At 64.9% G+C, this 453,752-nt stretch carries 408 protein-coding genes, 4 tRNA genes, 1 other RNA gene, 3 pseudogenes and 1 riboswitch (2 of these 417 running past the window's edge); of the genes and pseudogenes, 191 read left to right on the top strand and 225 right to left on the bottom strand.

The annotated features are described in order from the left end of the window. Window positions 1-1,001, bottom strand: partial view of a Na(+)-translocating NADH-quinone reductase subunit A gene (locus tag AC0WR5_RS11185; RefSeq protein ID WP_475863158.1) — the 5' portion only. It extends 238 nt beyond the left edge of the window; 1,001 of the gene's 1,239 nt are visible here — the first part of the coding sequence; the start codon lies at window positions 999-1,001; its stop codon lies off the left edge, out of view. Window positions 1,002-1,165: 164 nt separating this feature from the next. Here AC0WR5_RS11185 and AC0WR5_RS11180 point away from each other — a divergent pair, with 164 nt between their 5' ends. Then, a complete protein-coding gene (locus AC0WR5_RS11180; RefSeq protein WP_475863157.1) occupies window positions 1,166-2,347 on the top strand; it encodes a cytochrome c3 family protein in 1,182 nt (393 codons plus the stop codon). A gap of 142 nt (window positions 2,348-2,489) precedes the next feature. Here AC0WR5_RS11180 and AC0WR5_RS11175 read toward each other — a convergent pair whose 3' ends face one another. Beyond that, window positions 2,490-3,581: an ADP-ribosylglycohydrolase family protein gene (locus tag AC0WR5_RS11175; RefSeq protein WP_475863155.1), complete on the bottom strand. Its 1,092-nt coding sequence runs from the start codon at window positions 3,579-3,581 to the stop codon at window positions 2,490-2,492. Window positions 3,582-4,293: 712 nt separating this feature from the next. On the opposite strand from AC0WR5_RS11175, the gene AC0WR5_RS11170 reads away from it, so the two are divergent. Next, window positions 4,294-5,496 carry a Hint domain-containing protein gene (locus tag AC0WR5_RS11170; protein ID WP_475863153.1) on the top strand — a complete coding sequence of 401 codons (1,203 nt, stop codon included), beginning with the start codon at window positions 4,294-4,296 and terminating at the stop codon, window positions 5,494-5,496. Between the two features lie 622 nt (window positions 5,497-6,118). Further along, window positions 6,119-7,828: a Hint domain-containing protein gene (locus AC0WR5_RS11165; RefSeq protein ID WP_475863151.1), complete on the top strand. Its 1,710-nt coding sequence runs from the start codon at window positions 6,119-6,121 to the stop codon at window positions 7,826-7,828. Here AC0WR5_RS11165 and AC0WR5_RS11160 read toward each other — a convergent pair. The 11 genes from AC0WR5_RS11160 to tyrS all read right to left on the bottom strand — a co-directional run bounded on the left by AC0WR5_RS11160 (window position 7,767) and on the right by tyrS (window position 17,426). After that, window positions 7,767-8,375 (bottom strand): nucleotidyltransferase family protein, encoded by a 609-nt coding sequence (locus AC0WR5_RS11160; RefSeq protein WP_475863149.1) that lies wholly within the window; start codon window positions 8,373-8,375, stop codon window positions 7,767-7,769. The two genes, AC0WR5_RS11165 and AC0WR5_RS11160, sit on opposite strands and share 62 nt — an antisense overlap. After that, window positions 8,372-8,602, bottom strand: coding sequence for a ribbon-helix-helix domain-containing protein (locus tag AC0WR5_RS11155; protein ID WP_475863147.1), 231 nt, complete (start codon window positions 8,600-8,602; stop codon window positions 8,372-8,374). Before AC0WR5_RS11155 ends, AC0WR5_RS11160 begins: the two co-directional genes overlap by 4 nt. Then, complete coding sequence (locus AC0WR5_RS11150) at window positions 8,599-8,796, bottom strand: DUF4169 family protein (protein ID WP_475863145.1); 198 nt, start codon at window positions 8,794-8,796, stop codon at window positions 8,599-8,601. Before AC0WR5_RS11150 ends, AC0WR5_RS11155 begins: the two co-directional genes overlap by 4 nt. A 21-nt stretch (window positions 8,797-8,817) precedes the next feature. Next, the gene (locus tag AC0WR5_RS11145) at window positions 8,818-9,789 is read right to left on the bottom strand and encodes a serine hydrolase domain-containing protein (RefSeq protein ID WP_475863143.1); all 972 of its coding nucleotides are present in this window, start codon (window positions 9,787-9,789) and stop codon (window positions 8,818-8,820) included. A gap of 133 nt (window positions 9,790-9,922) precedes the next feature. Beyond that, window positions 9,923-11,317: a class II fumarate hydratase gene (fumC, locus tag AC0WR5_RS11140; RefSeq protein ID WP_475863141.1), complete on the bottom strand. Its 1,395-nt coding sequence runs from the start codon at window positions 11,315-11,317 to the stop codon at window positions 9,923-9,925. A 362-nt stretch (window positions 11,318-11,679) separates the two neighbouring features. After that, entirely contained in the window at window positions 11,680-12,195 is a 516-nt protein-coding gene (locus AC0WR5_RS11135; protein WP_475863140.1) for an SspB family protein, read from the bottom strand. Between the two features lie 123 nt (window positions 12,196-12,318). Then, entirely contained in the window at window positions 12,319-13,572 is a 1,254-nt protein-coding gene (chrA, locus tag AC0WR5_RS11130; protein WP_475868977.1) for a chromate efflux transporter, read from the bottom strand. Between the two features lie 283 nt (window positions 13,573-13,855). Then, window positions 13,856-14,974, bottom strand: a complete 1,119-nt coding sequence (locus AC0WR5_RS11125; protein WP_475863139.1) for a THUMP domain-containing class I SAM-dependent RNA methyltransferase — start codon at window positions 14,972-14,974, stop codon at window positions 13,856-13,858. 193 nt (window positions 14,975-15,167) lie between these two features. Further along, window positions 15,168-15,519: a transfer-messenger RNA gene (ssrA, locus tag AC0WR5_RS11120) on the bottom strand. Between the two features lie 170 nt (window positions 15,520-15,689). Next, complete coding sequence (locus tag AC0WR5_RS11115; protein ID WP_475863137.1) at window positions 15,690-16,061, bottom strand: SpoIIAA family protein; 372 nt, start codon at window positions 16,059-16,061, stop codon at window positions 15,690-15,692. A gap of 111 nt (window positions 16,062-16,172) precedes the next feature. Then, window positions 16,173-17,426, bottom strand: a complete 1,254-nt coding sequence (gene tyrS, locus AC0WR5_RS11110; protein WP_475863135.1) for a tyrosine--tRNA ligase — start codon at window positions 17,424-17,426, stop codon at window positions 16,173-16,175. Between the two features lie 64 nt (window positions 17,427-17,490). On the opposite strand from tyrS, the gene AC0WR5_RS11105 reads away from it, so the two are divergent. The 4 genes from AC0WR5_RS11105 to pgi all read left to right on the top strand — a co-directional run bounded on the left by AC0WR5_RS11105 (window position 17,491) and on the right by pgi (window position 22,690). Next, on the top strand, window positions 17,491-18,645 hold the full coding sequence (locus tag AC0WR5_RS11105) for an anhydro-N-acetylmuramic acid kinase (protein WP_475863132.1): 1,155 nt from the start codon (window positions 17,491-17,493) through the stop codon (window positions 18,643-18,645). Window positions 18,646-18,911: 266 nt separating this feature from the next. Beyond that, a complete protein-coding gene (zwf, locus tag AC0WR5_RS11100) occupies window positions 18,912-20,369 on the top strand; it encodes a glucose-6-phosphate dehydrogenase (RefSeq protein WP_475863131.1) in 1,458 nt (485 codons plus the stop codon). Further along, entirely contained in the window at window positions 20,366-21,037 is a 672-nt protein-coding gene (gene pgl, locus AC0WR5_RS11095; RefSeq protein ID WP_475863129.1) for a 6-phosphogluconolactonase, read from the top strand. Before zwf ends, pgl begins: the two co-directional genes overlap by 4 nt. A gap of 42 nt (window positions 21,038-21,079) precedes the next feature. Continuing rightward, a complete protein-coding gene (pgi, locus tag AC0WR5_RS11090) occupies window positions 21,080-22,690 on the top strand; it encodes a glucose-6-phosphate isomerase (protein ID WP_475868975.1) in 1,611 nt (536 codons plus the stop codon). 1,160 nt (window positions 22,691-23,850) lie between these two features. Here the strand turns inward: pgi and AC0WR5_RS11085 are convergent. Further along, the gene (locus AC0WR5_RS11085; RefSeq protein ID WP_475868973.1) at window positions 23,851-24,273 is read right to left on the bottom strand and encodes a cupin domain-containing protein; all 423 of its coding nucleotides are present in this window, start codon (window positions 24,271-24,273) and stop codon (window positions 23,851-23,853) included. Between the two features lie 437 nt (window positions 24,274-24,710). Between AC0WR5_RS11085 and AC0WR5_RS11080 the strand changes: the two genes are divergently transcribed. Beyond that, complete coding sequence (locus tag AC0WR5_RS11080; RefSeq protein WP_475863127.1) at window positions 24,711-24,956, top strand: DUF2798 domain-containing protein; 246 nt, start codon at window positions 24,711-24,713, stop codon at window positions 24,954-24,956. Between the two features lie 239 nt (window positions 24,957-25,195). Here AC0WR5_RS11080 and eno read toward each other — a convergent pair whose 3' ends face one another. The 4 genes from eno to guaA form a co-directional block, all read right to left on the bottom strand. Then, window positions 25,196-26,470, bottom strand: coding sequence for a phosphopyruvate hydratase (gene eno / locus AC0WR5_RS11075; protein ID WP_475863125.1), 1,275 nt, complete (start codon window positions 26,468-26,470; stop codon window positions 25,196-25,198). 196 nt (window positions 26,471-26,666) lie between these two features. Next, entirely contained in the window at window positions 26,667-27,086 is a 420-nt protein-coding gene (locus AC0WR5_RS11070; RefSeq protein ID WP_475863124.1) for a Fur family transcriptional regulator, read from the bottom strand. Window positions 27,087-27,191: 105 nt separating this feature from the next. After that, the gene (locus AC0WR5_RS11065) at window positions 27,192-27,977 is read right to left on the bottom strand and encodes a class I SAM-dependent methyltransferase (protein WP_475863123.1); all 786 of its coding nucleotides are present in this window, start codon (window positions 27,975-27,977) and stop codon (window positions 27,192-27,194) included. A gap of 328 nt (window positions 27,978-28,305) precedes the next feature. After that, window positions 28,306-29,871 (bottom strand): glutamine-hydrolyzing GMP synthase, encoded by a 1,566-nt coding sequence (guaA, locus tag AC0WR5_RS11060; RefSeq protein ID WP_475863121.1) that lies wholly within the window; start codon window positions 29,869-29,871, stop codon window positions 28,306-28,308. Between the two features lie 190 nt (window positions 29,872-30,061). Between guaA and AC0WR5_RS11055 the strand changes: the two genes are divergently transcribed. Further along, entirely contained in the window at window positions 30,062-30,886 is an 825-nt protein-coding gene (locus AC0WR5_RS11055) for a universal stress protein (RefSeq protein ID WP_475863120.1), read from the top strand. Between the two features lie 199 nt (window positions 30,887-31,085). Then, window positions 31,086-32,630, top strand: coding sequence for a trimethylamine methyltransferase family protein (locus AC0WR5_RS11050; protein WP_475863118.1), 1,545 nt, complete (start codon window positions 31,086-31,088; stop codon window positions 32,628-32,630). 79 nt (window positions 32,631-32,709) lie between these two features. Here the strand turns inward: AC0WR5_RS11050 and AC0WR5_RS11045 are convergent, their stop codons facing one another. Then, window positions 32,710-33,003, bottom strand: coding sequence for a DUF6477 family protein (locus AC0WR5_RS11045; RefSeq protein WP_475863116.1), 294 nt, complete (start codon window positions 33,001-33,003; stop codon window positions 32,710-32,712). 230 nt (window positions 33,004-33,233) lie between these two features. On the opposite strand from AC0WR5_RS11045, the gene AC0WR5_RS11040 reads away from it, so the two are divergent. Next, window positions 33,234-34,385 carry a DUF6456 domain-containing protein gene (locus tag AC0WR5_RS11040; RefSeq protein WP_475863115.1) on the top strand — a complete coding sequence of 384 codons (1,152 nt, stop codon included), beginning with the start codon at window positions 33,234-33,236 and terminating at the stop codon, window positions 34,383-34,385. A gap of 142 nt (window positions 34,386-34,527) precedes the next feature. Here the strand turns inward: AC0WR5_RS11040 and AC0WR5_RS11035 are convergent, their stop codons facing one another. Beyond that, on the bottom strand, window positions 34,528-35,253 hold the full coding sequence (locus AC0WR5_RS11035; RefSeq protein WP_475863114.1) for a VIT1/CCC1 transporter family protein: 726 nt from the start codon (window positions 35,251-35,253) through the stop codon (window positions 34,528-34,530). A gap of 143 nt (window positions 35,254-35,396) precedes the next feature. Between AC0WR5_RS11035 and AC0WR5_RS11030 the strand changes: the two genes are divergently transcribed. Further along, complete coding sequence (locus tag AC0WR5_RS11030) at window positions 35,397-36,314, top strand: LysR substrate-binding domain-containing protein (protein WP_475863112.1); 918 nt, start codon at window positions 35,397-35,399, stop codon at window positions 36,312-36,314. A 287-nt stretch (window positions 36,315-36,601) separates the two neighbouring features. On the opposite strand, the gene AC0WR5_RS11025 is transcribed toward AC0WR5_RS11030, so the two are convergent. Beyond that, window positions 36,602-37,150 (bottom strand): redoxin family protein, encoded by a 549-nt coding sequence (locus AC0WR5_RS11025; RefSeq protein ID WP_475863111.1) that lies wholly within the window; start codon window positions 37,148-37,150, stop codon window positions 36,602-36,604. 308 nt (window positions 37,151-37,458) lie between these two features. Between AC0WR5_RS11025 and lipA the strand changes: the two genes are divergently transcribed. Further along, on the top strand, window positions 37,459-38,409 hold the full coding sequence (gene lipA / locus AC0WR5_RS11020) for a lipoyl synthase (protein WP_475863109.1): 951 nt from the start codon (window positions 37,459-37,461) through the stop codon (window positions 38,407-38,409). A 72-nt stretch (window positions 38,410-38,481) separates the two neighbouring features. Then, a complete protein-coding gene (locus AC0WR5_RS11015) occupies window positions 38,482-39,297 on the top strand; it encodes a hypothetical protein (RefSeq protein WP_475863107.1) in 816 nt (271 codons plus the stop codon). Here AC0WR5_RS11015 and AC0WR5_RS11010 read toward each other — a convergent pair. The 3 genes from AC0WR5_RS11010 to hpt all read right to left on the bottom strand — a co-directional run bounded on the left by AC0WR5_RS11010 (window position 39,294) and on the right by hpt (window position 41,053). Next, window positions 39,294-40,187, bottom strand: coding sequence for a c-type cytochrome (locus AC0WR5_RS11010; RefSeq protein ID WP_475863104.1), 894 nt, complete (start codon window positions 40,185-40,187; stop codon window positions 39,294-39,296). The two genes, AC0WR5_RS11015 and AC0WR5_RS11010, sit on opposite strands and share 4 nt — an antisense overlap. A gap of 146 nt (window positions 40,188-40,333) precedes the next feature. Beyond that, complete coding sequence (locus AC0WR5_RS11005; protein WP_475863103.1) at window positions 40,334-40,507, bottom strand: hypothetical protein; 174 nt, start codon at window positions 40,505-40,507, stop codon at window positions 40,334-40,336. A gap of 3 nt (window positions 40,508-40,510) precedes the next feature. After that, window positions 40,511-41,053 (bottom strand): hypoxanthine phosphoribosyltransferase, encoded by a 543-nt coding sequence (gene hpt, locus AC0WR5_RS11000; protein WP_475863100.1) that lies wholly within the window; start codon window positions 41,051-41,053, stop codon window positions 40,511-40,513. A gap of 82 nt (window positions 41,054-41,135) precedes the next feature. Here hpt and AC0WR5_RS10995 point away from each other — a divergent pair, with 82 nt between their 5' ends. Continuing rightward, window positions 41,136-41,579 carry a type II toxin-antitoxin system RatA family toxin gene (locus AC0WR5_RS10995; protein WP_475863099.1) on the top strand — a complete coding sequence of 148 codons (444 nt, stop codon included), beginning with the start codon at window positions 41,136-41,138 and terminating at the stop codon, window positions 41,577-41,579. A gap of 17 nt (window positions 41,580-41,596) precedes the next feature. Here AC0WR5_RS10995 and AC0WR5_RS10990 read toward each other — a convergent pair whose 3' ends face one another. From AC0WR5_RS10990 to AC0WR5_RS10980, 3 genes are read right to left on the bottom strand one after another with little or no spacing between them, the layout of a single operon-like run. Further along, window positions 41,597-42,094, bottom strand: coding sequence for a CinA family protein (locus tag AC0WR5_RS10990; RefSeq protein WP_475863097.1), 498 nt, complete (start codon window positions 42,092-42,094; stop codon window positions 41,597-41,599). Between the two features lie 25 nt (window positions 42,095-42,119). Next, window positions 42,120-42,650 carry a phosphatidylglycerophosphatase A family protein gene (locus AC0WR5_RS10985; RefSeq protein WP_475863096.1) on the bottom strand — a complete coding sequence of 177 codons (531 nt, stop codon included), beginning with the start codon at window positions 42,648-42,650 and terminating at the stop codon, window positions 42,120-42,122. After that, a complete protein-coding gene (locus AC0WR5_RS10980; protein WP_475863094.1) occupies window positions 42,647-43,786 on the bottom strand; it encodes a bifunctional 2-C-methyl-D-erythritol 4-phosphate cytidylyltransferase/2-C-methyl-D-erythritol 2,4-cyclodiphosphate synthase in 1,140 nt (379 codons plus the stop codon). The genes AC0WR5_RS10985 and AC0WR5_RS10980 overlap by 4 nt, the downstream gene beginning before the upstream one ends. 185 nt (window positions 43,787-43,971) lie before the next feature. Between AC0WR5_RS10980 and dusB the strand changes: the two genes are divergently transcribed. The 5 genes from dusB to ntrX all read left to right on the top strand — a co-directional run bounded on the left by dusB (window position 43,972) and on the right by ntrX (window position 51,283). Further along, a complete protein-coding gene (dusB, locus tag AC0WR5_RS10975) occupies window positions 43,972-44,976 on the top strand; it encodes a tRNA dihydrouridine synthase DusB (RefSeq protein WP_475863092.1) in 1,005 nt (334 codons plus the stop codon). Further along, the gene (locus tag AC0WR5_RS10970; protein ID WP_475863090.1) at window positions 44,973-46,109 is read left to right on the top strand and encodes a two-component system sensor histidine kinase NtrB; all 1,137 of its coding nucleotides are present in this window, start codon (window positions 44,973-44,975) and stop codon (window positions 46,107-46,109) included. The genes dusB and AC0WR5_RS10970 overlap by 4 nt, the downstream gene beginning before the upstream one ends. Next, window positions 46,109-47,482: a response regulator gene (locus AC0WR5_RS10965; RefSeq protein ID WP_475863088.1), complete on the top strand. Its 1,374-nt coding sequence runs from the start codon at window positions 46,109-46,111 to the stop codon at window positions 47,480-47,482. The genes AC0WR5_RS10970 and AC0WR5_RS10965 overlap by 1 nt, the downstream gene beginning before the upstream one ends. Window positions 47,483-47,636: 154 nt before the next feature. Next, on the top strand, window positions 47,637-49,835 hold the full coding sequence (locus tag AC0WR5_RS10960; protein WP_475863086.1) for a sensor histidine kinase NtrY-like: 2,199 nt from the start codon (window positions 47,637-47,639) through the stop codon (window positions 49,833-49,835). Between the two features lie 11 nt (window positions 49,836-49,846). Then, window positions 49,847-51,283: a nitrogen assimilation response regulator NtrX gene (gene ntrX, locus AC0WR5_RS10955; protein ID WP_475863084.1), complete on the top strand. Its 1,437-nt coding sequence runs from the start codon at window positions 49,847-49,849 to the stop codon at window positions 51,281-51,283. A 24-nt stretch (window positions 51,284-51,307) separates the two neighbouring features. On the opposite strand, the gene AC0WR5_RS10950 is transcribed toward ntrX, so the two are convergent. The 4 genes from AC0WR5_RS10950 to AC0WR5_RS10935 form a co-directional block, all read right to left on the bottom strand. Further along, on the bottom strand, window positions 51,308-51,889 hold the full coding sequence (locus tag AC0WR5_RS10950; protein WP_475863082.1) for a retropepsin-like aspartic protease family protein: 582 nt from the start codon (window positions 51,887-51,889) through the stop codon (window positions 51,308-51,310). A 69-nt stretch (window positions 51,890-51,958) separates the two neighbouring features. Further along, window positions 51,959-52,606: a MarC family protein gene (locus AC0WR5_RS10945; RefSeq protein ID WP_475868971.1), complete on the bottom strand. Its 648-nt coding sequence runs from the start codon at window positions 52,604-52,606 to the stop codon at window positions 51,959-51,961. Between the two features lie 111 nt (window positions 52,607-52,717). Continuing rightward, window positions 52,718-53,533: a DODA-type extradiol aromatic ring-opening family dioxygenase gene (locus AC0WR5_RS10940; protein ID WP_475863081.1), complete on the bottom strand. Its 816-nt coding sequence runs from the start codon at window positions 53,531-53,533 to the stop codon at window positions 52,718-52,720. Between the two features lie 111 nt (window positions 53,534-53,644). Further along, on the bottom strand, window positions 53,645-55,495 hold the full coding sequence (locus AC0WR5_RS10935; RefSeq protein WP_475863079.1) for an ABC-F family ATP-binding cassette domain-containing protein: 1,851 nt from the start codon (window positions 55,493-55,495) through the stop codon (window positions 53,645-53,647). 404 nt (window positions 55,496-55,899) lie between these two features. Between AC0WR5_RS10935 and ndk the strand changes: the two genes are divergently transcribed. After that, on the top strand, window positions 55,900-56,322 hold the full coding sequence (gene ndk / locus AC0WR5_RS10930; RefSeq protein ID WP_475863077.1) for a nucleoside-diphosphate kinase: 423 nt from the start codon (window positions 55,900-55,902) through the stop codon (window positions 56,320-56,322). Window positions 56,323-56,498: 176 nt separating this feature from the next. Here the strand turns inward: ndk and AC0WR5_RS10925 are convergent, their stop codons facing one another. Together AC0WR5_RS10925 and AC0WR5_RS10920 are read right to left on the bottom strand one after the other, a co-directional pair. Continuing rightward, window positions 56,499-56,690 (bottom strand): YqaE/Pmp3 family membrane protein, encoded by a 192-nt coding sequence (locus tag AC0WR5_RS10925; protein ID WP_475863075.1) that lies wholly within the window; start codon window positions 56,688-56,690, stop codon window positions 56,499-56,501. Between the two features lie 83 nt (window positions 56,691-56,773). Then, window positions 56,774-57,118, bottom strand: a complete 345-nt coding sequence (locus tag AC0WR5_RS10920) for a TfoX/Sxy family DNA transformation protein (protein WP_475863073.1) — start codon at window positions 57,116-57,118, stop codon at window positions 56,774-56,776. A 189-nt stretch (window positions 57,119-57,307) separates the two neighbouring features. Between AC0WR5_RS10920 and hydA the strand changes: the two genes are divergently transcribed. Together hydA and AC0WR5_RS10910 are read left to right on the top strand one after the other, a co-directional pair. Then, window positions 57,308-58,762, top strand: a complete 1,455-nt coding sequence (gene hydA / locus AC0WR5_RS10915; RefSeq protein WP_475863071.1) for a dihydropyrimidinase — start codon at window positions 57,308-57,310, stop codon at window positions 58,760-58,762. After that, window positions 58,759-59,397: an aspartate/glutamate racemase family protein gene (locus AC0WR5_RS10910; RefSeq protein WP_475863069.1), complete on the top strand. Its 639-nt coding sequence runs from the start codon at window positions 58,759-58,761 to the stop codon at window positions 59,395-59,397. Before hydA ends, AC0WR5_RS10910 begins: the two co-directional genes overlap by 4 nt. A 3-nt stretch (window positions 59,398-59,400) precedes the next feature. Here the strand turns inward: AC0WR5_RS10910 and AC0WR5_RS10905 are convergent, their stop codons facing one another. The 4 genes from AC0WR5_RS10905 to AC0WR5_RS10890 all read right to left on the bottom strand — a co-directional run bounded on the left by AC0WR5_RS10905 (window position 59,401) and on the right by AC0WR5_RS10890 (window position 62,138). Continuing rightward, entirely contained in the window at window positions 59,401-59,982 is a 582-nt protein-coding gene (locus AC0WR5_RS10905; protein ID WP_475863067.1) for a hypothetical protein, read from the bottom strand. A gap of 160 nt (window positions 59,983-60,142) precedes the next feature. Then, window positions 60,143-60,610 (bottom strand): RidA family protein, encoded by a 468-nt coding sequence (locus tag AC0WR5_RS10900; RefSeq protein WP_475863065.1) that lies wholly within the window; start codon window positions 60,608-60,610, stop codon window positions 60,143-60,145. A 10-nt stretch (window positions 60,611-60,620) separates the two neighbouring features. After that, window positions 60,621-61,241 carry an NIPSNAP family protein gene (locus AC0WR5_RS10895; RefSeq protein WP_475863063.1) on the bottom strand — a complete coding sequence of 207 codons (621 nt, stop codon included), beginning with the start codon at window positions 61,239-61,241 and terminating at the stop codon, window positions 60,621-60,623. A 207-nt stretch (window positions 61,242-61,448) separates the two neighbouring features. Next, window positions 61,449-62,138 carry a GntR family transcriptional regulator gene (locus tag AC0WR5_RS10890; RefSeq protein ID WP_475863062.1) on the bottom strand — a complete coding sequence of 230 codons (690 nt, stop codon included), beginning with the start codon at window positions 62,136-62,138 and terminating at the stop codon, window positions 61,449-61,451. A gap of 259 nt (window positions 62,139-62,397) precedes the next feature. On the opposite strand from AC0WR5_RS10890, the gene AC0WR5_RS10885 reads away from it, so the two are divergent. Genes AC0WR5_RS10885 through AC0WR5_RS10875 form a run of 3 tightly spaced genes read left to right on the top strand, consistent with a single transcriptional unit; the run spans window position 62,398 to window position 65,834 of the window. Continuing rightward, entirely contained in the window at window positions 62,398-63,465 is a 1,068-nt protein-coding gene (locus AC0WR5_RS10885) for a nitrilase-related carbon-nitrogen hydrolase (RefSeq protein ID WP_475863061.1), read from the top strand. Window positions 63,466-63,474: 9 nt separating this feature from the next. Continuing rightward, window positions 63,475-64,809, top strand: a complete 1,335-nt coding sequence (locus tag AC0WR5_RS10880; RefSeq protein WP_475863060.1) for a Rieske 2Fe-2S domain-containing protein — start codon at window positions 63,475-63,477, stop codon at window positions 64,807-64,809. Next, window positions 64,806-65,834, top strand: coding sequence for a PDR/VanB family oxidoreductase (locus AC0WR5_RS10875; protein WP_475863059.1), 1,029 nt, complete (start codon window positions 64,806-64,808; stop codon window positions 65,832-65,834). Before AC0WR5_RS10880 ends, AC0WR5_RS10875 begins: the two co-directional genes overlap by 4 nt. Window positions 65,835-66,024: 190 nt before the next feature. On the opposite strand, the gene AC0WR5_RS10870 is transcribed toward AC0WR5_RS10875, so the two are convergent. The 5 genes from AC0WR5_RS10870 to AC0WR5_RS10850 form a co-directional block, all read right to left on the bottom strand. After that, window positions 66,025-66,843, bottom strand: coding sequence for an ABC transporter permease (locus AC0WR5_RS10870; RefSeq protein ID WP_475863058.1), 819 nt, complete (start codon window positions 66,841-66,843; stop codon window positions 66,025-66,027). 2 nt (window positions 66,844-66,845) lie between these two features. Further along, on the bottom strand, window positions 66,846-67,703 hold the full coding sequence (locus AC0WR5_RS10865) for an ABC transporter ATP-binding protein (RefSeq protein ID WP_475863057.1): 858 nt from the start codon (window positions 67,701-67,703) through the stop codon (window positions 66,846-66,848). Between the two features lie 85 nt (window positions 67,704-67,788). Continuing rightward, window positions 67,789-68,577: an SDR family oxidoreductase gene (locus tag AC0WR5_RS10860; RefSeq protein WP_475863056.1), complete on the bottom strand. Its 789-nt coding sequence runs from the start codon at window positions 68,575-68,577 to the stop codon at window positions 67,789-67,791. Window positions 68,578-68,660: 83 nt separating this feature from the next. Further along, window positions 68,661-69,680, bottom strand: a complete 1,020-nt coding sequence (locus AC0WR5_RS10855) for an ABC transporter substrate-binding protein (protein ID WP_475863055.1) — start codon at window positions 69,678-69,680, stop codon at window positions 68,661-68,663. A gap of 269 nt (window positions 69,681-69,949) precedes the next feature. After that, entirely contained in the window at window positions 69,950-70,975 is a 1,026-nt protein-coding gene (locus AC0WR5_RS10850; RefSeq protein WP_475863054.1) for a nitrilase-related carbon-nitrogen hydrolase, read from the bottom strand. A gap of 269 nt (window positions 70,976-71,244) precedes the next feature. Between AC0WR5_RS10850 and AC0WR5_RS10845 the strand changes: the two genes are divergently transcribed. Together AC0WR5_RS10845 and AC0WR5_RS10840 are read left to right on the top strand one after the other, a co-directional pair. Beyond that, window positions 71,245-71,949, top strand: coding sequence for a GntR family transcriptional regulator (locus tag AC0WR5_RS10845; RefSeq protein WP_475863053.1), 705 nt, complete (start codon window positions 71,245-71,247; stop codon window positions 71,947-71,949). Between the two features lie 23 nt (window positions 71,950-71,972). Next, entirely contained in the window at window positions 71,973-73,418 is a 1,446-nt protein-coding gene (locus AC0WR5_RS10840) for an MFS transporter (protein ID WP_475863052.1), read from the top strand. A 2-nt stretch (window positions 73,419-73,420) separates the two neighbouring features. Here AC0WR5_RS10840 and AC0WR5_RS10835 read toward each other — a convergent pair whose 3' ends face one another. Then, window positions 73,421-74,347, bottom strand: a complete 927-nt coding sequence (locus AC0WR5_RS10835) for a dihydrodipicolinate synthase family protein (protein ID WP_475863051.1) — start codon at window positions 74,345-74,347, stop codon at window positions 73,421-73,423. Between the two features lie 77 nt (window positions 74,348-74,424). Continuing rightward, on the bottom strand, window positions 74,425-75,426 hold the full coding sequence (locus AC0WR5_RS10830; protein ID WP_475863050.1) for an ABC transporter substrate-binding protein: 1,002 nt from the start codon (window positions 75,424-75,426) through the stop codon (window positions 74,425-74,427). A 136-nt stretch (window positions 75,427-75,562) separates the two neighbouring features. Here AC0WR5_RS10830 and AC0WR5_RS10825 point away from each other — a divergent pair, with 136 nt between their 5' ends. Next, window positions 75,563-76,768 carry a M20 aminoacylase family protein gene (locus tag AC0WR5_RS10825; RefSeq protein WP_475863049.1) on the top strand — a complete coding sequence of 402 codons (1,206 nt, stop codon included), beginning with the start codon at window positions 75,563-75,565 and terminating at the stop codon, window positions 76,766-76,768. 56 nt (window positions 76,769-76,824) lie between these two features. Here the strand turns inward: AC0WR5_RS10825 and AC0WR5_RS10820 are convergent, their stop codons facing one another. The 3 genes from AC0WR5_RS10820 to AC0WR5_RS10810 form a co-directional block, all read right to left on the bottom strand. Then, the gene (locus AC0WR5_RS10820) at window positions 76,825-77,937 is read right to left on the bottom strand and encodes a hypothetical protein (RefSeq protein ID WP_475863048.1); all 1,113 of its coding nucleotides are present in this window, start codon (window positions 77,935-77,937) and stop codon (window positions 76,825-76,827) included. A gap of 130 nt (window positions 77,938-78,067) precedes the next feature. Further along, window positions 78,068-78,835, bottom strand: coding sequence for an ABC transporter permease (locus tag AC0WR5_RS10815; RefSeq protein WP_475863047.1), 768 nt, complete (start codon window positions 78,833-78,835; stop codon window positions 78,068-78,070). Beyond that, on the bottom strand, window positions 78,832-79,677 hold the full coding sequence (locus AC0WR5_RS10810) for an ABC transporter ATP-binding protein (protein ID WP_475863046.1): 846 nt from the start codon (window positions 79,675-79,677) through the stop codon (window positions 78,832-78,834). Before AC0WR5_RS10810 ends, AC0WR5_RS10815 begins: the two co-directional genes overlap by 4 nt. A gap of 260 nt (window positions 79,678-79,937) precedes the next feature. Here AC0WR5_RS10810 and AC0WR5_RS10805 point away from each other — a divergent pair, with 260 nt between their 5' ends. Together AC0WR5_RS10805 and AC0WR5_RS10800 are read left to right on the top strand one after the other, a co-directional pair. Beyond that, window positions 79,938-80,612, top strand: coding sequence for an SDR family oxidoreductase (locus AC0WR5_RS10805; RefSeq protein WP_475863045.1), 675 nt, complete (start codon window positions 79,938-79,940; stop codon window positions 80,610-80,612). A 21-nt stretch (window positions 80,613-80,633) separates the two neighbouring features. Beyond that, window positions 80,634-81,314, top strand: coding sequence for an SDR family NAD(P)-dependent oxidoreductase (locus tag AC0WR5_RS10800; protein ID WP_475863044.1), 681 nt, complete (start codon window positions 80,634-80,636; stop codon window positions 81,312-81,314). A 36-nt stretch (window positions 81,315-81,350) separates the two neighbouring features. On the opposite strand, the gene AC0WR5_RS10795 is transcribed toward AC0WR5_RS10800, so the two are convergent. Then, a complete protein-coding gene (locus AC0WR5_RS10795) occupies window positions 81,351-81,998 on the bottom strand; it encodes a phosphoribosyltransferase (RefSeq protein WP_475863043.1) in 648 nt (215 codons plus the stop codon). A gap of 91 nt (window positions 81,999-82,089) precedes the next feature. On the opposite strand from AC0WR5_RS10795, the gene AC0WR5_RS10790 reads away from it, so the two are divergent. After that, window positions 82,090-83,259, top strand: coding sequence for an amidohydrolase (locus AC0WR5_RS10790; protein ID WP_475863042.1), 1,170 nt, complete (start codon window positions 82,090-82,092; stop codon window positions 83,257-83,259). Window positions 83,260-83,291: 32 nt separating this feature from the next. On the opposite strand, the gene AC0WR5_RS10785 is transcribed toward AC0WR5_RS10790, so the two are convergent. The 7 genes from AC0WR5_RS10785 to AC0WR5_RS10755 all read right to left on the bottom strand — a co-directional run bounded on the left by AC0WR5_RS10785 (window position 83,292) and on the right by AC0WR5_RS10755 (window position 90,814). Continuing rightward, window positions 83,292-84,662, bottom strand: a complete 1,371-nt coding sequence (locus tag AC0WR5_RS10785) for a M20/M25/M40 family metallo-hydrolase (protein WP_475863041.1) — start codon at window positions 84,660-84,662, stop codon at window positions 83,292-83,294. A gap of 11 nt (window positions 84,663-84,673) precedes the next feature. Further along, window positions 84,674-86,017: an amidohydrolase family protein gene (locus AC0WR5_RS10780; RefSeq protein WP_475863040.1), complete on the bottom strand. Its 1,344-nt coding sequence runs from the start codon at window positions 86,015-86,017 to the stop codon at window positions 84,674-84,676. Beyond that, entirely contained in the window at window positions 86,014-87,072 is a 1,059-nt protein-coding gene (locus AC0WR5_RS10775; RefSeq protein WP_475863039.1) for an ABC transporter ATP-binding protein, read from the bottom strand. The genes AC0WR5_RS10780 and AC0WR5_RS10775 overlap by 4 nt, the downstream gene beginning before the upstream one ends. A gap of 12 nt (window positions 87,073-87,084) precedes the next feature. Continuing rightward, window positions 87,085-87,873, bottom strand: a complete 789-nt coding sequence (locus AC0WR5_RS10770; protein ID WP_475863038.1) for an ABC transporter permease — start codon at window positions 87,871-87,873, stop codon at window positions 87,085-87,087. Between the two features lie 4 nt (window positions 87,874-87,877). Continuing rightward, window positions 87,878-88,657 (bottom strand): ABC transporter permease, encoded by a 780-nt coding sequence (locus tag AC0WR5_RS10765; protein WP_475863037.1) that lies wholly within the window; start codon window positions 88,655-88,657, stop codon window positions 87,878-87,880. 135 nt (window positions 88,658-88,792) lie between these two features. Then, a complete protein-coding gene (locus AC0WR5_RS10760; RefSeq protein ID WP_475863036.1) occupies window positions 88,793-89,809 on the bottom strand; it encodes an ABC transporter substrate-binding protein in 1,017 nt (338 codons plus the stop codon). Window positions 89,810-90,175: 366 nt separating this feature from the next. After that, window positions 90,176-90,814, bottom strand: coding sequence for a riboflavin synthase subunit alpha (locus tag AC0WR5_RS10755; RefSeq protein ID WP_475863035.1), 639 nt, complete (start codon window positions 90,812-90,814; stop codon window positions 90,176-90,178). A 146-nt stretch (window positions 90,815-90,960) separates the two neighbouring features. After that, window positions 90,961-91,130, bottom strand: a riboswitch (FMN riboswitch). 229 nt (window positions 91,131-91,359) lie between these two features. On the opposite strand from AC0WR5_RS10755, the gene AC0WR5_RS10750 reads away from it, so the two are divergent. Then, on the top strand, window positions 91,360-92,004 hold the full coding sequence (locus AC0WR5_RS10750) for a pyridoxine/pyridoxamine 5'-phosphate oxidase (RefSeq protein ID WP_475863034.1): 645 nt from the start codon (window positions 91,360-91,362) through the stop codon (window positions 92,002-92,004). Window positions 92,005-92,063: 59 nt separating this feature from the next. Here AC0WR5_RS10750 and AC0WR5_RS10745 read toward each other — a convergent pair whose 3' ends face one another. The 7 genes from AC0WR5_RS10745 to AC0WR5_RS10715 form a co-directional block, all read right to left on the bottom strand. Then, window positions 92,064-92,813, bottom strand: coding sequence for an ABC transporter permease (locus tag AC0WR5_RS10745; RefSeq protein ID WP_475863033.1), 750 nt, complete (start codon window positions 92,811-92,813; stop codon window positions 92,064-92,066). Next, window positions 92,810-93,640 (bottom strand): ABC transporter ATP-binding protein, encoded by an 831-nt coding sequence (locus AC0WR5_RS10740; protein ID WP_475863032.1) that lies wholly within the window; start codon window positions 93,638-93,640, stop codon window positions 92,810-92,812. Before AC0WR5_RS10740 ends, AC0WR5_RS10745 begins: the two co-directional genes overlap by 4 nt. Next, window positions 93,625-94,686 carry a zinc-binding dehydrogenase gene (locus AC0WR5_RS10735; protein ID WP_475863031.1) on the bottom strand — a complete coding sequence of 354 codons (1,062 nt, stop codon included), beginning with the start codon at window positions 94,684-94,686 and terminating at the stop codon, window positions 93,625-93,627. Before AC0WR5_RS10735 ends, AC0WR5_RS10740 begins: the two co-directional genes overlap by 16 nt. Further along, window positions 94,683-95,753: an ABC transporter substrate-binding protein gene (locus AC0WR5_RS10730; protein WP_475863030.1), complete on the bottom strand. Its 1,071-nt coding sequence runs from the start codon at window positions 95,751-95,753 to the stop codon at window positions 94,683-94,685. Before AC0WR5_RS10730 ends, AC0WR5_RS10735 begins: the two co-directional genes overlap by 4 nt. A gap of 263 nt (window positions 95,754-96,016) precedes the next feature. Then, window positions 96,017-97,510, bottom strand: coding sequence for an FGGY-family carbohydrate kinase (locus tag AC0WR5_RS10725; protein WP_475863029.1), 1,494 nt, complete (start codon window positions 97,508-97,510; stop codon window positions 96,017-96,019). A gap of 22 nt (window positions 97,511-97,532) precedes the next feature. Beyond that, window positions 97,533-98,333, bottom strand: coding sequence for a BtpA/SgcQ family protein (locus tag AC0WR5_RS10720; protein WP_475863028.1), 801 nt, complete (start codon window positions 98,331-98,333; stop codon window positions 97,533-97,535). A gap of 20 nt (window positions 98,334-98,353) precedes the next feature. Continuing rightward, complete coding sequence (locus tag AC0WR5_RS10715; RefSeq protein WP_475863027.1) at window positions 98,354-99,193, bottom strand: DeoR/GlpR family DNA-binding transcription regulator; 840 nt, start codon at window positions 99,191-99,193, stop codon at window positions 98,354-98,356. Window positions 99,194-99,305: 112 nt separating this feature from the next. Between AC0WR5_RS10715 and AC0WR5_RS10710 the strand changes: the two genes are divergently transcribed. Then, window positions 99,306-100,118, top strand: coding sequence for an SDR family NAD(P)-dependent oxidoreductase (locus AC0WR5_RS10710; RefSeq protein WP_475863026.1), 813 nt, complete (start codon window positions 99,306-99,308; stop codon window positions 100,116-100,118). A gap of 2 nt (window positions 100,119-100,120) precedes the next feature. Here AC0WR5_RS10710 and AC0WR5_RS10705 read toward each other — a convergent pair whose 3' ends face one another. The 4 genes from AC0WR5_RS10705 to AC0WR5_RS10690 are packed head-to-tail and all read right to left on the bottom strand — an operon-like array spanning window position 100,121 to window position 105,041. Further along, window positions 100,121-101,347 (bottom strand): amidohydrolase family protein, encoded by a 1,227-nt coding sequence (locus AC0WR5_RS10705; RefSeq protein WP_475863025.1) that lies wholly within the window; start codon window positions 101,345-101,347, stop codon window positions 100,121-100,123. Between the two features lie 13 nt (window positions 101,348-101,360). Further along, complete coding sequence (locus tag AC0WR5_RS10700; protein ID WP_475863024.1) at window positions 101,361-102,554, bottom strand: amidohydrolase; 1,194 nt, start codon at window positions 102,552-102,554, stop codon at window positions 101,361-101,363. 16 nt (window positions 102,555-102,570) lie between these two features. Beyond that, entirely contained in the window at window positions 102,571-103,602 is a 1,032-nt protein-coding gene (locus AC0WR5_RS10695) for a questin oxidase family protein (RefSeq protein WP_475863023.1), read from the bottom strand. Window positions 103,603-103,613: 11 nt separating this feature from the next. Beyond that, window positions 103,614-105,041 (bottom strand): NAD(P)-binding domain-containing protein, encoded by a 1,428-nt coding sequence (locus AC0WR5_RS10690; protein WP_475863022.1) that lies wholly within the window; start codon window positions 105,039-105,041, stop codon window positions 103,614-103,616. A gap of 628 nt (window positions 105,042-105,669) precedes the next feature. Between AC0WR5_RS10690 and AC0WR5_RS10685 the strand changes: the two genes are divergently transcribed. Next, on the top strand, window positions 105,670-107,010 hold the full coding sequence (locus AC0WR5_RS10685; RefSeq protein WP_475863021.1) for a carboxylesterase family protein: 1,341 nt from the start codon (window positions 105,670-105,672) through the stop codon (window positions 107,008-107,010). 3 nt (window positions 107,011-107,013) lie between these two features. Here AC0WR5_RS10685 and AC0WR5_RS10680 read toward each other — a convergent pair whose 3' ends face one another. Further along, on the bottom strand, window positions 107,014-107,499 hold the full coding sequence (locus AC0WR5_RS10680; protein ID WP_475863020.1) for a nucleoside deaminase: 486 nt from the start codon (window positions 107,497-107,499) through the stop codon (window positions 107,014-107,016). Window positions 107,500-107,630: 131 nt separating this feature from the next. On the opposite strand from AC0WR5_RS10680, the gene AC0WR5_RS10675 reads away from it, so the two are divergent. The 10 genes from AC0WR5_RS10675 (at window position 107,631) to cueR (ending at window position 118,505) form a co-directional block, all read left to right on the top strand. Next, window positions 107,631-108,569 carry a LysR family transcriptional regulator gene (locus AC0WR5_RS10675; protein ID WP_475863019.1) on the top strand — a complete coding sequence of 313 codons (939 nt, stop codon included), beginning with the start codon at window positions 107,631-107,633 and terminating at the stop codon, window positions 108,567-108,569. Window positions 108,570-108,669: 100 nt separating this feature from the next. After that, window positions 108,670-109,689, top strand: a complete 1,020-nt coding sequence (gene add, locus AC0WR5_RS10670) for an adenosine deaminase (RefSeq protein WP_475863018.1) — start codon at window positions 108,670-108,672, stop codon at window positions 109,687-109,689. Further along, window positions 109,683-110,336, top strand: coding sequence for a hypothetical protein (locus AC0WR5_RS10665; protein WP_475863017.1), 654 nt, complete (start codon window positions 109,683-109,685; stop codon window positions 110,334-110,336). The genes add and AC0WR5_RS10665 overlap by 7 nt, the downstream gene beginning before the upstream one ends. Window positions 110,337-110,375: 39 nt before the next feature. Next, entirely contained in the window at window positions 110,376-111,359 is a 984-nt protein-coding gene (locus AC0WR5_RS10660) for a BMP family protein (protein ID WP_475863016.1), read from the top strand. Window positions 111,360-111,364: 5 nt separating this feature from the next. Then, window positions 111,365-112,906 carry an ATP-binding cassette domain-containing protein gene (locus tag AC0WR5_RS10655; RefSeq protein WP_475863015.1) on the top strand — a complete coding sequence of 514 codons (1,542 nt, stop codon included), beginning with the start codon at window positions 111,365-111,367 and terminating at the stop codon, window positions 112,904-112,906. A 1-nt stretch (window position 112,907) separates the two neighbouring features. Beyond that, the gene (locus AC0WR5_RS10650) at window positions 112,908-114,791 is read left to right on the top strand and encodes an adenine deaminase (RefSeq protein WP_475863014.1); all 1,884 of its coding nucleotides are present in this window, start codon (window positions 112,908-112,910) and stop codon (window positions 114,789-114,791) included. 26 nt (window positions 114,792-114,817) lie between these two features. Then, window positions 114,818-116,056, top strand: a complete 1,239-nt coding sequence (locus tag AC0WR5_RS10645) for an acyl-CoA dehydrogenase family protein (protein ID WP_475863013.1) — start codon at window positions 114,818-114,820, stop codon at window positions 116,054-116,056. Further along, window positions 116,053-117,126: an ABC transporter permease gene (locus tag AC0WR5_RS10640; RefSeq protein ID WP_475863012.1), complete on the top strand. Its 1,074-nt coding sequence runs from the start codon at window positions 116,053-116,055 to the stop codon at window positions 117,124-117,126. The genes AC0WR5_RS10645 and AC0WR5_RS10640 overlap by 4 nt, the downstream gene beginning before the upstream one ends. After that, on the top strand, window positions 117,123-118,037 hold the full coding sequence (locus AC0WR5_RS10635) for an ABC transporter permease (protein ID WP_475863011.1): 915 nt from the start codon (window positions 117,123-117,125) through the stop codon (window positions 118,035-118,037). Before AC0WR5_RS10640 ends, AC0WR5_RS10635 begins: the two co-directional genes overlap by 4 nt. 57 nt (window positions 118,038-118,094) lie before the next feature. Further along, entirely contained in the window at window positions 118,095-118,505 is a 411-nt protein-coding gene (gene cueR / locus AC0WR5_RS10630) for a Cu(I)-responsive transcriptional regulator (RefSeq protein WP_475863010.1), read from the top strand. Window positions 118,506-118,543: 38 nt separating this feature from the next. Here cueR and AC0WR5_RS10625 read toward each other — a convergent pair whose 3' ends face one another. The 5 genes from AC0WR5_RS10625 to AC0WR5_RS10605 all read right to left on the bottom strand — a co-directional run bounded on the left by AC0WR5_RS10625 (window position 118,544) and on the right by AC0WR5_RS10605 (window position 124,423). After that, window positions 118,544-120,430 carry a bifunctional sugar phosphate isomerase/epimerase/4-hydroxyphenylpyruvate dioxygenase family protein gene (locus AC0WR5_RS10625; protein ID WP_475863009.1) on the bottom strand — a complete coding sequence of 629 codons (1,887 nt, stop codon included), beginning with the start codon at window positions 120,428-120,430 and terminating at the stop codon, window positions 118,544-118,546. A 139-nt stretch (window positions 120,431-120,569) separates the two neighbouring features. After that, window positions 120,570-121,844 (bottom strand): TRAP transporter large permease, encoded by a 1,275-nt coding sequence (locus AC0WR5_RS10620; RefSeq protein WP_475863008.1) that lies wholly within the window; start codon window positions 121,842-121,844, stop codon window positions 120,570-120,572. A 1-nt stretch (window position 121,845) separates the two neighbouring features. After that, on the bottom strand, window positions 121,846-122,373 hold the full coding sequence (locus AC0WR5_RS10615; protein ID WP_475863007.1) for a TRAP transporter small permease: 528 nt from the start codon (window positions 122,371-122,373) through the stop codon (window positions 121,846-121,848). A 100-nt stretch (window positions 122,374-122,473) separates the two neighbouring features. After that, window positions 122,474-123,487, bottom strand: a complete 1,014-nt coding sequence (gene dctP, locus AC0WR5_RS10610; protein ID WP_475863006.1) for a TRAP transporter substrate-binding protein DctP — start codon at window positions 123,485-123,487, stop codon at window positions 122,474-122,476. Window positions 123,488-123,511: 24 nt separating this feature from the next. Beyond that, window positions 123,512-124,423: a shikimate dehydrogenase gene (locus AC0WR5_RS10605; RefSeq protein ID WP_475863005.1), complete on the bottom strand. Its 912-nt coding sequence runs from the start codon at window positions 124,421-124,423 to the stop codon at window positions 123,512-123,514. Between the two features lie 131 nt (window positions 124,424-124,554). Between AC0WR5_RS10605 and AC0WR5_RS10600 the strand changes: the two genes are divergently transcribed. Both AC0WR5_RS10600 and AC0WR5_RS10595 read left to right on the top strand, forming a co-directional pair. Further along, a complete protein-coding gene (locus tag AC0WR5_RS10600; protein ID WP_475863004.1) occupies window positions 124,555-125,208 on the top strand; it encodes a TetR/AcrR family transcriptional regulator in 654 nt (217 codons plus the stop codon). A gap of 67 nt (window positions 125,209-125,275) precedes the next feature. Further along, window positions 125,276-126,178: an alpha/beta hydrolase fold domain-containing protein gene (locus tag AC0WR5_RS10595; RefSeq protein WP_475863003.1), complete on the top strand. Its 903-nt coding sequence runs from the start codon at window positions 125,276-125,278 to the stop codon at window positions 126,176-126,178. Window positions 126,179-126,193: 15 nt separating this feature from the next. On the opposite strand, the gene AC0WR5_RS10590 is transcribed toward AC0WR5_RS10595, so the two are convergent. Beyond that, a complete protein-coding gene (locus AC0WR5_RS10590) occupies window positions 126,194-127,129 on the bottom strand; it encodes a GlxA family transcriptional regulator (protein WP_475863002.1) in 936 nt (311 codons plus the stop codon). Between the two features lie 363 nt (window positions 127,130-127,492). Between AC0WR5_RS10590 and bcoG the strand changes: the two genes are divergently transcribed. The 6 genes from bcoG to AC0WR5_RS10560 all read left to right on the top strand — a co-directional run bounded on the left by bcoG (window position 127,493) and on the right by AC0WR5_RS10560 (window position 135,085). Beyond that, entirely contained in the window at window positions 127,493-128,416 is a 924-nt protein-coding gene (bcoG, locus tag AC0WR5_RS10585; protein ID WP_475863001.1) for a 3-dehydrocarnitine:acetyl-CoA trimethylamine transferase BcoG, read from the top strand. Beyond that, window positions 128,413-129,858, top strand: coding sequence for a carnitine 3-dehydrogenase (locus tag AC0WR5_RS10580; RefSeq protein WP_475863000.1), 1,446 nt, complete (start codon window positions 128,413-128,415; stop codon window positions 129,856-129,858). Before bcoG ends, AC0WR5_RS10580 begins: the two co-directional genes overlap by 4 nt. 201 nt (window positions 129,859-130,059) lie before the next feature. Continuing rightward, window positions 130,060-131,649 carry an ABC transporter substrate-binding protein gene (locus AC0WR5_RS10575; RefSeq protein WP_475862999.1) on the top strand — a complete coding sequence of 530 codons (1,590 nt, stop codon included), beginning with the start codon at window positions 130,060-130,062 and terminating at the stop codon, window positions 131,647-131,649. Between the two features lie 7 nt (window positions 131,650-131,656). Continuing rightward, complete coding sequence (locus tag AC0WR5_RS10570; protein ID WP_475862998.1) at window positions 131,657-132,616, top strand: ABC transporter permease; 960 nt, start codon at window positions 131,657-131,659, stop codon at window positions 132,614-132,616. A 10-nt stretch (window positions 132,617-132,626) separates the two neighbouring features. Continuing rightward, window positions 132,627-133,439 carry an ABC transporter permease gene (locus tag AC0WR5_RS10565; protein WP_475862997.1) on the top strand — a complete coding sequence of 271 codons (813 nt, stop codon included), beginning with the start codon at window positions 132,627-132,629 and terminating at the stop codon, window positions 133,437-133,439. Next, window positions 133,439-135,085, top strand: coding sequence for an ABC transporter ATP-binding protein (locus tag AC0WR5_RS10560; RefSeq protein ID WP_475862996.1), 1,647 nt, complete (start codon window positions 133,439-133,441; stop codon window positions 135,083-135,085). Before AC0WR5_RS10565 ends, AC0WR5_RS10560 begins: the two co-directional genes overlap by 1 nt. A 186-nt stretch (window positions 135,086-135,271) precedes the next feature. Here AC0WR5_RS10560 and AC0WR5_RS10555 read toward each other — a convergent pair whose 3' ends face one another. Genes AC0WR5_RS10555 through AC0WR5_RS10530 form a run of 6 tightly spaced genes read right to left on the bottom strand, consistent with a single transcriptional unit; the run spans window position 135,272 to window position 141,604 of the window. Next, on the bottom strand, window positions 135,272-136,195 hold the full coding sequence (locus AC0WR5_RS10555) for an N-carbamoyl-D-amino-acid hydrolase (RefSeq protein WP_475862995.1): 924 nt from the start codon (window positions 136,193-136,195) through the stop codon (window positions 135,272-135,274). 10 nt (window positions 136,196-136,205) lie between these two features. Continuing rightward, a complete protein-coding gene (locus AC0WR5_RS10550; RefSeq protein WP_475862994.1) occupies window positions 136,206-136,988 on the bottom strand; it encodes a TatD family hydrolase in 783 nt (260 codons plus the stop codon). A 14-nt stretch (window positions 136,989-137,002) separates the two neighbouring features. Then, window positions 137,003-137,956 (bottom strand): ABC transporter permease, encoded by a 954-nt coding sequence (locus AC0WR5_RS10545; protein ID WP_475862993.1) that lies wholly within the window; start codon window positions 137,954-137,956, stop codon window positions 137,003-137,005. A 1-nt stretch (window position 137,957) separates the two neighbouring features. Continuing rightward, on the bottom strand, window positions 137,958-139,049 hold the full coding sequence (locus tag AC0WR5_RS10540) for an ABC transporter permease (RefSeq protein ID WP_475862992.1): 1,092 nt from the start codon (window positions 139,047-139,049) through the stop codon (window positions 137,958-137,960). Then, window positions 139,046-140,593, bottom strand: coding sequence for an ABC transporter ATP-binding protein (locus tag AC0WR5_RS10535; protein ID WP_475862991.1), 1,548 nt, complete (start codon window positions 140,591-140,593; stop codon window positions 139,046-139,048). Before AC0WR5_RS10535 ends, AC0WR5_RS10540 begins: the two co-directional genes overlap by 4 nt. A gap of 9 nt (window positions 140,594-140,602) precedes the next feature. Continuing rightward, window positions 140,603-141,604, bottom strand: a complete 1,002-nt coding sequence (locus AC0WR5_RS10530; RefSeq protein WP_475862990.1) for a BMP family protein — start codon at window positions 141,602-141,604, stop codon at window positions 140,603-140,605. A gap of 253 nt (window positions 141,605-141,857) precedes the next feature. On the opposite strand from AC0WR5_RS10530, the gene AC0WR5_RS10525 reads away from it, so the two are divergent. Then, window positions 141,858-142,490, top strand: coding sequence for a helix-turn-helix domain-containing protein (locus AC0WR5_RS10525; protein ID WP_475862989.1), 633 nt, complete (start codon window positions 141,858-141,860; stop codon window positions 142,488-142,490). Window positions 142,491-142,532: 42 nt separating this feature from the next. Here AC0WR5_RS10525 and AC0WR5_RS10520 read toward each other — a convergent pair whose 3' ends face one another. Continuing rightward, window positions 142,533-143,615 carry an FAD-binding oxidoreductase gene (locus tag AC0WR5_RS10520; RefSeq protein ID WP_475862988.1) on the bottom strand — a complete coding sequence of 361 codons (1,083 nt, stop codon included), beginning with the start codon at window positions 143,613-143,615 and terminating at the stop codon, window positions 142,533-142,535. Continuing rightward, window positions 143,612-144,847 carry an aromatic ring-hydroxylating oxygenase subunit alpha gene (locus AC0WR5_RS10515; protein WP_475862987.1) on the bottom strand — a complete coding sequence of 412 codons (1,236 nt, stop codon included), beginning with the start codon at window positions 144,845-144,847 and terminating at the stop codon, window positions 143,612-143,614. Before AC0WR5_RS10515 ends, AC0WR5_RS10520 begins: the two co-directional genes overlap by 4 nt. A gap of 646 nt (window positions 144,848-145,493) precedes the next feature. Between AC0WR5_RS10515 and AC0WR5_RS10510 the strand changes: the two genes are divergently transcribed. From AC0WR5_RS10510 to AC0WR5_RS10450, 13 genes and pseudogenes are all read left to right on the top strand, one after another. Further along, window positions 145,494-146,531: an NAD(P)-dependent alcohol dehydrogenase gene (locus tag AC0WR5_RS10510; RefSeq protein ID WP_475862986.1), complete on the top strand. Its 1,038-nt coding sequence runs from the start codon at window positions 145,494-145,496 to the stop codon at window positions 146,529-146,531. Between the two features lie 6 nt (window positions 146,532-146,537). Continuing rightward, window positions 146,538-147,989, top strand: coding sequence for a xylulokinase (xylB, locus tag AC0WR5_RS10505; protein WP_475862985.1), 1,452 nt, complete (start codon window positions 146,538-146,540; stop codon window positions 147,987-147,989). Between the two features lie 244 nt (window positions 147,990-148,233). After that, a complete protein-coding gene (locus AC0WR5_RS10500; protein ID WP_475862984.1) occupies window positions 148,234-149,118 on the top strand; it encodes an AraC family transcriptional regulator in 885 nt (294 codons plus the stop codon). Window positions 149,119-149,216: 98 nt separating this feature from the next. Then, the gene (locus tag AC0WR5_RS10495; protein WP_475862983.1) at window positions 149,217-150,131 is read left to right on the top strand and encodes an ABC transporter substrate-binding protein; all 915 of its coding nucleotides are present in this window, start codon (window positions 149,217-149,219) and stop codon (window positions 150,129-150,131) included. 76 nt (window positions 150,132-150,207) lie between these two features. Then, on the top strand, window positions 150,208-151,710 hold the full coding sequence (locus AC0WR5_RS10490; protein WP_475862982.1) for a sugar ABC transporter ATP-binding protein: 1,503 nt from the start codon (window positions 150,208-150,210) through the stop codon (window positions 151,708-151,710). Then, the gene (locus tag AC0WR5_RS10485) at window positions 151,700-152,686 is read left to right on the top strand and encodes an ABC transporter permease (protein WP_475862981.1); all 987 of its coding nucleotides are present in this window, start codon (window positions 151,700-151,702) and stop codon (window positions 152,684-152,686) included. Before AC0WR5_RS10490 ends, AC0WR5_RS10485 begins: the two co-directional genes overlap by 11 nt. 125 nt (window positions 152,687-152,811) lie before the next feature. After that, the gene (locus AC0WR5_RS10480; RefSeq protein ID WP_475862980.1) at window positions 152,812-153,543 is read left to right on the top strand and encodes an SDR family oxidoreductase; all 732 of its coding nucleotides are present in this window, start codon (window positions 152,812-152,814) and stop codon (window positions 153,541-153,543) included. A 57-nt stretch (window positions 153,544-153,600) separates the two neighbouring features. Continuing rightward, entirely contained in the window at window positions 153,601-155,223 is a 1,623-nt protein-coding gene (locus AC0WR5_RS10475; protein ID WP_475862979.1) for an FGGY-family carbohydrate kinase, read from the top strand. Continuing rightward, window positions 155,220-157,241: pseudogene (gene tkt / locus AC0WR5_RS10470) on the top strand (transketolase). Before AC0WR5_RS10475 ends, tkt begins: the two are co-directional and overlap by 4 nt. 58 nt (window positions 157,242-157,299) lie before the next feature. Then, window positions 157,300-158,025 carry an SDR family oxidoreductase gene (locus AC0WR5_RS10465; protein WP_475862978.1) on the top strand — a complete coding sequence of 242 codons (726 nt, stop codon included), beginning with the start codon at window positions 157,300-157,302 and terminating at the stop codon, window positions 158,023-158,025. A gap of 30 nt (window positions 158,026-158,055) precedes the next feature. After that, window positions 158,056-158,709 (top strand): fructose-6-phosphate aldolase, encoded by a 654-nt coding sequence (fsa, locus tag AC0WR5_RS10460; protein ID WP_475862977.1) that lies wholly within the window; start codon window positions 158,056-158,058, stop codon window positions 158,707-158,709. 61 nt (window positions 158,710-158,770) lie between these two features. After that, window positions 158,771-159,448, top strand: a complete 678-nt coding sequence (locus AC0WR5_RS10455; RefSeq protein WP_475862976.1) for an HAD family hydrolase — start codon at window positions 158,771-158,773, stop codon at window positions 159,446-159,448. A 141-nt stretch (window positions 159,449-159,589) separates the two neighbouring features. Further along, window positions 159,590-160,105 (top strand): Dps family protein, encoded by a 516-nt coding sequence (locus AC0WR5_RS10450; protein WP_475862975.1) that lies wholly within the window; start codon window positions 159,590-159,592, stop codon window positions 160,103-160,105. A 347-nt stretch (window positions 160,106-160,452) separates the two neighbouring features. Here the strand turns inward: AC0WR5_RS10450 and AC0WR5_RS10445 are convergent, their stop codons facing one another. Together AC0WR5_RS10445 and AC0WR5_RS10440 are read right to left on the bottom strand one after the other, a co-directional pair. Then, on the bottom strand, window positions 160,453-161,085 hold the full coding sequence (locus AC0WR5_RS10445; protein WP_475862974.1) for a helix-turn-helix domain-containing protein: 633 nt from the start codon (window positions 161,083-161,085) through the stop codon (window positions 160,453-160,455). A 127-nt stretch (window positions 161,086-161,212) separates the two neighbouring features. Continuing rightward, entirely contained in the window at window positions 161,213-162,601 is a 1,389-nt protein-coding gene (locus tag AC0WR5_RS10440; RefSeq protein WP_475862973.1) for an SLC13 family permease, read from the bottom strand. A 97-nt stretch (window positions 162,602-162,698) separates the two neighbouring features. Here AC0WR5_RS10440 and AC0WR5_RS10435 point away from each other — a divergent pair, with 97 nt between their 5' ends. Both AC0WR5_RS10435 and AC0WR5_RS10430 read left to right on the top strand, forming a co-directional pair. Continuing rightward, a complete protein-coding gene (locus AC0WR5_RS10435; protein WP_475862972.1) occupies window positions 162,699-163,598 on the top strand; it encodes an AraC family transcriptional regulator in 900 nt (299 codons plus the stop codon). Beyond that, complete coding sequence (locus AC0WR5_RS10430; protein ID WP_475862971.1) at window positions 163,582-164,751, top strand: amidohydrolase; 1,170 nt, start codon at window positions 163,582-163,584, stop codon at window positions 164,749-164,751. Before AC0WR5_RS10435 ends, AC0WR5_RS10430 begins: the two co-directional genes overlap by 17 nt. Window positions 164,752-165,180: 429 nt before the next feature. Here AC0WR5_RS10430 and AC0WR5_RS10425 read toward each other — a convergent pair whose 3' ends face one another. From AC0WR5_RS10425 to AC0WR5_RS10400, 6 genes are all read right to left on the bottom strand, one after another. After that, window positions 165,181-166,485 carry a TRAP transporter large permease gene (locus tag AC0WR5_RS10425; RefSeq protein WP_475862970.1) on the bottom strand — a complete coding sequence of 435 codons (1,305 nt, stop codon included), beginning with the start codon at window positions 166,483-166,485 and terminating at the stop codon, window positions 165,181-165,183. Between the two features lie 22 nt (window positions 166,486-166,507). Beyond that, window positions 166,508-167,026 (bottom strand): TRAP transporter small permease, encoded by a 519-nt coding sequence (locus AC0WR5_RS10420; RefSeq protein WP_475862969.1) that lies wholly within the window; start codon window positions 167,024-167,026, stop codon window positions 166,508-166,510. Window positions 167,027-167,143: 117 nt separating this feature from the next. Beyond that, a complete protein-coding gene (gene dctP / locus AC0WR5_RS10415) occupies window positions 167,144-168,244 on the bottom strand; it encodes a TRAP transporter substrate-binding protein DctP (protein WP_475862968.1) in 1,101 nt (366 codons plus the stop codon). Window positions 168,245-168,278: 34 nt separating this feature from the next. Beyond that, window positions 168,279-169,154, bottom strand: a complete 876-nt coding sequence (locus tag AC0WR5_RS10410; protein ID WP_475862967.1) for an amidohydrolase family protein — start codon at window positions 169,152-169,154, stop codon at window positions 168,279-168,281. After that, window positions 169,151-169,660 (bottom strand): MarR family winged helix-turn-helix transcriptional regulator, encoded by a 510-nt coding sequence (locus tag AC0WR5_RS10405; protein WP_475862966.1) that lies wholly within the window; start codon window positions 169,658-169,660, stop codon window positions 169,151-169,153. The genes AC0WR5_RS10410 and AC0WR5_RS10405 overlap by 4 nt, the downstream gene beginning before the upstream one ends. Continuing rightward, window positions 169,660-170,454 carry a crotonase/enoyl-CoA hydratase family protein gene (locus AC0WR5_RS10400; protein ID WP_475862965.1) on the bottom strand — a complete coding sequence of 265 codons (795 nt, stop codon included), beginning with the start codon at window positions 170,452-170,454 and terminating at the stop codon, window positions 169,660-169,662. The genes AC0WR5_RS10405 and AC0WR5_RS10400 overlap by 1 nt, the downstream gene beginning before the upstream one ends. Before the next feature lie 106 nt (window positions 170,455-170,560). On the opposite strand from AC0WR5_RS10400, the gene AC0WR5_RS10395 reads away from it, so the two are divergent. From AC0WR5_RS10395 to AC0WR5_RS10385, 3 genes are read left to right on the top strand one after another with little or no spacing between them, the layout of a single operon-like run. Continuing rightward, window positions 170,561-172,429, top strand: coding sequence for a feruloyl-CoA synthase (locus AC0WR5_RS10395; protein WP_475862964.1), 1,869 nt, complete (start codon window positions 170,561-170,563; stop codon window positions 172,427-172,429). Next, window positions 172,430-173,188: an SDR family NAD(P)-dependent oxidoreductase gene (locus tag AC0WR5_RS10390; protein WP_475862963.1), complete on the top strand. Its 759-nt coding sequence runs from the start codon at window positions 172,430-172,432 to the stop codon at window positions 173,186-173,188. It begins immediately after the preceding gene. 14 nt (window positions 173,189-173,202) lie between these two features. Continuing rightward, complete coding sequence (locus tag AC0WR5_RS10385) at window positions 173,203-174,804, top strand: acyl-CoA dehydrogenase family protein (RefSeq protein WP_475862962.1); 1,602 nt, start codon at window positions 173,203-173,205, stop codon at window positions 174,802-174,804. A gap of 80 nt (window positions 174,805-174,884) precedes the next feature. Here AC0WR5_RS10385 and AC0WR5_RS10380 read toward each other — a convergent pair whose 3' ends face one another. The 3 genes from AC0WR5_RS10380 to AC0WR5_RS10370 are packed head-to-tail and all read right to left on the bottom strand — an operon-like array spanning window position 174,885 to window position 177,108. Further along, window positions 174,885-175,220, bottom strand: coding sequence for a YciI family protein (locus AC0WR5_RS10380; RefSeq protein WP_475862961.1), 336 nt, complete (start codon window positions 175,218-175,220; stop codon window positions 174,885-174,887). Continuing rightward, complete coding sequence (locus tag AC0WR5_RS10375; RefSeq protein WP_475862960.1) at window positions 175,220-176,059, bottom strand: class III extradiol dioxygenase family protein; 840 nt, start codon at window positions 176,057-176,059, stop codon at window positions 175,220-175,222. The genes AC0WR5_RS10380 and AC0WR5_RS10375 overlap by 1 nt, the downstream gene beginning before the upstream one ends. Then, window positions 176,059-177,108, bottom strand: a complete 1,050-nt coding sequence (locus tag AC0WR5_RS10370; protein ID WP_475862959.1) for an alpha/beta fold hydrolase — start codon at window positions 177,106-177,108, stop codon at window positions 176,059-176,061. The genes AC0WR5_RS10375 and AC0WR5_RS10370 overlap by 1 nt, the downstream gene beginning before the upstream one ends. A 191-nt stretch (window positions 177,109-177,299) precedes the next feature. On the opposite strand from AC0WR5_RS10370, the gene AC0WR5_RS10365 reads away from it, so the two are divergent. The 12 genes from AC0WR5_RS10365 (at window position 177,300) to AC0WR5_RS10310 (ending at window position 192,262) form a co-directional block, all read left to right on the top strand. Beyond that, window positions 177,300-178,055 carry a GntR family transcriptional regulator gene (locus tag AC0WR5_RS10365; RefSeq protein WP_475862958.1) on the top strand — a complete coding sequence of 252 codons (756 nt, stop codon included), beginning with the start codon at window positions 177,300-177,302 and terminating at the stop codon, window positions 178,053-178,055. Window positions 178,056-178,194: 139 nt separating this feature from the next. Beyond that, window positions 178,195-179,610, top strand: coding sequence for a vanillate/3-O-methylgallate O-demethylase (ligM, locus tag AC0WR5_RS10360; RefSeq protein WP_475862957.1), 1,416 nt, complete (start codon window positions 178,195-178,197; stop codon window positions 179,608-179,610). Between the two features lie 142 nt (window positions 179,611-179,752). After that, the gene (locus tag AC0WR5_RS10355; protein WP_475862956.1) at window positions 179,753-180,745 is read left to right on the top strand and encodes a TRAP transporter substrate-binding protein; all 993 of its coding nucleotides are present in this window, start codon (window positions 179,753-179,755) and stop codon (window positions 180,743-180,745) included. Between the two features lie 9 nt (window positions 180,746-180,754). Continuing rightward, window positions 180,755-181,267: a TRAP transporter small permease gene (locus AC0WR5_RS10350; RefSeq protein ID WP_475862955.1), complete on the top strand. Its 513-nt coding sequence runs from the start codon at window positions 180,755-180,757 to the stop codon at window positions 181,265-181,267. Further along, window positions 181,264-182,568, top strand: coding sequence for a TRAP transporter large permease (locus AC0WR5_RS10345; protein WP_475862954.1), 1,305 nt, complete (start codon window positions 181,264-181,266; stop codon window positions 182,566-182,568). Before AC0WR5_RS10350 ends, AC0WR5_RS10345 begins: the two co-directional genes overlap by 4 nt. Before the next feature lie 75 nt (window positions 182,569-182,643). After that, on the top strand, window positions 182,644-183,561 hold the full coding sequence (locus AC0WR5_RS10340) for a methylenetetrahydrofolate reductase (protein ID WP_475868969.1): 918 nt from the start codon (window positions 182,644-182,646) through the stop codon (window positions 183,559-183,561). Between the two features lie 268 nt (window positions 183,562-183,829). Further along, window positions 183,830-186,100, top strand: coding sequence for a DUF3141 domain-containing protein (locus AC0WR5_RS10335; RefSeq protein ID WP_475862953.1), 2,271 nt, complete (start codon window positions 183,830-183,832; stop codon window positions 186,098-186,100). Between the two features lie 205 nt (window positions 186,101-186,305). Continuing rightward, on the top strand, window positions 186,306-187,742 hold the full coding sequence (cls, locus tag AC0WR5_RS10330; RefSeq protein ID WP_475868850.1) for a cardiolipin synthase: 1,437 nt from the start codon (window positions 186,306-186,308) through the stop codon (window positions 187,740-187,742). A gap of 452 nt (window positions 187,743-188,194) precedes the next feature. Then, window positions 188,195-189,223, top strand: coding sequence for a cytochrome c oxidase subunit II (locus tag AC0WR5_RS10325; protein ID WP_475868848.1), 1,029 nt, complete (start codon window positions 188,195-188,197; stop codon window positions 189,221-189,223). Continuing rightward, a complete protein-coding gene (locus AC0WR5_RS10320; RefSeq protein ID WP_475868846.1) occupies window positions 189,220-191,289 on the top strand; it encodes a cbb3-type cytochrome c oxidase subunit I in 2,070 nt (689 codons plus the stop codon). The genes AC0WR5_RS10325 and AC0WR5_RS10320 overlap by 4 nt, the downstream gene beginning before the upstream one ends. After that, on the top strand, window positions 191,286-191,930 hold the full coding sequence (locus AC0WR5_RS10315; protein WP_475868844.1) for a cytochrome c oxidase subunit 3: 645 nt from the start codon (window positions 191,286-191,288) through the stop codon (window positions 191,928-191,930). Before AC0WR5_RS10320 ends, AC0WR5_RS10315 begins: the two co-directional genes overlap by 4 nt. After that, window positions 191,927-192,262, top strand: a complete 336-nt coding sequence (locus AC0WR5_RS10310) for a cytochrome o ubiquinol oxidase subunit IV (protein WP_475868842.1) — start codon at window positions 191,927-191,929, stop codon at window positions 192,260-192,262. Before AC0WR5_RS10315 ends, AC0WR5_RS10310 begins: the two co-directional genes overlap by 4 nt. Before the next feature lie 276 nt (window positions 192,263-192,538). Here AC0WR5_RS10310 and AC0WR5_RS10305 read toward each other — a convergent pair whose 3' ends face one another. Genes AC0WR5_RS10305 through AC0WR5_RS10295 form a run of 3 tightly spaced genes read right to left on the bottom strand, consistent with a single transcriptional unit; the run spans window position 192,539 to window position 195,565 of the window. Next, the gene (locus AC0WR5_RS10305) at window positions 192,539-193,231 is read right to left on the bottom strand and encodes a GntR family transcriptional regulator (RefSeq protein WP_475868840.1); all 693 of its coding nucleotides are present in this window, start codon (window positions 193,229-193,231) and stop codon (window positions 192,539-192,541) included. Beyond that, window positions 193,218-194,381, bottom strand: coding sequence for an acetylornithine deacetylase (gene argE, locus AC0WR5_RS10300; RefSeq protein ID WP_475868839.1), 1,164 nt, complete (start codon window positions 194,379-194,381; stop codon window positions 193,218-193,220). Before argE ends, AC0WR5_RS10305 begins: the two co-directional genes overlap by 14 nt. After that, complete coding sequence (locus AC0WR5_RS10295) at window positions 194,381-195,565, bottom strand: M24 family metallopeptidase (RefSeq protein WP_475868837.1); 1,185 nt, start codon at window positions 195,563-195,565, stop codon at window positions 194,381-194,383. Before AC0WR5_RS10295 ends, argE begins: the two co-directional genes overlap by 1 nt. A 181-nt stretch (window positions 195,566-195,746) precedes the next feature. Between AC0WR5_RS10295 and eutB the strand changes: the two genes are divergently transcribed. The 3 genes from eutB to AC0WR5_RS10280 all read left to right on the top strand — a co-directional run bounded on the left by eutB (window position 195,747) and on the right by AC0WR5_RS10280 (window position 199,307). Beyond that, window positions 195,747-196,778 carry a hydroxyectoine utilization dehydratase EutB gene (gene eutB / locus AC0WR5_RS10290; RefSeq protein WP_475868835.1) on the top strand — a complete coding sequence of 344 codons (1,032 nt, stop codon included), beginning with the start codon at window positions 195,747-195,749 and terminating at the stop codon, window positions 196,776-196,778. Beyond that, complete coding sequence (locus AC0WR5_RS10285; protein WP_475868833.1) at window positions 196,768-197,748, top strand: cyclodeaminase; 981 nt, start codon at window positions 196,768-196,770, stop codon at window positions 197,746-197,748. Before eutB ends, AC0WR5_RS10285 begins: the two co-directional genes overlap by 11 nt. Window positions 197,749-197,936: 188 nt before the next feature. Then, window positions 197,937-199,307 (top strand): aminotransferase class III-fold pyridoxal phosphate-dependent enzyme, encoded by a 1,371-nt coding sequence (locus AC0WR5_RS10280; protein ID WP_475868832.1) that lies wholly within the window; start codon window positions 197,937-197,939, stop codon window positions 199,305-199,307. 136 nt (window positions 199,308-199,443) lie between these two features. Here the strand turns inward: AC0WR5_RS10280 and mepK are convergent, their stop codons facing one another. After that, a complete protein-coding gene (gene mepK, locus AC0WR5_RS10275; protein WP_475868830.1) occupies window positions 199,444-200,013 on the bottom strand; it encodes a peptidoglycan L,D-endopeptidase MepK in 570 nt (189 codons plus the stop codon). A 402-nt stretch (window positions 200,014-200,415) separates the two neighbouring features. On the opposite strand from mepK, the gene AC0WR5_RS10270 reads away from it, so the two are divergent. The 4 genes from AC0WR5_RS10270 to AC0WR5_RS10255 are packed head-to-tail and all read left to right on the top strand — an operon-like array spanning window position 200,416 to window position 204,670. After that, window positions 200,416-202,038 (top strand): L,D-transpeptidase family protein, encoded by a 1,623-nt coding sequence (locus tag AC0WR5_RS10270; RefSeq protein WP_475868828.1) that lies wholly within the window; start codon window positions 200,416-200,418, stop codon window positions 202,036-202,038. 37 nt (window positions 202,039-202,075) lie between these two features. Further along, on the top strand, window positions 202,076-203,167 hold the full coding sequence (locus AC0WR5_RS10265) for a UDP-3-O-(3-hydroxymyristoyl)glucosamine N-acyltransferase (RefSeq protein WP_475868826.1): 1,092 nt from the start codon (window positions 202,076-202,078) through the stop codon (window positions 203,165-203,167). A gap of 34 nt (window positions 203,168-203,201) precedes the next feature. Further along, complete coding sequence (locus tag AC0WR5_RS10260; protein ID WP_475868825.1) at window positions 203,202-203,465, top strand: acyl carrier protein; 264 nt, start codon at window positions 203,202-203,204, stop codon at window positions 203,463-203,465. Next, window positions 203,462-204,670, top strand: a complete 1,209-nt coding sequence (locus tag AC0WR5_RS10255) for a beta-ketoacyl-[acyl-carrier-protein] synthase family protein (protein WP_475868823.1) — start codon at window positions 203,462-203,464, stop codon at window positions 204,668-204,670. The genes AC0WR5_RS10260 and AC0WR5_RS10255 overlap by 4 nt, the downstream gene beginning before the upstream one ends. A gap of 93 nt (window positions 204,671-204,763) precedes the next feature. On the opposite strand, the gene AC0WR5_RS10250 is transcribed toward AC0WR5_RS10255, so the two are convergent. Continuing rightward, window positions 204,764-205,369 carry an invasion associated locus B family protein gene (locus AC0WR5_RS10250; protein WP_475868821.1) on the bottom strand — a complete coding sequence of 202 codons (606 nt, stop codon included), beginning with the start codon at window positions 205,367-205,369 and terminating at the stop codon, window positions 204,764-204,766. A 342-nt stretch (window positions 205,370-205,711) separates the two neighbouring features. On the opposite strand from AC0WR5_RS10250, the gene AC0WR5_RS10245 reads away from it, so the two are divergent. Next, complete coding sequence (locus AC0WR5_RS10245) at window positions 205,712-206,029, top strand: hypothetical protein (protein ID WP_475868819.1); 318 nt, start codon at window positions 205,712-205,714, stop codon at window positions 206,027-206,029. Window positions 206,030-206,311: 282 nt separating this feature from the next. Beyond that, window positions 206,312-207,451 carry a PQQ-dependent sugar dehydrogenase gene (locus AC0WR5_RS10240; RefSeq protein ID WP_475868817.1) on the top strand — a complete coding sequence of 380 codons (1,140 nt, stop codon included), beginning with the start codon at window positions 206,312-206,314 and terminating at the stop codon, window positions 207,449-207,451. A gap of 48 nt (window positions 207,452-207,499) precedes the next feature. Here the strand turns inward: AC0WR5_RS10240 and AC0WR5_RS10235 are convergent, their stop codons facing one another. Next, window positions 207,500-208,507 (bottom strand): GlxA family transcriptional regulator, encoded by a 1,008-nt coding sequence (locus tag AC0WR5_RS10235; protein WP_475868815.1) that lies wholly within the window; start codon window positions 208,505-208,507, stop codon window positions 207,500-207,502. A gap of 170 nt (window positions 208,508-208,677) precedes the next feature. On the opposite strand from AC0WR5_RS10235, the gene AC0WR5_RS10230 reads away from it, so the two are divergent. Beyond that, window positions 208,678-210,045: a class II 3-deoxy-7-phosphoheptulonate synthase gene (locus AC0WR5_RS10230; protein ID WP_475868813.1), complete on the top strand. Its 1,368-nt coding sequence runs from the start codon at window positions 208,678-208,680 to the stop codon at window positions 210,043-210,045. Window positions 210,046-210,147: 102 nt separating this feature from the next. On the opposite strand, the gene AC0WR5_RS10225 is transcribed toward AC0WR5_RS10230, so the two are convergent. After that, window positions 210,148-210,897 (bottom strand): PAS domain-containing protein, encoded by a 750-nt coding sequence (locus AC0WR5_RS10225; protein WP_475868811.1) that lies wholly within the window; start codon window positions 210,895-210,897, stop codon window positions 210,148-210,150. Between the two features lie 279 nt (window positions 210,898-211,176). Between AC0WR5_RS10225 and AC0WR5_RS10220 the strand changes: the two genes are divergently transcribed. The 10 genes from AC0WR5_RS10220 (at window position 211,177) to phoB (ending at window position 220,863) form a co-directional block, all read left to right on the top strand. Continuing rightward, window positions 211,177-212,067 carry a YicC/YloC family endoribonuclease gene (locus AC0WR5_RS10220; protein WP_475868809.1) on the top strand — a complete coding sequence of 297 codons (891 nt, stop codon included), beginning with the start codon at window positions 211,177-211,179 and terminating at the stop codon, window positions 212,065-212,067. A gap of 85 nt (window positions 212,068-212,152) precedes the next feature. Further along, window positions 212,153-212,794 (top strand): guanylate kinase, encoded by a 642-nt coding sequence (gene gmk / locus AC0WR5_RS10215; RefSeq protein ID WP_475868807.1) that lies wholly within the window; start codon window positions 212,153-212,155, stop codon window positions 212,792-212,794. Further along, complete coding sequence (locus AC0WR5_RS10210) at window positions 212,791-213,318, top strand: gamma carbonic anhydrase family protein (protein ID WP_475868805.1); 528 nt, start codon at window positions 212,791-212,793, stop codon at window positions 213,316-213,318. Before gmk ends, AC0WR5_RS10210 begins: the two co-directional genes overlap by 4 nt. 13 nt (window positions 213,319-213,331) lie before the next feature. After that, entirely contained in the window at window positions 213,332-214,372 is a 1,041-nt protein-coding gene (locus AC0WR5_RS10205; RefSeq protein ID WP_475868803.1) for an ATP-binding protein, read from the top strand. Between the two features lie 223 nt (window positions 214,373-214,595). Further along, window positions 214,596-215,639, top strand: a complete 1,044-nt coding sequence (locus AC0WR5_RS10200) for a substrate-binding domain-containing protein (RefSeq protein WP_475868801.1) — start codon at window positions 214,596-214,598, stop codon at window positions 215,637-215,639. A gap of 140 nt (window positions 215,640-215,779) precedes the next feature. Beyond that, complete coding sequence (gene pstC, locus AC0WR5_RS10195; RefSeq protein ID WP_475868799.1) at window positions 215,780-217,243, top strand: phosphate ABC transporter permease subunit PstC; 1,464 nt, start codon at window positions 215,780-215,782, stop codon at window positions 217,241-217,243. After that, complete coding sequence (pstA, locus tag AC0WR5_RS10190; protein WP_475868797.1) at window positions 217,240-218,592, top strand: phosphate ABC transporter permease PstA; 1,353 nt, start codon at window positions 217,240-217,242, stop codon at window positions 218,590-218,592. The genes pstC and pstA overlap by 4 nt, the downstream gene beginning before the upstream one ends. Window positions 218,593-218,607: 15 nt before the next feature. Then, entirely contained in the window at window positions 218,608-219,405 is a 798-nt protein-coding gene (pstB, locus tag AC0WR5_RS10185; RefSeq protein ID WP_475868795.1) for a phosphate ABC transporter ATP-binding protein PstB, read from the top strand. Between the two features lie 32 nt (window positions 219,406-219,437). Beyond that, complete coding sequence (gene phoU / locus AC0WR5_RS10180; RefSeq protein ID WP_475868793.1) at window positions 219,438-220,172, top strand: phosphate signaling complex protein PhoU; 735 nt, start codon at window positions 219,438-219,440, stop codon at window positions 220,170-220,172. 1 nt (window position 220,173) lies between these two features. Beyond that, window positions 220,174-220,863, top strand: a complete 690-nt coding sequence (gene phoB / locus AC0WR5_RS10175; protein ID WP_475868792.1) for a phosphate regulon transcriptional regulator PhoB — start codon at window positions 220,174-220,176, stop codon at window positions 220,861-220,863. A 178-nt stretch (window positions 220,864-221,041) separates the two neighbouring features. Here phoB and AC0WR5_RS10170 read toward each other — a convergent pair whose 3' ends face one another. The 4 genes from AC0WR5_RS10170 to AC0WR5_RS10155 all read right to left on the bottom strand — a co-directional run bounded on the left by AC0WR5_RS10170 (window position 221,042) and on the right by AC0WR5_RS10155 (window position 226,504). Next, window positions 221,042-221,575 carry a chemotaxis protein CheD gene (locus AC0WR5_RS10170; RefSeq protein ID WP_475868790.1) on the bottom strand — a complete coding sequence of 178 codons (534 nt, stop codon included), beginning with the start codon at window positions 221,573-221,575 and terminating at the stop codon, window positions 221,042-221,044. A gap of 11 nt (window positions 221,576-221,586) precedes the next feature. Beyond that, window positions 221,587-222,669, bottom strand: coding sequence for a protein-glutamate methylesterase/protein-glutamine glutaminase (locus AC0WR5_RS10165; RefSeq protein WP_475868788.1), 1,083 nt, complete (start codon window positions 222,667-222,669; stop codon window positions 221,587-221,589). Then, window positions 222,669-225,731 carry a methyl-accepting chemotaxis protein gene (locus AC0WR5_RS10160; protein ID WP_475868786.1) on the bottom strand — a complete coding sequence of 1,021 codons (3,063 nt, stop codon included), beginning with the start codon at window positions 225,729-225,731 and terminating at the stop codon, window positions 222,669-222,671. The genes AC0WR5_RS10165 and AC0WR5_RS10160 overlap by 1 nt, the downstream gene beginning before the upstream one ends. Before the next feature lie 185 nt (window positions 225,732-225,916). After that, entirely contained in the window at window positions 225,917-226,504 is a 588-nt protein-coding gene (locus AC0WR5_RS10155) for a response regulator transcription factor (protein WP_475868784.1), read from the bottom strand. Between the two features lie 169 nt (window positions 226,505-226,673). Between AC0WR5_RS10155 and AC0WR5_RS10150 the strand changes: the two genes are divergently transcribed. Both AC0WR5_RS10150 and AC0WR5_RS10145 read left to right on the top strand, forming a co-directional pair. Beyond that, window positions 226,674-227,156 (top strand): putative pterin-binding protein, encoded by a 483-nt coding sequence (locus AC0WR5_RS10150; protein WP_475868782.1) that lies wholly within the window; start codon window positions 226,674-226,676, stop codon window positions 227,154-227,156. Between the two features lie 49 nt (window positions 227,157-227,205). Further along, window positions 227,206-229,827, top strand: coding sequence for an ATP-binding protein (locus tag AC0WR5_RS10145; protein ID WP_475868780.1), 2,622 nt, complete (start codon window positions 227,206-227,208; stop codon window positions 229,825-229,827). A gap of 44 nt (window positions 229,828-229,871) precedes the next feature. Here the strand turns inward: AC0WR5_RS10145 and AC0WR5_RS10140 are convergent. The 11 genes from AC0WR5_RS10140 to AC0WR5_RS10090 all read right to left on the bottom strand — a co-directional run bounded on the left by AC0WR5_RS10140 (window position 229,872) and on the right by AC0WR5_RS10090 (window position 242,397). Next, a tRNA-Ser gene (locus tag AC0WR5_RS10140) sits at window positions 229,872-229,961 on the bottom strand. Window positions 229,962-230,071: 110 nt separating this feature from the next. Beyond that, window positions 230,072-232,642, bottom strand: a complete 2,571-nt coding sequence (locus tag AC0WR5_RS10135) for a DUF3772 domain-containing protein (protein ID WP_475868778.1) — start codon at window positions 232,640-232,642, stop codon at window positions 230,072-230,074. A gap of 2 nt (window positions 232,643-232,644) precedes the next feature. Beyond that, window positions 232,645-233,676, bottom strand: coding sequence for a cysteine synthase A (locus tag AC0WR5_RS10130; protein ID WP_475868777.1), 1,032 nt, complete (start codon window positions 233,674-233,676; stop codon window positions 232,645-232,647). Between the two features lie 57 nt (window positions 233,677-233,733). Further along, the gene (locus tag AC0WR5_RS10125; protein ID WP_475868776.1) at window positions 233,734-234,900 is read right to left on the bottom strand and encodes an NUDIX domain-containing protein; all 1,167 of its coding nucleotides are present in this window, start codon (window positions 234,898-234,900) and stop codon (window positions 233,734-233,736) included. A gap of 19 nt (window positions 234,901-234,919) precedes the next feature. Beyond that, complete coding sequence (locus AC0WR5_RS10120) at window positions 234,920-236,140, bottom strand: class I SAM-dependent methyltransferase (RefSeq protein ID WP_475868775.1); 1,221 nt, start codon at window positions 236,138-236,140, stop codon at window positions 234,920-234,922. Between the two features lie 67 nt (window positions 236,141-236,207). Next, window positions 236,208-237,629 carry a cryptochrome/photolyase family protein gene (locus tag AC0WR5_RS10115; RefSeq protein ID WP_475868774.1) on the bottom strand — a complete coding sequence of 474 codons (1,422 nt, stop codon included), beginning with the start codon at window positions 237,627-237,629 and terminating at the stop codon, window positions 236,208-236,210. Between the two features lie 121 nt (window positions 237,630-237,750). Further along, a complete protein-coding gene (locus tag AC0WR5_RS10110) occupies window positions 237,751-239,394 on the bottom strand; it encodes a BCCT family transporter (protein ID WP_475868773.1) in 1,644 nt (547 codons plus the stop codon). Between the two features lie 70 nt (window positions 239,395-239,464). Continuing rightward, the gene (locus AC0WR5_RS10105; RefSeq protein ID WP_475868772.1) at window positions 239,465-239,887 is read right to left on the bottom strand and encodes a universal stress protein; all 423 of its coding nucleotides are present in this window, start codon (window positions 239,885-239,887) and stop codon (window positions 239,465-239,467) included. Between the two features lie 266 nt (window positions 239,888-240,153). Next, entirely contained in the window at window positions 240,154-240,669 is a 516-nt protein-coding gene (locus AC0WR5_RS10100; RefSeq protein ID WP_475868771.1) for a DinB family protein, read from the bottom strand. 64 nt (window positions 240,670-240,733) lie between these two features. Then, the gene (gene aroB, locus AC0WR5_RS10095; RefSeq protein WP_475868769.1) at window positions 240,734-241,855 is read right to left on the bottom strand and encodes a 3-dehydroquinate synthase; all 1,122 of its coding nucleotides are present in this window, start codon (window positions 241,853-241,855) and stop codon (window positions 240,734-240,736) included. After that, entirely contained in the window at window positions 241,852-242,397 is a 546-nt protein-coding gene (locus AC0WR5_RS10090) for a shikimate kinase (RefSeq protein ID WP_475868768.1), read from the bottom strand. The genes aroB and AC0WR5_RS10090 overlap by 4 nt, the downstream gene beginning before the upstream one ends. Window positions 242,398-242,519: 122 nt before the next feature. On the opposite strand from AC0WR5_RS10090, the gene AC0WR5_RS10085 reads away from it, so the two are divergent. The 4 genes from AC0WR5_RS10085 (at window position 242,520) to AC0WR5_RS10070 (ending at window position 246,848) form a co-directional block, all read left to right on the top strand. Further along, window positions 242,520-242,669: a hypothetical protein gene (locus AC0WR5_RS10085; protein WP_475868766.1), complete on the top strand. Its 150-nt coding sequence runs from the start codon at window positions 242,520-242,522 to the stop codon at window positions 242,667-242,669. Window positions 242,670-242,676: 7 nt separating this feature from the next. Beyond that, window positions 242,677-244,368 (top strand): hypothetical protein, encoded by a 1,692-nt coding sequence (locus tag AC0WR5_RS10080; protein ID WP_475868765.1) that lies wholly within the window; start codon window positions 242,677-242,679, stop codon window positions 244,366-244,368. Between the two features lies 1 nt (window position 244,369). Beyond that, a complete protein-coding gene (locus AC0WR5_RS10075; protein ID WP_475868763.1) occupies window positions 244,370-245,338 on the top strand; it encodes a site-specific tyrosine recombinase XerD in 969 nt (322 codons plus the stop codon). A 190-nt stretch (window positions 245,339-245,528) separates the two neighbouring features. Further along, window positions 245,529-246,848, top strand: a complete 1,320-nt coding sequence (locus tag AC0WR5_RS10070; protein ID WP_475868760.1) for an HlyC/CorC family transporter — start codon at window positions 245,529-245,531, stop codon at window positions 246,846-246,848. Window positions 246,849-246,993: 145 nt separating this feature from the next. Here the strand turns inward: AC0WR5_RS10070 and AC0WR5_RS10065 are convergent, their stop codons facing one another. After that, entirely contained in the window at window positions 246,994-248,187 is a 1,194-nt protein-coding gene (locus tag AC0WR5_RS10065) for a DUF2254 domain-containing protein (protein WP_475868758.1), read from the bottom strand. Window positions 248,188-248,359: 172 nt separating this feature from the next. On the opposite strand from AC0WR5_RS10065, the gene AC0WR5_RS10060 reads away from it, so the two are divergent. Further along, window positions 248,360-250,753 (top strand): GcvT family protein, encoded by a 2,394-nt coding sequence (locus AC0WR5_RS10060; protein WP_475868756.1) that lies wholly within the window; start codon window positions 248,360-248,362, stop codon window positions 250,751-250,753. A gap of 51 nt (window positions 250,754-250,804) precedes the next feature. Here AC0WR5_RS10060 and AC0WR5_RS10055 read toward each other — a convergent pair whose 3' ends face one another. The 3 genes from AC0WR5_RS10055 to AC0WR5_RS10045 all read right to left on the bottom strand — a co-directional run bounded on the left by AC0WR5_RS10055 (window position 250,805) and on the right by AC0WR5_RS10045 (window position 254,399). Next, entirely contained in the window at window positions 250,805-252,193 is a 1,389-nt protein-coding gene (locus AC0WR5_RS10055; protein WP_475868755.1) for a cytochrome P450, read from the bottom strand. A gap of 10 nt (window positions 252,194-252,203) precedes the next feature. Then, window positions 252,204-253,466 carry a hypothetical protein gene (locus AC0WR5_RS10050; RefSeq protein ID WP_475868967.1) on the bottom strand — a complete coding sequence of 421 codons (1,263 nt, stop codon included), beginning with the start codon at window positions 253,464-253,466 and terminating at the stop codon, window positions 252,204-252,206. 183 nt (window positions 253,467-253,649) lie between these two features. Then, window positions 253,650-254,399: a cytochrome c biogenesis CcdA family protein gene (locus AC0WR5_RS10045; RefSeq protein WP_475868753.1), complete on the bottom strand. Its 750-nt coding sequence runs from the start codon at window positions 254,397-254,399 to the stop codon at window positions 253,650-253,652. A 298-nt stretch (window positions 254,400-254,697) separates the two neighbouring features. Between AC0WR5_RS10045 and AC0WR5_RS10040 the strand changes: the two genes are divergently transcribed. Next, the gene (locus tag AC0WR5_RS10040) at window positions 254,698-254,973 is read left to right on the top strand and encodes a sulfurtransferase TusA family protein (protein ID WP_475868751.1); all 276 of its coding nucleotides are present in this window, start codon (window positions 254,698-254,700) and stop codon (window positions 254,971-254,973) included. Between the two features lie 96 nt (window positions 254,974-255,069). Here AC0WR5_RS10040 and AC0WR5_RS10035 read toward each other — a convergent pair whose 3' ends face one another. The 8 genes from AC0WR5_RS10035 to purC form a co-directional block, all read right to left on the bottom strand. After that, the gene (locus AC0WR5_RS10035; RefSeq protein WP_475868749.1) at window positions 255,070-257,910 is read right to left on the bottom strand and encodes an Rne/Rng family ribonuclease; all 2,841 of its coding nucleotides are present in this window, start codon (window positions 257,908-257,910) and stop codon (window positions 255,070-255,072) included. Window positions 257,911-258,852: 942 nt separating this feature from the next. Continuing rightward, window positions 258,853-260,190 carry a sigma-54-dependent transcriptional regulator gene (locus tag AC0WR5_RS10030; protein WP_475868747.1) on the bottom strand — a complete coding sequence of 446 codons (1,338 nt, stop codon included), beginning with the start codon at window positions 260,188-260,190 and terminating at the stop codon, window positions 258,853-258,855. Window positions 260,191-260,208: 18 nt separating this feature from the next. Continuing rightward, on the bottom strand, window positions 260,209-261,924 hold the full coding sequence (locus AC0WR5_RS10025) for a sensor histidine kinase (RefSeq protein WP_475868746.1): 1,716 nt from the start codon (window positions 261,922-261,924) through the stop codon (window positions 260,209-260,211). 192 nt (window positions 261,925-262,116) lie between these two features. Continuing rightward, complete coding sequence (locus AC0WR5_RS10020) at window positions 262,117-263,199, bottom strand: hypothetical protein (protein WP_475868745.1); 1,083 nt, start codon at window positions 263,197-263,199, stop codon at window positions 262,117-262,119. Between the two features lie 301 nt (window positions 263,200-263,500). Next, the gene (gene purQ / locus AC0WR5_RS10015) at window positions 263,501-264,169 is read right to left on the bottom strand and encodes a phosphoribosylformylglycinamidine synthase subunit PurQ (RefSeq protein WP_475868743.1); all 669 of its coding nucleotides are present in this window, start codon (window positions 264,167-264,169) and stop codon (window positions 263,501-263,503) included. A 248-nt stretch (window positions 264,170-264,417) separates the two neighbouring features. Continuing rightward, complete coding sequence (locus tag AC0WR5_RS10010) at window positions 264,418-264,882, bottom strand: DUF1203 domain-containing protein (protein WP_475868741.1); 465 nt, start codon at window positions 264,880-264,882, stop codon at window positions 264,418-264,420. 299 nt (window positions 264,883-265,181) lie between these two features. Continuing rightward, window positions 265,182-265,412: a phosphoribosylformylglycinamidine synthase subunit PurS gene (purS, locus tag AC0WR5_RS10005; RefSeq protein WP_475868739.1), complete on the bottom strand. Its 231-nt coding sequence runs from the start codon at window positions 265,410-265,412 to the stop codon at window positions 265,182-265,184. Between the two features lie 13 nt (window positions 265,413-265,425). After that, a complete protein-coding gene (purC, locus tag AC0WR5_RS10000; RefSeq protein ID WP_475868737.1) occupies window positions 265,426-266,184 on the bottom strand; it encodes a phosphoribosylaminoimidazolesuccinocarboxamide synthase in 759 nt (252 codons plus the stop codon). A 211-nt stretch (window positions 266,185-266,395) separates the two neighbouring features. Here purC and AC0WR5_RS09995 point away from each other — a divergent pair, with 211 nt between their 5' ends. From AC0WR5_RS09995 to bmt, 3 genes are all read left to right on the top strand, one after another. Continuing rightward, window positions 266,396-266,713, top strand: a complete 318-nt coding sequence (locus tag AC0WR5_RS09995; protein ID WP_475868735.1) for an ATPase inhibitor subunit zeta — start codon at window positions 266,396-266,398, stop codon at window positions 266,711-266,713. Window positions 266,714-266,885: 172 nt separating this feature from the next. Then, window positions 266,886-268,787 (top strand): phosphatidylglycerol lysyltransferase domain-containing protein, encoded by a 1,902-nt coding sequence (locus AC0WR5_RS09990; protein WP_475868733.1) that lies wholly within the window; start codon window positions 266,886-266,888, stop codon window positions 268,785-268,787. 35 nt (window positions 268,788-268,822) lie between these two features. Next, window positions 268,823-269,839, top strand: coding sequence for a betaine--homocysteine S-methyltransferase (bmt, locus tag AC0WR5_RS09985; RefSeq protein ID WP_475868731.1), 1,017 nt, complete (start codon window positions 268,823-268,825; stop codon window positions 269,837-269,839). A 68-nt stretch (window positions 269,840-269,907) separates the two neighbouring features. Here the strand turns inward: bmt and AC0WR5_RS09980 are convergent, their stop codons facing one another. Further along, window positions 269,908-270,975, bottom strand: coding sequence for a PA0069 family radical SAM protein (locus tag AC0WR5_RS09980; protein ID WP_475868729.1), 1,068 nt, complete (start codon window positions 270,973-270,975; stop codon window positions 269,908-269,910). 200 nt (window positions 270,976-271,175) lie between these two features. Here AC0WR5_RS09980 and AC0WR5_RS09975 point away from each other — a divergent pair, with 200 nt between their 5' ends. From AC0WR5_RS09975 to AC0WR5_RS09965, 3 genes are read left to right on the top strand one after another with little or no spacing between them, the layout of a single operon-like run. Further along, window positions 271,176-271,877, top strand: coding sequence for a corrinoid protein (locus tag AC0WR5_RS09975; protein ID WP_475868728.1), 702 nt, complete (start codon window positions 271,176-271,178; stop codon window positions 271,875-271,877). Window positions 271,878-271,935: 58 nt separating this feature from the next. Then, a complete protein-coding gene (locus tag AC0WR5_RS09970; protein ID WP_475868726.1) occupies window positions 271,936-272,610 on the top strand; it encodes a DUF1638 domain-containing protein in 675 nt (224 codons plus the stop codon). Continuing rightward, a complete protein-coding gene (locus AC0WR5_RS09965; RefSeq protein WP_475868725.1) occupies window positions 272,591-273,088 on the top strand; it encodes a hypothetical protein in 498 nt (165 codons plus the stop codon). The genes AC0WR5_RS09970 and AC0WR5_RS09965 overlap by 20 nt, the downstream gene beginning before the upstream one ends. Window positions 273,089-273,092: 4 nt before the next feature. Here the strand turns inward: AC0WR5_RS09965 and AC0WR5_RS09960 are convergent, their stop codons facing one another. Continuing rightward, window positions 273,093-273,497, bottom strand: a complete 405-nt coding sequence (locus AC0WR5_RS09960; protein WP_475868723.1) for a SufE family protein — start codon at window positions 273,495-273,497, stop codon at window positions 273,093-273,095. Window positions 273,498-273,635: 138 nt separating this feature from the next. On the opposite strand from AC0WR5_RS09960, the gene AC0WR5_RS09955 reads away from it, so the two are divergent. Beyond that, window positions 273,636-274,091, top strand: coding sequence for a hypothetical protein (locus AC0WR5_RS09955; RefSeq protein WP_475868721.1), 456 nt, complete (start codon window positions 273,636-273,638; stop codon window positions 274,089-274,091). A gap of 65 nt (window positions 274,092-274,156) precedes the next feature. Here the strand turns inward: AC0WR5_RS09955 and rnd are convergent, their stop codons facing one another. After that, a complete protein-coding gene (gene rnd, locus AC0WR5_RS09950) occupies window positions 274,157-275,317 on the bottom strand; it encodes a ribonuclease D (RefSeq protein ID WP_475868719.1) in 1,161 nt (386 codons plus the stop codon). A 142-nt stretch (window positions 275,318-275,459) separates the two neighbouring features. Continuing rightward, on the bottom strand, window positions 275,460-276,569 hold the full coding sequence (locus AC0WR5_RS09945) for an NADH:flavin oxidoreductase (protein ID WP_475868717.1): 1,110 nt from the start codon (window positions 276,567-276,569) through the stop codon (window positions 275,460-275,462). Window positions 276,570-276,667: 98 nt separating this feature from the next. On the opposite strand from AC0WR5_RS09945, the gene AC0WR5_RS09940 reads away from it, so the two are divergent. After that, window positions 276,668-277,063 (top strand): winged helix-turn-helix transcriptional regulator, encoded by a 396-nt coding sequence (locus AC0WR5_RS09940; protein WP_475868715.1) that lies wholly within the window; start codon window positions 276,668-276,670, stop codon window positions 277,061-277,063. 286 nt (window positions 277,064-277,349) lie between these two features. Here the strand turns inward: AC0WR5_RS09940 and purN are convergent, their stop codons facing one another. Continuing rightward, window positions 277,350-277,919 (bottom strand): phosphoribosylglycinamide formyltransferase, encoded by a 570-nt coding sequence (gene purN, locus AC0WR5_RS09935; RefSeq protein ID WP_475868713.1) that lies wholly within the window; start codon window positions 277,917-277,919, stop codon window positions 277,350-277,352. 10 nt (window positions 277,920-277,929) lie between these two features. Further along, complete coding sequence (purM, locus tag AC0WR5_RS09930) at window positions 277,930-278,973, bottom strand: phosphoribosylformylglycinamidine cyclo-ligase (RefSeq protein ID WP_475868711.1); 1,044 nt, start codon at window positions 278,971-278,973, stop codon at window positions 277,930-277,932. Between the two features lie 175 nt (window positions 278,974-279,148). Between purM and AC0WR5_RS09925 the strand changes: the two genes are divergently transcribed. Then, a tRNA-Ile gene (locus AC0WR5_RS09925) sits at window positions 279,149-279,224 on the top strand. Window positions 279,225-279,673: 449 nt separating this feature from the next. After that, window positions 279,674-281,284, top strand: coding sequence for an alpha-D-glucose phosphate-specific phosphoglucomutase (locus tag AC0WR5_RS09920; RefSeq protein WP_475868710.1), 1,611 nt, complete (start codon window positions 279,674-279,676; stop codon window positions 281,282-281,284). Window positions 281,285-281,399: 115 nt separating this feature from the next. Here AC0WR5_RS09920 and AC0WR5_RS09915 read toward each other — a convergent pair whose 3' ends face one another. Further along, complete coding sequence (locus AC0WR5_RS09915; RefSeq protein ID WP_475868708.1) at window positions 281,400-282,239, bottom strand: inositol monophosphatase family protein; 840 nt, start codon at window positions 282,237-282,239, stop codon at window positions 281,400-281,402. Window positions 282,240-282,263: 24 nt separating this feature from the next. Next, window positions 282,264-283,559 (bottom strand): ATP-binding protein, encoded by a 1,296-nt coding sequence (locus AC0WR5_RS09910; RefSeq protein ID WP_475868706.1) that lies wholly within the window; start codon window positions 283,557-283,559, stop codon window positions 282,264-282,266. Between the two features lie 39 nt (window positions 283,560-283,598). On the opposite strand from AC0WR5_RS09910, the gene AC0WR5_RS09905 reads away from it, so the two are divergent. The 4 genes from AC0WR5_RS09905 to AC0WR5_RS09890 all read left to right on the top strand — a co-directional run bounded on the left by AC0WR5_RS09905 (window position 283,599) and on the right by AC0WR5_RS09890 (window position 285,802). Beyond that, window positions 283,599-284,510: an MBL fold metallo-hydrolase gene (locus AC0WR5_RS09905; RefSeq protein WP_475868704.1), complete on the top strand. Its 912-nt coding sequence runs from the start codon at window positions 283,599-283,601 to the stop codon at window positions 284,508-284,510. Between the two features lie 112 nt (window positions 284,511-284,622). Continuing rightward, window positions 284,623-284,697: transfer RNA gene (locus AC0WR5_RS09900), tRNA-Asn, on the top strand. Window positions 284,698-284,821: 124 nt separating this feature from the next. Then, window positions 284,822-285,238 carry a DUF6538 domain-containing protein gene (locus AC0WR5_RS09895; protein ID WP_475868703.1) on the top strand — a complete coding sequence of 139 codons (417 nt, stop codon included), beginning with the start codon at window positions 284,822-284,824 and terminating at the stop codon, window positions 285,236-285,238. A gap of 30 nt (window positions 285,239-285,268) precedes the next feature. After that, the gene (locus AC0WR5_RS09890; RefSeq protein ID WP_475868701.1) at window positions 285,269-285,802 is read left to right on the top strand and encodes a hypothetical protein; all 534 of its coding nucleotides are present in this window, start codon (window positions 285,269-285,271) and stop codon (window positions 285,800-285,802) included. A gap of 102 nt (window positions 285,803-285,904) precedes the next feature. On the opposite strand, the gene AC0WR5_RS09885 is transcribed toward AC0WR5_RS09890, so the two are convergent. Continuing rightward, window positions 285,905-286,087, bottom strand: coding sequence for a hypothetical protein (locus AC0WR5_RS09885; protein WP_475868699.1), 183 nt, complete (start codon window positions 286,085-286,087; stop codon window positions 285,905-285,907). Between the two features lie 146 nt (window positions 286,088-286,233). Between AC0WR5_RS09885 and AC0WR5_RS09880 the strand changes: the two genes are divergently transcribed. The 3 genes and pseudogenes from AC0WR5_RS09880 (at window position 286,234) to AC0WR5_RS09870 (ending at window position 289,068) form a co-directional block, all read left to right on the top strand. After that, a complete protein-coding gene (locus tag AC0WR5_RS09880; protein ID WP_475868697.1) occupies window positions 286,234-286,728 on the top strand; it encodes a site-specific integrase in 495 nt (164 codons plus the stop codon). A 132-nt stretch (window positions 286,729-286,860) separates the two neighbouring features. After that, window positions 286,861-287,595: pseudogene (locus AC0WR5_RS09875) on the top strand (IS5 family transposase). 264 nt (window positions 287,596-287,859) lie between these two features. Then, window positions 287,860-289,068: an MFS transporter gene (locus AC0WR5_RS09870; protein ID WP_475868696.1), complete on the top strand. Its 1,209-nt coding sequence runs from the start codon at window positions 287,860-287,862 to the stop codon at window positions 289,066-289,068. A gap of 15 nt (window positions 289,069-289,083) precedes the next feature. Here AC0WR5_RS09870 and AC0WR5_RS09865 read toward each other — a convergent pair whose 3' ends face one another. After that, window positions 289,084-289,974 carry a LysR family transcriptional regulator gene (locus AC0WR5_RS09865; protein WP_475868694.1) on the bottom strand — a complete coding sequence of 297 codons (891 nt, stop codon included), beginning with the start codon at window positions 289,972-289,974 and terminating at the stop codon, window positions 289,084-289,086. 121 nt (window positions 289,975-290,095) lie between these two features. Between AC0WR5_RS09865 and AC0WR5_RS09860 the strand changes: the two genes are divergently transcribed. From AC0WR5_RS09860 to AC0WR5_RS09840, 5 genes are all read left to right on the top strand, one after another. Further along, window positions 290,096-290,293, top strand: a complete 198-nt coding sequence (locus tag AC0WR5_RS09860; RefSeq protein ID WP_475868692.1) for a hypothetical protein — start codon at window positions 290,096-290,098, stop codon at window positions 290,291-290,293. Window positions 290,294-290,481: 188 nt separating this feature from the next. Further along, on the top strand, window positions 290,482-290,805 hold the full coding sequence (locus AC0WR5_RS09855) for a thioredoxin family protein (protein ID WP_475868690.1): 324 nt from the start codon (window positions 290,482-290,484) through the stop codon (window positions 290,803-290,805). 21 nt (window positions 290,806-290,826) lie between these two features. Further along, entirely contained in the window at window positions 290,827-291,255 is a 429-nt protein-coding gene (locus AC0WR5_RS09850) for an OsmC family protein (RefSeq protein WP_475868688.1), read from the top strand. A 62-nt stretch (window positions 291,256-291,317) separates the two neighbouring features. Beyond that, a complete protein-coding gene (gene grxC / locus AC0WR5_RS09845) occupies window positions 291,318-291,575 on the top strand; it encodes a glutaredoxin 3 (RefSeq protein ID WP_475868686.1) in 258 nt (85 codons plus the stop codon). 90 nt (window positions 291,576-291,665) lie between these two features. Beyond that, window positions 291,666-292,151 carry a DUF2938 family protein gene (locus AC0WR5_RS09840; RefSeq protein WP_475868684.1) on the top strand — a complete coding sequence of 162 codons (486 nt, stop codon included), beginning with the start codon at window positions 291,666-291,668 and terminating at the stop codon, window positions 292,149-292,151. Between the two features lie 277 nt (window positions 292,152-292,428). Here AC0WR5_RS09840 and AC0WR5_RS09835 read toward each other — a convergent pair whose 3' ends face one another. Beyond that, the gene (locus AC0WR5_RS09835; protein ID WP_475868682.1) at window positions 292,429-293,109 is read right to left on the bottom strand and encodes a type 1 glutamine amidotransferase domain-containing protein; all 681 of its coding nucleotides are present in this window, start codon (window positions 293,107-293,109) and stop codon (window positions 292,429-292,431) included. 132 nt (window positions 293,110-293,241) lie between these two features. Here AC0WR5_RS09835 and AC0WR5_RS09830 point away from each other — a divergent pair, with 132 nt between their 5' ends. Further along, on the top strand, window positions 293,242-294,159 hold the full coding sequence (locus tag AC0WR5_RS09830; protein WP_475868680.1) for a LysR family transcriptional regulator: 918 nt from the start codon (window positions 293,242-293,244) through the stop codon (window positions 294,157-294,159). A 369-nt stretch (window positions 294,160-294,528) separates the two neighbouring features. Here AC0WR5_RS09830 and AC0WR5_RS09825 read toward each other — a convergent pair whose 3' ends face one another. Genes AC0WR5_RS09825 through AC0WR5_RS09815 form a run of 3 tightly spaced genes read right to left on the bottom strand, consistent with a single transcriptional unit; the run spans window position 294,529 to window position 297,366 of the window. Further along, window positions 294,529-295,527, bottom strand: coding sequence for a TRAP transporter substrate-binding protein (locus AC0WR5_RS09825; protein WP_475868678.1), 999 nt, complete (start codon window positions 295,525-295,527; stop codon window positions 294,529-294,531). Between the two features lie 3 nt (window positions 295,528-295,530). Then, the gene (locus tag AC0WR5_RS09820; protein ID WP_475868676.1) at window positions 295,531-296,070 is read right to left on the bottom strand and encodes a TRAP transporter small permease; all 540 of its coding nucleotides are present in this window, start codon (window positions 296,068-296,070) and stop codon (window positions 295,531-295,533) included. Between the two features lie 9 nt (window positions 296,071-296,079). Further along, on the bottom strand, window positions 296,080-297,366 hold the full coding sequence (locus AC0WR5_RS09815) for a TRAP transporter large permease (protein WP_475868674.1): 1,287 nt from the start codon (window positions 297,364-297,366) through the stop codon (window positions 296,080-296,082). 197 nt (window positions 297,367-297,563) lie between these two features. On the opposite strand from AC0WR5_RS09815, the gene AC0WR5_RS09810 reads away from it, so the two are divergent. The 14 genes from AC0WR5_RS09810 (at window position 297,564) to AC0WR5_RS09745 (ending at window position 313,406) form a co-directional block, all read left to right on the top strand. Continuing rightward, window positions 297,564-298,301: a TetR/AcrR family transcriptional regulator gene (locus AC0WR5_RS09810; protein ID WP_475868672.1), complete on the top strand. Its 738-nt coding sequence runs from the start codon at window positions 297,564-297,566 to the stop codon at window positions 298,299-298,301. A 67-nt stretch (window positions 298,302-298,368) separates the two neighbouring features. After that, entirely contained in the window at window positions 298,369-299,604 is a 1,236-nt protein-coding gene (locus AC0WR5_RS09805) for an NAD(P)/FAD-dependent oxidoreductase (protein WP_475868670.1), read from the top strand. Window positions 299,605-299,624: 20 nt separating this feature from the next. Next, window positions 299,625-300,887: an aspartate aminotransferase family protein gene (locus tag AC0WR5_RS09800; protein WP_475868668.1), complete on the top strand. Its 1,263-nt coding sequence runs from the start codon at window positions 299,625-299,627 to the stop codon at window positions 300,885-300,887. Between the two features lie 35 nt (window positions 300,888-300,922). Beyond that, window positions 300,923-302,383 (top strand): amidohydrolase family protein, encoded by a 1,461-nt coding sequence (locus tag AC0WR5_RS09795; protein ID WP_475868666.1) that lies wholly within the window; start codon window positions 300,923-300,925, stop codon window positions 302,381-302,383. Then, window positions 302,380-303,288, top strand: coding sequence for a CobW family GTP-binding protein (locus AC0WR5_RS09790; protein WP_475868664.1), 909 nt, complete (start codon window positions 302,380-302,382; stop codon window positions 303,286-303,288). Before AC0WR5_RS09795 ends, AC0WR5_RS09790 begins: the two co-directional genes overlap by 4 nt. Window positions 303,289-303,303: 15 nt before the next feature. Next, a complete protein-coding gene (locus AC0WR5_RS09785) occupies window positions 303,304-304,356 on the top strand; it encodes a phosphotriesterase family protein (protein ID WP_475868662.1) in 1,053 nt (350 codons plus the stop codon). A gap of 18 nt (window positions 304,357-304,374) precedes the next feature. After that, window positions 304,375-305,196 (top strand): sulfite exporter TauE/SafE family protein, encoded by an 822-nt coding sequence (locus tag AC0WR5_RS09780; RefSeq protein WP_475868660.1) that lies wholly within the window; start codon window positions 304,375-304,377, stop codon window positions 305,194-305,196. A 13-nt stretch (window positions 305,197-305,209) separates the two neighbouring features. Further along, window positions 305,210-306,715 carry an amidase gene (locus tag AC0WR5_RS09775; RefSeq protein ID WP_475868658.1) on the top strand — a complete coding sequence of 502 codons (1,506 nt, stop codon included), beginning with the start codon at window positions 305,210-305,212 and terminating at the stop codon, window positions 306,713-306,715. A 131-nt stretch (window positions 306,716-306,846) separates the two neighbouring features. Then, window positions 306,847-307,587 carry a TetR/AcrR family transcriptional regulator gene (locus AC0WR5_RS09770; protein ID WP_475868656.1) on the top strand — a complete coding sequence of 247 codons (741 nt, stop codon included), beginning with the start codon at window positions 306,847-306,849 and terminating at the stop codon, window positions 307,585-307,587. A gap of 28 nt (window positions 307,588-307,615) precedes the next feature. Continuing rightward, on the top strand, window positions 307,616-307,948 hold the full coding sequence (locus AC0WR5_RS09765; protein ID WP_475868654.1) for a RidA family protein: 333 nt from the start codon (window positions 307,616-307,618) through the stop codon (window positions 307,946-307,948). Between the two features lie 65 nt (window positions 307,949-308,013). Then, entirely contained in the window at window positions 308,014-308,619 is a 606-nt protein-coding gene (locus tag AC0WR5_RS09760; RefSeq protein WP_475868652.1) for a YitT family protein, read from the top strand. 1,670 nt (window positions 308,620-310,289) lie between these two features. Beyond that, complete coding sequence (locus AC0WR5_RS09755; protein WP_475868650.1) at window positions 310,290-311,570, top strand: ABC transporter substrate-binding protein; 1,281 nt, start codon at window positions 310,290-310,292, stop codon at window positions 311,568-311,570. 73 nt (window positions 311,571-311,643) lie between these two features. Next, the gene (locus AC0WR5_RS09750; RefSeq protein WP_475868648.1) at window positions 311,644-312,588 is read left to right on the top strand and encodes a carbohydrate ABC transporter permease; all 945 of its coding nucleotides are present in this window, start codon (window positions 311,644-311,646) and stop codon (window positions 312,586-312,588) included. Continuing rightward, entirely contained in the window at window positions 312,585-313,406 is an 822-nt protein-coding gene (locus AC0WR5_RS09745) for a carbohydrate ABC transporter permease (protein ID WP_475868646.1), read from the top strand. The genes AC0WR5_RS09750 and AC0WR5_RS09745 overlap by 4 nt, the downstream gene beginning before the upstream one ends. A 73-nt stretch (window positions 313,407-313,479) precedes the next feature. Here AC0WR5_RS09745 and AC0WR5_RS09740 read toward each other — a convergent pair whose 3' ends face one another. Then, on the bottom strand, window positions 313,480-314,595 hold the full coding sequence (locus AC0WR5_RS09740; protein WP_475868644.1) for an ABC transporter ATP-binding protein: 1,116 nt from the start codon (window positions 314,593-314,595) through the stop codon (window positions 313,480-313,482). Between the two features lie 282 nt (window positions 314,596-314,877). Between AC0WR5_RS09740 and AC0WR5_RS09735 the strand changes: the two genes are divergently transcribed. From AC0WR5_RS09735 to AC0WR5_RS09720, 4 genes are all read left to right on the top strand, one after another. Next, on the top strand, window positions 314,878-315,576 hold the full coding sequence (locus AC0WR5_RS09735; protein ID WP_475868642.1) for a cysteine hydrolase family protein: 699 nt from the start codon (window positions 314,878-314,880) through the stop codon (window positions 315,574-315,576). After that, window positions 315,573-316,265 carry a cysteine hydrolase family protein gene (locus tag AC0WR5_RS09730; protein WP_475868640.1) on the top strand — a complete coding sequence of 231 codons (693 nt, stop codon included), beginning with the start codon at window positions 315,573-315,575 and terminating at the stop codon, window positions 316,263-316,265. The genes AC0WR5_RS09735 and AC0WR5_RS09730 overlap by 4 nt, the downstream gene beginning before the upstream one ends. Before the next feature lie 144 nt (window positions 316,266-316,409). Then, complete coding sequence (locus AC0WR5_RS09725; protein ID WP_475868638.1) at window positions 316,410-318,071, top strand: alpha/beta hydrolase; 1,662 nt, start codon at window positions 316,410-316,412, stop codon at window positions 318,069-318,071. Then, window positions 318,059-318,910, top strand: coding sequence for a dienelactone hydrolase family protein (locus tag AC0WR5_RS09720; RefSeq protein WP_475868636.1), 852 nt, complete (start codon window positions 318,059-318,061; stop codon window positions 318,908-318,910). The genes AC0WR5_RS09725 and AC0WR5_RS09720 overlap by 13 nt, the downstream gene beginning before the upstream one ends. Window positions 318,911-318,914: 4 nt before the next feature. Here the strand turns inward: AC0WR5_RS09720 and AC0WR5_RS09715 are convergent, their stop codons facing one another. The 8 genes from AC0WR5_RS09715 to AC0WR5_RS09680 form a co-directional block, all read right to left on the bottom strand. After that, window positions 318,915-320,027, bottom strand: coding sequence for an ABC transporter permease (locus tag AC0WR5_RS09715; protein ID WP_475868635.1), 1,113 nt, complete (start codon window positions 320,025-320,027; stop codon window positions 318,915-318,917). 2 nt (window positions 320,028-320,029) lie between these two features. Beyond that, window positions 320,030-322,765, bottom strand: a complete 2,736-nt coding sequence (gene rbbA, locus AC0WR5_RS09710; RefSeq protein WP_475868633.1) for a ribosome-associated ATPase/putative transporter RbbA — start codon at window positions 322,763-322,765, stop codon at window positions 320,030-320,032. Window positions 322,766-322,773: 8 nt separating this feature from the next. Continuing rightward, window positions 322,774-323,892 (bottom strand): HlyD family secretion protein, encoded by a 1,119-nt coding sequence (locus AC0WR5_RS09705; protein ID WP_475868632.1) that lies wholly within the window; start codon window positions 323,890-323,892, stop codon window positions 322,774-322,776. A gap of 271 nt (window positions 323,893-324,163) precedes the next feature. After that, window positions 324,164-325,585, bottom strand: coding sequence for a carnitine 3-dehydrogenase (locus AC0WR5_RS09700; RefSeq protein ID WP_475868630.1), 1,422 nt, complete (start codon window positions 325,583-325,585; stop codon window positions 324,164-324,166). Then, entirely contained in the window at window positions 325,582-326,505 is a 924-nt protein-coding gene (locus tag AC0WR5_RS09695) for a beta-keto acid cleavage family enzyme (RefSeq protein ID WP_475868628.1), read from the bottom strand. Before AC0WR5_RS09695 ends, AC0WR5_RS09700 begins: the two co-directional genes overlap by 4 nt. A gap of 19 nt (window positions 326,506-326,524) precedes the next feature. Next, window positions 326,525-327,307, bottom strand: a complete 783-nt coding sequence (locus tag AC0WR5_RS09690) for a carnitinyl-CoA dehydratase (protein ID WP_475868626.1) — start codon at window positions 327,305-327,307, stop codon at window positions 326,525-326,527. Next, a complete protein-coding gene (locus AC0WR5_RS09685) occupies window positions 327,304-329,370 on the bottom strand; it encodes an acetate--CoA ligase family protein (RefSeq protein WP_475868624.1) in 2,067 nt (688 codons plus the stop codon). The genes AC0WR5_RS09690 and AC0WR5_RS09685 overlap by 4 nt, the downstream gene beginning before the upstream one ends. Window positions 329,371-329,373: 3 nt before the next feature. Further along, a complete protein-coding gene (locus tag AC0WR5_RS09680; protein WP_475868622.1) occupies window positions 329,374-330,534 on the bottom strand; it encodes an acyl-CoA dehydrogenase family protein in 1,161 nt (386 codons plus the stop codon). A 120-nt stretch (window positions 330,535-330,654) separates the two neighbouring features. On the opposite strand from AC0WR5_RS09680, the gene AC0WR5_RS09675 reads away from it, so the two are divergent. Continuing rightward, the gene (locus AC0WR5_RS09675) at window positions 330,655-331,575 is read left to right on the top strand and encodes a GlxA family transcriptional regulator (RefSeq protein ID WP_475868620.1); all 921 of its coding nucleotides are present in this window, start codon (window positions 330,655-330,657) and stop codon (window positions 331,573-331,575) included. Here AC0WR5_RS09675 and AC0WR5_RS09670 read toward each other — a convergent pair whose 3' ends face one another. From AC0WR5_RS09670 to AC0WR5_RS09660, 3 genes are all read right to left on the bottom strand, one after another. Next, window positions 331,576-332,460: a LysR substrate-binding domain-containing protein gene (locus AC0WR5_RS09670; protein ID WP_475868965.1), complete on the bottom strand. Its 885-nt coding sequence runs from the start codon at window positions 332,458-332,460 to the stop codon at window positions 331,576-331,578. 64 nt (window positions 332,461-332,524) lie between these two features. Continuing rightward, the gene (locus tag AC0WR5_RS09665) at window positions 332,525-333,259 is read right to left on the bottom strand and encodes a class II aldolase/adducin family protein (protein ID WP_475868618.1); all 735 of its coding nucleotides are present in this window, start codon (window positions 333,257-333,259) and stop codon (window positions 332,525-332,527) included. Beyond that, window positions 333,256-334,407, bottom strand: a complete 1,152-nt coding sequence (locus tag AC0WR5_RS09660; RefSeq protein ID WP_475868616.1) for a TauD/TfdA family dioxygenase — start codon at window positions 334,405-334,407, stop codon at window positions 333,256-333,258. The genes AC0WR5_RS09665 and AC0WR5_RS09660 overlap by 4 nt, the downstream gene beginning before the upstream one ends. A 119-nt stretch (window positions 334,408-334,526) precedes the next feature. Between AC0WR5_RS09660 and AC0WR5_RS09655 the strand changes: the two genes are divergently transcribed. After that, window positions 334,527-335,462, top strand: coding sequence for a LysR substrate-binding domain-containing protein (locus AC0WR5_RS09655; RefSeq protein ID WP_475868614.1), 936 nt, complete (start codon window positions 334,527-334,529; stop codon window positions 335,460-335,462). Here AC0WR5_RS09655 and AC0WR5_RS09650 read toward each other — a convergent pair. From AC0WR5_RS09650 to AC0WR5_RS09610, 9 genes are all read right to left on the bottom strand, one after another. Beyond that, window positions 335,446-337,062: a GMC family oxidoreductase gene (locus AC0WR5_RS09650; protein ID WP_475868612.1), complete on the bottom strand. Its 1,617-nt coding sequence runs from the start codon at window positions 337,060-337,062 to the stop codon at window positions 335,446-335,448. The two genes, AC0WR5_RS09655 and AC0WR5_RS09650, sit on opposite strands and share 17 nt — an antisense overlap. Window positions 337,063-337,158: 96 nt before the next feature. Then, window positions 337,159-338,586 (bottom strand): aldehyde dehydrogenase family protein, encoded by a 1,428-nt coding sequence (locus tag AC0WR5_RS09645; RefSeq protein ID WP_475868610.1) that lies wholly within the window; start codon window positions 338,584-338,586, stop codon window positions 337,159-337,161. A gap of 85 nt (window positions 338,587-338,671) precedes the next feature. After that, window positions 338,672-339,598, bottom strand: coding sequence for a helix-turn-helix domain-containing protein (locus AC0WR5_RS09640; RefSeq protein WP_475868608.1), 927 nt, complete (start codon window positions 339,596-339,598; stop codon window positions 338,672-338,674). A 183-nt stretch (window positions 339,599-339,781) separates the two neighbouring features. Continuing rightward, window positions 339,782-341,272, bottom strand: coding sequence for a tripartite tricarboxylate transporter permease (locus AC0WR5_RS09635; RefSeq protein ID WP_475868606.1), 1,491 nt, complete (start codon window positions 341,270-341,272; stop codon window positions 339,782-339,784). 10 nt (window positions 341,273-341,282) lie between these two features. Further along, window positions 341,283-341,909, bottom strand: a complete 627-nt coding sequence (locus AC0WR5_RS09630; protein WP_475868604.1) for a tripartite tricarboxylate transporter TctB family protein — start codon at window positions 341,907-341,909, stop codon at window positions 341,283-341,285. Continuing rightward, window positions 341,902-342,795, bottom strand: coding sequence for a tripartite tricarboxylate transporter substrate binding protein (locus AC0WR5_RS09625; protein ID WP_475868963.1), 894 nt, complete (start codon window positions 342,793-342,795; stop codon window positions 341,902-341,904). The genes AC0WR5_RS09630 and AC0WR5_RS09625 overlap by 8 nt, the downstream gene beginning before the upstream one ends. Window positions 342,796-342,909: 114 nt before the next feature. Beyond that, a complete protein-coding gene (locus AC0WR5_RS09620; RefSeq protein ID WP_475868602.1) occupies window positions 342,910-343,428 on the bottom strand; it encodes a hypothetical protein in 519 nt (172 codons plus the stop codon). A 3-nt stretch (window positions 343,429-343,431) separates the two neighbouring features. Then, window positions 343,432-345,414, bottom strand: a complete 1,983-nt coding sequence (locus tag AC0WR5_RS09615) for a primary-amine oxidase (protein WP_475868600.1) — start codon at window positions 345,412-345,414, stop codon at window positions 343,432-343,434. A gap of 289 nt (window positions 345,415-345,703) precedes the next feature. Beyond that, window positions 345,704-346,756, bottom strand: coding sequence for an AraC family transcriptional regulator (locus AC0WR5_RS09610; protein ID WP_475868598.1), 1,053 nt, complete (start codon window positions 346,754-346,756; stop codon window positions 345,704-345,706). A 251-nt stretch (window positions 346,757-347,007) separates the two neighbouring features. Here AC0WR5_RS09610 and AC0WR5_RS09605 point away from each other — a divergent pair, with 251 nt between their 5' ends. Continuing rightward, window positions 347,008-347,547 (top strand): NADPH-dependent FMN reductase, encoded by a 540-nt coding sequence (locus AC0WR5_RS09605; protein ID WP_475868596.1) that lies wholly within the window; start codon window positions 347,008-347,010, stop codon window positions 347,545-347,547. A gap of 43 nt (window positions 347,548-347,590) precedes the next feature. On the opposite strand, the gene AC0WR5_RS09600 is transcribed toward AC0WR5_RS09605, so the two are convergent. Both AC0WR5_RS09600 and AC0WR5_RS09595 read right to left on the bottom strand, forming a co-directional pair. Further along, window positions 347,591-348,196: an alpha/beta hydrolase gene (locus AC0WR5_RS09600; RefSeq protein ID WP_475868594.1), complete on the bottom strand. Its 606-nt coding sequence runs from the start codon at window positions 348,194-348,196 to the stop codon at window positions 347,591-347,593. 10 nt (window positions 348,197-348,206) lie between these two features. Next, window positions 348,207-349,139, bottom strand: coding sequence for a VOC family protein (locus tag AC0WR5_RS09595; RefSeq protein WP_475868592.1), 933 nt, complete (start codon window positions 349,137-349,139; stop codon window positions 348,207-348,209). Between the two features lie 151 nt (window positions 349,140-349,290). Here AC0WR5_RS09595 and AC0WR5_RS09590 point away from each other — a divergent pair, with 151 nt between their 5' ends. Beyond that, window positions 349,291-350,211, top strand: a complete 921-nt coding sequence (locus tag AC0WR5_RS09590; RefSeq protein ID WP_475868590.1) for a LysR family transcriptional regulator — start codon at window positions 349,291-349,293, stop codon at window positions 350,209-350,211. Window positions 350,212-350,300: 89 nt separating this feature from the next. On the opposite strand, the gene AC0WR5_RS09585 is transcribed toward AC0WR5_RS09590, so the two are convergent. Beyond that, window positions 350,301-351,488, bottom strand: a complete 1,188-nt coding sequence (locus tag AC0WR5_RS09585; RefSeq protein ID WP_475868588.1) for an MFS transporter — start codon at window positions 351,486-351,488, stop codon at window positions 350,301-350,303. A gap of 124 nt (window positions 351,489-351,612) precedes the next feature. On the opposite strand from AC0WR5_RS09585, the gene AC0WR5_RS09580 reads away from it, so the two are divergent. Further along, window positions 351,613-352,506: a LysR family transcriptional regulator gene (locus AC0WR5_RS09580; RefSeq protein ID WP_475868586.1), complete on the top strand. Its 894-nt coding sequence runs from the start codon at window positions 351,613-351,615 to the stop codon at window positions 352,504-352,506. Between the two features lie 212 nt (window positions 352,507-352,718). Here the strand turns inward: AC0WR5_RS09580 and AC0WR5_RS09575 are convergent, their stop codons facing one another. Genes AC0WR5_RS09575 through AC0WR5_RS09565 form a run of 3 tightly spaced genes read right to left on the bottom strand, consistent with a single transcriptional unit; the run spans window position 352,719 to window position 355,945 of the window. Beyond that, window positions 352,719-353,360 carry a glutathione S-transferase family protein gene (locus AC0WR5_RS09575; protein ID WP_475868583.1) on the bottom strand — a complete coding sequence of 214 codons (642 nt, stop codon included), beginning with the start codon at window positions 353,358-353,360 and terminating at the stop codon, window positions 352,719-352,721. Between the two features lie 3 nt (window positions 353,361-353,363). Further along, complete coding sequence (locus AC0WR5_RS09570) at window positions 353,364-355,061, bottom strand: PDR/VanB family oxidoreductase (RefSeq protein WP_475868581.1); 1,698 nt, start codon at window positions 355,059-355,061, stop codon at window positions 353,364-353,366. 20 nt (window positions 355,062-355,081) lie between these two features. Further along, a complete protein-coding gene (locus AC0WR5_RS09565) occupies window positions 355,082-355,945 on the bottom strand; it encodes an aromatic ring-hydroxylating dioxygenase subunit alpha (protein ID WP_475868579.1) in 864 nt (287 codons plus the stop codon). A gap of 288 nt (window positions 355,946-356,233) precedes the next feature. Here AC0WR5_RS09565 and AC0WR5_RS09560 point away from each other — a divergent pair, with 288 nt between their 5' ends. Genes AC0WR5_RS09560 through AC0WR5_RS09540 form a run of 5 tightly spaced genes read left to right on the top strand, consistent with a single transcriptional unit; the run spans window position 356,234 to window position 361,622 of the window. Continuing rightward, window positions 356,234-356,932, top strand: a complete 699-nt coding sequence (locus AC0WR5_RS09560; protein ID WP_475868577.1) for a GntR family transcriptional regulator — start codon at window positions 356,234-356,236, stop codon at window positions 356,930-356,932. A gap of 38 nt (window positions 356,933-356,970) precedes the next feature. After that, a complete protein-coding gene (locus tag AC0WR5_RS09555) occupies window positions 356,971-358,053 on the top strand; it encodes a BMP family ABC transporter substrate-binding protein (protein ID WP_475868575.1) in 1,083 nt (360 codons plus the stop codon). A 42-nt stretch (window positions 358,054-358,095) separates the two neighbouring features. After that, window positions 358,096-359,616 carry an ABC transporter ATP-binding protein gene (locus AC0WR5_RS09550; protein ID WP_475868573.1) on the top strand — a complete coding sequence of 507 codons (1,521 nt, stop codon included), beginning with the start codon at window positions 358,096-358,098 and terminating at the stop codon, window positions 359,614-359,616. Window positions 359,617-359,634: 18 nt separating this feature from the next. Then, window positions 359,635-360,702 (top strand): ABC transporter permease, encoded by a 1,068-nt coding sequence (locus AC0WR5_RS09545; protein WP_475868572.1) that lies wholly within the window; start codon window positions 359,635-359,637, stop codon window positions 360,700-360,702. Then, window positions 360,699-361,622 (top strand): ABC transporter permease, encoded by a 924-nt coding sequence (locus AC0WR5_RS09540; RefSeq protein WP_475868570.1) that lies wholly within the window; start codon window positions 360,699-360,701, stop codon window positions 361,620-361,622. The genes AC0WR5_RS09545 and AC0WR5_RS09540 overlap by 4 nt, the downstream gene beginning before the upstream one ends. Window positions 361,623-361,648: 26 nt before the next feature. On the opposite strand, the gene AC0WR5_RS09535 is transcribed toward AC0WR5_RS09540, so the two are convergent. The 8 genes from AC0WR5_RS09535 to AC0WR5_RS09500 form a co-directional block, all read right to left on the bottom strand. Further along, entirely contained in the window at window positions 361,649-361,837 is a 189-nt protein-coding gene (locus tag AC0WR5_RS09535; RefSeq protein ID WP_475868568.1) for a hypothetical protein, read from the bottom strand. Window positions 361,838-361,961: 124 nt separating this feature from the next. Then, window positions 361,962-362,210, bottom strand: a complete 249-nt coding sequence (locus AC0WR5_RS09530) for a hypothetical protein (protein WP_475868566.1) — start codon at window positions 362,208-362,210, stop codon at window positions 361,962-361,964. Between the two features lie 431 nt (window positions 362,211-362,641). Then, the gene (locus tag AC0WR5_RS09525; protein WP_475868564.1) at window positions 362,642-363,472 is read right to left on the bottom strand and encodes an amino acid ABC transporter ATP-binding protein; all 831 of its coding nucleotides are present in this window, start codon (window positions 363,470-363,472) and stop codon (window positions 362,642-362,644) included. A gap of 14 nt (window positions 363,473-363,486) precedes the next feature. Further along, entirely contained in the window at window positions 363,487-364,146 is a 660-nt protein-coding gene (locus AC0WR5_RS09520; protein WP_475868562.1) for an amino acid ABC transporter permease, read from the bottom strand. A 72-nt stretch (window positions 364,147-364,218) separates the two neighbouring features. Next, window positions 364,219-365,010: a substrate-binding periplasmic protein gene (locus AC0WR5_RS09515; RefSeq protein WP_475868560.1), complete on the bottom strand. Its 792-nt coding sequence runs from the start codon at window positions 365,008-365,010 to the stop codon at window positions 364,219-364,221. A gap of 441 nt (window positions 365,011-365,451) precedes the next feature. After that, window positions 365,452-366,489, bottom strand: a complete 1,038-nt coding sequence (locus tag AC0WR5_RS09510; RefSeq protein ID WP_475868558.1) for an oxidoreductase — start codon at window positions 366,487-366,489, stop codon at window positions 365,452-365,454. Then, window positions 366,486-367,556 carry an LLM class flavin-dependent oxidoreductase gene (locus AC0WR5_RS09505; protein WP_475868556.1) on the bottom strand — a complete coding sequence of 357 codons (1,071 nt, stop codon included), beginning with the start codon at window positions 367,554-367,556 and terminating at the stop codon, window positions 366,486-366,488. Before AC0WR5_RS09505 ends, AC0WR5_RS09510 begins: the two co-directional genes overlap by 4 nt. 35 nt (window positions 367,557-367,591) lie before the next feature. Then, on the bottom strand, window positions 367,592-369,202 hold the full coding sequence (locus AC0WR5_RS09500) for an amidohydrolase (RefSeq protein ID WP_475868554.1): 1,611 nt from the start codon (window positions 369,200-369,202) through the stop codon (window positions 367,592-367,594). A gap of 194 nt (window positions 369,203-369,396) precedes the next feature. Between AC0WR5_RS09500 and AC0WR5_RS09495 the strand changes: the two genes are divergently transcribed. Continuing rightward, on the top strand, window positions 369,397-370,173 hold the full coding sequence (locus AC0WR5_RS09495) for an IclR family transcriptional regulator (RefSeq protein WP_475868552.1): 777 nt from the start codon (window positions 369,397-369,399) through the stop codon (window positions 370,171-370,173). Here AC0WR5_RS09495 and AC0WR5_RS09490 read toward each other — a convergent pair. Beyond that, a complete protein-coding gene (locus AC0WR5_RS09490; RefSeq protein ID WP_475868550.1) occupies window positions 370,143-370,895 on the bottom strand; it encodes an IclR family transcriptional regulator in 753 nt (250 codons plus the stop codon). The genes AC0WR5_RS09495 and AC0WR5_RS09490 overlap by 31 nt on opposite strands. Window positions 370,896-371,171: 276 nt before the next feature. Here AC0WR5_RS09490 and AC0WR5_RS09485 point away from each other — a divergent pair, with 276 nt between their 5' ends. From AC0WR5_RS09485 to AC0WR5_RS09455, 7 genes and pseudogenes are all read left to right on the top strand, one after another. Next, window positions 371,172-373,214, top strand: a complete 2,043-nt coding sequence (locus tag AC0WR5_RS09485; RefSeq protein WP_475868548.1) for a hydantoinase/oxoprolinase family protein — start codon at window positions 371,172-371,174, stop codon at window positions 373,212-373,214. 10 nt (window positions 373,215-373,224) lie between these two features. Next, on the top strand, window positions 373,225-375,213 hold the full coding sequence (locus tag AC0WR5_RS09480) for a hydantoinase B/oxoprolinase family protein (RefSeq protein ID WP_475868546.1): 1,989 nt from the start codon (window positions 373,225-373,227) through the stop codon (window positions 375,211-375,213). Next, a complete protein-coding gene (locus AC0WR5_RS09475; protein ID WP_475868544.1) occupies window positions 375,210-375,998 on the top strand; it encodes an alpha/beta fold hydrolase in 789 nt (262 codons plus the stop codon). Before AC0WR5_RS09480 ends, AC0WR5_RS09475 begins: the two co-directional genes overlap by 4 nt. A 29-nt stretch (window positions 375,999-376,027) precedes the next feature. Continuing rightward, on the top strand, window positions 376,028-377,797 hold the full coding sequence (locus AC0WR5_RS09470) for a flavin-containing monooxygenase (RefSeq protein WP_475868542.1): 1,770 nt from the start codon (window positions 376,028-376,030) through the stop codon (window positions 377,795-377,797). 1,035 nt (window positions 377,798-378,832) lie between these two features. Beyond that, a pseudogene (locus AC0WR5_RS09465) lies at window positions 378,833-379,201 on the top strand (transposase family protein); the annotation flags it as partial. 179 nt (window positions 379,202-379,380) lie between these two features. After that, window positions 379,381-381,363 carry an AAA family ATPase gene (locus AC0WR5_RS09460; RefSeq protein ID WP_475868540.1) on the top strand — a complete coding sequence of 661 codons (1,983 nt, stop codon included), beginning with the start codon at window positions 379,381-379,383 and terminating at the stop codon, window positions 381,361-381,363. A 132-nt stretch (window positions 381,364-381,495) separates the two neighbouring features. Then, window positions 381,496-381,702, top strand: coding sequence for a hypothetical protein (locus tag AC0WR5_RS09455; RefSeq protein ID WP_475868538.1), 207 nt, complete (start codon window positions 381,496-381,498; stop codon window positions 381,700-381,702). Between the two features lie 213 nt (window positions 381,703-381,915). Here AC0WR5_RS09455 and AC0WR5_RS09450 read toward each other — a convergent pair whose 3' ends face one another. The 23 genes from AC0WR5_RS09450 to AC0WR5_RS09340 form a co-directional block, all read right to left on the bottom strand. After that, window positions 381,916-382,242, bottom strand: a complete 327-nt coding sequence (locus AC0WR5_RS09450; protein ID WP_475868536.1) for a hypothetical protein — start codon at window positions 382,240-382,242, stop codon at window positions 381,916-381,918. Next, window positions 382,226-382,489: a hypothetical protein gene (locus AC0WR5_RS09445; protein WP_475868534.1), complete on the bottom strand. Its 264-nt coding sequence runs from the start codon at window positions 382,487-382,489 to the stop codon at window positions 382,226-382,228. Before AC0WR5_RS09445 ends, AC0WR5_RS09450 begins: the two co-directional genes overlap by 17 nt. After that, complete coding sequence (locus AC0WR5_RS09440) at window positions 382,489-383,082, bottom strand: holin-associated N-acetylmuramidase (RefSeq protein WP_475868532.1); 594 nt, start codon at window positions 383,080-383,082, stop codon at window positions 382,489-382,491. Before AC0WR5_RS09440 ends, AC0WR5_RS09445 begins: the two co-directional genes overlap by 1 nt. A gap of 68 nt (window positions 383,083-383,150) precedes the next feature. Continuing rightward, window positions 383,151-383,828 (bottom strand): hypothetical protein, encoded by a 678-nt coding sequence (locus AC0WR5_RS09435; RefSeq protein WP_475868530.1) that lies wholly within the window; start codon window positions 383,826-383,828, stop codon window positions 383,151-383,153. 2 nt (window positions 383,829-383,830) lie between these two features. Further along, window positions 383,831-385,804 (bottom strand): hypothetical protein, encoded by a 1,974-nt coding sequence (locus AC0WR5_RS09430; RefSeq protein WP_475868528.1) that lies wholly within the window; start codon window positions 385,802-385,804, stop codon window positions 383,831-383,833. Window positions 385,805-385,825: 21 nt separating this feature from the next. Further along, window positions 385,826-388,015, bottom strand: coding sequence for a phage tail protein (locus tag AC0WR5_RS09425; RefSeq protein WP_475868526.1), 2,190 nt, complete (start codon window positions 388,013-388,015; stop codon window positions 385,826-385,828). Then, window positions 388,003-388,392 (bottom strand): DUF6950 family protein, encoded by a 390-nt coding sequence (locus tag AC0WR5_RS09420; protein WP_475868524.1) that lies wholly within the window; start codon window positions 388,390-388,392, stop codon window positions 388,003-388,005. Before AC0WR5_RS09420 ends, AC0WR5_RS09425 begins: the two co-directional genes overlap by 13 nt. 29 nt (window positions 388,393-388,421) lie before the next feature. Next, window positions 388,422-389,033: a hypothetical protein gene (locus AC0WR5_RS09415; protein WP_475868522.1), complete on the bottom strand. Its 612-nt coding sequence runs from the start codon at window positions 389,031-389,033 to the stop codon at window positions 388,422-388,424. Beyond that, entirely contained in the window at window positions 389,024-389,767 is a 744-nt protein-coding gene (locus AC0WR5_RS09410; protein WP_475868520.1) for a hypothetical protein, read from the bottom strand. Before AC0WR5_RS09410 ends, AC0WR5_RS09415 begins: the two co-directional genes overlap by 10 nt. Beyond that, window positions 389,764-392,088 carry a phage tail tape measure protein gene (locus AC0WR5_RS09405; protein ID WP_475868518.1) on the bottom strand — a complete coding sequence of 775 codons (2,325 nt, stop codon included), beginning with the start codon at window positions 392,086-392,088 and terminating at the stop codon, window positions 389,764-389,766. Before AC0WR5_RS09405 ends, AC0WR5_RS09410 begins: the two co-directional genes overlap by 4 nt. After that, complete coding sequence (locus tag AC0WR5_RS09400; RefSeq protein WP_475868516.1) at window positions 392,073-392,270, bottom strand: hypothetical protein; 198 nt, start codon at window positions 392,268-392,270, stop codon at window positions 392,073-392,075. The genes AC0WR5_RS09405 and AC0WR5_RS09400 overlap by 16 nt, the downstream gene beginning before the upstream one ends. A gap of 113 nt (window positions 392,271-392,383) precedes the next feature. Continuing rightward, entirely contained in the window at window positions 392,384-392,755 is a 372-nt protein-coding gene (locus AC0WR5_RS09395; protein WP_475868514.1) for a hypothetical protein, read from the bottom strand. Between the two features lie 3 nt (window positions 392,756-392,758). Then, window positions 392,759-393,214: a phage tail tube protein gene (locus tag AC0WR5_RS09390; protein ID WP_475868512.1), complete on the bottom strand. Its 456-nt coding sequence runs from the start codon at window positions 393,212-393,214 to the stop codon at window positions 392,759-392,761. A gap of 21 nt (window positions 393,215-393,235) precedes the next feature. Further along, a complete protein-coding gene (locus tag AC0WR5_RS09385; protein ID WP_475868510.1) occupies window positions 393,236-393,643 on the bottom strand; it encodes a hypothetical protein in 408 nt (135 codons plus the stop codon). After that, on the bottom strand, window positions 393,643-393,975 hold the full coding sequence (locus AC0WR5_RS09380; protein ID WP_475868507.1) for a head-tail joining protein: 333 nt from the start codon (window positions 393,973-393,975) through the stop codon (window positions 393,643-393,645). The genes AC0WR5_RS09385 and AC0WR5_RS09380 overlap by 1 nt, the downstream gene beginning before the upstream one ends. Beyond that, entirely contained in the window at window positions 393,975-394,328 is a 354-nt protein-coding gene (locus AC0WR5_RS09375; RefSeq protein ID WP_475868505.1) for a DUF2190 family protein, read from the bottom strand. Before AC0WR5_RS09375 ends, AC0WR5_RS09380 begins: the two co-directional genes overlap by 1 nt. 93 nt (window positions 394,329-394,421) lie before the next feature. Beyond that, on the bottom strand, window positions 394,422-396,536 hold the full coding sequence (locus tag AC0WR5_RS09370; protein ID WP_475868503.1) for a head maturation protease, ClpP-related: 2,115 nt from the start codon (window positions 396,534-396,536) through the stop codon (window positions 394,422-394,424). 1 nt (window position 396,537) lies between these two features. Next, window positions 396,538-397,956, bottom strand: a complete 1,419-nt coding sequence (locus AC0WR5_RS09365; RefSeq protein ID WP_475868501.1) for a phage portal protein — start codon at window positions 397,954-397,956, stop codon at window positions 396,538-396,540. Beyond that, complete coding sequence (locus tag AC0WR5_RS09360) at window positions 397,956-398,159, bottom strand: phage head-tail joining protein (protein ID WP_475868499.1); 204 nt, start codon at window positions 398,157-398,159, stop codon at window positions 397,956-397,958. Before AC0WR5_RS09360 ends, AC0WR5_RS09365 begins: the two co-directional genes overlap by 1 nt. A gap of 2 nt (window positions 398,160-398,161) precedes the next feature. Then, window positions 398,162-400,318: a terminase gpA endonuclease subunit gene (locus tag AC0WR5_RS09355; protein WP_475868497.1), complete on the bottom strand. Its 2,157-nt coding sequence runs from the start codon at window positions 400,316-400,318 to the stop codon at window positions 398,162-398,164. After that, window positions 400,318-400,950 carry a hypothetical protein gene (locus AC0WR5_RS09350; protein WP_475868495.1) on the bottom strand — a complete coding sequence of 211 codons (633 nt, stop codon included), beginning with the start codon at window positions 400,948-400,950 and terminating at the stop codon, window positions 400,318-400,320. The genes AC0WR5_RS09355 and AC0WR5_RS09350 overlap by 1 nt, the downstream gene beginning before the upstream one ends. A gap of 211 nt (window positions 400,951-401,161) precedes the next feature. After that, window positions 401,162-401,635, bottom strand: coding sequence for a hypothetical protein (locus tag AC0WR5_RS09345; protein WP_475868493.1), 474 nt, complete (start codon window positions 401,633-401,635; stop codon window positions 401,162-401,164). 262 nt (window positions 401,636-401,897) lie between these two features. Continuing rightward, window positions 401,898-402,623, bottom strand: a complete 726-nt coding sequence (locus AC0WR5_RS09340) for a hypothetical protein (RefSeq protein WP_475868491.1) — start codon at window positions 402,621-402,623, stop codon at window positions 401,898-401,900. A 572-nt stretch (window positions 402,624-403,195) separates the two neighbouring features. On the opposite strand from AC0WR5_RS09340, the gene AC0WR5_RS09335 reads away from it, so the two are divergent. The 3 genes from AC0WR5_RS09335 (at window position 403,196) to AC0WR5_RS09325 (ending at window position 410,381) form a co-directional block, all read left to right on the top strand. Continuing rightward, complete coding sequence (locus AC0WR5_RS09335; RefSeq protein ID WP_475868489.1) at window positions 403,196-406,678, top strand: SIR2 family protein; 3,483 nt, start codon at window positions 403,196-403,198, stop codon at window positions 406,676-406,678. A gap of 414 nt (window positions 406,679-407,092) precedes the next feature. Next, window positions 407,093-408,382, top strand: coding sequence for an SIR2 family protein (locus tag AC0WR5_RS09330; RefSeq protein WP_475868487.1), 1,290 nt, complete (start codon window positions 407,093-407,095; stop codon window positions 408,380-408,382). Then, window positions 408,369-410,381: an ATP-binding protein gene (locus tag AC0WR5_RS09325; protein ID WP_475868485.1), complete on the top strand. Its 2,013-nt coding sequence runs from the start codon at window positions 408,369-408,371 to the stop codon at window positions 410,379-410,381. Before AC0WR5_RS09330 ends, AC0WR5_RS09325 begins: the two co-directional genes overlap by 14 nt. Window positions 410,382-410,463: 82 nt before the next feature. Here AC0WR5_RS09325 and AC0WR5_RS09320 read toward each other — a convergent pair whose 3' ends face one another. From AC0WR5_RS09320 to AC0WR5_RS09295, 6 genes are all read right to left on the bottom strand, one after another. Beyond that, the gene (locus AC0WR5_RS09320; protein ID WP_475868483.1) at window positions 410,464-410,841 is read right to left on the bottom strand and encodes a hypothetical protein; all 378 of its coding nucleotides are present in this window, start codon (window positions 410,839-410,841) and stop codon (window positions 410,464-410,466) included. 125 nt (window positions 410,842-410,966) lie between these two features. After that, window positions 410,967-411,800: a hypothetical protein gene (locus AC0WR5_RS09315; protein ID WP_475868481.1), complete on the bottom strand. Its 834-nt coding sequence runs from the start codon at window positions 411,798-411,800 to the stop codon at window positions 410,967-410,969. Then, entirely contained in the window at window positions 411,797-412,417 is a 621-nt protein-coding gene (locus AC0WR5_RS09310) for a hypothetical protein (protein ID WP_475868479.1), read from the bottom strand. The genes AC0WR5_RS09315 and AC0WR5_RS09310 overlap by 4 nt, the downstream gene beginning before the upstream one ends. After that, window positions 412,414-413,160, bottom strand: a complete 747-nt coding sequence (locus tag AC0WR5_RS09305) for a helix-turn-helix domain-containing protein (RefSeq protein WP_475868477.1) — start codon at window positions 413,158-413,160, stop codon at window positions 412,414-412,416. The genes AC0WR5_RS09310 and AC0WR5_RS09305 overlap by 4 nt, the downstream gene beginning before the upstream one ends. Window positions 413,161-413,176: 16 nt before the next feature. Then, the gene (locus AC0WR5_RS09300) at window positions 413,177-413,635 is read right to left on the bottom strand and encodes a hypothetical protein (RefSeq protein WP_475868475.1); all 459 of its coding nucleotides are present in this window, start codon (window positions 413,633-413,635) and stop codon (window positions 413,177-413,179) included. A 44-nt stretch (window positions 413,636-413,679) separates the two neighbouring features. Beyond that, the gene (locus tag AC0WR5_RS09295; RefSeq protein ID WP_475868473.1) at window positions 413,680-414,138 is read right to left on the bottom strand and encodes a hypothetical protein; all 459 of its coding nucleotides are present in this window, start codon (window positions 414,136-414,138) and stop codon (window positions 413,680-413,682) included. A gap of 266 nt (window positions 414,139-414,404) precedes the next feature. On the opposite strand from AC0WR5_RS09295, the gene AC0WR5_RS09290 reads away from it, so the two are divergent. The 6 genes from AC0WR5_RS09290 to AC0WR5_RS09265 all read left to right on the top strand — a co-directional run bounded on the left by AC0WR5_RS09290 (window position 414,405) and on the right by AC0WR5_RS09265 (window position 417,493). Beyond that, on the top strand, window positions 414,405-414,818 hold the full coding sequence (locus tag AC0WR5_RS09290) for a helix-turn-helix domain-containing protein (RefSeq protein ID WP_475868471.1): 414 nt from the start codon (window positions 414,405-414,407) through the stop codon (window positions 414,816-414,818). A gap of 481 nt (window positions 414,819-415,299) precedes the next feature. Beyond that, window positions 415,300-415,473, top strand: coding sequence for a hypothetical protein (locus AC0WR5_RS09285; protein ID WP_475868469.1), 174 nt, complete (start codon window positions 415,300-415,302; stop codon window positions 415,471-415,473). Continuing rightward, window positions 415,470-415,697 carry a hypothetical protein gene (locus tag AC0WR5_RS09280; RefSeq protein ID WP_475868467.1) on the top strand — a complete coding sequence of 76 codons (228 nt, stop codon included), beginning with the start codon at window positions 415,470-415,472 and terminating at the stop codon, window positions 415,695-415,697. The genes AC0WR5_RS09285 and AC0WR5_RS09280 overlap by 4 nt, the downstream gene beginning before the upstream one ends. Before the next feature lie 5 nt (window positions 415,698-415,702). Next, complete coding sequence (locus tag AC0WR5_RS09275; protein ID WP_475868465.1) at window positions 415,703-415,918, top strand: hypothetical protein; 216 nt, start codon at window positions 415,703-415,705, stop codon at window positions 415,916-415,918. Next, the gene (locus AC0WR5_RS09270; RefSeq protein ID WP_475868463.1) at window positions 415,915-416,175 is read left to right on the top strand and encodes a hypothetical protein; all 261 of its coding nucleotides are present in this window, start codon (window positions 415,915-415,917) and stop codon (window positions 416,173-416,175) included. The genes AC0WR5_RS09275 and AC0WR5_RS09270 overlap by 4 nt, the downstream gene beginning before the upstream one ends. A 193-nt stretch (window positions 416,176-416,368) precedes the next feature. After that, window positions 416,369-417,493, top strand: a complete 1,125-nt coding sequence (locus AC0WR5_RS09265) for a tyrosine-type recombinase/integrase (protein WP_475868461.1) — start codon at window positions 416,369-416,371, stop codon at window positions 417,491-417,493. Between the two features lie 65 nt (window positions 417,494-417,558). Here the strand turns inward: AC0WR5_RS09265 and AC0WR5_RS09260 are convergent. Then, a tRNA-Arg gene (locus tag AC0WR5_RS09260) sits at window positions 417,559-417,635 on the bottom strand. Between the two features lie 108 nt (window positions 417,636-417,743). After that, window positions 417,744-418,754 (bottom strand): class I SAM-dependent methyltransferase, encoded by a 1,011-nt coding sequence (locus tag AC0WR5_RS09255; RefSeq protein WP_475868459.1) that lies wholly within the window; start codon window positions 418,752-418,754, stop codon window positions 417,744-417,746. A 195-nt stretch (window positions 418,755-418,949) separates the two neighbouring features. On the opposite strand from AC0WR5_RS09255, the gene AC0WR5_RS09250 reads away from it, so the two are divergent. Further along, window positions 418,950-419,450, top strand: coding sequence for an N-acetyltransferase family protein (locus AC0WR5_RS09250; protein ID WP_475868457.1), 501 nt, complete (start codon window positions 418,950-418,952; stop codon window positions 419,448-419,450). A gap of 74 nt (window positions 419,451-419,524) precedes the next feature. On the opposite strand, the gene AC0WR5_RS09245 is transcribed toward AC0WR5_RS09250, so the two are convergent. From AC0WR5_RS09245 to iscR, 9 genes are all read right to left on the bottom strand, one after another. Beyond that, a complete protein-coding gene (locus tag AC0WR5_RS09245; RefSeq protein WP_475868456.1) occupies window positions 419,525-420,745 on the bottom strand; it encodes a cysteine desulfurase in 1,221 nt (406 codons plus the stop codon). 91 nt (window positions 420,746-420,836) lie between these two features. After that, entirely contained in the window at window positions 420,837-421,412 is a 576-nt protein-coding gene (locus AC0WR5_RS09240; protein ID WP_475868454.1) for a Yip1 family protein, read from the bottom strand. Then, window positions 421,409-421,909 carry a YIP1 family protein gene (locus AC0WR5_RS09235; protein WP_475868452.1) on the bottom strand — a complete coding sequence of 167 codons (501 nt, stop codon included), beginning with the start codon at window positions 421,907-421,909 and terminating at the stop codon, window positions 421,409-421,411. Before AC0WR5_RS09235 ends, AC0WR5_RS09240 begins: the two co-directional genes overlap by 4 nt. Window positions 421,910-421,924: 15 nt before the next feature. Further along, complete coding sequence (gene sufD / locus AC0WR5_RS09230; RefSeq protein ID WP_475868450.1) at window positions 421,925-423,226, bottom strand: Fe-S cluster assembly protein SufD; 1,302 nt, start codon at window positions 423,224-423,226, stop codon at window positions 421,925-421,927. Then, entirely contained in the window at window positions 423,226-423,981 is a 756-nt protein-coding gene (gene sufC / locus AC0WR5_RS09225) for a Fe-S cluster assembly ATPase SufC (RefSeq protein ID WP_475868961.1), read from the bottom strand. Before sufC ends, sufD begins: the two co-directional genes overlap by 1 nt. Before the next feature lie 47 nt (window positions 423,982-424,028). After that, the gene (locus AC0WR5_RS09220; RefSeq protein WP_475868448.1) at window positions 424,029-425,846 is read right to left on the bottom strand and encodes a glycosyltransferase family 2 protein; all 1,818 of its coding nucleotides are present in this window, start codon (window positions 425,844-425,846) and stop codon (window positions 424,029-424,031) included. 183 nt (window positions 425,847-426,029) lie between these two features. Continuing rightward, entirely contained in the window at window positions 426,030-427,577 is a 1,548-nt protein-coding gene (gene sufB, locus AC0WR5_RS09215; protein ID WP_475868446.1) for a Fe-S cluster assembly protein SufB, read from the bottom strand. Window positions 427,578-427,599: 22 nt separating this feature from the next. Further along, a complete protein-coding gene (locus AC0WR5_RS09210) occupies window positions 427,600-428,643 on the bottom strand; it encodes a cysteine desulfurase family protein (protein WP_475868444.1) in 1,044 nt (347 codons plus the stop codon). Window positions 428,644-428,774: 131 nt separating this feature from the next. Beyond that, the gene (iscR, locus tag AC0WR5_RS09205) at window positions 428,775-429,236 is read right to left on the bottom strand and encodes a Fe-S cluster assembly transcriptional regulator IscR (protein ID WP_475868442.1); all 462 of its coding nucleotides are present in this window, start codon (window positions 429,234-429,236) and stop codon (window positions 428,775-428,777) included. Between the two features lie 162 nt (window positions 429,237-429,398). Between iscR and AC0WR5_RS09200 the strand changes: the two genes are divergently transcribed. Then, window positions 429,399-430,055: an alpha/beta hydrolase gene (locus AC0WR5_RS09200; RefSeq protein ID WP_475868440.1), complete on the top strand. Its 657-nt coding sequence runs from the start codon at window positions 429,399-429,401 to the stop codon at window positions 430,053-430,055. Between the two features lie 101 nt (window positions 430,056-430,156). Here AC0WR5_RS09200 and AC0WR5_RS09195 read toward each other — a convergent pair whose 3' ends face one another. Next, window positions 430,157-431,866: a purine-cytosine permease family protein gene (locus tag AC0WR5_RS09195; protein WP_475868438.1), complete on the bottom strand. Its 1,710-nt coding sequence runs from the start codon at window positions 431,864-431,866 to the stop codon at window positions 430,157-430,159. 423 nt (window positions 431,867-432,289) lie between these two features. Here AC0WR5_RS09195 and AC0WR5_RS09190 point away from each other — a divergent pair, with 423 nt between their 5' ends. The 3 genes from AC0WR5_RS09190 to AC0WR5_RS09180 all read left to right on the top strand — a co-directional run bounded on the left by AC0WR5_RS09190 (window position 432,290) and on the right by AC0WR5_RS09180 (window position 436,282). Then, the gene (locus tag AC0WR5_RS09190; RefSeq protein ID WP_475868436.1) at window positions 432,290-433,429 is read left to right on the top strand and encodes an HD domain-containing protein; all 1,140 of its coding nucleotides are present in this window, start codon (window positions 432,290-432,292) and stop codon (window positions 433,427-433,429) included. 213 nt (window positions 433,430-433,642) lie between these two features. After that, window positions 433,643-435,349 (top strand): hypothetical protein, encoded by a 1,707-nt coding sequence (locus AC0WR5_RS09185; RefSeq protein WP_475868434.1) that lies wholly within the window; start codon window positions 433,643-433,645, stop codon window positions 435,347-435,349. A gap of 54 nt (window positions 435,350-435,403) precedes the next feature. After that, window positions 435,404-436,282, top strand: coding sequence for a bifunctional helix-turn-helix transcriptional regulator/GNAT family N-acetyltransferase (locus AC0WR5_RS09180; protein ID WP_475868432.1), 879 nt, complete (start codon window positions 435,404-435,406; stop codon window positions 436,280-436,282). 247 nt (window positions 436,283-436,529) lie between these two features. On the opposite strand, the gene mfd is transcribed toward AC0WR5_RS09180, so the two are convergent. Together mfd and AC0WR5_RS09170 are read right to left on the bottom strand one after the other, a co-directional pair. Continuing rightward, complete coding sequence (gene mfd, locus AC0WR5_RS09175) at window positions 436,530-440,006, bottom strand: transcription-repair coupling factor (protein WP_475868430.1); 3,477 nt, start codon at window positions 440,004-440,006, stop codon at window positions 436,530-436,532. Between the two features lie 3 nt (window positions 440,007-440,009). Then, window positions 440,010-440,537 (bottom strand): component of SufBCD complex, encoded by a 528-nt coding sequence (locus AC0WR5_RS09170; protein WP_475868428.1) that lies wholly within the window; start codon window positions 440,535-440,537, stop codon window positions 440,010-440,012. A gap of 335 nt (window positions 440,538-440,872) precedes the next feature. Here AC0WR5_RS09170 and hemB point away from each other — a divergent pair, with 335 nt between their 5' ends. Both hemB and AC0WR5_RS09160 read left to right on the top strand, forming a co-directional pair. Beyond that, entirely contained in the window at window positions 440,873-441,868 is a 996-nt protein-coding gene (gene hemB, locus AC0WR5_RS09165) for a porphobilinogen synthase (RefSeq protein WP_475868426.1), read from the top strand. Window positions 441,869-442,043: 175 nt separating this feature from the next. After that, window positions 442,044-442,604, top strand: coding sequence for a lipid-binding SYLF domain-containing protein (locus AC0WR5_RS09160; protein WP_475868424.1), 561 nt, complete (start codon window positions 442,044-442,046; stop codon window positions 442,602-442,604). A 129-nt stretch (window positions 442,605-442,733) separates the two neighbouring features. Here AC0WR5_RS09160 and AC0WR5_RS09155 read toward each other — a convergent pair whose 3' ends face one another. Next, window positions 442,734-443,003: an usg protein gene (locus AC0WR5_RS09155; protein WP_475868422.1), complete on the bottom strand. Its 270-nt coding sequence runs from the start codon at window positions 443,001-443,003 to the stop codon at window positions 442,734-442,736. 190 nt (window positions 443,004-443,193) lie between these two features. Between AC0WR5_RS09155 and gyrA the strand changes: the two genes are divergently transcribed. The 3 genes from gyrA to AC0WR5_RS09140 all read left to right on the top strand — a co-directional run bounded on the left by gyrA (window position 443,194) and on the right by AC0WR5_RS09140 (window position 448,039). Next, window positions 443,194-445,947, top strand: a complete 2,754-nt coding sequence (gene gyrA, locus AC0WR5_RS09150) for a DNA gyrase subunit A (protein WP_475868420.1) — start codon at window positions 443,194-443,196, stop codon at window positions 445,945-445,947. 34 nt (window positions 445,948-445,981) lie between these two features. Next, on the top strand, window positions 445,982-446,821 hold the full coding sequence (locus tag AC0WR5_RS09145) for a LysR family transcriptional regulator (protein WP_475868418.1): 840 nt from the start codon (window positions 445,982-445,984) through the stop codon (window positions 446,819-446,821). Window positions 446,822-447,316: 495 nt separating this feature from the next. Then, complete coding sequence (locus tag AC0WR5_RS09140; RefSeq protein WP_475868416.1) at window positions 447,317-448,039, top strand: hypothetical protein; 723 nt, start codon at window positions 447,317-447,319, stop codon at window positions 448,037-448,039. 95 nt (window positions 448,040-448,134) lie between these two features. Here the strand turns inward: AC0WR5_RS09140 and AC0WR5_RS09135 are convergent, their stop codons facing one another. The 3 genes from AC0WR5_RS09135 to AC0WR5_RS09125 form a co-directional block, all read right to left on the bottom strand. After that, the gene (locus AC0WR5_RS09135) at window positions 448,135-449,610 is read right to left on the bottom strand and encodes a carboxypeptidase M32 (protein WP_475868414.1); all 1,476 of its coding nucleotides are present in this window, start codon (window positions 449,608-449,610) and stop codon (window positions 448,135-448,137) included. A 1-nt stretch (window position 449,611) separates the two neighbouring features. Beyond that, window positions 449,612-450,745 (bottom strand): heme A synthase, encoded by a 1,134-nt coding sequence (gene ctaA / locus AC0WR5_RS09130; protein WP_475868412.1) that lies wholly within the window; start codon window positions 450,743-450,745, stop codon window positions 449,612-449,614. Window positions 450,746-450,806: 61 nt separating this feature from the next. Then, window positions 450,807-451,553 (bottom strand): RNA methyltransferase, encoded by a 747-nt coding sequence (locus AC0WR5_RS09125; RefSeq protein WP_475868959.1) that lies wholly within the window; start codon window positions 451,551-451,553, stop codon window positions 450,807-450,809. A gap of 218 nt (window positions 451,554-451,771) precedes the next feature. On the opposite strand from AC0WR5_RS09125, the gene AC0WR5_RS09120 reads away from it, so the two are divergent. Further along, window positions 451,772-452,395 carry a thiamine phosphate synthase gene (locus AC0WR5_RS09120; RefSeq protein WP_475868409.1) on the top strand — a complete coding sequence of 208 codons (624 nt, stop codon included), beginning with the start codon at window positions 451,772-451,774 and terminating at the stop codon, window positions 452,393-452,395. Here the strand turns inward: AC0WR5_RS09120 and olsA are convergent. Both olsA and olsB read right to left on the bottom strand, forming a co-directional pair. Next, complete coding sequence (olsA, locus tag AC0WR5_RS09115; RefSeq protein WP_475868407.1) at window positions 452,385-453,221, bottom strand: lyso-ornithine lipid O-acyltransferase; 837 nt, start codon at window positions 453,219-453,221, stop codon at window positions 452,385-452,387. The genes AC0WR5_RS09120 and olsA overlap by 11 nt on opposite strands. A gap of 10 nt (window positions 453,222-453,231) precedes the next feature. Continuing rightward, window positions 453,232-453,752, bottom strand: the 3' portion of a protein-coding gene (olsB, locus tag AC0WR5_RS09110; protein ID WP_475868405.1) for an L-ornithine N(alpha)-acyltransferase. It continues 253 nt past the right edge of the window; 521 of the gene's 774 nt are visible here — the last part of the coding sequence; the start codon falls outside the window, past its right edge — the gene reads right to left on this strand; the stop codon is at window positions 453,232-453,234.

Here is a 453,752-nt window from a genome sequence, read left to right as displayed (position 1 = left end):
CGGGAGGCGCGCCGAAGGGCCGACAGGAACCAATGCCCGCGATCCGCATGATGCGCGGCGGTCATCACGGTGACCTGGCGGTCATTGTCGCGCAGCCAGCGCCCAGGGCGACCGTCAAGCCGCGATCCGGACAGGATCGCGTTCTGTCCCGGTTGCACATGTCCCTGGCAGAGGCCGCGCATGTCCGCCCATGGCTGCGTCCGCAGCAGCAGGGACTCGCGCATCCCGCTGCCCGTCACGGAAACAAGCCGGGTTTCCGGCAGCAGCCCGGTCATCAGGACGGCGCCGAAGGCCGCGACATCCTCAGCCGCGATGTCCCAGACCGGCGCCTCGAGGGTTGCCGGGCAGGCCCGGTGCGCCTGCAGGCCGGCCAGGCCCCATGGATGGACCGGGCGAGATGTCTCGATGCGGATCCGCGCCCCTGCATCCGGCGTCGCCATGGCCGGCCCCATGTCCTGGCAGAGGAAGACGTGTTCGCCGGCGATCCGGGACAGGGCCGACAGTCCGCGCGCAAAGGCCTCCTCCTGTCCCTTGATCGCCTGTCGCGGATCGGGCGCGCCGGGCCGGGTATCCATGCCCATGACAAAGATCGCGCGAGGCGTCGCTTCCGGCGCGGGGATGTGGCCGAAAGGGCGCGACCGGATCGTCCGCCACAGCCCGGTGGCCATCAGCCTTTCGCGCAGGGCCGCCGGATCGCTGCTGTGGAGGGGACCGAAATCGTGCCGGTCGCCATCCGGATCGTGAAAGATCGTCAGGCTGCGTAGCCGCTTGGCGGAATCGATCTGCAGCTCGGCAATGCGGCCGGACATCGGCGCGGTGACGGCCAGCCCGGGTGCGCGGCGGTGATGCATAAGGGGCTGTCCCTGGGCGACGATGTCGCCCTCGGCCACCCGTGCATCGACACGCAGGTCCCTGTCGCCCGAAACGATCAGGCTGGCCTCTGCCGTGATCTGGGTGGTGGGGGCGGCCGACGGCGCGGGCGCCGTAACGGCAATGTTCAATCCCCTTGTCCACAATTGCGACATTCTGTGCCCCCGTATTTCCTTCATACTGGTCCGAAAAGGGGCCCGCAGAAAAGAGGTGTTTGAAATGCAACTTGTAAGGATTGGGACGAGGTGCAACGATCTTGCCATTCGGCCAAGTTTTTAGACAAGAGGTTCCTGGAATGCCAAATCGCTATTTCCATCAGCTCATCATGGCCATTGCCCTCGTAATGGCTGCCGGGATTTTCGGCTTCCTGCTGTCCCCGGCGCCGGCCCATGCACAGGACAATGACGTTCAGGTCGAAACGGTAAATACATTTGTCATGCCGCGCACCGGTCCGTTTTCTCCGAACCTTGTCGAAATTCCGAATGCGCGGGCGATTTCCGCCTGGATCCGCTCCGGCCATGCCGATGCCTCGGGCGAGGCATTCAGCCACTGGGACGAAGACGGCAGCATCCCTCCCGTCTGTTCCACCTGTCACTCCGGTCCCGGTTTCCGCAGCACCCTCGGCCTCGATGGCTCCGAACCCGGCCTGCCGGCCGAGCCGGTGCCCACCGGCAGTGTCGTCGATTGCGGCACCTGCCATGATCCGAACCTGGCCTCGGTGACAGAGATCACTCTGCCATCCGGCGTCGTGCACCCGGTGACCGTTGCCGATGCCGCCTGCACCACCTGCCACCAGGGCCGCGCCTCCGGCGCCTCTGTCGAACAGGCCGTGGCCGGCAAGGATGATGACGCCGCGAATGCGGATCTTTCCTTCGTCAATCCGCATTACGCGCTTGCGGCCGTGACCAACCTCGGCGGCTACGGCAAGGGCGGGTACCAATATCCGGACAAGAGCTATACCGGGCGTTTCCTGCACGCCAAGCCGGTCGGCACCTGCCTGTCCTGTCACGATCCGCACAGCCTGGAGGTCGAGGGCGACACCTGCCTGATGTGCCACCAGACCGGAAATTTCCAGCAGATCCGGATTTCGCGGCAGAGCTATGACGGCAGCGGCGACATGACCAAGGGCATCTATTCCGACGTGCGCACCATGTCCGATCAGCTTTTGAAACTGATTCAGGCCTATGCCTCCGATGTCGTCGGCACGGGTATTGTCTATGATGGTGCACATTACCCTTATTTCTTTGCCGATGCGAATGGCGATGGCCTGGCGGATCAGGCCGACGGCAAGCTCGTCGCCTACAAGAGCTGGAGCCCGCGTTTGCTCAAGGCAGCCTACAATTGGAAATTCGTGAATTCCGACAAGGGGATATATGTGCACAATCCGCATTACGCGATCGAGTTGCTCTATGATTCCTCAGAGGATCTGTCCTCTCCGCTCGGTTTCGATTTCGCCGGTCTCGGCTACGAGCGCTGATCCTGAGCACTTCGGGGGCATTCCGTTCCGCAATGGCGTCTTGAAATGCTCGAATGAAAACAGCCGTCGGATTTCTCGACGGCTGTTTCTCTATTTTTGAATGTGATCAAATACGCAGGCCAGAGAGCCAGGCCGATCTTTCTCAGGCCATGGTCTCCGATAGCCTGCCGAGCGCCTCGGCCTTGCCCACCAGCGCCTCGCTTTCGCTCAGCCCGGCGACAAGGTGCAGGGGCAGTCCGCTCAGCCCGACCTGGGCGCCGGCCAGGGCGCCCGTCAGCACCGCGCGGGCCTGGTTCTGGCCGCCGCCGTTGATCGCATTCAGGACGGCAGCCTCGAAATCATCCGCGAAACGGGCAGCCAGGTAGTAGGCCGCCGGTACCTGGCAATAGATTGCGCAGGGCAGGCCATAGACCTGTGCCGCCTTCCAGGCCGGCTCTATCCTGACCCCTGGATCGCGCGCCGACCGGATCGGCGCCGCCAGGCCCAGCAAGGCATCGGGAGAGGGGAAGTTGCGCCCGAGGGACGCCTCCGTCGATCCCGGCTCCGGCGGTTGCAGCCCCTTCGACGTGACATGGTGAAAGGGCAGGGTGCCATCCCGCACCTGCGCCATCAGCGTGCCGGTGATTCCGTCGTCGAGCGGCTCGCCCCGCACCAGCGCCGACAGAACGCTGGCATAGGCCGTCGTCATGGCCACCACCGTGGTGTCGTTCTGGAACAGCAGCGTGTTGTCGCGACAGGCTTCGGCCGCAGGGCCGGGCCGCGCCGCCAGCAGTGCAGCCAGCACGAAGATCCGCTCCGCCCCTTCGGTGGTATCTGCGATACCCGCGACCTGGCCCCAGGGCAGCCCGCCCTCGACCCGCAAACGCCAGGCTTCGCGCATGGACTGGTTGGTATAGCCGCCGGGGCCGCAAGTGGCCGATCCGTCAAGCAGCGGAAACAGCCGTGTGTCGACTGCGCGGGTAAAGGCGGCCTCGTCATAGCTTCCTTCCTCCAGGATGCTGTCCAGCAGCAGCTCGGCGATGAACCCGATCTGCGAGCGCTCGCCGGCCTTCAGCCCCTCATGATAGCGCCCGGGTTTCGGGGCCACGTATCCGCTTATCCAGGGCCCGTGGTCCGCGTGCATCTGGTCGAGGTCATAGTACCAGTGCGGTCCGACGCCGAGCGCCTCACCGATCAGGCCGCCGAGGACCGCACCGGCGGCGCGGTCGGCAAGGGAAAGAGGTGCGGCGGGCATGGCAGGTCCTTTCAGGAGGGCGATCGGTGATATCATATCAGTTTGGGTAATGTTCCCACTTATGGGAGGGGCTGCAATGGCACCTGGCCCGTCGCGCGGTCCGGCGGCAGGGCCCGCAGACCCGATGCCTGTAATGATCGCAGTCTCCGCCGGCCCACATGGCACACTGGGGACAACCGGACGTTTCTCCGGGGCATATGATTCGTCTCATAGGATAAATTCTCCCCTCTGGCGTGTCCGGGCATCCGGCCTGGGCCGTGGCGTGGTTAACGCCCTCGGCGACGGACAGAAAAATGACCACATGGTTAATACCCGCTGGTCAACTTGCAGGCCCCGCGGGTCATTTTCCAAGGCGTGGGCAAGTGGCTGATACGGCGTTACCTTTTGTGAACCTTTGCCCGAGAAAGCCGCGTGTTCTTGGGGGAGGGAAGAGCCGCAAAGTGCCGGTTCCGACATGTCTTCTGGTGCTTTGGCACTTCAAGGTTGTGGTTACCGGCCGAGAGGACTTCCCGCGTTAATTCTTGCGGACTATCAGCGCAGGTGGCCGCAGCCTCTCCCCGTTCCGGGCACGAAAAATGGGGCGCGCCGTTTTACGCGATTGTCCATTGGTGACCGCCGGGTGCGTCTCCTCGCGAGGGCGGGCACGCCGGACTGGACCAGTGGAACCTGCCGCGACGGGAACACCCGCGCGGCCTCCACAAGGGGTAGAAGCATGACCAGCACGTCCTGCGGCGATGGCCACGACGATCACGATGGTGGCGGGCAGGGCCCGGCGACGCAGCTTGACGGCATTGTCGCCGGCACCGATCAGGCCGACCTGATCGATACCGGCTATCTGGGCGATCCCGAGGGAGACCGCATCGACAACGGCGATGCGGTCCTGAAGGGAGAGGCGCCGGAGGATGATATCGTCACGGCCGGCGCGGGCGATGATACCATCTTCTCCGGCCTGGGGCGGGACGAGATCTACGGCGGCAGCGGTGACGACCTGATCGACAGTGGCGAGGGCAACGACCTCGTCTTCGGCGGCTCCGGCGCCGATGTCATCGCCGGCGGCTCCGGAAGCGACTGGCTCTTCGGTGGCGCGGATCCGGATACCTTCACCGGCATCTCGCCGGGCGATGTGATCTTCGGCGGCTCCACTGGGATCGATCAGGATACACTGAACCTTGCGGGCTCGATCCCGCCGGGCGGCGCCATCCGCATCATCTACGGCCTGAATCCCGAGGACGGGATTATCGAGTTCTACGATTGCAACGGTCACCGCATCGGTTCGGCCTACTTCCACGACATCGAGAAGATCGTGCCCTGCTTCACGCCGGGCACCCTGATCGCCACCCCGCGCGGAGAGGTGCCGGTAGAGGAGCTTCAGGTCGGCGACCGGGTCATCACTCGCGACAACGGGCTGCAGCAGATCCGCTGGATCGGGCACAAGACGCTGACCCGCGGCGCGCTCATGGCGGCGCCGCACATGGCACCGGTGCGGGTGGCGGCCGGGGCGCTCGGGTACGGCCTTCCGGTCAGTGACCTCGTGGTCAGCCCGAACCACCGCATCCTCGTCACCCAGGACCGCGCCGCGCTCTATTTCGATGATCGCGAGGTGCTGGTGATGGCAAAGCACCTGATGGGGCTTCCCGGCGTCTCGCGCGAGACGGCCGAAGAGGCGACCTATATCCATTTCATGTTCGATCAGCACGAGATCGTCCTGTCGAACGGCGCCTGGACCGAGAGCTTTCAGCCGGGCCGTCAGGCAATGGACAGTCTCGATCGGGACACCCGAAATGAATTGCTGGAACTTTTCCCCGAATTGTCCGCAATCGAATTTGTCGAGCGGTTTCCTGCGGCCCGCCGCAGCCTGAAACGGCACGAAGCTGCGGTTCTGATGGGCGCACAGGCGCAGGCTTCCCCCACGTAAGAATTTGTTCGATTTCCGAGCCGGGGTGTGCGTTTGGCGCAGGCCGAGACCCGGAAACGGTATTGGAACCCTATTGCGCGTTTCGGCCCGGGCCAATGGCCAGCCACTGCCGTCATTCCCTGGAAAGCCAAGACGACCAATGGCCTGTCAGGCGGAACACCGCGGGCATGTTTCAGGGTAAGATTAGAACGATGGTTCGCAATTCCGGTTTCGGGCGGTATGGTTTTCGAATCAATCGCTCCGCTCGTCGCGACAGATTCTTGCGCTTGCGGATGGCCCGGCATGTCGTGTGTCGCGAAAAAACGGTCACGCAGTGATATTTCTTACGTCTCGTTTTATGAAAATTGGGGCGTTTGTTTGCGAATTTGTCGGTCGCGCGACACTCCCGCACACTTCTTGTTTACCGCAATTGAAAAAATCTCCGGATTGCGCTTAATAACCCTCAATGGGACACTTGCTGTCCGTGGGTCTGGGACACTCTCGGTCAGCTTTCATTAACTCTGGGCATGGGATCAGCCGAAATATAACGGCGGGCCATGACCCATAAAGGGAAGAAAATGGGTAGAATTTCGACGTACGGTTGCAAGCCGTCCGCCCTGTGGAGCTTTGAAGGAGAGATCCGGTGAGCTCTGGGGATACAATCAATGGTTCAGACAAAAATGACAGCATCGTCGGCACGAACGGCGACGATGTTCTTTACGGTGGCAACAACGGCAACGACACGCTCATCGGCCTGGGCGGCAACGACTCGCTTTACGGCGGCAATGGCAACGACTCGCTGAACGGTGGATCCGGTGACGACAGCCTTGACGGTGGGCAGGGCAGTGACGTGCTCGACGCCGAAGCCGGCGATGATCAACTCTACGGCGGCGACAGCAACGATACGCTCTATGGCGGCTCGGGTGACGACACGCTTGATGGCGGTCAGAGCAATGACAAGCTGTTCGGCGGTGCCGGCAATGACGACCTGACCGGCGGCGATGGTGACGACACCCTGCAGGGCGACGCCGGCAACGACCGGCTGGATGGCGGCAACAGCCGCGATGTCCTCTACGGCGGAAGCGGCGACGATTCCATCTATGGCGGTGAGGGCAACGACACCATCGCGGCGCACAGCGGCAACGACGAGATCTATGGTGGCCGGAGCGGTGACAGTATTTCCGCAGGCAGCGGCGATGACCTCATAGACAGTGGTTCCGGCGACGATTCCGTCGTGGGGGGGCAGGGCGACGACACGATCTATGGCGGCCTGGGCAACGACACGCTGATCGGCGACAGCGGCGACGACGTGATCTATACCGGCGATACCGCCAGCAACAAGAACACCGATACCGTCTATGGTGGCGCCGGCAACGATACCATCTACTCCGGTGGCAATCAGGACCAGCTCTACGGTGGTGAGGGCGACGACCGTTTCGTCATTCAGGCGGACGGGTCGAACTTCAACAACATCACCGTTTACGGCGGCATCAACTCGCACGACAACGACGTGCTCGATCTGTCGGAATACTACGCGATGTATCCCGGCCTTCAGGTGATCTACGAGAGCGGCAGCGAGACCTCGTCGAGCGGCCGGATCCTGCTCAAGACGGCCGATGGCCAGGAACTCGGGCGGATCACCTACTACAATATCGAGAGCATCTCGGCCACGCCGGACCCGCACAATATCCCGATATGCTTTGCCCCCGGCACACTGATCGCGACGATCCGCGGCGAAGTTCCGGTCGAGGAGCTGAAGGCGGGTGACCGGATCATCACCCGCGACAACGGCATGCAGGAGCTGCGCTGGATCGGTCGGCGGACGCTCAGCACCGAAGAGCTGAAGCGGATGCCCCAGATGCAGCCGGTCCGCATTCGCGCCGGTGCCCTGGGCCACGGTCTGCCCCATATCGATCTGGTCATCAGTCCGAACCATCGGATGCTGATCCGCTCGGATCGGGCTGCGGTTCTCTACGAGGAGAGCGAAGTGCTGGTCGCGGCCAAGCACCTTGTGGGCATGCCCGGCGTCGAGCGCGTGAACGACGGTCAGGCAGTGACCTACCTGCACCTGCTCTTCGACCAACACGAGGTGATCCTCGCCAACGGCGCCTGGAGCGAGAGTTTCCAGCCCGGCGATTATTCCCTGCGCGGACTGCACAACGAACAGCGGGCAGAGGTCTTCTTCCTGTTCCCCGAGCTGCAGAACGCCTCGAACCTCAACAGCTATTCTGCGGCTCGGCGCAGCCTGAAGCGCCACGAGGTTCAGGTGCTTGCGGCCGGCGGAAACTTCCTCAACGAGGAGCAGGACGAGAGCGCCACGCGCGCCATGCCTCAGGTGTATCGAGGTCGGTAACCGCGTGGCGCCCGGGCAGGGCGACAAGGCGCATTCGATCCTTGTGAGCGGCGATCACGGCATGGGCCCCGTGGTCGCCGTTCAGCTTTTTCAGCTCGGCGTGGAAGGCGGCCGGAAAGATCACCGGATGCCCCGGGCGCCCCTCGCTGGCGCCGCGCAGGATCGTCTGCATGTCATCCGCCCGCGCGGCAGCGGCCATCGTCCGCAGGTCCGGGGTGGTCAGCTCGGGCATGTCCGTGGGCAGGATCATCACCGCGTCGCAACCGTCGGGCAGGGCCGTCACGCCTGCCCGGATCGAGGCCGCCATCCCCTCCGCGGCATCTTCCACCGGCACGATCTCAACCGTAAGACCCTTCAGCACGCGCTCCCGCTCGCGGCGCCGTGCACCCGTTCCGGGCAACGTCACCAGGACCGGTCCGCACTGCGCGTCCAGGGCGCGTTCCGCCTGCAGCCGAAGCAGCGGAATTCCCTCGATCTCCTCCAGCAGCTTGTCGCGTCCCTCCATTCGGCTGGACCTGCCCGCCGCCAGCAGCAAGCAGGCGATCACGGCTGGCTCACCCGCGCCTGCAGGTCCGCCAGCACATAAAGCCGTATGGCCGACGCCAGGCCGGTCTCAAGTTCGCGCGATGCATCAATTTCGGCTGCCAATGCATTGATTGGTTTGTTTTTTCGGTCTGCTATCTTGCGAAATTCGGCCCAGAAGGCATCCTCCAGGGACACGCTCGTGCGATGCCCTTTCAGGGTCAGCGATCGCTTGACCGGTCGGCCGCTCATGTGTCCGGCGTCTCGTCGTCCGGGCTTCGTCTGTGGCCATCCAGCTCGCGCCGGGCCTTTTCCGCGCGCAGCGCTTCTGCCTCGCGCTCGGCCTTGCTGCGGCCGAACCTGGCGGCATTGGCATCGCCCTTGGCGCGCTTCTCGCTGCGCGCCTTCTGCTTGCGGAACTGGTTCAGGTTGGTGACGTTGCTCATGCGGCAACTGTGCCACCGGCCTCACGCAAGGGCAAGGATCGGCCCGTCGAGCAATGCTTCAATATCGCCGAAATACCCCTGGGATCGTGCCGGCCGCATCGGATCCGAGGTGATCGCCACCGCCAGGCCGGCTTCGGGATGGGCCGCGATGACCTGCCCGCCATAGCCCCGCGCCAGCGCATAGCCCGAAGGCGTCAGGAACCAGCCATAGCCGTAATCGAAGCCCGAGAAGGGCGAGCGGGTCCGGGGCCGCATCGAGGCCCGCATCCAGTCCTCCGGGATCACCTGCCGCCCGTCCCAGCGACCGCCGTCGCGGATCATCTGCGCGATCCGCAACATGGCGCGCGGCGTCAGTGCCATCTCGTTTCCGCCAAGGTAATAGCCCTGCGGGTCGCGGGTCCACGGCGGGATCTCGATGCCAAGTGGGCCGCCCAGGTGGCGCCGGACCTGCGCCAGAAGGCTCTCGCCCGTGGCCTCGGTCAGCGCCGCGCCAAGGACATGGGTCGAGCCGGTGGAATAGAGCATCCGCCCGCCGGGCTCGGCCTCCATGGGCCGCGACAGCGCGTTCGAGACCCAGTTGCCAGAGGCCGCCCAGCCGCTGTAATTCGCGCCCGATGTCCGCTCCAGGCCAGCGCGCAGCGTCACCAGGTCTTCCATGCTGATGCCCGCCACCGCCGGGTCGGCCGCCGCCGGGATCAGCCCCGGCGCCACGGCATCCAGCCGCGCGTCGACATCCGCTATGGCCCCCTCTGCAATGGCACAGCCCAGCATCAGCGCCACGATGCTCTTGGAGCAGCTCTTGATATTGCTCAGCCCGTCGAGGCCCGGCCCGCGATAGGCCCGCGCAAACACGAGCGTGTCCCCGCGCATCACCTGCACGGAGTGCAGCTGGTCGAACTGCCCGGCCTCGTCGAGGTCGGAAACCCCCGCGGCCGCGGGCCGGACAAGGGGCAGGGCCAGCGCTCCGGCACAGAGGATACGTCTTGTCAGCATGGCTCCATCCTGCCGCGGGCAGGCCGACCGGGCAAATGTCGCCCGCTCACGTTCCCGTCAGATGCGAAAGGGGCGGCTCCTCGCGGAACCGCCCCTTCATCTTTCCATAAATACTCGAATGATCCGCGCGGGATCAGTCCTTCGGGCCGATCATCTGCTCGGGGCGCACGACGGCGTCAAAGGTTGCCTCGTCGACGAAGCCGAGCGCGATGGCCTCTTCCTTCAGCGTGGTACCGTTCTTGTGCGCAGTCTTGGCGACCTTGGTGGCGTTGTCATAGCCGATGGTCGGCGCCAGCGCGGTCACCAGCATCAGGCTCTCGTGCAGCAGCTTCTCGATGCGCGGCTCGTTGGCCTGGATGCCGGCAACCATGTTGTCGGTGAAGGCTCCGGCGCTGTCGCCCAGCAGCTGCATGGACTGCAGCACGTTGTAGGACATCATCGGGTTGTAGACGTTCAGCTCGAAGTGGCCCTGCGAGCCGGCAAAGCCGATGGCGGCATCGTTGCCCATCACATGGGCGCAGACCATGGTCAGCGCTTCGGCCTGCGTCGGGTTCACCTTGCCCGGCATGATCGAGGAACCCGGCTCGTTTTCCGGCAGGATCAGCTCGCCCAGGCCGCAGCGCGGGCCCGAGCCCAGCAGGCGGATGTCGTTGGCGATCTTGAAGAGCGAGGCCGCAACCGTCTTCAGCGTGCCCGAGAACTGCACCATGGCGTCATGGGCAGCCAGCGCCTCGAACTTGTTCGGCGCGGTGACGAAGGGCAGGTTGGTGATCTCGGCCATGTTGCCGGCGACCATCTCGGCCCAGCCCTTCTTTGTGTTCAGCCCGGTACCCACGGCGGTACCACCCTGTGCCAGCTCGTAGATGTCGTGCAGGCTGGTCTCGACGCGCTCGATGGCCTTGGTCACCTGGTGCGCATAGCCCGAGAATTCCTGGCCCAGCGTCAGCGGCGTTGCATCCTGGGTATGGGTGCGGCCGATCTTGATGATGTCCTTGAATTCTTCCGACTTGGCGGCCAGCGCCGCCTGCAGCTTCTTCAAGCCCGGCAGCAGAACGTCACGCGCCTGCATGGCGATGCCCACGTGCATCGCGGTGGGGAAGGTGTCGTTCGACGACTGGCCCATGTTGCAGTGGTCGTTGGGGTGCACGGGCTTCTTGCTGCCCATCTCGCCGCCCAGCATCTCGATGGCGCGGTTCGAGATCACTTCGTTGGCGTTCATGTTCGACTGGGTGCCCGAACCGGTCTGCCAGACGACGAGGGGGAAGTTGTCGTCGAACTTGCCGTCGATCACTTCGGTCGCGGCCGCGATGATCGCGTCGGCGATCTCGGCGTCCATGTTGCCCAGTTCCTTGTTGGCCATGGCACAGGCCTTCTTGATCACGCCGAGCGCGCGAATGATCGGGACCGGCTGCTTTTCCCACCCGATGGGGAAGTTCATGATCGACCGCTGGGTCTGTGCGCCCCAATACTTGTCGGAAGGGACTTCCAGCGGGCCAAAGCTGTCGGTTTCGGTACGGGTATCAGTCATGTCTGCTCTCCACGTGGATGCTCGGCTCGGGTTTAACGCTTCGCAGGGGCATTTCAATGCTTTTGCCGCTAACATTCTCGGAACTCAGCGCTTTCCGGCTGTTTGTGATCACAAGAAACCGCCGCAACGCCCGAGAGGCGGATGTCTCTTGATTCGCGGGCCCGAATTTCGGGCAACTTCCACAGGGGCGATGTCATGGCGGCGCGCCACGCAGCGGGGCACGGCGCGCGGCTCCGCGTCGCGACCGCTGGCAAGGCGCCACGAGGAGGGTTTCGAACCAAACGTGATCACATGAAAAAGCCGCCCCAAGGGCGGCTCTCTCGTTGTCTCTGAAACACGCGCGGGGAAACACGCGCGGGCGCCTACTTGCGGAAGCTGTCGAGCCGGACGACCTCGGCATCCTTGGCCGGGCGCTCCTCGTTCCCGCTCTCGCCGCTGTCCTTCTTGCTGCGGTCGCGCAGCGGGCGAGGGGGCTCGGGCGGGGTGGGATCTTCATCCTCGTCCTCGTCGTCCTCCAGGTCGCTCACCTGGGTCTCGAAGCGCAGGCCGAATTCCACCGAGGGGTCGACGAAGGTCTGGATCGCATCAAAGGGAATGAACATCCGTTCCGGTGCGTCGCCAAAGTTCAGGGTTACGCCGAACCCCTCGTCCGAGACCTCCAGGTCATCGAACCAGTGCTGCATAACCACCGTCATCTCCTCCGGATAGCGTTCCTTCAGCCAGTCGGCCAGTTCCGCATCGGGGTGGGTGGTGTCGAAGGTGATGAAGAAGTGGTGGGCACCGGGCAGGCCGTTCTCGGCCACATCCGTCAGAACCTCCTGGATGAGGCTGCGCATGGCGCGGTGCATGAGATTGCCGTAGTCGATGGTGCGTGGCATGGGCTCTTCCGTGTCTTTCGGCTGAGCATAGGGGATTCGATCCAAAACGGAAGGTCACCTGCGCAAATTCTGGCGCAAGGGTGATGCGGCCTTTCCTGCAAGGGCGTGCGCGCCGTGATGGCTTCAGCGCAGCACCATTCCGCTCAACAGGCCAAGCGCCGCCATCACCGCAATGGCGGGCAACAGGCCCATCTTCAGCCGGAAAACCAACCCCAGCGCCACCAGCACCAGGCCCGTCGCCAGCGGCTGGAAGCTCTGCAGATGCGGCACCGGCAGGGGGCCCGCCATGGTCACCACGTCGAAAAGGACATGCAGCGTGAACCAGATGGCCAGGCTGGCAATCACCCCCACGACTGCAGCGGTGATTGCAGAGAGCGCGGCGGACAGGCGCGGCTGCCGCAGCAGGTGCTCGACATGCGGGGCAAGGGCGAAGATGAACAGGAAGCAGGGCACGAAGGTGACCCAGAGCACCAGACCGCCTGCTGCCAGCCCATAGACCGGCCCGCCGCGCAGCGCCGCCGCCACCGTGCCCACGAATTGCGTCACCAGGATCAGCGGCCCCGGCGTCGTTTCGGCCAGGCCGAGCGCATCCATCATTTGCTGCGCGGTCAGCCAGCCATGCACCTGCACCACCGTCTGGGTCATCCAGGCCAGCAGGGCATAGGCGCCGCCAAAGCTGATCACCGCCAGCCGGGCAAAGAACAGTGACAGCTCGGTCAGGAACCGGTCGCCCATCAGCCAGACGCCTGCCACCGGCAACAGCCACAGCAGCAGCCAGCCCGCGATCACGGCGAGCGTGCGCCTCACCGGCGGCGCGGGCCTCGTTGCCGGTCGGTCCGCAGGGATGCGGCCATGGCCGCGCCAGCCGCCCCAGAGCGCCGCCGCCGCGATGATCAGAGGAAAGGGCACCCCCAGAAGGAAGATCGCCGCAAAGGAGGCCAGCGCCAGCAGATGCGCCTCGCGCGTGTCCAGCGCCCGGCCCGACAGCCGGATCATCGCCTGGATCACCACCGCGATCACCATTGCCTGGATGCCCAGGAAGGCCGCCTGCACCAGGGGCACCGCGCCCCATTCGACATAGAGCAGCGCCAGCGCCGCGATCACCAGCGCCCCCGGCAGCACGAAGAGCAGCCCGGCCAGAAGCCCGCCGGCCGTGCCGCGTTTGAGCCAGCCGGAATAGGTCGCCAGCTGCATCGCCTCGGGCCCCGGCAGCAGCATGCAGAAGCTCAGCGCGCCCAGGAAGCTCTGCTCGCTCAGCCAGCGCCGCCGCTCCACCAGCTCCTCGTGCATCACCGAGATCTGCGCGGCCGGTCCGCCAAAGCTGATCAGGCCGATCCGCCCGAAGGCGCTCAGCATCTCGCGCCAGCGTGGCGGCATCTCGATATGGTCGTCGCCCTGCATGCCTTGTCCCGGCACGTCAGTCTCGGCGGGCGGGACGGGGAGGGTCATGGGGGCCTCGGCTCGCTGCTCGCGGTCACCTGATCCGCTCGCGCCTGCGTGGTCAAGCCCCGATGCCGCCGTATCCCCCGAGCCGCGCCCGGGGGCGAAGGAAGCAGCGGTCTTCCGCCAGCAGGCTGTGCGCCGGCGGCGCAAGGACAGGGCCTCGCGGCCGCGGCGGCTGCAAGCCTCTTTCCACCGGCCACCCGTCCCGCGCCTGGCCTCAGGGCAGCGGATCGGTCCGGTAGAGCGTGATGCGCAGCCCGCCATGGGCGACCGGCGCGGCGGTCGGCAGAAACGGCAGCTTCGTTGCCCGCGCCAGCTGCGCATCCGAGGTCACGATGCCCACGCGCCAGCCCTGGAACCGCTCGCTCAGCACCCGGCCCAGCGTGCCGTAGAGGCTGAAGAGCTGCCGCTTGTCGCCGATCCGCGCGCCATAGGGCGGGTTCACGATCACCAGGCCCGGCGGGCCGTCAGGGCGCTGCAGCTCGGCCACGCCGTGATGCCCGATCGTGATCGCGGCGCCCAGGCCCGCGGCCTCTGCATTGCGCCGCGCGGCCTCCACGGCGCCGGCATCGCGGTCCGATCCGTAGAGCCCGGGCTGGGGGCTGACAGGGGCCGGCGCCTCGCCGCGGATGCGGGCATAAACCTCGGGGTTGAAGGTCGAAAGGCTCTCGAAGGCAAAATGCCGGTCGCGCCCGGGCCAGAGCCCCGCCGCGATCTCTCCCGCCTCGAGCAGGAAGGTGCCGGAGCCGCACATCGGGTCCACCACGGGCTCCACACCCGTATAGCCGCATTGGCGCAGGAACAGCGCGGCAAGGGTCTCGCGCATCGGCGCCTTGCCGACCGCGGCCTTGTGGCCGCGCTTGTGCAGGCTCTCGCCACTGGTGTCGACGCTGAACTGCACGCGGTTGTTGGCCTCGATCCGGACCTTCAGCGCCACCTCGGCCTCGGGGTCGATGCGGGCGCCGAAGCTTTCGCTCAGCGCGGTCTCGATCCGTTGCTGGGCAGCGCCGGCGTGATAGATCTTTGCCTTGCGCGCGGCGATCACCTCGACCCGTACCGGCACATCGGCACGCAGCACCGCGCCCCAGTGGAAAGCCCGCGCCTTCTTGTCCAGCTGCGACAGGTGCACGGCGGAAAAGCCGCCGATCCGCGCCAGCACGCGGCCCGCGCCGCGCAGCATCAGGTTGGCCCGCCAGACGGTCGTCCAGTGGCCCAGGAACTGCACGCCGCCCGGCAGGGCCTCCGCATGGGAGAACCCGGCCGCCACGGCCTCGTCCCGCAGGGCCTCTTCAAGCCCCGGGGCGGATTGCAGGAATATCTCGAAAGGTGCGCTCATCGGGCAGCAGATACAGCGAAACCACCGCCGCGGCGAGAGGCATCTCGCGCTTTCCCGTCTCATTTTCCTGTCGGAAATATCCCGGGGGATGAACGGGCCCCGGTACCTGTCAAAGGAGAGGCGAACGCCCCATGCCACGTCAAAGGCCGTCGCCGCCAGTCGGCGTCGCGCATCAGATCGGGCAGGAATGGGAAGTGCAGGTTTCTGTTGCCAGGTACCTGCGAACCCCGCCTTACACTGCTAGGCGCAAGGACTTAGATTTCGATAGATCGAACCGCTTACGCGGCCAGAGCCATCGGAGCACGATTGTTGTTGGCAATTGTACTTTTTTCGCCGGTAACGGTGGCAGACAGCCGAGACAAAGCAAAACCCCTTTAGACGTTCGTCGATCCTATTTCGGCCCCATGATCCCCCAACAAGGGATGTTTGGTGGAGCCGCCGGGTACCGCCCCCGGGTCCGAGCCGCTTATTACGAGCGCGTTTATGTCCATAGTCCCCGAAGGGACAGGGCAGATATAGTCCGGACGGCGGGGCATTTAAAGGGGGGAAATGTCATCGATCCGACCGGTTTCGCGGGCAGGGGCCTGCCTGCCGGTTCCGGAACGGCCGGTGGCCTGGCCGCGCGCCTGCGGCGGGCGGGGCAAGGGGGCGCTGCCCCCTCCCGGCCTGCGGCCGGTTCACCCCCGGCCGTATTTTCGGAAAGGCGAAAGCGCAGTCAGCTCTCTTCCAGCACCCAGGCGGTGGCCTCGGCCAGCGTCGCGGTGGCAAAGACCTCTACCGGCATCGGCAGCAGCCAGGACAACCCGTGGATCATCCCGCCCAGCGTGGTGCTGTCGGTGACCACGGCCACGCGGCTGATGTCACGCATGTGGGTCAGGCCCAGCTTGGCGTCGCGCCACATGGCCCCGGTGGAAAATCCGGTGAAGGCAGGCCCCAGCACGTAGAGCATCTTCACCGGGCCGCCTGCCTCGGCCAGCGCGGCGTCGAGCGCGGGCATCAGGGTTGCCGCATAGTCCTTGCCTGTGACATCGCCGCTGGCCGTGGCGGTCAGCAGCCGGGTGGTGGGGTCGAAATCGGTGGTGATCATGGCACTCTCCCGCGCTCTCGGGGATCATCCTGACACGATCCGCCGGCGGCACAACGAAAAAGGGCAGCGCGCGGCGCTGCCCTGTCGTCATTCGGTGCCCGGAGCGTCGTATCAGTCGGCCAGTTTCACCAGCGCATGGCGCTTCTTGCCGGCCGAGAGCTTGACCGGCGAGGCGAGCGCCGCGGCATCCAGCATCAGGCCGGCATCCGTCAGCGGTGCATCGTCGATGCGCGCGCCGTTGTCCGAGATCAGCCGCTTGGCCTCCTTGCCGGTCTTGGCAAGCCCCGAGCGCACGATCAGCTGCACGATCGAGATCCCGTCGCCCAGCTCCTCGGCGCTCAGCTCCAGCGTGGGCAGGTCGTCGCCCATGCCGCCCTTCTCGAAGACCTCGCGCGCGGTCGCCTCGGCGGCGGCGGCGGCCTCGGCGCCGTGCAGCAGCCCCGTCACCTCGTTGGCCAGGATCACCTTGGCGGCGTTGATCTCGGAGCCGCCGAGGGCGCCCAGGCGGTCGCATTCCTCCACCGGCAGCTCGGTATAGAGCTTCAGGAAACGGCCCACGTCGGCGTCGGTGGTGTTGCGCCAGAACTGCCAGAACTCGTAGGAGGACAGCATCTCGCCGTTCAGCCAGGTCGCGCCATTGGCCGACTTGCCCATCTTGCGGCCGTCGCTGGTGGTCAGCAGCGGCGTGGTCAGGCCATAGATTTCCTTGTCGATCACCCGGCGGGTCAGGTCGATGCCGTTGACGATATTGCCCCACTGGTCCGACCCGCCCATCTGCACCAGGCAGCCGTAGCGGCGGTTCAGCTCCAGAAAGTCATAGGCCTGAAGGATCATGTAGTTGAACTCGAGGAACGAGAGCGACTGCTCGCGGTCCAGTCGCGATTTCACCGATTCAAACGACAGCATGCGGTTCACGCTGAAATGCCGGCCGATGTCGCGCAGGAATTCCAGGTAGTTCAGCCCGTCCAGCCATTCCGCGTTGTTCAGCATCAGCGCGCCGGTGTCGCTCTCGCCGTAGTCGAGGTAGCGGGCAAAGACGCGGCCCATGCCGTCGATGTTGGCGTCGATGGCCTCGGCGCTCAGCAGGGGGCGCTCGTCGCTGCGGAAGGAGGGATCGCCAACCTTGGTGGTGCCGCCGCCCATCAGCGTGATCGGCTTGCCGCCCAGCTTCTGGAACCAGCGCAGCAGCATGATGTTCATCAGGTGGCCGACGTGCAGCGAGGCCGCCGTGGCATCATAACCGATATAGCCGGGCACAACCCCCTTCAGCAGCGCCTCGTCGAGGCCCTGATAATCCGTGCAGTCGGCGACAAAGCCGCGTGCCTGGACGGTCGCGAGAAATTCCGACTTGGGGGTATATGTCATGGCTCTTGTCCCTGAGTAGGTTGCGCGGCACTCTATAGACGTGAGCAGAACAAAGGAAAAGACCATGTCTGACAGGCCGGCCATGTCCGCCTCCGCCCCCGGGCCCCTCAGGGCGCTCGGTGCCATGTCGGGCACCTCGCTCGACGGTGTCGATGTGGCCCTGATCGAGACCGACGGAGAGGATATCACCGCCTTCGGGCCGGGGCGCTACCGCGAATATACCGGCGCCGAACGGGCCGCGCTGGCCGCCGTGCTGGGGCTCTGGCCCGGGCAGGGGGCGGGGGCGCTCGATCATGCCGCAGAGGTGCTGATCGCCACCCATGCCGAGGTCATGGCGGGCTTCGAACGCGTCGACGTGGCAGGCTTTCATGGTCAGACCCTGGCCCATGATCCGCGCGGGCGCGGCACCCATCAGCTGGGCGATGGCGCCGCGCTGGCCGCGCGTCTCGACACGCCCGTGGTCTGGGATTTCCGCACCGAGGACGTGGCCCAGGGGGGCGAGGGCGCGCCGCTTGCGCCCTTCTTCCACCACGCCTGCGCCCGCTGGATCGGGGCCGAGGCCCCTGTGGCCTTTCTCAACCTCGGCGGCGTCGGCAACATCACCTGGGCCGATCCGCGCATCGCGGCCCCCGAGACCCCGGGCGCGATCGTCTCCTTCGACACCGGGCCGGCCAATGCGCCGCTCAACGACCTGATGCAGGCGCGCCTCGGTCAGCCCTTTGACCGCGACGGCGCGCTGGCGGCCGAGGGCCATGCCGACACCGCCGTGGTGGCCGAGTTCCTCACCCATGAATATTTTTCGCGGCCCGCACCCAAGTCTCTGGACCGCAACGATTTCACCGATATCCAGGACCGTGTCGCGACGCTCGGCGATGCCGATGCGGCCGCCACCTTGCTGGCCATGTCCGCCGGGGCCGTTGCCGTCGGCATGGCGCTCCTGCCCGAGGCGCCCGAGCGCCTCCTCGTCACCGGGGGCGGACGCTCGAACCCGGTGCTGATGGACATGCTCGCCCGTCTGCTGCCCTGTCCGGTGGCTCCGGTCGAGGCGGTTGGCCTCGATGGCGACATGCTCGAGGCCCAGGCCTTTGCCTACCTAGCGGTGCGGGTGCTGCGTGGCCTGCCCACCTCCTGCGCCGGCACCACAGGTGCCGCGCATCCGGTCTGCGGCGGGCGCATCAGCCGGCCCGGCGCCATGGGCGATCAGCGCCAGAGCGCCTGAGGCGTGTCGGACCAGGAGCAGGAGCAGGGGCAGGGCGACTCGCCGCGCCGGTCCGTCCGCGGCGCTTCCGCCCCGGTTTCGTGGCGTAAACGGCGGCGCCCTGCATGAAATCGGGCAAAGTGGCGCTTCGTTACCGCTAACAGGCCCCATTGTGATGCGCGGGCCATCTGATATGGTGCATCCGAAGCCGCCGCGCTGCAGAAAGGGGCCGGTCCCGCACCGGCCCGAACGGCCTTGGGAAAAGGTCAATACGAAGAGGAGTTTAGATGGTCTCTCGCGTCATTCCCGTCGATACCTTTGATCTGGTGATTTTCGGCGGTACCGGGGATCTTGCCCGGCGCAAGATCCTGCCCGCCCTGTTCCGCCGCTTCTGCGCCGGTCAGATGGAGGCCGAGGCCCGTATCATCGGTGCCGCGCGCTCCGAACACAGCACCGAGGAGTTCCGCGATTTCGTTGCCGAGGCCATCGAGGAGTTCAATCCCGAGGGCCGCGGAGAACCGGGCATCCTCGATGCCTTCCTCGACCGCATCCGCTATGTTCGCATTGATGCCCTGGGCACCGATGGCTGGTCCGAGCTGGCCTCGATGGTGCGCAAGGATTGCGTGCGCGCCTTCTACTTCTCCGTCGCGCCCAGCCTCTTCGGCGCGCTGGCCGAACGGCTGCAGACCCATGGCATGGGCGCCAGCGACACCCGCATCGTGGTCGAGAAACCCTTTGGCCGCGATCTCGCCTCTGCACGGGCGCTGAACGACTCTCTCGCCCAGCATTTCGACGAGAGCCAGATCTACCGCATCGACCATTACCTGGGCAAGGAAACGGTGCAGAACCTCATGGCGGTCCGCTTCGGCAACATGCTGTTCGAGCCGCTGTGGAACGCGCAGTACATCGACCACATCCAGATCACCGTGGCCGAGACCGTCGGCGTGGGTGGCCGTGGCGAATACTACGACAAGTCCGGCGCCATGCGCGACATGGTGCAGAACCACCTGATGCAGCTGCTCTGCCTGATCGCGATGGAGCCGCCCGCGCAATATGATCCCGATGCCATGCGCGACGAGAAGCTGAAGGTGATCCGCGCCCTCGATCCGGTGCCCCAGGACGACATCGTGCGCGGCCAGTACCTGGCCGACGAGCGCGGCGGCAATTCCTACCTCGAGGACGTCGGTGACGACGGCAGCCGTACCGAGAGCTATATCGCCATGAAGGTGAAGATCTCGAACTGGCGGTGGGCCGGCACGCCGATCTACCTGCGCACCGGCAAGCGTCTCAAGGCCCGCACCTCCGAGATTGCCGTGGTCTTCAAGGAGACCCCGCATTCGATCTTCGGCCCCGAGAGCGGCTCTCACCGCAACATCCTCACCATCCGGCTGCAGCCGAACGAGGGGATGGACCTGGGCGTGACGATCAAGGAACCGGGGCCGGGCGGCATGCGCCTGATCGACGTGCCCCTCGACATGACCTTTGCCGATGCCCTCGGGCCCGACGCAGAGGATGTGCCGGATGCCTACGAGCGCCTGATCATGGACGTGATCCGCGGCAACCAGACGCTCTTCATGCGCGGGGACGAGGTCGAGGCCGCCTGGGCCTGGGCCGATCCGATCATCGAGGGCTGGGAGCGCCGCGGCGACCGCCCGATGCCCTACGAGAGCGGCTCCACCGGCCCCGAAGAGGCGCTGATGCTGATGCATCGCGACGGCCGCCGCTGGCGGGAGATCCGCACATGAAGTTCGTCGAATACCCCGATCGCGACATGCTTGCCATGAACCTCGCCAACACGCTCGCCTCCGAACTGGGGGCGGCGCTGCGCCACGAGGATCGCGTCACCTTCTCGGTGCCGGGCGGCACAACCCCGGGGCCGATCTTCGATGCGCTGACCGCGGTCAACCTCGACTGGGACCGCGTCGACGTGGTGCTGAACGATGAACGCTGGGTGCCGGAGAGCTCGCCGCGCTCGAACACCGCGCTGTTGCGCGCGCGCCTGCTTCAGGGTCATGCCGCCGCTGCCACGCTGCTGCCGCTGCACGCCGATGTCGAGACGCCCGAGGAGGCCCTCGGCGATCTTTCCGAGGCGCTCGCTCCGCACATGCCGATCAACGTGCTGGTCCTCGGCATGGGGCCCGACATGCACACCGCCTCGCTCTTTCCCGGTGCCGACAAGCTCTCCGAGGCGCTGGCCACGGATGCCCCGATCCTGCTGCCCATGCGCGCCGATGGTGCCGGCGAGCCGCGCATCACGATCACCGCGCCCTACCTCAAGGGCGCCATGTCGATCCACATCGTCATCATGGGCGAGGAAAAGCGCGAGGTGCTGGAAAAGGCCCGCAAGCTGCCCCCCGAAGAGGCCCCCGTGGCCGCCGTCCTCGGCGATGCGACCGTCCATTGGGCGCCTTGATCCGATACATCGAGTTCGACATTCAAACTATTGAAAACAGGTATTTTATCCATGTGGGAAAAGCTCAAGCTTCTGGCCGCTCAGGTTGCCGACCGTCCCATCCTGTCGCTCTTCGAGGACGCGGACCGCTTCGGCGCCTTCTCCGCGCGCCATGACGGGCTGCTCTTCGATTATTCCAAGACCAACATCGACGCCACGGTGATGGAGGCACTGCTGGAGCTGGCCGAGGAGGCCGATGTGCCCGGCCGCCGCACCGCCATGTTCAGCGGCGAGAAGATCAACGAGACCGAGGGCCGCGCCGTGCTCCACACTGCGCTGCGCAACCTCACGGCCACGCCGGTGCTCGTCGATGGCAAGGACGTCATGCCCGAGGTGCTCGAAACCCTCGACCGCATGGAGATCTTTGCCACAGCCCTGCGCAACGGCAGCTTCACCGGCCAGGGCGGGGCCATCACCGATGTGGTCAACATCGGCATCGGCGGCTCCGATCTCGGCCCGGTCATGGCCTCGATCGCGCTCTCGCCCTATGCCGACGGGCCGAATGTGCACTTCGTGTCGAATGTCGACGGCGCCCATGTCCACGACGTGCTCAAGGGGCTCGATCCCGCCACCACGCTGGTGATCGTGGCGTCGAAGACCTTCACCACCATCGAGACGATGACCAACGCCGAGACCGCGCGCAAGTGGATGGCCGAGAAGGTCACCGACACCGGCGCCCAGTTCGCCGCGCTCAGCTCGAACAAGGAAAAGACCGCCGACTGGGGCATCGATCCCTCGCGCGTTTTCGGCTTCGAGGATTGGGTCGGCGGGCGTTACTCCATGTGGGGGCCCATCGGCCTCTCGGTCATGGTCGCCATCGGCCCCGACAACTTCCGCCAGTTCCTCGCCGGTGCCCATGCCATGGATGCGCACTTCCAGGCCGCGCCCCTGGCCGACAACCTGCCCGTGCTGCTCGCCCTCGTCGGGATCTGGCACAACCAGGGCCTCGGCCATGCCACCCGGGCCGTGCTGCCTTATGAGCAGCGCCTGCTGCGCCTGCCGGCCTATCTCCAGCAGCTCGAGATGGAGAGCAACGGCAAGCGCGTCTCGATGGATGGCGCCGCGTTGCCGGTCAATTCCGGGCCCGTCGTCTGGGGAGAGCCGGGCACCAACGGCCAGCACGCCTTCTACCAGCTCATCCACCAGGGCACCCGGGTGATCCCCTGCGAGTTCATGATGGGGGTCGAGGGGCAGGAGCCCGATCTGGCCCATCAGCACGACCTGCTGCTGGCCAATTGCCTTGCCCAATCCGAGGCGCTGCTGCTCGGCCGCTCCTTCGAAGAGGCGCTGGCGATCACCACCGCGAAAGGCTTCGAGGGCGCCGAGGCCGAGCGCCAGGCCGCGCACCGCGTCTTCCCGGGCAACCGCCCGTCGACGACGCTGCTGTACCCGAAGCTCACGCCCTATGTCCTGGGCCAGATCGTGGCGCTCTACGAGCATCGCGTCTTCGTCGAAGGGGTGATCCTGGGCATCAACTCCTTCGACCAATGGGGTGTCGAACTCGGCAAGGAGCTGGCGGTGAAACTCTCGCCCATGCTGGCCGGAGACGAACCGACCACGGGCAAGGACGGTTCCACCGCCGGGCTGATCGCCGAGATCCAGTCCGCGCGCTGAGCCACCGCGAGCGCAAGCAGGCTCGAAGGGCCGCCCCCGCATGCCGCCGGGGGCGGCCCTTTTACTGCCGGTCGTGCCGGTCGGGGGCGGGGGCGCCGGACCCGTGCTCGGGTCACCTGTCGCTCGGCGCCGTCAAGGGGCGTCGCGCCCGGCCCGGTTTGATCAGGTCCCGCCTCCTTCCGACGGAACCTCCTGTCGCTCGGCATGGTCCGATCGCGCGCTGTCCTTCATGGCGGGTGGGCCCCCGGCGCAACTTGGGGCATTCCCTCCGTCCGGCCGGGCGTGATTTCGCGGCGCCGGACGGGGCAGATCGCGTTCCGCTGCCCTATGTCAAACGGGCTCAGTGCCGCCTGCTGTCGGCCGTTCCGCGGCGCGGGACTGTCTGATCAGATCCCCCGGTCGTGTCGGATGGTGGCCCGGTTCCTCTGCGGGAAACGCCCTCTGCGGGCCAGCTTCCGACCGGCATGCTTCGCGCCCCTCCCTGTGAGGTCCTTCCCGCGGGCCGCGCTTTCCAGCCATCAAGGGACTCCTGCCGATCAGCTCCGATCCCCTGCCGCCCGCCACGTCTGATCTTTACCCGTTTCCGGCAGGTGAAGGCCTTCCGCCCGCTCCGCCCCGTGCTCCATCAGCCCGGCTCGCCCCATTTTGGCAGCCCGGCCGGGTGCTATCGAACGCGGCCGCGATGGACGTTGACCGGTTGCAAGCCCGCGCGGGCGTCCCGGCGCGCAGCGGAGATGTTTCATGGCTCTTTCGTGGGGCCGCCAGATGCCCGGCCGTGCCGGCATATGCCCTGCCACGGCCGGCGACCTGACTGTGGTGCGCCTGGTGCCCGGTCTGACAGGGGCGCGCATGTTGCCCGGTCATGTGCCACGGGATCGCCATGGCCACCACACCGCTTGCCTTTGCGCGGCTATCAGGGCCGCCGTCACAAGAGGAAGGCGACCAGTCCCGCCGCAAGGGCCTCGCGGGGCCATGGCCCTCGGTGCGCGCTTTCGCAGGCACTTTGCTGCGAGCTGCAAAGTGCAAATGGGCAGTTTGCATAGTCGCGGCGCACCCGCTGTGCTTTGCAAACTGGTGCTTTGCAGTTTGCTAAAACCCGCAAACAATTCTTACAAATCAATCGGATAGGTGGGCGGGATGCGCGGGGGCGGGCGACGGGATCAGCCGGGAATATCGAACCCTGGCGCGGCCAGGACGAAGCCTGCAAAGTCGAAGGCCGGAGAGACTGTACAGCCCACGAGGCTCCAATTCCCGGTGGTCGCGGCCGCCTGCCACCAGCGCAGCGGCACGATCCCCTGGGGCCGCTGGCCCGCGGCAAGGTCGGGGCCAAGCAGGATATGGCTGGCCGGCCCCTGATCCGTCTCGGAAACCCTCAGGTGCACCGGGGCGCCGGCGTAATGGTGCCAGATCTCGGTGCTGTCCACATGGTGCCAGTGGCTGTCGCCGCCCGCCTTCAACAGAAAGTAGATGCAGGTTCCGGCGGGGCGACCGTCGCTGCCGGTCTCGATCCAGGTCTGGCGGAAATATCCTCCTTCGGGATGCGGCTCCAGGGCCAGCAACTCGATGATCTCGTCGGCGGTCATGTTCTGCATGTCGGGGCTGGGCTGTTGCATCGTCTTCTCTCTCTGTCGTCGTCCGCGCTGTCCCACGCGGCCGCTCCGCGCGCCCCACCGGGTCTAGCGCCAATTGCGGGCACGGGACAGGGGCGCGTGGCAGGACCTGTGCGGCAAAGGCACCGGTGCCGGCGTCGGGGCGCGCGCTGCCCGTTCCCTGCGCGGCACGCCCGGTTGTGCATCCGTTGCGTCGCCCCTGTGCGGCAGCCGCGATTGACCCGGCACCGCCCTCCGCCTATATCAATAGCAGCCGAAAAACGCTCGGCCGGTTGGTTATGCCGGTCACGGTGCGCGGGATGTACCGCCGCTGAATGTTGTCGATTTTCGATCCCACGGCACCCGCAACAAGGGTGCCCCGTGGAAGACGCTCCCGTCTCCGCCGCACCAGTCGAACGAACGGAGATATCATGTCTGCCCCCTCCAGCGCCAAGCGCACCGTCCTGCTGGCCCAGGTCTTCATCTCGCTGATGATGGCCCTGTCCATGACCTTCATCTTCACCGCCCTGCCGATGCATTTCGAAGCCGGCTGGCTTCGGGCCTGGCTGCTGCGCTTCGTCAGCGCCTGGCCGGTGGCCTTCGTGCTCTCGCAGGGGGTGGGGCCGGTGGCCTTCTTCCTCGCGCAGCGTCTGGGCGATGTCTTCAGCCGTCCCTGACCGGGCGATCGCCACAGCTACCGCGCGCTCGGTTAACCCGTCGTTCCGGCCGGTTTCGCACCGACGCGATACCGACGTAATACCGACGTGATACCGACGTTGAAGAAAAGCCTCCAACTTCCTGATTAACCAAAGATTCGCGCCCCGGGGCCGGGATTCGGCCTCGGAGCGCGTTGCCTCTTGTCCGACGCGTTTACAGGGGCCGTCGGCGGGGCGCAGCCTGCGCCCCGTTGCGACGCCTACTTCAGGATCGAACGGCCGGCGTATTCGGCGGTCTCGCCCAGCATCTCCTCGATGCGGATCAGCTGGTTGTACTTGGCGAGCCGGTCGGACCGGGCCAGCGAGCCGGTCTTGATCTGGCCACAGTTGGTGGCCACGGCCAGGTCGGCGATGGTGGCATCCTCGGTCTCGCCCGAGCGGTGCGACATCACGTTGGTGTAGCGCGCGCGGTGGGCCATATCGACGGCCTTCAGCGTCTCGGTCAGCGAGCCGATCTGGTTCACCTTGACCAGCATGGAGTTCGCCACGCCTTGCTCGATGCCCATGGCCAGGCGCTCTGGGTTGGTCACGAAAAGGTCGTCGCCCACCAGCTGCACCTTGTCGCCGAGCGCCTCGGTCAGCAGCTTCCAGCCTTCCCAATCGTCCTCGGCCATGCCGTCCTCGATCGAGATGATCGGGTAGGTCTCGACCAGCTTCTTCAGGTAGTCGACGTTCTCGGCGGAGGTCAGCGAGAGGCCTTCGCCCTTCATCTCGTACTTGCCGTCCTTGAAGTATTCCGTCGAGGCGCAATCGAGGGCGATATAGATATCCTCGCCGGGCTTGTAGCCGGCCTTCTCGATGGATTTCAGAATGAAATCAAGCGCATCCGTGGTCGAGCCCAGCTCGGGCGCAAAGCCTCCCTCGTCGCCCAGGCCGGTCGACATGCCGGCAGCCGAGAGCTCCTTCTTCAGGGTGTGGAACACTTCCGAGCCCATACGCACGGCCTCGCGGATGTTCTCCGCGGCCACGGGCATGATCATGAATTCCTGGATGTCGATCGGGTTGTCGGCGTGCTCGCCGCCGTTGATGATGTTCATCATCGGCACCGGCAGCACGCGGGCCGAGGTGCCGCCAACGTAGCGATAGAGCGGCTGCGAGGTGAAATCGGCGGCGGCCTTGGCCACGGCCAGCGAGACGCCGAGGATGGCGTTGGCGCCCAGGCGGCCCTTGTTCGGCGTGCCGTCCAGCTCGATCATGGCCAGGTCGATGCCCACCTGGTCGGTGGCGTCAAAGCCCACGATGGCCTCGGCGATCTCGCCGTTCACGGCGGCCACGGCCTCCAGCACGCCCTTGCCCATGTAACGCGCCTTGTCGCCATCGCGGCGCTCCACGGCCTCGTGGACGCCGGTCGAGGCGCCCGAGGGCACGGCGGCGCGGCCCAGGGTGCCGTCTTCGAGGATCACGTCCACCTCGACGGTGGGGTTGCCACGGCTGTCGAGAATCTCGCGGGCAAGGATGTCGATAATGGTGCTCATCGGGGGTCTGTCCCTTTGCTGAAAAAGCCTTTGGCCGAGTCTTAGGGGGTCGTCGGGCCGGTGGGAAGGGGCAGGGCGCAACTGTTTGCGTTAAACTGCGAAATCGCCTCGGAAGCAGGGCGGATATGCAGTTTCGCCGGCGCAATACTGCAGTTTTTGCACCCCTGCGCGGGCGCCCTCTGTCGCTGCAGGCGCCTTACTCTTCCTTGACCGGCACACCGTAGAGCTCGAGCTTGTGACCCTTCAGCCGATAGCCCAGCCGCGCCGCGATACGCTCCTGCAGGGCCTCGATTTCCGGGTCGACGAACTCGATCACCTGCCCAGTGGTCACGTCGATCAGGTGATCGTGATGCGCCCTCTCGGCATCCTCGTAGCGCGCCCGGCCATCGCCGAAATCCACTTTTTCCAGGATCCCGGCCTCCTCGAACAGCTTCACCGTGCGATAGACCGTGGCAAGCGATATCCGCGGATCCGCAGCATTGGCCCGCGCATGAAGTTCCTCGACGTCCGGATGGTCGTGGGCGGCTTCCAGCACGCCGGCAATCACCCGGCGCGGGGCCGTCATGCGCAGCTTCCGGGTCTCGCAGCGTTGCAGGATGGTCTCGCGTGTCGCCATGCTGTGCAGGTCTCGTCTGTTCGTGGACCTACCTTTTCGCAGACCTCTTCCTTGGCTGGCAAGCGGTTTGGAAACAAAAGTCCGAACCGGACGGTGCCTTGCCGGCTAGAGAAAGCTCAGGTTGCTGCCGCGCCGGCCGCGTTCGACCTGCAATGCGCCCAGCAATTGCGGCGGCAGATCGACATAGGCCAGGCCGCTCTCGCGGGCGGCCCGGGCCACTTGCGCTTCACGCGCACTGCCGCAACGGCAGAAGAGCACATCCGTCCAGTCGGTGTTGGTCAGCAGCAGCGGCACAAGGTCGAGCAGCTTGCAGCCCTTCACCACGGCCTCCAGCACGCCCAGGTTCTGCCGCACACCCTCCTCGGAATGACAGCAGTCGTTCAGCTGCAACAGCCCGTCCTCCGCCAGCAGCGGGACGTAGAGCATCAGATCGTCCAGAACGGTCTCGTATTGGTGGCTTGCGTCCAGGTAGAGGTAATCGAGCCGTTGGCCGGCGAGCGCCTCTTGCAGAAGCGGCTGACCTTGCCGGCTGTCGGCCTGCAGGATCGTGACCTCCTCCTGCCCGGCAAAGGTGGCGCGCACCTGCTTCAGCAGCCGGTCAAAGGTCTCCTGCCGGTCCATCGGGCCACCGAAGTAATCGGCAAAGCCTTCGATCCCCGCGACCCAGTCCCGGTGGGCATTGGCACTGCGGTAATCGGCAAAGGCCCCGGGCGACCAGGCATCCAGCAGGTACATCCGCGACGGTTTCAGGATCTCGTGCAGCAGGGCGGCATTGGCGCCCTTCAGTACACCTACCTCGCAGATCAGCGGCCCATGGCCTGATGCATCACCGGACAGCACCGCCTGCACGATCTCGTAGATCGCCCTGCGCCCTGCCATCATGACCTTCATCGGCGGGCGTTCGCCGGCTGGAGGCCGCAGGCAGGTCGGGCAGGGACGGGAAACTGGACCAAGAACGTACCTCGCAAGGGATCCCTGTCGGGACAGGCCTTGCAATCTTAGGGCGAGTTTTGGCGAAGTTCAACGCCGTTGCTGCAGCAGCGGCAAGGCGCACTTCTTTCGTCGCTCTGGGCAGGGTGATCCCTGGCCCAGGCGGCCCGCCCGATCAGATTTGCGGGGCGGGGGGCAGCGGATGTCGTGGAAATCTTCTGGAATGGCGACAGTCACGGGCAGAGGCGCAAGCCATTGTAGATTCGAAATCAATGGCTTGCGCGCAGGATCATTCCCACTCGATGGTCCCCGGAGGTTTCGAGGTGATGTCGTAGGTGCAGCGGTTGATGCCCTTGACCTCGTTGATGATCCGCGTCGCGGTCTCGCCCAGGAACTCGTGGCTGAAGGGATAGTAATCCGCCGTCATGCCGTCCACGCTGGTCACCGCACGCAGCGCACAGGCGTAGTCATAGGTCCGGCCGTCGCCCATGACACCGACGGTGCGCACCGGCAGGATCGCCACGAAAGCCTGCCAGATCTCGTCATAGAGCCCGTGCTTGCGGATCTGGTCGATATAGACGGCGTCCGCCTTGCGCAGAATCTCCAGCTTTTCGCGGGTGATCTCTCCGGGGCAGCGGATGGCAAGACCCGGCCCCGGGAAGGGGTGGCGGCCAATGAAACTTGCCGGCAGGCCCAGCTCGCGGCCCAGTTCCCGGACCTCGTCCTTGAACAGCTCGCGCAGCGGCTCGACCAGCTTCAGGCCCATCTTCTCGGGCAGGCCACCCACGTTATGGTGCGACTTGATCGTCACCGAGGGGCCACCGGAGAAGCTGACGCTCTCGATGACGTCCGGATACAGCGTGCCCTGGGCCAGGAACTGCGCGCCATCGATCTGATCGGCGTATTTCTGGAACACGTCGATGAACAGCTTGCCGATGATCTTGCGTTTGGTTTCCGGATCGGAAACACCGTCCAGCTCGCCGAGGAAGAGCTCCTGCTCCTGGGCGTGGATGACGCTCAGGTTCATGTGGTCGCGGAACATGCCCACGACTTCCTCGGCCTCGTTCAGGCGCAGCAGGCCGTGATCGACGAAGACGCAGGTCAGGTTTTCGCCGATGGCCTCGTGGATCAGTGCCGCGGCAACCGAGCTGTCGACACCGCCGGAGAGGGCGCAGATGACCTTCGCATCGCCGACCTGGTCCTTGATCTTCTGAACCATTTCCTCGCGATAGGCGGCCATGGTCCAGTCGCCGGCAAAGCCGGCCAGCTTGACGAAGTTCTCGTAGAGCTTGGCACCGTTGGGAGTGTGGTGCACTTCCGGGTGGAACTGCACGGCATAGAAGTTGCGCGCCTGATCGGCGGTGATGGCAAAGGGCGCGCCCGGCGAGGTGCCCAGCACCTCGAAGCCCGGGGCGATTTCCGCCACGTGGTCGCCATGGGACATCCAGACCTGTTCGCGCTCTTCCAGGAACCAGCCGGAGAGCATCGGGTCGCGGGTCGTGGTGGGCGTGACATAGGCGCGGCCGAACTCGGCCGTGGCATGTTCGCCGGCTTCCACGCGGCCGCCCAGGTCGTGCATCATGACCTGCTGGCCATAGCAGATGCCCAGGATCGGCACGCCCATCTCGTAGGCGGCCTTGGGCGGACGCGGAGAGCCCTCGCGCATCACCGAATCCGGGCCCCCGGAAAAGATGATGGCCTTGGGGGCAAAATTCTTCAGGAAGGCATCGGTGACCTTCTGATAGGGGTGGATCTCGCAATAGACATTCAGCTCTCTCAGGCGGCGCGCGATCAGCTGCGTCACCTGGCTGCCGAAGTCGATGATCAGGAGGCGGTCATGGGATGTCTGGCTCATAAAACCCGCATTAGTGCGGCGCGGCGAAAGGCGCAAGAGAAAGCAGGTCGCTCCGGACTATCGCTGTGCGGGAAAAGTGCTAAAGTTCCCTCCAAGGGACTGGGGCACCACCGCTTTTCACCGGCACTTCTCCGGCTGGAGGCGGGGCGGCCGTGCTGCCGGACCCGGCACTGCAAGGGAGAAGTCATTCATGTTTAGTAATATCGTCGTCGCCTCCGACCTGTCGAACCGGTCCGAGCGCGCCCTGCGTCGCGGCATGGCTCTGGCCGCCAAGCACGGGGCCAGGCTGACGGTTGCCTATGTCGTCGACGGCGACATGCCATTCTCGATGATCAGCCAGGTGTCCGAGGGCGCCAGGGCCGACCTGACCAAGCTCTGTGCCTCGGTCTCCGATGCCGAGGTCGACCTGCGGGTGGTGACCGGCGAGACGGTCCAGGAGCTCGTCGCGATCACCGAGGAGGTGAGTGCCGACCTGCTCTGTCTCGGGGTGCACCGCAAACGCGCCTTCTGGGACCTGTTCAGTGGCACCACCATGGAACGCATCGTGCGCGCCGTGCGCTGTCCTGTGCTGCTGGTCAAGGATCCGGTGGACCACGATTATGCGTCGATTCTCTGCGGCATCGACCTCTCGGCGGCCTCCGCTGCGGCGCTCAACACCAGCGCCGCGCTTGCCCCCGAGGCCGCGATCACAACCTTCCACGCCTTCCACGTGCCCTATCGCGGCATGCTGGCCCTGCACGACAGCGCCAGCCAGATCGCCCCCTTCCTGCACGAGGCCGAGCAACACCTCGACGCCTGGTGGAGCGAGAACACGCTGCCCGAGCGCGCCGAAAAGCCCGTCCCGGAGGCCAATAGCCGCAATGAGGTGATGGCCACGAAATTTGAACAGGCCAAGCCCGACCTGCTGGCCATCGGCGCCCATGGCCGGCCCTCGCTGGCGCCGACGATCCTTGGTGGTTTCACCGAGCAGCTGCTGCGCGAACCGCCCTGCGACATCCTCGTTGCCCGGTCGTGATGCCGTCCTGATGCGCTTCTGATCTGGCCTTGACCGGGGGCCTGGTCAGGGCCACGAGCATGACCTGCGGGCGGCCTCTCTGCGTCGCCCGCAGGTCCCGCGGTGTCGCTTTTGCGACGCCGATGCCGCTTGCGCACCGCGCGCCGCCTCTTGCGCACGTTAGAAGAAAAGAAACGACTTAGGCGGAGACTCTCGGGCCATGACAGAAGCACCAGCGCGCAAACGGGCACGGGGCGGCGGCGGAGCGGCAAGGCGCGCAGCGCGCTCTGCGGTCAGCTTCGACACGGCTCCCACCATCACCCGCAACATCCCCAACCTCGAGATGCTCTCCGAGGAGGCCCTGCAGGTGATCGAAACCAATGCCGAAACGGTGTTGGAAGAGATCGGGGTCAACTTCGTCAACAATCCCGGGGCCCTGGCCCGCTGGAAAGAGGCCGGCGCCGATATCCAGGGCGAGCGGGTGCACATTCCCCGCGGCCTGGCGCGCCAGCTCTGCGCCACCGCGCCCGCCACCTTCACGCAATACGCCCGCAATCCCGATCGCAACGTCGAGATCGGCGGCCGGAACCTCGTGCTGGCGCCGGTCTACGGCCCGCCCTTCGTGCGCGACCTCGACGGCGGTCGCCGCTATGCCACGATGGAGGATTTCCGCAATTTCGTGAAGCTCGGCTACATGTCGAAATGGCTGCACCATTCCGGCGGCACCGTCTGCGAGCCCACCGACATCCCGGTGAATAAGCGTCACCTCGACATGCTGCATGCCCACATGGTCTATTCGGACAAGCCCTTCATGGGCTCCGTCACCGAACCCAGCCGTGCCCAGGACAGCGTCGACATGTGCAAGATCCTCTTCGGAGAGGAATTTGCCACCAACAACCCGGTGATGACCTCGCTCATCAACATCAACTCGCCGCTCACCTTCGACGACGTGATGATGGGCGCGCTCGAGGTTTATGCCGCCAACATGCAGGCCACGATCATCTCGCCCTTCATCGTCGGCGGGGCGATGGCGCCGGTCTCCGTGGTCGGCACGCTGACGCAGGTCCTGGCCGAGGTCCTGGCCGGCGTCGCCTATTCCCAGCTGGTGCGCCCGGGCGCGCCGGTGATCTTCGGTGCCTTCGTCACCTCGATCGACATGAATTCCGGCGCGCCCACCTTCGGCACACCCGAGGCGTCGCAGATTCTCTATGGGGCAGGCCAGCTGGCCCGCCGCCTCGGTCTGCCGTTCCGCTCGGGCGGCGCGCTCTGCGGCTCCAAGCTGCCCGATGCCCAGGCCGCCTATGAAACCGCGAACACGCTCAACGCCGCACTGCTCGGCGGCGTCAACTTCATGCTCCATGCCTGTGGCTGGCTCGAAGGCGGGCTGGTGTCCTCCTTCGAGAAATTCGTGATGGATGCAGATCAGCTCGGCGTGCTGCACCGGATCGCCGCCGGCGTCCCTCATGACGAGGAGGCCCAGGCCATGGATGCGATCCGCGAGGTGGGGCCGGGCGGGCATTATCTCGGCTGCGGCCACACCCAGCGGCATTTCCAGACCGCCTTCTGGCGCTCCGAGGTGCTCGACAACAAGCCCTTCGAGACCTGGTCGGAGGAGGGTGCCCGCGACACCCAGCAGCTGGCTGCCGCCCGTGTCACCCGCATGCTCGACAGCTATCAGCAGCCCCAGATGGACCCGGCCGTGGCCGAGGCGCTTGCCGCCTACGTGGCCCGTCGCAAGGCCGAGATGCCCGACGCCTTCTCCTGATCCTCCGGCGCCTGCAAACCTGGTCAATGTCCTGCGCGTCCGCCCTTCCGGTGGGCGCGTTTTCATATGTTCCGCGTTGTTACAGCGGCGCGACGACCGGCTGCATCAGCCGCGATTCCGCGATGATGACCGAGAGTACCTGGACATGACGCGAAGGCGAATAGGTGGCAGCCTTTTCGCGGCGCAGCCGGTCCAGCTCGGCCTCCCGTTCCATCAGTCTCAGCACCGCCGCCCCGTGGCGCGGCAGCACGCTGGTGCCCAGCAGATGGGCCAGTTGCACCTCGCGGCGATAGTGGTCTGCGGCCAGGCGTGCGGCTTTCACCAGCAATCCCGGACGGCGCATTTGGGCGAGCATCGAGTGGATGTCCTGCATCGGTTATGTCCTTCATTTCCCCAGGTGGCTCTTTCCGGCGCGTTTCTTGCGCCAGGGGGCCGATGCTACAGGCCATTGGGACGCCGTTGCGTGACGGCATGAGTCGCCGCACGGTCTGTCAAGGATAGTTTATCGAATGGAAACAATGATGGCCTCAGAGGTTAACTGTTAACCTTTGCGAAACCTTAACGCCGTTTTCTGAGCGTAAGACTGGGGATAACTCATAAACGATGGTTTGCCATACCGTGATCGACCTTCCGACAGGAGAGAACGCGCATCTGTTGCACGACAGCCCCTTGCCGGGCTGGGTGCCGCTGCCGGTATTGCATTACATCGCCCATACAGAGGCCGGCGTTTCCATTCGCCAGCTGGCGCGCGAGGCGGGCTGCCATGCCTCCACCATCCTGCGCCAGGTCCGGCGGTACGAAACCCTGCGCGACGATCCCCTGGTGGACGACGCGCTCGACCGCCTGGGATGCCATTGTGGCGCTGCCCCCCGGAGCGGTGATCAGAAGGATCTGCACCTGATGAAACCTATTCCCGACCAAGATTTTCAGCCGCCCGTTTCCGATGCCGTCCTGCGCGAGCGCGGGCTCGTGGTGCTGCGTCATCTGGCGCGGCCCGGCACGGTGCTGGCCGTCGCTGCCGACATGGACAAGGGGGTCGTGGTGCGTGACCGCATCGACGGCACGCCCGAGCGCCTGGAGATCGTCACGCGCGAGTTGGCCGAGGCCATGGTGCTGAAGGAATGGATCGCCTGCGCGGGCGAGGGGCGGGTGTCGCGCTACACCATCACTTCGCTGGGGCGCACTGCGCTCAACCAATTGATTGCCAAGCGTGAAAACGCGGCCCGCGGCTTTGCCGAAGGCATGGCGACCTTCGACATGAAGGGCGCGCGCGCCCTGAGCGAGGAAGAGGTCGAGGCCGAGGAGAACGCGCGCCTGCGCGGCGTTGCAGCCGATACGCCGGTGGCGGCACTGGCGCGGCGGCGCGACCGTGACGGGACGCCCTTCCTGCGCCCCGAGCTGGTGCGGGCGGGAGAGCGCCTGCGCGAGGATTTCGAGCTGGCGCAGATGGGCCCGCGGGTGGCCCAGGACTGGGACCGTTTCCTTACCGCCGGGGTCTCCTCGGGGACGCGCAGCGGCGAACGGGCGCGGGGCCCCGAGGCCGCGCGCCAACGGGTCGATGCCGCCCTGAGAGAGCTCGGCCCCGGTCTCGGCGACGTGGCGCTGCGGTGCTGCTGCCACCTCGAGGGGCTCGAGACCGCCGAGCGCAAGATGGGCTGGTCGGCGCGCTCCGCCAAGATCGTGCTGCGCATCGCGCTCGAGCGTCTTCATCGTCATTACGTGACCCTCCCGGGCGACAGCGGGCTGATCGGCTAGGCCATCAAACCCGCGCGGATCCGCCCCTGATTCCGATGCCAGAGAGCCCGGCCGCACCTAGGTGCGCCGGGCTTTTTCGTTACCATATTGAACACAATCTTACCTAAATGCGTCTTGCCCGTACGGTGGGGTTAACAGCGCATTAACCACCCACGATCCAACCCACGGCAAAGGCTACCACCGCGCAGGTCACACCCACCGCGAGCGTTTCGGCGAGGGTCCGGCCCAGCCTCTCGCCGGTGGCCTGCCAGCGCAGCAGCCCCAGCGCCGTCAGCGATGTGACCGTTGCCAGCACCGAGGCACCAAAGATGCGCGGGCTCGGTTCGAAAAGGAAATAGGGCAGCAGCGGCACGAACCCGAAGCAGACGAAGGCGCCAAAGGTCACCAGCCCGTTCACTGCCGGCGTCGTGCCCGCAGGCGCCTGCAGCCCGTCCTCTTCCCGCATCATCAGCTCGACCATCAGCCCCGGGTGGCGCGCCAGCAGCGCCGTCGTCGCCTCGGCCTCCTCTGCCGCCATGCCCCGTGCCTGCAACAGACAGCCAAGGCGCGCGCGTGCCGGCGCCGCATCGGCCACCAGCCCCGCCACCTCCTGTGCATGGCGCCGGCGATAGAGGTCCTGCTGCGCCCGTCCCGACAGGAATTCACCCAGGCCCATCGAGACCGCGTCGGAAAACAGGTTGGCCAGCCCGAAGACCATCACCGCAAGCCCGCCGATCTGCGCCACCCCCTCCGAGGAGGCGCCGGCAAAACCTGCCACGATGGCAAAGGTGGTCACTATGCCGTCGTTGCCGCCGTAGACGATCTGCTTGACGAATTCCTGAAGCTTTCCAATCCGGTGTGCCTTGCCAACCTGCTGGCTCCAGACCATGGCTTGTCCTCTCTCCACGTCGCTCGGGGCAGGCTAACCCGGCGGCGGCGCCCGGCAAATGACCTGCGGCCGGATGGGGCAAAAAACACGGGCAGATCATAGCTCAATATTGTCATCAGGGTTGCAAGTGATAAGTTTGCCCTATGAACATCACCTTGCGACAGCTCTCCTATTTCAAATCCCTTGCCCAGCATCGCAACTTTGGCCGCGCGGCCGAGGCGGTGCATGTCTCGCAGCCCGCGCTCTCGGTGCAGATCAAGGAGATGGAGGCCACTCTCGGCGCGCCGCTTGTCGAGCGTCAGGCGCGGGACGTGGTGCTCACTCCCTTCGGGCGGCTGGTGCTGGAACAGGGCGAAAAGGTGCTGGCCGAGATGCGCGTGCTCGACGAGATCGCGCGTTGGAACAAGGGCCTCTCCGGCGAGCTGCGCCTGGGCCTGATTCCCACCATCGCGCCCTACCTGCTGCCGGCTGCGCTCGCCGGGATCCGTCAGCGCGACATCGGCCTCTCGGTTCAGGTGCAAGAGGGCATGACCCACAGGTTGCTGTCCGATCTGCGCGCCGGCACCCTCGATGCCGCCGTGGTGGCGCTTCCGATCGACGAGACGGAGGGCTTCGTGGTCGAACCCCTGTTCGAGGACCGGTTCCTGCTGGCGGGCTCGGCCACGCGCATCGCGACGCTGGGCGACTGGCGCGAGAATTTCCGCCCCTCCGAGATCGGTCCGGCCGAGCTGATGCTGCTCGAGGATGGTCATTGCCTGACCGACCAGGCGCTCGAGGTTTGCGGCCGGGGCAGGGGCCACGCCCAGATCAACATGGGCGCCTCCTCCCTGGCCACGCTCACGCGCCTCGTCGCCGCCGGGTTCGGCCTGACGCTTCTGCCGGAACTGGCGCTGGCCTCGGAAGGGGCAGGGCTGACGCTCCGCCGGTTCGCGGCGCCCGAACCTTTCCGCACCGTCGCCCTGGTGCGCCGCCGCACCAGCCCCGACGACGACTGGTTCCGCGCCCTGGCCGAGATCCTCTCGCAGGTGGGCGAAGGCCTGGTGGCAGAGACGCGCGGCTGAAAGGACATTCATTCCTGCTGGTACGGGTGCATTCACGTGAAATGTGATCTATCGCCCGCTCTGCGCTCCGTCCCGCTGCGTAGGCATCTTTCAACCAAATGAAACAGCGCACGAAACTGCCGCAATCGCGATTTTCGCACCGACGCAATACCGACGCGATACCGACGTAATACCGACATTCAATTTTGCTATAGCGATGTTCCGTGGCAGGGTCGTGAAAAAGGCCCGGAACATGCTGCTCCGGGCCCTCTTGATCGTCATGATACCGCCCCTTGCGGGGCCGCGCCTCAGGCGGCGGCTTCGGCCTTCTTGGCTTCCAGGTACTTGATCAGGTTCTCGGGCGAGGATTCGCCATAGGGGTCTTCGCCGTGGTTGTCGCAGATGCCGGGCTCTTCGAACCATGCCTCGACGACACCGTCGTTGATGACGGCGGCATAGCGCCAGGAGCGCATGCCGAAGCCCAGGTTGTCCTTGTGGACCAGCATGCCGACGCGGCGGGTGAATTCACCGGAGCCGTCGGGGATGACCTTCACGTTCTCGATGCCTTGCGCCTTGGCCCACTGGTTCATCACGAAGCTGTCGTTGACCGACATGCAGTAGATGGAATCGATGCCCAGGTCCTTGAAGGTTTCGAAGTTGTTTTCGAAGCCGGGCAGCTGGTAGGTCGAGCAGGTGGGGGTGAAGGCACCGGGCAGCGAGAACAGGATCACGCGCTTGCCGGCAAAGTAATCTTCGGTGGTCTTGTCTTCCCACTTGAAGGGGTTCGGGCCGCCGATGCTTTCATCGCGGACGCGGGTGTGGAAGGTGACGGAGGGGAGCTTGGAACCGGGTTGCATTGGACTTTCCTCGATTGTGCAGAAAAATACTCGGCAATTTCCTAGAATGATTCAAAAATGGGTGCAAGGATCATTCCGCACTGCGGCGAGAGCTGGCCTGCGCCATGCTGTGGGCGCTGAAAAAAAGGCCACCAGATGCTGCGTTTCCTCTGCCCTCCATGCTGCACCCGCGAAGGTTGCGAGAATGCGTCGTACTTTCCCTGCCTGGCTGTCATGCGTGGCTGGCCCTTGCCCCTGCGTCCCGCTATGATAGCCCGTGTTCGATATCTGCCCCGTTGCAGTGACTGGCCAGGAAAGACCGAAGAGACATGCGTGATCTGAAGATCCCCGAACAGCGTCACCCCGAGAAGGCGCATCGCCCGGACAACGCCCAGCCGAAGAAGCCCTCCTGGATTCGGGTCAAGGCGCCCACCTCCAAGGAATACATGGAGACGAAGAAGATCATGCGGGAAAACCGCCTGGTCACCGTCTGCGAGGAGGCGGGCTGTCCCAATGCCGGTGAATGCTGGAGCCAGGGTCACGCCACCATGATGATCATGGGCGACATCTGTACGCGGGGCTGCACCTTCTGCAACATCGCCACCGGGCGCCCCGACACGCTCGATGCCTTCGAGCCCGGCCGCGTCGCCCATGCCGTTGAAAAGCTTGGGCTCAATCACGTCGTGATCACCTCGGTCGATCGTGATGACCTCGAGGATGGCGGCGCCGAGCACTTTGCCCAGACGATCCGCGCCGTGCGTCACCGCTCGCCCTCCACCACGATCGAGATCCTCACGCCGGATTTCCTGAAATGCGCGCCCTCCGCGCTGGAAACCGTGGTCGAGGCGAAACCGGATGTCTTCAACCACAACCTCGAGACCGTGCCCGGCCTCTACCACGAGGTGCGTCCCGGCGCGCGCTACTTCCACTCGCTGCGCCTGCTGCAGCGCGTGAAGGAGCTCGATCCGACGATCTTCACCAAGTCCGGCATCATGGTCGGCCTGGGCGAGGAACGCCCCCAGGTGCTTCAGGTCATGGACGACATGCGCTCGGCCGACATCGATTTCATGACAATTGGACAATATCTGCAGCCGACGCCGAAACACCATGCCGTGGCCCGTTTCGTGACGCCCGAGGAATTCGCCAGCTACGAGAAATCGGCGTTTAACAAGGGCTTCCTCATGGTTTCGGCCACGCCGCTGACGCGGTCGTCCTATCACGCCGGCGACGATTTCGCCCGCCTGCGCGATGCCCGGCTGAAGAAGCTCGGCCGCGCCTGATCCACGGCACGTCAGTCGCCGTTAAGACTTCTGGCCCATGATACACCCGGTGCCTTTCGCAGCGGTGGTGTCATGGGCTTTTCCGTTTCTTCTTCCCCGGCGTTTGGCGCCACGATTTCCAGCTTTCAGGCGGGGCGGGTCCGCGATGTGATCGCCGTGGGGTTCTCCCGCGGGCCTCAGGTCAAGGCGCCGCAGATCGTCTCGACGCTCGCCCACGCCCATGCGCCCGGGCAGATCAAGAAGACCGGCAGCGATGTCGACTGGACTGCCACGCTGGCCGATCTCCTGGGCAAGGAGCTCGACAAGACCTATGCGCTGCTCTCCGATGCCCTCGGCGGGCAGGAGGTGGTCGAGGGCTACCTTGCGGGCGATCTGCCCGAGGACATGCCGCCGCTGCACCGCATCGCCATCGAGACCTACAAGCTGGGCCAGGAGAGCCTGGCGCAGCTCCGCAGCCCGGAGGAGGCGATCCCCCTCGACGCGGAGACCCGCGCGGTGGTCGTCGATGCCGCCATCGTGGCTCAGGTCGACGCGCGGCTGGAGGCCGAGGCCGTGATGCAGGAGATCGAACTGCAGGCGCGCCTCTCGGTCGTGACGCTCTTCGCACCCAATAACGCCGAGCTATTCGAGAGGGGCCTGCGCCTCGGTCAGCAGGCCGAACGCAACACCCGCCGCAAATCCATGATCCAGGATCTCCGGCAGGAGGTTCAGCGCGGCACGATCGCCGTCACGATTTCAACGGCGACGATCAACGCCTCGGCGACCACCAGCGTGATGCCCGCAGACGGGCAGGCGGTAACGACCTTCAGCGCCGAACGCTACGAGATCAGCATGGCGGTCACCGGCTTTGCCGTCATCGGCAGCAGCACCGTCGACCGGATGCGTTAGTTCTCGACCGGTGGCACGGCCTTGACATAGGCCGCAATCGCGGCGCGATCCTCGTCGCTCAGCTGCGAGGTATTGGCCACGACGTCGGCCATCTCGCCGCCGACCACGTCGAAATCCGGGGTAAAGCCGGAAGACAGGTACTCGGCAATCTCGTCCGCCGACCAGTCGAGCCCGCCCGAGGTGATATTCGGGATCCGACCATCGCCCGACGGGTTCGGTGCGCCCCCCAGCCAGCGGCTGGTGTCGGGCCCGCCAAGGGCATTGCGCGGTGTATGGCACTCACCACAATGTGCAAGGGATTCAACGAGGTAACGGCCTCTCTTCAGTTGCTCTTCCTCCAGGTCGGGCATCACCCAGTCGTCGTCGAGATAGAGCATCTTCCAACCACCGAGGCTGCGCCGGATATTGAACGGAAAGCCCACGTCATGGGGCTTGCTCGGAGTCGCATCGGCCGGCAGTGTCTGCAGGAAGGCATGCAGGTCGGCGATGTCCTGAAGGGTGGCGCGGGTGTAGGTCGTGTAGGGAAACGCCGGGTAGAAATGTTCTCCATCGGGCGAGACACCCTGTTTCATCGCATTGGCAAGATCAAGCGCGGTCCAGTTGCCAATGCCGGCGTCCGGATCGCTCGAGATGTTGGGAGCGTAGAAGGTGCCGAAATCCGAGGCGAGCGGCAGGCCGCCGGCCAACACCAGCTTGGCCTCGCCCTCGGCGCCTGGCGCCGCGTGGCAGGAGGCACAGCCCCCGGCATAGAAAACCTCTTCGCCGTGAACGGGATCGCCCGTCAGGTCGTTCATTGCGGTGTCGGGCAGGGGCTGCGGGCGTGTCACCCACCAGGCCACGCCGAGGCCGATGACGATGAGAACGGAAAGAAAAACGATGAATCTGCGCATGAAAATTGCCTTTTGCCGGGGCTGCGGGGCGGGCACACGTTCAGGTGGTCCCGCCCTCCGTCGCGGTATAAGGCAAAGCCTAGCAGACAAGTTCTGCGCGATCTCTCACAAATTGATCAGGGATGCTCCCGGCGGTCACTGGCTGCTCAAAAGCGGCCGGGGCCGCGCATCTTGTTGGGGGTAAGCCATTCCGGAAATCCCCAGAGCTGTTCGGCGCCCCAGATCGCCAGGCCGGCCACCACGATGGCCACGACCATGATCACCATGCGCGTCGACGGTGGGTTGCGCACCCATCGGCTCATCCTGAGGAACCAGTGCATGGTTTACTCCGTGAAGCGCACCTTGCCGATGTAGGGCAGGTTGCGGTTGCGCTGCGCATAGTCGATGCCATAGCCCACGACGAACTCGTCGGGGATCTCGAAACCTATGTAATCTGCGGTGATGTCGATTTCGCGGCGCGACGGCTTGTCGAGCAGGGCGATGGTCTTCATCCGCTTGGGTTGACGCGATTTCAGCAGCGAAATCACGTGGCTGAGCGTATAGCCGGTGTCGACGATATCCTCGACGACGAGCACGTTTCGGCCCTCGATCTCGCCACGCAGGTCCTTCAGGATCCGCACTTCGCGGCTGCTCTCGGTGGAGTTGCCATAGGACGAGGCCTCGAGGAAATCGACCTCGACGTCGCGGTCGGCAAGTTCCCGCGCCAGGTCGGCGATAAAGACGAAGGAGCCGCGCAGCAGGCCCACGACGACCAGCCGTTCATCGGCCGGAAAGGTCTGGCGGATTTCCCTGCACAGCGCCTCGATCCGGGCGGCGATCTCCTTTGCAGAGATCATTTCGTCGATGACATATGGACGCGAAGCCATGGTTTCCCCTTGAATATACCGGGCCAGTGTAAGACATCAGGCCCGCAAGCAAAACGATTACTCACAGCAGAACCGGGGCGATATGCCGACCCATAGCGAGACCAGAAAACTGCCCTACACGGCGCAACAGATGTACGACCTGGTGGCCGATGTCGCGAGCTACCCCAAGTTTCTGCCCTGGTGCGCTGCGGCTCGTATCCGAAAGGTCACCCCGATGGAAGACCACTCGGTGATGGATGCCGATCTGGTGATCTCCTTCAAGGTCTTCCGGGAGAAGTTCGGCAGCCGCGTCGTGCTCTGGCCGGAAAAGCAGCAGATCGACACCGAGTATCTCGACGGGCCGTTCCGCTACATGAAGTCGAACTGGGCCTTCCGCGATGTGGAAGGGGGCTGCGAGGTCGATTTCTTCGTTGATTTCGAGTTCAAGAATGCCGTTCTGCAGGGCATTATCGGCGTGGTCTTCAACGAGGCGATGCAGCGCATCGTCCGCGCCTTCGAGCGCCGCGCCGCCGAACTCTACAGCTGAGACCCCGCCCGGGGCGCCTAGTGCGTCTCGACCACGGCCAGCACCATCATCAGCGCATGTTCAACGCTCTTGGCGCGCACGTTGGCGCGGCCGAGCGCGCCGAATTCCACCGTTTCCGCCCGGGTGTCCCGTGCCGTGGCGATGCCGAAGCAGACGCGGCCCTCGGGCTTGAACTCCGATCCGCCGGGGCCGGCGATCCCGGTGGTGGATACTGCGATATCGGCGCCGGTGGCGCTGCGGGCCCCCTCTGCCATCTGTCGCGCGACCTCTTCGGATACCGCGCCATGGGCCGCCAGCGTCGCCTCCTCTACCCCCAGCAGGGCCATCTTGACCCCATTGGAGTAGGACACGACGCCGCCCAGAACCACGTCGGAAGAGCCCGCAATATCCGTCAGCGCTGCGGCCACCAGGCCTCCGGTGCAACTTTCTGCGGTGGCCAGCGTCATCCCGGCCGCGCGACAGGCGGCGAGGGTGGCTTCTGCCAGTCCGGGGTCGGCTTCGGGGCGGTCGGTCATGTCGGCCTCCGTGGCTTGGGCTGGGTCAGGTCAGGAACATGATCGCGTGGCCGATGGCCGCGGCGATCACCACGACCACGGCCGCCAGGGCCCCGGCAACCAGGTCATCTGCCATCACGCCTGTCGCGCCCTTGCGGCGGTCCATACGGCCCACCCACCAGGGCTTGCGGATGTCGAAGAAGCGGAAGGCGAGGAAGGCCACGATCCAGCCGGGATAGAGGCGGAGCACGTCGGCCCCCATCATGTCGGCGCCCAGGATCACCGGCAGCAGGGCGATCCACTGGCCGGCCAGTTCATCCACCACGATCTCGCCAGGGTCCTTCTCGGCCTGTCCGGCGATCTCCTGCTTGGTGGCCCACCAGCCGAGCAGGGTGATCACGACGAGCAGCACGATGAAGAGCCAGGCGCCGCCGATCAGGTTGACCAGCCAGGCCAGTGGCAGCGCCACGAGCGATCCCCAGGTGCCGGGCGCGGGCTTCAGGTGGCCGACGCCGCCCACGGTGGCGATCATGTGTGTCAGGGCGGTGCCGCTCTTCGGAGTGTTTTCTGCGGTCATGCGCTCACCAGCGTCGCGGTCGCAATCGCCGCGATCCCTTCTTCTCTGCCCGTGAAGCCCAGCTTCTCGGAGGTTGTGGCCTTGATCGACACGCGGTCCGCGGGCAGGCCCATGATCTCTCCCATGCGGGCCTGCATGGCGGCGGCATGGGGGCCGACCTTTGGGCGCTCGCAGATCAGCGTGCAGTCGATGTTGGAGATACGGTAGCCCTTCGACCGGGCGAGTTCCACCGCGTGACGCAGAAAGATATGGCTCTCGGCGCCTTTCCACTGCGGATCGGACGGCGGGAAATGCCGTCCGATGTCGCCCTCGGCCAGGGCGCCATAGATCGCGTCGGTGACGGCATGCATGCCGACATCGGCATCGGAATGGCCCTTAAGTGCCTTGTCGTGCGGTACCTTGATGCCGCAGAGCCAGCAGCCGTCGCCTGGCTCGAAGGCGTGCACGTCATAGCCATTGCCCAGTCTTACATCCATGTGATCTTTCCGGTTCTTCAGGATCTGCTCTGCCCGGGCAAAATCGCCGGGCAGGGTGATTTTCAGGTTGTCTTCGCTTCCGGGCGTGATGGCAACCGTGATCCCGGCGGTGCGGGCCACTTCCACGTCGTCGGCGGCCCCGCCGGGGTGGGCGGCATGGGCGGCAATCAGTGGCTGCAGGCGAAAGCCCTGCGGCGTCTGGGCCCGGAACAGGCCCTCGCGCGGCTGTACGCCCGCGACGGTGCCGTTCTCGCCGCGCCACAGCGCGTCCGTTACCGCCAGGCCGGGTGCGGCGGCCTGCGCACCCGCCTGGAGGGCGGCGCGCACGGCGGCGATCACATCCGCAGGCACACAGGGGCGGGCGACATCGTGGATCAGCACGTTCTCGACCTGCGCCGGATCGAGCGCGGCAAGGCCCGCGCGCACCGAGGCATCGCGGGTGGCACCGCCGGCCACACGGATGACGTCTTGGGGCAGGCCCGGGGTCTCCATGTCATCGGGATGCAGCACCAGCACGACGGGCGAGAGGCCCGCGGCGCGGATCGCCGCGAGCGTCCAGTCGGCCACCCGCCGCCCGGCCAGCGGCTGCCATTGTTTCGGCTGGTCCCCTCCGGCCCGTGTGCCGCGCCCCGCGGCGACGATGATGGCGGCGTCGCTCATTTCGCACTTCCTTCTGCTGCACGGCCTGCAATAGGGTGTCTGCAAGGTCAGGGCAATCTGCCGCGCTCCGCGTGTGTGCCTAAAAAACGGGCGACGGGAACTCTTCGCCCCCCTGATTTCGACCAGATTTGTTGTTTCCACTCCAGCTTCGGTCTATCCGATAGGCTGATGCTCAAGGATTAGGCATGTTCCTTTCGACTCTGTTTGATAAAGCTGCACCGTCGGTCTGCCTTGCACCCCTTGCGGGAATTACCGACAGGCCCTTCCGGGATCTGGTGACGCGTTTCGGCGCGGATCTGGTTGTCAGCGAGATGGTTGCGAGCCAGGAGATGGTACAGGCCAAGCCCGGCGTGCGCGAAAAGGCAGAGCTCGGCTTTGGCGCCGACAGGACTTCGGTGCAACTGGCCGGGCGCGATGCCTACTGGATCGCCGAAGCGGCGCGCCAGGTCGAAGGGCAGGGCGCCGCCGTCATCGACATCAACATGGGCTGCCCTGCCAAGAAGGTCGTGGGCGGGCTCTCCGGCTCGGCGCTGATGCGCGATCTCGATCATGCGCTGACGCTGATCGAGGCGGTGGCAGATGCGGTCGAGGTGCCGGTCACCCTGAAGACGCGCCTGGGTTGGGACGACAGCACGCTGAACGCACCGGAGCTGGCCAGGCGGGCCGAGGGGGCCGGGGTACAGATGCTGGTCATCCATGGCCGCACGCGCTGTCAGTTCTACAAGGGCAATGCCGACTGGGCCGCGATCGGCGCGGTGAAGCAGGCGGTCTCGATCCCCGTGGTCGCCAACGGCGACATCACCGATGCCGGGAGCGCGGCCGAGGCGCTGCGCTTGTCCGGGGCGGATGGCGTGATGATCGGGCGTGGCGCGCAGGGGCGGCCCTGGCTGCTGGCACAGGTTTCGGCGGCGCTGGCCGGACGCAGGGTGCCGGAGGCGCCTGATGCCGGCGAGTTCGTCGCCATGGTGGAGGATCACTACGAACGCATGCTCGGCTTTTACGGGCGTGACCTGGGGCTGCGCGTGTCGCGCAAGCACCTGGGCTGGTACATGGATACGGCGGCAACCGGTGGCGCCCTGCGCGGGCGCATCCTGCGGGCCACGGATCCCGAGGAGGTACAGGCCCTGCTGCCGGAGGCTCTGGCGGCGGGACCCGGCAATGACAAGCAACCGGAGGCGGCAGCTGCATGAACACGCAGGTCATAGATTTGGAATCCGAAGAGGCACAGGCGGCCATCGCGGAACTGGAGGAGAGCCAGGTCTGGGCCTCGCTGCCGGTGCCTGCGCTGATGCTCGACCCGACGGATTCCATCGTCTCGATCAACTCGGCCGCAGAGGGGTTCCTGAATACCTCGGCCAAGTCGATCCGGGGCCAGAAGGTCTGGGAGCGGGTGATGATCGACAGCCCGCTGGAAGAGGCCTTCCAGCGGGCACGGGAAACCGCGTCGCCGCTCTTCGTAAATGATGTCGACGTGGGCACCGGCGAGCGGGCCCCGCTGCACTGCAACCTGCAGATCGCGCCGCTGAACGACCGGCCCGGCTACATGATCTTCCTGATCTCGCCACGGGAGCTGGCCGGGCGGATGACCCAGGACCACAGCGTGAAATCGGCGGCGAAATCGGCCATCGGCATGGCCGAGATGCTGGCCCACGAGATCAAGAACCCGCTGGCCGGGATCACCGGGGCCGCCCAGCTGCTGTCGATGAACCTGAACGCCGAAGACCGGGAGCTGACCGACCTGATCGTGGCCGAGAGCCGGCGGATCGTGAAGCTGCTGGAGCAGGTCGAGCAATTCGGCAACCTGACGATGCCCGACCTGAAGCCGGTGAACCTGCACGACGTGCTGGACCGCGCACGGCGTTCGGCGCTGCTGGGCTTTGGCGCCAGCATGAAGATCGTCGAGGATTACGATCCCTCGCTGCCGCTGGCCCACGGCGACCCGGACCAGCTGCTGCAGGTGATCCTGAACCTGCTGAAGAACGCGGCCCAGGCAGCAGGCCCCGGCGGCGGGCGGATCCGCCTGCACACCTATTTCGAGCACAGCTTCCGGCTGCGCCGCGCGGACGGCAAGGGGCGCTCCCTGCCGCTGCAGATCGAGATCGAGGATGATGGCCCGGGCCTGCCCGAGGACATCGCCGCAGATATCTTCGACCCCTTCGTGTCGGGTCGGGAAAACGGCACTGGGCTTGGCCTGGCGCTGGTGAGCAAGATCATCTCGGATCACGAGGGATGGATTTCCGTCACTTCGGTTCCGGGCAAGACCGTGTTCCGCATTTCACTGCCGCGGGCGCCCAAGGAAATACTCGAAGAGGAGACTGACTGATGGACGGCACTGTCCTCGTCGCTGACGACGATCGCACTATCCGCACGGTTCTGACCCAGGCGCTGACCCGCGCCGGCTGCAAGGTGCATGCCACCTCCTCGCTGACGACGCTGATGCGTTGGGTGGGCGAGGGCAAGGGTGACGTGGTCATCTCCGACGTCATGATGCCCGACGGCAATGGCCTCGAGATGCTGCCGAAGATCAGCCAGGACCGGCCCGGCCTGCCTGTCATCGTGATCTCGGCGCAGAACACGATCATGACCGCCATTCAGGCGGCCGAGGCCGAGGCCTATGATTACCTGCCAAAGCCCTTCGACCTGCCGGACCTGATGAAGCGCACGGCGCGGGCCCTGGAACAGCGCCAGCGCGCGCCCTCCAAGGAAAACAAGGTCGAGGAAAAGGAACGCCCCGACGAGCTGCCCCTGGTGGGCCGCACGCCGGCGATGCAGGCGCTCTATCGGCTGGTTGCGCGGGTGATGAACACCGATCTGCCGGTACTGATCGCAGGCGAGAGCGGGACCGGCAAGAGCCTGATTGCCAAGGCGATCCACGATTTCAGCGATCGCCGCAACCTGCCGTTCGTGGCCGTTTCGGCCAGCGACCTGCAGGACCTGGAAGGCCCGGCGCGGGTTCTGGCCCGGGCCAAGGGCGGCACGGTGCTCTTTGACGAGATCGCCGATATCGACCAGGAGGTGCAGGCCCGCATCGTGCGCATGATGGACGGTCCCACCGACATGCTGCCGCGCTTCATGGCCACGTCGCAGACCGATCTGAACCGCGCCATGGAAGACGGCGACCTGCGCCAGGACCTGTTCTATCGGCTGACCGGTGCCACGATCAACGTTCCGGCCCTGCGCGAGCGCGTCGACGACATCCCGCTGCTGGTGGACCACTTCCTGCAGCGCGCCGAGCGCGAGGGTGCGATGCGCCGCTACCTGGCCGAGGATGCGCTCGAGATGATGCGCACCTACAGCTGGCCCGGCAACGTCCGGCAGCTGGAAAACGCCATCCGGCGCCTGGTTCTGACGGCGCGTACCGACGAGATCAGCCGCGCCGAGGTCGAGGCCGTTCTGGGCAACCAGCCCGAGACCGAGCCGCTGCTGGGCGGGCAGGGCGACACCGAGAAGCTCTCGGGTTCCGTTGCGCGTCACCTGCGCCGCTATTTCGACCTGCACGGGAACATGCTTCCGCCGCCGGGCCTCTATGCCCGCATCCTGAAGGAAGTGGAGCTGCCCCTGATCGAGATCGCCCTGGAGGCGACGGGCGGAAATCAGGCAAAATGTGCCGATCTGCTCGGGATCAACCGCAATACTTTGCGCAAGAAGATCACCGATCTGGATATTCGCGTGACACGGCGCCGCAAGTTGATGTAAAAACGCCACATAACCGTGGCCGATGGGGGACAGCCCCATGACGAGCCACATGATATGGCGGATGGCCTCGCAAGGGGCCACATCAAGGCGGGGGAAGCCTGTGGCGACCCGGGCACGACAACGAAGCTGGGACCGCGTTCTGCGGCTCCGGCGCATGCGCAAGTTGCAGAACGTGGCTACGCTGGGTCTTGTGATCCTGGGGCCCGTTCTGGTTCTTGCGACCTTTCTGGTCATGGGGCCGCTGGATCAGGGGGCGTCGTCGCTGTCGCTGCGGCTCGTCCTGCTGGCGGACCTTGTCTATATCCTCGCCGTTGCGGCCCTTGTGCTGCAGCGCGTGGCCCGCATGGTGGCCGCGCGGCGTGCCCAGTCGGCAGGATCGCGGCTGCACCTGCGGCTGACCGGCGTTTTCACCCTGATGGCACTGATCCCGACGATCTCTGTCGCCGTCTTTGCCGCGCTGACCATCAATATCGGTCTGGAGGGCTGGTTCTCGGACCGGGTGCGGCAGGTCGTGGGCACTTCGCTCGCCGCGGCCACTGCCTACGAGGACGAGCACCGCGACGACCTGACCGAGGACGCCATGGCGCTCGGCAAGCTGCTGGATGCCAGCCGCGACGCGGCTTTCTACGTGGGCGATGGCGAGTTGCGGCAGGTGTTGACCACCGGCCAGTCGCAGATCCAGCGCGGCTTGCGCGAGGCCTACGTGATTGACGGTGCCGGTGAGATACGTGCCCGTGGCGACCGCTCCTATCTGTTCAATTACGAGGAACCGACCCGCGACCAGATGGACGAGGCCCGGGAAAAGGGCATCTCGATCATCGAGGATTGGGACAACGACGAGTTTCGCGCCTTGGTGGCACTCGACCGGTTCCCGGACCGCTATCTCTATGTCAGCCGGTCGGTGGATGGCGGCATCCTGAACCTTCTCGACGATACCCAGCAGACGGTGCGCCTCTATCAGCAGCTCGAGAACGAGCGGGGCCGGGTGCTCTTCGAGTTCGCTCTGCTCTACCTGGGCTTCGCGGTGATCCTGATCCTTGCGGCGATCTGGCTTGGCCTGTGGTTTGCCGAGCGGCTGTCGAAGCCCGTGGGCCGGCTGACCAGCGCGGCCCAACAGGTGGGCTCAGGCAACCTCGATACCCGCGTCTACGAGGAAGCGGGCAACGACGAATTCGCCGAACTCAGCCGCTATTTCAACGCGATGACGCGCGAGCTGAAGCATCAGCGCGAGATGCAGCAGGAGATCACCGACCAGATCGAACAGCGGCGCAGGCTGTTCGATTCCGTGCTCTCCTCTGTCACCTCGGGCGTGGTGGGCCTCGACGCGGAAGGGCGGGTGACCTTCGTCAACCGTTCCGGCGAGCGGCTGCTGGGCTGGAGCGAGGACAAGGAAGAGATGCCGATCAGCGTGGCCGTGCCCGAGTTCGGCCCGCTCTTCACGCATCTGCTGCACAGTCGCGGCGAGGTGGTGCAGGAGGAGATCAAGGTGATGCGCTCCGGCCTGCTGGAAAACCTGCTGGTGCGGATGTCGACACGGCGCAACGAGGAAGGCGAACGCGAAGGCTACGTGGTGGCCTTTGACGATGTGACCGACCTCGTGACCGCACAGCGCATGGCCGCCTGGGGCGACGTGGCGCGGCGCATTGCCCATGAAATCAAGAACCCTCTGACGCCGATCAAGCTGTCGGCCGAGCGGATCCGGCGCAAGTTCGGCCGCCAGCTGGCCGAGGACCAGGCCGGTGATCTGGAGAACCTGACCGACATGATCGTGCGGCAGACCGACGACCTGCGCCGCATTGTCGACGAGTTCTCGAAATTCGCGCGGATGCCCGAGCCGAAAAGGCGCCAGGAGAACCTGACCGGGCTGGTGCGCGATGCGGTGCTGCTGCAGGAGAGCGGGCAGCCCGAGGTAAGCTTTGGCGTCGATCTGCCGGATGAGGTTCTGCCGGCGGACCTGGATGCGACGATGATCCACCAGGCGCTGACGAACCTGATCAAGAATGCCGGCGAGGCCACCGAGACGCTGCGGGAACGTGGCGCCCCCGAGGGCTACAGGCCGGAAATCCGCATCGCGCTTGCGGTGGACCGCGAGGGCGCAGTGCCCGAGGCGGTGATCCGCATCGCGGACAACGGGGTGGGCCTTCCGGCGGATCGGACGCGCCTGTTCGAACCCTATGTGACGACACGGGAAAAAGGCACCGGGCTGGGCCTGCCGATCGTCAAGAAGATCATCGAGGAGCATGGTGGGACACTTGCTCTGGAAGATGCGCCGGCCTTTGACGGCAGCGAGAGGGTCGGGGCCATGGCCGTGATCCGGCTGCCGCTGAAACCGTGCACCAACGACAAGAACTGACGAGGGCAGACATGAGCGATATTCTGATTGTTGATGACGAGCGAGATATCCGCGAGTTGATCTCCGACATCCTGATCGACGAGGGGTTCAGCACGCGGCTGGCCGGAAACTCCGACGAATGCATGGGGCAGATCGCCTCGGATGCGCCGGCGCTGATGATCCTGGATATCTGGTTGAAGGACAGCCAGATGGACGGGATCGACATTCTGAAGACCGTGAAGCGCGACAACCCCGATATTCCGATCATCATCATTTCGGGGCATGGCAACATCGAGATCGCCGTGGCGGCGATCAAGCAGGGCGCCTATGACTTTATCGAAAAGCCCTTCAATATCGACCAGTTGCTGGTGGTCATCCGGCGCGCGATGGAGACGAGCCGCCTGCGCCGCGAGAACAGCCAGCTGAAGAAACGCGATGGCCAGGTGGCCGAGATGATCGGGCAGTCCGCCAGCTATCGCGCGATGATCTCGCAGCTGGACAAGATCACCAAGTCGAACGGCCGGGTCATGTTTACCGGCCCCTCGGGTAGCGGCAAGGAGAGCGCGGCGCGCTATGTCCATGCCAATTCGCTGCGCGCAGACGAACCCTTCGTGGTGGTCAGCTGTGCCCAGATCGAGGCGGACCGGATGGAAGAGGTGCTCTTTGGCCGGGAAAGCGGCGAGCGCGGGATCGAGCCGGGGCTTCTGGAACAGGCCCACGGCGGGGTGATCTATTTCGACGAGGTGGCCGACATGCCCCTCGGCACGCAATCCAAGATCCTGCGGGTGCTGGTGGATCAGCAGTTCCTGCGCGTTGGCGGCAGCGACAAGGTCAAGGTCGACCTGCGGGTGCTGTCCTCGACCAGCCGCAACCTGGAGGACGAGATCGCCGCGGGCCGGTTCCGCGAGGAGCTCTATCACCGGCTGAACGTGGTGCCGGTGGCGGTGCCCTCGCTGGCCGAACGGCGCGAGGACATCCCGCTGCTGGCCGAGCATTTCACCGATGTGCTGCACAGCTCTCAGGGGCTGCCGAAACGGGCCCTTTCGGAAGAGGCCGCGGCGCTGCTTCAGACCATGTCCTGGCCCGGCAACGTGCGCCAGCTGCGCAACATGATCGAGCGGATCCTGATCCTGGGCGATGGCACCGAGGAGATCACGGTGCGCGAAGTGCCCAGCGAGGAAGACCGCGCCGCCGATGGCGAGGGACGGGTGGTGCTCTCCGGTTCGCTGGCGATGCTGCCGCTGCGCGAGGCCCGCGAGGCCTTCGAACGGGAATACCTGCTGACCCAGATCAACCGTTTCGGTGGCAATATCTCGAAGACGGCGCAGTTCGTGGGCATGGAGCGCTCGGCGCTGCACCGCAAGCTGAAGTCGCTGAACGTGGTGACGACGAACCGCGCCGGCGGCCGGATTGCCCGCATCGAGGACGAGGACATGGAAGACGAGCATGTGACCACCGCGGCGGAATAACCCCTTGGTGTCGGGCGGTTGGCCCTAGCGCGTCAGGCGCAGGGCGCCGTCCTCGATCTCGATCTTGGAGAACCGGCTGAGGTAGGACATGCCCAGCAGTGGCATGAAGAGATCACCGTCGTTGACCGAGGCGCGCACGTTGCGGTCGACCACCGGGCCGAGGGCCACGGTATCGAGAACCACCGGCGCGGTACGGACCTTGCCGTTGGCGGTGCCCGCCGAGCCGGAATAGACGAGGCTGTCGAGGTCGATGCCGATGTTTTCGGCGGCCTTCTGGGTCAGCACCATGTCCGAGGCGCCGGTGTCGACCAGGAAGGGCTGCTTGTGCCCGTTGATTTCAAGCACTGCATAGTAGTGCCCGTCGCGACCCCGGGGCAGGTCGACGGCGGTGCCGTCGGCGCTGATGGTCTGGGCGGGCGCGATCGTCTGGCGGACGTCGTCCCACATGCCGAAGGCTGCGATGACGCCGACGAAGATCAGCGCCCAGAGCACGGCGTGGCGCGCCATCCGCCCGAAATGGGCGCGGTTGGCAACGATGAAATACCCCCCGATGCCGACGAGCATCAGGATCAGGTAGAGGCCTTGTCCGAGGTCAGATCCGTTCATGAGACAGATATAAGCACAGGGCAGAGCGCTGTCACCCGGAAGGCGTGGAACGCTTGCGTGAGCGTCACGTCAGCCCGCAACTGCCTGAGAGGCAAAGCCGAATGCCTTGAGGCCGTCGAGGACGAACTGCACCGAGAGCGCGGCGAGCAGCATGCCGAGCAGCCGGGTGACCACGTTGATGCCGGTGCGGCCCAGGAGCCGCTCGAGCGGGCCGGCAGTGAGCAGGAAGACGAAGACGACACCGAGCACCAGGGCGGTGACGCCGATTGCCAGGGCGATGCCCGCAAATCCCGGCTGTTGGCCCGCGAGGAGGATCACCGTGGCGATTGCGCCCGGGCCGGCAATGAGCGGGATGGCCATGGGAAAGACAGAAGGGTCATGCCCCTCGTCGTATTCCGCCTCGGCCCCTTCGGACTGGTTCTCGCGCCGTTTCGTGCGGCGTTCGAAGAGCATGTCGAGCGCGGTGAGGAACAGCAGGAGCCCGCCCGCGATGCGGAAGGCGGGCATGGAAATGCCGACGAAGCCCAGCACCTGTTCACCGAAGAAGGTGAAGACGAGCAGGATCAGGAAGGCGATCAGGCAGGCCCGGATCGCGATGACACGGCGTTGTTTCGCCGTTTGCCCCTGTGTGAGAGCGGCAAAGAGCGGTGTCAGCCCGACCGGATCGATGATCACGAAGAGCGTGACGAATGCGGTGATGATAAAGCCCTGTTCCATAAACATGCGTTAACACGCCGCCCGCTACCGGGCGAGGGTTTTGGAACCTGTGGATGCAACGTCAGGGGCAATGCCCTGACGTTGCCTTTTTCAGGGCCTGGGCGGGCGGTCTCAGGCGGCTTCGGGGAGGGCGCCGAAGCGGTAGCTCGAGGCCATAACGCCGCCGAAGATGTTGCTGTCGTGGTAGGTGCGCACGGCCTCGTCCTGTTCCGCCGCGCCGAGGGCGACGAAGAGCGGTACGAGGTGATCCTCGTGGGCGTGACAGACCCGGGCGTAGGGCGCGCTCTCCCAGTCGAGGAGGGCGGCGGTGCGCTTGTCACCGGGCTGGGCCATTGTGTCGGCCAGCCAGGCGTCGAAGGCCTCGGAGGGCTGCTTGGCGGGCGGGCCGAAGAGGCGCAGGTTGTGGAACGACAGGCCCGAGCCGATGATCACCACGCCTTCCTCGCGCAGCGACGCCAGGGCGCGGCCGACGGCGAAGTGCTCCTCGGGGCTGTAGCCATGGCGCAGGGACAACTGATAGATCGGCATGTCGGCATCGGGGTACATGATCCGGGCCGGCACGAAGGTGCCGTGGTCGAACCCCTGTTTGTCGTCGAGGCGCGTTGGCAGGCCGGCGGCCTCCAGCAGCTCTTTCGTGCGCAGGGCAAGGTCCGGGGCGCCGGGGGCGGGGTACTGGATCTTGTAGGTTTCAGGCGGGAAACCGTAGTAGTCATAGACCATCGGCGGCTTGGGCGCGGACATCACCGTATAGCTCTCCGTCTCCCAGTGGCCGGAGACCATGAGGATGGCGCGGGGCTTGTGACCGAGTTCCTTGCCCATCTCGACGAGCGAGGCTTCGAGGTTGACGAAGGCCGCGCGCATGTCGGGGATCCAGGGCCAGGGGCCGCCACCGTGCGAAATGAAGTAAGTGGGCATGAGGCCGGACATTTTTTCCTCCTGTATCGGGGTTAACAGGAAGATAGGCGCTGTCTTGCCAATGGCATAGCCCCCCGTTTCGCACAGGGGGCTACGCAAAAAGGCGCAGGGGGGATCAGGCCGTCAGGCCTCGGCCTTTTCCAGCTTCACGAGGGCGCTTTCCCAGAGCGTTTCGGCCTTGGACATGGCCTCCCGCAGTTCGGCGTACTTGCGGTTCCAGACCTCGAGTTCGCCCACCTTGTCGCTCTCGTAGAGGGCGGGGTCGGCGAGCTTGGAGGAGAGCTTGTCACTCATCTGGTTCAGCTTCTCGACCCGCTCCTCGCATTTGCGGACCTCGGCGCGCAGGGCCAGGATCTCGTCGCGCGAGGCCCGCTTGGGCTTGGGCGCGGGTTTTTCCTTGGCCTGGGACGGCTTTTCCGGCGTCAGCAGCATCTGCCGATAGGCTTCGAGGTCACCCTCGTAGGGGTTCACCCGACCATCCTTGACCAGCCAGAGCCGGTCGGCCACCAGGCTGAGCAGGTGCATGTCGTGGCTGACGAGGATCACCGCGCCGGAATAGGCGGTCAGTGCCTCCACGAGGGCCTCGCGGCTCTCGATGTCGAGGTGGTTGGTCGGTTCGTCGAGGATCAGCATGTGCGGTGCATCGAGCGTGGCCAGAAGCAGCGAGAGCCGCGCCTTCTGACCGCCGGAGAGGCGGCCCACCTCGGTCTCGGCCTGATCGGCGCCGAGGCCGAAGCCCGCGAGCCGCGCGCGCAGCTTCGACTGGTGCTCGCCGGGGCGGGCGCTCTGAAGGTGCTGCAGGGGGGTCTCGTCGACGAAGAGTTCATCGACCTGGTGCTGGGCAAAGAAACCGATGCGGAGCTTGGAGCTGCGCACCATCTTGCCGTCGATCAGGGGCAGCCGGTCCGAGAGCATCTTGGACAGGGTCGACTTGCCCTCGCCATTGCGGCCGAGCAGCGCGATGCGGTCGTCCTGGTCGATGCGCAGGTTCATGCCGCGCAGGATCACCGTCTCGCCATAGCCGGTGCTGGCGCCCTCGACCGAGATGATCGGTGGCGAAAGCTCCTCGGGCTCCGGGAAGGTGAAGACCGTGCGGGCCTCGTCCTCGGGCGCGGTGATCTTCTCCATCTTTTCCAGCATCTTGACGCGCGATTGCGCCTGCTTGGCCTTGCTCGCCTTGGCCTTGAAACGATCGACGAAGGCCTGCAGGTGCTCGCGCTTGGCGCTCTGCTTCTTGGCTGCTGCGGCCTGCAGGGCCCGTTTCTCGGCGCGCTGGCGGGCGAACTGGTCGTAGGGGCCGGTGTAGAGCGTCAGCTTCTTCTGATCGAGATGCAGGATGTGATCGACGGCGCGGTTCAGAAGCCCGCGATCGTGGGAAATGATCAGTACGGTGTGGGGATAGCGCGTGAGATAGCTCTCGAGCCAGAGCGCTCCTTCGAGGTCGAGGTAGTTGGTCGGTTCGTCGAGCAGCAGCAGGTCGGGCTGGGCAAAGAGCACCGCGGCCAGGGCCACGCGCATCCGCCAGCCGCCGGAGAAGGCGGAGCAGGGCATGCGCTGCTCCTCGTCGGTAAAGCCCAGGCCCTTGAGGATCGAGCTGGCGCGGCCCTCGGCGGACCAGGCGTCGATATCGGCCAGGCGGGTCTGGATATCGGCAATGCGGGCGGCATCCTGAGCGGTCTCGGCCTCGGCCAGCAGCTCTGCGCGCTCGATGTCGGCGGCCAGAACGGTGTCGATCAGCGAGACCTCGTTGCCCGGCACCTCCTGAGCGACGCCGCCGATGCGGGCCTTGGACGGTAGCGAGACGGTGCCGCCCTCCAGCGGCAGCTCGCCGCGCAGGATCTTGAACAGCGTCGATTTGCCGGCGCCGTTGCGCCCCACGATCCCAACCTTGTGGCCTTCGGGAATGGTGGCGGAGGCGCCCTCGATGAGGGTGCGGCCGGCGATGGAATAGGTGATATCTTGGATGCGCAACATGGCTGCTCTCTGCCCGAAGCCGGAGGGGCCGTCAATCAGTGTTACCGGGTGCTGACCGGGTGCGCACGCCGTTGCCCGCCGAATCGGCGCGAAAACCCAAGGTTAACAGGGTAAAGCGCCCGAAAATGCCACGTCGGTATCACGTCGGTATCACGTCGGTATCGCGACGGTGCGGATCAGGGAAACTCCCCCCTTTAACGGAGCGCGCGCCCCTCCCGTTCATCTTTCCCGAAAATACGTCGGGGGAGGCCGCAGGCCGGGGGCGGAGCCCCCCGCACCCAAGCCGCCCGCGCACCACCCGCGCTCCAATTGACGGCTTTTCAAACGCCCCCCCTCATGGTACCCGAACGCCGATCACACATGCGGCCCCTCGGGGCTGCCCTGAGACATAGAGAGACCGAGACATGGCCATCGAACGCACCCTTTCGATCATCAAGCCCGACGCAACCCGCCGCAACCTGACCGGCAAGATCAACGCCAAGTTCGAAGATGCCGGCCTGCGCATTGTCGCACAGAAGCGCATCCAGCTGACCATCGCGCAAGCCGGCGAGTTCTACTCGGTGCACAAGGAACGCCCCTTCTTCGGCGAACTGACCGAATTCATGGCCTCCGCTCCGGTCGTCGTGCAGGTTCTGGAAGGCGAAGGCGCCATCGCGAAGAACCGCGAAGTCATGGGTGCAACCAACCCCGCAGACGCTGCCGCCGGCACCATCCGTGCCGAGTTCGCTGAATCCGTGGGTGAAAACTCCGTGCACGGCTCCGATGCTCCGGAAACCGCGGCCGAGGAAATCGCCTACTTCTTCTCGGGCCTCGAACTGGTCGGCTGAGCCGTCCTTTCATTCGACGCGACGTGAGACATGAAAACCGCCGGAGAGCAGTCTCCGGCGGTTTTTCGTTGCGGATGCGGGGTGGGGGCTGATGCGGGGTGGGGCTCTGCCCCCGCGCCTGCGGCGCTCCCCCGGGATATTTTGGGCCAGATGAGGGAGCCGGGCGCCTCCTTCCGTCAGTCGCGCAGGATGACCCAGAGAGCGTGGATGATGCCGGGGATATAGCCCAGGATCGTCAGGATCAGGTTGATCCAGAAGTGCTTGCCGAAGCCCACCTGCAGCAGCACGCCGACGGGCGGCAGAAGGATGGCGATGAGGACGCGCAGGAGGTCTGCGCCGATGGGATCGCGGGTGCGTGTCTGGTCCATGATATGGTCCTTTCCGTATCTGCGGTTGCAGACCCAACGGGAAGGGGGCTGCACGGGTTCCGTGCAAGATTGGCTGCGGGGGCTCACTCTGGCGCCGGGTGAATCCCCATCCGGTGCAGGAAGGCGGCAAGATCAGGGGGCAGCTCGCCCTCGGCGGGCGGGCCCTTGGCGGCGGAGCAGATCGCGTCGAAGCGGGCGCGCAGCGCCTCTTTCTCGGCGCCCCGGCAATCGTTCCAGGGGCGGCCCTGAAGCCCCATGACCATGGCGTAATAGGTGATGAAATGCGGCCTCTGGCCGGATTTCAGCAGGCGCGCATAGACCTCGTCAGGCGGGAGCGCCCGCAGTGCCTCGGCGGTGGGGATGCCGGCGCGGGTCAGCGCCTTTTCCATGGCGGGGCCGAGATTGCGGATGGTGGTGAGGGCGCTCATGGGGGCGAGGTTTCGGCCGGCGCGCGCCGACGGTCAAGCGTGATCTGCCCGATGTGCGGGCCTTTCAGCGGGTGCAGGGGCGGGGTTTCGGCTGCGATCTGCGCCATGGGCGCCGGGGCACCTTGCATCCCGGCGGAGCGCATGGTTTCGTAACGGTATACCAATGGCGTACTTTACCGGGGGCGGGACATGCACTTCGACACGGTCATTCATGGCGGACAGATCGCCACGGCGGATTTCCTCTTTGACGGGGATATCGGGATCCGCGACGGGCGGATCGTGGCGGTGGCCGAAAAGCTGGACGGGGGAGACCGCCGCGTCGATGCGGGCGGGCGCATCGTGATGCCGGGCGGCATCGAGGCCCATGCCCATATCGCGCAGGAAAGCGCCACCGGGCTGATGACGGCGGATGATTACCTCTCGGGCTCGATCAGCGCGGCCTTTGGCGGCAATTCGAGCTTCATCCCCTTTGCGGCCCAGCACCGGGGCCAGAGCATCGACAACGTCATCGAGACCTATGACCAGCGCGGCGCGCGGTCGGTCATCGACTATTCCTATCACCTGATCGTTTCGGACCCGTCGGAAGAGGTGTTGTCCGACCAGCTGCCGCGGGCGTTTCAGCGCGGCATCACCAGCTTCAAGGTGTTCACCACATATGACGCACTGGTGCTGCCCGATGCGCAGATGCTGGATATCCTGAGCGTGGCACGCGAGCACGGCGCCATCACCATGGTACATTCCGAGAATGACGGCATGGTGAAATGGATGAACCGGCAGCTGGCGCGCGAGGGGCTGACGGCGCCGAAATACCACGCGATCAGCCGGCCCGAACTGGCCGAGGAAGAGGCGATCCACCGGATGATCCAGCTGGCGAAGCTGGCCGATGCGCCGCTGTTCATCGTCCATGTCAGCACGGCGGGTGGCGCCGAGATCGTGCGGCGGGAGAAGCAGGCGGGGGTGAAGCTCTTTGCAGAGACCTGTCCTCAGTACCTGGCGCTGACGCGTGCGGACCTGGACCGCGAGGGCATGGAGGGGGCCAAGTACATCTGTTCGCCGCCGGTGCGCGACCGCGCGACGCAGGATGCGCTCTGGCATCACGTGGCGATGGGAACATTCGAGAGCGTATCCTCGGACCATGCGCCCTATCGCTTTGACGAGACGGGCAAGTTCGCCAATGGGCGCGACGTGGCCTATCCGAAGATCGCCAATGGCATGCCGGGGATCGCGGCCCGGCTGCCGTATCTCTTTTCCGAAGGCGTGATGACGGGGCGGATCACGCTGGAGCAGTTCGTGGCGCTGTCCTCGACCAATGCGGCCAAGACATTCGGCGTGACGCGCAAGGGGCGGATCGCGCCGGGGATGGACGCGGATATCGCGATCTGGAACCCGGAGGTGACGCGGCAGGTGACGCTGGCCGATCAGCACGACAACATGGATTTCAGCCCCTTCGAGGGCATGGAGCTGACCGGCGCGCCGGAGCTGGTGATGACGCGCGGCGCGGTGATCGTGGAGGATGGCGCGCTGAAGGCCCGCGAGGGGCAGGGGAGGTTCATCGCCCGGGCGCCCGTCGATCTGCGCGGCAAGCCGGGATACACCGCCAAGGAGCTGGACCCGGCGCAGAACTTCGGCGCGGTGCTGAGGTGAAGGAGATCCTGATCCTGAACCCGAATTCCACCGTCGCGGTGACCGAGGGGATTGCCGAGGTGGTGGCGCCACTGGCCGGTGCGGGAGTGCTGTTTGTCTGCGAGGAGCTCTCGGACGGGCCGGCGACCATTGCCAGCGATGCGGACGTGGCGCGGGCCGGCCTCGGCTTTGCGGCGCGGGTGGCGGCGCGGCGGGCGGATGCCTATGTGAGTGCCTGTTTCTCCGATCCTGGTGTGGAGATTGCGCGGGGCGCGCAGGGGGCGCCGGTGATCGGCATTCAGGAGGCCAGCCTGCTGACCGCCATGGCGCGGGCGGACCGCTTCGGGATCATCGCGCTTGCGCCCGGGGTGCTGGAGCGGCACCGGCGCCGGATCCGCGCCATGGGGGTGGAGAGCCGCTTTGCCGGGGAGCTGGCACTCCCCGGCGTTTCGGCGCTGGCCTCGGGGCGGGACCCGGAGGTCTTTGCGCGCTGTGTCGACCTCGGCCGCCGGCTGAGGGGCATGGGCGCGGGGGCGGTGGTGCTGGGCTGTGCCGGGATGGCGCCGATACGCGCCCGTCTGGAAGCCGAGATCGGCGTGCCGGTGATCGACCCGGTGATGGCCGGCGCCGTGATGGCGCTCGGCGCTGTTCTGTGAGCCTCAGAAGGTCTTGATCGCGGCGCCGAAGTAGAAGGCATCGGCATCGAAGCGATAGCCTGCGCGCAGGGTGGTGGGCCCATCGCCGAGGCGCTGCGAGACGCCGAGGGTCTGTTCATCGTAATTGTCGCTGCCTTCGGCAGAGGCCTCGACCGCGAAGCCGGAGCGCCCGAAACCCGTTTGCAGCCCGGTGAACCAGGTGTTGTCGACGGTGTCGTAGCTGGCATCCAGGCCGAGCCGGCCGAAGGAGGTGACCTGGCCGCGTTCGAAGGCGAGGCGGCCGCCGAGCTCGAGGTCTTCGTCGGGGCCGTGATCGTTATAGGATTTGCCGAGGCTCGGGCCAATGCGGAACGTGCCGAGATCGTCGAAGGTGACGCCATAGGCGACATAGGCGCTAAGGGCGGAGCCGCCCTGGTATTCGAGATAGGTTGCGCCGAAGGTGAGCGGGCCGCCGCTGCCCGAGATCACCGCCCGGGAGCCGGCGCTGCCGCCGTCGAACTGGAAAAGATTGCCATCGGCCAGGGCGAGGCCCGGAATGGCAAGAAGCAGGGCGGCGGGCAGGGCTGCGCGCAAGGGAAACGGCATGGGAGGGGCCTTCTGAGCTGGGAAATCCTGAGGGACGATTCACTGCCATCTGCAACATGGCAAATCACGGATTGCGGCGCGGCTGAGAAGAGCGGAAATCCGCGCTCACGTATCATGAGAGCGCGGAAGGAAACAGTGAAAACGACCGTGCTGCAGGCTCTTACACCGGATCCGGCGCCTTGAGGGCGATCACCGCCTCGACTTCGCAGGTGATATTGCCGGGCAGGGAGGCGACGCCCACGGAGGTGCGGGCGTGGCGCCCCGCCTCGGGGCCGAAGGCCTCGATGAAGACTTCGGAACAGCCGTCGATCACGCCGGGATGTCCGGTGAAATCGGCCGGCGCGTTGACGAAGCCGAGCAGCTTGACCACGTGGTCGACCCGGTCGAGATCTCCGATCTCGCGCTGGAGGTTGGCGAGCAGGGCAAGGCCCACGCGACGGGCCCTGGCGCGGGCCTCCTCGGGCGAGACATCAGCGCCGACCTTGCCGGTCATCGGCTGACCGGCGTCGTCGAGCGGCGCAAGGCCCGAGAGATAGACCTGCCCGCGCGTGGTGCGCGCGGGCAGGAACATGGCAACCGGTGCGGGCGGCGGCGGCAGCTGGGCGATGATGGCGAGATTGACCGTCATGCCGGGCGGCTCACTTGAGATCGGAGCAGGCGGCGGCCATGGCCAGCTCGGACTGCAGCGAGGTGAGGTGGACGGAGCCACCCGCCGGCGGCCAGATGCCGCGCTTCGAGCCCTCGACCCGGGCCTCGGCACGGGCATCGAGCGAGGCATAGGGCCAGATGTGCATCATTTTCATGGGCGCGCCCTCGACCGAGCCCATGATCGACAGAAGCGGCGAAAGCTCCTCGCGGGCGGGAATGCCACGGGCCCAGGCCTCCTCGGTTTCCGCGAGGCCGCCGGGGGCGAGCGTGTAGGTGCGGAACTCGTAGAAGGGGCCGTAGCTGCCGGGGGTGATCGGGCGGGCAAAGCCGAAGGGCTTGAAGGCGGTGCGCTCGACACCGCCCAGATGCTCGCCGATGCCATAGGGATCGGCCGCCTCCATGCAGCGGGCACGTTCTGCGGTGAGGGCTTCTGTGTTTTCGTATTCGGTGAGGAAATGGAAGCGGTTCAGCACGCCGAATTCCACCGAGAAGACGCCGAGCGGCGTGCCGGTAGAGGAGAAATTGCCGTAGATTTCGGCAAGTTTCGGCATCACCGCCCCGATCCGGTTGGGCAGGAGGGCAAGCGTGGTGAGATCGTAGAGCATGGTCATCTTTCCGGTTCTGACAGGCTGGCGCACTAAAGGTGCGCCAATGGTATACCGTTTAGAAGCCACAGGAGCCACAGCTTTGCAAGTTGCCTGCGCGCCAATTGCGGTTGATTTGCCAGGGCTTGCACGGGGAGGGTGGCAGGCAGGAAAAAGGGCGCCGCAAAATGAGGCGCCCTGCCGAGACGTTTCAGTGCGCTGACGTATGGCGCCCTAACGCGAGATGCCGGTGAGACGGTTGATGATCGCAACCTTCACGTTGGTGATGTGCTGTTCCATCGCATCATGTGCACGGGCGGTGTCGCCACTCTCGACCGCGTCGAGAAGCTTGGTGTTCTCGGCGAGATCGAAGCTCGATTCGTGCGGGTTGCGGTAGGCGTTGAGCACATGGGTGCGCCGGCGCAGGTCGCGGATCATGCCGGCGAGCAGATGGTTTCCGGAGGCATCGGCGATCTCGCCATGCAGCATGTCGTCGACCAGCCAGATGTCGGCGAGGGTGGCATCTTCCTTCTCCGCGAGGTCGTTCATGGCGGTGCGGATCCGGTCGATCGTGGCCTTTGGCAGGCGCCCGGCGGCCAGGCGCGCGGCCTCTGCCTCGAGCAGCTGACGGACGTTGAGGATCTCGATCAGGGCTTCGGTGGAGAAGGGCGAGACGGTGACGCCACGGTTTGCCTGCTTGTAGACGAGACGCTCGGCCTCGAGCCGGCCTAGGGCCTCGCGGATGGGCGTGCGGGAGGCATTGAGACGCTCGGCCATGCGACGCTCGACGATGACGTCGCCCGGGCGGAGCTCTCCGGAGATGAGGATCTGGATGAGCTGCTGGTAGACTTGCTCGGTGAGATTCTGCTTGGTCTCCGGGGTGGAGGCCGCGCTCGGGGCAGTCATCGGGGCAGCAGCCGTCATTCTCGTCTCCATTCGCGTCGCGTGTCTGTCTGTCTATACCTATCGGCGTACACTTGGAAGGCCCGAGGTATAGGGATTGTATTCCAAGTGTTTTTAGCGCGGGCGGTTTGCCGAAAATCTCGCCCCGCGAGAAATCCCCAGTCTGAAATTCAGGATTTCCCGCAGAGAAGGCTTGAAATCCGAAAAGGCTTCATGGAGTGTCAATGGTATACCAATGGCGTGCAATTTGCGCGCCAGCCGGATGAACAGGGAGCTAGCGATGAGCCCATGGCGCGCCACATGCATCCAGATGCGTAGCGAAAGAGCCTGCGAGGCGGCTGATGACATTGCCGCGCAGGAGGTGATCGGGCGTAACCGGGCGCGGCTGATCGGCATGATCGAGGCGGCCTGTGCCAGCGGTGATAAGCCCGACCTGGTGGTCTTTCCCGAGTTCGGCCTGCAGGGGCCGCCGCTGGGCATGCCGGTGGCCGACTGGATCCGCCGGGCGTGCTTTACGCTGCCGGGGCCGGTGACGGCGCCGCTGCAGGCGCTTGCCAGGCGGGAAGGGATCTATATCTGCGGCAATGCCTTCGAGGCGCCGGAGGAATGGCCGGGGCGCTATTTCAACACCTCCTTCATCATCGGGCCCGATGGCGACGTGATCCTGCGCTATCGGCGGGTGAACACCGCCGCCTTTCCCAGCGTGCATGATTTCCGCAGCGATTACCTGAAGGTGACGCCGCAGGAGGAGGTGATGCCGGTGGTGGATACGCCGCTGGGCCGGCTCTGCGTGATCGCCTGTGGCGAGATCACCGTGCCCGAGGTGGCACGCTGCATGATGATGCAGGGGGCCGAGGTGATCCTGCATCCGACGAATTCGCGGTTCAGCGCCGCGCAGGAGGCCGCCAAGCTCTGCCGGGTGAGCGAGAACATGTGCGCCATGGTCTCGGGCAACGTGGCGGGCGCCATCGGGTTTTCGCCCGACGGCACCTTTACCGGCGGGCGCAGTCATATCCTCGATCACGTGGGCAATACCCTGGCCTTCCAGGAGGACGCCGGGGAGAGCATCGGCGTGTCCGCGCTGATCGACATCGAGGCCCTGCGCCGGGATCGGCGCGCCGACACCGGGCTGAGCAATCCGCACCTGCGGGCGCGCTACGAGATGTACGTGCCCTATTACGAGGCCGCCCGGTTCTACCCGGCGGATTTCTTTCTCGAGGCCCCGATGGTGGACGTGCGCGAGACGACCGCCGCCATTGCCCGGGCCCGCGCCAATCTGGAACGCGCAGGCGTTCTGACCCCCTTGCCGGCCGGAGCAACCGAGCCGCTCTCAACTGTTGAACACTAGGAGATCAAGATGATTACAGCAGAGGAAAACGTGGATCTGTGCGCCGTGGGGCGCGGAACGCTGATGGGGGAATTCTTTCGCCAGTTCTGGACCCCGGTCTGCCTCAGCTCCGAGCTGGTGGCGGATGGCGATCCGGTGCGGCTGATGATCCTGGGCGAGAAGCTGATCGGCTTCCGCGACACGGAAGGCCGGGTGGGGGTGATGGATCACCGCTGTCCGCACCGCTGCGCTTCGCTGTTCTTTGGCCGCAACGAACATGGCGGCATCCGCTGTGCCTACCACGGCTGGAAGTTCGACGTGAACGGCAAGTGCCTGGACCAGCCGAACCTGGAGGACAAGTCGAAGTACCCGGCCGGCACGCCCTCCTATGCCTACAAGACCTGCGAGAGCGGGGGCATCGTCTTTGCCTATTTCGGTGAGCGTCAGGACAACCCGCCGCCGCTGCCCGAGATCGAGGCGATCATGGGCGAGGGCGACGACCGCAACATCGCGCTGACCCACCGCGACTGCAACTACATGCAGGCGCTGGAAGGGGATATCGATACCTCGCACCTGGGCTTTCTGCACATGGGCGGGATCGACGGTGACAACCTGGATATGTCCGACCCCGAGACCTACACGGTGACCGAGAAGGCGCCCAAGATCAACGTTTCGGTCATGCCCTTCGGCACGATGTATTCGGCGCAGCGCGATGCCATGGAAGGCCATGAGCACCAGCGCTATGCCTCCTATCTCTTCCCGTTCTGGGTCACCTACCCGGGCGGTGGCGAACTGGGCGAGGCCAAGACCGCCAATGCCTGGGTGCCGATCGACGACGACAGCTGCATGATCTTCAACATCGACCTGAGCCGCGCGGCCGGCGGCGGCAAGAAGCGGCTGAAGTACAAGGACGGCGAACCGGTGAAGGGCCTGGAGCGGCCGCTGGAATACCTGCCGACCACCACCGACTGGAAGGGCCGCTGGCGCCCGGTCAAGGACCACAGCAACGACTATGGCATCGACCGCGAATGGCAGCGCTCGGGGGACAGCTATACCGGCATCGTCGGCGTGCCGCTGCAGGACCAGGCGATCCAGGAGAGCATGGGCCACATCGTCGACCGGACCATGGAGCACCTGGCGGCCTCTGACCGGATGGTGATCCTGACCCGCCGGGTGATGCTCGATGCCGCGCTGGCCTGGCGCGACAACAAGGAATTGCCAGATTTCGTGGATCATCCCGAATACGCCCGGCAGGCCCATGGCGGCGACATTGTGGTGCCCAAGGGCACCGACTGGCTGGACGGCTACGAGGAGCACATGGCCAAGATGAAGGGCTATACCCCGCCGCCGGAGGCCGCAGAATGACGGCCCATTTTGCAAAGGAGGCCGGCGCCGGAGAGGCGCCGGTTTCGGCGCCTGAGACAACGGTCGAGACGTTGGGCGAGACCATGGACCTGAGAGTGCAGGCGATCCGCTGGGAGGCGGAGACCGTGCGTTCCATCGAGCTGCGTGCCCCTGACGGCCGGGCCCTGCCGGGCATCGAGGCCGGCGCCCACGTGGACCTGGCGCTGCCCGGTGACATGATGCGGAGCTATTCGCTGACCAACGGGCCGGAGCGCCGCGATGCCTACGTGGTGGGCGTGAACCGCGACGCCGAGAGCAAGGGCGGCTCGGCCTATCTCTGCGAGGCGCTGCGGGTGGGTGACATGGTGCGGGTCACGCCGACCCGCAACAATTTCCCGCTGGCCGCCGAGGCGCGGGAGAGCGTGTTTTTTGCCGGCGGAATCGGCATCACGCCGGTGCTGTCGATGATCCGGCACCTGGAGGCGCAGGGCGCCGAATGGGCACTGATCTACGCGGTGCGCAACCGCGCCTCTGCGGCCTTTCTGGCCGAGCTGGAGATGCTGGACGCGGGCCGGGGGCGGCTGACGCTGCACGAGGATGATCGTGCGGGCGCGGTGCTGGACCTGGCGCATCACCTGAAGGCCGCAGGCGAGGGCGCCCATCTGTACTGCTGTGGCCCGGCGCCGATGATCGACGCCTTCGAGGCGCTCTGCGAAGGTCGTCCCGAGAGCCACGTGCATGTGGAGCGTTTCGAGGGTGTCGAAGCTGCAGGCGCCGAACGCGGCTTTACCGTGGTGCTGAAGCGCAAGGGCATCGAGCTGGAGGTGCCGGCCGGCAAGACCATCATGGAAGTGCTGCAGGAGGCCGGCGTGCGCGTGGCTTATTCCTGCCAGTCCGGGGTTTGCGGCACCTGCGAGACGCGCGTGATCGAGGGCGAGCCGGACCACCGCGATAACGTGCTGTCGGAGCGTGAGCGCCAGCGGGGCGGCGTGATGATGATCTGCTGCTCGCTGGCCCGGAGCGAACGCCTGGTGCTGGATATCTGAGCTTTTCCCAGCTGACGTCCCCGTCAGGACCTTACCCCGCCGGGCGCCGCCCGCGCGGGGTCTTTTCATGCTTCCGAGCGGAAGTCGGAAGGGTCCGGGCGGCTGGCCATTCAGGTTAGATCAAGAAAAAGACGCCCCGGCGGGATGACCGGGGCGCTTCTGCGAGGGAGGGGGAAGGCGGACTTCCTGGCTAGCCCTCGCCGGTGACATCCACTGTGGGTCTCCAGGGGATGGTCACCTTCTCGAGCCTGGACATGCCGGCAAAGAACAGCATCCCGATGACCGAGATCAGGATGATCGCGGCGAACTGACGGGCGATGTCGAAGTTGGCCCCGGCAATGAGGATAAGGTAGCCCAGCCCCTTGTCGGCCCCGATGAACTCGGCGACGATGGCGCCGATGACCGAGAGCACGGTGGCCAGCTTGAGCCCGGCGAAGATGTTGGGCAGGGCGCGGGGCAGGCGGAACTTCCAGAAGATCTGCCAGCCGGAGGCGCCCATGGAGCGCGCCAGGTGCATCATGTCCTGGGTCGTGGCGTTCAGGCCCATCACCGTGTTGATCACGATGGGGAAGAAGGACAGCAGGATCACGATGACGATCTTGGGCGCAATGCCATAGCCGAACCAGGTGAGCAGCAGCGGCGCGATGGCGACCTTTGGGATGGTCTGGCTCATCACGATGAGCGGGTAGACCGAGCGCTGGATGAAACCGGAATAGACCACGGCGACGGCCAGCGGGATACCGATGAGGACGGCGCAGAGATAGCCGAAGAGTACCTCTCCGGCGGTGACCAGAGCATTGGGCCAGAGGCGGCCCCAGTAGGAGATCATCTCGGCCATGATCGCGGTGGGCGAGGGCAGGATGTACTCGGGGATGTCGCGAACCTGTACGATGAACTGCCAGAAGAGGATCACGCAGATCAGCGTCCAGAGCGCGGGCGGGATGGCATCGAAGGTGCGCCGCAGGATATTGGCGCGGGGTTCGAAGCTGCTGTCGGTGACGGAGGCCATGATCAGTATTCCTCTCTGAAGACGCCGAGAGATTTGAAGATACCCGTCAGCTCGTGGACATAGCCGATGAACTTCGGATCCTCGCGCATGGCGAGGCGGCGGGGGCGGGGCAGGTCGATGTCGATCACGCGCTCGATCTGACCGGGGCGGGGCGTCATGACCACGACGCGGTCCGACAGGAAGATCGCCTCGGAGATCGAATGGGTGATGAAGAAGACGGTCATGTCGCGCTCGGCACAGATGCGCATCAGGTCGATCTGAAGCTGGTCGCGGGTCATGGCGTCGAGGGCGCCGAAGGGTTCGTCCATCAGCAGCAGATGGGGTTCGTGCAGCAGGGCGCGGCAGATCGAGACCCGCTGGCGCATGCCGCCCGAGAGCTCGTTCGGGTAGGCATCCTCGAAGTCCTGCAGCGAGACCATGCGCATCAGGGCGCGGGCCTTCTGGCGCGCCTCGGTCTTGTCGGTCTTGCGCAGCTCGGCCTGGATCAGGATGTTGTCGATGGCGGTGCGCCATTCCAACAGAACATCCTGCTGGAACACGATGCCGAGGTCGGAATTGGGCGCGTCGATCACCTTGTCACCGACGGTGATCGTGCCGTCGGTGGACGACAGCAACCCGGAGAGCAGCATCAGCAGTGTGGATTTGCCACAGCCCGACGGCCCCAGCACGGAAACGAACTCGCCCCGGGCGATATCGAGGTCGACGGCACGCAGCGCTTCGACCTTGCCCTTGCGGCTGTTGAAGATCTTGGTGACGCCGGACATCGATACGTGACCGTCCCCGGTGTTCCGGATGGGCGCGCGAGTCTCGATGGGGTCTTCCGCGACCGGGTCCTGCAGGGCGGTCGTGGTGGGGGTCATGACTTGCATATCACTCCTGCCGGGCGGGCCGGCTCCCTGTTGGTTGTCGTGGGCCGCGGGCGGGGATCGCCCGCAGCAGGCGGGCTCAGACCGCGCGGATGGCACCGCCGTCGACGCGGATGATCGAACCGGTGACGTAGCTGGCCTGGGTACTTGCGAGGAAGGCTCCGACGGCGCCGAACTCCTCGGGCGTGCCATAGCGGCCGGCGGGGATGCTGGCGGCGGAGGCTGCGGCGACCTCCTCGACGCTCTTGCCGCTGCGGGAGGCGGCGGCGGCATCGAGGGAGGCGGTGCGTGCGGTGCCGATGCGGCCCGGCGCCATGATGTTGACGGTCACGCCGTCGCCCGCCACTTCGCCGGCGAGGGACTTCATGAAGCCCACCAGGGTGGAGCGCAGGGCGTTCGACATCGGCAGGTGCGGGATCGGCTGGACCACGCCGGAGGAGGTGACGGTGATGATCCGGCCCCAGCCGCGTGCGCGCATGCCGGGAAGCAGGGCGAGGGTGGTGCGGATCACCGGGTCGACCATGGCGCCGTATTGCGCCTGCATCACATCGGGGTCGATGCCGGAGGGCGTGCCCGGGGGCGGGCCGCCGGTGTTGTTCACGAGAATGTCGACCTGGCCCGTGCGGCGGCTGGCAGCGGCGACGAGGGTCGTCGAGACCTCAGGATCGGTGAGGTCGGCTGCGACGAAATCGCAGCGTTCGGCCAGCTCCGGCGGCATGCCTTCGATGGCGGCGGCAAGGCGCTCTTCGGAGCGGCCGGAGAGGGTGACGCTTGCGCCCTCGGCCAGCAGGGCGCTGGCAATGGCGAGACCGAGGCCGGAGCTGGCACCGGTGATGAGGGCATGTTTGTTGGTTAGTCCGAAATCCATGAGTCCTGATCTTTCCGTGGGGCAATTGCCCGGTGGACGGGGCCGCGGAAGGGAAGGCGGCCCCGTCGGTGCGTGGTCCGCCGTCAGTTGCTGGCGGCGGGCTGTGCCGGGTAGTAATCGGCGGTGTAGATGTCATCGACGGTCAGGCCAGGCTCCATGCCGGAGTATTTCTCCAGCAGGTCGATGGTGAGCTGAACGTCCTCGGGGGCGACGGCGCCATAGGGCATGCCCTCGCTGGCGGCGGTGTGCTCGTACTTCTGCATCACCTTGATCTCGTTCAGGATCCCCTCGGGATCGACGTCCGGGCGGTATTCCATCATGATGTCGCGCGCGGCGACCGGATCGGCGGCGACGTCGGCCTTGGCCTTGATGATGGCCTCGAGGAAACCGGTCACCTCGTCACCGTGCTCGGCCAGGAAATCCTTGCGGACGATGACCGAGGATCCGAGCAGGTTGACCCCGTAATCGGCGAAGAGCATCGGCTCTTCGATGGGCTTGATGGCGCTGACCTTGTCGCCATCAGGGTTGGCCCAGCCGTTGATGAAGTCGACATCGCCCTTGAGCAGGGCCACGCGGTCGGCACCGCCGTTGACGATGATGATCTTGACTGTGTCCATGTCGACGCCGTTGGCCTCGGCGAAGGCCTTGATCATGCCGTCCTCGAGGTTTCCGGCGTCGGTTCCGAGGCGCTTGCCCTCGATATCCTTGGGTGTGGTGATGCCGGAGCCCTCGAGGCTGATGATCGAGGTGGGGTCCTTCTGCAGGAGACCTGCAACGGCGATGATGTTGTCGGCTCCGGCGGCCTGCTGGGCCTGGGCGAGAGCGCCGAGCCCGGCGATTCCGATGTCGAAATCTCCGTTGCCGATGGCCTGGATCGTGCCGGTGGAGCCATTGCCGTCGACGATGTCGACGTCTAGGCCGGCATCGGCGAAATAGCCCTTTTCAGCGGCCATGAAGAAGGGGGCATCAACCCCGCCGGCAATCCATGCAAGGCGCAGTTTCACGTCTTCTAGCTCTTGTGCCTGGGCGGCGGAAAGGCAGGTCGTGCCCAGAAACGCAGCGGCGGCAAGGGCGCTGGTGGCCCTGAGAAAATGGTGTGTCATCTTGGGTCCTGTTGGCTGAGAGGCATGTTTGTTCTTTTTGGTATTTAAATGGTATGCCACTGGCATCTTGCCGGTCAAACGTCGGTATGGCAAATCGTCCGGCTGTCGGGAAAAGCGCGCGGAAATTGGCCTGCCTGCCTGCAAAACCGGCGTTTGCGGTGAATCTTCGGTATCAGCCGCCGTGGGCGCCACGCCTGAGGCAAACCCGCATATGAAAACGGCCGCCCGATGGGGGCGGCCGTCTTTGATGCTATGTGGCGGAGAGGGGATCAGGCCTCGCGGGTGATCCCGGCGGCCTCTAGATTGGCCAGCGCCTTTTTCTGGACCGGAGCGAAATCATCGTTGGTCTCGACCGCCCGGGCGGCAAGGCCGTTGGCGGGATAGATGTCGGCGGTGCCGTAGTATTCACGGTACATCTCGAGGCGGGTGCGCAGGATCGAGTTGCCCATGCCGAGATCCTGGCGCGCCGTGCGGAGCGCGGCGACGTCAATCATGGCGGAGCAGGCAATGCTCTCCTCGGCGCTTTCCTCGAAGGCGATGCGGTTGCCGCGGAAATCGACGATCATCGAATGGCCGCCGGTCAGCGTGTCGGAGAAGCCCGCGGTGCCAGCCAGGTTGGTCGAGATGACGTAAACCATGTTTTCGTGGGCGCGGCACTGCTTGGCCATGTCGGCAATTGGGGTCAGGGGCTCGTTGTTCGGGTGCAGGATGACCTCGGCGCCGCGCAGCATGAAGACGCGGGTGATCTCGGGCACGTTGACCTCGCCACAGGGATAGATCGCCAGGCGGCCGAGCTCGGTATCGACGACGGGGAAGATACCATCTTCGCCGTATTCGGCACGGTATTCATCGAGGATGTCGTGGGGGGAGGTCCAGCTGCCGGTGTTGATGCGGCGATAGCGCAGGATCACCTCGCCATTGGGGTCAAGCAGGAAGGAGGAGTTGAAGTAGCGGTCGGGCCATTTGGGATCGACCTCGAAATGGTTGCCGGCGATGTAGATGTCGAATTCACGGCAGAGATCCGCCAGCGTCTCGGTGATGGCGCCGGGGATCGTGGTGCAGGCATTCTCGATCCAGGTGCTGGCAGGCACATGACGCTGCGGGCCGGTAAAGACGAATTCCGGTAGCACGACGAGCTTGGGCGGGGTGGGACCCTCGCAGGCCTCGCGAATCTTGGCCATGGCGTTGGCGAGGTTGCCGTTGATGATCTCCCATACCGCGTCTTTCGACGTGGCATTACAGGCGATCTTGCTTTCGATCTGGATACATGTGGCGCGCCAAGGTGCAATGGCCATCTGCGACTCCCTGTCAGTCTTGAATGTCTGTTGTATAGTTTTGTGTGCAGGTGGTATACCAATGGGACGCAAAAGGTGTCAATGAGTGGTATTAATGGGTTCGCGCCACTGTAGAGAGCCCTTTCCCGCACGAAGAGAGTGCAGGGGTGCCAGGCTTTCCTCTCCGGGAGAGTTGCGGTATGGCTTTGGTCGACCAAGGGGATGCAACTCGGCCGGCGCCCGGCAGCACCTGTCCCGAAACATGAAAACAGTACGATGGGAGTGGGCCAGTGGACCGCATCGCATTTTCCAGAGACCTGATCGATAGCGACCCGTCGGTGGCTGTCGGCGGGAATGCCGAGAAGAGCTTGTCGGAGATCGCCTATGCGCGGATCCTGGACATGCTGCTGTCGGGCGAGGTGAAGCCGGGCGAGGCCCTGCACGAGCGGCGTCTGGCACAGATGATGGAGATCAGCCGCACGCCGGTGCGCGAGGCGCTGTTTCGACTGGAGGCCGAGGCGCTGATCCTGCGGGGGCCGGGGCGCAACCTGATCGTGGCCGACATCAGCGTCGAGAGCTATGTGCGGCTGCTGGATCTGAGGCGGATCATGGAGGTGGAAGCCGCGGGCCGGGCCACGGGGCGGATCGGCGAGGAGAAGCTGAGGGAAGTCGAGGCGCAGCTGGATCACCTGGTGCAGCTGAACGAGGTGACCTCGGCGCAGCACTGGGCGGTCGATGACCTGGTGCACCATTCGGTGGCCGAGGCCGCGGGCAACCCGATGCTGACCCAGGCCATCCGCGACCTGCGCCGGCGTACGCATATCTTCAACACCTCGCGGATCTCGCACCGGCTGCGGCCGGGGGCGGATGAACACCGGGCATTGATCCGCGCCGTGGCCGGCAATGACCCGGAGCTGAGCCGTCAGCTGATGGGCGAGCATATCGACCACGTGCGCGACGCCATCGTGGACTACATCCTCGGCATTCGCCGGTGAGCGCGGAGGGAAGCGACAGCGCGGTGAGCCCTGGCGACAACAGCCTGCAGCGCGGCCGTTTGCGCCTTGGTGTTCCGGCGCGGGGCACGCCACGGTTGCTGGCGGCCTCGATGTTGGCGCTGTTCATCGCGGCGCTGGACCAGACCATCGTCGGGCCGATCCTGGCCGATGTCATGGTGGAGTTCGAGGGCGGCGCCTGGCTGGCATGGGTGCCTACGGGGTTCCTGATGGCGGCCATGGTCTCGGCGCCGCTCTATGGCGCCATCGCCGACATACGGGGGCGGAGGTTCGCGCTCCTGCTGTCGAACGTGCTGTTCCTGGCGGGTTCGGTTGCCTGTGCCTTGGCGCCGTCGCTGCCGCTGCTGGTGGCAGCACGGATCTTGCAGGGCGCAGGGGCCGGGGGCCTGGTCTCGATACCCTTCGTGGTGGTGGCGGACCGGGTGCCAATGAGCCACAGGCCGCTCTACAGCGCGTTCATCTCGACCGTCTACGCGGTGGCGGGGCTGCTGGGGCCGCTGGCGGGCGGAAGCCTTGCGGAATTCCTGAGCTGGCGGGCGGTGTTCTGGATCAACGTCATTCCCTGCCTGCTGGTTTGGTACGGGGTGAAGACAGCGTTGACCCCACGCGCAGCGACGCGGGGGCGGTCGATCGACTGGCTCGGGGCACTGCTGTTGCTGCTGGCCACGGTACCACTGTTGCTGATCTTTTCGAACTCGGAAACGCCGGACGTGGCCGGGTCGGTGCTGCCCGCCGAAGCGCTGGCAGCGATCAGCGCGGTCTTCTGGGCGGGCTTTGCCCTGCGCATGGTTCGGGGACGTGACCCGCTGATCCCGATCGCGGTGCTGACCAACCGCACGATTCTGCTGACCTGCCTGGGGCTGGCCACGACGGTGGCCTGCAACCTCGGCCTTGCGGTCTATCTGCCACTCTATCTTCAGAGGGTCTTTGGCCTGAACGCCAGCCAGGCAGGCCTGAGCCTGCTGGTCATGGTGATGGGCGGCATGGTGGGGGCCTATATCCCGCCGCAGATCCTGAAGCGCCACCCGGCCTACAAGCCGCTGGTGGGGATCTTCTCGCTGCTGTCGAGCATCTGCGCCATTGCGATGACGCTGGTGATGGCAGGTGATCCGGGGCTGCGGGGGGTGCTGTTGCCCGCCTTCTGCCTCGGGACCGGGATCGGCATGCTCTTCCCGATCTATCCCTTGATCGTCCAGAACGCTGCGGTGAGTGCGCAGATGGGCGCGGCCATGGGCGTGATGGCCTTCATGCGCTCGATGGGCGGGCTGCTGGGGGTATCGCTGATGGGGATGATGGCGGTGCGTTCGGGGCTGGCGACAGAGGCCGGCGGGACCGCGACACTGCCGGTCTGGACGCTGGGCGCGACAGCCGCGGGGATCATGGTGCTGAACCTGGTCTGCCTGTCGCTGCTGCCGAACCGCCGTCTTGAGGGGTTCGGCAGAAAGGGTTGACCTCAGCCGAGTTCGGCCAGGCGGTGATCGAGCCGCGAGAGCATGGCCTCAACTTCGGCCACGGCCGGGGCGGGCAGGGCGGCGCCGGGTTTGCGCATGGCGGCAGAGGCAATGGCGCCGCGTTTGGCCAGCACGTACTTGCGCACGGCGAGGCCCAGGCCCGGCTGCTGCTCGTATCGCACCAGCGGCAGGTAGGCGTCGAAGAGGTCGCGGGCGCGGCCCATGTCGCCCTTGAAGGACAGCGCCACCACGTCGCGCATCATCTCGGGGAAACCGAAGCCCGTCATGGCGCCATCGGCGCCACGGCCCATCTCCTCTGGCAGGAACATGCCACCGTTGCCGCAGAGGATCGAGACGCGGCGCGCGCCTTCTGCCTCGGCCTTGCGCAGGGCGGAGACCTTGGCCAGGCCGGGCCAGTCCTCGTGCTTGAGCACGGCGATGGAGGGGTGATCGGCGTAGATCCTCAGCATCGTGCCGGTGGAGATATGGACGCCAGTGGAGAGCGGAAAATCCTGCAGGACCAGAGGGATATCCGTGCCAATGGCCTCGACCACCTGGGCATAATAGGCCTCGATCTGTTCTCCGGTCTTGAGCGAGCCGGGCGGCGCCACCATGACGCCCCCGGCGCCGGCATCCATGACCGCTGCAGAGAGATCGCGGATGGCAGCCAGGCCGGGCGCGGAGACGCCGACGACTACCGGCTTGCCACCCATGCGCGCCAGTGTGGCGCGGGTGATCATCAGGGCCTCGTCCGGCGTCAGCTTGGGAGCCTCGCCCATCATTCCGAGGATCGTCAGACCGTCGGCGCCCTTTTCGAGGTAGAAATCCGTCACGCTGTCGATCGAGCTGCGGTCGATCTCGCCCGTTTCGGTGAAGGGGGTGACGGCGATCACGAAGACGCCCTTGCTGGAAGAGGTGATGAGGGTCATGAGGCGGACTTTCTGAGGGGCAAGACGCCGCCCGGAGCGAACCGGACGGCGACGTATGTTCCGAAGGCGGGCAGGGGTTACTGACCGACGACGTAGATGATGTCCTCGGCCGAGGGCTTGTTGGTCAGCGGGGTGACCTGATCGACGATGTCGATGTTGTGGGCGACCCGGTCGAGATCGAAGGCATAGCCGTTCGCCTCGAAGGTATCGTTGTCGAAGGCGAAGCTGAGCGAGTTCGGCACCATGGCCTCCTGGCTGTCGCGCATCATGCCGTCTACATCGGCGACAATGGCATCGATGGCGGCCTCGGGGTCGGCGCGGGCGGCGTCATAGGTGCATTGCACGGCCTTGGCGAAACGGTCGATCAGGTCCGGGTTGCTCTCGATCAGCGCGTCGGAGGTGAAGACGGAGGCATTGTAGATGTCGAGGGCGTCGCCGTAGTAGACCGGCCGCACGGATTTGCCGGCATTCCGGGCAACCGCATTGATGCCGACGACGGAGGTCACGTAGCTTGCAAGGGAGTCGATCTTGCCCTGCAGAAGAAGGCCGTTCAGAGCCGAACCCTCGGCCGTCACTTCCTCGACCTTGGAGTAGTCTCCGCCCTCGAGCTGCATGCCGAGCGGCAGAAATGTCATGGCCGCATTCCCGACGGAGGAGCCCACCGTATGACCCTCGAGGTCCTTCAACTCCTTGATCGGGCTGTCATCGAGAACGGCGATGGCCATGGGAGATTCCTGGACGATGGGCACGATGGCCTTCACCGGTGCGCCGGTTTCGGAGACGATTCCGATGATGGTGCCGAGGTCGGTGACGGAGAAGTCGGCCACGCCCGTGGCGACCTTGGTGACGGCATCGGAGGCGCCGTAGCCGCGCGAGATGGTCACGTCGATCCCCTGATCGGTGAAACAGCCGTTGTCCTTGCCCAGGTAGTAGGCGGCGGAAATGCCACCCGGGGTCCAGTCGAGCTGAAAGTCGACCTGGTCATTGGCCAGGGCAGGGGCAGCGACGGAAACGGCGAGTGCGGACACGACGGCGGTGGCAGGCGTGAGGCGCGGGCGGCACGTCCGATTCTTGATCATGGGGAACTCCTGTTGGTATGTGGTTTGTTATTGGCATACCATTAGAATACCGATAGCATGGCGTCCAGAAAATATATGTGGGCGATGCAGGCTTCCCGGCCCCGCCCCGCGAGAAAGCAAGCAGAGAGGAAAAAACATGCAAATGGATCGGGTCTTCGAGGTGCTGACTGGGCGTCAGGACGAGATGGTGGCACTGCGCCGCGACATCCACATGCATCCCGAGACCAGCTATGAAGAGCATCGCACCTCGGCACTGGTGATGGAAAAGCTGGCCGAGTGGGGCATCGAGGCGCACCAGGGCCTTGCTGGTACGGGCGTGGTGGCGGTGATCAAGGGCAGCAAGCCCGGCAACCGTTCGATCGGATTGCGCGCGGACATGGACGCCCTGAACATGACCGAGACGAACACCTTCGGGCACAAATCGACCATCCCGGGCAAGTTCCATGGCTGCGGCCATGACGGGCATACGACGATGCTGCTGAATGCGGCGCGGTACCTGAGCGAGAACCCCGATTTCGGCGGCACGGTGCATTGCATCTTTCAGCCCGCCGAAGAGGGAGGCGCAGGCGGGCAGAGAATGATCGAGGAGGGGCTCTTTGATCAATTCCCCTGCGATTCCGTCTATTCGCTCCACAACAAGCCGGGGCTTGCGGTCGGCAAGTTCATCACGCGCGTGGGCGGACAGCTGGCCTGTGCCGACCAGTGGCAAGTGACGTTCCATGGCACCGGAGGCCATGCGGGCGCGCCGGAGAAGTCGGTCGACTTGATGACCGCGCTGGCGCATTTCATCCTCGGTATCCAGGGGATCGTGGCGCGCAACATCGTGGCACAGGAGAGCGCGGTTCTGACCATCGGCATGATCGAGGCCGGTACCAGCCACAACGTGATGCCTTCCAAGATCGTGGTGACCGGCACCGCGCGCTGCCACAATTTCGACATCCGCGCCCTGTTGCAGAAACGCCTGCGCGAGGTTGCCGACAGCGCGGCCTCGATGTGCCTCGGCACAGCGACGGTTGTCTATGAAGAGGGCTACCCGCCGCTGGTCAACTCCGCGGAGGAAACCGCCAAGGCGGTCTCGGCGGCCTCGGCGCTGGCGGGTGCGGAAAATGTCGATCCGAACAGCCCGCCGATCAACGCCGCAGACGATTTCGCCTACATGGCCATCGCGCGGCCTGGGTGCAACGTGATGATGGGCAACGGCGACGGCCCCGAGTGGAAGAACAACCACATGCCGGATTACGATTTCAACGACGAGATAATCCCCTGGGGCTCGGCCTACTGGATCTCGGTTGTGAACCAGGAGCTTGGCGAGGGCCAGGTGGCGCAGGACGCAGCGGCCTGATCAGTGTCAGGGTGGGAATAGAAGGGAAAGGCCGGCGGAACCGCCGGCCTTTTGCATCAAATCAGCAGATCGAGTGTTCCGGCCTCGTGCCGGATGACCGGCGCATCGCTGCCCCATTGCAAAACGCCGATGCCTGCCGCGCCGGTAGCCCCCTCGATCCTGATCGAGCCGCCACCACTGCGGAGAACAAGGGCGTCGCCGTTCCATTCCGAAGTCCATTCATCGCCAGCGTCGAACTGAATGGCGAGCGTGGCGCTGGCTGCGACGGTGACGACGTCGTTGCCAGCGCCTTGCGAGTAATGGAGCGCCACGGTGCCGCCGCCGATTGCGATCAGGTCATCGCCTGTGCCGGCCCGCACCGAAATTTCCTCTTCGAGGGAGACGGAGAGGCTGTCGTTGCCGGCACCCAGATCAATGTCGGGTGCATTTGTCTGGACCGAAGCCAAGCGGTCGCTCAGTCCGGCATCGGCTGCGGGCGCGGCAATGCCCCTGGCCCAGTCGTACATTGACGAAGCACCGAGAACCGCGCTGACCGTGACACTGTCGTTTCCTGCTCCGGCGTAGACGCCAGTGACCGCTCCAGCGCTGATTGCGATGCTGTCTGCGCCATCACCGGAGTAGACCGACCTGAGTATCTCTGCCCGCAACGCGAGGGCATCGCTCCCGGCCCCGGTATAGATGCATTCGATCATCTCGGCGCTGAGCGCGAGGGCGTCATTGTCCGAAGCAGAGGCGCGGCCCATTCCTGGCCCGCGGGACTGTCCGGTGCAGATGTTCGAAATGGTATCCGCCTCGATGGCGAGGGCCTCGCTGCCGCCACCGGTCGTCACGTCATCGACGGCCTCGGCCCGCAGGGTGACTGAAGCATCCCCATTGCCGATGCGAAGTGACCGGGTGCCGGATGAATTCGCAGCGATAAGTGTGCCCCCGATACCGCCGTTGCGCAGGCGGTTGAGCGCGCGGTGCATGTCGTTGAAACTGCCTTGCCGGTGGGCTCGGGCCCGGGCGCTCATCCCTCGTCGACGCCCGCGCCTGGATGCGCGCACCTCGGTCACCCTTTCTTCTGTCGTGGCAATCTCCCGAAGCCTTTCCCGCAGGGAAGCGGCATCCGGGAGAGCGGAGCCAAAGGCCGTGACGGTTGCCTGTGCGCCAATCAGGGGCAGTGACATGCTCGCACTGTACGCTGACATCTGGACGCTCTTTCGTTGGCGAACAGACACTGGCACAGGGCGGCTCCGAAATGTCAAGCCGGGGCCACGAAACGCCCCGGCTTTGTCGAAATTGCGGTCGGCTGCTGGTTCACTCGCCCACGTCGGACTTGATCGACCAGCCGAAGAAGCCGCGGTGGATCCAGTTCACCGCCTCGTAGAGGACCACCGAAACGATGGCGAGCATCACTACGCAGGCGGTGGCAGTCGGAATGGCGAACTGGGCCGTGGAAGAGGTGACGAGAAAGCCCAGCCCCTTGTTTGCATTGACGAACTCGGCCACCACCGCCCCGACGACAGCGACTGTCACGCCGATGCGCAGGCCGCTGAAGATGAAGGAGACGGCATGAGGCAGGCGGACCGTCAGGATCTCCTGCATGGTCGAGGCGCCGGCGACTCGCGCCAGATCGAGCATCTCGGCGGGCGTGTCCATCATGCCAGCGGCGGTGGCCACCATGATCGGGAAGAAGCAGGTGAGCGTGACGATGATCAATCGCGTGGTCATGTCGGTGCCGAAGATCACCACGAGGATCGGCGCGATTGCAATGATCGGGATGGCGTTGAGGAAGACGATCAGCGGATAGATGGCTTCGGAGACGGTGCGGTTGACGGAGACCACGATGCCCAGCGGAATGCCCACGCAGCAGGCGCAGAGAAAACCGATGAGGATGGTCTTTACCGTCTCGCCGGTATTGGTGAGCATGGTCATCCCGAGCCTTTGCCCGCCCTCGAAGATATCCAGCGGAGACGGTAGCAGGTAGACGGGGATATCCATCATATCACTGGCCAGCTGCCAGATGCCGAGGAAGGCCAGGAAGGTTATCACGGGAAGGAGTATCTTGCGCAGGGTGGGGTTCATTTGCGGCGCTCCGATGCGATGCGGGGGCCGAAGATGTCGTCCCGGATGCGTTGCGAGTAGCTGTGGAATTGTGACAGCGCGGTGGTTTCCGGGCCGCGGGGGCGGGGCAGGTCGATGTCGATCAGGTCCTGAAGCCGGCCGGGACGGGCGGACATGACGGCGACCCGGTCAGACAGCAGCACGGCCTCAGAGATCGAGTGGGTGACCAGGAGGATGGTCTTTTTCGTGCGGGCGTGGATGTCGAGCAGGTCGAGCTGAAGATCCTCGCGGGTGAGGGCATCGAGCGCGCCGAAGGGTTCGTCCATCAGAAGGATCTTCGGATCGAGGATCAGGCTGCGGGCGATGGAGGCGCGCTGTTGCATGCCGCCGGAGAGCTCGTGCGGCATGCGCGCGGACATTTCCTCGAGTCCCACAAGCTCGAGCAGTTCCATGGCGCGCTCACGGTCGGCCTTGTCGGCGCGGCCCTTGAGCACGCGAGCCGGGTAGAGCACGTTGTCGAGAACGGTCTTCCAGGGCAGCAGCGTGGGACGCTGAAAGACGATGGCCACTTCGGAGAAGCCCTGACGTGTCCTGCCGCCTCCGATCCAGAAATCGCCCGACGTGGGCTTTTGAAGCCCCGCGAGGATGCGCAGCACGGTGGACTTGCCGCAGCCTGAGGGCCCCACGAGAGAGATGATTTCCTCCCGGTAGATAGTGAGGTTGAGATCCTCGACCGCGACGAGCTGGCCGCCCTTGCGGCTCTCGAAGGTCACGCCGGCATGCGCCAGTTCGATGATCGCCTCGGGGCGCTCGCTGCGTGGCGCTTCGGCCTGAAGGGCGAGGTCGGGCGGGGCATGATACATTGAGGGAGCTCCCTGTCTTCTTGGTGCCTGCCGTCAGGAGAGCCGCGGCGGGCGGAGTGTTTTCACTACGGCATACCAAAGGTGCACCAATTGCCAGCGCGAAACTGATCTGGGTGAAAAAGGTATTGTCACCTGCCTGAAATATGGGCGGACGAGTGATGTTTTGAGCGCCGCCGATGCGCCGTTCGGGGCAACATCTTGCCAGGTGGTGGCTAGATGGTATGCCAAATGAGTACCAAAATAAACGAGAGGAGCGAGGAATGCCGACAATGCTGATTTCCGGCGCCAACCGGGGAATCGGGCTGGAGCTTGCAAGGCAGTTCAGCACCGCTGGCTGGGACGTGATCGGGACGGCCCGGCGCCCGGAGGAGGCCACTGACCTGGCGGCCCTGGGCGCGCGCGTGCTGCCGCTCGAGGTGACCGTTCAGGCTTCGATCGACGCGCTGGCGGCCAGGTTGAAGAACATGCCGATCGACGTGCTGGTTGCCAACGCCGGGATTGCCATCAACCTGACGGCAGGCCCGGCAGAGGTGCAGCGCGATGAGTTTCGCAAGGTTGTGCGGACGAACACCTGGGCGCCTCTGGCGCTGGCTGTGGCAGTGAAGGAGAACCTGATGGCGGGCGAGCGAAAGATCTGTTGCGCCATGTCGAGCCTGATGTCCTCGGTCTCGGCCAATGACTGGGGTACGCAGTATTCCTATCGCGCATCGAAGACGGGATTGAACGCTGTCTGGAACGCGCTGTCGGAGGAATGGAAACCCGACGAGATTACCTGCACCCTATTGCGTCCGGGGATGGTCGCCACGGACATGACAAAGGGCAAGGGCATCGACGTCCGCGATTCCGTCGCCGGGATGAAAGCCGTGGTCGAAGGTCTGTCAATGGCCGATGCAGGCCGGATCATCGGCTATGACGGCCTTGATGTGCCGTGGTAATTTCTGAAAGGGGTCAATGACATGCCAACCGTTCTTATCACAGGTGCCAACAGCGGGATCGGCCTGGAATTTGCCAGGCAATATGCGGCGAAAGGCTGGGCGGTGATCGCACTCAATCGGACTTCCTTCAAACCGGCCGACTATGCGATGCTGGGCTACGACGTCACCGAGCTGCGCTATGACGCCGAACGGGACGAGACCGCCGCAGACGTGGCGCTGCGCCTGAAGGGCCGTCCGATCGACGTGGTGATCCTGAACGCCGGGATCAGCGAGGAGACCGAAGCGGCGCCCGAGGCGGTGACGCAGGAGAGCTTCGAGCGGACGATTATGGTGAACACCTATGCACCGCTTCACCTGGCTGCATTGTTGGAGGGGAACCTGAAGCTCGGCAGCGAGAAAACGCTGGTGGGGATCTCCAGCTATGCGGCGGCGACCGGAGAATATGCCGTGCCGCGACAGTTCGCCTATCGCGCCTCGAAGGCGGCCATGAACCAGATGTGGCGCAACCTGGCGGTGGAATGGAGGGACTGGGGCTGTACGGCAATCGCCTTGCGGCCGGGCCGCGTCAAGACGCGTATGACCGGATATCAGGGCGATCTGAGTGTCGAAGAGGCCGTTTCCGGGATGATCCGGGTGATCGACAGGGCGGGACCAGAGGCAAGCGGCAGCTTCATCTGGCACATGGAGGCCGAACCGGCCTGACCGCCCCCCCCCCCGAGCGGTTTCGGGCGGCCCCGGTCAGCGGGGCTGCCATCCCTTTGCTGTCTTGCGCAGGAGCGGTGTGCGGAAGGCCGCCTCGACGGGACAGTCGCCTGTACCTCCCTGCCATTTCTCGCCTTGCAGCATCGCGGCGCCGATCACGGTGGGGGTGAGCCCGGCCAGGGCCAACAGTTCCAGTACGGCGCGCATGGAGGTGCCGGTGGACAGTACGTCGTCGACCACCGCGACACGGCCCTGCAACAGCGGGGCCATGCGCGGATCGAGGTAGATGCGTTTGCCGGCCACCGGCGAGGTGATCGATGACATCGGCACCGAGAGACGATCCTCGTACCAGAACTTGCGGGATGTCCCGAGCGGAACCAGGCGGGAATGCCCGAGGCGGCGCGCCACGGCCTCGGCCAGCGGCAGGCCAAGGGTGGGCACGGCCACGATCACTTCGGGATCATAGGGGCGCAGGCGGTCCGCGACCTGGTCTGAAATGGCATCGAGCACCTCGAAACTGGCCTGGTTCAGGATCATCGAGGCAACGCCGCTTTCGCCATCGGCAAGGGTGCGGATGGGCAGCAGCAGCGTCTGATCACCGAGCGACGCGGCAAATGTTTCCTGGTCGGGCTGGACCCCGGGCGTGAGGTCATCGTGCAGCACCTGCCAGACATCGGTTCGCATGTGGGGTATCCTTTCTTCAGGCGCTGTTTCGGCTCTTGTATTCGGGCGCATGGTCCGTAGCTTGCGCAGCAATAGACGAGGACTGACGATCATGAAAGACACCGCCCTGATGGATCCCGAAACCCTGGCCGATCTGACGGCGCTGCGGCGCGACCTGCATGCGCACCCGGAGCTGGGGTTCGAGGAGATGCGCACCTCCGACATCGTGGCGGCGCGCCTGGAAGCGGCGAGTCTGGAGGTCACCAGGGGTCTGGGCGGGACTGGCGTTGTCGGAACATTGCGCAAGGGGGACGGCAACCGTGCGATCCTGCTGCGGGCGGACATGGATGCCCTGGCGATGGGCGAGGCGACGGGCCTCGATTATGCCTCGACCGTACCCGGCAAGATGCACGCCTGTGGCCATGACGGGCACACGACGATGCTGCTGGGCGCGGCAGAGGCGATGGCCGGACGGGAATTCTCTGGCACGGTGCATTTCGTGTTCCAGCCCGCCGAAGAGGGCCGGGGCGGTGGCGCGAAGATGGTCGAGGACGGATTTTTCGAGCAGTTTCCCGTTGATGCAGCCTATGGGCTGCACAACATGCCGGGGCTTGACCTGGGCGTGGTGGCAGCGGTCGAGGGGCCGCAGCTGGCCAGTTCGGATCACTGGCACGTGACTTTTCACGGGGTGGGCAGCCACGGGGCGAAGCCGCACCAGGGCCGAGACGCGGTGACGGCGGCGGCGTTGTTCCTTGGCCAGGTGCACGCCGTGGTGGCGCGCGAAGTGGATCCGCTGGAGGCGGCCGTTGTCTCAGCCTGTGCGCTCGAGGCCGGGGATTTCAACGCATTGAACGTGATCCCGGAGCAAGTGAGGATCGGTGGTACGGCGCGCGCCTATTCGCAGGCGGTGCGCGATCAGCTTGAAGAGGCGATCGGGCGACACGCGCGTGGCGTGGCGGCGGGCTTTGGCATCGAGGTGGACTATGCCTTCACCCGCCGCATCCCGCCGGTGGTGAACGCGGGCACGCCGACCGAGGTTGCGCAACGTGCGGCGGCAAGGGTGCTGGGCGAGGAGAGGATGCGCACGACCTTTCCGCCTTCGACCGCAGGGGACGATTTCGCGGAGTTCGGCTCGCGGGTGCCTGGCTGCTATGTCTGGCTCGGCATGGGGGAGATGCGGAAAAACGGCCAGCATCACAACACTAACTATGATTTCAACGATGCCTGCATTCCCCACGGCGTGGCCTTCTGGTGTGCGGTGGTGGAAGAGGAACTGACGTAGCAAGAAGGGGCGCCAACCGGCGCCCCTTTCGCTTACTTGCCTTGCTTGGCCAGGCCATCGATGATCCGCGCCCAGCTGCGCATGCCGCCCTGGAAGGAAGACAGATCGTATTTCTCGTTCGGGCTGTGGATGCGGTTGTCGAAGCGCCCGAAACCGACCAGCAGGGCATCGACGCCCAGCGTGTCCTTGAGCGCGCCGATGATCGGGATGGAACCGCCGGTGCCGCAGGTGGTGGACTGGCCCCATTCGTCCTTGAGCGCCGCGAGTGTGGGGGCGAGGAAGGCGTTGGTTTCGTCCATGGCCCAGGCGGAGGCAAGGCCGTGATCGGCGAATTCCACAGTGCAATCTGCGGGCAGGCGCGCGCGGATGTGTTCCTGGAAACTGGCGCGGATCGCTTCCGGGTCCTGACCCGCGACGAGGCGGAAGGATACCTTGGCATGGGCCTTGCAGGGGATCACGGTCTTGAAGCCCTCGGACATGTAGCCGCCCCAGATGCCATGGATCTCGCAGGAGGGACGCGCCCAGACCTGTTCCAGCACGGAGTAGCCCTCTTCGCCGGCCGGCACCGAAAGGCCGACGTTGGTGAGAAAGCCTTCCTGGTCAAAGGGCAGCGAGGTCCAGTCGGCATCGAGCGGGGTGATGCCGTCGTAGAAGCCGGGCACGGCCACGCCGCCGGTCTCGGTGCGGAGCGAGGCGAGCACGTCGGCCATGACCGTCAGCGCATTGGCGGCGGCATTGCCGAACATCCCGGAATGCAGGTCGCGGTCACCGGCGGTCACGGTCAGTTCCTGGCCGACGAAGCCACGGAACATCGTGGTCACGGCGGGAGTGTCGCGGTCCCACATGTCGGTGTCGCAGACGAGAACGACGTCGCAGGCAAGCTCGGACGCGGCCGTTTCGAGGAAGCCGGGCAGCGAACGCGAGCCGCTTTCTTCCTCGCCCTCGAAAAGGAAACTGACGCGGATCGGCAGGGTACCGTTGACTTCGATCCAGGCGCGGCAGGCTTCGACGAAGGTCATCAGCGCGCCCTTGTCGTCCGACGCGCCGCGCCCGGTGATTTCCTTGTCGTGGCCGACGTCCTTCAGGAAGGGTTCGAAAGGATCGGAGTTCCAAAGCTCCAGCGGATCCGCCGGCTGGACGTCGTAGTGACCGTAGAAGAGGACGTGCGGTGCATCCTCGGGGCCGGGCAGGTGGCCGACGACCATCGGGTGGCCGATGGTCTCATGCACCTTTGCCTCGGCGCCCATGTCTCGGAGTGTTTCGGCGAGCCATGCGGCACAGCGGGCCACCTCTGGCGCATAGGCCGGGTCGGTGGAGACGGAGGGGATGCGGATCAGATCGAAGAGACGCGCCAGCCGCGCGTCCATGGTGGCGTCGATGTGATCGAGAATGGCTTGGGTCATGGTCTTCCCCGTTAGGTAGTCTGAAGGTGGGCGCGATCGATCTCGACGATGCGCGCCTTGAAGGTGCGGGCGACCTGCAGGGCATCGGCCAGCGCCTTGTCGGCGTCTACCGTGGTGCAGGCGCGGTCCTGCATCAGCCATTGCCCTGCGACCATCGTGCCCCGGACATCCGTGGGCATGGTGGCGAAGGTGAGCATCGAATAGATGTCGTAGATCGGGTGGAGCCGCGGATCGGCAAGAGAGATCCGGATCAGGTCTGCCTGCTTGCCCGGTTCAAGCGAGCCGATGCGGTCGGCCATGCCGAGCGTCGCGGCCCCTTCGATGGTGGCCATGCGTATCACGTCGGTGCAGGACATGGCGGCGCGGGTGCCGGCGGCAATCTTCTGGAACATGGCGCCGGGGCCGAACTGGCTGAAGAGATCCAGGGTATTGCCGGACATCGGCCCGTCGGTGGCAAAACCCACGTTCATGCCGCGCGAGCGCAGGGCGTTCACCGGAGCGATGCCGCGCCCGGCCTTGCCGTTGGACCGCGCGTTATAGGCCACGTTCACGCCACGCTCGGCCATCAGGTCCATGTCAGCCTCGGTGGGGTACATGCAATGCGCGGCCACGAGTGCGGGCGAGAGCAGGCCGGCACGGTCGCTGACTTCGACCGTGGTGCAGCCGTGGGTATCTGCGGCCCATTTCAGCTCGGGTTTCGTCTCGGCCAGGTGCATCTGGACCGGCAGGCCAGGATGCGCGGCGGACCATTCGGCAACGCGGGCCATTACTTCGAGCCCGGTGGAATAGGGCGCGTGCGGCGCGGCGGAAGCCGTGACGAGAGGATGGTGGCGATAGAGGTCGGCAAGGGCATCGAGCCGGGCAAAGCCCTCGTCCATCGTGTCGTGGTCGGGGGCGTCGAAATCGGCCAGTGTCTGGCCCACGATGCCACGCATGCCGCTCTCTTCGATGACGGCACCGATGCGATCCTCGAAGTAGTACATGTCAGCGACAGTGGTGACGCCGCCGCGGATCATTTCGAGTGCGGAGAGACGGGCGCCCACTTCGACCACTTCTGCGGTCACGAGCGCACGTTCAAGCGGCAGAATGTAGCGGAAGAGACGGTCGTCCACGTCCTCTCCAAGACCGCGGAAGAGCGACATGGACATGTGGCAGTGCGGGTTGACCATGCCGGGCATGATCAGGTCGCCGGCCATGTCCTGAACCGGGCCGAGATCGGCGGGGGCCTCGCCCTCGCCAAGGCTGACGATGCGGTCTCCGTCAAGGGCGACCCAGCCGCATTCGATCTCGGTCAGGCCCGCATCCATGGTCAGGATACGGGCGTTGCCCAGGACAATCCTTGTGGCGGTGCTCATGCTTCGGCCGGCAGCAGGCAGCACTGCTCGGGCCGGGGGATGAGGTTGACGTTCAGCCCGGCGTCGTAGGGAGCAGAGAGAGGACCGTTGGCCTTTACTTCGCCGGCGGGCGTCGTGCACTGATACTGGTAAGCACGGCCGAGGTAGGTACGCAGGCCCAGCGTGGCCGGAATGCCCCATTCAGAGGTCGAGACCTCGAGCCCCTCGGGACGCGTGGCAAGGATGAAGTTCTTCGCCGGCACGGTGAACTGCGATTTCGGAAAATCGAGCGTGGCGCCGCCGGCCATTTCGGCGCGTACGGCATCACCGGCTTCGGAGATGACCGTCATCGGGATCATGTTCTCGAAGCCCACGAAATCGGCCACGAAGGCGTTTGCCGGACGGGAATAGAGAACCTCCGGCGCATCGAGCTGCATGATGCGGCCGGCGTTCATGATCGCCACGCGGTCGGAGATGCTGAATGCTTCTTCCTGATCGTGGGTGACGTAGAGCGCGGTGGTGCCGTTGGCCTGTTGCAGGCGGCGGATCTCGACGCGCATGTCCACGCGCAGCTTGGCGTCCAGGTTCGAGAGCGGTTCATCGAACATCAGCAGCGGGGGTTCGATCACAAGCGCCCGAGCCAGGGCCACGCGCTGGCGCTGCCCGCCGGAGAGGTTGGCTGGATAGCGTTCGGCGAGATGCGCGAGGCCCACGCGCTCGATCATGTCGTCGGCGCGCCGGTTGCGTTCGGACTTGCCGATGCCGCGCTGTTTCAGCCCGAAGGCGACGTTGTCGCGTACGCTCAGGTGCGGAAAGAGGGCATAGGTCTGGAACACAAGGCCGATGTCGCGGCTGTGGGCGGGCAGGCGGGTCAGGTCCCGCTCACCCAGTTTGATCGCGCCGGAGGTCGGCTCGAGAAAGCCGGCCACGAGGCGCAGGGTGGTCGTCTTGCCGCAGCCCGAGGAGCCCAGCAGCGAGACAAGCTCGCCCTCGGCAATATGCAGCGACAGATCCTCTAGGACCTTGGTGTCGCCGTAATGGGCGGTGACGTTTTCGATAGAGAGAGAGACGGTCATGATTTCAGCCCATCATTTTGTCAGGAAGGTCAGGCCAAGGGTGCGTTCGATGATGGCCATAACGCCAACGGTCACGAACATCAGCAGCACGGAAACGGCAGCGATGGTCGGGTCAAAGAACTGCTCCATATGGGCCAGAAGCTGGATCGGGAGGGTGGAGATGCCGGGGCCGGTCAGGAAGATCGACACCGAAACATCGTTGAGCGAGGTGATGAAGGCCAGGATGAAACCGGCGATGATGCCGGGCTTCACGTTGGGCAGCACGACGGTAAAGAAGCTCTTCCAGCGCGGGCTGCCGAGAGAGACGGCCGCATCCTCGACCGAGAAGTCGAAGGCGTTGAGCGAGGCGCCCACCACGCGGACGCAGTAGGGCAGCACAATGAGTGCGTGCCCCACCAGAAGCGCCGGCATGATCGGCATTCCGAAACCCGTGGCGAGCGACTTCATCAGCGAGAAGCCAAGCACGATTTCAGGGATAAGGATCGGCAGCACGAAGATGTTGCCTAGGAAGCGCGGCAGCTCGACCCGGTAGCGTGCCATGGCATAGGCGGCTGGAATCCCGATCAGCATCGAGATCGCCGTGCCGCCCACCGCCAGGATCAGCGAAGTCACGAAGGTGCGGCGGAAAGCCGAGATGTCGAAGGCGTTCTGATACCAGTGCAGGGTCAGCCCCTGGGGCGGGAAGGTCAGGTAGCTGGTGTCCGAGAGCGAGGCGCCGATGATGATCACCAGTGGCCCGATCAGGAAGAAGAATGTGAGGACCGCAAAGGCGATCAGAAGGGGATGTGTCTTGCGTTGCATGGTCTTACCCCGCCACCGGGTTGAGTTTGCGCGCCAGTTTCGACATCAGCAGGACGGTCGTCAGCGTGACGATCACCATGATGACGGCGATGGTCGAAGCCGCGACCCAGTCGAAGCGGACCATGGCGTTTTGATAGAGGAAGGTACCCATCGTCATCTGCTGCTCGCCGCCGAGGAGTTGTGGCGTGGCATAGGATGTGAACGAGCCGGTGAAGACCAGCACGGCCCCCACGATCAGGCCGGGCACTGCCATTGGCAGCACGACCTGGCGGAAGGTGGCGGCAGGTGTGGCGCCCAGGGATGAGGCGGCATAGGTCAGATCCTGTGGGATACCCTCCAGGACGCCGACGAGCGTGAGGATCATCAGGGGCACGAAAAGATAGATCATTGCGACGATCACTGAGCCCTCGGTGTAGAGCATCGACAGGGGTTCGGAGATGACGCCTATGTTCAGCAGGAAAGTGTTCAGGATGCCGTTCTTGCCCAGGATAACCAGCCAGGCGAAGGAGCGCACGACAACACCGGTCAGCAGCGGAAAGACAGCGGCGATGATCAGGACGCTCTTCATGCGGCTGGGGGCCTTAGCAACGACCCAAGCGGTAACGAAGCCTACGGCGACCGACACGATGGTGGTGATCAGCGCGATCTGCATCGTCCGCCAAAGGACGGTCATCCGGAACTTGGAATTGAAGAACTTGGCATAGGGAACGAAAGGGCCCTTGGGGTCGCCGAATGTGGTCGCAAAGGTCGACAGAACCGGCAACCCGAGGAAGAGAAAGACCATTAACAGGGCCGGTGTGGCGATAAGCCAGGCACGCAGACGGGGAGACATGGCTGTGTCCTTGCGAGTTTGTAGTCTGGGAAAAGGAAATCCGGGGCGGCCTTTCGAGCCGCCCCGGATGGTGTCAGTGCCGGCAGATCACATGCCGAAGATTTCGTTCCAGCGGTCGATCCAGTCGGACTTGTGCTCGTTGAGCTTTGCATAGTCCATCCGGTTCAGTGCAGCGATCGCCTCGGGGCCGTAGGTCCAGAGGGAGGCCTGTTCCGGCGTCAGCTCGACCTTGGTGTTGACGGGGGCGTCGACGCCCTGTTCGGCTTCCACCTGCTGGATGTCCTGCGACAGCAGGAAGTTGATGAACTTGTACGCCAGCTCGGGGTTTGCGGCGCCAGTGGGGATGTTCACGGTGTTCAGCGTCGCGATGTCGCCATCGCTCAGATCGGCCCAGACCATCGAGGGCACGGCGTCCTGCATGGACTTCAGGGTGAAGTCCTGTGCCACGGTCACGTTGGCCTCGCCGGTGGAGATGAGGTTTACCATCTCGGAGCCGGTGTTGTAGTTCTTGACCACGTTGGGCTTGATGGCTTCGATTGCATCGAACGCGCCATCCTCGTCCTCGTAGGCGTCAACACCGGCGTGCTTGCCGGCCTGCATGACGACCATCGGGCCGGCGGTGGTGGTGATGCCGGGCAGGCTGACCGAACCAGCCAAATCTTCACGCCACAGGTCGTTCCACGAGGTGATCGGCTCGACGGCTTCGCTGTCGTAGACGATACCGACGCGGCCCACGGTGTAGGCAGGGCCATAGCCACCCTGAGGGTCCTGCGCGATGTCATAGAGGTCTTCGACATTGGGGATCTTGGAGCGGTCGATCTTCTGGAAGAGACCGGATTCGATGCCCAGCTGCGAGTAGCCGTCGGTCAGGAAGATGACATCGACGCCCTTGCCGCCGCGTGCCTGCAGCTTTCCGAGGCGGTCTGCGTTGTTGCCGGTTTCGAAGATGACTTCGCAATCGCAGATCTTTTCGAAGGGCTCGATGATGTTCGCCTGCAGCTTGTCGCCGTTGTACCCCCACCAGGAGATGGTGAAGGTTTCCGCTTGTGCGGTTGCAGCCGAGGCCATCAGGGCCAGGGCGGACACAGATACCAGTTTTTTCATTGCGGGTTCCCTGTTGAAGAAAAGGCCAGTCTACCCGGAATCGGGCGAACTGAGTCAGATAAGTGACAAGTCACGCATAGTCCGCACAACCGAAAAGCCAAGCCGCCCCCCGGCGCGTGCCGGCGCTTCTCTGACCATTTGCATACAAATTAGTCAAGCCGACAGTTCAATTCAGAAACTCTGAATTGGTTAACGAATTATTCTTGCGGGGAAACTATGCTCGTTTGCCGATTCTGACCTTCTGTCCATCTTGCTGGATGTGCGTTCGAGGCAGAACTTGGTCAAAGATGGCGGCAGCAGCCGCGACACATATCCTGATGGCCGAAGAAAAACCCACCGGTCCAGAGGACACGGTGGGTTTGACAATCACGCGGCCCGCTGGCCAGAAAGTTGCTGAGGCAAGAGCCTTTCCAGCGTACGTTCCATCACGTCGACAGTGATCATCGTCTGGTGATCGACCTCGATGTTGATGTGGTCGCCCACCTTGTAGTTGCCAAAGGTCGTCTGGCGCAGGGTTTCCGGGATCAGGTAAATGGTGAAGATATCGCCATCGGCCTCAGCCACAGTAAGGCTGCAACCGTTCACAGCCAGAAAACCACGGGGAAAGACGTACTTGGCCCATTGCTCCGGCACGCGGAAGCGTATCTTGGCATCCTTTTCGCCGGTCGTAATCTCGACCAGCTCGGCGGTGCAGGAGACGTGGCCGGCAACCACATGGCCGCCATTCTCGTCGTTCATCTTTGCCGAACGCTCGATGTTGACGTGATCGCCCACATCGAAATGGCCGATGTTGGTGCGCTCCAGTGTCGCATCCATCGCGTCGAAGCTGACGGTGGTGCCGTTGATGGCAGTCGCGCTCATGCAGACGCCTTCGATGGCGACACTGCCGCCGATCTTCAGATCGGTGACAAGGTCCGGCGGGAACTCGATTTCGAGGGCAAGATGCCCCGGATTGCGGGTTGCCTTGGTGATTGGCACATGGGCTTGAACGATACCGGTGTACATTATGCGCCCTCTCCGAACCGTGTGGCCCGAGCGGGCAGGCGGGTGGTGCCGCTTGCAGTATTCGTAGTCATTTGGACGCTCCTTTCATACGTCAAAAGGGCGCTCCAGGGAACCACGGGCCCGCCCGGTCGGAGACTGGGCAGGGTCCGCGTCTTCTTTCATCCGGACTATGACCGTCGGTTCTGGATTCTGACCAGATCAGCTCGACCCTGAATCTTTCGACCCAGGCGCTCGCGGACTTGCAGCCGTGACCATGACGTGATCGGCCATGCTGCCTACCGCCGGTGGGGAATTCCACCCCGCCCCGAAGACATGTGAAACATATCCATCAAATCGGCAGAGGCAATGGGCCGCATGGCAGAAAGACAGGCCATCCGCGCACAGTTCATGTGAAGGGATGAAGAATGAGGCGCCGGCCGCACGGGTACAGCTTTTGCGTTAAATCAAACAAATATGAACCTTAACGAACATAATCGATCATGGTAAGGCGAGGTGACGACCGCCGGCCCGGTGGCGCGGATGACAGATGCAGAGGAGCAATGAAGATGACAAGTCTGAGAACCACGAACGTCTTTCCCGCGTTGGCGGCTGGTGCGGAGCCGCTCGACATGGCAACGGCGCCGGCGAACCCGCTGAGACTGCTGGAAAGATGGGTGGACCACATCCTGAAGATCGAGGCGGTCGAGCCAATGTTCGTGACCCTTGCGACCTCGGATCTGAAAGGGCATGTCTCCAGCCGAACGGTGCAGCTGCTGGCGGTGGAACAGGATACGACGCTCTTCACCACCAATTTCGGCAGCCGCAAGGGCATGGAAATGCTGGAAACCGGTCGTGCAGCGGTCTCGCTCTACTGGCGCGAAACCGCCCAGTCGGTGAATTTCTCTGGGTCCATCGAGATCGCAGCCGACGAGGAGAACGATCGCCGTTTCAACGAGGACACACGTGGCGTTCAGGCGGCGCGGACGGTTTCCTTTCATGGCAAGCCAATGCCGGACGAAGCCGCCCATCTTGCTGCGTTTCGTGAGCTGGCGGAAGGGGATGCCCCGATCCCGCGCCCTGACTACTGGAAATGGTACCGGATCCGCCCCGACGAGATGACATTCTGGGAAGGCCATCCAGAGGCGATGAACAGACGCATTCACTATCGTATGGAAGACGGACACTGGAGCCATGGAATGATCCAGGCTTAAGGAAAGCGGGCCGTTTAGGCGGCCCGTTCAGATTGCGGCGAGGGGCGGTTGCAAGTAACCTACCACCGGATCAACAGCCTTTCGCAGAGCGAAACCAGGCCGATCAGCACCAAAGACGAGATCGCCGAAACGAAGATCGCGACCCACATCTGATTGAGGTTCAGATAGGTGGTAGCCATGACAATCGTGGCGCCAATCCCCTTGGAAGTGCCCATGAATTCCGAGACGATCGAGCCGACCATGGCGGCGGTGATCGCGAGTTTTGCACCGGAGAAAAGGTAAGGTAGGCTGCCGGGCAAGCGCAGGCGATAGAAGATCTCGGTGCGCGAGGCGGACATGGCATTGAAGACGTCGAGGGTTTCCCTGTCGACTTTGCTGAGGCCGGCCATCGAGTTGATCAGCATCGGGAAGAAGGCGGCAAGGCCCGCGACGATGATATGCGGTACGGCATTGAAGCCGAACGCCACGATCAGTGCCGGAGAGATGGCGACGATCGGCGTGACATTCAGCAGGAGCGCCACGGGAATGATCCCGGCGCGCAGGAAGTCGAAGTAGATCATCAAGATCGACAGGAAAATCGCAATCACGCAACCGAATGCAAAGCCGATCAATGCCGCCTGGATGGTGATCCAGAGGTTGGAGAAGTAGAACTCCGGTCGCCCGGCGAACTCAAGTATGATGTCGCCAAACGGCGGCAGGATGCTCTTGAAGTTAAGCGCGATCCATTGCCAGCCGAGGAATAGTGCCCCGAACATCACGACAGGTGCGATCAGGCGCAGGATGTTCTGTCGCGTCACAACGCGGCTCATTCGTCGTGCTCCCAACCATCGCGCAGCACCTGCTTGACCTCCCGGACCTTGTCCTCGAAGGCACGGCTCTCGAGCACGTCGCGGGTGCGCGGGCGGGGCAGATCGATGTCGACGATGCTATGAATGCGGCCGGGCCTCGGGGTCATGACGACGACACGGTCGGAGAGCATCACCGCCTCGAAGGCCGAGTGGGTCACGAAAACCACAGTCTTGCGGTGCTTTTCCCAGACTTGCAGCAGGCGCAAGCGGATTGAATCCCGCGTAAGTTCGTCGAGGGCAGAGAAGGGTTCGTCCATCAGCATCAGGGGTGCCCCCTGCACGAAACCGCGGGCGATCGCCGCGCGTTGGCGCATGCCGCCGGAGAGTTGGGCGGGCCGGGCATCGGCAAAGTCACCCAGGCCGAGCTCGGCCAGCACCGTGTCTGGGTCTTCGCACTTGCGCTTGCTGCCGGGGTTTCGGTCTGCACGCCGATTGACGAATTCGGACAGAAGGACGTTGCGCCGGATGGACAGCCAGGGCAGTAGCGCAGAGCTCTGCGGGACCCATGCGATGTTCTTCAGGCGCGAGGCGTGAACCGGGCTGTCGCCGAAGAGGGAAATCTCGCCTTCGGTTTGCTTCTCGAGGCCCGCGATGATGCGCAGCAGGGTCGTCTTGCCACAGCCCGATGGCCCGAAGAGCGTGATGAACTCACCTTCGCGGAATGTCGTGTTCACGTCGACCAGCGCACGCACTTCGGTCTCGCCGCGCGTGAAGGTCTTCGAGATGTTGTGCATCACGATCATGGAGGATTGCTGCGGTTTCGCCTTTGGGGTCAGTCGGTCAAGCATACGAGGACCTTCCCGAAAAAGTCTCCGGATTCCAGTCGGGCCTCTGCCTTCAGGACATCGTCGAAACTCCACCGGCTGTCCAGCACAAGGTTCAGCTCGCCGCGCGCGTAAGTGTCGATGGTGTCAGCCATTTCCTCTCTGGAATAGCCGCCATGACCGATGATGCTCTTGCCCCAGTGAAACAGCGAGGTGTTCGTTATGGTCGAACTGTTGCCTGCCGTGGTGCCGGACATGATGACCCGCCCGCCGATGCGGAGTGCGTCGATGGCCTGTTGCAGGAAGGGGCCACCGACGTGATCCCACACCATGTCTGCGCCCGCGCCGCGCGTATGTGCGCGCACGGCCGCGACCCAGTCCTCTGCCTTGCGGTCGATCACGAGATCGGCCCTTTGCGCCTGCGGCAGGGCCCGGGCCTTCTCGGCCTTTTCGGCGCCGGCCACGAGGGTGATCACGTTGCAGCCCCGACTCTTGGCGATCTGGATCCCGGCCGCGCCGAGGCCCGAGCCTGCACCCGGCACGACGATGGTTTCACCTGCCTTGATCTGACCTGCGCCGAGCAATCCGTGCCAGGCGGTCACCGAAGCGACGGGAACACAGGCGAGCTCTTCGAGAGGGATCGCACAGTCGTTGACCACGTGGCAATTGCGGGCCGGCACCGCCACGTATTCTGCCAGCCCACCCTCTCGGCTGGAGCCGATGGTGCGCAGATCGCGACAAAACATCGGCATGTTCGCCTTGCAGAAATCACACGTCTGGCAGGTCACCACAGGGTCGAGCACCACAGGCTTGCCAATAAGGGCCTGGCCCGCGGCACCGCCCGCGTCGATGACCGTGCCTGCAACATCCATGCCGCCGATGTGGGGCAGGTGGAATGTTCCCACGACTGCTTCGTGACGTTGCAGGATATCGAGACGGTTCAGCGCAACGGCTGCTACCTTTACCAGAACCTCATCTTCCCCCGGCACGGGGGTCGGAATTTCGCGAAGATGGCGGACCTCAGGCCCGCCAAATGCTTCCTGTACCCAGGCTTTCATCGTGTCGCTCACTCACCCGGCCAAATCAGGTTGCCACTGTCGTCGTAAATGGCGTCGATATAGGCGGTGCTCATGGCGGTGTTGACGTCGGGCTCGGATTTCACCAGACCGTAACGCACCAGCATGTCGGCTTCCGGCTGCCATTGTTCGGCGCTCTGCATGCCGAAACCCATGCCCTCGGGCTGACTGCCGTCGATCAGGGACACTTCGGTCTGCCAGCGGGCCTTGCTGGACGGAATGTCATAGCCGGCGGTCGAGAGTTCGGCTGCCCAGCCGAGCGCCTGGTCAAGATTTGCCTCGTCCTCGTTCATCCAGTTCATGGCCTTGAAGGAGGCGCGCAGGAAATCCTCGATCGCGGTCGGATGGGCCTCTGCGAACTCGGTGTTTGCAATCTGGGTGTTGAAGGCAGACTTGATGCCGTAATCATTCGGGTCCCATTCGACGACATCATAGCCCTGGGCCTCGAGCGCGCGGGGCTCGTTCGACTTGTAGGCGCCCAGGCCTTCGACCTGGCCGTTGGGCAGGATCGTCGGGTCATAGCCAACGGAAACCCAGTTGATCGATTGCGGATCCACGCCGTTGTCCTGGAACATGGCTGAAAATTGCGGCGCTACCGCGCCCTTGTAGCCGACGGTCTTGCCGGAGAAATCCGCGAGGCTCTCGATGCCGCTGTCTGCCATGGTGATCAGTTCGATGGCGCCGACGTTGCCATATGTCGCAATGCCCACGATTTCGGCTCCGTTGTCGATGGCCACCATGGTGTCGGAGGGGCCACCGATGCCGGCGAGCTGGGCCGTGCCGGCCGAAACCAGCTGGGTATTGGTGCCACCGGGCTGGATCGTGACATCGAGGCATAGCTCGTCGAAGAGGCCAAGTTTGTCTGCAGCCAGGACATCGAGAATGCCGTGCGACGCGGCATAGGCGAAGGACGTCAGAAAGGTGATTTCGCCGGCATCCTTGTTGGCCTGGCAGCGTTCGTCGCTGATTGCCTGGGCCGAGGCCGGAACGGCGGTGAGTGGCAGCACGCCGGCAAGGGCGAGCGCAAGTCCGGTACGGGAGGCGGAAATTCGGGCGGTCATGAGGGCGGTCTCCTATTAACCCTGTTGAACTTTGTTATTCACCTGTCTGGCACGGTGTTTCTTGGTACCATGCGAAGGCGTCATGGGGGGTGGCCGGTCAGCTTCATAGGCCCAGTCAGGACCCCAGCAGAGTACCATCCGACTCGCCATCCGCAACATTTTCGAACGTAAATTGTGCGCGAACCTACCATTTTCAAACATTGCGTGTTTGGAATGCGGTTATGGATGTTCCTTTGCGTAAAAAGTAGCATCGGGGCTACACCTCAAGCGGCGTGGAAGTCCCTCAGCCGCAGATAGAGGTCCCGAAAGCGCGCATAGGCGCGATCATAGGTTTCGGCCTTCGCGGGATCGGGGTGCAGCGTACCGGATTCAGCGGCAAAGGCCTCGATACCGTCCCAATCCGCATGCCCTGTACCGACCGCCGAGGTCCAGGCCGCGCCGAGACAGGATCCCGGGTTGTGGCCCAGCCGCCGGACCGGCGCCTGCAACACATCGGCCATTATCTGCATCCAGACATCGCTGACCGCGCCGCCATCCGAGGCGGTGTACCGGCTGACCGGATGGCCCATGTCCCGCAGCACGTCGACATGGTGGCGGAGGGCGAAGGCGTAGGCCTCCAGGACGGCACGCCAGAGATGGCCGAGGGTGTGACTGAGCGTCAGCCCCTCGATGACGCCTCGAGCAGCAGGATCGTGGATCGGTGTCTTTTCCCCCAGGAAATAGGGCAGGACAAGGAGATCTCCGCTGCCTGCGGGGACCTGTTCGGCAAGCCCGTCGAGCCAGGCATGCAGGTTGCCATCCGGCGCCTCTACAGCACGCCCCGCCGCGAAGGTCCGAATGAACCAGTTCAACATGGACCCGCCCGTGGACATGCAGCCATTGGGCATGAACAGGCCTGGGATCAGGTGGTAATCGAGGTAGAGCCGTTCGTCCGGCGCGACACGATCCGTTACAGTCAGCACGTCGACAGCGCCGCCGAACTTGAGCAGGACATCGCCAGGCTCCCGAATGCCTGCAGTAAAGGCGGAGGCGATCATGTCTGCAGCGCCGCCGATGACAGGCGTGCCTGCGGCCAGCCCGGTCGCGTAAGCCGCTTCTTCGGTGACGGTGCCCAGGATCTGTTCGGAGGCAATCTTGGTTGGCACGGCCTGTTCGGGCACGCCGGTCATGCGCGCCAGCTCTGGATCGAGAACACCGCGCGTGACATCGACCAGCCCCGCCTCGAGGGCCCAGTTCTGTTCTATGGCCTTCTTGCCCGTCAGGCGCCAGTTGATGAAGTCGTACGACCCAAACACGGTGTGGATCCGCGCATGTGCCTCGGGTTCGTGTGCAGCAAGCCAGCGCAGCTTGGCGCCCACAAGCTGCTGGTTTACACCGTTGCCGGCGCGGGCAAGGAACGCCGCTTCATCGATTTCGCGCCGCATTTGCTCGACCTGGCGGCCACAACGGCCATCGCTCTGCTGGATCGACCTGCGGATCAGCCGGTCATCCTGGTCGAGGAGAACCACGGCAGGCAGCATGCCGGTCACGCCGACACCTCTTATCTCCGCGGACTGGCAGCCGGAGGCCCTGAGCAGTTCGGGCACGATGGCGCAGGTATTGCGCCACCATTCCTCTGGATCCTCCTCGGCCCAGCCGGGATGGTCGGAATGCAGGGTGACCGGGCGGCTGGCTGTGGCAAGGATCTGATCCGGAAGCCGGATCAGGATGCCGATAGTCGAAGTCGTGCCGATGTCGAGGCCGAGGAAGACGGTCATCTTGTCGCTCCTGTCGGCGGGATCAGCGCAGGCTGCCGACCTTATCCATGAAGCGCTTGACACGATCCGCGTCAACTGCGTTCCAGGTATCGCCATCAACCTTGAAATGGGTGCCGATCACGCAGCCGCTGGCGACGGACATGACATCCGTGACGTTGTCAATATTGACGCCGGTATTGGCAAAGACGGGGACATCCGTGATCGTCTCGCAGACCTTGCGCAGGTCGGACTGATCTGCCGGTTGGCCGGTAATCGGTCCCGAGACGAGGATTGCATCCGCGACCGAGGAGAATACCGCGGATTTGGCGCGCAGCTCGATCGGTCGGCGGTCGAGCGAATGTGCGAATTCTGCGTTGATGTTGAAGAGCATCTTCATGTCCTTGCGGCCGAGGTTGGCGCGCAGGCGGGCGGCCCCGGCACAATCGGGCTCCCAGACGCCCATGTCGGAAGCAAAGACGCCGGTGAAGATCTCGCGCACGAAACTTGCGCCGGTGGCAACGCCGAGCGCGATCGTGCCAACCGGGTCCCACAGGTAGTTCACGCCGAAAGGCACCTTGAGCAGCGGCTTGACAGCGGTGACGACGGCGGTCATGGCGGCCAGACTCTCGGGGGTGGACTTGAGCAGGTAGGGACGGTCGTTCTCGTTGCCGAACATGATGGCGTCGACGCCGCCAACTTGCAGGGCCTCGATATCCTTTATGACGTCTTCGATCAGCCCATCCATGCCGCGGTCCGGGTCGTAGAGCGGAGCGCCAGGCAGGGCACCGATATGGGCCATGGCGATGACCGCCTTGGATTTTTCGCCGAAGAAGTCGAAGGGCATAGGTATCTCCTGGGGGTAGGTCAGCCGGCGGTGCCGGCGATGCGGACGTCGACGCGCGCCGCCGCAAGCGCCTGGGCAATGTCGGGCGGCGGCGGGGCGTCGGTAATCACCATCGAGATGTCCTTGAGCTCGGAAAAGCAGATCAGGGACATCCGGCGGAACTTGGAAGCGTCGCATAGCACGATCTTGACGGCGGACCGTTCGACATAGATGCGCTTCAGCTCTCCTTCCTCCATCGAGTAGTCGTAGAAGCCATCAGCCGTCAGGCCCGATGCGCCGAGCAGTGCGACATCAAAATATAGGTTCGAGAATTGCTCGACAGCGATGGGGCCAATGATCGACATTTCGTCGGGACGGATGCGGCCACCGGGCACGTAGACCTCGTTCGCACTTCGCGAAAGCGCGTCGGCGATGCGCAGGCTGTTCGTGAATATCCGCTTGCGGCTCAGGCCTTCGAGGTATTGCGCGGCCTGAAGGGTGGTGGTGCCGACGTCCATCGCAATTGTGCGATAACGTGAGACCACGCGGGCGGCTTCCTGTGCGATGGATTCCTTGCTCGTTCGGTTGTGTTCGGTGCGCTCACCGAAGTCCGGTTCGACGTCGTCCATCAGGGTTAATGGCCCGCCCGCGAGGGGGACGGCGCCACCGTGGACCCGTTCCAGCAGTCCCTCGTTTTCAAGCTCCGCCAGGTCCCGCCGGACAGTCATGTCGGAAACATTGAAATCACGGGCAATATCCGCGACGGTCACAGAGCCGCCTGTGTGCAGCCTGTCGAGGATCGCGGCAAGTCTTGCCTGGGCTGGTATCCTGCTTCGCCCGCCACGTGCCGTGTTTTCCGTCTCTGCCGTATTTTCCGTCATGGTTTCCAGCCCTGTTCAGTTTGAAGCCCTATCGACATAATTGACGCAAAGCAAACAAATTCGTTGCGAAACGTGTTTGAATTTGTTTGTTTGATGAAAAGAGGAGTTCGCTATGTCACCGCATGATCTCGCCATTCAGACATATCCCGGCCTGGCGGGAAAGACTGCATTCGTCACCGGCGCGGCCGGTGGGATAGGTCTGGCCATTGCGCGGGCGCTTGCAGCACAGGGAATCGTCGTCACGATCGCCGATTTGAACGAGGGGGCGGCCGATTTAGCGGCCGCAGCACTCAGCGAGGAATTCGGAGGGGCGCATTTCGGTGTCGGCGTGGATGTGCGCGAGCGTGAGTCGGTCGAGGCGGCCTTCGCCGCAGCATTGGAACGGATGGGGTCCGTCGAAGTTCTGGTGGCGAATGCCGGCGTATCGACAATGCGCCCGGCGCTGGAGTTGACGGATGAGGATTGGGCCTTCAACATGGACGTCAACGCGCGTGGCGTCTTCCTTACAGACCAGATCGTGGCACGGCATTTCGTCAAGCAGGGCAAGGGTGTGATCGTCAATACGGCCTCTCTGGCTGCCAAGGTCGGCGCGCCGCTTCTGGCGCATTACTCTGCCTCGAAGTTTGCCGTTGTCGGCTGGACGCAGGCACTGGCCAAGGAGATGGCGCCGCACGGCATCCGCGTGAATGCGGTCTGCCCCGGTTTCGTTCGTACCTCGATGCAGGAGCGCGAGATCGCATGGGAAGCGGAGTTGCGCAAGATGACGCCCGAGGAAGTTGAACAGGACTACATTGCACAGACGCCACTCGGCCGGATCGAGACCGCCGAAGATGTCGCGGGCGTGGTGGTCTTTCTCTGTTCCGATGGGGCCCGCTTCATGACCGGTCAGGCGCTGAACGTGACCGGTGGCGTCTATATGACTTGAGATCAGAAAACGGTGGGCAGGGGGCGCTCAAAGCTCTTTCGGCCTGCCTTGAAGCCGGTCCGCGCCTGAGCCACGGTGGCAACGGCGGCGGTCTCGCTCTCGGATTCGAAAATGACGATATCCGCGGGATTGCCCACGGCGATCCCGTAGTCCGACATGTTGCTCAGCCGTGCGGCCTTGTCTGTGATCATCGAGAAAACTTCGGACAATTCGTCCGGTGTGCCGGCCTGTGCGATATTGGCATAGAGGTTCGCCATGCGCATGAGCGAACTGTCTCCGAATGGGGTGAAGGGGTTCAGCACGTTGTTTGTTGAAAGGGTGGCAAGCAAACCGGTTTTGGCCAAACGGTGCGCCGCCAGCATCCCGCGCGGCTCGAGTCGGTCCGTGTCGCGACCGAGCAGGAAGAGATCGGTGGCCGGCAGCACGGTGAGGGCGATCCCGGCGTCTGCCAGCCGGCGCGCCTGTTCGCTGCGTTCGGCGGGAGGGAGGGCCGAGAGCTTGGTCACATGGCCGATGGAGGTGCGACCGCCCCAGCCGCGTACTTCGGTCTCGCGGATGACATGGTGCAGGTTCGACCCCTCGGGGCTCAGGTCGAAATCGATGTGAAAATCGACCGCAACGTCGTATTTCAGCGCGAGATCAAAGATCTGCGCAACATGCGCTCGCGGGTCGGGGTCGGTGTAGGGACATCCGCCGACGAGATCGGCGCCCCGGGCGAGCGCCGCATCGAGCATCGGCAGCGTTTCGGGATCGTTGGTCAGGCCTTCCTGCGCAAAGGCGCAAAGTTCCAGTGTGATGAGGTGCGCATAATCTGCCTTGAGGCGGAGCAGTGCGTCGAAACTGCGAAACCCGGCGCGCGGGTCGATCTCGACGAACGAGCGGATGCGGGTCGTGCCATGGCTGATCGCTTGTCGCAGAACCGTCTCGGCGCGCAGATAAACGTCTTCTTCGGTAAATCCCGCCTTTGCCCTGGCGGTTTCGCTGACCGCCTCGGCGAGGGTGCCTTCACACATGGCGCACCGATGGATGATACCGGCCTTGTCGAGGTGGATATGCGTTTCGATCAGTCCTGCACAGGCAAGGCGGCCCGCAGCGTCGTGGATTTCGGTGTCGTGCGGAACGGTGATGCTCGGCCCGATCTCGGCAATTCGTCCTCCCTGAACAGCGATGTCGGTAGGGCGCGATGCACCGGGCAGCACGGCGTTTCGTATCAGCAGATCGGGGTGCATGAGGGAGGTCCTTTCAGGCGAGGGCGCCGCTGCGCGCGGTCACGCGGCCCGCCTTGATCGTGATCCGGTCGAGCGGACGCGTGGCCACGGCTTCTGCGCGGCTGGTGGCCGGCAAGAGGAGCAGGTCCGCTGGGCTCCCCTTGAGCAGCGTGACGGGCGCGCGGCCCAGGATTTCGGCCGGGTGGATGGAGACCAGATCCAGCGCCTGCGAGAGATCCTCGTCGGAGCGGAAGTCCTGACGATCACAGAGGATTCCGGCGCGTTCGATCAGGTCGCCGTTGCCGAAGGGAGACCAGGCATCCCGGATATTGTCGTTGGCGGCAAAGACGCGGACGCCCGCGGCCACCAGAGGCTTGACCGGTGGCATCGGCACCGCCCCCGGGGCCGAGGTCATGATCGAGACGCCGGCCTCTGCCAGGGCATCGGCCGTGCGGCCAAAGGTGGCGGCATCCAGGGCGCCCAGGCAGAAGGCGTGGCTGACGTTGACACTGCCCTGAAGGCCGGCGGCCCGGGTGCGCAGGGCGATCTGCTGAAGTTCGTGCGCGCCGAGTTCTCCGGCGTCATGGAGGTGGATATCCAGGCCAATGCCGTATTTCTCGGCCACGGCAAAAATCGCGTTGAGGTGCCCGCTGACGTCGCCATCGATTCCGGCGGGGTCCAGCCCCCCGATCAGGTCGACGCCCGCCTCGGCAGCGGCATCGAGCAGCTCGGCTGTGCCGGGCTCTGTCACTACCCCTGACTGTGGAAAGGCCACGGTCTGGATGTCGACGAGGTGACCATGGCTCTCGCGCAGCGACAAGACAGCTTCGAGACCGGCGAGGCCGATCTCGGGATCAATGTCCACGTGGCTGCGGACGGCCACCGTGCCGAGGGTGGCCAGCCGTTCGAGCAGGGCGCCGCCTCTCAGTTCCACCGGGCTGTTCAGCTCGCGGCGCAACTTCCGCTCTGCAGCGATGCGCTCGGCCACGCTGGCCCCGGGAATATGCGGAATGAACGGAAGGCCCATCAACGTCTTGTCGAGGTGGATGTGACCATCGACAAGCGCGGGCAACAGCAGGCGACCGGTTGCGTCGATGATTTCGGCGCCCTGCGGGGCAGAGAGGGCGCTACCGACTTCGGCGATTGTTCCGGCCTGGATGAGAACGTCTGTCTGGCCGAGGTCCGGATGGGTGACATTGCGGATCAGCAGATCGGGCGTGGCGCGCATGCGGGGGCTTCCTGTTCTAGTTGATCAGGCCGACCCGGCGTGCGGCAACGACACGATAGAGCGGATCGGGCCAGATCTGGTTTTCCTGGTGGGCCGAGAATGTCAGGCTGATGTCATGTTCATCGGAAGAGGCGCAGGCTTTGGCGAAAATTTCGGGCCAATCGGGAGCTGGAACCTGGCGCATGGCGTCCAATGCCTCCTTTGTCGGCAATTCGGGGAAACCGATCTTGGGGATCAGAGCGGCGATGATCGCCCAGAGGACCGGGTAGAGGGCGTCCGGATCGTCGAGATGCGGCCGCATCAGGCGGAGCCAGTGAAAGCCGGTGACCGCGTGCAGCGCGCAGAAATCCATCGTGCCGGCGAAGAGTGCGAGCGACAGAGCCGCCATGCGACAGGGCGTTTCCGAGGTCATTTCAAGCCGCCCGGCGAGCGCTGGAAAGCCCTCGGCCTGGGTGACGGCGCGGATGTGATGCCAGAGCAGATCGATCTCGACCTCATAGCTCTTAACACCGGGAAGGGAAGGAATTTCAGAAACGATATCAATTGGATCTGACGTCTTCTTCGTGTCACTGTCGCACATGGGAACGGGCAGGGCGCAGGCCGCCCAATAGCCCAGGGCGTGGCCGACATCTTCGACGTCCTCGTCGATTAGGGCATATGCGATGCGCATGAGAGGGTGAATGGCACTTGCGGCCATGTAGGGCGCGAGTTGCGGAACATAGGTGCGCAGGGCGCCGTCGATCCCGAGGCGGTTTGCCTCGGCGACGAAGAAAGTTCGGGCATCGCGCTCGCGGCTGCGATCTCCCAGGATGTTCTGCCATGTTTCGACGGACAGCGGGGCAATGGCCGGCGGTTGCGGGGGCAGCGGGTGCGCGTGGTTGTAGGTTTGATACCATTCCTCGATGCGCGCGGCACTGGCGCCCATCTGACGCATTGCCACCAGCACCATTGGGGCGTGGTTGGCTAGAAACTGAGGGAATTCAACGGAATCCGCCTTGGCGCGGGCCCTGACGGCCCGGTAGAGCTCACTGTCGTCACGAGGGTGCATCTTGCCTCCTCTCAGGCATTTTCGCGATCCGCATAGCCTAGCGGATCAAAGTGCTTTTCGTCGTAATTGTCTAGATTCTCGAAGAAAATTTCGGCGTTGTCGCAGAAGAGATGGCCGACGAGGGCGTCGACGAGGCGGGGGACGCCGTATTTCAGGCCGGTGATCCCGTTGCAGACCGGGCCCAGGCTGGGCACCGCGGCGGCGTTGAAGACATGCACGCGCGACACCCAGCCATCGTCCGGGCCCCGCGGTGTGAGCTCGAACCCGTGGTCGAGATAGGGATGTGCGGCGAGAGCCGCGTCCTGCTCCTCCTCGCCGGGGGTGTAGGTTTCGCCCCAGGTCGCGGCGTGAGAGAGCAGCGGGTGGATTTCCTTCCTGATTTCAGGGCAATGGCTGTAGCCGGTGCCGAGCAGAAGGTGATCGGCATGGAAGGTGCCACAGGCAGTGTCGATGCGCACGCGCCCGTCTTCCACCGAATATTTGTTCGATTTTGTGCCGGTGACGAAACGATAGTTGGGATAGCTGTGCGCCAGGTTGTACTGGTCCTGCGTCGGCGGCACCTTGAAGTCGTAGTAACGGCGGATGAAGCGCCAGCGCGTGGCATCGGGCAGATCGGCGAAATGCCCCAGGAAGCCGGGGAAGTTCGTCCAGGCGAGAACCTCGGTACGCGGCAGCGCGGCGCCCCGGGCGAGCTGTGTGACATGGGCCGCACCATGCTCGAGCGCGGTCACGGACCAGTCGAAGCTCGAGGTGGCGCCACCGATCACCACGATCTCCTTGCCGCGCAGCTGATCGTCATCGGCGATGTCGGCGGAATGCGTATAGAGATCGGCTGGCAAAGCCTTGATTTCAGGTGGAATATAGGGGCCGCCGCCGCCGTCGATCCCGGTGGCGAGCACCAGGCGGTCGCTGTGCGTCTGCCGCGTGCCCTGCGGGGTTTCGAGCGTCAGGCGCAGGCCGCGGCCGCCCTCGGCGGGGCTTACGTTGGACAGCCGGGTGAGGTTCTGCACCGGCACGCCCGTGACCTTTCGGAACCAGCCGAGATAGGCCATCCAGTCCTCCTTGGACGGCTTGTCGAGGGCCTCCCAGGCCGCGGCGCCATGGAGCGCCTCGTACCAAGACCGCATGGTCAGGCTGGGCACGCCGAGATCGACGGAGGCGAGGGTTTTCGGCGAGCGGAGGGTCTTCATCCGGGCGGAGGTGACCCATGGGCCCTCCTGGCCCTCGGGTCGGGCGTCGATGACGAGAATATCGCGGATGCCGCGCCGCATCAGCCCGAATGCAATGCCCAGGCCAGAGAGGCCGGCGCCGCAGATCGTGACCGTAACACCATCTCCGGAAAAGGGCGGAAGCCATTGATCCGGAAGCGCTTCTATGCGCTCCAGTTCATCTTTCACACGGGTTTCAAGCGCGGTCAGGGCGGCGTCAGGGGCTGACATGAGGGCCTCTTGTCTGAATGCTCGACCGGGCACGGCAGCCGGGCCCGCGGGCGGGCTGTGGCCATGGTCGGGAACCAGCCTGCGCCGAGCCGCCCCGAGGTGTCAAGTTTGAAAATGTTTGAAACTGTGCGAGTTTGCGCGGGGTCATGCAGGTCCAGAATTTGGCCGGATCGAGATTTGGACGGGAAAACAATGAATTGCGGCATTGCGCTTATCCTGCAGGTTTCGGACTGCCCGGGCGAAAGGCGTATGTTAAGCACATTTTAACGGGGCAAAGATGTTCACTTCGCCAGGAGTGCCCGGAAAAACAGCGTGCCTGGACCGGGAGCGCGAGGCGTTTCCGAAGAAGGGACAGGCCGCCCGTAGGCCCCGGAAACGGGACGGAAACCGACGTCGGTATTCCGTAAGTTGAATGTGATTAACCCCCTGAAAACGCCGGATTCCAACGTCGGTATTACGTCGGTATCGCGTCGGTATTGCGACGGTGCGAAATTGCCCCGTGGAGGTGGTTAATGAAGGGCGGAAATGGCGGAGAGCCGGCCCGGGGCCGCGCCGGACCGACCGGTGGGGTTTCGTCCGCTGCCGTGGCGCGATAGGCCTCGGGTCCGGATGAAGAAGGAGAGGACGGATGGCACGGGTGCGGATCGGAGCGGCGGAGATCACCGGCGTCACGCGCGGCGCGGCACAGGCGTTTCTCGGGGTGCCCTTTGCGCGGGCGGCGCGGTTCGGCGCGGCAGGGGTGCTGCACCCGGCGGGCGCGATCGATGCGCGGGCGCATGGGCGCATGGCGCCACAGATCGAATGGCCGGTGGCAGACTGGAACGGGGCGCGGCCGGCGCAGGGGCAGGCCGAGGATTGCCTGAACCTGGACATCTATACGCCGGCGGCGGATGGCGGGCAGCGCCCGGTGGTGGTGCATGTCTTTGGCGGCGGCTTCGAGACCGGCAATTCCCTCTCGGCGCCGATCGACGGGGCGGGATTTGCCGCCGCCGGCGACGTGGTGCTGGTGCGGCCCAACCTGCGGACAGGGGTGCTGGGCTATCTGCACCTGGGCGATCATTTCCCGGAGCTGGCCGGGGCGAACCGCGGGCTGCTCGACCTGGTGGCGGCGCTGACATGGGTGCAGCGGTACATCGGTGCCTTCGGCGGCGACGCGGACAACGTGACGGTGGTGGGCATGTCCTCCGGGGCCTTTACCACCACGGCGCTGCTGGCGGTGCCGCAGGCGGCGGGGCTGTTTCGCCGCGCCTGGATGATGAGCGGCAATGCCAGCCGCTGGATTTCCCGCGACCGGGCGGCGGAGATCTGTGACGATTTCCTGGCGCGCACCGGCGTGGCGGCGGGGGATACGGCGGCGCTTCTGGCGCTGCCGGTGGATATGATCCTGAGGGCGCAGAAGCGGATGTTCCCGGCGCACCTGGCCGAGCGGAACTGCCCGCAGGGCAAGCGCCTGGGCATCGTGGTGGAGGGCGAGACGATGGCGCGCCCGCCGATGGAGGCGATCCGGGCGGGGGCGGCGACCGACAAGCGGCTGATGTTCACCACGACACGCGACGAGACGCGGTTCTGGTACGCGCTCGGGGCGATGCCGGCGGTGGATGCGGCGCGGCTGAGGGAGACGGTGCGGCTCTACGAGGGGGCGCGGGCGGATGAGGTGCTGGCGGCCTGGTACCCGGAGGAGAGCCTGGCGCGGCGCGAGGAGCTGTTCCTGAGCGACCGGATCTATCAGCGGCCGGCGCATGAGACGGCAGAGGCGCAGCGCGCGGCGGGCGGCTGGGCGGGCGAGAGTCGGTTTGACTGGGTGCCGCCCGCGCCCCACGCGCAGTTTGGCGCCGCGCATGGGTTTGACGAGGCGTTCCGCTTCGGGCTGCACGACCCGGCGCTGTTCCCGATGGCGGCGGGCGATCCGGTGGCGCCGGCGCTGGCGTGCCGGCTGGAGGCGGAGCTGTTGGAGTTCGTGCGCGGCTGAGGCTCAGCGCGCCCAGAAGTCGCGGTGCGCCTGGGCGGCTTCCTCGGCGAGGAGCGGGCCGACGACCTCGATCTCGCGCTGACCGGCGGCAAAGACATCGCGACAGGGCAGGTCGAGCGTGGGGTTTTCCGGGTGCGAGCCCGTGATTTCAAGCAGCTGACGCTCGGACATGCCATAGACCACGCGGCCGAGGCCGACCCAGTAGGCGGCGCCCGCGCACATGGCGCAGGGTTCGGCCGAGGTGTACATGGTGCAGGATTTCAGCTTTTCCGGGCCATAGGCGATGCCGGCGCGGGTCATCAGGACGCGCTCGGCGTGGCCGGTCATGTCGCTGTCGGGATCGAAGGCATTTCCCTGTTCCATCAGGATGTTGCCATCGGCATCGGCCAGCAGCGCGCCGAAGGGGTGGCTGCCCTCGGCCATGGCGTCGAGGGCGATCTGGAAGGTGCGGCGCAGCAGCGCCTCGTCCTGCTCGGGGGAAATCGTCACGTCTGGGTCCTCTTCTGTGCGCGTGCTGTTGCGGCGCGATATTTTGTCATGGACCTTGCCGGCGCAAGCATCCATTTTCGCGCGTATCGTGCGATATTTTGCAACGGTCGGATATATTTTCGGAGGTTTCGATGCAACTGCTCTCTCAATCGGCGCAATTGCTGGACGTGGTGGCGCGGGCAGGCTCGTTCCGGCAGGCGGCAGAGCAGCTGAACCGCTCGGCCTCGGCGATCAACCGGCAGATCCTGAAGCTGGAGGAAGAGGCGGGGCTGCCGCTGTTCGAACGGCTGCCGCGCGGCGTGCGGCCCACCGCGGCGGGGGAACGGGTGCTGGCCGACATCCGGCGCTGGAGCCGCGAACAGCGCCAGATCGAGGGCCAGCTGCGCGACCTGCAGGGCCAGCGGCGCGGCGCCGTGACCGTGGGGGCGATGGAGTGTTTCGCGACCGCGCTGCTGCCCCAGGCGATCAAGGAGATGAGTGACCGCAATCCGCTGGTGGAGATCGATGTGCAGATCTCCATGGCGCAGGGTATTTACGCGAAGATCGTGGAGAAGGACGTTGATTTTGCGCTGTTTTTCAACCCTCCGGAACGGGTTGCGGGCGAGGCGCTGCATGTCTGGCGGGCACGGCCCGGCCTCGTGATGGCGCCGAACCACCCGTTGGCCGGGGCCGAGAGCCTGCGGCTGTCGGAATGCCTGCAGTACCAGTTCGTGCGGCCCTCGGCCTCGCTCGGGATCCGGCGCGTGATCGACCGTGCCTTCGAGGAGATGGGGGTGGGCATTCCGGGAATGATTTCAACGGATTCCACGGCATTGATGAAGTCGATGCTGAAGCTGGGGCACCAGCTGGCGATCCTGTCGGTCTTTGACGTGCAGGCCGAGCTGATGCGCGGCGACCTGGCCTTCGTGCCTGTGGCCGACCGGGATTTCGGCGAGGAGGTGCTGTGCATCGCGACGCCGGCGAACCGCCATCTGAGCCCCGCGGCGCGGGATTTCATCGACATCATCCGGGGCGGGTTCGATCACCTGATGGCGCGCGGGCTGGTTGAAGGGGGCGCCGGTCAGGGCTGAGCGTTGCTATTTCTCGCACGCTCCATGCGGATTTCTATGCTTGTGAGAGGGGCCGCAAGACGTAGGATATGCGCGTATTGTGAATATCGTGAGGCCCCACTTGCCCGACACCCTGACCGCCGTGCCGACCCGTGACCGACTGCTGAGCCTGCCGAAGGCGGAGGTGCATATCCACCTGGAGGGCTGTTTCGGGGCCGATACCATCGTCGACCTGGCCGCCCAGACGGGCACGCCGCTGCCGCGCCCCAAGGAGCGGCTGCTGGAGTTCACCGGCCTGTCCGATTTTCTCGAGTTCCTCGATTTCATCTGCTCGCTGGCGCGCACGCCCGAGCAGCTGGCCCAGGCCGCGCGCGCCTTTGCCGAGCGCATGGCGGCGGCGGGCACCGGCTATGCCGACGTGATCGTGAACCCGACGCACTGGGCGAAACACTGGCAGGGCAACCTCAAGGGCTTCATCGACGGGCTGGACGCGGGCTTTCGCGAGGCCGAGGCGGCGGGGCTGCCGAAATCCGGCCTCTGCATCTCGCTGCTGCGGCAGCAATCGAGCGCCGAGGCGCTCGAGCTGGTGCAGGAGCTGCTGAAGATCAATCATCCGCGCGTGGTGGCGCTCTCTGTCGATGGCAACGAGGCTGCGGCGGGGCGGACCGGCACGAAATTTGCCGAGGCCTTCCAGCTGGCCGGCAAGGGTGGGCTGAAGCGCACGGTGCATGCGGGCGAGAGCAGCGGGCCGGAGGGCGTCTGGGATGCCATCGACCTGCTGGGCGCCGACCGGATCGACCACGGCGTGCGTGCGATCGAGGATCCGAAGCTGATCGAGGCGCTGGTCGAGCGCGACATCGCCCTGGGTGTCTGCCCGAGCTCGAACCTGACGCTGGGCCTGTACAAGACCATGGGCGAGCACCCCATCGAGGCGCTGCGCAGGCAGGGCGTGAAGGTCTCGGTGAATACCGACGATCCGGCGCTGCTGGAAGTGGACCTGGCCCAGGAATACGCCAAATGCGTCGCGGCCTTTGGCTGGGACGAGGCAGTGGTGCGCGACCTGGCGGCGACCTCGATCGAGGCCTCCTTTGCCGATGACGACGTGAAGGCCGGGCTGAAGGCGGCGCTGGCTGCATGGTGAGAGCCGCCGCTCTGCTGCTGCTGGTCCTGCCGGTGACGGCGGGCGCGGAAGAGGTGAACCTTGCGGATTGGGCGGCGGGGCTGCCCGAGCAATACACCGTGCAGGGCGTCAAGAACGAACCGACCTACCTGGCGGCGACCGACGTGATCCGCGAGGGCGACCTGATCAGCATCAAGGGCGGTGCGCCGGCCTGGACGAAACGGTCGATGGAGGCGCTGCGGGTCTTTCCCGACGGCCAGGTGGCGCAGGTGATCTGCCCGCCGGGCATGATGTGCACCGAGCAGATGCGCTCGGCCGCCGATGGCACCATGCCGGCAGGGTTCCTGAGCACGGCGGGGCTGATCTCGGCCCAGCGGCAGGGGCGGCTGACGGGCCGGGCGGAGACGCGGCCCTTTGGCAAGGTGCAGGTGATCTGCCTACCCGGGGAAGTGGTGGGGATCGCCGATCCGATCCTGGATCCCTGCTTCGAGACCAGGACCGGCGCGGCGATTGCCCAACGGCATCGCGATACCGGCGAGTTCGACGGGCCGACGCTCGACCCGGCGGACCTGACGATCACGCTGGGTGCGCTGCCTGCCGGGAGGCAGGACGTTGCCCCCGATGCGGGTTCCGATACGGGCGCCAATGGTGCGCCGGACGACAAGTGAAACGATAACAACAGACTGATCCAACAAGGAAATCCTCTCATGTCAAAATCCCTGTTCCTGACCACCCTTGCCGTTGGCGCCCTGGCCGCCGGCGGTGCCTTTGCCGATCCGCTGAAGGTGGCGCTGCTGCTGCCGGGCCTGAGCAACGACGGCTCCTTCAACCAGGTGGCTGCCGATGCGGCGAAAGAGCTGCAGGACGAGGGCAAGATCACCCTGGAGCTGCGCGAGGAGATGGCCGACCCGTCGAAATCCGAGCCGGTGATCCAGCAATATGCCGCCATGGGCTATGACCTGATCATCGGCCATGGCATCGAGCTGTCCGAGCCGATCCTGAAGGTCGCCGCCAGCTTCCCGGACACGCATTTCGCGGCCTCGGGCGGCCCCGACCTTGCCGCGGCGCTGATCGACAACGTCGACGGCTGGACCTATGATTTCGGCCAGCAGGGCTACCTTGGCGGGCTGATCGCCGGCGAGATCCAGGGCGTCGACCTCTATGGCATGGTGGGCGGCCCCGAGCTGGGCTTCGTGAAGGCCGCGCACAACGGCTTCAAGGCGGGCCTGGCCGAGGTGAACCCCGACGCCAAGGTGACCGAGACCTACACTGGCAGCTTTGACGACGCGCAGCGCGCAGCCGAAGTGACCCGCGGCATGATTGCACAGGGCGCCAAGGTGGTCTGGACCTCGGGCGACGGCATCGGCAACGGCGTGGCGGCGGCAGCAGCCCAGGAGGGCGGCATGACCATCGGCGTGACCGGCGATGCGGGCGGCAACGCGGCCAAGGTCAACGTGGCCTCGGTGGTGCTCGACATGTACCCGACCTTCTCGCAGTACGTGAACGACATCGACGCGGGCACCTTCGGCGGTGATTTCATCGTCTCGGGCATCGCCAACGGCGGCCTGGTGATGACGCCGATCAATGCCGAGGCCGGTGCGGTCCTGCCCGAGGACTTCGACGCGCGGATCCAGGCGATCATCGACCAGCTGGCCGATGGCACCCTGGAACTGCCGAACTTCTTCGAGTGAGTGCGATGCCGGCCCCGAAGATCACCCGGAATGTGGCCCCGATCCTGACCGCGAGCGGCATCGACAAGCGTTATGGCAAGGTCCAGGCGCTGAGCGATGCGCGCTTTGCGCTCGTGCCCGGACAGGTGGCGGCCATCGTGGGCGAGAACGGGGCCGGCAAGTCGACGCTGGCCAAGATCATCACGGGGCTGGAGCCCCGCGATGCCGGGGAGCTGGTGGTTGATGGCAGCCCGGTTGCGGGCTGGACGCGGCGGCAGGCGGTGGCGGCGGGCATCGGCTTCGTGCCGCAGTCGCTGTCGCTGGTGCCGACGCTGACGATCACGGAAAACCACGTGCTGAGCCGGGGCGGGATGCGCCGCAACACCGCCGCGGCACGCCGCGCGCTGCTGGAGGCCGCCGAGGAGATCGGCGCGGTGCTGAACCTGGACCTGCCGAGCGAGGCGCTGAGCCTGGCGGAGCGGCAGCTGGGCGAGATCGTCTCTGCCGTGGCGGCGGGGGCGCGGGTGCTGCTTCTGGATGAGCCGACCTCTTCGCTGGGGCCGGTGGAGGTGGAGATGCTGATCGGCACGGTGCGGCGGCTGGCCGGCATGGGCCGGGCCGTGGGCATGGTGACCCACCGGATCAGCGAGGTGCTGGAAGGCGCCGACCACATCACGGTGCTGAACCACGGGCGCGTGGTGATGGACCGCGCGACGGCGGGCCTGGACGGTGAGGCGGTGGCGCGGCTGATGGTGGGCGAACGGAACCGCTCGGGCCCGGTGCTGCAGCCGGTGACATCGACCTGGAAGCGCCTGCAGGTCGAGGGGCTGACGATCCGCGGCGAGGCGGCACCGATCCTGGATGGCGTGACGCTGAACGTGCGCGAGGGCGAGGTTCTGGCGGTGGCGGGGGTGTCGGGGGCGATGCAGCCGGCGCTGGCCGATGCGATTGCCGGGCTGAGAAAGCCCGACGCGGGCCGGGTGCTGATCGACGGCACCGAGGTGACGGGCCAGCCGGCGAAGGCCACCCGCGAGGGGCTGGGCTATGTGGCCGAGGACCGGGGCGAGGGCCTTGCGCCGGGGCTGAGCAATGCCGAGAACGCGAGCCTGTTCCACCTGGACCGGCCGGAGTTTCGCCGCCTGGGCCTGAGGAACAGGGCGGCCGAGATGGCGCTTGGCCGCGAGGTGATTGCCGATTTCGACGTGCGCCCGGCGGATCCGGCGATTGCCTCCGGCGGGCTGTCGGGGGGCAACCAGCAGAAGCTGCTGGTGGGGCGCGAGCTGCGCCGCGATCCCGGCGTGCTGGTGGTGCACGGGCCGACGCAGGGCCTCGACCTTGCCGCGGCCGCCGCCATCCGGGCCGATATCACGCGGGCCGCCGCCAATGGCGCCGCGGTGCTGGTGATCTCGGCCGACCTGGAAGAACTGATGAGCATGGCGCATCGGATGATCGTGCTGGCCGCGGGCCGGATCAGCGCGGAATTCGATCTGTCAAAGCCCGTGGATACGGGCGAGCTGGGCCGGGCGATGACCGCGAGCGGCGCGCACCAGCCGGAACTGGAGAGCTGAGATGTCTGAGACCTGCAACCACGACCATCCGCCGATCGAATTTCCCGCGACGGGCGCCGACTACGCGCCGACGCCGGACGAGATCATGAAGCTGCGCCGGGTGGCGCGGGGCCTGGACAAGCCGGACATGATCATCCGGGGCGGCAAGGTCCTTGCGCTGCATATCGGCGACATCCTGGAGCGGGACGTGGTGATCAGCGGGCGGCACATCGCCGCCGTGACGCCGGTGGGCCATTTCGAGTGCGACACCGTGATCGACGCGACGGGCTATCACGTGGCGCCGACCTTCATCGACGTGCACATCCACATCGAATACACCAAGCTGGTGCCGGGCGAGCTGGCGCGGCTGTCGGTGCCCAAGGGCACGACGACGATGCTGGCCGATGCCAACTGCATCGCCAACGTCCTTGGCGAGCCGGGCATGGACTACATGGGCCAGACCGGCACGCCGCTGAAGATCTTTGCCCAGACCAGCCACAAGGTGCCGCAGGCGCCCGAGCTGGAACTGGGCGGCGCGCATGTGAGCACCGAGGCGCTCTCGGCCCGGGTGCAGCGGCCGCAGACCGCGACGCTTGGCGAGAGCAACCCGTTCAACATGGACCTGGCCTCGGCCCAGAAGCAGGCGAGCGCGCTGGCCGCGGGCAAGCGGATTACCGGGCATACGGCGCTGCTGGAGAACGAACCGCTCTGGGGTTACCTGGCGGGCGGCATCAGCGACGACCACAATGCGCACAAGACCGAGGACGTGGTGGAGCGCCTGCGCCTGGGCGCGATGCTGACGGTCATGGCGGGATCCATGAACGACAACGTGCCCCATGTCTTTGCGGATATTCCCGAGCTGAAGGACGGCATGTTCCACATGGCCTTCTGTGCCGATGACAAGCTGGTCGAGGACCTGGACGCCCAGGGCCATATCGACCACCACGTGCGCAAGGCCATCGAATGCGGCGTGCCGCCGCTGCGCGCCTATCGCATGGCGACGCTGAACGCGGCGAGCTACTATCGGCTGGATCACATCCTGGGCTCGATCACGCCCTGCAAGATCGCCGATCTGCAGCTGATCGAGGACCTGGCCGAGGCCCGCCCGCACATGGTGATCGTGGACGGGCAGGTGGCCGCGGTGGACGGGGCGCCGGTGTTCGAGAACACCGACGAGGTGCCCGATTTCACCCGCAACACCATGCACCTGTCGCCGAAGATCAACGCCGAGAGCTTTGCCACCAGGGCCGAGGGCGAGAGCGCCTGGGTGCAGGCCATGGAGATGTACGACGGCTACTTCAAGCGGGCGTTCCACTGTGAACTGCCGGTGGTCGACGGCAAGGTGCAATGCGACCTGGACCTGGACGTGCTGAAGGTGGCCGTGGTGGACCGTCACCATGCGACGGAAACCATCGGCTGTGGCTTCGTGAAGGGGTTCACCCTGAAGAAGGGCGCCATTGCGGCGACGACCAACTGCGAGAACCAGAACCTGGTGATCGTGGGCACCTCCGACGAGGAGATGGCCTTTGCCGCGCGGGCGGTCGAGGAGATCGGCGGCGGCCTGGTGACCGTGGCGGATGGCAAGGTGATCTCGACCGTGCCGCTGCCCGTTGCCGGCTGCATGTCGGATCAGCCCTGGGAGATCGTGCGGGATCAGTCGCTGGCCAATGACAAGGGCGCCGAGAGCATCGGCTGCACCATGCATGCGCCCTTCCTGATCATGTCCTTCATCGGGCTGGTGGGCGTGCCCGACCTTGGCCTGACGGAACGCGGGCTGGTCGAGACGGCGAGCCAGAGCTTTACCGACCTGGTGCTGGGCATGCAGGCCGAGATGGTGTGCTGTCGCTGCCCGAGCCATGCCCACGACATTCACAAGATGACAGATCCGTCGAGCTACATCGGCTGAGCGGACAAGAGGTAGAAAGAAGAAAAATGACCAAGACACTGAAGCCGCTTCTGGGTTCGGCCTTCCCGCCGCTGACCATGCCCGAGGCATACCTTGACGATCTGATCGCCCTGCAGGAGGTGATCGACACGACGATCGCGCCGCTGGCAAAGGAACACGACGCCGAGGGCCGCTATCCCACCAAGGCGATTGCCGCGATCAAGGAGAGCGGTTTCCTGAAGACCGTGGCCGATGGCGGGGTCAACCTGCCCAGCCGCGTGTCGATGGAAGCGCAGCTGCGCATCGCCGTGGCGGACAGCGCCGTGGCGCAGATCTTCAAGGTGCACGACGAGATCGTGCGCGAGATCTTCACCTATTGCCCCGAAGAGATGAAGCCGCGGCTGACCAGGGCCATCGAGGAGGATGACGCGATCATCGGCCTGGCCGTGGCCGAGGCCGGCAAGACCGTTGTCGAGCCGATGAAGACCACCGCGATGAAACAGGCCGATGGCGGGTTCATCGTGCATGGGCAGAAGATCTATACCACCGCCGCCGCCGAGGCCGATTACATCGCCACCTGGGCCTTCAACCCGGAAGCGCCGGGCGTGGCCGAGAACCCGATCGCCGGCATGCAGCTGAACCTGATCAAGCGCGACACGCCCGGCGTGACGGTGCACCGCGACTGGGACGTGATGGGGCAGCGGGCGACGGATTCCGGCTCGATCACCTTTGACAACGTCAAGACCGATCCGGAGTGGAACGCGACGATCCCGGGCAAGTTCTCGCCCGATCATGCCTCGCTGCGCTATCAGGTGGGGTTCTGCGCGATCATGACCGGCATCGGTATCGGTGCCCTGCGCGAGGCCGCGGATTTCGTGCCGAACAAGAGCCGCCCCTGGTGGTCGGCGGGCGTGGACAGCGCCGCGGACGACAAGCTGGTGCGGCGGCAGATGGGCGAGCTGACGGCGGCGCTGGTGGCCTCCTACAACGCGATGCTGCAGGCGGCCGACATGCTCGACCTCTACGAGGCGGGCAAGGTGAGCCGGACCGATCTGGCCATGGCGGTCTATTCCGCCAAGATCGTCAGCCACAAGGCGGCGCTCGATGCCTGCACGCAGGTCTTCGACCTGATGGGCACGCGTTCGGTCAGCACCAAGAACGGCTTTGACCGCTACTGGCGCAACGCGCGGGTGCTGAGCCTGCACGACCCGGTGAACTGGAAGATGGAAGAGCTGGGCCGTCACGTGCTGACGGGCTGGGAACCGGAACCGGGGCTCTATCAGTGACACTGCCTGCGGGGATGACACGGATCGCGATCACCGTGGCGGTGGTGCTGGCCATTCTGGCCGGCCTCATCGCCATGGCGGGCGCCGCACCGGGCGAGGCACTGGCCGCGCTCTGGCGCGGGGCCTTCGGCGCGCGCTACATGACGGCGGAAACGCTGGTGACGATGGTGCCGCTGGCGCTTGTGGGCCTGGGCATCCTGCCGGCCTTGCGGGCGGGGGTCTTTCCCATAGGCGCGCAGGGGCAGCTGATCGCGGGGGCGGCGCTGACCACCGCCGCGGTGCAGGCGGCGCCTGACCTGCCGGCCCCGGCGCTGATCGTGCTGGGCGGCCTTGCGGGGGCCCTGGGTGGTGCGCTGTTCGCGCTGATCCCGGCGCTGCTGCGGGCGTATCGCGGCGTGAACGAGATCCTGTCGACCCTGCTGATGAACTACATCGCGCTCTACGGGCTGCTCTGGGCGCTGAAGGGGCCGCTGGCGGCGGACAAGGTGACGGCGACGCCGCGCAGCGATCCGCTGCCCGATGCGGCGCTGCTGCCGAACATCCTGACCGGCACGCGGCTGCACGCCGGGCTGTTGGTGGTGCTGATCCTGGGCCTCGGGATTGCCTACTGGATGCGCGGGCGCTCCGGCCTGACCTATCAGCTCTTTGCCGAGCGCAAGGGCCTTGCCGCCCGCATGGGCCTGTCGGAGCCGAAGGCCATCGTCACCACGATGCTGTTTTCCGGCGCGATCTGCGGGCTGGCCGGCTGGGTGCAGGTGGCGGGCGTGGCGCATACGCTCTATCCGAGCGTCGATGGCGGCATCGGGTTTTCCGGCATCCTCGTGGCGGTTCTGGGCGGGCTGGCGCCCCTCGGCACCGTGCTCGCCGCCTTCCTCTTTGCCGTGCTGACCACCGGCGCGCAGGGCATGCAGATCGGCACCGACGTGCCCGCGGCCATTGCCGTGGTGACGCAGGGCCTCGTGCTGCTGGGTGCGGCGGTGGCGCTGCGCCGCACGCAGGTGGCCCGGGCGCCGGCCGCCACTGCCGCTCCGCCCGCCGAGGGCGCAACCAAGGACAACGTGACCCCATGACCCCCTCCGACCTGATCTTCTGGGAAATCGTGCTGGGCGGGATGCTGCGGCTGGCGACGCCGATCTTCCTGGCCGCCCTCGGCGAGGTGCTCTCGGAGCGCGTCGGCACGCTGAACCTCGGCATCGACGGCATCCTGACGGCCGGCGCCTTCTCGGCGCTGGTCGGGGCGGCGCAATGGGGCTGGGGCGCGGGCATCGTCGCGGCGCTGATCACCGGTGCGCTCTACGGCCTTGTCATGGCGCTGGCCATCGTGCGCGGCGGCGCCAACCAGATCATCACCGGCATCGCGATCTCCCTGATCGGCGCCGGGCTGACGAGCTACCTGTTCCAGCTCTGGCAACCCTCGGGGCAATCGGCGGTCTTCGTGTCGCTGGCGCCCAAGGTCGAGATCCCGCTGCTCGCCGATATCCCGGTGCTGGGGCCGATCCTGTTCCAGCAGAACATCGTGACCTACCTGTCGATCGTCCTGCTGATCGTGGTGGGCGCCGTGCTGCGCTACACCCGCCTCGGCCTGACCATGCGGGCGGCGGGCGATGCCTCGGCCGCGGCGGCGCTGCGCGGCGTGAACGTGACGCGGCTGCGCTATTTCGGGATCATCGCGGGGGCCTGCCTGATGGCGCTGGCCGGCGCCTCGATCACCATCGGTTTCCTGGGATCCTTCAACGAGGGGATCAGCGGCGGGCGCGGCTACGTGGCGCTGGCCGTGGTGATCATCGGGCGCTGGACGCCGCTGGGGGCCTTCCTCGGCGCCTTCCTGTTCGCCTTCTTCGACAGTTTCTCGCTGAGGGTGCAGGGCGACATGTTCAGCCTGCCCACCGAGGTCTACTCGATGCTGCCCTATGCGATGACGCTGCTGGTGCTGGTCTTTGCGGCCAATTCCAAGGCGGCGCCGCGCGAGCTGGGCAAGTAGCCTCGGCCTTGCCGGCCGGGGCGGCGGGCGCCATATAAAGGGGCGAAGGAGCTGCCCATGAATATCGGTGACACATCGAAGGAAACCGGCCTGCCGGTGAAGACCATCCGTTATTACGAGGATATCGGGCTGGTGACGCCGGCACGCGCCGAGAACGGCTATCGCGAGTTCCGCCCCGAGGAAGTGGACCGGCTGCGGCTGTTGTCGCAGGCGCGGCACCTTGGGTTCTCGCTCGAGGAATGCCGCAAGCTGGTGGGCTTTTACGCCGACGAGCACCGCACCAGCCGCGAGGTGCGCGAGGTGGCGATGGGCCACCTTGAGCAGGTGCGCCGCAAGATCGAGGAACTGCGGGCGCTGGAGGTCACGCTGGAGGGCATGGTGAATGCCTGCCGGGGCGATGACGACCCGCGTTGCGCGATCCTGGAAGGGCTGCAGGAGCTGCCGGCGTGCCACGCCGGAAAGCATTGATCCGTTACGTCAACAACGCCCCGTAAGGCACTGAAAAATCATCCGTTCGGGATTCCCTTGCCCCGCGCGGCCCGCTTTTGCGCGGCAATGCGGAAGGGCGCGTTGGGGGCGCCGAAACCGGCATAATCGCCGCGCCGCTGAACGATCTCGAAGAAGACCCCGCCGGGGAAGACACGGGAATAGAACTGGAAGAACTCACCGTTCTCGTCGGCATCGTAGAGGATGTTGGTGGCCTTGAGCCGGGCCAGCATCTCGGGCCAGAGATCGAAGCGGGCGGCGAGATCGTCGTAATAGTTCGCCGGGATCTGCAGCATGTCGAAGCCGAGACCCTTGAGCGCCTCTGCGGTGGCGAAGATGTCGCTCGACTGCAGGGCGATGTGCTGGACCGAGGCGCCGAAGGTATCGGCGAGGAACTGACCGGCGAGGGTGCGGTGGGTCTCGGCGCCGTTGAGGGTGATGCGAAGCTGGCCGTCGGGCGCCTCGATCACCTGCGAGCGCACCAGGCCGTCGGGATCGACCACGTCGATCATCGGCGATTTGGTCATGCCGAAGATCGAGGTGTAGAACAGCGTCCAGGAGAGCATGTCCTCGTAGCTCATGGTCTGGGCCAGGTGGTCGATGCGGGTGAGGCCGGTCTTCGGCGCCTCGCCAGGCAGGGGCTCGAACTCGGTTTCCCAGACCTTTTCAAGCGTTTCCGTGTTGTCGATGAAATGCAGCACCGAGCCGGAGAGGCCCCTGATCGCGGGGATGTCGACCTCTCCGGGGCCGAGGGGCTGACCGAAGGGCGCGGCGCCGAGGGCCTCGGCGCGTTTCACGGTATCCTTTGCCGAGCTGACCGAGAGGCCGATATCGCAGACCGACGTGCCGCGGGCATTCCAGGCGCTGCCGGCATGGCCGGTGGCCTCGGAATTGAGAACGATGCGGATATCGCCCTGTTGCCAGAGGCTTATGTCCTTGTTGCGGTGGCGGCCAGACTTGTGGAAGCCGAGCGTGGAGAGCTGCTGGCCGAGCATCTCGGCCTCCTTGCCGCGGGTGGCGAACTCGATGAAGGAGACGCCCTTGGTTTCGACGCGGGCCGGGAAATCGGGCAGGTCGACGGTGCTCTCGGGCTCGATGCGGCGGACGTCGTCCATCAGGGCAACGAGCGAGCGGTAGCCATCCTGAGAGACGGTATTGGGGTTCGAGCCGCGGAACTGATCGTTGAAGATCTCGAGCGAGATCGGGCCGGTATAGCCGGCGGCGGTGACGGCACGCATGAAGGAGACGACGTCGAGGTCGCCTTCGCCCGGCATGTTGCGGAAGTGACGCGACCAGTAGAGCAGGTCCATCTCGATCAGGGGCGCATCGGCGAGCTGCACGAAGAAGATCTTGTCGCCCGGGATCGAGCGGATGCTCTCGGGCGAGAGCTTGCGTCCGAGGGTGTGGAAACTGTCGAGGATCAGGCCGATGTTGGGGTGATCGGCGCGGCGGACGACCTCCCAGGCATCGCGGTGATCGTTGATGTGGCGGCCCCAGGCGAGGGCCTCGTAGCCGACGCGCAGGTTGCGCTTGGCAGCGCGCTCGCCAAGCTCGGCAAAGTCGTCGGCAGCGCGTTGGATACCGCCGAGGGAGGCCGGGTGGCAGGAGGAGCAGAACAGCACCAGGTCGGTGCCCAGCTCCTGCATGACGTCGAACTTGCGCTCGGCGCGGTCAAAGGCCTTGGTGCGCAAGGGTTTGGGAAGACACTCGAAATCCCGGAAGGGCTGGAACAGCGTGATCTCGAGGCCATGGTCGCGGATCATCTGGCCAACCTCGCGGGGCGAGCCGTCGTAGGCCAGGAAATCCTGTTCGAAGATCTCGATCCCGTCGAAGCCCGCCGCGGCGATCGCCTCGAGTTTCTCGAGCAGATTTCCGGAGATGGAGACTGTGGCGATCGAGGTTTTCATGGCCTTGGAATCCTTGAAAAGTGCATCGGTATGACGTCGGTTCTGCGTCGGTATCGCGGCGGTGCGACCCCGCCTTGCGATCTTGGGGCGTCTCCGGGCCCAGGATGGAGGAATGGGCCCGGAGACGCCGGCGCGGGGCTTAGTAGCCCAACACCGTTGGCAGCCACGTGACCGTGGCAGGCACGAAGGTGAGGATCAGAAGGACCAGCACCTCGACCAGGAAGAAGGGCAGGATGGCGCGGGTGAGCTTTGCCATGCCCACCTGGGCTATGCCCTCGGCCACGAAGAGACAGAGGCCGAGCGGCGGGGTGATAAGACCGATCATCAGGTTGAAGATCACCAGGATGCCGAAGTGGATCGGATCCACGCCCATGCCGACGGCGATGGGGTGCAGGATCGGCACCAGGACAAGCATGGCGGCGATGCCTTCGAGGAAGAGGCCGATCACCAGGAAGAGGATGATGACGGCGATCAGGAAGGCGGTCTGGGAGTTGACGTTGGACAGCACCCAGTCGGTCAGCATGTTCGGCACGCGGTTGTAGGTCAGCAGCCAGTTGCCGGCACTGACCGCGCCGATGATGATCAGGATGACCGAGCTGTCGCGCATGGCATCGGTGAAGATGCGCGGCAGGGCCGAGATCTTGATCTTGCGATAGACGAAGAGCCCGAGGACGAGCGCATAGGCCACGGCGAAGGAGGCGGCCTCGGTCGGGGTGACGATGCCGATCAGGATCGAACCCACGACGAAGACCGGCATCAGCAGGGGCAGCACGCCGCCGAGCAGCGCCTGCAGCGGCGGTTGCGCCTCGGCGATGGTCTCGGGGTGCGGGTCGTCCACCTTGACCGTCAGCATGACGTAGGCCGAGAGGAAGATCGCCAGCAGGATGCCGGGGATGACGCCGGCCATGAAGAGGGCGGGCACCGAGACGCCGGAGACGATCAGCGCGTAGATGATCACCGGGATCGACGGCGGGATGATCGGGCCGATCACCGAGGAGGCCGCGGTGAGGGCGGCGGCAAAGTCGCGCTTGTAGCCGTGCTTTTCCATCTCGGGGATGAAGACGCGGCCGATGGCGGAGGTATCGGCGACGGCCGAGCCCGACAGGCCGGCAAAGATCACCGAGGCCCAGATGTTGACCAGCGCCAGGCCGGCGCGCATGCGGCCCACCAGGACGTTGGCAAAGGCGATGATGCGGCCGGTGATGCCGCTTTCGTTCATCAGCTCGCCGGCGAGGATGAAGAGCGGGATGGCCAGCAGCGGGAAGGAGTTGAGGCCCTTGTACAGCTCGGTCGCGACGATGCGGATGGTGTAGGGCGGTTCGCCCACGGCCATGAAGAAGAGCAGGGCAGCGAGGATGGCGACGGCGATCGGAACGCCGATCAGCAGCCCGCCGATGAGGATCACATAGGCCATGTCACGCTTTCCTGATTTCTTGCAGACGTTCGAGGAATCTCAGCAGGGCGGCGACGGCGAGCATGGCGCCGCCGATGGCGGTGGCGTATTGCCAGGTGCCGACCTTGCCCGTCCAGACGAGCCAGTCCCAGCCGATCATCTCGGAGAGATATTGCGCGGTGCCCTTGAGGCCCGAGGCGTCGACGCTGCCGCGGCGCATGGCGAAGGTATGGCCGGCATATGCCAGGGCCGCGCCAGAGGCGAGGGTGATCAGGTCGACCAGCAGGTAGAGCCGCTGACGGGTGCCATGGCTGAGCATCTCGGTGAGGATGGTGAAACGGATGTGCCTGTCCTGCATGTAGGCCAGCGCGAGGCCGAACATCACCCCGTAGATCGTGAGGTAGATCGGCAGCTCCTCGCCCCAGGGCACGGAGCGCCCGATGGCATAGCGGCGGAGCGAATTGAGAAAGATGATGGCAAAGACCAGCGTCATCGACAGCCCGGCCCCGAAGGCGAACAGGCGTTGCGCGGCCCGGTTGAGTGCGGTCACTGGGCAATCCCCGGAATTGCGCCGGACCGGCCGCAGCCGGCCCGGCAGTGTTTAGGGTGAGGCCCGGGCGGGCGTTACGCCCGGGTCAGGGGTGGCGCGGTCAGTTCGACGCGGTGGCGTCGGACACGGCGCTCTGCAGCTTCTCGATCCAGACGGCATCGTCGCCCAGTTCGCCCTGCAAGTAGTCGATCACGGCCGGCTGTGCCTTTTCGGCAAAGGCCTGCAGTTCCTCGGCGGTGGGGGCATAGACCTCCATGCCTTCGTCCTGGACCTTCTTGACGCCTTCGGCCGAGTTCCATTCCTGGATGGAGCGGCCCATGTTGCCGGCGATGATGGCGGCCTTCTGCACGACTTCCTGTTCAGCCGGGGTGAGCGACTGGAAGAAATCGTCGGAGATGACGATGAAGTCGGCGGCATAGACGTGACCGTCGAGGGTCATGTACTTCTGCAGCTTGTGCAGGCCGTTGTTGTAGATCACGCCGACCGGGTTTTCCTGGCCGTCGACGACGCCGGTGGAGAGGGCGTTCGGCAGTTCGGTCCATGCGATCGGGGTGGGTTCACCGCCGAGGCCCTTGACCATCTCGATGTAGAGCGGGATCGGCTGGACGCGGAACTTCAGGCCTTCCATGTCCTCGGGCTTGGTGATCGGGCGGGTGTTGTTGGTGAAGTTGCGGAAGCCGGTTTCACCATAGGCCAGCGTGCGCAGGCCGGTTTCCTCGAGGCAGTGCTCTGCCAGCTCGTCGCCGAAGGGGCCGTCGAGCACTTCCCAGGCGACGGTCGCCGAGGAGAAGGTGTAGGGGATGTCGAGCACGGAAGCTGCGGGGCAGACCTTGGACATGGCGCCGGAGACCAGGGCCACCTGGGTCAGGCCGTCCATGGCCTGCGACACCAGTTCGTCCTCGTTGCCGAGCGAGCCGGCGGGGAAGATCTCGACCTCGAGGTCGGTCTCGCCTTCGACGATGTTCTTGAAGATCTGGGCGGCGGCGCCCTTTTTCGAAGCGGTCCAGTCATCGGGGTCGACGTGGGCGACGCGGATGGTCTGGGCCTGGGCCGAAGCGGCCATGCCGAGCGCCAGCGCGGTGGCGGTGGCCATGGTGGTCAGCTTGAAGTTCATCTGGTTTCCTCCCTAAGTAAACTCTCAGCGTCCTGAAGCAGTGCTTTCTGCCACAGGGGGGGCATCGAAGGCGTCGAAGGTTGCCTTCATGCGGGTTGGGTCGGCGGGCCGACCGGTGAAGAGCTCGAAGGCACGGACCGCCTGGAAGACGGCCATCCCCGAACCCGGAAGCACCTGGCAGCCGCGCGCGCGAGCGGCGCGCAGAAGCTCGGTTTCCAACGGAAAATAAACGATATCCGCAACCCACATGGAAGGGTCAAGCAGTTCAACCGGAAAGGATGTTCCGGGCAGCTTGGCCATACCCATGGGGGTGGCGTTGACGATGCCGTCGGGCCGGTTCGCGGCAACGAGCGCGGCCAGGTCGGTGACGGCCTGGGTGGTGACGCCGGGGCGGTTGGCGGCAACCTGTTCGGCAAGCGCCGCGGCACGGGCCGGATCGACATCGTTGATCGACAGGTGTTTCACGCCGACATCGGCCAGCGCATGGGCCACGGCGACACCGGCGCCACCGGCGCCGATCAGCAGCGCGTGGTCGCGGGTGGCATCGGGCAGGCCGCGCTTGAAGCCTTCGGCAAAGCCCCAGAGGTCGGTGTTGTGGCCATAGCGCTTGCCGTCGCAGAAGACGACTGTGTTCACGGCACCGACCGATCGGGCGTTGTCGGAGAGCTCGTCGAGCAGGCCGATCACCTCGATCTTGAAGGGATAGGTGATGTTGAGCCCGTCGAAGCCCGCGGTCTCGGCCGCGGTCAGGTATTCGGGCAGGCTGTAGGGCGCGACGGAGGCATCGGGATCGAGCAGGCGATAGACCGCCCGCATGCCCTGGGCCTCGGCCTCGGCCATGTGCATGCCGGGGGTGCGCGAGAGGCCGATGCCCTTGCCGACGAGACCAGCCAGCAGCATGTCGCCGCGGCCGCTGAGGCTGCTTGCACCAGTCATGACGATGGAATCCTCCCAGATCCTCCGATTCGATGACTGGAGAATGAACCCGGTGGTTAATTTCGTCAAGCCAATTGAACCGTGCGGTTAAAAGTGCCATTCTGAGGCTGGAGATGACGAGGGGGAGAGCGATGGCGGAGAGCGAACGCAAGCGGCGCGATGCACGGTCCTGGAAGCAGGATCCGGAGGCGGTAAAGGCAGACATCCTGCGCGCGGCGCGCAGCGAATTTGCCGACCGGGGCCTGTCCGGGGCGCGGGTTCAGGATATCGCTGACCGCATAAGCACCTCGAAACGAATGATTTTCTACTACTTTGGCGACAAGGAGGGCCTGTACCGCGCGGTCATGGCCCAGGCCTATGCCAGCGTGCGCCAACAGGAAGCGGAGCTGAACCTGGAGGGGCTGTCGCCCGACGAGGCCCTGCGCAGGCTGGTGGAATTCACCTTCTGGCACCACCGCGAGAACCCCGAGTTCATCCGCCTCGTGATGGTCGAGAACATCCACAACGGGCGCCACATGAAAGGCGATCAGTCGCTGTTCACGGCCAATACGGCGGCCATTGCGCAGCTGGAGAGAATCTGTCGCGCGGGGCTCGAGGCGGGGCTGTTCCGGGAGGATGTCTCGCCGCTGGCACTGCACTGGCAGATCAGCGCCGCGAGCTTTTTCAACATGTCGAACCGGGCGACCTTTTCGGTGAACTTCGGCGAGACGCTGTTCGAGGAAGAGGCGCAGAAGGCGCTCTGTGAACAGGTGACGCGCAGCATTCTCTGCGGTGTGCTGAAGTGACGTGGTGCAGGGCTTGCATCGCGGGCCCCGACACGTTCAGTTGGCGGCGAGAGCCGAGGAGACAGACATGAACACCACCGCCGCGCCGCGCACCGACTATTCCAAGCTGCTGGACGACGAGGTACAGGCCTTCGTCGCGGAGACGCTCTCCTTCTACCCCGACGACCTCGATCCCCATGACTGGGACGCGCAGCGGCGCGTCTACAACGCCATGGCGGCGCATTTTCACCACGGAAGGCCAGCGGGCCTGCCGGTGGAGGACCGCGAGATCGCCGGCGTGCCGGTGCGTGTCTATGGTACGCCCACGGATGTCACGGTGCTCTTTGCCCATGGCGGGGGATTTGTGCTCGGCGGTCTGAACAGCCACGACGATATCTGTGCCGAGATCGCGGCCGCCACGGGCAAGCAGCTGATTTCGGTCGATTTTCGCCTGGCTCCGGAGTATCTGCACCCGGCCGCCTATGACGATTTCGCCGCGGTGGCCGACAGCCTGCGGGCGGACGGGCCGGTGGTCCTGCTGGGAGACAGTGCCGGGGGCGCGCTTTGCTCCTCCTACTGCGGCACCCGGGGCGGGCCCGACCTGCGCGGTCAGGTGCTGGTCTATCCGAGCTGCGGCTATCCGCTCCACGGTGGCAGCTATGACATGCATGCCAATGCGCCGCTGCTGAGCCGGGACGACATGGATGGATATCTCGAGGCCCTCGGGGTGGAGCGGGGCGACGCACGGATGAATGCCTCGAAGGGCGATCTGCGGCGGGTGCCGCCGACCCGCGCCTTTGCCGCGGAATGCGATCCGCTGGCCGATGATTGCTCGCACTATGTGGCCGACCTGCGCAAGGCGGGGGTTGATGCGGCTTGGGTGCTGGACCGGGGGCTTGTGCACGGCTGGCTGCGGGCGCGTCACCAGAGTGCCCGTGCCGCCGAGGCCTATCGTGGAATTGTCGAAGCGGTGAAAGAGTTTACGCGCTGAAGCTTATGTGCCGCGTCAAGTGACGGCAGGGCGTACCTTGCCGATCGGATAGCCATAGGCCTGACGGAAGGCCTTGGAGAGCGCGGGTGCATCGGAATAGCCGCAGCGCAGGGCAATCTCGCGCAGCCCGAAGCGCGTTGAACTGGCCAGATCGCGGGCATGCGACAGGCGCATCGTCTGATAGTAGCGGCCGGGGGCCATGCCGAGCTGGGCCTGGAAGAGCCGGTCGAGGGTGCGGGGCGCGAGGCCGCAGCGCGCGGCAATCTGGGTGAGCGGCAGCGGCGTCTCGATGCTCTCTGCCATCAGGTTGACCACCTGCCGCAGCTGTGCGGAGCCGCGCGCGGAGAGGCGCCCGGGGGCCTGGTCGGGCAGCTGGTCACGCTTGGCGTCATGCAGGAACATGGTCGAGGCCATGAAGGCCTGGGCCTGTCCGAAGCGGTTGCCGATATATTCCAGGATCAGGTCGAGCGAGGTCGAGGCGCCGCCGCTGGTCCAGATGCGGCCCTGCGAGACAAAGCGCTGATCACTGAAATCGACGCGGGGGAAGGCCTCGGCAAAGTCGCGCTGGACGGCCCAGTGCACGGTGGCGGGCTGTTCGTCGAGCAGGCCCGCGGCGGCCAGCAGCCAGGCGCCGGTATCCGCCCCCACGATGACATCGTGCCGCCGGGTGAGGCCGCGCAGGGTGCGCAGCACCTGCGGCGTGTCGGCGTGCTGGCGAAAGCGGTAGCCGGCGACCACCACCAGCAGGTCGCCATCGGGGGCATCGGAGGCCGCGAAATCGGCGGCGATGGACAGCCCCGAAGAGGAGCGCGCCGGCCGGCTGTCGGGGGTGACCACGCACCATTCCACGTCTTCCTGTGCCTGGTCGCGGACGGCCCGCAGGGGCTCCAGCAGGCAGGACAGGACCATGTTCGAGAAACCGTCGAGCAGGAGAAAGGTGACATTGGTCATGCAGGGCCGGCCGTAAAGGTTAAATTTGACGGATATGGATCGGTTTGCGGCAGGATAGGACAAGATCGGGGGCGCGTACCACCCTAGACTGTCGTTTATGGACAATGTCCCCGTGCCCGGCAGGTGGCCCCGTGCCCGATGCCCCGTGTGCGCGGCGGACAGGATCCGGGACGTGACGGCGCCTGCGGGGTGCCGGTGGCCGGCGGGCCTCCGTTCCCGGAAGGAGACAGGCCCGGTGGCGCCATGCGGATACCCGTGCGGCAGAGCCAGTTTTGCCCGGGCAGACAATCAGGAACCCTCCCGCGGTGCGTCGGTGCCGAGGCGCCTCGTGACTGCGGGTCAGACTTACTTCAGGAGCACCCCATGCCTTTGACCATGAACCGCGAGGTCTTCATCACCGCGGCCCTGACCGGATCGGGCGCGACCCAGGACCGGTCGCACCATGTGCCGCGCAGCCCCAAGCAGATCGCCGAGGCCGCCATCGACGCCGCCCACGCGGGCGCCGCGGTGGTGCATTGCCACGTGCGCGATCCCGAAACCGGCGTGCCGTCGCGCGATCCCGCGCTCTACCGCGAGGTGACGGAGCGGATCCGCGAGAGCGAGGTGGACGTGGTGCTGAACCTCACCGCCGGCATGGGCGGCGACATGGTCTTTGGCCCGACGGAACGGCCGCTGCCGCTGAGCGAGGCGGGCACCGACATGGTGGGCGCCAGCGAGCGCATGGTGCATATCGCCGAATGCCTGCCCGAGATCTGCACGCTGGACTGCGGCACGATGAACTTTGCCGAAGCCGATTACGTGATGACCAACACGCCCGGCATGCTGCGCGCCATGGGCGGGATGATGACGGAACTGGGCGTGAAGCCCGAGATCGAGGCCTTTGACACCGGGCACCTGTGGTTTGCGAAGGAACTGGTGAAGGAAGGCGTGCTGAGGGGGCCGGCGCTGGTGCAGCTGTGCATGGGCGTGCCCTGGGGGGCGCCGAACGACATGAACACCTTCATGGCGATGGTGAACAACATTCCCGAGGATTGGACCTGGTCGGCCTTCAGCCTGGGCCGTGACCAGATGCCCTATGTGGCGGCGGCGGTTCTGGCGGGCGGCAACGTGCGCGTGGGCCTGGAGGACAACCTGATGCTGGATCGCGGGGTGCTGGCCACCAATGCGCAGCTGGTGGAGCGGGCGGCGACCATCGCCAGCAACATGGGCGCAAAGGTGATCGGCCCGGAGGCCGTGCGAGAGAAACTCGGCCTGGTGAAGCGCGCGCCCAAGGCGGTGGCAGCATGAAGGCCGCGATCATCGGTGGTGGCGTCATCGGCGGTGGCTGGGCGGCGCGGTTCCTGCTGAACGGCTGGGACGTGGCGGTTTTCGACCCCGATCCTGAGGCCGGGCGCAAGATCGGCGAGGTGATCGCCAATGCCCGCCGGGCGCTGCCGGCGCTCTATGACAAGGCGCTGCCCGTCGAGGGAAAACTGAGCTTTGCCAGCAGCATGGAAGCCGCAGTTGATGCCGCTGACTGGGTGCAGGAGAGTGTGCCGGAACAGCTGGAGATCAAGCACAAGGTGCTGGGGCTGCTGAGCGAGGCGGCGCCCGAGAGCGCGGTGATCGGCAGCTCCACCTCGGGCTTCAAGCCGTCTGAGCTGAACGAAAAGGGCGCGCGCGCGGTCGTGGCGCACCCGTTCAACCCGGTCTATCTGCTGCCGCTGGTGGAGCTGGTGGGGACGCCGGAGCGCTGTGAACGCGCGGCCGAGGTGCTGAAGGGCATCGGCATGTTCCCCCTGACGGTGCGCAAGGAAATCGACGCGCATATCGCGGACCGGCTGCTGGAGGCGGTCTGGCGCGAGAGTCTCTGGCTTGTGAAGGACGGTGTGGCCACGACGGAGGAGATCGACGAGGCGATCCGCATGGCCTTCGGTATCCGATGGGCGCAGATGGGCCTCTTCGAGACCTACCGGATTGCCGGCGGCGAGGCGGGCATGAAGCACTTCATGGCGCAGTTCGGCCCGGCGCTCAGCTGGCCCTGGACCAAGCTGATGGACGTGCCCGAATTCACGCCCGAGCTGGTGGACCTGATCGCCGGACAGTCGGATGCGCAATCCGGGCACATGTCCATCCGCGCGCTGGAACGGCTGCGCGACGACAACCTGGTGGGCATGATGCGGGCGCTGCGGCGCACCGGCAGCGGCGCCGGCGGCGTGCTGACCGGGCACGAGGCGGCGCTGAACCCGGGGGGCGAGCAGGACGGGCTGCCGGTGACGGTGGAACGTCAGGTGCCTGTCACATGGACCGACTACAACGGTCACATGAACGAGACCCATTACCTTGAGGCGGCCAGCCAGGCGACGGATGCCTTCATGGGGCTGATCGGCGCCGATGCGGCCTATATCGCCTCGGGCAAGAGCTATTTTACCGTCGAGAGTCACATCCGCTATATCGACGAGGTTCTGGCCGGCGAGCGCATCCGGATCACCACGCAGGTGCTGCAGGGCGCGGGAAAGAAGATGCATCTGATGCACCGTATTTGGCGCGGCGATGGTCGCATTGCGGCCACGGTGGAGACGCTTCTGCTGCATACTGACCTTGAGACCAGGCGCAGTTCCGCGCCCGAGGGAGCGGTGGCCGAGGCGCTTGCGCGCTATGCCGAGGCCCATGCCGGGATGCCGGCAGAGGAGGCCGGGCGCCACGTGGGCCAGAAACCCGCCGCCCAGCCGGCCCCTGCAGAAGGTTGACGAAGGCCCCCGCGCCGATGTGTGCTTGGTGCGGGACCATTACGTTGCCGGGCGGGAGGGGAGAGTGCGCCGCTTCTGCCCGGAACCGCGCCGTTTACGACGGGCGCCCGCGCTGCTGTCGGGCGGAACGGATCGGTTGGTTTGACGGAAATGTAAATTAACTTACAAAAAGTAAAGAATCAAACAACAGGGACGCAAAAGATGAGCAAAGAAATCGAAAAACTGGCCGCCAGGGCCGCAAGCGGGCGCCTGTCGCGCCGGAGCTTCATGCAGAGTGCGGCTGCCGTGGGCCTGAGCGCCACGGCCGCGAGCACCATGCTGGGCCGTGCCGCGCAGGCCCAGGAAACGCCCAAGGCAGGCGGTACCCTGCGGATGGGCCTGGGGGGCGGACAGAGCACCACGACGCTCGATCCGGCGCTGGCCGCAGACCGCGTGGCCTTCCAGAACCTGCGCGCCTTCGGTGAGCAGCTGATCGAGGTGAACGCCGACGGCAGTCTGAACATGCGCCTGGCCACCGAGATCGAACCCTCGGCCGACGCCACGACCTGGGCCTTTACGATCCGCGACGGTGTGGAGTTCCACAACGGCAAGACGCTGACGCCCGATGACGTGCTGGCGACGCTGCAACGCCATTCCGACGAGGATTCCCAGTCGGGGGCGCTGGGGATCATGAAGGGCATCGCCGGCATGAAGGTGGATGGCAACAAGGTGATCCTGGAGCTGGAACACGCCAACGCCGACCTGCCGTACCTGATGGGCGACTATCACCTGGTGATCCAGCCCGACGGTGGCCGTGAGGACCCGGCGGCAGGCATCGGAACAAATGCCTACAAGGTGGTCGAGAACGAGCCGGGCGTGCGCCAGGTCTTCGAGAAGAACCCGAACTACTGGGATGACAGCCGCGGCCATTTCGACAGCATCGAGATGCTGGTGATCAACGACAGCACGGCGCGCAACTCGGCGCTGCAGTCGGGCCAGGTCGACCTGATCAGCCAGGTGGCACCCCGCGTCGCGGCGCTGCTCGACCGGGCGCCGGGCCTGTCGGTCAAGAATGTCTCGGGACCCGCGCATTACGTCTTCATCATGCATTGCGACACCGCGCCGTTTGACAACAACGACCTGCGCATGGCCCTGAAGCTTGCCATCAACCGCGAGGAGATGGTTGACAAGGTGTTGCGCGGCTATGGCTCCATCGGCAACGACATCCCGATCAACAGCAGCTATCCGCTCTTCGACGAGAGCATCCCGCAGCGGACCTACGACCCTGAAAAGGCCGCGGAATTCTACAAGAAGTCCGGCCATGACGGTTCGCCGATCATCCTGCGGGTGGCCGAGGCAGCCTTCCCGGGCGCGATCGACGCGGCCCAGCTCTACCAGCAGAGCGCCCAGGCTGCCGGCATCCCGCTGCAGATCGAGCGTGAGCCCGACGACGGCTACTGGTCGGATGTCTGGAACAAGGAACCCTTCTGTGCCTCCTACTGGGGCGGTCGCCCGGTGCAGGACCAGATGTATTCCACCGCCTACCTGTCGAGCGCCGACTGGAACGACACCCGTTTCAACAACCCGCGTTTCGACGAGCTGCTGATGGCGGCCCGCGGCGAGCTGGACGAAAGCAAGCGCAAGGCGATGTACAGCGAAATGGCGATGATCCTGCGCGACGAGGGCGGTCTGATCACGCCGATGTTCAACGACTGGGTCGAGGGCGTCAGCGACAAGGTGCAGGGCTGGGAGGCCAATGGCGTGGGCGAGCTGATGAACGGGCTTGCCATCACCAAGTGCTGGTTCAGCTGATCCCGCGATGAGTGTCTTCATCTGGAAACTGGTAGCCCAGCGTATCTTGCTGGGCTTCCTTCTGCTGTTTTTGGTGTCTGTGCTGATTTTCGTTGGGACGCAGCTGCTTCCCGGGGATGTTGCGCAGGCGATCCTGGGTCAGCAGGCGACGCCGCAGGCGCTGGAGAATCTGCGGGCCTCTCTGGGGCTCGATCAGCCTGCGCATGTGCGGTATTTCCAATGGCTGTCGGGGTTGCTGCATGGCGATCTGGGCACCTCTCTGGCGAATGGCCAGGACATCGGGGCGGCGATCAGCGTGCGCCTCGGCAACTCGCTCTTCCTGGCCTTCTGGGCGGCGATCATCTCGGTGCCGCTGGCGATCATCCTGGGCCTGGTCTCGGTGCTCTACCGCAACCGCTGGCCGGACAAGGTGATCTCGGCGGTGACGCTGGCGTCGATTTCGGTGCCGGAGTTCATGCTCAGCTACATCCTGATGTTCTACTTCGCGGTGCAGCTTGGCTGGGCGCCGGCGGTGTCGATGATCAATCCGGGCATGAGCCTGGGCGAGAAGCTGCATGCGATCACGCTGCCGGTGGCGGTGCTGGTGATGGTGGTGCTGGCGCACATGATGCGGATGACGCGGGCGGCGCTGCTGAACGTGATGCAGAGCGCCTATATCGAGACGGCGGAGCTGAAGGGGCTGGGCCGGGCCAAGGTGATCTGGCGCCATGCCTTCCCGAACGCGATCGCGCCGATCGTGAACGTGGTGATGCTGAACATGGCCTACCTGGTGGTGGGTGTCGTGGTGGTGGAGGTTGTCTTCGTCTACCCGGGCATGGGGCAGTACCTGGTGGATCACGTGGCCAAGCGCGACGTGCCGGTGGTGCAGGCCTGCGGGCTGATCTTTGCGGCGATCTACATCGCGCTGAACATCGTGGCCGACATCGTGGCGATCCTTGCGAACCCGCGCCTGCGGCACCCGAAATGAGGCACCCGACATGAGAAAGATACCTCTTCCGGCCCTCCTCGGGCTGATCATCACGGCCGCCTTCTTCCTGATGGCGATCTTTGCCGCGCAGCTGGCGCCCTATGGCTTCAGCGAGGTCGTGGGCGACGTCTGGGAGCCGCCCTCGGCGCAGTTCTGGTTCGGCACCGACAACATCGGCCGCGACCTGCTGAGCCGGCTGATCTACGGCGGGCGCACGACGATCTTCATCGCCACGGCGGCCACCATCCTGAGCTTTGTCACCGGCTCGGTGCTGGGGCTCTTCGCGGCCGTCACCGGCGGCTGGGTGGACCAGCTGCTGTCGCGCTTCGTCGACCTGCTGATGTCGATCCCGACGCTGATCTTCGCGCTTGTGGTGCTCTCGGTGGTGCCGGTGACGGTGCCTGTGCTGATCCTGGTCATGGGGCTTCTGGACAGCACGCGGGTCTACCGTCTGAGCCGGGCCGTTGCGGTGGACATCGAGGTGATGGACTACGTCGAGGCGGCAACGCTGCGGGGCGAGGGGACGGCCTGGATCATCTTCCGGGAAATCCTGCCCAATGCGCTGTCGCCGCTGGTGGCGGAGATGGGCATGCGCTTCATCTTCATGGTGCTCTTCATCTCGACGCTGTCGTTCCTGGGCCTCGGCGTGCAACCGCCGCAGGCGGACTGGGGCGGTATCGTCAAGGAGAACAAGGACGGCATCGTCTACGGCATCCCGGCGGCGCTGCTGCCGGCGGCCTTCACCGCGGCGCTGGCGATCTCGGTCAACCTCGTGGCGGACTGGGTGCTGGACCGCACGTCCTCGCTGAAAGGAGGCCGCTGATGGCTGAACCGCTTCTGAAGATCGAGAACCTGAAGATCGAGGCGACGAGCTATCCGCCGGGCGAGAAGCCGCGCCGGATCACCATCGTTGACGGTGTTTCGCTGAACCTGGACAAGGGTAAGGTGCTTGGCCTGATCGGGGAATCCGGGGCCGGCAAGTCGACCATCGGCCTGTCGTCGATGGGCTATGGCCGCGGCGGCGTCGAGCTGACGGGCGGGCATGTCCTGCTGAACGGGCAGGAGATGCGCGGCGCCTCGGTGAAGCGGTTGCGGCAGCTGCGCGGCGCCGATGTGACCTATGTGGCGCAATCGGCGGCGGCGGCCTTCAACCCGGCGAAGAAGCTGATGGAGCAGGTGATCGAATCCACCCTGCGGCACGGCCGGGCGAGCAAGGCCGAGGCCGAGGCGCGGGCGGTGGATCTGTTCCGCGCGCTCGGCCTGCCCAACCCCGAGAGCTTCGGCAACCGCTATCCGCACCAGGTCTCGGGCGGGCAGCTGCAGCGGGCGATGACCGCCATGGCGCTCTGCCCCAAGCCCGACCTGGTGGTCTTCGACGAGCCCACCACGGCGCTCGACGTGACCACGCAGCTGGGGGTTCTGGCGGCGATCAAGCATGCCATCCGCGAGTTCGGTGTGGCGGCGCTCTACATCACCCACGACCTTGCGGTGGTGGCGCAGATCGCCGACGAGATCATGGTGCTGCGCCACGGGAGGGAGGTGGAGACCGGCCCGACCGACCAGGTGATCAACGCCCCGCGCGAGGACTATACCCGGGCGCTGGTCTCGGTGACCTCGAAGAGCCACGCCGACCGCAATCCCGAGGTGGAGCCGGTGCTGAAGATCGAGGGCATCGCGGCGCGCTATCGCGGCATGAGCCGCGACCTGCTGAAGAACATCGACCTCGAGCTGAAACCGGGCACGACGCTGGCCATCGTGGGCGAGAGCGGCTCTGGCAAGTCGACGCTGGCGCGGGTGATGACGGGGCTGCTGCCGCCGAGCGAGGGACAGATCAGCTTTGCCGGCCGGGTGCTCTCTCCGGCGCTGAAGGGGCGCTCTCGCGAGGATCTGCAGGAGCTGCAGATGATCTACCAGATGGCGGATGTGGCGATGAACCCGCGTCAGACGGTGGGCACGATCATCGGCCGTCCGCTGCAGTTCTACTTTGGCCTGAAGGGCAAGGCGCAGAAGCAGAAGGTGCTGGAGCTGCTCGAGGACATCGAGCTCGATCCGGGCTTCTACGACCGCTATCCCTCCGAGCTCTCGGGCGGGCAGAAGCAGCGGGTCTGCATCGCGCGGGCCCTGGCGGCAAAGCCGAAGCTGATCATCTGCGACGAGGTGACCTCGGCGCTGGACCCGCTGGTGGCCGAGGGGATCCTGGAGCTGCTGGCGCGGATCCAGGCGAAGGAGGACGTGGCCTATGTCTTCATCACCCACGACATCGCGACGGTGCGCGCGATCGCCGACCAGGTGGCGGTGATGCACAAGGGCAAGGTGGTGCGCTATGGCCCCAAGGCCGAGGCCCTGGCGCCGCCCTTCGACGATTACACCGAGCTGCTGCTGAAGTCGGTGCCGGAGATGCGCATCGGCTGGATGGAAGAGGCCCTCGCCGAAGCCGCCGCCGCCGCCCAGGCCGCCGACGGCGACTGAAGGGGCCGGGGCGGGGTGCGCCTGACGAGACCGGGCGCCCCTTGCCGGCGTGGCGCCATCCGTATTTGCAGAAAGATGAAAAGGGCCGCCAGGGAAACCGGGCGGCCCTTTGCCATGGGGGGGGCGCGCTAAAAAAAGCCGCCCGGAAAGGGAGCCGGGCGGCGCAGTCGGGGTAGATGGGGGGGATCACTCGGTCGGGAGCGGGCCTTTCTGCTCGGCGATGATCCGGTATTCCTGGGGCTCGCGGTGACGCGAGAAATCGAAGATCGTCTGGCGGTAGAGCCTAGCCATGTCGAGATCGCAACTGGCGGATATCACCTCGTCACCGGTGGTGACGGCCTGGGCGACGATCTGGCCCGAAGGCGCCACGATCATCGAGTCTCCAATCATGCTTGAGCCTTCCTCGAGCCCGGCCTTGGCGGTGGCCACGACCCATGTGGAGTTCTGGTAGGCACCGGCGGTTACCGAGAGCTGATGGTGGAAGCTGGTCAGGTTGTCGAAGTCGAAATTGCCGGTGTGATCGTTGGGCGTGTTGTAGCCCAGCAGGATGATCTCGGCCCCCTTGAGGGCCATGACACGATAGGTCTCGGCCCAGCGGCGATCGTTGCAGATGGCCATGCCGATGGTGGAGCCCATGGCGCGGAAGACGGGAAAGCCGAGGTTCCCCGGCTTGAAATAGTATTTCTCCAGATGCTGGGCCTGAAGGTGCGGCTGCGGGGCATCCCAGCCGGGAAGGTGGATCTTGCGATACTTGCCGATGATCTTGCCATCGGGGCCCACGAGAACACAGGCATTGTAACGCTGTGTACCGTCAAGTTCGGCGTAGCCCAGATAGAAGCCGATGCCGAGCTCTTCGGCGAGCTCGAAGAGAGGACGGGTTTCGGGGCCGGGCATCTCCCGCTCGAAGAAGGCGTTGATCTCTTCGGGATCGGTCAGGTGCCAGCGCGGGAAGAAGGTGGTGAGGGTCAGCTCGGGAAAGACCACGAGCCGCGCGCCGCGGGCATGGGCCTCTCGCAGCAGCTCCATCAGGCGGGCAACGACCACGGGGCGGCTGTCGGCCCGGGCGATAGGGCCCATCTGGGCCGAGGCGATTGTGATCTTTCGGGTCATGGGCGGCTCCTCAGGGGCGGGGGATCTTGGGGTAGGCGTCGTAGAAGTTGGCGGTGGTGATCCGGCCGATCTCCTCGGCCGTGGTGCCCCGAAGGCTGGCCAGAAGCGCGGCGATATGCGCGATATTGGCTGGCTCGTTGCGCGCCTCGGGGTCGAGCGGCAGGGGAGCCAGGGAGGGCGCGTCTGTCTCGAGCAAGAGGCGGTCGGCGGGCAGGGTTGCTGCAACCTCGCGGATATGGCCGTTGTCGGGGTAGCTGAGCAGGCCCGAGAAGGAGAAATGCGCGCCGAGCGCCACGCAGGTTTCGGCCAGGGGCTGATGGCCGGAGAAGCCGTGCATGAGGATGCGGAACGGGCCTTTCTCGTATTCCTCGGTGAGCATGCGGCCCATGGCCTCGTCCTGTTTCACCGAGTGGATGATCAGGGGCAGGCCGGTGTCGCGCGCCGCGGCGATATGGGCGCGGAAGACCTTGACCTGATTGTCCCAGGTGGCATTGCCAAGGAAGGTATCGAGGCCGCACTCCCCGATGCCCACGACCTTGGGATCCCGGGCCAGTGCCACGAGCTCCTCTGTCGTGACGTCGGCCTCTTCGTCGGCGTGATGCGGCAGGGTGCCGACGGTGCACCATACGTTGGGGTATGCACGGGCGGTGGACAGCACCCGGTCGAAATCGCGCACCCGGATTCCGATGGTGACGAAGGCACCGACGCCGGCATTCGCGGCGCGCGCGAGAACCTGATCGCGGTCCTTGGCAAATTCGTCGAAATCGAGATGAAGATGGCTGTCGATATACATGGAAGGCTCCGAAATCAGGCGGCGCGGGCGCGGCGGAAGGGCAGTCCGAGGGCTGCCGGATCGCGGACCCGGCCCGCGACGCCGATGAGAATGACGATTGTCAGCAGGTAGGGCAACATCAGCAGCACCTGGTAGGGCACGCCGAGGCCGAAATTCTGACCGCGCAGCTGAAGGGCATCGGCGCCGCCGAAGACCATGGCGGCCAGCATCACGCCCAGTGGCGTGCGACGGCCGAGCACGAGGATTGCCAGCGCGATGTAGCCACGGCCGGCCGTCATGTTGTCGAGGAAGAGGCCCGTGGCGGAAAGCGACAGGAAGGCGCCGCCCAGGCCCGCGAGCGCGCCGGACCAGATCACGCAGGTGATGCGGGTGCGGGCGACCGAAATGCCCAGGGTCTCGGCGGCCTGAGGGTGCTCGCCCACGGCGGTGATCGCCGTGCCGGGCGCGGTGCGGGACAGGAAGATCCAGGAGAGCGGCACGAGCGCCAGCGCGAGGTAGACCAGGACCGTCTGATGGAAGAAGAGCGGGCCGATGACGGGAAGGCCGGAGAGGCCCGTAATGTCGAGCGGCGCGAAGGGGGTGATGCGCGGCTGTGTCGTGCCGTTGCCGAAGGCGGCGCGGAAGGCGAAGCTTGTTGCGCCGACGGTGAGCAGGTTGATGGCCACGCCGGTAACCACCTGGTTGGCCGAGAGCACGACCGTGTAGAAGGCGAGAACGAGGCCCAGCACGGCACCCGAAGCCAGGCCCGCGGCCACACCCCACCAGAGGTTGCCCGTCAGGAAGGCCGCGAGAAAGCCGCAGAAGGCGCCGGCAAGCATCATTCCCTCCATGCCGATGTTCATCACGCCTGAGCGTTCGGCATAGATCCCGCCGAGGGCGGCCAGCATGATCGGCACCGAGAGCCGCATTGCGGCCTCGAAGAAGCCGTCGGCGAGCGGGCTGGTGAGCAAGGTGAGAAGGGTGTCCATGTCAGCTCTCCTGTAGCAGGGACTTGCGGCGGGCCTGCCGGTAGAGGTGCATCGTCCATGCCCCGGCGCCACGTCCGATCAGGAAGAGCACGATGATCCCCTGGATGATGGTGGTGACCATGCCGGGCACGCCGGCGCTGCTCTCCATCGTGGTGGCACCGACCTGAAGCGCGGCAAAGAGGATGGCGGCGGCCAGGACGCCGAGGGGGCTGGTGCGGCCCAGCAGCGCGACGATGATGCCGGTATAGCCGTAGCCGGGCGAGAAGTTCTCGATCATCCGGTGCTGGATGCCGACCATCTCGATCATGCCGCCGACGCCGGCGAGGGCGCCGCTGATCAGGAAGGCGGACATGGAAATGGCGGTGACATTCATGCCGGCGTTGAGGGCGGCGCGTGCGTTGAGGCCGGTGACGCGGAGCCGGAAGCCCCAGGTGGTATGCCAGAGCGCCAGGTGCGCCCCGAGCACGGCGATGAGCGCAAGCACGAAGCCCCAGTGCAGGCGCGTGCGGGGGATCAGATCGGGGAACCGGGCTTCGCGACCGAGGCGGTCGGTCTGGGCCATGTAGCCCGAGGCCTCCTGCAAGGCGCCGTGAAGCAGCCAGGAGACGAGGTAGATTGCGATGTAGTTGAGCATGATCGTGGTGATCAGCTCGTTGGCACCAAACCGCAGCTTCATCGCGCCGGCGAGGCCGGACCAGAAGGCGCCGGCGATGGCGGCGGCAAAGAGCATTGCGGGCAGGACGATCCAGGTCTCGCTGCCCTTGAGGGCAAGGCCGGTGGCCGCGGCGGCGGTGGCGCCGAGAAAGAGCTGCCCCTCGGCGCCGAGGTTGAAGGCGCCGCCGCGAAAGGCCAGCGCGACGGCAAGGCCGGCGAAGGTGAGCGGGATCGCCCGCAGGAGCGTTTCGGCAATGGAATTCCAGCTGCCGAAGGCGCCGTCGAGCAGCGCGGCATAGGCGGCCACGGGGCTGGCGCCATAGGCCAGGATGAGAACCGCACCCACGGCCAGAGCGGCGAGGATTGCGGCGGCAATGGTGCCGATACCCTGGCTGGCCAGGAGCGGCGGGGCGGAGGTGTCTGTATCCTCGGAACTCATGCGGGATCTGCCAGTTTCTGGCCCGTCATCAGGGCCCCTAGTCGTTCGGTGGTGAGCTGATCGCGGGTCAGCGTGCCGGCCAGGTGACCGCCGAACATCACGATCACGCGGTCGGCCAGGGCAAAGATCTCGTCGAGCTCGGTCGAGACGAGGATCACGGCGGCGCCGCGCTTGCGCTGTGCCAGAAGCTCGGAATGGACGAAGGCGGTGGCGCCGACATCGAGGCCACGGGTGGGCTGAACGGCAACGATCAGCGAGGGATCGCGCGAGAGCGCACGGCCGAGCACGACCTTCTGCTGGTTCCCGCCGGAGAGCGTCGTGGCCGTCTGGTCCGGGCCGGTGCAGCGCACGTCGTAAGTGCGGATGAGATCGGCGGTGAAGTTGTCTATGGCGGCGCGGTCGATCCAGCCATGACGGGAGAAGGGCGGCTGCGAGATGGTTTCCATCGCGGCATTGTCGGCAATGGGCAGGTCGACGAGGGCGGTGCGCAGGCGATCCTCGGGGATATGCGAGAGGCCGAGGGCGATGCGGGCGCCGGGGCTGGCGCGCGAAATGTCGTGTCCCGTCAGCTCGATGGCGCCGGCGGTGGGGCTGCGCAGGCCGACGAGCGCCGCGGCCAGTTCCTGTTGGCCATTGCCGTCGACACCGGCGACGCCGATGATCTCGCCGGCGCGGGCAGTGAAGCTGACGTCCTTTACCCGGGCGACGCCCTGGTCATCGCTGATGGCGAGGTGCGAGACCCTGAGGGCGAGGGGCGCATCGGCGGGCACCGGCTCGGCCGAGGTGGGCAGGGTCAGCTCTCCGCCGATCATCAGGCGGGCAAGTTCTGCGGCGTCAGTGTCAGCAATGTCGCGGGTGGCGACCATCTTGCCGCGACGCAAAACCGAGACGCGGTCGCTGATCGTGGTGACCTCGTCGAGCTTGTGGGAAATGAAGATCACGGAGGTGCCGGCGGCGCGTAGCATGCGTAGAACGTCGAAGAGACCTTCGACCTCCGACGGGGCCAGCACGGCGGTGGGCTCATCCAGCACCAGGATGCGAGCGCCGCGATAGAGCGCCTTGACGATCTCGACCCGCTGCTGTCCGGCAACGGAGAGATCACCGACCATCGCATGGGGATCGACGGCGAGGCGATATTTCCGGGAGATCTCGGTGATCTCCCGCGATACCTTGCGCATGTCGGGCAGGAAGCGCCCGGCGCGGGGGAGCCCGAGGCAGGCGTTCTGGGCCACGGTCAGGGTGGGGATCAGCATGAAGTGCTGATGCACCATGCCGATGCCCTGGGCAGCGGCGTCCAGCGGTGAGGAGAGATGCACGCGTCGGCCCTCTACCCGGATCTCGCCATGCTGCGGCGTCAGCAGGCCCGACACGACGTTCATCAGGGTGGACTTTCCGGCGCCGTTCTCGCCCAGAAGGGCGTGGATCTCGCCCCGGCCGATGGTCAGGTCGATGGCATCATTGGCGGTGAAATTGCCGAAACGGACGGTGACGCCGCTCAGATCGAGCGCCGCCACCTGTTTGGTCTGTGTCTGTTGCTGAGACATTCGGTTCGGTTACTTCACCATCGAGGTGTCATGGGGGACCGTGAAATCACCGTCCTTGATCTCTTGCACGCGGGTCTGCACGGCCTGGAGAACGGCCGGGTCGACATTGCTGTCGAGACCGTGGAAATCGGCGAGCTTGATCGAGCCCTCCTTGATCCCGTAGGTCCAGTTCCGGCTCTGCCAGGTGCCGTCCTGAACCGATTTGGCGACGTCGACATAGACGGGGCCCAGGTCCCAGAGAACGGAGGTCAGCACGGCATCGGGGCCGAGGTGGTTCTGGTCGGAGACCGCGCCAATGGCGAGCACGCCCTTTTCGTTGGCGGCGTCGATCACGCCGACGGCCTGAGCCGAGAGCACGTCCGCGCCCTGTTCGACCTGCGCGATGGCCGCTTCCTTGGTCTTGGGCGGGTCGAACCACGAACCGATCCAGGTCAGCAGCACGGTGATATCGGGGTCGACCTCCTTCGCGCCTTCTTCCCAGGCGTGGTAGTTGGCCAGCATGTTGGGTGCGGGGTTACCGCCGACCCAGCCGATGACGCCGGATTTCGACGCGCCGGCCGCGAGCATCCCGGTAAGATAGGCACCCTGGTAATCGGGGTTGTCGTAGGTGCCGACGTTCGGGGCGAGTTCCTGCGCCGTGCCGGCCAGGAACATGACATCGGGGTAATCCTCTGCGGCGGCGAGGGTGGCATCGCCGTAGGAGAAGGAATGCGCGATGATCAGGTCATAGCCGCGCTGAGCATAGTCGCGGATCACGCGTTCGGCGTCTGCGTCGGTGACGTTCTCGGAATAGGCGACGTCGAGGCCGAGCTGGTCCTTGACCTGCATCAGGCCGTTGTAGCCACCGGCATTCCAGTCGTTGTCGGTGATCGGGCCAGGCAGGATCAGCGCGACCTTGACCGCGTCATCTTCCTGCGCCCGGAGCGCGCCGGGCAGGAGGGTCGTGGCGACAACAAGTGCCGTCAGCGCCATCCGGGCCAGAGCCGCGAGGGTTCTGCGGGGGGTGGGCATCGTGGTTGGATCCTCTGTTGGTGGTGACCCGTCCCGCGGGTGTACGCCCGGGAATTCAGCGATGCGTACGGTATGCAGGCGGGTCTGTGCGCCACAGGTTGCAGTGTTTTTTCCGAACGTCTAGAATTTTTCAGTATTGAAAACTTTTGTTCCGACTATCGGCAGGCAGAAGCGCGCAGAACCGGGCAGACTGTCTGTTTTGCGCGCAGCTTTGGCAGGTCCTCGCGATCTGCGGCAGCACGCGGGGGCGTTTATGACCAGGCAAGAGGATCAGGAGGCGACTGGCGCCCCGGGGCAGGGCGACTCGGGTGCGACGGGCGCGGGGCGAAGCCTGGCGGCGATGCGCCGGCTGAATGGTTGGACGCTGAGCGAGGTGTCGAGGCGGACGGGCGTGTCGATTTCGACCCTGTCCAAGATCGAGAACAACCAGACCCAGCCGGCCTACAGCGTGCTGGTGCGGTTGGCCGAGGGGTTGCAGATCGATTTCGGTGCCCTGATTGGCGGTGCCCCGGTGCGGCCGCCCAGCGGGGCGCGCGCGGTGACAAGGGCGGGCAAGGGCCGGTTCTACGGGACCGAAATGGGCACCTACGAGGCACTGGCCACGGAGCTTGCCGACAAGGTCTTTGAGCCGATGATCGTTGAAATCCCCGTTGATGGCCGGGTGCCGGGCGCGGTGCGCAGCGCCCATAGGGGCGAGGAATTCTTCTATGTGCTGGAGGGAGCGGTGACCTTTGACATGGACCCCTATGCGCCGCTCGATCTGGAGCGCGGGGACTCGGTCTATTTCGACGGCTCGGCGAGCCATGGATTTACCGCCCGCAACGATGCGCCGGCGCGGATCCTGTCGATTTGCCGGATGCCAGGGGGAACCGGCGCGAACAGATAGGGGCGGCGCGATGGCCGCCCCATACATGGGAGCCCGTGGGGATCAGACCTCGACTTCGACCGTGCCGATGGGATGCGAGCAGCAGGCCAGCACGTAGCCTTCCTCGATATCCTCGTCGGTGATGCCGCCGTTGTGCACCATGTGCACCTGGCCGGACTTCTTCTTGATCTTGCAGGTGCCGCAGACCCCGAAGGTACAGCCCGAGGGAATGTTGAGGCCGGCGCTGCGTGCCGCCCCCAGGATCGTGTCGGTCTCTGCGCAGGTCGCGGTGACGCCCGACTCGGCAAAGATGACTTCGGCCCTGGTTTCCTCGTCGGGGATGACGTCGCCCTCGGCCGGATCCTCGGCATGGTCTGCCGTGGGCGCCTGGAAGCTCTCCTGGTGGTAATGCTCCATGTCGAAGCCGAGCCCCTGCAGCGCTTCGCGCACGGCCTGCATGAAGGGTTCGGGACCACAGCAGAAGACCTCGCGCTCGAGGTAGTCGGGCGCGATCAGGCCCAGCATCAGCTGGTTGAACATGCCTTCGTAGCCGGCCCAGGGGCGGAAACGGTCGCTTTCCTCGACCACCCATTTCAGTTTCAGCTTGTCTGTGCGCGAGGCCATGTGCTCGAGCGTTTCGCGGAAGATGATCTCGGACGGGCGCCTGGCGCAGTTGACGAAGACGATGTCGGAGGGGCGGCCGGTGTCGTAGAACCAGGTGGTCATCGACTTCATCGGCGTGATGCCGGACCCGGCAGAAATGAAGAGGTACTTCTCGGCCCGGTGATGGTGGCTGGTGAAGGTGCCGCCGGGGGCGGTGCTCTTCAGCTTCATGCCGGGTTTCAGGTTGTCCAGCATCCAGCGCGTTCCGATGGAATTTGCCTGAGCCTTGACGGTGATCGTCAGGCAGAGCGGGCGCGAGGGTGTGGAGGAGATGGTATAGGTGCGATAGAACGGGCCGCCCGGCACCGGCAGTTCGAGGGTGACGAACTGACCGGGCAGGTAGGAGAACAGCGACTTGTCCTCGGCCGCGAAGCTGAAGGTCACGACGTCGGGGGCCTCGGGCAGGACCGCGACGCATTCCAGCGGCGCGGTCCCGTCCCAGGTGCTGATCGGTTGGGCGAGAGCGGAATTCGGCGACTTCATTCGGCTGCGATCCGGACGGGGCTGATGCGCTTGGTCAGGGTGTTGCAGTACCAGTCGACGAATTGCAGGACGCCGTCCTCATGGCTGGCCGAATAGGGTCCGGGCTCGTAGGCGGGCGAATTGATGCCCTGCTGGTTGTCCTCGACGACCTGGCGGTCTTCGTCGTTGGTGTGGATCCAGACCTCGGTCAGGCGATCAAGATCATAGTCGACGCCTTCGACGGCATCCTTGTGCACCAGCCAAGTGGTCTGAACCTGGGTTTCGGTGGGGCTGATAGGGGTCACGCGGAAGGTGATCGAATGATCCGACAGGAAGTGGTTCCAGGTCGTAGGGTAATGGAATTTCAGCAGCGTGCCGGCGTCGAGGAAGGGCACGCGACCGAGGCGTTTCTGCACTGCGATCTTGCCGTTCATCGTATAGCTCTCGGCGCCGTCGAGCAGCGGCATGCGGGCCAGGCGGTACTGGCCATCGGTGGCCATGGTGAAGCGCGAGGGCGCGCCGCCGCCCTCGAGACGCTGGAAATGGGCCTCGACCTTGGGGGGGAAGGTGCCGTCCTGAGAGACGCCAGTGATCGTGGGGTCCTCGGGGTAGGTGCGGCAGAGGGAAGGATGGTTGCCCGCGCAGTGGTAGCACTCGCGGTTGTTTTCCCAGACCAGTTTCCAGTTGCCGTTTTCGACAATGGTCGATTGATGCGCGACCTTGGCCTCGCTCAGGTCGTGCACGCCGAGGTAGGGGGCGGCGGTTTCGGCGAAGGCGTCGAAGTCAGGCGCGTTCTCGGCCAGGCAGATGTAGACGAGGCCCGAAAGCTCGCGGCAATGCACCGGCTTCAGACCGTGTTTCGAGGCGTCGAAATCCGGGCCCATGTCGCGCGCCCAGAGCAGGCGGCCGTCGAGCTCGTAGGTCCACTGGTGATAGGGGCAAACCAGCTTGGGTACGTGGCCGGCGGCGGATTTGCAGATGATCGAACCCCGGTGGCGGCAGGTGTTGTGGAAGGCACGGATGACATCGTCCTGACCGCGCACGATCGCCACGCTGTAGGCTCCCACGCGGTGGGTGACATAGCTGCCCTTTTTCGGCAGGGCGCATGCGGCGGTGACAAACAGCCAGTCGGTGTAGAAGAACTGCTGCATGTCGAGATCGAAGATGTCGGGATCGGTATAGAAGGGCTGCTCGAGGGAATGCCCCGGTTTGCGCCTGCTGAGGAGGTCTTGCGCTTTGGCCGCTGCGTCCATGGCCGTTCTCCGTATACGGGGCTTTGCCCGTTGGCTGACAGGGGCGGCGGTGTTGCGGAACGTCAGGCCGGTGGAGACCGGAAGCTTGCCTGCGCCCGCGCCAAGCGCCGCGGTGGGGTCGGTGACCGGGAGAACTTCGAGAGAAGAACAGCATTTTCAATGCGTTGCCCTACCTGTCGGATCGTTTTCCGACATGGGCATTTCCGCAAGACCTGCGCGTTCCATCCCTGAAGTGCCGCAGCGGATGGGAGACCCGCGCGACGTGTCACGGCCCGGGGGCCACACCCGACACTTGAACTCATTCTAGAGACGGCGGCGAGAATCAGAATTCTGTTTGCGACATGACGCCACGCGAAACAGACCTATCGCCCCGGGGGCGGAAAGCGACCCGAGGGTCGAGGATGACAAAGGGGCGGATGCGCCGCGAATCGTGGGGGCGCGGCGGTGCGGCGATTTGCGGCCCGGCCCGGTTGCGATGTGCATCCGGACTCATGGGGCCGATACTAATTTTCTGATCGGCCATGATTTTTCGGGTGGGTAGCCGGTTTTCGTTTACTTCCACGGTGGCGCAGGCCAGCACAAGATGTAGCGGCAGGTCCCGTGCGGGGAGGCCGAGAGACGATTTCGATCTTGGGAGGAACAGAGGATGAAGGCGCTGGTTCTGGAGGAAAAGGGCAAGCTGTCGCTGCGGGACTTCGACATTGCGGCGACGCTGGGCCCCAAGGATGTGCGCATCCGGATCCATACCGTGGGGATCTGCGGTTCCGACGTGCATTATTATACCCATGGAAAGATCGGCCACTTCGTCGTCAACGAGCCGATGGTTCTGGGGCATGAGGCGGCCGGCGTGGTGATCGAATGCGGCGCCGAAGTGACCCAGTTGGCACCTGGTGACCGGGTCTGCATGGAGCCGGGCATTCCCGATCCCACCTCGCGGGCCTCCAAGTTGGGGATCTACAACGTGGATCCTGCGGTGCGTTTCTGGGCGACGCCGCCGGTGCATGGGTGCCTGATGCCCGAAGTGATCCACCCGGCTGCCTTTACCTACAAGTTGCCGGACAGCGTTAGCTTTGCCGAAGGCGCGATGGTCGAACCCTTTGCCATCGGCATGCAGGCGGCCCTGCGGGCACGCATCCAGCCAGGAGACATCGCCGTGGTCAGCGGCGCCGGGCCGATCGGCATGATGGTGGCGCTTGCCGCGCTTGCAGGCGGATGTGCGAAGGTGATCGTCACCGACCTGGCGCAACCGAAACTGGATATCATCGGGGCCTATGATGGCATCGAGACGGTCAACATTCGCGAAACACCAGCCGCCGGTGCGATAGCTGCGGCGACCGATGGCTGGGGCGCCGATGTCGTTTTCGAATGTTCCGGCGCGGCGCCGGCAATCCTGGGCATGGCCGACCTGGCCCGTCCCGGGGGGACCATCGTGCTTGTCGGCATGCCGGTCGATCCGGTGCCGGTCGATATCGTTGGCCTGCAGGCCAAGGAGCTGCGTGTGGAGACGGTCTTCCGCTATGCGAACGTCTATGACCGCGCGATTGCGCTCATGGGGTCCGGCAAGGTTGATCTGAAGCCGCTGATTTCAGATACAATCCCCTTCGAGGAGAGTATCGCCGGGTTCGATCGCGCTGTCGAGGCGCGCGACACCGACGTGAAACTGCAGATCAGGATGCCGGAGTAAGCGCGCATGTATCTCGGAATTGACCTGGGGACCTCCGGCATCAAGGCGATGCTGGTGGACGAAAACTTTGCGACCGTTGCCGTGGCCCATGCCGGGCTGACGGTGCAGCGGCCGCAGGCCGGCTGGTCGGAACAGGCACCGCGGGACTGGATCGCGGCCACCGGCAAGGTGCTGGACCAGCTGAAGGCCAGCCACGGTGCGGCCCTGTCGCGCCTTCAGGCGATCGGCCTGTCAGGGCACATGCATGGTGCCACGCTGCTCGATGCCACCGACCAGGTGCTGCGCCCCTGCATCCTGTGGAACGACGGTCGTTCGGGGGCACAATGCGAGACGCTGACGGGCAGGGCGGATTTTCACGGCATCGCCGGCAACCTCGTCATGGCCGGTTTCACGGCGCCCAAGCTGCTCTGGGTGCAGGAGAACGAGCCCGAGATCTTCGACAGGACGGCAAAGGTGCTGCTGCCGAAGGATTACCTGCGTCTGTGGCTGACGGGGGAGCATGTCAGCGAGATGTCGGATGCGGCGGGAACGCTCTGGCTCGATGTCGGAAAGCGTGACTGGTCGGATGAACTGCTGGCCGCGACGGGCCTCGAGCGCAGCCAGATGCCTGCCCTGGTCGAAGGGTCGGACGTATCGGGCCGGTTGCGGGCCGACCTGGCCGAACGCTGGGGGCTGCCACGGGTGCCGGTGGCAGGCGGGGGTGGCGACAATGCTGCCACTGCCTGTGGCATGGGCGTGATGACGCCCGGCACGGGGTTCCTTTCGCTCGGAACGTCCGGCGTGCTGTTTGCCGCCAGCGACAGCTATCAGCCGAATACCGGTGACGCGGTCCATACCTTTTGCCATGCGGTGCCCGATACCTGGCACCAGATGGGCGTGATCCTCTCGGCCACGGATTCGATGAGCTGGCTTTCGGAGATAACCCGGATGCCGGTGCCCGAGCTGGCGGCACTGTTGCCGGATGATGTTGCGGCCGCCTCGCCGGTGACCTTCCTGCCGTACCTGTCGGGCGAGCGCACGCCGCTGAACGACCCGGGCGCATCGGCTGCCTTCGTGAACCTGCGCCGGGATGCCGGCCTGCCCGACATGGTTCAGGCGGTGATGGAGGGGGTGGCCATGGCCTTTGCCGATTGCGTGCGGGTGCTGCGCAAGGCCGGAACGGAGCTCGAGGCGGCCTATGCCGTTGGCGGCGGCGCGCGGTCGCGGGCCTGGCTGAACATCCTAGCATCCGCGACGGGGCTGACCCTTCTGGTGCCGGAAGACGGCGATTTCGGCGCAGCCTTCGGGGCCGCGAAGCTGGCTGCGGCCTGTGCGACTGGCGATACCTCCGAGAGGATCTTTGCCAAGCCGCGGGTGAGGGAGGAAATCAGGCCCCTGCGAAACCTGGCAGAGGCCTATGCGAAAAAGTATGAGACCCACTTGTCAGCTTACCCCGCACTGAGATCAATCACCTCTTGACCATGCAAATAAGTTGGCTGGTCAAGGGTTAGGTAAAAAAGGGCCGTGCCGCTGCACTGCGGCATGGCCCTTTCATCTTGTGATGATGTCGTTTGCGCTAACTGGGCATTGGACCGCAAGCGGGCTGCAAAAAAGTATCACCAATTTTCCGCTGCTGAGGTAGAGCCGGGAGGGCACAGGGCGTAACGTCACTGTTACGCCGAGGTCGTGGAGGACGATCGGCGGAAGACCCGGAGGAGAAGAAATGCAACCCGACCTGGAGCTTGTCCATATCCGGAAAGGCGAGAGCTTCGCCGCCTGGATGCATGGGTATCCGTTCCGGACGGTTCGGTGGCATTACCATCCGGAATACGAAATTCACCTGGTCGTCGAGACCTCGGGCAAGTTCTATGTCGGGGATTTCATCGGCGATTTCGGGCCCGGACAGCTGATCATGACGGGGCCAAACCTGCCGCAGAACTGGATCTCGGACGTTGCGCCCGGCGAGACCGTGCCGGCGCGGTCCCTAGTGGTGCAATTCCCGGAAGACTTCATCGAGAATGCTGCGGCGGCGATGCCCGAAATGGAGGTGATCCGCCCCTTGCTGGACCGCAGTCACCGGGGATTGCTGTTCGATGACAGGACAAGCGCCATGGTGTGTCCGCTGATCCGGGAACTGATCGAGGCGCAGGGGCTGCGCCGGCTGTCGCTGTTCTGGGAGATCCTCGACATGCTGGCCCGTGCGCCCGAGCCCGAGGTCCTGGCGAGCCTGAGCTATGAGCTCGACCTTGAAAGGCTGAATGCCGGTGGCGTGAACCGGGCGATTGCCCATCTGCGCGAACACCTGACCGACAGCGTGGACGAAAAGGAGCTGGCCGACCTCGTGGGCCAGAGCCAATCGGCCTTCTCGCGCGCCTTCAAGCGTCACACCGGCACGACGCTGGTACGCTACAAGAACCAGCTTCGGGTCGATCTTGCCTGCCAGCTGCTGTTGACCAGGCCCGACGTGAAGGTGGCAGAGATCTGCTATGACGTCGGGTTTTCGAACCTGTCCAATTTCAATCGTCATTTCCTGAAACTGAAAGGAATGTCGCCCTCGCAATTCCGTGCGACCTTCGCCGCCAACGGTGCATTCGCCGCAGCCGAGTAGGCCATCGCAGACCACTGACCGCAAGAATTCGGATGACATGGTGTCATCCGGAACCGGACATCTCTTGTCCGTGACTATCCACCGGGAGGAAAACCGCAATGAACAAGACCCTTGGAACCGTATCCGCCGCCACAATGGCCCTGGCCCTGGCCGCACCGGCTATGGCGCAGGACGCGCCCCTGAAGATCGGCATGACCTTTCAGGAGATGAACAACCCCTATTTCGTCTCGATGAAGGAGGCCCTGGAGGAGGCCGCCGCGAGCCTGGGCGCAGAGGTCGTTGTGACCGACGCCGGCCATGACGTGGCCAAGCAGATCTCCGACGTCGAGGACATGCTGCAGCAGGACATCGACATCCTGTTGCTGAACCCGACGGATTCGGCCGGTATCGAAAGCGCGGTGCACCTGGCCAAGGCGCAGGACGTGATCGTCGTGGCCGTGGATGCCAACGCCAATGGTCCGGTCGACACCTTCGTGGGCTCCAAGAACCGCGACGCCGGCTATCAGTCCTGCAAGTACCTTGCGGAGAACCTGGGCGGCGAGGGCGAGGTTGCCATCCTCGACGGCATCCCGGTCGTGCCGATCCTGCAGCGCGTGGAGGGCTGCAAGGCGGCCTTTGACGAATACGACGGGATCAGCCTGGTCGACACCCAGAACGGCCGCCAGGACCGGTCCGTGGCGCTCGGCGTGGTCGAGAACATGATCCAGTCTCACCCGGATCTGAAGGGCATCTTCTCGGTCAACGATGGTGGCGCGATGGGGGCCATGGCCGCGATCCAGGGATCGGGGCGCGACATCAAGCTGACCTCGGTCGACGGGGCGCCGGAGGCCGTGGAGGCCATCGCGAAGGGCACCCCCTTCATCGAAACCACCGCCCAGTTCCCGCGCGACCAGGTGCGTGTCGGCCTGGCCATGGCACTGGCGCAGAAGTGGGGCGCGCAGGTGGTGCCGAAGGAAGTGCCGATCGACGTGATGGTGGTCGACCAGGCCAATGCCGAGGAATTCAGCTGGTAAGTCGGCTGCTCCCTGCCGCTTCCGCGTCCTCTCTCGCGGGGGCGGCCCCTCTTTCACGAAAGACCAGGAGCACGAGATGCTTGAATTGAAGGGGATCAAGAAGAGCTTTGGAAAGATCGAAGTTCTTCATGGCGTGAACCTGAACGTGGGCCCCGGCGAAGTGCATGCGCTGCTGGGCGAGAACGGCGCCGGCAAATCGACCCTGATGAAGATCCTCTGCGGGATCCTGCAGCCGACCGAGGGCGAGATCGTCATCGAGGGCGAGACGCGAAGGTTCGCCGACTACGACGAGGCCATCGACGCGGGGATCGGGATCGTCTTCCAGGAGTTCAGCCTGATCCCGTATCTTACCGCGGTCGAGAACATGTTCCTGGCGCGCGAGATCAAGACGGGGCTGGGCCTGCTGAACCGCAAGGCGATGCGCCGTCGTGCCCATGAGATCCTGCAGCGGCTGGACGTCGATCTGCCGCTGGACGTGCCCGTCAATCGCCTGTCGGTCGCCGAGCAGCAGTTCGTCGAGATCGCAAAGGCACTGTCTCTGGAGGCGCGGATCCTGGTGCTCGACGAGCCCACAGCGACGCTGACGCCATCGGAAGTGGAACATCTTTTCAAGGTGATGCGCGAGCTGCGCAAGCAAGGCGTCGCAATCGTCTTCATCTCGCATCACCTCGAGGAAATCTTCGAGATCTGCGACACGATCACAGTGCTGCGTGACGGCGAGTTCATCGGCGACTGCACCGTGGCCGAGACAGATAACGACCGCCTGGTCGAGATGATGGTGGGGCGGCGGATCGAGAACAGCTTTCCACCGAAACCCGCGATTGCCGCTGACGCGCCCGTGGTGCTCGAATGCGAGGAGGTCCAGCTTCGCAAGGGCGGGCCGGTGTCCTCGTTCCAGCTGCGCAAGGGCGAGATCCTGGGCTTTGCGGGCCTTGTGGGGTCTGGGCGGACCGAAACGGCGCTTGCCATGCTGGGCGCCTATCCGGCGACCCGGTGCAAGGTGCTGGTGGACGGCGAGGAGACGCGGTTTCGCGAGCCTGCCGAGGGCCTCGCCCATGGCATCGGCCTGCTGCCCGAGAGCCGCAAGGAGCAGGGGCTGATCACCAGCTTCTCGATCCTGCAGAACATCTCGATCAACAATTACGGCAAGTACCGCAAGAACCACTGGTTCATCGACATGAAGAAGGAGCTGGAGGCCAGCACCGAGGTGATGCGCAAGGTGCGGGTCAAGGCGCAGGGGCCGCTGGCCCGCGTCGACACGCTCTCTGGAGGCAACCAGCAGAAGGTGGTCATCGCCCGCTGGCTGAACCACCAGATGAAGGTGCTGATCTTCGACGAGCCGACGCGGGGCATCGATGTGGGTGCCAAGGCCGAGATCTACTCGCTCATGCGCGAATTCACTGCGCAGGGCTATTCCATCATCATGATTTCCTCGGAACTGCCGGAAGTGATCGGCATGTCCGACCGGGTCTGCGTGTTCCGCTCTGGCGGGATCGTCGCGACGGTCGAGGGCGAGAGCATCAACTCGGAAGAGATCATGACCCATGCTACCACCGGGAGAGTTCAGAATGTCGCATGATGCAAATACGGGCGGCGCCCCGGCGTCGGAAAAGCGCGCGGGCATCAGCCTTGGCTGGATCGTGCATTCGCCGCTCGCATTGCCGCTGATCGGGCTGATCGTCGTGTCCATCCTGATGGGCTTTGCCAGCGAGAACTTCTTTTCTGTGTCCAACATCATGAACGTGCTGCGGCAGGTGTCCATCGTCGGGATCCTGGCGGTCGGCATGACCTTTGTCATCCTGACGGGCGGCATCGACCTGTCGGTGGGGGCCGTCATGGCCCTGGCCGGCACGATAGCCGCGGGGCTGATGGTGAACGTCGGGCTGCCCGGATGGGTGGGGCTGCTGGCCGGGATCGGCGTGGGCATCGGCCTGGGCCTCTTCAACGGGGCGCTGGTGGCCTGGGGCCGGATGCCGGCGATCATCGTCACGCTTGCCACCATGGGCATCGCGCGGGGGCTGGGCCTGATCTATTCCGGCGGCTACCCGATTTCCGGTCTCCCGTCCTGGATCAGCTGGTTCGGAATCGGGCGGATCGGCATCGTGCCGGTGCCGGTGATCGCTATGGTGATCATCTATGCCCTGGCCTGGGTCCTGCTGCAGCGCACGCCTTTCGGTCGCCATGTCTATGCCATCGGCGGCAATGAGCTAGCCGCAAAGCTCTCAGGCGTGAAGACGCAGTACGTCAAGCTGGCAGTCTATGGCATCTCGGGGCTGACGGCCTCGCTTGCGGCGATCATCCTGACCGGGCGCCTGATGTCCGGCCAACCCAACGCCGGTGTGGGCTTCGAACTTGATGCCATTGCGGCGGTGGTTCTGGGGGGTACGGCGATTGCCGGCGGCCGCGGGCTGATCCTGGGCACGCTGATCGGGGCGGTCCTGCTGGGCATCCTGAACAACGGCCTGAACCTGATGGGGATCAACCCCTACATGCAGGACGTCATCAAGGGCTTCATCATCCTGCTGGCCATCTACATCGGGCGCGAGTGGCGCTGAGATCCTGACCGGCCCGGCGCACCGCCGGGCCCCGAATTCCCAAGATTTCCATTTCACGAGTTTTCCGAGGCTTCGAGATCCTCCTCCCTTGGAATCCGTCTGAAATCCCTGACAAGGAGAAAGAAATGTCTGAGACGCTGGACGGCAAGATCGCCGTCGTGACGGGCGCCGCCTCCGGTATTGGCCTCGCCAACGTAAAGATGCTGCTGGCCAATGGCGCCACAGTGGTGATGGCCGACTGGAACGAAGAGGCGCTGACGGCGCTGGTGGCCGAACTGGGCGACAGGTCCATTGCGCAGGTCACCAACCTGCTCGATGCCGAGAGCTGCATGGCGATGGTGCCCGAGGTCCTGGAAAAGGTCGATCACATCGACATCCTCTATTGCAACGCGGGCACCTACATTGGCGGCGATCTCTGGGAGACCGACCCCGAGACCATCGACCGCATGCTGAACCTGAACGTCAACGCAGCCATCAAGAACATCCACGCGGTGATCCCCCACATGATGGAGCGCAAGACCGGCGACATCGTGGTGACCTGTTCGATTTCCGGCCATTTCCCTGCCGAATGGGAACCGGTCTATTCCGCCTCGAAATGGGCGATGACCAGCTTTGTGCAGGGCGTGCGGCGGCAGATGATCCCCCATGGAGTGCGCGTCGCGCAGGTGTCGCCGGGGCCGGTGATCTCGGCGCTGTTGGCCGATTGGCCAGAGGAGAACCTGCGAAAGGCCAAGGAAGAGGGCGCGCTGATGGATGCCGAGGAGGTCGCCGAGGCGGTGGAGTTCATGCTGACCCGCCGCCGTGGCGTGACCGTGCGCGACGTGATCATCCTGCCCACGGCCTTTGGCCGGATGTAGGCAGGCAGGCGCCCGGTGCGGTCCGGGCGCCATTGATGACTAGGAAGCGAGGCGAGGATGTCCGACAAGTTCATCGGCGTGGATGTGGGAACCGGCTCGGCGCGGGCGGGGGTGTTCGATGCCGTTGGCGGCCTGCTGGCCACGGCTAAGCGCCCCATCGACACGTACCGCGACGATGCCGGCCACGTCGAACAGTCGAGCGCGCAGGTCTGGCAGGCAATCTGTGCCGCGGTCCGCGAGGCGGTGGTGATGGCGGGGATCGATCCGGCAGAGATCAGGGGCCTCGGGTTCGATGCCACCTGTTCGCTGGTGGTGCAGGGGACGCGGGGCGCGCTGCCGGTGGGTGATCCCGACCATCCCGAGAGGGACATCATCGTCTGGATGGATCACCGTGCGCTGGACCAGGCGCGTCGGATCAACGCGGGAGAGCACGCCGTGCTGCGCTATGTCGGGGGCATCATCTCTCCCGAGATGCAGACGCCCAAGCTGCTCTGGCTGAAGGAGCACCGCCCCGACGTCTACGGCGCCGCCGCGCATTTCTTCGACCTGACGGATTTCCTGACGTGGAAGGCCACCGGTGCGCTGGACCGGTCGAGCTGTACCGTGACCTGCAAATGGACCTACCTTGCCCATGAGGACCGGTGGGATCCGCAGTATTTCCGGGCCATCGGCCTCGGCGATCTTGCCGAGGGGAACTTTGCGCGCATCGGGCAGAGCGTGGTGCATCCGGGCACAGCGCTTGGCGAGGGGCTGACCGCCACGGCCGCCGGAGAGCTCGGCCTGACACCCGGGATCGCGGTGGCGGCGGGGCTGATCGACGCCCATGCCGGCGGTGTGGGCACCGTTGCGGCCTCGGGGGGCGCAGGAGATGCCACGCGATGCCTCGGCTATGTCTTCGGCACCTCGTCCTGCACCATGACGACAACCGAGGCGCCAGCCTTCGTCCCCGGCGTCTGGGGCCCCTATTACTCGGCCATGGTGCCGGGCATGTGGCTGAACGAGGGCGGGCAGAGTGCCGCGGGCGCGGCCATCGCCCAGCTGGTCGACCTGCATCCGGCCACCGCCACCGCGACAGAGGCGGCGGGTGACAGGGGCCTGGTGCCCTTCCTGGCGGATCGCGCAGAGGCGCTCGCCGGTGATCTCTCGCAGGCGGTGCGGCTGGCCGACAACCTGCACGTGGTGCCCGAATTCCTGGGCAATCGAGCGCCCTTTGCCGACCCAGAGGCCCGCGCCGTGATCGCCGGGCAGGGCATGGAGCAGGGCCTGGACAGCCTGGTTGCGCTCTATGTCGCGGGGGTATGCGGGCTTGGCTATGGGCTGCGCCAGATCATCGAGACACAGGCCGCCAATGGCGCAGCGGTCGAGACGATCTCGATCTCCGGCGGCGCCGGTGCGCACCCGCTGACCCGGCAGATCCTGGCCGATGCCACCGGCCTGACCGTCGAGGTGACGGCATGCGAGGAGCCGGTGCTGCTCGGCTCGGCCATGTTGGGCGCGGTGGCCGCCGGGGCCTTTGACGACCTGCAGGGCGCCATGCCGGCGATGTCGCGCATCGCCACACGCTGCACCCCGGCCACCGGGCTGACCGCACGGCTGCATGACGCCCGCTATCAGGCCTTCCTGACACTGCAGAAGGCTACACGCGATATCCGACACGCCACCGAGGAACTGATGCCATGAACGGCCTGAGCCCGAGTATCTCTGCCGCGTCGACCAGTGCCCGGGCGGATCCGCACAGTTTTGCGCTGGCCAATCGCATCCGCGGGCTGGCCATCGACGGGGTGGAGGCCGCCAATTCCGGCCATCCCGGTGCGCCCATGGGCATGGCCGAGGCGGCGATGGCGCTCTGGATGCGGCACATGAAGTTCGATGCCGCCCATCCCGACTGGCCCGATCGCGACCGCTTCGTGCTGTCGAACTGCCATGGCTCGATGCTTCTCTATGCGCTGCTGCACCTGACCGGGTTCGAGGACATGACGCTCGACCAACTGCGAAATTGCCAGTGGGGCGCCATCACCGCCGGGCACCCGGAATTCGGCCACGCCAAAGGAGTGGAGGTGACCACCGGACCGCTGGGCCGGGGGCTGGCCTCGGCGGTGGGCATGGCCATGGCCGAACGCAGGCTGAACGCCGAATTCGGCCATGATCTGGTCGACCACCGGACCTGGGTCTTCTTTGGTGACGGCTGCCTGATGGAGGGGATCGGCCAGGAGGCGAACTCGCTTGCTGGTCACCTGAAGCTCGACCGGCTGACCCTGTTCTGTGACGACAACGGGATCTCGATCGACGGCTCGACCGACAAGGCCTTTACCGAGGATGTGACTGGCCGGTTCGAGGCGGCCGGCTGGAGCGTACCGAGCTGTGTTTGCCATTCGGTGCCGGCGATCGATGCGGTGATCACCGAAGCGAAGATGATCGCGAAGCCGGTTCTGATCCGGATGAAGACGGTGATCGGTCCTGGTGCGCCGACCAAGGCGGGCACCCATGGCATCCACGGGGAGCCGCTGGGGAGCGAAGAGCGTGCGGCGGCGCGCGAGGCCCTGGGGCTTGGCCCCGAGGATTTCAGCCTGCCCGGCGGGCTGCGGGCCGAATGGCGCGCGGCCGGGCAGCGTGGCGCGGCGGAGCGCGCGGCCTGGAAAGCACGGCTGACAGAAGCGGCGCCCGAGCTTCGCGCGGAGTTCACCCGCCGAATGGCCGGAGAAATTCCGGCGACGCTCGAAACGGTCGTGACCGAGGCCAAGAAGGCTCTTCTTGCCGCGCCGAAAGAGGTGGCCTTGCGCAAGGCCAGCCAGATGGCGCTGGAGCCGCTGAGCGAGGTGATGCCAGAGCTTTTTGCCGGCTCTGCCGATCTGACCGGGTCGAACCTCACCCGCGTCGCAGCCGTCGACAGCGACTTTCGGCCCGGGCATTACGACGGACGCTATGGTTCCTATGGCGTGCGCGGGTTCGGCATGGCGACGGCGATGAACGGCATCGCCTGCCATGGCGGGCTGATCCCCTATGGCGGCACGTTCATGGTTTTCTCGGACTATCCCCGCAACGCGATCCGCCTGTCGACGTTGATGAAGGTGGGGACGATCCACGTGATGAGCCACGAGAGCATCGGGCGTGGCGAGGACGGGCCGACGCACCAGCCGGTGGAGTACCTGGCGAGCCTGCGGGCGATGCCGAACCTGAACGTCTTGCGCCCCGCGGATGCGGTCGAAACGCTGGAATGCTGGGAGATCGCAGTGAAATCACGGCGAACCCCGACGTTCCTGGCGCTGTCGCGGCAGGGCGTGCCACAATTGCGCAAGTCCGGGACAGAGAACCTCTGGGCCAAGGGGGGGCTACGTGATCCGGGACATGCAGGGCGCGCGGGATGACACCATCCTTGCCACCGGAACGGAGGTGTCGCTGGCGGTCGAGGCGGCAGAGAGCCTCTCCGGCGAGGGTGTCGGGCCGCGGTCGTCTCGATGCCCTGCTGGGAGTTCTTCGAGGCGCAGCCGCAGGCCTATCGCCAGCAGGTCCTGGGCAGCGCGCCGCGTGCCGCCGTGGAAGCCGCAGGCAAGTTCGGCTGGACACGATACGTGGACAGCGAGGACGAGGTCATCGGGCCGACCGATTTCGGAGCCTCGGCGCCGGCGCGGCTGCTTTACGAGACATTCGGGATCACGGCCGCGGCCGTGGTTTCGCGCGCGAAACAACTCATGGTTTAACCTCGCGGTTTGCCAATGACTTGCCGGCCCAAGTTCCGGCACAACATCAGGAGATCACATGCATTTTTCCGGCAAGACAGTCATCATCACCGGCGCCGGCAAGGGGATCGGGCGCGCCTGTGCCCGGGTCATGGCGGCCCGCGGCGCCAAGGTGATTGCCATGACCCGCACCCGATCCGACCTGGACAGCCTGCGCGCGGAGATCGGCGGACGCTCCATCCAGGTGGACCTGCAGGACCCTTCCGCGACCCGTGCCGCCATGGCGGAGGCCGGGACGGCGGACTTCCTGATCAACAGCGCCGGCATCAACGTGCTGGAGAGCAGTTTCGACATGACGGAGGCAGGTTATGAGGCCGTGCTCGGAATAAACCTGAGGGCGGCTCTGATCACCTGCCAGGCGTTCGGCCGTGCCCGGGTGGCCGCCGGTGGCGGCGGGGCGATCGTCAACATCACCTCGATTGCCGGGCACCGCGGGTTCACCGAGCACCTGTGCTATGCCGCCTCGAAGGCCGGACTGGAAGGCGCAAGTCGCGTTCTGGCAAAGGAATTCGGCCCTCATGGCATCCGCGTGAACTGCGTGGCCCCAACGATCACAATGACCGAACTGGCCGTCGAGGCCTGGAGTGATCCGGTGAAAAGCGAACCGATGATGGTACGCCACCCGATGAACCGCTTTGCCGAGGCAGACGAGGTGGCCGAGACAATCGCGATGATGCTCTCGGCGGATGCGGCGATGGTGACGGGCGCGGTGCTGCCGGTTGATGGCGGCTTTCTCTCGGTCTGAACTAATTGATTTCATTGAGGAGATTGCAAGATGAAGTTCTTTGTCGATACCGCCATCGTGGAGGAGATCCGCGAGCTGAACGACTATGGCCTGCTCGATGGGGTCACCACCAACCCGACGCTGATCGCGAAATCCGGCCGGGACTTCAAGGAGGTGATCGCCGAGATCTGTGCGCTGGTTGACGGGCCCGTGTCGGCCGAGGTGGCGGCGATGGATGCGGCGGGGATGATCGCCGAAGGCGAGGAACTGGCACGGATCGCGGAGAACGTGGTGATCAAGCTGCCGCTGACCCTGGACGGGCTGAAGGCCTGCCGTCACTTCAGCGAAAAGGGCATCAAGACCAACGTAACCCTCTGTTTTTCCGCCAATCAGGCCTTGCTGGCGGCCAAGGCGGGGGCGACCTATATCAGCCCGTTCATCGGTCGGCTGGACGATCTGAACCTCGACGGGATGGAGCTGATCGCGGACATCAGGACAATCTATGACAATTACGGGTTCGAAACCGAGATCCTCGCCGCCTCGATCCGGTCGGCGAACCACGTGAAGGACGCGGCGCTGGTGGGGGCCGACGTGGCGACGATCCCGGCCGGGGTCATCAAGGGGCTGGCGCGCCACGTCATGACCGACAAGGGGCTCGACCAGTTCGCCAATGACTGGGCAGCGACCGGCCAGTCGATCCTGTAGTACTTGAACTTTCCGTGCCAAACGATTGTATTGGCGTGGAAATAGATTGAAGGATCCGGCTATGACCGATGCGCGTGCAGTGATTTTCGACCTGGACGGGTGCCTTGTGGACAGCGAGGTGCTGTCGCTGACGACCATCGCCGACATGATCGGCGAGATGGGCCTGACGGCCGACTGGCGCGATCTGAGGGGCCGACACCTTGGACGTAGCCTGCCGGATATCAGCCAGGATATCGGCGTGGCCCTGGGCCGGCCGTGCCCGCCGGATTTTGCCGAACAGTTTGAAAAGAGGCTGTTTTCAGCCTACGAGAGCGCGCTGAAGCCGGTGCCCGGGGCTGATGCGCTGCTGCGGGGGCTGCAGGATGCGGGCGTGGCGCAGGCGATTGCCTCGGGCGGGTCGGTGCGGCGGATCGAACTGTCACTGAAGCTGGTGGGGCTGGAGGAGTATTTCGGCGCGATGACCTTTAGCGCGGAGCAGGTCGAGAATGGCAAGCCGGCACCGGATCTCTTTCTTTTCGCGGCGAAAAATCTCGGGGTGGCGGCAAGGGACTGTGTCGTCCTGGAGGATTCTCCGCATGGCGTGAAAGGCGCCGTGGCCGCCGGCATGCGGGCGGTGGGCTTTGTCGGTGGCGGCCACCTCGAGGGAATGCGCGACAGCCATGCAGAGGTGCTGAAGGCGGCGGGCGCGGAGACGGTGATCCGCAATCTGGCGGAGCTGGAGGGACTGGTGATCGGCTGAAACTGGCCGCCGGACGACGGATTTTCCGGTGGAGTTCATGGAACCGAATGGCGCCCGGAACGTTCTCTCTTCAACGGACGCCGGGACGGGGGTTACCCGCCGCGCAACGTCCAGAGCATTGAAGAGACAGGAGATATTACCATGGACGGTAGTGCCGCACTGAAGATCAACGCAGCCCTGAACACCCCGCATGACCTGAGCGAGAAGACCCGCGACGCGGTCACGCCGGTGGCCAATGCCGTGCTGGCCGACATCTATGCGCTGTTCCTGAAAACCAAGAACTTTCACTGGCACATGTCGGGGCCGAACTTTCGCGATTACCACCTGATGCTGGACGAACATTCGGATCAGCTGATGGGGATGACCGACGTGCTTGCCGAGCGCGTGCGAAAGCTGGGCGGCACCACTCTGCGGTCGATCGGCGACATCTCGCGCCACCAGCGTATCGAGGACAATGACGAAGATTTCGTAGAACCCCTTGATATGATTGACGAGTTGCGCAAGGATAATACTGCACTGACGGCCAGCCTGCGGGAGCTGCACAGCATTGCCGACGAGAACGGCGATGTCGGTACGGCGAGCGTTGTCGAGGATTGGATCGACCAGACGGAAGAACGCGCCTGGTTCCTGTTCGAAATCGTCAGCCACAGGAATTGAGCAGTAAAACAAAGGTTTGGAGGGTGATCCTGCGGTAACCGCAAAAGCCCGCCGGCGCATATTCTCAGTCTGCGTCCAAGCGCCCCGGCCTCCCTCGGCGGGGCGCTTTTTTGTGGGCCGGGCGGTGCCGAAAGGCCCGGGAAGGCCCCCGAAAACCCCGGCGAAATGCCCGAATCTCCGCGGCCTGAAACCGCCGAAAACAGGCCCTGAAATTCCGGAAATTGAATATCTTCAAGCCATTGAAAAGGCCGGATTCCAACGTCGGTATTACGTCGGTATCGCGTCGGTATTGCGTCGGTGCGAAAATCCCCCCGGAGACCCGGTTCGCGGCGCGCCCGGAAGGCGCCTCAGGCGGGTTTCGAGATGACGGTGAGGAAGACCGCGCGGGACGAGCGGACCTCGACCGGGCCATGGGGCACGTTGGCCTCGAAGCTGAGGGTGTCGCCGGGGGCGAGCTCGAATGTGCTCTCTCCGACGCGGTAGGTCATCGCGCCCTCGAGGAAGTGCATCAGCTCGATCCCGCCATGCTGGAAGATCGGCGTGCCGGTGACGGGCGCCTCGAGGGTGATCAGGTAGCTCTCGAACTGCTGCGCCGAGGTGTCGACGCGGCCGAGCTGTCGGTAGCTGTGCCCATAGGTGGAGCCGGCGCGGCGGACGGTGATGCCCTGGCCGGCCCGCACGAAGGAGACCTCGCCAAGCTCGACCGTCTGGGCGAAGAAGTTGATGATCGGCACGCCCACGGCGGCGGCGATGGCATTGAGCGTGGCGAGCGAGGCGGAAACCTGGCCGCGCTCGATCTTGGAGATCATGGCGGTGGAGACGCCGGAGCGCTGCGAAAGCTCGGCCAGGGTCATGCCGGAGGCGGCGCGCTCGGATTTGACCGCGAGGCCGACCAGCAGGTCGAGCTCGGCCTTGCCGGGGCGCGGGCCCTCTGTCGCGGGGCCGGGCCGGGCGGCGTCGGGGGCGGTCTCTTCGGGCATGGGCGTCTCGCTCTGGATCGGTCCGTGGATCTGTCCCCTGGTCTGACCCGATCCGGGCCACGATTGCAAGGCAGAGCGCGGCGGCAGGCAGGCGCGGGGCGTGCGGGCGCCCGGAACGGGGGCGGGATCAGATGACGCCGAGCAGTTTCCACCAGAGGAAGTCGAGCGGCACCAGCGCGACGAGGGTGATCAACGCGAGCGAGAGGGTCATGCGGATGAGCGGGCGGGTGCTCTCTCCGGCGAGGCCCATGGAGACGATGAGCGGGCCGATCTGATAGGGAAAGAGCGGCGTGGCAAAGCCGATCACCTGGGTCATCATCACCGCCTCGGGCGAAAAGCCGGTGGCATCGGAGAGTTCGCCCGCCAGCGGGGTGAGCACGGCGGGCACGCCGGTGATCGTGGTGAAGATGCCGGTGACGATGCCCAGCACCGAGAGCGAGACGAAATTGAGGAAGTCGCGGCCCTGCGCCAGCGGCAGCGAGGCGGTGACATGGCTGGCGATGACCCCTCCCAGGCCGGAGGTTGCGACGACCCCGCCGAGGGCCAGCACGCCGGCGATGAAGATCAGCACGCCGACATCGGCCGATTGCCGGAAGACCGGCGGCGGCACGAAGCCGAATTGCGGCACCAGAAGGATGAGCGCGGTGGTGATGCCGATCCAGGCCGGGTTGATGCCGTGGATCTGATCGGTGGACCAGAAGGCCAGGGTGATCAGCAGGATGATCAGCAGCGCGACCTGGCGGCGGGCGGAATGGGCGGGCGGCGTGGCGCCGGATGCGGCGGGGGCCGTGCGGCCTGTGTCGATGCGGATCGGGAAGAAGACCAGCACCAGGCCGACGATCACCGCGGATTTCACCACGCCCAGCACCGGGTAGTGCAGCAGAAGGTAATCGGCATAGCTGAAATGCATGCCCCAGACCCGTTCCGCCATGCCCGAGAGGATCACGTTGGGGATGTTGGAGGGCAGGATGGCGAAGCTGGGCATGTTGGTGCCGAGGGCGATGACGGTGGCCACCCCGATGCGGCCGGTGGAGCCCTTGCCGAGGCCGAGGCTGTCGGCGAGGGCCATGCCCACCGGGATCATCACCGCCGCGCGGCCCATGGAGGAGGGCATGAGGAAACCCAGGATCATCGACATCGCCATGAGGCCCGAGATCAGCAGCGGGTAGGAATGTGCCAGGTGACGCTCGGCCACGGCGCCCAGGCGCCGGCCAAGCCCGGTGTGGGTGATGGCGGCGCCGATGACGAAGCCCGAGATCACCAGCCACATGGCGGCAGAGGTGAAGCCCGAGAAGACGATATCCGGCGCGGCCAGCCCGGTGAGCAGCAGCGCCGCGAAGAAGAACATCGAGGCGACATAGCCGGGCACCACGCCGGTGGCCCAGAGCGAGAGCGTGACGAGGACCACCGCGAGGGTGGCGGCCTGATCGGGCAGCAGCCCGGGCGGCACGGTGACGGCGATGGCGACGCCCAGCAGGGCGATCAGGGCGACGAGGGCTTCCTTGATGTAGCGCATGGGGGCCTCTTTCCGGTCACGGGCGCGCCCTGGCGGGGGAAGCCGTGGCGCTGTCATGGTGCTAGCCCGCGGCGCAGGCTTGTGCCAGAACGATAACATGACAGAACATGTCGAATATCTGACAGCGGGCCCCGGAGGCCGCCCCCATGCGCCGCGGCAGATGGGGTTCGACGATGCGCCCGACAGGCCGCTGACCGCCTGGACGGGCAAGCTGGGCGCGGGGTTTTCCGTGCTGCCCCATGCCCACCCGAGGGCGCAGCTGACGCTGTGCTACGAGGGGATGATGCGCATGGAGGCGGGGGCCGACACCTGGTTCATCCCGGCCCGGCACGGCGTCTGGATCCCGCCGGGGGTGGAGCACCAGCTGAGCGCCCAGGCGGCGGTGGAGGTGCATCACCTCTACGTGCATCCGAAGTTCGCCGGGCGCACCGGGCTGCCGGATCGGCCGGTGGTGGTGCGGGCCTCGCCGCTGCTGCGCGGGGTGGCGAGCCGGCTGGCGCCGGTGACGCGGCTGGATGCGGCGGGGGCGCCGATGCCGCCGCGGCCGCGCGACGTTCTGCCCGATGCGGCGCAGGCGCGTCGGCTGGCCTGGGTGGCGATCGACGAGATGACGCGGCTGGAGACCCCGGACCTGCGGCTGCCGGGGGCGCGGGATCCGCGGCTGACGGCGGCGATGCATCACCTGATCGCCGATCCGGGCGATGCCTATGGCCAGGCCGGGGCGGCGCGGGCGGCGGGCACCAGCGAAAGGACACTGGCACGGCTGTTCGGGGCGCAAACCGGGCTGAGTTTTCGCGACTGGCGGGCCAGGATGCGGTTTCTGCTGGCGCTGGAGGGGCTTGAGATGGGACAGACGAGCACGGAGCTTGCCGCGCGGCTGGGCTATTCCAGCGCCAGCGCCTTCAGCGCGGCGTTTCACCGGCATTTCGGCGCGGCGCCCTCGGCGTTTCGCAAGGCACGGCAGGGGACGGGAGGACGCGATGAGCGGAGGGGCTGAGGCGCTGAGGCACGAGGACCTGGAGGCGCGGATGCGCGCGTGGCGGCGCGACCTGCACCGGCACCCGGAGTTCGGCTTCGAGGAGCGGCGGACGGCGGGGATCGTGGCGCAGGTGCTGCGGGACCTGGGCGCGGAGGTTGCCGAGGGCGTGGGCGGCACCGGGGTGGTGGGCACGCTGAGGCGCGGCACCGGCAACCGGGCGATCGCGCTGCGCGCCGACATGGACGCGCTGAGGATCACCGAGACGGGCGGCGCGCCCTGGGCCTCGGCGCGCGAGGGGCTGATGCATGCCTGCGGGCACGACGGCCATACCGCGATGCTGCTGGGCGCGGCGGAGATCCTGGCGCGGGAGGGCGGCTTTGACGGCACGGTGCGGCTGATCTTCCAGCCGGCGGAGGAATGGGGGCAGGGAGCGCGCGCCATGCTCGACGACGGGCTGCTGGAGCGGTTTCCCTTCGAGGAGATCTATGGGCTGCACAACATGCCGGGGCTGCCGGTGGGGCAGCTGGAGACAAGGCCCGGGGCGATCATGTCGGCCGAGGACATCTTCGAGATCACGCTCAGGGGCGAGGGCGGCCATGCCTCGCGGCCCGACTGGGGGCGCGAGGTGATGGTGCCGGCCTGCACGCTGGTGCTGGAGCTGCAGGGCATCGTGGCGCGGCGGCTGAACCCGGCGGAGGTGGCGGTGGTCTCGGTCACGGAATTGTCAACGGACGGCACCCGAAACGCCCTGCCGGGACTGGCTCGCATCCGGGGGGATTGCCGCAGCTTCGCGCCCGAGGTCTCGGCCCGCATCGAGGCGGAAATGCGCCGGATCGCCGCCGGGGTGGCGGCGGGGCACGGGGTGGAGGCCGAGGTGCGCTATGACCGGGAGTTCGTGCCGACGGTGAACGATCCCGCGCTGGCCGAGGCGGTCCTGAGGGCCGCGGCGCCGGTCAGCACGCAGGCCCATATCCGTGCGGAACCGATGACGGGATCAGAGGACTTTGCCCGGTTCCTGGATCATGTGCCCGGGGTTTTTTCGTTTATTGGCAACGGCTTGGAGAGCGCCCCCTTGCACAATCCGGCCTATGACTTCGACGACGGTGCGCTGTTGCACGGGGCGCGGGTGCATGTGGGTATCGTGCGGGCGCGCCTGTGCCCGCCGGACTGACGCCCTTGCCGGCACGGGCGCCGGCGACCCTCGCAAAAAGGGGCCAGACACCGCCCTGGGGCAGGTCTGGCCCGAACACACTTGGGTTGGGACACTCGGTGTTCATTCAAGGTGTCAGGTTTGGGAAACCCGCCGGCAAAGGCGGGCTGGGTAGAAAGAAACCTGATGATTTTTAGGTGAAGAGGAAGGGCTTGCATGTCAAGGGCATCGCGCTGATGCGCCGGGCGGGACCGGACGCGAAGATGGCCACGAAAGCGGTTTTGCGGGGGCATACCCCCTCACGAAAGCCGGATTTTGTCACCAAACCGAACATCCTCACCCCACGGGCGGGAATCCACCGTGAGGCGAGGTGCCGCAGCATGGGGCCGGCCTGACTGACCCGGCGGGCACCGGGGCAGAATCGGGTGTCCAACAAGGTTTACGCGCGCGTCACCCCATGAGGTCCGGCAGGAACATGACGATGGAAGGCACGGCAATCACCAGGGCGATGATGACCAGATCCATCAGGATGAAGGGCATCACCCCGGCAAAGACCTGGGCGATGGTGACGTATTTTCCGGCCACGTTCTTGATGACGAAGACGTTCATGCCCACGGGTGGCGTGATCATCCCGATCTCGAGCAGCTTGACCACCAGCACCCCGAACCACACGAGGCTGATCGCCTCCTGCCGCAGGATGGGCAGGAAGATGGGCAGGGTGATCAACATGGCGCCGAAGGGCTCCATGAAGGTGCCGAGGGCGAGGTAGATCAGCACGATGATCAGCATCAGCGAGACATAGGAGAGATCCGCGCCCGCCACGAAGGAGGAGATGAAGCCGGAGAGGCCGGAGATGCCGAGAAAGCGCGTGAACATGGCCGCGCCGACACCGATGATGAAGAGCGAGCCCGTCGAGGTGACGGTTTCCATCAGCGAGCGGTAGAAGGCGGGCCAGGTCATCCTGCCGGTGGCGAGTGCGAGTACGATGGTGCCCGCCGCGCCCACGGCGCCGGCCTCTGTCGCGGTAAAGAAGCCCGAGAAGAGCCCGCCGAAGATCAGCAGCACGAGCGCGGTGACCGGCAGCACCTTGAGCACCGCGGACCAGTCGGCGGGGCCGTCATCGGCGCCCGCGCGCGGCGGGATCAGGTCTGGGCGGATCCAGCAGATCAGCAGCACCGCGATGCAGTAGCCGATGGCGGTGAGCACGCCGATGCCGATGCCGCCGATGAAGACCTGTGTCACCGAGGTTTCGGCGAAGACGCCGTAGATGATCATCAGGATCGAGGGCGGGATCAGCGCGCCGATGGTGCCGCCCGCGGCGATGGATCCGGCGGCGATGGAGGGGCGATAGCCCGCCGCGACCATCTCGGGGATGGCGATGCGGCCCATGGCGGCGGCGCAGGCCAGCGAGGAGCCGGAAACGGCCGCAAAGCCCGAGCAGGCGAAGATCGAGGAGATGGCAAGCCCGCCCGGCAGGCGGCGCATGACCACCTTTGCGGCCTCGAAGAGCCCGCCGGTGAGGCCGGTGTGGAAGGCCACGAAGCCCATCAGCAGGAACATGGGCACGGCGCTCATCGTCCAGGAGGCCACGAAGGAATAGGGGGTGTTAGAGAGCACGCCCAGCGCCGGCACCGGGCCGATCAGCGCGGTGATGCCTCCGAAGGAGACGAGGATCAGCGCCATGGCCACGGGCAGGCGCAGGATCAGCAGGATCGTCAGGGCGATGATGCCGTAGAAGCCGACTTCGACGTTCATTTCAGGGGGTCCTTCGGGCCGGTCATATCAGGTGATCCTCGGTGCCGGTAATCGTGCCCGGGCGGGCATAGTCGAGGGCGAGCACGGCGCAGGCGAGCGCGGCGACGGCAAAGCCCAGCGGTGGCAGGAAGTAGCTCTGCCAGACCGGCATCTTGAAGGTGACCAGCTCGACGTAGGTGCCGGAGTTCCAGTTCGAGACGGCCGAGCCCCAGCTGACCCAGGCCAGAACGGCGTAGATCGCGCCCGAGATCAGGCAGACCGCGACATCGGATATCTTCAGCAGCAGCGGCGGCATGGCAAAGTCGATCAGTTCGACCGAGACCATGTCGCGGCGCATTTCCAGCCACCCGAGCGGCAGGAAGGCGACGGAGACCATGTAGAAACGGGCGACCATTTCGGTGGTGACATGGATCGAGACACTGAACAGGTTGCGTGCCAGGACGTCGATGCAGATGTGAACCATCATCAGCAGGACGCCCAGCGCGCCGATCAGGGCAAGCACGCGCGTGAGCGCGGTGGCCAGCCGGACGAGGCGGGTCATGAGAGGCTCCGGGGGCAGTTGTGCGAGGCTCCGGCCGGAGGCAGTGACCGGCCAGGAGGGTCGTGCGAGTGCAGGCGTGGGCGCCCCCGGCGGACCGGAGGCGCGGGGCATGGGGCGTTACATGCCGTAGGTGGAGAGGTCGATCTTGTCCCAGACCTCGGTCTTCATGCGGTCCGACAGCGCATCGGGATCGTCGCCGATCTCCTCGGCGATGGCGGTCCATTTCTCGACCAGCGCGGCAAAGACCTCGGCCTGTTCGCCGGACATGGCGATGCGCGCCTCGGTATCCTTGGCGATGAAATCCTCGGAGGCCTGCAGGAAGGCGGGATCGGGGGTGATCACCTCGATCTGGGTGTCCTCGAGGGCGGTCATCGCGGCCTCGGGCAGCTGGAAGGCCCAGCGGTCGGTCAGGTCGAAGTTGGCCCGGGCGGCGGCCATGGCCAGCGCGGTGCGCTCCTCCTCGGACATCGACTTCCAGGTATTGAGGCCGACGGTGAAGTTGGAGGTGACGTGATAGGTGCCGATGGGCACCTCGGTGACGTATTTCGCCACGTCGAGCAGCCGGTAGGACAGCAGGTCGACCGTCGAGGCCATGGTGCCGTCGATGGTGCCCTGGGACATGGCCTCGAACTGATCGCCGACGCCCATGGTGACCGGGGTGGCCCCGAAATTCTCGGCCCAGCGCGAATAGGGCGCGCCGCCGGTGCGCAGGCGCAGGCCCTTCATGTCCTGGGCGCTGCGCACGGGCTTGGTGGTGAGCAGGCTGTAGACGTTGGAGGAGCCGGCACCGAGGAAGACCATGCCGAGGTTCTTGAACTCTTCCTGGCAGGGTTCGCAGGTGAGGCCGAACTCGGTCATCGCCATGGCCATGGCGTGCGGGTTGCGGCCCAGCAGCGCCAGGTCGCCCGCGATGCCGGTCACCGGCATGTCGGCGGGGAAGTAGAGCGGCAGGGTGTTGCCCACCTCGGCCAGGCCGGTCTGCAGCGCGTCCTTCATCTGCGGCAGCGAGACGACCTCTGGGCCCATGATGGTGCCGGTGATCGTGCCGCCGGAGGTCTCGGCGAGATACTCCTTCAGGTGTTCGTACATGTAGTTGGCCGGATGCGCCGGCGGGGCCGCGGGGGCCAGGCGCAGGTCTCGGGCCTGGACCTGGGACACGGCGGTGGCCGTCATCAGGCCGGTTATCGCCAGTGTGGCGAGGGTCCTCTTGAAAGTCATGAACGTTCCTCCTCCCTGAGTGTTGTTCATCGTGTCAAAGTGCCAGCAGCTTCCTCGCGTTTTCCTTGAGCAGAAGAGGGCGGACATCCTCCCTGATGTCGATCTTCTCGAAGTCTGCCAGCCATCTGTCCGGCGTGATCGCCGGCCAGTCGGAGCCGAAGAGCAGTTTGTTCTTCAGCAGCGAATTCGCGTATTTGACCAGGATCGGCGGGAAGTACTTGGGGCTCCAGCCGGAGAGGTCGATGTAGACGTTGGGCTTGTGCTGGGCGACGGCCAGCGCCTCCTCCTGCCAGGGGAAGGAGGGATGGGCGGCGATGATCTTCATGTCGGGGAAATCCACCGCCACGTCATCGAGGTGCATCGGATTGGAATATTTCAGCCGCATCCCCATGCCGCCGCGCATCCCCGATCCGACGCCGGTCTGCCCGGTGTGGAAGAGCGCGATGCCGCCTTCCTCCTCGATCGCCTCGTAGAGGCCATAGGCCATGCGGTCGTTCGGGAAGAAGCCCTGGAAGGTGGGGTGGAACTTGAACCCCCTGACGCCGTAGTCGCGCATCAGGCGGCGCGCCTCGCGCACGCCCATCTTGCCCTTGGCCGGGTCGATCGAGGCGAAGGGGATCATGATGTCGGAATTCTGCGCGGCGATCTCGGCCACTTCCTCGTTGGAATAGCGCCGGAAGCCGGTTTCGCGCTCGGCATCCACGGGGAAGATCACGCAGCCGATCCTGCGCTCGCGGAAGTAATCCGCCGTCTGCTGGACCGTGGGCAGCATGCCTTCGACCCCGGCGGGGTTCCTGAAGTACTTTGCCATGCCGGCCTGGAACTCGTTGTAGCCGTCATCGCGGGTGGTGCAGCAGGGCTCCTCTGCGTGCACGTGGATGTCGATGGCGACGAGATCGTCGATATTCATTTGTCCTCCCGGGGGTCTTCCTGTTGCGCACCGCCGGTTTCGGGCAGCCCGCAGTAGCGCTGCAGCAGGCTCGCCAGGGTGGCGGCCTCCTCCTGCGACAGCGTGTGGGTGTTGTAGGCCGTGTCGCCGAAGAAATTGTGCCGGTTGGCATCGACGAAGGCCTCGCCGGTTTCGGTGAGCGAAAGCAGCACCGAGCGGCGGTCGTTGTCGGGGATCTCGCGCGCGACGAGGTTCTGGTCCTCGAAGCGGCGGATCGTCTTGGTCATGTGGGCGGGCTTGATCGCCAGGGTCTGGGCCAGCACGCCCTGCTTGATGCCCGGGTTCATGTGGATGACCCAGAGCACCGAGAATTCGCCCGGCCGCAGGTCCTCGTCTGCGAAACGGTCGTAGAACTGGTCGTAGACCCGCACCTGGCAGACCCGCAGCAGGAAGCCCAGCGACCGGCCCAGCTCTCCCAGTTCGACCTGGGCGCGCTGATCGGTCTCGAAGCGCGGGTCCTGGCCCATCAGGCGCCCCCGGGAATGGCGACCTTGGCCGCGCGTTTTTCCAGGAAGGCGGTCAGCCGGGCCTCGGCCTCGGGCGAGGTGGCGGTGAAGGAGGAAATGAAGCTCTCGACGAAGAGACCGTCGTCGCGGCTCATCTCCATGATCCGGGGCAGGGCGTTGATGACCGAGTAGTTCGAGAGCTCGGCATTGCTGGCGGCCTTTTCGGCCAGCAAAAGCGCCCTTTCGACGGCGGTGCCGGCGGGCACGACGTATTGCGCCAGGTTCCAGGCCTCTCCCTGTTTCGCATCCACCGAGCGGCCGGTGAGCATCATGTCGGTCATCCGGGCCACGCCCATCAGGCGCGCCGCGCGCACCGATCCGCCGCCGCCCACGAAGATGCCGCGCTGCCCCTCGGGCAGGGCAAAGAAGGTGCTCTCGTCGGCGACGCGCACCTGGGTGGAGGAGGCCAGCTCTAGCCCGCCGCCCACCACGGCGCCATGCAGCGCCGAGAACCAGGGGATCGGGCCGAATTCGATCCGGCCGAAGACCTCGTGCCAGCGGCGCGAGCCATGCACCCCCTCGAAGGGCGTCTTCTTCACGTGTTCGGCAAGGTCGAGCCCGGCGCAGAAATGCTTGCCATGGCCGAAGAGCACTGCGGCCTTGGCCTCGATCCGGGCGCGTTCGACGGCGAGGGCGATCTGCTCGACGAAACGGTCACTGATGGCGTTGCGCTTTTCCGGGCGGTTCAGCCCGACAAGCGCCACGTCGCCGCGCATCTCGAAGGTCACGAAATCGGTGCTGTCCTGGCTGTTCACTTAAGGCTCCATTCTTCTTGCAGTTGTACCTATACGAGAAAACATTTTCCGTGTAAACAATCTTCGAGCGAACAACTTTGACGTGATTTCGCTTCAGGGAGGTATCATGAACGCCAAGGAGAAGATGCGCCCCGCGCGCGTCTGGGAGCCGCGTATCCTGATAGAGGAACGCAAGGACGGAACGATGCTGATCCGGCAGGAGGAGCCGCTGGGGGAGTTCCCCGAGAGGTTGTCGGACAGGATCCTGCACTGGGCGGAGACCGCGCCGACCCGTGTCTGGATGGCCGAGCGCCGCGCAGATGGCACCTGGGAGGAGGTGACCTATGCCGAGCTGGCCGATCTGATGCGGCGGGTGGGCACGTTTCTGCTGAGCCACGAGATGTCGGCGGAACGGCCGCTGATGATCCTGTCGGAAAACTCGCTGGAACATGCGATTGCCGCGCTGGCGGCGCAATACGTGGGCGTGCCCTCGGCCGCCGTGGCGCCGGCCTATTCGCTGATCGGCGAGGGGCACGGCAAGCTGCGCGACATTGCCGAGCAGGTGACGCCGGGCGCGGTTTTTGCCAAGAACGCCAATCGTTTCGCCGAGGCCATCGCCGATGTCTTCGGCCCCGAGATGCCGCTGATCCTTGCGGGGGGCGACATTCCCGGCCACCGGACCTATCGCTGGGAGGAGGTGGTGGCGACCGAGGCCGGCCCGGAGGCCGATGCGGCCAATGCCGCCACCGGCCCCGACACGATCGCCAAGTTCCTGTTCACCTCCGGCACCACCGGCAGCCCCAAGGCGGTGATCCAGACCCAGCGGATGATCTGTGCCAACATGGAACAGGCGCTGGATTGCTATCGGTTCCTCGAGGACGAGCCGCCGGTTCTGGTGGATTGGGCACCCTGGAACCACGTGGCGAGCGGCAACAAGGTGTTCAACATCGCGCTCTACAATGGTGGCACGTTTTACATCGACGCGGGCAAGCCGACGCCCGCCGGCATGGCCGAGAGCATCCGCAACCTGCGCGAGGTCTCGCCCACCTGGTATTTCAACGTGCCGGTGGGCTACGAGATGCTCTGCGAGGCGATGGAGGCGGACCCGGCGCTGGCCGAGAGCTTCTTTCGAAACCTGAAGCTGATGGTCTATGCCGGGGCCGGCATGGCGAGCCGCACCTGGCATCACCTGAACGAGCTGTCAGAGCGCACGGTGGGCGCGCGCACGCTGATGGGCTCGGGCCTCGGCTCAACCGAGACGGCGCCCTTTGCCATGTTCTGCACCGAGCCGCAGGAGGAGCCCGGCAACGTTGGCATCCCGGCGCGCGACGTGGTGATGAAGCTGGTGCCCACGGGCGGCAAGATGGAGGTGCATTTCAAGGGCCCGAACGTGACGCCGGGCTACTGGCGGCGGCCGGACCTGAGCGCAAAGGCCTTTGACGAGGAGGGCTTTTACAACATGGGCGACGCGCTGCGCCCGGCGGTGCCCGGCGATCCGGCGCGCGGCTTCCTCTTCGACGGGCGCACGGCCGAGAACTTCAAGCTGCAGACCGGCACCTGGGTGGCGGTGGGGGCGATGCGCGCCAAGCTGGTCGATGCGCTCGACGGGCTGGCGCGGGATGCTGTGATCACCGGCGAGAACCAGTTCGAGCTGGGGGCGCTGTTGCTGCCGTTCCGGCCCGCCATCGAGCGGTTGGTGCCCGGCGGCGAGGCGATGCCGGACGAGGCGCTCTTTGCCCATCCGGTGCTGCGGGCGCGACTGGAGGAGCTGCTGGGTGCCTTTGCCGGCCATGCCACCGGATCATCGAACCGGATCTGCCGGGCGATGCTGATGGTGGAGCCGCTGCAGCTGAGCCGGGGCGAGGTGACCGACAAGGGCTCGGTCAACCAGCGCGCGGTGCTGGCCCATCGCGCGGACCTGGTCGAGGCGCTCTATGCCGGGGGGCCGGAGGTGATCCTGGCCACGCGGCGCAGGCAAACGGAAAAGGTGAGCTGAATGCAGGTCGAGGGAGTGAGCGCGCTGGTCACGGGCGGCGGCTCGGGGCTGGGCGAGGCGGCGGCACGGGCGCTGGCGGCACGCGGCGCGAAGGTGGCGGTGCTCGACCGAAACGAGGAGGCCGCGGCGGGCGTGGCGGCGGAGATTGGCGGCATGGCGGTGCTGAGCGACGTGGCCTCGCCGCTGGCGGTGGAGACGGCGCTCGACCAGGTGGAGGCGGCACAGGGCGTGCCGCGGATCCTGGTGAACTGTGCCGGGATCGGCACGGCGGGCCGCGTGGTGGGCCGCGAGGGGGCGATGCCGCTGGAGGATTTCGACAGGGTGATCCGGGTGAACCTCTCGGGCACCTTCAACGTGCTGCGGCTGGTGACGGCCCGGATGGCCAAGCTGGAACCCATGGGCGAGGGGCGCGGCTGCGTGGTGAACACGGCCTCGGTTGCGGCCTTCGACGGGCAGATCGGGCAGGCGGCCTATGCGGCCTCGAAGGGGGGCATCGTGTCGATGGCGCTGCCCATCGCGCGGGAACTGGCACGCTTTGGCATCCGGGTGAACACGGTGGCGCCGGGGATCTTCCTGACGCCGCTGCTCTACACGCTACCGGAACCGGCGCAGCAGGCGCTGGCGCAGGGCATCCCGTACCCGTCGCGGTTGGGCGATCCGGCGGAATTCGCCCATGCGGTGCTCTTCTGCATCGAGAACGAGTACCTGAACGGCGAGGTGATCCGCCTTGACGGCGCCAACCGGTTGCCGCCGAAATGAAGGATCTGGGCGTGATGACGAGCCATGACCAGCAGCGCCGGACCCTGGCGCTGCTGCAGGCGACACCGGGCTGGGCGCGGCTCTGCGCGCTGCGGCCCGACCTGGACATCGAGACGGCGGCAGCGGTGCTGGAGGCGGCGGGCACGCTGACCGACGAGGTGCTGTTTCCGCTGGACGCGGTGGCCGACCGCGAGGGCTGCCGGATGGAGGGTGGCCGGGTGAAGGTGCCGGGCGCCTATCACGCGGCCTTCCGCAGCTTTGCCGAGGGCGGCTGGATCGGCCTCGACCTGCCCGAGCGGTTTGGCGGCTCGGGCCTGCCGGTGGTGCTGCAGGCGGCGGCGGGGCAGATCTTCGACCGGGGCTGCCCGGCCTTCAACATGGCGACGGGCGCGAGCCGCTCGGGCGCGGTGCTGCTCTCGGAGGCCGCGCCGCCGGAGGTGGCGGCGGACTGGGTGCCGGCGCTGATCGCGGGCGAGCGCAGCACCACCATCTGCATCAGCGAGCCGGGCGCGGGCTCCGACGTGGGGCGTATCCGCACGCGGGCTGTTCAGGACGGTGACAGCTGGCGGGTGACCGGGCAGAAGATCTGGATCAGCTTCGGCGATCATGACCTGACGCCGGTGATCGGGCATTGCCTGCTGGCGCGGAGCTCGGAGGCGCCGGGCACGCGGGGGCTGAGCCTGTTCCTGGTGCCTTCGGTCAGGGCCGACGGCAGGCCAAATGGCGTGAGCCCGGTGCGGATCGAGGAGAAGATGGGCCTGCACGGCTCGCCCACCTGCGTGATGGAATTCATCGAGGCCGAAGCCGTGCTGCTGGGCGAGGCCGAGCGCGGGTTGCCGCAGCTTTTCACCATGATCGAGCTGATGCGGCTGCAGACCGGGTGCCAGGGTCTCGGCACCGCCAGCCGGGCCTGCGACGTGGCGGCGCATTATGCCGGGGAGCGCCTGCAGGGCGGGCCGGCGGAGGGCGCACCGGTGGCGATTGCGGCGCATCCGGACGTGCAGCGGCAGCTGGGCCACATGCGGGCCCGTACGGAGAGCCTGCGCGCGGCGGTGCTGGAGCTGGCCTGCACCATGGACATCGCACGGGTGGCAAGCGGGGCAGAGGCGAGAGAGGCCGCGGCATTTGCGGCCTTCCTGCTGCCACTGATCAAGAACTTTGGCGCCGAGACCGGCTTTGACGTGGCCAATGCCGGGGTGCAGGTGCTGGGCGGGGCCGGCTATACCGCCGAGTGGCCGCTGGAACGCTCGGTACGCGATGCCCGGGTGCTGTCGATCTACGAGGGCACCACGGGCATGCAGGCGCTGGATTTCCTCGAGCGGCGGCTGATCCGGGACCGAAGCGGGTTCGATCTGTTCCTGGCCCGGACGATGGAGATGCGCGGCGCACCGGCCGAGGCCATGGCGCTCTTCGGCGCGCTGGCCGAGGCGCTGATCGGCCTTGCCGATCCGGTGCGGCGGCAATGGGCGGCGGATGCCTGGCTGCGGGCCGGCTGGCTGGCCGTCACGCTCTGGCTCTCGCCTCGGCTGGAGGCGACGGAGGCCGCGCGCGTGCAGGGGCAGGCGGTGGAGCGGATGGCCCTGCTGGCGGCCGAAATCCGCGACGCGATTGCCTGAGATCCTGCCCCGCGAAAAAGGCGCCGCGCCCGTCCGGGGCGGCGCCTTTCCCTGGTTTACGTGGCCGGATCGGCGGGCGATCAGGTAACGGGCAGGTCGAGGCGCGGGCTCATCGGATCGGTGATGCGGTGGGCCTGGAAGCGGTTTGGCAGGGGCGTCAGCGCGATCTCGCGGACGATGCCCGACAGGGCGAAGGGATCGCCCTCGGCAAAGTGGCGGGCGGCCTCGGCGCCGGGGGCCTCAAGGATGCCGAAATGGCCGATCGAGCCGGTGCCATCGGTGAGCGCGGCGCCGATCAGCACCGAGACGAGGCCGTCACCGCCCGTGCGCACCCAGGCGCGATGGGCGGCCCGGGCGCCATCGCGGGCAGCGTCCTGCCCGGGGTGATGCAGGCAGCGCATGAGGAAGAAGGCCATCAGGCATTCTCCAGCACGACCATGCCGGTGCCGGTCATCGAGGCGGGAGCGAAGTAATGCTTGTGCTTCAGCTCGACCGTCGGGTTCATGGCGGACCGCATGACCAGCCACATGATCAGCTCGGCGCCCTCGGAGCCGAATTGCTCGACGTAATCCTCGCGGCTCATGTCGCGGTACTTCTCGAAGTCGTTGGCGATACCGTCGAGCCAGGCGAGATCGGCCTCGCGATTGATGAAACCGGCACGGCTGCCCTGAAGCTGATGCGAGAGGCCGCCGGTGCCCATGATCACCACGCGGTCGTCGCCGGGGAAGCTCTCGATGGCCTCGCGCAGCACCCGGCCCATTTCCCAGCAGCGCTGCGGCGTGGGGATCGGGTACTGGATCGTGTTCACCCAGATCGGCACCACCTTGACGGGCCAGTGCTCGGGGCGACCGAAGAAGAGCTCCATCGGCACCTGCAGGCCGTGATCGACCTCGATCTCCCGGCAGACCATCGGGTCGAAGTGGTTTTCCACCAGCCGGTCGACGAAATGCCACGACAGCTCGGACGCGCCCAAGAAATCGGGCACGGCGCGGGGGCCCCAGCCCTCGTCCACGGGCTTGTAGCTGTCGGCGACGCCCACCGCAAAGGTGGGCACGCGGTCAAGGAAGAAGGTGTTGCCGTGATCGTTGAAGATGACGACGGCAATGTCGGGTTTCGCCTCGGCCATCCAGGCCTTGCCGGGGATGTAGCCGTCGAAGAGCGGCTTCCAGTCGGGGCTGTCGGCCAGCCCCTTGTCGATGGCCGCGCCGATGGAAGGTACGTGGCTGGTGCCCACGCCGCCGATGATATGGGCCATCAGAGTTTCCCCAGCCGCTGTTTCAGAAAGATGTCGTGATCCATCTGCGCCTGCGCGGCGCCGATCCGGGTCATCGGGGTGGGGTCGATGGCGGAAATCTTCAGGATGAAGAAGAGGTTGCCGCCGAGCGCCACCATGCGATGCCAGTCGCGCGACATGACGGCGGCTTTCTCCTCTTCCGAGAGGCCATAGCTGTCGAGAAAGGCCTCCTCGTCGGCCTTGAAGGCCTCCCTGTTGGCGGGGATGCCCAGCGACATCGCCATCTTGTTCATCCGGTAGCCGCGCTTCGATCCCTCCCGGTCGAAAAGCGGCGTCTCGGCAATTTTCCGTTCTGTGACGGCAGGTTGCATATCGAACTCCTCCTTGTTCGCATCGAGCCAGCCGAGAATGGCGGCGCGGGTTTCCGCGGGGCGCTCGACGGGCAGGAAATGGCCGGCACCCTCGATCACCCGCACCTCGGCACGGGGCAGGAGGGCGGCGATCTCGCGGTGCTGCTTCTCGGGGGACCAGCCATCCCGGGCACCTGTGATCAGCAGCACCGGGCAGGTGATGGCGGGCAGGCAGGTCTTGGCATCGGGGCGGTCGAGCAGGGCGCGGATCTGACGCTCGTGCACCTGCGGGCCGGCGGCCAGGACCATCTCGGTGAGGTCCGCCACAAGCGCGGTATCGGTGACGCGCGCGGGATCGAGCATGGGCGGCAGCCAGCTGGCCGCGAGGGCCGCCATGTCCTGATGCCCGAGGGTAATCTTGGCCAGGCGCTTTGGCTCTTCGTCGGGCTTGCGGCTGTCGTGGCCGGTGTTGGCAAGCACGAGGCCGCGGATGCGCCCGGGCGCCTGGCGGGCCATTTCCATGGCGACACGGCCACCCATCGAATGGCCGACGGGGATCAGGGGCCCGGGATGTTCGGCCAGCAGCCGGGCGGCCATGGCCGGGATCGTGGTATCGCGCATGACATCGGCATCGGCCACGGGCAGCGGCGCATGACGGGCCAGGTCGCGCCAGACGCGGGCATCGGAAACCAGTCCTGGGATGAGAAGCAATGTCGTCATGAGGGCCCTCCCAAACCGTCTCGTGAATACATTTGAGGGGAGGTTAGGGCTGATTTTGGCCAAAAACAAGAAAAACGTTGCCGAAATGAATACACAGAGGGCAAAGTTGCCGCCATGCACAGGTATTTCCGCGATGGCTGGGCGGCGGAGCGCCGCCCGTGTATACATGAGGGAAAGCAACGGAGGACCCGATGGCCACGACGAGCGCTGCCAAGACCCATGCGATGCGTGCCCTGATCGAGCTGCGCAAGAGGATCATCGACGGGGATTTCCCCGGCGGCATGCGGCTGTTCGAGGTGGCGCTGGCCGAGGAGATGGAGATCAGCCGGACCCCGGTGCGCGAGGCGATGTCGCGGCTGGCCGAGGAGGGGCTGCTCGAGCGGGCACCCAACGGCGGCTTCATGGTGCGCAGCTTTGCCTATTCCGACGTGATCGACACCATCGAACTGCGCGGGGTGCTGGAGGGCACGGCGGCGCGGCTGGCGGCGGAGCGCGGAGTGGAGGAGGCCAGGCTGCAGGAGATCGGCGAGGTGGTGCGGCGGCTTGACGGCTGTTTCGGGGATCTGCCGGACGAGGTTGATTTCGAAGGCTATTCCGAGCTGAACGGGGTGTTTCACGACCTGCTTGCGGCGCTGCCCGGCAGTGCCACCTTCGAACGGGAGCTGGACCGGGTGAAGAAGCTGCCCTTTGCCTCGCCCTCGGCCTTTCTGCCGGATCGCAGCCAGCTCTCGGCCTTCCGCCGGTCGCTGGCGGTGGGGCAGGAACAACATCGTGAACTGGTGGCGGCGATCGCCGCGCGGGAGGGGGCCCGGGCAGAGGCGCTGGCCCGCGAGCACTCGCTCGCTGCACGCAGGAACCTCGAGTACATCTTCTCGAAGGAACACAGCGTCGTCAGCACCGTTCCGGGCCTGGCGCTGGTGGCGCCGGATGCCGACGCGGCAGAGTGAACAGCGCGCCGATTCCCTGATTCGACATATACCGGACAAGCGAAATTCTTGACCTGCGGGGATTCTTTCCGCTTGCTTTTTGCGGCCTGCTGACCATTCTCATGTATACATTGACCGATTGGAGAGGGAGGAGTCCAATATGTCCGCTCAAAGCCTTAGTACGATTCTCAAGGGGGTTTCGAACCCCGTAGAGCTGTTGCGCAATTCCCGCGCCGGTATCTATGTATACCCAGTTGTCGCGCCCGAGTTCTCGAACTGGCGCAGTGAACAGCAGGCCTGGCGCGATACCGCCGTGCTGTTCGATCAGACCCATCACATGGACGAGCTGATTGTCGAAGGCCCCGATGCCGCCGCCTTCCTGTCGCATGTGGGCATCAACGGCTTTGCCAATTTCGACCTGAACCGGGCCAAGCACTTCGTGCCGGTCACGCCCAAGGGCCACGTGATCGGCGACATGATCATCTTCCGCGAGCGCGAGGACAAGTTCGTGCTGGTGGGCCGTCAGCCGACCGCCAACTGGACCAAGTTCCAGGCCGCAATCGGCAAGTGGAACGTGCGCCTGCTGCATGACCCGCGCTCTGACTCGCGGCCCGAGGGCGAACGGGTGCTGCGCACCCATTACCGGTTCCAGATCCAGGGCCCCGATGCCAACAAGATCTTTGACAAGATCAACGGCGGCCCGGTGCCGGACATCAAGTTCTTCCATGTCGACTGGATCAACGTCGGCTCGAAGAAGGTGCAGGCGCTGCGCCACGGCATGGCCGGCGCGCCGGGGCTGGAAATCTGGGGCCCCTACAAGGACAAGGATTACATCCTGTCGACGATCCTGGAGGCCGCGCAGGAGGTGGGTGTCGACCTGCGCCGGGTGGGCAGCCGGGCCTATTCCACCAACACGCTGGAATCGGGCTGGATCCCCTCGCCGCTGCCGGGGATCTATTCCGGCGATGGCATGATGGAGGAATACCGCGACTGGCTGGGGGCCGATGCCTACGAGGCCGTGGGCGCCATCGGCGGCAGCTTCGTCTCGGACAACATCGAGGATTACTACGTCAATCCCTTCGAGCTGGGCTATGGCTTCTACATCGGCTGGAAGAAGGAGAGCTTTATCGGCAAGGAGGCGCTGCTGAAGCTGAAGGATGCCGACAACCGCAAGAAGGTCACCTTCGAGTGGAACCCGGAAGACGTGATGAAGGTCATCGCCTCGAACTTCGAGGACGGCGTGCCCTACAAGTGGATCGACTTTCCGCAGCCGAACTATGCTTCGTCCTCGGCCGACATGATCATGGACGGCGACAAGATGGTCGGCATGTCGATGTTCAACGGCTATTCCTACAACGAGCGCCGGTTGCTGTCGCTGGGCGTGGTGAACTCTGACGTGATGGTGGGCGACGTGCTGACCCTGAAATGGGGCGAGCCGGACGACACCCAGAAGACCTCGGCCGAGAAGCACCGCCAGACGGAAATCCGGGTGCGGGTGTCGGAGACGCCCTATGCCCGCGAGGCGCGGGAGAACTATGCGGACAGCTGGCGGACCAAGCAGGTCGCGGCCGAGTGATCCGCCGGGGCGGCGCGCGCGTCGCCGCCCAGAAACGCGGCCATGGTCCCCGGGGAGGAGGGGGCCATGGCATCGTATCCGGAGGGCAGGGAGAGCCCGTCCGGCATTCCGCGGGAAGCGGACAAAAACGGGAGGAGAAACCATGTACATGAAGACACTGGGAAAAACCCTGGGTGGAGCGGCTGCGGCCCTGACGCTTGCCGCCGGTGCGGCGCAGGCAGAGGAGCTGTCGTTCGCGCATTTCGCGGCGCCGACCCATACGCTGACCGGCGCGGTGATCGAGCCGCTGGCCGATGGCGTGGCAGCCGATACGGACGGGGCGCTGACGGTGCGTGCCTATCCGGGCGGCGAACTGGGCAAGGGCCCGCTGGAGCAATACGTGCGCGTCGTGCAGGGCGTGGCGGATATCGTCTGGGGCCTGCCGGGCTATACCTCGACGCAGTTTCCCAAGACCATGATCGCCGAGATGCCGGGCGTGATCGCGGAAGGCCAGCCGGGCTATCCGGCGATCTGGGCCGCGATGGACCAGATCAAGAGCGAGTTCCCGGCGACGAAGCCGCTGGCGCTCTGGACCTCGGAACCGAACATCTTCATCATGAAGGACCATGACATCACCACGCCCGAGGACCTGGCGGGGCTGAAGGTGCGGGTGGCGGGGGCGACCTCTGCCGCCATGGTCGAGGCGCTCGGTGCGACGCCGGTGCAGATGCCTGCGGGCGACATCTACAACGCGCTGCAGACCGGGCTGATCGATGGCGTGATCACCGGCGCCAGCGCCGTGCGCGACTTCAAGCTGGACGAAGTGGCCAATTCCTACACCATCGGGGCGCCCATGGGGCGGCTGACCTTCTACGTGGTGATGAACCAGGACAAGTTCGACAGCCTGCCCGCCGACCAGCAGGCGGCGATCGACAAATATGCCGGCGAGCCTCTCTCGAAGGGCGCGGAGGAAGCCTGGAACCGGGTGGCCGCGGAAACCATCGCCGATCTGCGCGCTGACAGCGGTAACAAGGTGATCGACCTGACGGCCGAACAGGCGGCGGCCTTCGGTGCACTGACCGAGCCGGTGACGGAGCAGGTGGTGGCCGGAATCGACGGCGGGCCCGAGGTTCTTGCCACCATGCGCGGCGACTGAGCCCGCGACATGCATGGCACCCTGAGAAAGGTGGCGGACGGGCTGATCAGCCTGTCCGCCTTCCTCGGGACGATCGGGCTGATCTTTGTCACCCTGACCGTCATCGTGGACGTGGTGGGGCGCAGCTTTGGCCATCCGCTGCGCGGCGCCCAGGATTATTCCCAGATGGGGATGGTCATCATCGTCTTCGGCGGCATGGCGCTCTGCGACAAGCTGGGCGGGCATGTGTCGGTCGATATCTTCGAGAGCAACTTCCCGCCCCGGATGAACCACATGCTGGACATTGCCGCGGCGCTGCTGGGGATGGCGATCTTCGGTGCCATGGCCTGGGCCGTCTACGACAGCTCGAAACTGTCGCAGATGCTGAAGCTGGCCACGAACATCGTGAACCTGCCGAAGTGGTACTTTCAATGGGCGCTGAGCGCCATGGCGCTGATCACAGCCTTCGGGATGCTGGTGCGGGCGCTGGAACTGTCGCTGTCGGGGCCCGAGGCCCGCGCGGCGAAGGAGATCCGCGAATGAGCCCTGAAATGATTGGCCTCGTGGGGATCGTGATCCTCTTTGCGCTGCTGGTGCTGCGCTTTCCGGTGGCCTTTGCCATGTTCGCCGTGGGCTTTGGCGGCATCTGGGTGCTGAAGGACCTGAATTCGGCCATGAGCCTGCTGGCCTCGGAGAGCTTCACGCTCGCAAGCTCCTCGGAGCTGGTGGTGGTGCCGCTGTTCATCCTGATGGGCAACGTGGCCTCCGTCACCGGCATGAGCGCACGGCTCTATGATGCGGCCTATGCCATCATCGGGCAATTCCGCGGCGGGCTGGCCAGTGCGACGGTGCTGGGCTGCGCGGGCTTTGCCGCGCTCTCGGGCTCCTCCGTCGCCTCGGCGCTGACCATGGGCAAGGTCTCGATGGCGCAGATGGACCGCTTCGAATACGACAACCGCCTGTCCACCGGCGTGGTGGCGGCGGGCGGCACCCTGGGCATCCTGATCCCGCCCTCGACCGGGTTCGTGATCTACGCGATCCTGACGCAGCAGAGCATCGGGCGGCTGTTCCTGGCGGGCGTGCTGCCGGGGCTGCTGCTGCTGGCGATGTTCATCGCGACGATTGCGGTGCTGTGCTGGATCCGGCCCGCTTTCGGCCCCAAGGGGCCGAAGAGCACCATGGGCGAGAAGGGCCAGAAACTGGTCGCGGCGCTGCCGGTGCTGCTGGTGGTGCTGCTGACCATCGGCGGGATCTACAGCGGGATCTTCTCTCCGGTCGAGGCCTCGGCCGTGGGCGCGGGCCTGGTGATCATCGTGGGCGTGATCCAGCGACAGCTCGATTTCGCACGCTTCTGGGCGGCGGCCAAGGATTCCGTGGTGACCACGGCGACGGTCATGTTGATCCTGATCGCGGCACATCTGATCAACCCGTTTCTGGCGCTGACGCATATCCCGGAGGCCGTGGGCGGTTTTCTGGAGGGGCTGAGCATGGGGCCGATGGGGGTACTGGCGTTGATCCTGCTGAGTTACCTGGTGCTGGGATGCTTCCTGGAAGGCTTTGCCATGCTGGTGCTGACCATGCCGATCTACTTCCCGGTGATCATGGACCTGGGCCTCGATCCGATCTGGTTTGGCGTGCTCTGCGTGCTGACGCTGGAGATGGGGCTGATCTCGCCGCCGGTGGGGGTGAACGTGTTCATCGTGAAGTCGGTGGCGCGCGATGTGCCGCTGGGCCGGATCTTTGCCGGGGTGACACCCTTCTGGGTGGCGATGCTGCTGACTCTGGCCGTGCTGATGGCCTTTCCGCAGATCTCGCTGATCCTGCCCAACACGATGATCAACTAGACGAACGAGAGGCCGGTTCGCGCCGCGGGGCGCGGACCGGAGAGAGACATGGATATCTGGAGGAGGATGCGTGACATGATCAGTTTCATCGGCAGGAAGGGCCGCGGCGGAGAGGCGACCGGCGCCGGGCTGCAGGACATCGTGCAGGGTTATTCGATCGAGGTGATGCCGCGCACCGCCGCCAAGATCGAGGATTTCCGGGCGCTGCTGCCCGAGGGTACGCGGGTCTACATCGCGCATATCGAGGGCACGCCCATCGACGAGATGGTGGCCACGGCGCGGCGACTGACCGACGAGGGCTTTCCGGTGATGCCCCATTTCCCGGCCCGGATCATACGGGATGCGACAATGTTGGAGGAGTGGATCCGGCGTTACCGCGAGGAGGCCGGCGTGGTGCAGGCGCTGCTTCTGGCGGGAGGCGTGGAGCAACCGCAGGGCAGTTTCGACAGCTCGATGCAGATGATGGAGACGGGGCTGTTCGACCGGCACGGGTTCGAGCGGCTGCACGTGGCGGGCCACCCGGAGGGCAATACCGACATCGACCCGGCGGGGGGCACCGCCAATGTCGAGGCGGCGCTGAAATGGAAGCAGGCGTTCGCGGAGCGGACCGAGGCCGAGATGGCCATCGTGACCCAGTTCGCCTTTGACGCCGCGCCGGTGATGGACTGGATTGGCGGGCTGCGCGAGGCGGGCATCGACCTGCCGGTGCACGTGGGCGTGGCGGGGCCGGCCAAGCTGCAGACGCTGATCAAGTTCGCGGTGGCCTGTGGCGTGGGCCCGTCCTTCCAGGTGCTGAAGAAGCGGGCCATGGACGTGACCAAGCTGATGCTGCCCTACGAGCCGACGGAGGTGGTGAGCGAGTTTGCCCGCCAGATGGCGGTGACCGACCGGCCCGGGCCGGCGCAGCTGCATTTCTTTCCGCTGGGCGGCATCAAGAGCTGTGCGGAATGGACCCAGAAGCACGGGGCGCAGCCGATGCGGGCGGCGGGCTGAGCCCGGCAAACCACCCCCCCTGCCGCAGGGCGGAAGGGAGAGGAACACGCAGGAACAGGCCGGGCGCCCGCGGGAGCCCGGCTTTTTCTTTGCCTTGCGGCACGAAGGCGTCAGAATGCAGGCTGAATCTTCGTTTGACAGGTGCGACGCCGGAGCGTGTTGACCGGCAAGACAATCGCTTCCAGGCTCATCCGCATCCGGGTGACACCTGGCTGCGTGATCCCCCTTGCCGCCGGGCTGCTCCCGCCGGCCAACGCGTGAGGACAGTATGAGCGACAGACAGACCGGAATGCCCGCCGCCCTGAATGCCTTTTGGACATGGCCGATGACGCTGGCCGGAATCCAGACCGGAATCCAGACCGGGATCCGGGCGGAGGAAGACGGCGGCGCCGCGCCCGGCCTTGGCAATCCCTGGACGGATTACCTCGTGGACGGGTGGCAGCGCTCGGTGCTGTTCATGGATCTGATGCGACTGCGCGGCAACGAGCAGAAGGAGATGACATCGCGGCCCATGGCCACGGTGCTGACCTTTGATCACGAGGTGATCATGAGCGGCAGCACCCTGGCGAAGCCGATCAATTATTCCCTGACCCGGATCGTGCCGCCGGAGGGCGTGGTGACCGACCCCGCGAAGCGGCCCGTCGTGGTCGTGGATCCGCGGGCCGGGCAGGGGCCGGGGATCGGCGGTTTCAAGACCTCGAGCGAGATCGGAGATGCGCTGCGGAACGGCCATGCGGTCTACTTCATTGCCTTTTCGGCGGAACCCGAGCCGGGCCAGACCTTTCTCGACGTGGTCGAGGGGCAGGTGCATTTCCTGGAGAAGATCGCCGAGATGCACCCGGAGGCCTCGAAGCCCTTTGCCATCGGCAATTGCCAGGCGGGATATCAGACGCTGATGGTGGCGATCCTGCGGCCCGACCTCTTCGGGCCGGTCATGGTGGCCGGCTCGCCGATCTCCTACTGGCAGGGGGTGCATGGCGAGAACCCGATGCGCTATTCCGGCGGGCTGCTGGGGGGCTCCTGGCTGACTGCGCTGACCAGCGACATGGGGCAGGGCAAGTTCGACGGCACCTGGCTGATCCTGAATTTCGACAACCTGAACCCGGCCAACTGGATCTGGGGCAAGCAGTACGATCTCTATTCCAACATCGACACCGAGGCGGAACGCTACCTCGGCTTCGAGAAATGGTGGGGGGATTTCATCACCCTGAACGGGCCCGAGATCCAGTACCTGGTGGACGAGCTGTTCATCGGCGACAAGCTGACGCGCAACGAGCTGCATTCAAGCAGCGGCCGCGCCTTTGACCTGCGCGACGTGACATCGCCGATCGTGGTCTTTACCTCGCTGGGCGACAACATCAGCCCGCCGCCGCAGACCCTGGGCTGGGTGCTCGACCTCTACAAGGACGTCAACGACCTGCGCGCCCATGGCCGCACGGTGATCTATTGCCTGAACCGCAAGGTGGGGCACCTGGCGATCTTCGTCTCGTCCAAGGTGGGGGCCAAGGAAGACGCCGAGATGGTGCGGCTGATGGACATGATGGACTGCCTGCCGCCGGGACTGTTCGAGCTGGTGATCGAGGAGGCGGAGGAGGGATCGGCGCAACCCTGGCACTCGCGCTTCGAGACGCGGGATTTCGACGACATCCGCGCCTTTGGCCGCAACAGCGAGGAGGACGACCGGGCCTTTGCCACGGTGAAGAAGGTGAGCGAGGTCAACCATTCGCTCTACAACACCTTCCTGCAGCCGCTGGTGCGTGCCACTGCCAACCCGCAGACGGCCCGGGCCATGTTCAACGCCAACCCGCTGCGGCTGAGCTATACGCTCTTTGCCGACAGCAATCCCTTCATGAAGGGGTTCGGGCAGCTTGCCGAGCAGGTGCGGGAGACGCGGCGGCCGGTGGGGCCAGAGAACCCCTTTGTGAAGATGCAGAACGTCTTCTCGGACCACGTGAACGACAGCCTGGAAATGTTCCGGCAGCTGCGCGACGACGCGGTGGAGGCGATGTTCTTCGGGATCTACGGCAACAGCTTGTTGCAGGGGCTGATGGGGGTGAACGACGGCGCGCCGGTGCGCGAACTGCCGGCGGTGACCCACCGAGAGATCGCCATGCGCGATCACCTGATCGGACACCTGAAGGAGGCCGTGGGCGAGGGCGGGTTCAACGAGGCGCTGATGCGGGCGATGCTCTATATCGTTGCCGCGGGCAACGTGCTGGACGACAGCTACCTCGAGGCCCTGGGCGAGGCGCGCAAGTCGCTGATGAAACTGTCGCTCGATGATTTCAAGCTGGTGGTGCGTACGCAGTTCTACATCCTGTTGCTGGATGCGCACAGCGGGCAGGCGCTCGATGCGATCCGCACCATGGTGCCCGACCGGGAGGAGCGGGCGGAATGCCTTGCGCTGGCGGTGGAGCTGACCTCTCGGAACGGCGGGATCACGCGGGGCATGGCCGACCGGATCCGCGAACTGTCGACGCATATGCAGGTGGAAGAGCCGAGCGGGATGGTGCACCAGCTCCCCGCGCGCCAGGCCTGAGGCGGGCGGGGCGCGCCGTGGTTGATGCAGCCCGGGGTGATGCAGAATGACATCCATCGCGGCAGGCAATCCGCGACAGAGATCTTTCTGACGGCGAAGTCATTGATCTTGAGCCGCGGTCCGTTGACCGTGAGCCATATACAGCAAATAGTCGCACAACCTTGCCGGGGGCGCAGGGCGGGGCAGAACGAACAGGGACCATTCAGTGCTGACATACATTCTACTTCTGGCGAACGTCATGCTGCAGGCGGGGTTTATCATCCGTGCCCTGCTGAGGCCGCACCGTGAGCCGTCGTCGCGGCTGGCCTGGGTCGTGGTGATCCTGGCAATCCCGGCCGTGGGAGTCATCGCCTATGTCCTGTTCGGTGAAACCAATATCGGCCGGCGGCGCGCACGGCGCTATCGCGAGACGATCGAGCTGATCATGCAGGCGCAGCCGCCCTATACGGTCAATCCCGACGGCCGCGTGCCCTCGGCACGGGCCCATCTCTTCGATACCGGCCGCTCGATCAGCTACATGTGGCCGGTCGAGGGCAACGAGGCCGAGCTGTTGGCGGATTCCGACACGGCGATCGACGCCATGGTGGCCGACATGGATGCGGCCGAGAAGACCGTGCACCTGCTGTTCTACATCTGGCTGAACGACGTCAACGGCACCAAGATCGTCGATGCCGCGATCCGTGCGGCCAAGCGCGGCGTCAAGGTGCGCGCCATGGCCGACGACATCGGATCGCGTGTGATGGTGAAGTCGAAGGCCTGGACGGAGATGGAGCGGGCCGGGGTGCACGTGGTGCGCGCGCTGCCGGTGAGCAACCCGATCCTGCACCCGATCCGGGGCCGCGTCGACCTGAGAAACCACCGCAAGATCGTGGTGATCGACAGCAAGATCACCTATTGCGGCAGCCAGAACTGCTCGGATCCGGCATTCGAGGTAAAGGCGAAATTCGCGCCCTGGGTCGACCTGATGGTGCGGTTCGTGGGCCCGATCGCGCAACAGAACGAGCTGCTCTTCATTTCCGACTGGATGACCCATGTGGACGAGGATCTGCGCGACCTGGCCAGGGGCGGGCACATCCCGCACCAGGAAACCGGTGGTGTGCTTGCCCAGGTGATCGGGACCGGGCCCACGGTGCGGCCGACGGCGATGCCGGAAATGTTCGAAGCCATGTTCCATGCGGCGCGCGAGGAACTGGTGATCACCACGCCCTATTTCGTGCCGACGGAATCCATGCAATCCGCCCTTTGCGCCACGGCGCGGCGCGGCGTGAAGACGATCATCGTCTTTCCGAAACGCAATGACAGCTGGATCGTCGAGGCGGCCAGCCACAGCTACTACGAGGAACTGGTTGCATCGGGGGTGCAGGTCTACGAATACCCGCTCGGGCTGCTGCATTCCAAGTCGCTGACACTGGACGGAGAGATGAGCCTGATCGGCTCGGCCAACCTTGACCGGCGAAGCTTCGAGCTGAACTACGAGAACAACATGCTGATCGAGGACGGGCCGCTGACGGCGGCGCTGCGGGCCCGCCAGCAGGAGTATATCGATGCCTCGGAGCCGCTTGATACCATCGGCGTGATGAACCGCTCGATCTTCCAGAGGCTGAAGTACAACGTGATCGCGATGATGGGGCCGGTCCTCTGAAAACATGGGATAATCGGCGAATTCCGCCGATCCCGGGCACAGATTTCGCGTGGCCCTTGAACCCGGGGCCGCGCGGTCACAAATCTGATCGCGGAGGGGCGCGCAGCCTCTTGGCGGCGCCTCAGAATCATGTTGATTCGGCGCTCACCCATAGCGCGAGTGTTGCATTTCCTTCACATTCTGACGGTGCGCGTCGCCGGCCGCTCCCTGAGGGATAACGTGGCATCACGGCTTCGTGAGTATTTTTTCTTGCCCCCAGGGTCACTTGTTCACGAACGTTTTAACAGCTCGAAAATCGAGGGTTTCCCGTTGCTTTTAAGGGCTTCGGATGCCGCGCTGCGGCAATCCGGCGCAGGGGTGCGACAAACTGTCAAACCCGCTATCCCGTTGAAATTCGTATCTGAGAGGAATCTACGTCTGGCTGGCCCATAAACCAGCAAAGGATTTCTCGCGTGCAAGCGCCACTCGATAGATCAAGACACAAACTCTTCGCCAGTGGAGGCCGAGCGCTGCTCGCCGCTTCCGCGGCCCTCATCGCCACGATTCCAACAGCCGGCAGCGCTGCGGAGAGCTTCCTCTCTCCGGCCGGGCCGGTTGCCAAGGAAATCGGGTTCCAGTTTTACTTCATCGTCGGCGTCATGATCCTCGTGATCCTGCCGATCTTCATCTCGTTGCCGTTCATTCTGTATCGGTTCCGGCTGAAGGACGATGGAGACGGTACCGCGCGTGGCTCCTATAAACGCAACTGGGACCACAACACGCTCCTCGAGGTCCTGGTTTGGGGCGGGGCAGGCCTGGCCATCATCGCGATGGGTACCATGGTTTGGATCTCTACCCACCAGCTCGATCCCTACAAGCCGCTCGATGACGACCCGTTCGATGTCGAACTGGTGACGTACGACTGGGGCTTCATGTTCATCTACCCCGAAGAGAACGTGGCCACGGTGAACGAGCTGATCATCCCGACCAACGAACCCGTCCGGATCAAGCTGACCAGTGACTCTGTCATGCAGTCGGTCTTCATCCCGAAACTCGCCGGGCAGATCTATGCCATGGCGGGCATGCAGACGATGCTGAACTTCGTCTCGCACGAAGACGGAACCTTCGAAGGCCGGAACACCCAGTACAACGGCGAAGGCTTTGCGGATCAGACCTTTGAGGTCCAATCCCTGAACGCCGACGATTTCGCCGCGAAGATGGCCGACCTCCAGACCGCGCCCGACGAGCTGACCCACGAGAGCTTCGACGCGGTTGTCGCGGGCTCCGGTGTCACGAGCTTCGGCTCGGTCGAGGACGGCTTCTTCGTTGATCTGATGGCAAGCTTTGGCGGCCATGACATGATGGGGCACGTGATGAAGCTGGATGAGGAGGCGGATCAGGCAGATCACGCGGCCGGCACCCATGCTTCCACGGACCCTGCTGACGAAAGCACGGAAACCTCCGACATGAACCAAAAACAAGAAGTGGAGGGGCAGGAATGAGCGGACTATTCGGCAACCTGACCTGGAACGACTTCGCGCTTATCCCGCTGTTCCAGGACCCCAACCTCAATAACATCATCGCCGGCGGCGCCACCGCCGCCGTTATCCTCGGCGGTCTCGCCGTGGTGGTGCTCCTGACCGTCATGCGCTGGTGGGGCCCCCTGTGGCGCGACTGGCTGACCACCATGGACCACAAGCGCATCGGTATCATGTATATCGTTGTCGCACTGGTGATGTTCGCTCGCGCCCTGGCCGAGGCCATCGTGATGCGGATGCAGCAGATGATGGCCGTCGGCAGCGACGGCTTCCTGAGCTCCGAGCACTTCGGTGAGCTCTTCACGACCCACGGCACGATCATGATCTTCTTCGTGGCCATGCCGATCCTGGCCGGCCTGATGAACTACGTCATGCCGCTGCAACTCGGCGCCCGCGACGTCAGCTTCCCGATGATGAACGCCGTGTCGCTGATGTTCACCGTTGCCGGTGCCGCGCTGACCATGGTGTCGCTTGTCCTCGGCAAGTTCGGGACCGGTGGCTGGACCATGTATCCGCCCTATGCCGAAATCCAGTTCTCTCCGGGTGTCGGTGTCGACTACTGGATCTGGGCTGTGACCCTTGCGGGTATCGGTACCACGCTGACGGGTGTGAACTTCATCGTCACGATCCTGCGCATGCGCGCGCCGGGCATGAAGCTGATGCACATGCCGCTGTTCAGCTGGTCGACCTTCTGCACCGCGATCCTGATGGTCTTCGCGATGCCGCCGCTGACGGTTGCTGCCCTCATGCTGGCCCTCGACCGCTACTTCGGGTTCCACTTCTTCACCAATGACGCCGGTGGCGACATGATGAACTATGCGAACCTGTTCTGGCTGTTCGGCCACCCGGAAGTCTACATCCTGGTTCTGCCGGCCTTCGGCGTCTACTCGGAAGTCTTCCAAACCTTCTCGGGCAAGCGCATCTACGGCTACACTTCGCTGGTCTGGGCCACCATGGCCATCGGCGTGCTGTCGTTCACCGTGTGGCTGCACCACTTCTTCACCATGGGCTCCTCGGCCAACGTCAACGCGGCCTTCGGTATCGCGACGATGCTGATCGGTGTGCCGACGGGCGTGAAGATCTATGACTGGCTGCTGACGATGGTCTATGGCCGGGTCCGCATCCGCACTCCCATGCTCTTCTCGACCTACTTCCTGCTGACCTTCGTGATCGGTGGTGCAACGGGCATTCTGCTGGCTAACCCGCCGGTCGACTTCTCGACGCACAACACGCTGTTCCTGGTCGCCCACTTCCACAACGTGATCATCCCCGGCGTGCTCTTTGCATCCTTCGCCGCGATCCAGCTGTGGTTCCCGAAAGCCTTCGGCTATCGCCTGGACGAGAAGTGGGGCCGGATTTCCTTCTGGCTCTGGGCCCCGGGCTTCCTGCTCGCCTTCATGCCGCTCTACGTGATCGGTCTTGGTGGTGCGCCGCGTCGTTCGATGTCCCTCGACAACCCCGACTTCCAGCCCTGGGTGATCGTTGCCTTCATCGGTGCGCTGCTTCTGGGCCTGGGTCTTCTGGCCACGATCATCCAGTACGGTGTCTCCTTCATCAAGCGCAAGGAACTTGCCGTGCCGCTTGGCGATCCCTGGGACGCCCGCACGCTGGAATGGTTCTCGCCTTCGCCGCCCTTCGAATGGAACTTCTCGGTCAACCCCGTCGTTACCGAGCGTGACCAGTTCGCGGCGATGAAGGAAGCCGGCACGGCCTACGCCTCGCCGACGCACTACGAAGACGTTCACATGCCCAAGAACAGCGCAGCCGCGCCGATCATCGGGCTCTTCGCAACCATCTTCGGTTTCGCCTTCGTGTGGAGCATCTGGTGGGCGGTGATCCTCGGCTTCGTCGGCGGCTTCGCGGTGCTGATCTTCCGCAGCTTCGTGCGCGATACCGGCAAGATCATCCCGGCATCCGAAATCAAGGCCGCAAACGAAGCCTGGCTTGCAGCCGTCAATGCTGCTCCGGCCATCCCGCGTCGCCTTGAAGTGACCTCGCAAAACCTCGGGAAAGCAGAGGTGGTGAAATGAGCCAAGCTAACGTGACACTCAACGGTCAGGCCGGGGATCCGGGCGCGCACGAACACGAGCACGTGCACGACATTGAAGGCGACACCATGTTCGGCTTCTGGATCTTCATGATGAGCGACCTTCTGCTCTTCTCGCTCCTGTTCGCCACCTACGGCTCCATGTCGGTCCACGGGATCGCACAGGGCCCGGCGGCCCGCGAGATCTACGAGATCGGCGGCGTCTTCTGGCAGACCATGTGCCTGCTGGGGTCGTCGGCCACGATCGGCCTCTCGCTCATTGCGATGAAATATCGCAAGTCGAACAAGGAGATGCTGATCTGGCTCGCCGTGACCTTCGTGCTGGGCCTGGGCTTCCTGGGCCTCGAGATCCGCGACTGGTACATCATGTGGGTTCACCACGGTGCCACGCCGATGGTCTCGGGCTACCTGTCGATCTTCTACCTGCTGACGGCCACGCACTTCGTGCACGTCTCGGCCGGCATGATCTGGATGATCGTGATGGTGTTCCAGTTCATGGTCTTCGGCAAGGACGACATGATGGTTCGCCTGCGCTTCGAGCGCCTGTCGATCTTCTGGCACCTGCTGGACGTCGTCTGGATCGGCATCTTTTCCTTCGTCTTCCTTTATGGAGTTGCCTCATGAGCGCGCATCAGAACGACCTGCACAGCTCTCCTGAAGAGCAGGAAAAACATGATCTGACCATGATCTACCTGGGCACCTTCGTGTCGCTGCTGCTGACGGTGATCCCCTTCGGGATGATCACCTTCGGCATCGCGACCGGCATGGCCGCCCTGGCCTGGCTGACGGTCTTCGCAGTCCTTCAGCTCGTGGCACAGTTCTACTACTTCCTGCACTTCGACTTCAGCGAGAAGAACCGGGACAACCTCTATCTCCTGGCCTTCACGCTGGTGATGATGTTCCTGATGGTCGGCGGCACGCTCTGGCTGCTCTACGACCAGCACGCACGGATGTAAGCGGGACCAACCCGTTGATGACATCGAAACGCCCCGGCAGATTTTGCCGGGGCGTTTTTTTTTGTTTCGGCGCCGGACAGAGATATCTGCCGGTGGGATGTCGGTCATGCGACGGTGCGATCCGGCGATGTTCCGGACCTCGGCAAGCGAGGTCCGGAGCCTCCGGCGGGGATACTTGAGGCCAGATGAACGAGCGCCACCTCTCCCCGTCAGCTGGCCATAAATATCCCGGGGGAGGCGGCCGGAGGCCGGCGGGGGCAGAGCCCCTGCGCCGGTTCAGCCGGCTTTGCGGCGGGCCTGCATGCGGCGCCAGGACATCGAGACATGCGCCCGGTGGATCAGCGCGGCGGCTTCGAGGTCACCTTCCTCCAGCGCCGCCACCACGTCCTCGACCTCTCGTGCAAAGAGATCAAGTTCCTGCGCAAGGTCGAGCTGGGTGGACATCAGCGAATGTACCCAGATGCGCGCGGTCTGGAAGTAGAGGTGGCGTGTCGTGTCCATGAGCGGCGCATTGGCCGAGAGCTCGGACTGTGCCAGGATGAAGTCCATGATCAGCTGTGCGAAGGGCCGCGGCACGTCCGGGTCGGGCGTGAGGGCGCGGGCGCGAACCGCGAGCCGGCGAAAGCGGGACAGGAGGTCGGCCGAGGGGGACACCGGATCGAGCTGTCCGGCGAGGGAGGCGAGCTCGAGACGCAGCCGGTAAATCTGGTCGAGTTCCTCGTCTCGCAGGTCGGTGACGAAGGTGCCGACCCCATGCACAGAGGAGACCAGCCCGGCAGCCTCGAGACGGGCCAGTACGCGTCGCAGCGGCGTGCGGGAGATGCCGAATTCGGCGGCCAGTTCTGCCTCGGAGAGCTTCATGCCCGGCGGATAGTCGAGCAGGCATATCCGGTCGCGGAGCTCTTCCTCGAGCTGTTCGGCCCGTTCCAGGGCCGAAAGCGAGGTTTCCTCGGCCTCAACCGGCGGCATGGGCAGCCCCGAGCTTGGCCAGCATGTCGAGGCATTGAGCCAGCTGGTCCAGGGTGACGAATTCGTCGGGCTTGTGCGCCTGTTCGATCGAGCCCGGGCCGCAGAGCACCGCCTGGATGCCCAGTTGCTGGAACAGCCCGGCCTCGGTGCCGAAGGGAACGCAATGGGCCCCGTTGTTGCCGGTCAAGTGCTGACAGAGGTCGCGCGCGTCGTTCGCGGCCATGGGCAGCAGGCCCACGACCTCGCCGATCACCTCGGTCTCGATCCCGGCGCCGGAAAATGTGGCCTGCATCGCCGGAAGCAGCTCTTCCTCGCAATAGCGGGCCACCGAGGTTTTCACGAAGGCCATGTCCTCGTCGTTGATCGGGCGCATTTCCCATTCCAGCGTTGCGGCCCCCGGGATCACGTTATGGGCGATGCCGCCGTGCAAGGCGCCGATGTTGATCGTGGTCTCAGGCGGTGTGAAGGGGCTGTCTTGCGGGGCGCGAGCCTTCAGCTCCGCGCGCAGGGCGGTGAGATGGGTGATCAATCGGGCGGCGTATTCGACGGCGTTGACACCAGCCTCGGGCGAGGAGCCATGCCCCTCGGAGCCGGTGAAACGGGTGGTATATTCGCAGACGCCCTTGTGCCCCTCGACCACCTGCATCTGGGTCGGTTCGCCGATGATCGCCAGTGCCGGCCGGGTGGGCCGGGATTTCAGCACCTCGACCAGGTCGAGGGCGCCCAAGCAGCCGACCTCCTCGTCATGGGTGAAGGCAAAATGGATGGGCCGCGTCCGGCAATGCTGCGCAAGTGCGGGCGCCATGGCCAGGCAGGCGGCGATGAACCCCTTCATGTCGCAGGCGCCGCGCCCGAAGAGCGCGCCGTCGCGTTCGGCCATGTCGAAGGGGTCATGGGTCCAGGGTTGATCGGCCACCGGCACCACGTCGACATGGCCCGAGAGCACCAGCCCGCCATCGACATCAGGGCCGAGGGTGGCCCAGATGTTGGCCTTGGTGCCGGCGGCATTGCGCAGCACCTCGACCCGGGCGCCGGCGGCGCGCAGCTGTTCGGCGATATAGCCGACAGCATCGAGGTTGCTGTCGGCGGAAATGGTGGGAAAGGCGATCAGCTGTCGCAGGATCGCCTTGGTCGTTGCGAGATCGGTCATCAGTCTTTCACGAAAAGCTGGCGCGGCACGTTACAGAGCGTCTCGGCCGGTCCATCCTCTCGTATCAGGATCGTCTCGGTGGTTTCCATCCCCCAGCTGTCCATCCAGAGGCCGGGCATGAAGTGGAAGGTCATCCCAGGCTCCAGGACGGTCTCGTCCATGGCGCGGATCGATGCGGTGTGTTCGCCCCAGTCGGGCGGGTAGGATAGCCCCACGGCATAGCCCGCGCGGTTGGGCCGCTCGATCCCCACCTTCAGCAGCTCGACATCGAGCGCCCGGGCGATGTCGCAGGCGCGGTTGCCGGGGCGGGCGACCTCGATGCCGGCGTTCAACCCCTCGGTGAGGGCCTTGGAGGCATCGACCATGAATTCCGGCGGCTTGCCGAAGAAGATCGTACGGCAGAGCGGCGCGTGGTAGCGACGGTAGCAGCCGGATTGCTCGATGAAGGTGGCCTCGCCCTTTTTCAGCGCCTCGCCGTTCCAGGTGAGATGGGGGGCGGAGGCATCCTCGCCCGAGGGCAGCAGCGGCACGATGGCCGGGTAATCGCCCCAGCTGTCATCCTCGCCCTGCACCGAGGTCTTGTAGAGCTCGCCCACGAGGTCGTGCTTGCGCATCCCGGGCTCGGCCAGCTCGATGGCGCGTTCGATCACCAGTTCGGAGATCCGAGCGGCGCGGCGCATGAAGGCCAGCTCTTCCTGGCTCTTGATCAGGCGCTGCCAGTTCACCAGCGTCGAGGCATCGAGGATCGTGGCCTCGGGCAGCCCGTCGAGCAGCACGGCGTGGGCGCGGGCGGTGTAGAAATAGGTCTCCATTTCCACGCCGATGCGCGCATTGCCGTAACCCATGATGCGCAGGTGGCTGGCGAGGTCCTCCATCGGGTGGATGTCGGGGGCTTGGATATAGCGATCGGCGTAGAACAGGATGTGGTCGTGCTCCATCCAGACGGTGCGCTTGGCGCCGTTGGCGTCCTGCAGGCGGCCCCACCAGTAGGGCTCGCCCTCCAGTGGCAGGATTACGCCCTGGTGGACGTAGAAGGACCAGCCGTCATAACCTGTGAGGTAATTCTGGTTCGAGGGGTTGGTGACGAAGAGCACGTCGATCCCGGCCTCGGCCATGGCCTGACGGGTGATAGCGAGGCGCCGCTGATATTCGGCGGCCGAGAAGGGGGCTTTGCTGGCGGGCATCTGTTGCGTCCTATTTGTGCACATCTTGAACAGACACATCCCCTCGATGCTGCATGTACCGCCAAATTTGTCTGGATTCGCGCCAAAGCCTCTGGCAGTCAGATAGCGACTCGGGTGGTGTTGTGCACATCATCTGATTTATCACCCCGAAGATCGTCAATGCAGAAGGATCATCACCCTGATGGAAACCCGTGCAACAGCCCTGGCCACCAAAGGCGGCGCCCGCGAATTGGGCGTGACGCTCGGCGATGTGCAGGCCGCTGCCATGGTAATCCGGGGGCAGGCGGATGGCACGCCTATGGTGCCCTCGGGGATGATGGAGGGGCTGTGGCTGAAGCTGGAGAGCTGTCAGCCCATGGGCGCCTTCAAGCTGCGGGGCGTATTGAACGCTCTGGCGGGGATCGAGGCGCCGGGGGTGACCTGCTGTTCCACCGGGAACCACGGGCGGGCGCTGGCCTGGGCCGCGAGGGCGTCGGACAGGCTGGCGGTGATATGCATGTCGGAGCTGGTGCCGGAGGTGAAGGTCGCTGGGATCCGTGCGCTTGGGGCCGAGGTGGTGATCCATGGCCGGAGCCAGGATGCGGCGCAGCTGGAGAGCAGTCGGATCGCCCGGGATGACGGGCTGGTGGAAGTGCCGCCGTTCGACGACCCGGCGGTGATCGCCGGCCAGGGCACGATGGCGCTGGAAATGCTCTCCGCGCGACCGGATCTTGAATGCCTGCTGGTGCCGCTTTCGGGCGGAGGGCTGGCGGCTGGCGTGGCGCTGGCCGCGAAGGCGGTCAAACCCGGCATCCGGGTGATAGGCGTGAGCATGGCGCGTGGCGCGGCCATGGCGGCCTCGCTGAAGGCGGGCCGTCCGGTGGAGGTGACCGAGGTGGCGAGCCTGGCGGATTCGCTGGGCGGTGGCATCGGTCTGCAGAACCGCTGGAGCTTTGAACTCTGCCGGGCGCTCCTCGACGATGTCGTTCTCTTGAGCGAGGCGGAGATCGCGCGGGGCATGCAGGCGCTCTATTTCGAGGACAGGCTGGTGGCGGAGGGCGCAGGCGCCGTGGGCGTGGCTGCGCTTCTGGCCGGCAAGGTGGAGAGGCGCGGGCCGGTCGCAACCATCGTGACGGGGCGTAACGTGGACATGGGCCAGTTCACCCGGGTGGTGACGGGCAAGGATGTGACGCTGGGCGACGTGAAGGTGCGGGGGGTGACCTATGGCGCATGACATCCGGATCCTGACGGAGGCGGAGCTGCGGGGGGCCGTGGGACTGGACGAGGCCGCGGTTGACGCCGTAGAGGCGGGGTTCGCGGCGCTGGCCCGCGGCGGTGTCGTGATGCCGCCGGTGCTGTCGATGACCCTGGAGGAAGCCCATGGCGAGGTCGACGTGAAGACAGCCTATGTGCCCGGGCTGGAGGGGTTTGCGCTCAAGGTGAGCCCCGGCTTCTTCGACAATCCCAAGGTGGGGCTGCCGAGTCTGATCGGCCTGATGATCCTGCTCTCGGCGCGCACCGGCCTGGTTCAGGCGGTGTTTCTAGACAACGGGTACCTGACGGACCTGCGCACGGCGGCGGCCGGCGCGGTGGCCGCGCGGCACCTGGCCGGAGAGGTGGAGACCTGCGGGATCATTGGCACCGGTGTGCAGGCACGTTTGCAGGCCAAGGCGGCGCACCTGGTGCGCCCCTTCGAAACCTGCCTTGTCTGGGGCCGCGATCAAGGACGGGCCGAAGCCTGTGCAGCAGATATTGCAAAGAGCACCGGTGCGATTTGCAAAGCGGTGGCGGCGCGGGAACACCTCTGTGCCCGAAGCCAGCTGATCGTCACCACGACGCCCGCCACGCAGCCCCTGATACGGGCCGGCTGGTTCAAACCCGGCACGCATGTGACCGCGATGGGATCGGACCAGGCGGGCAAGAACGAGATTGCGGCTGAGGTGCTGGCGGAGGTGGACGTCCTGGTGTGTGACCGGGTGAGCCAATGCGACCGGATGGGGGAACTGGCCACGGCCCGGCGTGCGGGGTTCTGGCTGCAGGATCCGCCGGAGGTGGGGCAGATCGTCACCGGAGAGAAGAGCGGCCGGACCGGTTCGGAACAGATCACCCTCTGCGATCTGACGGGAACCGGCGTGCAGGATACTGCCATTGCTGCCTTTGCCATGGGACGGATCGGCGATGCCGGAACAATGATCCGGGCCTGATACGGTGCCTTTGGGCGCCGCCGTGCGGTGTGCGGGGAACAGCCACCGCGCGGGATCAGGCCAACCGATGCCGCAGCGGCCTTCCGGGACGAAGGCCGTGGCGTGCCGGAAAACATGAATTTCGGCCCGCAAAGGGTTGATGAACCTATCAGAATGCCGGGTATGATCCGGCGCCGAAAGGAGCTGACATGCTGACGAACGATCAACTGTCGAAATGGGACCGCGAGTCCTTCTTCCATCCGTCGACCCACCTTGCGCAGCACGCCCGGGGCGAGACGCCGAGCCGGATCATCAAGACCGCCAAGGGGGTCTATATCGAGGACCGCGACGGAAAGGTGCTGCTTGATGCCTTTGCCGGCCTTTACTGCGTGAACGTGGGCTATGGTCGGATGGAGATAGCCGAGGCCATTGCCGACCAGGCGCGTGAGCTGGCCTATTACCACGCCTATGTGGGCCACGGCACCGAAGCGAGCGTGACGCTGGCGCACATGGTGATGGAGCGCGCACCGAAGGGCATGAGCAAGGTCTACTTCGGGCAGAGCGGGTCGGATGCGAACGAGACCAATATCAAGCTGATATGGTACTACAACAATATCCGGCAAAAGCCCGAAAAGAAGAAGATCATCTCTCGCTGGCGAGGCTATCACGGCTCCGGCGTGATGACCGGATCACTGACTGGCCTGGCGGGCTTTCACAACAAGTTCGACCTGCCGCGGGCACCCATCCTGCACACCGAGGCGCCCTATTACTTCCGCCGTCCGGCGGGGATCGAGAGCGAGGAGGCCTTTACCGCCCATTGCGTTGCCGAGCTTGAAGCGCTGATCGAGCGCGAAGGGGCCGACACGATCGCGGCCTTCATCGGCGAGCCGGTGCTGGGTACCGGGGGCATCGTGCCGCCACCCGCCGGCTACTGGGAGGCCATCCAGAAGGTGCTGGAAAAGCACGATATCCTGCTGGTGGTCGATGAGGTGGTCACCGGTTTTGGGCGTCTTGGCACGATGTTCGGAAGTGATCACTATGGGCTGAAGCCCGACTTGATCACCATCGCCAAGGGGCTGACCAGTGCCTATGCGCCGCTTTCGGGATCGATTGTCGGCGAGAAGATGTGGAAGGTGCTGGAGCAGGGTACCGACGAGAATGGCCCGATCGGCCATGGCTGGACCTATTCTGCGCACCCGATCGGGGCCGCAGCCGGGGTGGCGAACCTCAAGCTGATCGACGAGCTGGGGCTCGTCGCGAACGCCGGGCGCACGGGCGCCTATCTGAACGCGGCGATGAAGGATGCCCTTGGTGGTCACGCCAACGTCGGTGACATCAGGGGCGAGGGCATGATGTGCGCGTTGGAGTTCGTTGAAGACCGCGAGAAGCGCAGCTTCTTCGATGCCGACAGGAAGGTCGGCCCACAGATCGCCACGGCACTGGCCGCCGAGGGCGTGATCGGGCGGGCCATGCCTCAGGGAGATATCCTGGGCTTTGCGCCGCCGCTCTGCCTGACCGAGGGGGAGGCTGACCAAGTGGTGGCCGCCACGGTGAAGGCCGTGAAGAGCGTGCTGGGCTGACACGATCGGTCGACATAACGGGGCCCGGACACTTGTTCGGGCCCTTTCAACGGCTTGCGTGAAAGTTGCAAAAAAGAAGAGGCCGTCCGGAACCCGGGCGGCCTCTTGTGCGTTGAGAGAGTAGGACCCTGCGGCCTTATGCCCCCCAAGTGCGGACAGGGCCGCAATCCATATGGACGAAGTTCGACCTCGAGTATCGGCCGACGCCCCCGGCGTGGCAGGAGAGCGCAGCCTTGGCGATCTGGTTCACGCTGCGCGAGGCAAGCTGGAGATCGGCCGCCTGGGCCTTCATGTGGAGGGAATTCTTGGCGACACCGCTGGAGCGGGCACGCAGCATCGCGTTGGTTTGCGGCGACCGGTAGCCGGAGAGGAGCAGGTATGGCTCGCTCGTGTCCAGCAGGCTGTGCGACGCCGCGATGATGTCGATGGTGCGGGTGTCGACCGGCTTCTGGGTGCCCGTGCGCCAGTCGCGCATGAAGCTGGTGATCTCGTTGACGGCGTCCCGGATATATTCCCCTTCGACCCAGTAGATCATCTCGATCTTTTCACCAGTCCTGGAGGAATGCATGTGCACCCGTCGGATGTCACCTGCGTTTCGGAGGAAGCCCGCGGCCTTGGAATAGGTCGGTGCCGCAGTGAATGCCGTCGCTGCGAAGGCGCCCAAAAGGGCGCGTCGCGAAAATTTCGCGGAGCTCTGCTCTGTCATTTAGCGCTGTCCCGTCGCTTACCTGTTTTGTGCGGCCCGCGGTTTTAGTGCCACGGCGCCTTGCTGCCATCTCATCCCCAGATGCGAGGTTTTTATGACACGCAGACGGAGTTTCTCAAACCCCCATGGATAAAAACTGAAACAAACGGTCTGAAATCGGCGGTATCTTGCCAAAAAATGACGGTGGCTGAGCATCTGTCAGCGCATCGGAGCGCCGGGCGTTTCGCAAATGCATCGGTTGACAAAAGCTTTGCCGGATTAACTGTTTCGTGAGTGGACAGGGGCAAGCTGTTGTCTTCCTTGTGTTTCCGTGACGTATTGCGGCGTGTTTCGTGAAAGGATTTCCCGGTTATGCTGAAACTGTTGTCGTCTGTATCCTCCCGCGCGTGCGGGGTGGGCTCCATGCAACTCTGCGGGGCTTTGCGGGCCGGGGCCCTCGGCCTTGCGCTGCTCTCTGCGGCGCTGCCGGTGGCCGGACAGGCACAGGATCAGTCCGGAAGCTTTCTGCCGGTGACAGCCTTCAAGCAGGCCGTCGCCGAGAACCTGGACGGCAGCAAGCAGATCGCGGCCTATTACCGTGCCCATGATTTTGCACCGATCTGGACGGGTAGCGACGCGGCCTCGGCCGAACGACGTTCGGCACTGATCGCGGCGCTTCAAATGGCGCCGCAGCACGGGCTGCCCGCCGCCAAGTACGATGTGGATGCGCTGATTGCAAAGATGCGGGCCGCGCACACCAACCGCGAGCTGGGCGCTCTGGACGTTGCGATGAGCAAGCAGTTCATCGACGTGGCGACCGACCTGCAGACCGGCATCCTGACGCCGAGCAAGGTGGATGCGGAGATCCTTCGGGAAGTGCCGCTGCGCGACTATTCTCAGTACCTGGACGGGATCCAGGGCGATGATCCCATGGCGTTCGTCCGCAGCCTGCCGCCGCAGAACGGCGAATACAACCGGCTGCTGAAGGCCAAGATGAACCTGGAACGCCAGATCTCTGCCGGGGGCTATGGCCCGGAAGTGCAGGCGAGCGTGCTGAAGCCCGGCGCGACCGGCCGCGACGTGATTGCGTTGCGCAACCGGCTGAGCACCATGGGGTATCTGCATAACTCCCTGACCAGCGCCTATGATGACGAGATCATTGCCGCAGTGAAGGCATTCCAGGCAGATCACGGCCTGACCGTCGACGGCGTGGCGGGGCCCACCACCATGGGCGAGCTGAACGTGCCGATGGAAGACCGGCTGAAGTCGGTGATCGTGGCGATGGAGCGCGAACGCTGGCTGAACCGGCCGCGCGGCGACCGCCATGTCCTGGTGAACCTGGCGGATTTCTCGGCCAAGATCGTGGATTTCGACGAAGTCACCTTCGAGACGCGTTCGGTGATCGGCAAGAATGCCAAGGGGCGCCGCAGCCCGGAATTCTCGGATGTGATGGAGCACATGATCATCAATCCGACATGGAACGTGCCGCGGTCGATCGTGGTCAAGGAATACCTGCCGCAGCTACAGCAGAACCCCTATGCCGCCGGTCAGCTGAACCTGATCGATGCCCGGGGGCGGGTGGTGCCGCGGGATGCGGTGGATTTCACCCAGTTCACGCCGCAGAACTTTCCCTTCGACATGAAGGAGCCGCCGAGCCAGGGCAATGCGCTCGGCCTGGTGAAGTTCATGTTCCCGAATGCCAACAACATCTATCTGCACGATACGCCATCGAAGAGCCTGTTTGCCCGCGAGACCCGTGCCTATTCGCACGGCTGCATCCGGCTTCAGGATCCTTTCGATTTCGCCTATGCGCTGCTGGCGCCTCAGACGGACGATCCGGAAGGGCTGTTCCAGTCGAAGCTGCGCACCGGGCGTGAGAGCCAGATCAACCTGGAGACACCGATCCAGGTGCATCTGATCTACCGAACCGCGTTTACCGATGCTCGTGGCGACCTGCAGTTCCGCCGCGACGTCTATGGGCGGGATGCGGAGATCTGGGACGCGCTGGCGGCACAGGGGGTGGCAACGGCGCCTGTTCGCGGCTAAAGCAGTCCCTGAATATGTAACAGGGGGCACTGGCCATATGGCCCATGCAATCAAAGAGATCGCCGAAGCCCTGGGCTGTGAGGCCGCGGGCGCTGTGAACCTGATCGTCGATGGCGTGGCCGAGCCCGACTCGGCCAAACCCGGTCAACTGGCCCTGGCGATGAGCCCGAAATACGCGGAGGGTCTGGCCGCAGGCGGTGCCGAGGCCGCAATGCTCTGGGAAGGTGCCGACTGGCAGGCCCTCGGACTGAAGGCGGCGATCTTTGCGCCGCGGCCGCGCATGGCGATGGCGGGGCTGACGGCGCTGGTCGACCAGGGGCATGGCTACCCGCAGGGTATTCACCCGAGCGCAGTTATCGGCGAGGGCGCCGAGCTGGGCGAGGGGGTGTCGGTCGGGGCGTTCACAATGATCGCCCCCGGTGCGCGCATCGGGGCGGGCACCGTGATCGGGCCGCAGTGCTATATCGGTCCAGACAGCGTGATAGGCGCCGAAGGCCTGCTGCATGCCGGTGTGAAAATCGGACCGCGCGTGCATATCGGCAATCGCTTCATCGGACATTTCGGCCTGGTCGTGGGCGGTGACGGCTTCAGCTTTGTCACGCCCGAGGTCAACATGGTGGAACGCGCCCGTCATTCGCTGAGCGGCGAGGACGAGGGCACCGCCCAGAGCTGGGTGCGGATCCACTCGCTGGGTGCGGTCGTCGTGGGCGATGATTGCGAGTTCGGCTGCAACAGCACGATCGACGCGGGCACCGTGCGTGCCACGCGCATCGGCCATGGCACCAAGATCGACAATCTGAGCCACATCGCGCACAATTGCGTGGTGGGAAATGATTGCCTTTTCGCGGCCGGCGCCGGCGTGGCAGGATCGACCACGATCGGCAACAACGTCGTCTTTGGCGGCCAGGTCGGCGTGTCGGACAACCTGAGCATTGGCGACCGGGTAATGGTGGCCGGCAATGGCAAGATCCGCTCGAACGTGCCCGAGGGCCGCGTGATGATGGGCGATCCAGCGACGAAGATGGATATGCAGATCGACCTCTACAAGGCCTACCGACGGCTGCCACGGCTGTTCAAGCAGGTCGCGGAATTGCAGAAAGCAGTTTTCAAGGGAGGCGATAATGACTAAATCGGCGCAGAGCGCTCGAGAGGGGGACCCGTCCATGGCGGACATCAGGGAAAAGGTGATCGGAATCATTGCCGAACAGGCAGTTCTGGAGCCTTCGGACGTATCGCTGGACAGCACGCTGGAAGACCTGGGCATTGACTCGCTCGGTCTGGTCGAGAGCATTTTCGCCATCGAGGAAGCCTTTGACATCGAGGTGCCGTTCAACGCGAACGAGCCCGAGGCGAGCGATTTCGACATTTCGGACGTCCGCTCGATCATCGCCGGTGTCGAGAAGCTGGTGGCGGAACAGCACGCGTGAAGAGAGTCGTCATTACCGGCGCGGGCACGATCAATGCCCTGGGGCACGATGTGGCCGAAACGCTGGAGGCGTTCCGGGAAGGCCGTTGCGGTATCGGAGAGCTCGACGTGCGGGATTCCGCGCGGCTGAGCGTGACCATCGGGGCGCAGGTCAAGAACTTCAGCAGCGAGGGCCTGTTCAACCGCCAGCAGATGGCGCTCTATGACCGGTTCACGCAGTTTGCCCTGGTGGCCGCCCGAGAGGCGATTGCCCAGTCGGGGCTGACCTTTGCCGGCGAACTGGCACACAAGACGGGCGCGATACTGGGTAATTCCGGCGGTGGGATGACCACGATCGACGAGAATTACCGCAGCGTCTACGAAGAGGGGAAGAACCGGGTTCATCCCTTTGTAGTGCCGAAGCTGATGAACAACGCGGCCGCGAGCCACGTGAGCATGGAATTCAACCTGAAAGGCCCGACCTTTACCGTCAGCTCGGCCTGTGCCAGCTCGAACCACGCGATGGCTCAGGCGTTTCAGATGGTGCGGACCGGCATGAGCCCGGTGATGATCACCGGAGGCAGCGAGAGCATGCTGTGCTTTGGTGGCGTGAAGGCCTGGGAGGGCATGCGAGTCATGTCGAAGAGCGCCTGCCGCCCCTTCAGCGCCAACCGCAACGGCATGGTGCAGGGCGAGGGCGCGGGCATCTTCGTCTTCGAGGAATACGAGCACGCCAAGGCCCGCGGGGCCGAGATCCTGGCCGAGTTGGTGGGCTTTGCCATGTCCTCGGATGCCAGCGATATCGTGATGCCGTCGAAGCAGGGTGCAGCGCGGGCGATCGCGGGGGCTCTTGCCGATGCGCGGCTGAACCCCGAGGACGTAGGCTACATCAACGCCCATGGCACCGGCACGGCCGCCAACGACAAGACCGAGAGCGCGGCGGTGGCAGATGTGTTCGGTCGGCACGCGGACACCGTGATGATCAGCTCGACCAAATCGATGCATGGTCACCTGATCGGCGGAACCGGTGCGGTCGAACTGCTGGCCTGTATCATGGCGGTGCGGGACGGGGTGATCGCGCCGACGATCAATTATGAAGAACCCGATCCGGAATGTGCGCTCGACGTCGTACCGAACGAGGCGCGCGAGGCCAGGGTGGACGTGGCACTGTCGAATGCCTTTGCCTTTGGCGGGCTGAACGCCGTTCTGGCCCTGCGCAAGGTCTGAGCCGGAGACGGTTTCGGCGGGCATCGTGCCGGACATCAAAAAAAGCCGCCTGGCAGGTGCCGGCGGCTTTTTCGTTGTCCGAGAGACTGCGGGTTACTGACCCGGCAGTGCGGTCGTCTTGTCGAAGCCCGAGGTGAAGCCGATCAGGGAGATGGGCAGTTTCACCGTGACGTCAGGCGCCGTGTAGGGCCGGATGGTCAGGTTGGCCTGCTTGCCGTTTTTCATCGCGTCGATCTCGGGCTGGGTGAAGCCGACCTGGGCGACGCAGCCGACGCGGGTGCAGACGGAGAAGGGATACTTCTTGTCCGGGCTGCCATCGACGTTCAGCAGGATGCCGGAGGGCAGCAGCGTCTCGAGCGGGGCCACCACGTTGGCGCCGGCGACGGCCTGGCCACCATTGTCGACCTTGAAGATGGTGATCTCGGCAACCGGGTTGTCATTCTCGTCCTTCAGCAGCTGGTACAGCTGGCAGGGCTCATTGGTGCCGTCTTCGGTCTTGACGCATTGCAGCGTCCAGTCACCCGAAGTTTCCTTGGGATAGGTCTGGCCGACGCCGGGTGCGGCATTGGGATCCTCGCCCATGGAAAGGCCGGTCAGAGGCGCTTCGCCTTTGGACTGATCGTCCTGGGCAAGCGCCGGCACGCCGGCAAGGCAGCCGACGAGGGCCAGGGCGGTTGTGACTTTGGTAAAAACAGGCATGTCGTCCCCGATATGAAATTGTTTGGAGCCCGATTAACACGGCGGTTAAGCAGTGTCAGTCCCCAAGGCCGTTGCGGTGCCGTCAAATTTGCGGGAGTTTGCCGGATTGGCAAGGGCTTGCCGGTTTTCACCGGCTGCATGCCGTTGCCCTACAGGTGTTTGGCCAGCCTATCCCCTCGGGGCTGAGGTGCGAAAAGCGCGCGATGCAGCCTCTCGCGCAGGCCCAGATGCGTCACCAGGTCACGTGCGCGACTGTTCCGGGCGCGATGAGGGAAGGGGGAATTCGCGTCGGATCGAAAGAGGGCGGAAAGAACCGTTCCGGCGAAAGAAAAAGGAGCCCGGATGGACCCCTTTTCCCTTTTTTCTCTCCCCGTCGGACTGGCCGACTTGTGTTTGATTGAGACGCTAGGATGTTTGAATGGTGTCGTCAACAGGGAAAAAACGTCGCAACTGGACATCCTATTGGGGGAACGTAACATGCCCATGAAAGAGGCATTCCGATTGAAAGATTTTTCCCTTGTTCGACCGGGCTGCGAGAAAAAATCGGATTTTCCGTCGCTTCACAGCCTTTGGCGGTATGCCGGGGATTGCCTGTTATTTAAGCTGTTCCGGGATTTTGATTGCCGCGCGGCGGGCACCGGGCGGCCAGCGTGGATGTGAAAAAAAGGCCGCGCCATGAAAGGCGCGGCCAGTCTGACAGGGAGGAAGTCTGTCCCGGAGAGCAAGGAAGCAAGCCGGAACACCTCGAACCTGACACAAAGTGGTTAATGATTGCTTTTCGTTCTAGGCTGAGGCCGCAAACTGCGTGAGCAGAAACGCCATGGCAGCCTCTGCGAAAAGCTTGCGACTGGTAGAAATTTATCAATCATACGGCTTGTTAGCGCTGCAGGGTGCGCTAGGGTCTTTACCAACATTCTGTACGTCAAATGTGGAGCCAACGCGATGTTCACCACGGACAGCTGTCTCGCCCCGATGAGACTGGCCGCGATCGCGGCGGTGACGCTCGGGCTGACGCTTGGTCCGGTCAGGGCTGAGGCCGGCGAGGTTATGACCAAGTCCGGCCCCATGGTGATCCAGATGGCGGTCATGGGGCTCGACATGCCCTGGGCCTTTGACTTCCTGCCGGTTGAAGGGCTGCTGGTGGCGGAAAAGTCCGGCAAGCTGCTGCGCGTGGACAGCCATGGCGCGGTTTCGCTCGGCAATGTGCCGGAGGTCGCGGACTTGGGACAGGGGGGCTTGCTGGATGTGCTGGTGCCTCGAGACTATGAGACCAGCCACGAGATATTCCTGTCCTACTCGGTTCAGCAGGGGGATGGCGAGGGCACCGCTCTGGCACGGGCCGTCCTGAAGGACAATGCCGCCTCACTGGAACAGGTGGAAGAAATCTTCGAGATGGCGCCGGGAACCGAGGGCCGGCAACATTTCGGATCGCGTCTGGCCGAAGGCCCCGACGGCACGATCTACATGACCATCGGGGACCGAGGCGACAGTGCCCTTGCCCAGGATCTGAGCCAGCATGCGGGCAAGATCATTCGCGTCAATCGCGACGGTAGTGTGCCCGAGGACAACCCTTTCGTTGACATGCCCGGCGCCCAGCCGGAGATCTGGTGCTATGGGCACCGCAATCCGCTCGGCGCCGCGTTCGATCCGCAGGGGCGCTTCTGGATCACCGAACAGGGACCACGAGGCGGCGACGAAGTTAATCTGGTCGAGCCGGGGCATAACTATGGTTGGCCTCTGGTGACCTATGGGGTGGCCGTTTCGCCCGACAAGGCGCGGGTGATCAAGACGCTGCCCGGTATCGAACAGCCGGTCCTCCACTGGGATCCCTCGGTCATGCCGTCCGGGATCGCCTTTTATACCGGTGACCTGGTCAAGAGCTGGCAGGGCGATGCCTTTGTCGGGTCGCTGACGATGGATTACATCGCGCACCTCGACAAGGAGACGATGGCCGTGACCGAAACCATCCAGTCCCAGGAGACCAAGCGGGTACGGGACGTGGCGCTCGGGCCGGATGGGGCTCTTTGGTTCCTTTCGGAAGCCAACGGCGCATTGTACCGCATCGTGCCCGACACCTGGTAAGACCGGCGGCGCAAGACAAGCCGCGCCACTGGTCTGTTGTTCCGGGATTCAGATCGAGAGCCGCGCTGCCTGGCTGCCGCGCTCGCGGTAGGGGGTGGTGCTATACTGGGCGCGGTAGCATTTCGAGAAATGCGAGGGCGAGGCAAAGCCGCAGGACAGAGCCACATTGATCACCGACATATCCGTCTGCATCAGCAGGTTGCGCGCCTTTTGCAGCCGTAATTCCATGTAATAGCGTTTCGGCGAGCGGTTCAGATAACGACGGAAGAGCCTCTCGAGCTGTCGGGTCGACATGCCGACGTCCTTGGCAAGAATTGCGGGGCTGATCGGCTCCTCGATATTGGCTTCCATCATCTGGATGACCTGCGAGAGCTTCGGGTGCCGCACTCCGATCCGCGTCGGCACCGAGAGACGCTGGGTGTCCTGGTCGGTGCGGATCGAGGAATAGATCAGCTGGTCGGCCACGGCGTTGGCAAGCTCCTCGCCATGCTGATCCGCAATCAGCTTGAGCATAAGGTCGATGGAAGAGGTGCCCCCGGCAGTGGTCAGGCGATTTCCGTCGGCCACGAAGACGGATTTCGTCAGGAGGACTTCTTCGAAGGCCTCCTGGAAACTGTCCTGGTTCTCCCAGTGAATCGTGGCCCGACGACCGTCGAGAAGGCCGGCGCGGGCCAGTACGTAGGCGGCGGTGCAAAGTCCACCGATCGTCAGGCCCTTGCGCGACTCGCGACGCAGCCAGTTCAGAAGCTTGCGGCTGGTTTCGTCCTGCACCGCGATCCCCGCACAAACGAGCACTGTATCCTCGCGTGACAGCTCACCAAGCGGCCCGTCACATTGAAAGGCTGCTCCGCCGGAGCAGGAGACCATGTCGCCGTCCTCGCTCTGCATCTCCCAAGTATAGAGAGCCTGGCCGGACATGCGGTTTGCGATCCGCAGGCATTCCATGGCCGAGGCGAAGGAGAGCAGGGAAAAATTGTTGAGAAGTACGAAGATGAACCGACGCGTGCGGGCCGGGGGGACGGAAACTTTTTGAACCGAGGAGTCGAGCTCGGGCATGGCTGGACCTGCGAGTGCTGAGTGCCACGGGCAGGCAGGGCCCGCGGCGAATTATCGGGGCATCTGGGCAGAGCGCGGCAGCGACGTCAAGAGTCGCAAATCTATTGTGGCTCTTTGAAGCCGATCTCGGTATAGGCTTGACGCTCTAAACATCGAACCCGGAGGAAAAGATGGGTACCTGGCAGAAATCCGATTGGCGCAACAAGCCGCGGGTGCAGATGCCTGACTATCAGGATCAGGAAGCGCTGGCGGCCGTAGAGGCACAGCTTTCGAAATATCCGCCTCTGGTCTTTGCGGGTGAAGCCCGGACGCTGAAAGAGCAACTGGGCGCAGCCGGCCGCGGCGAGGCCTTCCTTTTGCAGGGGGGAGACTGCGCGGAGAGCTTTGCCGAATTCGGGGCCGACCAGATCCGCGACACCTTCAAGGTGCTGCTTCAGATGGCGATGGTCCTGACCTTTGGCGCCAAGGTGCCTGTGGTCAAGGTCGGCCGCATGGCCGGGCAGTTCGCCAAGCCGCGTTCGGCGCCCATGGAGACCGTTGGCGGCGTCGAGCTGCCCAGCTATCGCGGCGACATCATCAACGGCTTCGACTTCGATGCCGCCTCTCGGATCCCCGATCCGAACCGGATGCTGCAGGCCTATACCCAGGCTGCGGCGTCGTTGAACCTGCTGCGGGCCTTCTCGAAGGGGGGCTATGCCGACATTCATCGCGTTCACAGCTGGACGCTGGGCTTTACCGAAACCGAGGAAGCCGAACGCTATCGCGACATGGCCAACCGCATCCAGGACTCCCTGGACTTCATGCGGGCTGCCGGCCTGACCGCGGAGAGCGCACACGAGTTGAAGACGGTCGACTTCTACACCAGCCACGAAGCCCTGCTGCTGGAATACGAAGAGGCGCTTTGCCGTGTCGACTCGACCACCGGCAAATGGGTTGCGGGTTCCGGTCACATGATCTGGATCGGCGACCGCACGCGCCAACCCGATGGTGCGCACGTGGAATTTGCCCGTGGCGTCCAGAACCCGATCGGCCTGAAATGTGGCCCCTCGACGACGGCCGATGACCTCAAGGTCCTGATGGAGAAGCTGAACCCTGCCAACGAGATGGGGCGCCTGACGCTCATCGCGCGCTTTGGGGCCGGGAAGGCGGGCGATCACCTGCCGCGCCTTATCAAGGCCGTTCAGGAAGAAGGCGCGAATGTCGTTTGGTCCTGCGACCCGATGCACGGCAATACAGTCAAGGCCAACTCTGGCTTCAAGACACGCTTCTTCAACGCGATCCTGCAGGAAGTGCAGGAGTTCTTTGCGATCCACCGCGCCGAAGGCACCATTCCCGGCGGCGTGCATTTCGAGATGACAGGCAAGGACGTGACCGAATGCACCGGCGGCGTTCAGGAGATCACCGACGGTGACCTGTCGAGCCGTTACCACACTGCTTGCGATCCGCGGCTAAACGCAAGCCAGGCACTGGAACTGGCGTTCCTCGTGGCCGAAGAGCTGACGACACTGCGCGAAGAAAAGCTGGTGGCTGCGGGCTGAGGCCTGTCCGACAGCCATGAATCGGAAGGGCCGCCCGATCGGGTGGCCCTTTTCCGTGTGGCGGTGCGACGCACCTTCTAGCGTTTTGCCCCGTTGCGACGGCTATTCGCTGCCGGTGTCGACAACTTTCAGGTAGGGGCGCGGGCCCGGTTTAAGGCGGGTCTGACTGCCGCCGATGGTGTGAGCCTCGTAATCGGCGCGACCTTCGCGCAGGCCGGAAGCTGCGGGGGCCGGCGTTTCATGGCGCAGGGCCGGGCGCTCCGGTGTGGCGGAGGTGTCCTTTTCCTCGGTGGTCTTGAGGAAATCGCCAAGCAGCGGGGTGACTCGGTGGCCGGTGATGTCGAAGCGGCGTGGGCTGCGGCCGACCTCTCCGGAGGTGGCAATGCAACCAAGCGCGCGGGTGATGTCACCCAGGTCGCTCTTCATCGGCAGAACCAGCAGCTTTGCATCGAGCGAAGGCTTTCCGATGCCACGATCCGAATGCAGGTCGATCACCGCCTTGGCCGGGCTGTCGAAAACCTGTTCCAGGATTTCGCCCATGTCATTTCGGCTCGAGGCGGACACGAAGGCGGAGAGCGGCATGCCCCGCACTTCCATGCCCATCAACTCGGACAGGTGAGACCCGGCAATGCGCAGACGCGCGATGCCCGGCGCGATGCGTTCGAGGATGAAGGCGTATTCCAGTGCGCGTTCTATTCCGCGCGGATCGATATCGGACCGGCGCGGCACCAGGCGCCCGGCTCGAATCGCTTCCCAATAGGCTTCAACTTCGCTGACAGCGTTGAACCGCATCGCGTTCATGAAGCCGGACATGCTGATGACGGACTCGCCGTCGTCTGAATCCTTTGGCATTTTGACACTCCCGAATTTGTCATGCTGCCTCCGGTGAACGCCAAAAACAGAAACCGTGGGGTCCGGGGGGCCCCACAATGGTTAAGGTACGTTCACAGAGGTTACGTGAAGATTAACATGGCACATTTTCAGACAGTTTTCTGTTAAATTTCATCCAATGGTTAACCCTGCCTGACGCGGCGCCACGCACCGGTGCGGCAGATATTGCTCTTGCGACAGCGGTATATCCGGTATCTCATTGGAACTGCGAACGAAGAAAAGGGCAGGCAGAGAGCGCACATGGCCAAATCTATGACGGCCTTTGCATCGGCAAAGGGAAGCGACGCCGGATATGTCTGGAGCTGGGAGCTTCGGTCGGTGAATGCCAAGGGGCTGGACCTGCGTTTGAGGGTGCCCGACTGGGTGCCGGGGCTGGAGGCGCGGCTGCGCGGCGAGCTCGGCAAGGCGCTTGCCCGGGGTAGCGTGACGTTGAACCTGCGGCTGAACCGGGAGGAAAGTACCGGCGGACTTGTGGTCAATCATGGGCAGCTGGCTGCGGTGCTTGCCGCGCTGCGGAAGGTCGAGGTGGCCGCCGAAGACAAGGGCCTGACGCTGCAGGATTCCCGTGCCACGGACATCCTGGCCCTGCGCGGTGTCCTGGAAACTGCTGCCCCCGAGGAGGATGCCAAGGACCTGCCTGATAAGTTGCTGAGCGAATTTGCCCCGCTCCTGAAGGATTTCGTGGATATGCGGACCAGAGAGGGTGCGGCGATTGCCCTCGTCCTTTCTGCCCAGATCGATCAGATCGAAATCCTGGTTACACGTGCGGCAGAGGTCGTGACCGCCCGCCAGCCGCGCATGGAAGAAACCCTGAAGGCCGCGCTGGCCCGGGTGCTGGACAATGTTGCGGCGCAGGATCCGCAACGTGTGGCGCAAGAGCTCGCGCTGCTTGCGATCAAGGCGGATGTGACCGAGGAGTTGGATCGGTTGAAGGCGCATGTCGGCGCCGCGCGAGACCTGCTGACGCAGGATGGCGCGATCGGACGGCGGCTCGATTTTCTGAGCCAGGAGTTCAATCGCGAAGCCAACACGCTGTGTTCCAAGGCGCAGGACATGGAACTGACGGCCGTTGGCCTGGAGCTGAAGGCCGTGATCGACCAGATGCGGGAGCAGGTTCAGAACATAGAGTAGCCGGGCAGGGCGTGCGCTGTCATTGCCCTGTCACGGAAAACCTGCAACACCCGGCGCAACGCAAATACATCCGGATTCCTGACTGATGACGAAACGCCGTGGCCTTCTGATTATCCTTTCCTCTCCGTCCGGCGCGGGGAAATCGACCCTTTCGAAACGCCTTCTGGCCTGGGACCCGGATATCCGGTTCTCGGTCTCGGCCACCACGCGGGCCCCGCGTCCGGGCGAAGATCACGGTGTGCACTACTATTTCCACCATCGCGAGGATTTCGACCGGATGGTGGCAGAAGGTGACATGCTGGAGCATGCGACCGTCTTCGGCAATTCCTACGGCAGCCCCCGCAAGCCGGTGGAAGAGGCAATCAATGCCGGTCATGACCTGCTCTTCGACATCGACTGGCAGGGCGGCCAGCAGATCCGCAATTCGGCGCTGAAGGACCACGTGCTGTCGATCTTCATCCTGCCGCCCTCGATCCGCGAGCTCGAACGGCGGCTGGTCAGCCGGGCGCAGGACAGCGAGGAGGTGATCGCAGGGCGCATGGCCAAGAGCATGGACGAGATCAGCCATTGGGCCGAATATCACTACGTCCTGGTCAACGACGACCTGGATGAAACGGAGGAGCGGCTGCGCACGATCATCAGCGCCGAGCGCATGAGATTGTCACAACAGCCGGGTATGGTGGATTTCGTGCGCGCCCTGAGCACGGAATACGAGGAGGACCGATGACGCTATACAGCCTTGGTGGAGTTGAACCGCAACTGCCCGACGACGGTGATTTCTGGGTGGCCCCCGATGCCAATCTGATCGGCAAGGTGGTGCTGGAGACCGGCACCTCGGTGTGGTTCGGCTGCACGCTGCGCGGCGACAACGAGGTGATCCGGATTGGCGCCGGCAGCAACGTGCAGGAAAACACCGTGATGCATACCGACATGGGCTTTCCACTGACTCTGGGGCGCAATTGCACCATCGGACACAAGGCGATGCTGCATGGCTGCACAGTGGGCGACAATTCCCTGATCGGCATGGGGGCAACAGTTCTGAATGGCGCGGTCATCGGTCGGAATTGCCTGATTGGCGCCGGGGCCATCGTGACCGAAGGCAAGCAGATCCCCGACAATTCCATGGTGTTGGGCGCCCCGGGACGCGTGGTCAAGGAGCTGGGAGCGGACTGGGAACAGAGGCTTGCGGCTTCTGCGCGTCACTATCAGCAGAACATGCGGCGGTTCCGCGACGGGCTGAGGCCGGTCTGAACGAGGCACAGCGATGACTGACAGTTCCATCACTGCGCTGCTGAGCGCCATCCCACTACCTGCGCTGCTGGTGGGGCGCGGGGAGCGGATCATCGCCTCGAACACGCTGACAGCGTCTCTGTTCGGGGGCTCGATCAACGGGCGACATTTCATCACCGTGATCAGGCAGCCGGCGGTTCTCGATGCCGTCGAGGCCTGCCTGCGAGACCGGCAGGTTCATCGCACCCGCTACCTTGCGTCTCGCGGCGGTACGGAGACGAATTTCGAGGTCACCTGCTCCTATGTCGACAGTCCGCTGGGGCAGGGTGCCGTCGTCTGCTTCCAGGATATCACCCAGCTGGAGAAGGCCGAACTGATGCGCCGCGATTTCGTCGCGAACGTCAGCCACGAACTGCGCACGCCGCTGACCGCATTGATCGGGTTCATCGAGACCCTGCGCGGGCCCGCCAAGGATGATATGGTCGCGCGGGAGCGCTTTCTGGGGATCATGGCGAACGAAGCCGGACGCATGGAGCGGCTGGTCAAGGACCTGCTGTCACTGAGTCAGGTGGAAGGCGAGGCGAGGATCCGCCCGACGGAGCGGGTCGAGCTGCATGGATTGATGGATTCGGTGCGCAATGCCCTGCAGCCCCTGGCGACGAGTGCGAAGGTGGATCTGCAGGTGAAATCCGAGCGCGACGAAGTCTTCATTCACGGTGATCCGGATCAGCTGCGGCAAGTTCTGACAAACCTGGTGGAAAACGCCATCAAGTACGGCGGATCGGGCGGCGAGGTGACGATGGCGCTCTCGGCCTGCCGCGAGATGCCGGAATTGCGCGGCCCGGGAGTGGCGCTGACGGTCAGTGACAAGGGGCAGGGAATCGACGAGGTCCATCTGCCCCGGCTGACCGAGCGCTTTTATCGTGTGGACAGTCACAGAAGCAGGGAAATGGGCGGAACGGGCCTGGGACTGGCGATCGTGAAGCATATCGTGAATCGCCATCGCGGCCGAATGCGGGTGGAATCGAAACTGGGTGAAGGCACCACGATCCGTATCGTCCTGCCTGCGGACTGACGTTCTAAGTCATTGTTTTTAATCAGTATTATGATCATTCCCCATATTTTTAAGGGGCTTCGTGCCGGTCGTGCTCCCGGAACTTATCGGCACGAGACGCAGGAAAATCGGGCTGTGTCATGAAACTGTTACGTCAATGTCACAAAAGCATTGCGCCAACCCCCTAGCAGGGGCGGTGAGGCTGCCGGGGATGGTGGCCAGACCATGACAACAGGAGCATTCCATGTCCTTCATGAAACTGACCGCATCTGCCATCGCGGTTGCTGCCGTTTCCGCCACTGCCGCCGCGGCTCGCGATCAGATCCAGATTGCCGGCTCTTCGACCGTTCTGCCCTACGCTTCGATCGTGGCAGAGGCCTTCGGCGAAAACTTCGATTTCCCGACACCGGTCGTCGAGTCCGGCGGTTCGTCGTCGGGACTGAAGCGCTTCTGCGAAGGTGTGGGTGAAAACACCATCGACATCGCAAACGCGTCGCGTTCGATCAAGGACTCCGAAATCCAGACCTGCGCCGAAAACGGCGTGACCGACATCATGGAAGTCCGCATCGGCTATGATGGCATCGTCTTTGCCAGCCAGCTGAACGGCCCGGCCTATGACGCCTTCGAGCCCGCCGATCTCTACAATGCCCTGGCCGCCAAGGTTCTGGTCGACGGCAAGCTCGTCGACAACAGCTATACCCAGTGGTCCGAGTTCAACGGCGATCTGCCGGCCACCGATATCCTTGCCTTCATCCCGGGCACCAAGCACGGCACCCGCGAAGTTTTCGAGGAGAAGGTGATCGTGGCGGGCTGTGAAGCCACCGGCGCCTATGACGCCTATGTCGAAGCCAACGGCGGCGACGAGAAGGCGGCGGCGAAGTCCTGCATGGAGCTGCGCACCGATGGCAAGTCGGTCGATATCGACGGTGACTACACCGAGACCCTGGCCCGGATCGAATCCAACCCGAACGGCATCGGCGTCTTCGGCCTGTCGTTCTACGAAAACAATACCGACAAGCTGAAGGTCGCGACCATGTCCGGCATCGAACCTTCGACCGAAACCATCGCAACCGGCGAATACCCCGTGTCGCGTCCGCTGTTCTTCTACGTCAAGAAGGCGCATCTGAACGTCATTCCGGGCCTGAAGGACTATGCGGAGTTCTTCGTCTCTGATGACATCGCGGGCCCCGATGGCCCTCTGGCCGCCTATGGCCTGGTGTCCGACCCCGAGCTGGCCGACACCCAGAGCGCCGTCGCCGACGAACAAACCATGGGTTCGGCCAGCTGACAGGCTGACTTTCCCGTCTCTGGCGGCAGTGCCCCTGGGCCTGCCGCCAGACCTCCTTCCGGTCTCCGAAATGCACCGATGCAGGTCCGCACCTATCGCGGACAGGACCGGACCTGACGCCTTTCTCCAGCGAGTATTCGATGCAGGCATCCTGGATATTTCTGATCGTTCTGGCACTGGCCGCCATTGGCTACGTGTTGGGACGTGGTCGCGCCCTGGCTTCCGTGGGCGGAGATGGACGCAAGCTCCACTCGCTGCCGTCCTACTACGGGATGAACGCCGCGCTTTTCGTGCTTGTACCTTCGTTGCTGGTGCTTGCCGTCTGGCTGCTGGTGCAGCCGATGATCATCGAACATCAGGTCAAGGGGCTGATCCCCGCCGACAGTTACCAGAACCCCGGCCAGCTGAGCCTGCTGATGTCGCAAGTCCGCGACGTCGCGCATGGTCTCGAGGACGCTGTTCGCCAGGGCAGTTTGACCCATCAGGAAGTTCTGACGCTGGATACCGAGCTGACCGATGTGCGCGGAGTTCTGGCCCAGATTGGTGTGCCGCTGGGCAGCGATGTCGATGCCGCCACGCTGAAGGCCTCGCTGACCTACATGCAGATGAGCGAGACCGGGGACCTGATCCGCAATACCCTCGTTCTGTTGCTGGCCGTCGGGGGCTTCGTGCTGGCCGTGATGCGCAGCAACGGCGCCTATCGTGCGCGGAATGCGGTAGAACGCGTGATCCTGATCATGCTGATCGCCGCGGCCTCGATCGCCATTCTGACCACTATCGGCATCGTCCTCTCGCTGGTCTTCAATACCGTCGAATTCTTCAAGCTGTACCCGGCGCGAGACTTCTTCTTCGGCACCACCTGGAGCCCGTCCTTTGGTGGCGGATCCGAGTTGGGCATCCTGCCGCTGCTCTGGGGCACGCTCTACATCTCGGTGATCGCGTTGATCGTGGCCGTGCCGATCGGGCTCTTCGCGGCGATCTACCTGTCGGAATATGCCTCGCCGCGCATGCGCGCCTTTGCCAAGCCGATGATCGAGGTTCTGGCCGGCATACCGACCATCGTCTATGGCCTCTTCGCCCTGATGACCGTCGGGCCGATGCTGATGAGCGTTTTCGGCCCGGACAGCCTTGGCTGGATGAAAGGCGGTACCTCGGTGATGACCGCCGGCCTGGTGATGGGTATCATGCTGATCCCCTTCGTCAGTTCCCTGTCCGATGACATCATCAATGCCGTGCCACAGGCGATGCGCGATGGCTCGCTTGGCTTGGGCGCCACTCATTCGGAAACCATTCGCCAGGTGGTCATGCCGGCGGCATTGCCGGGAATAGTCGGCGCGATCCTTCTGGCCGCCAGTCGCGCCATCGGCGAGACCATGATCGTGGTCATGGGGGCAGGGGCCGCGGCCCGGCTCTCGCTAAACCCCTTCGAGGCGATGACGACCGTGACGGCCAAGATCGTCAGCCAGCTGACCGGCGACGCGGACTTTGCCTCGCCCGAAGCACTCGTCGCCTTTGCCCTGGGCATGACGCTCTTTGTCATCACCCTGTGCCTGAACATCTTCGCGCTCTGGATCGTGCGCAAATACCGGGAGCAATACGAATGACCGACGCAACCGCCTCCGGTCCCGCGCAATCGAAGAAGGGCTCGCTGCTGGCCCATGACGCGCGCACCCGTCGCCGCAACGCTGCAGAGAAGCGCTTTCGCGCCTATGGCATGGCTGCGGTCGGAATCGGCGTGATCTTCCTGATGGTGCTGCTTTTCACAATCGTGCGCAACGGCCTCCCCGCCTTTACCCAGACCGTGATCGAACTGCCTGTGATGCTGCCGGCCGAAAAGCTGGACAAGAACGGCAATCGTAATCCCGAAGAAATCGCCAAGGTTTCGACGTTTGGCTACAACGGCATCATCGACGCGGCGATGGCCCAGCTGCTCGCGGAAAATGGCGTCGACTCTCCCTTCGACAAGGACAGCGAGCTGCGAAAGATGGTCTCTGCCTCTGCACCGGCCCAAATCCGTGACTATGTCCTTGCCAATCCGCAAGTTATTGGAACTACGGTCGATTTTCGCGTCCTCGCGTCATCCCGCGTCGACGGCTATGAGAAGGGCCGGGTTACCCGGGACGCCTTGGCACGGGACAAGAACCTTGATGCCGAGCATCTGGATATCACCGACGCACTGCGCGATGCAGGTGTCATCCGGACCGAGTTCAACTGGCAGTTCATCTTTGGGGCCGATGCCTCGGACAGCCGCCCTGAACAGGCCGGCATGGGGGTGGCCATGGTGGGCTCGTTCTTCATGATGCTTGTCGTGCTCTTCCTTTCGTTGCCCATCGGCGTCGCTGCATCGATCTACCTCGAGGAATTCGCACCGCAGAACCGATGGACTGACCTGATCGAGGTGAATATCTCCAATCTCGCCGCCGTGCCCTCGATCGTCTTCGGCATTCTGGGCCTGGCCGTCTTCATCCAGTTCATGGAACTGCCGCAATCCGCGCCGCTCGTTGGCGGCCTGGTCCTAACACTGATGACACTGCCGACGATCATCATTTCGACCCGTGCTGCACTGAAGGCCGTTCCGCCGTCGATCCGCGATGCGGCGCTCGGGGTAGGGGCTTCCAAGATGCAGTCGGTCTTTCACCACGTCCTGCCGCTCGCCATGCCCGGCATCCTGACCGGCACCATCATCGGCCTGGCACAGGCGCTTGGCGAGACCGCGCCGCTGCTGCTGATCGGTATGGTGGGCTATATCGCGACGAACTATCCGCACAGCATCGCCGAAGGCTTCATGGATCCCAATTCGGCCATGCCGGCGCAGATCTACGAATGGGCCAAGCGGGCTGATCCGGCCTATTATGAACGCGCCTGGGGGGGTATCATCATCCTGCTGGTCTTCCTCCTGACCATGAACATCATTGCGATCATCCTGCGCCGTCGCTTCGAGCGCCGCTGGTAAGCAAGGGGGAAGAAAATGTACGACTCGCCCGCCCTGGAGACTAAATTGGACAGCAAGAGCATCAAGATCGCCGCGCAGAACGTGCAGGTTTATTACGGCGACACCCACGCGATCAAGGACGTCAATGTCCAGATCCAGGACAAGACCGTTACCGCCTTCATCGGCCCGTCGGGCTGTGGCAAATCGACATTCCTGCGTTGCCTGAACCGGATGAACGACACGATCGACATCTGCCGGGTGGAAGGGGATATCCTTCTCGATGGCGAAGATATCTATGATCCGCGCGTCGACCCGGTGCAACTGCGCGCCAAGGTGGGCATGGTGTTCCAGAAGCCGAACCCATTTCCAAAGTCGATCTACGACAACATCGCCTATGGCCCGCGCATTCACGGGCTGGCCAAGAACAAGGCCGATCTCGACGATATCGTCGAACGGGCACTGCGGCGCGGCGCCATCTGGAACGAGGTCAAGGATCGCCTGAACGCACCGGGCACGGGCCTGTCGGGCGGCCAACAACAGCGTCTTTGCATCGCGCGCGCCGTGGCAACTGAACCCGAGGTCCTGCTGATGGACGAACCCTGTTCGGCGCTCGACCCGATCGCAACCGGCCAGGTCGAGGAACTGATCGATGAGCTGCGCGAAAGCTATTCGGTGGTCATCGTGACGCACTCCATGCAGCAAGCCGCGCGCGTCAGCCAAAAGACCGCCTTTTTCCACCTGGGCAACCTCGTGGAGTTCGGCGAGACAGGCCAGATCTTCACCAATCCGCAGGATCCGCGGACCGAGAGCTACATTACCGGCCGCATCGGCTGATCCATATCGCTGGGGTGAGGAGCCCGAGAACCATGTCACAACATATCGCGAGTGCCTACGACCGCGACCTCGAAGCCGTGCAAGCCCAGATCATGAAGATGGGAGGGTTGGTCGAACAGGCGATCTTCGATGCCAGCCAGGCGCTGGAAAACCGCGACGAGGAACTGGCCGAGAAGGTCCGGCAAGGTGATATCGCCATCGACGAGCTGGAAGAGCTGATCCAGGAAGAAGCGGCTCGGATCATCGCGTTGCGTGCGCCTACCGCCGGGGATCTGCGCATTGTCCTGTCGATCATGAAAATCGCAGGGAACCTGGAACGTATTGGGGATTATGCAAAAAACATTTCCAAGCGGACCTCGGTTTTGATGCAGATGTCGCCAATCCAGGGCGCTCATTCGGCTCTTCGCCGCATGGCTCGCGAGGTCGAGGCCATGTTGAGGGACGCCCTTGATGCCTACATCCAGCGTGACCTTGCCTTGGCCGAGGATGTCATCAATCGCGACCGCGACGTCGATCAGATGTACAATGCCCTGTTCCGTGAATTCCTGACTTTCATGATGGAAGATCCGCGTAACATCACCGCCTGCATGCACCTTCATTTCATGGCGAAAAATACCGAACGTATGGGGGATCACGTGACCTCGATCGCGGAACAGGTGGTCTATCTCGTGACTGGTGACACGCCCGAAGAGGCGCGCCCCAAGCATGACAAGACATCGACTGATCCCAGCGTGGCACCGCCCGCGCCGATGAACGGAGACCTGTAAGATGGCAGACCAACAGCCCACGGTGCTGGTTGTTGAAGATGAACCGGCCCAGCGTGAAGTTCTGGCCTATAATCTCGAAGCGGAGGGCTTTCGGGTTTCGCGCGCGGAAAATGGCGAAGAGGCCATGTTGCTGGTGGATGAGGTCGCGCCGGATATCATCGTTCTCGACTGGATGCTGCCAAACCTGTCGGGCATCGAGGTGTGCCGTCAGCTCAAGATGCGGACTGAAACCCGTGGCGTACCGATCATCATGCTTTCTGCGCGTTCCGAGGAAGTCGATCGCGTCAGGGGGCTGGAAACCGGCGCCGACGATTATGTCGTAAAGCCATACTCGGTGATTGAACTCATGGCGCGCGTCCGTGCGCAGCTTCGCCGAACGCGTCCGGCCTCCATGGGAGAGAGGCTTGAGTACCAGGACATAGTTCTGGACGCCGAAACCCACCGCGTCATGCGGGACGGACAGGAGTTGAAACTGGGCCCGACGGAGTTCAGGCTCTTGTCCACGTTCATGGAGAAGCCGGGGCGTGTCTGGTCGCGCGAGCAGCTCCTTGATCGGGTTTGGGGGCGCGACATCTATGTGGATACGCGAACCGTGGACGTTCACATTGGACGGCTGCGAAAGGCATTGTGCACGCATGGGGGGCTCGACCCGCTGCGAACGGTGCGCGGAGCTGGATACGCCTTAGGTTGAGATTTTCAGCTCGGCCACCGGGAAAGGTGGAATTATTACATAATACTGATTATATCACATGCAGGCAAACCGCTTTTTACATGCCCTAACCGCCCTGCAGTCCAAATTGCGATGTATTCCTGTTGTAAAACCTACGTTTGGGCCCAGAGCGCTCTGGATCCAAACGAGAAATATTCCCTCAAAAGAGCTCGACACCGTTTCGCGTATCCGGTTCGGGTGCTCGGACCGGCGCGACTACCTCTGGTGCGGCCGCGACAGTGCGCTGCATCGCTCGGCCGTCGGCAGTGAAGAAGCGGATCTGACGCGCAGAATTGCCCCCAAGGCTCTTACCGATACAAGGAATGCCTTCGCGCTCAAGGTACTCTAGGACGAAACTCGTGTTGGCACTGCCGATATCCGACAGGCCGTTGATCATGCTCGCGCCGCCGAAAACCTTGGCTTGCAACCTCGTGCGATCCGCTCCCAAGCGCACCAGGCCATTGATCAGAAGTTCCATCGCATTGACGCCGGCGTAGTCATTGATGCCCAGAGAAGTCTGCGAGCGCGCGACGAGAATATGGTTCATGCCGCCGATCTTTGACGAGGCATCCCAGATGCAGCAGGCAACGCACGACCCGAGAATGGTCGTGATGATACCTTCCGGATAGTCCGAAACAGCATATTCGCCCTGGGTAATGTTGATGTTTGGGCCCCTGCCCGCAGCTTTTTTCACTTTGAACTCCGTCAGTTCTTGCGCGCTTCGCAGGATCGGCAAATGGCCTGCGCAATTTCGTTGAGCGGCAGCTGTTCGTCGAGCGCGCCCATCTCTGCGGCCGCTCGCGGCATTCCGTAGACGACGCAGGTCGCCTCATTCTGGCCGATGCAATAGGCGCCGGCTTGCCTGAGCATTTGCATGCCTTCTGCGCCGTCCTTTCCGATGCCCGTCAGAATAACCGCCGTCACGTTCTCTGCCATATCCAAGGCAGACATGAACAATTCGTCCACCGAAGGGATATGGCCATTTCGTTTCGGCTTCGGAATTGCGGCAGTTTCCCCTTGACGCCCACGTCTGCGAACGCCCGTATGGGCTTCTCCACCTGGTGAGAGGTAAATATGTCCTTGAGATAATTGCATACCATCAAGCGCAAGCGACACATTCTGGGGCAGGATGTCATTTAGCCGAGCCGCGAAACTCTTCAGGAAGCTTTCGGGCATGTGCTGGCTTATGACGATCGGAGGGCAATCTACGGGCATTCGGCGAAGAACGGCCTCAACGGCAGCCACCCCCCCTGTGGATGCGCCGATAAGAACGACTTTTCCATTCCATCTCGCCATCTTGGCGAGCGATGTGGTGGTAAGTACTCCTTCACGCTCCTCAATTGGTTCACTCCGCCTTTGTCGCGCTGCTGATTTCACTCTTGTGCAGAGCTTATCAAGGATGTCCGGCGTAAGTCCCGTAGTCGGCTTGGGAAGCACATCGACTGCTCCGAGTGAAAGCGCCCTCACAGCGTGTTCGCTGCCCTGTTGCGTCAAGGATGAAAACATGATCACCGGCATGGGGCGCAAGCGCATGATCCTCTCCAGAAAATCCAGGCCGCTCATCCGAGGCATCTCGATATCCAGTGTCAGGACATCCGGATCAAGTTTCTTTATCATCTCCCGGGCCATATAGGCGTCGTTTGCTACGCCTACGACTTCAATACGGCTGTCCTTGCTCAAGCCTAGTCGGATCAAGTTCTGGACCGTGGGCTGATCATCCACGATCAACACGCGGGTCTTTCGGTTGGGATCATGGAACTCCGTATGTGTCTCCATGGAGAAGCTCATCAGAAATCTTCCCAATCATGTGCTTCAGGATTACTTTTCGGCGCCAGAGCCAGATTACCTTTTGTTGCTACCGTTGATTTGGCTGCTCTTTTTTCCTTGACCGATGCAGGAACAGGTCTGCGCGGCTCTCTGCGTTCATCACGCCCACCGATCTGGAAATGCCCGATGGTGTCCGCAAGGCTATTCGCCCGCTGTGCCAAGGCATGGCTTGCCGATGTAGTTTCCTCAAACATGGCTGCGTTCTGTTGGGTCACGTGGTCAATCTGATTTACAGCGGAGTTGACCTGCGCCAGACCGATGGATTGTTCTTTTCCGGCCTGTGCAATCTCCGCGATGTAGTCGGAAATATCGGAAATGGAACTTACGATCTTCTTGAGCGTCTCGCCGGTTACCCCGACAAGTTCGACACCTCGGTTCACGTGCTGACCGGAGATCGTGATCAACTGGTTGATTTCCGCGGCGGCATTCGCACAGCGCTGCGCCAGGGCGCGAACTTCCGTCGCCACGACCGCAAAGCCCCTGCCCGCTTCGCCTGCCCGCGCAGCTTCGACACCTGCGTTCAAGGCCAGCAGGTTCGTCTGGAAGGATATGTCGTCGATGACGCTGATAACCTTGACGATTTCTTTTGAAGAGGCCGCGATTTCGGCCATGGCATTTTCAGCTTCGTCCACGACCGTTCCGCTTTGTTCGGCGCTTGCCCGGGCCTCAATCACCACTTCGTTCGCGCGGGCCGCGCCATTTGCGGTCTGCGTGATGTTCGTGGTCAACTCGTCGAGGCTCGATGCAGTTTCCTGAAGTGTCATGGCCTGGCGTTCAGTCCGGACAGACATTTCATCTGCCGCCTTTACGATTTCCGAAGTTTCGGAGTGCATCGCCCCGGTTTCGCTGGCGATATCGACCATCGCACGCGTCAGGTTTTCCAAGGCATCGTTGAAATCCGTGCGAAGTTGCTCGTATTCAGCCGCGAATGGCGTATCGAGCCGCGTCCTGAGGTCGCCATTCGAAATGTCGCGCATGCCAACCCGAAGAGCTTCCACAACGGCACGTTGAGCCTCTTGCATGGCTTTCTGGCGGGCCTCCGCATCCCGAAGCTCGAGCTGCGCATCCGTCACATCGGAGCCGATCAAAGTGACCCCGATGGTCTCTTTCCTCCGGTCGATCACTGGATAGAAACCACCTTCGACGATGGCATTTTCCTGCCCGTCGCGGTGGAGCAGAAAGCGACCCTGGACGGGGGTGCCGTTGCAGAGCACGTCAAGAATGCCACGCTGTGTCATGGTTTCGCCTTCAAGCTCGACACGCTGGCCGAAATCCGTTCCGACCATCTCCTCGGATCGCTTGCCGATCAGATTCAGGAAATTCTCGTTCATCCGGACAAAGCGGCCTGTCATGTCGCATTCGGCAAGGATCTGACCGCTCTCGATGGCGCCGAGCACCGAAGTCTTGCGACGTTCTTCGGTCACATCAACCCATTCAACGACCAGCCCGCTGAAGACGTTGTCTTCGCTCCACACCGCGTTCAGCTCGATCTGAACACGGGCATTGCCCACACGAATGTCGGTACGGAACGGAAGATGTTCCGGATTGTCGATCAGCTGTCGGATCTGTTCCGGTTTGGCATGGAAGACGTCCATGTTAGTGCCGATCAGGTTGTCCGGATCGAAGGTGGAAAGAACCTTGCGGAATTCATCTGCTTGGGAACGCATCATCACCTTAACCGCTTCGTTCATGTAGGTGATGGTGAAATCGTTGTCCGTCATCATGAGCGCAGCCGAGGTGGACTCGAGCGCGGCGCTCTTGAATGCCATGTCAGTTGTCATTTCCTTCGTGCCGAGGAGCCGGACGCGTAGTTCCTCCAGGGCGGTGGCGATACTGCCGATTTCGTCGCGCCGCGAAACGTGAGGCACATCGCTGTCATAGTCCTCTTCGCTGACGGATTGGATCGATTTGGCAATGTCGCGCAGGGGCACTGTTACGGTCATGGCAATCCAGAGGCCGACCGCCGCCGCGAGCACGAGGATCACGCCCCCGACGATCAGGGTCTGGCTCATGAAATTGCTGACTGGCGCCAGGATCTCGTCGATATCCTTGCTGGCCAGAACAATCCAAGGCTGGCCAAAGACTGTTGTGGGCGCAAAGGCCACCATCTGGTTCTGGAGATAGCTTTGCGGGATTTGTTCCGACGTCACGCCAGGTTCCTGCCGCAAGGCTGCCTGCAGCGGCGAGTCGGCAGAAATGGCCCCGTTGTTCCACCCCTTGACTTCGGTCCGATTTACCCCGTCCGAGCCGATGGCAAAGCTTTGACCGGTCTGTCCCAGGCCTGCGGTCTCGCCGAGATTGTCGACGATGGTCAGGTCACTGATGCGGTAGGCAACCGCGCCGATCAGCCCGCCCATCTCTCCATAGACCGGAGCGATGACAAAAGCGGAAGGATCAAAGGAACTGCCATAATCAAAGAAATCGACGAACTTCACAGACTCGGGCTGTTCCTGCGCGAGCATGTCCGAGACTGCCGAATAGAAGGCATCCCCTGGCACGTCTCCAATGTTGCTGGCGAAATCGTCCTGTTTCGCGACGGAATAGACGATGTCGCCCTTGTCGTTGATCAGGTAGATATCGCGATAGCTACCGCGACGCAGGAGGGACAGGAAATGGTCATGAAACCGCGCGTGAGCCCGCGAGTAGACCGAGCCATCACCGGCATCCGTGAAGGCGAACCGTTCGAAGGCGGGATAGGTATTCTGCGTTATGTACAATTCCCGCAACTGCTCACCTGCATCCGGCCCCAGGACACTCCAGGCAGCGCCATAGGTGCGCAGGACGTTTACGAGAAATGGGCTTCGTGCCTGCATCTCGATATCCGTCCCCACGGAATTCGACCAATGTTCCAGTGCCTTGGCGCGTGCCTCGGCGACATCCAACAATTCAGCCTGCCCGGTCAGGATGAGCGTATCCTTCGCTGAGCGATAGGAGAACACGCCAAGCACCGCCAGTGATACGGCGACGAGAAGAAGGAAGGCGGCGGGCAGTCTTACGGCAATGCGAATCCTGGAAAGACCCATGTGTATCCCCTGCAATTCAGCTACGGCGCCCGAAAGGGATCGCCTCATACTCACGGCAGGTATGTCGCTCCATGGGTGAAGATAGCTTTAATCGCGGCAGAGGTGCCGACGCCCTCTGACGGCTTTTTGAGAAGAATTGGGAAGAACCCGTAAACCAAGGCTTCAGATCTGCCCGGCGGCAGCCCTCAGATCAGGCCTAGATCGCGGCCCAGCATGGCTGCATGGGTCCGGTTTCGCGCGCCGAGCTTGCGCGCCAGCGATCCAACATGAAGCTTCACTGTAACTTCCTGAACACCTAGATCCCGGGCAATTTCCTTGTTGGACCCACCACGCGCAAGCCCTTGCAAAACCAGCATTTCTCGTGCCGTCAGCCCGTTCTCGCCGGCAGGCAGGGAGTCGAAGGCCGTGCCTCCGTCAAGCATTTCGGCCACGGCCGACAAGACCTGGTCCGGCGACAGCGACTTGGAAAGAAATCCCGCGGCACCGATGGATCTCGCTGCCGCGGCACTGATGTCGTCCGGACTGCCCGTGATCACCGCGACCGGTACCTCCGGAGCGAGTTCTCGCATGCGCCGCAGTCCGCTCAGTCCCTCCATTCCCGGCATTCGCAGATCGAGCAGTACGAGATCGAAATCCCGACTGTCGAGGACCTGGTCAAGCGCCTCGTCAAGCGTTCCCACGCCGCTCACGTCGACGGTGCCGTGCTGCGACAGGTAGGCGGCCAGGGTTTCCCGAACCAGTTCGTGGTCATCGGCGATCAGGATATGGGGCATGCATTTTAGCCATTCGAAGGTGCGAGCCGCTCGGAGCTACAGGGAACATTAAGAGATTTTCTATAGCGAAGCCCTTAACGGGACGTGTTCGCTGGTCTGAACAGGCCTTCGAACCGCCCTCCTCGCACCATGCGACCCCGCAGTCGGGTCCAAGAGAAAGGAATTTGGCATGAAGACGTTCCTCCAGATCTTCACTCTCCTCATCGGCATCTCGATCGTGTTCTGCGCAGGACCGGCCCGGGCGGGCGGTGATCCGCTCCTGACCGTGACCGTCGGTGACAAGGTCACGGAGATGGATCTGTCCGCGCTCGAGGCGCTGCCGCAGTCGAGCTTTGATACCTCCACGATCTGGACCGAGGGGCCGCAACACTTCGAGGGCGTGCGCATGGTCGACCTTCTTGCGCAACTCGGGATCAGCGAGGGTACCCTGCAGCTGACGGCGGCGAACGACTATTCCATCACCATTCCGGTCGCCGACTTCAGGCCCGACGGAGCCATGCTTGCATACAAACGCAATGGTGCGCCCATGAGCCTGCGCAGCAAGGGGCCGCTCTGGCTTGTTTACCCATATGACGCTTCCCCCGATTTCCAGACGGAGGTGATCTATTCCAACTCGATCTGGCAGCTGGATCGCATCGCGCTCGTCGAGTGAAACGGCGCGCGCCGGCCCCCTCAGACGGGCCGGCACGCCGGAGAGAGCCATGGCGCAGCCCCGGGGCAAAAGAACCAGTCTGGAAACGGGCGTCATCCGGCTTGCGATCCTGGGTACGATCACGGGCCTCTGCCTGATCGTCATTGTCTACCTGCTGACCGACGTCCGGCAGAAGCTGTCGGAACTGTCCCGCTCGCCTGCCGACAATATTCAGTGGACCCTTTCTCAGCTGGAGGTCGAATACCTCGAATTTCACGGTGCCCTCGGACATGCCGCCTATGCTTTTGCCGAGGATCCAGAGAACCGCGAGAGCTTGAAATCCTCCCTTGCCGAGCTGAGAAAGCGGTACGACATTCTCTACAGCCGTCTGGTCACCCTGTCCCAGGCCGAGCTCTATGGCCGCGCCCTCAAGGACCCGACGCTCGACGGCGCCTTCGCGAAGATCAGGGAAGCGATCTTCGGCATGGCCGATATCATCGATTCCTCAGATGAAACGCTGCTCGCCTCGCTGATCGAGTTGGATCGCCAACTGGACAGTATGCGCCAGGAAATCCGCAGGATCCTGTCTGAAAGCAATATCATCTTTGTCCAGCTTTCAGACGATACACGGCTCAGCGTCGCAAGTGTGCTCATGCGCATGGCGGTCGCCAGCCTCGTTCTCCTCGCGGCGCTCAGCGCCATGGTCATCCTGTTCCGGTCGCTGGCACAGGTGTCGAAACGACGCCTGATACAGATGGAGATCACGACGGCCCGGCTGGAAACCATATTCAGCACGTCCCGAGACGCGATCCTTGTGGTCGATGCCAAGGGGCGCCTTCGCACGATGAACCGCGCTGCGCTGGAGATGTTCGACATCGCCGAGGCGAATGTGCGCGGGCTGCCTGCCGGTCGCTTCCTGCGCCGCGAAGGGGCCGAAGGCCTCGTGCCGGTCCCGGGCAAACAGCTGGTCAATGCCTGCCGGGACGGACCGCAGACCGGCTATCGCCTCATCGGGCAGTCCGAGGGCGGCAAGACCTTTCCGATCGAACTTTCGATGGATGTCAGCGACCGCGAAGGCGTCTCTGTCCTCGTCTGCGTCGTACGCGATATCTCCCATCAGGTGGCAAGCGAGGTCGAGCTCAAGGCATCCCGCGATCAGGCCCTCTCCGGCGAGCGGGCCAAGGCCCGTTTCCTGGGTGTCATCAGCCATGAAATGCGCACACCGCTGAACGGCATCCTGGGCACGATCGACCTGATCGAGGAAAACGACGATCAAGCCGATGGAGCGATGATGCTCCAGGTGGTCAGAAATTCCGCCCAGACCCTCCTGCAACTCGTCAATGACGTCCTCGACATCACCCAGATCGAAGGGGGTGACGTCGTCCTTCACCCCGCCCCCTTCGATCTCGACATGCTGATCGAAGACATCCTGGCAAGCGAGCGACCTCGCGCGAAAAAGCAGGGCAACCAATTGAAAAGGAGTGGAAATCCTCGGGGGGGTTGGGTGATCGGCGATGCCACCCGCCTGCGTCAGATCCTTCTGAACCTCGTTTCCAACGCGGTGAAGTTCACCGAGAACGGTACCGTGAGTGTCACGGTTGAACGGCAGGGCGACGACCTGCTCTTCGTGGTGAAGGACACCGGGATGGGAATGAGCACCGAAGAGCAATTGCGGATCTTCGACGATTTCGTACGGCTCGATTCCGCTCTTCACCGGCAGATACAAGGCACTGGTCTTGGGCTCGGCATCGCCCGGCAGTTGAGCCAGGCGATGGGGGGCGACATCGCGGTTGAAAGCGTGCCCTCGGTGGGCAGCACCTTCACACTGCGCGTCCCCCTGCCCGCCACCGCGGCGGTTGTCACGAACCGCCGCAAAGGCTCCGAAGAGGTTCCTCGCGCCCAGCCGATGCAGATTCTCCTGGTCGAGGACAATCCGACAAACCGCTTCGTGGCCCGACGCATGCTGGAACGCGACGGCCACACGGTGATCGAGGCCGAGGATGGCGCGCGCGGTGTCGAGGCCGCGCTCGAAACCCGCTACGACATCATCCTGATGGACGTCTCGATGCCGGTGATGGGCGGAGTCGAGGCCACTGGCGAAATCCGCGGTCAGCCGGGCCCCAACCGGCACACGCCGATCATTGCCCTCACCGCGCACGCCGGTGTCGAGATCACGGAAACCCTGCGCGGAGCGGGCATGGATGATGTCATCGCCAAACCGATCAGGGCCGTGGTTCTGCGCCGCCTGCTGCTCGAGATCGAAGCCGGCAGCAGCGAACGGCCCGGTCGCGATCATCGCCGGGGTAGCACCGCCCATCTTGCTGCCCTGCCCTTGCTCGACACGGCTGTTCTTGCAGATCTTGCCACGGGAATCGACGCAGATCGCCTTGTGAGCCTTCTCGACGGCGTCTTGGCCGAGGGAGATCGGCTCTGCCTGGAACAGGCAGTGACGCCATCCGCAGATCAGTTGCACCACTTCAGCGGTTCGGCCGCGACATTTGGCGCCCAACGTCTTGCAGTCCTTGCGGATGCGGCCATGAAGCAAGCCGAACTCCCCGAGTTTGCCCGGGATCCCGCGGTTTTCGACGCCATGACGGAGTGCTGGCTGGAAAGCAGAAGCGCCCTGTCTCGGTGGCGCAATACCCTGCGCCCCCGGCCAGAGGATCCACGGCAACAGGCAACTGGCGCCTGATCTACAAGATCCGCCACGCAAAAAGAGCGTTGGAATTGGGGTAATGGCGGAGAGACAGGGATTCGAACCCTGGAGACGGTTTCCCGCCTACACACTTTCCAGGCGTGCGCCTTCGACCACTCGGCCACCTCTCCGTGGAGGTCTCTTTAGCGTTGGAACCACCCGGACTTCAAGAGCTTTTCGCCATTTTTCGACGCTTCTTTTTCTGCCCCTGTTTTTGGCCCGCAGAGGCCTTGCCGAAGCCTCAGCGAGATCCGTCCGCGTCCCCGCCATCCATGCCGTCGGCATCAACGTCCGGCATCTTCCGTGGCGCCTCGTCCGCCTCCGTCAATCGCAGGGAAGGCGCAGGCTTTGCAGCTTTTTCCGTACTCTGAACCGGTGCGGCCGGAGGGGCCGAAGGCTGGCCGCCGCCCGCTCCCGCAGGCACCAGGGCCTCGGCATTGCGCACCCAGAGATCGCGTTGCGGGAAGGGAATCTCGATACCTTCGCGGGCAAAGCACTCCGCGATCTGGTGATTCACCTCGGATTGCACCACCAGCATCTGCGTCACATCGCGCAGAATCATGCGGACCTCGAAATTCAGAGAGCTGTCGCCGAACCCCATGAAGAAGACGCTCGGCGGCGGATTGAGCAGCACGATGGGCTGCGCTTCCGCGACTTCCTGCAACAGCTCCTGCACGCGCCGGGTATCGCTGCCGTAGGCAACGCCAACGGTCACGATCAGCCGGCCGATCAGGTTGCCACGTGTCCAATTGGTGACCATGCCCGAAATCAGATCGCCGTTCGGTACGATTACATCCGTCCGGTCAAAGGTCTCGATCCGGGTGGCCCGCACAGAGATTCGTCGGACAAAGCCCATCTGTCCGTTCACCTCGATCCAGTCGCCCTCGGAAATCGGCCGCTCCACCAGCAGGATGATGCCCGAGACGAAGTTCTGCACGATGGTCTGAAGCCCGAAACCAACACCGACCGACAGGGCACCGGCCACGATCGCAAGGGAACTCAGGTTGATGCCCGCGAGGGTTATTGCGATCAGCGCCGCCAGGAAGACACCGATGTAGCCAAGCCCGGAAACAATGGCTGTCTGACCGCCCTTGTCCATCTTGGTCTTCGGCAGGATCGTCGTGCGCATCGCCGTCTGGAACAGCCGTGTCAGACCGTATCCGATGGCGAAGATGACAATGAAGGAGATGAAGTCGGACGGCGAGATATGCGCGTCACCGAGGTAGAACCCCTCCATGAACCGCGACCACATTTCCGTCAGGTCGGTGTAGCGCGCGCCCCAGATCAGGGCGAAGAGCGGAAGCGAGAAGATGATCAGCGCAAAGCCCGTTATCACCGGGAAGAGCGCCTCGCGCGCGCCGGACCTGTTGCGCGTCAACAGAATGTAGACTTCGACGAACAGGCGCTGAATGATCAGCAGGATGCCGATCAGCAGAAGCGTCAGGCAGCTGCGGAAAACCAGGGTGCTGCCGAACTGGAAATAGCCGATGGCTGCCAGGACCGGGCCCGCGATGGCCACGAAACTGACAAGACGGCCGAGCGCCGCGGTCAGCTGGCGCAGGAATGTCCGGTCCTCTCCCTCGGCCGTGCCCACTTGGGTATAGATCACCAGGAACTTTGCCAGCCGGTGCAGCAGGATCCCCCCGGCCAGCACCAGCGGGAAGAACAGGACCGTCGTCGTGGTGTCGGGCCAGTCCATGTTGTTTGCAACGGTGCGCAGGATCACTACCAGGAACAGGACGGTCCCCAGGAACGCGGCATAGATCCGCCCTGCCCGTCTCTGCTGCTCCGACAGCGTCAGGAAGACGTCGTCCTTGTCCGCGATGGGAAAGATCTGGCCTGCCACCCAACGCGGCATGAAAAGGATCATCCCGGCGACCGGCAGGATCTGGACCACCGAATTGGCGCCCGCCCCCAGAAGGTTGGTACTTCGCACCGCCGCCGACAGCAGGCCCAGTCCGATCACCGGCAAGGCCACCTGCCCCAGCGAAACGAAGAAGGCGATCAGCCATGCCGAGCTGAACCGGTCGTTGTTGCCGAGCTTCATGCCCATGCGTTCGATCCAGTCGCGGCCGCGCAGGATCAGCACGGAGGCCCCGACCAGCAGCATCAGAATGACCGGCAGGTTCTGCTTGAAAATGGCCCGACGCGTCGGGTTGTGCCAGGCGTCGATCACCTCGTCGATGGCCTGGGTCGCGGCGCCAATCAGGTCGGCATAGGCCCCGGGCCAGTTGGTGGCATTCAGCGGCGAGGGCCCGAGCCGCAGCAGGGCTTCGGTCTGACGGGCGCGCATGATCTCGTCGATCGACTGGATCAGGGCATCGGCCTGGCTGAAGGCAACCTGTGCCTGGCGCGACGGCTCCTGCAGCTCGGCAAGTCGTGCCTCGAGCTCGGCGCGCTGCGACGCCACCGCATCGGGTTCGCTCTCGCCTTCTGCCGGCGCCGGCCCGAGCGCGTCGAGCTGGGCCTGAACCGCTCGGATCGAGGCGGAGTTGCTGTTGTCGGCAGACCGGAAACGGTCGCGCCAGGTCACCAGGTCCTCGCGCAGGGAGACAAACTCGGCATCGGTCGTCTCGTCGGAATCGATCATCTGCTCGGCCTGCGCCGCCAGCTGGTTCCATTCCTCGTATTCTTCCGGCGTGATCGCGGTCGAGGTGCTGCTGGCCTCGTCCGCCTGCGCCCCGCTGCCCTCAGACTGCGAGGCGCTCTCCGAAGATCCGTCCGAGGTACTGTCCTGAGCGTGGAGCGGCGTGGTGACGGCCACGCAGAGGATCAGGGTGAAGAGGCGGAGGATCTTCAGGAAATGGTGCATGGTTACTCGGTAAAGACTCCGGGGATGGACCGGGGAGACTCGGTGAGCCAGCCCGGCGTCGGAAGCCCTTTCTCCTTCAGGAAGGCAGGGTTGAACAGCTTTGACTGGTATCTGGTGCCATAATCACAAAGCACAGTCACGATGGTGTGACCCGGCCCCATTTCGCGCGCCATGCGCACCGCGCCGGCCACGTTGATGGCCGAGGATCCACCCAGGCAGAGCCCTTCTTCGGACAGCAGGTCAAAGACATAGGGCAGCGCCTCACTGTCCGGAATCTGATAGTTGAAGTCCGGCGTGAAGCCTTCGAGGTTGGCGGTGATCCGCCCCTGGCCGATCCCCTCGGTGATCGAGCTTCCCTCGGCCTTGAACTCGCCGGTGGTGTAATAGCTGTAAAGCGCCGCACCCATCGGATCGGCCAGCGCCACTTTCACGCCTTTCGGCTGCAGCGCCATGGCCACGCCGGCCAGCGTCCCGCCCGACCCCACGGCCGAGACGAAACCATCGACCTTGCCATCGAGCTGCTGCCAGATTTCGGGCCCGGTGGTCTCGATGTGCGCCTGGCGGTTCGCGACGTTGTCGAACTGGTTGGCCCAGATCACCCCATGCTTTTCCGTCTTCGCCAGTTTCTCGGCCAGACGCTGCGAATAGCGGACATAGTTGTTGGGGTTCTTGTAGGGCGCCGCCGGCACCTGCACCAGGTCCGCCCCCGCCAGGCGGATCATGTCCTTCTTCTCCTGGCTCTGGGTTTCCGGGATCACGATCACCGTCTTGAAGCCCATCGAGGCCCCCACCAGCGCAAGCCCGATTCCGGTGTTGCCGGCCGTGCCTTCCACGATGGTGCCGCCGGGCGTCAATTCGCCACGCGCCACGGCATCCTTGATGATGTAGAGCGCGGCGCGGTCCTTGACCGACTGGCCGGGGTTCAGGAACTCGGCCTTGCCGAGGATGGTGCAGCCGGTCTCTTCGCTGACTCGGCGCAGCTTGATCAGAGGGGTGTTGCCAACCGCGCTCGCCAGATCCTGGGCAATATGCATCGAGGTCTTCCTTCCAACATTCGTTCGCTCATCATGTATCCGCCACACCCGGCTAACTCAAGCAGCGCCCCGCAATAGGGACCGCTGACCTGCCAGCCAGAAGAGCGCTAGGATGAGCGGGGCATTGCGGGCCTCCCCCGAGGACACAAGTTCCATCGCGGCGTCGAAAGACAGGACATGAGTCCGGATGTCCTCTGCCTCTTCCTCGAGGCCGAAGGTGCCCCGCACCCCGTCCGGCAGGTCGCAGATGCCCACATAGCAATGAATGCATTCCGTCATGCAGCCCGGGCTGGGATAGCAGGAGGAGACATGGTGCATCTTTCGCAGGGTCAGGCCGGCCTCTTCCTCGGCTTCGCGCCGCGCGCAGGTTTCGGGGTCTTCGCCGGGATCCACGCGGCCGGCCACGGGCTCCAGCATCCAAGGCAGCCTCTCGCCTCGGGCAAAGGGCCCCATGCGGAACTGCTCGACCATCAGAACCCGGTCGCGCACCGGGTCATAAGGCAGCACGATGGCCGCATCCGGTGTCAGGAACACCTCCCGGCGCACAGTCTCGGACATCTCACCGGCAAAGGTCGCATAGGTCATATTGTAGGTTCGCGTAAAGAAATATCCAGCGTGATCATCGTGTTGCGAGGCGACGCTGAAGTCCGGCACCTTTGGCCCGATCTGGACATGCTCGGGTTCAGGCTCGCTCTCGGCCCGCAGCCGCGACCAGGCCCGCGCCTCGATCTGGTTCACCCTCAGCTGCAGATCGCGGCCTTCGAAGCGCCCCCACAGGCGCATGATCTCGACCGCGGCGAAGCAATCCGCCCTCGCCTGCGGGCTTGCCGCCCATTTCGCCAGGTCCCATTGCCCCGGCGAGACCATCGTCGGATCTGCAGGCACGAAAACGTCCGCCTCCACCATTTCGCCATCGACCTCCACCATGCAGCTCGACAGCTGCATGCCAAAGGCACCCTCGTAATGGGCCAGGCGATCACGCATGTCTGGCAGGATGTCGCGGATCAGCAGGCCGCGCGCCACGGCCCCGGGCTCCTGCACCAGGGCCGGCCAGTCGCCGTGCCCCGAGGGGGCGATACGAAATCCCTCTCGCCTCGCGGGATGCAGCACGGGCAATGTACCGGCCACGATTTCCAGAAGAGGAAGATGCCGCAAGGTACCGAAAAGAAATAGATTTACTGCCAAAGTGCCTCCGGCGGCCGGGCGTTGAACCGGGGCCGTCACGACCGGCCCCGCTCTGCCCTCAGGCCTGCTTCGAAATGGTGATCTGTGTCACGTCACAGTTACCCCCGGCAAAAGTGCCGGCGCAAGCCGTGAGGTAGAAATTCCACATCCGCTTGAAGCGTTCGTCGAAACCGAGCGCCGCGACCTCGTCCCAGCGGGCGTTGAAGGTCTCGTGCCAGCGCCGAAGGGTCTGGCTATAGCTTTCGCCGAACTCGAAGGATCCCTTGACCGACAGCCCCGCCTTGGCAACCTCTGCCCGCAGCGCGGCCGGGCTTGGAAGCATTCCGCCCGGAAAGATGTGTTTCTGAATGAAATCAACGCCCTTGCGATAGGTCTCCCAGCGCTTGTCCTGCACCGTGATGATCTGCAGTACCGCGTCGCGCCCGGGCTTCAGACAGCGCTTCACCGTTTCGAAATAGACCGGCCAGTATTTCTCGCCCACCGCCTCGAACATCTCGATGCTGGCGATCCCGTCATAGCTTCCGGTCTCGTCACGGTAATCCTGCAGCTTCAGATCAACAAGGTCGGAAAGCCCCGCTTTTTCAATCCGTTCACGGGCGTAGTTCAACTGTTCCACGCTGATGGTCAGGCCGGTCACACGCAGCCCGCGCTCCTTCGCCGCATATTCGGCAAAGCCACCCCAGCCACAGCCGATTTCCAGCACGTGATCGCCCGGCTGAACCCCCATCCGGTCCACCATCGAGGCATATTTTGCCCGCTGCGCGGCCTCCAGGCTCATCTGCGGATCCTCGAAGAGCGCCGAGGAATAGGTCATGCTGTCATCCAGCCAGAGCCCGTAGAAGTCATTCCCCAGATCGTAGTGATAGGAGATGTTCTTGCGGGCCTGCGTCTTGGAATTGCGGCGCAGCCAGTGGCGCAGGTTCTCGAAGGCCCGCACCAGCCCCATGCCCGGAAACCCGTCGTAGATCTCGTCGTTGTCGGCATGCACCATATCCAGAAAGGCCTGAAGGTCGGGGCTGCTCCACCACCCCTCCAGGTAGGCATCGCAGAACCCGAGGTCGCCTTCCCGGATCAGCCGCGCAAAGAGGTCATCGTTGTGGATATGCAGCTCGGCCATCGGCCCGGGGTTGCGCCCCTCGGCCCGAAACACCCGCCCGTCCTTCAGGTGAAAGTCCAGCCGCCCCTTGTTCAGGCCCGTCGCGAGGGCATAGACCTGCGAAAAATAGCGCGGCAGATCCTTCTGCCCCTTGGTTTCCGTCAGGATCTGATCGGCGGTCATTCTGTCTTCCTTCTGATGATCGTCCGAACCTATCAGCCCCGGCCCGGTGATCAATTGCAATCGCCGTTCAATCGCCGGCCTTCAACGCCTGGTAGGCATCGAGAGCCCGGGCTCTGCCTGCCTTCAGGTCGGTATCCGGCCGGGGATAGGCCTGATCCGGGGACAGGCCCCAGCTTTCCGGCACGGCCTCGAAAAAGCTCAGCGCGGTTTCCGGCGGGGTCTTCTGGACTTCCGCGATCCAGCGCCGTCGATAGCTGCCATCCTTGTCGAACTTCTCGGCCTGGGTCTCGGGGTTGAAGATGCGGAAATAGGGCGCGGCGTCCGGGCCGCAGCCCGCCGTCCATTGCCATCCCATCGCATTCGATGCCGGGTCCCAATCGACAAGGCAGTCCTCGAACCAGCGCATGCCGATCTGCCAGTCCGTCAGCAGGTTCTTGGTCAGATAGCTTGCCACAATCATCCGCGCCCGGTTGTGCATTCGCCCGGTGACATAGAGCTCGCGCATGGCGGCATCGACGAAGGGCACCCCCGTGCGCCCCTGTTTCCAGGCCAGCACCTCGGGGGCATTATCGTCCCTGTTCCAGGGGAAATCGTCCCATTCCTCGCGCCAGTTGCCGCTCAGGATCCGCGGCGTGTGGTACATCAGGTGATAGGCAAACTCGCGCCAGACCAGCTCCTTGAGATAGGTTTCGGCCCCCGCCTTGCCGGCCTCCCGTGCCCGCAGCCCCGCGTGCCAGCATTGCCGCGGAGAGATCTCGCCTACCGTCAGATACTGCGACATGTCCGAGGTCGCGGGTTCTGCCGGGTAGTCCCGCCGCTCCTGGTAGGCCGCGATCCGGTGCTGCGCAAAGGTGGCCAGCGCCTGCTGCGCTGCCTTTTCGCCCGCCTCGACATGGGCCGAAACCACCGGGGCACCCCGCCGCATCGCCCCGGACAGCGCCCAGTCGGCGAGCGCTTCGCCCTCCAGCCAGGCCGCAGGCGCCGGCAGATCCGTCGGCGCGCTCACGGGCTCCGGCACCTCGCGGTCCTTCACTGCTTTCCACATCGGCGTGAAAACCTTGTAGAAGCCGCCCTGCCCGGTCTCGACCTCCCAGGGTTCGAACAGCAGGTGCCCGGCAAAGCTCCGCGCGTCCACGCCCCGCTCCTTCAGGCCCTGCTTGATGCGGCTGTCGCGCTCGATTGCCTGCGGGTCATAGAGTCGGCTCCAGAACACCGCGCCGGCGCCGGTCTCGGCGATCAGCTCTTCCAGCACCTCGCGCGCCGGGCCCCGCCGCAGGATCAGGCGGCTGCCCCGCGCCGCGAGCTCCTCTGACAGCGCCCTGATCGACATTTCCAGCCGCAGTTTCGGCGCCGCGCCGAGCGACGCCACGCTGTCGTCGTGGATCACCACCGGGATCACCGGCCCGCCGCGGTCCACGGCCGCTGTCAGCGCGGGATGGTCGGTCAGGCGCAGGTCGCGCCGCAGCCAGAGCAAAGTCGGGTCTTGCATGGTCTCTCCGGGGATCGTTCTGCCAGAGATAGCGCATCGCGACCGGCTTCAAGAGCCCGCCGCGCATGAAAAGGCCCCGCCCGCGATCTGCGGACGGGGCCAAAACCGGCCTGTGGCGCGATCAGGTGTTCTGCCGCTCGGCCTGGAGGCCGCGGAAGATTGCCCAGCACATCACCAGCAGAACGATGGTAAAGGGCAGCCCGGTCGAGATGACCATGGATTGCAGGCTGCCAAGCCCCCCGGCCGAGAGCAGCAGCACGATGGCCACGGCACCCTCGAAGATGCACCAGAAGACCCGCTGCGGCACCGGCGCATCGACCTTGCCGCCCGCGGTGATCGTGTCGATCACCAGCGAGCCCGAGTCCGACGAGGTGACGAAGAACACGATAACAAGGACGATCCCGATCAGCGAGGTAATCCCCGAGAGCGGCAGATCGGCCAGCATCTTGAACAGCTGGATCGGCAGCTCGGCGTCCTGTGCGGCGGTATAGCCGTCCTGCACTACCTGCTGGATCGCCACGCCGCCAAAGACCGACATCCAGAGCACGCAGACCAGCGAGGGGATCAGCAGCACGCAGGTAATGAACTCGCGCACCGTGCGGCCGCGGCTGACCCGGGCGATGAACATTCCGACAAAGGGCGACCAGCTGATCCACCAGGCCCAGTAGAACGCCGTCCAGCCCTGCATGAAGTTGGTGTCGTCACGGCCGAAGGGGTTCGACAGCGCCGGCAGTTCCCGCACGTAGGACATCAGGTAATCCGCGAAACCGGTCATGATCGCGATGGTCGGCCCGGCAAAGAGCACGAAGAGCAGCAGCGCCAGCGCCAGGCCCATGTTGATCTCCGACAGCACCTTGACCCCGCCGTCCAGGCCCCGGATCACCGAGATCAGCGCGATCGCGGTGATACCGGTGATCAGAATGACTTCGACGGTATCGCTCACCGGGATGCCGAACAGCTCGTTCAGGCCGGCATTTGCCTGCGTGGCCCCGAAGCCCAGCGAGGTCGCAAGGCCGAAGAGCGTGGCAAAGACCGCCAGGATGTCGATCACATGGCCCCACCAGCCCCAGACGCGCTCGCCCAGGATCGGATAGAAGGCCGAGCGGATCGTCAGCGGCAGGCCCTTGTTGTAGCTGAAGAGCGCCAGCGACAGTGCCACGATGGCATAGATCGCCCAGGGGTGCAGACCCCAGTGGAAGATCGTCGCCGCCATGCCAAGGCGGATGGCTGCCTCGGTGTCGCCATCGGCCCCGCCCAGCGGCGCCCAGTCGGTGCGCACCCCGTTCTCGACGGTGGTGCCGCCCAGCGAAGTGGTGAAATGCGTCAGCGGTTCCGAGACGCCGTAGAACATCAGCCCGATGCCCATGCCGGCTGCAAAGAGCATCGCGAACCACCCGACATAGCCGTAATCCGGCGTCGCATCCGCCCCGCCCAGGCGCACCTTGCCAAGGGGCGTGACGATCAGGAACAGGCAGAAAACGACAAAGATGTCGCCTGCCGCCAGAAAGAACCAGTCGAATTTCTTTGTGACCGTGTCGAACAGCCAGTTGAAGAGGGCCCCGGCCTGGTCCGGCAGGGCCAGCGTGTAGAAAACAAAGGCCACGATGGTCAGGCCCGAGATCAGGAAGACGGGGTTGTGGATGTCAAATCCGAACGGCCCCAGCTCGCCTTCTATGTTGTCCTGGCCGATCTCGTAATCGGTGTCGATGATATCTGCCGCACCCTCCGGCGCAGGGATACCCTGGTCTTCGGTTGTGTCTGTCATCTGTCCTTCCAGTTCTTGTTATATTTTCAGCACGTTGGTCCGCACTCCTTATGCGGTTGTCTTGAATTTCCTATTCGGCTTCGCGCACGATCATGACCGAGATCTTGGCGTGCGTTGCCACCCGGCCGCCATTCGAGGGCCAGATGTAATCGCTCAGATGCGGGATATGGCTGGCCATCACCACCAGGTCGGCCCCGACCTCGGGAATGGCCTTCAGCAGCTCGTGGTCGATCTCGACCGCCACGTCATGACAGATCATCGCGTGGCTGTCGGTCTTGATGCCATGGGCGGTGGCCTGTTCGGCGGCAAAACCCGCCAGCTTCTTGCGGTACTCGTCCGGCGTATGGGCCACGGAGCCGGGCAACCCCGAGGTGACCCCGACGTAGACCAGCGGCGCGTCAAAGGTCTTCGACAGTTCCGCGGCACAGCTCAGTGCCCGCGTCAGCCTGTCCGCGTGGCTCAGGTCCACGGCAACCATGATCTTGGTAAACATTCCGTCCCTCCTGCAGTTTCCGGCCCTTCGGGCTCTGGGATGCGCGGAGAGAGGAGCTCATGGGCCCGCGGCCCGTTCGCCCCTTGGGGCAGCAGGCCGCCGGCACCCGGCCCCGACGCCGCGCGCTTCTCCTGAAAGGCTAATGCTATATTCGTAAAGACAAGGGTCAAAGCCGATGACTTTACGCATAAAAGCGACGGCGCGATGCCGTTTTACGTGTGGGAACGTAGCTCTTTGCCCCCGATCGGCCCGGATTGCGGCCCGGACTACAACCAGGGACCCTCGCCGGGCATAAGGAACAGGTCGGTGTCGGCGGTCTTTGCGCCGGCTGCCGTCAGCATGGCATGGATCTGTCCGCGGTGGTGCGTCTGATGGTTGAACATATGCGTCAACACCAGCCCCAAGGGCGCCGTCACCTCGCCGCCCTTGGCCCCCGAGGTCCAGCGCAGATCGCCCTGCAGGTCCAGCGCCTTCACCTTCTCGGCCCAGAGCAGCAGCTTGCCATCCATCCGGAACCGCTCTGCCGACCAGGCCGCGAGTGTCGGAAACATCTTCGGGCTGTCGGGATTGCTGCAGGTTGGGCCGGCCATGTCGGTCAGACGCGACATCCAGCGCATGTCGGCCCAGACCAGGTGGTTCGCCGTGCCCAGGATCGACCCGAAGAAGGCGCCGCGATCCTCCGTCAGCGCCTCCGGCGACAGCGTCTCCATGGCCTGCCGCATGCAGCGGTTCTGCCAGGCGTTGTAACGGGCCATCATCAGGCAATAGGCAGGCGTAATCATCGTGTCTCTCTCCGGGCTTGTCCGGAGATAACAGCCGCTTGCACGTATAAAATCAAGTCTCGCGTCAGCGCGCCGCGAGGGCATCCTGCAGCAGTTTCCGCACCGCCTCGCCCGGCACGTCCGCCGTCACGAAGGCCTCGCCGATGCCGCGCGCCAGGATGAAGCGCAGCTTGCCGTCCACCACCTTCTTGTCCTGCGCCATCAGCGCCATCAGGCCCTCGGCGTCGGGCAACTCGCCCTCGATGTCCTTCAGGTCCACCTTCATGCCCATGTCGCGCAGGTGCGCGCGCACCCGGCTCGGGTCTTCCTGGCTGCACAGGCCCAGGCGCGAGGACAGCTCGAAGGCCAGGGCACAGCCGATGGCCACGCCCTCGCCGTGCAGCAGCCGGTCGGAATAGCCTGTCGCGGATTCCAGGGCGTGGCCAAAGGTATGGCCGAGGTTCAGCAGTGCCCGGTCGCCCTGCTCGGTCTCGTCGCGTGCCACGATCTCGGCCTTCATCTCGCAGGAGCGCTTCACCGCCGCGACCCGCGCCGCCATGTCGCCCGAGGCCAGTGCCGGCCCCATCCTTTCCAGCCAGTCGAAGAAGGCCGCATCCCCCAGCAGCCCGTATTTCACCACCTCGCCGTAGCCGGCGATGAAATCCCGCGGCTGCAGCGTGCCCAGCACCGCCGTATCGGCCAGCACCAGGCTCGGCTGGTGGAAGGCGCCCACCAGGTTCTTGCCCTGGGGCGCGTTGATGCCGGTCTTGCCGCCGACGCTGCTGTCGACCTGCGCCAGCAGGCTCGTCGGGATCTGCACGAAGCGCACGCCCCGCCGCAGCACCGCCGCGGCAAAGCCCGCAAGGTCTCCGATCACGCCGCCGCCGAGCGCCACGACAACGTCGCTGCGCTCCACCTTCTGCTCCAACAGCCATTCCACCGCCCGGGTGAACTGCGGCCAGCTCTTGGTGGCCTCGCCCGCCGGCAGCGTCAGCGCCACCATCTCGATGCCCGCCGCCGCAAGCCCCTCGCGCAGCGCGTCAAGGTGCAGCGCCGCGACATTCTCGTCGGTCAGCACCGCCACCCGCTTGCGCCGCAACAGCGGCGCCACATGCGCCCCCGCCTGCGTCAGAAGCCCCGGCCCGATCAGGATGTCATAGGCCCGTTCGCCAAGCTCGACCCGCAGGGTTTCCAGCATTTCGCTCATTTCGCCTCCAGAACGTCCGGCCGTGTCTTCAGGGCCTTCACCACCTCGCGCGCCATGTCCTGAACCGAGTAGGAGGGTTCGGACTTCACGCTCAGGTCGGCCAATGCGTAGATGGGCACGCGCCTGTCGTAAAGCGCGGCAAGTGTCGCGCGCGGATCCGCGGTACGCAGCAGCGGCCGGGTGTCGCGATGGCGCACCCGCTGCCACAGCAGGTCCAGGTCGGCATTCAACCAGACCGAAACGCCGCGCTCGCTGATCATCTGACGGTTGGCCTCGGCCATGAAGGCGCCGCCACCGGTCGACAGGATGCAGGGGCTCTCGTCGAGCAGCCGGCCGATCACCTGATGCTCCTTGCCCCGGAAAAAGGGTTCGCCGTCGCGGGCAAAGATCTCGGCGACGGTCATGTTGGCCGCCAGCTCGATCTCGGCATCGGAATCGCGCAGGGGCACGCCAAGCATGGCCGCAACGGCCTTGCCCACAGCGCTCTTTCCTGCCCCCATCATGCCCACCAGCACGACTGTTTTCTTCAGTTTCCAGCTCATTGCGAATGCGCGCTTCGGCGCTGCCCTGCCTTTTCAAGAATTTCCGGCCTGAATGACGTGATCTTGCCGAAAAGGCCAGTTATAAGTTCCCCAAAACAACAACGAAATGGGGCAAAGAATTCATGCTGCGCATTATCAAGTGGCTGGTATACCTTGCGATCCTTTGCGGAATCGCGCTTGTGGCCTACGCCTATGTCGGGCCCTGGCTCGGCGCCGATTTCGCCCCGCCGGTGAGCGAGACGACAACCCCTCTGGTGCTGGATGTGCAGTAGACGGATCTTGCGCAACGGCCCCCCGGGTCATGTGGCGGGCCAAGCAAAGGCCGCGCGGGTTTTGCCCGCCGGTCTCGCCCTGCTGCTGTCTTGCCTGATCACCGCGGCCCCCGCCGCGGCACAAGAGGCCACGCTGCGCAACTCCGCGCTCGGCCTTTCCACCAACACGCCCCTCGGCCGACAGCCAACAGCGCCGGTGACGGGGCCGAAATCGGCCATCGACTGGCTCAACAGCCTGTCCAATGCCGGCGTCACCATGCCGGTTCCGGGCGCCGGCTCCGGCCGCTCGGCCGCGGAACCGCCGGTCAGTTCCGGCGCGGGGATTCCCCAGGTCAGCAGCCGCCCCCTTGGCGACGTGCAGACCGGCGCCGTGGGGCTCCTGCCCGCCTCGGTCACGGGCCTGCCCGACACTCTGTGGGAAAAATCCTCCGCCAGCCAGCTCGCCCGTCAGCTCTCCGCGCTCGACGTGGCCCAGCAGCCGGCGATGCAATCCCTGCTCTACACCCTTCTGCTGGCCGAGGTCGAACCGCCCGAGGGCGAGGACGGCTCGGCCGGTTTCCTGCTCGCGCGCATCGACACGCTGATCGCGCTTGGCGCCGTGGATCCGGCGCTGGCGCTGATCGAACGGGCCGGGCCCACCCGCAGCCGCGATCTGATGTCGCGCTGGTTCGACCTGTCGTTGCTGGCCGGTGACGAAACCGGGGCCTGCCGCGCCATGATCGCCCAGCCCGCGCTGGCGCCCGGCTATGGTGCGCGGATCTTCTGCCTCGCGCGCGAACAGGACTGGGACACCGCCGCGCTGCTGCTCGACACGGCCACCGCCGTGGGGGCCATCTCCGGCTACGAGGACATGCTGCTCACGCGCTTCCTGCACGACAACCTCGATGACGGTGCGGTGCCGATGGCGCCGCCCGCCAATGTCACGCCCCTGCTCTTCCGCCTCTCCGAGGCGATCGGAGAGCCGCTGCCCACCGCCTCGCTGCCCCGTGCCTTTGCCGCCTCCGACCTGCGCGGGCTGACCGGCTGGAAGGCCGCGCTCGAGGCCGCCGAGCGCCTGACCCGCACCGGCGCGCTCTCCGAGAACAGCCTGATCGGCATCTACACCCAGGCCCGCCCCTCCGCCTCCGGGGGCATCTGGGACCGCGTCCGCGCCCTGCAGACCTTCGATCAGGCTATGACCTCGCAGGATCGCAATGCCGTGCTCGCCGCCCTGCCCGCCGCCTGGACCGCCATGGCCACCGCCGAGCTCGAGGTGCCCTTTGCCCGGCTCTACGGCGATCAGCTCGCCGATTTTGCCGATGCCCCGGGCGAGGCCGGACATATCGCCTTCCGCGTCGCCCTGCTCGCACCCGGCTACGAGGCCGCGGCCGCCCGGATGCAGGCCCGCGACGGCACCGAGAGCTTCCTGCTGGCCCTCGCCCGTGGCCGCCCCGCAGAGGCCACGCCCTACGACACGGCCTCGCGCATCGTGACCGCCGGCTTTGCCGACACGCCGGAGCTGCCGCAGCGAATCCAGGATCAGCTCGACCATGGCCGCCTGGGAGAGGCGCTGCTCGGCGCCATGCGCCTCTACGGCAGCGCCACGACGGGCGAGCTGCGCGATGCCGAGGAGGCCCTGGCCACATTCCGGGCCGTCCGCCTAGAGGACACCGCCCGCAGCGCCGCGCTTCAGTTCCTCATCCTCGACCGGCGGGGCTGAGATGAGCGAGGCGCTCCCTCCCGACATTCCCGATGCCCGCTGGATCCCGGCCTTTCTCGACGCCCAGGCGGCCGAGGCCGGCGCCGCGCGCAACACCCTGCTGGCCTATGGCCGCGACCTGAAGGACGTGCAGGGCTGGCTGGCGGGTCGCAATCTCGGCTGGGCCGAGGCCACCCGTTCCGATGTCGAGGCCTACCTGGTGCATTGCGATGCCCAGGGGTTCTCGCGCGCCACCCGTGCGCGGCGTCTGTCGGCCATCAAGCAGATCTACCGCTTCGCCTTCGAGGAAGGCTGGCGCGAGGACAATCCCGCGATCCAGATCCGCGGCCCGGGCCGTGCCCGCACCCTGCCCAAGACGCTCAGCCCTGCCGAGGTCGAGGCCCTGCTCGACGCCGCCCGCCAGCATGGCCGTGGCCCGGCCGACCGGCTGCGCAACACCTGCCTGATGGAGCTGCTCTATGCCACCGGCATGCGGGTGACCGAGCTTGTCAGCCTGCCCGCCGCGGCCGCCCGGGGCCGCCCCGAGATGCTGCTCATCCGCGGCAAGGGCGGCAAGGAACGCCTGGTGCCGCTGTCGCCGCCGGCAGAGGTGGCGCTGGCCGAATGGCTCGCTCACCGCGACGCCGAGGAAGAGGTCGCGCGGCTGAACGGCGTGCCCCCCTCGCGCTTTCTCTTCCCCTCGCGCAGCAAGGAAGGCCACCTGACCCGGCACCGGTTCTACCTCCTGATTAAGGAGATTGCGGTCGAGGCGGGCATATCGCCCGACAAGGTCACACCGCACCGGCTGCGCCATGCCTTTGCCACCCATCTGCTGGAAAACGGCGCCGACCTGCGTTCGATCCAGACGCTCTTGGGCCATGCCGACCTCGCCACCACCGAGATCTATACGCACGTGCTCGAGGAACGGCTGAAGGAGCTGGTGGAGGATCACCACCCGCTGAACCGTCCCCAGCAAGCACGAGAGGACTGAGCAGAGCGCCCCTGGCCTGCCGGTACGGGGGGCTCTGCCCCCGTCAGCTTTGCTGACTCCCCCGGGATATTTTTGGCCAGATGACAGGGAGCGGACGGCGCATGGGGACGGCAGGCACGCGCCTGCGGCCATCGGGTCTTGCGCCGGCGCCGCCGGGTGCCCATAACCCACGACATACAGGGGGGTTTTCATGGACGAAACTTCGGTCGCACAGGATATGACGTATTACCTTACCGCAGGGGGCATTCTGCTCCTCCTGGTCTTCTCGGCCTTTTTCTCCGGTTCCGAAACCGCCCTCACCGCCGCTTCGCGCGGAAAACTGCGTTCGCTCGCCGACAAGGGCGACAAGGGTGCGGAAAAGGCGCTGGCCATCACCGAAGACAACGAGCGGCTGATCGGGTCGGTCCTGCTCGGCAACAACCTGGTCAACATCCTGGCAACGTCGCTCACCACATCGCTCTTCACCGTGCTCTTCGGCGACAGCGGCGTGGCCATGGCCACCATCGTCATGACGCTGCTCGTCCTGATCTTCGCCGAGGTTCTGCCCAAGACCTACGCGATCACGAATGCAGAGGCCGCGGCCTCACTGGTGGCAAAGCCCATCGCGGTGATCATTGCCGTCGCCTCGCCCATCGTCTCGGCAGTGCGCCTCCTGGTGCGCGGCGTGCTGCGCATCTTCGGCGTGAAAACCGATCCCGACAGCCAGATCCTCGCCGTGCGCGAAGAGATCGCCGGCGCGCTGCAGCTCGGTCATTCCGAGGGCGTGGTGCAGAAGGAGGACCGCGACCGGATCCTCGGCGCCCTGGACCTCGGCGATCGCGTGGTCGAGGAGATCATGCTCCACCGCTCGCAGATCGAGGTGATCGATGCCGCCGACAGTCCGGAGAACATCCTGGCCCAGTGCATCGAGTCGAACCACACCCGCCTGCCCGTCTACCGCGACGACCCCGAGAACATCATCGGCATCCTGCACGTCAAGGACCTGCTCCGCGCCATCTACCGTCTCGGCAGCGACGGCCAGGGCGGCGCCGAGGCGCTCGCCCGCTTCCAGGTCACCGACGTGATGATGAAGCCCTACTTCGTGCCCGAAACCACCACGCTTGACGAGCAGATGCGCCAGTTCCTGCACATGCGCACCCATTTCGCCCTGGTGGTCGACGAATACGGCTCCCTGCAGGGCCTGCTGACGCTGGAGGACATCCTCGAGGAAATCGTCGGCGAGATTTCCGACGAATTCGACCCCGATGCCGCCGATCAGGTCGTGCGCCGAACCGAGGATGGCCAGTACATCGTCGACGGCGCCATGACGATCCGCGACCTCAACCGCGCCATGGAATGGTCGCTCCCCGATGACGAGGCCAATACCATCGCGGGCCTGGTGATCCACGAGGCCCAGATGATCCCGACCGTGGGTCAGGTCTTCTCCTTCCACGGCTTCCGCTTCGAGGTTTCGGCCCGCAAGGACAACCGCATCACCCGGCTCAAGATCCGCCCGCTTACCCCTGTCTGAGGCGCCGCCCGGCTCTTTCATCTGGCCCCAAATATCCCCGCCGGAGGCTCCGCACGCGACCGCGCAGCCGCCGTGCGACGGGATCGAAGGGCGCCCCCTCATGCCGGGCCCTTGCCGTTTCACCACGCAGCCCGGTCTGTCTGCGTCAGTGCCCGTCGGTTTCGGCAAGGGCATCGGCCTTCAGGCGCCGCGCCACCCGGGCAATCTCGGGATCCGCATGCAGCGACAGGGCCGTCAGCGTCTCGCGCATCGGCCGGATCAGGTCCGGCCGCGCACCCCAGTCGTGCAGGATCGGCCCCACGCTGTTCTCCACCAGCGCCGCGCGGTCCAGCGGCGGCAGGAACACCCGGTCGAGGGTGATATCCTCCGCGTCGACGGTGATCGGCTCCCGCCGGGCCATCAGGATCCGGGTGATCCGGTGCAGGATGTCACTGGCGGTGCCCGGATCGTTCACGCCGGGCGACAGCGCCCGCACTGCGATCTCGCCCAGGCAGGTCAGCCCGAAATCCGGATCCTGGTCGAAATTGCGCAGCGTGCCGATGGCCACGTTGGCACAGATCTTGTCGCGCAGGGTTTCGTCGTCGCTGTCCGCCCGCGCCAGCGCCTGCCCTTGATAGACGAAAGCCCCCACCGGATGCAGCACCCAGACCCGCGCCTCCGTCGCCTCGGCCGCCTCCTGCAGCAGGTCCTGGTAGATCTGCTGCACATAGCCCGTCTGCGGCGCGGCGATCACCACGGCCTCCTCCGGGATCGCCGCCGCGTCAAGCCGCCCGGCTCCCAGCGTCGGATACTCCGCACGCATGTCGAAGGCCTGCTGGGTCTTGTCCTCGATCCGCTGCGCCGTCTCGATCAGGCTGCCCAGCATCTCCATGTGCGAGATCCAGCGGATGATCGCCACCACGATCATCGCCACCACCACCAGCGTCGTGCCGAAGAGCACCACCAGAGACTGGTCGCGGAACACCTCCATGTCGCGCAGGATGATCGCCGCCAGCGCATAGAGATAGGCCCCCACGAAGGTCGCCAGCACCGTATGCGTCGTGGTGTCCTCCAGCAGGATCTGATGCGCCCGTGGCGTCCATTGCGAGCTGACGTTGCGATGCGCCGCGGCCATCACCGTCAGCGAGAAGGTCGTAACCGCCAGCATGGAATTGGCGATGATCGACAGGATGTTGTCCACCGCATCGGCGCCGACCATCCCGTCCAGGTCGGCTGGAATGACCCCCGAGACCAGCTTGCTCAGCACCAGCGCCAGCAGCGCCAGCGCCGCGATCAGCAGCACCCGCACGATCAGGCGGCGCGAAAAGTCATGCGCCTTGCGCAGCAGTGATGGCAGCATCGGTGTCCCCTTCGGTCTTTCGCCTAAGCTAAGCCGAAATTCGCGCCGGGCCAGATGGAAAGACACTGCCCGCTCTCCCATCATGCGGCCATAGCGACACGCCATGTCGCAAACGGACATGCCCGTGCCCTGATGCCCTCCCAGTCTCGACCCATACAGCACCGGAGGCCCCATGCAGACCACCACCCGTGTCGCGGTAATCGGAGGCGGCGTCGTCGGCTGCTCCGTGCTCTATCACCTGACAAAGCTCGGCTGGACCGACGTCATGCTGCTCGAACGCTCCGAGCTCACCTCGGGCTCGACCTGGCATGCGGCCGGCGGTTTTCACACCCTGAACGGCGATACCAACATGGCCGCGCTGCAGGGCTATACCATCCGCCTCTACCGCGAGCTGGAGGAGATCACCGGCATGTCCTGCGGGCTGCACCACGTCGGCGGCGTCACCCTGGCCGATACGCAGGATCGCTTTGACATGCTGGTGGCCGAACGCGCCAAGCACCGGCACATGGGCCTCGACACCCGCATCGTCACGCCTGAGGAAATCCGCGAGATCGCCCCCGTCACCAATACCGAGGGCATCATCGGTGCCCTCTATGATCCGCTCGATGGCCACCTCGATCCCTCCGGCACCACCCATGCCTATGCCCGCGCCGCGCGCATGGCCGGCGCCACGATCAAGACCCACTGCATGGTGCGCGAAACCAATCCCCGCCCCGACGGCACCTGGGACGTGGTCACCGACAAGGGCACGGTGCACGCCGAACATGTCGTCAACGCCGGCGGCCTCTGGGCCCGGGAGGTCGCCGCCATGGCGGGGGTCTACCTGCCGCTCCACCCGATGGAGCACCACTATCTCGTCACCGACGACATCCCCGAGATCTACACCCGCGACAGCGAACACCCCCATGTCATGGACCCGGCCGGCGAAAGCTACCTGCGCCAGGAGGGCCGCGGCCTCTGCATCGGTTTCTACGAACAGCGGGCGAAACCCTGGGCCGTCGACGGCACGCCCTGGAACTTCGGCCACGAACTCCTGCCCGACGATCTCGACAAGATCGGCGACAGCATCGAGTTCGCCTACCGCCGCTTCCCGGTGCTGGAACGCGCCGGCATCAAGACGGTGATCCACGGCCCCTTCACCTTTGCGCCCGATGGCAACCCGCTGGTCGGCCCCGTGCCCGGCCTGCGCAACTACTGGTCCGCCTGCGCCGTGATGGCGGGATTCTCCCAGGGCGGCGGCGTCGGGCTGATGCTGGCGCAATGGATGATCGAGGGCGAATGCGAGCGCGACGTCTCCGCCCTCGATGTTGCCCGTTTCGGCTCCTGGATCACCCCCGGCTACACCCGCCCGAAAGTCATTGAAAACTATCAGAAACGCTTCTCCGTCTCCTACCCGAACGAAGAGCTCCCCGCCGCGCGCCCCTTCCGCACCACGCCGATGTACGACACCTTGGATGCCATGGGCGCGGTCTGGGGTCAGCAATACGGCCTCGAGGTGCCGAATTACTTCGCGCAGGGCTCCGAGCCGCGCTTCGAAACCCCGTCCTTCCGCCGTTCCAACGCCTTTGCCGCCATCGCCCGAGAGGTGAAGAACGTCCGCGAAGCCGTTGGAATAAATGAACTTCAGAACTTCGGAAAATATGCCGTCACCGGCCCCGCTGCCCGCGCCTGGCTCGATCACCTCATGGCCGGCCGGGTGCCGAAACCGGGCCGGATCTCGCTTTCGCCCATGCTCTCGCGGGCCGGCAGGATCATCGGCGATTTCACCATTTCCTGCCTGTCGCGGGACAGCTTCCGCCTCACCGCCTCCTACTCGGCCCAGGCCTTCCACATGCGCTGGTTCGATCAGCACATGAGAGACGGCGCGCAAGTCACTAACATCTCTGACCTTTCTACCGGGTTCCAGATCGCCGGCCCTCGCGCCCGGGATCTTCTTCAGGCCTGTACCCGCAGCGATGTCTCCGGCATGCGCTTCCTTGATGTCGCCCCCATGACCCTCGGCATGGCCGATTGCCTGGTCCAGCGGGTCTCCTACACCGGCGACCTCGGCTACGAGATCTACACCGATCCCATGGCACAGCGCGCGCTCTGGACCACCCTCTGGCAGGCAGGAGAGCCGCTGGGCCTCGCCCCCTTCGGCATGCGCGCCATGATGTCCCTGCGCCTCGATCGCGGCTTCGGCTCCTGGCTCTCGGAATATTCCCCCGATTACACCGCCCGCGAAACAGGCCTCGACCGCTTCATCGACTGGGACAAGGACTTCATCGGCAAGGCCGCAGCACAGGCCGATCAGCCTGCACGCCACCTCTGCACCTTCGAGGTCACCACGACCGAGGCCGACGTGAACGCCTACGAGCCGATCTGGCTCGGCGACAGCGTCGCGGGCTTCTGCACCTCCGGCGGCTATTCCCACCACCTGGGCCGCAGCATCGCCTTCGGCTTCCTGCCCGTCGAGGCTGCCGTTCCGGGCACCGAGGTGCATATCGAGATCCTGGGTCGGAAATGCCCCGCCCGCGTCATTGCCGACACCGGCTTCGATCCCACGGGCCAGCGCCTGCGCGGCTGACCAATGCAGCCCGCCCGGCTCCCTCATCTGGCCCCAAATATCCCGGGGGAGTCAGGCCTCGCCTGACGGGGGCAGCGCCCCCTCCGACCTCTCCTCCAGGCGCAGCCAGATGCCGTTCCCGCTGCGCACCGTCAGATGTGCCACGGGCCGTGGTATCCGGCCCTCCACCGGGGTCACGCGGAACCGCCGCAGGATCTCGGCCAGCAGCAGCGGCCCCTCGACCATGGCAAATCCCGCCCCGGTGCACACCCGGGCGCCCGCGGAAAACGGGATGAAGGCCTCGCGCAGGCAGTGGCGGCCGTTCTCCGTCTGCCAGCGGCCGGGGTCGAAATCGTCCGGCGCCTCCCAGAGCTTGCGATGGCGGTGCAGGTGCCAGGGGCTCAGCACGATCTGGCTGCCCTTCGGTACCTCGCGATTGCGGAAATGCTCCGGACATTGCGCCTCGCGCACCATCATCGGCACCGGCGGGTACAGCCGCAGCGCCTCGCGGAACACGTCCCGCGTCACCCGCAGCCGGCTGACCGCCGCGAAATCCAGCTCCCCTGCCGCAGCCACCACTTCGGCCACCTCTTCGGCCACCTTCTCCTGCCAGTCGGGATGCGTCGCCAGCAGGTAGAGCGTCCAGGCCAGCGCCGAGGCGCTGGTCTCGTGCCCGGCCAGGAAGAAGATGGCCACCTGGTCGATCATCTCCTCGGTGTCGAACCCGGCACCGGTCTCGGGGTCGCGCATGGTCATGATCTTGGTGGCCAGGTCGTCGGGCGCTTTGCCTGCGGCGATCCCCGCCATCCGCTCCGCCGTCAGCTGGCCGATCAGCGCCCGGATCTCCTTCGCCGCCTCGCGCGTCGAGCGACGGAAGAACCGCGGCAGGATCCGCGGCAGCGGCACCAGCGCCGCCAGGTTCAGGATCGGCTGGCTGCGCTGATAGTCGCGGAAGCGGTGAAACACCCGGCTCGCCACCTCATGCTCGATGGGGATGGAGAAGAGCGTGCGAAAGATCACGTCCGCTGCCGCGTGGCTGGTCTCTTCCTCGATCTCGGTGACACCCGGCGAGAGCCGCGCCACGCAGGCCTCGGCGGCGGCCTTCATCGCCGGAAAGGTATCCTTCAGCCGCCCGCCTTCAAAGGCCGGGTCGATGATCCGCCGCTGCCGTTCCCAGGTCTCGCCATTGGTCAGGAACACCGAATTGCCCAGCAGCGGCCGCAGCCCCTCGCCCACCCGGTCGCTCTTGGGGAAATCCCGGGGCCGCTCCTTCAGCACCAGCTGCACCAGATCCGGCTGGTTCACCAGGAACGACCGGAAAAACGGCGTGCGGAACTCTGCCATCCGCGCATCATAGAGACGGTCGGGCTGGGCCGAGAGGATGTCCTGCCGGAAGAGCCGCGCATAGCGCCAGAGAGAGATCCTGCCCGCGGGCCGCGACGGCGGCTTCGGCGGCGTCATGCGCCCGCGCTCATGTCGGCACCGAGGTATGGCGGTTCACCGGCTTCTCGACCCGCCCCGGGCTGGGCGCGCGGTCCGCATAGCGCGCGCGCAGTGTCTTGGGGCCGGCGGTGATGCGGAAATAATCGTAATCCCGCGGCCGGTCGAAGGCGCAGAGATACTGGAAATGCAGCCGGAAGAAGCGCCAGCGCAGCTCGGCCCAGCGATCGGGGCTGAGCGTCTGGCTGAAGGCGGCCGAGATCACCAGCGGCCAGCGCTTGCCCTCCGGTGCCACGCCCGAGACGCTCACCGGATCGCAGAGCGCAAAGGCACATCCGTCGCCCGGCGCCGTCACATCGAGCCAGAACACCCGCTCCTGCGCCGCCATATAGGCCAGGTCGCCGCGCAGCCGTTCCGCATCCGGCAGGAAGGAGACCATCGGCACCACCTGCCCCAGGCTGAGGAAATTCAGCGCGGGCCCACCCTCCGGCACCCGGGCCCCACGCAGCAGGTCCGCCAGCACCGACACCGCCAGATGCGCGCCCGAGGAATGGCCCACCACAAGAACCTCGTCGACATCGTCGCGCAGCGCCTCGGCGATGCGGTCGGCAAACTCCGCCATCCGCGCCTCGAGCGCGGGCGGATTGGCGCCCCGGTAGCGCGCCGAGAAGGAATAATCATGCATCAGGTAATAGGCGAAAAAGCGGTTGTCGTGGCGCTTGAACCAGGCCAGCACGAAGGGCGCCGTGCCCAGCATCACCAGGATCCCGATCCAGGGCGTCAGCCCCTCTGCCCGGGCGCCATCAGCCGCCCAGTTGAAGAGCGACCCCACCGCAAAGCCCACCAGCAGCGCCACGACAAGCTGCAACAGCAGGAACCCCACCGGGTAGAGCGCCGCGATCACCGGCCCCTTGCGCAGGCGCATCAGGCGAAAGAGCGCGCCGCTGGCGATATAGGCCCAGGCGGTGCGGCCCAGCTGCAGATAGGTGGCGGCGATGGAATGGCCCATGCTGTCGCGCACGATGTCGGACCAGATCAGCGTCTCGATGTCGGCCTCGGTCTCGCCGCCCTCGATCCGCCCTTCGACGTGCCAGCCGTAGTGGTGCCGGCCCCGCCGGGGCGTCAGCCCGATCTCGTAGCCCGAGATGGCCGCCTGCACCGCGCCTTCCTTGCGATAGAGCTCGCGATAGCGGCGCGGGTGGATCGGATCGTAGCCGGGAATATAGAAGACCCGGCGCCGCGCCACGCCCTCCTCTGCCGTATCGGCGCGACCGGCAGAGGTGCCATCAGGCATGGCATCCCCCGGTGTCACGCCGGGCTGCGCCGCAGCCTGCGATGGCGCCGGCTCGGGGGCGTCAGGCTCTGCCGTGGGGGTGGCCCCGTCGGGATTATGGTCCGTGGTATGGCTCATGACCCTCCTCTTTCCGGCACGATAGGACGCTCCGTTCGGGAAGTTAAGGGGATATGGGAAAAGGATTTATCCCAATTGTGCGAGACCCGGGAAGGTCTCCAGCAACCAGTAGGAGAAGCGCGAGAAGCCGCCCGTCAGCATCATCAGCCCGATGGTCCAGAGCAGCAGGCCCATGAAACGTTCGATCTGCTCCATGTGGCGCTTGACCCATCCCATCAGCCCCGTCAGCCGCGGCAGGAAGGCCGCCACCAGCAGGAAGGGAATGCCAAGGCCCGCCGCATAGCAGGCCAGCAGGATCGTGCCGCGGGCGAGCGAGCTCTCCTGTGCGGCCAGCGTCAGGATGGCGCCCAGTTGCGGACCGATGCAGGGGGTCCAGCCAAAGGCAAAGGCCAGGCCCAGGATATAGGCACCAAAGGCGCTGCCGCCGCGGTCGCCCGCATCCAGCCGCGCCTCGCGGTCGAGAAAGCCGATCCGGTAGACGCCCACGAAATGTGCGCCGAGGATCATCACCACGATGCCCGCGATGGTGTTGAACCAGCCCTGCCAGGCCAGGAAGAGCGTGCCGATGGCCGAGGCGGTGAAGCCCAGGATCAGGAAGATCGTCGACAGGCCCAGCACGAAGAAGACCGCCGGCACCAGTGCCTTCCAGCGGTTGCCGGCCTGCCCCATGTCGTTCAGCGAGACACCGGACATATAGGCGAGATAGGGCGGCACGATGGGCAGCACGCAGGGGCTGAGGAAGGAGACCAGCCCCGCCATCAGCGCCACGATCATTGCCGGCAACAGGGCCGCATCCATGATTTCGATTCCGAACATGCCCAATGCCATAGCCTGCCCGCGCGGGCAGGTCACCACCCGGAATCGCACCTCGCAGTTGCGTGATCGACAGGCGGCAAGCGGCGCGCCCGATGGGGGCTCTGCCCCCGTCCTGCGGACTCCCCCGGAGTATTTCGGGAAAGATGATACCGCAGTCGCACCGGAGGCCCAGATGGAGGCCCGGATGGAGGCGCGTCTGGACCGGGCGCAGCGGCTGGTCTATGCCGGAAGAGGCCTTTGTGAAGGCCATTTAGGCCATCTTTCCGGCAATCTTTTCGGCGGCATTTCGGGAGACAGCATGACGGATCTGGCACTGGACCGGGAATATGATGCGCGGGGCATGCTCTGCCCCCTGCCCGTGCTGCGCGCGCGGCGCCTGCTGGCCGGCATGGCGCCTGGCGCGCTCCTGGGCCTGCGGGCCGACGATCCCATGGCGCGCATCGACATGCCGCATTTCTGCTCCCAGGCCGGCCACGATCTGATCTCTGCCGAGGAGCAGGACGGCGCGCTGCTCTTCGTCATCCGACGCGGCGCCCGGACCGCACCGGCAGAGGACCACCCCGCAGAGGCCTGATTCCAGGGGAATGCCCCGCAAATCAACGTCCCCGAAAGGCAAACCGCCGCCCGGATCTCTCCGGACGGCGGTCTGTCATCTGTCAGTTTGGCGGGCTCAGCCGCGCGACCACCAGCCGCGTTTCTTCGGCTTGGTCGGCTCGTCCGCGGCATTGGCCGCCCCTTCCGTCACCGGCTCGGGCTGGCGTTCCGCTTCGGCCTCCTGCGGGGCCTCCTCGGCCTCGGCCTCGGTCTCGGCTGCCGGCTCTTCGGCGGTCGCCTCCGCTTGCACTTCGGCCTCGGATTCGGCGGCTTGCGCTTCGGCCTCAGGGGCTTCGGTCACCTCTTCCGCCACCGCTTCGACCTCTGCCGGGGCTTCCGGAGCGGCGGGCGCCTCTGCGGCAACCGGAGCTTCGGCCGGAGCTTCGGCCGCAGTTTCCGCCGGGGCTTCAACCGGCGTCTCGACTGCGGTTTCGACAACCGCCGGGCCGTTCCCTGCTACAGTCTCCTCTGCGGGCGTCTCCTCGGTGGGCTTGGCGCCCTCTTCGGAGGCCGCTTCCGCCTCGGTCACCTTCGGCTTGCGGGACCGGCTGCGCTTGCGCCGGGGCTTCGGCGCATCGCCGTCTCCCTCGCTCGCCGCTTCGCCGGTCGCGGCGTTGTTTTCGACGGCGCTCTCCGCACTGTCCTCTGCGGGCGCTTCGGCCGCCTCGGAGGCCGCCCCTGCGCCGGCTTCGGCGCCGCTGTCGCCGCCCTGACCGTTGGTCTCGCCGTTCTCGCCGGCCATGGCGTCGTCACCAGAGCCGTTCTGATCCTCGCCGTTGCCGGATTTCTTCTTCCGCCGACGGCGCCGACGGCGTTTGGGCTTCGGCTGTTCCTCGGTGGTCTCGGCGCCGGCCGCGGGGGCTTCGGTCTCGTCCGACTCCTCCTCGACCTGATCCTCGATCTCCTCCGCCTCGTCCAGGCCTTCCATGAGCGAGCCGTCGGCCGAGATCACATGGGTCACCTCGGCGACCTTGCGGGTGGCGGTCTTGAACTTCTCCATCTCGAAGTCGGGGCTGACCAGGTGTGGCTCGCCCTCGATGCGCACGGCCATGCCATAGCGCGCTTCGATCTGCGCGACATGCTCGCGCTTCTGGTTCATCAGGTAGTTGGCGATGCCCACCGGCACCTTGACCAGCACTTCGCGGGTGCGGCGGCGGGTGCCCTCTTCCTCGATCTGGCGCAGGATGTTCAGCGCCATGTTGTCGTCGGAGCGGATCAACCCGGTGCCGTGGCAATGCGCGCAAGGCTGGGTCGTGGCCTCGATCATGCCGGGGCGCAGACGCTGACGCGACATTTCCATCAGCCCGAAGCCCGAGATCCGGCCCACCTGGATGCGGGCGCGGTCGGTCTTCAGCTTGTCCTTCATCCGCTTCTCGACGGCGAGGTTGTTCTTGCGCTCGTCCATGTCGATGAAGTCGATGACGATCAGGCCCGCAAGGTCGCGCAGACGCAGCTGGCGCGCGACCTCCTCGGCCGCCTCCAGGTTGGTCTTGGTCGCGGTCTCCTCGATCGAGCCTTCCTTGGTGGCGCGGCCGGAGTTGACGTCGATGGCCACCAGGGCCTCGGTCACGCCGATCACGATGTAGCCGCCGGATTTCAGCTGCACCACCGGGTTGAACATGCCCGACAGGTAGCTTTCCACCTGGTAGCGCGCAAACAGCGGCAGCGCCTCGGTATAGTTCTTCACGTTCTTGGCGTGGGACGGCATGATCATCTTCATGAAGTCCTTGGCATTGCGGTAGCCCCGCTCGCCTTCTACCAGAACCTCGTCGATCTCGCGCGAGTAGAGGTCGCGGATCGAGCGCTTGATCAGGTCGCCTTCCTCATAGATCTTCGCCGGCGCGATCGACTGCAGCGTCAGCTCGCGGATCTGTTCCCACATCCGCTGCAGGTATTCATAGTCGCGCTTGATCTCGGATTTCGTCCGCTTGGCACCGGCGGTGCGCACGATCAGGCCCGCGCCCGAGGGCACGTCGATCTCGGCGGCGATCTCCTTCAGCTTCTTGCGGTCCACCGCATTGGTGATCTTGCGGGAAATGCCGCCGCCACGGGCGGTGTTCGGCATCAGCACGCAGTAGCGGCCGGCCAGCGACAGGTAGGTCGTCAGCGCGGCACCCTTGTTGCCGCGTTCTTCCTTGACCACCTGCACCAGCAGGATCTGACGCACCTTGATCACTTCCTGGATCTTGTAGCGCTTGGGGCGCGGCTTGCGGACGCGACGGATGTCCTCGTGGTCGTCCTCTTCGGCGACGCTCTCGATCTCGCTGTCCTTCTGACCCGCATCCTTGCGGCGACGCGACCGGCCACGACCGGACTGATCGTCCTCGTCGTCATCCTCGTCGCCATCGTCATCGGACAGGTCATCCTCGGCGCCATCCTCGTCATCCGAGGCCGCCTCTTCCGGTTCCTCGACCGGGGTGTCCTTGACCGTCTCCATGGGCGAGCTGCCCTCGTCCACGGTCTCAGATGCGCCGTCTTCGCCCTCGTCGAGGTCGATGGTCTCCATCCCCTCGATGTCCTGGCTCACCTTGGCGTCGTCGCTGGTGGCATCCTCGGCCTTTGCCTTGGATCGCGAGCGCCGTTTCTTCGGCTTCTCGTCTTCCTCGTCACGCGCCCTCATCGCCTCGGCATAGGCACGCTCTTCCTCCATCAACGCCTCGCGGTCGGCGACGGGGATCTGGTAGTAATCGGGATGAATTTCCGAAAAGGCCAGGAAGCCATGGCGGTTGCCGCCATAGTCGATGAAGGCGGCCTGCAGCGAGGGTTCGACCCGCGTGACCTTTGCCAGGTAAATGTTGCCAGCTAGCTGGCGTTTGTTCTCGGATTCAAAGTCGAATTCCTCGACCTTGTTGCCGTCCACGACCACGACACGCGTTTCTTCGGCGTGTGTGGCATCGATAAGCATCTTCTTTGCCATTGGTTCCATATGCACAGCCTGCGCCCCCGCCACCCGGAGGTGCGAGGGTTCGGAAGCTGCGACTGTCAGGGGCAATCAAGGCGGCGGCGACGACATGGACTGAGGTACCGCATGCGGCCCCCCATCTTCCTGTCTCGATCCTCACACGCCTCATTGCGTTTCTTCTCCAGCGGCGCTCCCCGCGCGTGCCACTCCTCGTCGGGAAGGCCGTTCGCAGAGGGCACGCCGCCCATTCTTTACCGGGCAGGCCCTCGGGCCCTCCGGCGATGCGCAAACCCCTTTCGGGGTTCAATCGGTCTGACTCGGGGGCGGGCTTTGCGTCCTGCGCGCCCCTCGTCAGCGAAACTCTCTCGGTCCGGGAATGCCCTAAGACCGTTTCATGAACATAAGGTGCAGAGGTGCCTGTTGACAATGAGGAAAATCACACAACCGTGACGCGAGGCGCGTTTTCCTGCCGTCACGGCACCCCGGCCCGGCAATATCCCGCACCCTTGGCACCCCGCGTCTTCCCCGCCACAGCCCATGCGGGACGGCCTCCAAACAGCCCAGGCGCGTCTTTCCGCGCCCTGCCCGCGCGCCACCGGCCACTTCCTGCCACCCCGTCCGTGCAGGGGCACGAGGGCGCAAAAAAATGCGGCACATTCCCGCTCTCGCGCGCGCAAACCGCGTCGGGACCGCCCGGTGCGCCTCCCCGGCGGCCGGCCGCGGATGACGCCAGGATCCGCGATACGAAAAAAGGGCGCCGTCACCGTGGCGCCCTTTTCTCGACTGTCGGCCCAGGCCCGGGCCTCGGGAGCCTCCGGCGGGGATATTTATGGCCAGATGATGAAGAGCGTGACGCTCCCCCGTCATCTGGCCCCCGTCATCTGGCCCCCGTCATCTGGCCCGAAATATCCCGGGGGAGACGCGCGGCACGCGCGGCGGGGGCAGAGCCCCCTTACCTCACTGCAGGTAATCGGCCCGCTGCAGCCCGTATTTCGCCATCTTCTCGTTCAGGGTCCGGCGCGGCAGGCACAGCTCCTCCATCACGCTGGCGATCGAGCCCTTGTGGCGGCGCATGGTGTTGTCGATCAGCATGCGCTCGAAGGCTTCCACGTATTCCTTCAGAGGCTTGCCCTCGGTGGTCATCACCGGCTGCATTTCCTCGTGGTCGCTCATCAGCAGGCTGGCGATGGTGCCCGAGCCGCGGCGCGACTGCAGCACCGCCCGTTCGGCCACATTGATCAGCTGGCGCACGTTCCCGGGCCAGGGCGCCTGCAGCAGCTGCGCCGCCTCCTGGGCCGAGACTTCGGGAGTCTCGCAGCCATATTCATCGGCAAACTGCTCCGACAGGCGGGTGAACAGCGCCAGGATGTCCTCGCCGCGCTGGCGCAGCGGCGGCACGGTGATGCGCAGCGCCGCCAGCCGATAGAACAGGTCGGGGCGCAGCACGTCCTCGCAGGTGCGGTCCTGCTCCTGCAGGTTCGAGATCGCCACGATCCGCGTCTCGCCCGGCATGCCCTGCTCGTTGATGACCGAGAGCAGCCGCGCCTGCAGGCTGTCCGAAAGCGCCTCGATGTCTTCCAGCACCAGGGTGCCGCCGCGGGCCTCCTCTATTGCGGGCAGCTGGCTGTCCTCGGGCATCATCGGGCCGAAGAGCCGCTTCGACAGCTGGTCCTCCTCCAGCGCCGCGCAGCTGACCAGCACGAATTTCTTGCCGGCGCGCGCGCCGACCGCATGCAGCGCATGGGCCACCAGCGTCTTGCCGGTGCCGGTCTCGCCGTCGATCAGCACATGCCCGTCGGCCTGGCCGAGGTCGAGGATATCCTCCTTCAGCCGCTCCATCGCCGGCGAGGTGCCGATCAGCTTCTTCATGATCTGGCCGCCGTCCGAGAGCTCCTTGCGCAGCTGGCGGTTGTCCATGGTCAGGCGGCGGGCATTGGCGGCCTTCTTGGCCAGCGCCGTCATCTTGTCGGGGTTGAAGGGCTTTTCGAGGAAATCGAAGGCCCCCAGCCGCATCGCCTCGACCGCCATCGGCACGTCGCCGTGCCCGGTGATCATGATCACCGGCAGAGAGCTGTCGCTGCCCATCAGCTTCTTCAGGAAGGCCATGCCGTCCATGCCGGGCATCTTGATGTCGCTGATCACGATACCGGGGTAATCCGGCCCCAGCTTCTTCAGCGCCTCCTCGGCGCTCGGGAAGGTCTCGGTGTCATAGCCCGACAGGGCCAGCCACTGGCTGATCGACTGACGCATGTCCTGTTCGTCATCGACGATCGCGATCTTCATGGCTTTTTGCATAATCTACTCCGCTCCGGATTATTCTGCGGCTTCTATTTCTTCAGACAAGATAGGAAGCTGTACTTCAAAAACAGCCCCACCCCCTTCGGCGTTCCGCGCCGTGAGGCGTCCGCCGAGGTCGTTGACGATGCCCGAGGAGATGGCAAGGCCCAGTCCGACCCCCTCTCCGGGCTGCTTGGTGGTGTAGAAAGGCTCGAACAGCGCATCCAGATCCTGGATGCCATAGCCGTTGTCGCGCACGGTCAGCGTGGCGGTTTCCCCCGCCGACAGCAGGATGTCCACCTGGGCATCCTCCACGCTCGCCGTGGCGTCGAGCGCATTGCGCAGCAGGTTGATCATCACCTGTTCGAGGCGCACCCGGTCGGCCATGACCATCACCGGTTTCTCCGGCAGGGCGCGGGTGATGCGCACCTTGCGCTGGCGCAGCTGCGGCTCCATCATCGACAGGGCCGAGGCCAGCGCATCCCCAACGTTTACAGGGCCAAAGCTGTCTCCGCCCTTGCTGGCATAGCTCTTCAGCTGCCGCGTGATGGACCCCATCCGCCCGATCAGGTCGTCGATGCGCGAGAAGCTCGAGAGCGCCTCGTCGGGCCGGTTGCGGCGCAGCAGCAGCATGGCGCCCGCCAGGTAGGTCTTCATTGCCGCCAGCGGCTGGTTCAGCTCGTGGCTCACCGCCGCCGACATCTCGCCGAGCGCCGCCAGCTTCTGGCTCTGGGCCAGGGTCTGTTCCGCCACCTCGAGCGATTTCTCCATCCGTTCGCGCTCGGCGATCTCCCGCTGCAGTCGCTCGTTGAGTGCGCGAAGATCCGCCGACTCGCGCTGGAACAGCGCCATCCGCAGCATCGTCTTGCGGCTCAGCGCATAGAAGGCCAGCGCCAGCAGGATGGCGAATCCCATGATCTCGAGCGCGATCACCCCGTTCACCTTCTCGCGGACGGACTGATAGGTGGTATAGCTCGCCACCTGCCAGCCGCGGAACGGGATGCGCGAGGTCACCCGCATCACCGCCTCGCCCTGCAGGTAGCCATCCGCATCGCTGGCCCAGTCGGTCGTGGCCAGCAGCGCGCGCTCGATGGCGCTGTTGGGGGTCTCGCGCGCCACCGCCTGCTGCTCCGTCAGCCCGCGCCAGAGCGGCTCGGTCGACAGGATGATGTTGCCCTGGCTGTCCATCACCAGCAGCGCGTCGGAAATCCCCGCCCAGGCGCGCTCGAACTTCTGCAGGTCCACCTCCACGACGATCACGCCGATGGGCTGGTTGTTCTGCTCGATCCGCCGGGAGTAGGTGAAGAGGTAGCCGCCGGAATCCCGCGGCTCGACCGCAAAGACCGTATCGTTCGATCTCAGCGCCTCGACATAGACGCTGTCGTTGCGGTGGTTCTCGCCCAGGCGGTTGCGATCCGTCGCCGCCACCGTGCGCCCGTCCTGATCCAGCAGCATCAGGCTGGCAGCGCCGATCTCGTCGACAAAGCTGATCAGCCGCTGGGTCGAGCGCGAGTAATCGCCGGAATTCAGCGCCCCGATCAGCTCGGGGTCGCGCGCCAGCAGCTGCGGCACGATCGAGTTGCGGCGCAGCTCGCTCACCAGGTTGGCGCCAAAGAGCGCCAGCCGCAGTTCCGCGCGGTTGCGCGTGGTCTCGGTGAAACGGTTCATCAGCATGGCGTTGGTCACCAGGACCACCGTGACGACAAGCACCAGGAACACGCCGAGGGCCAGCCTCGCGCGCCAGGATATCATGCGTCCGGGACGCCCCGCTTTTCTCTCTCTGCCTGCCATTGCGGCAGATTACGCCGGGGCGCGCCTCCGCTCAAGGTCGCCTGACGTCAAGGTGAACGTCCGCCGTGCCGCCATGGGCGAGGCGCCGCCTATGCCGCCTGCACCGCCATGACCGGCCCGGCGCGCTCCCCCGGGGCGCGTCCCCGGCTCCGGTCAGCCCAGCCAGAGCCGCCGCTTGCGGCGGAAGCGCCGCAGGGTGCGCGCGGTGCCCCGCAGGTTTTGCGCGAGCGCCGGGTCCTGGCGCTCGCGCGTCAGCCGCAGGCGCAGCGCGGCAAGCCGTTGCGCCGCGCTCAACGGCCGGCGGCCGGCGCCCCCGATCTGCGCCACCAGCGGATCGCGCAGATCCGGGCTGGCATTTGAAAAGAGCCGGACCAGCACCTGCGGATTGCGCCGCAGGGCCTCCGCCAGCTGGGAAAACCCCGAGACCACGCCGGTGACCTTGTCGTCACCACCGCCGCTGACCGACCCGAAGTAGAGCCTCCTGCCCCCGGCCAGCGCCATCAGATCCGCCAGCATCTCCAGGTTCCGCCCCCAGACGTCGCCGCCCTCCAGCTCGTGCAGCGGCGTCCCGCCGGTGTCGGGCACATCCGCCAGGGTCACCACCTCGGCACAGCCTGTCAGCAGCCCGCGTGCGACCTGCTGCACCTCGTGGCTGTCGGTGCACAGCAACAGCCGTCGCCCCTGCACCGCCGGTGCGATCCAGGCCAGGAACCCTTCGAAATCACTGCGATAATCACTGTGCCGCACATGCACCGCATCGTAATCCGCCCCCAGCGACAGCAGCCGCCGCGCCAGGGCATCCGCCGCCGGGCGGGTCAGCGCCAGGTGCTGCAGCGCCAGCAGGCTCTCGATCCCGCCGCGGCATTGTTCCTGCACCAGCAGCGTCTCGGGGTGGTCGCGCCCATGGTCAAAGGACATCAGCGTGCCGCTCTCCACCAGGCGATAGTTGCCCTCGGAAAACCTCGTCTCGTAGCTGTCGAGGCGATGGGCCACCGCCGCCGGCTGCACGTCATCGAGCGCGTTCAGCTCCGCAAGCAGGTCCTCCGTCAGCTCGAGGAAGGGCACGTCGAAGCCGTCCAGCGGCGTGAAATACCGCGACAGCGGATCGTGCAGCCCGCTCTGGGTGGTGTCGACGATCAGCGCCCGGTGATGGCGCGCGGCATAGTCCCGGCAGAGCGCGATCTGCACCATGCAATCATTGAATCCGCCCCTTGGCCGACACAGCAGATAGCGCATGGCAATCCGTCCTTGTTTTCTCGGCCCGCCTGCGCGGACCCTCAGTTTGCAAACTACCCTGTTGCGTTTTGCAATCTGGGCTCGAAAATCTGCAAAGACCTCATGCGGGATTTGCAAAGTTTTCGCAAATTCAATTGCGATCAAGAACTTGCTTTTGTCCCGCTCGCCCGTGTCTTCAGCTCTGCCAGGAGGCGGAAATGCAAAACGCGGCACCTCTCGGGGCACCGCGCATCTTGGCTTGGACGAGCTGCCACTCTGGCCCCTTCAGGCCCAATCACCTCTTCAGCCCCGGTCAGCCGCGTCAGGCAGAGACCAGCGCCTCCATGATCCCGGAGAACAGCGGCAGGCCGTCAGTGCCGCCATGGGCCTCGTCGGCGGCCCGTTCGGGATGGGGCATCATGCCCAGCACCCGGCGGTTCGCGCTCAGCACGCCGGCGATGTCGCCGGCCGAGCCGTTGGGGTTCTCGTCATAGGTAAAGGCGATCCGGTCCTCGGCCTCCAGCTGGGCGCGCAGCTCGGCATCGGCCTGGTAGTTGCCGTCGTGGTGCGCGATCGGGATCGAGATCTGCGCCCCGGCGTTGTAGCCGCGGGTAAAGATGCTGTCCGAGGTGCGCACCGTCAGCGGCACATGGCGACAGATGTACTTCAGCCCGGCATTGCGCAGCAGCGCCCCCGGCAGGATCCGGGTTTCCGTCAGGATCTGGAAGCCGTTGCAGACGCCGAGGGCATAGCCGCCCCGCTCCACGTGCCGCTTCAGCGAGCCGCAGATCGGCGAATTCGCCGCGATGGCCCCGCAGCGCAGGTAGTCACCATAGGAAAAGCCGCCCGGCACGCCGACGATATCCACGCCCTCGGGCAGATCGGCCTCCTTGTGCCAGACCATCGTCACATCGGCCCCCGCACGCGTCAGGGCGACCTGCAGGTCACGGTCGCAGTTGGACCCGGGAAAGACGAGGACGGCGGCTTTCATGGCGGCACTCCGATGCTGGTACGGCGCTGAAGAATATGAGGCGCTCTTACCCCGCAAGCGCCCGCGCGATCAACCCCGAAGCGCCCCGGGGGCGGCGGAGATCGCCGGGGGCCCTGAACGGCCTCCATGGGGGCTCTGCCCCCGGCAGGCGCGGCCTGCCTCCCCCGGGATATTTCCGGCCAGATGAAAGAGCCGCCCGGTTCTGCCCAGCTCCGGATCGGTTCCGGCCCGGTCATGACCGGCCCCGCTCAGGTCCGGGTGACCCGGGCCTGCCAGCAGTTGTTGCGCGCCGAGCGGATGTCGACGAAGGCCACCTCTCGCCGCGCCAGCAGCGCATCGACATAGCCCGCGATCGCCGGCACCGGCGTCACCTGTCCGGTGCCGTAGATGATGCGCTCGTCCGCGCCATAGGCCTTGACCAGGTAGTCCGGCGCGGTGGTCAGCTCGTCGGACAAATGCTGCGCCGTCCCGGGGGCGCAGTCCGCCGCGCAGAGAAAGGCCGGCCCGGTCTCGGCATAGGGGTGCAGCCCGCGGAAGGGGCGCAGGCCGAAGACCAGCATCTCTGCCCCCTGCGGGATCTGCCGCAGGCAGTGGCGGCACGGCGCAGCGCTCCAGGGATTGGCGATCCGCTCCGCCGGCTGGCCGTTGTCATCGGGGGCGCCGGCCCGCAGGGCGCGGGCATGCTCGGATGAAATTCCGCGATAGGTTGTCATGTCTCTCTCCGTCGGTTTCCAGACCGCAAGGATGCCACCGGTTCCCGCCCCGGGCCGACCCGGATCCTGCGCATTCGGCCGGGCTGCGTGCGCTGTGTTAACCGGCCCGGCGCCCGAAACCGCACCGACGCGATACCGCCAAAATACCGACGTAATACCGACGTTGGAATGCGCCGATTTCAATGCGTTAACACGAATCACGAAAAGACCCCGCCGGCCGGTTTGCCGCGGGGTCTTCCCAAGACGTGGATCTGTCGATTTCGGGTCGCTTCGCCCCGAGGATAGCCCCCGGGGTTGCCTCAGGCCAGCTCGACCGTGTAGCTCTCGATCACGGTGTTGGCGAGCAGCTTCTCGCACATGTCCTTCACCGTTTCCTCGCTGGTGCCCTCGGCCAGGTCCAGCTCGATCACCTTGCCCTGGCGGACCCCTTCGACGCCGTCGAACCCAAGGGCTCCGAGGGCATGGCGCACGGCCTCACCCTGGGGGTCGAGAACGCCGTTTTTCAGCATGACATGAACGCGGGCCTTCATCGGCAGGGCTCCTTCAGTTGATCAGCGTGGGCTTGGACGGCCCGGTATTCTTCGGCATCACGCCCAGGCGGCGGGCCACTTCTGCATAGGCGTCCGTCAGGCTGCCCAGGTCGCGGCGGAACACGTCCTTGTCGAGGTGCGCACCGGATTCCACATCCCAGAGGCGGCAGCTGTCGGGACTGATTTCATCAGCAACGACAAGGCGTTGGAAGTCGCCTTCGTAAACGCGGCCGATCTCGATCTTGAAGTCGACCAGCTTGATGCCGACCGCCATCATGATGCCCGACATGAAGTCGTTGACCCTGAGCGCGAGGTGCACGATATCGTCCATGTCCTGCTGGCTGGCCCAGCCGAAGGCGGCGATATGTTCCTCGGTGACCAGCGGGTCGCCAAGTTCGTCATTCTTGAAGCAGTATTCCACGATCGGGCGCGGCAGCGGCGTGCCTTCCTCGATCCCCAGGCGCTTGGAGAGCGAGCCGGCGGCAAAGTTGCGCACGATCACTTCCAGCGGAATGATCTCGCAGCTGCGGCACAATTGCTCGCGCATGTTCAGCCTGCGAATGAAGTGCGTCGGCACGCCGATGTTGTTGAGGCCCGTCATGAAAAATTCGGAGAGGCGATTGTTCAGAACCCCCTTGCCCTCGATCACGTCCTTTTTCTGGGCGTTGAAGGCAGTGGCATCATCCTTGAAATACTGGACAATCGTTCCCGGTTCCGGGCCTTCGTAGAGGATCTTTGCCTTGCCTTCGTAGATTTTCTTGCGTCGCGCCATGGGCTTGCGGCCTCTTCTCTGGGGGCGAGAGAGTCTCGCCTTTTCGCCCTCTTAGATCATGGGGCGCATCGGGGCAAGCGAGCCCTTGCGGATGCCTTGCTTTCAAGGCGCAGTGCGGCACCGGAAAGGCTGGGCCGCCGTGAATTTTCGCGTTAGGATTGCGGCGCGCTGCCCGCCAACCCGTCATGTATCCATCAAGGGAGACGACCATATGACGACCTTCGACGACCGCGAGAAAGCCTTTGAAGCCAAGTATGTACACGACGAGGAAATCCGCTTCCGCGCCCGCGCGCGCCGCAACCGTGCCATGGGCCTCTGGGCGGCCGGGTTGCTTGGAAAGACCGGTGAAGAGGCCGGGCTCTACCTCGCCGACCTTCAGGCCCTCGCCTTTGGTGCCGATGGCGAAGCGGTTCTGAAGGCGCGTCTGGCGCAGGATCTCGAGGGCCTGGCCGATGCACCCTCGATCGAGGCCCGGATGATCGCGGAACTGTCGATGGCGCAACAATCCGTGGCTTACGATCCAGATTAACGTCACCATGCACGACATTGATTGTAAATAACATTCACCAATTCAAGGCGCGCGCCTCCAGCGCATATCGGCTTGGCTTTGTCCAATTCGACGGGTTTCGCTGGCCTTGAATTAAGCTGTCGGCAATAAACGCTGCGTACCCCTGTCCCTTGAGTGTGGAAGGGGAAACGTCATGAGCTTGGCTATCGGCGCGCGTCTGCGGGCCCGACGGGGATGGGTGCGCACGGTGGTGCCCCTTGCAATCGGGATTGGCTGCCTCTGGTTGCTCGCTCAGCGCCTGCATTCCCTCGATCCGGTGCTCATGTGGCAATCATTCCGCGCAGTTACCCCTGTGGAATGGATGTCCGCCGGCCTTGCCACAACGGTCAGTTTCTGGGCCCTCGGGCGGTATGATGCCCTCATCCATCGCCACCTCCGCACCGGCGTGTCGGAACGCGAGGCCCAGCTTTCAGGCATGTCCTCCATTGCGCTGGCCCAGGTGCTGGGCCTCGGCGTGCTGACCGGCACCTTGGCGCGCTGGCGGTTGCTGCCGGGTCTCGGGCCCGTCCGCGCCGCACAGGTCACCGCCGCCGTCGCCGCCTCCTTCCTGATGGCTTGGGCCGTGATCGCGGCCCTTGCCTGCCTGGCTTTCGCGCCCAGCTTCCTGCCCGGCTGGATGGCCCTTTCGGCGCTTGCCCTCGGCTTTCTCCTGCCCGGTGTCAGCCTCCTCGTCCCCGAGATGCGGTTTTCCCGCTGGCGCCTGCGCCTGCCATCGATCCAGGCGATGAGCGGCATCACCTTCTTTGCCCTGGTCGACACCGTGGCGGCCGCGCTCGCCCTGCATATCCTGCTGCCGGACGGCATCGCCTTCACACAGCTGCTGCCCGCCTTCCTGCTTGCCCTCGGCGCCGGTCTCTTTGCCGGCACGCCCGGTGGCGTCGGCCCCTTCGAGCTGACGATGCTGGCGCTGCTGCCCATGCTTCCCGAAAGCGAGATGATGGCCGGCATCCTGGCCTTCCGCTTGATCTACTATGCAATTCCCGCGCTCCTGGCCGCTGGCCACGTGCTGCGCACCCGCAACGCGGCCGAGCCGCAGGAGCGCCATCGCGTTCCCCGCACCGTGCCGGAACTGCTCCTCGACCACGCGCCGCGTTCGGAATGCGGCATTGCCCGCCAGAACGGCGCCCGACTTCTGGGCTGCGCGCAATCCGGCGGCATCGTCGTCGCGACACCGCAGAGCCTGACCCTCCTCTTCGATCCGCTCGCGGGCAACCTTGCCCCGCTTCTGCCACGGCTCGCCGCCGCCGCCCGCAGCAGCAACCGCATGCCCATAGTCTACAAAAGTTCTGCACGTCAGACACTTCAGGCCCGTTCCTCAGGCTGGAAGGTCGCCCGCGTTGCCGACGAGGCCATCGTCGACACGGCAGGGTTTTCCCTCGACGGACCGCGCCACCGTCAGCTGCGCCGCAAGTTGCGTCATGCGGAAAAGGCCGGCGTCACCATTACCTCTCCGGAGGATCTGCCCCTGGCCTGCATGGCGCGTCTCGACACCGCCTGGAAGGAGGCGCACGGCCTTGCGCGCGGGCTGTCCACCGGTCGCTTTGCCCCGTCCTACGTGGCGCGACAGCGCGTCTATTGCGCCTGGGCCGAGGATGAACTGATCGCCTATGTCACCTTCCACGCCAACCACAACGAGATGTGCCTGGACCTCATGCGCCATGGCCCGGGCCTGCCAGATGGTACCATGCACCTGCTGATTACCGCCGCCATCAAGGATGCCGCCGAGGCCGGCCAGCCGCTCTCGCTTGCAGCCATTCCGGCAAGGGATGTGCCCGGTGAGCCGCCAATGCTCGCGCGGCTGCGCGATCTCATTGCCCGGAAATCCGGTGGCGACGGCTTGACCCGCTTCAAGGAGAGCTTTGCCCCGCGCCGTGCCCCGCTCTACATGGCCGCACCATCGCATCTGTCGCTTATTCTGGGCGCGATCGACCTCGCCCTGGCCATGCGCAGGCCCGCGGAAACCGCTGATCCCCTTTCAACCAGCGACGATGACGCGTATGACGGACGCGGGATTGCCCCGGCTGCCCCCATGTGAGAAGCGCAGCCGAGAGAAACCGCAAGGAGTCCGTTATGACGAATGCCCTCTCCCGCCTGCTGGAGACCCGGGACTGGCTGATGGCCGATGGCGCCACCGGCACCAACCTCTTCAACATGGGGCTCAGCTCGGGCGACGCACCCGAAATGTGGAACGAGGAGCACCCGGACCGCATCAAGAAGCTGTACCAGATGGCCGTTGATGCGGGGTCCGACATCTTTCTGACCAATTCCTTCGGGGGCAATGCCTCGCGCCTGAAACTGCACGGCGCCGAGAAGCGCGCCGGCGAGCTGTCGCGCATATCCGCAGAATTGGGCCGCGAGGTGGCCGACAAGGCCGGCCGGCCGGTCGTCGTGGCCGGCTCCGTCGGCCCCACCGGCGAGATCATGGCCCCCATGGGCCCGCTGACTCACGAGGTCGCGGTCGAGATCTTCCACCAGCAGGCGGAAGGCCTGAAGGAGGGCGGAGCCGATGTGCTCTGGCTCGAAACCATTTCTGCCCCCGAGGAATACCGCGCGGCCGCCGAGGCCTTCAAGCTGGCCGACATGCCCTGGTGCGGCACCATGAGCTTTGATACCGCCGGGCGCACGATGATGGGCGTGACTTCCGAAGCCATGGTCAAGATGGTGGAAAAACTGGAAAATCCGCCGATCGCCTATGGCGCCAACTGTGGTGTCGGCGCGTCCGACCTGCTCCGCACCGTGCTCGGCTTCTCGGCCATGGGCGTCGAGCGGCCAATCATCGCCAAGGGCAATGCCGGCATCCCGAAATACGAGGACGGCCATATCCACTATGACGGCACGCCCGAGCTGATGGGCGAATACGCCGTGATGGCCCGAGACTGTGGCGCCACGATCATTGGCGGCTGCTGCGGGACGATGCCCCAGCACCTCGAGAAGATGCACGAAGCACTCTCGATGCGTCCCCGCGGCCCGCGTCCCACGCTGGACGAGATCGCGGCCAAGCTTGGCGGCTTCTCTTCGGCAACAGACGGAACCGGCGATCAGTCCGACGCCCCGGCCCGGCGCGCCACCCGTCGCCGTCGCGGCTGAATTCTAAATATACCTTCAAAAGCGCCCCTTACGGGGCGTTTTTCATTTCTGATGCAGAGCGCCCTCGCTCAGAACAGGCTCAGCTGCTCCCCGGGCTTCACCGGCACGCGAAACAGGTCGCACCGCAGCTCCGGCTGCGCACGATCAAGGCCAAGCCGGCGGGCGGCAGCACGAAACCGCTGATTGATCATTGCGGCATAGGCGCCTTCTCCACGCATCCTCCGATGCCATTCCGCGTCATACTCCTTGCCGCCGTGCATTTCCTTCAGCCGGGTCATCACGCGCTTGGCCCGATCCGGGTAGTGCTCTGCGAGCCAGTCCTGAAACAGTGGAGATACCTCACGTGGCAGGCGCAGCATGATCCAGCTCGCCGACGTCGCCCCCGCCCTGGCACAGGCCTCCAGGATCTCCTCCACCTCGGCGTCGGTCAGTCCGGGAACCACGGGAGAAACCATCGCGCGCACCGGGATACCCGCACGCGCCAGCTTGCGGATCACCTCGAGCCGCTTTTCCGGGGCGGGCACCCTCGGCTCCATCTTGCGGGAGATATCGCGGTCCAGGGTCGTGACCGATATCCCGACCCGCACGAGGCCCAGCTTCGCCATCTTGCGCAGGATATCGACGTCGCGAAGGATCCCAGTGCCCTTGCTGACGATGGCGACCGGGTGCCGGTACTCCAGCAGAACCTCCAGACACTCGCGCATGATACCACGCGCCTTTTCAACGGGTTGATATGGATCTGTATTCGTGCCGATTGCGATTGGGGCCACGCTATAGCTGCGCCGCCCCAACTCGCGCGAGAGCACCTCTGCCGCATTCGGCCGCGCAACAAGGCGCGTCTCGAAATCCAGCCCGGCAGAGAGCCCGAGGTAGGCATGCGTCGGGCGCGCGAAGCAATAGATGCAGCCGTGTTCGCAGCCGCGATAGGGGTTGATCGACCGGTCAAAGGGCAGGTCCGGCGAGCGGTTGTACGTGATCATGCTGCGGGCGATCTCTTCGGTCACCTCGGTGCGCAGCACGCGGTCATCATCCTCTATGACTTCCCAATCAAAATTATCGGGCACACGCTCAAATCGTTCGTATCTGCCGGTGGCATTGCTGCCCGCGGCGCGCCCCTTGCGTCGTTTCGCTTCCATCGGATGAGACTCGGTTGAGAACATAAGGCGAACATACTACCGCCGCCCCATGATCTCCATGAATTTTTTTCAATATTTCTTTCCGTCTGAGCCTGTATAAGTCGGCAGTATCGCGCGATCTGTCGGTTTCCGGAAAGTCGATCCTCTGGTTTCAGACAAGGCTGACAGCAAAGGCGCGCAACCAAGACACAGGAAATCACATGTCCGACGAAGAAGACGATATCATCCTGTCCGAGCTGGATGACGACGAACTGACCCAGCAGATGATGGACGACCTCTACGACGGTCTGAAAGAAGAGATCGAGGAGGCCACACGCATCCTGCTCGACCGCGGCTGGACACCCTACGACATCCTCACCAAGGCCCTGGTTGCAGGCATGACCATCGTGGGCAACGATTTCCGCGACGGGATCCTCTTCGTGCCCGAGGTACTCCTTGCGGCGAACGCGATGAAGGGCGGCATGTCGATCCTGAAGCCGCTCCTGGTCGAGACGGGCGCCCCCACGATTGGCAAGATGGTCATCGGTACGGTCAAGGGCGACATCCACGACATCGGCAAGAACCTCGTCGCCATGATGATGGAAGGCGCCGGATTCGAGATCGTCGACCTCGGCATCAACAACGCGGTCGAGAATTATCTGGATGCCGCAGCGAAAGAGAACGCCGACATCATCGGCATGTCCGCGCTGTTGACCACCACGATGCCCTATATGAAGGTCGTCATCGACACGATGAAGGAACAGGGCATTCGCGAGGATTACATCGTCCTGGTGGGCGGTGCGCCGCTGAACGAGGAGTTCGGTGCGGCCATCGGTGCCGACGCCTATTGCCGCGACGCCGCCGTGGCGGTCGAGACCGCCAAGACCTGGATGGCGCGCAAGCACAATGTAAAAGTCGGCTGACAGACCGCCTTCGGCCAGCGCCGCCAATGCGGCCCTGGCCACTCAGAAAGGCTTCACCATGCCTTCCAATCTCCCACTGCCCGCTGATGAAGACCTGACCCTTGCTGGTGCCGACCTGCGCAGCAGCGCGCCGGAGAACGACAGGCTGTTGCTGATCGCCTGCGGGGCGCTTGCGCGCGAGGTTCTGGCCCTCAAGCAGATCAATGGTTGGGATCACATGGAGCTGATCTGCCTGCCGGCGATCCTGCACAATGCTCCCGAAAAGATCCCCGAAGCGGTCCGCGACAGCTTCAACAGGCATCGCGCGGACTATGACCGGATCTTCGTGCTCTACGCCGATTGCGGCACCGGTGGCCTGCTTCAGGCCATGTGTGACGAGCTGGGCGTGCAGATGTTGCCCGGCCCCCATTGCTATGCCTTCTTCGACGGGATCGAGACCTTCGAGGCGCGGGGTGAGGTCACGGCTTTCTACCTGACGGATTTCCTGGCCCGACAGTTCGACGCCTTCGTCTGGCAGCCTCTGGGCCTCGACCGCCACCCCCAGCTTCGCGACATGTACTTTGGCAACTACGATCGTCTGGTCTATCTGGCCCAGACCGAGGATCCCGGCCTGACCGTCCAGGCGGAAGAAGCCGCCGCACGTCTGGGCCTTGCCTTCGAAAGGCGCTACACGGGCTATGGCGATCTTGCCACGGCACTATCCGGAACCAGTAATGGACCTACTACAGACTGATTGCAGCCAATGCGCGGCGCTCTGCTGCATCGCCCTCGCTTTTGACAAGGGGCGCGACTTCGCCTTCCACAAGAACCCGGGGCAGCCCTGCCCGAACCTCGATCGCCACAGCTGCACCATCCACGACAGCCTCGAAAGCAAGGGCTTTGCCGGCTGCGTCAAATACGATTGCCTTGGTGCCGGAAACCGTGTCGTGCAGGAGGTCTTCAACGGCCGGTCCTGGCAAAAGGATCCAATGCTGACCCGCCCGATGATCGAGGCCTTTGCCGGGATGCGGGAGGTTCACAAACGGATCGACCTCCTCCGCGCTGCCGAGGCCCTGCCTCTCGACACGCCCGATGATCAGACCCGGCGTGAATACCTTGCCCAGATGGAGGAGATCCACTGGTCCGGCCAACGCCTGAACGATTTCGAGGTCGGAATGGCGCTCGAAATTGACATCTTCGTGCACGGGCTGCGCCGGTACGTCCCGCGCTGAGCCCTCAGTTCGGTGCCTGCTCCTGGATCCGCTTGATCATCGCCCGTAGCCCATTCGACCGCTGGGCCGACAGGTGCTCCTCGAGGCTTATCCGGGACAGCTCGGCCTGGGCATCGACCCCGGAGAGCTCCTCCATGGGAACCCCGTTGTACAGCGCGCGAAGCACCGCGATCAGGCCCCGCACGATCATCGCATCGCTCTCGCCGTCAAAGTAGAACTTGCCGTTCTCGGGGCGTGGATGCAGCCAGACTTGGCTCGCGCAGCCATCAACCTTGGTAGCCGGCACCTTGAGCGCATCCGGGAGCGGATCCATCGCCTTTCCGAGATCGATCACATGGCGATAGCGGTCCTCCCAATCCTCGAGAAACTCGAAATCCTCGACGATGTCCTCGAATGCCTGCTGCGCCATGACCGTCTCCTTTTTCGTGCTGTTTTCACGTAAGACCACATGCCGCGAAGGTCCAGCCCCCGCCGAGTGCAAGCGCCATCTTTTCAATGGCGCTCTCGTGGGTTAGACGGGGTTGCACCATTCCGGAGGCTTCGACCGATGCGCAAGAGTGTTCCCCTCGTCCTGATCGCCGCCATTGGCCTGTCCGGCTGTGGCATGTTTGGCGGTTCCCGGTCGAGCCAACCGGCCGTGACGGTCAGCGATAACGCGCTCCTGCCGGAAAAGGCACGGGTTAAACCGCTCGATACCCGCACCCCGATTGCTCATGTCGACAAGGTCGAAGTGGCCCGGCTGCCCGGTGGAATCATCGTGACGGCGACCGGCACCGCTGCGGCTCAGGGCGCCTACGACGTGGCTCTCATCCCGAATGCCGCGGGCCCGATCGATGGCGTCTGGCAATATACTCTCGTCGCGAACCAACCCGCCGGTCAGCCCGTCGGCACCACGGCGTCGCGCCAGGTCATCGCCGCCACGCGATTCTCCGACGCCGAGCTTGCCGGCGCGCGCTCGATGCAGATCCAGGGCGCAACCAACGCCCTGACAGTACGCCGCTGACGAAAACGGCGCCTCTCTCGGGCGCCGTCTTTTGATCCATTTCCAAAGGCTTCAGGTCCGGCGCCCTACTTCAGCTCGTAGGTGATGACCTTCTGCCCCTTGGCAGCCAGGCCAATTTCGCCGTCGCAGAGCCTCAGGGCCTCCTCCCCAAAGACATCGCGCCGCCAGCCATGCAGGGACGGCACATCGCGCTCGCCGGCGGCCAGCGCGTCCAGCTCGGAGGTGGCTGCAATAAGCTTGGCCGCGACGCCGGCATTTTCCGATTTCGCCTTGAGAAGAACCCGCAGGAGATCAGCGAGCGCCGGATTCACCTGCAGCTTTTCCTTGCTCTTGTCGGGCCGTGGCAGCTCGTTCTCGGGGCATTCCATACCGGCCTTCACGGCGGCCAGGATGCCATCCGCTATCTCACCCTTGCGCGCCTCGCGCAGCAACAGGCGCGAGCGTGACAGGTCCTGCGCCGATTGCGGCTTGGTCGAGGCCAGCTCGACCAGAGCGTCATCCTTGTAGACCCGATTGCGCGGGACGTTCTTGGACTGCGCATAGGACTCGCGGAAACGTGCCAGTTCGCGCAGAACCCCGAGGAACCGACCGGAATTGGTGCGGGTCTTGACCCGCTCCCAGGCATTCTCCGGGCGCACGATATAGGTCTCCGGATTGGTCAGAACGCCAAGCTCCTCGGCAACCCATTGTTCGCGCCCGGCCTTCTTCAGCTCGGCTGCAAGGTATTCATAGATGTTGCGAAGGTGCGTCACGTCGGCGAGCGCGTATTTCTTCTGGGCTTCCGTCAGAGGGCGACGGGACCAGTCCGTAAAGCGCGAGGATTTGTCCAGTTGCTGACGGGCGATCTTTCGGACCAGGGTTTCATATCCCACCTGTTCGCCGAACCCACAGACCATGGCGGCCACCTGGGTGTCGAACAGTGGCTCGGGAATCAGACCGGCATCGACGTAAAAGATCTCGAGATCCTGCCGTGCGGCGTGGAACACCTTGACCACGTTGGTGTCGCGGAACAGCTCGTACAATGGTTCGAGAGAGATGCCCTGGACAAGCGGATCTACCAGGACGGCATCCTGGTCATCGTTGCCGGGCACAGCCAGCTGGATCAGACAGAGTTGAGAGTAGTAGGTGCGCTCACGCAGAAACTCGGTATCAACTGTCACATAGGGATGGGCCTTGGCCCGCTCGCAGAAGGCCGCCAGACCTTCGGTCGTCGTAATCGTCTGCATCTCGCACTTTCATCAGGTCACGGGGTCATCCCGCGTTTTTCTTTCTCTTAATGCGACGATCATGCAATGGAAAGGGCGGCAATGCCGCCCTTTCCCGCTTTACATAGGGCTTGCGCCCTCGCGTTCTCGGCTTTGCTCTGTTTCAGACCAGTTCGGCCAGATCGGCAGCGTCAAAGCCGCGCAACTCATCCGCAGCGCCCCGATGGACCTTCTCGACCCATTCCGGATCACTCAACAGGGCGCGCCCGACGGCGATCATGTCGAATTCTTCCCGCTCCATGCGAGCAAGCAGCTTGTCCAGCGGCGTGACCTCGGAGCTTGCACCTCCGAAGGCTGCAAGGAACTCGCCAGAGAGGCCCACGGACCCCACCGAAATCGTCGGCACGCCTGTGATCTTCTTCGCCCAACCGGCAAAGTTCAGACCGTACTCGCCATCGATTTCGGCAAACTCCGGTTCCCAGAAGCGGCGTTGCGAGCAGTGCAGGATATCGACACCGGCATCGACCAGCGGCTGCAGCCAGCGTTCCATCTCCTCCGGCGTCGTGGCCAGCTTGGCCTTGTAATCCTGTTGCTTCCACTGACTTACACGCAGAATGATCGGAAACTCCGGACCAACCGCTGCGCGGACCGCCTTGATCACCTCGACGGCAAAGCGCGAACGTGCCTCGATGGTGTCACCACCCCAGGAATCCGTGCGCAGGTTCGTGCCCGCCCAGAAGAACTGATCGATCAGGTAACCATGTGCTCCATGAAGCTCGGCCACGTCAAAGCCCAGGCGCTTGGCGTCTGCCGCCGCGCTGGCAAAGGCTGCAATGGTTGCCTCGATGTCCGCTTCGGTCATGGTGACGCCACGCGGGTCATCCGGGCCGACCAGGCCAGAAGGGCTCTCAACCGGAGCTTCCGGTTCCCATTTGCCGCCACGAGTTGACCCCGTATGCCAGATCTGCGGTCCCATCTTGCCGCCTGCGGCGTGGACCGCGTCGATCACGTCCTTCCAGCCTTCCAATGCCTTGCCGTGGAAGAAGGGAATGCCTGGCAGGTTGCGCGAGGCCGGGCGATCGATCACCGTCCCTTCGGACAGGATCAAGCCCACGTCGTGCTGTGCACGACGCGCATAGTAATCGACCTGTGGCTGACCGGGCAGCCCCTCGGGCGCCATGCCCCGGGTCATCGGCGCCATGACGATACGGTTCTTCAGCTCCAGCCCCTTGTAGCTGAACGGGCGAAACAGGGTGTCGATGGAATTTGTCATCGGGCGTTCCTTTTCAAAACATCGGCGAGAAGGTATATTTGGGAAACTTGGTGTCAATGACGCACCTCAAACTCACCACGTCACCTCGAGGTAACCTGATGGAAGATCTGGATCACAGCCATGCCTGGCAGAAATGCGGGCCTCAGGCGTTTTCCGCCGATTGCCCCACCCGCGAGTTGTTTGACCAGATTGCAGACAAGTGGTCGATGATGATCCTGACGGTGCTGGATCGCGGTCCCGCCCGTTTCAATCAGATCAAGGCTCGGCTGGAGGGGATTTCCCAGAAGTCGCTTGCCCAGACCCTGCGCAAGCTCGAGCGCAATGGCCTGATCAAACGGGACGTGCTGGCAACCTCTCCCGTCGCGGTGCAGTACACGCTCACCGACCTGGGTGCGACGATCCTGCCACCCTTCCGTGCCCTATACGGATGGACAAAAACCCATCTACCCCAAGTCATGGAAGCGCGCGCCAGCTATGACACTCAACATAAATAGATCATTTTTCGTGATACTTCAGGCCATAAACATTCGTTTTCGTTACATCCAAATCTGAGCTATTTCCACTGCACTCCACGTCTGCAGAGGATCAGTTTAAATGTTCAATTCGGCCGCACTTCCCCAGGATACTTCGCGCTCGCATTGGCCGATCTCCGCCCTCGTTGCCATGGCCTTTGTTGCCATACTGCTTCTGGGCAGCGCTTTCGTACCGGCAGCAGATATGCCCCGCGACATGATATGGCGCGGCAATTCAGCTAGCCTTCCTGCCTACAGATAGGTTTGATCAGCCCCGCGCCGCGAACGCGCGCAGCATCTCGGGGTAAAGCCTGTGCTCTTCCGTCAGCACCCGCGCCGCGAGGCTATCGGCCGTATCGTCCGGCAGAATGGGCACCCTCGCCTGCCCCAGGATCGGGCCGCCATCCAGCTCTGCGGTAACTTCATGCACAGTGCACCCTGCTTCTGCATCGCCGGCTTCGATGGCGCGCGCGTGGGTGTGCAATCCCTTGTACTTGGGCAATAGAGACGGGTGGATGTTCAGCATCCGACCCTCGAAATGCCGGATAAAATCCGGCGCTAGGATGCGCATAAAGCCAGCCAGGCAGATGATGTCCGGCGACACTGCATCAAGATGTTCGATCAGCTTGGCCTCGAAGGCCGCCCGGTCCTTGCCAAACGGCCTGTGATCCACAGCCACAACGGGCACGCCCATTTCAACGGCTCTTTTCAGCCCACCGGCTTGAGGGTCATTCGACAGGACCAGTACGGGCCGGGCAGGATGATCGCCGGTCATGCTTTCGACCAGGCGGACCATGTTTGATCCGCTCCCGGAGATCAGGATAGCAACGCGTTTCACCCGGTCAGCCTCACGCCGCGCCGTTGAAATAGGTGATCCCGCTGTCCTCGGTGACCGCACCCAAAACCGAAACCGTTTCGCCCGCCCCTTCAAGCAGCGCTTTCAGGGCATCCGCCCTCTCAGGTGACACGATCAGGACCATGCCGATGCCGTAGTTGAAGGTCTTCAGCATCTCGTGCTCCTCGATCCCGCCAACCTCCCGCAGCCAGCCAAAGACGCCTGGCTTTGCCCAGGCTTCAAGGTCGATACGCGCGCCCTTGCCCTCGAGCACGCGGGGCAGGTTTTCCGTCAAACCGCCGCCGGTGATATGCGCGAGGGCGTGCACGCCCCCTGCCCGCACGGCCTCAAGGCACTGCCGCACATAAAGGCGCGTAGGCGTCAGAAGAACTTCTCCCAGCGTGCCCTCTCTCCAAGGACAGTCTGCGTCCCAGCCAAGCCCTGAAATCTCGACGATTTTCCGTACCAGCGAATAGCCGTTCGAATGCACCCCGTCAGAGGCCAGGCCCAGCAGGACGTCGCCCGCAGCCACGCCGGACGGCAGATCACTGTCCCGTTCCATCGCCCCTACGGCAAATCCCGCAAGATCAAAGTCGCCCTTGCCGTACATCCCCGGCATTTCCGCCGTTTCGCCACCGATCAGGGCACAGCCCGACAGTTCACAGCCCTTCGCGATTCCCTCGATAATGGCGGTGGCCTCATCGAGCTCGAGCTTGCCGGTCGCGAAATAGTCGAGAAAAAAGAGCGGCTCGGCGCCCTGGCAGACCAGGTCATTCACGCACATGGCAACGAGATCGATGCCGATGGTGTCCACATGCCCGGTATCTATGGCAATCCGCAGCTTGGTGCCCACACCATCCGTTGCGGCAACAAGGATCGGATCCTCGTAGCCGGCCCCCTTCAGATCGAAGAGCGCCCCGAAGCCCCCAAGGCCGGACATCGTGCCGGGGCGGTTCGTGCGCTTGGCCGCGGGCTTGATCCTGTCCACGAGGGCATTGCCCGCATCGATATCCACACCCGCGTCTGCGTAGGTGATGCCGTTCTTGCCTTGGGTCATGTCTGGCTCCTTGAGGACGATCGCGATCCGGTTAGCGGATCGTCCCGTTTCACGCAATGCGAAAGCCCGACCGGACACCGATGCATCGTGAGTCCTCCCGCCTTTCAGCCCCCTTCGTGCAAGCGCTCGGGCTTGACGCTGTCGCGACGCGTCACTACCACTGCCCAGCAAGGTAGGGCCTGTAGCTCAACGGTTAGAGCAGAGCGCTCATAACGCTTTGGTTGCGGGTTCGAATCCTGCCGGGCCTACCAGAACTTCCCTGTTTCTCATCTGCCGAATGAAAATTTTCGTGCGTACTGGCCAGCTAGCGCTGCTCCGGCACGACTACGGCAGAGCGATGCGTCACGGCTAAACGGGCCCAGGCTGAAAGCGGAAAGTACGAAGTCGGCCACCCAGCCCGCGTTTTCAAAGCGTTTGGAGCGCCTGACCAAGTATACATACTCTCTCATCACCAATCGCGATTCACCGGGCGGCCATGAAACGTCGAGCATCAAGGCGAGCAGATGAAGCGCCCGTCGAGCGATGCAAATTATGGGCGAGCATTGGAGACATGCCCTGTGGCGAGGCGTTCTTTTGTGACGTTGGCGCGAATTTGCACCCGCATCCTTTTGAAGTCATACAAACGCGATAGGTTAGCCTTCGACCGGACCGCAAAACATCCCCGCGGCCCGCCCCCGGACAAAAAAGGACGACAGGATTGATGGACGCGACGACCAAATCGGTAACCCCTTTCGAAGGCCAGAAGCCAGGCACATCGGGCCTGAGAAAAAAGACACGTGTCTTCATGGAACCCGCCTATGTCGAGGCCTTTGTCCAGTCGATTTTCAACGCCATCGGCGGATGCGACGGCAAGATCTTTGTCGTGGGCGGTGACGGGCGCTACTTCAATGCCGAGGCGATTCAGACGATCCTTCGCATGGCAGCGGCCAATGGCGCGGCGCGCTGCATCGTAGGCCAAGGCGGTCTTCTCTCAACGCCGGCAGCCTCGAATCTGATCCGTAAGCGCGGCGCCGACGGTGGGCTGATCCTGTCGGCCAGCCACAATCCCGGCGGCATCGACGAGGATTTCGGCCTCAAGTACAACATCTCGAACGGCGGCCCGGCCCCCGAGAGCGTTACCTCCGCCATTTATGAGCAGACGAAGACCCTGCGCTCATACAAGACACTGGTAACCAAAGATCTCGACCTTTCCGTTCTTGGCGAAACCACGCTCGGAGGCATGACCGTCGAGATCATCGACCCGGTGACAGACTATGCCGCGCTGATGGAAACCCTATTTGACTTCGATGCGATCCGAGGCCTCCTGACCGGAGGCTTCTCGATGAAGTTCGACGCGATGCATGCCGTCACCGGACCATATGCCAAGGCGATCCTTGAAGGCACACTCGGCGCGCCCGAGGGCACGGTTCTGAACGGCACCCCCTCGGTCGATTTCGGCGGTGGCCATCCCGATCCGAACCCGATCTGGGCCAAGCCGCTGGTTGACCTGGTCATGGGGTCGGACGCCCCCGATTTTGCCGCCGCCTCGGACGGCGACGGTGATCGCAACATGATCCTGGGCAAGGGCATCTACGTGACCCCCTCGGACAGTCTCGCCGTGCTCGCCGCAAATGCGCATCTCGCGCCGGGGTATGCACGTGGCCTCGCCGGTGTCGCGCGCTCCATGCCGACCTCGCGGGCTGCTGACCGCGTGGCCGAGAAGCTGGGCATCGGCGCTTATGAAACGCCGACCGGCTGGAAGTTCTTCGGCAACCTCCTGGACGCCGGCCGGGCGACGCTTTGCGGCGAGGAAAGCGCAGGCACGGGATCAGACCACGTGCGCGAGAAGGATGGTCTCTGGGCCGTGCTGCTATGGCTCAACATCCTCGCAGCACGCAAGATGTCCGTCGCCGAGATCCTGATGGACCATTGGCAGACCTACGGAAGGGACTATTACTCCCGCCATGACTACGAAGCCGTCGATGCCGGCGTCGCCAACGCCATCATGGACGACCTGAAGGCGATCAAGACCCTGCCGGCGGGGATCGAGAAGATCGACAGTTTCTCCTACAAAGATCCGGTCGACGGTTCCGTCTCCGAGAACCAGGGGATGCGTGTTTACTTCGAGGGCGGTGCGCGCGCGGTTATGCGCCTCTCGGGCACCGGCACCGAAGGTGCGACGATCCGCCTCTACCTGGAGCAATACACCCCGGCCGACGGTAATCTTCGGATCGAAACCCAGGCCGCGCTCGCCCCCCTGGTCTCGGCCATGGAGGATCTGACGGGCCTGAAGAGCCGCTCCGGGCGCTCAGCTCCGGACGTGATGACCTGAGCCGTATTCGAAAGACGGCAAAGCCCAATCCATGAGAGCACTCCGCGGTACGTGATCGATAAGACATACCGCGGAGCCGCAAAGTGTTGAGGGCAATCATGGCAGGACAATCCCTTCAGGGCGCCTCGTGCCCACCAAACATGCTCGCCGTCGCCTCGCAGATCCCTGCTTCAAGCCCGGGCGCCCCAGCGCAAACCGGAAAGGCCTGTTGGGGCGCCCCGATATCCATCCCGTCATGAAACCAGCCTCCGGCCTCGGTGATGATCACCCGTGCCGCGGCAATGTCCCAGGCATGAATGCTGGCCTCGAAATACCCCTGAAACCTCCCCGCGGCGACATAGCAGAGCGCCAGCGCCCCCGCCCCGGGCAGCCGCGGCCGATACCCTTTCTCCATCAGCGCGGCAAGCGGCCCGAATGTGTGTTCCGGCGGCCAGCGACGCGTCAGGCCAAAGGCAAGACGGCGATGACCCGCATCCGTGTCATCCTTCCGCAATTTCAGGGTTCTTCCATCTAGGAACGCCCCGATCCCCAGCGCTGCCGAGAACTCCTCGTTCCGGTTGGGATCGAGAACGACACCCAGAACCGAACGTCCCCGGTGCAGCAATCCCAGGGACACGCACCAAAAGGGAATGTTGCCAGCGTAATTCTCGGTGCCATCAATGGGATCGATGACCCAGGTCCAATCTCCGATTTGCCCGCCTTCCTCCTCGCCCAGAATATCGTGCAGGGGAAAGTGCGCGGCGACCTCTTTTCTCAGAAAGGCCTCTACCTTGCGATCATAGGCGGTGACCAGATCCTTGCCGTTCTTGTATTCGACACCGCGATTCCCGCCATCATGATATCCTTCCATCGCGATCTCGCCCGCCCGTCGAGCAAGGGCACGCGCAATGACAAGCCATTGCGCCAATTGCCTTTTGTCGGCACCCTGCGACATATCGATTTGATCCGATGCCATGTCGGCCCCTCTCAATTTCCTCTATCAGCGACCGATCACGATATCTGCGCGCAGTCCACCCAGCTTCTCGCTCTTGTCCAGACGGAGTGTGCCCCCGTGGGCACGGGCGATATCGAAAGCAATGGACAATCCGAGCCCCACACCGGACCCCTTGTTCTGATTTCGGCTGGGTTCAAGGCGTGCGAAAGGCCGCAGCGCCGTCTCCCGCTGATCCTCCGGAATGCCTGGGCCATCATCTTCGACCCGAATCCGAAGCGCCTTGGGTGTCAAATCCACGCTGACCTCAGTGTGATCCGCATAGCGACCGGCATTCCCGATCAGGTTCTCGAGCGCCCGGCGGATCGCAACCGGTCGCAGCGCCATCTCCCCCTCGCCCTCGGCATGGACAAGCGTGACTTCCATTCCTCCGCGAGAGGCATCCGAGACGACGGCCCGAACCAACGATATCGGATCAACGCTCTGTTCCACCTCCTCGGCCGTTCCCCGAGCGAAGGAAAGGAACTCATCCAGCATCTTCTGCATATCGTTGATATCCGCCTCGAGCGGCTCGCGGTCCTCCGGATCGAGCATCGACACAGCCAGCTTCATCCGGGTCAACGGCGTTCGCAGGTCATGACTGACGCCTGACAACATCAATGTGCGCTGCTCGATATGCCGTTCAATCCGGGCCCGCATCTCGACAAAGGCATTGCCGGCTGCACGCACTTCCACCGCGCCCGACGGGCGGTAAGGCATGTGCTGTCCCCTGCCAAAGGCCTCGGCGGCCTTTGCCAACCTTGTGATCGGGCGCAGCTGATTGCGGAGGTAGATAAACGAAATCAGCGTCATCAAGAGACTGAAAAACACCATATTTACAAGGAGTTGGTGAGGGTTTGAGGCAGACACCCGGGAACGCGCAAAACTGACTTCGATGATATCCCCGTCGTCGGTCAGAAAGACTTCGACCCTGTGATCATCCGGCAGCCGCACCGCGACGATCCCTGGAACATCAGTCCTTAAGCCCCGCACCACGACCCGGCCGGACAGGTCGAACCACCGTACGCTGTCCTCGTCCGGAACGGTATCCGGATCGACCGGCCGAATGTCGACGGCCAGCGCCTGCGAAAATTTCGGCCCCTCATCCGCCTTGCGTTCGTTCAACAGGAAATTGACATCGCGACTGACGCTCTGCGTCATCTGCTCCGTTACCCCCTCGAAATGCCGCTGGATGAAGATCACCGAGACAACAAGCTGAAGCGTGACCACCGGCAGCACCAATATCAGTGCTGCCCTTCCATAGATGCCGCGAGGCACATATCGTTTGAGCCAGGAAAAGAACATGTGCCACCCTAAGCCGCGTGGAATGAGGAGAAAAGCCGAATGGATGCGTTGCAGAGCTTTGCCGCAGAACCGGGCATTCCGGACAAGGTCACGCCCCTGATACGGCGTATCCTTGCTCCGAATCCATCCCCATTCACCGGGCCAGGAACCAACACCTATCTTGTCGGCCACAGACAGCTCGCCGTCATCGACCCTGGTCCCGAAAGCGACGATCACCTTACAGCCATCCTCGCCGCCCTGGGTCCCGAACAAACCGTCAGTCACATCCTTGTAACGCACGCCCATGTCGACCACTCGCCCCTGGCCAGGCGCCTGTCGGCCATCACGGGGGCCCCCGTCTTGGCCTACGGCGACGCGGTTGCCGGGCGCTCGGACATCATGAGTGAGCTCGCCGAGACCTGCGAAATCGGAGGAGGTGAAGGCCGCGACATGGAGTTCCGGCCCGATATCGAGCTCGCAAATGGTGCCAGTGTCGACGGCGACGGCTGGCGGATTGAAGCGATCTGGACCCCCGGCCACTTCGGCAACCACCTCTGCTTCGATCTCGACGGCGTGGTGTTCACCGGAGACCTGGTGATGGGCTGGGCTACCTCCCTCGTGTCGCCTCCCGACGGGGACCTGACCGATTTCATGACGTCCTGCCGCGTTCTTGGGACACGTCCGTCTCGCGTCTTTCTGCCCGGTCACGGACCCGAAATTGAAAGCCCCGCCGCAAGGCTCGAGTGGCTTATTGCCCATCGCATGGCTCGGGAGGCCTCGATTCTGCGCGCCCTGAAAGATGGTCCCGGAACGCCCAAACAGCTCACATACCGAGTATACACGGACATCGAGCCATATCTGCTTCCCGCGGCCCAGAGGAACCTCTTGGCGCACCTCATCGACCTCACCCGCCGCGGGCTGGTCACCCCCGAGGAAACCTTGTCGGCAGAGGCCGTTTTTCAGTTAAAATGACAGTTTTTCATATTTATTTTCAGTCACTTACACTAACACTTTAAAAAAAGGCAACGAAAACCAGAATAGCTCTTGCAGCCCCAGAATCCCATCGCTATACACCGCCCCATGTTCCGGCGTAGCTCAGCGGTAGAGCAGTTGACTGTTAATCAATTGGTCGTAGGTTCGATCCCTACCGCCGGAGCCAATTCACCCACTAAGCCCTTGATAATCAAGGCATAGGCTGAATTTGGCAAGTACAGTGTTACACAGCACTGTAGCACAAGTTCCTGAAATGCGGGTCGCTCGTCTCCAATCTTGGAGGCCGCATCTTGGCGACCACCCCTTACCTCCTGCAGCGCGGCTCCACTTGGAGCCGGCGGCGGCGCTTACCGGCGTTATCCACAAAAACCCGACATTGGCAGCTGTCTCTGCGCACCACGGACCGGTCGATCGCATGTATCATCGCACGCAGATTGAACTACGAGTGCGACCGGATGCTGGATGCAATCACTGATGGAAAACTGCCCCCCGGCCAGGCCAAGGCTTGGCTGACCTCGGTTGTGCGCAGCGAGCTTGACCGCATCGAGCGTCAGCGCATGATTAGCCGGATGGACCCGGTGGGCTCATCCGAAGAAGACCAGCGTCTCGATTGGGCGACGGCGCGCGCTTGGTCTCACCTCGCGAGTAAGGGACTGCATCCGGATCTCTCCGCTCACGACCGACGCACCGTACTCAACAAAGGTTAGAGTGAGACAGGCATCGCGTCGCTGGAGACGATGCTTGGCATCCTGTCGCGCGACCTACTGTCCGAGGCGGGCGTCAACAAGATGCTTCGCGCCGCGCGGGACTGCGTTCAGACGGCTACAGGCGAGACCTTGACCCCTGCGGCCGAGACGATTCTCTCTCTGCGGCAACTGCTGCTGGCGGAAAAAGCCGCGGCCTGGTCCGCATCAGAAGGTCGGGAAGATCCGAGCCTTGAACAAGCGCGCGCCCTTGCTCGGGAAATCCTCGACGGCGCGGCTGCCGAGATGATCGATACCCGAGAGCCTCTTCACATCTCCGAGGAAGCCACCCTGATCGAGGCACCTGCCCCAATTCGAATCTCGGCCCAGAGGCCAGAGTTCAGTTTCGATCCGGACATTGTCGCAGTCGTCGAGCGTATCAACGCCGAGAGGGATCGCGATCACTTCAAGGAAGACACCAGGAAGCAGCTTGCCGCCCAGGCACGCCTGTTCATCAAGGCAACCGGCATCACCAACGTTCGGGATATCACGCAGGGCCATCTCAAGTTCTACAAGTCGGTCCTGTAACGCCTTCCGACGAGCTACGGGAAAAGCGCAAAGGATGCAGACGGGACTATCGATGAGCTTCTGGAACGCGCCGAGGATCTTCCCGAAAAGAAGGTCGGCCTCTCACCTCGAACGATCAACGGCCACCTGGACCGTTTCAAGCTCATCTTCCAGTTCGCCAAAAGCGAAAGCATCCCGATTTCGGACTCGATCGAACTCGGCCTGTTCCGCGTGCGGGAAGAAAAGCGCAACCGCGACAAGCGCGAAGCCTTCACCCTGCCGGAACTCCAGCAGGTCTTCCGGCATCCGATCTGGACGGTGTGCAGATCAACGTCGCGGCGTCATGAGCGCGGCAACATCGTGAAGGCGGACGGGCTCTACTGGGGCCGATCCTGGCTGGCTACAGCGGCGCCCGGCGGGAGGAGGTTCTCGGGCTGGAACCCCGTGATGTCGTGTCCGTCGACGGCATTCCCTGCTACCACATCCGCGACAACATGCACCGCGGGGTCAAGACCTTCAGTTCGGAGCGCCTGGTTCCCATCCACGAGCACCTGATCGAGCTGGGCTTTTTCAGACATGTTGAAGAGATGCGTCAGCGAGGCGCCTCGGCCCTCTTCCCCGAGTTGATCGCGACAAACGATAGCCAGTCCTTCGGAGACAAGATCTATTACAACTGGGCGAAGGCGCTGGTGCTGCAGTTGTACGGTAACCCGAGGGAGCTCTGCTTCCACTCGTTCCGCCATTATGCCATCGCCCACCTGAAGGAATTGCCCGAGGTCAGCGAGAAGCAACGCCGTGACCTGGTCGGGTACAGCGACGGTGACGTGCATGATGAGCAATATGATGTCGCGACGTCGATGCCCTTGATGAGCAGCGTGGTTGCGAAGCTGCCGCCATTGTTCCGACACGCTGACGAAATCAATGCCTGGCGCGCCTACCGAACATGATGACGAATGGCGCGGATGGTCACATCAGATTCAGAAAATCATTTTCGACATATCGGATGCTTCGGCTCGTGATTGCCCGCCCGAGGGCCCTCTCCCCTTACGCTCCGGACCCATCAATTTCAGGCTTTTCGCATGTTTCAGGCTCCGCAAGGAGACCTGATCGATGAGCATCTATATTGGCCGACCGACGCCCAGATGGAGCGTCTGAAGCCGTTCCCTCCCAAAAGCCATGGGAAGCCCCGCGTTGATGATCGCTGCGCCCTTGGCGGCATAGTCTTCATCAGTCGCAATGGGTTGCGCTGATGTGACTCCCCGAAGGAATACGACCCAGCCAAGACGGTCATGATCGACGCGACCTATCTCAAGGCACACCGCTCGACATCAAGCCTTGGGGTGAAACAGGGGGGGCGCGGCCGCCTGATCCACTGCCCCTCGGGGCATTGCGAAGGAATGTCCCGAGAGGGGCGCACCACAGGTGGGATGAACACCACGCTGCACACCGTTGCCGATGCGAAGGGCCGCCTAATCGGGTTCTTCATGTCTGCCGGGCCGGTCAGTTACACCGGAGCGGCGGCTCTTCCGAGTAGCCTGCCACAGGCGCGTTCGCTTCTGGCCGATCGGGGCTGTGATGCCGATTGGTTCAGAGAAACGTTGAAAGACAAGGCGGCAAAGGTCTGCATTCCGGGCCGGAAGTCGCGGAAGACGGCGGAGAAATACGACAAGAGGCGCTACAAACGGCGCAACCGCATCGAGATCATGTTCGGGCGGTTGAAGGATTGGCGGCGCGTTGCACCCCGTTATGACAGCTGCCCGGAAACCGTCTTCTCGGCGATCATGCTCGCCGCAACCGTCGTGTTCTCGCTGTGAAAGTCTAAGGGTCTGGAGCCTTGGTGGCAATGTAGCGGCGGAACACCCGGTGCTGATCTGACATTCGACATCAGCGCGGCACATGACCGGAACCCCGCAAGAGGTCACGACTGCGAGAAATGCCCTCCGGCACAATCATCGTTTCTCTCTAGCGCATCAAAACCTATTCAAGATTGGAAATTAAAGTCTCCCTCAGCTCTCCTTAGATCCGTGAGCATATCGCCCGCGCCACTCAGCGGGCCCTTCAAGTTATCGGAGATCCTCATGCCTATCGGAGTCTGGGCCTTGACGGCTGCCGCGCTCGCCATCGGAATGGCCGAGTTCGTGATCGTCGGCATCCTGCCCCAAATCGCCCGTGATACCCAGGTGAGCCTCGCCACTGCGGGCCTCACCGTCAGCATCTACGCGCTGGCCGTTGCCATAGCCGCACCTCTGCTGACCGCACTTACGGGACGGTTTGACCGAAAGAAGCTGGTGCTGGGCCTCATGGTCCTGTTTGTCATCGCCAACACCCTCTCGGCGCTTGCGCCGACCTTCGGCACGCTCCTTGTCGGCCGTATTTTGTCGGGCGTCGTACAGGGCGTCTTCTACTCGGTTGCCACGGTCGTCGCGGCGCAGATGGTGCCCAAGGAGAAGGCCGGTCAGGCCATCGCCACCATGTTCACCGGCATCACCCTGTCGCTGATCTCGGGCGTGCCGGTAGGCACCTTCATCGCCAACTACTTCAGCTGGCGTGCCACCTTCATCGCAGTCACCGGTATCGGGGCGCTGTCCTTCGTCGCACTGGCCTGGCTGCTGCCGCGCAACATCGCGCGCCCCGCGCCGTCGTCCTTTGCCGAGCAGATGTCCGTGGTGCTGAAGCCGCGCCTTGCGCTGCTCTTCGCGATCACGCTTGTCGGCTATGGTGGCTCTTTCGTGACCTTTACCTACCTTTCGCCGATCCTCGAACAGTTCACCGGCATGACCCCGAACGGCATCGGCACGCTGCTCTTCTTCTACGGTGTCGCGGTGGCAATCGGGAATCTAGTCTGTGCGCGTATCGCGGACCGAGTGGGCGCAATGCCCGTGCTTCTGGGGATCTATGGCGTGATGGCCCTGGCACTCCTGCTGCTGATCCCCTTCGCAGGAAACCTGATGACGGTCGTGCCATTGGTGATCATCTGGGGCATTGTGGCCTTCGGGTCGGTGTCGATCCTTCAGCTCTACGCCGTAAACCAGGCAGCGCTGATTGCACCCCGGCTGGTGAACGCGACCTCGAGCATGAACATCTCGGCCTTCAACCTCGGCATCGCGTTTGGCGCTGGCGGCGGCGGCTGGGTGGTCGATCACCTCGGCCTCGGCATGACAGGGCCAGTGGCGGGTGTCGTCGTGATGGCCGGATTGGCTCTGGCCGTGGTCAGCGCCAGTATCGACCGCAAGCACTGCGCTGCGCTGCGGGCAGGCAACGACGGCGAGTGCCCTGAGGCTGCATGACCGCAGAAGGGGCCGTCAGGCTGCGGCCCCTTCCAACGCCAGGTCGCGCAGCGTGCCGAGAAGCGGCGACGGATCGTCCTTTCGCCAGGCCAGCGCGACGGTGAGAGAGGGCGCCGGATCTTCCAGTTCCACGATCCGCATGTCGCCACTGGCTGCACAATCGATGCGGTTGGTGACGAAGCTCACGCCCATTCCGGCCTCGACCAGACAGAGGCAGCTTTGCCCCTCGGTACAATCCTTCACCTTCGGCCTGAAGCCGGAGACGGCGCAGGCGCGGATGATTTCGTCATGCACGCCGGGGTTCTGCGCGCGGGCCGGGATGATGAAGGTCTCCCCCGCAAAGGCCGAGAGCGGCAGCGGCGCACTACCAAGCGCCTTCAGGTGCGGATGCGTCACCGGCACGGCAAGACGCATCTGCTCTGAGTGGATCTCCCGCACCTCCAGCGCCGGGTCTTCAGCAGGCATCAGCAGGAAGGCTGCGTCGATTTCGGCGGCTACCAGATCCTTCACCTGGGCGTCGGTGGGCAGCTCGTGGATGGAAACTTCGATCTCAGGATGCGCCTCGCGAAAGCCGCGGATAACGCCCGGAAAGACCGTCTGCATTGCCAAGGGAGTGACCCCGATGGCAAACCGCCCGCTTTCTTCAGCAATCGCATGCCGCACCGCCCGCTGAACCTGGTCAAGGTGGGCCAGCAACCCGTCGGCCTCGCGCCGAAGTACAACGCCCGCGGGCGTCAACGACACGCGCCGGGTCGTTCGCTCGAACAGCTTTACCCCCAGCTTGTGCTCGAGCTGGGCGATGGTCTTGGTCACCACCGGCTGGCTCATGTTCAGCATCTCGGCAGCGCGGTTGAAGTTCAGCGTTTCTGCCACGCGGGTGAAGCACCTTAATTCCTTGATTTCCATGATCGCCCAATTGATCCGATTATTGAATTTATCTCTATACCGATTACGAATTTAAACTTCGCCTTTCGACGCATATATCTCCATCGAGATGATAAAGGCAAGCGAAGGAGCACGAAAGACGATGGAGCGCAAACTGAGCATCCTCGGCTCAGGCCCTTCGGACCGGACGGCGGCGATCCACGCCACCCGCGACGAAACGCTGTGGAGCCTCGCGACCGATGGTGTTTTCATTGCCATAGTCCATAGCCTGCCAACCGAGATCTTTGCCAAACAGCTGACGCTGAAAGCTGGCGCCACCGTCCAGCCGAGCCTGAGATAACCGACACCAGAATCCCCGGCGTCTTTGCTGCGGGCGCCGTGGCGGTCGACCAGTTCCGGCAAGCCGTCACTGCCGCCGGCCAGGGCTTCATGGCCACGCTGGAGACGGGGCGCTACTGCGCCGGGCTGCCCCTCGCCGTCCCGGCCGCCCCCCCCCCGACGACGACACATCACCCCAAAGGAAAAGACATGAAGAAAGACGTTACCACGCTGGATGCCAGCAACTTCGACAGCTTCATCAACGGGCAGGGCCGCGTGAAGGTCCTGCGTTTCTGGGCCACCTGGTGCCGCCCCTGCATCGCGCTGGAGCCCACCTATAACGAGGTCGCCTCGGAACTGGCCGACACCGCCGCCTTCGGCGAGGTCGACATCGACAAGGCGCCAGAGATTGCCGGCGCATTCGGCATCCGCTCCGTTCCCACCGTGGTGGTGATGAAGGACGGGCAGCCGGTCGACGTGGTCGTCGGCCTGAACCCCAAGGCGCAATACGTGCAGGCCGTGAAGGCGGCCTGAGGCTAAAGAAGGAGAAGACCAATGGCTGATATCAAGATGATCTCCACCTGGGACGGTGGCTTCAAGGGCGAAGGTAAGATCACCGGCGAAGGCTGGGACGTAGCCATCGGCATCCCTGCCGAGCTCGGCGGCTCAGGAGCTGGGGCCGATCCCAAGTCGCTCTTCACCTCTGCCACGCTGGCGTGTTTCACCGCGACCCTGCGCGCCATTACTGCGAACAAGAAGGTCCCAGTAGAGACCCTATCCGTAGAAACGCAAGCGACTGCGACGGATGACGACTTCGCTATCCGCCACACCGCGAAACTGGTGCTGAGCGCAGGCGCCACTGATGCCGAGCGCGCGTCCGCCGAGAGCGCCATCGCGACGGCCGACAAGGTCTGCGTGGTCGGCAACCTCGCAAAGAAGGCCGGCGTGACCATCATAGTGACCCCCGAGATTACCCTAGGCTGATCCTGGGAACAGAAACCGAGGGGCGCGCCTTTGGGCGCGCCCTGCATGACAAGGACAACGACATGGCTAAGATCGACATCTACACCACGCCCTTTTGTGGCTTCTGCTCCCTCGCGAAATCCCTGCTGTCGAGGAAGGGCGCTGCCTTCAACGAGATCGACGTGATGAACGGCGAGGCCCGCCGGGCCATGATGGCCCGCGCCGGCGGTGCCCATACTGTTCCGCAGATCTTCATCGGTGAAATCCACGTCGGCGGCTGCTCGGAGCTCATGGCGATGGAGCGCGCAGGGCAACTCGACCAGCTCCTGGCCCCCGATTGATGCGATTTCACGATCAATCGCCGTGCAGGAAAGAATTTATCGCTTAGCTTCGGTGGCGCTACGCCTGCGACAACATCGGAGGAGTTGCTCATGACCGAAGACATCATCACCTTCATCCTGGTCGTCGGGATCGGGTCCACCATCGCGCTTGATCTCTGGGGCGTCTTCACTGCCAGGATTGGCTGGATGCCCGGCACGCATTGGCCCTCCGTCGGCCGCTGGCTGCTGAGGATCCCGACGGGTCGCCTTGTCCTCGACAGCACCGACACCCGCCCGCACACCGGGGCCGAGGCCGCCACCGGCTGGATTTTCCACTACCTGATCGGCCTCGCCTACGCGGTGATGTTTCCGCTGATCTGGGGGACGGGCTTCATCGAGGCGCCCACTGTCTTCCCCTTCATCCTGATCGGCGTCGTGATCAGTACGCTGGCGGGCCTGATCATCCTGATGCCCGGCATGGGCGGAGGCCTCTTCGCCCGCAAACTGCCGAACGCCGGTGGGATGATCACCTATGTGCTGGTGGCCCACGTAGTGTTCGCCCTGGCGCAGTATCTAATGGCGCTGGCAGTGACGTGAACTTCGCAGGCTCCTTGAAATTGACACCTTGGTCGGGGCTGACCTGTCTTGCGAAGACTTATCCTCGGTTCGATTGACCGAAAGTGAACACATCGGCCATCCGTACAAACTGCAGAGAGCTCCTGCTTCCCGCTATATAAATAGCCGGGGAATACAAGACAGGGAGGTTCGCTCCCTGCGCATCAAATTCGCTCGGGTCAAATCTCGGCTCGCGCCGTTCCGCACGGCAGTCCAAGTGCCAAGGCGCCGCCCGTCGGCGGGCGGCGCTGCTACGTACTTAAAGCAGCTCGAGAACCTTTTGTGCCGCAGCCTCCGACGAAGCCGGGTTCTGTCCGGTGACCAGTCGGCCATCCGCCACGGCGTGGGGGTGCCAGTCATCCACACCCTCGAAGTCGGCGCCAAGCTCACGCAGGGTCGCTTCCAGCAGGAACGGCACGGCCTCCGTCAGGCCGGCGGCTTCTTCCTCACTGTCCGTGAAGGCGGTAACCTTGCGGCCCTTCACAATGGGAACGCCGTTCGAATCCACGACGTTCTTGAAGGCGGCCGGGCCGTGGCAGACGGATGCGACGATCTTGCCGCTGTCCCAGGCGGTGCCGATGACCTTGGCGGCAAGCGGGCTTTCCGCGAGGTCGAACATCGCGCCGTGGCCGCCCGGAATGTAGAGTGCATCATAGGCGCCCACGTCCTCATCTTCCAGGCGCCCGGGGGCCTCCAGAAGCGCCGTAGCCGCGCCATCTGCGCGGAACCGAGTGACCGAAGCCGGCGTGTCTTCACCCGTCACGTCGGAATTTGGATCAATGGGAACCGGCCGGCCACCGAGCGTGACCAGCGTGACCTCGTGGCCCGCATCGAGGAACGCGTAATAGGGGCTGGCCAGCTCTTCATACCAGACGCCCGTCGGTTTGCCGGTGTCACCCAGGACATCGGCGGCGGTGGATAGGATCAGAATACGTGCCATTTTCAAGGCCTCCTTGGTTTGGGCAGAACGTCGCGTCGGGGCTTGCCCGGGACGTCTACAGCTCGATATGGGCCATGACTGAGGAATCGAGAAATTGATGTCATCCATATCAGAAATCGATATTCTGGAGACATGACCGCCGATATATCTCTACTCCGCGTTTTCCATGCCGTGATGGAGGAACGCAATGTCACCGCCGCGGCTCAGCGCCTGGGCCAATCGCAAAGCACCGTCAGCGCGGCCCTCGCGCGGCTGCGGATCGCCCTGGGGGATGAGCTTTTCCTGCGTGCCAGGTACGGCGTCGAGCCAACCGAAAAGGCGTTGCAGATCGCGCCGGACATCGCGGCCGGGCTGGAAAGGCTGGAACAGGCCTTCCGGGCCGCCGAGCCCTTCGATCCAGCACAGAGCACGCGCCGCTTCCGGCTATTGCTGGGCCCCTATGCTGAAGTGGTGCTGGCCCCGCTGCTGGCAGAGGCGTTCGCTCGTCAAGCCCCCGAGGCCCAGCTTGAGATCGCGCCAATTGGGCCCGACCTGGATCCCCGGTCGCTTGCCGGGCACACTTTCGATCTTGCCATCGGGCGGTTCCATCCGCCGCCACAGGACCTTGTGGTCTCGGACCTGTTCAACGACGGGTTCCGCTGCATCGTGGCACCCGAGATCCTGGCGGGAGGCGCCGTTCTGGACCGCGACCTCTATGAGAGTCTGCCGCATGTGGTGGTGGCGCCGCCTGGCAAATGGCGCACCGGTCTGCACAAGTTGACTGCCGACGCAGGGCTGCGGCGCAATACCGCCATTATAGTCTCGCACTTCCTGACGGCCGCGATGACGGTTGCCCGCATCGGCGGCATCGCCACCGTCCCAGCACGTGTCGCCGCCATGGTCTCGGGGCCATACGGTCTCCGGGATGTGGCGGTCCCGCTAAGCCTCGGCACCTTTCCAACCCAGATCGCGTGGCACCCACACAACAGGCGTGATCCGCGCAACATCTGGCTCCGCGACATGCTGAAGGCCCTTGCCTCCGGAGAAGCGCGCGGTGGGCCCGACGCCTAAGACAACATTCATGGCGGCTTGATGCGCCAAACTGTCCTGCGCACCTGGCTTATGAACAGGAGGGGTGACGCCCCTTTCTCGGCTGAAAGTCCATACACTCCAGTTCGATAAGGGCCCTGCCCACTTGCTGCGGCCTTCAGAATGCCCGCGGCATTTGGGGTTTCCGATCAAGCATCTGAAAAGAAGCGTTCGGCCCGAAGCTGTTCGATCAACATGAAGAAGGACTCATCCCTGGTGTCTTGGCCAGTGAAACCCGGCCTGCAGCTCTTGCCCCTGGAATGGTTGATGAGCTTGCCATGCCCGGAAAACCCGAGACACCCCCACACCAGATGCGGGGGTGTCGTCTTTCACAAGGCGAGGATCATGCCGTCACTCGGACGGATAGCTGGCCGCTTCGTCACGCAGTTCCGTAATGCGGTCCTGGGAAACGTCTTCCAACAGGTCGGCCATGTCGGCCGTAGCTTTCTTGAAAGTTGACAGCTCCGCATCGGTCGGCTCGTACACAGCGATACCTGCGGCATTGAGGTCGGCACGGTGCTGGGCTTCGGACTCGTCGACGAAATCGAAGACCTCGGCCAGTGCCTTGTGGGAGGCCTCGTTCACCTGGGCCTTCTCTTCATCCGACAAGCCATCCCACCATGCTGTGGAGGCAAGTGCCAGGCGGGCGGACATGATCACCTTGGCGTCGGTGAAGTTGGTGAAAAGATCCGCCTGACCGAAGGCCAGAGGCACGATGGAGGCGTTGACGTAACCGTCGGCGATACCAGTCTGGATGGCGTTCGGCACTTCGGAGAACGGGATGACCACGCCGGAGGCGCCCATCATCTCGAACATCTTCAGCTGGTTCGGGTCCAGAGCACGCATGCGCAGTCCTGCCATGTCGGCCGCGGACTTCACTTCGTGCTTGTTGTTGAAGATGCCCAGCTGGCCGCCCGAGGGAACCACGGCAAGAATGTGCATGCCTTCGGATTCCAGCTTCTCGTTCACCTCGTCGAGATAGCCGGACTGGGTGAAGAAGTTGAACACCTGCCGAGAGGAGGCAAACGTATAGGGCAGCTGCATCACGCGCATCTCGGGGACGAACTGGTTCGCCACCGCGTAGTTCGACATCGAGACGTCGAGGATGCCGGCGCGGATCTGATCCAGGCGCTCGTCTTCTCCGCCGATGGAATCCCGCGGGAATTCCTCGGTTTCCCAGCCCATTTCCTTGAGCTCGCCCAGCAGGTTGTCGACGTAGCGGTAGGTCGCCTGCTTGTTGCGATCGGGCGTCGCATCAAGCGCAACGCCGATGGATTGTGCCTGGGCCGCGCCGGTCACCGCAGCGGACAGGGCCATGGCGGCTGCCGTGGCGAGGATGAAATGTTTCATGGGTCACTCCGTCATGTTGGATTCGAATTCTTCGGCGTAAGCCGTTTCCTTGGCGAGGACGTTGGGCGAGAACAGCGCCCCCAGTCCCGCAAGTCCGTGCAGCAGGATCAGCCCGACCGCAACCGGAAGCGCCGAGGCCATCCAGGCGGTCGAGATTTCCAGCCCTTCCGAGGTCCGCCCGATCTGGCGTTCGACAAAAGGCAGCGCGTAGTAGAGCACCGGGGCGAAGAACACCCAGGAGCCGATGAAGCGGGCCACGACCTGCACCTTCTGCCGCCAGATCACCTCGGCGGGGGGATGCACCATTGCCGGGTCGGCGTGGGTGTGGAAGGCGCAGGAAGCCCCCAGAAGCCCCCCCCAGACCATCAGCCAGCGCGCCAGCTCTTCGGTCCAGAAGGGCGGCGAGGCAAAGGCATAGCGGGCCACGACCTGCAGCATCATCACTGCCAGCATCGCGAGGAAACAGAACGCCGCGATCTTCTTGGCCACGGTATTGAGGATTTCGGACAGGGCGTAGAGCATGTCGGCGAATTTGATCATCATTCCGCTCCCTTACTTGATGAAGCCGCTGATGCGCGGCAGGAACAGGCTGATGTCGGGCACGAAGGTCAACACCAGCAGGACGACCAGCTGAACCAGCAGGAAGGGGGCTGCCGCCCGGGCGATGGACCAGTAGGGCGTGCCCGAGACGGTAGAGACGACGAGCAGCGCCGCACCGAAGGGCGGTGTCACGATTCCCAGCGTCAGGTTCACGACGATCACGATACCCAGGTGCACAGGGTCCGCGCCCATGGCAACGCCGGTAGGCACCAGCAGCGGCACCAGCAGCGCCAGCGCCACCGGCACTTCGAGGAACATTCCGGCGACCAGGAAGACCGCGTTCAGCAGCAGAAGGTATTTCCAGCCCTCGAACCCCAGGCCGATCAGCATCTCTGCCAACTTGGATGGGATCTGTTCGAGTCCGGCAAGGTAGCCGAAGATCGCCACGGCGGAGAGCAGGATGAAGATGGAGCCCGACAGGATGGCCGTACGCTCCAGGCTGGCGAAGAGCTTGGCAAAGGTCATCTCACCGTAAATAATGCCCGCCAGGATGGCACAGCAGACGGCAACGCCCGCGGCCTCGGTAGGCGTCATGACGCCGAAGACGATGCCGGCAAGGATGATGACAGGAATGACCGTGGCCGGCAGCGCGTAGATGAAACGGCGGCCCAGTTCGCGGGCCGGGACGCGTTCGCCGCTGGGGTGGTCATGGCGGTGCGCCATCCAGGCGTTCGCGGCGAAGAGCGCCAGCGCCATGAAGAGGCCCGGCAGGATGCCCGCAACGAAAAGTGCCGCGACCGAGGTGTTCATCAGGGCACCGTAGAAAATCATGACGATCGACGGCGGGATGATCGGCCCGATCACCGAAGAGGCGGCCGTAATCGCCCCCGCATAGGACCCGCTGTAGCCCGCCTTGCGCATCGCCGGGACCAGCGTATTCGACACCGAGGCCGCATCTGCCATGGCAGAGCCCGAGATGCCCGCGAAGAAGACCGATGTCAGGATGTTCACATGGCCAAGCCCCCCCTTCAGGCGCGCCATCATGCCCATCGACAGGCTGAGCAGCGCCCGTGTCACGCCGGCGCGGTTCATGATTTCGCCCGCGAGAATGAAGAGCGGCATCGACATGATCGAGAACAGGTCGACATGGGCGATGATCCGCTGCGGCGCCGCAGCGAGAAAACGCACGCGATCTGCGGCGAAGAAGGACAGGACGGACGCGGCGCCGATCAGATGCGCCAGCACGGCCCCGCCCAGGAGCAGGAATGTAGAGAAGATGAGGATCGCGATGGCCGCCATGGTGGCTCCAATTTCAGCAGGTGGTCGTCAAAGGGCCGTGGGGAGCGGCCGGAAAGCTTGATCACTGTTGCACTTCCTATTGAACGGTGATCAATAATTTATTGAACGGTGATCAATAGTATGGTGACCATTCTGCACAAACCGTGACTTAAGCTGAATTTTCGCACATATTTTAGTCACACGTTCTGGAGTCGAGCTTGGCAAGCGATCAAAAAGAAGGCAGCAAACCGCGTGGCCGCGCCGCCGCAATCGGATTGACCAAGGACGGAATCGTTGCCGCTGCAGTCCGCCAGATAGATGAAAAAGGCCTGGCCGCCTTTTCGATCCGCGACCTTGCGCGCACGCTCGGTGTGTCGGCCGGCAATATCTACTGGCACGTCGGCGGCGCGAAGGAGGATCTATTCGCCGAAATTTCGGCCTCGATCACCGGCTCCGTGTCCGAGAACCTCTTGCCGGGCATGGACTGGCAGAGCCGTCTGCGCTCGGTCTTCCTCTCCTACCGCGATCACGTCCGCGAACATGCCAATGTTGCGCCCCTTCTGGGTGCGCAGCTGAAGTCCAACGGGGTCGCCAACCTCGCCTGGGTCGAGGTCGTTCTGGGCGCGCTGAAGGAAGCGGGCTACGACGGAGAGATGCTGCGCGATGCCTTCAATGCGCTGATCGGCGGGCTGGCAGGCTTTGTCACCATGGAATTCGCCCCCGGCCCCGCCGACAGCAGCGGGGACTGGGAGGCGATCTTCGCCAAACGGCTGGAGGCGATCGACCCTGCGCACTTTCCTCTGACACACGCGGTGCTGCCGCAGATTTCCAACCGGATCTTCGTCCTGCGCTGGCAGAACGGCGCCACCATCCCCTACACCAGTAGCTTCGAGCTGCTCCTGGATCTGCTGATCGACGGGCTTGCGGCCCGCGCACCGGCAGGGAGCGAGGCCTGATGCCCGCACCCTATCCAATTAGTCCGGCCCGGCCCCCTGCCCGGCCATATCTTTGAAAGGCGGACCGATGTCCGAAATCCTCGTTCTCGGCGCCGGCATGGTCGGCGTCTCCACCGCGCTGGCGCTTCAGGAGCGCGGCCATGAGGTGACCCTGGCAGACCGGCGCGAACCGGGCCGGGAAACCAGCTACGGAAATGCCGGGATCATCCAGGTCGAAGCGGCCGAACCCTATGCGATACCCCGCGACCTGAAGACCCTGCTGAGCTTTGGCCTTGGGCGCAGCAACGACGTGACCTATTCCCTTTCGGGCATCGGCAGCATGGCGCCCGCGCTGATGCGGTACTTTGCCAATTCATCACCCAAGGGACATGCCAAGGCGGCCGCGAGCTACAGCCAGCTGACCCGCCGGGCGAGCGAGGATCACCAGCCGCTGATCCTGGCGTCCGGCTCCGACAACATGATAACCCGAGAGGGGCTGGTGATCCTGCTTCGCGAGGCGCGGGCCTTTGACCAGGCCGCAGCGGAAGCGGAACGCATCAAGGCGGCATATGGCGTGCAATCCCGCATCGTTTCGGGGCAGGACTGGCGGCGCGAGGAACCCGCTCTGAGGCTGACCCCTGCGGGCGTGGTGCATTACACCGACAGCTGGTCGGTATCCGATCCCGGAGCGCTGACGCAAGCATATGCAAGGCTGTTCGAAAAGCGCGGTGGGCGCATTCTGATTGCCGATGCCGAGACTTTGGCGCGCAGCGGCAAGGGCTGGCAGATCTCAACTGCCGACGGCCCGGTGAGGGTGGAGCAGGCCGTGATCTGCCTTGGCCCCTGGTCCGGGGCCTACCTCAAGCGGTTCGGCGTCAATGTGCCCATGGTCCTGAAGCGCGGCTACCACGCCCATTACGATGCGCCCAGGCGCCCGCGCCGGCCCTTCCTTGATGCGGCCAACGGCGTCGTGCTGTCGAACATGCGCCTTGGCATGAGGATGACCAGCGGTGCGCAGCTTGTCCGCCAGGACGCCCCGGCACATCCGCGCCAGCTGCGCCGCGCCGAAACCGCCGTCGATCCGCTGATCGAGTTGGGCCCGCGCCTGGAAGAACCCCAGTGGTATGGCTCCCGCCCCTGCCTGCCCGGCATGCTGCCGATGCTCGGGGCGCTGCCCAACACCCCCGGCCTCTGGACGAACTTCGGCCACGGCCACCAGGGCTTCACACTTGGCCCCACCACCGGCGCCCTGCTGGCCGAGGCGATGGAGGGAGCGCATTCCCCCCTGATTGATGCCCTCAGCCCGGCCACCCAACTCGCGTAAGACCCCCAAGGAGCACCGAAATGACCCCCTCGCAGATCGACGCCCTGCATTCCGCCGCACTGGAGCGCTATGTTGCGCGCAACCCCGGCAGCCAGGCCGCGCTGGAGCGCGCGCGCAAGGTCCTGCCCGGTGGCAACACCCGCAGCTCTCTTTGGAACGGGCCCTTCCCGCTGTGCGTCGAGGGCGGCGAGGGCTGTCGGATCCGGGACGTCGACGGGCACGTCTATGTCGACATGCTGGGCGAATTCACCGCCGGGATCTTTGGCCATTCCTCGCCGCTGCTGGCGCAAGCGCTGGCCGAGGCCCACGCCCGCGGCATCAACTTGTCGTCGCACACCCCCTATGAGGTCGAGCTGGCCGAACGCCTCTGTGCGCGTTTTCCCTCGCTTGACCTGGTGCGCTTCGCCAACTCCGGAACCGAGGCCAACCTGATGGCGCTGACCGCCGCGCGGCTGGTCACCGGGCGTCCGCGCGTCGTTGTCTTCCAGGGCGGCTATCATGGCGGCGTGCTGACCTTCGGCCACGGCCTGTCGCCGATAAACGTGCCCTTCGACTACGCCTGCCTTGCCTATAACGACCTTGCGGCGGCCGAGGCCGAGCTAGCCGCCAACGGCAGCCGGATCGCCGCCGTGCTGATCGAGCCGATGCAGGGGGCGGGCGGCTGCCGCCCCGCCGACCCCGCCTACCTGGCCGCCCTGCGCGAGCTGACCCGCGAGTCGGGCGCGATCCTGATCTTTGACGAGGTGCAGACCGCGCGCATGTCTACCGGCGGCGCACAGGCCCGTCTGGGGATCACGCCCGACATGACGACCATGGGCAAGTTCTTTGGCGGCGGCCTTGCCTTCGGAGCCTTCGGCGGCAGCCGCGAGATCATGGAGCGGTTCGATCCGGCCCGCCCCGCTGCACTGCCCCATGCGGGCACCTTCAACAACAACTCGCTCACCATGGCCGCGGGTGTCTGCGCCCTCGACAACTACCTCGGCGCCGAGGCGCTGGAGGCGCTCTATGTCCGCGGAGAGGCGTTGCAGCAGGGAATCACCACGGCTCTGGAAGAAACGGGCCTGCCCTTCTACGTGACAGGCATGGGCTCCATCATGAACATACATCCCCACAGCGGGCATGGGGCCGAGGCCGATGGCAAGCTGCTGCAACTGCTGCACCTGACCTTGCAGGAACGCGGCTATTACATCGCCGCGCGGGGTCTCATGGCGCTGTCGCTTGCCGTGGGCGAGGCCGAGATCGCGGGCTTCCTGGACGCCCTGCGCGAGGGCTTCGGCGCATGACCCGGCCCGACCTTATCCTCAGGGGGGGCCGTGTCATGGACCCGGAGACCGGGTTCGATATGGTGACCAATGTCGCCATCACCGACGGCAGGATCAGCGCCATCGGCCCGGGCCTGCCAGCGGCCGCGCAGGAGATGGATGCGACCGGCTGCATCGTCGCCCCGGGGTTCGTCGACATCCACGCCCACGGTCAGACCCTGGCCGCCGACCGAATGCAGGCCTTTGACGGCGTGACGACCGCACTGGAGCTGGAGGTCGGCGCCCTGCCCGTCGCCGAATGGTACGAGACACAGGCGGCACGCCCCCGTGCGTTGAACTACGGCACGTCGGCCGCCTGGCTCTTTGCCCGGCAGAAGGTAATGTCGGGCATCACGCCCTCGGGTGCGCAGCCCTCGATGCAGGCCATGGGCCAGGGGGCCGCGGACCGGCGCTGGTCCACCGATCCTGCCACCGACTCCCAGGCCGCAGAGATCACCGCCATGGTGGCCGAAGCGCTGGACCAGGGTGGCATCGGCATCGGCATCCCCAACGGCTATGCCGCCGGCACCGGCATCCGCGAGCTGACCCGGATCTGCGACCTGGCCGCAGCACACGACAGCGTGACCTATACTCACATCGCCAACATCTCGAACATCGACCCCAAGTCGTCGCTGGAGAGCTACCTGCAGATCATCGGCCTGGCGGGGGCTACGGGCGCGCACATGCACGTCTGCCACCTGAACTCCACCTCACTTACTGATGTTGCGCGCTCAGTCCAGGTGCTCGGCAAGGCCCAGGCACAAGGGCTTCCGATCACGGTCGAGGCCTATCCCTACGGCGCCGGCTCCACCGTAGTCAGCTGGGATTTCCTGACCAGCGAGGGCTTCGAGGCGCGCACCGGAGCCGAGTATAGCCAGATCCAGCTGGTGCGTACGGGCGAGCGGTTCACCGATGCCGACCACATCCGGCAGGCAGCCGCCGAGCACCCCGCCGACCTGATCATGTGGCACTTCCTCGACACCGAGCAGAACCCCGAGCACGAAGGCCTGCTGGACCTGTCGGTGACCTACCCCGGCGGCGCCGTCGCGTCGGACGCCCTGCCCTGGACGATGCCGGACGGAAGCTTCTATGACGGCGACGCCTGGCCGCTGCCGGACGAGGCCTCCTCGCACCCGCGCTCTTCGGGAACCTTCACGCGTTTCCTGTCGCGCTACGTGCGCGACCGGGGCGTGGTGCCGCTGATGGAGGGGATCGCGAAATGCACGCTGATCCCCGCCCGCGTGGTGGAAACCGCCGCGCCGCAGATGCGCCGCAAGGGGCGGCTGCAGCTGGGCATGGATGCGGATCTCTGCGTTTTCGATCTGAACCGGCTAACCGATCGCGCGACTTTCGAACAGATGAATCGCCCGGCCGAAGGCGTGCGCCACCTGCTGGTGGGCGGCACCCCGGTGATCGCCGGAGGCGTGCTGGACACATCCGCCGCGCCCGGCCGCCCGGTGCGGGGTGTCGTCGCATGACCGTCCCCGTCCTTCTCGTTACCGGCTTTCTCGGAGCGGGAAAGACCACGCTGATCAACAGCCTGCTGGAAAGCGGCATCCGCCGCATCGCCGCCATCGTCAACGATTTCGGCGCGATCAACATCGACGCCGAGATCCTCGAAGGCAAGGCGGATGCCATGATCGGACTGGGCAACGGCTGCATCTGCTGTTCGCTTCAGGGCGACCTTCTGCGCAGCCTGAAACAGGTGCTGACGCGCGCCCCCGAAGCGGTAGTGATCGAGGCGTCGGGCGTTTCGGACCCACGCGGCATCCTGCAGACGCTGTCCGACCCGGTTCTGTGGAACGCCGTGCGCCTGGATACGATCCTTTGCGTCATCGACGCGCAGGCGCTGACCGAAGATCCCTCGCGCGCCGACGACCCCCTCTGGCAGGCGCAGGTGCGTGCCTCGGACTATGTGATGCTGTCGAAGACGGACACGGCCAACCCAGAGCGGCTGGCCGCGCTGCGCGCTCGGATAAGCGCGGCATACCGGCTGAAGATGTTCGACGCGAACCGCGACGGCCTGCCTCTGGACCTGCTGTTTATCGACAAGGCCGTTACCCGTGCGCCGCTGGCATCGGGTCGGCTGGAAGGGGCGGACCGCTTCGCCTCGCTCGAGTGGACCCACCCGGGCCGCCTGCCCTTCACCGGTTTCCAGCGCCTGATCGAGGAGCTGGGTCCGGTGCTGTTGCGCGCCAAGGGTATCGTGGTGCTCGCCGAACGCGATGGCGCGCTGCTCTTCCAGATGGTTGGACGCCGTGCCGGCTTCGAGCCGGCGAGGGACACCGCGCCGGGCTGCCGGCTGGTGATGATCGGCGAAGGCGCGGCCTTTGATCCAGAACAGATCCGCGCCCGCCTTGATGCCCTGGCGCTTGCCCCATGACGAAAGGATCCGCCCATGACCCCCGATGACCTGAAGGGAAAGGTGCAAACCGTGACCGGGCTGGTGGACCCTGCCACGTTGGGGCCAACCCTGATGCACGAGCACCTCTTCATCGACCTGAATCCGCCGGCCTTCCGCGGCACCAGCCTGCCCGAGGGTGTCAGCAATGCCGCCATCGACCTGTGCAACTGCTTCCGCGCCGCCTACGGCCAGGGCCATTACACCGACAATTACCGAATCGACGATTTCACCGTGGTAAAGGCCGAGATCGAGGAGATGCACCGTGCCGGCGGCCGCACCGTGGTTGACCTGACCGTGGGCGGGCTCGGGCCGCGCCCTCTGCTGCTGCGCCGCATGGCGGAAGAGACCGAGGTGGCCTTGGTCATGGGGTGCGGCCACTACGTGGAAGAATACCAGCTGGCCGAGACCGCGGAGATGACCGTGGACCAGCTCGCTGCCCAGATGACCGGCCAGATCCTGGACGGGGCCTGGGGCACCGACGTGCGCGCCGGCATCATCGGCGAGATTGGCTGCCAGTCACCCTGGACCGAGCGCGAGAAACGAGTGATGGACGGCGCGATCGAGGCGATGAAGGCCACCGGTGCCGCGCTGAACGTGCACCCCGGCCGCGAGGCCGCCCAACCGCAGGAGGTGGCCGAATATGTTCGCGCCCGCGGCGGTCGCATGGGGCGGCTGATCCTGAGCCACATCGATCGGACGATCTTTGACGAGGACACGCTGTTCCGCCTCGCCGATACCGGCTGCATGATCGAATACGACCTCTTCGGCTGGGAAACGAGCTACTACTGGCCGAATCCCGACATTGACCTGCCCAATGACGCGATGCGGGTGAAATGGCTGCGCAAGCTGGTCGAGCGCGGCCACCTGAACCAGATCCTGATCAGCCACGACGTCTGCACCAAGGGCCGGCTGGAGCGCTTCGGCGGCCACGGCTTCCAGCACATCTTCGCAAACGTGGTGCCGCTGCTCTTGCGTCGGGATTTCGACCAGGCAGACGTTGACCGCATCCTTGTGGCCAATCCTGCCCGCCTGCTGACCTTCGACTGACTTCGGACGGATCCTCTCATGACTCTCGACCCTTCCCTTCTTCTCGCACTGGTGATCCTGCTGGTCACGGGCGCCTTTGCCGGCGTCCTGTCAGGCCTCCTCGGCATCGGTGGCGGTATCTTCCTGGTGCCGGTCCTGCTGGCGATCTTCCATGCCTTCGACGTGCCCGAAGCCGTGATCATGCAGCTCTGCGTCGGCACCTCGACGGCGACGATCGTGGCCACCTCGCTCCGCTCCGTCTGGTCGCACTACAAGCGAGGCGCGGTCGAGGTCGCCATCCTGCGCGCCTGGGCGCCCTGGATGGCGACCGGCGCGGTGCTGGGCGTGCTGACGGCAACCGGCCTGAAATCCGACACTCTGATGCTGATCTTCGGTACGCTGGCCGCCCTCATGGGGGTCTACATGGCCGCCGGAAACCCGAACTGGCGCCTGGGAGACAGCCATCCGGGCGTGCGAATCCACGGCCCCTACGCCGCGATCATGGGCTTTGTCTGTGCCATGATGGGCATCGGAGGCGGCACATTCGGGGTGCCGATGCTGACCGCCTACGGCACGCCCGTCAACCGCGCGATCGCCACTTCGGCAGGCTTCGGGCTGCTGATATCGCTGCCGGCGTCGGTCACCTACCTGCTGGCACGCCCCGACACCACCGGGCTGCCCCCGCTCACGCTTGGCATGGTCAGCCTGCCGGCCTTTGCCTGCATCGTGGCGATGACCTTTCTCACCGTTCCCATCGGCGCGCGCCTCACCCATGTGCTGCCCGCCGGCCGCCTGCGCCGGATCTTTGCCCTGTTTATCATTCTCGCAGCCCTCAACATGCTGCGCAAAGCCCTGTTCTGAAGGAGACGCTTCCATGGCTACCCACCTGTCCACCGATCCGGCCGACCTGGGCGCGCTCGACGCGCGCCGCCTGATTGCCCGCAAGGCCCTGTCTGCCGAGGAGCTGGCACAGGCCTGCATCACCCGGGTCGAGGCAGTCGACCATGCCGTGAACGCGCTGGTTGCGCGGGATTTCGACGGCCTGCTGGACGGCGCCCGTGCCGCCGATGCCAGGACAGCCGAGGGCGAGGCCCTGGGCCCGCTGCACGGCCTGCCCTTCGGCGTCAAGGACATGATCGACGTGAAGGGCCTGCCGACCACCTTCGGCTCCGAGCTCTTCCGCGACAACATCGCCACCAAGGATGACGCAATGGTCACCGCCATGCGCGCCGCCGGCGCCATCCCCATGGGCAAGACCAACAATCCAGAGTGGAGCGCGGGCGGCAATACCCGCAACCGCGTCTATGGCGCCACCGCCAACCCCCATGACCTGACGCGCACCTGTGCGGGCTCGTCCGGCGGGTCGGCCGCAGGGCTCGCAGCGGGCTACTTCCCGCTCGCCACCGGGTCGGACACAGGCGGCAGCCTGCGCAACCCGGCCGCCTTCTGCGGCGTCGTGGGCTACCGTCCCTCGCCGGGTGTCGTGCCGGGCAACACCCGGGGCATCGGCTACTTTCCCATGTCGACCTCGGGCCCGATGGCGCGCAATGTCGCCGATGCGGCGCTGATGCTGTCGGTGCTGGCGCGACCGGACATGAACGACCCCTATACGGCCGTCGTGGGAGGCAGGACCGCATGGGATCCAGCCAGTTTTGCGACCTTGCCGCGACGCGACCTGTCCTCCCTCAGAGTGGCCTTCACCGAGGATTACGGCTTTGCCCCGACCGAGGGCATCATCCGCGACCACTTCCGCAAGGTCGTACCGCAGATCGCGCCCTTCTTCGGCCAGGCAGGCGAAGGCACGCCGGATTGCACCGATGCCGACCGCATCTTTTCCGTCCTGCGCGGCATCCTCTTCGTCTCGGCGCATGGCAAGCGGCTCGACGCCCATCCCGAGCAGGTCGGCCCCAACGTGACCGAGAACATCATCGAAGGCCGCAGCTTTACGCCCGATGACGTTGCCGAGGCCCTGACCATGCAGGGCAGTTACCACTTCCGCTGGCAGAAATGGTTCGAAACCCATGACTTCGTGATCTCTCCGGCCGTCACCATCAGCCCGCGCGACTGGCACGAACTGTTCCCGGCCGAGATCGACGGCAAGGCCACCAAGAGCTACTATCATTGGCTGGCCATGGCCTATGCCTCGACCATCGCCGGGCATCCCTCGATCACCATTCCCTGCGGTACGGACGTCAACGGCATGCCCTTTGGCCTGCAAATCGTCGGCAAGCGCTATGACGACCTGGGCGTTCTGGCCGTCGCCGCCGAACTGGAGGCGATCATCGCGGGCATGTCGGACCTGGCGCCGCGCGCGCCCGATCTGGACGTGCTCAAGGCAGCCGGTCCCTTGAGTGCGGTGCCGGGCTTCCTCAGCCTCTGATCCCATTTTCCTGCCTTGATGCCGGGCACCCAAGTGGTGTCCGGCATTTTCATGGCCTGAGGTCAGCGAAACCGGTTGCGGGTTTATAGTACACCGTTCTATATCGGCCAAAACAACCCGACCGAGACCCGATGCCCATGCCTCCGTCCCCGAAATCTCCGCGCGGTCGCGCCGCAGCCATCGGCCTCGACAAGGCGCAGGTGGTCGCGGCGGCCCTGGCACAGATCGACGAGAAGGGTCTGGCCGCGTTCTCGCTGCGCGAGCTCGCGCGCACGCTCGGCGTTTCCCCCGCGGTGATCTACTGGCATGTGGGCGGCGCGAAGGAAGATCTCTTTGCCGAGATCTCGGCCTCAATCACCGGGACCTTTTCCGTCATCGACGGTCCCGATGTCGCCTGGCCCGACCGCCTGCGCCACATCTTCCGCAGCTACCGCACGCTGGTGCACAGGCACCCAAACATAGCGCCGCTGCTGGGCGCCCAGATGAAATCCAACGGCGTCGCCAATATCGCGATGGTAGAGGCCGTGCTGGCCATCCTCCATGACGGCGGCTTTCGCGGACCCGCGCTGCGGCCTGCGTTCAATGCGCTGATCGGCGGCCTGGCGGGTTTCGTCACGATGGAGCTTGCGCCCGCACCGGCGAAAGCCCCCGACACCGACTGGCAGCGCATCGTTGCGGAACGCCTCGGGGCGATCGACCCGGACCAATTCCCGATGACCCATGCGGCACTGCCAGAGATCACCAACCGCATCTTCGTCCTGCGCTGGCAGAACGGCGTGGATGTGCCCTATGGAGAGAGCTTCGACTTCCTCCTCGACCTGCTGATCGAGGGGCTGAAGGCGAAGGCTCCTCTCCCTTCAACACCCACCTGAAACGACCCAAGACCAAAAGGATCCAGAGATGAACCTTCCCTTCTCCAAGACCCGCCGCATCGGCAACACCGTCTACCTCTCGGGCGAGATCGGCTTTGGCGCCGATGGCACCGTGCCCGCAGGCATCGAGGCCCAGACCCGCAACTGCCTGGATCGGATCAAGGCCACGCTGGAAGCCGAGGGCCTGACCATGGCGAGCGTCGTCTCGGCGACCTGCTACCTGACCGACACCAGCGATTTCGCGGCCTTCAATGCCGTCTACGCCGAGTATTTCGCAGACCCCAAACCGGTCCGCACGACTGTCCAGAGCGGCCTGATGATCGACGCCTGCGTCGAGATCACCGTAATCGCCGAAGCCTGATCACACCAAAATGGCGCCCCATTCGGGGCGCTATCCCCCGCCCATCGACCCGCCAGGAGCCTCCGATGAATGTCAGATCCCCGATTTCCTTTTACGACGTGCAAGGCATCGCTTTTGGTATCCTGATGACCTCGCTTGGGGTGAGTTTCCTGAAAGCGGCAAGCCTGATCACGGGCCAGACCGCCGGCCTTGCAGTGCTGCTGTCCTATGTCGTCCCGCTCGGGTTCGGGACCCTTTTCCTGCTGATCAGCCTGCCCTTCTTCGTTCTGTCCTGGATCAAGCGCGGCCCCGACTTCACCTTCCGCACAATGGCAGCCGTCGTGGGTATCGCGGTCGTTACGCCCTACCTCGGGCGGATGCTCGCCTTCGAAGCCCTGCCGCCGCTGCTGGCGGCCATTCTCGCCGGGGCCTGTTGCGGGATCGGGCTGATCGCGCTTTTCCGGCACGGGGCCTCGGCCGGTGGTCTTGGCATCCTGGGGCTGATCATCGAGCAAAAGACCGGGTTCCGGACCGGCTGGTTCCAGATGAGCTTCGACGCCGTGATCTTTGCGCTTTCGCTTCTGGTACTTCCATTCGACGCGATCATCATTTCCTTTGTCGGTGCCGTGGTGCTCAATGCCATCATCGCCTGGAACTTCAAGGTCTCACAGACCGGCGCCCCGGCCTCCTAGATCCGCTGTCACAGCGTGACCCGGCCGGATCAAGAGCCGCTATTGCTGCATTCACCCCTTGCCGCTTGCGTCAGATTAACGGGCTTCCGGACTGCGAAAAGGCTCACGTGAAACGCAACATCCATCGGGCTTTGTGTCCATATGAACACTGTACCGGTCCGTGCCCCGCCGTCTTCGCGGTGCCGGTCACCCGCTGAGACGATCTGCCACTTCAGCATCTTGCGCGGCCCCTTCACCGCCCCCCTCGAGTGCTTGAGTGATGCTTGACTGAAGGCTGTGCGCCAGATCGCGGCAGCTCACCCTGACAAATTCGCCCGCGGCGGAGGCGGTCCAGAGCTGTGCCACCGGGACACCAGAAGCCCAGGACCCACCGCGCCCCACGCGGCTATTCCCAGCGCTGCCAGTTCGGACAGATCAAACATATCGCAAACGGACCTTGCAGGGTGCCTCGTCAGACCTTGTCATGTCGGAAGGGAAGCTGAAGGCACGGCGGACCGTCGGTGCCGGATGCCGGGATGCGATCCGGAGGGCAACCCAAACTGACGGATCTGTCAGCGCGGCTGCGGGCACAGGCAAAAGGGTTGCCCCGGTGAAAACGCCGTCTGGCCACGTCCGGTGCAGCTGCTGCGACGAAAGCCGGGCCTCAGCGGCAAGCGATGCCTGCGCGATCTGCGCCCTGCCGCACTGCAAGTCGTGAAGATTGGCCTCTCAAGGGATCTTGAGGGCTCGACTGCGGCCGACGCATGCGGCAACGGCAAAGTGCTTTGAAGATGCCATGGCGATAACGCCCAGCCTCCTCATCATCTAAGAAATCGACACCTGAGGGTCGCGCTTTCGCGACGATCAGCACGGGATGAGCGACCGCCTCCAAGTTCTGAAAGGCCTTCTCCCGGGAAACGACGGACAGACGCACGCGCCCGGAGTGATCCTCATCGGCGCCAGCAGTCAGATCATCAGGCCGGACAGAGACTTTCCTTGACCCCAGCTCACCGCCAGGAACAGCTTGCCTGACCGACACACCCCGATACCCCGTCGCCGAATGCCAACCAAAGCACGCGATTGTAGCGCAGGCAGCACCTCCCCTGTGCAGAGCACTTGTCAGCCCTGGTCCCTGAGGCCGTCGCGTGACAGGCCGCCCGGCAAGACCAGGTGCTCGACCCAATCAATATCAAACATTTCAATGTTCGGATTGCACGACGTTTACCTGCGTGGCCTGCCGCGCCCCCCGCGGGAATTCCGCCGAAAGGTTCAAGTTCCCCGATACCTGCGCACCTGTTGCAGGCCGAATACGGAAACCCGTCACGCCACTGACACTCATGCGCCACCCCGGAGCGCTTGCTCCACGTCCACGGGCAGAGAGGTCTCGATTCCTCCAGTAGGGGCATTTGACGCATTATCAATCATTTGTTTCGGCATTCTCGGCGGGACCAAGCGCCGGCGGCCTACCGTGATCTGCTGAAAATCTAGGCCTCCCGACCTGGCAACCGCTCCAAAGCGTCCCACCGAGGCTTTTCCCCTGACAGGCAGGCAAAGATGTCTTTGTGGTGATCATTCAATGTGTTCTTTTGTTCACATTGCGGCCTGCCAGAGAAAAACAAACATGCAACGCAGGTAAAACAGAAGGAACTGCTTCGAACGGAAGAAGCAGGCACAGCTGACAGGGAAACCCAATGAAGATGAGAACCTTCACTTTACGCACAGTGATCGCGGCCAGCGTATCCACTCTTGCCCTCTCCGCCCCGGCTTTCGCCGATGGCCCGCTGGATGGCATCACCCTGACCCTCGCCTCGCAGAACGACCAGTTCGCGGCCGTGCTCGCGGAGCTCGCGCCCAAGTTCAAGGAGGACACCGGCGGTGAGCTTGTCGTCGACATTCTCGACTATGGCTCGCTGCTCACCAAGACCACCGCCGACTTCATTGGCGACACGGGGTCCTATGATCTCAACACCATGGATATCGTCTGGGCCGGCCAATATGCCGACAACGACTACTCCGTCGATCTGACGGACTGGATCGCGCGCGATGCCGACGAAATCGACGTGGACGACATCTATCCCGTCCTTATGACAGCTCTGGGCAACTACGAGGGCAAGCAGGTCGCCTTCCCCTTCGCCGGCTATGCCAACGTGCTGGCCTATCGCAAGGACCTGCTGGAGAAGGCAGGCCTCGACGTGCCGACCACCCCCGAGGAGTTCACCGCGGCCGCCGAGGCCATGACCGATCCCGACAGCGGCATCTACGGTTTCGTGGCCAACGGCCAGCGCGGAGCCGCCGGCGCCCAGGACTGGATGCAGTACAACAGCCAGATGGGCGGTTCGATCATGGGCCCGGATGGCAAACCCACGCTCAATTCGCCGGAAAACGTGGCCTCGCTCAAGGTCTACAAGGAGCTCTTCGACAAGGCGGCACCTCCGGGTGCGGCCAACTATGACTGGGGCGGCCGCGAGGAAAGCTTCCGCCAGGGCGTAGCCGCGATGATGCAGACCTGGTCCGTGGGCGCCCCCGCCTACTATGACCCGGAGGTCTCCAAGGTTGTCGACACCGTCGGCATCGCCCTCGCTCCCGCAGAGGCCGGTTCGCCCTCCTATGGCGTCGGCGGCTGGGGCATGGCGATCAACGCCGACATCTCCGAGGAACAGAAGGAAGCCGCCTGGGAGTTCATCAAGTGGCTCACCAGCCCGGAAATCCACAAGGAATTCATCATGATGGGCGCCGGCTCCTTCCTTCGCAAGTCCGAGATGACCGATCCCGACCTGGCAGAGGCCTATCCCTTCCTGCCCGTGATCAAGGAGACCTTCGAGAACGGCAACGGTGAATACCGTCCCCGGATCCCGGAATACCCCGAGATCCAGGATCTGCTGGGCACCGCCGTCAACGCGGTCCTGGTGGGTGATGCCGATCCGCAGGAAGCCCTCGACGAGGCCCAGGAACAGGCCGCCGACCTGTTCTGATCCCGGCATTGCAACTGGCAGGGGGCGACCGCCGCCCTCTGCCGCACTTTCAAGGACCTGAAGGGGCTGCACCGTGACGCAGATCACCGCGACAAGCACCGCCGCCAATACCCTGCCGCGCCGCGGCTGGAGCTTTCACCAGAGGCGACGCTACTTTCTCGTCGCGATGGCGGCACCTGCCCTCGCCTACATCCTCGTGGTCGCCGTCTGGCCGATCCTACAGGGCATGTACTTCAGTCTGTTCGACTACAACCTGCTGAAACCAAACCGCACAAAGTTCGTCGGCTTAGGCAACTACCTGGACATCTTCCACAAGTCCGCGAACCGTGCGGCCCTGGTCAACACCGTCATCTTCACCTTCTCCGCCGTCACGATAGAGCTCGTCCTCGGCTTCTGCGTGGCCCTGTCGCTCTGGCGTGACAGCTGGTTCAACCGGATGGCCCTGGCGCTGGTACTGGTGCCGGTCACGATCACGCCGCTGGTCGTGGGCCTCATCTTTCGCGCCCTGCTTGCGCCCGACTTCGGGATGATCGGCTATTGGCTGGCGGAATGGGGCATCACCGACCCGCGCGGCCTGCTTGCCGATCCCGACATGGCGCTTGCGACACTGGTGATGATCGACGTCTGGGAATGGACGCCGATGATGGCCCTGATCCTTCTCGCAGGCCTCAAGTCGCTACCCTCCGACATCCTCGAAGCGGCACAGACAGACGGTGCCTCGGCCTGGCAGAGGATCCACATGATCGTTTTGCCGCTGATGCTGCCCGCGGTTCTGCTGGCGCTGATGATCCGCTCGGTCGACGCCTTCCGCGTCTTCGACAGCGTCTTCGTCACCACCGGCGGCGGCCCGGGCAATTCCACCAACACCATGATGCTCCAGGCGGTCAAGGAAGGCCTCGAGTACTTCGACATCGGCGAGGCCTCCACCCTGGGCAATGTCATGCTGTTCTGCATCGCCGTCATCGCGGCCACGATGATCTTCTTCCTGCGCCGCGCCGATCGGAGGGCCAACGGATGATTGCCGCTCAACGCAAGACCCTGATCCTGGAACGCACGATTGCCTCCACGGCTGTCGTCGTCGCCCTGGCGCCCTTCCTGTGGCTGGCCATGACGGCCTACAAGCCGGCGCGAGACATCTTTTCGATGCCGCCGAAATTCGCCTTTACGCCCACCTGGGCCAACTTCGAGAAGGTCTTCACCCTCTTCGACGTTCCCGCGCTCCTGGCCTCAAGCCTCAAGATAGCACTGGCCTCGGCCGTCCTGTCGCTGTTGCTGGGCGTTCCGGCGGGCTATGCGCTCGCACGCTCGCGCAGCCGCTATGCCATGGGCCTGGCCTATTTCTTCATGGCCATCCGCATGGTGCCCGCCGCCGCCACGCTCATTCCCTTCTACCTGATGATGCGTGATATCGGCTTGCTCGGCCACTGGTTCAGCGTGTCCCTGATCAACACCACCCTGAACGCGGCCTTTGTCACCTGGATGATGTTCTCCTATTTCCGCTCCCTCCCGATCGAGCTCGAAGAGGCCGCAATGACCGACGGATGTTCGCAGTTCGGAGCCTTTTTCAAGGTCGCCCTGCCCGCCGTCAGGCCCGGGATCATCGCGGCAACGATGTTCTGCGTTCTCTTCTCCTGGAATGACTTCCTCTTCGGCATGTTCCTGACCCGCCTCGACGACAAGCCGATTTCCGTCGCGCTTCTCTCGGCCTATGGCACAAAGGATATCACCTGGGGCACGCTGGGCGCCCTGGCGCATTTCTCCACGATCCCGATCGTGCTGATCGTCGTCTTCCTCAACCGCTACTTCATTCAGGGCATGACCAAGGGCATCCACTGAATCCTGTCCCGGACCCGCGCATGAAACCGGCCCGGAGTCTCTCTGGGCCGCTGCCCTGGAAACGCCCGGACCTTCACATGCCTTGGAGACGCTTTCCCGTAGCCGGATCAAACATGTGAACCCGCGCCGGATCGAGCTTCAGCGCAATCCGCTCCCCGGCCTTCAGCCGATGGGTCGCATCCACCGTCACCCGCAGCTTCAGACCGGCAATTTCCGTATCTCCCTCGGCGATATCCGCACTGCCATGGATAAGCTCCACGCCGGCCAGGTCGACATGCACCAGTAGCGATGCCCCGAGGTCCTCGATGAATCCGATGGTACCTTCCAGGTCCGACGGCCCTTCGGCCAGTGCCATCGCCTCCGGCCGGACCCCGAGAATGACGCCTTCCGCCCTCGGATCCGCCGGAATATCGATCCGTCCCTGGCCAACATCCAGCGCACCACCGACGCAGGCCGCCTTCATGAAGTTCATCGGCGGCGAGCCGATGAAGCTCGCCACGAAGAGATCTGCGGGGTGATCGTAGAGCATCCGCGGCGTATCGAGCTGCAGCAGCTCGCCCGCGTTCATCACCGCCACCCTGTCGCCCATGGTCATGGCCTCGACCTGGTCGTGCGTCACGTAGACCGTCGTGATCCCCGAAACCTTCTGAAGCCGGGCCACATCTGCGCGCATCTGCGCCCGCAGCCGGGCGTCCAGGTTCGAGAGCGGCTCGTCCATCAGGAATGCCTGCGGATCGCGCACAAGGGCCCGCCCCATGGCCACCCGCTGCCGCTGACCGCCAGAGAGCTGGCCCGGCTTGCGCTTCAGGTGCGCCTCCAGCTCGAGAAGCTTTGCCGTGTCCCAGACCTTGGTCCGGATCTCCGACGGGCTCAGCCCCCGCACCCGCAGTCCGAACCCGATGTTGCCCTCCACCGTCAGATGCGGATAGAGCGCATAGCTCTGGAAGACCATTGCGATGTCCCGGTCCTTCGGCGCAAGGTCGTTGGCCCTTGTGCCCCCGATCAGCAGGTCCCCGTCGGAGATATCCTCCAGCCCGGCAATCATGCGCAGCGCTGTCGACTTGCCACAGCCCGATGGGCCGACAAGCACCAGGAATTCACCGTCACGGATCGTCAGGTCGAGGCCCTTGATCGCCATGTAGCCATCAGCATAGCTTTTCTTCACCTGGCGAAACTCGATTGCTGACATGGTTCATTCCCGGTCTTCTATTGCGGTAAGCACTGACCCCGCCGACGAAATCCGCCTCGGGATCCCTGAAACGTTAGAAAGCGGCCCATTCCGCGGCAAGCTGATTTTTGTGCGAAAATGTTTTGCAGTGATAGATTTTGTTCGGTTGTGCCTTCAGACTCGCCTCACGATCAAAAAGTTACCGCTTCCGGTTTTCATGGCCGGCCCGAACCTTGAGGATCGTGCCTCAGGCAGGCGGGCACCTCCCCGTTCGGCCCGTCTCCAGGAAGGAGTGACCGCTCAATGACCAAAGTTCCGGCCTCTCACGTCCACGGCCTCTACCCCTGGCCCCACGACGGGCAGCTGTCGCCAGGCAACACCGCCGTGATCGTGCTCGGCATGCAGCGGGATTACGCGGACCCGCGGGGCTGGATGGCCTGCCGTGGCGATGACCTCGGCATGATCCGGGCGATCGTGCCCGGACTGGCCCATCTGCTTTCGGTCATGCACCGCGCCGGCCTTCCGGTCGTCCATGTCCGCGAAGCGCATCAGCCCACGCTCAGCGATCTGCCGGCCAACAAGCGCTGGCGCTCCGCCCGCGCCGGTGCCGAAATCGGCACTCCCGGTCCCCTTGGCCGCCACCTCGTGGCCGGTCAGGACGGCACTCGGATCCTCAGCGACCTCGCCGTTCATCCCGGCGACGACGTCATCGACACGCCCGGCAAGAGCGGCTTCTTTGCCTCGCCCCTGGACCAGTGCCTGCGCAGCCGCGGGCTGCGAAACCTCGTGCTTTGCGGCGCCACAACCGACGGCCTGGTGCAGGCAACCCTGCGCGATGCCAATGATCGCGGCTACGAATGCCTTGTTCTCTCCGATCTCTGCGCCACCACCGATGCAGGCCTGCACGAAGAGCAGATCCGCATGTTCTCCCTCGCCGGCGGCCTCTGGGGGTCGGTCGCCACGTCCGCCGATCTTCTTGCCGCACTGGAGCCCCTTGAATGAACCCGCAGGTCGCCGCCCGCCCCTATCCCTGGCCCTTCGATGGCGGCTTCAGTGCCGCCGACACCGCGCTGATCATCATCGACATGCAGATCGATTTCTGCGGCGTCGGCGGGTTTGCCGATCAGGCTGGTTCCGACATCGGCTTGCTGAACGCCACGATTCCCCCCACGCGTCTCGTTCTCGATGCCATGCGCGCGCAGGGTTTCCTCGTCATTCACACCCGCGAAGGCCACCGCGCTGATCTGACCGACCTGATGGAGACCAAGCGCTGGCGATCCGCCAGGGAGGGCGCCGAAATCGGCACCGAGGGGCCCTGTGGCCGCATGCTCACCCGCGGCGCCCCCGGCTGGGACATCGTTCCCGAGCTGACGCCCCTTGCTGGCGAACCTGTGATCGACAAGCCGGGCAAGGGTGCCTTTCATGCCACCGATCTCGATCACATCCTGCGCCGCAACCAGACCCGCAACCTGGTCTTTGCCGGTGTCACCTCCGATTGCTGTGTCCACACGACCATGCGCGAGGCCAACGACCGGGGCTATGAATGCCTGCTGCTGGAGGATTGCTCGGCCTCGGTCTTTACCGCGCACCATGCCTCGATCCTGAAATTCACGATGCGCGATCACGGGCTCTTCGGCACGATCGCCTCTTCGTCGGACCTTCTTGCAGCGCTCGCCGGAACGTCCTGCTGACGCGCGATGCCGCCTGCCCGGTCTCCGGGTGTCCCGCGCGCGCCGCAGTGCGGCGGCAAAAGGGGCAAAGGCCTCGCAAACTCCTTGCACGGCATCCGCAAAGTCCCGAAGCATTCTCTCAACACTGACAATACGGGCCGTCAAATGAAAGTTTCCCTGTTCAAGGGCGTAGGTCTCTACCTGCTCCCGCTGGCTTTCGGGCTGTTCCTGTTTGCCCTGTCGCTGACGCCTTCGCTCTCGCCGCGCGATCCACAGTTCCAGGGCCTTCTGGGCGGCGTGGTGATGGCCATAGGCTATCTGATCGGGCGCGTCTTCCAGCTGATCTGGACGGCACTGGGCATTCCGAACCTGCGCGGTCGCGCGGCCCGCATCACCGGGCTGGTCGTCTTTCTTGCCGCTCTGGCAGTGCTGGTGTTTTGCGTCGCGTCCAGCGTGCGCTGGCAGAATTCCATCCGCGAACGCGTCGAGATGCCTCCACTCGACGATCTGCAATGGCTGCCTATGCTGCTCGTGGCCCTCGTCGTCTTTGCCGCCCTCTTCGTGATCGGGCTGCTGATCCAGAAGCTGGTCAACCTGCTGCGGAACTGGCTCGATCGTTACATGCCACGCCGCGCGGCCAACACTCTCGGGGTCGTCATCGCCGTTCTCCTGCTGGTCTTCCTCACCCGCGACGGCCTCGTGCCTGCGGTGGTCCGTTCCCTCGATGCCTCCTACGCCGAGGCGCAATGGCTCTTCGACGATGCTCCCGAACCGCCCACCGACAACCGCATTCCCGGCAGCGCCGAGTCCTTCGTCGGCTGGGGATCGATGGGCCAGCCGGGCCGAAACTTCGTGACCCAGGGCCCCACGGCCGCCGATATCGAGGCAATCACCGGCCGCCCCGCCAAGGAGCCCATCCGCGTCTATGTCGGTCGGGCACAGGCGGATACGCCAAAGGAACGGGCCGAGATCGCGCTGGAGGAGCTCAAACGCCTCGGCGCCTTCGATCGCGAGGTGCTCGTCGTCAACTCTCCCACCGGCACCGGCTGGCTCGATCCGAACAGCCAGGATCCGCTCGACTACATTCATGACGGCGACGTCGCCCAGGTGGCGGTACAATATTCCTACATGCAGTCCCCCTTTGCCCTGATCTTCGAGACCCGCACAGGTCTCGATCAGGCCTCCGCGACCTTCGATGCCATCTACCACTACTGGACCACCCTGCCCGAAGACAGCCGCCCGCGACTCTACATGCACGGGCTCAGCCTCGGCGCCTGGTCATCGATGTACGCGCTCGACATGCTCGAGGTCTTCCAGGATCCGATCCAGGGGGCCTTCTGGACCGGCTCGCCCTTCGTGTCTGAACGCTGGATCCGCGCCACCAACAGCCGCAACCCCGGTTCGCCCTATGTCTCGCCGGTGCTGAACGATGGCTCCGTCATCCGCTTCTTCACCCATTTCGGCGGGCTCGACCGCGCCACCGCCGACTGGTCGCCGATGCGCATCGTCTTCCTTCAGCACGCCTCCGACGCCATCACCTTCTACGAACCGGCCTCGCTCTGGCGCAAACCCGAATGGATGAAGGAACCGCCGGCTCCCGATGTCACGCCGCTGATGCGCTTCCTGCCCATCGTCACCCAGTTCCAGCTGGCGCTCGACATGATGCTGGCCGAGGGGATGTCGCTCGGCTTCGGCCACAATTACGCCCCACCCGAATACCTCAAGGGCTGGGTCGCCATGACCGATCCCGCCGACTGGACCGAACAAGACACCGAGGCTCTGCTGAAACAATGTCAGGAAAACGGAAAGCGTGGATGCGCACCCTGAGCATCACCGGAGCGGTCCTGCTCTTTCTCGTGATCGGTCTCGGCCTCAACACCATGCGGCAGGCCGGGCACCTCGACGTGGTGCGCGAGACACCGCAGCAACGCGAGGCCCAGCTGGCGCCCTACTGGCAGTTTCAGCGCCCCGCCTCGCCCGGGCCCCATCCGCTCGCCATCCTGCTCTCGGGCTGCGATGGCGTGCGCGACAACATGACCTTCTGGGCCGATCACTTCAACGGCCTGGGCTATGCCACGCTGATCGTCGACAGCCATTCCCCACGCAACCTCGACGGCCACGAGCTCTGGCGGCTGGTCTGTGCCGGCCAGGCCCTCGGCGGCAGCGAACGCGCCGGTGACGCCGCGGTGGCGCTGGCCGCCATGGACCGGCTCGACGGCCTGACCGGCGACGTGCTGCTCTTCGGCGCCTCGCATGGCGGCTGGAGCGCGCTCGAGCTGGTGAACCTGGCCAATGCAGGCACCGTGCCGCCGGGCCTCACGCAATGGCCCCTGCCGCCCGAAACCATCCTCGATCAGATCTCCAGGATGGTCCTGCTCTATCCCTATTGCGGCATCCTCAACGCCACGGCCTCCGTGCCCTGGCACAAGGCACCGGAGGGGCTGGTGATCCTGGCCCAGAACGACAGCGTGATCAGCACCCCGGACTGCCTGTCAAAGCTCGGCAAGCTGCAGGCGCGCGGTGACGACGTCGATGTGGTGGTCATCGCCGATGCCGATCACGCCTTTGACCAGCAGAACCGCTCGGCGCTCTCGAAGAAGACCTTCAACGCGGACCAGCGGCAGCAGGCGGTGACCCTGGTCGATGCCTTCCTGGCGGCCCCCTGAGGCCTCAGCGCAGGAACTTGCGGAACTGGATCATCGCCAGCCAGAACAGCGCCGCACCGATCACCGCCAGCGCCACCAGCTGCGGCCATACCGTGCCGAGGCCTGCCCCGCGGAACAGGATCGCCTGCGACAGGATGACGAAATGCGTGGTCGGGGCGGCCTGCATGATGAACTGGATCGCCTCGGGCATGTTCTCGCGCGGGGTCATGCCCCCCGACAGCATCTGCAGCGGCAAGAGCACCAGCATCAGCAGCAGGCCGAACTGCGGCATGGATCCGGCCACAGTCGCCAGGAAGATCCCCAGCGACGTGGTGGCAAAGAGCATCAGCGTCGCCCCGAAGAAGAACAGCAGCAGCGATCCCCGCAACGGCACGCCCAGCATCATGTGCGTCACCACGATCAGCGCAAAGAGCGACGCGACGAGCACCACCGCTCCCATCGACCAGACCTTCGACAGCATGATCTCGACCGCCGTCACCGGCATCACCAGCAGGTGCTCGACGGTGCCATGTTCCTTTTCCCGGATCAGCGCCGCACCGGTCAGGATGATCGAAAGCATCGTGATCGAGTTGATCACCTGGTTCACCGTGCCGAACCACGAGGGATCGAGAGACGGGTTGAACCGGCTGCGCAGCACCAACTCGGGCGAGGTGGCGCTGTCCGAGCGATAGCGGCTCAGGTATTCCGCGATCTCGGCCGAGACGATCTGCTGGATATAGCCCGACCCGTTGAAGGCCTGCGTCATCCGCGTAGCATCGACATTCAGCTGCAGCTCCGGGGTGCGCCCGGCCAGCAGGTCGCGCTCGAACGAGGGCGGGATGTTCAGCGCAAAGGTATCCATCCCCGCATCCATCCGCGCGTCCATTTCCGAGCTGTTGATCAGCTCCGGCGGGATGAAGAAGGGCTCGTAGAAAGACTGTGCAAGCCGGCTCGACAGCTGCGAGCGGTCCTCGTCGACGATGCTGATCGTGGCCTTGTTCAGCGACATCGAGAAGGCCGCGGCAGAGATGTAGACCGCCACCGAGAAGAGAAAGACGATCAGGATCATCATCGCGGTATCCTGCCGCAGCCCGCGCAGTTCCTTGATCCCCAGCAACCAGACGTGACGAAGCTGCATGGTCATTTCTCCTGCTTGCTCAGCAGTGCCGTTCCCAGGAACAGCAGCACCGGCACGGCGATGACCAGGGCGATCATGTCGGCGGTCAGGTCGCCCATGCCCAACCCCTTCGAATAGGTCCCCCGGGCGATGGTGATGAAATGCGATGTCGGGATCACCTCACCGATCACCCGCGCGCCCCCCTCCAGCGAGGACACCGGATCAACCAACCCCGAAAAGAGCGTCGCCGGGATCATCGTCAGCACCGTCGTGGCAAAGATCGCCGCGATCTGGCTCGACAGGAAGGAGGAGATCACCAGCCCGATACCGGTGGTGGCGATGACATAGAGGATCGCGGCGATCGTGATGGCCAGAAGGCTGCCGGTAAAGGGCACCCCGAAGACCAGCACCGTCATCGCCAGCAGCAGGAAGAAGTTGAAGATCGCCAGGATCACATAGGGCGCCTGCTTGCCCAGCAGGAACTCGAGCCGTGTCACCGGCGTGACATAGAAATTGATGATCGAACCGAGTTCCTTTTCCCGCACCACGGCCAGCGCCGTCAGCATCGCCGGGATCATGATCAGCAGCATCGGGATCACCCCCGGCGCCATGGCGATTAGGCTCTCGATGTTCGGATTGTAGCGGAACCGCGTCTCGAGCGAGAAATCCCCGGTGACCGCCGCATCACCATATTGCACCCGCGCCCTGTCGCTCAGCCACGCGCCATAGACGCCCTGGACATAGCCCTGCACGGTCTCGGCCTGCGAGGGGTTGGATCCGTCGATCCACCCGGCAATCTGCACGTCGTCGCCGCGATCCATGTCCCGCGCGAACCCGGGCGGGATCTCTATCGCAAGGTCCAGGTCACCGCTTTCCATGCGGGCGTCCATGTCCGCATGGCTTTCCAGCGGATCCTGCTCGCGGAAGTAGCTCGAGCCGGAAATCTCCTGCACCAGGCTGCGGCTCAGGGTGGTCTGATCGCGGTCCAGCACCGCAAAGGACAGGTCCTTCACGTCCGTGCTCATGCCGTAGGCGATCACCACCAGCAGCACCAGCGTTCCCACCAGCGCCATGGTCGCGCGGATCGGGTCCCGCATCAGCTGCAGCGTCTCCAGCAGGGCATAGCTGACCATGCGGGTCATGCTGAAACCGCCCTGGTGGACCTCGGCGGCGGCCTCGCTGCCCACCGCACCGGCAATGTCGCCATTATCCGCCGCCGCGCCGGTCTCCCCGATCGCCTCCTCGAGGTAGGCGATAAAGGCCTCCTCAAGGGTCTCGGTGCCCTTCTCCGCGCGCAGCGCCTCGGCACTCGCACTCACCAGGACCCGCCCGGCGTGCATGAGAGAGATCCTGTCGCAGAGCTCGGCCTCGTTCATGAAATGCGTCGAGACGAAGATCGTCACCCCGTCCTGGCGCGACAGCTCGCCCAGCAGCTGCCAGAAGCCGTCGCGCGCCACCGGGTCCACGCCCGATGTCGGCTCGTCCAGGATCAGGATCTCCGGCCCGTGGATCACCGCAACCGCCAGCGACAGCCGCTGGCGCATCCCCAACGGCAGCGATTCCGGCAGCGCATTCAGGTGTTCGGACAGGTCGAACCGATCGACCATCGCCGTCACCCGGGCCGGGATCGCCGCGTCTTCCAGCCCGAAAAGCCGCGCGTGCAGCACCAGGTTCTGCTCCACCGTCAGCTCGGAATAGAGCGAGAAGGCCTGCGTCATGAAGCCGACGCGCCGCCGCACGCTCATGTCGTTGGCATCGAGCGGCTGTCCAAAGAGGGCCGCCGTGCCGCTCGTGGGCTCAAGGAGCCCCGTCAGCATCTTCATCGTGGTGGTCTTGCCACAGCCGTTCGAGCCCAGGAAACCGAAGATCTCGCCGCGGTGGATGGTAAAGCTCACATTGTCGACGGCGGTGAAATCACCGAACCGCCGCGTCAGGTTCTCGGCCTGGATCGCCACCTCCGCGCCCGAGCCATCCCGGCGGGCGATGTCCACGCCCCCACTGGTCTCGCCGCCGGCGCCATGCATCCGGAGCAGCGCCACGAAGGCCTCGTCCAGGTTCGCGGTGCCGGTCTGTTCCAGGAATTCCGCCGGCGTACCCGTCGACAGCACCTGCCCCGCGTTCATCGCCACGAGCCAGTCATAGCGCGCCGCCTCCTCCATGTAGGCCGTCGACACCAGCACGCTCATCGAGGGACGGGTGGCGCGGATCCGGTCGATCAGGTCCCAGAACTGCCGCCGTGACAGCGGATCGACGCCCGTGGTCGGCTCGTCCAGGATCAGCAGGTCGGGATCATGGATCAGCGCACAGCAGAGGCCCAGCTTCTGCTTCATCCCGCCAGAGAGCTTGCCCGCCGGCCGGTCCTCGAAGGCCGACATGCCCGTGGCAGCCAGGAGCGACCTGATCCTGCGGTCCCGCTCGGCCCTGTCGTGGCCGAACAGGCGGCCGAAGAATTCAAGGTTCTCGCGCACCGACAGCGTCGGATAGAGGTTCCTGCCAAGGCCCTGCGGCATGAACGCGATCTGCGGCCCAAGAGCACGGCGCACCTCCGCCTTCGCGAAATCCCCGCCCATGACCTCCAGCGTGCCCGCCTGCAGGCGGCGCGCGCCCGAGACCAGCGACATGAGGCTCGACTTGCCCACGCCGTCCGGCCCGATCAGCCCCACCATGCGGCCCGCGGGAATGTCGATGGTCAGGTCGTCCAGGGCAAGCGTCTTGCCATAGCGCAACGTCAGGGCGTTGGCGCGTATAACGCTCTGCATCGCGCCGCTCACTCGCTCTCGGACGTGGCAGGCTCCGCCTGAAGCTGCGCCGGGGGCGGCGGATCCGCCGAGGATACCGCCACGCTCGGCCAGTCCGCATCGGGATCAAGCCGCAGGTAGGCCATGCCCGGCAGCCCGGTCTTCACGTAGGCCGAATATTGCTCCAGCAGCTCCGGCACGATCCGCGCCCGCACCCGGAACATGAGTTTCACCCGCTCGTCGGCGGTCTCCACGCTCTTCGGGCTGAACTGCGCCACATCGGCGACAAAGGTCACCTTGGCCGGAATGGCGTAGGCCGGCGCCGCATCCAGCACGATGCGCACGTCGTCGCCCATCTGCACCCGGCCCGCCTCGGGCGTCGGCAGGAAGAAGGTCATGTAGACATCGGTCAGCGACACCATGTTCAGGATCCGGCTGCCGGAACCGACCACTTCGCCCTCCTGTGCCACCAGGTATTGCACCCGGCCGCTCACGGGCGCGCTCAGCACGCTGTCCTTCAGCGACACATCCAGCGCGTCGATCTGCGCCTGCGCCGCATCCACCGCCGCCTCCGCATCGACCACCGCGGCCCTGGCCGCGCCCACGCCCGCCTCGGCCGCCGCCTGCTGGGCCTGCGCCGCCGCAACGCCCGCCGCCGCCTGGCTCGCGGCCGAGACCGCGTCGTCCAGCGTCTGCTGCGAGACGGTGGAACCGGCCGCAAGCTGCTGGTTGCGTTCCAGCCGCTGATCCGCCGCCTTCTGCTCGGCCAGGCTCTTTTCCACCCCGGCCTGAGCGCTGCGCACCTCGGCCTCGGCCTGCACCACCTGCGCCCTGGCGGTATCCACGCCGATCTCGGCGCGGCGCTTGCTGGCCTCGGCCTGGCGCAGCTCCGCTTCGAGCTGGTCCGTGTCCATCCGCACCAGCTCCTCGCCGGCCTCCACGAATTGCCCCTCGTGCACCAGGATCCTGTCGATCCTTCCCGCGGACAGCGAAGAGATGTTGATCTCCGTGGCCTCGATCCGGCCATTGGCACCGACGATCCCGTCGGGCAGGCCACCGGCATTCCGGCCGATCCAGGCCAGGATCACGACAACGACAAGCAGACCGCCAGCGATCAGCCAGAGAGTGTTCTTCTTGGGCAGCTTCATTGTCTCGAAATTCTCTTTTACGAATGCGTAGAGGGATGATTCAACCCTAGGGTCTACCCTTCAAACGTGTCAATCACGCGCCGCCCTACGCCAGATGACGTGGAGGCTGCCGTAACGTCGCTGCCCTTACGTGATCTTCAGGTTGCCGCAGCCCCGACGTCGGCCCCGGAACAAGGCACGGCAAAAGGCACGGCCTTCCAGAGAAAAAGGCCACGCCCCCGGGGGGACGTGGCCAATCGTCTTCGTCTTTTCGCCAGTTTCCGCCGGCCGCTCAGGCGCGGGTGCCCACGGCCCCGCCATAGCCGGCTGCCTCGCGGCCCTCATGGGCCCGCGCCAGCGCCTCGAGCGCCTCGGCGACCGCCGGCTCGGGCTCACAGCTGCGCCGCGTCTTCAGGTCGGTATGCAGCAGCAGCGTCTCGATCGTGGCAGCCAGCGTGCCGCAGGGCTTCATCACCCGGTGGAACAGGTGCATCTTCTTGCCCTCGCCACGCATCACCTGCGTCGTCACCGTCAGCAGCGCGCCGCGATGCACCTCGTCGAGGTAGCGGATGCGCGTGTCCACGGTGAAAAAGCTCTTGCCCGCCGCGATATAGGCCTCGTCCGCCCCGACGCGCTTCATCAGCCCGTCCGTGGCCCAGCTGCCCAGTTCCAGATAGGCCGCCTCGTTCATGTGGCCGTTGTAGTCGGTCCAGGTCACCGGCACCGCCCGCCGCGCGGTCACCGGCAGCCCGTCCAGCTCGCCCAGATCCGGCAGCGTCGCCTCATGATCCAGGATCACCTTGCCGGCCCCTGCCGCGCCATGGCGCAGGCTGCGCAGGATCCCCACCAGGTTGTCGTCGCGCTCGCGCTCCATCTCGAGCACGCTACGCCCCGCCGCCTGGTCATCCGACTGCGCCGCGATCAGGCCCACCAGCTCGTCATCCAGCTCCGGCACATCCGTCAGCTTCGACAGCGGCCAGCTCAGCGTCGGCCCGAATTGCGACAGGTAGGACGCCATGCCGGCCTCGCCGCCTGCCACCCGGTAGATCTCGAACAGGCCCATCTGCGCCCATCTCAGGCCGAACCCCATGCGGATCGCCTCGTCGATCTGGCCGGTGGTGGCAACCCGGTCCTTCAGCATCCAGAGCGCCTCGCGCCAGACCGCCTCCTGGAAGCGGTTGCCGATGAAGCCGTCGATCTCGGTCTCCAGCTGCAGCGGATACATCCCCAGCGACCGCACCACCCTCTCGGCCCGCAGCCGCAGATCCTCCGGGCCCGACAGCTCGATCAGCGGCAACAGGTAGACCGGGTTGAACGGATGCACCACGACCACCGGCGCGCCTGCGGCACCCAGGTCCTCGGCCTTCAGGCTCGAGGTCGAAGAGGCGATGAACCCGCCCTCCGGCAGCGACGCCATGATCTCGGCATAGACCGCGTGTTTCAGGGGCAGCCGCTCCGACACGCTCTCCTGCACCCAGTCGGCGCCCGCAACCGCCTCGGCCACCGAGCTGCAGAAGCTCAGCGCGCCCTCGGCCGGCAGCGCCCGGTCATAGAGCGCCGGAAGCGAAGCCCGTGCATTGGCCAGCACCGCCGCGATCTTGCGCTCGGCCTCCGGATCGGGGTCGAACACCGCCACGTCCCAGCCGTTCAGCAGGAACCGTGCCGCCCAGCCGCCGCCGATGACTCCGCCGCCGATGATCGCCGCACGGCTCATGCGGCACCGCCCGCAGGCGCGCGCTTCACCAGGCCGAGCTGATCGCGCACTTCCTGCGGGCCCATCAGGCTCACGCCCAGCCCGTCGAGGATGCCCGCGGCCTTCTCCACCAGCTGCGCATTGGTCGCCAGAACGCCGCGCTCGAGATACAGGTTGTCCTCGAGGCCCACGCGCACGTTGCCGCCGGCCAGCGCGGCCGCGGCGACAAAGGGCATCTGGTCCCTGCCCAGGCTGAAGGCCGACCAGGTCCAGCCTGCCGGCACGTTGTGCACCATCGACAGGAAGGTCAGCAGGTCGTTGGGCGCCCCCCAGGGGATCCCCATGCAGAGCTGCACCAGCGCCGGATCCTCCAGCACCCCTTCCTCGACCAGCTGCTTGGCGAACCAAAGGTGCCCGGTGTCAAAGGCCTCGATCTCGGGCTTCACACCCAGCTCGGTCATCTCGCGCCCCATGGCACGCAGCATGTTGGTGGTATTGGTCATGACGTAATCGCCATCGCCAAAGTTCATCGACCCGCAGTCCAGGGTGCAGATCTCCGGCAGGCAGGCCCGGATATGCGCCATCCGTTCGGACGCGGAGGCCATGTCGGTGCCGGCGGCGTCGAGCGCCATCGGCGTTTCCGGATCGCCCAGCGTCAGGTCGCCGCCCACGCCCGCAGTCAGGTTCAGCACCACGTCGACGTCGGCCGAGCGGATGCGGTCGGTCACTTCGCGGTAATACTCCACCTTGCGCAACGGCGCACCGGTCTCGGGGTCGCGCACGTGGCAGTGCACGATGGCGGCACCCGCCCGCGCGGCATCGATCGCCGCATCGGCGATTTCCTTCGGCGAGCGCGGCACCAGGCGGCTCTTGTCCTGGGTGGCACCGGCCCCGGTGATCGCGGCGGTAAGAAAGAGTTTGCGGTTCATCGCAAGAGGCATGTCGTCTCCTTTGGTCTGCTTACCGGCCCTTCCAGACCGGATCGCGCTTTTCGGCAAAGGCGCGGGCGCCTTCCTTCTGGTCTTCCGAACGGTAGAGCCGCTCGACCGTCTCGAACTGGCTGCGGGTGATGCGGTTCATGCCGTCCTGGAACTTCATGTTCTCCGCCTCGCGCACGATCTCCTTGATCGCCGCAAAGACGAGCGGCGGACCCGCCGCCAGGTCATCGGCCAGCGCGCGCGCCCGGTCCATCAGCTCGGCCGCCGGCACGATGCGGTTGATCAGGCCCCAGCCCTGCGCCTCGGTCACGTCAAACCACCGCCCCGTCAGCAGCAGCTCCATGGCGATGTGATAGGGAATGCGCTTCGGCAGCTTCAGCGTCGCCGCATCCGCCACCGTGCCCGAACGGATCTCCGGCAGGGCAAAGCTCGCGTGATCGGCGGCCAGGATGATGTCCGCGCTCAACGCCAGCTCCAGCCCGCCGCCGCAGCAGATCCCGTTCACCGCCGCGATCACCGGCTTGTTCAGCCCGCGCAGCTCCTGCAGCCCGCCGAACCCGCCGACGCCGTAATCGGCATCGGGATCCTCGCCATCGGCTGCCGCCTTCAGGTCCCATCCCGGGCAGAAGAACTTCTCGCCCGCCCCGGTCACCAGCGCCACGCGCAGCTCGGGATCGTCGCGGAACTCGGTAAAGACCCGGCCCATTTCCTGGCTCGTGGCCATGTCGATGGCATTGGCCTTGGGCCGGTTCAGGGTCACTTCCAGAACCGCACCGCGGCGCTCGACAATCAGGTTTTCGGTCATCTTGGCTCTCCCATGCGGATCAGCGCATCCGCTGCCACCGCCCCGTCGGGCAGGCACATCAGCGGGTTGATTTCAATTTCCTGCAGGGCCGCCGCATGGCCCCGCACAAAGTCCTGGATGGCCTCGACCGTATCCAGAACCGCTTCGATATCCGCCGCCGGCCGGCCACGATAGCCCGTCAGCAGCGCCCCTGTCTTCAGCGAGGCAAGCGCCTCGCGCAGCGCCTCGCGCTCCGCCGGGATCAACAGCGAGACACTGTCGGCGATCAGCTCGGTCAGCACCCCGCCCAGGCCCAGCGTCAGCACGAAACCATGCGCCGGGTCGCGCGTCACCCCGATCAGAAGCTCGGCCACGCAGCCCGTGATCATCTCCTCGACCAGGAAGCTTTCGCAGGGCATGGCCTCTGCCGCCGACCGCACCTCTTCGGCCGACATCAGCCCGAGCGCAACCGCCCCGGCCTCGGTCTTGTGGGCGATCCCCTCGCCCTTCAGCACGACGGGAAAGCCGATTTCGCCCGCGATGTCCGCCGCGGCCTCCGCACCTGTCGCGCGCGCGGCGCCGGGCACCCGCACGCCGGCCGCCGAGAGCATCGCCTTGGCCTCCGCCTCCGCCAGCACCCGGCCGCTCTCGCCCGGGCCCGAGACCAGAACCGGCGCAGGCCCCGCCGCCCGGTCATCCCGCGTCAGGCGCGCGCGGGCCTGGCCCACGTCCGCGGCCACCCGGATCGCCCGGATCGCCTCGCCCATGCCACAGAGCGGCACGATGCCATCGGCCAGCAACCTCTCGCAAAAGACCTCCGACAGCCCTTCCGCCATCAGCGCAACCACCGCGATCACCTTGCCGGTCCCGGCCCGCACCGCCTTCAGCGCAGAGAGCACCTGCTCATAGTCCGCCGCCTGGAATCTGTCGCTTCGCGGCATGTCCAGCACCACGCAGGTCACCGCCTGGGCACCCAGGGCAAGCGCCCCGAAACACCCCGCGAGCGCATCCTCGTCGCCCCAGATATAAGTGTTGTAATCCAGCGGGTTGGCCAGGGCCACCTTGGGCCCCAGCACAGCCCGCAACGCCGCGCGCTGCTCCGCGCCGAGCGGCGGAAACACCACGCCGCCGCGCTCTCCGATATCGGCCATCAGAGAGGCCTCGCCGCCCGAGCAGGAGGCCGAGGCCACCTCGGCCGAGGGCAGCCCGCCTGTCACGTGCAACAGCTTCAGCGTCTCGATCAGCTCCGAGGCCGTGTCGACCTGCCCGATGCCCAGCCGCGCCAGCAGCGCCCGCCCGCCGGCGTCACTGCCCACCAGCGAGGCGGTATGTGACACGACGGCCTCGCGGGCCTGCTGCGAGCTGCCGACCTTCAGGGCCACGATGGGCTTGCCCAGCTCGGCCGCGCGCCGCGCCAGCCCCTCGAAGGCCGTCAGGTCGGTGATCCCCTCGATATGCAGCCCGAGCGCGGTGATCCGGGGATCCTCCAGCAGCGCAATGCCCAGCTCCGCCATCGAGGTCTGCGCCTGGTTACCCGCGGCCAGAACTGCCGCAAGCGGCAGCCCGCGCTGCTGCATGGTCAGGTTGATCAGCACGTTCGAGGACTGCCCGATGATGCCCACGCCGCGCTCGATCTTGCGCATCCCGTGCCGGTCGGGCCAGAGCGCCACCCCGTCCAGCATGTTGACGATGCCATAGCAATTGGGCCCCAGCACGCGCATCTCGCCCGCGGCCGCAACCAGCTGCGCCTGCAGCTCGGCCCCGTCGGCCAGCTCCGCCGTGGCCTCGCTGAAGCCCGCGGCGAAACAGACCGCCCCGGCGCATCCCATGGCCGAGAGCTCGGCCACGACCTCCACCGTCAGGTGCCGGTTGACACCGATGAAGGCCGCATCGGGGCGGCCCGGCAGCGATGCCAGGTCCGGATAGGCGGGCACGCCGCCAATCTCGCTCTTCTTCGGATGGACGGGCCAGATCGGCCCCTCGAACCCGCTGTCCCGGCACTGCCGGACAACGGCCTCGCACCATGTCCCACCGCCCACCACGGTGATCGCGGCGGGGGTCAGGAACCGCGACAGCGGCGCCATGGATCAGGCTCCCAGCGGCCGGAAGATCTCCCGGCTGATGATGTGTCGCTGGATTTCCGAGGTGCCGTCCCAGATCCGTTCGACCCGGGCATCACGCCAGAAGCGCTCGATGGGCAGCTCGTCCATCAGGCCCATGCCGCCGTGGATCTGCAGCGCCGCATCCGTCACGCGGGCCAGCATTTCCGAGGCATAGACCTTGGCCGAGGCGATCTCGCGGTTCGCGGGCAGCCCCTCGTCCAGCCGCCAGGCCGAGGCCAGCGTCAGGTAATCCGCCGCGTCGATCTCGGTGATCATGTCGGCAATCTGAAAGCTCACGCCCTGGAACTTGGCGATCGGCTGGCCGAACTGGCTGCGCCCGGCGGCATAGTCCACCGCGTGGTCGAAGACCCGCCGCGCCCGGCCCACCGACATCGTCGCCACGGTGATCCGCGTGGCATAGAGCCATTCGTTCATCACCGCGAATCCGCCGTCGACCTCGCCCAGCACCTGCGCATCCGACAGCCGGCAGTTGTCGAAGTAGAGGATGCAGTTCTTGTAGCCCCGGTGCGACACCGAGTTGTAGCCCTTTGCCACCTCGAACCCGGGCGTGCCGCGATCGACCAGGAAGCAGGTGATCCGCTTCTTGGGGCCGCGCGGCGTCTCGTCCACGCCGGTCGCCACGAAGACGATGAAGAAATCCGCGTGATCCGCGCCCGAGATGAAATGCTTGGAGCCGTTCAGCACCCAGTCACCGCCGTCGCGCGTGGCGGTGCATTTCATGCCCCGCACGTCGGACCCGGCATCGGGCTCGGTCATGGCCAGCGCATCCATGCGCTCACCGCGCACGGCCGGCATCAGGTATTTCTCCACCTGTTCGCCCTCGCAGGCCATCAGGATGTTCTGCGGCCGGCCAAAGAAATGCGTCAGCGCCATCGAGCCGCGCCCCAGTTCGCGCTCGACCAGCGCGAAATCCAGGTGCGACAGGCCCGGCCCGCCCACGCTTTCCGGGAAATTCGAGGCATAGAAGCCAAGGTCGATGACCTTCTGCTTGATGTCCTGCGCGATCTCCTCGGGCACTTCGCCCGTCTTCTCCACGATGGCCTCGTGGGGATAGATCTCCTTCTCGACAAAGCTGCGGACGGTGGAGACGATCATCTCCTGTTCTTCGGTCAAACCAAAACGCATTGCGGCCCTCTTGTATGGATGGCCACTTGGTGAAAGAAATCCGGCATTGGGATCATGCAGAGTTGGCCGGAAATCATGCATAGTGGGATAAAATCTACACCGCCCGTGCTGGATGTCAGCGTGCTGCTCTTTCCTGCCTTCTCCAACTACTGCCTGGCCAATGCCGTCGAACCCCTGCGCGCCGTCAACAACCTCTCGGGACGCAGTTGTTATCGCTGGCATTTCCTCAGCCTGACCGGAGAGGACGTGGCCTCCTCCAGCGGCATGACCGTGCGGGTCGAGGGGCGGCTGGAGGACAGCCCCGGCGGCGCCTATCTTTTCGTCATGCCGAGCTATGACGTGCGCACCCACGACACGCCCGCCTGCCGCCAGGCGCTGCGCCGCGCGGCGCGCCGGCACGACCATGTCGCGGGCCTCGACACCGGCAGCTGGCTCCTGGCCAGCGCCGGACTGCTCTCGGGCCGCCGCGCCACCATCCACCGCGAGGAACAGGTGGCGCTCGCCGAAGGCTTTCCCGATGTCGAGGTGCTCTCCGACCGCGTCGTCGACGATGGCGCGCTGCTGACCTGCGGTGGCGCGCTCACCACCTTCGAGCTGACGCTCAACCTGATCGAGCGCCACCAGGGCAGCGTCATGCGCCTCGAGGTGGCCGCGCTCTTTCTCGATGGCGACACCGTGCAGGCCGGCGACGGCGCCCGTCTGCGTCCCGGCCGCACCGCCGAGGCCGCCATGGCGCTGATGCTGAAACAGATCGAGGCACCGGTGCCGGTGGGCCGCATCGCCGAACAGCTCGGCGTCTCGCGCAAGCGGCTGGAACAGCTCTGCCGCGCCCGCTACGGCTTCGGGCCTCAGCGCCTCTACCAGGCCGTCCGCCTGCGCGAGGCCCGGCGCCTGGTCGAGGACACGCGCCTCTCGGTGGCCGAGGTCGCCGTGCGCTGCGGCTATGGCGATGCCAGCGCCATGACCCGCGCCTTCCGCCGCGAGTTCGGCCAGCCGCCCCGCAGCCTGCGCGCCCGCAAGGATCGCGGCCCGGCCGGCTGATCAGCCTTCGCCCGCGTCCTCGCTCACCTCATCGGCCCCGAAGGCACCGCGCAGCCAGTCGTGAAAGGCCATGACCAGCGGATTGGCCAGGTTCGCCTCCGGCGCACAGAGGTAATATCCCGTCTCGGTGTGCAGCGTGGTCCGGAAGGGCTGCATCAGCTGCCCGCGCTCCAGCGCCTGCCGCCAGATCACCGTGTCGCCGACGGCGATGCCCTCGCCCGCCAGAACCGCCGTGTAGACCACGTTCATGTCGGAATAGACGATGCCGCGCCGGGCCATCTCGGGCGGCAGCCCGGCCTGCTCCATCCAGGCCTCCCAGTCGCCGAAATCCCCGATGTGCAGCAGCCGCGCGCCCGCAAGCGCCTCGGGCCGTTCCAGGCCGCCGAGCCGGGCATGAAAGGCCGGGCTGCAGAGCGGCGTGAAGGCCACCGAGACCAGCGGCTCGGCCCACAGATGCGCCCGCGGCTCGTGCCCGAAGGTGATGAAACTGTCGATCTCGGGGTTGCTGGTGTCGGTCAGGTTCCGCGCGCCGACGATCGTGGGCACCACCTCCGGATAGCGCTCCAGGAACGCCCCGATGTTCAGGCAGAGCCAGCCCGAGGCGAAGCCCGGCGGGCAGCTGATCGTCAGCCGGCCCGACAGGTTCTGCTCGGTGACGCAGGCCGGCGCATTGGCGATCAGGCCAAGCGCCTGGCGCACGCTCTCGGCATAGGCCAGGGCGCGGGGGCTGATCGCCGCCCGGTTGCCCGAGCGTTCGACGATCTTGAAGCCCAGGTCGCGCTCCAGCTGGCGCAGCTGATGGCTGACCGCGCTGCGGGTCAGGTTCAGCTCCTCCGCCGCGCGCCAGATCGCGCCCAGCCGGGCCACCGCCTCGATGGCCCGCAGGGCCTGGATCGAAGGAAACCGCCTGATGCCCTGCCCTCCTTCGCCGCGTCGCCGGCCCTTGGCCTCAGCCCTTCAGCTGCGTGCGCAGATAGGCGAAATGCGCATCCGCCATGCCGGCATAGGCGCGCCAGCCGTCGGCGGTGTTCTGCGCCACCGCGTCCGAGAGCACCGCCAGCGGTTCCCCGGTCGAGCGTGCCAGGATCAGCGTCTGCGCCGCCTTCTCGAAGAAGTAGAGATCCTCGAAAGCCGCCGCCACCGTGTCGCCCACGATGGTCACGCCGTGGTTGCCCATCACCAGCACGCTCTTGTCGCCCATGGCATCGGCCAGCCGCTCGCCCTCTTCCGCCGCATCCGCGATGCCGCCGAACTCCAGGTCATAGGCCGTCCGGCCGTGAAACCGCGCGGTGTTGTTGTCGATCGGCACCACGGTCGGATCCTTCAGGCAGGCCAGTGCCGTGGCATAGGGCGAATGGCAATGCAGCACCACCCGCGCCGAGGGCAGCTTGCGGTGGATCGTGCCATGCACGCACCAGGCCGAGGCATCGGGGGCCCCGGGCCCCTCCAGCGCGCTCTCGTCGCCGCTGTCCAGCAGCAGCAGGTCGTCGGGGCGGATCGTCGCGAAATGCCGCCACTTCGGGTTCAGCAGGAACTGCCGCCCGTCGTCCGAGGCCGCGGCGCTGAAGTGGTTGCCCACGGATTCGCTCCAGCCGAGCATGTGGCAGATGCGGAAGGCATCCGAGAGATCCTGCCGCAGCACGGCAAGATCCTCGGCCTGTCCGGGAGAGACCATCTCGTTCATGCCTTGAACCGCCCCTCGCTGACCAGCGAGCGATAGGTCGAGCGCATCTCGGCCCGGTCCACGTAGGTGCCGCGCAGCATCCGCTCGCCCGAGGTCGCCTCGTAGGCGGCGCGGCCATGCACGATGCGGTGGTTGTCGAAGACCATGCATTCGCCGGCCTTCATCAGGAAGCGCATCATGTACTTCTCCTCCTGCAGCATCCGGCCGAACCGGCAGAAGGCGGGATAGTAATCGTCCAGCAGCGCCTGGTCGAGATCGAGGATATCCAGCATGTGCTGGCTGATCGTCAGCCCCGAAACCTCGCCGCGCGCATCCAGCTCGATCACCGTCTGGCGCGAGCGCATGTCATAGGTGTCATGCTCGCAGTAGAAGGGAATCGGCACCTCCGACAGCAGGCGGAAGCCCTCCGGGTCGCGGTGGCGGAAATCATTGGCCACGGCCACGCCGTCGGCATAGAGGCTCTCGCCGCCCTGCACGCTGTTGGCCCGGCAGTGCAGGAACTGAACGCCCGGGGCGTGCTCCTCGGCCGGGGTGTCGGTGTGCAGCTCCAGCGCGGCCGAGGTATAGGCCGTGTTGGTGGGCTTGATGTGGGTATAGACGTCGAAGTAGTCGCCGAAGAACGTGGGGCGGATCTTGCCCATCAGCTCGGCGGTCTCGGTCAGCCCGGCGTCGCTGTTGGGCATGTCGGTGACGATGGCAAAGCCCTCGACGATCAGCGCCTCGATCCACTTCGCCCGCACCGCGTCGCTGGCCAGCAGCTCGGGCTGCGAGAAGCGCGGCACATCGGGGTAATGATCACCGTACCAGGCCACCCGCGGCAGGTCGGCCGGATCGCGGCGCGGCAGGCCGGCGGTATATTGCTCCAGCCAGCTCAGCGGCATCCGCGTCACGTGGTCTTCGCCGTCCCAGGCGATGACCAGGGCATCGCCCTCGACCTCGGCGGAACGCGCCCGCGGCGCCTCTTCCAGGTGAAAGATGTCAAAGCTCCGCTCGCGGGTATCGGCGTTGAAGGAGCTGGGGCAATTGTCGCGCAGCCAGTGGTAGTTGAAGTAATGACTTTGACCGTCAGGCAGGATCACGTCGAGGCCCTTGGCCTTCAGCGTGGCACCGGCAGAGGGATCGGACATCGGGGAGGACATCACATTCATGTTGTTTCTCGACAGTTTCGGGGTGGGTTTCAAATTCTGATGCCCAAAGGCTCCCAGATTCCCCCTTGCGCCGACAGATCGGATCGCGTGAAGATAAGATAACCCATGGATTAACTTATATGACCGACCGACTGCCCCCGCTGCGCCTGCTGACCACCTTCGAGGCCTTCTCCCGCCATGGCTCCATGCGGGATGCGGCGGCGCGTCTCAACGTCACCCAGCCCGCCGTCAGCCAGGCGCTCAAGGCGCTCGAGGATCACCTGGGCGCGCCGCTGATCGACCGCAGCACCCGCCCCGCCGGCCTGACCGAGGCCGGAGAGATCCTGGCCCGCGGCGTGCGCGACGGCCTGGGCCAGATCACCGCCGCGATCGAGGACATCCGCACCCTGCACGACCCCGCCGACCGGCAGGTCACCGTCTCCTGCACGCTGGGCATGGCCACCTACTGGCTGATGCCCCGCCTGCCCGGCTTCTACGCGCTGCACCCCGACATCACCGTCAACGTCCAGGCCCCCGCCTCGGATCAGCCCGTGCTGGCCCCCGGGGTCGACATCGCCCTGCGCTACGGCACCGGCGGCTGGCACGAGGGCGTCACGCAGAAGCTCTTCGACGAGCTGGTCTGCCCGGTGGGCGCGCCGGCGCTGATCGAGCGGCTGCTCGCCGAGGGGCGCGGCCTCGACAGCGTGCCGCTGATCCACGTCCGCAGCCCCCGCAACCAGCACTGGGCGGGATGGGAGGATTACTTCCGCCGGCGCGGCATCCCCCGCCTGCGCACCGCCGGGCAGAGCTTCAACAACTACGTGCAGGCGGCACAGGCGGTGCTCGACGGGCGGGGCATCATGCTGGGCTGGAAATCCATCACCGGCCGCGCCGTGCGCGACGGCGCATTGCGGCACTGGCCCGAGGCCACGCTCGATCTCGGCACCGCCTATTACGTGACCGCGGCCGATCACCTCTCGGCGAACGGCCACGCGTTTCTCGACTGGGTGCTGCAGCAGGACACCGAGGGCTGCCCCCCGGCGCACCCGCGACAGGTGATCAGGCCGAGGCCTTGATCATGTCGGCGGCCTTTTCGGCGATCATGATCACCGGCGCATTGGTGTTGCCGGTGGTGACATAGGGCATGATCGAGGCATCGACCACGCGCAGCCCCTTCACCCCGTGCACCTGCAGGCTCTCGTCCACCACCGCCATCTCGTCGCGGCCCATCTTGCAGCTGCCGCACTGGTGGTGATAGCTCATCACCGCCGAACGGGCATAGTCCGCGATCTCCTCGTCGGTCTGTGCCTCCGGCCCCGGATAGATCTCGCGCGCGATCCATTTCGACAGCGCCGGCTGCGCCGCGATCTCGCGGATCATCTTCACGCAGGTCACCAGGGTCTCCACGTCGTAGTCCGTCGCCAGGAAGTTCGGATCGAGCGAGATCGGCGCCTCGGGATCCGCCGCCGTCAGCCGCACCTCCCCGCGCGAGGTGGGCTTTACCCCGCCCGCGTTGAAGGTAAAGGCATTGGCCACGCTGGCGTCCTGCTCGGGCGCGTAATAGGGCGCGAAGAGGCCCAGCGGCTGCATGTCCGGCTCGGCCCGCTCGGGCGAGGACTTGGCGAACAGATGCGTGTGCAGCGGCGTCATCCCCAGGTGCGGCGGCGGCGGCACCTGCTCCGAGGCCTCCCAGGTCACCGGCAGCAGCGTGTGATCATGCAGGTTCTGCCCGACACCGGGCAGCGCATGTTTCACCTCGATGCCCATCTCCTCCAGGTGATCGCGCGGCCCGATCCCCGACAGCATCAGGATGCGCGGGCTCTCGATCGCCCCGCCGCAGACCACGACCTCCTTGGTGGCGGTGACGGTATGCACCTTGCCCGCCTGGGCATAGGTCACCCCGGTCGCCTGTCCGTCGCTCAGCTCCACCCGGTGCACCCGCGCATGGGTGATCAGCGTCAGGTTCGGCCGCTCCAGCGCCGGCTGGAGGAAGGCCACGGCGGTCGACTGCCGCTTGCCGTCGCGGGTGTTCAGGTTGCAGAATCCCACGCCCATCTGGTCGCCGGAATTGCAGTCCAGGTTCAGCGCATGGCCCGCCTGCACCGCGGCCTCGACCATGGCCTTGTTGATCACATGCGGCACCGGGTTCGCGGTGACGTGCAGCGGCCCGCCCTTGGCATGCATCTCCGAGGCATCGCCCGAGTAGTCCTCGGATTTCAGGAAATAGGGCAGTACGTTCTCCCACTCCCAGCCGGGATTGCCGAGCGCCGCCCAGCCGTCGTAATCGGTGGCCGATCCGCGCACGTAGATCATGCCGTTGAGCGAGGAGGACCCGCCCAGCGTCTTGCCGCGCGGCCAGAACAGCTGGCGGTCGTGGGCGTTCTTCTGCGGCACCGTCCAATAGGCCCAGTCATAGGGCGAATTCCACAGCTCGATCACCCGCATCGGGGTCCAGATCATGTCGGTGTCGTCGGGCCCGCCCGCCTCCAGCAGCAGCACCGAGGCCCCCTCCTCGCTCAGCCGGCTGGCCATCACGCAGCCCGCCGAGCCGGCGCCCACCACGATGTAGTCATAGCTTGCGTCGAGGCCGCCCGGCGGGTTCATGCTGGCGCCCGCGGCGCCGCTTTCGGTGGTGATCGTCCCGGAGGCCGGGCTCTTGTGGTCGTCTTGTGTCATTGTCATGTCCCTGTCGGCAGAGGCCGGCCCGCCCTGCGGGCACGGCTTCCCTTTTGTCTGGAAACGTCTGTCTGGAAAGATGAAGAGGGGTCCGCCTCAGGCGATCACCACCTGGATGTCGGTATAGGCGTTCAGGCCCTCCTGGCCGAACTCCACGCCCACGCCCGATTTCTTGCGCCCGCCAAAGGGCGCATCGGGGCGGATCATGCCGTGCTGGTTGATCCAGACGGTGCCGCAGTCCATCCGCGCCGCAACCGCCTTCGCGGCCTCCACGTCCGACGACCAGACAGAGCCGCCAAGCCCCGCCTCGCCGGCATTGGCCTTGGCAATCGCCTCGTCGACCGTGGCATAGCGGATCACCGGAAGCGCCGGGCCGAACTGCTCCTCGTCCACCAGCGCATCGCCGTTGTCGAGCCCCGAGATCAGCGTCAACGGAAAGAACAGCCCCTCGCCCGGCGCGCCGCCGGTGTGTACCTTCCCCTTGGCCGCGGCATCGGCCACCAGCATGGCGACCTTGTCGAACTGCATCCGGTTGGCCACCGGCCCCATCACCGATCCCTCGTCCAGCCCGTCGCCCATGGGAATGTTGCGGATATAGCCCGCCAGCGCCTCGCAGACCGCGTCATGCACGTCCTCGTGCACGTAGAGGCGCTTCATCGCGGCGCAGGTCTGGCCCATGTTGATGAAGGCGCTCCAGAACAGCCCCTCGGCAATCGCCTCCGGATCGACATCGGGCAGCACGATGCCCGCGTCGTTGCCGCCCAGCTCCAGCGTCAGCCGGGTCATGTTGGGCGCGGCGGCCGCCGCCACCTTTGCCCCCGTCGCGGTGGAGCCGGTAAAGACGATCTTGCGGATCTCCGGATGCCCCGCCATCAACGCGCCCAGGTTGTCCTCGCGCTCGTCCGAGCAGACCACGTTGACCACGCCCGCGGGCAGCAGCTCGGCCATCAGCTCGATATAGCGCAGCGTCGAGAGCGGCGTGTAGGGCGAGGGTTTCGCCACCACCGTGTTGCCGGTGCGGATCGCCGGCAGGATGTGCCAGGTGGCGATCATCACCGGCCAGTTCCAGGGCGTGATAGAACCCACCACGCCCAGCGGCTTGCGGTGCAGCTCGACGCGCTCCTTCTCGTTCTCCACCAGCACCTCGACCGGGGTCGAGAGCGTGCCCGTGTAATGGCTCCAGGCGCTCACGCCCCCCATCTCGAAACGCGAGCCGATGCCGCCCAGCGGCTTGCCCTGCTCGCGGGTGATCAGCTCGGCCAGCTCCTCGGCATGGGCCTCCATCTTCTCCGCGATGGCATGGCAGATCGCGGCGCGCTCCGCATCGGGCGTGGCCGCCCAGGCCGGAAAGGCCGCGCTGGCCGCCGCCACCGCCGCCTCCAGGTCCGCCGCGGTGCCCTGCGGGGCCAGGCCCACCACCGCCCCGGTGGCGGGGTTGGTCACCTCAAAGGTCTTCTCGGTCCTCACGGCGGCGCCGTTGATGGTCATGGCAAAGGTCTTGATGTCCGGTTGATCCAGCGACATGTCGCACTCCCTGTTCTGCGTTTTGCAGCAGCTTAGGGGCGCGCAGGCCGGCAGGTCTTGGGCCGAGGCGACGCGGGCTTTGGGCCTAGGCGTCACGCTCCGGATCGGGCGCCACGGCCCCCGGCGCCATGCCGAAGCGGGCGCGGAAGGCATGGTAGAAATGCGACAGGTCGCCGAACCCCTGGTCATAGGCCACGTCCGATACGGTGCGCGGCCCCCGCGCCTCGAGCGCCCGGCGCGCCTGCTCCAGCCGCGTCGACAGGATCCTCTCGCGCGGGCTCTCGCCCAGCGGCGCAAAGGCCCGCTGCAGCCGCCGCGGTGCCACGTCGAGCAGATCGGCCAGCGCGCCCGGGCCGAAATCGGCATCGCGGTAATGCAGGTCGATCAGCACCAGCGCCCGGCCCAGCAGGCTGTCGCCCCGCGGATCGGGCCGGCTCTCGCCCCGCGCCGCGTCCTGCAGCCAGGCCCCCAGCAGCGACAGGAAGGCCTCGGCGATCTCCGGCGGCTGGTCCTGCTGCGCCCGGTAGAGCAGCGCCGTCATCGCCACGGCAAGGCTGTCCTCGCGGCGGATCGACAGGCCGCCGCGCGCGGTCTCGCCGAACCGGCCCAGCACCTGTTCGCGCGGCAGGTGGATCGAGAGCTGGGTCGCAAAGCGCCCGCCGAAATCGAACACCGAGGGCCGGGTGGCATCCGACAGGAACATGTCACCGGGCCGGAGGAGCGTCCGCCGCCCCTCCTGCACCATCACCGCCTCGCCGCTCTTCTGCTGCACCAGCACGAAATGATCGGCATCGTCGCGCCGGATCGCCCGGGCATCGCGCCGCACCTCGCCCGCCATCAGCCCGACCGAGGCGATCTCCAGCCCGCCGCGCCGCGCCAGCCCCGCCTGCGCCGCGAAACCGCCGCGCTTCGGCTCGACGTCATAGGCCCCGCAAATCCCGCGGATCCCGTCACGGAACGCCTCGACATGGGCAAACTGCTGAAGGGCGATACTGTCTTTCATGGCTGGCATGGCAGGCTCCCGGCTTTGGCTCAGCAAAGCATCCCGCGCCGCGGGACCAAAGCGCAGAGTGCCGGGACATTGCGTGAAATTTCACCAATCCCCGGCACTGCGCGTTTTTTGGCCTTGTCTGCCACCGGAATGGGCCACCGGAATGGGCCGCCTGAACGGGCTTCCGGATCGGCCCCCCCGCGCTCAGCTCCCCTCCAGCTTGCGGGTCTCCCGCTCGCGCCAGAGGGTCAGGAAATGCCCCACCACCAGGCAGAGGATCATCACCCCCAGGATCGCCGCCACCGGCCGCTGGAAGAAGTCCTGCAGCACGTGCACCCGCGCCATGGCCGGGCGGAACTTCACCTCCATGATGCCGCCCAGCACCATCCCGAGGATGATCGGCACCGCCGGCAGGTTCTGCCGCTTCAGGATCAGCCCGAACCAGCCGAAGCCCGCCGCAAAGGCGCAGTCGAGCACCGAGTTCCGCAGGCTGTAGACCCCCACGAAGCTCAGCGTCAGGATCATCACGCCCAGGAACCGCGTCGGGATCCGGATGATCCGCATCAGCAGGTTCGAGGACACCAGCATGAAGAGCACCACGATCACGTTCAGCAGGATCATCGCCGCGTAGAGCGCATAGACGAAATCGATCTGCCCCTGGAAGAGCTGCGGCCCCGGGATCACGTTGTGCACGTAGAAGACCGAGAGCATCATCGCCGTCAGGGCCTCGCCCGGAATGCCGAGGGCCAGCAGCGGGATCATCGCCGCCGCCGGCACCGCGTTGTTGGCGCTCTCCGAGGCGACGAGGCCCTCCTCGCTGCCCTTGCCGAAGGCCTCGGGCGTCTTCGAGCTCTTCTGCGCATAGGTATAGCTCAGGAACTGCGCGGTAAATTCGCCCACGCCGGGGATCATCCCCATCAGCACGCCGAATCCCGTGCCCACGGTGGCCACCCGCTTGTGGCGCAGCACCCGGGTCATCGCGCGGCCCATGGAGCCGGTGATCGGGTCGGTATGGGGCGCGCTCTCCGGATCCGACAGCAGCAGAAAGGCCTGGCTCAGCGCGAAGAGGCCCAGCACGACCACGATCAGGTCGAAGCCGGAGGCCAGCCATTCCTGCCCGAAGGTATAGCGCTGGGTATATTTCAGCGGCTCGAGGCCGATGGTGCCGATGAACATGCCCAGGCCCGCCAGCATCCCCGCGGCCAGCGTCTGGCCCCGGTGCGCGATCACCACCAGCACCAGGCCCATCAGCGCCGCCAGGAAGATCTCCTTCGAGCCGAACATCGGCGCGATCTTCGCCAGCACCGGCGACAGCAGGATCAGCGCGATGATCGACAGGATGCCGCTGAAGAAGGAAGCGCCATAGGCCAGCCCGAGCGCCTTCAGCGGCTCGCCCCGTTGCGTCATCGGATAGCCGTCATAGGTGGTCAGCGCATTCACCGCGGTGCCCGGCGTGTTGACCAGGATCGCGGGCAGCGAGCCGCCGAACATCGACGATCCGTAGATGCCCAGCAGCATCACCAGCCCCACCAGCGGCGGCAGCGCAAAGGTCGCCGGCAGCAGGATCGCGATGGCCACCGCCGGGCCCACGCCCGGGATGGCCCCGATGATCACCCCGCCGACAGAGCCGATCAGCAGCGCCAGGATCACATCGAAATGCATCAGCATCCCGATACCGGAAATCAGCATATCCATATGATGTGCCTCAGAAATTCGTCATCATGAAAGATCGGAAACCGCCGGCCGGCAGCAGGTCGTAGACCTCGCCCGCGGGGATGTTCACCCCAAGGACGGTCTTGAACAGCACCACCACCAGAACCCCGAAGAGCGCGGCGATGCCCATCCATGCGCCACTGCGATAGCCCATGCGAAAGCTCAGCCCGCAGCTGAAGGCCACCGTGGCGATCAGGTAGCCGATCACCGGCACCAGCCAGACATAGACCAGGAACCAGAGCAGGAATTCCACCGGCCGCAGCCAGCTGATCAGCTCCGCCTTCACCCCCGGCTTGTGCTCCGAGACCAGCGCCCCCAGCAGGTGCAGCCCCGAGAAGATCACCATCACCAGGATCGCGATGCCGGGCCAGAACGCCGGCTGCACGTAGATCTTCGTCCGCGGCACCCAGGTGGTCTGGCTCGGCAGCAGCGCCAGCAGCAGCAGCGAGACGGCAAAGAAACCGGCGGCAAAGACGAGCTCTCCCGGCCGGCTCTCGCGCGCGAACATCTCCTGCATGGTCCTGGTGCGCACCATGCGGCGAAACCGCGTGCCCATGCGTTGCCCCGGGCGCGGAGGAATATCCTCGCCCGGGATGCCGCGGGTCGGCTGATCACTCATCGAGCAGCCCGCTGATGGCGCCGCGCGCGGTCTTGTCGGCCTCGATCTGCGCCTCGGATTCCGCCGCGTCCTGCCAGTAGATCAGCGCGCCTGTCTGCGCCGCCAGCTCCTTGGCCGCATCCGAGGCCATCACCTTCTCGGCCACGGCGGCGATCTTGTCGCGCGCCTCCTGCGGCACGCCTTCCTTCACGAAGAGACCGTTCCACAGCGCCAGGTCCAGCTCCGGCAGCACCTCGCCCACGGTGGGCGTGTCGGGGGTGATCGGGATGCGCTCCGAGCCGATCGAGGCCAGCACCTTCACATCGCCCAGGCAGGGAAAGATCTGCTGCAGCGTGGTGTTCATCACGTCCACGTCGCCCGAGGCCAGGGTGTTGCAGTCGAGCGCATCGAAGGCGGATTCATACGCGAAATCAAACCCTTCGGCCTTGGCCACGGCAAAGGTGATCTGCGTCGGCGTCAGCATGGCGCCGAAATGGCCCAGGGTCACCTCGTTCTCCTTGGCGTAATCGGCCAGCTCTTCCAGCGTCGAATAGGGCGCGTCGCCCGCCGCCGCGATGACAAAGGGATAGGTCACGAAGACGCCGATCGGCTCGAAGGGGTTCGGGCTCAGCGCCGGGATGCCGATCTCGGGGCCAGAGAGCGGCACGTCCGAGACGAAGGAGCCGATGGTGTAGCCGTCGGCCTCGGCATTGGCCACGTCGACCGCCCCCGGGAAGGGGCCGCCACCGCCGCCGGGCTTGTTCACCACGGCCGCCGCCACGCCGTATTCCTTCTGGAACTCGTCCGCGATCATCCGCGTCAGGATGTCTTCCAGGTCGCCGGGCGGGAACGGCACGATGAATTCCACCGGTTTCTCGGGGTATTCGGCCAGCGCCGCCACCGGCATGGCAACCGGCAGGGTCACCAGGGCACTCGTCAGGGCAAGTTTCGCAAATCCGTTCACTCTCATCTCCTGTTGGTGTGTTTTGTTATATTTTGTCAATTTGTTACGGGTCGTACTTCAGGTGGTTCCCGCGGCCATGCCAAGGGTCGCGAGCGACATCGGCACGATCTCCATCAGGGCAGCGGCCCGGCCCCGGCGCGCCGCGCGCAGGCCCGTGCCCAGGCTCAGCGCCGCATAGGCCGCAAGCCCCGCCAGCGTCAGCACCAGATAGGCCATGGCGGCGCGCGACATCGGGATCAGCGTCACGCCCCCGGGCGAGACCAGCGGCAGCGCAGAGCCGCCGCAGAACCCCGCGCCGTTCAGCACGAAGAGCGCGCCCAGCACCGCCACCATCGCCAGGTGCGAGGCCGCGCGATGGCCCGAGAGCGCGCCGCCCCGGGACAGCGACAGCGCCGCCAGCCCGATCAGCACCGCGCCGCCCGCGATCAGCGCCGCCGCGCCCCCGGTCATGGCCAGCGCCATGGCACCGAGCGCCGCCAGCGCCTCTCCCCTGGTGCGCCAGCCGCAGGCCGAGAGCAGGCAGGCCAATGTGCCCGCCCCCGCCAGTGCCAGCAGCCCCAGGTGATAGGCGCTCATGGCTCAGCTCTCCGCGCCGCAGCAGCCCGAGGCGGCCCGGGTCTTGTTGGAATGGCAGCATTCCTTGCCGTTCGGGTCCGCCGGCACGTCCAGCGTCGGGTTGCGGTCAAAGAAGTTCTCGGGCCGCAGCTTGAAGCCGGCGTAATCCACCGGCATCACCGGCCAGTCCTCGCTGCGCGGAAAATGCGTCAGCCCGAAGGTATGCCAGACCACGATGTCCTCGCCATCGACGGAACGGTCCCCGGCGGCATAGCTGGGCAGGCCCGCGCCGCCCGGATGCTGGTTCGGCGTATAGCCCGCCGCCCACATCTCGTCGCGGTCGTACTGCGTGACCCAGAGGGACTTCTTGCCGAAGGTCGCACGCCGGCTGATCGAGGCCGCGTCATCGGCCAGCAGCAGCGGCAGCCCCTCCGGCGCCAGGACATAGGCCGTGGGATGGCCCACGAAGTTGGTCTTCTCCGCCGAGGAGATCCGCCAGACGCGGCCGACGTCGTTCTTCGCCACCCGCTGCGCCTCGCTCTCGCTCTTCAGCCGGGTGATCGTGCGGGTAAAGGCATTGCCCATCGGGTTGCCCTCGCCCATCGGCACGCGGGCCACGTCGATCTCGTCGACAAAGTTCTTCTGGCCATCCAGCGCGAAATCGAGCCGCGCCGAGAACAGGTGCTGGTGCTGCGGCGCGCCCAGGCGCGGCGCCATTTCCGTGGCCCATTCGTACTCGCCCTCGGGCCGGCCAGAGGTAAATACGATCCCCGTCGCCTTGCACTCCAGCTCGATCTTTCCGTCCAGGTAGAAGTACCAGTAGAAGCCGTAGTCATAGTTGCCCACGGTCACGAAGAAGCTGACAACCAGCCGCCGCTGCCGCCGCACGTCGCTCTTGCCCGAGAACACGCAGCTGTGCTTCCAGAGCGAGCCGAAGTCCTCCTCGTGGATGCAGATGGCGTTCTTGATCTCCACCGGGTTGCAGAAATCGTCCACCACCGTGGCGTCGACATAGTGGATCTCGCCCAGGCAGTCGCAGCCCAGCACCAGCGAATTCGCCAGCCGGCCGAACTGGTACTCGCCCGCGTCGAAATAGTTCTGCCAGTCGTGGGTCGGCTGCGGCTCGCCATAGGGCACTACCATCTCGCTCACCGAGGCGCGGTTCAGGATCGAGCGTTTCTCACCCCGGTCGTTGAAGCTGATGTCGTGCAGGGTCAGCCCCTCGCGGCCGTTGAAGCCCACCCGCACCGACCAGTTCTCCCATTCCAGCACGTTGTCCGTCATGGTGAAGGAGGCGCCCTGCGGCTGGGTGATGTTCAGCGGCTTCATCGTCTCGCGCGGCGCGATCGCCGGATCAAGGTAATCGCCGCTCTCCTCCGGCACATGCATGTAGCCGGTATCGACAAAGCGCAGCACCTCGCGGGCGTTCAGGTCGACATGGCAGACCACCCCCTCGATGGGATGCGCCCAGAGCTCGTGCACCGCGGCCTCGTCCGGCGCGTAAAAGCTCAGAACCCGCAGCATCCGCCGGCCCTTCTCCTGCTCGTCGTCGAACATCCCCGCCGAGAGCGGGCAGCAGAAGACCTTGTCGAGATCGGTGATCCCGCGCCTGGCCAGCGCCTCGACGAACCGCGGATCGGCCTTGCTGATCTCCTCTGCGGCCACGTAATCCTCGTCGAGCACCGGGCCCCAGCCCTCCGTCGCGGTGTCGAGCGCGCGCTGCACCACGATCTCGCCCGCCGGCACGTCCACCACCAGCTCCGTCACCTCGCTGGTGGCCAGGTCACTCACCAGCACGCCGATCTCGCGCGGCACCGCGGCGCCGGGCACGAACCCCGCCAGCACCTCGCGTGCCGGCTCCCGCAGCATCACGTAGGAATAGCGGATCGAGTCCCCGCTATAGCCTGCCGCGTCCAGAACCGCCTTCACCCGCACGACCTCGGCCGGGGTGATCGGGTCCAGCGGATGCGCGACCCCGGGGGTGAATTCCGTCACCGCTTCGTTCATCGTCTCGTCCTCCGAATGATGTCTCGATTGATGTGTTGTCATCAGCTTCAAGAGGCGGATCAGATGCATCTATTGTACTTGGCGCCAAATGTTCGATAATTTGCGCCAAATGGCGGCTCCGATCACGAAACAGCGCCGCCGGGGCCGCGCCGCGCCCGGCCCGGTGCAAATCCTGTTTCCAGGATGCCTGTTTTTTGAATGCGGTTTCGGCCGCCGGTCTGAAAAATGCGGCAGCCCCGGGATACGCCCCCGCAGGGCGGCCCGCATCGGGCGGCGGTGCCCCCGCCCCTCAGCCGCGATTCCCGCCGTCCCCGGCCTTTCCGCCCGCCTTGCTCGGCGCCTGCCCGGTCCAGGTCCGGTAGGCCCGCCAGAAGACGGTGCCGTCGGAATATCCAAGCGCCTGCGCCACCGCCTTCATGCTCAGGTCTGGATCGGTCAGATGGGTCTGCGCCACCCGCTCGCGCTGGGCCCGGGTGATCGCCCGCAGCGATGTCCCCTGCTCGCCCAGCCGCCGCTGCAGCGTCCGGGGCGTCATCCCCAGCTCCGCCGCCACGCTCTCCAGGTCGATGGCCCGCTGGCCCAGGTTGCGGCTCACCACCGCCTCCACCCGCTCGGCAATCGGCTGGCGCGGATCCTGCTTCAGCGCCAGGTCCGCCATGTGCCGCTCGATCACCGCGATCAGCGCGGCATCCTCGGTGCGGTGCGGCGTGTCCAGGCCCTCGCGGTCCAGGATCAGCCGGTTCGCCCCCTGTCCGAACCGCACCGGCGCGCGAAAGATCTTCTGCAGCAGGTCCGGCCGGCGCGAGGTCTCGTGCATGAAATGCACCTCCTCCGGCGCCCAGCGCGGATCGAAGGAGGCCCGCAGCAGCTGCACCACCGAGGACAGCGAGAACTCGCAGTCCTGCGGCCGCCCCACCAGGTTGCGCGCCCCGATCAGATAGGTCAGCTCCATCAGCGCCCCGTCCTCGATCAGCCGCATCTCCGTGGTGCTCTGCAGCCAGGACAGCCCGCGCGCGAACCGCGTCAGCCCGCGGCGGATGGTGGCGCTCTGCATCATCAGCAGCCCCGGCGGGCCCAGGTCGGCGGCATTGGTCCGCTGGCCCAGCCGCGCGCCCAGCACCGGATCCTTGGCCTTCACCGCCGCATCCTCGAAGACCGCCATGTAGGCCTCCAGCGGGATCACCTCGTAGGGGTCGCGCACCGCCTCGGGATCAAGGCCGTTCTTGCGCAGGATATCGGCGATGGCCCCCGGCGTGCCGCCGAAATGCCGCGCGATCGGCGCCAGCGCGGTGGCGCGCAGCGAGGGGCGGTCGGGTCCGAAGGCGTGGGTGGCGGCGGTCATGCCCCGATCTTGCCCGTCGCGGCGGCCCCGTCAATGATCGTCGTCCCGTCACGGACCGCGGCGCGCCCAGCGCCTGCAACGCCCGCAAACCGGCCCGGCAGGCGCCGCCTCCGCCCGGGCGGCTGATTGCGCCCGGTTGCCGCCCCGATGCCATTGACCCCGGGCCCGGATGCCCCGCAGGATGGCCCCATGGCCGCGCGCCCCTGACCGGCGCGCAGGGCACACCATCGGACATCCAAGGGGATCACATCATGGCACGCATTCTCGGCCTCGCAGGCAGCCTGCGGCGGCACTCCTACAACGCCGGCCTGCTGCGCGCCGCGGTAGAGGAAACCCCGGCGGGCAGCACCCTCGTGGCCGGCACCATCACCGGCGTGCCGCTCTACAATGCCGATGTCGAGGCAGAGGGCCTGCCCGAGGCGGTGCAGCTCCTGCAACAGCAGCTCGCGCAGGCCGACGGGCTGCTGATGATCACGCCCGAGTACAACAACGGCATCCCCGGCGTCTTCAAGAATGCCATCGACTGGATGTCGAGCGGCCCCGGCGCCGCGCTCTTCGAGGGCAAGCCGGTGGCGCTGATCGGCGCCTCTCCGGGTGGCTTCGGCACCATCCTGTCGCAATCGCACTGGCTGCCGGTGCTGCGCACGCTCAAGACCGATCCCTGGTTCGAGGGCCGCATGATGGTCTCCCGCGCCGGTCAGCTCTTCGATGCCGAGGGCAACCTGACAGACGAGAAAACCCGCGAGACCCTGCGCGGGTTTCTCGCGGGTTTTGCCGCCAGCATTACCTAAGGAACGGCCTCACCTGAGAACCGGCCTTACCTGACAGACGGCCTCAGTCGGTCAGCAGCTCCACCAGCCCCTCGATCTCGGGCTGGCGCAGCTCGTGGCCGCCGGGGTGCACTACCGTGGCCACCTCCGCGCCCTGGGCCCCGAACCAGTCGATCAGCCGCCGGCTCTCGGGCCAGGGGCAGATCATGTCGTTCTGGCCCGCGGTGATCAGCACCCGCCGTCCGCTCAGCCCCGGCACCGGCTCCGGCGCCCAGGGGATCAGCGGATGCAACAGCCCGATCCGGTCGAAAAGCCCGGGATGCGCCATGGCCACCGAGGCAAGGATATTGGCCCCGTTGGAATAACCGAAACCATAGACGGGCCGCCCCGGGTGCGCCGCCCTGTGCGCGGCCACGAACTGCGCCATCCGCTCCGTCCGCGCCGCAAGGTCGGCCATGTCATAGACCCCCTCGCCGGTGCGGCGAAAGAACCGCGCCATGCCCATCTCCGAGACATCGCCACGCGGAGAGATCACCCCGGCCCCCGGCCGGATCTGCCCGGCCAGGTCAAAGAACTGGTTTTCGTCGCCCCCCGTGCCGTGAAGGGCAAGGATCAGCGGCGCCCCCTCTGCGGGGGCGCTTACGCGGGCGTGGTAGAGATCCGTGCTCATGTCTGTCTCCTCATTCCACCAGCTCGGGCAGGATAGCCTCGATCTGGTCGCGATAGGGCCGGTACTGCGTCGGCAGCTTCAGCGCCTGTCCCAGGTTGGCGGTATCCTCGTCGCGGTCGAACCCGGGCTCGTTGGTCGCCACCTCGAAGAGCACCCCACCGGGGGTACGGAAGTAGATCGCCCAGAAGTAATCGCGGTCGATCACCGGCGTCACCTGGTACCCGGTATCAAGCAGCGCTTCACGGGTGCGCAGCTGCGCCGCACGGTCCTCCACCGCAAAGGCGATGTGGTGCACCGATCCGGCGCCCTGTCCGGCGGGGCGCGCCTCGGGCAGCTCCTCGATATCCACCGTGTCGGCGGCATTGCCGCCCTCGATGCGATAGCGGGTGACATTGCCCTCGCTCTCGTCCTTCTGGTACCCCATGAAGCCCAAGAGCTCGCCCGTGGCCCCGGCATCCCGCAGGCGCATCCGCGCCCCGTGAAAGCCCAGGATCCCGGCCTCTTCCGGCACCCCGGAGCCGGTCCAGGGCGTCCGCCCCCTCACCGCGCTCTCGACCAGGGCAAAGCCGTCGCCATCCGGTCCCTCGAAGTTCAGCCGCGCCTCGCCCAGGAAACTGTCCTGCGACAGCCCCCGCACGCCCATGGCGCCAAGGCGGTCGCTCCAGTAGGCAAGGCTGCCCTCGGGCACGGCAAACTCGGTCACGCCCACCTCGCCGGTGCCGCGCCGCCCCTTGGGCATGCGGCCAAAGGGGAAATAGGTCATCACCGAGCCGGGCGTGCCGATCTCGTCGCCGTAATAGAGGTGATAGACCTCCGGCGCATCGAAGTTCACCGTCTTCTTCACCCGCCGCAGACCCAGCGTATTGGTGAAGAACTGATTGTTTTCATTGGCATCCGCCGCCATCGACGTGACGTGGTGCAGTCCTTTGACATCCTTGATCATATCGGGCCCTCCAGAGCTCCGGCACATTGGCCTCGGGCCGGCGGCGCATCCTGCGCCCTCCTGCCCCGTTGCCGCCAAGATAGGCCCGGCGTTCATTATCCGGAATAGAAAGGTATTTGCATTTACCATTACGCTCAGCGTAACAATCCCCATGCAGGATCTGAAACCCATCCGTGTCTTTCTCGAGGTCGCCGCCCGCCGCAGCTTTGCCGGTGCCGCGCGCCACCTGCAGATGACCCCCGCCTCCGTCACCCGCATCGTCGCCGGGCTGGAAGAGGCGCTGGGCCAGCAGCTCCTGGTGCGCACCACCCGCCGGGTCTCGCTCACCAGTGCCGGCGCCATGGTGGTGGCGCGCTATCGCCCGCTGGTCGAGGATTTCGACCGCATCACCGAGGAGATCACCCGCGAAACCCACCCCGACCGCGGCCGGCTGCGCATCAACGCGCCGCTCTCCATGGGGCTGCGCATCCTGCCCGATCTCGTCGGCAGCTTCCGCCTCGCCTTTCCCAATATCGCCCTCGACGTGCAGATGACCGACCGCCTCGTCGATATCGTCGACGACACCTGCGATCTGGCCATCCGCATCTCCGGGCCGCCGGGCGACAAGTCCACCATCTGGCGCCGCATCTGCGAGGTGCCCCGGCACGCGGTGGCCGCGCCCTCGCTCTTCAACCGCATCGCCCGCCCCGAGCTGCCCGGTGATCTCGACCCCGCGCTCTGCCTCTCCTACGGCAGCACCGAGACCCCCGAGACCTGGACCTTCCTGCGCGACGGCACCCGCCGGCAGGTGCAGGCCGGCACCGACATCGTCTCGAACAATGGCGAATTCCTCTATGGTCTCGCGGCCTCGGGCAATGGCGTGGTCAACCTGCCCGCCTTCCTGCTGCAGGAGGGGCTGCGCTCCGGCGCCATCGAGGTGGTGCTGCCCGACTGGCAGATCCCGCCGCTCTACCTGATGCTCTACTATCCGCCCTACGAACAGCTTCCGCCGCTGGTCGCCACCTTCTCGGAGTTCTTCGAGGCCTTCATGCGCGACCGCGATGGCTTCGATTTCGGTCCCGTGCAACGTTAGCCCTGCCGCAATGGGCCTGCCGTTTTTAACCTGACCACGCGCAAGGGGCCCGCCACCCCTGGCAGGCCCCCTCGTCGTCGCCCCCGCGCTCAGCGCTTCAGGTAATGGCCATGCAGCTGGATCACCGTGGCCAGCGCCGCCATGCCGCCGCCCAGGGCCACCACCGCGCCCCAGCCGCCCTGCCGCCAGGCCAGCCCCGCGCCCGCGGATCCCAGCGCCCCGCCGAGGAACATCGCCCCCATGAACAGCGTGGTGATCCGCGAGCGCGCCTCGGGCCGCAGCGCAAAGATCACCGACTGGTTCGAGATCAGCGCACCCTGCACCGCGAAATCCAGCAGCAGCACCCCCGCGATCATGCCCGCCAGCGTGCCCCAGAGCCCGAAGATCGCCCAGGCCACCACCGTCAGCGCCGTGCCCGCCACGATCACCAGCTTCGGCCCCCGCGCATCGGCCAGCCGCCCGGCCAGCGGCGCCGCCAGCACCCCCGCAAGCCCCAGCACCCCGAAGAGCCCCGCCACGTCGGCGCCCATCCCGAAGGGCGGCGCCTGCAGGCGAAAGGCCAGCGTGGTCCAGAAGGCGCCGAAGCTGCCAAAGAGCAGCGCCTGCCCGATCGCCGCCCGCCTCAGCGCCGGCAACGCGCGCCAGAGCCCGCCCATCGAGACCAGCAGCGCGCCATAGCGCGGCCCCGCGCCGCTTACCGGCGTCCTGGGCAGCACCAGCGCCATCAGCCCGCCCGCCGCCAGCGCCAGCGGCGTGCCCAGCCAGTACATCTCGCGCCAGCCCGCATGGGCGCCCACATACCCCGAGAGCGTCCGGCTCAGCAGGATGCCCGCCAGCAGCCCCGACATCACCGTGCCCACCACCGCACCGCGCCGCTCCGGCCGGGCCAGCTGCGCCGCCAGCGGCACGATCTGCTGCGCCACCGAGGCCGCCGCCCCCGTCACCAGCCCCGCCGCCGCCAGCGACAGCCCCCCCGGCGCCAGCGCCGAGGCCAGCGAGGCCAGCGCCAGCACCATGAACTGTCCCAGGATCAGCCTGCGCCGCTCCACCAGGTCGCCCAGCGGCACCAGCAGGAACAGCCCCACCGCCAGGCCCAGCTGCGTCGCCACCGGCACCAGCGCCACCGGCCCCGCGCCCAGGTCGCGCTCCATCAGCGCCAGCATCGGCTGGTTGTAGTAGATATTCGCCGCCGCCGCCCCCGCGGCCACCGCCATGGCCAGCGTCACGCCGCCCGACAGCACATCGGGCCCGGCCCGCACATCGCTCTGCATCGTCATTTCGTCTCTTGCCTCTCGTGCCCGCCCCGCGGCGGGGATTTCAGGGATGGGCAAGAGCTAGCGCCGGGCGCATTCCCCCGGTAGACTGCAATAATCACATGCCGGCATATCGGAATCCGTTACAATGAACCACGACGACCTCGCCGTCTTCGCCCATGCCATCCGCGTCGGCAGCCTGGCCGGCGCCGCGCGCCATCTCGGCGTCACGCCCATGGTCGCCTCGCGCCGCCTCGCCGCGCTCGAGGCCGAGCTCGGCGTGCGCCTGGTCCAGCGCACCACCCGCGCCCTCTCGCTCACCGCCGAGGGCGAGGCCTTCCTGCCCCATGCCGAGGCGCTGCTGGAACAGGCCGAGAGCGCCCGCGCCGCGATCCGCCCCGCCGGCAGCGGTGCCGCGGGCCTGTTGCGTGTCACCGCCTCCACCGGCTTCGGGCGCACCGTGATCGCGCGGATGCTGCCGGGCTTCATGGCGGCCAACCCCGACCTGCGCATCGACCTCACGCTCACCGACAGCGTGATCGACATCGTTGCCACCGGCATCGATCTCGCCATCCGCATCGCGCCCTTGCGCGACAATTCCCTGATTGCCCGCAGGCTCTGCACCAATCGCCGGGTGCTCTGTGCCGCGCCCGCCTATCTGGCCGCCCATCCCGCGCCGCACCGGCTCGCCGACCTGGCGCAGCACCCCTGCCTGATGGCCTCCGGCGCCACCCACTGGAGCTTTGCCCGCGACGGCCGGCAGGTGCAGCAGCGCGTCTCGGGCCGGGTCACCTCCACCGCGATCGAGGCCCTGCACGAGGCCTGCACCGGCGGCATGGGCCTGGCCCTTCTCGCCCATTGGTACGTCGCCGGCGATCTCGCCGCGGGCCGCCTGGTCGAGATCCCGCTCGCCGATGCCGAACCCGACACGCTCGACATCTGGGCGGTCTATCCCACCGCCCGAATGGTGCCGCCAAAGGTCGGCGCCTTCACCACCGCCCTCGCCCGGGCCCTGGCGCCGGTCTCGCTGCCGCGCGACTGAGGAGCAGGTGATGGGCGCTGCGCGTGCCGGCGGGCCGACCCGCGCAAATCAGCATTTCCGCACCATCGTGCGCAGGTGCGGAACTGGCCGGCGCACCGACGTATTACCGACGCGATACCGACGTAATACCGACGTTGGACTCCGGCCTTTTCAAGCGCTTGCAAAAACGCACAACTACGCCGTCCGGGACGCCGTCCGGCAGCCGCCGGGGCTCAGGTCCCGATTGTCGCGGGAAAGATCCCCGGCATCACGGCAAAGCCCGGAATCCGCTTCACCCGGTCGGTCCAGCGCCTTATCGCGGGATAGTCGCCGCGCGACACCCCGCCCTCCTCCGAGAGCATGACATCCGGAAAACACGCCAGATCCGCGATCGTCGGCGCCGCCGCCGAACACAGCCAGTCGCGCCCCTCCCGCTCCCGGAACCACAGGTGTTCATCGATCATGTCGAACAGCCGGCAGGCCTCTTCCCGCGCCGCATCTTCGTCCACCTCGAACTCCAGTCCGGAGCCGAGCCGGGCCGCCCCGGCGCTCGCCGACAGCGCGTCAGCACAGCTTAGCCATTGCTGGATTTCCCCGGAAAGTTCTGCATTTTCATCGGGATACCATTTCCCGGACGGATCACGCGACCTGGCCAGGTACACCAGGGCGGCATTCGCCCCGATCAGCCGAAGCGGCCCCTCTTCAAGCACCGGCAGACGGCCCAGCGGGCTGACCGAACGGAACTCCGCCGCCTGGTGCTGAAGCCCGGGAAAGACGTCGACGTTCTTCCTGTCGAAGTCGATCCCGAGAATTCCCAGCAACAGCCGCGCCTTGTAGCAATCCGCTGAAAGGTCGAAATCAAAAAGTCTGATCATGTCTCAAAGGTCCAGAATGAGGCGGTCGGACTTGGCCCGCGAAACGCAGGTCATGATCTTCTCGCCGGCGGCCTTTTCGGCCTCGGTCAGATAGACATCCTGATGGTCGATCTCGCCCTCGATGACCCGGGCCATGCAGGTCCCGCAGGCGCCCTGCCCACAGGAGGAAGCAATTGCGATCCCGTTCTCCCGCAGCACCGACAGGATCGATTTCCCCGCCGGCACATCCAGGCTCATCGCCGAACGCGCCAGCTCGATGCGGAAGCTCGAAGTGGTATCTATCTCATTGGGATTGGCGAAATATTCGAAATGCACTGCGCTTTCGGGCCAGCCGTTTGCGGCCGCCGCAGCCCGCGTCGCATCGAGCATGGGCGCCGGTCCGCAGACATAGACCTGCGTCATCGCCCCGGGCTCTGCCAGGATCTCCGACAGGGCCGCGCGCGTGTGCTCCGGCGACAGGCCCGTCTGCGGATGATACCGCGCGCCCAGCGCCGCCAGGCGATCGGGAAAGGCATGCGCCCCGGCGTCGCTCGCGAAATAATGCAGCTCGAAGGGCAGGTCCTCGTCGGCCAGCGCCGCGGCCATCGAGAGCAGCGGCGTCACCCCGATGCCCCCGGCGATCAGGATCGTCTTCACCGCGTCCCGGCGCAGGGTGAAATTGTTGCGGGGCTCGGAAATCGCCAGCAGGTCGCCCACCTGCACACTGTCGTGGATCAGCGCGGATCCCCCGGAAGACAGCGCCTCGCGCTTGACGGCAATCACGAAACGGTCCGTTTCCCCAGGCGCATTGACCAGGGAATACTGCCGGATCAACCCGTTGGGCAGCGCCACGTCGATGTGGGCACCGGGCTGGCACGTGGGCAGAACGCCCCGCAGCGGTTCAAGCTCCAGTGCGACGATCCCCTCCGCGACCATGGTCTTGTCGGCCACCCGCACCCGCAGGCGCGCCGGACCGGACATCAGCTCCGGCATGTCCGACAGCTCTGCCGGCACCGGGTCGTAGCGCGGCGGGATCGGCGCCGGCACGGGCTCTTCGGTGGCGCGACTGCGGATCACGTCGCGGGTTTCACGCAATGCCCGGTTCAGCCTGCGCAGCACCGAGAGTGCTTCTTCCTCGCTTTCGACCAGGCCGCGGATGATCGTGCGCCCGGCATCCTCGGGCTGAAGGATCAGCCGCAAGCGCCCGGCCCCACCTCGAAAATCAAGCACACCATGCCCTGCAGACACCAGATCGAACCCCTCCGGCGCAAAGTCTTCGGCCAGGACAGCGCCGGCCAGATCGAGCGACGCCTCGACCGGCATCGGCCTGATGGCCAGCGCCCCCACGGCGAAGGCTTCCGGCACCGGCGGGGCAACCTCTTCGAAATGCGTCCAGATCAGCCCATCCTGTTCCAGGGCCGGCCATGTCTTGTTGCAGATCGTGCGCGCCGGCGCATCGGCCGGATGCGCCGGGATATAGGTGCAGCCGGCATTGCGGTTGGCATAGCGCCAACCATGATACTGGCAGACCAGCTCGGTTCCGGTATTGACCCCGATAGACAGCCGCACACCGCGATGCAGGCAGCGGTTCTCCCAGACGTTGACATTACCGTCGTCGGCGCGCCACAGGGCCAGCTCCTGCCCCAGCAGCCTGCCCTGGAACACGTGGCGCGGCACCAGGTCGCTACTGTTGGCCACCGGCACCCAGTTCTTCTCTTCCATCTTCATTCCTTTCGCCCCGTTCACGCCGACACCGGGATCACCCCATAGGTCGCACCCTTCTCCGCCAGCCAACGCCGATACATGATAGAGGTCTTGTCGGCTCGGATCGGCGTCTCCGCGCGCGGGTCGAGCGGCAGGCGTTTGGGCATCTGATTTTCCAGGATCGGCTTGTCCTGGCCGAAAACATGAAGCTGGAAATAGCTGATGAAATCGTCCGAATTCACATCATCCAGAATGCTCAGCAGCATATGCGCGCGAAAGCTCTCCTGCCCGGTCGGCTGACCGAACAGCGCAATGGCGTCGAGCCGGGCATCATCCAGCGGTGATGACTTGTAGAGCACCGAGCAGGTCGGGTGCGGCACGCGATAGACATATTCGACATCCGCACCGCTGGTAGAGACGGTCGAGGCCATGGGCTGGAAAAAGAAGCACTCCGTCGCCCTTATCTCGCGTCCATCGAGAATGATCTCGACATTGTATTCCTTTACCTCGGTATGCGGCAGAGCCCCGAGAATGCCGGTATGCACATAGGGGAAATGCCCCATATCGAGGAAATTCTCGATCCCGCGCTGTGCCGACACCTGTACATTCACCGAACCCGCCGGCACGTTGCGGCGATCGGGCTCTGCGTATTCCTCGATGTCGAACAAATCGTGCTGGGGATCTCCGAGCGTGGCCCAGAGATAGCCGTATTGCTCGAGCATCCGAAGCGGCTGACCATCCGGCCCGAGCACCGCCACGCACCCCGTCCTGTCCCGGCCAAAGCTGACCGTTTGATCGAACAGTTTCGTCCGCCGCGGCTTGCCATGGGGCACGTCCTGAAGAGCTGAAATCGGGTACCATTGATCCAGCATGAAGGGATCTGGGGGGATCTGCGAACGCACTGGATTACTCCCTTGTCATCTGCGCCGGCGGCCTGCGCCTTCGAGAGACATGTGAAATCCGCTGTTTGCCCCGGGCACAACACCACGGCGCCGCGGGCGCCCGGCGCGCCAGTCAAACGGCTAATATTATCGCAGATTGTCTCAATGATGATCAATTGAAATGCGTTTGCATAGCAATATCCTCCTTTTGCACCACAAGACTCATCATTTCCGAAGACAATACGCCCCGTTTCGCTATCCCGTTTTTCAGCTAGCCCATACCAGACCCATAAATGAGCATCCGACCAAATGGCCGACGCCCCGAGACAAATAGCTGAAGCCATCAGTTCCGCCATCGTGGCCCAGGCCCTGCCGCCCGGAACCAAGCTTGGCGAACGCGAACTCTCGGAGATCTGCTGTACCTCGCGCGCCGTGATCAAACAGGCGCTGATCATCCTCACCGAGAGCGGGCTGGTCGAAACCCGGCGCAACCGCGGGGCCAGCGTGGCCCAGCTCGGGCAGCGCGAGGCTTACGAACTCTTCGAGGCGCTGACCGCGATCGAACAGGGCGTCGCATTCCAGCTGATTCAGCGCCTCTCGCCCGCCGAATGGGCCCACCTGCAGGAAAACGTCGATACGGTCGACAGTTTCATGGACCATGGCGATGACGACGGCGCCGACAGGATCGGTCCGCTCTTCCATCAACGCCTGCTGGAATTGTCCGGCAACCGCGTGATGCAGGACACCTATGCCAGGCTGGCGCGCCGGGTGGAACTGATGCGACAGCTCTACACCAATCGCGACTATCATCGCTGCAAGCTCAACGACGATCACCGCGACCTGCTCCAACACATGCGCGCCGGTCGGGTCAGGGAAACCCTGGCCCTGATCGAAAGCCATTATCAATCCATCGCCCGAGGCTACGATCTCGACGCGCCGGTGGCCCAGCCCGACAGCCTGGCCGACGCGCTGGCCCCATGGTTCCCGCCCGTGCCCCGGTCGATCTGACACGTCCCATAACAAACCTACCAACAACGGAGACCCAAATGACCCTCACGCGTAGAGCGCTGCTTCAAAGTTCGATGGCCCTTGCAGGCGCGGCCGCCCTGCCGCGCTTCGCCCTTGCAGACGAGGTCCTCAAGATCGGCCAGGTCAACGCCTCGCCCGCCGCCGAAATCGGCTGGGCCAAGCAGCATCAGCTCGGCATCGAAGCGATCAAGGCAGAGTTCGGCGACCGCGTCGAGGTGACCGTCGTCGACAACACCTTCCTGCCCCAGGATGCCGAGCGCGTCTTCCGCGAACTCGCGGCGGCCGGCAACAAGCTGATCTTCGGAACCTCCTTCTCGCTTGGCACGCCGATGCAGAAGGTCGCCCCGCGCTTCCCCGATGTCGCTTGGGAACATTGCTCGGGCATCGTGCACATGCCCAACCTCGCAACCTTCGAGGCAAAGTACTACGAGGGCATGTACGTGGCCGGCATCGCCGCGGGCCATATGACCAAGACCGGCAAGCTTGGCTTTGTCGGCGGCTTCCCCATCCCCGATATCGTTGGCCCGGCCGATGCCTTCCTGCTCGGGGCGCAATCCGTCAATCCCGATATCACCTGCAATATCGTCTTCCTCAACTCATGGTTCGATCCCGGCAAGGAAAAGGAAGCGGCCCTCGCGCTGATGGCACAGGGGGCGGATGTGCTCCTCGGCATGACAGATACCGGTGTCGCAGTTCAGGCAGCCCAGGAAAAGGGCGTCTATTCTGTTGGTTACGCCTCGGACCTTATCTCGTTCGGGCCCGACAGCCAGCTTACATCGGTGGTCCTCGACTGGACCAAGGACTATGTCGGTGCAGCCCGCGCCGTCCTCGATGGCACCTGGCAGACCGAAGAGAGCTGGGACGGGCTCGCCGCCGGCGTGGTGACCATGGCCCCCTTCAACCCGGCCATTCCCGAGGATGTGCGCGCCAAGCTCGACGCCGCGGTCGCCGCGGTCGGTGCCGGTGAAATCCAGCCCTATTCCGGGCCGATCCTCGATAATGACGGCGCCGTCATCGTCGGCGAAGGCAATGTCCTGGGCAACGAAGAGGTACGCGGCATCAACTGGCTTGCCGCGGGCATGATCGGCAAGCTGAGCTGATTGCCACCCCGGTGAAGATGGAACTGTCAGAGGTAAAGAAACATGACTGCTCGTCTCGAAATCTCCGATATTTCCAAGGCCTACTCGGGCGTGATCGCGAATGACGCGATCACGCTCTCCGTCGCCGCCGGCGAGATCCACGCCGTCCTCGGTGAAAACGGCGCCGGAAAATCCACGCTGATGAAGATCATCTATGGCGCGGTCGCCCCCGACCGGGGACGGATCTTCTATGATGGCAGGCACCTCGAGGTCCACAACCCGGCCCAGGCCCGCCGGCTCGGCATCGAGATGGTCTACCAGCACTTCTCGCTGTTCGAGACCATCTCCGTCGCGGAGAATGTCGCGCTCAGTCAGGAGGGCAAGCTCGACCTGCCCAACCTGAGCGCACGCATCCGCGACACCGCGGCGCACTACGGGCTCAACGTCGATCCCGACCGCATGGTCGCCGACCTTTCCATGGGCGAACGCCAGCAGCTCGAGATCCTGCGCTGCCTGATGCGCAGCCCGCGGCTGCTGATCCTCGACGAGCCCACTTCCGTTCTTACTCCGCAGGCCGTCGAGCAGCTTTTCGGCGTGCTGCGGCAGATCGCGGCCGAAGGCTGCTCGATCATCTACATCTCGCACAAGCTCGACGAGGTACGCGCCCTTTGCCACTCCGCCACGGTCCTCCGGCGCGGCAAGGTTACCGGTACTGTCGATCCGCGCCGGGCCGACGCACATGATCTCGCGGTGATGATGGTGGGCAGCGACCTGCCAGTCACAAGGCGCAGCGCCAACACGCGTTCCGCCTCTCCGCGCCTGTCGGTGCGTCATCTTTCGGGCCAGCCGCTCGGCATGGCCGGACGAGAGCTTCGCGACGTGTCGCTCGACCTCCATGGCGGTGAGATCGTCGGCATCGCCGGCGTGTCCGGCAACGGACAGTCCGAACTGGCCGCGTGTCTCAGTGGCGAAGCCCTTTCTCCTCCTGACCAGGTCCTGATCGAGGGCAACCCGGCCGGACACCTGCGCCCCGACAGGCGCCGCCGCGCGGGCCTTGCCTATGTCCCCGAGGAGCGGCTTGGGCGCGGCGCGGTGCCCGGACATTCCCTGACCGGCAACACCGTTCTTACCGGCTATACCGCAGGATTGGTACGACGCGGCCTGGTGCGCTACCACGAGGCCCGCACCCGCGCGTCCGGGATCATCTCGCATTTCTCGGTGAAGGCCGACGGGCCCGACGCCCTTGCCATGAGTCTGTCGGGCGGCAACCTCCAGAAGTTCATTCTCGGTCGGGAACTATTGCTCGAGCCGGGCATTCTCATCGTCGCACAACCCACCTGGGGCGTCGACGTGGGCGCCGCCGCCTTCATCCGCCAACGCATCATCGACCTCAGCCGCAAGGGCGCGGCGGTGCTGATCTTCTCCGAGGAGCTCGATGAGCTTCTGGAAGTCTGCGACCGCATTCACGTGCTCTCGGAGGGCCGCCTGTCCGAAGCCGTACCGCGCGAGAGCGCCACGCGAAATCGTCTCGGCGCGCTGATGATCGGCGCTGCAAGGGCCTCTTCCGACCTTCATCCCGCCTAAGCCCGAGAGGGATACCCCATGTTCTTCCGCATCGAACCCAGGCGCAGCATTTCGCGCACGGCACGCCTGCTCACCCCCGTCATCGCGGTGGGTCTCACCGTGATCTGCGGCGGCATCCTCTTTGCCGTGCTCGGATACCCACCGCTTGACGCGCTACATGCCTTTTTCATTGCCCCGGTGTCCTCGGCCTACGGCGTCAGTGAGCTTCTCGTCAAAGCCGCCCCGCTCATCATCATCGCTGCCGGACTCGCCGTGGGCTTTCGCGCCAACGTGTGGAACATCGGTGCAGAGGGCCAGCTGACCATAGGCGCCATTGCCGCCGCGGGAACCGGCCTCTTCGCCCCGCCGAGCCTGGCCCCGGTGCTCTTGCCCCTGATGTTTCTCGCCGGTCTCGTGGCCGGGGCGCTCTGGGCCGCCATCGCGGCCGTCCTGCGGATCAAGCTCAACACCAACGAGATCCTCGTGACGCTGATGCTGACCTATATCGCAAGCCTCCTGCTGTCCTTCCTCGTCCGCGGCCCCTGGCGTGATCCGAACGGGTTCAATTTTCCGCAAACGGCGATGCTGCCCCCTGCCGGTCTGCTCGAACCTCTGAACCCCGCCTATCGGGTGACCAGCTCGATCTGGTTCGCCCTGATCGCGCTGGCTGCGCTGTGGATGCTCACCAGTCGCAGCTTCATCGGTTACAAGCTTTCGGTCGGCGGGGCCGCTCCCCGCGCCGCCCGTTATGCCGGCTTTTCCGAAAAGACGGCCGTGTGGATCGGCATGATGGCCGGAGGCGGCGCGGCCGGTATCGCAGGTTTCTTCGAGGTCGCAGGCCCGCTCGGTCAGCTCACACCGGTCATCTCGCCGGGCTACGGGTTCTCGGCCATCATCGTCGCCTTTGTCGGCCGGCTCAGTGCTCCGGGCATCTTGCTCGGCGGGCTCTTCCTCGCGCTGACCTATGTCGGCGGCGAAAGCGCCCAGGTCAGCCACGGGATTGGCGCACCGATCATGGACGTGTTCCAGGGGCTGCTTCTGTTCCTGCTTCTCGCCTCCGAATTCTTCATTTCGTACCGCATCACCGGCCGGAGATCCGTCGCATGACCGAACTGTTCATCTCGATCTTCACAGGCACGCTGATCGCCGCCACCCCGCTGCTCTTCGCGGCCCTCGGAGAAGTGGTCGTCGAGAAATCCGGGGTGCTCAACCTCGGGATCGAGGGGATGATGCTGGTCGGCGCGGCCTGCGCCTTCGCCGTTGCCATCCACGGTGGCGGCCTGTTCCCGGCCTTCCTGGTCGGCAGCCTCGCGGGGGCGCTGGCCTCCTCGATCTTCGCCGTCCTGTCCCTTGTCTTCCTGACCAACCAATATGCGGCGGGCCTGGCACTGGCGATCTTCGGCGCCGGGATCTCGGCCATGATCGGGTCGGGCTTCGGTGCCGAGCCGATCGCGGGGCTCAAATCCCTCGATCTCGGCCCTCTCTCCGATATCCCGTTCCTCGGGCCGCTGCTCTTTCGCTTCGACATCCTCGTCTACCTTGCTCTCGCCCTTGTCCCGGCCACCAACTGGTGGCTCAAGCGCACCAAGGCCGGCCTGATCCTGCGCAGCACCGGGGAATCGCCCGAGAACGCCCATGCCCTGGGCTACAACGTCATCCTCAATCGCTTTCTCGCGATCCTTTGGGGCGGCGCACTTGCCGGTCTCGGGGGGGCCTATCTCTCCATCGCCTATACCGGCATCTGGGTCGAGGACATGACCGCCGGTCGCGGTTGGATCGCCCTGTCGCTGGTGGTTTTCGCCACGTGGCGGCCCTGGCGGGTGCTGGGCGGCGCGATCCTCTTCGGCGGGGTGACCGTGCTGCAGCTTCACGGCCAGATCCTCGGCCTGCCGATCCCCTCCGAAGCCCTTTCGGCCGCGCCTTACCTGGCCACGATCATCGTGCTCGCGCTGATCTCGCAAAACCGCGTGCGCATGGCTCTCGATGTCCCTCTGTCCCTTGGGCGGCCGTTCCAGCCCGGCGACTAGACCGCCTGCAAGGCCAACCGTGCCGGCTACCAAACCGGCCGAAGCATCCCGATCTGCCGCGCCGAGTTGACCGGGGACGAAGCGACCGCGACGGCATCCGCAAAGACACGGTTCGTCGCGGCATTCTGAACCGAGCCGAAGATCGCCCCGACGCCAAGCCCCGTCACGACGAGCGCCGGCAGCAGGTCGACGGCATAGGCCGTCTCCGGCCCCATGCGGGCAAAAAGGGTTCACCCCCCGGGCGGCCGAAAGGCAGCCCGCCGCCCCCCCGCAGCCACGGGCCACTTCGCGGGCACCACAAGGCACCGCAAAGGAGGGCACTGATCATCACCGTCCCGATCATCGGCAGGAACGCGGCAAAGGTCGGGAGCGGACTGAGATCGGGGATGTCGCGGAGATAATTGGCCAGGAACAGGCATCCCCCCCGAACATGCCCATGCCGGTGATCACGATGATCAGATAGCCCGGGCCACGAACACGATCGAGGAACACCCCGCGGGCCACCAAATGGGCCGTCGCGCCAGGCTCGATCACCACGACGGCAACCGCCTCTGCAACGGCGACGCTTGCCGCAAGCAGAATGGCCAAGCCATTTGCCGGCCCTGGCCAGTTGCCGATGCCACGACGAAGCCGGTCAGGCGCCTCAGGAACATCCGCCTTTCTCACAAGAGATCGACAAGTCGTCTCCCAAGGAGCAGCCGACCCAGCGCGATATCTTCGCGCGCCTTCGCTGATCTCGAATTGGATGGGCGTGCCCGACATCCTCCGCCCGAAGACAGTCGGAAAAGAACTCAGAGATCGCGTCAAGCTGCTGACAGGCCCGAAGGACAACGAGGACAGACCAGATCAGGGATCTGAACGGTTCCACGCCGGCTTCGTCAAGATCCTCCCGGGAGCCGGAAAAAGGCAATCAAGATTGCCCGGATATGCTGTGGCGCATCAGGGCGGCGGGCACTGACAGAGCCTGAGCGTCCCGCCCGAATCTGACATCGGGCGAGACATGTTCTGAGCGCACCGGGCTACTTCAAAGCGCGGCGCAGGAAGGCGATCGTGCGCTCTTCCTGCGGATTGCCGAAGAGTTGCGACGGCGGGCCCTGTTCGACGATCCGCCCGCCCTCCATGAAGATCACCCGGTCTGCCACTTCACGGGCAAACTGCATCTCGTGCGTCACAATCATCATCGTCATGCCTTCGTTGGCAAGGCGCTTGATGACTTCCAGCACCTCCTCGACGCGCTCGGGATCCAGCGCCGAGGTTACCTCGTCAAACAGCATGACCTGGGGCTCCAGCGCCAGCGTGCGCGCAATGGCGACCCGTTGCTTCTGCCCGCCGGAAAGATAGCCGGGCAAGGTATCCGCCTTGTCCTCAAGGCTGACCCACGCCAGCAACTCTCGCGCCTTGGCCTCGGCCGTGGCACGCGCCACACCCTTTACCTTACGGGGGGCGATAGTGATGTTGTTGAGCACGCTGAGATGCGGAAACAGATTGAAATGCTGGAAGACAAACCCGATGTTCCGGCGCACCCGCGACAAGCGGCGATCATCCATCGATATGCGGTTCACGCCACCGGGACCAACATCGCTGACGACCTCGCCGGCCACGGTGATCTTGCCCTGATCGATGGTGTTCAGCGCATTGACGCAGCGCAGCAAGGTGGTCTTGCCGGAACCGGAGGGACCGATGAGCACGACAACCTCGCCCTTGCCGACCTCCAGAGAAACGCGCTCCAGCACCGGCACCCCGTCGTAGGCCTTAAGGATGTCCTTCATGACCACGACAGGTTCTGGCTTTGTTTCCGGGCTCAAGTCGATCACCTCGGCGTCGCGGGCTGCAGTCTGCACATTCGACATGGTCTGATCCTTTCTCACTCGGGGATCGCGAACTTCGCTTCGATGACCGCGGCCAGGCGCGATACAACGTAGCAAAGTATCAGGTAGTAGACGGCGACGACCGTGTAGGCCTCGAGCGGCCGCGAGAACTGGGTCGATATCATGTCGCCACGATGCATGATTTCAAGCACGCCGATATAGGCGATCAGCGCTGACTCCTTGATCAGCACGATGAACTGGTTCAGCAGAGGCGCCAGCATCTTGCGGAACATCTGTGGCAGGATAATGTACCGCAGGGTCATCAGGTGGGTCATGCCCAAGGTGCCCGCAGCCTCGGTCTGGCCAATGGCGATGCCCTTGATGCCGCCGCGGAAAACTTCGGCCAGGAAGGCGGAAGTGTTCAGCGTCAGCGCCAGAGTGCCGGCGACGATGGGCGACAAGTTCAGCCCGATCAAGATTGGCAGCACGTAGTAGACCCAGACGATCAGCACGAGCACCGGGATGTTGCGGAAGACTTCCACGTAGATGTTGAGCAGCCGCGATAGCACCGTGTCGCGGGTCCGAAGGACACCGATCGGCAAACCGATGAGGATTGCCAGGATCAGGGCTATGACCGACACACCGATGGTCACGTTGACACCCTGAATGATGTACTTCATGGCAATCCAGGTGGTCGCCCAGTCGAATTGATACATGTCTATTTCCCCGTGGTCGCAGCCACTCTGTCCGAGAAGCCGCGACCTGTCATTTTACTTCGAAGGCAGAGGTTACTCGGCCTGGACCGAACCGTTGATGTCGTATTCGGCGATCTTGTCAGCGATGTAGTTGTCCTCGATCATCGACTCGATGGCTGCGTTGATCGCCGTTTCATAGGCCGTGTCGCCCTTGGGGAAGACCACTCCGAACCAGGCCTGGCCAAAGCTGCCGTCCACCAGGGTCATCTGGGGCTGCGCGGCCACCATCAGAGACAGGCTGTCACGCTGATTGACATAGGCGTCGACGTTGCCGCTCTGGACCGCCAGGACACCCGCACCCACGTCGCGAATGCGCTGGACATCAGCCTTGATGTCACCCGAGGCGGTCAGCTTGGTCAGAAGTTCATCCGTCGAAGAGCCGGTGGTCACCGCGATCTTCTTGCCCGGCTGGTTCAGTTCGTCCCACGTGGTCAGGCCGGAGGCCTTGGAAACCATGCCGGTGAAGTCGGAGGTATAGAGCGGACGCGAGAAATCGACGACCTTTGCGCGGCCATCGGAATAACCCATCAGCGCAACCTGGAAGCGGCCGGCGGCGATACCGGCGGGCATGGTCGCCCAGCCGTCCAGCACGAATTCCGGTTCGAGATCCATGCGGCGGGCCAGTTCGGCGGCGAGGTCGATCATCACGCCCTTCAGGTCGCCCGAGATGACGTCCTTGTATTCGAAGGGTTTCCACTCGCCCCAGCCGATTTGCAGGGTACCGCTGGCCTTGACGTCATCGAAGGTCGTCTGCGCGTCTGCGGCTGCCGCTCCAATGGTGAGAGCCAGTCCGGTCACGACGGCCTTGATCAATCCGAGTTTCATTTTCTTCCTCTTCTGTTGGTCGGTGTTCCGAACGCCTGTTCTATTGTGGGTTCTGCGCATCGGAAGTGTTGTTCAACGCTTTGTGGGGGGGGGGCTGATGGAATTCCCCTTGTTCCGGCGGCTCCCCGTTCGAGTTCTGTCACGCCGGACGGTCACGGTCCGCCGCCGGTGAAAGGAGCCCTGTCTGTACGGAAATCATCTGTTCGCATCCTCGTGGCGCCTCTGTTCATTTGAGCCGAAAGATGTCCGGCAGATCAATCAAATCTGATATAAGTTTCCAGAAACACATATGCGATTGCTCGCTGACCCTCTCTGCGCGTTATGGGGGCAACTTCCAAGGGCAGGATTGCGCATGCAGGGCTGAAAATGAACGGGACGGAGCGATGGCCCGCCCCGTCCGCCCGCCCCGTCCCGAGATCCGAATCGAATGACCGATCAGGATCAGAAGGCCAATGCGTATTGGCTGGGCACAGGGGGCTGAGCCCCCAGGTGCAGTGCCGCCTGAAGCGGCCAGTACGGTTGGCGCAGGATCGGACGACCGACCACCACCATGCTGGCGGTAGCGTCGGACACCAGGGTCTCGGCGTGGGCGGCATCCCGCGCCCCGCCGCAGATGGCGGGGACCCCTTCGGCCAGCAGGGATTTTGCCAAGGCATGCTGTGTCTCTGCCGCAACCGGCGGCAACCCCGGCACGATGTTCCCGGCTGCCACGTCAACCCCATGCGCCCCGGCGGCCACCAGACGACGCGCCAGATCGGCGATATCTTCCGTCGTCAGGCCATCCGGCAGACCATCCTGGGCGGGAAGGCGCACAATCACCGCCATTCCCCCATCCGCTTCCGCCAGAACTGCCTCCAGCACATCGAAAAGCAGCTTCTCGCGGCCGGCTGCCGTTCCACCCCAGCCGTCGGTCCGATCATTCAGCACCGGCGACAGGAACTGGTGCAACAGGTAGCCGTGGGCGGCATGGATCTCGACCAGACCAAAGCCCGCCGCACGCGCACGACGCGCACCATCGGCGAAGCCCTGAACGATTTTCGGCATATCGTCGGCCACGGTCGCACGTGGCGCGCGCCACCCCTCCCCGAAAGCCTGGGCTGCCGAGGAAATGAGATCGCAATCGGCACCCCTCCGCTCCTTGAAGGCCTTGCGACCGGCATGGGCGATCTGAATGCCGCAGACGGCACCCGCTGCCTTGCAGAAATCCACGACACGGGCCAGCGGGGCAACATGTGCGTCATCATACAGACCCAGGGATGCCGCACTGACCCTTCCGTTCTCAAGCACCGCCGTGTCCTCGAACAGCACCAGCCCGCATCCCCCGACGGCACGCGACCCATAATGGACCAGGTGCCAGTCGGTGGCGCAGCCATCTTCACCGGCACTGTTCTGGCTCATCGGAGACATGACGATGCCGTTGCGGAACTCCACCGGGCCAAGGCGGCCCGGGGAGAAGAGTGCCGATCCGGCCTCGATCATTCCGCCGCCTCGCGGACGGGGGTGTGGAAATGCGGCATGACTTCGGTCGCGAACAGTTCCATCGAACGGCGCACCTGCGCGTGCGGCTGGCCCAGGTGGTGCCAGGTCGAAATCACGTCGACACCCAGGTCATAGTAGTCCTGCATCTTGGCGCGGACGATCTCGGGGGTGCCGATGAAGGTATTGGCATACATCTCTTCCATCGAGGGCTCGTTCGGGACGGCCTTGTCGACGATGTATTCACCCTTCTTGATCTCTTCCTTCTTCATGTTGACCTGCTGCTCGATGATCCGGTGGTGATCGCGGATCGTGTACAGGATCTCCTTTGCCTCGGCCTCGGTCGGGGCAACATAGGTTTGGCGGTTGATCCCGAACATGGAGCTTTCGCGGGCCCTGCCCTGCTCTTTCAGACCTTCCTCGAAGCCGCGGTAGACCTGCTCGACCCAGCTGAACGGCTCCCGGAACGGCGAGTTCAGGTGATGCGATTCATAGCCGAGGCTGATCGCCCATTTGGTCGAGCTGGGCGACAGGGCGGCGATCCAAAGCCGCGGGTGCGGACGCTGCACCGGAGCAGGCAGGACCGTCGTGCCCGGATACTGGAAGAACTCGCCGTCATAGGCCAGGTCCTCTTCCGGGTTGGCCCAGTGCTGGGTCATGATCTTCATGTGCTCTTCGAAATAGCGGCGGCTTGTCGCGTCGTCCATGTTCATGCCATAGCGCTCGGCCTGGTAGGGCGAGGCGCCGCGGCCCACGCCCATGTCCAGGCGGCCATCGCAGAGCTGGTCCAGCTGGGCGATCTCGCCCGCCAGGCGCAGCGGATGGTGGAACGGCAGCACCATGATGGCCAGGCCGATGCGGATGCGCTTGGTCTTCTGCGCGATCATCGCCGCCAGCTGCAGCGGGTCGGGCGTGGCCAGGAAGGAGACCAGGTTCTGCTCGGCCAGAAAGATGCCGTCATAACCCAGTTCCTCGGCCAGAACGGCTTCGGCAACAATCTCTTCGTAAACCTGGCTGATCGGCTTCTGACGACCATGCCATGCGCCTTGGAGGAAACAGTAGAACTTCATTTGGGATCTCTTCGATTGGAGTTCAGGTAAGGTGTTCAGGCGGCGGCCCAGACCTTGCGGCCGCCAATCCAGGTTTCATCGGCATGCAGCATGGCCAGGTCACTCGCCGGCAGAGTTGCCGGGTCGGTCTTCAGAACCACGAAATCGGCCAGTTTGCCGGGTTCCAGCGAGCCGATCTCGTGCTCGCGCCCGATCGAGCGGGCAGCATGGCGCGTGTACATCTTCAGAGCGGTCGGGAAATCCAGCAGCTCCTCGGTGTCCAGCACCTCGCCATTGCTCATTTCCCGGGTCATCAGGCAGTACATGCCGAAGAAGGGGAAATGCTGGCGCGGATGGATGCCGATGGCGTCCGAGTTCCCCGGGACGGCAAATTCCTGCTCCACGACCATGGTGCGGAAGGGGAACAGGCCCTTGCCGCGCTCCGGGCCGAGGTTTTTCAAATAGCCGGGAGCAGTCGTATGAATGAAAGGCGCCTGCGGCACGGGAAGGATGCCGTGGTCCTGGAACCGCTTCGCGCGATCGGCCGTCCAGAAGGCATTGCCTGCGTGCTCGATCCGGTGACGACCACTGGCAGGGTCACGGCCCGCACCGAGGGCTGCGTAGGCGTCAATCGCGGTATCCAGCGCCAGGTCGCCGATGGCATGGACGCAGATCTGGTGGCCGGCTTCATCCAGGCGGCGTACCGCTTCCTTGTAGACATCGGGTTCAAAGGCCAGGTCGCCAAGGATGTCCGTGCCGTAGTAGGGCTCATGCATTGCCGCCGCGCGCGAGGTCAGTCCGCCGTCGAGGAACAGCTTCACGCCGCCCATCTTCAGCTGCTCGGGATCGGCCCCGGCATAGCGGGCAGCAAGAGTGCCATCGCAGGCCTCGTCGAAACTGGCGACGCGGGGCAGTTTGGGATAGGCGGTGACACGGATCTTCAGGTCGCCCTGCTTCTCCATCTCCAGGAAGGCATCGACGCCGCCGGGCAGCATGGTGAATTCGCACAGGGAGGTCACGCCGCCGGACAGGTAGCTGTCCTGGGCAATCGACAGCGCGGGCAGCAGCTCGTCCAGCGGCCAGTCCGGCCCGTCGATCTCGTCCCACATGTCGATGGTACGCCCCGTCAGGCGGCCGGTCTCGGGCTCCCGCTCGAGGCGGCCGCCATTGGTATCGGGCGTATTCTCGTCCACGCCCAGCACTTCCAGCGCCTTGGAGTTCAAGACGTTGATATGGAAGCTGAAGCGGCAGACAACCGGGTGATCCGGGGCGACCCGGTCCAGATCATCGCGGTCGGGATAGCGCTTTTCGGCCAGCAGCTGGTCCTGGTAGTGGTTGCCCTGCCCCAGGATCCAGCGCCCCTTGGGCGTTTCGGCGGCCTTGGCGGCGATCCGGTCCAGCAGCTTGTCCATGGTATCGACCGCCGGATAGCGATGATCCACCGCAATACCCCAGGCATAGGCCAGCATTTCCATATGGGCATGTCCGTCGATCAGCCCGGGCAGCAGCGTGGCACCGCCGGCATCGATAATCTCATCCGCAGGCGTATCCGCCGCTGGATCGAGGGCGACGACGCGACCGTCCTCGATCAACATGGACTGCGCCTTATGGCCGTCATCGGCCATCGTGTAGATGTTCGCATTGGTCACGAGAGTCCGGTGGGACATCCGCGTTCTCCTGGCGTTGTTGTATTGAATGGCTGGCACCGGCGGGGAGGGCCACGGGGAGCGTGGCCAAACCGGTGGCAGGAATGTACCTATGCTGCCCCCACCCGGCCCGGCGCTCAATCTTGCAATCGGGCAAAGGGGTGATATTCACATATGTGAACGACGCTTCTTGGAGCGCGCAAAGGAGAGAGGCGATGCCGAAATCCGTGCCCACCGTGAAATCGGCCGAACGGGTCATGCTGGTGCTGGCCTCATTCGAGGAGCTGCGCCGGCCCGCCACGCTTCAGGAGCTGGCCGCCCGACTGTCGCTGCCAAGATCCAGCACGATGTACCTTCTGAAGACATTGCAGCAGATGGGATACCTGACCTTCAACGCGACGCGGCAGGATTACTTTCCCTCGGCGCGGCTGCGGCGATTGACAATGTGGATGGAAGACAGCCCCGGCGTGGATGCACCAGTGGCCGCGATGATGCGTCAGCTGCACGAGGCCTTCGGTGAAACCGTCGCCGTGGGCATCCGCAACGACCTTTACCTGCAATACCTTGGCGCGGTCGAATCCTCGTCGGTCATCCGCTACGCCATCGCGGCGGGCGACCAGAGGCCACTGGCCGAATCCGCAATGGGCTGGCGCCTGCTGGCGGCGATGGCGGACGATGCAGCTGAACAGGTCCTGCGGCGTTCGGCCATCCAACTGGACACCCCGCCCTTCGACCCGGAGGGGACAGCCAGGGAACTGGCGCGCATCCGCGAGCAGGACGGCTATTTCCGGCATGACCTTGAAAGGCCCTATCGTGCGATGACCATTGCCATGTTGCTGCCCGGCGATTTCAACGGCCAACTGCGTGTCATGGGGGTCGGCGGCCCGACTGAGCGTATCCTGCCCGTCGCCCCGGAGATCGCCCAGAAGATGCGAAGTCTGATCCGGGACATGCCCGCGCTTCAGCCCTCAGCCGAGGGCTCGGGGCGGTAAAGCGCTATCAGGCGGCTCATCTCGGCGCGGATTTCATCAACGCGCCCCTCCATCCGGTCGATGAAGCCCCCTACCCCGATGACAATGGGCGCACCGTTGAAGGTGGCCGGAAGGATCATCGACACGGTCCCGGCTTTGGGGGGAATATTGGCAACGTAGCAGTAGTCCTGCCCACGGACCTTTTCCATCTCCAGCAGGAAGTCCTCAAGGGGCCCGACGTTCTGGCGGGTTTCCAACGAAGAGCGGCGATAGACTTGTTCGATGCTGCGCGGGTCCATCCGGCTCAGAAGCAGCCAGCCCATGCTGGTATCCAGCAACGGCCTCTGCTCCCCCGCCCGCACGTTGTAGCGCACGATGTGATCCGATTCGAAACTGCGCAGGTACATCATGATGGTGTCATTCTGCACGCCGAGCGCAACGGTCTCGCCGCTGAAGGCGCGCAGCTCGGTCATCAGGCGGGTGATCCAAGCGGCTTCGGGAGTCGGATCCTCGATCCAACTGCCCAGATCCTTCACCAGCATCGTCGGGAAATACTGACGCGTATAGCTGTTGTAGTGCAAAAGTCCGTTTGCCGTCAGTGTCTTGAGAAGCGCGGTCATGCTGGATTGCGGATAGTGCGTCGCGTCCAGCAACTCGGCTTGTGACAGCGGCGTTCGGTAGCGGGCAAAGACCCGCAGCATCTCGATGACGCGTTGCGCCGATTTCACACTCTCGGGGGCCATGGGGGGATTCCTCGCTCAAATTCTCACCTTTTGTATCACAAATGAGTTTCTTTGATACACATATATAGTGGAAGTTGACGCCAAGCGCGAAGCTGCGGCTTAGTGCCCCCCAAGGGACGGGCTGTGCCATCACTCCGCACCCCCAATAAAACTGAAACACATCAACAGCTTGCAGGCCTCCTCCTGCGATCCGCGAAGTCGTTTCGCGAGATTGCGGCCTGCTGAAAACATGTGCGGCCACGCTCCCCTTTGGCCGTAACTGGAAAGGAAACGACTATGGGATATCGCGTCGGCGTCGATATCGGCGGGACCTTCACGGATCTCTGCGCCTTCGACGAAGCCACGGGCGTGCTGCACACGATGAAGGTGTTCTCGCGCCCCGACCAACCCGGCGCGGATGTCGCCGAAGGTGTCCGAATGCTGCAGGCACGCTATGGCATCGCCCCGTCGGAAATCACCCACTTCACCCATGGCACCACGGTCGGCATCAACGCCATCATCCAGCGGCGCGGCATCGACCTGTGTCTCGTGACCACCGAAAACTTCGGTGACGTGCTGGAAGTGGCTCGGCTGAAAATGCCCGATCCCTACGATCTGCTGTCGCGCCGCCCCGACACGCTGATCCCCCGCGACCGCGTGCTGGGCCTGGCCGAACGCATCATGTCCGACGGCAGCGTCGACCTGGCCCCAAGCGAAGAGGCCATGGCCCGGACCCTCGCCGATGCCCGCGCCGCGGGCGCCCAGGGAATCGTCATTTCGCTGCTGCACAGCTATCGCAACCCGGCCCATGAGATCGCCTTCCGCGACTACCTGGCCCTGCACGCCCCCGACCTGCCGGTCTTCTGCAGCCACGAGGTCTGGCCGATCATCCGCGAGTACGAACGCACCATCACTGCCGTGCTGCACGGCTATGTCCAGCCGCGCGTCAGCTTCTACATCGACGCGCTGCAAAAGGCCCTTGGCGACAGCGGCGTGCCGGCTGCGCCGATGCTGACCAAGTCCAACGGCGGGCTGATGCGCGCCGAGGCGGGCAAGAAGGACTGCGCCCAGATGCTGCTGTCGGGCACCGCCTCGGGCGTGGTCGGCGCGGCGCTGATCGCCGGCCAGACCGGCCTGCCCCGCGTCATGAGCGTGGATATCGGCGGCACCTCCGCCGACGTGGCGGTCATCCGCGACGGTCTCCCAACCTATGGCGTGGGCGAGATCATCGGAGATTTCCCGATCTATATCCCTTCCGTCTCGGTCACCTCGATCGGCGGCGGCGGCGGCTCCATTGCCGCGCTGGATGAATTCGGCCTGCTCTCCGTGGGCCCGGAAAGCGCCGGTTCCACCCCCGGCCCGGCCTGCTACAGCCGTGGCGGCGAGCGTCCGACGATCACCGATGCGCTGGTGGTCATGGGCTTTCTCGGCCTCGCTGACCTTGGCTATGATCAGTTCAAGCTGGACCATGACGCCGCCCGAGCCGCCGTCGATACCGTCGCCCGCGGCCTGGCTCGCCCCACCGAGGACGCGGCCGAGGCGATCGTCGCCGTCGCCGTCTCGGACATGCACCTGGAGATCAGCAAGCTGCTGTCGCGCGACGGGATCGACCCCAAGACGATCTCGCTGATGGCCTTCGGCGGCGCGGGGCCCATGCTGACCTGCTTCCTTGCGAAGGAGCTGGGCGTTTCCACCGTGGTCGTGCCGCCCTCTCCGGGCGTGCTGGCGGCGCTTGGCGGGCTCGTCTCTGACATGCGCAACGACTTCATCTCGACCCTCTATGCCGATCTGGACGCGGCACTGCTGCCGAAGCTGGAGACCGAGCTGGAGACGCTGGAACGCGAGGCCCGCAGCTGGCTGATCGACGAACAGCAGTTCACCGGCACCGAGATCGTCGTCTCCATCGCTGCCGAGATGCGGTATGCCGGTCAGTCCTTCGAGATCGAGGTGCCCTTTGCCAACCGCGAAGCCGCACTGGACATCGAAGCGATGAAGGCGGCCTTCCACGCCCGCCATCATGAGATCTACGACTATTCCGACCCCACGGCCCGGGTGCAGATCATTGCCCTGCGCCTGACGATCGCCGGGATCGTGCCGAAGCCCAGCTTCCCGGTCGGCATCGAGACCCCGCACGAGGCAAGCCCCGAGCGCATGGTCGAGGTTTTCCTCGACGGTGCCCGCCGCCAGATCCCGATGTTCCGCCGCGACGCCCTGACCCCGGGCGCGCGCTTCACCTCGCCCGCAGTGGTCGTGCAGTCCGACACCACCAGCTGCATTCCCGCGGGCTTCACCGCCCATGTCGACATCCACTCCAACCTGATCGTGACGCGCAATGCCTAAGGATTTCTCCATGGATTCCATCGACCTGGCGATCTTCGGCAACCGCTGCCGTGCCGCCGCCGAGGCGATGGCCTTCACCCTCTACCGCACCGCCTACTCGACCTTCGTCAAGGAGACCGAGGATTTCACCACCGGCCTGACGGATGCCGAGGGCCTGACCTTCGCCTCGCCGCGCCAGTTGGGGGCCACCTGGTTCACCGGGCTCGACTATGGCCAGGCGATCCGGATGATCGACGACTACCAGCCGGGCGACATCTGCATCACCAACGACCCCTACAGCGGCTTCGTGTCGACCCATTCGCCCGACATTCACCTGTGGAAGCCGGTCTTCCATGACGGCGAGCTTGTCTGCTTCTCGGTCGGTCACATCCACAACACTGACATGGGCGGCGCCGTGCCCGCCTCGATCTCGCGCACGCTGACGGAGGTGCACCAGGAGGGCATCCGCATCGCCCCGCGCAAGCTGGTGCGCGCAGGCGAACTGGATCAGGGCGTCGTCGACATCCTGATGACCAACGTCCGCAACCCGGATCAGAACTGGGGTGACCTCAAGGCTCAGATCGCGGCGCTGAACACCGGCGAACGCCATGCAAAGGAACTGCTGGAGCAGTTCGGCGCGGAGCATTTCCGCAATGGCATCGCCTCCCTGATGGACCTGGCCGAACGGCAGGCAAAGGCCCTGCTGGCCTCCATCGAGGACGGCGATTACAGCTTCACCGACTTCATCGACGAGGACAGCCCGGACGGCAAACCCTGCCGGCTGCACCTGACCCTGCGGGTGCGTGGCGAGACGGCAGAGCTGGATTTCACCGGCTCCGATCCGCAGGTGCAATCCTCGCTCAACATGCCCACCGGCGGACACGAGCGTCACGCCCTTCTTATGGTCGGGCTGATCTACGTGCTCTATTCGCTGGATCCGCGCATCCAGCTGAACGCCGGCCTTTTGCGGCCCTTCCGCGCCATCGCGCCCGAAGGATCGATCCTGAACCCCGCCTATCCGGCGGCGGTCGGGTTGCGCTCGATCTCCACCGTCCGGCTGATGGGGGTGATCCTGGGCGCCTTTTCCCGCGCGCTGCCCGGCCGGCTGCCGGCAGCACCCTCCAGCGGCGGGCCCATCGTCAGCGTCCAGACCAGCGATCCGGTATCAGGCAAGCGGCGCATGACCTCCATCGGGCCGGTCACCGGCGGCTCTGGCGGCACGCCCCTGCGCGACGGGCCGGAGGGCTCGGGCGGCAACAACGGCTTCCTGAAGAACACGCCCGTGGAGATCAACGAGGCCGAGCTGCCGATCAAGTTCCATCGCTATGGCCTGGCTCCTGACAGCGGCGGCGCCGGCAAGCACCGCGGCGGCATGGCCCTGACCGTGTCCTTCGAGGTCTTCGCACCACGCACCATGGTCTCGGCGCGAAACCGCGACCGGTCGCGCTTTGCCTGCTGGGGCGCCGAGGGCGGCCGCGCAGGACAACCCGCCGCGCTGGTGGTCAACCCCGGCACGCCGGCCGCGCAGGACATGGGCAACCTCGACGTCATCACCCTGAACCCCGGCGACATCATGCAGGTGGTCAGCGGCGGCTCGGGCGGCTGGGGCGATCCCCTGACCCGTGCGCCCGAGGCCGTGGCGCTGGACGTGCGGCGCAGGCTGGTCTCGGTCGACGCGGCGCAGGCGCTCTACGGCGTGGTGCTGAAGGACGGCGCGCCGGACCTGCCCGCCACCGAGGCCCTGCGTGCCGACATGGCCCAGTCCCTGGCCCCGGCGCATTTCGATTTCGGCCCCGGCCGTGCCGCCTTCGAGACCACCTGGAACGCCGCCGCCTATGACGCGCTGAGCGCCGTCCTCGACCGGCTGCCGACCGCCTGGCGGTTCTTCGTCAAGCACCGGGTCTTCGACGCCGTGGGCACCCGCCCCGCCGCCGAGGTTCCCGCCCTGATCGACACGGTTCTGGCCCAGCTGGAACAGGAAATCCCCGCACTGAAACGTGCCATGAAAGCTCCGCAATGACCCAGAACACCTTTGTCGCCGCAGATGGCAGCACCCTCGGCTACCGTATCAAGGGCGAGACCGGCCCCTGGCTGATCCTGTGCCACGCCCTGCTGGCCTCGTCCGAGCAATGGGCCGGCCCGCTGGAAACCCTGTCCGACAGCTTCCGCGTGGTCTGCCCCGACACCCGCGGCCACGGCCTCAGCCGCGATGCGACCCCGGCGGAAACCGTGGCGCAGATGTCAGACGACGTGCTGGCGCTGATGGACCACCTCGGCATCGACAGGGCGCACCTGCTGGGCGCTTCGATGTCCGGCGTCATGGCGCAGGATTTCGCCAGCCGCTACCCCGACCGGGTGGACAAGCTGATCCTGGCCAATACCACCTGGCGCTATGGCCCCGAGGGCCACGCGGCCTGGCAGGCCCGCATCGACACCGCCCGCGCCGATGGACTGGGCCCGGTTGTCGAGGGCACCCTGGCCCGCTTCCTGACCGAGGATTTCCATGCCGGCCAGCCCGCGCGCGTCGAGACGCTGCGCCGCGCCATGATGGCTTCGGCCGTCGAAGGTTTCTGCGGCTGCTGCCGCAGTCTGGACGGCACCGACCTCACCGGAGTCCTGCCCCGGATCACCGCTCCCACCCTGCTGATCGCGGGCGAAAGCGACATCGCCACCACGCCCGCCATCATGGCAGAGCTCTCGGCCCGGATCCCCGGATCCGAGCTGGTGGTGCTGCCGGGCGCCCACCTGTGCAACTACCAATCCCCCGATCTCTTCGACGCCACGCTGCGCCGTTTTCTGGCCTGATCGGCCGCCAACATCTTAGCGGAGGCAACATGACCCCCCTCGATACGACAGACATCACCACCGGCGCCACCCAATGGCTGGCCGCGCTGGACAACGCCCTGGCATCAGGCGACAGCGCCGCCGTCACCGCGCTCTTCGTTGACGACTGCCACTGGCGCGACATCCTGGTGCTCGGCGACACCATCACCACGGCCTCGGGCAAGGACCGCATCGCGGCGCTGCTGGAGGAAACCGCAGGCACGCCGCGCCCGGCGAACTTCCGTCTGGCAGAGGGCCGCACCCCGCCGCGCCTGGCCACCCGCAACAACCGCCAGGTGATCGAGCTTCTGTTCACCTGCGACGCGGCCTGGGGCCCTGCCGCAGGCATGGTGCGCCTCCTGGCCACCGAGGACGGCCTGCGTGGCTGGAGCTGCATGACCGCGCTGCAGGACCTCTCGGACGAATATGACGATCTGGGCGGCGCCCGTCTGCCCGAATACGAGCGCCTCTTCGGCGGCCCGACCTGGAAGGACCAGCGCGCCCGCGCCCGGGCCTATCTCGATCACGACCCGGCCGTGATGGTCGTCGGCGGTGGCCAGGCAGGTCTGGCGGCAGCCGCACGGCTGACCAACATGGGCATCGACACCCTGGTCATCGACCGCCAGAAACGCACCGGCGACAACTGGCGCAACCGCTACGACGCGCTGGTCCTGCACAACCAGACCAACATGAACCACCTGCCGGACATGCCCTTCCCCGACAGCTGGCCCAACTACATCCCGAAGGACAAGCTGGCCAACTGGTTCGAGATCTACGCAGAGGCGATGGAGATCAACACCTGGAACGAGACCGAGATCGTGGCCGCCAGCCATGACGAGGCCAGCGGGTTCTGGGACATCACCGTCAAGAGCGCCCAACATGGCGAGCGCCGCCTGCGTCCCCGACACGTGATTTTCGCCACCGGCGTCAGTTCCATCCCGACGGCGCCGAAGATGCCCGGCCTGGAAGCCTTCAAGGGCCAGGTCGTCCACTCGGCCGCATTCCATGACGGCAGCGACTGGTCCGGCAAGCCGGTGGTTGTCGTGGGCACCGGGAACTCGGCCCACGACGTGGCCCAGGACCTGGCCGCCAACGGCGCACAGGTGACGATGATCCAGCGCAGCCCGACCTATGTGATCAGCCTGGCCGAGGCGCAGAAGCTCTACACCCTCTACAACGAGGGCCTGCCCCTTGAAGATACCGACCTGATCAGTTCCGGCACACCCTTCCCGGTGCTGCTGGAGGCCTGCCAGGCGCTGACGGAGCGTGCGCGCCAGGTCGACACCCCCCTGCTGGAAGGGCTGAAGGCCAAGGGGTTCCGCATCGAGTTCGGCCCGGACGACAGCGGCTTCCAGCCGATGTATCTCCGGCGCGGTGGTGGCTACTACTTCAACCTCGGCTGCTCGGATCTGATCGTCGACGGCACCATCAAGGTGGTGAATGCGGCCGATGTGGAGGGCCTGGCCGAAAATGGCCTGCAAATGTCCGACGGCGCGCTCATCCCGGCCGAACTGGTCGTCTTTGCCACCGGCTTCAAGAACCAGCAGGAAACCGTCCGTGCGATCCTTGGCGACAGTTTCGCCGACCGCGTGGGTGAGGTCTGGGGGCTGGATGACACCGGCGAACTGAAGAACATGTGGAGCAAGACCGCTCAGCCGGGCCTGTGGTTCACCGGAGGCGGGCTTGGCCAGTGCCGGATCTATTCGAAGTACCTCGCGCTGCAGATCCACCGCGAACTGGCGATGTACAACGCCCGACAGCAGGCACAGGCTGCCGAATAATCAGCCGGTCCCGGAGCACTGGCTCCGGGACCGACACTTCTCCAAGCGGACCGGCACGCCCCCTTGCCGATCCGGAGCGATCTGGCCTGCCACGATCCGTCAAAATGCTGCGTGCAACGCCCGGATCACGCTCGGCCCCCATGACCGGAACCGCGCGGTCGCGGCCAAGGCAATGGCAAAAATGTCCTTGGGGCATCTGCCATGACGGGTCGCCACATGCTGCCAGTCCCTGAGCCTTCCGAACATGATCCCGATGCGGTTTCGGCCCTTGTGTCGGCGCTTGTGTCGGCTCTTGTCGAATTTGACGGTTTCGCCTTGAAACGTCCGGCCCGGGATGCAGGCCTGCCCCCTGTTCTGCGGGATGTCGCGGGGCCTATCGGCGTCATGGGTCCTGTCGGCGCCTGGCAAATCGGCCCCAGGCGGAGAGCTCTGCAGGACAGCCGCGCCTGCATGAACGCCTGTCGGAAATCTCCCCTTACATCAGGGCAGCGCATCGCGAGGCGCTGCGCGCCGACGCGGAACATGACGCGACCACGGTTTCCAGATGGCAAAAGTTCCAGCTCGCGCCGTCAGGCGACTGAAAACTGATTTTCGGGAGGGGATGGTGCACCCAATAGGATTCGAACCTATGGCCTCTGCCTTCGGAGGGCAGTGACTACGGCTTTGTTCACGTTGTGTCGTGGGTCTGTTCATGTTTTAATCTTGTTTCGATCCGTGCAAACTGGCCCATTCCGCACCGAAACGGGACCAGAGCGTCCGAAACCGCACCAGGGCCCGGATCAAGAGTTAATCAAGGAACGTGGGTGTCTGCCTTCTCCTCCGGCGCCGAGGCATGCCAGTAAATCCGCATATTCTCGGCGCCGACATTATCGGACCGGCCACATGTCGCCTCGACAGAACCTGATCTCGCGGCACCCCCGTGAAGCTGGGGATCTTCTGCGCGGCACAATTGCCGCATGCGCACTATATCAATAGCATCGGTGCCGCCGCAGGCGAACCTCATATTGCGCAAAATATACACATATTTACTTGCGCAAGCTGCACGCTGCCGCCGATGCGAAGGGGCGCACGATCGCGTTCTTAATGTCGGCCGGGCATGTCAGCATTTACACAGACGCGGCGGCGCTGCTGGGCAGCCTGCCGAAGGCGGGCTGGCTTTTGACAGATCGGGGCAATGATGCCGATTGGTTCAGAGAAGCCTTGAAAGACAAAGCCATAATGGTTTGCATCACAAACCGGACATCCCGCTAGAAGGCGGTGAGATACGACAAGCGGCGCGACCGCATCGAGATCATGTTCTGTCGCCTAAAGGACTGGCGGCGCGAGGCCACAAGACAAGACCGATGTCCGGAAAAGGTCTGCTCTAAAATCATGCTTGCCGCAACTGTCTTGCTCTGGCTGTGAAACGAATTGCGTCTGGCCCCTACACAACACACGCACAAGTGTGTCATTGACAACCTGATACACGCCCTATGCCAGCCATACACCCATTCCGAAGCGACGCGACTTGGAATTAATCATGCTACGGGCCTGCAAAAATGCCGGCACCCTGCAAAACAGACAATTAAATTAGCGAGAACAATATGTCCCACACCGTTGAAATGAAAGAAGCATACAAATCATTAGGACCGTTTTCAGAAATCAAACTTCCACGAATTACAATAATTACCGGAATTAACGGATCCGGAAAAACTCAGCTACTAAAGGGGATAGCGGAAGAAAAAGTATACTCCTCAGCCAAACGCAAGGGAGCAATATTTCTAGATCTACACGACGTTGCACCACCGAAAATTTCAGAATACCAGCACGACAAAAGCACTAAAGAGCTATCAGAGAAAAGAAATAAAATAATTAAAATCAAAAACACCTTCCTTCAGGAAATGCAAACATATGCATCCCAAAACCCCCAAGCCGCCATATCACTGGACTCCTTTAAAACGTTCGCCGCATCAATTAAAGATCGTGATTTATTTAACCTGCCTGAAATTAAGACATTTCGCTCCGACGAATCCACGCAAATACGACTAGACCAATACATTATTGGCATTGCTAACCAAATATCACGCATCAGAGATCAGAGGCCGATTTCCGCCGACACTCGAGAACAACAACTTGAACTTGCCAAGAATATAATTCAAATAATATTTAAGAATAATCGCGACATCAACCTAGAAATTATCGGAAGGATAAGTCAAAACAATATATTCACGCCGAACATTTCTAAGATATTCGGCGCCTACAAAATTCAGTTCAATGAGAACTTAAGACAAGCAGGCGCACAAGCGCTTGGCTATTCGAATGACGGAGCCCTCACCTTGTCACAATTCGAAGAGGAGTATGGAAGGGCCCCATGGGAGATACTCAACGAACTCCTAGAAACGGCCAATCTAGATTTAGAAATATCTATACCCGACCACCTTATTGAGACAAACTTTACACCCGAGCTACGCAAGAAATCTACATGCACCACTATCGATAGCGAGGACCTGTCCTCCGGTGAACAGATCATATTCAAATTGGTGCTCGCACTGTTCAGTCAAAAAGCGAGTACATCGAGCCTCCAGCTACCAGGACTGGTTCTCTTAGACGAGATTGACGCCGTATTACACCCTTCTATGATTAGAAAGATGTTCGACATCGCAAAAAGTGACTTCCTTAGTGAAGCAGACGTTAACTTCATAATAGCAACCCATAGCCCAACAACGGTTGCCCTTGCCGAAGAGGGTGAAATTTTTCAGATAGAACCTACCAAGTTAGTTGGCATTTCAAAAGACCAAGGCATTAGAAATCTGACGGACGGCGTCCCAACTCTCGCGATATCTTTCAGCGGCAGACGTCAAGTTTTTGTCGAAGGAGTCATAGATGCGTGTCGCTACAATAACTTATACCAAATGTACGCAAAGTATTTACACTCCGAGCGTTCCTTAAGCTTTATATCAGTAGGAACAAAAGTGAAGGACCCTTCAGGGGGGGCGAGAGAAGAAGGATCGGGATGTGGTAAAGTCTATCAAGTTGTAGGCAACTTAGTCGAGAATGAGGCTGAATCCATTAGAGGAATCGTCGACTGGGACACAAAAAACAACCCCACCAAATACATTGAGGTGTTAGGGCATCGGACGAGATATAGCATCGAAAGCTTGCTCCTAGACCCCGCCTTGATAATTCTAGACTTGGTGTCAGAGAACTTTCAAAAAGCTAAGTTCGAGATCAAGCTAGATGGGTTGGAATCTCAAGTTTCCCCGCACACATGGAGTGACGAGACCTGGCAGAGAAACATAGATATCATTTGCAATAGAATTCTACCGGCAGAGACACCATCGTGTGAAAGAGTGGAAGTAAAATACTTGAACGATAAAACGTTCAAGTGCCCAAAAATCATGCTATCAATGAATGGACATAAGCTGGAGAAGCTAGTAGTTGAGAACTTAGGATACAAGGATGTTATCCCGAACGCCACTCAAAACAATAGATCACTGCCGAACAGAATTATTAAAACTGCACTGCGTGAACAACCTAAATTCATTCCGCTAGATTTAATATCATCCTTTCAAAAGCTACTCGACTGAGATTCGCCTTGTATGTCCGCGGCACTTCGCTGTTTCTTGAAGCCTTCCACTGCGGCTGAAGGGCACACGTGCGGTTCTCTCATCGCTCACATCTCTAACTTGCCATTAAGCTTGACGAAGTAAGATCCGCCAATGCCAAAGTGGATCTTCTTTTTCGATGAAACCGATGACGGCACGGTCCCGGCAGAGGGCTACGTGGTGGCGCCGACGGCGAAAGACGCGCTCTTGCTCTTCGGCAACCACCCGCATGTCAACGTGGTCCTGACATGGGACGATCTGGCGCTTCCGGATGGCGTGGGTCCTGTCTGGTACACGACGGGCACCGATGTGATTCCGTAGTAGCGCCATGTGCGCTATTTTTCTGCACTTCCCCCCATCACCGCAGCCGCTCCTTCATAAGCCTCCACCGCAATCCCCCGCCTGCCCTCGCAGTCCGCCAGAGCCTCCCCTACCCGCCCGAGATAGATCTCCACCTCCGCCGGGCTCAGCGCCCGCCGCGGCACGATCTCCCAGGGCGCGGGACACGGCTGCACAACGGCGGCGGGGAGAGGCTCAAGGTGCACCCCATCGCTGGTAGAGGCGCTGCATGCGCTCAGCGCTAAGACCAGGGCTGTCGTCAGGATCTTTTCGTGCGGCATCTTCAAGCTCCGTTGCGCGTGTTGCCTGTTTGGCGCGGGCGGCTTCCAGCGCCCCAGCCAGCTGCCCGATGCGGGCACCGAGGGCATAGAGATCGGCTTGGGTCTGCTGCCGGGCCTTCTCCTGCCGGGCCTCGGTCACCGCTACGCCGTGGCGGTAGCCGGTGAGGCCGCAGAAGGCGCAAGCCGCGAGGGCCGCGGTGAGCACACCCACGACCAGATAGGGCTTAATCAGGCTGATCATGCCGCCCCTTCCGTGTCGGCACGCCCCTTTGCGAGACATGCTCCAGCCCGAAGGCGGCGACGGCCGAGGCGACGGCAGCGGGGAAGGCCAGCGCCAGGAAGCCCCAGGTGCCCACCATCTCCGAACCGTTGGCCTCTGCCCTGACCGCCTCGAGGACAATGCCCATGACGAAGAGCAGGATGGCAAGGCTCAGCTCCCGCTTCCCGCTCTGCCCGCCGATCCCGTACTTGAGGATAAGCCGGATCATCAGCCCCAGCCTTGCGTGCGCGCCCGGAACTCGGCCGCATCCATGTGCAGCTGCGACGGCATGAACGCCTCGGCCCGGGTGATCCACCCGCCCTTTCCGCCGGCGCGGGTGCGGGCGTATTTGCGCAGGGTCGGCTTGCGGTCTGCTAACGCGAAGTACCAGTTCCGGCGTGCCAACGCATAGTTCACGGCCAGGTCCTTGGCGTCTCCCGCGCCTGCAACCTTCCGCAAGGTGTTCGGGCCGAGGGCGCCGTCTGCCGTGGCGCCCACCAGGCGCTGCAGGATCTTCACTGCGTTGCCCCCGGCGTTGACGTACATGTCAAAGACGCCCGGCTGCAGCGCCCCGGGGAGACGGTCGATCTTCGGCTTACGGAAGTAATCCGCCATGAAGATTGCAACGGCATCCGCCTGCGTCAGGGCGCGGATGTCGTCCACGTCAACATCGCCATCCCCGTCGATATCCAAATCCAGCCGGCGGGCGGTATGGATGGTGACGCCCCACTTGGTTGCGCCGCCCGGGTCGTCGGGATCGTTGACGAAACCGCCCTCGCGGGCGACGATCTCACGGGCCATGTCGTCGACAGACTTCTGCATGTGCGTTCTCCAATGGGTCAGCCCCCGCAGGCGGGGCAAGGTGTCGGGTGCCGGCACTAGGGCCGGGGTTAAGGGAAGATCTGGAATGGCGCGCTCGGCGAGCGCAGCGGCGCCACGTTGGGACAATCCGGCCAGGAGACCAGCAGATAGGCGCGGGCGAACTGGTTCGGCTCGCTGGGCGCCACGCCCTGGTCCTCGGGGATCCGCGCCAGGAAGCGGATCGCTCGGGGCATGGTAGCAAGCGGGGCGGCGATGCTGCGGCCATCCTCGGCGGTGCTGCTCTTGTCGGTGAAGGCATGGCTGATGCCCTCGCCGTCGACAAAGAAGGCCTCCGCCACCGGCCGGCCGCATTCGCGTGTCTTCACGAACTGCACCTCGAAGCGCAGGAACTCCCCCACCCGCCCCGAGGTCACCCGCAGGCTGTCCTCGACAAAGCGGATCGGCGGCATGCGATCATCCCGGGCGGTCTTCTCCAGGGCGGCGATACGATCCACCACGGCGGCCAGGGTCTCGGCCGTCTGCGCCTGCGTATGGCTGATGGTCGAGAGCGTGCCCTGCTGGGTCTGCTGGACGCTCTGCAGGGTGGCCAGCGTCGTGGCGACGCTGTCGAGTTCCAGCTCATGCAGAACCCAGGCGGTGACGCGGGGGCCGAGGATGAACCACCCCCCCGCCAAGAGCGCCCCGACCGCAATCAACGTCGCCACCATGTTGCGCAGGAAAGCGGCCCAGGTCTCGATCACGGGCATGTTCATCCCGCGGACACGTTCACGCTGTCGCGCAGCCGCTTCCAGTTGCCGCCGGCGCTGAAGGCGAGCGTGGCCCCGTCGGCCTCGTCGGGAATGAAGATCATCTGCCCGGCTGTCAGGGCCGAGGGCAGCTCCGCCATGGCATAACTCGGGTAGGTCACCGGCGCCTCGCTGCGGAAGGCCACATGCGCCACGACTGTGTTGTCGTTCTGCAGGGTCAGCACATCGGCGCCGTTGTGCGAGAAAGTGGCCTTGGAGCCTTCAACCTCTCCTTCGCTGTCTTCAATCTCGGTCAGCTGCCAGCGCCAGACCTCGCCCGTCGCGCGGGTCGGATCCGTCATCTCCAGCCCGGCGCGGGTGTTCGCGCTGGCCACGATGCGCCCCTTGCCCTCGCGGGTCAGGATATAGGGGAAGTCCGTCGGATTGGCCCCGTTCGCCGTGGCCGTCCCCACAAGTGTGACGCGCAGCGTATTGCTGTTGTTGCCGTCGAAGGTCACGGCACTGTCGCCAGCAATCGCCTGACCATAGGGCGAGAGCATCAGGTCGATGTTCACGCTCTCCTTTATATCGATGTAGCTGGACCAGTCCGCGGGTGTGTCATCCCCGGCAGAAACTTCCATGTGCAGCGTGCCGGTCACATTGTTGGCATGATCGAAGCCGATCACATAATCATTGGTCTCGCCCTCGGTGCCGCGGCAGCAGATCTGCGCAAGGTTGAAGTGCACCCCGCCGCAGTAGCCAAACACCATCAGCGGATCATCGGTGGCGTTGCCCTCGACCTTGGTACAGGTGAAGTAGATCTCGTTGGTCTTCCAGGCGGTCTCGCCGATGTCGGACTTCCAGGCGCGGATCGCCGTGCCGCGGAAGGCCTCGAAGACGCAATTCATGAAATGCACCTGGTTGGTCGCCTCGAAGGAGGCGCCGGAGAGGAGGTCAAAGCCGCCGACCGCACCACCCGTGACACCGCCATTCATGAAGCGACAGTCAAAGAAGCGGCTGTCGAAGAGCTCTTGAGCGTTGATCCACCGCCCCTGCACATTGGTCCAGAAGCACCGCCAGAAGTTTGCGGCATGCACGGCGAAGAGCTGCATAATGGCCGAGGTGAGGCCGGCGCCGTCGAACATGATGTCATGGAACTCAGGCTCCAACAGACCCGGGCCACCTTCCGTGACCGATGTGCCGATGGCCTGAATGATCGGCACATCTTCTGTGCGTGTCAGCCGCGTGCCCCAGTAGCCAGTGCCCAGCCCCCGCCGGTAGCCGGCCCCGACCATCCGAACACCGGGCCGCCACTGCAACTCGTGCACGATGTATTCCCCATAGGGCACGTGGACCTTCAGATTGCCCGTCGCATAGGCCACATCCACTGCAAGCTGGAAGGCCGCCGTCGAGTCCATGGCCCCGGTGCGGTCCGCGCCGAAGGCCAGCACATTGTAGGCCAGGCCCAGCGGCAGGACGATCAGCTTCGCTCCGCTGCCCGTCAGCAGGTGATAGCCCTCCGGTGCCGTGTCGGCATCAAAAGCCGACTCGGCATCGGTCTCGATATAAGCGCCGCTGCCGACCTCCCTGTAGTCCCAGAACTGCCCTGTTCCGCGCCCGGCCTCCAGTGAGGCCTGCAGGGTGGCGGGCAGGTCATAGACCCGCTTCACGATCTGGCTCAGCCGCCTGATGTCCCAGTTGCCCGCCGCAACCGTGGTGGAAGGCATATCGACCAGCGCCTGGACGCCATCGCCGACGGCGAAGGTCAGACCGTCCCGCGTGCCCGCCGCAGAACATTCCCACCAGTCCCCGGCCGAGACTCCCTCACCGCCCGGGAAGGCCTCCGCCGGATCCCAGGAGCCGATGCGGCGCTCGCCTGCGGAGAGCGCGTCGATGCGGCTGTCGCGCGCCTCAAACTCGGCGTTCACCGCGGCTTCAAACTTGGCCTTGGACGCAACCTTTGGCGCCGTGCCTTCGACGGGGATTTCAAATGCCATTCTTGTGTTCCCTGATTGAACTCAGGCCGTCGTCACAGAGACGGCCTCGGTGAACCCGGAGGCAGCGGCAAAGTCACCGCGCGACCGGGCGAAGTAGTAGCGGGTGATGCCCGAACCGAGGCCGGTCTCTTCCACCCGGACCACCGTGTTCGCGGCGGCATAGACCGGATCCGCCAGCGCCGAGGCCGCAGCCGCCTCAGTGGAGGCCCCTGCGTAGATCTCGACAGCCCGGACATCGGCGTCATTGGGCAGCGTGAAGCTGACCTCCACCGTGCCGGCCTCGGTCTCTTCCGCCACCCCGCCAGTTGGCAGGTCCAGCTCGATACTGACGACAGCCATGACGCCAGTGATCTCGCGCCATTCCGACTTGCCGGCTGCGGCCACCGTACGCACTCGCAGATCGTAGAGCTGCCCCGCCACCGCGATCAGGTGCCCGAACACCTGATCCGAGGCGTCCCGAATAGCCCCGTCGATAGAGCCCCCGGCTTCCCAGACGCCATCCTCCTCGCGGAACTGCCATTCGTAGCTGTCAACACCACTCGAAAGGGAGGCCTCAAAGGCGAAGCGGATGCGGGGGATGATCCCGCCACCGGTCGAAAGGTTCGCCGCCGCGCCGGTGGTCACCACGATCTCGCCGGGCAGCTGCACACCGGAGCGGGTGCTGTCATAGGGCTCGTCGGTGACCTCCTCCTCGTCTTCCGCCGGATCCCAGTCGTAGATCTCCACGCCATGCCGCACGATCTCGGCCGGCAGCCGCATCGCCACCTCTCCGCTGTCTCCGATGGGATCGAGACCGGGATGAATGCTCTCCACCTCGTAGATCCCGTTGAAGGTCTCGAAGAGAGGATCCGGAATGGCCACCCTCAGCGTGGCGCCGCCTATGAGGTCGAAGGCCTCGGGCGGTAGCATGGCGGTAATCTTCTCCTGCCGGCGCAGGCGCAGCCCGGCGATCTTGCGCACCCGCATGGCCTGGTATGGCGAGGGGCAGAAGGCGAGATCGAGGCTCTCCGGCGCTGCCACCCCGCCATCTTCCTCGATCGCGCCAGGGATCGACCAGGGCTGCAGGTCAGCGCTCTCGTAGCCGCGGGCCGGCGAGAGATAGCTCACGCGCAACTCGTTGACGAGATCGGCCTCCGCAAGCAGGTCCACCGCCTCAAAGCTGGAGCCGATGAATTCGCTGACCTCGACCTCGGGGGCCCGGTACATGCCGGCCGCGAGACCGAGCTTGCCGCCGATCCGTATCAGGTTGGCGGCCCCGCTCAGCACCATCGGGTTGATCTGATCCTCAATCTCGCCATCGCCGAAGGTGAGCGTGCCCGCCACCCGGTAGCGGTCCTCCGATCCGCCACTCGCCAGGGCCACGGTCTGAGCCGCCACATCCGCCGCCTCGATGATCGAGACCTGGTCGAGGTTGGTCAGGCGATAGGCCCGGATCGGGTTCTGCATCAGCGCATCGAGCACGCAGAGCGCGTGATTGTCCGACCAGGTCCAGGTCGAGGCATCCCCGGCGTCCTGACTGGCGTCGCGCGGATCCCAGACTTTCGTCCAGCGTCCCTCGACCTCGACCAGCGGCGGGGTCGAGGGCCAGCGCTCCTGGCGCTCGCTGTTCTCCCCTGCCACCATGGCAGCCCAGATCACGGTGCGCCCGCGCCAGGCATCCGAGGCCAGCCAAAGCTCCTCGTCGCCGCCTTCGGCCCAGGGAGCATCCTGCAGGAATCGCGCCGGCGGGCTGGTCTGGTCGCCTCGCCCGATCCAGTAGATCAGGTGATCCTCGAAGGGGCTATTCGTCGGCCGTGCCCCACCAGAGAGGGAGAAGTCGAAGGGATCGCCCTCGGCCACCACCTCGCGCTTGTCGAGGTAGAGCACCGGGTCGAGCAGTTCGGAGGGCCGCGAGTTCAGGATCCAGCAGCCCCAGATATACTCCCCGCGCACCGGAGTGCCGACCGGCGTACCGGTCGCGCGGGTCTCGCCATAGACGAAGCGATAGGAGGGCTCGGTGGTCGGGGCCGAGAGCTCGCGCGTGAGATCCTGGGCGCTGACCGAGGAGGACGAACTGCCGCCCACCAGCGCATTGCCGACTGCGTTCAGCAGCACGCTGGCACCGAGGCGCAGGGTGGCCGAAGCCAGGACCGAGGCCGTGGCAGCCGAGGCGCCAAGCCCGGTGAAGGCCGTGGCGAGCCAGGCCGAAGCCGCCGTGATCAATCCGGGCATGTCCAGCCTCCATAGACATCGCAAGACAGAATGAGCAGGCCGATCTGCCCCTTGAGGGCCATGCGGCCTGCGCCGAGGCTCAGCCCCAGCACGTGATCGAAGGGGCGCGGCGCCGGGCCCAGGACGAGATCGCCCACCCGGGGCTCCGCCGTGGCCCGCAGGCCGACGCCCTCGAAGGTCAGCGCGCACCATCGCGCATAGCTGCCGGCAGGGCGCAGCAGGCGAAGCGCGCCATGCATGTCGGTATAGCGTCCCCGCACCCCCCGCATCGGATCCGGCCACCCCCAGAGGAGGGCCCAGGCAGCGCAGGCCGCCGTCGCGCAATCGCCCCGCCCCCAGTCGAAGCGGCCCTGCATGGCCCGGCGGGCGACTGCCAAAACCTCTTCGGCTCCAGTGACACCCCGTCTCATGGTTCGGGCCAAATCGAGGGGTTGAGCGAGCGCTTTATGGCGTTCTGCACTTGACGTCCTGCCGTATCGCCGGGAAAGCGCGCCGCCTGATCCTCAGCACTATGGGTGATCGAGGCCGCTGCCCGCGCCGAAGGCCCGATGCCGAGCCCGATCACCAGGGCATGGGCATAGAGCGCCGCCGCGCTACGGCTGAGCGACATGGTGCGCGAGGCGTAGTAGCCCGAGAAGATCTCCACCGGATCCGCCGCCAGCGTGGTACCCGCCCGTTCGGTGGTGGTGGCGAACCAGGCCGTGAAGGCGAGATTGCGGATCGCCTTGCCGCGCTCGGCCAGAACCGCCTCCAGCGGCCCCGCGATCTGCAGGCTGGCGTCCGGCGTGGCGAGACCGCCCGCCTCTTCCGGCAAGTCCAGCTCCGTGATGGAGAGCAGGCTGCCCTCCACCAGTACGCTGGTCCCCGTCCAGTCCTGGCCGTCCCAGGAGAGCGTGCCGACGCCAGTGTGCAGGCGCACCATGGAATCGGGCCATTCCGCCGCCATGAGCAGCACCGGGTGGAAGTGGCCCGCGAGGTTGGTGAGCAGATCCGCCGAGGCGCCGCGCTTCAAGCCCATGGATCCAGCTCCTCCCAGTTCTCGAACTCATCCTCGAAGACCTCTCGGAAGTCCCAGGCATATGAAAAGTCCGCCCCGGCCGTCTGTACCGCCCGGGGCAGCTCCTGCGCCTCGAAGACAATGCTCTCGCGCTCCCCGATACTGGCGAGGCCGGAGAGGGTGATCGCCTCGAAGGTGCGGATTAGGGCCGCGCCCTCCGCATCCGCGACCGCGGGCCGGATGATGGTGGCGCCCTGCGTCACCGTGCCGTCGGTGACGGTGATCCGCTCCGAGGGACGGGCGACGATCCGGCCGGGTGGCAGTCCCTCGATGCGCAGCCCGTTCCAGATGCCATCCGCTTCGGGGGTGGCCGCCAGGCCCCAGGGCCCATCGCCGAGCAGGATCCCGGCTGTGCCGTCCTGCAGAGAGACCAGCTGCCCCGCATCCTGGAAGGCAATCAGCGCCGTGCGCAGATCCGCCCCGGCCCGGGCCAGCAGCCAGAGCGGGGAAAGGCACTCGACGCGCACCAGGTGCGTGCCGCCCTCGAGGAAGCGCTTCAGGGCCTCGATGTAGCCCGCGCCGTTCAGATCAGCCCCGATGCCGGAGACCGTTGCCGTCGCCAGCCGGCGCGCTCTCTGGAAGGAGGAGGTGCGACTGCGCCCGGAGAAGAAGCTCGCCGAGCGGGAGACCGGGGCCGAGGTCGTCAACTCCCATCCCGTCAGGCCCACTGGCGGCCAAGCATAAACCTTGGTCATCGGAGCCCCGAGAGGGTTTTGGGCTGTGTTCGGAGCGTGCTCTGCATCTTGCGTACCGCGCGCTGTTCACCCTGCTGCACCGCGGCCTGCACCACCGCCATGATCTGGCCGTCATCCGTGAGCGTCATCTGGCTGGCCGTGATATTGACCGCGCCGGCATTCGACGCGGCGCTGTCGGCCATCCTCTTCGAGATGTCGTGCGGGATGATCTGCGTCCCGTCGGGCAAGTTCTGGATCTCGCCGCCGCGCTCATTGACAAGGCTGAGCCCGCCCTGCCAGCTCTCGGTGCCATTGGCATTGGCCCCGATCAGGCTCCCGAGCACGGAAGAAGCAAGGCTGCTGATCCCGGACCAGCCGGAGCCGGTGCTGCCCGTTCCACTCCAGAGCAGCTGGAAGGCCTCATTCGCCAGCATGTCGGAGAGCTTGTCGATGACTCCCGAGAGCGCCTCGCCCAGGCTCTTCGTGCCGGTCACAAGCCCCTTGAAGCCGTCTCGCCAGCTCGTGGCCCAGTCGTCGGTGGCCTTCTGCAGCTCGGTGATCTTTGCCTTCGTCGTCTCCGCCGCCCCGGCGCCGGCCGCGCCGGCAGTGTCGAAGGCGCCGGCGAGCTCCGCCACAGAGGTGGCGGTCCCCTCGACCTCCTCCCGCCCCGACGTCAGCACCGCCTGCAGCTTCTGCCAGGCAGTCAGCGGCGTGGTTGCCAGCGCGCCCACCGAGCTGGCTGCGAGGCTGGCGGTATCGGCCGCGTCCCGGGCGGCCGTGGCCGCGCCGGAGAGCGCGGAGGTATCCAGGGGACCGAGGGTATCGGTGCCGAAGCCCTCCCGGAAGGCCTCGGTCATGGCAGCGGCCGTGTCCGACATCGCCCCCGCATAGGGGTTGCTGATCCCGCCCAGGCTTACATCGCCCACCAGTCCGATGGAGAAGCGCTCCTTCAGGCTCTCGGGGATCTTGTCATTGACGGCCGCGATGAAGCTGTTGATCCCGGACACCACGCCATTGAGCATGCTCTCGACACCCGCAACGATGCTGTCGGCCGCTGCGAAGGCGACAGAGCCCAGCACCTCGGGCAGCCCGCCCCAGAGCGCCGTGATGGCCCCAAAGGCGCCGCGATAGATGCCGATGTAGCGGTTCGCAAAACTGACCCCACCCGAGACAATCGCCTCGAAGGCATCGAGCCCATCTGCGGTGAGACCGAGCCAAACCGCCTTCATGCCGGCCAGCAGGCCTGAACCGGCGAGCTTGAGCCGGTCAAACACCTCGACCCCCACATCCGCCAGCAGTTGGAAGGCCTCCCCGATGCCGCCCGCTCCCTTCGACAGGCGCGTGAGCTGGAGCGCCAGCTCCCCGGCCGCCACGATCACCAGCCCGAAGCCCAGTCGGATCAGCGCCGTTCGCAGGGCCACCAGCGTGCCGGTCAAGGTCGCCGCCCCGATCCGCGCGGCCACGAAAGCCCCGGCGAGATAGGTCCCGATGGCGGTAGCCGCGACCCCGGCATAGGTCACGATGCGGTCGAGGTTCCCGGCGAGCGTGGTCACGACCTGCGTCAGGAGACCGCCCTGCCCGCTGCCTTCGGCCAGCATGCTGGCGAAGAGCTGCAGCGACGGCAGGGCTGCCGTGGCGATGCGGTTGCGCAGCCCGGCGAGCGACATGGAGATCTCCGAGAGCGAGAGCCGCGTGGCCGTCATCGCCGCCACCGTGTCCTTATCCAGCACCGCCCCCACATCCTGCGCCCTGTCGCCGAGGCGCTGCATCTCGGCGCCGCCGTCCTGCAGCAGCGGCACCAGCTGCGTGGCCTCCGAGGAGAGCGCCTCCATGTAGAAGGTCATCTGCTGCTGGTTCACGCCCGCCTTCTGCAGGCTGTCGACATAGAGCTGCAGCGCCTCCGGCCCCGAGAGCCGGCGGAACTGGTCGGCCGTCACGCCCACCTTGGGCGCGATGGTCTCGAAGAAGTCCGCCATCGGGCCGCCGCCGGTGGAAAGGAAGTCCCCCACCCGGTCGTTCATGTCCTTCAGCATGTCCGCAAGCTGATCCTGCTCGACGCCATAGGCGCCCGCTGCCGCGGCCCACCGCTGGAAGGTCGTGGTGCCGGTATTGGCCAGCTGGCTCAGGCGGGAGATCTCGGTGGCCTGGGCCACCGTGGCCGCCGTCACCGCGCCGATGGAGGCCACGGCAGCCGAGAGCCCGGCAGCGATCCGCGTGGACATGCTGATCAGGTCGCGGGAGAAACTACTGGTATTGCCCCGGGCCTCTGCCAGCGAGCGCTTGAAGCTGCTGGCATCGAGGCCCAGGACCGCCTGCATTCGCCCGATCATCGCTGTTGCCATTCCGCCCAGCTCCTCTTTGGCAGGGTTGCACTCAGGGTGCGCAGTCGTGCGCGTTGTTCCGCCGCGACCTCTTCCGGGTCACGCGGCGTGACCTCCGCCAGCAGCTCCGGCAGAGGCGTCAGCTTCTCGGCCCGCACCAGCGCTGCCGTGAGCCAGGCCTGTTCGATGGTGCGGCGGCGCACGGCCCGGGCCTGCTCCGCCGCGGCTTCGAGATGCAGGGCGAGTGTCCGGGGCGTCAGCCCCCCGAAGCGCTCGGGGTCGCCGCCGGCCTGCAGGTAGGCGCGTTCAAGACTCCTCAGGCCGAAGGGCGCGCCTTGCCCCCCTTTCCCGACCCCTTCCCCTTTCCCTGCCGCTTTCCTGCCTCCTGCGATGGCAGGGCCGCGGAGATGGCGGCCGTCAGCACGTCCGGCGCCGCGCTCATGATGTCGCCAGCGGTCTGCAGCGTGGCCTCAGGGTGATGGCGCAACAGCCCTACCCAAAGCAGCGCGCGCAGGTCGGAAATCGACACCTGTTCGGGATGCGCCTCCATCTTCCCGATGAAGGCCATGGCCGAGGTGCCATCGCCCTTGAAGTCTTCGAACTCGGCCAGAGCGTTGAAATCGAACCGCATGGTCCAGTCTTGCTCGAGAGCCCGGAAGCGGTGCTCACCACTGAAACGTCCCGTCATGGATTACTCCCCCGAACCCGCGGCCGCCGGATCGGTGGCCTCACCGGAGACAATGCCGTTGATGCGGAAGACCAGCGTGGCGGCCGACTTGCCCTGCACCGGCGCAGTGCGCCCGTAGGACTTGACGAAGCCAGCGTAGATCTCCGGCGTCGTGGCGCCGGCAGGCGTGATCTCGACCTGGATCAGCTCGCCGGTGGCGCGCAGGTAGCGCAGCAGCATGTCCTGCGTGCTTTCCGGGATGTAATCCACCGGCAGCGACAGCGAGCCGTTGTCGGTCAGGCCGGGGATGTATTCCTTGGTCCGGTTCGGCGAGGAATGCGAGGTGACGTCCACCTCGTCATTCTCCCCGGCAGGCAGGTCGAAATCCCCGATCCCCGCGATGGCGGTCCAGGTCGGCGTTTCGCCGCGCCCGATCCGTACCTTGGCGCCATAGCCAAGGCCTACGCCCGTTTCACTCATGTCTTGCTCCGATGTTGAGGGTTAGACTGCCGCGCGCCAGCTGGTCACGCGGAAGCTCGCGGTCACGGTCCCGATGCGCTGCGCACCCTCGCCGTTCACCACCGTGGTCACCTCCTCCAGGAGGCACTGGACGTCTCTGGTCCGGATCGCCCCGATGACTGCGGCCTCGATGGCCGTGCTGTCGTCATCGAGACCGTCTTCGATGTCTTCGCCGCCGCGCCGCTTCAGCACGACCTGCAGGAGCGTGCCCTTCTGCACGTTCGTGTGGCTATCCGGCGCGCTCCGCTCAGAAGGCGTAACCACGCCGATCACCGGCAGCTTCTCGGCGTCGATGTTCTGCGCCCAGGCCGACATCAGGGTCACGTCAGAGAATGCCGCCGCGAGGGCCGCCTTTGCTGCAGCCCGGTATGCCGTGCGGTAGTGCGCCATCAGTCCACCTCCCCGGCGACCTCGAACAGTTCGCAGAGCACCCGCGCGTCGGCCGCCGGCGAGCCGGAGGGCCAGACGTTCAGGATCTCGTAGGTTTTGCCGTCGCCCGGTTCGATCCGATCCCCTGCCGCCACCTCCGGGGCGAGGGTCTTCGGCACCGTCCAGGTTGGGTTCACCACCAGCACCGGGTGATTGTCCGGATCCACCGCCTCGACCGGCTGGCGCCGGAACACCGAGTGGACCTGACGCGCCACTCCGCCCTGGGGCGTGTAGGTGACCGGGGCGCCGAACACCTTGGTCAGCACCCCGGCCATGCCGTCAAAGAGGCTCATCAGGCCTCAGCTTCCGCTGCGGGCAGCACGCCACCGTCCAGCACCACCCAGCCGGTGGTGGAGGGGTTGGCGGCAACGGCTGCGGCCGCCCCCACCAGGACATTGCCGGCCGCGGTGCCGGTCATCTCGCCGGCGGTGCCATCCCAGTAGATCTTCTGGCCGACGGTCCAGGCTTCAGCCTCGGTCTTGCCCAGCTCAAAGCCGCCGCGGCGCACCAGCACCACGTCTTCACCGGCGGCGGCATCGCCCTGGGCCACACCGCCGAGGCTGCCTACCTGCACGAAGGTGCCGGCCTTGACTTCTGCCGGCGCCGGGAGGGTGATGTTGTCACCCGGGAACAGATAATTCTTCATCTCACGCTCCTGTTGAGAATGCTCCAGAAAGACGCGGGGCGGCCCGATGCCGCCCCGTGTCCCGTCTCATGTCATGCCTGCCTGGCGCCCTGATCAGGCGCCGGCGTTCTTGTAGGATCCGCGGTATTCGCTGGCGGCCGCGCCGAAGATGTGGCGGGCGTTCATCGTCACCTTGTCGGGGTTCATGCCCTCGACCGTCTGCACGGTCGGCGCCTCGTAGCCCTCCAGGTAGGCCACCGAGACCGGCGGCAGATCCTGCGAGACGAGATACCAGGCGGTATCCGAGCCACCCGCGGCCGCGCCGAGGTTCGGCACCGTCACCGGCTGCAGGGTGCCCTTGTAGGGGTTGGCATCGCCGTCTTTCGCCGGGGTGGTCGCGGTGGCGAACTGTAGCGCCGTGACTTCCAGCGCCGGCGGCACGATCAGCAGGTTGGGCTCGACCATCAGGAAGTCATCGCCGTCCTTCGAGCCATAGGCCGTCTGTTCCCAAAGCGCCTTGCGCCCGGCCCCCACCGAAGCCACCGAGAGCGCGGCGGCCGTCCCGGCGAGGTTCTTGTGATCGTTGTGGAACAGCGCCTTGCTGTCCGACTTCAGCTTGGCGTTCGTGCGGATCAGCGCCCAGACCATGGCGCTTTCCATCACGCGGGCGGCAAGGGCGAACTCGCGCGGGATCCGGTTGAAGGCCCCCATGTCATCGTTCACCACCGCCTCGAAGGTCAGGTTGATGGTGCGCCCCTTGCGCTCGACCTTCAGGCCTTCGGATTCGTCGCTCAGGGTCGCTTCCTGGTACTCGCCGTTTTCCTTCACGGTCTTCAGCTGGAAGTCCCCGCCGAAGCGAACGGCATGCAGCTCGCGGAAGTCCGAGGCCGAGAGCGGCGTGCCGGTCACCATGTTCCAGTTGGCCCCCCGGCGCTCGTACTCGGCGATCAGGCTGCGGTTCATCACCTCGGTGGTGATATAGGCGAAGTCCGACACGCCATGCGCACCGCCCATCATCGAGGTGGACCGGAAGCCCGCCCGCAGTGTCTCGTTGTCGGAGTAGGTGCGGCTGCGGCCGGCTAGCTCCATCGCCAGCCCGCGCACCCGCATGCCGCGGAACTGCGCGCCGGGACCGGCGTAATCGCGCATCATCGCCTGGATCATGCCTTCCATCCGGGTCTCGCCTTCGTCGCGGGTGACGCGCACCTGCTGGCCACCGGCGCCCGACAGGGGCTCGGCCTGGGCCATGAAGGTCATCATCCTGTTGCCGGCGGTCTCGGCCGTGGTGCCATCCTCGATCAGTTGCTCGACCTGCGCCTCGGTCAGCTGCCCGGCGCGCATGAAGGGCTGCGCCATTTGCCGGATCTGGCTCTGGCGCTGGCGCTCGGAGGCCACGGCGCGTTGCGTGATCGCGGCCTCGTCCTGCGCCTGCATCGAGGGCGCGGGCGGTACGGGCTGGGTCTGCACCGTGGTCGAAGGGGCCGCGGCGGTAGGGTTTACGGGATCCATATGGGTCTCCTGAGTTGCGGCCATAACGGCCGAAGTTTGGCCGCCACGGGCAGCCGAAGAACCGGCAGGCGCGTCGGCCCCCGGCGTGAAATGTTCTGCGCACATGCGAAGGTTGGCGAGCGAGCGCTGGTGCAGCGACATGACGGCGGCGATGCCGGCAGGCGCGTCCGCCGGGGCCTCTTCAGGAGCGCCCACCACCGCATCCGCGAAGCCTGCCGAGACCGCGTCCATCGGGCCGAGCCAGGTCTCCAGGTTCATCATGCGCATGATCTCTTCAACGCTCTTGCCCGAGCGGGTCGCATAGACACCGGCATAGACCGCGGCGAGGCGGTCGAGATCTTCCGCTTCCTTGCGCAGTTCCTCCGCCGTGCCGCAGAGGCACCGGCTCGGATTGTGGATCATCAGGAAGGAGCCGGCGGTCATCTCGATCCGATCCGCCGACATGATCATCAGCGAGGCGGCCGAGGCGGCAATGCCGCCCACGATCACCTGCACATTGCCCTTGTGGGCCTCGAAGGCAGCCCGGATGGCCTCGCCCTCGTAGGGGCTGCCGCCCGCGGAGTTGACGCGCACGATCACGTCGCCTTCGAGCCGCGCCAGCGCCTCGCGCACCATGCGGGCGGAGAAGCAGCCGCTCTCCATGTACTGGCAGAAGTCATGCGGAAGGACGTCGCCTTCCAGGATGATCTCGCCATTGAGGATCAGGTCTTCACCGTCCATCTCACTCTCCTGGGTCTGGTTGGGGGATCGGGGCGGTCCCATCGCGGGCCGCATCTTCTGCCCGCTCGCGGGCGATAACATCGGGGTCGTAGCCCATCTCGCGCTGCTTGCGCTGACGGCTGGTCAGGCCGGCGTCGATCTCGTCGACGGCCGCCCTGATCTCCTTCGAGGGATCGATCAGCGGCCGCCGGGGGGGCGTCCATTCCAGCGCCTTCGGCGGTGCCGGCAGGCGCTGCGAGAGCTGTACCAGGCGCCAGCTGTCCAGCGTCCAGCGCGCGATCCCGGTGCACATCTGGCCGATGATCAGCTGCTGCTGCCAGACCTGGATGAACCGATCCATCTCCATCCGCCCCATGCGGCCGGAGCTGAAGTTCACGCCGGTCAGATCGCCGAAGCTCTCGTAGGTCAGCCCGAGGCCCGTGGCGATGACGCGCACCCCCTCGCGCATGAAGTCCGGATAGCCGTCCACCTTCGGCGGCTCGCTCGGCGTCACCTTCTGGCCCACGCCGAGGCCGACAATCGCCCCGGGCGCAATCTCCTCGATCTTGGCCCCGTCATAGACCGTGCCGTCATCCCCGGCCTCGACAAAGAAGGCCAGCAGCGAGGCGATCTTCTGCTTCAGGATCTGCGCCTCCTGGTAATCGCTCAGCTCGCCGATGGTCATCATCACCGGCGCCAGCCAGGGAATGCCGCGCATCTGGCCCGGCCGGTCGATCCGTCGCACATGGAGGATCTGTTCGGCCGGCACCCGGCTGCTGGCAAAGCGCCGGCCCTTCAGGTGCATCCCGTCGCCGGGGTGCACATCATAGAGGTGATAGGCCACCGCCCGGCCTGTCGGCCCGTATTCGATCCCCTCCACAACCTCGTTCCGGCCATGACTGGTGATCGTCTCGTCCAGGTAGTCGGCCTCCATCAGCTGGACCTGGAACGGCAGGGCAAGCCCCGGCTCGTACCGCAGGTCCCGCATGCGGCGACGGATCAGCACCTCCCCATCCGAGAAGACCGTGTTCATCACCTGCCGCTGCAGGCCCGGCAGCGCCTCGACCCCATAGGCGTCGATGGCCGAGGTCAGAAGATGCGCCCGGATCACGTCCATGGCCTCGGTTGCAGCTTCCGGCGTGTCTGCCTGCACCGAGGGCATGATCCCCGTGCCCACCACGTTGCCGGTCACCACCGCCTGCCCGCGCGCCGCCAGCGAACGATTGCGGATGAAGTCCCGTGACAGGAAGCGCAGTTGCTTGCGGCTGCCCCCAGCCGCCGTGTCCGCATCCGTCGCCGGCGCTTTCCAGCCATGGGTGCGGCGGCCTTTGCTCGCGGCGTCGTAGTTCATCAGCACCCCGGCCTTGGCACGGGCCGCCAACCGGCGGGCACCGCGCTCGGGCGAAATCTGCAGGATGGCGCGGTCGATCCAGTTTGCCATCAGAGCCCCCGCGACGTCCTGGCATAGCCGATCACCGGCCCGCTCGTAGGCGACCCTTTGAGCTCGGCTTCCATCTCGCGCAGCTGGCGCCGCATCTCGGCCAGCGAGGCATAGGTCACCTCTTCGCCGTTCAGCTTGTAATGGGTCGCACCTCGGGCGAGAGCGGAACGCAGCGCGTCCACTTCGGCTTGGCTGTAGGCCATTGTTACCTCTTCAGGAAATTGATCTGCTTCGGCTTTGCCGGTTGCGATGGGCGAGCCATCGCCGCTTCCGTCTCTCCGCTCCGCCCCAGGGGCACCGCAAAGGTGTTTTGCGTCCCTCCGACCGCCCAGGCCGGTGGCTTCGTCCAGTCGATCAGAAGCATGCCCTTGTCCTCGGCCAGAGCCCGCGCCTGCACCGAGAGGTCCGTGCCTTCGTTCCGCACCTGTCCGGCTTTCTTGGCCCAGCCCCCGGACAGGCGCTCTTCGGCCACGTATTCCCCGAGCTGGTCTTCGTCCTGCGTCATCCAGCTCGGCAGGAAGAAACCGCCGGCCCCACCGGCGGCCTTGCGCAGCGCGGCCTCGAAGGTGTCCTTCAGTCGGTCCGTCGCCACTGTCAGCAACTTGATCGGGCGCGCCCGCTTGCCGCCCGAACCATGCTCCGGCGCCTCGTACTTCGTGCGGAACGGTACCTTCCAGCCGCCCTGCCCGCGCGTCAGACGCCAGCGCGCGCCCTGTTGCGCCCGCCGCCGTTCCAGCAGGAAGGCCGTGGCATTGTCCGAGACGCCGGGCTCGCCCTGGAAGTCGACGGCAACACGTACCGGCTTCAAGCCATAGTCGGCCCCGTCCACCGGGATCACCCGATCCGGCAGCCCGGTCAGCACCGCCCAATCCTCAAGGTAGCGCGCCGGGTCGAGGCGCCGTTGGTGCCCCTCCGCATCGGGCGCCGCATTCGGGGCATCCGTCGGCGGCGCGGTCAGGTCGATCCGGTCGACCACTTGCGCCCTGCCGCCTTCGCCCCAGGCCGTCACCTGGACCGGGAACCAGCCCTTCTGCACGTCCACCGTAATAGTGATGAACCGCGTCCAGGACGGCGCCACGCCCTTGGTTGCGAGCTGGGCGTGATCGCGCAGGAACTGTTTCCCGAGCGCATCCTCATCCGCGACCTGCAGCCGGCGGTGCGGGATGCCAATCGAGGTGTAGTGACAGGTCGCCAGATCGGCATCATCGCCGAGCGTCTCGGCCCGGCGCTTGGCATTCTCGTACTCTGTAACGATCTCCGCCCAGGTCGAGAACCGCGCCGCCGCCCCGTTCAGCGCATAGCTCGCAACGTCGGTCTTGCGGATCTCCGCATCCCCGAGCGCCACGATCTGGCCCGGCGTGCGGCCTTCGTGCCGCCAGCCACCGCGCCCGGAGAGTGCGCGCTCATTCATCTCGTTCTTGTGCCGGTGCGCCAGTAGCGTGCCGCAATGCGGGCAGGCCATCTCGGCCGCCTCGCCTGCGTCCCCGGGATCGAGGCTGGCGTCATAGACCAGCCGGTCGATCCGGGGTTCAAACTCACCGCCGCAGTCCGGGCATTCCCAGTACCAGCGCCCCCGCGTGCCCTCGTTGTAGAAGGCCACCATGCCACCGGCCACGGGCGGCATCTCGTGCGGCCGCTCCTTCGAGGGATGCCAGGAAGGATCCAGCACCGGCCAGGCCGGGCTGCCTTCGGCTAGAACGCAGCCGCGGCTCATGAAGCTGCGGATGCGCTTCTGCGCCATGCGGACTGGCGAGCCTTCCGGGTTGTCCTTGCCGCCGAGCTTCAGCGGCATGTGGTCTACGTCCGTCAAGAGCACCAGCCCATAGGAGCCGCCCGAGAGGATCGTGGGCGTCGGATAGCCGATCAGGATCCGCATGCCGCGGAAACGCTTCCGAGAGAAGGTGCTGTCATCGCGTCCCTGTCCGATCCGGTCCTGGAGCTCAGGACTGTTGCGGATAGTCGGGTCGATCTTCTCCTCGACCCATTTGTCCCGGTCACCCTTCGTCATGTGCACGATCAGCGTCGGGCGCTGGTCGCAGGTCACCGCGTGGAAGGCCACCGTCTCCAGCATCTTGGTCTTGCCGCTCTGCGACGGGCCCACGAAGCCCACCCCCTTGTAGAGCCGCGATTGCGTCGTGTCCGTCGGCTCGACCATGTAGGGCGTCAGCTTGCGGTCGAAGTCCTGCCAGGCGCCCGAGACCTGCACCCGCACGTAGCGCTCGGCCGCGGCCGAGGGGCTCACCCGGCTCGGCGGATCGAGGATCGGCAGGCAATCGGCCAGGATCTCCTGCGGCGTCACCAGCGCCGGCAGAGGCGCGAACTCCAGGCGCTGGCCGATCCGGCCCCCGGTCATCTCCACCATCAGCGCCCGGTCCCGGTACGTTCATCGGCCAGAGACGTCACGGTTCCGCCCGGAAAGGCCCGCTCGAAGTTATGCCGGGCACTGGTCAGGGCGGCATCACAGCGCCGCTGCATCCGGTCGACCTGGTCCGGCTCCAGGCTGAACTCGATCTCTGCGAAGTCCACCAGCGTGGTCACCTGGGTGCGGAACTCGATCAGCACATCCTCGAAGACCTCGCGCACCCGGTTGACCCGGGTCAGCTCCCCGCGCAGCTCGGCCGCCCGATTGCGCTTGTAGTCGGCATCCGCCTCCTGGGCGATCTGCTGCGCCGTCAGAACCGGCCCCGCGGCCTCTTCCTCATCGTTGCGGAAGAGCAGCCGCATCTGGTTTGCCGCCTGCTCGGCGGCCGCGTCCAGCGCCCGGGCGTCCGCGTCCCGCGCCATCTTCCACGCGTAGACCTCGGAGAGCTGGAACTCGTAGGCCTGCCCGTTCGAGCCCCGGTTCACCACCGGCAGCCCCTGCTCCAGGTACCGTGTGATCATCGGCTCCGAGACATCGAGGGCCGTCGCGCACTGGCGCCGGTTCACCGTCATGTCGCTCTGGCCCTCCGGCAGAGGAAACTGCCGAAGCGCCTCCTCAAGATGGAAGGCCAAGTGATCTCTCCTGTCGGAACAACAACAACAACCACATCCGAAACCCCGTCCGGAAATAGCTAATTTGCACGTGTCGGGGTGCGAATTACCCCCGTAGCGGCATCTCCCGGGAAGGACCCGCGCGCCTCAACGCCCGGCCTTGGCTGCGCGTTCGGCGGCCTTGGCCAGCGTCCGCGCCAGGTGCGCCGGCAGACGCGAGGCCCAAACTGAATCAGATCAACGGTCTGATCAGAATGTAAGCAAAAGAAGTGACTGGACCAATCAATGCGAGCAAAAGCGCAATTCGGAAAGCCAACGCATTTTTTGCCATACGCTGATTGTTCTCTTTGATTTTCTCATCGGTGTGAGAGACCACTTCCTGCACTACCGAGTAAAAATTCTTCTTGCTCTCGATATCACTGGCATAGTCCTCGCCGTATTGCCCGGGAGCCCCCCAATTCATGGGGCGAAAGGCATAGGCCGAAGCGCCAGCCGAACACAGCAAACACAGACCGCTGATCATCATGGGGAGCGAGTCTTTCACGCCGGCCGCCAGCCCAAGAAGTGCCGCAGCCGCAGCGACTGTGATGGAGCAGAACGTAACGGCACGCGCATCGGCGGCTAATGCGACCGCTTGCTGCGCCGCCAAGCGCATTTCTGATCGGCGTTGCGTTTCCAAGATCAGCCGCTTTACGTTCTCGTCCAATCTTTCCTCCAGGGTGTTTTGATTCGTGGCCAAGAAACCAGACGACATTTTGAAAGCAAACACACGTAATGACCGCTCCGTAATTAAGGAGAGCTACATGCGAGATAGCTCTTCCGGATCGGGCCAAGGACGCCGTTCTACGTCCAACTCAGGACAGGCGAAAAAGGATCCACCGCGTAAGCCGACCAAACCTTCAAAAGGGTGAGCAGGAAAACAAGTCCTGCAATCGTCGACCAGCGCAACGCCAAGTGTCGCAGGGAGCTCAGCGCGCAGCTTGAGCCGCGCGCTCAGCGGCCTTCGCCAGCGTCCGCGCCAGATGCACCGGCAGACGCGCGGCCCGCACCTCCTCGGCGCCATCGAAAAAGCCGAGGCGCTTATCGTAGTGCGGCGCCAGCGAGGTGAAGTGCAGCACCTTCGTGATCTTGCCCGCGGCGCTCCGCTTCCAGATCCCGGGCGAGAGCTGCGAGCCCTTGCGCGGCACGAAGAAGCCTGCCCGCTTGCGGTTCCGCTTGCGCGAGGCCTCCGTGGTGTTCGCCGTGCTGTCGCGCTGCGCCTGCACCGCCGAAAGCGCCCGGTTGCGCTCGCCCGTCTGCCAGTTGCCATAGGCGTTGAGCTTCGCGCCCGCCGCCGGCACCACCGACCGCAGATCACCATCGTATGCGATCTTGCTGTCGAGCAGTCGCTCAAGGCCGGTGCGGCCCCGGGTGCCGCCCTCTTCCTGGACCTTCAGGTAGTGGCGCGCGCCCACCGAGGGACGCTCCATCACCTTGGCTTCCAGCGTCTTCGGTGTTGCGCGCCAGACCATGAAAGCGTTCTTCGTGAACCGCGTTGGCCGATCGAAGACGACGTCCATCCGGCCCTGCACATGATCGAGGACATCCTGCGCCGTGTCCGTCAGCGCATAGGCTGCAGCCTGGTTGATACCCGTCTCGCCCAGCTCCTGCGTTGCCGCCCCGAAGGCCGCGTCATCGAGCTTGAGTGTGAGCATGGCACCCTCCGGACATGAAAACGCCCGGCAGCGGGGTGATCCGCTCCGGGCGCAGTTTGTGATGATGGCGGACAAATGCACCTCGGGAGGGGGACAACGCAATGGGGAAAATTGCGGGAGGGCGCGGCGCGGTCGCAGTTCCGCCGGAATAGACCTTCACATTCGGCCCAAAGGGCGGAGAGCGGACGTTCGCTGCGCAGAGACCAAGCGTCTGCTTTGCGGACTTCTAACCACTCGACTTCGAGTTTCAGATGTCCGCGTTTCTAGTCGGACGTTAGTCTTTTGCATCGCTCGATTTTCTCTTGGGTTTTGCGCTTAAAGCATCCAACTTGGGTCCTATGCGTTTCTATGCCAATGGCCCTGCACTGCCATCTTCACTCCTTACGGCGACCGATGTTGGACAGACTGTTTTTGTCTGCGGTGCGGGCGTATCAATGGCAACGGCAGGGTTGCCAACCTTCCAAGGTCTCTTGAACGGCGCCCTCGAAGCGCTCCGGCCTGCGCCGCACGGTCCTGCTGGGCTTCTGCTAGCCGCAGAGTTAGCTATCCGCTCCGCTACACCTCCGATCCCAATGCCCCCAGGCTTCTCTAGCATTGCCCCGGCAGACCGGATTTTCGGCGAACTGGAGGCCGAGTTTCATATCGACATGGTTGAGCGCGTGGTGGCCGAGTGTTTGCAAGTTTCGGAGGATGCGGACCTGTCAGCTCACCGCACAGTGCTGCAGCTCGCTTCAGGGGGCGGGGGTGGCCCCCGCATAGTAACCACCAACTTCGACCGGCTTTTCGAATTAGCTGCCCCGGACATAGCTGTGCATCTCCCGCCGGACCTCCCTGCGAATGTCGGTGGCCTTGTGAAGCTCCATGGCTCGCTCAACGAGGCGGGACTGCCAGCTCGTGGCGGGTTCGTTCTCTCTACAGCCAGCTTCGGCGCGGCCTACCTCGCCGATGGCTGGGCGGCGCGCTTCATGCGCAACCTGCTAGAGAAGCACACTGTCGTTTTCCTTGGTTACTCCGCAGACGATCCGCCGATGCAGTACCTGCTTGAAGGCATGCGCCGCACTGGAGCGCCCACCGGCCAAGCCTACGCGTTCAATCCCGGCGATGATGGAGGACGATGGGCCGCGAAAGGCGTTACCGCCCTTTCCTACGATGCCTCCGAAGGACACTCAGTACTTTGGGACACGTTATCGGCATGGGGTGACCGCGTCGCCGACCCATCGAGGTGGAGGACCACAATCGCCAATCGCGCACGTTTAGGCCCGCGTGCGCTCGCGCCTCACGAGCGTGGCCAAGTAGCTGACCTTCTTGTCTCGTCCGAAGGGGCGATAGCTTTCGCAGAAGCTGCACCGCCTGCCGAATGGGTCTGTGTATTGGATCGATCGATCCGCTTCGGGCCTCCGGGGGAAGAGGCACCGGGCCTATATCGTTCCGGCGCCGAACAAGTCGACCCGCAACGTCTCTACGGGCTGGACGACGATCAGGACGCACCTCTCGACCACTCGCGACCCTGGCCACAGCGCGAGGCACCCTCCGACTCATGGAGCGCCTTCGATTGGAGCGTGTCGGATCGGGACGAGGTTTTGCAGGACCTAGCAGGGACCTCTCGTCCGGGATTGACAAGAGAGGAGCTTCGGCTCCCACCGCGTCTCCTGGTCATCGAGACATGGCTCGCGAAGGTCGCCGACGAGCCCGCCTCCCTCTGGTGGTGGTCAAGGCAAGGCGTGCCGAGAGCACGTTTCCGTTGGATGATGCAACGTGAACTGACCCTTACTGAGCGTCCGAGCGACGCTAGGGAAGCTTGGGATATCCTGTACGAAAGCTGGGACACAAATTCGACACCGACGCAGTTCGACGATCCCCGACATGCTATTCACGAGTTCAAGCACAGCATGGATGAGACTGGTTGGACAAATGCCGTGGTCCGCCGCTTCGAGGACACGGCGCGCCCGCGGATGAAAGTCAGACCGGACACTTCGGTGGCACCTCCCCCACGGGAAGCTGGCGTCTCGCGGCGCCAGATGTTCTCGACCGAGATCGACTATCGCGATGACTTCTGGCGCATAGACTGTCCCGACGAATGGGTCCGACCCGTCACGGAGGCGCTTGGTCGAAACCTAGCAAGGCTCGGGGCCCTCATCTCCGAGAGGCGCGGCCGGTTTGCATTGTCTCACTTACCGCCGTTCGTGAGGCCACACGACGACGGCTCCGCCTACGAGTACAAGCACGACATTGGCGCCGCCGTCTTCGGCTATTGTGCGATGCTCGACCGCTTCTGCCGGATCGACCGGCCCGCCTTCGATCGCCACGTCGCGGCCTGGCCGGACGGACCGTTTCGGGCCCACCTTCGACTGTGGCTCGCTTTGGACAGGGATCGGTCGGATGGTGCGACGGCGGCAGCCGCTCTGACTGAGATGCCCGAGGATATCTTCTGGTACTCGCGCATGCAGCGCGACCTTCTTTACACAATTCGTGACCGCTGGGACGACCTGCCGGAGGAGGACCGAGTACATCTTGCGGAGCGCCTTCTAACCGGACCGAGCGACGAAATTTTGGATTGGGCGAGCCCTGACCAGCGCACCGAGTTCCGTGCGTTGTTGCGCCTGGACGTTCTTGGGTGGCTGATACATGAAGGGGTCGCGATTCCCCTTGATTGGCCTGCCTGCCGTGCGGCGTGGCAGCAAGATGCTCCTAGCTGGTCGGAAGAGAGCATCGCGCGTGCCATTGAGCCCCTCGTTTCGCGCGGTGGCATGGTCGTGACGAACACCGACCACGCCGTGCTGGACGGCGTGCCAACACAGCAGATCGTTTCAGTCGCGCTTGATCTGACCGGACGGACCGACGATATCCTCTTAGAGGACGACCCGTTCTCGGGGCTCGCGCGCTACGATCTTGGCCGTGCTTGCGATGCCATTCGCGAATCGAGAGCCAGCGACAAGGATCGAGGAAAAGCGCTGCACAAGCTCTTGGTTGCGGCCGTCGAGGCGGAGCATCCAGTCGATCCGATACTGGACCTCCTTCAGGAGTGCCCGGACGGGGTCCTAGTCATCGAGGCTTGGGCAATCGGGTACTGGATGATGTCGATGTCAAAGACCGCCTCCGCCGTCATCGCCATGAACCAACTTTTCGACCGCTTCGTCCCTTTGCTCACGGATGTCCCGTGGCCCGACGATCACGATCCCGACCCGGACTGGACTTTCCGAGCCATCAATGCGCCCGCCGGGCAGTTGGCGGAAGTGATGATGCGCGATCCCCGCATCCCGGATGCGAAGGGCGGTACGTTCCCGGAAGACTGGCAGGCCTGGGTTGAGAAGATGTTGCGCCTACCGCATCCGCATGGCGTGCATGTTCTGACGATCTTGGGTATGCAGACACACTACCTCCACGCACACGCTCCGAACTGGACAGAGACCCATGTCCTGTCCGCTATAGACGGCATCCGCGGGGACGCCCTGCTCGGTGGGCTAATGCAGAATAACCAAGGCTTCTCCACAGTACTGTTCGAGAAGTTGCGTCCCCTTCTCGTCGCAGGCGCCATGGACGCGCGAGACGACCGGAACGCAAAGTGGCTTGTGGGTCAACTTCTCCTCGCATGGCAACCGGGTGGTACGTTGGATGACGAGACCTTGCGAGATGTATTGAGGCGCGGGAGCGAGGCGATCCGCCTTGCAGCTATTAGCGAGGCTGCAAGGCTCTTAACCGACGAGGGCATTCTCGACCATTTTTTCCGCTCGGTCTGGCCGCGGCAGGCAGCGCTGCAAACCGAACGAACGATCATCGCTCTTGTGAACATAGCCTTGGCCGGTCAGGCTTGGGACGCCATCGATCTGCATCTGCGGCCACTCCCGAAATGGCCCGAGGTCTACCTTTTCAGCAACTTCGACGAAGCAGTGAAAGCGCGCCCCGCTCATGTCTTGGAGGTTTTAGATCGGACAATCTCTGACGATCCGATCATTCCTGTCCATGGTGCCACTGACATGCTGGATAAGTTGGTTTCTGCGGATCTGCTCCTAGCTGAGGATCCGAGGCTGCTTCGTCTGCGGCGGATGCTCGAGTAGAGCTTTACCGCGCTGGAAAACCATGCCGTGGAATGTGTTCAACGCATTACAATCTAAGACCCCAAAAGCTTTCAGTTGTGCGTATTGCAGCACAGATCAAAGTGGAGCCAAACCAGATAATCCGCGCGACTTGCCCGAACGGCCGCTTCGGGCCGAACAGTCCTGGTCGCAAGAGGGCGGAGAGCCGACCTTCGCTGCGCGTGCAAACCGAACTCAGCCAGATCACGGAAGCGGACACTCGACCAGGATCGCACTGCGGAACCCTGGGGCACCTACCGGGAGGGCGGCAAGCAGTCGTTCGCTGCACCTCCGTATTCTTGTGGCACAACAACCGAAAGCGGACTTACAGAATGCGAGCTCCGACGTTACCTTGAGTTGGGAAGGCAAAGATTCAAATTCAATTGGAGTGGTTTTTTGATCAATTTTAGAAAAGGGAGCAAAGACGAATTTGCGAAGCTCCATGCTGAAGCAGGGTATGATGACCGGGCTGAGATTATCCGGCGTCATCTTGCAGAAGCATTCGGATCCAAGAATGTGTCTTTCCTCATTGGCTCCGGTTGCTCGTCTTACATGCTCGACGGCAATGAGCTTGGTATTCCGACGATGGGACCGCTTGCGGCAGAGTTTGGGACAACGCTTCAGCGTATGCCCGGTCTCCCCGGCGTCGGTGCCTTTGTCACGGCTGAACAACGAGATGCGCTCAAGGACCAGCTTGGCATCGACCTAACGCACGAAGACTTCCAGAAAAACCTTGAGCGAATGATGGAAGTTCTGATGACTGCGCAGCAATTTTGCAAGACGAGCGCCAAGAGGGAGTTTCAGGAAGCCATTGAAACCGTCGAAGCCGTCATCGCGGGCGTCAAAAAGTTTATCCTTCAAAAATGCACCGAGGGACGTTTTGCCCACGGCGATGAAGCAGTCGTGACGCTTTACCGGCGCTTCTATCAGTCGCTCACGACTCGATCCCGTGGGCTCGCGCCGCCGTGGGTTTTCACCACCAACTACGACCTGTTCAACGAGCGGGCGATGGACCGATCCGGCACCCCCTATTCCAACGGGTTTGCGGGCACGGTCGAGCGCCGTTTCAACCCTTCCACATACCGCCGCGCCTTGGCTGAGCAGCTCGATATTTCTTCAAAGAGATGGGCAGCGGTCGATGGATATGTGCATTTCTGCAAGCTCCACGGGTCTGTAAACTGGACGGAAGAGGAGACAGGCCTTTTCCCAATCCGGGAGTCCGCTGACAAGCTCGACCCTGCCGAGGATCGTGTCATGATCTATCCGACGCCCTCGAAGCAGACGGCGAGTTTCGGCTCACCCTATTCAGATATGTTCCGAGAGTTTCAACGTCAAATTGTTCAAGACCAAAGCGTCCTTTTCGTGATGGGCTTCAGCTTCGGCGATGAGCACATCAACAACATTATTTTTCAAGGGCTGACCCTCCCAGGCTTCCGCCTGATCGCATTCCTCAACCCTGACGACGCCAACAATCCGGTGACGAAAGAGCTCGCAGCGCTGGGAGATCCGAGAATTTCTTTCATCTGGGGCAGCGACGAGGAGACGGGCAAGAAGGCGCATTATTTCGACAGCATCGTGCAGGACTTGATGCCTACGAGCGCGGATCAGAAAGAAGAGCAGGCTATCGAGAAGGTTTTCAAGAAGCTGCTTTCCAAGCAGCAGGGTGGTGAAAATGGCGAGGGATGATGCGAGCCGCGCCATAGGCAAGATTGTTAGCGTTTCGGCGGATCGCCTCGTTGTCGAGTTGCATAGGGGCAGCGACAACTTCACAGTCGTTGGCTTTGATGATGTCCACTATGTCGCGACCCTGGGGGCGTATCTCATGGTGCCGAACCAATCCGAGTATGTCGTCTTGGAGGTTATCGGCCTCAGGGAAAAGGATTTTTCGCCAGCCTATGGTAACGGGCCAGAAATGGACAAAGCCACAGCGGCAAAGTTCTTAGACGTGGTTCCGGTTGGCTCTATGCCTGTCCAAGGTGGCTCCTTCAAATTTGGTGTCTCGACGTTTCCCCCGCTTTATGCAGACGCCCTTTATGCGCGCGATGAAGACCTGGACCGCATCTTCAACGTGGAGCAACCGGCAGATCAGCAGAAAAAGATCGACGCCGAGGGCGCTGAAAAGGAGGGAACAGTGCCCCATACCATCGAGATAGGCACTTCTGCCGTGTTCAAGGACTACCCTGTTAAAGCACAACTTGATGCACTGTTTGGGGGGCATGTCGCCGTCCTCGGCAATACTGGAAGCGGAAAATCTTGCACTGTTGCCTCGATTTTCCAATCTGTCTTCATAAAGTCAGATGCCTTCGGCGCGCTTGGTGCGTCTTTTGTGATCTTCGATGTCAACGGCGAGTATCGACAAGCGCTCGACAATCTGCCGTCGTCCATCCATTCAAGCTATCTCAAAGCCACCGACCCCGGTGCAGAGATCGAGGCTTCCGCGAGGAGCCTGGTAGGGAATGAAGAAATAAGCCGCTTTCGACTGCCGCATTGGTTCATGACGGTCGATGAATGGGCGCTACTGTTGCGCGCCAGCGAACGGTCGCAGCAGCCCGCACTTCGGACTGCACTCGGCCTAACTACCCTCTTCGCAGAGCAGGAAGGTGGTGTCGTCGAGGACACCGACGGGATCGCAACGATACGAAACCATGTTCTTGCCAAAATTGTCCTTGCGATTCTGCAAAGTGATGCCAGCAGTCCCAGTAAATCGGACCGCATTTTGTCCATTCTCGCTTCTTTCAATACGCAGGAAATCAGCATTGCTGCTATCAGGCGCAGAGTTGGAGTGAACTATGGACAACTCTCCGACGCAGAAGGGCTGGCGGAGTTTCTATCGAATTTTGTCCAAGAGGAGCCTGTCCTTCCAACCTATGCGCACAAGCCATTCACCTTCGACAGGCTTCAGGCAGCACTCGATCTGGCACTGCATTATGAGGAAGCGAACGGAAACAAACAGATACGGGACTACTGCTCACAGATGGTAACGCGTCTGAAGTCGGTTTCTGACAACCCGGACTTCGAGTTTTTGCGGGCCTCGGTCGAAAACTTAGAAGATCATGATAGGGAGCCAACCCATTTCGTGGACCGTCTCTTGGGTATCGCCAGAAATGGAGAGAGCTATCAGAAGCAGCGGCAGCTTTGCATCATCGACCTGAACGATGCTTCGGACGAGATCGTTGAACTCGCTTCCGCCGTTGTCGCGAGGCTGATCTTCGACCGGATGCGCCGAGCAATACCCCGAAACAAAATGCCTGTTCATCTGATCCTGGAAGAGGCGCACCGTTACATCTCCGAGCGCCCAAGCCGCTTTGCCATCGACGCGGGCATAACCTTCCAGCGGATTGCCAAAGAGGGCAGGAAATACGGGGCTTTCTTAATTGTGGCCTCACAACGGCCAAGCGAGCTTTCAAAGACGGTTCTCTCGCAGTGTAACAACTTCATCATTCACCGCATCCAAAACCCCGACGATCTTTCTCAGATAAAACAGATGACGCCATTCATTTCGGAAACGGTTTTGAGACGCTTGCCATCTCTACCGAAGCAGCACGCGCTAATCTTCGGAAGCGCGGTGAAAATTCCGACGACCTTTCGCGTCAGGGATGCTGATCCCACGCCGAACAGCGACGACACGCAAGTTCGCGACCTTTGGTATGTCCCCCCAAACCCGAGGCTACATTGGGAAGTTTAGTTGCTGCGCTACTGATGAAGTGCCGGTTTGATGGGACGCGTCGCAGCATCAAATGGGATAGGCGCGCGGCGGCATCGGGCCGTCACGAGCAGAGAGAAACTGCTATGCCTATGCCCCCCAAGAGAACAGAAATCAGCGCGAGCCAAGCCGGGACGTGAACTGCTGGATCGGGCGTTCTTAGCAGCCACCAACACTTGCCAAGCCAGCCAGTCTTTTTGATTGCGAAATTTAGGTTCCCACCTTTATCTACACCGAGGGCTTCTCTGATGTCATATGGCATGAAGATGGCGGAATCGTCATCATGCCCAAGAACCAAGACTCTAACAGATTTGTTGTTCTCAGTGTTTGTCAATTTAGCAATGCCATAGCGTGGAATACCGTCCCGATACGCCTTATTTACCCGAACCAGTAAGCGTCCGGAATCGTTGGAAGGTAGAGCCTTCACCGTCAGTTGTGCCATAATTTGAACCTCAAATCACTCGATCATTGCCGAGTAGCATGGAATGTCCGCTTCCAGTATACTGCATGGCAGGGGCGTCGCGCAGGACGAATGGCAGCTCTGGGCCGCGAGCGCCGACCCAGCCCCTACTCTCCTCCTACCAACCGCGCCCCGCTCATCCGGTCCAGCGCCGCACTCAGCGAGCGCCTAAGCGCCACTCGCGCCGCCTGATCCTCGGCCCAGCCGCAGGCCGTCAGCACTTCGCCCAGCGTCCGCCCGCCCAGGCAAACCTGATCGACCAGGTACCGCACCCGGATAGCATGCCGCTTTGAGGTGCCCGGCCGGATCCGCCGGACGTCCTTCGCCAGGCCATCGCCGATGCGGCGGTGCTGGGCCCGCAGGCGCTGCAGGTCCCGCATCACCGCGGCCTCGCGATCACCCCCGCCGCTGCCCTGGCTGCGGATCGCCTCGAAGGAAGAACACTTCACCCCCGAGGATGCACAGCGCTCGCTCAGTGCCGCATAGTCCCGGGCCGCGGCAATCTGCGCAGGCGTGAAGGGCGCCTCGAAAGCCGGGGCCTCGCGCCCCTCCTCCCTGGCCCGTTTCACCCGCTTGCCATGCGCCCGCCAGGCCTGCTGCTCCATCAGGTCAAAGACATCCGCTACCCGCGCCGCACGCCGCCCCAGAAAGCCGTCGTGACGGCTTACGAACTGTCCGCCGCTAGTCGCCTCCATCCGGCGCGGCGTGAAGGCGATCATCGGCCCGCGCGCCGGCGCCACGGGGATCTCCTCGCCGCAGCAGAGGGGCGGCGTGGCCCCGGCGATCAGCTCCGCACAGGCCCGCTGTGAAGCCGCGATGCGGTCCTGCCCGAAAGCCGCCGGCCAGCTGCGTACCCAGGCCACCGCCTGGCCGTCCACGTAGATCACCCGATCCTTGCCTACCCCCGGCCGCGCCAGGTCGATCTTCTGCTGCATGCTCATGCCTCTGCCTTCCTTGCCACTGCCACCAGCCGATCCGCCAGGGCCTTCTGCCGGTGGTACTCGGCCAGCCAGCCCTCTTCCGCCGCATCCAGCGCCCTGCCCCTCTCCAGCCGGTCGCAGAGCCGCATGTGGCGATCCTCCAGTTCCCGCGCCTTCAGGGCCACCCCCCGCCGCTCGCTGTCGTTCATCGGCGGGCGTTGTTTCACCAGCCAGAACCGGAGCTCCGCCACCAGTCGCCCGGCCTCTCGGGCCCTCCGCCCCGCCTCGCTGCCGAACCAGCTGGCAATCCCAGGCATGTCCTCGATGGGGCGTGGCTGCGCCAGCTGGGCATAGGCGATGAACGTCGCATGCTCGGGCCAGAAACGTTTGGCGCTACCCTCGCCCTTCGTCCGCAGCGTGGCCAGCATCCGGCCACTGAGGTTTTCGTCGCGCAGGTAGCTCAGCTCGTCCGCGATCCGGTCGAGCTTGCGCCGGCCCTCCTCCTCCGAAACGCCCCGCGGAAACCGGAAGCCGATCTCGCTGAGCGGCTCCAGCAGCAGGCGCCGGACGCGGTCCCGCTTGGTTTCGTCCCGCTTGGTCTCGGCCTTCGCCCGCTCGGTGGTCTGTGCGTCCGTCATGGCCTGCCCCCCTGTTCTCGGAAAATACCCGCCCGCTGCCGCTCTTCCGGCGTCAGCAGATCTGCGGCCTCGATGTGTCGGATGACCCAAGTCGGGAGATTGTCGAAGGCGTCGAGACGACCCTCTCGGAAGCGCTTCACGGCACCCTCAGCCTCGGCGGCGACGATAGGGTTTTCGGAGAGCCCGCGCGGACCTGCGCGCCCTTTATGGTTCTTATATGGTTTATCTATATAATGGGCAGTATCACCAGTGTTACCTTTTCGGTTCATAGGTGTTACCTTTTCGCCGGAAAGGGTAACGCTGATGCCATCTTTTAAAGGCTCAACAATGTTACCTTTTAGCGACGGGTTTTCCTGCCCCCTGAAGGGCATGATCTGCGCCTTAAACAGAAACCCGTAAGAGCCATTTCGCCCACGTCCGCTCCCCTTGACCTGGACCAGCCAGCCGGCTTCCTCAAGCGCCTGGAGAGACCGTCGCACAGTCATCTTGGACACCTCCAGAAAGCGCTCCAGTTCCGCCAGAGATGGGTTGCATTGTGCCGTTTTGCTGTTTGCAAAATCGAGCGCCAGGATGTGCGCGAGAAGCTTCTCCGTGCGCGACAGGTTGCTGGCACGGCGCAACCCTTTGAGCCACAGGAAGCGCTGCGTTTTCCAATCACTGGCCGATATCAACCGCCTACCGGAAGGAACCTCGAAACCCTCTTCCGAGGCCTGCACCTGCTCTTGCAACTCATCTCCATGCAAGGCCCTCTGTCCTGCCCTATCGCGTGACATTCCGCCCTCCCGACCGCCTGCCAGCCTGCTGCACCTTGCCCCGAGCCGGAGCACCCACCGGGTGCATCTCGCTCCAGCGGCAGGCATGGGCGAGGCGCTTCTCCATTGCCTCCAACCCGCCCGGCGCGCGCGCTGCCGCCTCGATGGCCTCGACCGTCGCCCTTGCGTCGATCCCGGCCAGGGCACAGATCATCTGGAAGTCCCGCCCGCCGATCCAGGAGGCCCGGACCAGAGGCGGCATCCAGTTCGCGCCCCGCACAATCTTGCCCGGCCGCAGACGTTCCCCCACCGCACCGCGCAGGCAGCTCGCCAGCACCGCCTGCCACATGCGCCGGCAGGCATCTTCGTCTCCCGGATCCCGCCGGCTCTGCCAATCCTCAGGCCAGGGAATGCGGGTTTCATTGGGATCAACCTCGGGATCGACCGGAACAACCTGATCGAACATCGTGCACCTCCTATCTGAAATGTCTTGAGCGATGGGCCCGGCGCTCAGGCCGCGCCTCGCTGTCGGATCACGGCCCCGGCCCGCACCAGTGCGGCCACGGCCTCGTCAATCTCGCGCAGGGCTTCCCGGTTGGAGCGCCCCGAAGCCATTTCTGCCGCACGCAGGATGGCCGCCTGGGCCTCCCCGCATTCCTTCGCGATCTCGCCGCACTGACCGAGGAGCGAGGCAACATTGCCGGTCATCTCGATCGGCTGAAACACCCCGCCGGCGAGACCGGCAAAGTGCTGGGCAATCGGCACTGCCGATCCCGGAAAGCCCAGCGACAGGCGATGAACGTAGTTGATTCCCAACCCGCCCGGCCGGGTCTCACTGACCTCGGTGCCATAGGACAAAGTTGAGCCCCGGATCCCCAAAAACTCGGCCACGTCCTCGCGGCGAAGCCCGGTCGCGTCCAGCGCCGACGCGAGAGCGCTCTGGATCGTGGCGGGGGGTGTGTTTCTCATGTCTTGCGTCCCTGTGAAGGTGATCAAACAGCTTTCGCTAGATCTGCATCCACTGACTTCGCATGCTCCACAGCACGCCCAGCCGAGATTTCGGGTGGGTTTGAGGCCATGTACGTCCGAAGCGCGGCAACATCTGCTTCCGTCTTGGCCAACCGTGCAGCCAGGCGATCCCGCAGCCGGGGATTGCCAGTCGCGTTTCGGCAGACCGTCGACGGACGTAGATTGTTCGCGCAACAGTACGCGTCGAGCTCCAGGAGGATGTCAGATTGCTGAACCATGTGCCCATAAGTGCCAATAGGCACATCATCAGTCAAGAGCCAATTGACACATTGCTGAGTGTGCCAACAGGCACAATAAGCTCTCATATGGCAAATGATTTCCGCTCGGCATTGCTCTGGCACATGAACCAGCACGGGACCAAGATTTCTGACTTGGTCGCGGCAACGGGCGTTTCGCGAGATGTAATCAACAAACTGAAGTCGCGTGAGAATGCCTCTACAACCGTGGAAAACGCCATGCTCATTGCAGCGTTCTACGGAAAGTCAGTAAACGACTTCATCAATCTTGTTCCGCAGTCTGACGCTGGTCAGACTGCCGCCCTTCTTGATCTGTTGTCGCCAGAAGAGCGGCAACTGCTGGAAGCGCAGATTCGCGGCCTCCTGGCCCGCAACGCACAGTAAGCAGAAGCAACGCAAGTTCTCGTACCGCCTTATGTTGCTGGCCGTTAAGTGCCTCCAAAGAACATCTACTTGCGCCCATTTTCATCTTCAGAAGCCCCAATTCGTATCAGTAGAGACTAAATGTTCTATTTTTGTTCTCATTGTCAACCTGCGTAGGTGTGCCGTTTGGCACATTAATGATTGACTTTGTGCCGTTTGGCACTTTACCCAATATCCATCACACCCGATGGAGACAGCAATGAACATCCCTGAGCACCCCCTGCTCCCCTGCCTGGCGCAGGCTTCCTGGCTGGCTGCCAAGGCGGCACACGGCCACCCTATCGATCAGGAGCGCCTCGAGCGCCTGGCCACAATGCCTTCAGCCTACGCCCCGCCGGCAGCACAGAAGCACCTCTGCGCTTCCCGCCTGCGCCTCAGGGTCGCTTCAGCCCTCGCCATACGGGCCAGATCAACCAGTTTGGCGTGAGGCGGAGACCGCAGCATGAGCCCCAAGGCAAACGAATTCCGCCGCCTCAACGCGATCCGCGCGCAGGCACAGCGCCACGCCGACAGCAGCGACAGCCCGCACATGCGCCGCGTCAGTCGCGCCATCATGTGCGAGCTGAACACAATGCTGCACCCCATATGGCGCAATAACGAGAGGAAAACGGGATGACCACCGCCCGCGCATGCCTCTCTCTGACCGACCAGCGCCAGCGCACCAGCATCGCCCTGCTGTCGGCCACAGCACCCCAGCTCGCCCTGATCGAGGCTGCCCTGCACTGCCCGAGCGAGATCGCCCTCATGCATGCCACCGAGATCGTCGGTGGCACCACCACCTACCGCCGCAGCGAAGACGCTGGGAAGCCCTGGAGCGCCGGCGGCGGGAGAGACAGCTAGACGAAATGAAGGCCGCCTGCGCCCGCGCGCGCCACGTCTATCTGACCGTGAAGCGCCAGAGCCTGCCCCGTGGCGCCATGGTGCGCCTGACATCCGGATCCGGCCCGCTAGGGCGAATCTGCAACGTGAAGGAGGCCGAGGGCTTCCAGTTCAATATCACCGCCATGCGGGCCAGCGCAGAGGTGCTGGCGGGGGTGGCCAAGCAGGAGATTGCACGATGAATGGAATTGAGAGCATCGCCGCTAAGCGCGCCCGGCAGATCGAAGCAGAAGGCTGGACTCCCGAGCACGATGACGAACACGACCGCGACGAACTTTCTGCCGCCGCTGCGTGCTACGCTCATTTCGGATGGGTGCGACCGACAAACGGCATGGCACCATCCGAATGGCCATGGTCCGCAGAGTGGTGGAAGTCGAAAAGTCGGCGCAAGAACCTTGTGTGCGCCGGCGCCATCCGCGCCCGTGGCGAGAAGGAATAGGCCTGATGGGAAAGCACGATCCGACCATCTGGCGGGACGGTGATCCGCTGATCCTGCCCTTCGCGACAGTTGCGGAACGCCTCGGCGTCCCGGTAGAGGCCCTGAGACGGGTCAGCAACGACCAGGGACACACCGTCCGCATCGGCCGCAGCGTCGGCATATACCACGAAGACATCAAGGAGCTGATTGCATCATGCCGCGTCGAAGCAAAGGCGCCCGCCTCTACTGGCGGGAAAGCAAAGGCCGCCCAGGGGTATGGGAAATCCGCGACACCGGAGGGGTCCGCGTCTCGACCGGCACAGGCAGCCGCAGCGAGGCTGAAGACCAGCTCGCGGACTACATCTCGCGGAAGCACCGCCCCAGTGGTCCCGCTCACCCGTCGGAAATAACCTGCGGCTGGGCGCTGTCGATCTACGCTGACGAACACGCCGCCTATGTGACCGCACCCGAGCGGATCGGCTACGCGATATCTGCCCTCGATCCGTTCTGGGGGGCCCTGCCCGTGAGCGCGGTCAAAGGCGAGACCTGCCGGCGCTACGCAAAAAGCCGTGTGCACCAGAAGACGGGCGCGCCAGTGAGCGCCGGAACGGTGCGGCGGGAGCTGAACGCGCTTCAGGCGGCAATCAATCACTGCCACCGGGAAGGCTACCTGCTGGAAGCGCCGCGCGTGGTGATGCCTCCGAAGCCGCCCGCCCGTGAGCGGTGGCTCACCCGCCAAGAGGCCGCGTGGCTGATCCGTGGGGCCCGCGCCCTGAACAGCGACGGCCGACACCTTCAGGACTTCATCCTGCACGGGCTCTACACCGGCTCGCGCAAGGAGACGATCCTTTCCATGCACATCGACCGCCCGAGCCCGTCAGGCGGCCACGTCGACACGGTGAACGGCCTTCTCTACCGCAGACCAGGGGCCAAGACAGAGACGAAGAAGCGCCAAGCCACGGCGCGCCTTCCTAGGCGTTACCTGGCCCATCTGCGCCGCCAGGCGGCGCTTGGTCGGCTTTACGTGGTCGAGCGCCAGGTTGAACGTGATGGCCGGATCAGTCGCGAGATGGTCCGCGATATCAAGAAGGGATGGGCCAGGGCCCGAACCATTGGCGAAGAGCTGGCGCGGGCCAAGAACGTTCAGATCGACCTGTCCGACGTGACGCCCCACACCCTGAAGCACACCGCGATCACCTGGGCCCTGCAGCGCGGCGCGACCTACTGGGACGCGGCCGGGTACTTCGGGACCAGCGCAGCGACCATTGAGCGGGTCTATGGGCACCACTCGCCCAGCCATCAGGAAACTGCGGTCGAGGCCATGGATCGCCGCCGATAATGCGGAATATCAGCACCAAAACTGCACCGCCGAAGGATCGAGAAACAGCTAAGTCATTGATTTTATGGTGCACCCAATAGGATTCGAACCTATGGCCTCTGCCTTCGGAGGGCAGCGCTCTATCCAGCTGAGCTATGGGTGCCTGCGGGGGTCTATAGCCGGTCCCCGCAGCCATCGCAATGGGGTCTCTGGCCCAGAATGGCAAAATCGCCCGGCGTTTTTGCCGGGCGATCCGTAATCCCCTGATCTCTCAGGCCTTCTGGCCCTGGGCCAGCATGGTCATCTCGGGAATCATGGTCCGGATTCCAACCTCGGCAAAGCCGAAATCCTTCAGCTTGCCGGTCAGCCATCCGGCGTCGAGCGAACGCGCCTCGGGGGTAAAGGCCGTGTGCTGCAGCTGCCAGAGCGCGGCCAGCGACGGCCCGGTGCGGTCGGCCTCCACGATGAAGTCATGGATCAGGATGATGCCACCGGGGTTCAGCACGCTCATGGCCTTTTCGATCAGCCCGTCGTGGGTCTCGCCCGGCACCCCGGAAAACAGGTAGGACATCAGCACGATATCCTGCCCCTCGGGCCATTCCGCCTCGAGCGCATTGCCCTCCCGGTAGGTGATCCGGTCGCTCAGCCCCGCCTCTTCCACGTATTTCCGCCCCAGCGCCGCAACGTTGGGAAATTCCAGCACCGTCGCGGTCAGGTCGGGGAATTTCTTGCACAGCGTGATGTCGAAGGCCGCGGTGCCGCCGCCCACGTCCAGCATCTTCTTGCCGCCCGACAGGTCCAGCGCCTTGGCCAGCTGTCGCGCCGGCCCGAGCGAGCCGCTGTGCTGGCTCTCGGAATAGAGCCGCGCCTCCTCGGGGTCGGAAAACCAGTCGGCATAGGATTTCGTGGCATCCTCGTCCATCTCGCCGGTCAGCGCGCCCTCGATCTGGTCGAGCAGCGGATACATCTGCTTGCCGACCTGCAGCCGGATGTAATCGCCGAAATCATACTTGGCGCCCTTCACCAGGAAGGCCTCCGCCGCCGGCGAGTTGGAAAATACGCCGTCCTTCACGTCCACCAGGCCCAGGCCCGCCAGCGCCGTCAGCAGCGTCATGGCGCGGTCCTCGTGGATGTCTTCCTTCGCTGCAAGCTCGGCCGCCGTCATCGGCGCCTCCGCCAGGTGCGAGAAGACCTTCAGCTCCAGCGCCGCAAAAAGCGCCTTCGACCCCATGAATCCGAACGCGATTTGCGAGATTTCGTCGGCTTCGGTCAAAAGGGGCATGGGTCTCTCCTGCTTGTGAATGTTGGCGACAGCCTAGGCCCCAATGCCCTCGATAGAAACCGCAATGCCGAAAAACGACCAAATTAATGTCGTTTCCGCTCATTCTCACCGCATCCCCTTCGCGCTACAGCTGTCTTTGCCCTGTTCCCCGGGGCACAGCCCCCCTAGGGTTGGCCGGCCAGAGGGAGGCCCGTCTTGACCGAATTCAGCTATGCACGGCTCGATGAATCCCAGGCAGAGGCCTGGCGACTGCTGCGCCTGGAGGGCACCCGCGCCTTCCCGCTGGGCTTCCTGATCACCCCGGAAGAGGCCGACATCCCCCCCGAAGAGGCCCGTCGCGTGATCGCGGCCGGCGGGGTTCGCGGGCTCTTCACCGAGGGACGGCTCATCGGCTTCGCGGGCTTCCACCGCGAGCGCCTCATCCGTACCCGCCACCGCGCCACCCTCGGCCCCTTCTTCGTCTCGCCCACCTTCCACGGCACCGGCGCGGCCGCCGTGCTGCTCCGCGGCATCGTCAGGGAGGCCCGCACCCACGCCATCTCCCAGCTCGAGCTCTACGTCGACACCGAGAACCGCCGCGCCCTGGCCTTCTACGAGAAACACGGCTTCACCCGCGTCGCCCGCCATCCCGGCGGGGTCATGATCGACGGCACCCCGCGCGACGACTACTTCTGCATCCGTACCCTTCAGCCCTGACCAGGCGGCAAAAGGGCGCGGCCCCGCGGCCACGCCCCTTCATCTTTTCCGAAATGCGGCCGCCGGAGGCGGATCTAGGCGAAGAGTTCGCGCGCCAGTTCCAGCGCCTCGACCAGCTTGTCGATATCCGCCTCGGTATTGTACATCGCAAGGCTCGCACGACAGCTTGCCGTGATCCCCAGCGTCTCCATCAGCGGCCCGGCGCAATGATGCCCGGCACGCACCGCCACGCCCTTCTTGTCGAGGATGGTCGAGATGTCATGGGCATGGGCCGCGCCCTCCATTGTAAAGCTGAAGATCCCGCCCTTGCCCGGCGCCTGCCCCTGCACGTTCAGCCAGTTCAGGCCATGCAGCTTCTCGCTGGCATAGGCGGTCAGCGCATGTTCATGGGCGGCGATGGCCTCCATGCCGATGCCCATCATGTAATCCAGCGCCACGCCCATGCCGATGGTCTGCACGATGCCCGGGGTGCCGGCCTCGAACTTCATCGGCGGATCGTTGTAGATCACCTCGTCGCGGGTCACTTCCCTGATCATGTCGCCACCGCCGAGGAAGGGCCGCATCTCCTTCATCCGCTCCGCGCGGACATAGATCGCGCCCGACCCGGACGGCCCATAGAGCTTGTGCCCGGTGATGGCATAGAAATCACAGCCGATCGCCTGCACGTCCACGGGCATGTGCACCGCCGCCTGGCTGCCGTCGACCATCGTGGCGATGCCGCGCTCGCGCGCCGCGGCACAGATCGCCGCCACGTCCACCACCGTGCCCAGCACGTTCGACATCTGCGTCACGGCCACCAGCTTCGTCTTCGGCCCCATGGCCGCGATCACCTTCTCGGCGTCCAGGCTGCCATCGGCCTCGATGTCGACCCATTTCAGCACCACGCCCATGCGCTCGCGCAGGAAATGCCAGGGCACGATATTGGCATGGTGCTCCATCACCGAGAGCACGATCTCGTCGCCCGGCTGCAGCCGCGGCGCGGCCCAGGCATAGGAGACCATGTTGATGCCCTCGGTGGTGCCCGAGTTGAAGATGATCTCCTCTTCGCTGGCCGCGTTCAGAAAGCGCTGCACCTTGGCGCGCACCCCCTCGTACTTGTCCGTCGCCAGGTTCGACAGGTAATGCAGGCCCCTGTGAACATTTGCATATTCATGGGTATAGGCCTGGGTTACCGCGTCGATCACCACCTGGGGCTTCTGTGCCGAGGCACCGTTGTCGAGATAGACCAGCGGCACGCCGTTGACCTCTCGCGACAGGATGGGGAAGTCCTTCCGGATGGCATTTACATCAAACATCTTCATTCTCCGCGGGGGCAGGCCCCCTCTTGTCTCAATACCGCTTTCCGGGCCCGCGTCCCGGCCGCGCCAGACCCGCGCCGGGCGCGTGTCAGCTCGCCGGCGGCGGCGCGCCCGCGCCGGTCAGCGCCAGCAGCACCGACAACGCCAGAACACCCGCTACGAAGGCCAGCGTCAGCACCGCCAGCGCCTTTGTTCTCGTCTCGAATTCATGGGCCGCGCTGACCAGGCAGACCGTCATGTAGATCCCCCAGACCCCCGCCGCCGTGCCGCCCAGCAGCGCCAGCGCCGGAGAGGCCATCTCCACCGCGCTCACCACCACCTGCGCCGCAAGCCGCACCAGCTGCACCCAGAGCATCGCCCGCAGGATGGCGGGAAACGTTCCCGTGCCGCCGAACATCTGGCCCAGCCAGGTGACGATCCCGGCCCCGGCCAGCACCACGATGCCCACCAGCAGCGCCAGCGCGAAGGGACCGCTCAGCAGCGGCGGCAGGAACCCCTGCGGCAGCACCAGCGAATAGAGGATGCCGTTCAGCACCGCCACCAGCCCCAGGGCCAGCGGCAGCGCCGCCGGATCCATCGGCGTCCGCACCACCAGGGGTGCGACCTCGCGCGGGTTGATCACCGAATTCCAGGCCAGCTCGAGCCAGCCGCCTTTTGCCATCATGCGCTTTCTCCGGCGGGTGCGCCGCGTTCGGCCTCGATCAGGCCGCCAATCCAGAACCAGACGAACACCACCAACCACAGCAGGCCCACCAGCGACTTGGCCGCGCCGGGGCCGATGAACCCCGCCACCAGCCCGTGCAACAGCATCAGCGGCATCGCCGCCACCAGGGCCCAGAACAGCGCCAGCCGCGCGCCATAGCCGCTGCCCTGCCCGCCGATCAGCCGCATCACAAGGTGCGACAGCCCGGCCAGGGCGTAGAGCAGCAGCGGCAGGATGAACACCAGCGCCATGAGCGATCCGCCCAGCAGCAGCTGCAGGTCCTGCCCGCCCAGGTAGGCCTCGCGCGACAGCCGCGGCCATTGCGCCACGAAGATCGCCACGCAGCTGCCCATCACCAGCGCCAGCGCGCGATCCTCGCGGGGGCCTATCGTCAGAAGGCCCCGCATCACGCGGCGGGGCCCCCGATAGGTTGCGGCAATGTTCACCAACAGCGACATGGCCGCCCCTTCTTCTTACTTGTGCCGGTCCAGCCAGGCCGTCAGACGTTCCAGCAGGATCTCCCGCAGGGTCTCGTCCTCGATCTCGGCCAGGGCTTCCGCCAGGAAGGCGATGGTCAGCAGGTTCTGCGCCTCGTTCGCCGGCACGCCGCGCGACTGCAGGTAGAACAGCGCCTCCTCGTCGATCGCGCCGCTGGTCGAGCCATGCGAACAGGCCACGTCGTCGGCATAGATCTCCAGCTCCGGCTTGGCCAGGAACTGGCTGTCCTCGTCCAGCAGGAGCGCCTGGCTGATCTGATAGCCATCGGTCTTCTGGGCGCCGTCCTTCACAAGGATCTTGCCCTGGAAGACGCCGACCGCACCGTTGCGCAGCACCTTCTTGAACACCTGGCGGCTTTCGCAGTTCAGCGCGTCATGGGTGACAAACACGGTATCGTCGTGGTGGAAATCCCCGTCGCCCATGCAGGCGCCGGCCACGTGGGCCACGGCATTGTCGCCCTTCAGCTCCAGGACAACCTCGTTGCGGGTCAGCACGCCGTTTGCAGTCATGGTGAACGACTTGAACACGCTTTCCTCGCCCAGCCGGCCAAAGATATGCGTCACCGCCCGGCGCTCGTGGTCGCGGCCCTGCGGGCGCACGTGGTGGAACTTGGCACGGTCGCCCACCTCCACTTCCAGCACCTTGTTGAAGCGCGCGGCGGCGGGGCCGTTCTCCAGCAGCGTCAGCTCGGCATCGGCCTCGAGCTTGACCACGTGGTGCAGCACCGCGTCCGAGGTCTCGTCGCCGTGGTGATAGACCAGCGACACCGGTTTCTCGGCCTTGCCCGTCACCCGGATCAGCACGCCGTCGGTGGCGGCATAGGTGTTCAGCGCGGCCAGCGGCCGCGGCACCGGGTCATGGCTCGCCGCTTCCAGCGTGCCATAGAGCGATTTCGCCCAGTGGATATCGGCGCCCTGCACATCGGCCAGGCGCTCGATGCTCACGCCCGCCAGGGTCGGATCATCGCTCAGCCCGGGCATGAACACACCGTCGTGGAACACCAGCGTCACACGGTCGACGGGGGCAAAGATCTGGTCTTCCTTCGGGTCGAAGACCGCAGCCCCCGGTGCCTCGGGCTGCACCAGGCTGTAGGGCCGGGTGTACTTCCAGTATTCGTCACGCCCGCCGGGCAGCGTCATCTCCTCGACGCGCGCACGGGCGGCCGCACGGGCCTCGGCCATCCAGCCCCCTGCGGGCGGCACCGGCAGCGCGGCCAGGCGCGCCTCGGTGGCCTCCGTCTTGGCCGGCGTCACTTTCGCAACTACGGGATGGAACATTACTGCACCTCCGAGAGGATATCGGCATAGCCGTTCTTCTCGACCTCGAGGGCCAGCTCGGGGCCGCCGGTCTTAATGATGCGGCCATTGGCCATGATGTGCACCACGTCGGGTTTGATGTGGTCCAGCAGGCGCTGGTAGTGGGTGATCACCAGGAAGGAGCGGCCCGCGTCACGCAGCGCGTTCACCCCGTCCGAGACCAGCTTCATCGCGTCCACGTCGAGGCCCGAGTCGGTCTCGTCGAGGATGCACATCTTGGGCTCCAGCATCGCCATCTGCAGGATCTCGTTGCGCTTCTTCTCGCCGCCGGAGAAGCCCACGTTGACCGGGCGCTTCAGCATGTCGGCGTCGATCTTCAGGCTCTTGGCCTTCTCGCGCACCACCTTCAGGAACTCTGCCGCGGTCAGCTCGTCCTCGCCGCGCTTCTTGCGCTGCGCGTTCACCGCCGTCCGCAGAAAGGTCATGTTGCCCACGCCGGGGATCTCTACCGGGTACTGGAACGCCAGGAAGAGGCCGGCCGCGGCGCGGTCCTCGGGCTCCATCTCCAGCAGGTCCTCGCCCAGCAGCGTGGCGCTGCCCTCGGTCACCTCATAGCCCTCGCGGCCCGACAGCACATAGGACAGCGTCGACTTGCCAGAGCCGTTCGGCCCCATGATGGCATGCACCGCGCCGGCTTCGACCTCCAGGTCGACACCCTTGAGGATCTGTTTGTCCTCTTCTTCAAGTTTGACGTGCAGGTTGTTGATTTTCAGCATTTTCATTCTCATCTCGGTTCGGGGCTCACCGCTGGGTGTGCCCGGCGTTATCGGTAATCGACAAAGCTGCCGATCATGCGGGTCAGGTGCGCCTGCGGGACAGGGCCAGGTTCAAGCTCGAACCTCGCCATGCGGCCATGCAGCGCCCTGCGCGGAGTGATCTCCTCGATCCAGTGGTATTCCGTCCGGTCGATGTAGTCGTCGAACAGTACCGTCAGCGGGCGGGTCATGCGCAGCAGGACCGCGCAGAAACAGGCAACGCGGAAACGGCCGTCGATCAGCACCACGTCCGGGTGGCGGAACTGCGGCTGGTCCCAGATCTCCATGGCATAGCGGTGAAAATTCCTCACCGAGCTCATGTCGATCGGTCGCCCCCATGGGCCGGTCGCGCCGATATCGGCATAGTGCACATGCACCGGCGCCCCGGGAAAGTGATGGGCCAGCGACTGGCTGATGCTCTCGGCCCAGCTCGGGTCGCTTTCCACGGTGAAGATCGCCGCGGCACCGTTTTCGGCCGCGAGGAAGGTCGATCCCCCGCTACCGTATTCCAGGATCACCTTGTCGCGGGCATAGAGCTCGCCTACGAGCCGGCTCTCCTCCTCGGGCAAGGTCACCTCGAAGCGCGGCGGCGCCTCCCCCTCGACGGGCCCCTGTTCCAGGCGCTCGGCCACCTTGGGATGGCGCAGGCGGCGCACCGCCGCCGCGGTCAGCCGCCGGCCGCGCATGTCGGCCTCGGCAATCGCCGGCACCGACCGCAGTTCGAACAGGCGGGCATCCACCGCGGCCTCGAAGCGCAGGATCGAGCGGTCCAGCACGCCGTTGCGGTTCATCGCCTTGTAGAAATCCTCGGTATGGCGATTGTTGGCACCGTCGGACTTGCCTGCGGCCCAGCCCCGGCCCCGGCTGCGCTTCAGTTCGAAGACATCCGGCGTGCGCACGCTGTAATGGTTGATCTGCGCCATGTCCCAGCCGAGGGCCTTCTCGTTCAGACGGTTCGTGACCGAGTTGTCCTCGCCGGACAGCCAGATCCGGTTGACGCGGTTGCCCGCGCTCAGCTCGCGGCCATTGGCGCCGATGAAATCGCTCGCCTCCAGGCCGCCGTCCGGGCACAGCTTGGGGCGGTGAATGCCCGATTCCGCAAATCCCTCGATCCCCGGCCCGTGGCGGAACAGGGTCTTGATCTGCCGGTTGCCCTCATAGGAGATCTGCGCGGCGCGAATGAAGTCCGAAGAGATGAAGCGCCCCGGAAAGGTCTCGTTGCCACCGTCGCCGAACAGCCGCCAGGGGATCATCATGCCCCGGTGCGGCTCGATCCGGCTCAGCAGGTCCCCCAGGTATCCTTCGCCCACCTGCACGTTCAGGAACTCGTCGGCATCCAGCCAGAGCGCCCAGTCCCCGTGCGAGAGGATGCCGCGCGCATTGGCGACCCGGGCTGCATTTGCCTGGGGAGAGACGCGCTTTGGCACATCGTGCACGATGTGCTCGATCTCGCCCGCGTCCGCCAGCGCATCCAGCAGCTCGGTGGTGCCGTCATCGGAGCCGTTCGAACAGATCACGATGTGATCGAACCCGATGACCTGATGATAGGCCACCCATTCCAGGATGAAGGGCGCCTCGTTCTTCATGGCGGAAAACAGGACCCGGCGAGGCTTGCCCGCGGTGGCAACCGCGGCCTCCGCACGCGGCTCGGGCAGAGGTTCTGGCAGCGGTTCTGGCTGTGGTTCTGGCTGCACCAGGACCACGCCCTCGCCCTCCGGCGCGCCCGTCAGCACGCCCGTCAGCACCTCGTTCACCGAGGCCGCCGCCGCGGACATCTTCTTGTCCGCCTTGGCGCTCTTCTTTTTCTTCTTGGTCTTGTCAGCCATTACCGTCTCCCTGCCGGTGCACGCCACAGGCCGGGGCCATCCCCCGCACCTGCGCCGCGCCGGCCATCAGAATGGCATGCGGACGCAGCGCGACAAAGCACGCTCTGCGTTCTTCCGTCTGAACTGCGTTCCGCATCACTCGACCTCGGCAGATCCTGCGTTCGGGGCCCCGGCTGATCTGCATCAGCCGACGCTGCCCTCCAGCGAAATCGCCACCAGCTGCTGCGCTTCCATGGCAAACTCCATCGGCAGCGCCTGCAGCACGTCCTTGCAGAAGCCGTTGACCACCAGGGCCACCGCCTCCTCCTCGTCCATGCCGCGCTGACGGCAGTAGAACAGCTGATCCTCGTCCACCTTGCTGGTGGTCGCCTCGTGTTCGGTCCGGCTCGAGTTGTTCTTGACCTCGATGTAGGGCACCGTGTGCGCCCCGCATTCCGATCCGATCAGCAGGCTGTCGCACTGGGTATAGTTGCGGCTGTTCTTGGCCTTGGGGTGCATCGACACCTGGCCGCGATAGGTGTTCTGCGCGCGGCCGGCGCTGATCCCCTTGGACACGATGCGGCTCTTGGTGTTCTTGCCAAGGTGCACCATCTTCGTGCCGGTATCGGCCTGCTGGTAGTTGTTGGCGATGGCGATGGAGTAGAACTCGCCCTGGCTGTCGTCGCCGCGCAGGATGCAGCTCGGGTATTTCCAGGTCACGGCGCTGCCGGTTTCCACCTGCGTCCACATCACCTTGGCACGGTCGCCGCGGCAATCGGCACGCTTGGTGACGAAGTTGTAGATGCCGCCCTTGCCGTTCTCGTCCCCGGGGAACCAGTTCTGCACGGTGGAATACTTCACCTCGGCGTCTTCCTCGATGATGATCTCCACCACCGCGGCATGCAGCTGCGCGGTATCGCGCTGCGGCGCGGTGCAGCCTTCAAGGTAGCTGACATAGCTGCCCTTGTCGGCGATGATCAGCGTCCGCTCGAACTGGCCGGTGTTCTCGGCGTTGATGCGGAAATAGGTCGACAGCTCCATCGGGCAGCGCACGCCCGGCGGCACATAGACGAAGGAGCCGTCAGAGAAGACGGCGCTGTTCAGCGTGGCATAGAAGTTGTCGGAGACCGGCACGACCGAGCCGAGGTACTTCTTCACCAGCTCGGGATGCTCGCGGATGGCCTCCGAGATCGAGCAGAAGATCACGCCGGCGGCCTTCAGCTCCTTCTGGAAGGTCGTGCCCACGGAGACGCTGTCAAAGACGGCGTCCACGGCGACCTTGCGCTCGGGCGCGGCCTCGTCCTTGATCTCCTCGGCGCCCTCGACACCGGCCAGGATCATCTGTTCCTTCAGCGGAATGCCCAGCTTTTCATAGGTGGCCAGCAGCTTGGGATCCACCTCGTCGAGCGACTTCGGCTTCTCTTCCATGCTCTTGGGGCGGGCATAGTAATACTGGTTCTGGAAGTCGATCGTGGGGTATTCCACCATCGCCCACTTGGGCTCTTCCTTCTCCAGCCACCGGCGGTAGGCCTGCAGCCGCCAGTCGGTCATCCATTCCGGCTCGTTGTTCTTGGCCGAGATCAGCCGCACGATGTCTTCGCTCAGCCCGAGGGGCGCGTAGTCCATCTCGATCTCGGTATCCCAGCCGTACTTGTAGGTGCTGACACTGCGCACCGCATCGACGGTTTCCTGATCGACGCCGTCTTTCACTTCCGTGACGGCCTTCGCTTCGGGCGTGTCCATCTTGGTCATGGCTTTCGTCCTGTTTCCAGTATCACGCCGCACGGGCGCGATGTTTGTCCCTTTGCGCCAGCCAGGCAGTGGCAAAACGCTCCAGGTCCTCTTGCGTATTCTCGGGGCCCAGGCTCACGCGCAGCGCGCCCGAGGCCTCCCTCTCGTCGTATCCCATGGCGCGCAGCACCTTGCTCGCGCGCACCTTGCCGCTGGAACAGGCCGAGCCCGCGCTGACCGCAAAGCCCCCCAGGTCCATCTGCATGACCTGGGTCTCGCCCTTCCAGCCGGGCGTGATCACGCAGGTCGTGTTGGGCAGGCGTTTCGCCCCTGCCCCGGCGATCTCGATATCGGCCACCGCGTCGCGCAGCAGCGCCTCCAGCGCGTCGCGACGTTCGGCGACCGCCTCCCAGACGCCATTGGCCAGGTCGGCCGCGGCGGCCTCTGCCGCGGCGCCGAAGCCCGCGATGCCGATGACGTTCTCGGTGCCGGCGCGGCGGCCCATTTCCTGTCCGCCGCCCTTCAGCTGCGCCGCCAGGTCGGTGCCCCGCGGCATCACCAGCGCCCCGATGCCCTTCGGACCACCCAACTTGTGGGCGCTCACGATGCCCATCTGGCACCCCAACCAGTTGAATGCAACGGGCAGCTTGCCGAATGCCTGCGTCAGGTCGCTTACCGCCAGGCCCCGCGGCAGGTCCTGCACCACGCCCGTCTCGCTGTTGGCAAGCTGCAAGGCACTGTTTTCAGGGTTTTCCACCTGCACGATGCCATCGCGGTTCACCGGCAAGATGCCCCCGGCCCAGCTCAGCATCGCGTCGTGCTCGATCTCCGACATCATCAAATCGCGGTGCGCACAGGCCAGCTGCGCCGCCTCCGTCGCGCCCGAGACAAAGACGATGTCCGCCCCGTCCGCGCCAAGCGCCGAGGCCACCTGCGCACGCGCCCGTTCCACTAGGCCCTTGGCCTTGCGGCCCTCCGCGTGCACCGACGACGGGTTGCCCGCCAGATCCATCGCCGCGATCATCGCCTCGCGCGCCTCGGCACGCAGGGGTGTCGTCGCATTGTGATCCAGATAGACCCGGGCCATCACATCAAACCTTTCGCGCCGTTTCCCCGGCGCCTCTCACCTTGTTACCGGCCCCGGGGAGCGGGGCCCTTATCGAACGGGCCCCATTGCGGGCCCTGCTGCATCTGCGGCCCGCGCGTCGCGCAGGCCCTTCAGGCTTCGTCCACCACCTCGAAGAGGGTCGGCACCGCCGGACAGGGCGCAAGCTCGTTGCGCACCACGTCGCCCAGGGTCGTCTGGTGCAGGAAGACATAGACATGGGCACTCAGGCCCTCCCACAACCGGTTCGTCACCGATTGCGCGCGGCTGCCGGACAGGCCGCCGCTGGCGCCCGCGCCCTTGTGCATCGCGCTCACCGTTTCGTCCACGGCAGAGAGGATGTCCACCACCCGGATCTCCATCGGATCCTTCGACAGCCGGTATCCGCCGCCCGGTCCGCGCACGGAATCCACCAGCCCCGCACGGCGCAGCTTGACGAAAAGCTGCTCGAGATAGGGCAGCGAGATCGACTGCCGCTTGGAAATATCGCTCAGCGCAACCAGCGAGTCGCCCTTCTGAAGCGCGATATCGGCCAGTGCGACCATGGCGTAACGCCCCTTGGTACTCAGTTTCACGCGCGATCTCCTCGCCGGCGGGTTGATTTCATTGACCTTCGGGCCTGCGCGGACTATCTGCGATGAAAGCCCGCGCCGGACACCCCGGCCGGTTTAGAATAATTCTAAGGTGCCCAACAAAATTCGTCAAGAATATAGCACCGCGCGTGAGGACAACACTGAATGCCCGAGGTCATCTTTCCCGGACCCGAAGGTCGCCTTGAAGGCCGCTACCATCCGCAAAAAGACCGTGACGCCCCGATTGCCATCGTTCTTCATCCGCATCCGCAGTTTGGCGGGACGATGAACAACAAGGTTGTCTATAACCTGCATTACGCCTTCTACAACATGGGCTTTACCGTGCTGCGGTTCAATTTCCGTGGCGTCGGACGCTCGCAGGGCGAATACGATCAGGGCGTTGGCGAGCTTTCGGATGCCGCTTCGGCCCTCGACTACCTGCAGTCGATGAACAACAATTCCAAGCATTGCTGGGTCGCAGGGTTCTCCTTCGGCGCCTGGATCGGCATGCAACTGCTGATGCGCCGCCCCGAGATCACCGGCTTCATCTCGGTCTCGCCGCCCGCCAACATGTACGATTTCTCGTTCCTGGCGCCCTGCCCCTCCTCCGGCCTGATCATCAACGGCGCCGCCGACCGCGTCGCGCCGCCGGCCGATACCGCCAACCTGGTGGGCAAGCTGCAGGAGCAGAAGGGCATCACCATCACCCACGAGCAGATCCCCGGCGCCGGCCACTTCTTCTCGGAAGAAGAGCAGATGAACCAGATGATCGGCTCCGTCTCCGACTACGTGAAGCGCCGGCTCACCGAAACCTCGCGCTGATTTCGCACGGGGCGCGCGCCGGTTCCGGCGCCAACATCACCAGACACGAAAAGGCCCGGGCACATGTCCCGGGCCTTTCTCGTTTCAGGGTCGCAGGTGGCTCACGCCTCGTTGGCGTCGGTCACCCGCATGGCCAGGATCGCCATGATGAAATAGCTCAGCGTCAGCGCCGCCGCGACCGCCTGGAAGGTGCCGCGCATGTAGTCGAGCGCCTCCGGCCCCGGCGCTGCAAAGACCAGCCGTACCGCAAGGCCCACCATCAGCAGCAGCATCACGCCCGCGCCCACCAGCAGCCATTTCGCCACCTCGGCGGTGCGCTCCTGCGAGGGGTCCTCCTCGTCGTCCTCGGCCATGGCCAGCGCCTCTTCCTTGGCCTCGCGCCGCTCCTCGAAGGCCTCCAGCGCCTCTTCCCGCTGCGCCTGCTGCGCCTCGCGCTTGGGCCAGTTGTTGCGCGCGCCCATGTAGGCCGCCAGCGCCGGATAGAGCCCCAGGGCAATCAGGTACTCGGGAATGAAGATATAGTAGAAGCTCAGCGCCCCGGTACTCAGCATCGTGCCGGCAAAGGCCAGCGCCACCAGCCAGGTGATCAGCGCCGAAGGGTTCAGCCGGTGCCCGTGGTAGCGCGACCAGTAGCGCGTCAGCCCCAGCTTCGGCAGCAGGTAATGCTCGGCCACAACGATGGCGCCCACCGGCGACAACAGCATGGCACCATAGACCGTCAGCGGCATGATCGACTGGGCGACAAAGGGGAAACAGGCCGCCACGGCAATCACCACGCCGACGATGGCCGTCACCTTCTTGCGCGACATGCCCGGCATCAGGTTGCTGGCCGCAAGGCCCGCGCGATAGAGGCAGGCATTGGCCGTGGTCCAGCCGGCACAGATCACCACGAAGATGCCGATGAAGCCGAGGGTGGCAAAGGCCACGTCGGCCGAGTCGAGGTTGATCAGCGAATTGCCGACCAGAACCGCCGCCCCCGCGCCCATCAGCCCGGCCGCGATCCAGCCCACGTAATGGCCCAGGAACATGCCGACGCCCGAGAACAGCCCATAGCTCTTCTTGCGCGCAAAGCGGAAGATTGCCATGTCGATCAGGCCAAGGTGCACCATGGCGCCGTTGGCCCAGGCAAAGGCCGCGACCTCCCACATGGTGATCCCCGGCTCGCCCTTGGGTGTCGTCCCCGTCCAGATCGTCTGGTTGGCCACGTCGAGAAAGCCCGAGAAACCGCCGAAACTCGTCTGCCCCGTCGCATTCAGCGCCAGCACCGGCAGCGCCACCGCGCCGCCGCAGATGAAGCAGGCCAGCATCCAGGGCGCACAGATCGTGGCAAAGTTCGCCATGGCCTCGAAGCCGTTGGCCGCCACCGCCACGACCACCGCCGCCAGCACCAGCGTGATCGCCACGAAGGCCAGCGAGGTCGGATACCATTCCACCTGCACCGGCAGGCCGAAGGCAAAGCGCAGCGCATAGGAGGAGACGGTAATCATCGCCGCCGCCAATGAGCCGTAGAAGAGCAGGATGGCCAGGTTGTAGATCTTGCTGAAATAGGGGCCGGTGATCTGTTCCAGGTAGGAAAACAGCGAGCGGCGGGTTTCCACCGCGATCGGCGCCGTCACCAGGGTCCAGCTGGCCACCGCCAGCAGGTTGCCGATCAGCAGGCCGAGCAGAACTTCCCGGGTGCCCACGCCCATGGTCACGAAGGTGACGCCGATCACGAACTCGGTGGCGGCGATATGCTCTCCCCCGAAGAGCCCTGCGAAATACCGCCAGCCACGCACGTGCCGGGCGGCCGCGGGGATCGCGTGTTTCATATGTCGGGAAGGCTGCGCAGCCGCTGTGGCCGCGCTCGGACGGGAGGGGGTTGCAGGGCGGCCGGTCAGGCCGGGTGCATCGGAAAGTGACATGAAACCCTTTGTGTTGTTGCGCACGGGCGCCTCGCCATAAGGCCAGACGCACACTAACAAATCCTGAAACGCTCCGAAGTTCCACCGGATCGGGCAAAAACTTTACCTAAGGGCATCCTTTTCCCCGCTCCGGCACGCCCGGCCCGCCGCGATGCCCGTTTCCAGGGCGCCATGGCGCGAAAAGGACAATGCTCGCCAAGGGGTTGCAACGCGACCATCGCGCACGCCTGCGCCCTCCCGCCGGCGCGCGCCCCGGCCGCCTCTTGCACCCGGCCCGCCACAGGCGTAGGCCCGCGGGCACAGACGCTCAGATGCCGCAAGGAGCCGCCCATGGACACCATCCGCCTCGACGCCCAGCTCGCCTTCCTGACCGAGGCCGACCGGCTCAAGTCGGTGGAGCGCGCCTCCACGCTGCTCGACCAGTCGCGACAGGAAAACGCCGCCGAACATTCCTGGCAGGCGGCGCTGGCTGTCCTGGCCTGGCTGCCGGAACTTTCCGTCGCGCGCCAGGACCGCATCCTGTCGATGATCCTGCTGCATGACCTGGTCGAGATCGACGCCGGCGACCACCCCATCGACATCCCCCATGACGCGGCCCAGGTGGCCCGCGACGAGGCCGCCGCCGCCGATCGCCTCTTTGCCCTGCTCCCCGGCGACCAGGGCCGCCGCCTGCGCGCCCTCTGGGAGGAGTTCGAGGCCAGGGAAAGCGAGGATGCGCTGCTCGCCAAGACCGTCGATTTCGCCCTGCCGGTACTCCAGGTCTGGGCCGCCACCCCGCGCCGCGCCGATCACGAGGCGGTCGCCCGCGAAAACCTCTCCACCGGCCGCGCCCTGCTGATCGCGCAAACCCGGCCCGCGCTCTATGCCCACCTCGCCGACGAGCTGGCCGAGGTCGAGGAGCTGGCCCGGCAATCGGCCTTCCTGGCCGAGGCCGACCGCCTCAAGGGCATCACCCGCGCCACCACCCTCTGCGACACCTCGCGCTACGAGAATTCCGCCGAACATTCCTGGCACCTGGCGCTCTACGCCCTGGTGCTGGCCGAACACGCCCCGGCAGAGGTCTCTCTCTCCCGTGTGCTGCGCATGCTGCTGATCCACGACCTGGTCGAGATCGACGCCGGCGATGCCCCGCTCTATGCCCAGACCCCGGAGAGCCAGGCCGAGATGGCCCTCAAGGAAGATGCCGCCGCCCTGCGCCTCTTCGGCCTGCTGCCCGAGCCCCAGGGCGCCCCGCTGCTCGCCCTCTGGCGCGAGTTCGAGGCCGCCGAGACGCCCGACGCGCAATTCGCCAAGGCCCTGGACCGGGTGCAGCCGCCGATGCAGAACATCGCCTCCGGCGGTGTCTCCTGGCGTGCCCACGACGTGACCTTCCCGATGGTCGAGGCCCGCGTCGGCACCCCGGTCAAACGGGCCCTGCCCGAGATCTGGGCCCACCTCGCCCCCCGGATCGAGGCCGCGCTCGCCGACTGAGGCCATGGCCGCCTCCGGCGGGAGCATTTGCGGAAAAACTGCCGCCCCACGCCCCGCCCCTCGTTTCCCTGTTCGAAATATCCCGGGGGTGAGCGGCCCTGGCCGCGAGGGGGCAGCGCCCCCTGCCTGCGCTGGGGCCGCCCCCTTTCGCGCTTCCCTCCCGCGCCGCAATCGGCCATCCTCACCGGCGACAGACATTTCCGGATAGCCGCCATGGATTACTACGACCTCGGAGCATATTCCTGCCCCGTCACCACCACCTCCCCCGAGGCACAGCTCTGGTTCGACCGGGGCCTGATCTGGACCTACGGCTATCACCACGAGGAGGCGCTGGCCTGTTTCGCCCGCGCGGCCGAGGCCGACCCCGCCTGCGCCATGGCCCATTGGGGCACCGCCTATGCCTCCGGCCCCAATTACAATTACCCCTGGCTGATCCAGGATCCCCTCACCCGCGAAACCCAGCTCGCCCGCGCCTTCGATGCCACCCAGGCCGCCCTGGCGCTGATCGACCGGGTCAGCCCCGTCGAGGCCGGGCTGATCCGCGCCCTCACCGCCCGCTACCCGCAGCGCACCCCGCTCGAGGACATGTCGCCCTGCGATGACGCCTTCCGCGATGCCATGCGCGCGCTTCATGCAGAATTCCCGGACGATTTCGAGGTCGCCACCGCCTTTGCCGAATCCATGCTGGTGCGCACCCCTTGGAAGATGTGGGACCTGCAGACCGGCCTGCCCACCGCCGGTGCCGACACGCCCGAGTGCCGCGCCCTGCTCGAGCGCATGCTCGCCCTGCCCGGCGCCATGGCCCATCCCGGGCTGCTGCACCTCTACATTCACCTGATGGAGATGTCGCCCGAACCCCAGGCCGCCCTGCGCGCCGGCGATGCGCTGCGCAGCCTGGTGCCCGACGGCGGCCACCTGGTGCACATGCCCACCCATATCGACGTGCTCTGCGGCGCCTACCAGGACGTGGTGCTCTGGAACCAGCGTGCCGTGGCTGCCGACCTGAAATGGTACCGCGCCCATGGCGGCATGGATTTCTACACCGGCTACCGCCAGCACAATTATCACTTCGTCATCTACGGCGCGCTGTTCCTGGGCCAGTTCGAGGCCGCCATGGCGGCCGCCCGCGGCCTGCGCGAGACCACGCCCGACGCGATCCTGCAGATCGAGAGCCCGCCCATGGCGGATTACTTCGAGAGCTACCTCAGCTTCGAGCCGCATATCCTGATCCGCTTCGGCAAGTGGCGCGAGCTGATCGCCATGGACCTGCCCGAGGACCCCGATCTCTTCTGCACCCTCACCGCCTTCACCCTCTACGGCAAGGCGCTGGCCCATGCGGCCCTCGGAGAGGTCGATTGCGCCCTCGCCATGGAGCTGCAGTTCACCGCCGCTGCCGCCCGCATCCCCGAGACGCGCCTGCTGCACAACAACCGCATCGTCGACCTGATCCCGGTGGCCCGCGCCATGCTGCGCGGCGAGATCCTCTATCGCCAGGGCGCCTTCGACGAGGCCTTTGCCGAGCTGCGCCGCTCCGCCGCCCTCGACGACGCGCTGCCCTACGACGAGCCCTGGGGCTGGATGCAGCCGCCGCGCCATGCCCTCGGCGCGCTGCTCTTCGAACAGGGCCGCGTGGCAGAGGCCGAACAGGTCTTCCGCGAGGATCTCGGCCTCACCCCAGGCCTCTCCCGCGCCTCGATCCACCCCGACAACGTCTGGGCGCTCAAGGGGCTGCACGATTGCCTGGCGCAGGATCCCGACCACCCCGAGCTCACCCAGCTGCGCCAGCGCCTGGAACTGGCCCTGGCCCGGGCTGACAGCGGCGTTGCGGCCTCCTGCGCCTGCGCGCAATCGGCGATGATCGCCAATGGCCAGATCAGCGCCCCGCCCGCGTCGAGCACCTGCTGCCACGGGGATAACTGACAAAAGTCAGATACTTCTTGACGGGCGACAGATAGCTGACATAAGTCAGCTATCATGAGCATCGATCCCATCTCCCGCGTGCGCCGCTTCAGCCGCGCCGTCACCCGTGAAACCGGCGCCCTCGACCAGAGCTTTCTCGGCCGGGGCCGCCCGCTGGGCGTGGCCCGGGTTCTCAATGCCATCGGCCATGGCCGCGGCGACGTGGCCGACCTGCGCCTCTACCTCGGGCTCGATTCCGGCCAGCTGTCGCGGATCCTGCGCGGGCTGGAGGACGAGGGGCTGATCGAGACCGGCCCCGCCCCCGAGGATGCCCGTCGCCGCCGCGCCGCGCTCACGCCCGCCGGCGCTGCCGAATTTGCCGAATACGAGAAACTGTCAGACGGCAATGCCGCCGATCTGCTCTCCCGCCACCCCGATTCCGAAAGGCTGCTCGCCGCCATGGACTTCATCGCATCTGCCATCACCCATGACAGCATCACCATCGAGACCGCCGACCCCGAGAGCCCCCATGCCGCCTGGTGTCTCGACCGTTACTTCGAGGAGCTCTCGGAGATCTTCGAACAGGGGTTCGAACGGGCCCGAACCCGCGATCCCCAGGCGCCCGACATGCGCGCGCCGCGCGGCGCCTTCCTGCTGGCGCTCTCCGACGGGCTGCCCATCGGCTGCGTGGCGCTCAAGGGCACCGATGCGGGCTACGCCGAGGTCAAGCGCCTCTGGGTGGCGCCCTCGGCCCGCGGCCTCGGCCTCGCCCGGCGGATCATGGAGGCCACGGAAGCCAAGGCCCGGGCGCTCGGCATCGAAACGCTGCGCCTCGACACCAACGTGCAACTCCCGGCCGCGATCGAGCTCTACCGCAAGACCGGCTGGAGCGAGATCCCGCGGTTCAACGACGATCCCTATCCGACGCATTTCTTCGAAAAGCATCTCGGCTGAGGGCGGGCACGGGGGCTCTGCCCCCGTCCTGCGGACTCCCCCGGGATATTTCGGACAGGGAAACGAGGGGGGCGGCGCGCCCCTTCATCTTTCCGGAAATACTCCCGCCGGAGGCTCCTCGCTGTGCAGCAGCGCAGGGGCCGGCGATTTTCGCACAGCCGGCGCCGCACCGACGCAATACCGACGCGATACCGACAAAATACCGACGTTGGAGTCCGGGCTTTTCAGGCACTTGCAAAAATGCACATCAGGCGGATTTTCCGGGCTTCCTTGGCTGGGCGGCCTTGGCCTTTTCGGCCAGGTCGCGGGCAATGGCAAAGCCGCCCTTGATCTTGTCGGCGTCGCTTTTCCAGTCGCGGCGGATGACGATCTTGTTGTCCTTGACCTTGGCCAGGCCGTTCTGATCGCGGATGAATTCCACCAGGCCCTGCGGGTTGACGAACTTGTCGTTGTGGAACTGGATCGTGGCGCCCTTGGGCCCACCGTCGAGCTTGGCAATGCCCGCGCGCTTGCACATGGCCTTGATCCGAACGACGAGCAGCAAGGTATTGACCTCCTTGGGCAATTTCCCGAAGCGGTCGATCAGCTCGGCGGCGAACCCTTCCAGCTCGACCTTCTTCGTCAGGCCCGACAGGCGACGATAGAGGCCGAGGCGCAGGTCGAGATCGGGCACGTAATCCTCGGGGATCAGCACCGGCACGCCGAGGTTGATCTGCGGCGCCCATTGATCGTCGGCCTCGGTCAGCCCTTCGAGCTCGCCCGACTTGATCTTGGCAATCGCCTCTTCCAGCATCGACTGGTAGAGCTCATAGCCCACGTCGCGCATGTTGCCCGACTGTTCCTCGCCCAGCAGGTTGCCGGCGCCGCGGATGTCAAGATCCTGGGATGCAAGGGTAAATCCGGCCCCGAGGGTATCGAGACTGCCCAGCACGCGCAGCCGCTTGCTGGCGGCATCGGTCAGTTTCACCCGCGGTTTCGTGGTGAGATAGGCATAGGCGCGGGTCTTGGCCCGGCCCACCCGGCCGCGGATCTGGTAGAGCTGCGCCAGCCCGAACATGTCCGCCCGGTGCACCACCATCGTGTTGGCCCGCGGGATATCAAGGCCGGATTCCACGATCGTGGTCGCCAGCAGCACGTCGTATTTCCCGTCGTAGAAGGCATTCATGCGCTTGTCGAGGTCGCCCGCCGCCATGCCGCCATGGGCGGTAACGTAACTGATTTCAGGCACTTGCGTCTTCAGGAACTCCTCGATCTCGGCCAGATCGGAGACCCGCGGCACCACGTAGAAGCTCTGTCCGCCGCGGTAATGTTCCCTTAGCAGCGCCTCGCGTATGGTGACGGCATCGAACTCGCTGACATAGGTGCGGATGGCGAGGCGATCGACCGGCGGCGTGCCGATGATCGACAGGTCCCTGACGCCCGAGAGCGATAGCTGCAGCGTCCGCGGGATGGGCGTCGCCGTCAGGGTCAGCACATGCACGTCGCTGCGCAGCTGTTTCAGGCGCTCCTTGTGCGCCACGCCGAAGCGCTGTTCCTCGTCGATGATCAGCAGGCCGAGGTTCTTGAACCGGATGTTCTTGGCCAGCAGCGCATGGGTGCCGATGGCGATATCGACGGTGCCATCGGCGATGCCGGCGCGGGTACGGGTGGCATCAGCCGCATTCACAAACCGCGACAAGGGACTGACCTGCAACGGAAAACCCCTGAACCGCTCGGCAAATCCCTGGTAATGCTGGCGGGCCAGCAGAGTGGTCGGCGCGATCACCGCAACCTGCACGCCGGACATCGCGGCCACGAAGGCCGCGCGCAGTGCAACTTCGGTCTTGCCGAAGCCCACGTCGCCGCAGATCAGCCGGTCCATCGGGTGCCCCGAGGCCATGTCGCCCAGTACGTCCTCGATGGCAGAGAGCTGGTCGTCGGTCTCCTCGTAGGGGAAGCGCGCCTGGAAGGCATCCCATTCCCCTGCCGGCGCCTCCAGGATCGGCGCGCGGCGCAGGGCGCGCTCCGCCGCCACCCGGATCAGCTTGTCCGCCATCTCGCGGATGCGCTCCTTCAGGCGGGCCTTCTTGGCCTGCCAGGCGCCCCCGCCCAGCTTGTCGAGAAGCCCCTCCTCGTGGCCGTATTTCGACAGCAGCTCGATATTCTCGACCGGCAGGTAAAGCCTTGCGTTCTCGGCATATTCCAGCAGCAGGCACTCATGCGCCGCCCCCGCCGCCGTGATCACTTCGAGGCCGTGATACCGCCCGATCCCGTGATCGACATGCACCACCAGATCACCGGCCGAGAGGCTCTGGGCCTCGGTCAGGAAGTTCTCTGCCCGGCGCCGCTTGCGCGCGCCGCGGATCAGCCGGTCGCCCAGCACGTCCTGCTCCGAGATCACCGTCAGCGGCCGGCCCTGCCACGTGCCCTCGAAGCCATGTTCCAGCGGCCAGATCGCCAGGTGCAAGCCCCGCTTGCCCACCCGGGTGGCATCCGTGACCGGAATGGCCTCGCTCAGGCCCTCGTCCTCGATCAGCCCCTCCAGGCGCTCGCGCGCGCCCTCGGAATAGCTCGCGATCACCACCGGCCCGTCGTTCAGCCGCGCCTTGACGTGGTCCGCCAGGGCACTGAAAAGGTTCACGTTCTCAAGCTGCCGCTCGGGCGAGAAATTACGCCCCTGGCGCCCGCCGGCATCGAGCACGCCGGGCCCCGGCGATTGCGCCATGGGGCTCAGCTGGATCAGGCGGCGCCCGGCGACGGCGGCCTCCCAGGCGGCATCGTCGAGGTAGAGCAGCGCGGGCGGAACGGGCTTGTAGACCGAGTCCATCCGCCCCTTCTGGCTCAGGGCGATCCGGCGGGTCTCGTACTGGTCCGCAATCGTGTCCCAGCGCGCCAGCCGCGCCGGCGTCACCTGTTCGTCCAGCGTGATCGTCGCCTCTGGCAGGTAATCGAAGAGCGTTTCCAGCCGCTCATGGAAGAAGGGCAGCCAGTGTTCCATGCCCTGCTGTTTGCGCCCGGCGCTGACGGCCTCGTAGAGCGGGTCGTCTGTGCCCGCGGCGCCGAATTCGATGCGATAGTTCTGGCGGAAACGGGTGATCGCCGCCTCGTCGAGGATCACCTCGGAAACCGGCGCAAGCTCAACCACTTCCAGCGTATCGGTGGTGCGTTGGGTGGCGGCATCGAAGCGCCGCGCGCCGTCCAGCACGTCGCCGAAGAGATCGAGCCTCACCGGCCCCATCTCGCCCGCCGGATAGATGTCGATGATGCCGCCGCGCACGGCGAAATCGCCCGGTTCGGCGACGGAGGGGCTCTGCGAGAAGCCCATCCGAACGAGGAAGGCCCTCAGGGCCTTCTCGTCGATCCGGCTGCCCACCCGGGCGCTGAAGGAGGCCTCCTGAAGCACATCACGCGCCGGCACCTTCTGGGTCGCGGCATTCATCGTCGTCAGCAGGATGTAGCGCGCCGGCATGCCATGGGCGAGCCCCGCCAGCGTCGCCATCCGCATCGCCGAGATATCGGCATTGGGCGAGACACGGTCATAGGGCAGGCAATCCCAACTGGGAAAGCTGATCACCGGCATTGTTGGATCGAAGAAGCGCAGCGCATCGGCCATCGCCGCCATGCGGCGGTCGTCGCGGGCCACATGCACCACGGGGCCGCCGGTCTTGGCAACCTCGGCCAGCAGCAGCGCCGCGTCATAGCCCTCGGGCGCGCCGCCCAGAATGATATGCGTCTTGTCGGCCATGCCCTACCGTCCCAATACCCCGATGGAGGCGTTCACATACATGCCCCAGAAGGACGTGGCCACAATGGCGAGCACCGAAATGCACTGAATGATCACCCGCAGATAGCGGATGCGGTTGAAAAGGGCAGGTGTTTCAAGACACTCGCCCTTGATCTGCAGTGCCGTGCGCACCGTCATCAGCCAGACTATGCAGAGCGGGAACCCCAGCAGGAAGAGCGCCTGGGCGAACTCGATACCATAGAGGAACCCCAGAAGTGCGAGCGCCGTCAGCGCCGCGCTGGTCAGGGCCACCGTCCAGGCCCGGCCATTCTCGCTGCCCCGGGTCAGGCGGTTCACGCTCACGCGCAGGCTGTCGCGGAAATCGGCCTCTTCCTCGGTGCCTTCTTCGCGGCCGCGCAGCGCCAGGTCATAGGGAATCCCCATGACCCAGTGGCTCGCCGAGAACCAGATCGCGGCGAGCGCGAGCCAGAACCAGAGGTTGGAAAAGGTCCTGAGATCAATCATCTCGTTGAGGACGGAAGCCGCACCCACGCTGAAAAGTCCTTTCCGGAGGCCGTCATCGATGGTGCCGGGCCCCGCGCCCGCAGTCCGCCCGAGCAGTCAGCTCCCGCAGTCAGAGCCCGGGCCGTCATGCCTGCACCTGTCTGGCGCATATAGCGGGACTTTCCGGGGTTTCCTACCCCCCGGCACCATTCACGCCCGGACGTGCCCAGAGCCCGCGCATCGATGCCGAGGAACGCCCGGACATCAACCGATTGCAGCCCGGCCATGACCGGCGCGCCGGGGCCGGCGGGGCGCTTCGCGCTTGAGCTTGCCGGGCGATCCGTGCCACCTCTCTGCCATCCGCATAGTCACGAGGACTCACGATGCAGCCGATCCACTCCCCCTTCCCCGCCACCCGCCTGCGCCGCACCCGCAAATCCGCTGCGATCCGCGATCTGGTGCAGGAGAACACCCTCGGCGTGAAGGACCTGATCTGGCCCGTCTTCGTCTGCGAGGGCGAGAACCATGAAGAGCCCGTGGCCTCGATGCCCGGCGTCATGCGGCGCTCGGTCGACAAGCTGGCCGAGGCCGTCTCCGAGGCCTACGACCTCGGCATTCCCGCCGTCGACATCTTCCCCTACACCCCGCCCGAGAAGCGCTCTGCCGATTGCGCCGAGGCCTGGAACCCCGGCAACCTGTCGAACCGCGCAACCCGCGCGATCAAGGCCGCCTGCCCGGACATGCTGGTGATGACGGACGTGGCGCTCGACCCCTACTCCGACACCGGCCAGGACGGCTATGTCGTTGATGGCGAAGTGGTCAACGACCCCACCGTCGAGGCACTGGTCAAGCAGACCCTCAGCCAGGCCGAGGCCGGCGCAGACATCATCGGCCCGTCGGACATGATGGACCACCGCGTGGGCGCCATGCGCGAGGCGCTGGAGCGCAACGACTTCCAGAATGTCATGATCATGTCCTACTCGGCCAAATACGCCTCGGCCTTCTACGGCCCCTTCCGCGATGCGGTGGGTGCGGCAGGCGCGCTCAAGGGCGACAAGAAGACCTATCAGATGAACCCCGGCAATTCCGACGAGGCGCTGCGTCTGGTGGCCCGCGACCTCGCCGAGGGCGCGGACATGGTCATGGTGAAACCCGGCATGCCCTATCTCGATATCTGCCGCCGGGTGAAGGACCAGTTCGGCGTGCCGACCTTCGCCTACCAGGTCTCGGGCGAATACGCGATGATCCAGGCCGCAGTGCAGAATGGCTGGCTCGATGGCGAAAAGACCATGGTCGAGAGCCTGCTGGCCTTCAAACGCGCCGGCTGCGACGGGATCCTGACCTATTTCGCTCCGGCTTTTGCCCGGCTGGCCGGCTGAGCCCGATCCCGCCTGCCCCTGATCAGGTGCCACAACCGGTAGTGACAGAGGGTGGCATAGCCTCTATGAATAGCGGCACAGACGCCGGAGAACCGGCGCTGGCCGCTTGCGGCCTTTTTCGAGGCAGACCGGACAATCCCGGACCCAAGACAGGTTAGAGAGACAGGCGATCGAGATGAGCACCCTGAGCAGAAGAGCTTTCACCCTTTCCGCACTGGCAACCCTTCCGGCCGTGGCGGCCTGCAGCGGCGGCGTCGGCAGCACCGGCGGCGCCCAGATCGACGCGCGCGTCGATGCCACCCTGGCCAAGATGTACGCGGACTACCCCCAGACCCGCGAGCTGGCCGCGAAGTCGTCCGGCATGCTGGTGATGCCGCTGATGACCAAGGCCGGCCTCGGCTTCGGCGGCGCCTACGGCCGCGGAGCGCTGCGCGTCAACGGCGTCACGGTGGATTACTATTCCGCCACCGCCGCCAACTTCGGCATCCAGATCGGCGCCCAGCAATATGCCCATGTGCTGTTCTTCATGACGCCGCAGGCGCTAATGGACTTCCGCCGCTCCGAAGGCTGGGCCGCCAATGCCGGCGCCACCATCGTCTTCAACGATCAGGGCGACATGCTGAATGCCTCTACGACCACCTCTTTGTCGCCGGTGATCGCCGTGGTCTTCAACCAGGCCGGCCTGCAGGCCGGCGCGGTCATCGAGGGCATGAAATACACCCGCATCCTGCCCTGAGGCAGAGCATCTAGCGACGTGACGGGGCGCCTGCGGGCGCCCTTTGCATATCCGCTTAACACCTTGCAGGTAAAACTTCCCGCACGGCGTCCCCGGCAGGCGCCCTGACAAAGATCGCCCTGGCGGCCCTCAGTGATAACGGAACTCTCCGACCACGTTGCGCCATTCCCCCGAGGCCAGCCGCTTGTGGTGAGAGAACCGCACGGAATGCAACGGCCCGTCGATTTCCGACTGCCAGTATTCGATGAACTTGAACAGTCGCGGGTGGTCCGGCGCCAGGTCGTATTGCTGCCAGATGAAGCTGTTCAGGACGTGGATGTGATCGGGCATCCGGTAGAAGAATTCCGCCGTCGTCAACCCGTATCCCTTCAGCATCAGTTCCGTCTCGCAGGCTGCCATGCTCATACCTCCTTGCCATGCCTGCAAAAACCTTGCCACGGAGAAATTACTTTTCAATGAAAACAGTTTGTTAGCACTATATACGAAATGCTGCCAACGCCGTCCTGCCGGAAGGATTGCACCCCAGATAAGCGCAGTGCTATAGTCCCTCCAACAATATATAGAGACAAACTGCAAGCAGGCCTGTCCATTGACCGATACTCCGGAACCCCCTGAAAACGAACAGGAAAATGCTCCCGCTCCCGCAGGTAGCCCAACGATCTCGATCACCGAGGAAATGCGCTCGTCCTATCTGGACTATGCCATGTCGGTCATCGTCAGTCGTGCCATCCCCGATCTGCGCGACGGCCTAAAACCTGTGCACCGTCGCATTCTCTTCGCGATGAACGAAGTCGGCAACACCTTCGACAAGCCATATCGCAAGTCGTCGCGCCCCGTCGCCGACACCATGGGTAAATATCACCCCCACGGTGACTCGGCGATCTATGACGCCTTGGTCCGGATGGCGCAGGACTTCTCGATGTCGCTGCCCCTGCTCGACGGCCAGGGCAACTTCGGCTCGATGGACGGCGACAAGGCCGCTGCCTTCCGGTACACCGAGGTGCGGATGGCCAAGGTCGCCAACTACCTTCTCGATGACATCGACAAGGACACGGTCGACTTCCAGGACAACTATGACGGCAAGGACCGCGAGCCGGTCGTCCTGCCCGCCAAGTTCCCGAACATGCTGGTGAACGGCGCCGGCGGTATTGCCGTCGGCATGGCCACCAACATCCCGCCGCACAACCTCGGCGAGGTCTGCGACGCAACCCTGGCGCTGATCGACAACCCGGACATGAGCTCCGAGGAACTGATCCAGTACATCCCCGGCCCCGACTTTCCCACCGGCGGCATCCTTCTGGGCCGGTCCGGCGCACGCAAGGCCTATCTCGAGGGCCGCGGCTCCTGCATCATCCGCTCCAAGACCCACGTCGAGGAACTGCGCAAGGACCGCTACGCCATCATCATCGACGAGATCCCCTATCAGGTGAACAAGTCCGTGATGATCGAGAAGATCGCCGAGCTCGTCCGCGAGAAACGCGTCGACGGCATCGCCCACGTTCAGGACGAGAGCGACCGTGAAGGCGTGCGCGTGGTTATCGAGCTGAAGCGCGACGCCACGCCCGATGTCGTCCTGAATCAGCTCTTCCGCTTCACGCCGATGCAGACCTCCTTTGGCTGCAACATGCTTGCGCTGAATGGCGGCAAGCCGGAAACCCTTACCCTCTACGGTTTCCTGTCGGCCTTCATCGACTTCCGCGAAGACGCGGTGGCACGCCGCACCGCCTTCCTGCTGCGCAAGGCACGCGAACGCGCTCACCTGCTCTGCGGTCTGGCCGTTGCGGTTTCGAACGTCGACGAGGTCGTTGCCACGATCCGCTCCTCGGCTGACGCGGCCGAAGCCCGCGAAAAGCTGATGACGCGTCGCTGGCCGGCCATGTCGATCGCCGAATACATCAAGCTGATCGACGATCCGACCCATACGATCAACGACGACGGAACCTATAACCTCTCCGAGGCCCAGGCCCGCGCGATCCTCGAGCTGCGCCTGCAGCGTCTCACCCAGCTGGGGGTGAAAGAGGTCACCGACGAGCTCCAGGAACTGGCCGGCAAGATCCGGGAATACCTGGAAATCCTTGGCTCCCGCGAGCGGATCATGGGCATCATCTCGGACGAGTTGCGCGAGGTGAAGGAACTCTTCGCCGTGCCGCGCCGCACCGAAATCGTCGACTGGTCCGGCGACATGGAGGACGAGGACCTCATCGAACGCGAGGACATGGTCGTGACCGTGACCGCGGGCGGCTATATCAAGCGCACCCCGCTCGCCGACTTCCGCGCCCAAAAACGCGGTGGCAAGGGCCTCTCCGGAGGTGCGATGAAGGATGACGATGCGGTGACCACGCTCTTCGTGGCCAACACCCATACGCAGCTGCTGTTCTTCACGACCGAGGGCATGGTCTACAAGCTCAAGACCTGGCGCCTGCCCCTTGGCGGCCGCACTTCCAAGGGCAAGGCCATCGTCAACATCCTGCCGATCCCGACAGGCGTCTCGATTGCCGCCATCATGCCCGTGGACCGTGCGGAGGAGGAATGGGGCGATCTCCAGATCGTCTTCTGTACTTCTGCGGGCACCGTGCGCCGAAACGCACTGTCTGATTTCACCAACGTCATGCGCAACGGCAAGATCGCGATGAAGTTCGAGGGCGAGAACGAAGGCATGCGCCTGATCAACGCCCGGATCTGCGGCCCTGATGACGACGTGATGCTCTTCACCCAATCCGGTCGGGCCATCCGCTTCCGCGCCGAGGACGTCCGCGTCTTCAACTCGCGCAACTCCACCGGGGTGCGTGGCGTCCGGCTGGCCGAGAACGACGAGGTTGCCTCGATGTTCGTCCTGCCGCACTTCCTCGCCGAATCGGATGAACGTGCCTCCTATCTCAAGATGCGCCGCGCCATGGCCGGCGATACCGAGGCCACGAACGATGAAGAGGAAGGCAATGCCGACATGCCGCTCAGCCAGGAGCGTTATGCCGAAATGTCAGCAGCCGAGACACTGATCCTCACGATCACCTCCGGCGGCCTCGGGCACGTCAGCTCCTCGCATGACTACCCGGTGCGCGGTCGAGGCGGCCAGGGCGTCACCGCATGGGAGAAATCCATGCGTGGCGGGCCGATCGTTGCGGCCTTCCCCGTCGAGATGGACGATCAGATCATGCTCGCCACCTCGCGCGGTCAGTCGATCCGCGTGCCGGTCGATGGCATCTCCTTCCGATCGCGCAGCGCCGGCGGCGTCCGCGTCTTCAATACCGGTAAGGAGGAACATGTTGTTTCCGTTGCCCGAATTGCGGAAGATGGCGACGACGAAGACGATAATGGCACGGCGGATTCCCCAGCGGAAAGCTAGGATCCGCCGTGCCTTCGCGAAGGACAGGACTGACGTGAAGAACTGGGACGACCTGCGGTATCTGGTGGCCGTGCACAAGACCGGCTCGATGAGTGCAGCTGCACGGCTACTGGATACCAACCCCGCCACGGTGTCGCGCCGGCTTGCGCGCCTTTCGGAAACACTCGGGTTCGATCTGTTCCTGAAGACACCGCAGGGATGGGTGGCAAACGAGGCGATCAATGATCTGATCGAGAGCATCACGGCTTTCGAGAACGAGATCGCCTCCTATCTCAACGCCAAGGACACCCGGAGCGATACCCTCTCCGGGAACATCAACATAGGGTGTCCGCCCTCAATCGGTGCCTATGTCCTCTATCCGGGACTGAAGGGCTTCCTCGACCAGAACCCCGGTCTGAACATCTCCTTCACCGGCCAATTCTACCAGGACGCTCTCGGTGACAACGACCTCTTCGTTTCGGCGGTTCGTCCCCAGCAGGGCCGGCTTGTTGTCCGTTTCGTAGGCAAATATGCAACAAACGTCTTCGGATACGAGGACAGCCCGAGGGATGGCAGTTGGGTCGGACTGCATACCCGACATGATCGGTTCCCCCCCGCCCAACACGCCCGCAGCATCATGGGCGGAGGCGATCCGATCATTCGGGTCGAAACGCTTCACGAAATTGTGACTACCGTCAAGGCAACGCGGCTTCCGGGCCTGATGCCGCGGATCGCAGCAGAGGCAGAGCCCGACCTGCAACCCTTTGATACAGAAAGTCGCGACATGCAGACGCCTCTGTATCTTTGTTTCCATGAGACCCGTCGCAAGGATCCATTGTTGCAACTGGTCGCAGACTGGGTGGCAGACCGCTTCAATCTAAATTCTGGGTTCTAGTTAAATTGCAATATTGCAACCTCAACCATGCATCTGCTAGATATTGTCCACGTATGGTAAGGCTGCCATACTCGGTTTTAAACGTTTGAGCGCTTCGTAGTACTTGTTAGCCCACCGGTAAGCTCGAACTTCTTGCAAGTTCGGATCTCGGGTCGCCATCAAGATGCTTGTCATGGTGATTTGGCTATGTACTAGTATGAGGAGTTCAATAGTGTCCCTAGTAGACCTGTTCAACGCGCCCGTTCAGCGGCGGATTGAGTTCCCCAATCCGTAACGGTCTCCTACAAGGCTTGACGCTTCTACCCCGTCAATCCCTTTGACTGGGCCGGCTCGAACAGCCGGCCCTTTTTTATGTTAATCCGAGAAAATTTGTTCTGTCCCCGGGACGGCCAGTCCCCTATTGGGGACAGTACCAAGTTGATTGGTCATGAGGATGTCGCCCAACCGCCCCGGGGCCGCATGCCGCAAGCCAGAGAGAAAATCCGAGACGGTCATATGAAAATCAGAACAAGTCGCCTGCTTTCCCGCTCCGCCACCCTGTCCTGCCTCACCGCCATTCCTGTTATTGCCGCCCTTGCCACGCAGGCAAACGCAGAGCTTACGATGAACGGCGTCCTTGATCTGGAACTGGCGCGCAATTCAGACACGCTCATCAATACGAAGCGCGTCGGCGGCTCCTTCTCCGGTCTCGTCTGGAGGGATTTCGGAATGCAGGCCGACCTCGGCCTCGGCAAGCATGAAAGCTATACTTCGTCCACGTCCGAACTGACCCTGCACCTCTACAAGCAGACCGACGACCTGGCCATGGGTGTCTATCTCAGTGCCGAGGACCGACGGCCCGGCAACTCCTACTATTACGGCGCAGAAGCCCGCTACTTCGGCGAAATCGCATCGGTAGAGGGCTTTGCCGCATATCGCGATGACATAGCCGAATCCACGGATGGCTTCCGCTGGGGCGTCGAGGCATCCTTTACGCCGGCGCCGCAATCACCCTTCGGCTATCACGTCGGCTATGTCCGCGATACGGGCGAGCCTCTCGTGCGCGACTACGCCTATATCGGTGCCAGCTACGAGATTTCCGACGGTGTCGATATCGGGATAGAGGCAGGCCGCACCGACAGCGGCGCGATGATCGCGGCGATCTCCGCCACCCTGACCTTCGGCTCGGGCCGTGTCTTCTCGCCGCGTGACAGCTTCTCTCTCTACCCTGGCTACTGATCGCCGCACCGTCCGGCGCCGAAAAGCAGGGGTAAAATCAAAAAGAGCCGCGAGATCCAATCTCGCGGCTCTTCGTATTTCGAACGCTCCGTGGATCACAGATCGTAGATGTCGCCGAACTTTGCCTCGATATACTCCAGCAGCGGGCCAGCGCCAGGCGCCTTGCCACAGGCCCGGGTGATCAAATCGCGCGGCGCATAGAGCCCGCCATGACGCTGAACCTTGTCCTTCAGCCAATCCGTGGCCGGGGCCGTGCGGCCCAGCTCAAGGTGGCTGTCCAGGTCAGTGACATCCCGGCGCAGTGCTTCGGCCAGGCATCCGGCATAGACATTGCCGAGCGAGTATGTCGGGAAGTAGCCCATCAGCCCCACGGACCAGTGCACATCCTGCATGCACCCAAGCGATGCCCGCGGCACCTCGTATCCGAAGTCCGCCTTGAAGCGCTCGTTCCAGGCCCCTTCCAGATCGCGCACCGCCAGATCACCCGAGATAAGCGCGCGCTCCAGATCGAAGCGCAGCATGATGTGGAGGTTGTATTGCAGCTCGTCCGACTCGGTGCGGATAAAGTCCTTCTGCACGCGGTTCACCGCGCGATAGAAATCTTCTGCCGTTTCCACGCCGATGTCGCCAAAGGCGTCCGTCATCTGTCCGAACATCCATGACGTGAACGCCCGCGACCGGCCCAGCTGGTTCTCGTAGATCCTGCTCTGGCTCTCGTGTACGCCCATCGAAACACCTTGCCCAAGGGGTGTCAGCGCATAGCCCGCATCGATGTTCTGCTCATAGCAGGCATGCCCGGTCTCGTGGATTGTCGAGTAGATCGAGTTCAACGGATCCTCGGGATTGGTGCGGGTGGTGATCCGCACGTCGCTGCCCGAGCCACTCGAGAATGGATGAACGGCCTTGTCGATCCGGCCGCGGCTCAGGTCATACCCAAAGGTCACCGACAGGTGCCGCGTAAGCTCCATCTGCGCTGCATCCCCGAAGGACCCGCTCAGCCCTTTGGGTGCCGGCTTCTCGAGGACCCGGCCCCGCAGGTCCACCAGGCGCGGACGCATCTCTGCGAACATCGCCTCGAGGTCCCCCGCCGTGGCGCCCGGCTCGTAATCATCGAGCAGCGCGTCATAGGGATCGCCCCCATCCGCGAGGGCCCGTGCCTCCTGCTGGCGCAGTTCGACGACCCGCGCCAAGACCGGCGCAAAACTGGGAAAATCGTCGCGACCACGCGCCTCGGCCCACTCGCCCTGTGCCACAGAGGTGACACGGGCGAGTTCGGTCGCAAGGTCTGCAGGAACCTTGCAGGTCCGGTCGTAACGATGCCGGATCAGCCGCACCTTGGCAGCATCTGCCTCGCTCATCTCGGCCCCTTCGCAGGCCGAAAGCCAATCTCCGATCCGCGGATCCGTCCGCCTGGAATGCAGCAGCGTCTCCATCGCCGCCATCTCCTCGCCACGCTGGGCAGAGGCTCCGCGCGGCATCATCGTTTGCTGGTCCCAGTCCAGTCGCCCGGCGATCAGTGACAGCGCCTCGGTATCCTTCTGGAAGGCAAGCAGGTCGGTCAGTGCAGACATGTCATCCCCTCACGCTCGTGACGATCGGATAGGCCGCCATGAAGCGTGCCCGGATCACGGAGACCCAGAGCAGCACTGCAACCAGCTGGTGGGTGATCGCGACGTGCCAGAAGGCCGCCGTCATTACCGTCGCAATCCCGAGGGAGATCTGGGCCAGCATGACGACCCATGCAAAGGTAAAGGCATTGCGCGTCTTCACGTTGGGCGACTTGCGCCCGCGAATGAAGGCGAAGGTGCCGAAGATCAGCACGAAATAGCCCCACATGCGGTGAATGAACTGCACCAGTCCCGGGTTCTCGAGGAAGTTCCGCCAGACCGGTTCGATATCGAAGGCGAAGGGCGGGAAAAATTGTCCCCCCATCAACGGCCAGTCCGTGAAACTGCGACCTGCATCGATGCCGGCAACGAGTGCACCAAGGATGATCTGCACGAACAGGATATGCATCCACCCCGTCGCCATGCCGAACTGCCGCGCTTCCCGCATCCTGCGTGCCTGCATCAGGTCGCGTTCCTCGCGGCCTAGGCAAAGGACGAACCACGCGATGCACCCGAGGATGATGAACGCCAGTCCGAGGTGGACCGCCAGGCGATAGGACGCCACGCTGAGCATCCCCGCGCCGAGGCCCGACGACACCATCCACCAGCCGATAGCCCCCTGCAGCCCGCCGAGCACACCGATGAAGAACGTGCGGCCCTTCCAGCCTGCAGGGATCTTGCCAAGCGCCCAGAGCCCGAAGAAGCCGATCGCCCAGACCAGGCCGATGGCACGGCCTAGCTGCCGATGGCTCCATTCCCACCAGTAGATCTGCTTGAAATCGTTCAGCTCCATCCAGCTGTTCATTTCCTGGAACTGCGGGATCTGCTGGTAGTTCTCGAACTCGCTCTGCCAGGCCGCCTCGTTCAATGGCGGAAGCGCCCCTTCGATGGGTTTCCACTCGGTGATCGACAGGCCGCTGTCGGTCAGGCGGGTCAGTCCGCCCACCGCGATCATCGCCGCGACCAGCACGAAGAGAAGCATCAACCACCAGCGCACGGCGCGCCGGGAGCCCCGGCGGGCGCCATCGATCACACCGGTGCGCAGCTCTGGCTTCTGCTCGCTGTCGACCTCTTCGAAAATGCTGCGTTTTTCGCTCATCCAGGGGCCCTCCTTACGGCCCGGCGAGAGTGGCACCCGGCCGCGCGGACCGGCAAGCCGCTCAGTCGCCTCGTTCCTTCCAGCGTACCATCTGGCGCATGACCCCGTGCAGCATCTGCACATCGGACCGTGTCAGCGGCATACGCGACCACAGGTTACGAAGGTTAATTTTCATGCCCTCGGCCTTGGCCTCGGGAAAGAAGAAACCGGCATTGTCCAGCTTCTCCTCGTAGTGATCCGACAATTTCTCGATCTCGACCTGGCTGGCCCAGTCCGAGCCGGCAAGCTCCACGCGTTCGGCAACCACTTCCTCGGTCTGGCGGCGCCATTCATAGGCGGTCAGCAGCACACATTGCGCCAGGTTCAGCGACGCAAACTCCGGGTTGACCGGCACCGAGATGATCGCATTGGCGCGGGCGATGTCATCGTTTTCCAGGCCGGCGCGTTCGGGCCCGAAGAGCACCGCCACCTTCTCGCCTGCGGCAATCTTCTCGCGGGCCATTTCCATTGCGCGTTCCGGCGAAACGACCGGCTTGGTCAGGCCACGGCTGCGCGCGGTGGTCGCAAACACATAATGGCAATCCTCCAGCGCCGCAGCAGTGTCATCGTAAAGGCCGGCCTCGTCGAGCAGACGCCCGGCACCACTGGCCATGGCGACTGCCTTCTGGTTCGGCCAGCCATCACGCGGCGCCACGATCCGCATCCGGTCGAGACCGAAATTCCACATGGCACGTGCCGCCCCGCCGATATTCTCGCCCATCTGCGGGCGGACTAGGACAAAGGCGGGCTGGGATCCGTTTTGCGGCATGACGTCCTCTTTTTGCATGGCTCCTCCTAGCCAAGCTCTCGCGGGGTGTCGAGAGCATCGCGTCATTCCCGGCCTTCGCCCCAGCGTCTCCGGTCGTTTTGTCCCCGCTGACCGTTCCCATAGCGGCACCGGGCCGCCTCGGGTGCAACCTCTCCACGTAATCCCTTTGCCTCGGCGGTTTTTCCGGGGTATAGCGGCCCAAATTCAAGAGGATCGTCATGTCCCAGGAAGAGCAGCCGCAGATTTACCTGATTTCGCCCCCGGAATTCGACCTGATGGAGTTTCCGCCCCGTCTGGCCGCCGTTCTGGATGCCCACGAGATTGCCTGCGTCCGGCTGGCGCTTGCCACCCGGGACGAGGACAAGCTCTGCCGCGCGGCCGATGCCCTGCGCGAGGTCACCCATGCCCGCGACGTGGCGCTGGTGATCGACCGGCATATCCTGCTGGCCGAGCGCATGGGCCTTGACGGCGTGCACCTCGAAGACGGTTCGCGTTCCGTGCGCAAGGCCCGCAAGGCCCTCGGCGCCGACGCCATCGTCGGCAGCTTCTGCGGCACCTCGCGCCATGACGGCATGAATGCCGGCGAGGCCGGATGCGACTACATCAGCTTCGGGCCAGTTACCGAAACCGTCCTAAGCGACGGGGAAATCGCCCCGCACGAGCTCTTCGAGTGGTGGTCGCAGATGATTGAACTGCCCGTCGTCGCCGAGGGTGGCCTCGACCTCGAGAGCATCGCACGACTCTCTCCGGTGACCGACTTCTTCGGTATCGGCGAGGAAATCTGGCGCGAAGATGATGCAGCCGCCGCACTCGCCACGCTGAAGTCGGCTTTCAGCGGCTGATCTGCAGATCCCAGGGAAGCCCGCTGCGCACGGCCTCTTCGCAGGCAAGCGCAAGGGCCTTCCTGTCGCGGAAGTCCGAGACCTTCAGCGGCTCGTGAAAGATCACCTCGACAGAGCCCTGACGCCAGCTACCCATGATCTGTACCAGATGGGCGCCGAAATCCATGTCGCCCCACCAGCCATAGAACCTCGGATCGCCGCCTTCGGGTGCACGGTAGATCACGGTCACCGGCTGGATATGAAGCAGATCGCGCAGCTCGGGTGTGGTGAAAGCGCCAAAAAGCGTCGACTTGAAGGCCAGAACCCGCCGCCCGTCCGTCGATGTCCCCTCCGGAAAGAAGATCAGCTGATGCCCTGCCAGGAGCCGATCTACAAAGATCTGCTGCTGCAGCTTGGCGTCCCGCCGGTCGCGGCGAATGAAAACCGTGCCCGTCGCGCGCGTGAGAAGCCCCACACCGAACCACGTCGCCACCTCGGCCTTGGACACGAAGAACCCCCGCATTGTCGCCATCAGCGCAAAGATGTCGGTCCAGGAAACATGGTTCGACACCATCGCCCCCCGATGGGTCATTGGTCGGCCCGTTACCCGATAGCGGATGCCGCAGAGGATAAAGAAGAACCGCGCGACGCCCTGCGCCATCCAGGGCGTAATCGGCCGGCGCATGCCGAACAGCGGCCGTTCGATCAACCGCAGCAGCATCAGCACCAGGACCCCGCCAAAGCACAGAATGGCAAAGGGAATGGCCCGGACAAGGAACAGGATCCAGCCAAGGAAACCCGGCGTGAACTGTGGCGGAGGTTCCGGGGAGGTCCAGGTGTCGCTCATGGGGCGTATCTCACTTGCCGCGCGTGTAGAGGCGGCTCTGCTTCTCGTTGAGGCGACTTGTATCGAGGATCAGGCACACGTCGATGGTATTGAAGGCATGATCGACAAAGGCCCCCTCGCCCACGACCCCGCCGAGCCTCAGGTAGCCCTTGATCAGTGCCGGCACGGCCTTCATCGCCGCGACCCGGTCCAGTTCCGCTTCCGCTATCAGATCCATCCGCTGAAAGGCCACCTCTCGAGCCCGGACCCGCAGTGGTTCCGGCGCAAGGTGGCGGGCGTGCAGCAGCGAGAGAGGCTCTGCGATCGCCATCACGTCGCTGCCATGAAACGAGGCGGTACCAAAGAGGATTTCGATGCCGCGCGTCACCACGTAGTCCGACAGCGCATTCCAGAGATGAAACATCGCCACGCCACCACGATAATCGCGATGCAGGCAGGACCGGCCGAGCTCCAGCAGTTTGCGCCCTGACGACCGCAGCACCGTCAGGTCGTATTCGTCCTCGCTGTAGAACTGCCCAACCTCACCCACCC

This window comes from Pseudooceanicola sp. DL12, assembly GCF_056270665.1.
Note: the sequence above shows the minus strand (reverse complement) of the source record. Positions and strands in the feature narration are given on the sequence as shown.

Excerpts from the sequence above, each read along its gene's own strand:
- AC0WR5_RS11010 (WP_475863104.1), bottom strand. The coding sequence starts at position 40,187 with ATGCGCAGATTCATCGTTTTTCTTTCCGTTCTCATCGTCATCGGCCTC.
- ntrX (WP_475863084.1), top strand. The coding sequence starts at position 49,847 with ATGAGCGATATTCTGATTGTTGATGACGAGCGAGATATCCGCGAGTTG.
- AC0WR5_RS10105 (WP_475868772.1), bottom strand. The coding sequence starts at position 239,887 with ATGTTTACCAAGATCATGGTTGCCGTGGACCTGAGCCACGCGGACAGG.
- AC0WR5_RS09525 (WP_475868564.1), bottom strand. The coding sequence starts at position 363,472 with ATGTCGAATGTGCAGACTGCAGCCCGCGACGCCGAGGTGATCGACTTG.
- AC0WR5_RS09735 (WP_475868642.1), top strand. The coding sequence starts at position 314,878 with ATGACCAAAGTTCCGGCCTCTCACGTCCACGGCCTCTACCCCTGGCCC.
- AC0WR5_RS10590 (WP_475863002.1), bottom strand. The coding sequence starts at position 127,129 with ATGACCAATGTCACCTTTCTCCTGCTCGACGGTTTCTCGAACATGGTC.
- AC0WR5_RS09765 (WP_475868654.1), top strand. The coding sequence starts at position 307,616 with ATGAACCTTCCCTTCTCCAAGACCCGCCGCATCGGCAACACCGTCTAC.
- AC0WR5_RS10295 (WP_475868837.1), bottom strand. The coding sequence starts at position 195,565 with ATGCCCGCCAGCAAAGCCCCCTTCTCGGCCGCCGAATATCAGCGGCGC.
- AC0WR5_RS09795 (WP_475868666.1), top strand. The coding sequence starts at position 300,923 with ATGGACCCGGAGACCGGGTTCGATATGGTGACCAATGTCGCCATCACC.
- AC0WR5_RS09510 (WP_475868558.1), bottom strand. The coding sequence starts at position 366,489 with ATGATCGAGGCCGGATCGGCACTCTTCTCCCCGGGCCGCCTTGGCCCG.
- AC0WR5_RS09620 (WP_475868602.1), bottom strand. The coding sequence starts at position 343,428 with ATGAGCGCCTATCACCTGGGGCTGCTGGCACTGGCGGGGGCGGGCACA.
- AC0WR5_RS11050 (WP_475863118.1), top strand. The coding sequence starts at position 31,086 with ATGACAGAAGCACCAGCGCGCAAACGGGCACGGGGCGGCGGCGGAGCG.
- AC0WR5_RS11085 (WP_475868973.1), bottom strand. The coding sequence starts at position 24,273 with ATGACCGCCGACGAGATCATCGAGTTGCTGGCCCTGGAGCCGCATCCC.
- AC0WR5_RS09435 (WP_475868530.1), bottom strand. The coding sequence starts at position 383,828 with ATGCCCGTGATCGAGACCTGGGCCGCTTTCCTGCGCAACATGGTGGCG.
- AC0WR5_RS10515 (WP_475862987.1), bottom strand. The coding sequence starts at position 144,847 with ATGGACGCAGCGGCCAAAGCGCAAGACCTCCTCAGCAGGCGCAAACCG.
- AC0WR5_RS10385 (WP_475862962.1), top strand. The coding sequence starts at position 173,203 with ATGACGAGCCATGACCAGCAGCGCCGGACCCTGGCGCTGCTGCAGGCG.
- chrA (WP_475868977.1), bottom strand. The coding sequence starts at position 13,572 with ATGCCGCCACGCTGGCGCGAGATGCTGAGCGCCTTCGGGCGGATCGGC.
- AC0WR5_RS10900 (WP_475863065.1), bottom strand. The coding sequence starts at position 60,610 with ATGACGGTCAATCTCGCCATCATCGCCCAGCTGCCGCCGCCGCCCGCA.
- AC0WR5_RS10490 (WP_475862982.1), top strand. The coding sequence starts at position 150,208 with ATGCTTGAATTGAAGGGGATCAAGAAGAGCTTTGGAAAGATCGAAGTT.
- AC0WR5_RS10695 (WP_475863023.1), bottom strand. The coding sequence starts at position 103,602 with ATGCACCCTCGTGACGACAGTGAGCTCTACCGGGCCGTCAGGGCCCGC.
- AC0WR5_RS10530 (WP_475862990.1), bottom strand. The coding sequence starts at position 141,604 with ATGCCCACCCCCCGCAGAACCCTCGCGGCTCTGGCCCGGATGGCGCTG.
- AC0WR5_RS10765 (WP_475863037.1), bottom strand. The coding sequence starts at position 88,657 with ATGGTCTTTCTCTTCCTCGGGTTGCCGGTTCTGTCGACCTTTGCGACC.
- gmk (WP_475868807.1), top strand. The coding sequence starts at position 212,153 with ATGACGAAACGCCGTGGCCTTCTGATTATCCTTTCCTCTCCGTCCGGC.
- AC0WR5_RS10010 (WP_475868741.1), bottom strand. The coding sequence starts at position 264,882 with ATGACAACCTATCGCGGAATTTCATCCGAGCATGCCCGCGCCCTGCGG.
- AC0WR5_RS09855 (WP_475868690.1), top strand. The coding sequence starts at position 290,482 with ATGAAGAAAGACGTTACCACGCTGGATGCCAGCAACTTCGACAGCTTC.
- AC0WR5_RS09425 (WP_475868526.1), bottom strand. The coding sequence starts at position 388,015 with ATGCCCGGATTGATCACGGCGGCTTCGGCCTGGCTCGCCACGGCCTTC.
- AC0WR5_RS10620 (WP_475863008.1), bottom strand. The coding sequence starts at position 121,844 with ATGGCCTATGTGATCCTCATCGGCGGGCTGCTGATCGGCGTTCCGATC.
- AC0WR5_RS10685 (WP_475863021.1), top strand. The coding sequence starts at position 105,670 with ATGGCACGGGTGCGGATCGGAGCGGCGGAGATCACCGGCGTCACGCGC.
- dctP (WP_475863006.1), bottom strand. The coding sequence starts at position 123,487 with ATGAACTTCAAGCTGACCACCATGGCCACCGCCACCGCGCTGGCGCTC.
- AC0WR5_RS10205 (WP_475868803.1), top strand. The coding sequence starts at position 213,332 with ATGACTGACAGTTCCATCACTGCGCTGCTGAGCGCCATCCCACTACCT.
- AC0WR5_RS10115 (WP_475868774.1), bottom strand. The coding sequence starts at position 237,629 with ATGCAAGACCCGACTTTGCTCTGGCTGCGGCGCGACCTGCGCCTGACC.
- AC0WR5_RS10355 (WP_475862956.1), top strand. The coding sequence starts at position 179,753 with ATGTACATGAAGACACTGGGAAAAACCCTGGGTGGAGCGGCTGCGGCC.
- AC0WR5_RS10605 (WP_475863005.1), bottom strand. The coding sequence starts at position 124,423 with ATGACTGGTGCAAGCAGCCTCAGCGGCCGCGGCGACATGCTGCTGGCT.
- AC0WR5_RS10890 (WP_475863062.1), bottom strand. The coding sequence starts at position 62,138 with ATGACGGCTGCTGCCCCGATGACTGCCCCGAGCGCGGCCTCCACCCCG.
- AC0WR5_RS10370 (WP_475862959.1), bottom strand. The coding sequence starts at position 177,108 with ATGACGACATTGCTTCTCATCCCAGGACTGGTTTCCGATGCCCGCGTC.
- AC0WR5_RS09850 (WP_475868688.1), top strand. The coding sequence starts at position 290,827 with ATGGCTGATATCAAGATGATCTCCACCTGGGACGGTGGCTTCAAGGGC.
- AC0WR5_RS09980 (WP_475868729.1), bottom strand. The coding sequence starts at position 270,975 with ATGGAAGCGAAACGACGCAAGGGGCGCGCCGCGGGCAGCAATGCCACC.
- AC0WR5_RS09790 (WP_475868664.1), top strand. The coding sequence starts at position 302,380 with ATGACCGTCCCCGTCCTTCTCGTTACCGGCTTTCTCGGAGCGGGAAAG.
- AC0WR5_RS10715 (WP_475863027.1), bottom strand. The coding sequence starts at position 99,193 with ATGACGGAAAATACGGCAGAGACGGAAAACACGGCACGTGGCGGGCGA.
- AC0WR5_RS09940 (WP_475868715.1), top strand. The coding sequence starts at position 276,668 with ATGGAAGATCTGGATCACAGCCATGCCTGGCAGAAATGCGGGCCTCAG.
- AC0WR5_RS09770 (WP_475868656.1), top strand. The coding sequence starts at position 306,847 with ATGCCCATGCCTCCGTCCCCGAAATCTCCGCGCGGTCGCGCCGCAGCC.
- AC0WR5_RS10120 (WP_475868775.1), bottom strand. The coding sequence starts at position 236,140 with ATGACCGCCGATCAGATCCTGACGGAAACCAAGGGGCAGAAGGATCTG.
- rbbA (WP_475868633.1), bottom strand. The coding sequence starts at position 322,765 with ATGCAGAGCGTTATACGCGCCAACGCCCTGACGTTGCGCTATGGCAAG.
- AC0WR5_RS10435 (WP_475862972.1), top strand. The coding sequence starts at position 162,699 with ATGACAGAACATGTCGAATATCTGACAGCGGGCCCCGGAGGCCGCCCC.
- AC0WR5_RS09195 (WP_475868438.1), bottom strand. The coding sequence starts at position 431,866 with ATGAAACACGCGATCCCCGCGGCCGCCCGGCACGTGCGTGGCTGGCGG.
- AC0WR5_RS09390 (WP_475868512.1), bottom strand. The coding sequence starts at position 393,214 with ATGAGTGAAACGGGCGTAGGCCTTGGCTATGGCGCCAAGGTACGGATC.
- ctaA (WP_475868412.1), bottom strand. The coding sequence starts at position 450,745 with ATGAGCGAAAAACGCAGCATTTTCGAAGAGGTCGACAGCGAGCAGAAG.
- AC0WR5_RS09490 (WP_475868550.1), bottom strand. The coding sequence starts at position 370,895 with ATGGCCCCCGAGAGTGTGAAATCGGCGCAACGCGTCATCGAGATGCTG.
- AC0WR5_RS10380 (WP_475862961.1), bottom strand. The coding sequence starts at position 175,220 with ATGGCCTTCTTCCTCATGCGCTGCCTGCATCACCCCGGGCAGGACGCT.
- AC0WR5_RS09300 (WP_475868475.1), bottom strand. The coding sequence starts at position 413,635 with ATGTTCGATCAGGTTGTTCCGGTCGATCCCGAGGTTGATCCCAATGAA.
- AC0WR5_RS10365 (WP_475862958.1), top strand. The coding sequence starts at position 177,300 with ATGGCCACGACGAGCGCTGCCAAGACCCATGCGATGCGTGCCCTGATC.
- AC0WR5_RS10790 (WP_475863042.1), top strand. The coding sequence starts at position 82,090 with ATGAAAGACACCGCCCTGATGGATCCCGAAACCCTGGCCGATCTGACG.
- AC0WR5_RS11035 (WP_475863114.1), bottom strand. The coding sequence starts at position 35,253 with ATGGTCTGGAGCCAGCAGGTTGGCAAGGCACACCGGATTGGAAAGCTT.
- AC0WR5_RS09995 (WP_475868735.1), top strand. The coding sequence starts at position 266,396 with ATGACGACCTTCGACGACCGCGAGAAAGCCTTTGAAGCCAAGTATGTA.
- AC0WR5_RS10075 (WP_475868763.1), top strand. The coding sequence starts at position 244,370 with ATGAGCGAGGCGCTCCCTCCCGACATTCCCGATGCCCGCTGGATCCCG.
- AC0WR5_RS09295 (WP_475868473.1), bottom strand. The coding sequence starts at position 414,138 with ATGAGAAACACACCCCCCGCCACGATCCAGAGCGCTCTCGCGTCGGCG.
- AC0WR5_RS10725 (WP_475863029.1), bottom strand. The coding sequence starts at position 97,510 with ATGACCGTCTTCCTCGGCCTCGACATCGGCACGACTTCGACTATCGGC.
- AC0WR5_RS10965 (WP_475863088.1), top strand. The coding sequence starts at position 46,109 with ATGGACGGCACTGTCCTCGTCGCTGACGACGATCGCACTATCCGCACG.
- AC0WR5_RS11150 (WP_475863145.1), bottom strand. The coding sequence starts at position 8,796 with ATGAGCAACGTCACCAACCTGAACCAGTTCCGCAAGCAGAAGGCGCGC.
- AC0WR5_RS09355 (WP_475868497.1), bottom strand. The coding sequence starts at position 400,318 with ATGGTGGAGATGACCGGGGGCCGGATCGGCCAGCGCCTGGAGTTCGCG.
- AC0WR5_RS10770 (WP_475863038.1), bottom strand. The coding sequence starts at position 87,873 with ATGCAACGCAAGACACATCCCCTTCTGATCGCCTTTGCGGTCCTCACA.
- AC0WR5_RS10520 (WP_475862988.1), bottom strand. The coding sequence starts at position 143,615 with ATGAAGTCGCCGAATTCCGCTCTCGCCCAACCGATCAGCACCTGGGAC.
- AC0WR5_RS09190 (WP_475868436.1), top strand. The coding sequence starts at position 432,290 with ATGGACACCATCCGCCTCGACGCCCAGCTCGCCTTCCTGACCGAGGCC.
- AC0WR5_RS09645 (WP_475868610.1), bottom strand. The coding sequence starts at position 338,586 with ATGTCGCTGGATCAACCGGACATCAAGACCTTTGCCATGACCATCAAC.
- AC0WR5_RS10495 (WP_475862983.1), top strand. The coding sequence starts at position 149,217 with ATGAACAAGACCCTTGGAACCGTATCCGCCGCCACAATGGCCCTGGCC.
- AC0WR5_RS09255 (WP_475868459.1), bottom strand. The coding sequence starts at position 418,754 with ATGCCCCTTTTGACCGAAGCCGACGAAATCTCGCAAATCGCGTTCGGA.
- xylB (WP_475862985.1), top strand. The coding sequence starts at position 146,538 with ATGTATCTCGGAATTGACCTGGGGACCTCCGGCATCAAGGCGATGCTG.
- aroB (WP_475868769.1), bottom strand. The coding sequence starts at position 241,855 with ATGAGCGAAATGCTGGAAACCCTGCGGGTCGAGCTTGGCGAACGGGCC.
- olsA (WP_475868407.1), bottom strand. The coding sequence starts at position 453,221 with ATGAGCGACACCTGGACCTCCCCGGAACCTCCGCCACAGTTCACGCCG.
- sufC (WP_475868961.1), bottom strand. The coding sequence starts at position 423,981 with ATGCTGAAAATCAACAACCTGCACGTCAAACTTGAAGAAGAGGACAAA.
- AC0WR5_RS09485 (WP_475868548.1), top strand. The coding sequence starts at position 371,172 with ATGGGATATCGCGTCGGCGTCGATATCGGCGGGACCTTCACGGATCTC.
- AC0WR5_RS10035 (WP_475868749.1), bottom strand. The coding sequence starts at position 257,910 with ATGGCAAAGAAGATGCTTATCGATGCCACACACGCCGAAGAAACGCGT.
- AC0WR5_RS10855 (WP_475863055.1), bottom strand. The coding sequence starts at position 69,680 with ATGACACACCATTTTCTCAGGGCCACCAGCGCCCTTGCCGCCGCTGCG.
- AC0WR5_RS09310 (WP_475868479.1), bottom strand. The coding sequence starts at position 412,417 with ATGACGGACGCACAGACCACCGAGCGGGCGAAGGCCGAGACCAAGCGG.
- AC0WR5_RS10920 (WP_475863073.1), bottom strand. The coding sequence starts at position 57,118 with ATGAGCGCCCTCACCACCATCCGCAATCTCGGCCCCGCCATGGAAAAG.
- AC0WR5_RS09280 (WP_475868467.1), top strand. The coding sequence starts at position 415,470 with ATGACCACCGCCCGCGCATGCCTCTCTCTGACCGACCAGCGCCAGCGC.
- AC0WR5_RS10430 (WP_475862971.1), top strand. The coding sequence starts at position 163,582 with ATGAGCGGAGGGGCTGAGGCGCTGAGGCACGAGGACCTGGAGGCGCGG.
- AC0WR5_RS10100 (WP_475868771.1), bottom strand. The coding sequence starts at position 240,669 with ATGATTACGCCTGCCTATTGCCTGATGATGGCCCGTTACAACGCCTGG.
- AC0WR5_RS10070 (WP_475868760.1), top strand. The coding sequence starts at position 245,529 with ATGGACGAAACTTCGGTCGCACAGGATATGACGTATTACCTTACCGCA.
- pstA (WP_475868797.1), top strand. The coding sequence starts at position 217,240 with ATGACCGACGCAACCGCCTCCGGTCCCGCGCAATCGAAGAAGGGCTCG.
- AC0WR5_RS09160 (WP_475868424.1), top strand. The coding sequence starts at position 442,044 with ATGAGCACCCTGAGCAGAAGAGCTTTCACCCTTTCCGCACTGGCAACC.
- AC0WR5_RS09720 (WP_475868636.1), top strand. The coding sequence starts at position 318,059 with ATGCGCACCCTGAGCATCACCGGAGCGGTCCTGCTCTTTCTCGTGATC.
- AC0WR5_RS10660 (WP_475863016.1), top strand. The coding sequence starts at position 110,376 with ATGTCAAAATCCCTGTTCCTGACCACCCTTGCCGTTGGCGCCCTGGCC.
- hydA (WP_475863071.1), top strand. The coding sequence starts at position 57,308 with ATGCACTTCGACACGGTCATTCATGGCGGACAGATCGCCACGGCGGAT.
- AC0WR5_RS10655 (WP_475863015.1), top strand. The coding sequence starts at position 111,365 with ATGCCGGCCCCGAAGATCACCCGGAATGTGGCCCCGATCCTGACCGCG.
- AC0WR5_RS11115 (WP_475863137.1), bottom strand. The coding sequence starts at position 16,061 with ATGATCACCACCGATTTCGACCCCACCACCCGGCTGCTGACCGCCACG.
- purS (WP_475868739.1), bottom strand. The coding sequence starts at position 265,412 with ATGAAGGCCCGCGTTCATGTCATGCTGAAAAACGGCGTTCTCGACCCC.
- AC0WR5_RS10055 (WP_475868755.1), bottom strand. The coding sequence starts at position 252,193 with ATGACGCCGCCGAAGCCGCCGTCGCGGCCCGCGGGCAGGATCTCTCTC.
- argE (WP_475868839.1), bottom strand. The coding sequence starts at position 194,381 with ATGACCGATCTCGCAACGACCAAGGCGATCCTGCGACAGCTGATCGCC.
- AC0WR5_RS10780 (WP_475863040.1), bottom strand. The coding sequence starts at position 86,017 with ATGAGCACCGCCACAAGGATTGTCCTGGGCAACGCCCGTATCCTGACC.
- AC0WR5_RS10420 (WP_475862969.1), bottom strand. The coding sequence starts at position 167,026 with ATGACCCGCCTCGTCCGGCTGGCCACCGCGCTCACGCGCGTGCTTGCC.
- dctP (WP_475862968.1), bottom strand. The coding sequence starts at position 168,244 with ATGACTTTCAAGAGGACCCTCGCCACACTGGCGATAACCGGCCTGATG.
- AC0WR5_RS11065 (WP_475863123.1), bottom strand. The coding sequence starts at position 27,977 with ATGAAGGTCATGATGGCAGGGCGCAGGGCGATCTACGAGATCGTGCAG.
- AC0WR5_RS10555 (WP_475862995.1), bottom strand. The coding sequence starts at position 136,195 with ATGACCCGAAAGATCACAATCGCCTCGGCCCAGATGGGCCCTATCGCC.
- mfd (WP_475868430.1), bottom strand. The coding sequence starts at position 440,006 with ATGGCCGACAAGACGCATATCATTCTGGGCGGCGCGCCCGAGGGCTAT.
- AC0WR5_RS09500 (WP_475868554.1), bottom strand. The coding sequence starts at position 369,202 with ATGTCCCACCGGACTCTCGTGACCAATGCGAACATCTACACGATGGCC.
- AC0WR5_RS10425 (WP_475862970.1), bottom strand. The coding sequence starts at position 166,485 with ATGAACGTCGAAGTCGGCTTCTACGGCATCATCGCCCTGACGATCCTG.
- AC0WR5_RS11040 (WP_475863115.1), top strand. The coding sequence starts at position 33,234 with ATGGTTTGCCATACCGTGATCGACCTTCCGACAGGAGAGAACGCGCAT.
- AC0WR5_RS10225 (WP_475868811.1), bottom strand. The coding sequence starts at position 210,897 with ATGCCAAAGGATTCAGACGACGGCGAGTCCGTCATCAGCATGTCCGGC.
- AC0WR5_RS09635 (WP_475868606.1), bottom strand. The coding sequence starts at position 341,272 with ATGGATATGCTGATTTCCGGTATCGGGATGCTGATGCATTTCGATGTG.
- AC0WR5_RS10155 (WP_475868784.1), bottom strand. The coding sequence starts at position 226,504 with ATGCCCCATATCCTGATCGCCGATGACCACGAACTGGTTCGGGAAACC.
- AC0WR5_RS10835 (WP_475863051.1), bottom strand. The coding sequence starts at position 74,347 with ATGACCCTCATCACCTCTTCCAGCAAGGGCGTCTTCGTGATCGCCGTC.
- AC0WR5_RS09885 (WP_475868699.1), bottom strand. The coding sequence starts at position 286,087 with ATGCCGGAAGACCTGCTGGAGTTCCGGCAGGGTGAAGGCTTCGCGCTT.
- AC0WR5_RS10990 (WP_475863097.1), bottom strand. The coding sequence starts at position 42,094 with ATGACCGACCGCCCCGAAGCCGACCCCGGACTGGCAGAAGCCACCCTC.
- AC0WR5_RS10410 (WP_475862967.1), bottom strand. The coding sequence starts at position 169,154 with ATGAATATCGACGATCTCGTCGCCATCGACATCCACGTGCACGCAGAG.
- AC0WR5_RS10260 (WP_475868825.1), top strand. The coding sequence starts at position 203,202 with ATGGCGGACATCAGGGAAAAGGTGATCGGAATCATTGCCGAACAGGCA.
- AC0WR5_RS10980 (WP_475863094.1), bottom strand. The coding sequence starts at position 43,786 with ATGAGCGACGCCGCCATCATCGTCGCCGCGGGGCGCGGCACACGGGCC.
- AC0WR5_RS09370 (WP_475868503.1), bottom strand. The coding sequence starts at position 396,536 with ATGGACGGTGAAGACCTGATCCTCAATGGCGAGATCATCCTGGAAGGC.
- AC0WR5_RS09550 (WP_475868573.1), top strand. The coding sequence starts at position 358,096 with ATGACTGCTCGTCTCGAAATCTCCGATATTTCCAAGGCCTACTCGGGC.
- AC0WR5_RS11030 (WP_475863112.1), top strand. The coding sequence starts at position 35,397 with ATGAACATCACCTTGCGACAGCTCTCCTATTTCAAATCCCTTGCCCAG.
- AC0WR5_RS11025 (WP_475863111.1), bottom strand. The coding sequence starts at position 37,150 with ATGCAACCCGGTTCCAAGCTCCCCTCCGTCACCTTCCACACCCGCGTC.
- AC0WR5_RS10755 (WP_475863035.1), bottom strand. The coding sequence starts at position 90,814 with ATGTACACCGGTATCGTTCAAGCCCATGTGCCAATCACCAAGGCAACC.
- pgl (WP_475863129.1), top strand. The coding sequence starts at position 20,366 with ATGAAGTTCGTCGAATACCCCGATCGCGACATGCTTGCCATGAACCTC.
- AC0WR5_RS09700 (WP_475868630.1), bottom strand. The coding sequence starts at position 325,585 with ATGAGCCGTGCGGCGATCATCGGCGGCGGAGTCATCGGCGGCGGCTGG.
- AC0WR5_RS10645 (WP_475863013.1), top strand. The coding sequence starts at position 114,818 with ATGACCAAGACACTGAAGCCGCTTCTGGGTTCGGCCTTCCCGCCGCTG.
- AC0WR5_RS10025 (WP_475868746.1), bottom strand. The coding sequence starts at position 261,924 with ATGATATCCTGGCGCGCGAGGCTGGCCCTCGGCGTGTTCCTGGTGCTT.
- AC0WR5_RS09585 (WP_475868588.1), bottom strand. The coding sequence starts at position 351,488 with ATGACGATGCAGAGCGATGTGCGGGCCGGGCCCGATGTGCTGTCGGGC.
- AC0WR5_RS10050 (WP_475868967.1), bottom strand. The coding sequence starts at position 253,466 with ATGCCTGATGGCACCTCTGCCGGTCGCGCCGATACGGCAGAGGAGGGC.
- AC0WR5_RS09475 (WP_475868544.1), top strand. The coding sequence starts at position 375,210 with ATGACCCAGAACACCTTTGTCGCCGCAGATGGCAGCACCCTCGGCTAC.
- AC0WR5_RS10340 (WP_475868969.1), top strand. The coding sequence starts at position 182,644 with ATGATCAGTTTCATCGGCAGGAAGGGCCGCGGCGGAGAGGCGACCGGC.
- AC0WR5_RS11145 (WP_475863143.1), bottom strand. The coding sequence starts at position 9,789 with ATGCTGACAAGACGTATCCTCTGTGCCGGAGCGCTGGCCCTGCCCCTT.
- AC0WR5_RS09265 (WP_475868461.1), top strand. The coding sequence starts at position 416,369 with ATGCCGCGTCGAAGCAAAGGCGCCCGCCTCTACTGGCGGGAAAGCAAA.
- AC0WR5_RS09315 (WP_475868481.1), bottom strand. The coding sequence starts at position 411,800 with ATGAGCATGCAGCAGAAGATCGACCTGGCGCGGCCGGGGGTAGGCAAG.
- sufB (WP_475868446.1), bottom strand. The coding sequence starts at position 427,577 with ATGACCAAGATGGACACGCCCGAAGCGAAGGCCGTCACGGAAGTGAAA.
- AC0WR5_RS10675 (WP_475863019.1), top strand. The coding sequence starts at position 107,631 with ATGCAACTGCTCTCTCAATCGGCGCAATTGCTGGACGTGGTGGCGCGG.
- AC0WR5_RS10945 (WP_475868971.1), bottom strand. The coding sequence starts at position 52,606 with ATGGAACAGGGCTTTATCATCACCGCATTCGTCACGCTCTTCGTGATC.
- AC0WR5_RS10960 (WP_475863086.1), top strand. The coding sequence starts at position 47,637 with ATGCGCAAGTTGCAGAACGTGGCTACGCTGGGTCTTGTGATCCTGGGG.
- AC0WR5_RS10540 (WP_475862992.1), bottom strand. The coding sequence starts at position 139,049 with ATGAGTTCCGAGGATACAGACACCTCCGCCCCGCCGCTCCTGGCCAGC.
- AC0WR5_RS09405 (WP_475868518.1), bottom strand. The coding sequence starts at position 392,088 with ATGGCAACAGCGATGATCGGGCGAATGCAGGCGGTCCTGGGCCTCGAT.
- AC0WR5_RS10650 (WP_475863014.1), top strand. The coding sequence starts at position 112,908 with ATGTCTGAGACCTGCAACCACGACCATCCGCCGATCGAATTTCCCGCG.
- AC0WR5_RS10595 (WP_475863003.1), top strand. The coding sequence starts at position 125,276 with ATGAACACCACCGCCGCGCCGCGCACCGACTATTCCAAGCTGCTGGAC.
- AC0WR5_RS09725 (WP_475868638.1), top strand. The coding sequence starts at position 316,410 with ATGAAAGTTTCCCTGTTCAAGGGCGTAGGTCTCTACCTGCTCCCGCTG.
- AC0WR5_RS09575 (WP_475868583.1), bottom strand. The coding sequence starts at position 353,360 with ATGATCAGACTTTTTGATTTCGACCTTTCAGCGGATTGCTACAAGGCG.
- AC0WR5_RS09760 (WP_475868652.1), top strand. The coding sequence starts at position 308,014 with ATGAATGTCAGATCCCCGATTTCCTTTTACGACGTGCAAGGCATCGCT.
- AC0WR5_RS09915 (WP_475868708.1), bottom strand. The coding sequence starts at position 282,239 with ATGGCATCGGATCAAATCGATATGTCGCAGGGTGCCGACAAAAGGCAA.
- AC0WR5_RS09780 (WP_475868660.1), top strand. The coding sequence starts at position 304,375 with ATGACTCTCGACCCTTCCCTTCTTCTCGCACTGGTGATCCTGCTGGTC.
- AC0WR5_RS09625 (WP_475868963.1), bottom strand. The coding sequence starts at position 342,795 with ATGCCGGTGGCGGCGCTGGCCGAATACCCCGAGAAACCGGTGGAATTC.
- AC0WR5_RS10905 (WP_475863067.1), bottom strand. The coding sequence starts at position 59,982 with ATGCCGTTTCCCTTGCGCGCAGCCCTGCCCGCCGCCCTGCTTCTTGCC.
- AC0WR5_RS10395 (WP_475862964.1), top strand. The coding sequence starts at position 170,561 with ATGAACGCCAAGGAGAAGATGCGCCCCGCGCGCGTCTGGGAGCCGCGT.
- AC0WR5_RS10445 (WP_475862974.1), bottom strand. The coding sequence starts at position 161,085 with ATGCCCGAAGAGACCGCCCCCGACGCCGCCCGGCCCGGCCCCGCGACA.
- AC0WR5_RS09235 (WP_475868452.1), bottom strand. The coding sequence starts at position 421,909 with ATGTCGCTGTTGGTGAACATTGCCGCAACCTATCGGGGGCCCCGCCGC.
- AC0WR5_RS09890 (WP_475868701.1), top strand. The coding sequence starts at position 285,269 with ATGCTTGGCATCCTGTCGCGCGACCTACTGTCCGAGGCGGGCGTCAAC.
- AC0WR5_RS09805 (WP_475868670.1), top strand. The coding sequence starts at position 298,369 with ATGTCCGAAATCCTCGTTCTCGGCGCCGGCATGGTCGGCGTCTCCACC.
- AC0WR5_RS11015 (WP_475863107.1), top strand. The coding sequence starts at position 38,482 with ATGGGCTTTTCCGTTTCTTCTTCCCCGGCGTTTGGCGCCACGATTTCC.
- AC0WR5_RS10455 (WP_475862976.1), top strand. The coding sequence starts at position 158,771 with ATGACCGATGCGCGTGCAGTGATTTTCGACCTGGACGGGTGCCTTGTG.
- AC0WR5_RS10160 (WP_475868786.1), bottom strand. The coding sequence starts at position 225,731 with ATGGGTCTTTCCAGGATTCGCATTGCCGTAAGACTGCCCGCCGCCTTC.
- phoB (WP_475868792.1), top strand. The coding sequence starts at position 220,174 with ATGGCAGACCAACAGCCCACGGTGCTGGTTGTTGAAGATGAACCGGCC.
- AC0WR5_RS09320 (WP_475868483.1), bottom strand. The coding sequence starts at position 410,841 with ATGGCACAACTGACGGTGAAGGCTCTACCTTCCAACGATTCCGGACGC.
- AC0WR5_RS10135 (WP_475868778.1), bottom strand. The coding sequence starts at position 232,642 with ATGCACCATTTCCTGAAGATCCTCCGCCTCTTCACCCTGATCCTCTGC.
- AC0WR5_RS09990 (WP_475868733.1), top strand. The coding sequence starts at position 266,886 with ATGAGCTTGGCTATCGGCGCGCGTCTGCGGGCCCGACGGGGATGGGTG.
- AC0WR5_RS09755 (WP_475868650.1), top strand. The coding sequence starts at position 310,290 with ATGAAGATGAGAACCTTCACTTTACGCACAGTGATCGCGGCCAGCGTA.
- AC0WR5_RS09945 (WP_475868717.1), bottom strand. The coding sequence starts at position 276,569 with ATGACAAATTCCATCGACACCCTGTTTCGCCCGTTCAGCTACAAGGGG.
- mepK (WP_475868830.1), bottom strand. The coding sequence starts at position 200,013 with ATGACAGAGCAGAGCTCCGCGAAATTTTCGCGACGCGCCCTTTTGGGC.
- AC0WR5_RS09775 (WP_475868658.1), top strand. The coding sequence starts at position 305,210 with ATGGCTACCCACCTGTCCACCGATCCGGCCGACCTGGGCGCGCTCGAC.
- AC0WR5_RS11055 (WP_475863120.1), top strand. The coding sequence starts at position 30,062 with ATGTTTAGTAATATCGTCGTCGCCTCCGACCTGTCGAACCGGTCCGAG.
- AC0WR5_RS10270 (WP_475868828.1), top strand. The coding sequence starts at position 200,416 with ATGCAACTCTGCGGGGCTTTGCGGGCCGGGGCCCTCGGCCTTGCGCTG.
- AC0WR5_RS09595 (WP_475868592.1), bottom strand. The coding sequence starts at position 349,139 with ATGATCAAGGATGTCAAAGGACTGCACCACGTCACGTCGATGGCGGCG.
- AC0WR5_RS10730 (WP_475863030.1), bottom strand. The coding sequence starts at position 95,753 with ATGACCGCCCGAATTTCCGCCTCCCGTACCGGACTTGCGCTCGCCCTT.
- AC0WR5_RS09800 (WP_475868668.1), top strand. The coding sequence starts at position 299,625 with ATGACCCCCTCGCAGATCGACGCCCTGCATTCCGCCGCACTGGAGCGC.
- AC0WR5_RS10560 (WP_475862996.1), top strand. The coding sequence starts at position 133,439 with ATGGCTGAACCGCTTCTGAAGATCGAGAACCTGAAGATCGAGGCGACG.
- AC0WR5_RS10580 (WP_475863000.1), top strand. The coding sequence starts at position 128,413 with ATGAAGGCCGCGATCATCGGTGGTGGCGTCATCGGCGGTGGCTGGGCG.
- AC0WR5_RS10250 (WP_475868821.1), bottom strand. The coding sequence starts at position 205,369 with ATGCCTGTTTTTACCAAAGTCACAACCGCCCTGGCCCTCGTCGGCTGC.
- AC0WR5_RS10820 (WP_475863048.1), bottom strand. The coding sequence starts at position 77,937 with ATGTCACTGCCCCTGATTGGCGCACAGGCAACCGTCACGGCCTTTGGC.
- AC0WR5_RS11180 (WP_475863157.1), top strand. The coding sequence starts at position 1,166 with ATGCCAAATCGCTATTTCCATCAGCTCATCATGGCCATTGCCCTCGTA.
- AC0WR5_RS09830 (WP_475868680.1), top strand. The coding sequence starts at position 293,242 with ATGACCGCCGATATATCTCTACTCCGCGTTTTCCATGCCGTGATGGAG.
- AC0WR5_RS09820 (WP_475868676.1), bottom strand. The coding sequence starts at position 296,070 with ATGATGATCAAATTCGCCGACATGCTCTACGCCCTGTCCGAAATCCTC.
- AC0WR5_RS10085 (WP_475868766.1), top strand. The coding sequence starts at position 242,520 with ATGCTGCGCATTATCAAGTGGCTGGTATACCTTGCGATCCTTTGCGGA.
- AC0WR5_RS09440 (WP_475868532.1), bottom strand. The coding sequence starts at position 383,082 with ATGCAGAAGTCTGTCGACGACATGGCCCGTGAGATCGTCGCCCGCGAG.
- AC0WR5_RS11005 (WP_475863103.1), bottom strand. The coding sequence starts at position 40,507 with ATGCACTGGTTCCTCAGGATGAGCCGATGGGTGCGCAACCCACCGTCG.
- rnd (WP_475868719.1), bottom strand. The coding sequence starts at position 275,317 with ATGCAGACGATTACGACGACCGAAGGTCTGGCGGCCTTCTGCGAGCGG.
- AC0WR5_RS10090 (WP_475868768.1), bottom strand. The coding sequence starts at position 242,397 with ATGAGCTGGAAACTGAAGAAAACAGTCGTGCTGGTGGGCATGATGGGG.
- AC0WR5_RS09975 (WP_475868728.1), top strand. The coding sequence starts at position 271,176 with ATGTCCGACGAAGAAGACGATATCATCCTGTCCGAGCTGGATGACGAC.
- AC0WR5_RS09415 (WP_475868522.1), bottom strand. The coding sequence starts at position 389,033 with ATGGGCTTGAAGCGCGGCGCCTCGGCGGATCTGCTCACCAACCTCGCG.
- AC0WR5_RS09180 (WP_475868432.1), top strand. The coding sequence starts at position 435,404 with ATGAGCATCGATCCCATCTCCCGCGTGCGCCGCTTCAGCCGCGCCGTC.
- AC0WR5_RS10935 (WP_475863079.1), bottom strand. The coding sequence starts at position 55,495 with ATGTTGCGCATCCAAGATATCACCTATTCCATCGCCGGCCGCACCCTC.
- AC0WR5_RS10550 (WP_475862994.1), bottom strand. The coding sequence starts at position 136,988 with ATGTATATCGACAGCCATCTTCATCTCGATTTCGACGAATTTGCCAAG.
- AC0WR5_RS10740 (WP_475863032.1), bottom strand. The coding sequence starts at position 93,640 with ATGCTTGACCGACTGACCCCAAAGGCGAAACCGCAGCAATCCTCCATG.
- AC0WR5_RS10375 (WP_475862960.1), bottom strand. The coding sequence starts at position 176,059 with ATGGCCCATATCATCGGCGGCGTGGGCACCAGCCACGTACCTTCCATC.
- AC0WR5_RS09340 (WP_475868491.1), bottom strand. The coding sequence starts at position 402,623 with ATGCTCACACTCAAGCTCGATGACGCGGCCTTCGGGGCGGCAACGCAG.
- AC0WR5_RS09325 (WP_475868485.1), top strand. The coding sequence starts at position 408,369 with ATGGCGAGGGATGATGCGAGCCGCGCCATAGGCAAGATTGTTAGCGTT.
- AC0WR5_RS09615 (WP_475868600.1), bottom strand. The coding sequence starts at position 345,414 with ATGAACGAAGCGGTGACGGAATTCACCCCCGGGGTCGCGCATCCGCTG.
- AC0WR5_RS09210 (WP_475868444.1), bottom strand. The coding sequence starts at position 428,643 with ATGGCCCGGGTCTATCTGGATCACAATGCGACGACACCCCTGCGTGCC.
- AC0WR5_RS09540 (WP_475868570.1), top strand. The coding sequence starts at position 360,699 with ATGACCGAACTGTTCATCTCGATCTTCACAGGCACGCTGATCGCCGCC.
- AC0WR5_RS10600 (WP_475863004.1), top strand. The coding sequence starts at position 124,555 with ATGGCGGAGAGCGAACGCAAGCGGCGCGATGCACGGTCCTGGAAGCAG.
- AC0WR5_RS10110 (WP_475868773.1), bottom strand. The coding sequence starts at position 239,394 with ATGACAGACACAACCGAAGACCAGGGTATCCCTGCGCCGGAGGGTGCG.
- AC0WR5_RS10800 (WP_475863044.1), top strand. The coding sequence starts at position 80,634 with ATGCCAACCGTTCTTATCACAGGTGCCAACAGCGGGATCGGCCTGGAA.
- AC0WR5_RS10950 (WP_475863082.1), bottom strand. The coding sequence starts at position 51,889 with ATGAACGGATCTGACCTCGGACAAGGCCTCTACCTGATCCTGATGCTC.
- AC0WR5_RS10545 (WP_475862993.1), bottom strand. The coding sequence starts at position 137,956 with ATGGACACCCTTCTCACCTTGCTCACCAGCCCGCTCGCCGACGGCTTC.
- AC0WR5_RS10345 (WP_475862954.1), top strand. The coding sequence starts at position 181,264 with ATGAGCCCTGAAATGATTGGCCTCGTGGGGATCGTGATCCTCTTTGCG.
- AC0WR5_RS10535 (WP_475862991.1), bottom strand. The coding sequence starts at position 140,593 with ATGTCTCAGCAACAGACACAGACCAAACAGGTGGCGGCGCTCGATCTG.
- AC0WR5_RS10565 (WP_475862997.1), top strand. The coding sequence starts at position 132,627 with ATGAGAAAGATACCTCTTCCGGCCCTCCTCGGGCTGATCATCACGGCC.
- hemB (WP_475868426.1), top strand. The coding sequence starts at position 440,873 with ATGCAGCCGATCCACTCCCCCTTCCCCGCCACCCGCCTGCGCCGCACC.
- pstB (WP_475868795.1), top strand. The coding sequence starts at position 218,608 with ATGTACGACTCGCCCGCCCTGGAGACTAAATTGGACAGCAAGAGCATC.
- AC0WR5_RS11045 (WP_475863116.1), bottom strand. The coding sequence starts at position 33,003 with ATGCAGGACATCCACTCGATGCTCGCCCAAATGCGCCGTCCGGGATTG.
- AC0WR5_RS10040 (WP_475868751.1), top strand. The coding sequence starts at position 254,698 with ATGACGGATCTGGCACTGGACCGGGAATATGATGCGCGGGGCATGCTC.
- AC0WR5_RS09705 (WP_475868632.1), bottom strand. The coding sequence starts at position 323,892 with ATGAAGCTGCCCAAGAAGAACACTCTCTGGCTGATCGCTGGCGGTCTG.
- AC0WR5_RS10875 (WP_475863059.1), top strand. The coding sequence starts at position 64,806 with ATGACGGCCCATTTTGCAAAGGAGGCCGGCGCCGGAGAGGCGCCGGTT.
- AC0WR5_RS10525 (WP_475862989.1), top strand. The coding sequence starts at position 141,858 with ATGACCAGGCAAGAGGATCAGGAGGCGACTGGCGCCCCGGGGCAGGGC.
- AC0WR5_RS09505 (WP_475868556.1), bottom strand. The coding sequence starts at position 367,556 with ATGAAGTTCTACTGTTTCCTCCAAGGCGCATGGCATGGTCGTCAGAAG.
- AC0WR5_RS10635 (WP_475863011.1), top strand. The coding sequence starts at position 117,123 with ATGACCCCCTCCGACCTGATCTTCTGGGAAATCGTGCTGGGCGGGATG.
- AC0WR5_RS09240 (WP_475868454.1), bottom strand. The coding sequence starts at position 421,412 with ATGATGGCAAAAGGCGGCTGGCTCGAGCTGGCCTGGAATTCGGTGATC.
- AC0WR5_RS10210 (WP_475868805.1), top strand. The coding sequence starts at position 212,791 with ATGACGCTATACAGCCTTGGTGGAGTTGAACCGCAACTGCCCGACGAC.
- AC0WR5_RS10700 (WP_475863024.1), bottom strand. The coding sequence starts at position 102,554 with ATGCGCGCCACGCCCGATCTGCTGATCCGCAATGTCACCCATCCGGAC.
- AC0WR5_RS09560 (WP_475868577.1), top strand. The coding sequence starts at position 356,234 with ATGGCCGACGCCCCGAGACAAATAGCTGAAGCCATCAGTTCCGCCATC.
- AC0WR5_RS09470 (WP_475868542.1), top strand. The coding sequence starts at position 376,028 with ATGACCCCCCTCGATACGACAGACATCACCACCGGCGCCACCCAATGG.
- AC0WR5_RS09385 (WP_475868510.1), bottom strand. The coding sequence starts at position 393,643 with ATGGCGCACTACCGCACGGCATACCGGGCTGCAGCAAAGGCGGCCCTC.
- AC0WR5_RS09660 (WP_475868616.1), bottom strand. The coding sequence starts at position 334,407 with ATGAATGTGATGTCCTCCCCGATGTCCGATCCCTCTGCCGGTGCCACG.
- AC0WR5_RS10305 (WP_475868840.1), bottom strand. The coding sequence starts at position 193,231 with ATGCCGCCGGTTGAGGCCGAGGAAACCTCGCTTTCGGCCCTGGAACGG.
- sufD (WP_475868450.1), bottom strand. The coding sequence starts at position 423,226 with ATGTTCCATCCCGTAGTTGCGAAAGTGACGCCGGCCAAGACGGAGGCC.
- grxC (WP_475868686.1), top strand. The coding sequence starts at position 291,318 with ATGGCTAAGATCGACATCTACACCACGCCCTTTTGTGGCTTCTGCTCC.
- AC0WR5_RS09920 (WP_475868710.1), top strand. The coding sequence starts at position 279,674 with ATGGACGCGACGACCAAATCGGTAACCCCTTTCGAAGGCCAGAAGCCA.
- AC0WR5_RS09715 (WP_475868635.1), bottom strand. The coding sequence starts at position 320,027 with ATGCAGCTTCGTCACGTCTGGTTGCTGGGGATCAAGGAACTGCGCGGG.
- AC0WR5_RS09275 (WP_475868465.1), top strand. The coding sequence starts at position 415,703 with ATGAAGGCCGCCTGCGCCCGCGCGCGCCACGTCTATCTGACCGTGAAG.
- AC0WR5_RS10750 (WP_475863034.1), top strand. The coding sequence starts at position 91,360 with ATGACAAGTCTGAGAACCACGAACGTCTTTCCCGCGTTGGCGGCTGGT.
- AC0WR5_RS10145 (WP_475868780.1), top strand. The coding sequence starts at position 227,206 with ATGGCGCAGCCCCGGGGCAAAAGAACCAGTCTGGAAACGGGCGTCATC.
- AC0WR5_RS11070 (WP_475863124.1), bottom strand. The coding sequence starts at position 27,086 with ATGGCGACACGCGAGACCATCCTGCAACGCTGCGAGACCCGGAAGCTG.
- AC0WR5_RS09835 (WP_475868682.1), bottom strand. The coding sequence starts at position 293,109 with ATGGCACGTATTCTGATCCTATCCACCGCCGCCGATGTCCTGGGTGAC.
- AC0WR5_RS09640 (WP_475868608.1), bottom strand. The coding sequence starts at position 339,598 with ATGCCAGCCATGAAAGACAGTATCGCCCTTCAGCAGTTTGCCCATGTC.
- AC0WR5_RS09785 (WP_475868662.1), top strand. The coding sequence starts at position 303,304 with ATGACCCCCGATGACCTGAAGGGAAAGGTGCAAACCGTGACCGGGCTG.
- AC0WR5_RS09430 (WP_475868528.1), bottom strand. The coding sequence starts at position 385,804 with ATGGCATTTGAAATCCCCGTCGAAGGCACGGCGCCAAAGGTTGCGTCC.
- AC0WR5_RS09455 (WP_475868538.1), top strand. The coding sequence starts at position 381,496 with ATGCCAAAGTGGATCTTCTTTTTCGATGAAACCGATGACGGCACGGTC.
- AC0WR5_RS10310 (WP_475868842.1), top strand. The coding sequence starts at position 191,927 with ATGAGCGCGCATCAGAACGACCTGCACAGCTCTCCTGAAGAGCAGGAA.
- purM (WP_475868711.1), bottom strand. The coding sequence starts at position 278,973 with ATGACCCAAGGCAAGAACGGCATCACCTACGCAGACGCGGGTGTGGAT.
- AC0WR5_RS10315 (WP_475868844.1), top strand. The coding sequence starts at position 191,286 with ATGAGCCAAGCTAACGTGACACTCAACGGTCAGGCCGGGGATCCGGGC.
- AC0WR5_RS10885 (WP_475863061.1), top strand. The coding sequence starts at position 62,398 with ATGAGCCCATGGCGCGCCACATGCATCCAGATGCGTAGCGAAAGAGCC.
- AC0WR5_RS09555 (WP_475868575.1), top strand. The coding sequence starts at position 356,971 with ATGACCCTCACGCGTAGAGCGCTGCTTCAAAGTTCGATGGCCCTTGCA.
- dusB (WP_475863092.1), top strand. The coding sequence starts at position 43,972 with ATGTTCCTTTCGACTCTGTTTGATAAAGCTGCACCGTCGGTCTGCCTT.
- AC0WR5_RS09665 (WP_475868618.1), bottom strand. The coding sequence starts at position 333,259 with ATGAACGAGATGGTCTCTCCCGGACAGGCCGAGGATCTTGCCGTGCTG.
- AC0WR5_RS10060 (WP_475868756.1), top strand. The coding sequence starts at position 248,360 with ATGCAGACCACCACCCGTGTCGCGGTAATCGGAGGCGGCGTCGTCGGC.
- AC0WR5_RS09685 (WP_475868624.1), bottom strand. The coding sequence starts at position 329,370 with ATGGCGCCGCTGTCGCGGTTCCTGACCCCCGCCGCGATCACCGTGGTG.
- AC0WR5_RS10865 (WP_475863057.1), bottom strand. The coding sequence starts at position 67,703 with ATGACCCCCACCACGACCGCCCTGCAGGACCCGGTCGCGGAAGACCCC.
- AC0WR5_RS09125 (WP_475868959.1), bottom strand. The coding sequence starts at position 451,553 with ATGCCGCAAAACGGATCCCAGCCCGCCTTTGTCCTAGTCCGCCCGCAG.
- fumC (WP_475863141.1), bottom strand. The coding sequence starts at position 11,317 with ATGACTGATACCCGTACCGAAACCGACAGCTTTGGCCCGCTGGAAGTC.
- AC0WR5_RS09375 (WP_475868505.1), bottom strand. The coding sequence starts at position 394,328 with ATGAAGAATTATCTGTTCCCGGGTGACAACATCACCCTCCCGGCGCCG.
- AC0WR5_RS10825 (WP_475863049.1), top strand. The coding sequence starts at position 75,563 with ATGCAAATGGATCGGGTCTTCGAGGTGCTGACTGGGCGTCAGGACGAG.
- AC0WR5_RS10850 (WP_475863054.1), bottom strand. The coding sequence starts at position 70,975 with ATGGCCATTGCACCTTGGCGCGCCACATGTATCCAGATCGAAAGCAAG.
- AC0WR5_RS10970 (WP_475863090.1), top strand. The coding sequence starts at position 44,973 with ATGAACACGCAGGTCATAGATTTGGAATCCGAAGAGGCACAGGCGGCC.
- AC0WR5_RS10165 (WP_475868788.1), bottom strand. The coding sequence starts at position 222,669 with ATGAGCTTCTCCATGGAGACACATACGGAGTTCCATGATCCCAACCGA.
- AC0WR5_RS09865 (WP_475868694.1), bottom strand. The coding sequence starts at position 289,974 with ATGGAAATCAAGGAATTAAGGTGCTTCACCCGCGTGGCAGAAACGCTG.
- AC0WR5_RS09690 (WP_475868626.1), bottom strand. The coding sequence starts at position 327,307 with ATGACCGAAAACCTGATTGTCGAGCGCCGCGGTGCGGTTCTGGAAGTG.
- phoU (WP_475868793.1), top strand. The coding sequence starts at position 219,438 with ATGTCACAACATATCGCGAGTGCCTACGACCGCGACCTCGAAGCCGTG.
- AC0WR5_RS10500 (WP_475862984.1), top strand. The coding sequence starts at position 148,234 with ATGCAACCCGACCTGGAGCTTGTCCATATCCGGAAAGGCGAGAGCTTC.
- AC0WR5_RS10220 (WP_475868809.1), top strand. The coding sequence starts at position 211,177 with ATGGCCAAATCTATGACGGCCTTTGCATCGGCAAAGGGAAGCGACGCC.
- AC0WR5_RS10240 (WP_475868817.1), top strand. The coding sequence starts at position 206,312 with ATGTTCACCACGGACAGCTGTCTCGCCCCGATGAGACTGGCCGCGATC.
- AC0WR5_RS10810 (WP_475863046.1), bottom strand. The coding sequence starts at position 79,677 with ATGTATCATGCCCCGCCCGACCTCGCCCTTCAGGCCGAAGCGCCACGC.
- AC0WR5_RS10335 (WP_475862953.1), top strand. The coding sequence starts at position 183,830 with ATGAGCGACAGACAGACCGGAATGCCCGCCGCCCTGAATGCCTTTTGG.
- AC0WR5_RS10815 (WP_475863047.1), bottom strand. The coding sequence starts at position 78,835 with ATGAACCCCACCCTGCGCAAGATACTCCTTCCCGTGATAACCTTCCTG.
- AC0WR5_RS10065 (WP_475868758.1), bottom strand. The coding sequence starts at position 248,187 with ATGCTGCCATCACTGCTGCGCAAGGCGCATGACTTTTCGCGCCGCCTG.
- AC0WR5_RS10150 (WP_475868782.1), top strand. The coding sequence starts at position 226,674 with ATGAAGACGTTCCTCCAGATCTTCACTCTCCTCATCGGCATCTCGATC.
- ligM (WP_475862957.1), top strand. The coding sequence starts at position 178,195 with ATGTCCGCTCAAAGCCTTAGTACGATTCTCAAGGGGGTTTCGAACCCC.
- eno (WP_475863125.1), bottom strand. The coding sequence starts at position 26,470 with ATGAGCACCATTATCGACATCCTTGCCCGCGAGATTCTCGACAGCCGT.
- AC0WR5_RS09955 (WP_475868721.1), top strand. The coding sequence starts at position 273,636 with ATGCGCAAGAGTGTTCCCCTCGTCCTGATCGCCGCCATTGGCCTGTCC.
- lipA (WP_475863109.1), top strand. The coding sequence starts at position 37,459 with ATGCGTGATCTGAAGATCCCCGAACAGCGTCACCCCGAGAAGGCGCAT.
- AC0WR5_RS10995 (WP_475863099.1), top strand. The coding sequence starts at position 41,136 with ATGCCGACCCATAGCGAGACCAGAAAACTGCCCTACACGGCGCAACAG.
- AC0WR5_RS10705 (WP_475863025.1), bottom strand. The coding sequence starts at position 101,347 with ATGCACCCCGATCTGCTGATACGAAACGCCGTGCTGCCCGGTGCATCG.
- AC0WR5_RS09535 (WP_475868568.1), bottom strand. The coding sequence starts at position 361,837 with ATGGGGCCGGAGACGGCCTATGCCGTCGACCTGCTGCCGGCGCTCGTC.
- AC0WR5_RS10020 (WP_475868745.1), bottom strand. The coding sequence starts at position 263,199 with ATGCGCTATCTGCTGTGTCGGCCAAGGGGCGGATTCAATGATTGCATG.
- AC0WR5_RS09840 (WP_475868684.1), top strand. The coding sequence starts at position 291,666 with ATGACCGAAGACATCATCACCTTCATCCTGGTCGTCGGGATCGGGTCC.
- AC0WR5_RS09360 (WP_475868499.1), bottom strand. The coding sequence starts at position 398,159 with ATGGCCTACAGCCAAGCCGAAGTGGACGCGCTGCGTTCCGCTCTCGCC.
- AC0WR5_RS10785 (WP_475863041.1), bottom strand. The coding sequence starts at position 84,662 with ATGACCCAAGCCATTCTCGATCACATCGACGCCACCATGGACGCGCGG.
- AC0WR5_RS10285 (WP_475868833.1), top strand. The coding sequence starts at position 196,768 with ATGGCGCATGACATCCGGATCCTGACGGAGGCGGAGCTGCGGGGGGCC.
- AC0WR5_RS10265 (WP_475868826.1), top strand. The coding sequence starts at position 202,076 with ATGGCCCATGCAATCAAAGAGATCGCCGAAGCCCTGGGCTGTGAGGCC.
- AC0WR5_RS10575 (WP_475862999.1), top strand. The coding sequence starts at position 130,060 with ATGAGCAAAGAAATCGAAAAACTGGCCGCCAGGGCCGCAAGCGGGCGC.
- eutB (WP_475868835.1), top strand. The coding sequence starts at position 195,747 with ATGGAAACCCGTGCAACAGCCCTGGCCACCAAAGGCGGCGCCCGCGAA.
- AC0WR5_RS09285 (WP_475868469.1), top strand. The coding sequence starts at position 415,300 with ATGAGCCCCAAGGCAAACGAATTCCGCCGCCTCAACGCGATCCGCGCG.
- zwf (WP_475863131.1), top strand. The coding sequence starts at position 18,912 with ATGGTCTCTCGCGTCATTCCCGTCGATACCTTTGATCTGGTGATTTTC.
- AC0WR5_RS09905 (WP_475868704.1), top strand. The coding sequence starts at position 283,599 with ATGGATGCGTTGCAGAGCTTTGCCGCAGAACCGGGCATTCCGGACAAG.
- AC0WR5_RS10390 (WP_475862963.1), top strand. The coding sequence starts at position 172,430 with ATGCAGGTCGAGGGAGTGAGCGCGCTGGTCACGGGCGGCGGCTCGGGG.
- AC0WR5_RS10925 (WP_475863075.1), bottom strand. The coding sequence starts at position 56,690 with ATGGACCAGACACGCACCCGCGATCCCATCGGCGCAGACCTCCTGCGC.
- AC0WR5_RS10320 (WP_475868846.1), top strand. The coding sequence starts at position 189,220 with ATGAGCGGACTATTCGGCAACCTGACCTGGAACGACTTCGCGCTTATC.
- AC0WR5_RS10475 (WP_475862979.1), top strand. The coding sequence starts at position 153,601 with ATGTCCGACAAGTTCATCGGCGTGGATGTGGGAACCGGCTCGGCGCGG.
- AC0WR5_RS09695 (WP_475868628.1), bottom strand. The coding sequence starts at position 326,505 with ATGCCTCTTGCGATGAACCGCAAACTCTTTCTTACCGCCGCGATCACC.
- AC0WR5_RS10480 (WP_475862980.1), top strand. The coding sequence starts at position 152,812 with ATGTCTGAGACGCTGGACGGCAAGATCGCCGTCGTGACGGGCGCCGCC.
- AC0WR5_RS10440 (WP_475862973.1), bottom strand. The coding sequence starts at position 162,601 with ATGCGCTACATCAAGGAAGCCCTCGTCGCCCTGATCGCCCTGCTGGGC.
- ndk (WP_475863077.1), top strand. The coding sequence starts at position 55,900 with ATGGCCATCGAACGCACCCTTTCGATCATCAAGCCCGACGCAACCCGC.
- AC0WR5_RS10045 (WP_475868753.1), bottom strand. The coding sequence starts at position 254,399 with ATGTTCGGAATCGAAATCATGGATGCGGCCCTGTTGCCGGCAATGATC.
- AC0WR5_RS11170 (WP_475863153.1), top strand. The coding sequence starts at position 4,294 with ATGACCAGCACGTCCTGCGGCGATGGCCACGACGATCACGATGGTGGC.
- AC0WR5_RS09960 (WP_475868723.1), bottom strand. The coding sequence starts at position 273,497 with ATGGCGCAGCAGGCATTCGAGGACATCGTCGAGGATTTCGAGTTTCTC.
- AC0WR5_RS09335 (WP_475868489.1), top strand. The coding sequence starts at position 403,196 with ATGCCCCCAGGCTTCTCTAGCATTGCCCCGGCAGACCGGATTTTCGGC.
- AC0WR5_RS09870 (WP_475868696.1), top strand. The coding sequence starts at position 287,860 with ATGCCTATCGGAGTCTGGGCCTTGACGGCTGCCGCGCTCGCCATCGGA.
- AC0WR5_RS10720 (WP_475863028.1), bottom strand. The coding sequence starts at position 98,333 with ATGCCCTTCGACTTCTTCGGCGAAAAATCCAAGGCGGTCATCGCCATG.
- AC0WR5_RS10130 (WP_475868777.1), bottom strand. The coding sequence starts at position 233,676 with ATGCATATTGCCCAGGATCTGGCGAGCGCGGTTGGCAACACCCCTCTG.
- AC0WR5_RS10795 (WP_475863043.1), bottom strand. The coding sequence starts at position 81,998 with ATGCGAACCGATGTCTGGCAGGTGCTGCACGATGACCTCACGCCCGGG.
- AC0WR5_RS10350 (WP_475862955.1), top strand. The coding sequence starts at position 180,755 with ATGCATGGCACCCTGAGAAAGGTGGCGGACGGGCTGATCAGCCTGTCC.
- AC0WR5_RS09605 (WP_475868596.1), top strand. The coding sequence starts at position 347,008 with ATGGCACGCATTCTCGGCCTCGCAGGCAGCCTGCGGCGGCACTCCTAC.
- AC0WR5_RS09365 (WP_475868501.1), bottom strand. The coding sequence starts at position 397,956 with ATGGCAAACTGGATCGACCGCGCCATCCTGCAGATTTCGCCCGAGCGC.
- AC0WR5_RS09860 (WP_475868692.1), top strand. The coding sequence starts at position 290,096 with ATGGAGCGCAAACTGAGCATCCTCGGCTCAGGCCCTTCGGACCGGACG.
- AC0WR5_RS09630 (WP_475868604.1), bottom strand. The coding sequence starts at position 341,909 with ATGAGTGATCAGCCGACCCGCGGCATCCCGGGCGAGGATATTCCTCCG.
- cueR (WP_475863010.1), top strand. The coding sequence starts at position 118,095 with ATGAATATCGGTGACACATCGAAGGAAACCGGCCTGCCGGTGAAGACC.
- AC0WR5_RS10860 (WP_475863056.1), bottom strand. The coding sequence starts at position 68,577 with ATGGATTTCGGACTAACCAACAAACATGCCCTCATCACCGGTGCCAGC.
- AC0WR5_RS11105 (WP_475863132.1), top strand. The coding sequence starts at position 17,491 with ATGTCTGACAGGCCGGCCATGTCCGCCTCCGCCCCCGGGCCCCTCAGG.
- AC0WR5_RS10690 (WP_475863022.1), bottom strand. The coding sequence starts at position 105,041 with ATGTCAGCCCCTGACGCCGCCCTGACCGCGCTTGAAACCCGTGTGAAA.
- AC0WR5_RS10570 (WP_475862998.1), top strand. The coding sequence starts at position 131,657 with ATGAGTGTCTTCATCTGGAAACTGGTAGCCCAGCGTATCTTGCTGGGC.
- AC0WR5_RS11175 (WP_475863155.1), bottom strand. The coding sequence starts at position 3,581 with ATGCCCGCCGCACCTCTTTCCCTTGCCGACCGCGCCGCCGGTGCGGTC.
- AC0WR5_RS09495 (WP_475868552.1), top strand. The coding sequence starts at position 369,397 with ATGCCGAAATCCGTGCCCACCGTGAAATCGGCCGAACGGGTCATGCTG.
- AC0WR5_RS09245 (WP_475868456.1), bottom strand. The coding sequence starts at position 420,745 with ATGTTTGATGTAAATGCCATCCGGAAGGACTTCCCCATCCTGTCGCGA.
- AC0WR5_RS09185 (WP_475868434.1), top strand. The coding sequence starts at position 433,643 with ATGGATTACTACGACCTCGGAGCATATTCCTGCCCCGTCACCACCACC.
- AC0WR5_RS10760 (WP_475863036.1), bottom strand. The coding sequence starts at position 89,809 with ATGAAAAAACTGGTATCTGTGTCCGCCCTGGCCCTGATGGCCTCGGCT.
- guaA (WP_475863121.1), bottom strand. The coding sequence starts at position 29,871 with ATGAGCCAGACATCCCATGACCGCCTCCTGATCATCGACTTCGGCAGC.
- purQ (WP_475868743.1), bottom strand. The coding sequence starts at position 264,169 with ATGAAAGCCGCCGTCCTCGTCTTTCCCGGGTCCAACTGCGACCGTGAC.
- AC0WR5_RS09155 (WP_475868422.1), bottom strand. The coding sequence starts at position 443,003 with ATGGCAGCCTGCGAGACGGAACTGATGCTGAAGGGATACGGGTTGACG.
- AC0WR5_RS09970 (WP_475868726.1), top strand. The coding sequence starts at position 271,936 with ATGCCTTCCAATCTCCCACTGCCCGCTGATGAAGACCTGACCCTTGCT.
- AC0WR5_RS10775 (WP_475863039.1), bottom strand. The coding sequence starts at position 87,072 with ATGACCGTCTCTCTCTCTATCGAAAACGTCACCGCCCATTACGGCGAC.
- AC0WR5_RS09480 (WP_475868546.1), top strand. The coding sequence starts at position 373,225 with ATGGATTCCATCGACCTGGCGATCTTCGGCAACCGCTGCCGTGCCGCC.
- AC0WR5_RS10940 (WP_475863081.1), bottom strand. The coding sequence starts at position 53,533 with ATGTCCGGCCTCATGCCCACTTACTTCATTTCGCACGGTGGCGGCCCC.
- AC0WR5_RS09650 (WP_475868612.1), bottom strand. The coding sequence starts at position 337,062 with ATGACACAAGACGACCACAAGAGCCCGGCCTCCGGGACGATCACCACC.
- AC0WR5_RS10280 (WP_475868832.1), top strand. The coding sequence starts at position 197,937 with ATGCTGACGAACGATCAACTGTCGAAATGGGACCGCGAGTCCTTCTTC.
- AC0WR5_RS09680 (WP_475868622.1), bottom strand. The coding sequence starts at position 330,534 with ATGCGTTTTGGTTTGACCGAAGAACAGGAGATGATCGTCTCCACCGTC.
- AC0WR5_RS09395 (WP_475868514.1), bottom strand. The coding sequence starts at position 392,755 with ATGACGGGACGTTTCAGTGGTGAGCACCGCTTCCGGGCTCTCGAGCAA.
- AC0WR5_RS10510 (WP_475862986.1), top strand. The coding sequence starts at position 145,494 with ATGAAGGCGCTGGTTCTGGAGGAAAAGGGCAAGCTGTCGCTGCGGGAC.
- AC0WR5_RS10745 (WP_475863033.1), bottom strand. The coding sequence starts at position 92,813 with ATGAGCCGCGTTGTGACGCGACAGAACATCCTGCGCCTGATCGCACCT.
- AC0WR5_RS09610 (WP_475868598.1), bottom strand. The coding sequence starts at position 346,756 with ATGACCGCCGCCACCCACGCCTTCGGACCCGACCGCCCCTCGCTGCGC.
- AC0WR5_RS10235 (WP_475868815.1), bottom strand. The coding sequence starts at position 208,507 with ATGCCCGAGCTCGACTCCTCGGTTCAAAAAGTTTCCGTCCCCCCGGCC.
- AC0WR5_RS10985 (WP_475863096.1), bottom strand. The coding sequence starts at position 42,650 with ATGACCGCAGAAAACACTCCGAAGAGCGGCACCGCCCTGACACACATG.
- AC0WR5_RS09965 (WP_475868725.1), top strand. The coding sequence starts at position 272,591 with ATGGACCTACTACAGACTGATTGCAGCCAATGCGCGGCGCTCTGCTGC.
- AC0WR5_RS09730 (WP_475868640.1), top strand. The coding sequence starts at position 315,573 with ATGAACCCGCAGGTCGCCGCCCGCCCCTATCCCTGGCCCTTCGATGGC.
- AC0WR5_RS09270 (WP_475868463.1), top strand. The coding sequence starts at position 415,915 with ATGAATGGAATTGAGAGCATCGCCGCTAAGCGCGCCCGGCAGATCGAA.
- AC0WR5_RS10230 (WP_475868813.1), top strand. The coding sequence starts at position 208,678 with ATGGGTACCTGGCAGAAATCCGATTGGCGCAACAAGCCGCGGGTGCAG.
- AC0WR5_RS10805 (WP_475863045.1), top strand. The coding sequence starts at position 79,938 with ATGCCGACAATGCTGATTTCCGGCGCCAACCGGGGAATCGGGCTGGAG.
- AC0WR5_RS10895 (WP_475863063.1), bottom strand. The coding sequence starts at position 61,241 with ATGACCATGCTCTACGATCTCACCACGCTTGCCCTCCTGCCCAACCGG.
- AC0WR5_RS09200 (WP_475868440.1), top strand. The coding sequence starts at position 429,399 with ATGCCCGAGGTCATCTTTCCCGGACCCGAAGGTCGCCTTGAAGGCCGC.
- AC0WR5_RS10710 (WP_475863026.1), top strand. The coding sequence starts at position 99,306 with ATGTCACCGCATGATCTCGCCATTCAGACATATCCCGGCCTGGCGGGA.
- bcoG (WP_475863001.1), top strand. The coding sequence starts at position 127,493 with ATGCCTTTGACCATGAACCGCGAGGTCTTCATCACCGCGGCCCTGACC.
- AC0WR5_RS10625 (WP_475863009.1), bottom strand. The coding sequence starts at position 120,430 with ATGAAAACCTCGATCGCCACAGTCTCCATCTCCGGAAATCTGCTCGAG.
- AC0WR5_RS09600 (WP_475868594.1), bottom strand. The coding sequence starts at position 348,196 with ATGAGCACGGATCTCTACCACGCCCGCGTAAGCGCCCCCGCAGAGGGG.
- AC0WR5_RS09815 (WP_475868674.1), bottom strand. The coding sequence starts at position 297,366 with ATGGCGGCCATCGCGATCCTCATCTTCTCTACATTCCTGCTCCTGGGC.
- AC0WR5_RS09460 (WP_475868540.1), top strand. The coding sequence starts at position 379,381 with ATGTCCCACACCGTTGAAATGAAAGAAGCATACAAATCATTAGGACCG.
- AC0WR5_RS11155 (WP_475863147.1), bottom strand. The coding sequence starts at position 8,602 with ATGAGCGGCCGACCGGTCAAGCGATCGCTGACCCTGAAAGGGCATCGC.
- AC0WR5_RS09120 (WP_475868409.1), top strand. The coding sequence starts at position 451,772 with ATGTCCCAGGAAGAGCAGCCGCAGATTTACCTGATTTCGCCCCCGGAA.
- pstC (WP_475868799.1), top strand. The coding sequence starts at position 215,780 with ATGCAGGCATCCTGGATATTTCTGATCGTTCTGGCACTGGCCGCCATT.
- AC0WR5_RS09515 (WP_475868560.1), bottom strand. The coding sequence starts at position 365,010 with ATGAAACTCGGATTGATCAAGGCCGTCGTGACCGGACTGGCTCTCACC.
- AC0WR5_RS09220 (WP_475868448.1), bottom strand. The coding sequence starts at position 425,846 with ATGGCTGACAAGACCAAGAAGAAAAAGAAGAGCGCCAAGGCGGACAAG.
- AC0WR5_RS09570 (WP_475868581.1), bottom strand. The coding sequence starts at position 355,061 with ATGGAAGAGAAGAACTGGGTGCCGGTGGCCAACAGTAGCGACCTGGTG.
- AC0WR5_RS11080 (WP_475863127.1), top strand. The coding sequence starts at position 24,711 with ATGTCTGCCCCCTCCAGCGCCAAGCGCACCGTCCTGCTGGCCCAGGTC.
- AC0WR5_RS11135 (WP_475863140.1), bottom strand. The coding sequence starts at position 12,195 with ATGCCACGCACCATCGACTACGGCAATCTCATGCACCGCGCCATGCGC.
- AC0WR5_RS10245 (WP_475868819.1), top strand. The coding sequence starts at position 205,712 with ATGGACCCCTTTTCCCTTTTTTCTCTCCCCGTCGGACTGGCCGACTTG.
- AC0WR5_RS10200 (WP_475868801.1), top strand. The coding sequence starts at position 214,596 with ATGTCCTTCATGAAACTGACCGCATCTGCCATCGCGGTTGCTGCCGTT.
- AC0WR5_RS09380 (WP_475868507.1), bottom strand. The coding sequence starts at position 393,975 with ATGAGCCTCTTTGACGGCATGGCCGGGGTGCTGACCAAGGTGTTCGGC.
- AC0WR5_RS09445 (WP_475868534.1), bottom strand. The coding sequence starts at position 382,489 with ATGATCCGGCTTATCCTCAAGTACGGGATCGGCGGGCAGAGCGGGAAG.
- fsa (WP_475862977.1), top strand. The coding sequence starts at position 158,056 with ATGAAGTTCTTTGTCGATACCGCCATCGTGGAGGAGATCCGCGAGCTG.
- tyrS (WP_475863135.1), bottom strand. The coding sequence starts at position 17,426 with ATGACATATACCCCCAAGTCGGAATTTCTCGCGACCGTCCAGGCACGC.
- purC (WP_475868737.1), bottom strand. The coding sequence starts at position 266,184 with ATGGCGCGACGCAAGAAAATCTACGAAGGCAAGGCAAAGATCCTCTAC.
- AC0WR5_RS09825 (WP_475868678.1), bottom strand. The coding sequence starts at position 295,527 with ATGAAACATTTCATCCTCGCCACGGCAGCCGCCATGGCCCTGTCCGCT.
- bmt (WP_475868731.1), top strand. The coding sequence starts at position 268,823 with ATGACGAATGCCCTCTCCCGCCTGCTGGAGACCCGGGACTGGCTGATG.
- AC0WR5_RS11125 (WP_475863139.1), bottom strand. The coding sequence starts at position 14,974 with ATGAGCGCACCTTTCGAGATATTCCTGCAATCCGCCCCGGGGCTTGAA.
- AC0WR5_RS09745 (WP_475868646.1), top strand. The coding sequence starts at position 312,585 with ATGATTGCCGCTCAACGCAAGACCCTGATCCTGGAACGCACGATTGCC.
- AC0WR5_RS09910 (WP_475868706.1), bottom strand. The coding sequence starts at position 283,559 with ATGTTCTTTTCCTGGCTCAAACGATATGTGCCTCGCGGCATCTATGGA.
- AC0WR5_RS10450 (WP_475862975.1), top strand. The coding sequence starts at position 159,590 with ATGGACGGTAGTGCCGCACTGAAGATCAACGCAGCCCTGAACACCCCG.
- AC0WR5_RS09450 (WP_475868536.1), bottom strand. The coding sequence starts at position 382,242 with ATGATCAGCCTGATTAAGCCCTATCTGGTCGTGGGTGTGCTCACCGCG.
- AC0WR5_RS09140 (WP_475868416.1), top strand. The coding sequence starts at position 447,317 with ATGAAAATCAGAACAAGTCGCCTGCTTTCCCGCTCCGCCACCCTGTCC.
- AC0WR5_RS10405 (WP_475862966.1), bottom strand. The coding sequence starts at position 169,660 with ATGGGCCAGGACCCGCGCTTCGAGACCGATCAGCGCGCCCAGGTCGAA.
- AC0WR5_RS09520 (WP_475868562.1), bottom strand. The coding sequence starts at position 364,146 with ATGTATCAATTCGACTGGGCGACCACCTGGATTGCCATGAAGTACATC.
- AC0WR5_RS10880 (WP_475863060.1), top strand. The coding sequence starts at position 63,475 with ATGATTACAGCAGAGGAAAACGTGGATCTGTGCGCCGTGGGGCGCGGA.
- AC0WR5_RS09655 (WP_475868614.1), top strand. The coding sequence starts at position 334,527 with ATGACCGACCGACTGCCCCCGCTGCGCCTGCTGACCACCTTCGAGGCC.
- AC0WR5_RS10030 (WP_475868747.1), bottom strand. The coding sequence starts at position 260,190 with ATGCAAAAAGCCATGAAGATCGCGATCGTCGATGACGAACAGGACATG.
- AC0WR5_RS10665 (WP_475863017.1), top strand. The coding sequence starts at position 109,683 with ATGGTGAGAGCCGCCGCTCTGCTGCTGCTGGTCCTGCCGGTGACGGCG.
- AC0WR5_RS09580 (WP_475868586.1), top strand. The coding sequence starts at position 351,613 with ATGAACCACGACGACCTCGCCGTCTTCGCCCATGCCATCCGCGTCGGC.
- AC0WR5_RS09590 (WP_475868590.1), top strand. The coding sequence starts at position 349,291 with ATGCAGGATCTGAAACCCATCCGTGTCTTTCTCGAGGTCGCCGCCCGC.
- AC0WR5_RS09740 (WP_475868644.1), bottom strand. The coding sequence starts at position 314,595 with ATGTCAGCAATCGAGTTTCGCCAGGTGAAGAAAAGCTATGCTGATGGC.
- hpt (WP_475863100.1), bottom strand. The coding sequence starts at position 41,053 with ATGGCTTCGCGTCCATATGTCATCGACGAAATGATCTCTGCAAAGGAG.
- AC0WR5_RS10830 (WP_475863050.1), bottom strand. The coding sequence starts at position 75,426 with ATGATCAAGAATCGGACGTGCCGCCCGCGCCTCACGCCTGCCACCGCC.
- AC0WR5_RS10465 (WP_475862978.1), top strand. The coding sequence starts at position 157,300 with ATGCATTTTTCCGGCAAGACAGTCATCATCACCGGCGCCGGCAAGGGG.
- AC0WR5_RS10870 (WP_475863058.1), bottom strand. The coding sequence starts at position 66,843 with ATGGCCTCCGTCACCGACAGCAGCTTCGAACCCCGCGCCAATATCCTG.
- AC0WR5_RS10485 (WP_475862981.1), top strand. The coding sequence starts at position 151,700 with ATGTCGCATGATGCAAATACGGGCGGCGCCCCGGCGTCGGAAAAGCGC.
- AC0WR5_RS09545 (WP_475868572.1), top strand. The coding sequence starts at position 359,635 with ATGTTCTTCCGCATCGAACCCAGGCGCAGCATTTCGCGCACGGCACGC.
- AC0WR5_RS09410 (WP_475868520.1), bottom strand. The coding sequence starts at position 389,767 with ATGACCAAGGTTTATGCTTGGCCGCCAGTGGGCCTGACGGGATGGGAG.
- AC0WR5_RS09135 (WP_475868414.1), bottom strand. The coding sequence starts at position 449,610 with ATGTCTGCACTGACCGACCTGCTTGCCTTCCAGAAGGATACCGAGGCG.